Annotated in this window: 384 protein-coding genes, 1 tRNA gene and 5 pseudogenes (1 of these 390 only partly in view); 240 read left to right on the top strand and 150 right to left on the bottom strand. The window is 64.2% G+C overall.

Annotated elements, in window-relative coordinates:
* The first annotated feature begins 601 nt into the window (after positions 1 to 601).
* The 3 genes and pseudogenes from IVA75_RS34305 (at position 602) to IVA75_RS34295 (ending at position 2,038) form a co-directional block, all read left to right on the top strand.
* Positions 602 to 1,065 (top strand): annotated as a pseudogene (locus tag IVA75_RS34305) (YbgC/FadM family acyl-CoA thioesterase).
* Entirely contained in the window at positions 1,062 to 1,493 is a 432-nt protein-coding gene (locus IVA75_RS34300; RefSeq protein WP_247288290.1) for a YbgC/FadM family acyl-CoA thioesterase, read from the top strand. Before IVA75_RS34305 ends, IVA75_RS34300 begins: the two are co-directional and overlap by 4 nt.
* Positions 1,494 to 1,570: 77 nt before the next feature.
* On the top strand, positions 1,571 to 2,038 hold the full coding sequence (locus IVA75_RS34295) for a nuclear transport factor 2 family protein (protein WP_247287521.1): 468 nt from the start codon (positions 1,571 to 1,573) through the stop codon (positions 2,036 to 2,038).
* A gap of 119 nt (positions 2,039 to 2,157) precedes the next feature.
* On the opposite strand, the gene IVA75_RS34290 is transcribed toward IVA75_RS34295, so the two are convergent.
* Both IVA75_RS34290 and IVA75_RS34285 read right to left on the bottom strand, forming a co-directional pair.
* Positions 2,158 to 2,877, bottom strand: coding sequence for a type 1 glutamine amidotransferase (locus IVA75_RS34290; protein ID WP_247287523.1), 720 nt, complete (start codon positions 2,875 to 2,877; stop codon positions 2,158 to 2,160).
* Between the two features lie 23 nt (positions 2,878 to 2,900).
* On the bottom strand, positions 2,901 to 3,827 hold the full coding sequence (locus tag IVA75_RS34285) for a LysR family transcriptional regulator (protein ID WP_027570286.1): 927 nt from the start codon (positions 3,825 to 3,827) through the stop codon (positions 2,901 to 2,903).
* 151 nt (positions 3,828 to 3,978) lie between these two features.
* Between IVA75_RS34285 and IVA75_RS34280 the strand changes: the two genes are divergently transcribed.
* The 9 genes from IVA75_RS34280 to IVA75_RS34240 are packed head-to-tail and all read left to right on the top strand — an operon-like array spanning position 3,979 to position 12,746.
* Positions 3,979 to 4,935, top strand: a complete 957-nt coding sequence (locus IVA75_RS34280; RefSeq protein WP_081747991.1) for an N-carbamoyl-D-amino-acid hydrolase — start codon at positions 3,979 to 3,981, stop codon at positions 4,933 to 4,935.
* A 35-nt stretch (positions 4,936 to 4,970) separates the two neighbouring features.
* Positions 4,971 to 5,795 carry an ABC transporter substrate-binding protein gene (locus tag IVA75_RS34275; RefSeq protein ID WP_247287524.1) on the top strand — a complete coding sequence of 275 codons (825 nt, stop codon included), beginning with the start codon at positions 4,971 to 4,973 and terminating at the stop codon, positions 5,793 to 5,795.
* Positions 5,792 to 6,649, top strand: coding sequence for an amino acid ABC transporter permease (locus IVA75_RS34270; protein WP_247287527.1), 858 nt, complete (start codon positions 5,792 to 5,794; stop codon positions 6,647 to 6,649). The genes IVA75_RS34275 and IVA75_RS34270 overlap by 4 nt, the downstream gene beginning before the upstream one ends.
* On the top strand, positions 6,646 to 7,410 hold the full coding sequence (locus IVA75_RS34265; RefSeq protein ID WP_247287529.1) for an amino acid ABC transporter ATP-binding protein: 765 nt from the start codon (positions 6,646 to 6,648) through the stop codon (positions 7,408 to 7,410). The genes IVA75_RS34270 and IVA75_RS34265 overlap by 4 nt, the downstream gene beginning before the upstream one ends.
* A gap of 14 nt (positions 7,411 to 7,424) precedes the next feature.
* On the top strand, positions 7,425 to 8,240 hold the full coding sequence (locus tag IVA75_RS34260; protein WP_247287530.1) for an ABC transporter substrate-binding protein: 816 nt from the start codon (positions 7,425 to 7,427) through the stop codon (positions 8,238 to 8,240).
* Positions 8,227 to 9,111 (top strand): polysaccharide deacetylase, encoded by an 885-nt coding sequence (locus IVA75_RS34255; protein ID WP_247287532.1) that lies wholly within the window; start codon positions 8,227 to 8,229, stop codon positions 9,109 to 9,111. Before IVA75_RS34260 ends, IVA75_RS34255 begins: the two co-directional genes overlap by 14 nt.
* A gap of 8 nt (positions 9,112 to 9,119) precedes the next feature.
* Positions 9,120 to 9,770, top strand: a complete 651-nt coding sequence (locus IVA75_RS34250) for an aspartate/glutamate racemase family protein (RefSeq protein ID WP_247287534.1) — start codon at positions 9,120 to 9,122, stop codon at positions 9,768 to 9,770.
* A gap of 22 nt (positions 9,771 to 9,792) precedes the next feature.
* Positions 9,793 to 11,376 carry an ABC transporter substrate-binding protein gene (locus IVA75_RS34245; protein WP_247287535.1) on the top strand — a complete coding sequence of 528 codons (1,584 nt, stop codon included), beginning with the start codon at positions 9,793 to 9,795 and terminating at the stop codon, positions 11,374 to 11,376.
* A complete protein-coding gene (locus tag IVA75_RS34240) occupies positions 11,373 to 12,746 on the top strand; it encodes an amidohydrolase family protein (RefSeq protein WP_247287536.1) in 1,374 nt (457 codons plus the stop codon). Before IVA75_RS34245 ends, IVA75_RS34240 begins: the two co-directional genes overlap by 4 nt.
* Here the strand turns inward: IVA75_RS34240 and IVA75_RS34235 are convergent.
* A complete protein-coding gene (locus IVA75_RS34235; protein WP_247287537.1) occupies positions 12,736 to 13,650 on the bottom strand; it encodes a LysR substrate-binding domain-containing protein in 915 nt (304 codons plus the stop codon). The two genes, IVA75_RS34240 and IVA75_RS34235, sit on opposite strands and share 11 nt — an antisense overlap.
* 267 nt (positions 13,651 to 13,917) lie before the next feature.
* Between IVA75_RS34235 and IVA75_RS34230 the strand changes: the two genes are divergently transcribed.
* From IVA75_RS34230 to IVA75_RS34185, 10 genes are all read left to right on the top strand, one after another.
* Positions 13,918 to 14,952 (top strand): ABC transporter substrate-binding protein, encoded by a 1,035-nt coding sequence (locus IVA75_RS34230; protein ID WP_247287538.1) that lies wholly within the window; start codon positions 13,918 to 13,920, stop codon positions 14,950 to 14,952.
* A gap of 23 nt (positions 14,953 to 14,975) precedes the next feature.
* On the top strand, positions 14,976 to 16,010 hold the full coding sequence (locus IVA75_RS34225) for an ABC transporter ATP-binding protein (protein WP_247287539.1): 1,035 nt from the start codon (positions 14,976 to 14,978) through the stop codon (positions 16,008 to 16,010).
* Positions 16,007 to 16,882, top strand: a complete 876-nt coding sequence (locus IVA75_RS34220; protein ID WP_247287540.1) for an ABC transporter permease — start codon at positions 16,007 to 16,009, stop codon at positions 16,880 to 16,882. The genes IVA75_RS34225 and IVA75_RS34220 overlap by 4 nt, the downstream gene beginning before the upstream one ends.
* On the top strand, positions 16,879 to 17,685 hold the full coding sequence (locus IVA75_RS34215) for an ABC transporter permease (protein WP_247287541.1): 807 nt from the start codon (positions 16,879 to 16,881) through the stop codon (positions 17,683 to 17,685). The genes IVA75_RS34220 and IVA75_RS34215 overlap by 4 nt, the downstream gene beginning before the upstream one ends.
* Before the next feature lie 8 nt (positions 17,686 to 17,693).
* On the top strand, positions 17,694 to 18,830 hold the full coding sequence (locus IVA75_RS34210; RefSeq protein ID WP_247287542.1) for an FAD-dependent oxidoreductase: 1,137 nt from the start codon (positions 17,694 to 17,696) through the stop codon (positions 18,828 to 18,830).
* Positions 18,831 to 18,849: 19 nt separating this feature from the next.
* Positions 18,850 to 19,146 carry a (2Fe-2S)-binding protein gene (locus IVA75_RS34205; protein ID WP_247287544.1) on the top strand — a complete coding sequence of 99 codons (297 nt, stop codon included), beginning with the start codon at positions 18,850 to 18,852 and terminating at the stop codon, positions 19,144 to 19,146.
* Positions 19,143 to 20,561 (top strand): NAD(P)/FAD-dependent oxidoreductase, encoded by a 1,419-nt coding sequence (locus IVA75_RS34200; RefSeq protein ID WP_247287546.1) that lies wholly within the window; start codon positions 19,143 to 19,145, stop codon positions 20,559 to 20,561. Before IVA75_RS34205 ends, IVA75_RS34200 begins: the two co-directional genes overlap by 4 nt.
* On the top strand, positions 20,558 to 21,679 hold the full coding sequence (locus tag IVA75_RS34195) for an FAD-dependent oxidoreductase (RefSeq protein ID WP_247287547.1): 1,122 nt from the start codon (positions 20,558 to 20,560) through the stop codon (positions 21,677 to 21,679). The genes IVA75_RS34200 and IVA75_RS34195 overlap by 4 nt, the downstream gene beginning before the upstream one ends.
* 14 nt (positions 21,680 to 21,693) lie before the next feature.
* On the top strand, positions 21,694 to 22,041 hold the full coding sequence (locus IVA75_RS34190; protein WP_247287549.1) for a RidA family protein: 348 nt from the start codon (positions 21,694 to 21,696) through the stop codon (positions 22,039 to 22,041).
* A gap of 172 nt (positions 22,042 to 22,213) precedes the next feature.
* Positions 22,214 to 23,797: an ABC-F family ATP-binding cassette domain-containing protein gene (locus IVA75_RS34185; protein WP_247287551.1), complete on the top strand. Its 1,584-nt coding sequence runs from the start codon at positions 22,214 to 22,216 to the stop codon at positions 23,795 to 23,797.
* Between the two features lie 177 nt (positions 23,798 to 23,974).
* Here IVA75_RS34185 and IVA75_RS34180 read toward each other — a convergent pair whose 3' ends face one another.
* Positions 23,975 to 25,309, bottom strand: a complete 1,335-nt coding sequence (locus IVA75_RS34180; protein ID WP_247287553.1) for a dicarboxylate/amino acid:cation symporter — start codon at positions 25,307 to 25,309, stop codon at positions 23,975 to 23,977.
* 126 nt (positions 25,310 to 25,435) lie between these two features.
* Here IVA75_RS34180 and IVA75_RS34175 point away from each other — a divergent pair, with 126 nt between their 5' ends.
* The 6 genes from IVA75_RS34175 (at position 25,436) to IVA75_RS34150 (ending at position 32,122) form a co-directional block, all read left to right on the top strand.
* Positions 25,436 to 26,755: a solute carrier family 23 protein gene (locus IVA75_RS34175; protein ID WP_247287556.1), complete on the top strand. Its 1,320-nt coding sequence runs from the start codon at positions 25,436 to 25,438 to the stop codon at positions 26,753 to 26,755.
* 73 nt (positions 26,756 to 26,828) lie between these two features.
* Positions 26,829 to 27,665, top strand: a complete 837-nt coding sequence (locus IVA75_RS34170) for an SDR family oxidoreductase (protein WP_247287557.1) — start codon at positions 26,829 to 26,831, stop codon at positions 27,663 to 27,665.
* 398 nt (positions 27,666 to 28,063) lie between these two features.
* Positions 28,064 to 29,440, top strand: a complete 1,377-nt coding sequence (locus tag IVA75_RS34165) for a hypothetical protein (RefSeq protein ID WP_247287559.1) — start codon at positions 28,064 to 28,066, stop codon at positions 29,438 to 29,440.
* 16 nt (positions 29,441 to 29,456) lie between these two features.
* Positions 29,457 to 30,080, top strand: a complete 624-nt coding sequence (locus IVA75_RS34160; RefSeq protein ID WP_247287561.1) for a hypothetical protein — start codon at positions 29,457 to 29,459, stop codon at positions 30,078 to 30,080.
* A 52-nt stretch (positions 30,081 to 30,132) separates the two neighbouring features.
* Positions 30,133 to 31,263, top strand: coding sequence for a LuxR family transcriptional regulator (locus IVA75_RS34155; protein WP_247287562.1), 1,131 nt, complete (start codon positions 30,133 to 30,135; stop codon positions 31,261 to 31,263).
* 37 nt (positions 31,264 to 31,300) lie between these two features.
* Positions 31,301 to 32,122 carry an NAD-dependent protein deacetylase gene (locus IVA75_RS34150; RefSeq protein WP_247287563.1) on the top strand — a complete coding sequence of 274 codons (822 nt, stop codon included), beginning with the start codon at positions 31,301 to 31,303 and terminating at the stop codon, positions 32,120 to 32,122.
* 51 nt (positions 32,123 to 32,173) lie between these two features.
* Here IVA75_RS34150 and IVA75_RS34145 read toward each other — a convergent pair whose 3' ends face one another.
* Positions 32,174 to 33,286: a hypothetical protein gene (locus tag IVA75_RS34145; protein WP_247287564.1), complete on the bottom strand. Its 1,113-nt coding sequence runs from the start codon at positions 33,284 to 33,286 to the stop codon at positions 32,174 to 32,176.
* Positions 33,287 to 33,541: 255 nt separating this feature from the next.
* Between IVA75_RS34145 and IVA75_RS34140 the strand changes: the two genes are divergently transcribed.
* From IVA75_RS34140 to IVA75_RS34105, 8 genes are all read left to right on the top strand, one after another.
* Entirely contained in the window at positions 33,542 to 35,626 is a 2,085-nt protein-coding gene (locus IVA75_RS34140; protein ID WP_247287565.1) for a hydantoinase/oxoprolinase family protein, read from the top strand.
* Positions 35,627 to 35,628: 2 nt separating this feature from the next.
* Positions 35,629 to 37,287: a hydantoinase B/oxoprolinase family protein gene (locus IVA75_RS34135; protein WP_247287566.1), complete on the top strand. Its 1,659-nt coding sequence runs from the start codon at positions 35,629 to 35,631 to the stop codon at positions 37,285 to 37,287.
* A 39-nt stretch (positions 37,288 to 37,326) separates the two neighbouring features.
* Complete coding sequence (locus IVA75_RS34130; protein ID WP_247287567.1) at positions 37,327 to 38,325, top strand: TRAP transporter substrate-binding protein; 999 nt, start codon at positions 37,327 to 37,329, stop codon at positions 38,323 to 38,325.
* A 9-nt stretch (positions 38,326 to 38,334) separates the two neighbouring features.
* On the top strand, positions 38,335 to 38,928 hold the full coding sequence (locus IVA75_RS34125) for a TRAP transporter small permease (RefSeq protein ID WP_247287568.1): 594 nt from the start codon (positions 38,335 to 38,337) through the stop codon (positions 38,926 to 38,928).
* 34 nt (positions 38,929 to 38,962) lie between these two features.
* Positions 38,963 to 40,267 carry a TRAP transporter large permease subunit gene (locus IVA75_RS34120; protein ID WP_247287569.1) on the top strand — a complete coding sequence of 435 codons (1,305 nt, stop codon included), beginning with the start codon at positions 38,963 to 38,965 and terminating at the stop codon, positions 40,265 to 40,267.
* Positions 40,268 to 40,621: 354 nt separating this feature from the next.
* The gene (locus IVA75_RS34115) at positions 40,622 to 42,340 is read left to right on the top strand and encodes a PQQ-binding-like beta-propeller repeat protein (RefSeq protein ID WP_027570317.1); all 1,719 of its coding nucleotides are present in this window, start codon (positions 40,622 to 40,624) and stop codon (positions 42,338 to 42,340) included.
* 132 nt (positions 42,341 to 42,472) lie between these two features.
* On the top strand, positions 42,473 to 42,823 hold the full coding sequence (locus IVA75_RS34110) for a cytochrome c (RefSeq protein WP_155810168.1): 351 nt from the start codon (positions 42,473 to 42,475) through the stop codon (positions 42,821 to 42,823).
* A 32-nt stretch (positions 42,824 to 42,855) separates the two neighbouring features.
* Positions 42,856 to 43,623 carry a transporter substrate-binding domain-containing protein gene (locus tag IVA75_RS34105; protein ID WP_247287570.1) on the top strand — a complete coding sequence of 256 codons (768 nt, stop codon included), beginning with the start codon at positions 42,856 to 42,858 and terminating at the stop codon, positions 43,621 to 43,623.
* 80 nt (positions 43,624 to 43,703) lie between these two features.
* On the opposite strand, the gene IVA75_RS34100 is transcribed toward IVA75_RS34105, so the two are convergent.
* On the bottom strand, positions 43,704 to 44,348 hold the full coding sequence (locus IVA75_RS34100; RefSeq protein ID WP_247287571.1) for a glutathione binding-like protein: 645 nt from the start codon (positions 44,346 to 44,348) through the stop codon (positions 43,704 to 43,706).
* Positions 44,349 to 44,463: 115 nt separating this feature from the next.
* Between IVA75_RS34100 and IVA75_RS34095 the strand changes: the two genes are divergently transcribed.
* A complete protein-coding gene (locus IVA75_RS34095; RefSeq protein WP_247287573.1) occupies positions 44,464 to 45,108 on the top strand; it encodes a TetR/AcrR family transcriptional regulator in 645 nt (214 codons plus the stop codon).
* 165 nt (positions 45,109 to 45,273) lie between these two features.
* On the opposite strand, the gene IVA75_RS34090 is transcribed toward IVA75_RS34095, so the two are convergent.
* The gene (locus tag IVA75_RS34090; protein WP_247287574.1) at positions 45,274 to 47,241 is read right to left on the bottom strand and encodes a methyl-accepting chemotaxis protein; all 1,968 of its coding nucleotides are present in this window, start codon (positions 47,239 to 47,241) and stop codon (positions 45,274 to 45,276) included.
* A 118-nt stretch (positions 47,242 to 47,359) separates the two neighbouring features.
* Entirely contained in the window at positions 47,360 to 48,325 is a 966-nt protein-coding gene (locus IVA75_RS34085; RefSeq protein ID WP_247288291.1) for a glyoxylate/hydroxypyruvate reductase A, read from the bottom strand.
* Positions 48,326 to 48,469: 144 nt separating this feature from the next.
* Between IVA75_RS34085 and IVA75_RS34080 the strand changes: the two genes are divergently transcribed.
* The 4 genes from IVA75_RS34080 (at position 48,470) to IVA75_RS34065 (ending at position 51,234) form a co-directional block, all read left to right on the top strand.
* On the top strand, positions 48,470 to 48,838 hold the full coding sequence (locus tag IVA75_RS34080; RefSeq protein ID WP_027570323.1) for a YciI family protein: 369 nt from the start codon (positions 48,470 to 48,472) through the stop codon (positions 48,836 to 48,838).
* Positions 48,835 to 50,151 carry an RNA polymerase sigma factor gene (locus tag IVA75_RS34075; RefSeq protein ID WP_027570324.1) on the top strand — a complete coding sequence of 439 codons (1,317 nt, stop codon included), beginning with the start codon at positions 48,835 to 48,837 and terminating at the stop codon, positions 50,149 to 50,151. Before IVA75_RS34080 ends, IVA75_RS34075 begins: the two co-directional genes overlap by 4 nt.
* Positions 50,152 to 50,245: 94 nt before the next feature.
* Entirely contained in the window at positions 50,246 to 50,782 is a 537-nt protein-coding gene (locus tag IVA75_RS34070; RefSeq protein ID WP_247287575.1) for an SRPBCC family protein, read from the top strand.
* Between the two features lie 38 nt (positions 50,783 to 50,820).
* A complete protein-coding gene (locus IVA75_RS34065; RefSeq protein ID WP_247287576.1) occupies positions 50,821 to 51,234 on the top strand; it encodes a VOC family protein in 414 nt (137 codons plus the stop codon).
* A gap of 108 nt (positions 51,235 to 51,342) precedes the next feature.
* Here IVA75_RS34065 and IVA75_RS34060 read toward each other — a convergent pair.
* The 4 genes and pseudogenes from IVA75_RS34060 to IVA75_RS34045 form a co-directional block, all read right to left on the bottom strand.
* Positions 51,343 to 51,696 (bottom strand): annotated as a pseudogene (locus tag IVA75_RS34060) (hypothetical protein).
* 434 nt (positions 51,697 to 52,130) lie between these two features.
* Entirely contained in the window at positions 52,131 to 52,568 is a 438-nt protein-coding gene (locus tag IVA75_RS34055; protein WP_027570328.1) for a hypothetical protein, read from the bottom strand.
* A gap of 82 nt (positions 52,569 to 52,650) precedes the next feature.
* Entirely contained in the window at positions 52,651 to 53,439 is a 789-nt protein-coding gene (locus tag IVA75_RS34050; RefSeq protein ID WP_247287577.1) for an SDR family oxidoreductase, read from the bottom strand.
* A 120-nt stretch (positions 53,440 to 53,559) separates the two neighbouring features.
* Positions 53,560 to 55,224, bottom strand: coding sequence for a PAS domain-containing methyl-accepting chemotaxis protein (locus IVA75_RS34045; protein ID WP_247287578.1), 1,665 nt, complete (start codon positions 55,222 to 55,224; stop codon positions 53,560 to 53,562).
* Positions 55,225 to 55,544: 320 nt separating this feature from the next.
* On the opposite strand from IVA75_RS34045, the gene IVA75_RS34040 reads away from it, so the two are divergent.
* From IVA75_RS34040 to IVA75_RS34020, 5 genes are all read left to right on the top strand, one after another.
* Positions 55,545 to 55,907: a nuclear transport factor 2 family protein gene (locus IVA75_RS34040; protein ID WP_247287579.1), complete on the top strand. Its 363-nt coding sequence runs from the start codon at positions 55,545 to 55,547 to the stop codon at positions 55,905 to 55,907.
* A gap of 159 nt (positions 55,908 to 56,066) precedes the next feature.
* Positions 56,067 to 56,471, top strand: coding sequence for a YciI family protein (locus IVA75_RS34035; RefSeq protein ID WP_027570332.1), 405 nt, complete (start codon positions 56,067 to 56,069; stop codon positions 56,469 to 56,471).
* A gap of 38 nt (positions 56,472 to 56,509) precedes the next feature.
* On the top strand, positions 56,510 to 56,872 hold the full coding sequence (locus IVA75_RS34030; protein WP_247287580.1) for a hypothetical protein: 363 nt from the start codon (positions 56,510 to 56,512) through the stop codon (positions 56,870 to 56,872).
* 96 nt (positions 56,873 to 56,968) lie between these two features.
* The gene (locus IVA75_RS34025; RefSeq protein ID WP_027570334.1) at positions 56,969 to 57,709 is read left to right on the top strand and encodes a TetR/AcrR family transcriptional regulator; all 741 of its coding nucleotides are present in this window, start codon (positions 56,969 to 56,971) and stop codon (positions 57,707 to 57,709) included.
* 120 nt (positions 57,710 to 57,829) lie between these two features.
* Positions 57,830 to 58,315, top strand: a complete 486-nt coding sequence (locus IVA75_RS34020) for a DUF2852 domain-containing protein (protein WP_027570335.1) — start codon at positions 57,830 to 57,832, stop codon at positions 58,313 to 58,315.
* Positions 58,316 to 58,519: 204 nt separating this feature from the next.
* Here the strand turns inward: IVA75_RS34020 and IVA75_RS34015 are convergent, their stop codons facing one another.
* Entirely contained in the window at positions 58,520 to 59,683 is a 1,164-nt protein-coding gene (locus IVA75_RS34015) for an acyl-CoA desaturase (RefSeq protein WP_247287581.1), read from the bottom strand.
* A 314-nt stretch (positions 59,684 to 59,997) separates the two neighbouring features.
* Between IVA75_RS34015 and IVA75_RS34010 the strand changes: the two genes are divergently transcribed.
* Positions 59,998 to 60,765 carry a serine acetyltransferase gene (locus tag IVA75_RS34010; RefSeq protein ID WP_247287582.1) on the top strand — a complete coding sequence of 256 codons (768 nt, stop codon included), beginning with the start codon at positions 59,998 to 60,000 and terminating at the stop codon, positions 60,763 to 60,765.
* 35 nt (positions 60,766 to 60,800) lie between these two features.
* Here the strand turns inward: IVA75_RS34010 and IVA75_RS34005 are convergent, their stop codons facing one another.
* Complete coding sequence (locus IVA75_RS34005) at positions 60,801 to 61,319, bottom strand: DUF2231 domain-containing protein (RefSeq protein WP_027570338.1); 519 nt, start codon at positions 61,317 to 61,319, stop codon at positions 60,801 to 60,803.
* Between the two features lie 543 nt (positions 61,320 to 61,862).
* Between IVA75_RS34005 and tolQ the strand changes: the two genes are divergently transcribed.
* The 10 genes from tolQ (at position 61,863) to ftsH (ending at position 74,247) form a co-directional block, all read left to right on the top strand.
* The gene (tolQ, locus tag IVA75_RS34000; RefSeq protein WP_007596319.1) at positions 61,863 to 62,579 is read left to right on the top strand and encodes a protein TolQ; all 717 of its coding nucleotides are present in this window, start codon (positions 61,863 to 61,865) and stop codon (positions 62,577 to 62,579) included.
* A 43-nt stretch (positions 62,580 to 62,622) separates the two neighbouring features.
* Complete coding sequence (gene tolR, locus IVA75_RS33995; protein ID WP_018453789.1) at positions 62,623 to 63,072, top strand: protein TolR; 450 nt, start codon at positions 62,623 to 62,625, stop codon at positions 63,070 to 63,072.
* A 3-nt stretch (positions 63,073 to 63,075) separates the two neighbouring features.
* Positions 63,076 to 64,035 carry a protein TolA gene (locus tag IVA75_RS33990; protein WP_247287583.1) on the top strand — a complete coding sequence of 320 codons (960 nt, stop codon included), beginning with the start codon at positions 63,076 to 63,078 and terminating at the stop codon, positions 64,033 to 64,035.
* Between the two features lie 23 nt (positions 64,036 to 64,058).
* On the top strand, positions 64,059 to 65,426 hold the full coding sequence (gene tolB / locus IVA75_RS33985) for a Tol-Pal system beta propeller repeat protein TolB (protein WP_247287585.1): 1,368 nt from the start codon (positions 64,059 to 64,061) through the stop codon (positions 65,424 to 65,426).
* Positions 65,427 to 65,669: 243 nt separating this feature from the next.
* Positions 65,670 to 68,000 carry an EAL domain-containing protein gene (locus IVA75_RS33980; RefSeq protein WP_247287586.1) on the top strand — a complete coding sequence of 777 codons (2,331 nt, stop codon included), beginning with the start codon at positions 65,670 to 65,672 and terminating at the stop codon, positions 67,998 to 68,000.
* Positions 68,001 to 68,161: 161 nt separating this feature from the next.
* Complete coding sequence (locus tag IVA75_RS33975) at positions 68,162 to 68,926, top strand: hypothetical protein (RefSeq protein ID WP_247287587.1); 765 nt, start codon at positions 68,162 to 68,164, stop codon at positions 68,924 to 68,926.
* A gap of 271 nt (positions 68,927 to 69,197) precedes the next feature.
* A complete protein-coding gene (gene pal, locus IVA75_RS33970; RefSeq protein WP_007596304.1) occupies positions 69,198 to 69,686 on the top strand; it encodes a peptidoglycan-associated lipoprotein Pal in 489 nt (162 codons plus the stop codon).
* Positions 69,687 to 69,873: 187 nt separating this feature from the next.
* Complete coding sequence (gene ybgF / locus IVA75_RS33965) at positions 69,874 to 70,929, top strand: tol-pal system protein YbgF (protein ID WP_247287588.1); 1,056 nt, start codon at positions 69,874 to 69,876, stop codon at positions 70,927 to 70,929.
* Between the two features lie 76 nt (positions 70,930 to 71,005).
* Entirely contained in the window at positions 71,006 to 72,058 is a 1,053-nt protein-coding gene (tilS, locus tag IVA75_RS33960) for a tRNA lysidine(34) synthetase TilS (protein WP_247287589.1), read from the top strand.
* Between the two features lie 266 nt (positions 72,059 to 72,324).
* On the top strand, positions 72,325 to 74,247 hold the full coding sequence (gene ftsH, locus IVA75_RS33955; RefSeq protein WP_007596301.1) for an ATP-dependent zinc metalloprotease FtsH: 1,923 nt from the start codon (positions 72,325 to 72,327) through the stop codon (positions 74,245 to 74,247).
* A 172-nt stretch (positions 74,248 to 74,419) separates the two neighbouring features.
* Here the strand turns inward: ftsH and IVA75_RS33950 are convergent, their stop codons facing one another.
* The gene (locus IVA75_RS33950) at positions 74,420 to 75,913 is read right to left on the bottom strand and encodes a hypothetical protein (protein WP_247287590.1); all 1,494 of its coding nucleotides are present in this window, start codon (positions 75,911 to 75,913) and stop codon (positions 74,420 to 74,422) included.
* Positions 75,914 to 76,210: 297 nt separating this feature from the next.
* Here IVA75_RS33950 and IVA75_RS33945 point away from each other — a divergent pair, with 297 nt between their 5' ends.
* Positions 76,211 to 76,375: a Flp family type IVb pilin gene (locus IVA75_RS33945; protein ID WP_027570346.1), complete on the top strand. Its 165-nt coding sequence runs from the start codon at positions 76,211 to 76,213 to the stop codon at positions 76,373 to 76,375.
* A gap of 173 nt (positions 76,376 to 76,548) precedes the next feature.
* On the opposite strand, the gene IVA75_RS33940 is transcribed toward IVA75_RS33945, so the two are convergent.
* Positions 76,549 to 78,039, bottom strand: coding sequence for a hypothetical protein (locus IVA75_RS33940; RefSeq protein WP_247287591.1), 1,491 nt, complete (start codon positions 78,037 to 78,039; stop codon positions 76,549 to 76,551).
* Between the two features lie 295 nt (positions 78,040 to 78,334).
* Here IVA75_RS33940 and IVA75_RS33935 point away from each other — a divergent pair, with 295 nt between their 5' ends.
* On the top strand, positions 78,335 to 79,015 hold the full coding sequence (locus IVA75_RS33935) for a TetR/AcrR family transcriptional regulator (protein WP_027520003.1): 681 nt from the start codon (positions 78,335 to 78,337) through the stop codon (positions 79,013 to 79,015).
* A 150-nt stretch (positions 79,016 to 79,165) separates the two neighbouring features.
* Here the strand turns inward: IVA75_RS33935 and pyk are convergent, their stop codons facing one another.
* Both pyk and IVA75_RS33925 read right to left on the bottom strand, forming a co-directional pair.
* A complete protein-coding gene (pyk, locus tag IVA75_RS33930; protein ID WP_027570348.1) occupies positions 79,166 to 80,602 on the bottom strand; it encodes a pyruvate kinase in 1,437 nt (478 codons plus the stop codon).
* Complete coding sequence (locus IVA75_RS33925; RefSeq protein WP_027570349.1) at positions 80,599 to 81,192, bottom strand: DUF1036 domain-containing protein; 594 nt, start codon at positions 81,190 to 81,192, stop codon at positions 80,599 to 80,601. Before IVA75_RS33925 ends, pyk begins: the two co-directional genes overlap by 4 nt.
* 178 nt (positions 81,193 to 81,370) lie before the next feature.
* Between IVA75_RS33925 and IVA75_RS33920 the strand changes: the two genes are divergently transcribed.
* The 3 genes from IVA75_RS33920 to IVA75_RS33910 all read left to right on the top strand — a co-directional run bounded on the left by IVA75_RS33920 (position 81,371) and on the right by IVA75_RS33910 (position 82,638).
* Positions 81,371 to 81,673, top strand: a complete 303-nt coding sequence (locus IVA75_RS33920; protein ID WP_007596287.1) for a DUF1244 domain-containing protein — start codon at positions 81,371 to 81,373, stop codon at positions 81,671 to 81,673.
* 209 nt (positions 81,674 to 81,882) lie between these two features.
* On the top strand, positions 81,883 to 82,155 hold the full coding sequence (locus tag IVA75_RS33915; protein WP_007596286.1) for a DUF2312 domain-containing protein: 273 nt from the start codon (positions 81,883 to 81,885) through the stop codon (positions 82,153 to 82,155).
* A 60-nt stretch (positions 82,156 to 82,215) separates the two neighbouring features.
* Positions 82,216 to 82,638 (top strand): DUF1801 domain-containing protein, encoded by a 423-nt coding sequence (locus IVA75_RS33910; protein WP_247287593.1) that lies wholly within the window; start codon positions 82,216 to 82,218, stop codon positions 82,636 to 82,638.
* A gap of 15 nt (positions 82,639 to 82,653) precedes the next feature.
* Here IVA75_RS33910 and IVA75_RS33905 read toward each other — a convergent pair whose 3' ends face one another.
* The 3 genes from IVA75_RS33905 to IVA75_RS33895 form a co-directional block, all read right to left on the bottom strand.
* Positions 82,654 to 84,276 (bottom strand): DUF882 domain-containing protein, encoded by a 1,623-nt coding sequence (locus IVA75_RS33905; protein WP_247287595.1) that lies wholly within the window; start codon positions 84,274 to 84,276, stop codon positions 82,654 to 82,656.
* A gap of 286 nt (positions 84,277 to 84,562) precedes the next feature.
* A complete protein-coding gene (locus tag IVA75_RS33900) occupies positions 84,563 to 86,722 on the bottom strand; it encodes a L,D-transpeptidase family protein (protein WP_247287596.1) in 2,160 nt (719 codons plus the stop codon).
* 347 nt (positions 86,723 to 87,069) lie between these two features.
* Complete coding sequence (locus IVA75_RS33895) at positions 87,070 to 88,563, bottom strand: sigma-54 dependent transcriptional regulator (RefSeq protein WP_247287597.1); 1,494 nt, start codon at positions 88,561 to 88,563, stop codon at positions 87,070 to 87,072.
* A 127-nt stretch (positions 88,564 to 88,690) separates the two neighbouring features.
* Between IVA75_RS33895 and IVA75_RS33890 the strand changes: the two genes are divergently transcribed.
* From IVA75_RS33890 to IVA75_RS33840, 11 genes and pseudogenes are all read left to right on the top strand, one after another.
* Positions 88,691 to 90,622 (top strand): M3 family oligoendopeptidase, encoded by a 1,932-nt coding sequence (locus IVA75_RS33890; protein WP_247287598.1) that lies wholly within the window; start codon positions 88,691 to 88,693, stop codon positions 90,620 to 90,622.
* Positions 90,623 to 90,865: 243 nt separating this feature from the next.
* Positions 90,866 to 93,826, top strand: coding sequence for a patatin-like phospholipase family protein (locus IVA75_RS33885; RefSeq protein ID WP_247287599.1), 2,961 nt, complete (start codon positions 90,866 to 90,868; stop codon positions 93,824 to 93,826).
* A gap of 142 nt (positions 93,827 to 93,968) precedes the next feature.
* Entirely contained in the window at positions 93,969 to 94,121 is a 153-nt protein-coding gene (locus IVA75_RS33880; RefSeq protein WP_007596280.1) for an aa3-type cytochrome c oxidase subunit IV, read from the top strand.
* A 137-nt stretch (positions 94,122 to 94,258) separates the two neighbouring features.
* A complete protein-coding gene (locus tag IVA75_RS33875) occupies positions 94,259 to 95,386 on the top strand; it encodes a Re/Si-specific NAD(P)(+) transhydrogenase subunit alpha (protein ID WP_247287600.1) in 1,128 nt (375 codons plus the stop codon).
* A gap of 11 nt (positions 95,387 to 95,397) precedes the next feature.
* Positions 95,398 to 95,715, top strand: a complete 318-nt coding sequence (locus IVA75_RS33870) for a proton-translocating transhydrogenase family protein (protein ID WP_007596278.1) — start codon at positions 95,398 to 95,400, stop codon at positions 95,713 to 95,715.
* A 42-nt stretch (positions 95,716 to 95,757) separates the two neighbouring features.
* Positions 95,758 to 97,155: an NAD(P)(+) transhydrogenase (Re/Si-specific) subunit beta gene (locus tag IVA75_RS33865; protein ID WP_247287601.1), complete on the top strand. Its 1,398-nt coding sequence runs from the start codon at positions 95,758 to 95,760 to the stop codon at positions 97,153 to 97,155.
* 171 nt (positions 97,156 to 97,326) lie between these two features.
* Positions 97,327 to 98,124: an alpha/beta hydrolase gene (locus IVA75_RS33860; RefSeq protein ID WP_247287602.1), complete on the top strand. Its 798-nt coding sequence runs from the start codon at positions 97,327 to 97,329 to the stop codon at positions 98,122 to 98,124.
* Positions 98,078 to 99,559, top strand: coding sequence for a sodium:proton antiporter (locus IVA75_RS33855; protein ID WP_027570359.1), 1,482 nt, complete (start codon positions 98,078 to 98,080; stop codon positions 99,557 to 99,559). The genes IVA75_RS33860 and IVA75_RS33855 overlap by 47 nt, the downstream gene beginning before the upstream one ends.
* Positions 99,560 to 99,670: 111 nt before the next feature.
* Positions 99,671 to 100,135: pseudogene (locus tag IVA75_RS33850) on the top strand (ionic transporter y4hA); the annotation flags it as partial.
* Positions 100,136 to 100,172: 37 nt separating this feature from the next.
* Complete coding sequence (locus tag IVA75_RS33845) at positions 100,173 to 100,457, top strand: cupin domain-containing protein (RefSeq protein WP_027570360.1); 285 nt, start codon at positions 100,173 to 100,175, stop codon at positions 100,455 to 100,457.
* 92 nt (positions 100,458 to 100,549) lie between these two features.
* Positions 100,550 to 101,536, top strand: a complete 987-nt coding sequence (locus tag IVA75_RS33840) for a hypothetical protein (RefSeq protein WP_247287603.1) — start codon at positions 100,550 to 100,552, stop codon at positions 101,534 to 101,536.
* Positions 101,537 to 101,563: 27 nt separating this feature from the next.
* On the opposite strand, the gene IVA75_RS33835 is transcribed toward IVA75_RS33840, so the two are convergent.
* Both IVA75_RS33835 and rpsU read right to left on the bottom strand, forming a co-directional pair.
* On the bottom strand, positions 101,564 to 102,214 hold the full coding sequence (locus IVA75_RS33835) for a tetratricopeptide repeat protein (RefSeq protein WP_247287605.1): 651 nt from the start codon (positions 102,212 to 102,214) through the stop codon (positions 101,564 to 101,566).
* A gap of 125 nt (positions 102,215 to 102,339) precedes the next feature.
* Positions 102,340 to 102,654, bottom strand: a complete 315-nt coding sequence (gene rpsU, locus IVA75_RS33830) for a 30S ribosomal protein S21 (RefSeq protein WP_007614218.1) — start codon at positions 102,652 to 102,654, stop codon at positions 102,340 to 102,342.
* A 260-nt stretch (positions 102,655 to 102,914) separates the two neighbouring features.
* On the opposite strand from rpsU, the gene aqpZ reads away from it, so the two are divergent.
* On the top strand, positions 102,915 to 103,637 hold the full coding sequence (gene aqpZ, locus IVA75_RS33825; RefSeq protein ID WP_027570363.1) for an aquaporin Z: 723 nt from the start codon (positions 102,915 to 102,917) through the stop codon (positions 103,635 to 103,637).
* Positions 103,638 to 103,673: 36 nt separating this feature from the next.
* Here aqpZ and IVA75_RS33820 read toward each other — a convergent pair whose 3' ends face one another.
* Positions 103,674 to 104,780, bottom strand: a complete 1,107-nt coding sequence (locus IVA75_RS33820; RefSeq protein WP_247287608.1) for a 5-(carboxyamino)imidazole ribonucleotide synthase — start codon at positions 104,778 to 104,780, stop codon at positions 103,674 to 103,676.
* Positions 104,777 to 105,265, bottom strand: a complete 489-nt coding sequence (purE, locus tag IVA75_RS33815) for a 5-(carboxyamino)imidazole ribonucleotide mutase (RefSeq protein ID WP_247287609.1) — start codon at positions 105,263 to 105,265, stop codon at positions 104,777 to 104,779. Before purE ends, IVA75_RS33820 begins: the two co-directional genes overlap by 4 nt.
* Positions 105,266 to 105,406: 141 nt before the next feature.
* Here purE and IVA75_RS33810 point away from each other — a divergent pair, with 141 nt between their 5' ends.
* Positions 105,407 to 106,159 (top strand): GGDEF domain-containing protein, encoded by a 753-nt coding sequence (locus IVA75_RS33810; RefSeq protein ID WP_247287610.1) that lies wholly within the window; start codon positions 105,407 to 105,409, stop codon positions 106,157 to 106,159.
* Between the two features lies 1 nt (position 106,160).
* On the opposite strand, the gene IVA75_RS33805 is transcribed toward IVA75_RS33810, so the two are convergent.
* The 3 genes from IVA75_RS33805 to IVA75_RS33795 form a co-directional block, all read right to left on the bottom strand.
* Positions 106,161 to 106,412, bottom strand: coding sequence for a hypothetical protein (locus tag IVA75_RS33805; RefSeq protein ID WP_247287611.1), 252 nt, complete (start codon positions 106,410 to 106,412; stop codon positions 106,161 to 106,163).
* Positions 106,413 to 106,434: 22 nt separating this feature from the next.
* Complete coding sequence (locus tag IVA75_RS33800) at positions 106,435 to 106,641, bottom strand: hypothetical protein (RefSeq protein WP_247287612.1); 207 nt, start codon at positions 106,639 to 106,641, stop codon at positions 106,435 to 106,437.
* 116 nt (positions 106,642 to 106,757) lie between these two features.
* Positions 106,758 to 106,964, bottom strand: coding sequence for a DUF465 domain-containing protein (locus IVA75_RS33795; RefSeq protein WP_027519980.1), 207 nt, complete (start codon positions 106,962 to 106,964; stop codon positions 106,758 to 106,760).
* Positions 106,965 to 107,291: 327 nt separating this feature from the next.
* On the opposite strand from IVA75_RS33795, the gene IVA75_RS33790 reads away from it, so the two are divergent.
* Positions 107,292 to 107,471: a DUF465 domain-containing protein gene (locus tag IVA75_RS33790; protein ID WP_007596254.1), complete on the top strand. Its 180-nt coding sequence runs from the start codon at positions 107,292 to 107,294 to the stop codon at positions 107,469 to 107,471.
* Positions 107,472 to 107,638: 167 nt separating this feature from the next.
* On the opposite strand, the gene IVA75_RS33785 is transcribed toward IVA75_RS33790, so the two are convergent.
* Entirely contained in the window at positions 107,639 to 108,742 is a 1,104-nt protein-coding gene (locus tag IVA75_RS33785) for an NAD(P)/FAD-dependent oxidoreductase (RefSeq protein WP_247287613.1), read from the bottom strand.
* 202 nt (positions 108,743 to 108,944) lie between these two features.
* Here IVA75_RS33785 and IVA75_RS33780 point away from each other — a divergent pair, with 202 nt between their 5' ends.
* The 6 genes from IVA75_RS33780 to IVA75_RS33755 all read left to right on the top strand — a co-directional run bounded on the left by IVA75_RS33780 (position 108,945) and on the right by IVA75_RS33755 (position 116,618).
* Positions 108,945 to 111,632, top strand: coding sequence for an EAL domain-containing protein (locus IVA75_RS33780; protein WP_247287614.1), 2,688 nt, complete (start codon positions 108,945 to 108,947; stop codon positions 111,630 to 111,632).
* A 39-nt stretch (positions 111,633 to 111,671) separates the two neighbouring features.
* A complete protein-coding gene (locus IVA75_RS33775; RefSeq protein ID WP_247287615.1) occupies positions 111,672 to 113,132 on the top strand; it encodes a glycerol-3-phosphate dehydrogenase in 1,461 nt (486 codons plus the stop codon).
* 75 nt (positions 113,133 to 113,207) lie between these two features.
* Positions 113,208 to 114,377, top strand: a complete 1,170-nt coding sequence (locus IVA75_RS33770; protein ID WP_247287617.1) for an ABC transporter ATP-binding protein — start codon at positions 113,208 to 113,210, stop codon at positions 114,375 to 114,377.
* Positions 114,374 to 115,288, top strand: a complete 915-nt coding sequence (locus IVA75_RS33765; protein ID WP_247287618.1) for an ABC transporter permease — start codon at positions 114,374 to 114,376, stop codon at positions 115,286 to 115,288. Before IVA75_RS33770 ends, IVA75_RS33765 begins: the two co-directional genes overlap by 4 nt.
* A gap of 4 nt (positions 115,289 to 115,292) precedes the next feature.
* Entirely contained in the window at positions 115,293 to 116,105 is an 813-nt protein-coding gene (locus IVA75_RS33760; protein ID WP_247287620.1) for an ABC transporter permease subunit, read from the top strand.
* A gap of 12 nt (positions 116,106 to 116,117) precedes the next feature.
* Positions 116,118 to 116,618, top strand: a complete 501-nt coding sequence (locus tag IVA75_RS33755) for a DUF6622 family protein (protein WP_247287622.1) — start codon at positions 116,118 to 116,120, stop codon at positions 116,616 to 116,618.
* On the opposite strand, the gene IVA75_RS33750 is transcribed toward IVA75_RS33755, so the two are convergent.
* The 4 genes from IVA75_RS33750 to IVA75_RS33735 form a co-directional block, all read right to left on the bottom strand.
* On the bottom strand, positions 116,615 to 117,466 hold the full coding sequence (locus tag IVA75_RS33750; RefSeq protein WP_027570375.1) for a carbohydrate ABC transporter permease: 852 nt from the start codon (positions 117,464 to 117,466) through the stop codon (positions 116,615 to 116,617). The two genes, IVA75_RS33755 and IVA75_RS33750, sit on opposite strands and share 4 nt — an antisense overlap.
* Positions 117,463 to 118,335 carry a sugar ABC transporter permease gene (locus tag IVA75_RS33745; protein ID WP_211394722.1) on the bottom strand — a complete coding sequence of 291 codons (873 nt, stop codon included), beginning with the start codon at positions 118,333 to 118,335 and terminating at the stop codon, positions 117,463 to 117,465. Before IVA75_RS33745 ends, IVA75_RS33750 begins: the two co-directional genes overlap by 4 nt.
* A 76-nt stretch (positions 118,336 to 118,411) precedes the next feature.
* Positions 118,412 to 119,797, bottom strand: coding sequence for an ABC transporter substrate-binding protein (locus IVA75_RS33740; protein WP_027570377.1), 1,386 nt, complete (start codon positions 119,795 to 119,797; stop codon positions 118,412 to 118,414).
* Between the two features lie 210 nt (positions 119,798 to 120,007).
* Positions 120,008 to 121,933: an AsmA family protein gene (locus IVA75_RS33735; RefSeq protein ID WP_247288292.1), complete on the bottom strand. Its 1,926-nt coding sequence runs from the start codon at positions 121,931 to 121,933 to the stop codon at positions 120,008 to 120,010.
* A 290-nt stretch (positions 121,934 to 122,223) separates the two neighbouring features.
* Between IVA75_RS33735 and IVA75_RS33730 the strand changes: the two genes are divergently transcribed.
* Genes IVA75_RS33730 through IVA75_RS33720 form a run of 3 tightly spaced genes read left to right on the top strand, consistent with a single transcriptional unit; the run spans position 122,224 to position 124,258 of the window.
* Positions 122,224 to 122,931 (top strand): CoA transferase subunit A, encoded by a 708-nt coding sequence (locus IVA75_RS33730; RefSeq protein WP_007596238.1) that lies wholly within the window; start codon positions 122,224 to 122,226, stop codon positions 122,929 to 122,931.
* Positions 122,932 to 122,949: 18 nt separating this feature from the next.
* Positions 122,950 to 123,600, top strand: coding sequence for a CoA transferase subunit B (locus tag IVA75_RS33725; RefSeq protein WP_027570379.1), 651 nt, complete (start codon positions 122,950 to 122,952; stop codon positions 123,598 to 123,600).
* Between the two features lie 22 nt (positions 123,601 to 123,622).
* Entirely contained in the window at positions 123,623 to 124,258 is a 636-nt protein-coding gene (locus IVA75_RS33720; RefSeq protein WP_247287624.1) for a GNAT family N-acetyltransferase, read from the top strand.
* Positions 124,259 to 124,301: 43 nt separating this feature from the next.
* Here the strand turns inward: IVA75_RS33720 and IVA75_RS33715 are convergent, their stop codons facing one another.
* The 3 genes from IVA75_RS33715 to IVA75_RS33705 form a co-directional block, all read right to left on the bottom strand.
* Positions 124,302 to 125,177, bottom strand: coding sequence for an SUMF1/EgtB/PvdO family nonheme iron enzyme (locus tag IVA75_RS33715; protein ID WP_247287626.1), 876 nt, complete (start codon positions 125,175 to 125,177; stop codon positions 124,302 to 124,304).
* A 50-nt stretch (positions 125,178 to 125,227) separates the two neighbouring features.
* Positions 125,228 to 126,325 (bottom strand): copper-containing nitrite reductase, encoded by a 1,098-nt coding sequence (gene nirK, locus IVA75_RS33710; protein ID WP_027570382.1) that lies wholly within the window; start codon positions 126,323 to 126,325, stop codon positions 125,228 to 125,230.
* A gap of 236 nt (positions 126,326 to 126,561) precedes the next feature.
* The gene (locus tag IVA75_RS33705; protein WP_027519965.1) at positions 126,562 to 126,768 is read right to left on the bottom strand and encodes a hypothetical protein; all 207 of its coding nucleotides are present in this window, start codon (positions 126,766 to 126,768) and stop codon (positions 126,562 to 126,564) included.
* 159 nt (positions 126,769 to 126,927) lie between these two features.
* On the opposite strand from IVA75_RS33705, the gene hemN reads away from it, so the two are divergent.
* Positions 126,928 to 128,280: an oxygen-independent coproporphyrinogen III oxidase gene (gene hemN, locus IVA75_RS33700; RefSeq protein WP_247287628.1), complete on the top strand. Its 1,353-nt coding sequence runs from the start codon at positions 126,928 to 126,930 to the stop codon at positions 128,278 to 128,280.
* Between the two features lie 101 nt (positions 128,281 to 128,381).
* The gene (locus IVA75_RS33695; RefSeq protein WP_007596228.1) at positions 128,382 to 128,579 is read left to right on the top strand and encodes a DUF1858 domain-containing protein; all 198 of its coding nucleotides are present in this window, start codon (positions 128,382 to 128,384) and stop codon (positions 128,577 to 128,579) included.
* Between the two features lie 87 nt (positions 128,580 to 128,666).
* Here IVA75_RS33695 and IVA75_RS33690 read toward each other — a convergent pair whose 3' ends face one another.
* On the bottom strand, positions 128,667 to 129,377 hold the full coding sequence (locus tag IVA75_RS33690; RefSeq protein WP_027570385.1) for a Crp/Fnr family transcriptional regulator: 711 nt from the start codon (positions 129,375 to 129,377) through the stop codon (positions 128,667 to 128,669).
* Positions 129,378 to 129,505: 128 nt separating this feature from the next.
* Between IVA75_RS33690 and IVA75_RS33685 the strand changes: the two genes are divergently transcribed.
* On the top strand, positions 129,506 to 130,717 hold the full coding sequence (locus tag IVA75_RS33685; RefSeq protein WP_247287629.1) for an NnrS family protein: 1,212 nt from the start codon (positions 129,506 to 129,508) through the stop codon (positions 130,715 to 130,717).
* 2 nt (positions 130,718 to 130,719) lie between these two features.
* On the opposite strand, the gene IVA75_RS33680 is transcribed toward IVA75_RS33685, so the two are convergent.
* Positions 130,720 to 131,748: an AraC family transcriptional regulator gene (locus IVA75_RS33680; RefSeq protein ID WP_247287631.1), complete on the bottom strand. Its 1,029-nt coding sequence runs from the start codon at positions 131,746 to 131,748 to the stop codon at positions 130,720 to 130,722.
* Between the two features lie 203 nt (positions 131,749 to 131,951).
* On the opposite strand from IVA75_RS33680, the gene IVA75_RS33675 reads away from it, so the two are divergent.
* Positions 131,952 to 132,572 carry a response regulator gene (locus tag IVA75_RS33675; protein ID WP_247287634.1) on the top strand — a complete coding sequence of 207 codons (621 nt, stop codon included), beginning with the start codon at positions 131,952 to 131,954 and terminating at the stop codon, positions 132,570 to 132,572.
* A gap of 168 nt (positions 132,573 to 132,740) precedes the next feature.
* A complete protein-coding gene (locus tag IVA75_RS33670) occupies positions 132,741 to 134,417 on the top strand; it encodes a mucoidy inhibitor MuiA family protein (RefSeq protein WP_247287636.1) in 1,677 nt (558 codons plus the stop codon).
* Between the two features lie 190 nt (positions 134,418 to 134,607).
* On the opposite strand, the gene IVA75_RS33665 is transcribed toward IVA75_RS33670, so the two are convergent.
* From IVA75_RS33665 to IVA75_RS33630, 8 genes are all read right to left on the bottom strand, one after another.
* Positions 134,608 to 135,963 carry an esterase-like activity of phytase family protein gene (locus IVA75_RS33665; protein ID WP_247287638.1) on the bottom strand — a complete coding sequence of 452 codons (1,356 nt, stop codon included), beginning with the start codon at positions 135,961 to 135,963 and terminating at the stop codon, positions 134,608 to 134,610.
* An 84-nt stretch (positions 135,964 to 136,047) separates the two neighbouring features.
* The gene (locus tag IVA75_RS33660; RefSeq protein WP_247287640.1) at positions 136,048 to 136,494 is read right to left on the bottom strand and encodes a DUF6130 family protein; all 447 of its coding nucleotides are present in this window, start codon (positions 136,492 to 136,494) and stop codon (positions 136,048 to 136,050) included.
* Between the two features lie 21 nt (positions 136,495 to 136,515).
* Positions 136,516 to 137,520 (bottom strand): alpha/beta hydrolase, encoded by a 1,005-nt coding sequence (locus tag IVA75_RS33655; protein ID WP_247287642.1) that lies wholly within the window; start codon positions 137,518 to 137,520, stop codon positions 136,516 to 136,518.
* Between the two features lie 49 nt (positions 137,521 to 137,569).
* Positions 137,570 to 138,538, bottom strand: coding sequence for an MBL fold metallo-hydrolase (locus tag IVA75_RS33650; RefSeq protein ID WP_247287645.1), 969 nt, complete (start codon positions 138,536 to 138,538; stop codon positions 137,570 to 137,572).
* A gap of 133 nt (positions 138,539 to 138,671) precedes the next feature.
* A complete protein-coding gene (locus IVA75_RS33645) occupies positions 138,672 to 139,568 on the bottom strand; it encodes a carbohydrate ABC transporter permease (protein WP_027519957.1) in 897 nt (298 codons plus the stop codon).
* Positions 139,561 to 140,517, bottom strand: coding sequence for a sugar ABC transporter permease (locus IVA75_RS33640; protein ID WP_027570394.1), 957 nt, complete (start codon positions 140,515 to 140,517; stop codon positions 139,561 to 139,563). The genes IVA75_RS33645 and IVA75_RS33640 overlap by 8 nt, the downstream gene beginning before the upstream one ends.
* A 136-nt stretch (positions 140,518 to 140,653) precedes the next feature.
* Positions 140,654 to 141,997, bottom strand: a complete 1,344-nt coding sequence (locus IVA75_RS33635; protein ID WP_247287647.1) for an extracellular solute-binding protein — start codon at positions 141,995 to 141,997, stop codon at positions 140,654 to 140,656.
* Between the two features lie 88 nt (positions 141,998 to 142,085).
* A complete protein-coding gene (locus IVA75_RS33630) occupies positions 142,086 to 143,129 on the bottom strand; it encodes a C-terminal binding protein (protein ID WP_247287649.1) in 1,044 nt (347 codons plus the stop codon).
* A gap of 252 nt (positions 143,130 to 143,381) precedes the next feature.
* Here IVA75_RS33630 and IVA75_RS33625 point away from each other — a divergent pair, with 252 nt between their 5' ends.
* Positions 143,382 to 145,067 carry a methyl-accepting chemotaxis protein gene (locus tag IVA75_RS33625; RefSeq protein WP_247287651.1) on the top strand — a complete coding sequence of 562 codons (1,686 nt, stop codon included), beginning with the start codon at positions 143,382 to 143,384 and terminating at the stop codon, positions 145,065 to 145,067.
* A 121-nt stretch (positions 145,068 to 145,188) separates the two neighbouring features.
* Here IVA75_RS33625 and IVA75_RS33620 read toward each other — a convergent pair whose 3' ends face one another.
* Together IVA75_RS33620 and IVA75_RS33615 are read right to left on the bottom strand one after the other, a co-directional pair.
* Positions 145,189 to 146,166 carry a tripartite tricarboxylate transporter substrate binding protein gene (locus IVA75_RS33620; RefSeq protein ID WP_247287653.1) on the bottom strand — a complete coding sequence of 326 codons (978 nt, stop codon included), beginning with the start codon at positions 146,164 to 146,166 and terminating at the stop codon, positions 145,189 to 145,191.
* A 97-nt stretch (positions 146,167 to 146,263) separates the two neighbouring features.
* Positions 146,264 to 147,199, bottom strand: a complete 936-nt coding sequence (locus tag IVA75_RS33615) for a DMT family transporter (RefSeq protein ID WP_247287654.1) — start codon at positions 147,197 to 147,199, stop codon at positions 146,264 to 146,266.
* Positions 147,200 to 147,292: 93 nt separating this feature from the next.
* Here IVA75_RS33615 and IVA75_RS33610 point away from each other — a divergent pair, with 93 nt between their 5' ends.
* Together IVA75_RS33610 and IVA75_RS33605 are read left to right on the top strand one after the other, a co-directional pair.
* Positions 147,293 to 147,694, top strand: a complete 402-nt coding sequence (locus IVA75_RS33610) for a DUF1330 domain-containing protein (protein ID WP_247287655.1) — start codon at positions 147,293 to 147,295, stop codon at positions 147,692 to 147,694.
* Between the two features lie 224 nt (positions 147,695 to 147,918).
* Complete coding sequence (locus IVA75_RS33605; RefSeq protein ID WP_247287656.1) at positions 147,919 to 151,110, top strand: adenylate/guanylate cyclase domain-containing protein; 3,192 nt, start codon at positions 147,919 to 147,921, stop codon at positions 151,108 to 151,110.
* Positions 151,111 to 151,113: 3 nt separating this feature from the next.
* Here the strand turns inward: IVA75_RS33605 and IVA75_RS33600 are convergent, their stop codons facing one another.
* Complete coding sequence (locus IVA75_RS33600) at positions 151,114 to 151,788, bottom strand: class I SAM-dependent methyltransferase (protein WP_247287657.1); 675 nt, start codon at positions 151,786 to 151,788, stop codon at positions 151,114 to 151,116.
* Positions 151,788 to 152,312, bottom strand: coding sequence for a hypothetical protein (locus IVA75_RS33595; RefSeq protein WP_247287658.1), 525 nt, complete (start codon positions 152,310 to 152,312; stop codon positions 151,788 to 151,790). The genes IVA75_RS33600 and IVA75_RS33595 overlap by 1 nt, the downstream gene beginning before the upstream one ends.
* A gap of 65 nt (positions 152,313 to 152,377) precedes the next feature.
* Between IVA75_RS33595 and IVA75_RS33590 the strand changes: the two genes are divergently transcribed.
* Positions 152,378 to 152,728, top strand: a complete 351-nt coding sequence (locus IVA75_RS33590) for a hypothetical protein (RefSeq protein WP_247287659.1) — start codon at positions 152,378 to 152,380, stop codon at positions 152,726 to 152,728.
* A 13-nt stretch (positions 152,729 to 152,741) separates the two neighbouring features.
* Here IVA75_RS33590 and IVA75_RS33585 read toward each other — a convergent pair whose 3' ends face one another.
* Positions 152,742 to 153,674, bottom strand: a complete 933-nt coding sequence (locus tag IVA75_RS33585) for a DMT family transporter (protein ID WP_247288293.1) — start codon at positions 153,672 to 153,674, stop codon at positions 152,742 to 152,744.
* Between the two features lie 365 nt (positions 153,675 to 154,039).
* On the opposite strand from IVA75_RS33585, the gene IVA75_RS33580 reads away from it, so the two are divergent.
* Together IVA75_RS33580 and IVA75_RS33575 are read left to right on the top strand one after the other, a co-directional pair.
* Entirely contained in the window at positions 154,040 to 155,332 is a 1,293-nt protein-coding gene (locus IVA75_RS33580) for an adenylosuccinate synthase (protein WP_247287660.1), read from the top strand.
* 37 nt (positions 155,333 to 155,369) lie between these two features.
* Positions 155,370 to 156,995: a hypothetical protein gene (locus IVA75_RS33575; protein ID WP_247287661.1), complete on the top strand. Its 1,626-nt coding sequence runs from the start codon at positions 155,370 to 155,372 to the stop codon at positions 156,993 to 156,995.
* A 160-nt stretch (positions 156,996 to 157,155) separates the two neighbouring features.
* On the opposite strand, the gene IVA75_RS33570 is transcribed toward IVA75_RS33575, so the two are convergent.
* The 3 genes from IVA75_RS33570 to IVA75_RS33560 form a co-directional block, all read right to left on the bottom strand.
* Positions 157,156 to 157,428: a hypothetical protein gene (locus tag IVA75_RS33570; RefSeq protein WP_027519942.1), complete on the bottom strand. Its 273-nt coding sequence runs from the start codon at positions 157,426 to 157,428 to the stop codon at positions 157,156 to 157,158.
* A 260-nt stretch (positions 157,429 to 157,688) separates the two neighbouring features.
* On the bottom strand, positions 157,689 to 157,916 hold the full coding sequence (locus tag IVA75_RS33565) for a hypothetical protein (protein ID WP_007614124.1): 228 nt from the start codon (positions 157,914 to 157,916) through the stop codon (positions 157,689 to 157,691).
* A gap of 37 nt (positions 157,917 to 157,953) precedes the next feature.
* Positions 157,954 to 158,199: a hypothetical protein gene (locus tag IVA75_RS33560; RefSeq protein ID WP_247287662.1), complete on the bottom strand. Its 246-nt coding sequence runs from the start codon at positions 158,197 to 158,199 to the stop codon at positions 157,954 to 157,956.
* Positions 158,200 to 158,342: 143 nt separating this feature from the next.
* Here IVA75_RS33560 and IVA75_RS33555 point away from each other — a divergent pair, with 143 nt between their 5' ends.
* Together IVA75_RS33555 and IVA75_RS33550 are read left to right on the top strand one after the other, a co-directional pair.
* Positions 158,343 to 158,768, top strand: a complete 426-nt coding sequence (locus IVA75_RS33555) for a DUF5413 family protein (RefSeq protein WP_247287664.1) — start codon at positions 158,343 to 158,345, stop codon at positions 158,766 to 158,768.
* A 61-nt stretch (positions 158,769 to 158,829) separates the two neighbouring features.
* Positions 158,830 to 159,387, top strand: coding sequence for a DUF4112 domain-containing protein (locus IVA75_RS33550; RefSeq protein WP_247287665.1), 558 nt, complete (start codon positions 158,830 to 158,832; stop codon positions 159,385 to 159,387).
* A 78-nt stretch (positions 159,388 to 159,465) separates the two neighbouring features.
* On the opposite strand, the gene IVA75_RS33545 is transcribed toward IVA75_RS33550, so the two are convergent.
* The 4 genes from IVA75_RS33545 to msrA all read right to left on the bottom strand — a co-directional run bounded on the left by IVA75_RS33545 (position 159,466) and on the right by msrA (position 161,411).
* On the bottom strand, positions 159,466 to 159,759 hold the full coding sequence (locus tag IVA75_RS33545; protein WP_007596188.1) for a hypothetical protein: 294 nt from the start codon (positions 159,757 to 159,759) through the stop codon (positions 159,466 to 159,468).
* Positions 159,760 to 159,970: 211 nt separating this feature from the next.
* Positions 159,971 to 160,135 (bottom strand): DUF3309 family protein, encoded by a 165-nt coding sequence (locus IVA75_RS33540; RefSeq protein ID WP_081747975.1) that lies wholly within the window; start codon positions 160,133 to 160,135, stop codon positions 159,971 to 159,973.
* 108 nt (positions 160,136 to 160,243) lie between these two features.
* Entirely contained in the window at positions 160,244 to 160,663 is a 420-nt protein-coding gene (gene msrB / locus IVA75_RS33535; protein ID WP_247287666.1) for a peptide-methionine (R)-S-oxide reductase MsrB, read from the bottom strand.
* A 43-nt stretch (positions 160,664 to 160,706) separates the two neighbouring features.
* Positions 160,707 to 161,411 carry a peptide-methionine (S)-S-oxide reductase MsrA gene (msrA, locus tag IVA75_RS33530; RefSeq protein ID WP_247287667.1) on the bottom strand — a complete coding sequence of 235 codons (705 nt, stop codon included), beginning with the start codon at positions 161,409 to 161,411 and terminating at the stop codon, positions 160,707 to 160,709.
* A 244-nt stretch (positions 161,412 to 161,655) separates the two neighbouring features.
* Here msrA and IVA75_RS33525 point away from each other — a divergent pair, with 244 nt between their 5' ends.
* Positions 161,656 to 163,353 (top strand): caspase family protein, encoded by a 1,698-nt coding sequence (locus IVA75_RS33525; RefSeq protein ID WP_247287668.1) that lies wholly within the window; start codon positions 161,656 to 161,658, stop codon positions 163,351 to 163,353.
* 183 nt (positions 163,354 to 163,536) lie between these two features.
* Here IVA75_RS33525 and IVA75_RS33520 read toward each other — a convergent pair whose 3' ends face one another.
* From IVA75_RS33520 to napE, 6 genes are all read right to left on the bottom strand, one after another.
* Positions 163,537 to 164,652, bottom strand: coding sequence for an ATP-dependent RecD-like DNA helicase (locus tag IVA75_RS33520; protein ID WP_007596183.1), 1,116 nt, complete (start codon positions 164,650 to 164,652; stop codon positions 163,537 to 163,539).
* 88 nt (positions 164,653 to 164,740) lie between these two features.
* Positions 164,741 to 165,394 carry a NapC/NirT family cytochrome c gene (locus IVA75_RS33515; RefSeq protein WP_027570412.1) on the bottom strand — a complete coding sequence of 218 codons (654 nt, stop codon included), beginning with the start codon at positions 165,392 to 165,394 and terminating at the stop codon, positions 164,741 to 164,743.
* Entirely contained in the window at positions 165,391 to 165,861 is a 471-nt protein-coding gene (locus IVA75_RS33510; protein WP_247287669.1) for a nitrate reductase cytochrome c-type subunit, read from the bottom strand. The genes IVA75_RS33515 and IVA75_RS33510 overlap by 4 nt, the downstream gene beginning before the upstream one ends.
* Positions 165,858 to 168,371, bottom strand: coding sequence for a nitrate reductase catalytic subunit NapA (napA, locus tag IVA75_RS33505; RefSeq protein WP_247287670.1), 2,514 nt, complete (start codon positions 168,369 to 168,371; stop codon positions 165,858 to 165,860). Before napA ends, IVA75_RS33510 begins: the two co-directional genes overlap by 4 nt.
* A gap of 16 nt (positions 168,372 to 168,387) precedes the next feature.
* Entirely contained in the window at positions 168,388 to 168,702 is a 315-nt protein-coding gene (locus IVA75_RS33500) for a chaperone NapD (RefSeq protein WP_247287671.1), read from the bottom strand.
* 27 nt (positions 168,703 to 168,729) lie between these two features.
* Positions 168,730 to 168,915: a periplasmic nitrate reductase, NapE protein gene (napE, locus tag IVA75_RS33495; protein ID WP_247287673.1), complete on the bottom strand. Its 186-nt coding sequence runs from the start codon at positions 168,913 to 168,915 to the stop codon at positions 168,730 to 168,732.
* Positions 168,916 to 169,119: 204 nt separating this feature from the next.
* Here napE and IVA75_RS33490 point away from each other — a divergent pair, with 204 nt between their 5' ends.
* From IVA75_RS33490 to IVA75_RS33480, 3 genes are all read left to right on the top strand, one after another.
* Entirely contained in the window at positions 169,120 to 170,247 is a 1,128-nt protein-coding gene (locus tag IVA75_RS33490) for a helix-turn-helix domain-containing protein (protein WP_247287675.1), read from the top strand.
* Positions 170,248 to 170,334: 87 nt separating this feature from the next.
* Entirely contained in the window at positions 170,335 to 171,573 is a 1,239-nt protein-coding gene (locus tag IVA75_RS33485) for an acyltransferase family protein (protein ID WP_247287676.1), read from the top strand.
* 90 nt (positions 171,574 to 171,663) lie between these two features.
* On the top strand, positions 171,664 to 172,869 hold the full coding sequence (locus tag IVA75_RS33480; protein WP_247287677.1) for an LLM class flavin-dependent oxidoreductase: 1,206 nt from the start codon (positions 171,664 to 171,666) through the stop codon (positions 172,867 to 172,869).
* A 164-nt stretch (positions 172,870 to 173,033) separates the two neighbouring features.
* Here IVA75_RS33480 and IVA75_RS33475 read toward each other — a convergent pair whose 3' ends face one another.
* The gene (locus tag IVA75_RS33475; protein WP_247287678.1) at positions 173,034 to 173,480 is read right to left on the bottom strand and encodes a hypothetical protein; all 447 of its coding nucleotides are present in this window, start codon (positions 173,478 to 173,480) and stop codon (positions 173,034 to 173,036) included.
* A 390-nt stretch (positions 173,481 to 173,870) separates the two neighbouring features.
* Between IVA75_RS33475 and IVA75_RS33470 the strand changes: the two genes are divergently transcribed.
* The 13 genes from IVA75_RS33470 (at position 173,871) to IVA75_RS33410 (ending at position 185,139) form a co-directional block, all read left to right on the top strand.
* A complete protein-coding gene (locus IVA75_RS33470; protein WP_247288294.1) occupies positions 173,871 to 175,094 on the top strand; it encodes a histidine kinase dimerization/phosphoacceptor domain -containing protein in 1,224 nt (407 codons plus the stop codon).
* Between the two features lie 44 nt (positions 175,095 to 175,138).
* Entirely contained in the window at positions 175,139 to 175,516 is a 378-nt protein-coding gene (locus IVA75_RS33465) for a response regulator (RefSeq protein ID WP_247287679.1), read from the top strand.
* 33 nt (positions 175,517 to 175,549) lie between these two features.
* Positions 175,550 to 176,281: a PRC-barrel domain-containing protein gene (locus tag IVA75_RS33460; protein ID WP_247287680.1), complete on the top strand. Its 732-nt coding sequence runs from the start codon at positions 175,550 to 175,552 to the stop codon at positions 176,279 to 176,281.
* 346 nt (positions 176,282 to 176,627) lie between these two features.
* On the top strand, positions 176,628 to 176,987 hold the full coding sequence (locus IVA75_RS33455) for a DUF2200 domain-containing protein (protein ID WP_027570422.1): 360 nt from the start codon (positions 176,628 to 176,630) through the stop codon (positions 176,985 to 176,987).
* 116 nt (positions 176,988 to 177,103) lie between these two features.
* Complete coding sequence (locus IVA75_RS33450) at positions 177,104 to 177,892, top strand: helix-turn-helix transcriptional regulator (protein ID WP_247287681.1); 789 nt, start codon at positions 177,104 to 177,106, stop codon at positions 177,890 to 177,892.
* 77 nt (positions 177,893 to 177,969) lie between these two features.
* Positions 177,970 to 179,136, top strand: coding sequence for a cytochrome P450 (locus IVA75_RS33445; protein ID WP_247287682.1), 1,167 nt, complete (start codon positions 177,970 to 177,972; stop codon positions 179,134 to 179,136).
* Between the two features lie 358 nt (positions 179,137 to 179,494).
* Positions 179,495 to 180,457 (top strand): sulfonate ABC transporter substrate-binding protein, encoded by a 963-nt coding sequence (locus IVA75_RS33440; RefSeq protein WP_247287683.1) that lies wholly within the window; start codon positions 179,495 to 179,497, stop codon positions 180,455 to 180,457.
* A 38-nt stretch (positions 180,458 to 180,495) separates the two neighbouring features.
* Entirely contained in the window at positions 180,496 to 181,449 is a 954-nt protein-coding gene (locus tag IVA75_RS33435; protein ID WP_247287685.1) for a sulfonate ABC transporter substrate-binding protein, read from the top strand.
* Positions 181,446 to 182,621 (top strand): FMNH2-dependent alkanesulfonate monooxygenase, encoded by a 1,176-nt coding sequence (gene ssuD / locus IVA75_RS33430; protein WP_027570427.1) that lies wholly within the window; start codon positions 181,446 to 181,448, stop codon positions 182,619 to 182,621. Before IVA75_RS33435 ends, ssuD begins: the two co-directional genes overlap by 4 nt.
* Positions 182,618 to 183,424, top strand: coding sequence for an aliphatic sulfonate ABC transporter permease SsuC (ssuC, locus tag IVA75_RS33425; RefSeq protein ID WP_247287687.1), 807 nt, complete (start codon positions 182,618 to 182,620; stop codon positions 183,422 to 183,424). Before ssuD ends, ssuC begins: the two co-directional genes overlap by 4 nt.
* Positions 183,425 to 183,444: 20 nt before the next feature.
* Positions 183,445 to 184,281: an ATP-binding cassette domain-containing protein gene (locus IVA75_RS33420; RefSeq protein ID WP_247287690.1), complete on the top strand. Its 837-nt coding sequence runs from the start codon at positions 183,445 to 183,447 to the stop codon at positions 184,279 to 184,281.
* Positions 184,282 to 184,312: 31 nt separating this feature from the next.
* Complete coding sequence (locus IVA75_RS33415) at positions 184,313 to 184,894, top strand: flavin reductase family protein (RefSeq protein ID WP_247287692.1); 582 nt, start codon at positions 184,313 to 184,315, stop codon at positions 184,892 to 184,894.
* 89 nt (positions 184,895 to 184,983) lie between these two features.
* Positions 184,984 to 185,139, top strand: coding sequence for a hypothetical protein (locus IVA75_RS33410; RefSeq protein ID WP_007596165.1), 156 nt, complete (start codon positions 184,984 to 184,986; stop codon positions 185,137 to 185,139).
* A gap of 30 nt (positions 185,140 to 185,169) precedes the next feature.
* On the opposite strand, the gene IVA75_RS33405 is transcribed toward IVA75_RS33410, so the two are convergent.
* The 9 genes from IVA75_RS33405 to IVA75_RS33365 form a co-directional block, all read right to left on the bottom strand.
* Positions 185,170 to 186,318 carry a M20 family metallopeptidase gene (locus IVA75_RS33405; protein WP_247287694.1) on the bottom strand — a complete coding sequence of 383 codons (1,149 nt, stop codon included), beginning with the start codon at positions 186,316 to 186,318 and terminating at the stop codon, positions 185,170 to 185,172.
* A gap of 328 nt (positions 186,319 to 186,646) precedes the next feature.
* Positions 186,647 to 188,032, bottom strand: coding sequence for a sigma-54 dependent transcriptional regulator (locus IVA75_RS33400; protein WP_027519914.1), 1,386 nt, complete (start codon positions 188,030 to 188,032; stop codon positions 186,647 to 186,649).
* 44 nt (positions 188,033 to 188,076) lie between these two features.
* Complete coding sequence (gene fliN / locus IVA75_RS33395) at positions 188,077 to 188,427, bottom strand: flagellar motor switch protein FliN (protein ID WP_007596160.1); 351 nt, start codon at positions 188,425 to 188,427, stop codon at positions 188,077 to 188,079.
* Between the two features lie 3 nt (positions 188,428 to 188,430).
* Positions 188,431 to 189,051 carry a FliH/SctL family protein gene (locus tag IVA75_RS33390; protein WP_007614077.1) on the bottom strand — a complete coding sequence of 207 codons (621 nt, stop codon included), beginning with the start codon at positions 189,049 to 189,051 and terminating at the stop codon, positions 188,431 to 188,433.
* Positions 189,051 to 190,142 carry a flagellar motor switch protein FliG gene (gene fliG, locus IVA75_RS33385; RefSeq protein ID WP_007614076.1) on the bottom strand — a complete coding sequence of 364 codons (1,092 nt, stop codon included), beginning with the start codon at positions 190,140 to 190,142 and terminating at the stop codon, positions 189,051 to 189,053. Before fliG ends, IVA75_RS33390 begins: the two co-directional genes overlap by 1 nt.
* A 17-nt stretch (positions 190,143 to 190,159) precedes the next feature.
* A complete protein-coding gene (gene fliF, locus IVA75_RS33380; protein ID WP_247287696.1) occupies positions 190,160 to 191,767 on the bottom strand; it encodes a flagellar basal-body MS-ring/collar protein FliF in 1,608 nt (535 codons plus the stop codon).
* Between the two features lie 192 nt (positions 191,768 to 191,959).
* Positions 191,960 to 192,235: a DUF1153 domain-containing protein gene (locus tag IVA75_RS33375; RefSeq protein WP_002714638.1), complete on the bottom strand. Its 276-nt coding sequence runs from the start codon at positions 192,233 to 192,235 to the stop codon at positions 191,960 to 191,962.
* A 373-nt stretch (positions 192,236 to 192,608) separates the two neighbouring features.
* Positions 192,609 to 193,316 carry a flagellar hook capping FlgD N-terminal domain-containing protein gene (locus IVA75_RS33370; protein ID WP_027570434.1) on the bottom strand — a complete coding sequence of 236 codons (708 nt, stop codon included), beginning with the start codon at positions 193,314 to 193,316 and terminating at the stop codon, positions 192,609 to 192,611.
* A gap of 13 nt (positions 193,317 to 193,329) precedes the next feature.
* The gene (locus IVA75_RS33365) at positions 193,330 to 195,090 is read right to left on the bottom strand and encodes a flagellar hook-length control protein FliK (protein ID WP_247287698.1); all 1,761 of its coding nucleotides are present in this window, start codon (positions 195,088 to 195,090) and stop codon (positions 193,330 to 193,332) included.
* 211 nt (positions 195,091 to 195,301) lie between these two features.
* On the opposite strand from IVA75_RS33365, the gene mnmA reads away from it, so the two are divergent.
* The 5 genes from mnmA (at position 195,302) to IVA75_RS33340 (ending at position 198,471) form a co-directional block, all read left to right on the top strand.
* The gene (mnmA, locus tag IVA75_RS33360; RefSeq protein WP_027570436.1) at positions 195,302 to 196,483 is read left to right on the top strand and encodes a tRNA 2-thiouridine(34) synthase MnmA; all 1,182 of its coding nucleotides are present in this window, start codon (positions 195,302 to 195,304) and stop codon (positions 196,481 to 196,483) included.
* A 21-nt stretch (positions 196,484 to 196,504) separates the two neighbouring features.
* Positions 196,505 to 197,143 (top strand): class I SAM-dependent methyltransferase, encoded by a 639-nt coding sequence (locus tag IVA75_RS33355; protein ID WP_247287700.1) that lies wholly within the window; start codon positions 196,505 to 196,507, stop codon positions 197,141 to 197,143.
* A 45-nt stretch (positions 197,144 to 197,188) separates the two neighbouring features.
* The gene (locus IVA75_RS33350) at positions 197,189 to 197,545 is read left to right on the top strand and encodes a hypothetical protein (RefSeq protein WP_027570437.1); all 357 of its coding nucleotides are present in this window, start codon (positions 197,189 to 197,191) and stop codon (positions 197,543 to 197,545) included.
* 326 nt (positions 197,546 to 197,871) lie between these two features.
* Positions 197,872 to 197,948, top strand: a tRNA-Met gene (locus IVA75_RS33345).
* Between the two features lie 253 nt (positions 197,949 to 198,201).
* Complete coding sequence (locus tag IVA75_RS33340; protein ID WP_018453910.1) at positions 198,202 to 198,471, top strand: hypothetical protein; 270 nt, start codon at positions 198,202 to 198,204, stop codon at positions 198,469 to 198,471.
* A gap of 102 nt (positions 198,472 to 198,573) precedes the next feature.
* Here the strand turns inward: IVA75_RS33340 and IVA75_RS33335 are convergent, their stop codons facing one another.
* Positions 198,574 to 199,302 carry a DUF72 domain-containing protein gene (locus IVA75_RS33335; protein ID WP_247287702.1) on the bottom strand — a complete coding sequence of 243 codons (729 nt, stop codon included), beginning with the start codon at positions 199,300 to 199,302 and terminating at the stop codon, positions 198,574 to 198,576.
* Between the two features lie 45 nt (positions 199,303 to 199,347).
* Entirely contained in the window at positions 199,348 to 200,277 is a 930-nt protein-coding gene (locus IVA75_RS33330; RefSeq protein WP_027570439.1) for a Ku protein, read from the bottom strand.
* A 1,072-nt stretch (positions 200,278 to 201,349) separates the two neighbouring features.
* Here IVA75_RS33330 and IVA75_RS33325 point away from each other — a divergent pair.
* Positions 201,350 to 202,068: pseudogene (locus IVA75_RS33325) on the top strand (SDR family NAD(P)-dependent oxidoreductase).
* A 45-nt stretch (positions 202,069 to 202,113) separates the two neighbouring features.
* On the opposite strand, the gene IVA75_RS33320 reads toward IVA75_RS33325, so the two are convergent.
* Together IVA75_RS33320 and IVA75_RS33315 are read right to left on the bottom strand one after the other, a co-directional pair.
* On the bottom strand, positions 202,114 to 203,013 hold the full coding sequence (locus IVA75_RS33320) for an SMP-30/gluconolactonase/LRE family protein (RefSeq protein WP_247287703.1): 900 nt from the start codon (positions 203,011 to 203,013) through the stop codon (positions 202,114 to 202,116).
* A gap of 33 nt (positions 203,014 to 203,046) precedes the next feature.
* Positions 203,047 to 203,706, bottom strand: a complete 660-nt coding sequence (locus IVA75_RS33315) for an FCD domain-containing protein (protein WP_247287705.1) — start codon at positions 203,704 to 203,706, stop codon at positions 203,047 to 203,049.
* Positions 203,707 to 203,935: 229 nt separating this feature from the next.
* Between IVA75_RS33315 and IVA75_RS33310 the strand changes: the two genes are divergently transcribed.
* The 7 genes from IVA75_RS33310 (at position 203,936) to IVA75_RS33280 (ending at position 209,123) form a co-directional block, all read left to right on the top strand.
* Complete coding sequence (locus tag IVA75_RS33310) at positions 203,936 to 204,952, top strand: TRAP transporter substrate-binding protein (RefSeq protein ID WP_027570442.1); 1,017 nt, start codon at positions 203,936 to 203,938, stop codon at positions 204,950 to 204,952.
* A gap of 75 nt (positions 204,953 to 205,027) precedes the next feature.
* Positions 205,028 to 205,537 (top strand): TRAP transporter small permease, encoded by a 510-nt coding sequence (locus IVA75_RS33305; RefSeq protein WP_247287706.1) that lies wholly within the window; start codon positions 205,028 to 205,030, stop codon positions 205,535 to 205,537.
* Between the two features lie 58 nt (positions 205,538 to 205,595).
* A complete protein-coding gene (locus IVA75_RS33300; RefSeq protein ID WP_027570444.1) occupies positions 205,596 to 206,876 on the top strand; it encodes a TRAP transporter large permease subunit in 1,281 nt (426 codons plus the stop codon).
* A 31-nt stretch (positions 206,877 to 206,907) separates the two neighbouring features.
* Positions 206,908 to 207,402 (top strand): type II 3-dehydroquinate dehydratase, encoded by a 495-nt coding sequence (locus IVA75_RS33295; protein ID WP_247287709.1) that lies wholly within the window; start codon positions 206,908 to 206,910, stop codon positions 207,400 to 207,402.
* A gap of 14 nt (positions 207,403 to 207,416) precedes the next feature.
* Complete coding sequence (locus tag IVA75_RS33290) at positions 207,417 to 208,073, top strand: hypothetical protein (protein ID WP_247287710.1); 657 nt, start codon at positions 207,417 to 207,419, stop codon at positions 208,071 to 208,073.
* Positions 208,074 to 208,408: 335 nt separating this feature from the next.
* Positions 208,409 to 208,750: a DUF2934 domain-containing protein gene (locus IVA75_RS33285; protein WP_247287711.1), complete on the top strand. Its 342-nt coding sequence runs from the start codon at positions 208,409 to 208,411 to the stop codon at positions 208,748 to 208,750.
* Positions 208,751 to 208,835: 85 nt separating this feature from the next.
* Positions 208,836 to 209,123 carry a DUF2934 domain-containing protein gene (locus IVA75_RS33280; protein ID WP_247287712.1) on the top strand — a complete coding sequence of 96 codons (288 nt, stop codon included), beginning with the start codon at positions 208,836 to 208,838 and terminating at the stop codon, positions 209,121 to 209,123.
* A 275-nt stretch (positions 209,124 to 209,398) separates the two neighbouring features.
* Here the strand turns inward: IVA75_RS33280 and IVA75_RS33275 are convergent, their stop codons facing one another.
* Positions 209,399 to 210,130: a DUF3750 domain-containing protein gene (locus IVA75_RS33275; RefSeq protein WP_247287713.1), complete on the bottom strand. Its 732-nt coding sequence runs from the start codon at positions 210,128 to 210,130 to the stop codon at positions 209,399 to 209,401.
* A 121-nt stretch (positions 210,131 to 210,251) separates the two neighbouring features.
* On the opposite strand from IVA75_RS33275, the gene IVA75_RS33270 reads away from it, so the two are divergent.
* On the top strand, positions 210,252 to 210,512 hold the full coding sequence (locus IVA75_RS33270; RefSeq protein ID WP_007595982.1) for a hypothetical protein: 261 nt from the start codon (positions 210,252 to 210,254) through the stop codon (positions 210,510 to 210,512).
* A 159-nt stretch (positions 210,513 to 210,671) separates the two neighbouring features.
* On the opposite strand, the gene IVA75_RS33265 is transcribed toward IVA75_RS33270, so the two are convergent.
* Positions 210,672 to 210,902, bottom strand: a complete 231-nt coding sequence (locus IVA75_RS33265) for a hypothetical protein (RefSeq protein WP_247287714.1) — start codon at positions 210,900 to 210,902, stop codon at positions 210,672 to 210,674.
* On the opposite strand from IVA75_RS33265, the gene IVA75_RS33260 reads away from it, so the two are divergent.
* Positions 210,901 to 214,017 carry a DEAD/DEAH box helicase gene (locus tag IVA75_RS33260; protein WP_247287715.1) on the top strand — a complete coding sequence of 1,039 codons (3,117 nt, stop codon included), beginning with the start codon at positions 210,901 to 210,903 and terminating at the stop codon, positions 214,015 to 214,017. The genes IVA75_RS33265 and IVA75_RS33260 overlap by 2 nt on opposite strands.
* 3 nt (positions 214,018 to 214,020) lie before the next feature.
* On the opposite strand, the gene IVA75_RS33255 is transcribed toward IVA75_RS33260, so the two are convergent.
* From IVA75_RS33255 to glgA, 5 genes are all read right to left on the bottom strand, one after another.
* A complete protein-coding gene (locus IVA75_RS33255; protein WP_027570451.1) occupies positions 214,021 to 215,292 on the bottom strand; it encodes a DUF892 family protein in 1,272 nt (423 codons plus the stop codon).
* Positions 215,293 to 215,438: 146 nt separating this feature from the next.
* Entirely contained in the window at positions 215,439 to 215,732 is a 294-nt protein-coding gene (locus tag IVA75_RS33250) for a hypothetical protein (RefSeq protein ID WP_247287716.1), read from the bottom strand.
* A gap of 104 nt (positions 215,733 to 215,836) precedes the next feature.
* Positions 215,837 to 218,074, bottom strand: a complete 2,238-nt coding sequence (glgX, locus tag IVA75_RS33245) for a glycogen debranching protein GlgX (RefSeq protein WP_247287717.1) — start codon at positions 218,072 to 218,074, stop codon at positions 215,837 to 215,839.
* Between the two features lie 41 nt (positions 218,075 to 218,115).
* The gene (locus IVA75_RS33240) at positions 218,116 to 218,373 is read right to left on the bottom strand and encodes a DUF3606 domain-containing protein (RefSeq protein WP_027570454.1); all 258 of its coding nucleotides are present in this window, start codon (positions 218,371 to 218,373) and stop codon (positions 218,116 to 218,118) included.
* Between the two features lie 74 nt (positions 218,374 to 218,447).
* Positions 218,448 to 219,857 carry a glycogen synthase GlgA gene (gene glgA, locus IVA75_RS33235; RefSeq protein WP_247287719.1) on the bottom strand — a complete coding sequence of 470 codons (1,410 nt, stop codon included), beginning with the start codon at positions 219,855 to 219,857 and terminating at the stop codon, positions 218,448 to 218,450.
* A 335-nt stretch (positions 219,858 to 220,192) separates the two neighbouring features.
* On the opposite strand from glgA, the gene treZ (IVA75_RS33230) reads away from it, so the two are divergent.
* Both treZ (IVA75_RS33230) and IVA75_RS33225 read left to right on the top strand, forming a co-directional pair.
* Positions 220,193 to 222,004 (top strand): malto-oligosyltrehalose trehalohydrolase, encoded by a 1,812-nt coding sequence (treZ, locus tag IVA75_RS33230; RefSeq protein WP_247287721.1) that lies wholly within the window; start codon positions 220,193 to 220,195, stop codon positions 222,002 to 222,004.
* A 63-nt stretch (positions 222,005 to 222,067) separates the two neighbouring features.
* Positions 222,068 to 222,925 carry an SDR family oxidoreductase gene (locus tag IVA75_RS33225; protein ID WP_247287724.1) on the top strand — a complete coding sequence of 286 codons (858 nt, stop codon included), beginning with the start codon at positions 222,068 to 222,070 and terminating at the stop codon, positions 222,923 to 222,925.
* A gap of 63 nt (positions 222,926 to 222,988) precedes the next feature.
* Here IVA75_RS33225 and IVA75_RS33220 read toward each other — a convergent pair whose 3' ends face one another.
* On the bottom strand, positions 222,989 to 223,504 hold the full coding sequence (locus tag IVA75_RS33220) for a ferritin-like domain-containing protein (protein WP_027519885.1): 516 nt from the start codon (positions 223,502 to 223,504) through the stop codon (positions 222,989 to 222,991).
* 86 nt (positions 223,505 to 223,590) lie between these two features.
* On the opposite strand from IVA75_RS33220, the gene IVA75_RS33215 reads away from it, so the two are divergent.
* Both IVA75_RS33215 and IVA75_RS33210 read left to right on the top strand, forming a co-directional pair.
* Positions 223,591 to 223,785 (top strand): hypothetical protein, encoded by a 195-nt coding sequence (locus IVA75_RS33215; protein ID WP_027519884.1) that lies wholly within the window; start codon positions 223,591 to 223,593, stop codon positions 223,783 to 223,785.
* Positions 223,786 to 223,907: 122 nt separating this feature from the next.
* Positions 223,908 to 224,090 carry a hypothetical protein gene (locus tag IVA75_RS33210; RefSeq protein ID WP_247287725.1) on the top strand — a complete coding sequence of 61 codons (183 nt, stop codon included), beginning with the start codon at positions 223,908 to 223,910 and terminating at the stop codon, positions 224,088 to 224,090.
* A gap of 33 nt (positions 224,091 to 224,123) precedes the next feature.
* On the opposite strand, the gene IVA75_RS33205 is transcribed toward IVA75_RS33210, so the two are convergent.
* Both IVA75_RS33205 and IVA75_RS33200 read right to left on the bottom strand, forming a co-directional pair.
* Positions 224,124 to 224,264, bottom strand: coding sequence for a hypothetical protein (locus tag IVA75_RS33205; protein WP_155810080.1), 141 nt, complete (start codon positions 224,262 to 224,264; stop codon positions 224,124 to 224,126).
* Between the two features lie 367 nt (positions 224,265 to 224,631).
* A complete protein-coding gene (locus tag IVA75_RS33200; protein ID WP_247287727.1) occupies positions 224,632 to 226,419 on the bottom strand; it encodes a peptide ABC transporter substrate-binding protein in 1,788 nt (595 codons plus the stop codon).
* A 392-nt stretch (positions 226,420 to 226,811) separates the two neighbouring features.
* On the opposite strand from IVA75_RS33200, the gene IVA75_RS33195 reads away from it, so the two are divergent.
* From IVA75_RS33195 to IVA75_RS33155, 9 genes are all read left to right on the top strand, one after another.
* The gene (locus IVA75_RS33195; protein WP_027570461.1) at positions 226,812 to 227,606 is read left to right on the top strand and encodes a MetQ/NlpA family ABC transporter substrate-binding protein; all 795 of its coding nucleotides are present in this window, start codon (positions 226,812 to 226,814) and stop codon (positions 227,604 to 227,606) included.
* Between the two features lie 136 nt (positions 227,607 to 227,742).
* Entirely contained in the window at positions 227,743 to 228,777 is a 1,035-nt protein-coding gene (locus IVA75_RS33190) for a putative FMN-dependent luciferase-like monooxygenase (protein ID WP_247287728.1), read from the top strand.
* A 47-nt stretch (positions 228,778 to 228,824) separates the two neighbouring features.
* A complete protein-coding gene (locus tag IVA75_RS33185; RefSeq protein ID WP_247287729.1) occupies positions 228,825 to 229,451 on the top strand; it encodes a CMD domain protein in 627 nt (208 codons plus the stop codon).
* A gap of 12 nt (positions 229,452 to 229,463) precedes the next feature.
* The gene (locus IVA75_RS33180; RefSeq protein ID WP_247287730.1) at positions 229,464 to 230,048 is read left to right on the top strand and encodes an alkylhydroperoxidase domain protein; all 585 of its coding nucleotides are present in this window, start codon (positions 229,464 to 229,466) and stop codon (positions 230,046 to 230,048) included.
* Positions 230,049 to 230,108: 60 nt separating this feature from the next.
* Positions 230,109 to 231,266 carry an ABC transporter substrate-binding protein gene (locus IVA75_RS33175; protein ID WP_027570465.1) on the top strand — a complete coding sequence of 386 codons (1,158 nt, stop codon included), beginning with the start codon at positions 230,109 to 230,111 and terminating at the stop codon, positions 231,264 to 231,266.
* A 13-nt stretch (positions 231,267 to 231,279) separates the two neighbouring features.
* On the top strand, positions 231,280 to 233,103 hold the full coding sequence (locus tag IVA75_RS33170; protein ID WP_247287731.1) for an ABC transporter permease: 1,824 nt from the start codon (positions 231,280 to 231,282) through the stop codon (positions 233,101 to 233,103).
* Positions 233,103 to 233,936 carry an ABC transporter ATP-binding protein gene (locus tag IVA75_RS33165; protein ID WP_247287732.1) on the top strand — a complete coding sequence of 278 codons (834 nt, stop codon included), beginning with the start codon at positions 233,103 to 233,105 and terminating at the stop codon, positions 233,934 to 233,936. The genes IVA75_RS33170 and IVA75_RS33165 overlap by 1 nt, the downstream gene beginning before the upstream one ends.
* Complete coding sequence (locus tag IVA75_RS33160; protein WP_247287733.1) at positions 233,933 to 234,673, top strand: ABC transporter ATP-binding protein; 741 nt, start codon at positions 233,933 to 233,935, stop codon at positions 234,671 to 234,673. The genes IVA75_RS33165 and IVA75_RS33160 overlap by 4 nt, the downstream gene beginning before the upstream one ends.
* A gap of 186 nt (positions 234,674 to 234,859) precedes the next feature.
* Positions 234,860 to 235,891 carry a HoxN/HupN/NixA family nickel/cobalt transporter gene (locus IVA75_RS33155; RefSeq protein ID WP_247288295.1) on the top strand — a complete coding sequence of 344 codons (1,032 nt, stop codon included), beginning with the start codon at positions 234,860 to 234,862 and terminating at the stop codon, positions 235,889 to 235,891.
* Between the two features lie 16 nt (positions 235,892 to 235,907).
* On the opposite strand, the gene IVA75_RS33150 is transcribed toward IVA75_RS33155, so the two are convergent.
* The 7 genes from IVA75_RS33150 to IVA75_RS33120 all read right to left on the bottom strand — a co-directional run bounded on the left by IVA75_RS33150 (position 235,908) and on the right by IVA75_RS33120 (position 245,039).
* Positions 235,908 to 237,419 carry an ATP-binding protein gene (locus IVA75_RS33150; RefSeq protein ID WP_247287734.1) on the bottom strand — a complete coding sequence of 504 codons (1,512 nt, stop codon included), beginning with the start codon at positions 237,417 to 237,419 and terminating at the stop codon, positions 235,908 to 235,910.
* Positions 237,420 to 237,521: 102 nt separating this feature from the next.
* On the bottom strand, positions 237,522 to 238,337 hold the full coding sequence (locus tag IVA75_RS33145) for a YkgJ family cysteine cluster protein (RefSeq protein ID WP_247287736.1): 816 nt from the start codon (positions 238,335 to 238,337) through the stop codon (positions 237,522 to 237,524).
* Between the two features lie 230 nt (positions 238,338 to 238,567).
* The gene (locus IVA75_RS33140; RefSeq protein ID WP_247287737.1) at positions 238,568 to 239,632 is read right to left on the bottom strand and encodes a 2-dehydropantoate 2-reductase; all 1,065 of its coding nucleotides are present in this window, start codon (positions 239,630 to 239,632) and stop codon (positions 238,568 to 238,570) included.
* A gap of 1,026 nt (positions 239,633 to 240,658) precedes the next feature.
* Positions 240,659 to 241,294: a MarR family transcriptional regulator gene (locus IVA75_RS33135; RefSeq protein WP_027570472.1), complete on the bottom strand. Its 636-nt coding sequence runs from the start codon at positions 241,292 to 241,294 to the stop codon at positions 240,659 to 240,661.
* Positions 241,295 to 242,156: 862 nt separating this feature from the next.
* A complete protein-coding gene (gene fliI, locus IVA75_RS33130; RefSeq protein ID WP_247287738.1) occupies positions 242,157 to 243,482 on the bottom strand; it encodes a flagellar protein export ATPase FliI in 1,326 nt (441 codons plus the stop codon).
* Positions 243,483 to 243,518: 36 nt separating this feature from the next.
* Complete coding sequence (gene flgF, locus IVA75_RS33125; RefSeq protein WP_247287739.1) at positions 243,519 to 244,247, bottom strand: flagellar basal-body rod protein FlgF; 729 nt, start codon at positions 244,245 to 244,247, stop codon at positions 243,519 to 243,521.
* A gap of 3 nt (positions 244,248 to 244,250) precedes the next feature.
* Positions 244,251 to 245,039, bottom strand: a complete 789-nt coding sequence (locus IVA75_RS33120) for a DUF1217 domain-containing protein (protein WP_247287740.1) — start codon at positions 245,037 to 245,039, stop codon at positions 244,251 to 244,253.
* Positions 245,040 to 245,181: 142 nt separating this feature from the next.
* Between IVA75_RS33120 and motA the strand changes: the two genes are divergently transcribed.
* From motA to IVA75_RS32935, 37 genes are all read left to right on the top strand, one after another.
* The gene (gene motA / locus IVA75_RS33115; RefSeq protein WP_007613972.1) at positions 245,182 to 246,081 is read left to right on the top strand and encodes a flagellar motor stator protein MotA; all 900 of its coding nucleotides are present in this window, start codon (positions 245,182 to 245,184) and stop codon (positions 246,079 to 246,081) included.
* A complete protein-coding gene (locus tag IVA75_RS33110; RefSeq protein WP_007613971.1) occupies positions 246,078 to 247,016 on the top strand; it encodes a FliM/FliN family flagellar motor switch protein in 939 nt (312 codons plus the stop codon). The genes motA and IVA75_RS33110 overlap by 4 nt, the downstream gene beginning before the upstream one ends.
* The gene (locus IVA75_RS33105) at positions 246,997 to 247,311 is read left to right on the top strand and encodes a hypothetical protein (protein WP_247287741.1); all 315 of its coding nucleotides are present in this window, start codon (positions 246,997 to 246,999) and stop codon (positions 247,309 to 247,311) included. The genes IVA75_RS33110 and IVA75_RS33105 overlap by 20 nt, the downstream gene beginning before the upstream one ends.
* Before the next feature lie 76 nt (positions 247,312 to 247,387).
* Entirely contained in the window at positions 247,388 to 247,765 is a 378-nt protein-coding gene (gene fliN / locus IVA75_RS33100; protein ID WP_247287742.1) for a flagellar motor switch protein FliN, read from the top strand.
* 2 nt (positions 247,766 to 247,767) lie between these two features.
* A complete protein-coding gene (locus IVA75_RS33095) occupies positions 247,768 to 248,808 on the top strand; it encodes a flagellar motor switch protein FliG (protein WP_027570476.1) in 1,041 nt (346 codons plus the stop codon).
* Positions 248,809 to 248,821: 13 nt separating this feature from the next.
* Complete coding sequence (flhB, locus tag IVA75_RS33090) at positions 248,822 to 249,907, top strand: flagellar biosynthesis protein FlhB (RefSeq protein ID WP_247287743.1); 1,086 nt, start codon at positions 248,822 to 248,824, stop codon at positions 249,905 to 249,907.
* Between the two features lie 85 nt (positions 249,908 to 249,992).
* The gene (flgB, locus tag IVA75_RS33085) at positions 249,993 to 250,373 is read left to right on the top strand and encodes a flagellar basal body rod protein FlgB (protein ID WP_027519862.1); all 381 of its coding nucleotides are present in this window, start codon (positions 249,993 to 249,995) and stop codon (positions 250,371 to 250,373) included.
* 11 nt (positions 250,374 to 250,384) lie between these two features.
* Positions 250,385 to 250,801, top strand: a complete 417-nt coding sequence (gene flgC / locus IVA75_RS33080; RefSeq protein ID WP_007595894.1) for a flagellar basal body rod protein FlgC — start codon at positions 250,385 to 250,387, stop codon at positions 250,799 to 250,801.
* A gap of 2 nt (positions 250,802 to 250,803) precedes the next feature.
* Positions 250,804 to 251,133: a flagellar hook-basal body complex protein FliE gene (locus IVA75_RS33075; RefSeq protein ID WP_027570478.1), complete on the top strand. Its 330-nt coding sequence runs from the start codon at positions 250,804 to 250,806 to the stop codon at positions 251,131 to 251,133.
* A 15-nt stretch (positions 251,134 to 251,148) separates the two neighbouring features.
* Positions 251,149 to 251,937: a flagellar basal-body rod protein FlgG gene (gene flgG, locus IVA75_RS33070; RefSeq protein ID WP_007595892.1), complete on the top strand. Its 789-nt coding sequence runs from the start codon at positions 251,149 to 251,151 to the stop codon at positions 251,935 to 251,937.
* Between the two features lie 13 nt (positions 251,938 to 251,950).
* Entirely contained in the window at positions 251,951 to 252,427 is a 477-nt protein-coding gene (gene flgA / locus IVA75_RS33065) for a flagellar basal body P-ring formation chaperone FlgA (protein WP_247359608.1), read from the top strand.
* Positions 252,424 to 253,554 carry a flagellar basal body P-ring protein FlgI gene (gene flgI / locus IVA75_RS33060; RefSeq protein WP_247287747.1) on the top strand — a complete coding sequence of 377 codons (1,131 nt, stop codon included), beginning with the start codon at positions 252,424 to 252,426 and terminating at the stop codon, positions 253,552 to 253,554. The genes flgA and flgI overlap by 4 nt, the downstream gene beginning before the upstream one ends.
* A gap of 64 nt (positions 253,555 to 253,618) precedes the next feature.
* Positions 253,619 to 254,377: a MotE family protein gene (locus IVA75_RS33055; RefSeq protein WP_247287749.1), complete on the top strand. Its 759-nt coding sequence runs from the start codon at positions 253,619 to 253,621 to the stop codon at positions 254,375 to 254,377.
* Positions 254,378 to 255,073: a flagellar basal body L-ring protein FlgH gene (flgH, locus tag IVA75_RS33050; RefSeq protein WP_018453966.1), complete on the top strand. Its 696-nt coding sequence runs from the start codon at positions 254,378 to 254,380 to the stop codon at positions 255,071 to 255,073.
* Positions 255,074 to 255,115: 42 nt separating this feature from the next.
* Positions 255,116 to 255,559, top strand: coding sequence for a flagellar basal body-associated FliL family protein (locus IVA75_RS33045; RefSeq protein WP_027570483.1), 444 nt, complete (start codon positions 255,116 to 255,118; stop codon positions 255,557 to 255,559).
* Complete coding sequence (fliP, locus tag IVA75_RS33040; protein ID WP_007595877.1) at positions 255,556 to 256,296, top strand: flagellar type III secretion system pore protein FliP; 741 nt, start codon at positions 255,556 to 255,558, stop codon at positions 256,294 to 256,296. The genes IVA75_RS33045 and fliP overlap by 4 nt, the downstream gene beginning before the upstream one ends.
* Positions 256,297 to 256,560: 264 nt before the next feature.
* Complete coding sequence (locus tag IVA75_RS33035) at positions 256,561 to 257,469, top strand: flagellin (protein ID WP_027570484.1); 909 nt, start codon at positions 256,561 to 256,563, stop codon at positions 257,467 to 257,469.
* A 268-nt stretch (positions 257,470 to 257,737) separates the two neighbouring features.
* Positions 257,738 to 258,649: a flagellin gene (locus IVA75_RS33030; RefSeq protein ID WP_027570485.1), complete on the top strand. Its 912-nt coding sequence runs from the start codon at positions 257,738 to 257,740 to the stop codon at positions 258,647 to 258,649.
* Positions 258,650 to 258,953: 304 nt separating this feature from the next.
* Positions 258,954 to 260,585 carry a flagellar basal-body MS-ring/collar protein FliF gene (gene fliF / locus IVA75_RS33025; RefSeq protein ID WP_247287751.1) on the top strand — a complete coding sequence of 544 codons (1,632 nt, stop codon included), beginning with the start codon at positions 258,954 to 258,956 and terminating at the stop codon, positions 260,583 to 260,585.
* Entirely contained in the window at positions 260,582 to 261,289 is a 708-nt protein-coding gene (locus IVA75_RS33020) for a hypothetical protein (protein ID WP_247287753.1), read from the top strand. The genes fliF (IVA75_RS33025) and IVA75_RS33020 overlap by 4 nt, the downstream gene beginning before the upstream one ends.
* Before the next feature lie 6 nt (positions 261,290 to 261,295).
* Positions 261,296 to 262,627 carry a MotB family protein gene (locus IVA75_RS33015; RefSeq protein ID WP_247287755.1) on the top strand — a complete coding sequence of 444 codons (1,332 nt, stop codon included), beginning with the start codon at positions 261,296 to 261,298 and terminating at the stop codon, positions 262,625 to 262,627.
* A complete protein-coding gene (locus IVA75_RS33010; RefSeq protein ID WP_247287757.1) occupies positions 262,624 to 263,826 on the top strand; it encodes a chemotaxis protein in 1,203 nt (400 codons plus the stop codon). The genes IVA75_RS33015 and IVA75_RS33010 overlap by 4 nt, the downstream gene beginning before the upstream one ends.
* The gene (locus IVA75_RS33005; protein ID WP_247287759.1) at positions 263,823 to 265,160 is read left to right on the top strand and encodes a flagellar hook-length control protein FliK; all 1,338 of its coding nucleotides are present in this window, start codon (positions 263,823 to 263,825) and stop codon (positions 265,158 to 265,160) included. Before IVA75_RS33010 ends, IVA75_RS33005 begins: the two co-directional genes overlap by 4 nt.
* The gene (locus IVA75_RS33000; RefSeq protein WP_247287760.1) at positions 265,111 to 265,692 is read left to right on the top strand and encodes a transglycosylase SLT domain-containing protein; all 582 of its coding nucleotides are present in this window, start codon (positions 265,111 to 265,113) and stop codon (positions 265,690 to 265,692) included. Before IVA75_RS33005 ends, IVA75_RS33000 begins: the two co-directional genes overlap by 50 nt.
* A 90-nt stretch (positions 265,693 to 265,782) precedes the next feature.
* Complete coding sequence (locus IVA75_RS32995; protein ID WP_027570491.1) at positions 265,783 to 267,015, top strand: flagellar hook protein FlgE; 1,233 nt, start codon at positions 265,783 to 265,785, stop codon at positions 267,013 to 267,015.
* A gap of 34 nt (positions 267,016 to 267,049) precedes the next feature.
* Positions 267,050 to 268,528 carry a flagellar hook-associated protein FlgK gene (gene flgK / locus IVA75_RS32990; RefSeq protein ID WP_247287761.1) on the top strand — a complete coding sequence of 493 codons (1,479 nt, stop codon included), beginning with the start codon at positions 267,050 to 267,052 and terminating at the stop codon, positions 268,526 to 268,528.
* Positions 268,529 to 268,531: 3 nt separating this feature from the next.
* Entirely contained in the window at positions 268,532 to 269,578 is a 1,047-nt protein-coding gene (locus IVA75_RS32985) for a flagellar hook-associated family protein (protein ID WP_247287762.1), read from the top strand.
* Between the two features lie 67 nt (positions 269,579 to 269,645).
* Positions 269,646 to 269,990: a flagellar biosynthesis regulator FlaF gene (gene flaF, locus IVA75_RS32980; RefSeq protein WP_027570494.1), complete on the top strand. Its 345-nt coding sequence runs from the start codon at positions 269,646 to 269,648 to the stop codon at positions 269,988 to 269,990.
* Positions 269,990 to 270,400, top strand: a complete 411-nt coding sequence (gene flbT, locus IVA75_RS32975) for a flagellar biosynthesis repressor FlbT (protein ID WP_027519845.1) — start codon at positions 269,990 to 269,992, stop codon at positions 270,398 to 270,400. Before flaF ends, flbT begins: the two co-directional genes overlap by 1 nt.
* Before the next feature lie 14 nt (positions 270,401 to 270,414).
* Complete coding sequence (gene flgD / locus IVA75_RS32970) at positions 270,415 to 270,831, top strand: flagellar hook assembly protein FlgD (RefSeq protein WP_247287763.1); 417 nt, start codon at positions 270,415 to 270,417, stop codon at positions 270,829 to 270,831.
* Positions 270,828 to 271,094, top strand: a complete 267-nt coding sequence (gene fliQ / locus IVA75_RS32965; protein WP_008130649.1) for a flagellar biosynthesis protein FliQ — start codon at positions 270,828 to 270,830, stop codon at positions 271,092 to 271,094. The genes flgD and fliQ overlap by 4 nt, the downstream gene beginning before the upstream one ends.
* Positions 271,095 to 271,187: 93 nt before the next feature.
* Positions 271,188 to 273,269, top strand: a complete 2,082-nt coding sequence (gene flhA / locus IVA75_RS32960) for a flagellar biosynthesis protein FlhA (protein ID WP_007613922.1) — start codon at positions 271,188 to 271,190, stop codon at positions 273,267 to 273,269.
* On the top strand, positions 273,266 to 274,018 hold the full coding sequence (fliR, locus tag IVA75_RS32955; RefSeq protein ID WP_247287764.1) for a flagellar biosynthesis protein FliR: 753 nt from the start codon (positions 273,266 to 273,268) through the stop codon (positions 274,016 to 274,018). The genes flhA and fliR overlap by 4 nt, the downstream gene beginning before the upstream one ends.
* Positions 274,019 to 274,024: 6 nt before the next feature.
* Positions 274,025 to 274,444 (top strand): hypothetical protein, encoded by a 420-nt coding sequence (locus tag IVA75_RS32950; RefSeq protein ID WP_247287765.1) that lies wholly within the window; start codon positions 274,025 to 274,027, stop codon positions 274,442 to 274,444.
* A complete protein-coding gene (locus IVA75_RS32945; protein ID WP_027570499.1) occupies positions 274,441 to 274,926 on the top strand; it encodes a rod-binding protein in 486 nt (161 codons plus the stop codon). The genes IVA75_RS32950 and IVA75_RS32945 overlap by 4 nt, the downstream gene beginning before the upstream one ends.
* Before the next feature lie 42 nt (positions 274,927 to 274,968).
* A complete protein-coding gene (locus IVA75_RS32940) occupies positions 274,969 to 275,481 on the top strand; it encodes a flagellar biosynthesis protein FlgN (RefSeq protein ID WP_247287767.1) in 513 nt (170 codons plus the stop codon).
* Positions 275,478 to 275,936, top strand: a complete 459-nt coding sequence (locus IVA75_RS32935) for a hypothetical protein (protein ID WP_018453988.1) — start codon at positions 275,478 to 275,480, stop codon at positions 275,934 to 275,936. The genes IVA75_RS32940 and IVA75_RS32935 overlap by 4 nt, the downstream gene beginning before the upstream one ends.
* Positions 275,937 to 276,107: 171 nt before the next feature.
* On the opposite strand, the gene IVA75_RS32930 is transcribed toward IVA75_RS32935, so the two are convergent.
* Positions 276,108 to 276,878: a response regulator transcription factor gene (locus IVA75_RS32930; protein WP_247287769.1), complete on the bottom strand. Its 771-nt coding sequence runs from the start codon at positions 276,876 to 276,878 to the stop codon at positions 276,108 to 276,110.
* Between the two features lie 819 nt (positions 276,879 to 277,697).
* On the opposite strand from IVA75_RS32930, the gene IVA75_RS32925 reads away from it, so the two are divergent.
* Positions 277,698 to 278,702 (top strand): hypothetical protein, encoded by a 1,005-nt coding sequence (locus IVA75_RS32925; protein ID WP_247287771.1) that lies wholly within the window; start codon positions 277,698 to 277,700, stop codon positions 278,700 to 278,702.
* A gap of 13 nt (positions 278,703 to 278,715) precedes the next feature.
* On the opposite strand, the gene IVA75_RS32920 is transcribed toward IVA75_RS32925, so the two are convergent.
* On the bottom strand, positions 278,716 to 279,294 hold the full coding sequence (locus tag IVA75_RS32920) for a MarR family transcriptional regulator (protein WP_027570502.1): 579 nt from the start codon (positions 279,292 to 279,294) through the stop codon (positions 278,716 to 278,718).
* Positions 279,295 to 279,719: 425 nt separating this feature from the next.
* Between IVA75_RS32920 and IVA75_RS32915 the strand changes: the two genes are divergently transcribed.
* Positions 279,720 to 281,009: an MFS transporter gene (locus IVA75_RS32915; RefSeq protein ID WP_247288296.1), complete on the top strand. Its 1,290-nt coding sequence runs from the start codon at positions 279,720 to 279,722 to the stop codon at positions 281,007 to 281,009.
* Positions 281,010 to 281,121: 112 nt separating this feature from the next.
* Positions 281,122 to 282,009 carry a dienelactone hydrolase family protein gene (locus IVA75_RS32910; RefSeq protein WP_247287772.1) on the top strand — a complete coding sequence of 296 codons (888 nt, stop codon included), beginning with the start codon at positions 281,122 to 281,124 and terminating at the stop codon, positions 282,007 to 282,009.
* A gap of 58 nt (positions 282,010 to 282,067) precedes the next feature.
* Here IVA75_RS32910 and IVA75_RS32905 read toward each other — a convergent pair whose 3' ends face one another.
* Both IVA75_RS32905 and IVA75_RS32900 read right to left on the bottom strand, forming a co-directional pair.
* A complete protein-coding gene (locus IVA75_RS32905; protein WP_247287775.1) occupies positions 282,068 to 283,333 on the bottom strand; it encodes a serine hydrolase domain-containing protein in 1,266 nt (421 codons plus the stop codon).
* Positions 283,334 to 283,453: 120 nt separating this feature from the next.
* Positions 283,454 to 284,305: an SDR family oxidoreductase gene (locus IVA75_RS32900; RefSeq protein WP_247287776.1), complete on the bottom strand. Its 852-nt coding sequence runs from the start codon at positions 284,303 to 284,305 to the stop codon at positions 283,454 to 283,456.
* Positions 284,306 to 284,450: 145 nt separating this feature from the next.
* Between IVA75_RS32900 and IVA75_RS32895 the strand changes: the two genes are divergently transcribed.
* Positions 284,451 to 285,176, top strand: coding sequence for an HAD family hydrolase (locus IVA75_RS32895; RefSeq protein ID WP_247287777.1), 726 nt, complete (start codon positions 284,451 to 284,453; stop codon positions 285,174 to 285,176).
* Positions 285,177 to 285,236: 60 nt separating this feature from the next.
* Here IVA75_RS32895 and IVA75_RS32890 read toward each other — a convergent pair whose 3' ends face one another.
* The gene (locus IVA75_RS32890; RefSeq protein WP_247287778.1) at positions 285,237 to 285,644 is read right to left on the bottom strand and encodes a nuclear transport factor 2 family protein; all 408 of its coding nucleotides are present in this window, start codon (positions 285,642 to 285,644) and stop codon (positions 285,237 to 285,239) included.
* A 100-nt stretch (positions 285,645 to 285,744) separates the two neighbouring features.
* Positions 285,745 to 287,229 (bottom strand): mannitol dehydrogenase family protein, encoded by a 1,485-nt coding sequence (locus IVA75_RS32885; protein ID WP_247287779.1) that lies wholly within the window; start codon positions 287,227 to 287,229, stop codon positions 285,745 to 285,747.
* A 145-nt stretch (positions 287,230 to 287,374) separates the two neighbouring features.
* On the opposite strand from IVA75_RS32885, the gene IVA75_RS32880 reads away from it, so the two are divergent.
* The 7 genes from IVA75_RS32880 to IVA75_RS32850 all read left to right on the top strand — a co-directional run bounded on the left by IVA75_RS32880 (position 287,375) and on the right by IVA75_RS32850 (position 294,800).
* A complete protein-coding gene (locus IVA75_RS32880; RefSeq protein ID WP_247287780.1) occupies positions 287,375 to 288,184 on the top strand; it encodes a FadR/GntR family transcriptional regulator in 810 nt (269 codons plus the stop codon).
* A 103-nt stretch (positions 288,185 to 288,287) separates the two neighbouring features.
* A complete protein-coding gene (locus IVA75_RS32875) occupies positions 288,288 to 289,247 on the top strand; it encodes a sialic acid TRAP transporter substrate-binding protein SiaP (protein WP_247288297.1) in 960 nt (319 codons plus the stop codon).
* A gap of 136 nt (positions 289,248 to 289,383) precedes the next feature.
* Positions 289,384 to 289,962, top strand: a complete 579-nt coding sequence (locus IVA75_RS32870; RefSeq protein WP_247287781.1) for a TRAP transporter small permease — start codon at positions 289,384 to 289,386, stop codon at positions 289,960 to 289,962.
* 4 nt (positions 289,963 to 289,966) lie between these two features.
* Positions 289,967 to 291,373: a TRAP transporter large permease gene (locus IVA75_RS32865; RefSeq protein WP_027570512.1), complete on the top strand. Its 1,407-nt coding sequence runs from the start codon at positions 289,967 to 289,969 to the stop codon at positions 291,371 to 291,373.
* Positions 291,370 to 292,419 carry an L-idonate 5-dehydrogenase gene (locus IVA75_RS32860; protein WP_247287782.1) on the top strand — a complete coding sequence of 350 codons (1,050 nt, stop codon included), beginning with the start codon at positions 291,370 to 291,372 and terminating at the stop codon, positions 292,417 to 292,419. The genes IVA75_RS32865 and IVA75_RS32860 overlap by 4 nt, the downstream gene beginning before the upstream one ends.
* A gap of 15 nt (positions 292,420 to 292,434) precedes the next feature.
* The gene (gene uxuA / locus IVA75_RS32855) at positions 292,435 to 293,625 is read left to right on the top strand and encodes a mannonate dehydratase (RefSeq protein ID WP_247287783.1); all 1,191 of its coding nucleotides are present in this window, start codon (positions 292,435 to 292,437) and stop codon (positions 293,623 to 293,625) included.
* Between the two features lie 263 nt (positions 293,626 to 293,888).
* Positions 293,889 to 294,800, top strand: a complete 912-nt coding sequence (locus tag IVA75_RS32850) for a lipase family protein (protein WP_247287785.1) — start codon at positions 293,889 to 293,891, stop codon at positions 294,798 to 294,800.
* A 57-nt stretch (positions 294,801 to 294,857) separates the two neighbouring features.
* Here IVA75_RS32850 and IVA75_RS32845 read toward each other — a convergent pair whose 3' ends face one another.
* Positions 294,858 to 295,796: a LysR family transcriptional regulator gene (locus IVA75_RS32845; RefSeq protein ID WP_027570516.1), complete on the bottom strand. Its 939-nt coding sequence runs from the start codon at positions 295,794 to 295,796 to the stop codon at positions 294,858 to 294,860.
* Between the two features lie 211 nt (positions 295,797 to 296,007).
* Here IVA75_RS32845 and IVA75_RS32840 point away from each other — a divergent pair, with 211 nt between their 5' ends.
* The 12 genes from IVA75_RS32840 (at position 296,008) to IVA75_RS32785 (ending at position 307,933) form a co-directional block, all read left to right on the top strand.
* A complete protein-coding gene (locus tag IVA75_RS32840) occupies positions 296,008 to 297,090 on the top strand; it encodes an ABC transporter ATP-binding protein (protein WP_247287787.1) in 1,083 nt (360 codons plus the stop codon).
* Positions 297,091 to 297,127: 37 nt separating this feature from the next.
* Complete coding sequence (locus IVA75_RS32835; protein ID WP_027570518.1) at positions 297,128 to 297,844, top strand: HAD family hydrolase; 717 nt, start codon at positions 297,128 to 297,130, stop codon at positions 297,842 to 297,844.
* Positions 297,845 to 297,859: 15 nt separating this feature from the next.
* On the top strand, positions 297,860 to 299,167 hold the full coding sequence (locus IVA75_RS32830; protein ID WP_247287789.1) for an FAD-binding oxidoreductase: 1,308 nt from the start codon (positions 297,860 to 297,862) through the stop codon (positions 299,165 to 299,167).
* A gap of 28 nt (positions 299,168 to 299,195) precedes the next feature.
* On the top strand, positions 299,196 to 300,254 hold the full coding sequence (locus IVA75_RS32825) for an ABC transporter substrate-binding protein (protein ID WP_247287791.1): 1,059 nt from the start codon (positions 299,196 to 299,198) through the stop codon (positions 300,252 to 300,254).
* A gap of 28 nt (positions 300,255 to 300,282) precedes the next feature.
* Positions 300,283 to 301,140: an ABC transporter permease gene (locus tag IVA75_RS32820; protein WP_247287793.1), complete on the top strand. Its 858-nt coding sequence runs from the start codon at positions 300,283 to 300,285 to the stop codon at positions 301,138 to 301,140.
* Entirely contained in the window at positions 301,137 to 301,922 is a 786-nt protein-coding gene (locus IVA75_RS32815) for an ABC transporter permease (protein ID WP_247287794.1), read from the top strand. Before IVA75_RS32820 ends, IVA75_RS32815 begins: the two co-directional genes overlap by 4 nt.
* A 198-nt stretch (positions 301,923 to 302,120) precedes the next feature.
* Positions 302,121 to 303,782 (top strand): thiamine pyrophosphate-binding protein, encoded by a 1,662-nt coding sequence (locus IVA75_RS32810; RefSeq protein ID WP_247287795.1) that lies wholly within the window; start codon positions 302,121 to 302,123, stop codon positions 303,780 to 303,782.
* A 3-nt stretch (positions 303,783 to 303,785) separates the two neighbouring features.
* Entirely contained in the window at positions 303,786 to 305,051 is a 1,266-nt protein-coding gene (locus IVA75_RS32805; RefSeq protein WP_027570524.1) for an FAD-binding oxidoreductase, read from the top strand.
* A 9-nt stretch (positions 305,052 to 305,060) separates the two neighbouring features.
* The gene (locus IVA75_RS32800; RefSeq protein ID WP_247287796.1) at positions 305,061 to 305,804 is read left to right on the top strand and encodes an aspartate/glutamate racemase family protein; all 744 of its coding nucleotides are present in this window, start codon (positions 305,061 to 305,063) and stop codon (positions 305,802 to 305,804) included.
* Positions 305,805 to 305,966: 162 nt separating this feature from the next.
* Positions 305,967 to 306,506 (top strand): thiamine pyrophosphate-binding protein, encoded by a 540-nt coding sequence (locus tag IVA75_RS32795; RefSeq protein WP_247287797.1) that lies wholly within the window; start codon positions 305,967 to 305,969, stop codon positions 306,504 to 306,506.
* Positions 306,506 to 307,096 carry a thiamine pyrophosphate-dependent enzyme gene (locus tag IVA75_RS32790; RefSeq protein WP_247287798.1) on the top strand — a complete coding sequence of 197 codons (591 nt, stop codon included), beginning with the start codon at positions 306,506 to 306,508 and terminating at the stop codon, positions 307,094 to 307,096. Before IVA75_RS32795 ends, IVA75_RS32790 begins: the two co-directional genes overlap by 1 nt.
* A 57-nt stretch (positions 307,097 to 307,153) precedes the next feature.
* Complete coding sequence (locus tag IVA75_RS32785) at positions 307,154 to 307,933, top strand: SDR family oxidoreductase (protein ID WP_247287799.1); 780 nt, start codon at positions 307,154 to 307,156, stop codon at positions 307,931 to 307,933.
* A 144-nt stretch (positions 307,934 to 308,077) separates the two neighbouring features.
* Here the strand turns inward: IVA75_RS32785 and IVA75_RS32780 are convergent, their stop codons facing one another.
* From IVA75_RS32780 to IVA75_RS32770, 3 genes are read right to left on the bottom strand one after another with little or no spacing between them, the layout of a single operon-like run.
* Positions 308,078 to 308,872 carry an IclR family transcriptional regulator gene (locus IVA75_RS32780; protein ID WP_247287800.1) on the bottom strand — a complete coding sequence of 265 codons (795 nt, stop codon included), beginning with the start codon at positions 308,870 to 308,872 and terminating at the stop codon, positions 308,078 to 308,080.
* 17 nt (positions 308,873 to 308,889) lie between these two features.
* Entirely contained in the window at positions 308,890 to 310,623 is a 1,734-nt protein-coding gene (locus IVA75_RS32775; RefSeq protein ID WP_247287802.1) for an FAD-dependent oxidoreductase, read from the bottom strand.
* A gap of 7 nt (positions 310,624 to 310,630) precedes the next feature.
* The gene (locus IVA75_RS32770; protein ID WP_247287804.1) at positions 310,631 to 311,845 is read right to left on the bottom strand and encodes an ABC transporter substrate-binding protein; all 1,215 of its coding nucleotides are present in this window, start codon (positions 311,843 to 311,845) and stop codon (positions 310,631 to 310,633) included.
* 368 nt (positions 311,846 to 312,213) lie between these two features.
* On the opposite strand from IVA75_RS32770, the pseudogene IVA75_RS32765 reads away from it, so the two are divergent.
* The 9 genes and pseudogenes from IVA75_RS32765 to IVA75_RS32725 all read left to right on the top strand — a co-directional run bounded on the left by IVA75_RS32765 (position 312,214) and on the right by IVA75_RS32725 (position 323,348).
* Positions 312,214 to 313,516, top strand: a pseudogene (locus IVA75_RS32765) (MFS transporter).
* Between the two features lie 264 nt (positions 313,517 to 313,780).
* On the top strand, positions 313,781 to 315,130 hold the full coding sequence (locus tag IVA75_RS32760) for an extracellular solute-binding protein (RefSeq protein ID WP_247287806.1): 1,350 nt from the start codon (positions 313,781 to 313,783) through the stop codon (positions 315,128 to 315,130).
* Positions 315,131 to 315,185: 55 nt separating this feature from the next.
* Positions 315,186 to 316,115 carry an ABC transporter permease gene (locus IVA75_RS32755; RefSeq protein WP_247287808.1) on the top strand — a complete coding sequence of 310 codons (930 nt, stop codon included), beginning with the start codon at positions 315,186 to 315,188 and terminating at the stop codon, positions 316,113 to 316,115.
* On the top strand, positions 316,112 to 317,017 hold the full coding sequence (locus tag IVA75_RS32750; protein ID WP_247287810.1) for an ABC transporter permease: 906 nt from the start codon (positions 316,112 to 316,114) through the stop codon (positions 317,015 to 317,017). The genes IVA75_RS32755 and IVA75_RS32750 overlap by 4 nt, the downstream gene beginning before the upstream one ends.
* Positions 317,018 to 317,025: 8 nt before the next feature.
* Positions 317,026 to 318,132, top strand: coding sequence for an ABC transporter ATP-binding protein (locus IVA75_RS32745; RefSeq protein WP_247287811.1), 1,107 nt, complete (start codon positions 317,026 to 317,028; stop codon positions 318,130 to 318,132).
* A 21-nt stretch (positions 318,133 to 318,153) separates the two neighbouring features.
* Positions 318,154 to 318,645 carry a (2Fe-2S)-binding protein gene (locus IVA75_RS32740; RefSeq protein ID WP_247287812.1) on the top strand — a complete coding sequence of 164 codons (492 nt, stop codon included), beginning with the start codon at positions 318,154 to 318,156 and terminating at the stop codon, positions 318,643 to 318,645.
* Between the two features lie 2 nt (positions 318,646 to 318,647).
* Positions 318,648 to 321,035: a xanthine dehydrogenase family protein molybdopterin-binding subunit gene (locus tag IVA75_RS32735; RefSeq protein ID WP_247287813.1), complete on the top strand. Its 2,388-nt coding sequence runs from the start codon at positions 318,648 to 318,650 to the stop codon at positions 321,033 to 321,035.
* An 11-nt stretch (positions 321,036 to 321,046) separates the two neighbouring features.
* The gene (locus tag IVA75_RS32730; RefSeq protein WP_247287814.1) at positions 321,047 to 321,844 is read left to right on the top strand and encodes a xanthine dehydrogenase family protein subunit M; all 798 of its coding nucleotides are present in this window, start codon (positions 321,047 to 321,049) and stop codon (positions 321,842 to 321,844) included.
* A gap of 16 nt (positions 321,845 to 321,860) precedes the next feature.
* The gene (locus IVA75_RS32725) at positions 321,861 to 323,348 is read left to right on the top strand and encodes an amidase family protein (protein WP_247287815.1); all 1,488 of its coding nucleotides are present in this window, start codon (positions 321,861 to 321,863) and stop codon (positions 323,346 to 323,348) included.
* Between the two features lie 3 nt (positions 323,349 to 323,351).
* Here the strand turns inward: IVA75_RS32725 and IVA75_RS32720 are convergent, their stop codons facing one another.
* Positions 323,352 to 324,251, bottom strand: a complete 900-nt coding sequence (locus IVA75_RS32720; RefSeq protein ID WP_027519799.1) for a LysR substrate-binding domain-containing protein — start codon at positions 324,249 to 324,251, stop codon at positions 323,352 to 323,354.
* 202 nt (positions 324,252 to 324,453) lie between these two features.
* Between IVA75_RS32720 and IVA75_RS32715 the strand changes: the two genes are divergently transcribed.
* A complete protein-coding gene (locus tag IVA75_RS32715) occupies positions 324,454 to 325,251 on the top strand; it encodes a fumarylacetoacetate hydrolase family protein (protein ID WP_247287816.1) in 798 nt (265 codons plus the stop codon).
* A gap of 189 nt (positions 325,252 to 325,440) precedes the next feature.
* On the opposite strand, the gene IVA75_RS32710 is transcribed toward IVA75_RS32715, so the two are convergent.
* Positions 325,441 to 326,292 (bottom strand): CoA ester lyase, encoded by an 852-nt coding sequence (locus tag IVA75_RS32710; protein ID WP_247287818.1) that lies wholly within the window; start codon positions 326,290 to 326,292, stop codon positions 325,441 to 325,443.
* A complete protein-coding gene (locus tag IVA75_RS32705; RefSeq protein WP_007595761.1) occupies positions 326,292 to 326,744 on the bottom strand; it encodes a MaoC family dehydratase in 453 nt (150 codons plus the stop codon). Before IVA75_RS32705 ends, IVA75_RS32710 begins: the two co-directional genes overlap by 1 nt.
* A 227-nt stretch (positions 326,745 to 326,971) precedes the next feature.
* Between IVA75_RS32705 and IVA75_RS32700 the strand changes: the two genes are divergently transcribed.
* Positions 326,972 to 328,138 carry an acyl-CoA dehydrogenase family protein gene (locus tag IVA75_RS32700; RefSeq protein WP_247287820.1) on the top strand — a complete coding sequence of 389 codons (1,167 nt, stop codon included), beginning with the start codon at positions 326,972 to 326,974 and terminating at the stop codon, positions 328,136 to 328,138.
* 55 nt (positions 328,139 to 328,193) lie between these two features.
* On the opposite strand, the gene IVA75_RS32695 is transcribed toward IVA75_RS32700, so the two are convergent.
* From IVA75_RS32695 to IVA75_RS32685, 3 genes are all read right to left on the bottom strand, one after another.
* Positions 328,194 to 329,780 carry an AMP-binding protein gene (locus tag IVA75_RS32695; RefSeq protein ID WP_247287822.1) on the bottom strand — a complete coding sequence of 529 codons (1,587 nt, stop codon included), beginning with the start codon at positions 329,778 to 329,780 and terminating at the stop codon, positions 328,194 to 328,196.
* Between the two features lie 33 nt (positions 329,781 to 329,813).
* The gene (upp, locus tag IVA75_RS32690) at positions 329,814 to 330,449 is read right to left on the bottom strand and encodes a uracil phosphoribosyltransferase (protein ID WP_085351919.1); all 636 of its coding nucleotides are present in this window, start codon (positions 330,447 to 330,449) and stop codon (positions 329,814 to 329,816) included.
* Positions 330,450 to 330,663: 214 nt separating this feature from the next.
* Positions 330,664 to 331,131: a hypothetical protein gene (locus IVA75_RS32685; RefSeq protein ID WP_247287824.1), complete on the bottom strand. Its 468-nt coding sequence runs from the start codon at positions 331,129 to 331,131 to the stop codon at positions 330,664 to 330,666.
* Between the two features lie 235 nt (positions 331,132 to 331,366).
* Between IVA75_RS32685 and IVA75_RS32680 the strand changes: the two genes are divergently transcribed.
* The 7 genes from IVA75_RS32680 to IVA75_RS32650 all read left to right on the top strand — a co-directional run bounded on the left by IVA75_RS32680 (position 331,367) and on the right by IVA75_RS32650 (position 339,788).
* A complete protein-coding gene (locus IVA75_RS32680; protein ID WP_247287825.1) occupies positions 331,367 to 331,612 on the top strand; it encodes a hypothetical protein in 246 nt (81 codons plus the stop codon).
* Between the two features lie 11 nt (positions 331,613 to 331,623).
* Entirely contained in the window at positions 331,624 to 331,713 is a 90-nt protein-coding gene (locus tag IVA75_RS32675; protein WP_007595755.1) for a K(+)-transporting ATPase subunit F, read from the top strand.
* Between the two features lie 31 nt (positions 331,714 to 331,744).
* Positions 331,745 to 333,448 (top strand): potassium-transporting ATPase subunit KdpA, encoded by a 1,704-nt coding sequence (gene kdpA, locus IVA75_RS32670; RefSeq protein WP_247287826.1) that lies wholly within the window; start codon positions 331,745 to 331,747, stop codon positions 333,446 to 333,448.
* A gap of 65 nt (positions 333,449 to 333,513) precedes the next feature.
* A complete protein-coding gene (kdpB, locus tag IVA75_RS32665) occupies positions 333,514 to 335,628 on the top strand; it encodes a potassium-transporting ATPase subunit KdpB (protein ID WP_247287827.1) in 2,115 nt (704 codons plus the stop codon).
* Positions 335,629 to 335,738: 110 nt separating this feature from the next.
* The gene (locus IVA75_RS32660) at positions 335,739 to 336,341 is read left to right on the top strand and encodes a K(+)-transporting ATPase subunit C (RefSeq protein ID WP_027570550.1); all 603 of its coding nucleotides are present in this window, start codon (positions 335,739 to 335,741) and stop codon (positions 336,339 to 336,341) included.
* Between the two features lie 37 nt (positions 336,342 to 336,378).
* The gene (locus tag IVA75_RS32655; RefSeq protein WP_247287828.1) at positions 336,379 to 339,102 is read left to right on the top strand and encodes a sensor histidine kinase KdpD; all 2,724 of its coding nucleotides are present in this window, start codon (positions 336,379 to 336,381) and stop codon (positions 339,100 to 339,102) included.
* Positions 339,099 to 339,788, top strand: coding sequence for a response regulator transcription factor (locus IVA75_RS32650; protein ID WP_247287829.1), 690 nt, complete (start codon positions 339,099 to 339,101; stop codon positions 339,786 to 339,788). The genes IVA75_RS32655 and IVA75_RS32650 overlap by 4 nt, the downstream gene beginning before the upstream one ends.
* Before the next feature lie 218 nt (positions 339,789 to 340,006).
* On the opposite strand, the gene IVA75_RS32645 is transcribed toward IVA75_RS32650, so the two are convergent.
* Complete coding sequence (locus tag IVA75_RS32645) at positions 340,007 to 340,891, bottom strand: Ku protein (protein ID WP_247287830.1); 885 nt, start codon at positions 340,889 to 340,891, stop codon at positions 340,007 to 340,009.
* A gap of 118 nt (positions 340,892 to 341,009) precedes the next feature.
* Here IVA75_RS32645 and ligD point away from each other — a divergent pair, with 118 nt between their 5' ends.
* Positions 341,010 to 343,700, top strand: coding sequence for a DNA ligase D (ligD, locus tag IVA75_RS32640; RefSeq protein WP_247287831.1), 2,691 nt, complete (start codon positions 341,010 to 341,012; stop codon positions 343,698 to 343,700).
* Between the two features lie 103 nt (positions 343,701 to 343,803).
* Here the strand turns inward: ligD and IVA75_RS32635 are convergent, their stop codons facing one another.
* Positions 343,804 to 343,968, bottom strand: coding sequence for a DUF3309 family protein (locus IVA75_RS32635; RefSeq protein WP_007595743.1), 165 nt, complete (start codon positions 343,966 to 343,968; stop codon positions 343,804 to 343,806).
* Positions 343,969 to 344,153: 185 nt separating this feature from the next.
* Between IVA75_RS32635 and IVA75_RS32630 the strand changes: the two genes are divergently transcribed.
* A complete protein-coding gene (locus tag IVA75_RS32630) occupies positions 344,154 to 344,471 on the top strand; it encodes a polyhydroxyalkanoic acid system family protein (RefSeq protein ID WP_027570555.1) in 318 nt (105 codons plus the stop codon).
* Here the strand turns inward: IVA75_RS32630 and treY are convergent.
* Genes treY through IVA75_RS32600 form a run of 6 tightly spaced genes read right to left on the bottom strand, consistent with a single transcriptional unit; the run spans position 344,468 to position 358,474 of the window.
* A complete protein-coding gene (treY, locus tag IVA75_RS32625; protein WP_247287832.1) occupies positions 344,468 to 347,260 on the bottom strand; it encodes a malto-oligosyltrehalose synthase in 2,793 nt (930 codons plus the stop codon). The genes IVA75_RS32630 and treY overlap by 4 nt on opposite strands.
* 1 nt (position 347,261) lies before the next feature.
* Entirely contained in the window at positions 347,262 to 349,013 is a 1,752-nt protein-coding gene (gene treZ / locus IVA75_RS32620; RefSeq protein ID WP_247287833.1) for a malto-oligosyltrehalose trehalohydrolase, read from the bottom strand.
* Positions 349,010 to 351,088, bottom strand: coding sequence for a glycogen debranching protein GlgX (glgX, locus tag IVA75_RS32615; protein WP_247287835.1), 2,079 nt, complete (start codon positions 351,086 to 351,088; stop codon positions 349,010 to 349,012). The genes treZ (IVA75_RS32620) and glgX (IVA75_RS32615) overlap by 4 nt, the downstream gene beginning before the upstream one ends.
* A gap of 3 nt (positions 351,089 to 351,091) precedes the next feature.
* On the bottom strand, positions 351,092 to 353,230 hold the full coding sequence (gene glgB / locus IVA75_RS32610; RefSeq protein WP_247287837.1) for a 1,4-alpha-glucan branching protein GlgB: 2,139 nt from the start codon (positions 353,228 to 353,230) through the stop codon (positions 351,092 to 351,094).
* Complete coding sequence (treS, locus tag IVA75_RS32605; protein ID WP_247287838.1) at positions 353,223 to 356,516, bottom strand: maltose alpha-D-glucosyltransferase; 3,294 nt, start codon at positions 356,514 to 356,516, stop codon at positions 353,223 to 353,225. Before treS ends, glgB begins: the two co-directional genes overlap by 8 nt.
* Positions 356,517 to 356,527: 11 nt before the next feature.
* Positions 356,528 to 358,474, bottom strand: coding sequence for a maltotransferase domain-containing protein (locus IVA75_RS32600; protein WP_247287839.1), 1,947 nt, complete (start codon positions 358,472 to 358,474; stop codon positions 356,528 to 356,530).
* A 204-nt stretch (positions 358,475 to 358,678) separates the two neighbouring features.
* On the opposite strand from IVA75_RS32600, the gene malQ reads away from it, so the two are divergent.
* Together malQ and IVA75_RS32590 are read left to right on the top strand one after the other, a co-directional pair.
* Positions 358,679 to 360,640 carry a 4-alpha-glucanotransferase gene (gene malQ / locus IVA75_RS32595; RefSeq protein ID WP_247287840.1) on the top strand — a complete coding sequence of 654 codons (1,962 nt, stop codon included), beginning with the start codon at positions 358,679 to 358,681 and terminating at the stop codon, positions 360,638 to 360,640.
* Positions 360,641 to 360,682: 42 nt separating this feature from the next.
* Positions 360,683 to 362,482, top strand: coding sequence for a glycoside hydrolase family 15 protein (locus IVA75_RS32590; RefSeq protein WP_247287841.1), 1,800 nt, complete (start codon positions 360,683 to 360,685; stop codon positions 362,480 to 362,482).
* 4 nt (positions 362,483 to 362,486) lie between these two features.
* Here IVA75_RS32590 and IVA75_RS32585 read toward each other — a convergent pair whose 3' ends face one another.
* The 6 genes from IVA75_RS32585 to IVA75_RS32560 are packed head-to-tail and all read right to left on the bottom strand — an operon-like array spanning position 362,487 to position 370,013.
* On the bottom strand, positions 362,487 to 363,299 hold the full coding sequence (locus tag IVA75_RS32585) for an HAD family hydrolase (RefSeq protein WP_247287842.1): 813 nt from the start codon (positions 363,297 to 363,299) through the stop codon (positions 362,487 to 362,489).
* A gap of 34 nt (positions 363,300 to 363,333) precedes the next feature.
* Positions 363,334 to 363,864 (bottom strand): gluconokinase, encoded by a 531-nt coding sequence (locus IVA75_RS32580; RefSeq protein ID WP_007595717.1) that lies wholly within the window; start codon positions 363,862 to 363,864, stop codon positions 363,334 to 363,336.
* Positions 363,851 to 364,600 carry a 6-phosphogluconolactonase gene (gene pgl, locus IVA75_RS32575; protein ID WP_247287843.1) on the bottom strand — a complete coding sequence of 250 codons (750 nt, stop codon included), beginning with the start codon at positions 364,598 to 364,600 and terminating at the stop codon, positions 363,851 to 363,853. The genes IVA75_RS32580 and pgl overlap by 14 nt, the downstream gene beginning before the upstream one ends.
* Positions 364,597 to 366,108, bottom strand: a complete 1,512-nt coding sequence (gene zwf, locus IVA75_RS32570) for a glucose-6-phosphate dehydrogenase (protein WP_247287844.1) — start codon at positions 366,106 to 366,108, stop codon at positions 364,597 to 364,599. Before zwf ends, pgl begins: the two co-directional genes overlap by 4 nt.
* A gap of 43 nt (positions 366,109 to 366,151) precedes the next feature.
* Positions 366,152 to 367,150, bottom strand: coding sequence for a phosphogluconate dehydrogenase (NAD(+)-dependent, decarboxylating) (gene gnd / locus IVA75_RS32565; RefSeq protein ID WP_247287846.1), 999 nt, complete (start codon positions 367,148 to 367,150; stop codon positions 366,152 to 366,154).
* 13 nt (positions 367,151 to 367,163) lie between these two features.
* On the bottom strand, positions 367,164 to 370,013 hold the full coding sequence (locus IVA75_RS32560) for a bifunctional transaldolase/phosoglucose isomerase (RefSeq protein ID WP_247287848.1): 2,850 nt from the start codon (positions 370,011 to 370,013) through the stop codon (positions 367,164 to 367,166).
* A gap of 305 nt (positions 370,014 to 370,318) precedes the next feature.
* On the opposite strand from IVA75_RS32560, the gene IVA75_RS32555 reads away from it, so the two are divergent.
* The 4 genes from IVA75_RS32555 (at position 370,319) to IVA75_RS32540 (ending at position 376,053) form a co-directional block, all read left to right on the top strand.
* Positions 370,319 to 370,981, top strand: a complete 663-nt coding sequence (locus IVA75_RS32555; protein ID WP_247287850.1) for a hypothetical protein — start codon at positions 370,319 to 370,321, stop codon at positions 370,979 to 370,981.
* A 299-nt stretch (positions 370,982 to 371,280) separates the two neighbouring features.
* The gene (locus IVA75_RS32550; protein ID WP_007595704.1) at positions 371,281 to 373,224 is read left to right on the top strand and encodes a PrkA family serine protein kinase; all 1,944 of its coding nucleotides are present in this window, start codon (positions 371,281 to 371,283) and stop codon (positions 373,222 to 373,224) included.
* Positions 373,225 to 373,243: 19 nt separating this feature from the next.
* The gene (locus IVA75_RS32545; RefSeq protein ID WP_027570570.1) at positions 373,244 to 374,521 is read left to right on the top strand and encodes a YeaH/YhbH family protein; all 1,278 of its coding nucleotides are present in this window, start codon (positions 373,244 to 373,246) and stop codon (positions 374,519 to 374,521) included.
* On the top strand, positions 374,518 to 376,053 hold the full coding sequence (locus IVA75_RS32540) for a SpoVR family protein (protein ID WP_247287852.1): 1,536 nt from the start codon (positions 374,518 to 374,520) through the stop codon (positions 376,051 to 376,053). The genes IVA75_RS32545 and IVA75_RS32540 overlap by 4 nt, the downstream gene beginning before the upstream one ends.
* 213 nt (positions 376,054 to 376,266) lie before the next feature.
* Here IVA75_RS32540 and IVA75_RS32535 read toward each other — a convergent pair whose 3' ends face one another.
* The 6 genes from IVA75_RS32535 to IVA75_RS32510 all read right to left on the bottom strand — a co-directional run bounded on the left by IVA75_RS32535 (position 376,267) and on the right by IVA75_RS32510 (position 379,040).
* Positions 376,267 to 376,710, bottom strand: coding sequence for a DUF1801 domain-containing protein (locus tag IVA75_RS32535; protein WP_247287855.1), 444 nt, complete (start codon positions 376,708 to 376,710; stop codon positions 376,267 to 376,269).
* A gap of 2 nt (positions 376,711 to 376,712) precedes the next feature.
* Positions 376,713 to 376,931 (bottom strand): hypothetical protein, encoded by a 219-nt coding sequence (locus IVA75_RS32530; RefSeq protein WP_027570573.1) that lies wholly within the window; start codon positions 376,929 to 376,931, stop codon positions 376,713 to 376,715.
* Between the two features lie 44 nt (positions 376,932 to 376,975).
* Complete coding sequence (locus IVA75_RS32525; RefSeq protein ID WP_247287856.1) at positions 376,976 to 377,407, bottom strand: SRPBCC domain-containing protein; 432 nt, start codon at positions 377,405 to 377,407, stop codon at positions 376,976 to 376,978.
* Entirely contained in the window at positions 377,404 to 377,730 is a 327-nt protein-coding gene (locus tag IVA75_RS32520; RefSeq protein ID WP_007595691.1) for a metalloregulator ArsR/SmtB family transcription factor, read from the bottom strand. The genes IVA75_RS32525 and IVA75_RS32520 overlap by 4 nt, the downstream gene beginning before the upstream one ends.
* A 214-nt stretch (positions 377,731 to 377,944) precedes the next feature.
* On the bottom strand, positions 377,945 to 378,388 hold the full coding sequence (locus IVA75_RS32515; RefSeq protein ID WP_247287857.1) for a DsrE family protein: 444 nt from the start codon (positions 378,386 to 378,388) through the stop codon (positions 377,945 to 377,947).
* Between the two features lie 31 nt (positions 378,389 to 378,419).
* Positions 378,420 to 379,040 carry a hypothetical protein gene (locus IVA75_RS32510; RefSeq protein WP_247287858.1) on the bottom strand — a complete coding sequence of 207 codons (621 nt, stop codon included), beginning with the start codon at positions 379,038 to 379,040 and terminating at the stop codon, positions 378,420 to 378,422.
* 300 nt (positions 379,041 to 379,340) lie between these two features.
* Between IVA75_RS32510 and IVA75_RS32505 the strand changes: the two genes are divergently transcribed.
* Positions 379,341 to 380,891, top strand: a complete 1,551-nt coding sequence (locus tag IVA75_RS32505) for an SUMF1/EgtB/PvdO family nonheme iron enzyme (protein WP_247287859.1) — start codon at positions 379,341 to 379,343, stop codon at positions 380,889 to 380,891.
* Positions 380,892 to 380,908: 17 nt separating this feature from the next.
* Positions 380,909 to 381,352, top strand: coding sequence for a DUF4399 domain-containing protein (locus tag IVA75_RS32500; RefSeq protein ID WP_247287860.1), 444 nt, complete (start codon positions 380,909 to 380,911; stop codon positions 381,350 to 381,352).
* A gap of 4 nt (positions 381,353 to 381,356) precedes the next feature.
* Here IVA75_RS32500 and IVA75_RS32495 read toward each other — a convergent pair whose 3' ends face one another.
* From IVA75_RS32495 to pqqA, 10 genes are all read right to left on the bottom strand, one after another.
* Positions 381,357 to 382,412, bottom strand: a complete 1,056-nt coding sequence (locus IVA75_RS32495) for a 2-oxoacid:ferredoxin oxidoreductase subunit beta (RefSeq protein ID WP_018454076.1) — start codon at positions 382,410 to 382,412, stop codon at positions 381,357 to 381,359.
* Positions 382,409 to 384,256, bottom strand: a complete 1,848-nt coding sequence (locus IVA75_RS32490) for a 2-oxoacid:acceptor oxidoreductase subunit alpha (protein WP_247287861.1) — start codon at positions 384,254 to 384,256, stop codon at positions 382,409 to 382,411. Before IVA75_RS32490 ends, IVA75_RS32495 begins: the two co-directional genes overlap by 4 nt.
* Complete coding sequence (locus tag IVA75_RS32485; RefSeq protein WP_247287862.1) at positions 384,226 to 386,025, bottom strand: FAD-dependent oxidoreductase; 1,800 nt, start codon at positions 386,023 to 386,025, stop codon at positions 384,226 to 384,228. The genes IVA75_RS32490 and IVA75_RS32485 overlap by 31 nt, the downstream gene beginning before the upstream one ends.
* A 234-nt stretch (positions 386,026 to 386,259) precedes the next feature.
* Positions 386,260 to 386,937: a DUF4286 family protein gene (locus IVA75_RS32480; protein ID WP_247287863.1), complete on the bottom strand. Its 678-nt coding sequence runs from the start codon at positions 386,935 to 386,937 to the stop codon at positions 386,260 to 386,262.
* Positions 386,938 to 386,952: 15 nt separating this feature from the next.
* Positions 386,953 to 387,939: a prolyl aminopeptidase gene (pip, locus tag IVA75_RS32475; protein ID WP_247287864.1), complete on the bottom strand. Its 987-nt coding sequence runs from the start codon at positions 387,937 to 387,939 to the stop codon at positions 386,953 to 386,955.
* Positions 387,929 to 389,128 (bottom strand): pyrroloquinoline quinone biosynthesis protein PqqE, encoded by a 1,200-nt coding sequence (pqqE, locus tag IVA75_RS32470; protein ID WP_247287865.1) that lies wholly within the window; start codon positions 389,126 to 389,128, stop codon positions 387,929 to 387,931. Before pqqE ends, pip begins: the two co-directional genes overlap by 11 nt.
* Positions 389,125 to 389,436 (bottom strand): pyrroloquinoline quinone biosynthesis peptide chaperone PqqD, encoded by a 312-nt coding sequence (pqqD, locus tag IVA75_RS32465; RefSeq protein WP_247287867.1) that lies wholly within the window; start codon positions 389,434 to 389,436, stop codon positions 389,125 to 389,127. Before pqqD ends, pqqE begins: the two co-directional genes overlap by 4 nt.
* A 6-nt stretch (positions 389,437 to 389,442) precedes the next feature.
* Positions 389,443 to 390,234 carry a pyrroloquinoline-quinone synthase PqqC gene (gene pqqC, locus IVA75_RS32460; protein WP_247287869.1) on the bottom strand — a complete coding sequence of 264 codons (792 nt, stop codon included), beginning with the start codon at positions 390,232 to 390,234 and terminating at the stop codon, positions 389,443 to 389,445.
* Positions 390,231 to 391,160: a pyrroloquinoline quinone biosynthesis protein PqqB gene (pqqB, locus tag IVA75_RS32455; protein WP_247287871.1), complete on the bottom strand. Its 930-nt coding sequence runs from the start codon at positions 391,158 to 391,160 to the stop codon at positions 390,231 to 390,233. The genes pqqC and pqqB overlap by 4 nt, the downstream gene beginning before the upstream one ends.
* 118 nt (positions 391,161 to 391,278) lie before the next feature.
* Complete coding sequence (gene pqqA, locus IVA75_RS32450) at positions 391,279 to 391,359, bottom strand: pyrroloquinoline quinone precursor peptide PqqA (RefSeq protein WP_007595659.1); 81 nt, start codon at positions 391,357 to 391,359, stop codon at positions 391,279 to 391,281.
* A gap of 249 nt (positions 391,360 to 391,608) precedes the next feature.
* On the opposite strand from pqqA, the gene IVA75_RS32445 reads away from it, so the two are divergent.
* The 6 genes from IVA75_RS32445 (at position 391,609) to IVA75_RS32420 (ending at position 396,026) form a co-directional block, all read left to right on the top strand.
* Entirely contained in the window at positions 391,609 to 391,866 is a 258-nt protein-coding gene (locus tag IVA75_RS32445) for a hypothetical protein (protein WP_007613759.1), read from the top strand.
* Positions 391,867 to 392,076: 210 nt separating this feature from the next.
* Positions 392,077 to 393,477 carry an amidase family protein gene (locus tag IVA75_RS32440; RefSeq protein ID WP_247287873.1) on the top strand — a complete coding sequence of 467 codons (1,401 nt, stop codon included), beginning with the start codon at positions 392,077 to 392,079 and terminating at the stop codon, positions 393,475 to 393,477.
* 2 nt (positions 393,478 to 393,479) lie between these two features.
* The gene (locus tag IVA75_RS32435) at positions 393,480 to 393,956 is read left to right on the top strand and encodes a glutathione peroxidase (RefSeq protein WP_027519751.1); all 477 of its coding nucleotides are present in this window, start codon (positions 393,480 to 393,482) and stop codon (positions 393,954 to 393,956) included.
* Complete coding sequence (locus tag IVA75_RS32430) at positions 393,953 to 394,210, top strand: DUF3297 family protein (RefSeq protein WP_007613756.1); 258 nt, start codon at positions 393,953 to 393,955, stop codon at positions 394,208 to 394,210. Before IVA75_RS32435 ends, IVA75_RS32430 begins: the two co-directional genes overlap by 4 nt.
* A 147-nt stretch (positions 394,211 to 394,357) precedes the next feature.
* Positions 394,358 to 395,527 carry a mandelate racemase/muconate lactonizing enzyme family protein gene (tarD, locus tag IVA75_RS32425; RefSeq protein WP_247287874.1) on the top strand — a complete coding sequence of 390 codons (1,170 nt, stop codon included), beginning with the start codon at positions 394,358 to 394,360 and terminating at the stop codon, positions 395,525 to 395,527.
* Positions 395,528 to 395,738: 211 nt separating this feature from the next.
* Positions 395,739 to 396,026, top strand: a complete 288-nt coding sequence (locus tag IVA75_RS32420) for a GIY-YIG nuclease family protein (protein ID WP_027519749.1) — start codon at positions 395,739 to 395,741, stop codon at positions 396,024 to 396,026.
* A gap of 383 nt (positions 396,027 to 396,409) precedes the next feature.
* Here the strand turns inward: IVA75_RS32420 and IVA75_RS32415 are convergent, their stop codons facing one another.
* Entirely contained in the window at positions 396,410 to 397,762 is a 1,353-nt protein-coding gene (locus tag IVA75_RS32415; RefSeq protein WP_027570588.1) for a malonyl-CoA decarboxylase, read from the bottom strand.
* A 180-nt stretch (positions 397,763 to 397,942) separates the two neighbouring features.
* On the bottom strand, positions 397,943 to 398,794 hold the full coding sequence (locus tag IVA75_RS32410; RefSeq protein WP_247287875.1) for a helix-turn-helix transcriptional regulator: 852 nt from the start codon (positions 398,792 to 398,794) through the stop codon (positions 397,943 to 397,945).
* A 59-nt stretch (positions 398,795 to 398,853) separates the two neighbouring features.
* Here IVA75_RS32410 and IVA75_RS32405 point away from each other — a divergent pair, with 59 nt between their 5' ends.
* Together IVA75_RS32405 and IVA75_RS32400 are read left to right on the top strand one after the other, a co-directional pair.
* Positions 398,854 to 400,026 carry an MFS transporter gene (locus IVA75_RS32405; protein ID WP_247287876.1) on the top strand — a complete coding sequence of 391 codons (1,173 nt, stop codon included), beginning with the start codon at positions 398,854 to 398,856 and terminating at the stop codon, positions 400,024 to 400,026.
* Positions 400,027 to 400,427: 401 nt separating this feature from the next.
* Positions 400,428 to 402,695, top strand: coding sequence for a cation:proton antiporter (locus tag IVA75_RS32400; RefSeq protein ID WP_247287877.1), 2,268 nt, complete (start codon positions 400,428 to 400,430; stop codon positions 402,693 to 402,695).
* Here IVA75_RS32400 and IVA75_RS32395 read toward each other — a convergent pair.
* Both IVA75_RS32395 and IVA75_RS32390 read right to left on the bottom strand, forming a co-directional pair.
* Entirely contained in the window at positions 402,692 to 405,850 is a 3,159-nt protein-coding gene (locus tag IVA75_RS32395) for a multidrug efflux RND transporter permease subunit (protein WP_247287878.1), read from the bottom strand. The genes IVA75_RS32400 and IVA75_RS32395 overlap by 4 nt on opposite strands.
* Positions 405,851 to 405,865: 15 nt before the next feature.
* On the bottom strand, positions 405,866 to 407,059 hold the full coding sequence (locus IVA75_RS32390; protein ID WP_247287879.1) for an efflux RND transporter periplasmic adaptor subunit: 1,194 nt from the start codon (positions 407,057 to 407,059) through the stop codon (positions 405,866 to 405,868).
* Between the two features lie 255 nt (positions 407,060 to 407,314).
* Between IVA75_RS32390 and IVA75_RS32385 the strand changes: the two genes are divergently transcribed.
* The gene (locus tag IVA75_RS32385) at positions 407,315 to 408,133 is read left to right on the top strand and encodes an ABC transporter substrate-binding protein (RefSeq protein ID WP_247287880.1); all 819 of its coding nucleotides are present in this window, start codon (positions 407,315 to 407,317) and stop codon (positions 408,131 to 408,133) included.
* Positions 408,134 to 408,169: 36 nt separating this feature from the next.
* On the opposite strand, the gene IVA75_RS32380 is transcribed toward IVA75_RS32385, so the two are convergent.
* From IVA75_RS32380 to IVA75_RS32360, 5 genes are all read right to left on the bottom strand, one after another.
* Entirely contained in the window at positions 408,170 to 409,345 is a 1,176-nt protein-coding gene (locus IVA75_RS32380) for a beta-propeller fold lactonase family protein (protein WP_247287882.1), read from the bottom strand.
* A gap of 153 nt (positions 409,346 to 409,498) precedes the next feature.
* Complete coding sequence (locus IVA75_RS32375) at positions 409,499 to 410,572, bottom strand: hypothetical protein (protein WP_247287883.1); 1,074 nt, start codon at positions 410,570 to 410,572, stop codon at positions 409,499 to 409,501.
* A gap of 41 nt (positions 410,573 to 410,613) precedes the next feature.
* A complete protein-coding gene (locus tag IVA75_RS32370) occupies positions 410,614 to 411,063 on the bottom strand; it encodes a cupin domain-containing protein (protein WP_027570597.1) in 450 nt (149 codons plus the stop codon).
* A 77-nt stretch (positions 411,064 to 411,140) separates the two neighbouring features.
* Positions 411,141 to 412,982, bottom strand: coding sequence for an ATP-binding protein (locus tag IVA75_RS32365; protein WP_247287885.1), 1,842 nt, complete (start codon positions 412,980 to 412,982; stop codon positions 411,141 to 411,143).
* A gap of 139 nt (positions 412,983 to 413,121) precedes the next feature.
* Positions 413,122 to 413,720, bottom strand: partial view of a cupin domain-containing protein gene (locus IVA75_RS32360; protein WP_027570599.1) — the 3' portion only. 34 nt of this gene lie beyond the right edge of the window; only the last 599 of its 633 coding nucleotides appear in the window; its start codon lies off the right edge, out of view — the gene reads right to left on this strand; the stop codon is at positions 413,122 to 413,124.

Genomic DNA, 413,720 nt, shown 5'->3' with positions numbered 1-413,720 from the left:
ATCACCGCGCCCCGGCGGCGTCAATCATCCCGACCGCGCTATCCAGAGCATTCCGCGCAAGTCAAGCCCGTGCACCGGTGATCCTATCGTGACGCTCACGTTGTTTCGCCCCTTGTGCCTTCAGTTGACCAGCGAGGCGAAGCATCAGATTCAAGCTTAGTTCGCGTCTAAGGAGATTAGCCGCTCGCGCACGGCTCGGCCGATGTCGCCGCAACCGCCGGAAATCACGGCGATGCGTCCTGAGAGACCGAGGCCGTTCATGCCGCAGCCTGGGAGCACATGCTCCCCAGGGGCTCACGCAAGTGCCTGTGAACCCGGTGGTGCGCGTGAAGGGCCGCTTCTCGCCATCTTCGCTACAAGGATGCGGAGTTGGTGCTTGAACGATAAGCCGACCCTCGAAGAACTGCTGGAACTGCTGGAACTCCTGGAAGTGCAGGAGTACTTACTTTGACCTGAGAGTCGAAGACTCGTCGAGAAGGATTCGCAGGGCGCTGAATTTTCAGATTGCAGGAGCTGAGCCCAAAAGCTTGGGCGATTGCTCAGAAAAGCGTCTCTGTGCAAGACGATTCGTTCTCGGAACAGCAATAAGATGAATCGTACTGTGACAGCTTCTCTTGACGGTGAAATTCGCGACGGCCGCCATCACATGCAGGTCCGCGTCTATTTCGCAGATACGGACGCCGGACAGATTGTTTATCACGCCAACTTTTGCGCTTCATCGAACGCGGCAGAACGAATTACTTGCGCTTGCTCGGAACCAATCAGCGAGAACTACTCAAAAAGCCCAGAACGACGCGCCTAGCTTTGCCTTCGTTGTCCGCTCAATGACAATCGATTTCCTAACCGGCGGCCTTGGACGACCGGCTTGACATCATCACAGTCCCCGCAGAGGTGAAAGGAGCGTCGGCTACCCTGCTGCAGGAATGCAGGCGCGGGGACGATCTTTTGGTCAAGGCCCGCGTGCGCGTGGCCTTTATTTCCGGTGGAAAAGCGCAACGTATCCCGAAGGCGCTGCGGTTCGCCATGGGAGGGGCGCCGAAAAATCTGCGCTCGTTTACGCTATAGCCCTCCAACGTCCCAATGAAATCAAGGCGCTGTGTTGCGATTTTGGCAAGCCAGAGTTTTCCGGCATCGTCTATCACGCCAACTATTTGCGCTTCATGGAGCGCGGACGGACCAATCATCTGCGGCTGATGGGCGCCGAGCAGCAGGCATTGTTCGAGCAGGCCGAGACGGAAGACGCAAGCTTCGCCTTCGTGGTGCGCTCGATGCATCTCGATTTCCTCAAGCCTGCCCGGATGGACGATGTGCTCGATGTCGTGACCTGGCCGGTCGCGGTGAAGGGCGCCTCCATCATGCTGGCGCAGGAGGTGCGCCGCGGCGAGGAGGTGTTGGTGAAGGCCGAGGTGCGCGTCGCCTTCATCAGCGGCGGCCGCGCCCAGCCGATCCCGAAATCGATCCGCGCCTTGATGAAGGCTGATCTGATTTCGTGATCGGGCGATAGCGGACGGCCTCTCGACTCCCCCGCGCGCGGCGATAGATTGCACTCCCGCCAACCGATGAGGCCCTCATGTCGCGCCCGCCGCTTCCGCCCTTCACCCGTGAGACCGCCGCGCAGAAGGCGCGTATGGCCGAGGATGCCTGGAATTCGCGCGACCCGGTGCGCGTCTCGCTCGCCTATACCGAGGACAGCCGCTGGCGCAATCGCTCCGAGGTTTTTCAGGGTCGCGAAGCCATCGTCGCGTTCCTCACCCGCAAATGGGAGAAGGAGCACGACTACCGCCTGATCAAGGACCTCTGGGCGTTCGACGATAACCGCATCGCCGTGCGCTTCCAGTACGAATGGCACGATGCGAGCGGCCAGTGGTACCGCTCCTACGGCAACGAGCAGTGGGAGTTCGACGAGCACGGCCTGATGCGGCGGCGCGAGGCTTCGATCAACGACGTGGTGATCGCGGATAAGGACCGGCGGTTTCACTGGCCGGCACCGGGGCCGAGGCCGGCGGATGTGGCGGGGCTGGGAACGGACCCTTTCTGAGCCGAGAAACAACTGTCACCCCTCATGGTGAGGAGCCGCGAGCGGCGTCTCGAACCATGCAGGCCCCGTTGCTGCAGCGGGGCCTATATCCTTCGAGACGCGCGCAAATGGCGCGCTCCTCAGGATGAGGGGATGGATTTGCGTGCCAGAAACCTCGTAATCGCGCCTCCGAGCTTGGCGTGATCCATCGGCTCCGCCAGCGACTCCCTCGCGGTGGTAACGACATCGTCCGGCGCCTTGCCGTCGCGCAGCTCACAGCACACTTGCGCAAACTCTACGTCGAACTCCGGATGCGGCTGCAGGGTGAGCGTCGCGCCGTTGGCGTAGAGCAGGCCGGCATGCGGGGTGAAGTCGGACGAGAGGATGGTCAGCGCATCGTTCGGCGGCTCGATCACCTGGTCCTGATGCGAGCAGGCGATGGCGACCGCTTCGCCGTCGACGACGCCGTTGTCCGGCAGCACCTGATAGACGTGCCGGCCGATGCCCCAGCCCTTCTCCGATTTGCGCACGGTGCCGCCGAGCGCCTGCGCGATCAACTGATGACCGAAGCAGATGCCGACCATCGGTGTCCTGCTGGCGTAGGCCGTGCGCACGAAATCTTCCAGTGGCGCGATCCAGTCGAGCCCGTCATAGACGCCGGCAGCCGCGCCGGTGATCAGCACCGCCTCCAAATTGCGCGGATCCGGAAGCGCATGGCCGTTCGGGATGCTGACGATCTCGACCGTGGCTGTCGGATCCTCGGCGCGGACCATGCGCTCGAACATGTCCGGGAATGAACCGTGGCGCTCGCGATATTTTTGTGGGACCTGCCCGGTCTCGATGATGGTGATGCGTGCCATGTGCCCTCCGGTAAAGGTCAAGCTCAGTCGCTTCCTGCCCCATGTTGCTGGTGTGGCGCTGTGGGCTCCAGCAGCGCACTCTCTTTCCGGACCTCGTTGAGAAACGCCTTGGCCAGGCGCGACAGCGGCTCTGCTTCCGACCATAGCATATAGGCCACCGCGTGCGTCGTCGGCGCGAACGGCCGCACGACGAGGCCGGTCCCGCCGTTCTGCCGCGGCGAGAAGGGATCGACAACCGCGGCGCCGACACCGGCGGCGGCGAGCACGCAGGCCGTGTTGCAGTAGCGCACCTCGACAGTCGGCCGGAACGGCGCGCCGGCACGGGCGAAACTGTCGCGCACGGCTTCACCGAGCCGCGTGCCGCGCTCGAGCCCGATGAAGGGCAGGCCGGACAAGTCGGCGGCCGAGATCACCGGCCGGTCGGCGAGCGGGTGCTGCGGCGGCAGCACGCACACCATCTCGCCGGTGTGCACCACCTCATGGGCGATGCCTGGATGATGTGTCAGCCCGAGCGCGAAGCCGAGCTCGGCGACGCGGTTGAGCACGCCTTCGATGATTCCCTCATAGCGCCGCACGTCGAAGAACACCCGTGTCTCCGGGCGACGGCGCAGGAAACCTGACAGCGCCGAGGGGATGATGCTGTAGGCGAGCGGCGGCGTCGCGACCAGCGCGAGATGCCCGGAGCGGTTCTCGCGCAGATCGCGCACGCGGCTCTCGAGCTTTGCGTGCAGCGCGAAGATCGCCTCGCTCTCCTTGTAGAGCGCCATCGCTTCCGTGGTCGGAAACAGCCGGTTGTTGACGCGTTCGAACAGCGCAAAACCTGCCTGCGCCTCCATCGTCTTCAGCGCGTTGCTGACGGCAGGCTGCGACAACGCCAGTTCGTCGGCGGCCGCAACCGTGGTGCGGTGGCGGATGACGGCGCGGAGAATCTCGAGCTGGCGCAGGTTCATATCACTGCCAATTATACTCTGGGCCAAAACATCATAGCAGAACGAATTGATTTTGCAGCCCCGCTTCCGCGTAATGGCAGCGGATTTGCACGTCGCATCAAAGGGTTCATTCGCCCATTGAGGCGCCACTGCGCACAGATTGGAGGCAATCTTGGTTCGTGTCCTTCGCGCCGCCGCCGCACAGATGGGGCCGACGCAAAAAGCCGATACGCGCGAGCACACGCTGTCGCGGATGCTTGCGCTGCTGGAGGAGGCGGCCGGCCGCGGCGCCAGCCTCGTGGTGTTTCCCGAGCTTGCCTTCACCACGTTCTTTCCGCGCTGGTTGCTCGAAGGCGAGGCGCTCGACCATTATTTCGAACGCGGCATGCCGAACCCGAACGTCGCCGCCTTGTTCGACCGTGCACGTGCGCTGCGCGTCGGCTTCTATGTCGGCTATGCCGAGCTGACGCCGGATGGACGCCGCTACAATTGCGCCGTCCTGGTCGATCGCGACGGCGAGCTGCTCGGCCGTTATCGCAAGGTGCACCTGCCGGGCTCGGTCGAGCCGCGACAAGGTGCGCGCTACCAGCAGCTCGAGAAACGCTATTTCGACTATGGCGATCTCGGCTTTCCGGCCTTCCGCGCCGGCTCGGCCTGGGCCCACGCCATCATGGGCATGATGATCTGCAACGATCGCCGCTGGCCGGAATCCTGGCGCGTGCTTGGCCTGCAGGGCGTCGAGCTCGTCTGCATCGGCTACAATTCGGCGGCCTATGATCCCAATGGCGGCAGCACGGAAGATGCCTCCTTGCGCACCTTCCACTCCACGCTGGTGACGCAGGCCAACGCCTACATGAACGCGACCTGGGCGATCTCGGTGGCGAAGGCGGGCGAGGAGGACGGCTCCGGGCTGATCGGCGGCTCCTGCATCGTCGATCCCAATGGCCGCATCGTCGCGCAGGCCGCAACGCTGACTGACGAGGTGATCGTCGCCGACATCGATCTCGACCTCTGCCGCCAGGGCAAGGACAAGATGTTCAACTTCGCCGCACACCGGCGGCCGGAGCAATACAGGGTGATCACCGAACGCGCCGGCGTCATCGAGCCCGCGGTTCTCGACGCAGACTGACAGGACGTTCCAACAACGTTGGCAAAGGAGCCGATATGACGCGCCTCTCGTATTTCCTCGGCATCGCAGCGCTGGCGGCCGCGACGTCCGCGCAGGCGACGGAGCTTCCGGCCGAGATCAAGCAAGCGGGCGCGTTGAAGCTCACGGTCAACTCCACTTACGCGCCGATGGAATACCGCGATCCCGCGACCAATGAGCTCGTCGGGCTCGACGTCGATCTGGCGAACGAGCTCGCCAAGCGGCTCGGCGTGAAGATCGTCTGGAGCGAGACGCCGTTCGCGGAATTGATCCCGTCGCTTCAGACCAAGCGCGCCGATTTCATCATCTCCGGCATCTCCGATCGCGCCTCGCGGCGCGAGACCGCGGATTTCGTCGATTATCTCGGGACCGGCCCACAGTTCTTCGTCATGGCGGAGAACGAAGCCAAGGCTGCGACCGATCTCTGTGGTAAGAAGGTTGGGACCACCCGCAGCACCAGCTTCCCGGTCGAGATCGAGAAGTGGAGCAAGCAGAATTGCGAGCCGGCCGGCAAGCCGGCGATCCAGTACGTGCCCGGCGAGAACTCGATCGACGTCCGCAACCAGCTCAAGCAGGGCCGCATCGACGCCGCCGTACAGGGCAGCGAGACGCTGCCTTATGCGCAGACGCAGGAACCCGGCAAATACCGCGTGATCGGCGAGCCCTTTGCCAAAGGATATCAGGGCATCATGTTCCGCAAGGACGATGCGGTGCTTCGCGAGGTGGTGACCGAGAAGCTCGCGGCGATGATCGCCGACGGTTCCTACAAGGCTGTCCTCGACAAATGGGGTCTCGGCGCCAATGCGGTCGTGCAGCCCATGCTGAACGCGGCGTCGCAATGAAGACGGCACCGGCACTCGCGGAGGGTTTTCCCGACCTGTCGGGGATGCGGATCGCGCGCGACCCGCACTGGTTTCGCTGGCTCAGCGCCGCGCTGATCGTTCTTGTACTTGCATTGATCGTGCGCGCGTTTGCGGCCGGCCAGATCGAATGGTCCTATGTCAGCCGCTTCCTTACGGCAAAGGTCATTCTCGAAGGCATCGTCAACACCATGGTGATGGCGGTGCTGGCGATGGCGCTCGGCATCTTCCTCGGCGTCGTCATCGCGATCATGCGGCTGTCGCCCAACCCGGTGCTGAAGACCGTTGCCGCCGGCTACACCTGGTTGTTCCGCGGCACGCCGCTGATCCTGCAACTGCTGCTGTGGTTCAATCTCGCGCTGGTGTTTCCGACCATCGGCATTCCCGGCCTGTGGAGCGCGCGCGCCGTCGACGCCATGACGCCGTTCCTCGCCGCGCTGCTCGGGCTCGGCATCAACCAGGGCGCCTATACGTCGGAAGTGATGCGCGCCGGCATGCTGTCGGTCGATATCGGGCAATATGAGGCCGCGCAGGCGATCGGCATGGGACGCTTGCGTGCGCTGCGCCGGATCGTGCTGCCGCAGGCGATGCGGGTGGTGATCCCGCCGCTTGGCAACGAGTTCATCGGCATGGTGAAGGCGACCTCGCTCGCCAGCGTCATCCAGTATCCGGAACTGCTGCACAACGCGGAAAACATCTACTACGCCAATTCGCGCGTGATCGAGCTCCTGATCGTCGCCGGGCTCTGGTACCTGCTCGTCGTCTCGGTGCTGACGCCGCTCCAGATGCTGCTCGAACGCCGTTTTGCGCGCGGCACATTGCGGCTCGCGCGATGACAAAACCCCTCGTCGCTATCCGCTCCGTCAGCAAGAGTTTTGGCGAGTTTCAGGCTCTCAAGAATGTCTCGCTCGACATCCGGCCCGGCGAGGTGATGTGTCTGATCGGTGCCTCCGGCTCGGGCAAGACGACGCTGCTCCGCTGCATCAACCAGCTCGCCGCGATCGACAGTGGCGGCATCTGGCTCGACGGCGAGCTCTTGGGCGTGCGCGAGCAGGGCGGACGGCTCCACCGGCTTAGCGAGCGCGAGATCGGGCGGCAGCGGCTGAAGACCGGCATGGTGTTCCAGCGCTTCAACTTGTTTCCGCACAAGACCGCGCTCGAAAACATCACCGAAGGTCCGCTCCAGGTTCAGGGTCGAAAATCCGACGAGGTGCGTGCGGAGGCGATCGAGCTGCTGCGGCGTGTCGGATTGTCGGCCAAAGCCGACTCGTATCCCGCCCAGCTCTCCGGCGGCCAGCAGCAGCGCGTCGCCATCGCCCGTGCGCTGGCGATGAAGCCGATGCTGATGCTGTTCGACGAGCCGACCAGCGCGCTCGATCCCGAGCTCGTCGGCGAAGTTCTAGCGGTCATGAAGGAGCTGGCGCGCAGCGGCATGACCATGATGGTGGTGACGCACGAGCTCGGCTTCGCGCGCGAGGTCGCCGACCGTGTCGTCTACATGGACCAGGGCGCGATCATCGAACAGGGGCGCGCATCCGATGTCTTGGGCGCGCCCCGCGAGGAGCGTACCAGGGCATTTTTGTCGGCAGTGATCTGAATGGGGGCGTATTGATGAAGAGAATTCTGGTTACGGCGGCACTCGTTGGCGCCATGAGCGCTCCGGTCATGGCGGTCGAGCTGCCGGCGGAGATCGCCAAGCGCGGCAGCATCAAGGTCGCACTGGTGCCGAACTATCCGCCGATGGAGTTCCGCGATCCCGCCACCAACGCGTTGTCCGGCTTCGACATCGATCTCGGCGAGGCCATCGGCCGCAAGCTCGGCGTCAAGATCGAATGGCAGGAGACCAGCTTTGCCGAGTTCATGCCGTCGATCTCGACCGGGCGGGTGGACGCCATCCTGTCCGGCTTCACCGACTATGCCAGCCGGCACGAAATCGCGTCCTTCGTCGATTATCTGCGCAGCGGCCCGCAGTTCTTCGTGCAGCAGTCGCGCAAGGCGGAGTTCAAGGACGCAGCCGCGCTCTGTGGCAAGAAGGTCGGCGCCAGCCGCCGCACCATGTTCCCGGCGCAGATCGCGGCTTGGAGCGAGAAGAATTGCGGCACCAATCCGATCCAGTTCGTCGGGACCGACGGCTCGGCCGATGCCCGCACCCAGCTCAGGCAGGGCCGCATCGATGCCGCCGCCCAGGGCAACGAGACGCTGCCCTACATCATGGACCTCGAGCCCGGCACCTACGCGACTGTGGGCGAGCCCATCGCGCAGCAATTCACCGGCATCGCTCTGCCGGTCAAGGAAAAGGCGCTGCAGCAAGCCATGCTGGAGGCAGTCGACGCGCTGATCGCGGACGGCACTTATCGTACGCTGCTTGCCAAGTGGAAACTGACCGACAACGCACTCGAAAAGGCGACCCTCAATGCTGGACAGTAAGGCACTCCAGAGCATCCCGCTCACCCCAGCCAACACCGCGGATCCTGCGCCGGAATACCCCTGGCCGAGGCCGTACAATTCGGCGATGTTCCTGTCGTTCGACGTGGACGCGGAGAGCGCCTGGACCAGCAAGGACGCGGTGCACGCGCAGCGGCTCATCACCATGAGCTATGGCGGCTATGAGGCGCGCGTCGGCACGCCAAAACTGCTGGAGCTGCTCGACCAGCTCGATCTCAAGGCGACCTTCTTCGTCACGGGATGGTCGGTCGACGCGCACCCTGCGATGGCCGAGTCCATTCTCAAGGCCGGTCACGAGATCGGCCACCACGGTTATCATCATCTCCTTCCCGATCCTGGCGATCCCTGGATGGAGGAGGAGCTGGAGCGCGGCTTCGAGGCACTCAAGCGCCGGCTTGGCGTCAGGCCGACCGGCTACCGCGCGCCTTACGGCGAGTTCACCGAGGAACTGCGGGTGGCGCTGGTGCGTCACGGCATCGTCTACACCTCCTCGTTTCGCGACGACGTGCGGCCCTATCGGCATCGTCTCGCAGACGGCAAGCCGGGCACGATCGAGCTGCCGGTGACCGCAAGCTATGACGACTGGATGCACGGCCTGTCGGCGCGCTTCAGTCCGCGCTCGATTTTCCCCAAGGAGCATGTGCTTTCGATCTGGAAGGACGAGCTCGACGAAACCAGAGACTGGGGCGCGATGGTGACGACCGTGCTGCATCCGCAATGCAGCGGCCGCCCGATGCGGCTGCGCCTGCTGCGTGAGTTCCTGACTTATGCAAAGTCGTGCCCGGACGTCTGGATCACGACCGGTGAGAAGATCGCGGCCAACTTCCTGCGCCACGAGGCCGGAAAAAGTTGAGCCACGCCATGACCCGCATCCTCGTCATCAATCCCAACTCCTCCGCATCGGTGACGGCCGCGATCGACGATGCCGTCGCGCCGCTGCGCATCGCCGGCGGCCCCGCAATCGAGGTCGTCGGCCTTGCCGAGGGGCCGTCGGGCATCAGCTCGCAACGCGACGCCGACAGCGTTGTGATGCCGCTGGTCAACCGTGTGTCGCGCGACGATGCGGATGCCTTCGTGCTCGCCTGCTTCAGTGATCCCGGCCTGCATGCGGTGCGCGAGGCGGCCGGCGGGCGCCCGGTGATGGGTATCGCCGAGTGCGGTATCTTTCGCGCACTGATGCTGGGCGAGCGCTTCGGAATCATCGCGCTGTCGCCCTCGAGCATTCGCCGCCAGCAGCGGATGGTGCGGCTGATGGGCGTCGACAGCCGCTATGCCGGAAGCTGGTCGGTCGGCGCAAGCGCGGCGGAGACGGCAGGCGCGGACATCCGGGGACGGTTGATCGAAGCTGGCCGCGCGCTGGTCTCGCAATGCCGTGCCGATGTCGTGGTGATGGGCTGCGCCGGCATGGCCTCGCATCGCGCGGCGATTGCGGATGCCATCGGTGTGCCCGTGGTCGAGCCGGCGCAGCAGGCGGTGGCCGCTGCGATCGGCGCGGTCTTGCTGAACACGTAAGATCCTTCAGGAGCCTCTTGCAATGCCCGTCTCCCGTCGTTCGCTCCTCAAGGCCGCAGCCGCTGTGCCGGCGCTGTCATTCCCGGGTATCGTCCGTGCCGAATCCCAGACCACGCTGCGCTTCATTCCCGTCATCGACCTCGCCTTCGTCGACCCCATCTATTCCACGGCGCAGGTGTCGCGAAACCATGGCTTCATGGTCTACGACACGCTCTATGGCATCAGCTCTTCGCTCCAGGTCTCGCCGCAGATGCTGTCGGGCCATGTCGTCTCCGGCGACGGGCTGCAATGGGACCTCAGCTTGCGCGATGGCCTGTTCTGGCACGACGGCGAGCGCGTGCTTGCCCGCGACTGCGTCGCGAGCATCCGCCGCTGGGCCGCGCGCGACGGCTTTGGCGGTGAGCTGATGGAGGCGACGGACGAACTGTGGGCCACCGACGACCGCACCATCCGCTTCCGTCTCAAGCGTCCGTTCCCGCTGCTGCCGCAAGCGCTCGGCAAGGCCGCGATCAACGCCTGCTTCATGATGCCGGAGCGGCTGGCGAGCCAGGACCCGTTCAAGCCGCTGACCGAAGTCATCGGCAGCGGGCCGTTCCGCTATCTCGCCGACGAGCGCGTGCAGGGCGCGCGCAACGCGTATGCCAGGTTCGAGCGCTATCAGCCGCGCAGCGAGGGCAAGCCGGATTGGACCGCGGGTCCGAAGATCGTGCATTACGATCGGGTGGTCTGGACCACCACGCCCGATGCCGGCACCGGCGTCGCCGCGCTGCAGACCGGCGAGCAGGACTGGCAGGAGACCACGCCGCACGACCTGCTGCCGATCATCAAGGCGGCCGGCGACATCGAGACGCGCATCCTCGATCCTCGCGGCTATGCCTGCATGCTGCGCCTCAATCATCTTCAGCCGCCGTTCGACAATCCTGCCGTTCGCCGCGCGCTCCTCGGGGCGATCGATCAATCCGCCTTCATGACCGCGGTCGCCGGGACCGATCCGAACTTCCAGGTCTCCCCCATCGGCTATTTCGCGCCGAATACCCCGATGGCCAGCGATGTCGGCCTCGATGTCTTCCGCGGCCCGCGTGACTACGCCAAGGTGAAGGCCGATCTCAAGGCCGCGGGGTATCATGGCGAGAAGATCGTGGTGCTCGTGCCCACCAACTCACTGGCCCAGAAGCCGCTCGGCGAGATCGCCGTCGATTCCTTGCGCAAGGCCGGCATGAACGTCGAATATGCCGGGCTCGATTTCGCCGTGGTGTTGCAGCGCCAGCTCAAGAAGGATCCGCTTCCGCAGGGCGGCTGGAGCGCGGCGGTCGGCAACTGGCAGGGCATCGATTGGCTCAATCCGGCGGGCAACACCAACATCCGTGGCGAGGGCAAGGTCGCCGGCTGGTATGCGAGCGAGAAGATGGGAGCCTTGCGCAGCCAGTGGCTCGCGGCCTCCGAGCTCGCGGAACAGCAGCGCATCTGCCGCGAGATCCAGGCGGTGGCGTTTCAGGAAATCCCCTATATTCCGATCGGCCTGTACAAGCAGCCGACCGCCTATCGCAAAGCTATCACCGGCATTCTCGACGGCACCGCCGTCTTCTGGAACGTACGCCCCGCATGAGCACATCAGCAATTTTCGGCAGCTATGTGCTGTCTCGCAAGGACGGCGCGCAGGACGTGTTGCGCGACCGCTGGGTCCTGATCGAAGGAAAGACGATCGCCGCGGTCACGCGCGACAAGCCGCACGCGGACGAGGTGCATGACCGCCCCGGCCGTTTCGTTCTGCCGGGCCTCCTCAACCTGCACAATCACTGCTTCTCGGAAGCGGTGGCGCGCAGCCACACCGAGGACGGCAATGGCCGCAAGAACAATCAGAGCATCGTCTACACGGTGCTCTTGCCTCTAACCAAGCGCGGTGCAGATATCTTGTCGGCGGTAGAGCGCATGGCGGTCGCGCGGCTCGGCATCCTCCAACTCCTGAAGGGCGGCGCCACCACGGTGATGGAGCCGTTCCGGAACTCGATCCCGGAGATGTTCGACGCCGCCGAGGAGATGGGCATCCGCTTCTACGGCGCGCCCTATCTGTTCTCGACGTCGGACGCCAAGGCCGGCCCCGACGGCGTGGTGCACTATTCCGGCGATGACGGCACAGCCGACATGGCGACCTGGGATGCACTCTACCAGCGCTGGAACAATCGCGGCGACGGTCGCATCGGCCTTGCGATGAGTCCGCATGCCACCGACACCTGCGGGCCAGATCTCTTGAAGGCCTGTGCCGCGCGGGCGCGCGAGCTTGGCGTGCCCATCACGACGCATATGGCGCAGAGCCGTGCCGAGGTCGAAACCATTGGTAAGCGCTATGGCGGCCGCACGCCGGCGCAATATCTCGACTGGCTCGGCCTGCTGGCGCCCGATCTGATGGCGGCGCACTGCATGTTCAGCACCGACGACGATCTCAAGCTGATGGCCGCGCGCGGCATGACGGTTCTCAATTGCCCGCGCGTATTCGCCCGCGCCGGCGTCACCGCCGCGTTCAGCCGGTTCGCGGAACACGGCGTTCGCACTGTGGTCGGTACCGACGGCTACAACATGGACCTGCTCGGCGAGCTCAATGCGGCGTCGCTGATCTCCAAGGTCACCTCGGCGCGGGCTGACGTCGCGAACGCGCCCGAGTTGATCGAGGCGAACACGGCAATCGCCGCCGATGTCATCAAGCGGCCCGATCTCGGCCGCATCGAGCCGGGCGCGACCGCCGACCTCACCATCGTCGATCTCACCCATCCGCATCTTCAGCCGCTGTTCGACCCGCGCCGCGCGCTGATCGCGCTCGCCAATCGCGCCAATATCGATCAGGTCATGGTCGACGGCCGCATGCTCATCGATGCCGGCCGCTATCTGGGCGCTGACGAGGCGGCGATCATAGCGGCGGGGACTGCTGCGATCGGCAAGATCTGGGACCTGCCGGAGGCGCAGGCCGCGTTCAACGGCTGAGGGCTGGCTCGTCGAATTTGGCGAGCGACTTGCGCATAGTCTCGACCAGATCCAGCGCCACCGGCGAGGGGCTGCGCTGCGCCGGAAACACGGCGGAGAATTCGAAGTCGATGCGCGGCAGGAAGCGGCGGACGACGACGCCGCGCGTGGAAAATTCCTGCGCGGTGAAGGGATCGCAGATCGCGACCCCGAGCCCCGACGACACCATGCCGCACATGATCTCCGAGAGCGTGGTCTCGACCCTGAGCACGCGGCGGACATCGTGGCGATGGAAGACCTGGTCGACGAGGTGGCGGCTCGACGAGCCCGCCGACAGCGAAATGAAAGTCTCGCCCTCGAAATCGCGGGGCTCCAGCACTTCCTTTTCCGCGAGGCGGTGACCGGTGGGCAGTACAGCCACACGCGCGGGCGCCGGCAGCTTCTGGCTCGGCAAGCCGGAATGCGCGATCGGCACCTCGGCAAAGCCGACGTCGCATTGGTTGTTCAGCACCCAATCGACCACGATCGGCGAGATCACGCCGAAGAAAGCGAGGTTGAGGTTGGGACGCTCCTTCAGGAAGTGCCCGGTGAGCCGCGGCAAATAGCCATTCGACAGTGCTGGAAGTGCCGCGATCCGCAGCGAGCCGGTGCGGCGGCCCCGGATTTCCTCGGCTGCCGCCGTGATCCGTTCAAGGCCGACGAAGGAGCGCTCGACTTCGGTGTAGAGCGCCATGGCCGCAGCGGTCGGCACGAGGCCGGTGCCGCGCCGTTCGAACAGCTCCATCTTCAGCAACGCCTGGAGGTCGCGCAGCAACCGGGAGACCGCCGGCTGCGTCACTTTCATCAGCGCCGCCGCCTCAGTCACGCTGCCGGTCAGCATCGTGGCCCGGAAGGCTTCCACCTGCCGCGAATTGATGCGCGCCATCCCGAATTCCATTCATAACATTTAGGCATGCAGAAGCTGCCATTATTCATTGGACGATGGAAGCCGGAGTTTGCGATCTTTTTCATCAGAGCTGGAGACGGCCCGCTTTTTCGGCAGATTGGAGGGGTTCGAACCTCCGGATCGCGCCAAACCAACCGCGAGGGGCCGGAGCCCTGTCGGGGAGGGATGCGCGGAAGGAAATGCGGAAGGTTCAGCCAACGAGACTCGTCGGCACGTCACCTCATCCCGGTATGGAGATCGGACCACATGAAGACTTTTCGCCTTCTGACAGCGGTCAGCATCGCGGCGCTCATTGCCGCCCCTTCGGTGGCCTCGGCCCAGCAGAAAACGCTCTATGTCGCCGGCTATGGCGGCTCGTTCGAGAAGACCATTCGTGACGAGGTGATCCCGGCCTTCGAGAAGCAGAACGGCGTCAAGGTCGAGTACGTCGCCGGCAACTCCACCGACACGCTGGCAAAGCTCCAGGCGCAGAAGGGCAATCAGCAGATTGACGTCGCCATCGTCGACGACGGCCCGATGTACCAGGCGATCCAGCTCGGCTTCTGCGGCAAGCTCGAGGGACTTCCGGCCGATCTCTACGACACCGCCCGCTTCAAGGACGATCGTGCGGTCGCCATCGGGATCGTCGCGACCGGCCTGATGTACAACACCAAGGTGTTTGCCGAAAAAGGCTGGGCGCCGCCGACATCGTGGAACGATCTCAAGGACACGAAATACGCCAAGCAGCTCGTGATCCCGCCGATCAACAACACCTATGGCCTCGAAGCGCTGGTGATGCTGTCGAAGATGAACGGTGGCGGCGAGTCCAATGTCGATTCCGGCTTCAAGATATTCAAGGAGCAGATCAATCCGAACGTGCTCGCCTATGAGCCGTCGCCGGGCAAGATGACCGAGCTGTTTCAGTCCGGCCAGGCTGTAATCGCGGTGTGGGGCACCGGCCGCGTGCAGAGCTTTGCCAATACCGGCTTCCCCGTCGACTTCGTCTACCCGAAGGAAGGCGCAGCGACGCTGCTGACCACCGCCTGTCCGATCACCAAGCCGAACGCCTCGCCGCTTGCGTCCAGCTTCGTCAAGATGCTGCTCGAACCCAAGATCCAGCTCGTGATGCTGAAGGATTACGGCTACGGCCCGGTGCTGAAATCGCTGGTCATCCCGCCCGAGCTCGGCAAGATGGCGCCGATCGGGGAGCGCGCGGCAAAGCTCTATAATCCGGACTGGACCGTCATCAACGAGAAGCGCGAGGAATGGACCAAGCGCTGGAATCGCGAGGTCGAGCGCTGATCGGTCATACCGGAGACAGTGCGATGGCCTATCTCGAGCTCGAAGGGGTCGCCAAGCAATTCGGCGCGCAGACTGTCGTCGACGACTTCAGTCTCGCGGTGGGGAAGGGGGAGTTTGTCTCCTTTCTCGGCCCCTCCGGCTGCGGCAAGACCACGACCCTGCAGATGATCGCGGGCTTCCTCGATCCCAGCCGCGGCGCGATCCGGCTGGAAGGCAAGGACCTGACCGCGATCCATCCGGCCAAACGCGGGCTTGGGATCGTGTTCCAGAGCTACGCGCTGTTTCCGCACATGACCGCGGCCGAGAATGTCGCGTTTGGCCTCGAGATGCGCAATGTGCCGCGCGGCGAACGGACCGAGCGCGTCCGCGCCGCGCTCGCGATGGTCGGGCTTGCCGGCTACGAGGATCGCCATCCGCGCCGCATGTCCGGCGGCCAGCAGCAGCGCGTGGCGCTGGCGCGCGCGCTGGTGATCAAGCCGAGCGTATTGCTGCTCGACGAGCCGCTATCCAATCTCGACGCCAAGCTGCGCGAGGAGATGCAGATCGAGCTGCGCCAGATCCAGCGCACCATCGGCACCACCACGATCCTCGTCACCCACGACCAGAACGAGGCGATGTCGCTGTCCGACCGCATCGTGGTGATGAGCCAGGGCCGGATCGAGCAGATCGGCACGCCGCAGGAGACCTATGAGAAGCCGGCCTCGGCCTTCGTCTCGCAGTTTTTGGGCAAGACCAACGACTTTGCCGCGACGATCGATCGGACCAGTGCGCCTGCGCGACTGATCGCCGGCTCGTGGAGCGCGCCTGCGCCTGCCGGGCGCAGCGGTCCCGTCACCGTCAGCATTCGCCCCGAGCGGATCGACTTTGGCGACGCAGGCCTCAGCGCAAAGATCGTCACGCGCATCTTCCAGGGCAATCACTGGCTGTTCCAGTGCGAGAGCGAATGCGGCCCGGCGACCGTGATCCGCCAGAATGACGGCCGATCGCAACCGGTCGAAGGCGAGGCAGTTCACCTCACCTGGCGGCCGGAGGACATGGGCGTGAGGGGCGTCGCATGAGCGCTTCCGCCGAGGAACGAAACGCACGCGCGCCGTGGGCGCTGACCGCGCCCGCTTTGATGCTGTTCGTCGGCGTGCTGCTGATTCCGCTCGCAATGACCGTGATGCTGTCGTTCCACGATTGGGGCCAGTACAAGGGCATCGAGCCGGTCTTCATCCTCAAGAACTGGCACGAGATCGTCACCGATCCCTATTACGCCGAGATGTTCGGGCGGACGTTTCGCATCGCGATCCTGACCACGCTGCTCACGGCCGTGCTCGGTGCGCCCGAAGCCTACATCCTCAACCGCATGGGCGGACGCTGGAAGAGCGTTTTCCTGCTGGTCATCCTGGGGCCGCTGTTGATTTCCGTGGTGGCGCGCACGCTCGGCTGGGCGCTGCTGTTCGGCGGCAATAACGGCCTCGTCAACAAGCTCTTGATGTCGGCCGGGTTGATCCGCGCGCCTATCCCCTTCATGTTCACCGAGACCGGAATGGTTATCGCGCTCGCGCATGTGATGATGCCATTCATGGTGCTGTCGGTGTGGGCGGCGCTGCAGCGGCTCGATCCGCAGATCGAGAATGCCGCGATGTCGCTCGGCGCCGGCCCTGTGACCATCATCCGCCGCATCATCATGCCGCAGATCATGCCGGGCGTGCTGTCAGGGGCGATCATCGTGTTCTCGCTCTCGGCCAGTGCGTTTGCGACGCCCGCGATCATCGGCGGCCGCCGGCTCAAGGTCGCGGCGACGCTCGCCTATGACGAATTCCTCAACACGCTGAACTGGCCGCTGGGTGCGGCGGTCGCCACGCTGCTGCTGGCCGCGCTGGTCTTGATCGTCGTCGGCAGCAACACACTGATCGAGCGCCGCTACGCGGAGGTGTTCCGATGAGCCGGAACGGGCCGCTCGCGCTGATCTTCCACACCATCTTCGTCATCGTCATGGTGGCGCCGATCCTCGTCGTCTGCCTCGTCGCGTTCACGCCTGAAGGCTTCTTGTCGCTGCCGACAAACGGTTTTTCGCTGCGCTGGTTCAGGGCGATCGCCAACTATCCCGAATTCGTCCATGCTTTCTGGGTCAGTCTTGGCCTTGGCGCACTGTCCTCCTTCGTGGCGCTGCTGTTCGCAGTGCCTGCGGCGCTCGCGATCGCGCGCTATCGGTTCCGCGGCCGAGACGCACTGGCGGCACTGTTCCTGTCGCCGCTCATGATCCCGCATGTCGTGCTCGGCATCGCATTCCTGCGCTTCTTCACCTCGGCTGGCCTCGGCGGCAGCTTTGCCGCGCTGATCATCGCGCATGTCATCATCGTGTTTCCGTTCGCGCTGCGGCTGACGTTGGCGGCGGCGACCGGCATGGACCTTTCGGTCGAGATGGCGGCGATCTCGCTCGGCGCCGACGGCTGGACGCTGTTCCGCCGCGTGACCTTGCCGCTGATCCTGCCCGGCGTCATCAGCGGCTGGGCGCTCGCCTTCATCCAGTCCTTCGACGATCTCACCATGACCGTCTTCCTCGCGGCACCCGGCACCGAAACACTGCCGGTGCGCATGTTTCTGTACATCCAGGACAACATCGATCCGCTGGTGACGTCGGTTTCGGCCTGCGTGATCGCGATCACCATGACCGCCCTCATTCTGCTCGACCGCTTCTACGGGCTCGACCGCGTGCTCGCCGGCAAGGGCGATACAGGGCGATAGGAGAATCCATGCGAACAGATTATGACGTCGCCGTCGTCGGCGGCGGATTGCTCGGCTCCGCCATCGCCTGGGGCCTCGGGAGGCTCGGCAGACGCGTCGCCGTGCTCGACGAAGGCGACATCACCAAGCGCGCCTCGCGTGCCAACTTTGCGCTGGTCTGGGTGCAGAGCAAGGGCCTCGGCATGCCGGCCTATACGGTGTGGACGGTGCAGGCGTCGCAGGCGTGGGGCCGGCTCGCATCCGAGTTGAAGCAGCAGACTGGCTTGGATGTCTCTCTTCAGCAGAATGGCGGCTTTCATCTCACGCTCGGCGAGGACGAATTCGGCCAGCGCACCGAGCTGGTCAAGCGCATGCACAACCAGACAGGCGCCGCCGACTACAAGATGGAGATGCTGCCGGCCTCCGAGGTCAAGAAGGTGCTGCCGCTGATCGGGCCTGAGGTATCGGGCGGCAGCTTCTGTCCACTCGACGGTCACGTCAATTCGCTGCGCACGTTTCGTGCGTTCCACACCGGCTTCAAGGCCTTCGGCATCGATTATCTTCCGGAGCGTCCGGTCTCGGCGATCAGCCAGAGCGGCGGTGAATTCCGCCTGACGACGCCGCAGGGCGAGCTCCGTGCCGCCAAGATCGTGCTCGCCGCCGGCAATGCCAACCAGACGCTGGCGCCGATGGTCGGTCTCTACGCCCCGATGGGCCCGACCCGTGGCCAGATCGTGGTGACCGAGCGCACCATGCCGTTCCTGCCGCATCCGCTGACCACGATCCGCCAGACCGACGAAGGCACGGTGATGATCGGTGACAGCAAGGAAGACGAGCTCGACGATCGTACGATGAAGCATTCGATCAGCGCCGTGATGACCGATCGCGCCCAGCGCATGTTTCCGCATCTCGCGCGGCTCAACGTGGTCAGGAGCTGGGCCGGCATCCGCGTCATGCCGCAGGACGGCTTTCCGATCTACGACCAGTCGGAGACGCATCCCGGCGCCTTCGTCGCCTGCTGCCATTCCGGCGTGACGCTCGCCTCCAACCACGCTTTCGAGATCGCGCGGATGGTCGAGCAGGGCGCGCTCGAGCCGGAGCTGGTCGGCGCGTTCTCGGCCAGCCGTTTTGGCGCCGCCGGTGCCGCGAACAACAGCGGCTACTAGGGATATTGAAGGAGCCAGGATGTTCAAACGATCCGAGCAGGACAAGCGGCCACCGGTGCAAATCTTCGTCGATGGCGTTGCCGTCGCCGCGCGGCAGGGCGACACCGTCTCTGCGGCGCTGCTGGCCTCGAGCTGCGATGCACGCCGTTCGACCGCGGTGAGCGGCGCGCTGCGTTTGCCCTATTGCATGATGGGCGTGTGCTTCGACTGCCTCGTCACCATCGACGGCGTCGGCAACCGACAGGGTTGCCTGGTGCCGGTCACCCAGGGCATGCAGATCGAGATTCAGAAGGGCAAGCGGGAGATCGGGAAATGAATGTGGCTCCCAAGCGCGAAGAATACGACGTCGTGGTGATAGGGGCCGGGCCTGCCGGCCTCGCCGCTGCTGCGACGTCCGCCGAAGCCGGCCTGTCGACGTTGCTGCTAGACGAGAATATCGGGCCCGGCGGCCAGGTGTTCCGCGCCATCGCCTCGACACCGGTGACCGAGCGCGATCAGCTCGGCGCTGACTATTGGGTGGGCGCCGATCTCGTGCGGGCGCTACGCGCAGGCAACGCCGAGGTCATCCACCGCGCCACCGTCTGGAGCCTCGACCGCAACCTCGACATCGCCGTCTCGGTCGGCGGCGCGTCCGCGTTCGTAAAGGCCAAGCGCGTGATCCTCGCGACTGGCGCATTGGAGCGGCCGTTCCCCATTCCCGGCTGGACGCTGCCGGGCGTGATGACCGCGGGCGCCGCGCAAACGATGTTGAAATCATCGGCCCTGGTGCCGGATGGCCGTACCGTGATTGCAGGGCAGGGGCCGCTGCTCTGGCTGCTCGCCGCGCAGATCTTGCGTCTCGGCGGTCGCATCGATCGCATTCTCGACACCACCGAGCGCGGAAACTATTTCGCCGCACTCCCCCACGCCTTCGCTTTCCTGACCTCGCCCTATTTCGCCAAGGGCCTGTCGATGATCGGTGAGGTGAAGGCGAAGGTGCAGGTCGTCTCACGCGTCAGCGAGCTTGCGGCCTCTGGTGACGGCCAGCTCGCGAACGTCAGCTATGTCGCCGGCGGCAAACGCGAGACCATTCCTGCGGATCTCTTGCTGCTGCACCAGGGCGTCGTGCCCAACGTCAATCTGGCGATGGCGGCCGGAATCGAGCATCGCTGGGATGATCTGCAATTGTGCTGGTCTCCGGTGCTCGATGCCGGCGGCAATTCGTCGGTCGCCGGTATTGCGATCGCCGGCGACGGCGCCGGCATTGGCGGGGCGAGCGCAGCCGTGGTGCGCGGCCGCATCGCGGCGCGCGCGGCAGTGGAGGCGTTGGCGCCTGCGGCTGCCACAAAACTTGCGCCGATGGCGAGCCTCCGCGCCGATCTCGCCAAGGCCGAACGTGGCCGCGTTTTTCTCGACACATTGTTCCGTCCGGCGCCGCAGTTTCGCATTCCAGCGGGCGACACCATCGCCTGTCGCTGCGAGGAGGTCACCGCAAAGGATATTCTCGATGCCGTCGCGATCGGCGCGACCGGGCCGAACCAGCTCAAGGCCTATCGCCGCACCGGCATGGGTCCGTGCCAGGGCCGGCTCTGTGGCCTCACCGTCACCGAGCTGATGGCGCAGGCGCGGGGCAAGAGCCCGCAGGAGATCGGCTATTACCGGCTGCGCGCGCCGGTCAAGCCGATCACGCTCGCCGAGCTTGCCGCGGTTCCGAAGAGCGAAGACGACATCAAGGCGGTGGTGCGCGGATGACGAAAAACGTGGATGCGATCGTCGTGGGCGGCGGCATCCACGGGTGCTCGACTGCGCTGCATCTGTGTCTCGCCGGCCTGAAACCGGTGCTGATCGAGAAGGACTATGCTGGCCGCCACGCCTCCGGCGTCAACGCCGGTGGCGTGCGCCAGCTGGCGCGGCACATCCCCGAAATCCCGCTTTCGATCCGCTCGATGGGAATCTGGGAGAAGATCACCGATCTCCTCGACGACGATTGCAGCTTTGAGAGCTATGGCCAGGTCCTCGTCGCCGAGAACGAGGAGGAACTCGCGGTCTGCCGTGCACGTGTGGCCGAGCTCAACGTGCTCGGCTTCACCCACGAGGAGCTGATCGATGCGGCCGAGTTGCGGCGCCTCGTACCCGCGGTCGCCGAGAGCTGTCCCGGCGGCGTGGTCTCGCGCCGCGACGGTGCGGCCAATCCTGCGCAGGCGACGACGGCGTTCCGGCGCAAGGCGGGGCAGCTCGGTGCGACCGTTCGCGAGGGCATTGCCGCCACGAACATCCGGCACACCGATGGTCTCTGGCATGTCGATGTCGGCGCCGAGAGCTTTGCCGCGCCGGTGCTCGTCAATGCCGCCGGCGCCTGGGCCGGGACCATTGCAGCCGCGCTCGGTGAGCCCGTTCCGGTCGAGACCGTGGCGCCGATGCTGATGATCACCTCGCGCGTGCCGCATTTCATCGATCCAGTCGTGATCCTGCGCGGCCGCAAGCTCTCCTTCAAGCAATTCAAGAACGGCACGGTGCTGATCGGCGGTGGCCATCTGGCAACGCCCTATCAGGATCGAAACGAGACGGTGCTGGACTGGAAGAGCCTCGCGACCAGCGCCCGCACCGTGTTCGAGCTGTTCCCGGTCATGCGCAGCGCGACGATCGTCCGCGCCTGGGCCGGCATCGAGGCCAAGACCAAGGACGATCTGCCCGTGTTTGGACCGAGCAGCCGGCACAAGGGCCTCTATCACCAGTTCGGTTTTTCGCTGCACGGTTTCCAGCTCGGCCCCGGCGCGGGCGCCGTCATGGCGGAGCTGATCGTCAACGGCGGCACCCAGACTCGCATCGGCGATCTCGGCATCGACCGTTTCCATCCTTCCACGCTCTAGCAAAAGAGGACATCATGAGCATTATCCGCAGCATCCGCACGCCCATCATGCACCGCGCCGTCGAAGCCAACGGCTTCGTCTTCATTGGCGGCACCATCGCCGACGACACCTCGGAGTCGATGGGCGAGCAGACCCGCAACATCCTCGGCAAGATCGCCGGCTATCTGAAGGAAGCGGGTACCGACAAGTCGCGCGTCGTGAGCACCTCGATCTTCGTCACGGACCTTTCCAAGAAGAAGGAGATGGACGCGGTCTGGACTGAGTTCTTCGGCGACAATCTGCCGACCCGCGCCACCGTCGGTGTCGCCGATCTCGGCGGCAGCGCGCTGATCGAGGTCGTGGTCACCGCGCTCAAGGGCTGATCGCGCAGGCCAGTGGGGCACGTCAACGCTCCGCGCGCCGCCCTCCCTGCGAGCCTCGCCTTGATCTCGCCCTTCGATGAGATTAGTTAGAGAGCTCCTCAAACAGGATATTCGAGAGCCATGGATTTTACCCCGACCGCAAAGCCGACCTGCCTTGCTCACGGGGAATTCCATGCCTGCTTCCATCATCCTGTCCAACCTGTCGCTGTCCACACCTGACGGCCGCTGTCTTTTCTCCAATATCGATCTGACGTTCCGAGCCGAGCGGACCGGCCTCGTCGGTCGCAACGGCGTCGGGAAGTCGACGCTGCTTGCGTCGATTTCGCGAGAGCACATTCCTCCGTCGGGGCGCGTTGCCATCAACGGAACAGTTGGTCTGCTACGCCAGAACATCCAGCCGCTTGCGGGCGCGAAGGTGATCGACCTGTTCGGTGCGCGAGCCGCGCTCGATCTTCTTCGCCGTGCCGAGCGCGGAGACGCCTCGGCCGAGGAGGTTTCCGAGGTCGATTGGACCCTCGAAACACGGCTTACGTCCGCCCTTGCGCGTGTCGGGTTCGACGTCGCTCCGGAGATCGAGCTCGACCGCCTGTCGGGCGGGCAGGTCACGCGGGTTCGTCTCGCCGCGCTGATCTTTGCGGAGCCGGACTTCCTGCTGCTCGACGAGCCCACCAACAATCTCGATCGGGAGGGACGCAAGGCGGTGATCGATTTCCTTGCCTCCTGGCGCGGTGGGGCGATTGTCGTCAGCCACGATCGGAGCCTGCTCGAAACCATGGATGCGATCGTCGAGCTGACGTCGCTCGGAGCCGCGCGATACGGCGGCAATTGGAGCAGTTATTGCGAGCAGAAAGCCCTTGCGCTTGCGGCTGTCAGGCACGACCTCGCGCATGCCCAGAGGCGCCTGTCCGAGATCGACGGCAGGGCTCAGGAGGCCGCGGAGAGGAAAGCGCGCAAGGACAGCGGGGGCAAGAAGAAGCGCGCCAAGGGCGACATACCGCGCATCCTGGCCGGCGCGCGCAAGGACCGTAGTGAAGACACCGGCGGCAAGAACGCGCAGATCGCCGAGCGGCGGCGCGCGGATGCGCTCGAGGCCGTCGATACGGCGCGCCGACGCATCGAGATTCTTCAGCCGCTGTCGGTGAAATTGCCCTCGACCCGGCTGCCGACGGGCAGGGAGGTGGTTTGGCTCGATCGCGTCAGCGCCGGCTATGGGCCGGATAGGGAAGTCTTGCGCGATCTATCGCTCGCGATCGTCGGTCCGGAGCGCGTGGCAATCGTCGGGCCCAACGGCTCAGGCAAGACGACGCTGCTGAAACTCGTCGCCGGCGAGTTGCATCAGCTCTCCGGCACCGTGCGGGTCAAGCCGGATCTTGCGCTGTTCGATCAGAAGGTCAGTCTGCTCGATCCCGCGATCTCCATCCTGGACAATTTTGGGCGCTTCCATCCGAAGGCGGGTGCAAATGAATGCCATGCCGCGCTGGCCCGGTTCATGTTTCGCGCCGATGCCGCCTTGCAGATCGTTGGACATTTGAGCGGCGGGCAGATGTTTCGCGCCGGCCTTGCCTGCGTGCTGGGCGGTGCGACGCCGCCGTCCCTGCTGATCCTCGACGAGCCGACCAATCATCTCGACATTGAATCCATCGAAGCCGTGGAAGCAGGTCTGAGGGCCTATGACGGCGCGCTGCTCGTCGTCAGTCATGACGAGGCGTTCTTGCAGGCGATCGGGATCACGCGCAGGGTCGAACTGGCCGGCTAAATCGGCTGCCCATCGTTGATTAACAAAAACCCGACGCCCTGCCCCCAGCGCGTCGGGTGGAAAAAGATGAGTATCAATCCGTGATCCCAACGCAGCAGTTGTGACTCGCGTTGCGCCAATTTACCACTCCGGGAAACTACCGCGTTGGAACCGGACGCCGCCAAACCTGCGTCCGGCCTAGGAGGCGGCGCTGCCGCCCGGTTCAAGCGCCTCACCCATCTCCAGCGGATGGGCCATGGCCTCGTGCAGCGCGTCGCGGTCGAGCTCGCCTTCGGAGATGCTGATGACGACGCAGGCGACGCCGTTACCGATCAGATTGGTCAGCGCGCGGCACTCGCTCATGAACTTGTCGATGCCGACCAGGATCGCGATCGACTGGATCGGGATGTCGGGCACGATCGAGAGCGTGGCCGCGAGCGTGATGAAGCCTGCCCCGGTCACGCCCGAGGCGCCCTTCGAGGTGATCATGGCGATGCCGAGAATGCCGAGCTCCTGCCAGATGGTCAGATGGGTATTGGTCGCCTGCGCCAGGAACAGCGTCGCCAGCGTCATGTAGATGTTGGTGCCGTCGAGGTTGAAGCTGTAACCGGTCGGAATCACGAGGCCGACCACCGAACGCGAGGCGCCGAGATGCTCCATCTTCTGGATCATCTGCGGCAGCACCGTTTCTGACGACGAGGTGCCGAGGACGATCAGGAGCTCATCCTTGATGTAGGCGATGAAGCGCAGGATAGAGAAGCCGGCGAGCCTTGCGATCGCCCCCAGCACGACCAGCACGAACAGCATGCTGGTGAGATAGAACGTGCCGATCAGGGCTGCGAGGTTGAGCAGCGAACCAAGGCCGTAGGCGCCGACGGTGAAGGCCATTGCGCCGAACGCGCCGATCGGGGCGACGCGCACGATGATGCGGATGATGCCGAAGAACATCTTTGCGGCCTTGTCGATCGCCTCGGCGATGGGCTCGCCGGCCTTGCCGAGAAAGGCGATGGCGAAGCCCGACAGGATCGAGATCAGCAGCACCTGCAACAGATCGCCACGTGCGATGGCGCCCAGATAGCTGTCGGGGATGATCGCCAGCAGATGGGCGACGATGCCTTCTTCCTTGGCCTTGGTGACGTAGGTCGCCACCGATTTCGGGTCGATCGTGGCGGGATCGATGTTGAAGCCGTGTCCGGGCTGGAGCACCTCGCCGACCAGAAGGCCGATCGCGAGCGCGACGGTCGAGACCGTCTCGAAATAGATCAGCGACTTCAGCCCGACCCGGCCAACGCGCCTGAGGTCGCCCATCGAGGAGATGCCGTGCACCACCGTGCAGAAGATCACCGGCGCGATCATCATCTTGATCAGCGCGATGAAACCGTCGCCGAGCGGCTTCAGGGCCTTGCCGAGATCGGGATAGAAATAGCCGATGAGCACCCCGAGCGCGATCGCGATCAGCACCTGGATGTAGAGGATCTTGTACCAGGGCTGGTGCCGGCGGTGGATGGCTGGCTGGATCGCAATCTGTGTCATAGAATAGGCCCCGGAACGTATTGATCTTGTTTGATTTGCATCATGTGATGGCCGCCGCAGAAGCGACAATCACATTTTTGTCTGTTCGCACGAAGATCGGTCGCTGCACCGCAACTGGGGGGGAACATGCCGATTGCAACGGGCTCCGAACAGCGAGCGCAAGGCTATTTTCCGCGTTGGACTCTGAAGTCCTCCGGCGTGATCATGCCCGAGCAGCGGCTGCCGCTTGGCCAGACCGTCGTCTCCGGTCTCCAGCATTGCGTCGCAATGTCGGGCTCGACGATCATCGCGCCGTTGCTAATGGGGTTCGATCCCAATGTTGCGGTGCTGTTTTCCGGCATCGGCACGCTGATCTTCTTTGTCATGGTCGCGGGACGCGTGCCGAGCTATCTCGGATCGAGCTTCGCGTTCATCGCGGTGGTCATCGCCGCCACCGGCTACGCCGGGCAAGGGCCGAACCCGAACCTGTCAGTTGCGCTTGGCGGCATCGTCGGGGCCGGCGTCCTCTACGGCGTGATCGCGCTGATCGTGATGTGGTCCGGGGTTGGCTGGGTCGAGAAGCTGTTGCCGCCGGCCGTCACCGGCGCTGTGGTCGCCGCGATCGGTCTCAACCTCGCGCCCGTGGCGGTCAAGGCCGTGAGCGCCAATGCGTTCGACACAGCAATCGGGCTTGCGACAGTTCTGATTGTTGGCGTGGTTGCCGTGGGCGCACCGGGCCTGTGGCGCCGCCTGCCGATCATCCTCGGCGCGATTGGCGGTTATCTCTTGTACCTGCTGTTCGCGAACGGCCTCGGCTTCGGCAAGCCGATTGACTTCACCCCGCTTGCGGCTGCGCCGTGGATCGGCCTGCCGAGTTTTACCACGCCGACCTTCCAGACCGATGCGATCGTCCTAATTGCGCCGGTTGCGATCATTCTCGTCGCCGAGAACCTCGGTCACATCAAGGCCGTCGGCGCCATGACGGGCCGGAGCCTCGATGACTATCTCGGCCGCGCCTTGCTCGCCGACAGCCTCGCGACCATCGTGGCGGCCTGCGGCGGCGGCACCGGCGTTACCACCTATGCCGAGAACATCGGCGTCATGGCCGCGACGAAGGTCTATTCGACCTTGCTGTTTGCCTTCGCGGCGGTGGTGTCGATCGTGCTCGGCTTCTCGCCGAAATTCGGCGCGCTGATCTTGTCGATCCCGGGTCCTGTCATCGGTGGGCTCTCGATCGTGCTGTTCGGATTGATCGCCGCGATGGCCGGCCGGATCTGGGTCGAGAACAAGGTCGACTTCTCAAGTCCGGCAAACCTGATCACCGTGGCGGTCGCGCTCACCGCAGGCGCCGGCGACCTCACGCTCAAATTCGGCGCCTTCACGATCGGCGGGATCGGCACCGCAACCTTTGGCGCCATCATCCTGTACCAGATCCTGATTTCGCCATTCGCGCGCCGCGTCGAATGAATCGCAGCGATGCGCTGAGGGATGGAACAAAAAGCCGGTTCCGTCGCTGATCAGAGCATCCCGGAGAGGACCCATGCCACAAACCGATCGCTCGACCTCGTTTCACTCGCGACTTGTCGGCCAGTACGCGCTGGTGACCGGCGCCTCCCAAGGCATCGGCCGCGCCGTCGCCATCCGGCTTGCCCAGGAAGGCGCGACCGTCGCCATCAACTATTTCGGTCACGCTGAAGGGGCTGAGGAGACACTCGCGCTCGTGCGGACGGCATCGGGTGATCGCGGCCACGGCAGGCTCGATCACATCATCGTCAAGGCCGATGTCGGCAATGAACAAGACGTCGCCGCGATGTTCGAGACGATTCTGGCGCGCTGGAAGCGCCTCGACTGCCTCGTCAACAATGCCGGCTTCCAGCGGGAATCGCCGAGCGAAGCGCTCGACATCGAGACCTACCGCCGCATCATCGACGTCAATCTCAACGGCGCCGTGTTCTGCGCCCAGAAGGCGCTCGCGCATTTCGTCGCGCGCGGCGCAGGCGGCAGCATCATCAACTGCTCGAGTGTGCACCAGATCATCCCAAAACCCGGCTATCTGGCTTATTCGATCAGCAAGGGCGGCATGGCCAATCTGACGCGCACGCTGGCACTGGAATTCGCCGGCCGTGGCATTCGCGTCAATGCGGTGGGTCCCGGCGCGATCGACACGCCGATCAACGCGGCCTGGACCGGCGATCCGGAAAAGCGGGGAGTGGTCACCAGCCACATTCCGCTGGGCCGTGTCGGCACACCGGAAGAGATCGCCGCCGTGTTCGCCTTCCTCGCGTCGGACGATGCCAGTTACATCACCGGGCAGACCGTCTATGCCTGCGGAGGCCTGACGCTGTTTCCTGAGTTTCGGGACAACTGGGCGAGCTAGCAAAGATCACGAGCGTCCTTGCAGTTCTCGCGGTCTGCCTGCGGCGCCGACGCTCATCGTCGAGACTTTTCGCGATGCAATCCAGCAACAGTCGGAAAAAAGCGGGCTGTCGGCGTCGCACGCGCGAGCGAACTCAACCGAACGGTTGATGTCCCGTCCGTGGCCCTGTCCCACAGTTGCGGCAGCTTGGATCAGTGGAGAGCGAGAAGATGCCGGTCAGTTGTCCGCAACCGGGAGCGACTGATCGGGGTAGCTTGCACCGCTCGTCGCCCCGCATTGACCGCAACGCTCCTCGCATGATCACGGCGTTGGTCAACCTGGCGGTTCTCACGGCTATGGCCTTGTTCCTCGGAATGTCTCCGGCCGCCGCCCAGTGCTATTCCAATGGAAGCTCTTTCGTGGGCACCTGCTCGGCCCAAGGGACTCCCGGCTCCAACGGGATCGCAGTCGGCGATAATACCCGAGCCGACCAGCTATCCACCGCCTTTGGCGACCACGCAATTGCGCTTAACGACAGTGCGACCGCGGTGGGCCATGACGCGGTGGCCAACGACTTCGGCGTGTCGATGGGCACAAATGCCGCGAAATCAACGGTTAACCAGGGCATCACCAGCATCGGTACCAACTCCAACAGCACGGCGGCCGGTGCCGGCAGGTGGAGTACGGCAATTGGCGCGGGTGGCGACGCCGGCAGCGCTCCCAGTTCGCTCGGAAACTACAGCGTCGCGATCGGGGGCGGCGACGGTATTCTCGGAACGGGCGCAACGTCGGGCGGATTTGGGTCGGTTGCGATCGGCCTCAGCAGTTCCTCAGGGGGCGCTTCATCCACAGCCATCGGGAACGCCGCGAACGCCAGCAACACCAACTCGACTGCGGTGGGCAGCGCGGTGACCGCAAGCGGCGGCAATTCCTTCGCGGCCGGCAACAACTCCCACGCCACCGGGACGAGCGCTGTCGCGATCGGCGACGGCGCAACCGCCGGCACGGGCGCAAATGCGATTGCCATCGGCACCGGTGCAGTTTCGACCGGATCGATTGCCGTCGGCGCTGATTCGGCGGCGGCGCTCGGCAACACCGCCGTTGGCGATGGGGCAAAGGCAAGTGCCGCCGCCGGCAGTTCCGCATTCGGCAACGGTGCTGTTGCGTCGGCATCCAATGCCACCGCAATCGGCGCTGGCAGCAACGCTACCGCTGCCGGCGCGGCGGCCTATGGACAGGGCAGCACTGCGTCTGCCGCGAGCGCAACGGCAATCGGTTCTGGCGCCACCGCGGGATTCTCGAACTCCACCGCCATCGGCTCCGGTGCGACAGCAACCGCTGCCAACCAGGTCGCGATCGGGACCGCCAGCAACACCTATCGCATGGCCGGCGTCGCCTCGGCGGCGAGCCTGGCGGCACAGAGTGGACCGGTGTCCTTCGTGACGACCGACGCGGCCGGCAATCTGGCAACGTCGAGCTTCAATCCGGCGAACATCGCCTCACTGCAGTCGCAGGTGACCTCCTTGCAGTCGCAAGTGATGGACAACCGGCTCGAAGCCCGCAGCGGGACCGCGGTCGCGCTCGCGGCCGGCTCGATGCCGGCGCTGCAACAGGGGCGCAAGTTCGCGCTCTCGGCCGGCTACGGCAATTTCGAGGGCGCCAACGCGTTTGCGGTCGGTGCAACGGCACTGCTCTATGACGGCAAGAGCTATGCTATTATCGCCAATGCCGGCGGCGGCATTGGACTCGAGCGCAGCGTTGCAGGTGGACGTGGTGCTGTCTCGATCCAGTGGTAGGAAGAACCCGTTCGTCATGACGCTGCGTTGGTTGAGCGCGGGCCTTGGTCTCCCGATTGCCGGTCTTTTGATCCTGGGGGCGGTGACGACCTCTGCGCAGCAGACGCCGCCGCAGCCCCACCAGACGCCTCCGTCGCAGCAGCAGGCGGCCAAACCCGCCAATATCGACCGCAACGGCGTGCTGATGCTGATCCGCTCGACGCTGCTTGCGCTCGACCATGCCAACAAGACCGGGAACTACACCGTGCTGCGCGATCTCGGTGCGCCCGGCTTCCAGATCAACACCGCCGCAAAGCTTGCGGAGATCTTCGCCAAGCAGCGCGGCGACAAGCTCGATCTCTCCGGCCTTGCCGTGATCGATCCGCAATTGTCGCTGCTGCCGCAGATCGAGCCGAACGGGCTCCTGCACATGGCAGGATTTTTTCCGTCGGTGCCATCCCAGGTGAATTTCGAACTGATGTTCGCGCCGGTCGAAGGACAATGGCGTGTGTTCGGCGTGTCATTGTCGGTGGGGCAGTCCGCACCGGTGGCGCCCGCCGCTCCTGAAGCTGGGCCTGGCAAGGCGGTCGTCTCACAGAAGCAATCCGCCCCGCCTAAGCCGGGCGCGCCTGCGAAACAGCCCCTGGTCCCGACTCAATGAGGGACGAGGTGCGGATGCCGAATCTGTTGTTCGACATGTCGGAGAGCCGGCCGTGATATCCGAAGCCGCTCTGCTTTCAGAGCTGATCGGCCTGATTTACGACGCCGCGCTCGATCCCGCCTTGTGGCCGCGCGCCCTCGAACAGGCCTGCCTGTTTGTCGGCGGTTCCTCCGGCGCCCTGTTCTGGCATGACGCGGCCACCGAACAAACCGCAGTGCTGCACCTCTTCAATGAGGAGCCGGACTACACAAAGCTCTATCTCGAGAAATATCTCGCCTTGAACCCATGCTTTCCAGCGGCCACTTTCTGCGAGGCTGGTCTCGTCTATGCATCAACCGACTTCGTCCCCTTCGAGGAGATGGTGGCGACGCGCTTCTACGAACAGTGGATGAAGCCGCAGGGCATGATCGATGCGCTCGGGTCGAATCTGGAGAAGGGCGCAACCTATTCATCGATCGTCAGTGTCCGGATGCATGAGAAAGACGGTCTCGCCGACGCTGACGCCCGCAGCCGGTTTGCGCTGATCGTGCCGCACTTCCAGCGCGCGGTCTCGATTGGCCGGCTGTTCGATCAGAACAGGGCGACACAGGCGGTGTTGACCCAGACGCTTGACAGCGTCACGGCCGCCGTCTTTCTGGTTGGTCCCAACGGACGTCTCGCCTTCACCAACGCGCCCGGACGCGCGATGCTGGACGAGGCTGCGCTGCTCACGGAAAGAAACGGAACGTTGTTCGCTGTTGCCCTCGACGCTCAGCGCGCGTTGCGCGAAGCGCTTGTCGCCGCGGAGAACGGCAACATGCCGACAGACAGCGGCGGCTCGATTCCGCTCGGGACCTCGCAAGGCCGCTGGTTTGCCAACGTGCTGCCGTTGACCTCGGGGGACCGGCGGCGTACCGGCGCGCTGTATTCCGCGGTTGCCGCGGTGTTCGTGCGCAAGGCCTCGCCGGCAAGCCCGCCGCCGCTGGAGGCGCTTGCAAAACTCTACAGGCTCACCGCAAGCGAGGTCCGCCTGATCGACGCCGTCATGAGGGTGAGCGGGATCAAGGCGCTGGCCGAGTTGCTCGGGCTGACGCAGGCGACCGTCAAGACACACCTCCACAACGTCTTCCGCAAGACCGGTACGGCGCGGCAGAGCGAGCTCGTGAAGCTGATTGCGGGATTCGACCGGTCCGAACAGCGGTGATCTGGCAAAACCCGCCTGCGCGGACTACATCTGCGTCATGGCAAATGATCCGCTGGCAAATCATCCGCTCCAGGATTTCGTCGGCCGGCACGAACGTCTGTTCTTGCTGACCGGTGCTGGCTGCAGCACCAATTCTGGCATTCCCGATTATCGCGACAGTCACGGCAACTGGAAGCGGACCCAGCCGGTGAACTTCCAGGCTTTCATGTCGGAAGAGCATACGCGTCGGCGCTATTGGGCGCGCAGCCTGATCGGCTGGCGGCGGTTCGGCCAGGCGAGGCCGAACGATGCGCATCACGCGCTCGCCCGGCTCGAGGCGAGCGGGCGTTGCGGAATGCTGCTGACCCAGAACGTCGACCGGCTGCATCAATCCGCCGGCCACCGCCAGGTGATCGACCTGCACGGCCGGCTCGATCTGGTCCGCTGCATGGGCTGCGGCCAGAAGACGCCGCGGAGCGAATTCCAGGAGACGCTCGGCCACGCCAATGCGGAATGGTTGACGCTCGATGCCGCCGATGCGCCCGACGGTGACGCCGACCTGGAGCATGCGGATTTTTCGTCGTTCAATGTGCCTGCCTGCGGGGCCTGCGGCGGCGTCCTCAAGCCCGATGTCGTGTTCTTCGGCGAGAACGTCCCGCGCGACGTGGTCGCTACCGCGCAGGATCATCTGGCGCAGGCCGACGCCATGCTCATCGTTGGCTCATCATTGATGGTCTATTCCGGCTTCCGCTTCGTGCAGGCTGCCGCGCACCGGCAAATCCCGATCGCTGCGGTCAATCTCGGACGCACCCGCGCCGATGATCTCCTCACGCTGAAGGTCGAGGAGCGCTGCGAAGCGGCGCTTGCATTCCTGCTCTGATCACACGCCAGGTCTCAAGCTGGAACGGCTTTGATGTCAGCTGAAATCTCGCTACTTGACGGCGTTCTCGGATTGCAGTGACGGATCCTTGCCTGCCGACGAGGAAAGGCCCTGTTCAAAAAGGATCGCTTCCCGCTCCCGGCGCTGTTGCAAGCCCGGGACATCAGGCCAGAGGTTCTTCATGGCCCGGATCTGGTCGGAAATTTTGTCGAACTGGCGCTTCTCGATCAGGTCCTTGATGGCACGCATTTCGGCGTAACGTGGTCCTTGAGCGTCAAAGGAGAGCCCTCGGTTGTACGCGATCGATAGAATCGCTCCGTAGGAATCGGGGGGCAGCTCGCGTGCATTCGGCAGGCGAGCGTCAACAGAAGCGGACCAGCGCTCGATTTGCTTGCCAAACACAGCCACCGCATCGTCCCAATTGATTGAGATGTCTTGCAAGCTGGTCGCGAGATCACGGCCAGCCGGCCCCTTGATCGACGCGGCTACGGTCAACCGATCGAGGTCTGACGCGGGAAGCAAGCGGCCCCAGTCCTGATTGAACTGATTTGGAGATACGGAGCCCAAGTCATAACCGATCCCGATGGTGACACCGTTGTTTCCGCCGACCCATTTCGGGTGCGTATAGGTTTTTTGGTAGTTCTCGCGGCTATTGACCTCAAAACTCGCTATCATTTCCAGCGCTCTCGGCGAAAGCCTCCGAGACAGCGAGTCTGGAACAGGGAAAGTTGCTCCGTTCGGCGCGGGGAGAACGGGAGCATCCGTTCTCGCAAGGATCTTTTCCACCAGAGCTTTGTCGGTAATGAGCCCGGTTTCGGCGAGGTATCGAATGTTCTTTCTGGATTGATCGACGTCGCCGACGCTGGCCATCTTCAGGATCAGTTCGCGCTCCTGTTTCTGGGTTTCCAGCTGTTTGTTGCTCTCGAATTTCCTGTTTTCCAGCTCCAGCGAATTGCGGGTCTGCAGGGTGGTCGCCACCACCGAACCGAATATCGTCAGAACGCCTGCCATCAACGTCGTCGTCAGCGGAGAAAACGCGCGGGCGAACCAGCCATTTTCGTGCAGTTTCTGTTCGAGCTCCAACCTCTTCAGCGGAAGCTCATCCTGCCATCGTTGCTGTTCGAAAAGGAATTTGCGCTCCTCGAGCGAAACGTCGTCCGGCATGCAAGTCACTCCTGGGAATGGCTGCCGCGCGAGAATAAGCACGGATACAATCTTCAGTAAAGAACGAGCGCGTCGATAGGAGCGCTGCGAAGCGGCGCTTGCATTCCTGCTCTGATCGCGCGGGCTGCGAACACGCCTTGCCTATTGCATGGGTGCCAAGCAGAATAGCTGGACGCAGCATGTTCCTGTCGCCCATGGCATGGAAATTGCTGCGCTTTTGTCCTCAGTCTTGACGATCAGCACGGAGAATTTGGAATGCTTGAGGGAGCCGAGGTGCGGCTTGCCGTTGATATCGGTGGCACGTTCACCGACATCGTGCTGGACGTGGGGCAGGATCGCAAGACGCGCAAATTGCTGACGACGCCGCAGCGGCCCGAACAGGCGGTGCTCGATGGCATGCGGCTCATTCTTGCTGATGCGCGTGCCCATATCAGCGACATCGACGTCTTCATTCACGGCACAACGCTCGCGACCAACGCCATCATCGAGCGTCGCGGCGCGAAGACGGCGCTGATCGCGACCGAGGGCTTTCGCGACGTGCTCGATATCGGCACCGAGAGCCGCTACGACCAGTATGACCTCTCCATCGACAAGCCGAAGCCGTTGGCGCCGCGGTCCCTGCGCTTCACGGTGCCGGAGCGTATCGACGCCCACGGTGCCGTCCGCCTCCCGCTGGACGAAGCGGCGGTGCGTGCGCTCGCGCCAAGATTGCGCGCGCTGAACGTCGAGAGCGTCGCGGTCGCCTTCCTACACTCCTACGCCAATCCCGAGCACGAGCGCCGCACGGCCGCGATCATCAGTGAGGAGATGCCCGGCATTTCCGTGACCGTATCGTCCGCGGTGTGCCCGGAGATCCGCGAATATGAGCGGACATCGACGGCGGTAGCCAACGCCTATGTGCAGCCGCTGATCGATGGTTATCTCGCCCGCATGTCCGACGCCTTGCAGGTCGAGCAGTACCGCGGCGCGATCTATCTCGTCACCTCCGGCGGCGGTGTCACCTCGATCGAGACGGCGCGGCGCTTTCCGGTGCGTCTCGTCGAATCCGGTCCTGCCGGCGGCGCCATTTTCGCGGCGCAGATCGCGGCGCGTCTCGGCGAAAGCAAGGTGCTGTCCTTCGACATGGGCGGCACCACGGCAAAGATCTGCCTGATCGAGAAATACCAGCCCGAGACCTCGCGCGTGTTCGAGGTCGATCGCGCTGCACGCTTCCTGAAAGGTTCAGGTCTGCCGGTGCGGATACCCGTGATCGAGATGGTCGAGATCGGCGCCGGCGGCGGCTCGATTGCCCATGTCGACGCGATGAAGCGCGTCACGGTCGGCCCCGAGAGTGCCTCCTCGGAGCCCGGGCCCGCCTGCTACGGCCGCGGCGGCCTGCGCCCGGCCGTGACGGATGCCGACGTTGCGCTCGGCATGATCGATCCCGACGATTTCGCGGGTGGAACGATCAAGCTCGACCCTGAACTCTCGAAGCAGGCGCTGCTGCGCGCCGTGGGCGAGCCGCTCGGCCTGTCGGCGGAAACCGCGGCCTATGCCGTGCACGAGGTCGTCTGCGAGAATATGGCGAGCGCGGCGCGCGTGCATGCGGTGGAGCGCGGTGAGATTGTCGGGCAGCACACGCTGATCGCCTTCGGCGGCGCGGCGCCACTGCATGCGGCGCGGGTCGCCGAGAAGATCGGTGTCTCCCGCGTGATCGTCCCTTCCAATGCCGGCGTGGGTTCGGCCGTGGGCTTCCTTGCGGCTCCGATCGCCTACGAGCTGGTGCGCAGCCGTCATGTGCGGCTCGACGATTTCGACACCGAGGGGGTCTCCGACCTGCTCCAGGAGATGGTGACCGAAGCGCGTGCGCTGGTCGAGTCGGGCGCGGCCGGTGCGCCAGTGCGCGAGCGCCTCGCCGCCTTCATGCGCTATGTCGGCCAGGGCCATGAGATCACGGTCGAGCTGCCGAACCGGCGGCTGACGACGGCCGATCTGGCCGGCCTGCGCCAGAAGTTCGAAGCGGATTATGCGGCGATGTTCGAGCGGTCCATCCCGGGTGCGGCGATCGAGGTGTTGAGCTGGTCCGTGCTCGCGACGACCGAGGCGCGCAATCCGGCCACGGTCGCGGCCGTTACGCGCAAGCCGGCCGGGAAGGCGAGCGGCAGCCGCAAGTTCTTCGACGGTCGTGCAGGGGAGGTGATCGAGATCCCGCTCTACCGCCGCGAGGACATGGCGCCGGGCGCGACGATTGCGGGTCCCGCGGTGATCGCCGAGGACGAGACCTCGACGTTCGTCTCCAACAGTTTTGATGCCCATATCGACGGTGCCGGCAGCATCGTCATGGAACGGAAGGCGGCCTGATCATGAGCAAGGCAAGCGGCGCGAGCCTGATCGACCTCCAGATCATGTGGCACCGGCTGATCGCCGTGGTCGAGGAGCAGGCGCAGGTGCTGCTCCGCACCGCCTTCAGCCCGATCGTGCGCGAATGCGGCGACCTCTCGGCCGGCGTGTTCGACCTCAAGGGACGGATGCTGGCGCAGGCGGTGACGGGCACCCCCGGCCACGTCAATTCGATGGCTGAATCGGTCAAGCACTTCATCGCCCACTTTCCGATCGAGACGATGAAGGAGGGCGACGCCTACATCACCAACGATCCCTGGATGGGCACCGGGCATCTCAACGATTTCGTCGTCACCACACCCTGCTTCAAGGACGGCAAGCCGGTCGCGCTGTTTTCCTGCACCAGCCATCTCATGGACATCGGCGGCATCGGCTTCGGGCCCGACGCCACCGACGTGTTCATGGAAGGGCTCTATATCCCCATGCTGAAGCTGATCGACCAGGGTGTCGTCAACGAGACGCTGATGGCGATGATCCGCACCAACACGCGGCTGCCGATCGACACCGAGGGCGACACCTACTCGCTCGCCGGCTGCAACGACGTCGGCTGCGAGCGCCTGGTCGAGATGATGACCGAGTTCGGCATCGACACGCTCGATGCGCTCGGCGACTACATTTGCGACCGCTCGCGCGAGGCCGTGCTGGCCGAGATCGCCAAGCTGCCGAAGGGCACCTGGCGCAACACCATGGTGGTCGACGGCTATGACGCGCCGGTCTCGCTCGAGGCTACGCTGACGATCTCGGACGAAGGCATCCACGTCGATTTCGACGGCACCTCGGCCGCGTCCCGATTCGGCATCAACGTGCCTCTGTCCTACACCATCGCCTACACGGTGTTCGGTCTCGGCTGCGTCGTCGCCTCGCAGATCCCGAACAATGCCGGCTCGCTCTCGCCGCTGACGGTGTCGGCTCCCCCGGGCGCGATCCTCAATGCGCCGAAGCCGGCGCCGGTCGCCTCGCGTCACATCATCGGCCAGATGCTGCCCGACGTCGTGTTCGGCTGCCTGCGCCAGATCATTCCCGAGCGCGTGCCCGCCGAAGGCACATCGTGCCTGTGGAATCTCAACGTGCGCGGACAGACCCGCTCGGGCGCCGGCGGCAATTACGGGTTCTCGATGGCGGTGACCTCCAATGGCGGCACCGGCGCGCGCTTCGCGAAGGACGGGCTGTCGGCGACCGCCTATCCCAGCGGCGTGCGCGGCACGCCGGTCGAAATCGCCGAGACGCAGACGCCGCTGATCTTCTGGCGCAAGGAATTGCGTCCGGATTCCGGCGGGGCAGGGCGCACCCGCGGTGGCCTCGGCCAGATCATCGAGGTCGGCAGCGGCGTCGATGCGCCGTTCGACATTCTGGCGGCGTTCGACCGCATCGATCATCCGCCACGCGGCCGCGATGGCGGCAAGAACGGCGAGGCCGGCTATGTCGGCCTGAAGTCCGGCAAGAAGCTGCGTGGAAAAGGCTTTCAGCAGGTGCCGCCAGACGACCGGCTGGTGGTGCTGACACCAGGCGGCGCCGGCATCGGCGATCCCCGGGAGCGCGCGCCGACAGCCGTCAAGGACGATATCGAAAGCGGCCTCGTGTCTGCCGACAACGCGGTTACAGTTTATGGGCATGCGCGATGACGTTTCAGGCGTTGTGCGCGTAGCAAACGGAGGGGCTCAATGATCACGCGACGGAATTTTACCGCGGGCGCAACGACGCTGCTCGCCGCCGGCCACATCTCGACCCGCGCGCGAGCTGCGACGGTGAGCTGGGACATGTCGACGGTATGGCCCGACGGCAATTTCCACACCCAGAACGCGTTTGCCTTCGCGGAAGAGGTGAAGAAGCAGAGCAGCGGCTCGGTCGCAATCACCGTGAAGGCCGGTGGACAGCTCGGCTTCAAGGGTCCCGAACATCTGCGCGCCGTGCGCGACGGCCTGGTGCCGCTCGCCGACGTCCTCAACATCCAGCAGGTCGGCGACGAGCCCTTCATGGGCGTCGAAAGCATTCCCTTTCTCTGCGGCTCAATGGACGAATTGAAGGTGCTGCACAAATATGTGCGGCCCGAATACGAGAAGGTCGCCGCGCGCAACAACCAGAAAATCCTCTACATCGTGCCCTGGCCGACGCAATATCTGCATCTCAAGGTCAAGGTCGCCGATGTCGACGGCTTGAAGAACATCAAGATCCGCGTGCCCGACAAGAACGCCGTCGACATGCTGGCCGTGGTCGGCATGGCGCCGGTGATGATTCCCTGGGGCGAGACCATCCCCGCGCTGGCCTCGGGCGCGGTCTCCGGCGTCTCCACCTCGGCGGTGTCGGGCGTCGACGGCAAGTTCTGGGAATTCCTGAAATACATCTACCCGACCAACCACGTCTGGTCGTCGCAGATGCTCACCGTCAATCTCGATTCCTGGAAGGCACTGAGCGCCGATCAGCAACAGCTTGTCGCCGGCATTGCCGCCAAGATGGAGCCGGGCTTCTGGGCGAATTCGCTCAAGGCGGACGTCGACAGCCTCAACCGGCTCAAGGAAGGCGGCATGGAGGTGGTGCCGGTCTCGGAGGCCATGATCACGGACATTCGCGCCAAGACCGCGCCGCAGCTCGACGCTTTCGTCAAGCGCGTACCGGCGGCCGACAAGCCGGTGCGGGCCTATCTCGCCGAAATGAAGCGCTGAGGACTTGCAGTGGCGGATGTTTTGCCTGCGTCGTCCCAAAGTCTCAACGCAGCGGCGCCGGCGCCGCTGCGCATCCTGCTCGACGGCATCGACCGTCTTGGCCGGCTGGACGGGTGGATTGGGGGCGGCTGCCTCTTGATGCTGACGCTGCTGATGCTGTGCGAGGTAGCAACGCGCTTCCTCTCGAACTTCCTGCCGTTCTTTCCGCCCACGATCTCGATCGCGTGGGAGTATTCCTCCTATCTGATGGCGGCGTCCTTCACCTTCGGCGCCGCCATGACCCTGCGCGTCGGCGGCCATATCCGTGTCGTGCTGCTGCTGAAGAACGTCCCCGCTCCGTTTCAGCGCGCGATCGAAATCCTGTCGGCCGCCGCGGGCTTCGCCTTCATGGCCTTCCTGACATCGTCGATGGCGAAGTTCGCCTTCGGCGCCTATGTGCGCGGCCAGGTTTCGACCTCGAGCGACACCCCGCTGTGGTTTCCGCAGGCCGTCGTCACCTTTGGCATGCTGCTGCTGACGCTCCAGTTCCTGGCGCGCGCGATCCAGGCCGTGCTCGGCCTGCCGCTGGAGGATCACCGCATGAAGGCCTCGCCCGTCGAATGATCGCCCACGCGCCAGCCAGCGGACACCGGATTCCATGACCATCGAAGTCGTTGCACTCTTTGCGATCCTGTTTGCGCTTCTGGCGTGCGGCGTCTGGATCGGCCTGACGCTTGCGCTCACTGCGACGCTGCTGCTGGCGATGTTCCGCTCGATCCCGCTCGACAAGCTTCTGCCGCAATACGCCTGGAACATCCTTACCACGCAGGAGCTGCTGGCGTTGCCGCTGTTCATCCTGATGGGCGAGCTGCTGTTTCGCACCCGTCTGTCGCGTTCGCTGTTCCAGGGGCTCGCGCCCTGGGCGGGGCTTCTGCCGGGTCGTCTTCTGCATGTGAACGTGATCGGCTGCACCATCTTCGCGGCGATCTCCGGCTCGTCGGCGGCGACGACGCAGGTGATCGGCCGTATGTCGCTCAATGAGTTGCTGCGCCGTGGCTATTCCCGCGACATCGCGATCGGCTCGCTCGCCGGCGCCGGCACGCTCGGCTTCTTGATCCCGCCGTCCAACATCATGATCATCTACGGCGTGCTCGGCGACGTCTCGATCCTGAAACTGTTCACCGCCGGCGTGCTGCCCGGACTGTTGCTGGCGGCCACCTTCATGGGGTGGGTGATGCTGCACACGTCCCTCAACCCCAGCATGGTGCCTGAGACGGAAGCCAAGCTCTCGCAGGTGCCATGGCGCGAACGTTTTGCGGCGCTGAGGGATCTCGCGCCTGCGCTGTTCCTGATCGCCTGCGTGCTCGGCTCGATGTATGGCGGGCTGGCGACGCCGTCGGAGGCCGCCGCGGTCGGCGTGCTCGGCGCGGCGCTGGTCGCCTGGGCGCAGGGCTCGATGTCGCAGCAGGTGATCCGCGACGTGCTGATCGGCTCGGTCGTGACCTGCTCGATGATTGCACTGATCGTGCTCGGCGCCTCGATCCTCGGCAACGCCGCGGCCTTCCTTGGCATCCCGCAGGCCGTCGCCGCCTTCGTGAAGGGCTTGGGGTTATCGCCCTTCATGCTGATCGTGGTGCTGATTATCTTCTATCTGATCCTCGGCTGTTTCCTCGACGGCTTCTCGATGATCGTGATGACGTTGCCGATCGTGCTGCCGATCGTGAAGGGCGCTGGCTTCGACGAGATCTGGTTCGGCATCTTCCTCGTGCTGGCGGTCGAGATGGCGCAGATCACCCCGCCGGTCGGCTTCAACCTGTTCGTCATCCAGGGCCTGACCGACGATGGCCTCGGCTACATCGCGCGCGTCACGATGCCGTACCTGCTCATCATGGTGGGCTTCGTGCTGTTGCTGACGCTCTGGCCCGGCATCGTCACGATCCTTCCGCGCGTGCTGTACGGGTAAATCCTTCCTCGGGCCTTGGCGCTATCGCCGCCCGCAGCAGTCTGAGACTGCGAGGCCAAACGAACCGGTCAGCGCAACTGACGTTTGTAATCCGCGCCGCGCGTCAAATTCGCGCCGTGCGCGTGTTCCATCTTTGCGCTCCTCGTCATCCGGCGTACGCTGCTGGAGCGAGGATAAGCGCAACTGCAACCAGTCCAGAGACGTAGCACCTTTTGGCGATGTCCGCCGAGAGAGATCGAGGGCCGTCGGCGGCTCGTATGCGATGGAGAAGGCCGACAGAGAGCGGACTGCAGCATCCCTCGCGGTGGCGTCTGTGAGACGCAAGTTAAACAGCCATAAAAGCGGGAGGAACGGATGAGGAAGCGTTGGTGTAAGTCTGGTCTACCTCTTATTGCCGGCGCGACGCTGATGGTGTCGTCGGCCTTGGCCCAGTCCGTGGATACTGCGCGGATCGAGAACGGCGGTCAGAACGATTGGCTGACCTATCACGGTTCATACAAATCCTATCACTACAGCCCGCTGGCGCAGATCAACGCAAACAACGTCGGTAATCTGAACGTTGCCTGGACCCATATTCCAGGACGCTCGACCCGCGGCCTGCAATCGATGCCCCTCGCGGCGGATGGCGTGCTCTATTACTCGGGTTCTTACAGCCGGGTTTTTGCGCTCAACGGCGCGACAGGCGAGGTGATCTGGTCTCATTTTCCGGAGCTGGACGAGGCACTGATCTCCCGTCAGACCCATTCCCCCTACAATCGCGGCGTAGCGCTCGGCGAGGGCAAGGTTTTCGTCGGCACCATGGATGGCAGGGTTCTTGGCCTGGATATGAAGTCGGGGAAGGTCCTCTGGGAAACCAGGTTGATCGACTCGCAGAAGCTCACGGTCGGTTTCACCGGTGCACCGCTTTACGCGAAGGGTACGGTGATCATCGGAGCGCAAGGCGGTGAATGGCCGGGCCGCGGCCCGATCTTCGGCCTGGATGCCACCACCGGGAAGAAGAAGTGGGAGTTCTTGACCGTCGCCGGCACCGACGAGGCCATGAAGACGTGGGGAAACGATTCCTGGCGCACCGGCGGGGGTGGCGGCTGGATGCCGGGCACTTACGACTCCGAGACCAACACAATCCTGTGGGGCACCGCAAACCCGGCGCCGCTCTACGATTGGTCGGGCGCCGATTACAAGACGCAAGGCGCGCGTCCCGGCGACAATCTCTACACGAGTTCGGTGATCGGTCTCGACGTCGATACCGGCAGGCTGAAATTCCATCATCAGGAATTGCCGCACGACGCCTGGGACTTCGACAGCGCGGTCGGCGAGTTTGTGATGCTCGAACGCGACGGTCAGAAGTTCGTGGTTCACCCGAACAAGGGCGGTTTCGTCTTCGTCTATGACCGCAATCTCGCCGTGAAGAACGTCTGGCGGCTCGTTGAGAACATCAATTTCGTCAAGGATATCGATCCCAAGACGGGTGCCTTGATCGGCCGTCGCGACTTCAGCGCCGGGAAGGTCACCGAACCGCCGCTGTGCCCCTTCATTGGCGGCGGCGTCAGCTGGAACGCCGGCTCCTACAACCCGAAGACCGGCCTGTACTACAAAATCGGCCAGGAATGGTGCATGACGCTCGACGTCCAGAAGACGACGCCGGTCACAGCGCCCCAGGTCCAGCTCAACATCGGCGCCGATTTCAAGATGGTACCTCCTCCGGGCGGAGAGATTTATGGACATCTCGACGCGCGCGACCCCATCACCGGCGCCAAGAAGTGGGAGGTTCGCTATCCCGAGCCGCCGCTCGGAAGCGTGCTGTCAACTGCGGGCAATCTCGTATTCGTGCCCGACTCCCGCGGCATCCTTCATGCCTACGATGCCGAAACCGGGGCTGAGCTGTGGAGTCACAACAACGGCACCGGCCACCAGGGCGGCATCGTCAGCTATTCCGTCAATGGCAAGCAATACATTGCCGTAGTCGCTGGCTTTGGCGGCATGCTGGCGGACGAATACGCGCCAAACTTCGGCGGCGCCTACAAGAGCATGCCGCGTGATGACGGGGCGCTTGTCGTCTTCAGCTTGAAATAGATCATCGCAGATTGCCGGGGAGCAGGCGCAAGCTTGCTTCCCGTGCATTGGAATTTCCCGGTGTGCTTCAGGACTCGTGCTTCAGGACTCGTGCTTCGAGACGTGGCGCTTCAGGATATGGAGCTGGATACCTTGAACTTGCATTTCAAGAAGATCACCGCGCTGCTATCGGCGGTGCTGGGCGCCTCGTCGCTGTATGCCGCACTGGTTCAGGCGCAGTCTGCCACTCCCGTACCCGACAACGGGACGCTCGACGTCGAGCAGTTATTCGCAGGGACTTGCGGCTTTTGTCACTCTGCTGGCGGTCGGGCCGCCGGCAAGGGACCGCAACTGATGAATTCGCCGCGCGACGACGACTATCTGCACAGCCGCATCAAGAACGGCAAGTCTGGTGCGATGCCGGCATTCGGCGGGGCCTTCACCGACGCGCAGATCGACCAGATCGTCAAATATATCCGCGCCCTGAAGCCGCGCGAGGGCTGAATGACCAGCCGATGTCGATACGAGAACGCGGAATGAAGGCAGTTCTCCCGCTTGTGGTCGGCGCCGCGATCGGATTGCTGAATCCTGCGCAGGGGCGGACCCTGGACGCGATCCGCGCGTCCGGTGTGCTCGGATTATGCGCCCATCCGAACTCGCTTCCGTTCGCAAGCAAGGCGGCCGATCCACCCGGCTTTCAGATCGAATTGGGCGAGGCGCTGGCACACGAGCTCGGCGTCTCGCTGCGTCTCGACTGGATCATCACCCAGTACCAGATGCGGGGCGCCGGATGCGACATCGTTCTGGACGTCATCGCCAACCGCGAAGCGCAGGGTGAAACCCGCTTGAGACTCTCAAAACCGTATTACCGCACGGGCGTCGCGCTCGCCGTCCCCTCATCCAGCGCGCTGGCCTCGTTCCAGAGCCTCAACGAGCATACCAAGGTCGGGGTGCAGGTCGGATCCGTCGCTGCCATGATCATCAGCCAACGGCACGTCCCGACGTCGACTTTCGGCTTCGAGAGCGACAGCCTCGATGCCTTGTCAAACCATGAGATCGATGCCGCGGCGGTCACCCCCACCGCGGCGAGTTATTTCAATCTGACGCATCCGGACAAGGCATTTCGCATCCTGGATCGCGACGAGTCCATAGCCGATCTCAACTGGAACGTCGCGGTCGGCATGGTCCGCCCGGATGATGCATTGCGCGACATCATCGATGGAGCGCTTGAACGGCTGCGAAGCGACGGCACGATCGATCGGATATACGGCCGCTACGGGGTCGTACTGCAGACGCCGAAATAGATTGTTCCGGACGCGGTCAGTCGCGCTTTTACCCGTCGTCCCGGCCGCATTGGCCGGAACGACGTCGTTTCGAATGTCGCTTACGCCGCGGCCTTCTTCCGCGCCTGCTCGGCCTTGTACAGCTCGAACTCTTCCGCGATCGCGCGTGCGACCGACGGCCGTTGACGCAGGCGTTCGTAATAGGCCTTCACGTTCGGCCATTTGGCGAGCTCGATCGGCGGCGTCGCCATGGTCCAGTTGATGACCGTGACGAGATAGGCGTCGGCGACGCTGAAATGGTCGAGCAGGAAGTCGCGCCCCTTCAGGTAATTGTCGAGATAGTCCAGCCGCGACAGGTTCTTCTCCAGTGCGTAGGCTTTCGTCTCCTGCGGCGCCTTGCGGTCGAGCACCGGGATGAACAGGCCCTTGTGCAGTTCGGTGCCGATGAAGCAGAGCCACTGATGCAGCCGCGTGCGATCGATGCCCGCTGCGGCGCCGAGGCCCGATTGCGGGAAGCGGTCGGCGATATATTGCAGGATCGCGGCGTTCTCGGTCAGCACCACGCCTTCATCGGTGCGCAGTGTCGGCACCAGGCCGATCGGATTCACGGTTCGAAAATCAGTGCCGTCGCTCAGCACTGTCTTGCTCGGCGGATCGACTTCGAGATAATTGGCTTCGGCGCCGGCTTCGTACAGCGCGACGCGGCTGGCCATCGAACAGGCGAGCGGCGAGAAATAAAGATCCATCTTGAGTCTCCTTGGGCAATTCCTCGATGTGACTTTGGAGTGTCGCTCAACCCGGCCAGATTGATTTTTGTACTGTCTTGCATATTATGGAGGCGGTCAAGGATTAAATTGCGAAATGGTACAAAAATCGAAGCCGCCAACTGCTGCCACGGAGCCCAAGCGCCGCGGCCGTCCGCGCGCCTATGAACCCGACGTCGCGCTGGGCAAGGCGCTCGACCTGTTCCGCACGCAGGGCTTCGCGGCGACCTCGCTCGACGATCTCAGCGAAGCCACCGGCATGAATCGCCCCAGCCTCTATGGCGCCTTCGGCGACAAGCGCGAGCTCTACATCAAGAGCTACCAGCGCTACCGCGAGGAAGCGCGCGCAGCGATGGTGGAGATCTTTCGCCAGGAGATGCCGGTGCGCCGGCGGCTGGAACGCATCTTCGCCTCCGCGCTGAACATCTATCTCTCCGGCGAGACCGGCCCGCGCGGCTGCTTCACCGTGGTCACAGCGGCCTCCGAAGCGGTCGGCGATCCCGACATCCGGGCCATGGTGCTCGATGGCCTCAACGAGCTCGACAAGGCATTTGCGAGTTGCTTCCGCCGCGCCAAGGAGAAAGGCGAGTTGCCCGACAGCGCCGATCCCGCTGTGCTGGCGCAGCTCGCATCCGCAACCGTGCACTCAATCGCCATCCGCTCCCGCGCGCGTGTGTCGCGGAAGGAGCTTGAGGCGATCGTGAAAGGGGCGATCGACGTGATGGTGGGAGGAAAGAGCTAGGCGGTGGCGTGGCGCGAGTATCTCCCAAACGCCGTTCTGGCGAAAGCCAGGACCCATAGCCACCGAATTTGGTTTGGCGAAGGTTCGGAGTTGCCGCCGTCGCGCCGCAGCTCCTCCCTGGGGTGGGTCCTGGCCTTCGCCAGGACGACACTGAGTTGTAGCCCGCTACGCCGCGCGAATATGCGCGAGGAAGCGATCCACCTCGTCGCGCAGCCGCTGCGATTGTTTCGACAGCTCGATCGCCGAGCCCAGGACTTCCTCGGCCGCTGTTCCCGTCGCGGCGATGCCGGCGGTGACGCCCGCGATGTTTTGCGAGACCTCGCCGGTGCGGGCGGCTGCCTGCTGGACGTTCTGCGCAATCTCCTGCGTCGCGGTGCCCTGCTGGCCGACGGCGGCGGCAATCGCGGCGGAGATCTCGTCGACCTCCTGGATCGTCGCGCAGATCGACTGGATGCCGTCCACTGCGCCGGTGGTCTCGCCCTGTACTGCCGTCACCTGCGCGCCGATCTCCTCGGTCGCCTTGGCGGTCTGGGTTGCCAGCGCCTTCACCTCGGAGGCGACCACCGCAAAGCCGCGGCCGGCTTCCCCCGCGCGGGCCGCCTCGATCGTCGCGTTGAGGGCCAGCAGATTGGTTTGCTCGGCAATGCCGCTGATGAAGGAGACGACGTCGCCGATTTTCTGCGCGGCGTCGGCCAGACTCTGCACGCGCGCATTCGACCGTCGCCCGTCGCTGGCAGCTTTGCCGACCACCGCCGTCGCGTGCGCAAGGCGCCGGCTGATCTCGGTCATCGACGACGATAACTCTTCCGCGGCCGCAGCAACCGTCTGCACATTCTCGGAGGCGAGCGCCGAGGCCGATGACACCGTGCCGGTCTGCTGCCGTGATCGCTCGACGATATCGGACATCGAGCGCGCCGTGTTCTCCATCTCGACCGCGGCCGAGGAGACCGTGGTGACGACATCGCGGATGCTGGCTTCGAAATTGTCGGCGAGCGCGGCGAAGGCGCGCCGTTTCTCCGCTTCGGATTGCGCCTTGGTGTCGGCCTGTTCGGCCTGGAGCCGGTTGAAGTTGAGGGCGTTGTCGCGGAACACTGCGACAGCCTTGACCATCGCGCCGACCTCGTCATTCGCCTTGCTGGCGGGGACGGTGACATCGAGGTGTCCGTCGGCCAGCTCGCGCATCACGCTCGTGATGGAGATGATCGGACGCGAGATGCTGCGGGCGATGAGATAGCCGACAATGGCGGCGAGCACGAGCCCGAGCGCGGCGATGCCGAATGCCAGCAGCCAGGCACGGTCGGCAGAGGCCACATAGTCGGCATTGTCCATCACCAGTTCGACCGCGCCGAGCGGCTTGCCGGAAAAATCCCTGATCGGCCCGAGCAGCGCGGCCACCGGCGTGGTGTCGAGCTTGGCCTGCCGTACCGTGAAGTCGCCGCCGGCGGCGCGGCCGTAATCGGCCGCATCGAAGAAGCTCTTGCCCTTCAGTGTGCCGCCGAACAGCTTGAAGCCGCCGCCGTCCGCGAGATGGAAGGCGATGTCGACATGGCGGTTGGTCTTGAAATCGTCGAGGAAGGACTGGCCGAAGGTCAGGCCAAACTCCACTGAGCCGAGATGCTTGCCGCCTTGCGCGATCGGCACCACGCCGCGGATGCCGAGCCCGGCCAGGCCGCCCTCGAGCCCGACCACGACCTTGTGCTCCTGGTTGGCGATGATCACGGTTTTGCGAAAGCCCGAGAGGTCGTCGCCAAATTTGGCAGGCTGGTGCACGCGCAAGAACGAGGTCGCGGGCGCCACGTGGAATTGGAACTGTTCGACGCCGTACTCCGATTTGGTCGCGGCAAACACCGGCCCGAACAGGCCGATTAAAGCGTTGCGATCCTGTTTGGCCATCGCGTCCTGCGTCGCGGGCATCGCGGCCACGACGGCGCTCATGGCGGCGGCACGCTGGGATTCCTCGGCAATTCGCGACTGGAGCGCGTCGTAATGACTGCGAAGCTCGCGCTGGTCGGCCCGGTCGATGATGCCGGAAATGATCCACATCGCCCCGAGCACGGCGAACAGGGCGGTCGCCGCCGCCGTCACCGCCAGCGCAACCGTGATCCGCATCCTGAGGCCGAGCGTGAAGCGCATGTCCGACTCGTTCGTTGAGCGTTGATTAACAACGCCTATCAACTTCTCGCTAAGAGAGGGTGAACGGGATACCGGCCGGCGATCAGTGATTTTACGGGCCCGGGTGGCACGTGAGGTCTCAGTACCCCCGCGTCCGGTCCACCACGTTCTCCAGCACACCACCCGCCTCGAACTGCGCGATTTGCTGGGCGACATAGGTCGAGATCGCATCGGCGTCGGTATCGGCGGCGTTGTGTGGCGTTAGCAACACCTTGGGATGGGTCCAGAACCGGCTATCCGCCGGCTGCGGTTCCTGCACGAAGACGTCGAGCGAGGCGGCGCCCAGCGTGCCGTCGTCGAGGCAAGAAAGGATGTCGGCTTCGTTCTGCAGGCCGCCGCGGCCGGCGTTGATCAGCACGGGCGCACCGAGTGGGCTTTTGCGGTTGAGCTTGGTGAAGACGTCGCGGTTGAGGATGCCGTGTGTATCGGGCGTCAGCGGCAACAGGCTGACGAGAATATCGGTCGTGCGCAGGAACGCGTCGATCTGCGCCGCGCCGTGGAAGCATTCGACACCCGCGATCGTGCGCGGGCTGCGGCTCCAGCCGGCGACGCGGAAACCAAGCCGCCGCAGCACATCGGCCGCGTCAGTGCCGAGCGTGCCCAGTCCCATGATACCGACCGTGACGGCGCTCGCCGGCCATTGATAGGTCGGCTCCCAGCGCTTTTCGCGCTGCGACTGGCGCAGATAAAGCTCCTGGCGATGGTGCATCAGCACGTGCTGCACGACGTATTCGGTCATGCGGCCGGTCAGATCGGGCACGGCGACACGCACCAGCGGCACGTTCGGAAGGCTCTTGTCCGCCATCAGCGCATCGACGCCGGCGCCCAGATTGAAGATCGCACGCAGATTGGGGAAAGAGCCGAGGTCGCCCGGCACCGGTTTCCACACCGCGGCATAGTGCACCTCGGCCGGATCGAGCCTGGGATCGGGCAGCAGCGCCACGCGGCGGCCGCCGCTGACCGCGTCGAACCGGGCCTTCCAGCGCTCCGGCAGCCAGTTCTGCTGCGTGCTGTTGATCAGGACGGCCAGTGTGCCAACGGTCATTCGAAGTGCCCCTTGAGGTTCCGCTTTTGAAGGCTCTCCTTGGCACGATCTGCCGGATTTTTCTTGCAATTTTTTTCCGCAGCCATGTCGGGGCAAGGCATACTGGATCGTCTTCAAAACAAGCGCTCAGAGAAGGTACTGCCCATGCTTTATGCGATCCTTTGCTATCACGACGAGGACTTCGTCGGCTCCTGGAGCAAGGACCAGGACGAGGCCGTGATGAAGAAGCTCGCCGTGGTGCAGGAAGGTCTCGCGAAGCAGGGCAGGCTCGGCCCCGTGGCGCGGCTGCTGCCGACCACTGCGGCAGCGACGCTGCGCAAGGAGGACCCGCCGCTGGTGCTCGACGGCCCCTATGCGGAGACCAAGGAGCAGTTGCTCGGCTTCTATATCGTTGATTGCAAGAACCTCGACGAGGCGCTCGACGTTGCGCGCGACCTCGGATCGGCCAATCCCGGCGGCGCCTATGAAGTGCGCCCGGTGGGCGTGTTCAGGCCCGGAGGGAATCTGACGTGAGCGAGGCCGATACCGCCTGGATCGAGACCGCGCTGACCTCGGCGCGCCCCCAGGCGGTCGGCGCGCTGCTGCGCTATTTCCGCGATCTCGACACCGCCGAGGAGGCCTTCCAGAACGCCTGCCTGCGCGCGCTGAAGACCTGGCCGCAGAACGGACCGCCGCGCGATCCCGCGGCCTGGCTGATCATGGTCGGTCGCAACGTTGCCATCGACGAGGTGCGCCGCACCCGCAAGCAGCAGCCGCTGCCCGAGGACGACCAGGCGATCTCCGATCTCGACGACGCCGAGGGCGCGCTTGCCGAGCGGCTCGACGGCTCGCACTACCGCGACGACATTTTGCGGCTGATGTTCATCTGCTGCCATCCAGGCCTGCCGGCGACGCAGCAGATCGCGCTGGCGCTCCGCATCGTCTGCGGCCTGACGGTGAAGCAGATCGCGCGCGCTTTCCTGGTGTCGGATGCTGCGATGGAGCAGCGCATCACGCGCGCCAAAGCCAAGGTCGCCGAGGCCGGGACACCGTTCGAAACGCCGGGCGCGGTCGAGCGCTCAGAGCGGCTCGCCGTTGTCGCGGCGATGATCTATTTGATCTTCAACGAGGGCTATTCGGCGAGCGGCGACACCGCCGCAATCAGAAAGCCGCTGTGCGAGGAAGCAATCCGGCTGGCGCGGCTGCTTTTGCGGCTGTTCCAGAGCGAGCCAGAGATCATGGGGCTCACGGCGCTCATCTTGTTGCAGCATGCGCGCAGTGCCTCGCGCTTTGCCGCGGATGGCTCGCTGATCCTGCTGGACGACCAGGATCGTTCGCTGTGGAACGGCACCATGATCGCGGAAGGTCTCGCGCTGATCGACAAGGCGATACGCCATCGCCGCAGCGGGCCCTACCAGATCCAGGCCGCGATCGCCGCGCTGCATGCCCGCGCGGCGACGCCCGAGGAGACCGACTGGGCGCAGATCGACCTGCTCTATGGTGCGCTGGAGGTGGTGCAGCCCTCGCCAGTGGTGACGCTCAACCGCGCGGTCGCGGTGTCCAAGGTGCGCGGACCGCAAGCCGCGCTCGACCTGATCGAGCCGCTGGCGCCAAAGCTTGCCAATTACTTCCATTTCTACGGCGTGCGCGGCGCTTTCCTGATGCAGCTCGGCCGCAACGACGAAGCCCGCGTCGCCTTCGACCGCGCCATCGCTCTCGCCAACACGTCCGCAGAAGCCGCTCACATCCGCATGCATCTCGATCGCCTGATCCGGGACAGCCAGCCCAAGGGCGCCCATGGCGGCGCCAGGCAAGACGCCAAGGTCAAAGACGCCAAGGTGAAGTAGGGAGCGCCTGCTTCGGGCGTTGCAAAATTTTCGCTTCGCCTTGTCGGACCCGGCCCTCTCCCTTCGTCCTAGGACCGTATCGAGGGAGCCATTCATGCTGAAAGCCGTTGCCATCATCGCCGTCGTGCTCGCTGTCGGAATCGTGGGCGTGCTCGGCTTCGCCCTGACGAAGCCCGACACATTCCGGGTCGAACGCAGCCTCGCCGTCAAAGCGCCGGCCAATGCGGTCTATCCCTTGGTCGCCGATTTCCATCGCTGGACGGCCTGGTCACCCTACGAGAACCGCGATCCCGCCATGAAGCGCAGCTTCGGCGGAACTACGGAAGGAAGGGGCGCGACCTATGCCTGGGACGGCAACAACAATGTGGGCGCCGGCCATATGGAGATCCTCGAGGCGAGTGCGCCGTCAAAACTCCGCATCAAGCTCGACTTCGAGCGGCCTTTCGAAGGCCACAACACCGCCGAGTTCACCTTTGTGCCGCAAGGCGATGCCACACTGGTCACGTGGGCGATGTCCGGTCCGGCCCCGTTCCTGTCCAAGGTCATGCAGGTGTTCATCAACATGGACAACATGATCGGCAAGGATTTCGAGGCGGGCTTGGCCAGCCTGAAGAAGCTCACCGAGAAGTAGCGCCGTCACCCCGAACGAAAGCAAAACGGAGAGAAACGATGCTCAATCCTTATCTATTCTATCAGGACACCTGCGAAGCGGCATTCAATTATTACGCCAAGGCGCTCGGCGGCAAGATCGACGCTATGATGCGTTCGTCGGACGCGCCGCCGGACATGGCGGCCGCGCCCGGCCGCGAGAAGACGATCATGCATGCGCGGATGTCGCTGCCCGACGGCAGCGTGCTGATGGCCTCCGACGCACCCAGCGAGCATTTTCACAAGCCGCAGGGCTTTTCGATCTCGCTCACGGTCGCGGACCCCGCGGAGGGCGAGCGCAAGTTCAACGCGCTCGCCGACGGCGGCAGCGTTACCATGCCCTTCAGCAAGACGTTCTGGGCCAAGGGTTTTGGCATGTGCGTTGACAAGTTCGGCATTCCCTGGATGGTGAACTGCCCGGCCGAGGGAATGTGACAGGCGCGATCGTTTGACGCGCCAAGCGGCGATCCCCTCTCCCCGACGATGCGGAGAGGGGGCGCGCATGAGACGTTGCGTCATGTGCCGATCGACCGCGTGCCGCTCTCAGCGGATCGATCCGGTCACGTCATTGCTCGGTGGTTGGGAGGTGGGAACGCAGCGCGGACAGATCACGAGCTTGGTCCCGAGCTGCCTGTCATTCTCCGCTTCGATTTCGTCATGGATTGCCCACCACGCAGCGGAGTACGGGTGCAAGGTGCCGAGGACTCTCTCCCGCTCCTGATTCGGATCACTCGCCGCAGGAGTTTGGGTCGCCGCACGACGCTTCATGACGGAGGGACGGTTCGGATCCTGACCGAGGCCGTCCTATGCGATCGGACGGCGTTCCTGCGCAGGCGCGACCACGCATCCCATGAGCGTTGCGCAAAAAGTGAGCAAGACAAAGCCGTGTCGCATCATGCCGGACACCTTGGGTGTTGTAGCGACGCGCCAAGTTCGCTTGCCGAAGCTTGCGTCGCACCGCTCAAATGGAACCTAAGGGAAACGCCTGGCCGACACGGCCGAATATGGATGTTGCTGTCGCATCACATTGCGAGAGCAGTGAGGCCGCTTCGTGAAATGATGCGGACCGCATCGCACAACAACTGGCGCAATATTAGGCTGTGAACTCCGGGACAGAATCGTTATTTATTTCGTCATAAAACTCTAAAAACTGGGGCGGGCGTACTTGGAAGGGGAGCGACCGATGGCGGCGGCGCTGCAGATCAACTTTGCACTTTGGGGTATGCTCATCTGCGCGAGCATGGAATTGACCGAGCTGATCCAGAGTTTCTATTAGACCTCAGGAAGCGTGTGACGGGCGGAATTGGCGGGCGCCTGCGTCCGCCTGATCATCACCGGCAGCGTGGATAGATCGCGGCGAGGTCGCGTCCCTTCAGCAGAAGCAACCGCGACGAGAGGCCGCCGCGGCGGCTGATCCAGTCGCGCACCGGGCCGGGATAGGCCGCAAGCACCGCATCGGATGCTTCCGGCTCGGCGTAGAAGCGTCCGCGCCGATCGACCGATCGCGCCGCATGGAAGCCGAGTACGGCACGCTTCGTCACACAAATCCGCTCGCCCGGCACGATGCTCAGCACCAGCGTGCAGGCGGACAGGCAGGGACCGTCGATCACCACGCGCTCGCCGCTCTCGCGCACCTTCTCGAACAAATCGAGGAACGGCCCGACCTGTCCACCGGGCGACTGGATGATGCGGATTTCGGCCGAGGCAGGTGTGGCGGCGAGCAGCGCGGATGCGAACATCATGGCCTTGAGGAAGGTGACGCGCCGCATGATGCCTCCGCGAATTCGAGTCCGTAGGATAGGCCAATGAGAAGAGCTGGGTGGCGCTTCGCTAGGCCAACCTACGCCGTGTCTATCCGTTCCGCCGTTCGCCGCGCAGCGTCGGCAGGCCGATGCCCGCCGCATCGAAGCCGCCATCGACGGCCAAAATTTGGCCGGTGATGTAGCTCGATCGTTCCGAGCACAGGAAGTAGATGGCTTCGGCGAGTTCCTCTTCCAGGCCGTAGCGGTTGAGCGGGATGGCGTCGTGATAGTCGGCGCGGATCTCCCTGGTGTGCACCTGCTTCGCCATCGCGGTGTCAACCGGTCCCGGCGCGACCGCGTTGACGCGGATGTTGAGGGACGCGAGCTCGACCGCGAGCTGCTTGGTAAGGTGCGCGAGGCCCGCCTTGCTGGTGCCGTAGGCCGAGCGCAGCGTCGAGGCGCGCACCGCCGAGATCGAGGTGATGTTGACGATGGCGCCGCCATTGCCGTCGCGCATCAGCGGCACCGCCGCCTTGGTGCAGAGGAACGGGCCGGTGAGGTTGACTTCGAGCACGCGCCGCCAATCAGTCTCCGACGTCTCCATCAGCGGCGCGAACACGGCAATGCCGGCATTGTTGACGAGCGCGTCGAGCCGGCCAAACCGCTGTTCGACCGTCGTCATCGCGGCGGCAACCGCGGCTGCGTCCGAGACGTCGCAGGTCAACGCCAGGGTGGCCTCGTCCCGGCCGATCTCGGCGACCGCGCGGCCGAGCAGCTCGCCCTCGATGTCGAGCAATGCCACCCGCCAGCCTTCGGTCAAAAACTTCTTCGCGGTCGCAAGCCCGATGCCGCGCGCGGCTCCGGTGACGAGGGCGATTTTCTGCGGGGAGGCGGTCATAGCTTATCCGTGGTTCGGGAATTGAGGCGGTCTCCCTACCACGAAAGCCACGAGCAGAGGCGACAAACTATCGCGCCTTTAGCTCTTCGAGGCTCTCCTTTTGCAGCCGCGCAAAGCGGCCTAAGCCAGCTCCGCCGTGGCGCGCTGCATGTTGGCCGACATGTCGGCCGTCACGATGCTCTGTTCCTCGACCGCGGCGGCGGTGGAGGCGATGAACTCGTTGACGCCGGCGATCGCGACCTTGATTGCGGTCAGCGAGCTTGCAACGTCGCCGGAGATGGTGTTCAGCGCGTCGATTTCGGACGTGATGGTGTCGGTCGCCTGCTTGGCCTGGTTGGCGAGGCTCTTCACCTCGGAGGCGACCACCGCGAAGCCGCGGCCGGCTTCGCCCGCGCGCGCCGATTCGATCGTGGCGTTGAGCGCGAGCAGGTTGATCTGGCCGGTGATGCCCGAGATCATCTCGACGATGCCGCTCATCGCCTGCGCCGCCGCGTTCAACCGCTGCGCCTGGCCGTCGGCGGCCTCGACGCGGGTGGTCGCGACCTTCGAATTCTCGCGCGACTTCGCCATGGTGGCGGAGATCTCGCGGATCGATGCACTCATCTGTTCGCTACCGGCCGCGACCGCCTCGATCAGACCGCGCGCGTTGTCGGCTTTCTTGCGGCCGATCGCCTGCGCGGTGATGTCGGTGGCATATTTCACCACCTTGTAGGGCTTGCCGTTGAGGTCGAGGATCGGATTGTAGGACGCCTGGATCCAGATTTCGCGGCCGCCCTTGGCGATCCGCTTGTATTCGGCGGCCTGGTATTCACCGCGGTTGAGCGTCTCCCAGAACTGGCGGTAGGCAGCCGTATTCTTCTCGTTCGGCTCGACGAACATGGAGTGGTGCTGTCCCTTGATCTCCGCCAACGAATACCCCATCGCCTTCAAGAAGTTCTCGTTGGCGGTGCGGATGGTGCCGTCCATGTTGAACTCGATCACCGCCTGCGATTTCTGGATGGCGGCGAGCTGTCCGTCATTGTCGGCAGCCTTCATCTTCTGCGCGGTGACGTCGGTCGCGAATTTCACCACCTTGAACGGCCTGCCCATCTCGTCGAGGATCGGGTTGTAGGTTGCGAGAATCCAGATTTCGCGTCCGCCCTTGCCGATCCGCTTGTATTCGGCGGCTTCGAACTGGCCGCGGTTCAGCCGCGCCCAGAAGTCCGCATAGGCCGAGCTCGCGCGATCCTCCGGCGTCACGAACATGCTGTGGTGCTTGCCCTGGATCTCGTCGAGCGAGTAGCCCACCGCGCCGAGGAAATTCTCGTTGGCGGTGACGATGGTGCCGTCCATGTTGAATTCGATCACAGCTTGGGCACGGCCGATCGCGGCGATCTTGCCCGCGTCCTCCATGGTCCTCATCTTGTAAGCCGTGATGTCGGTTGCGAACTTGATGAAGCTCACCACCTTGCCGTTCTCGTCGCGCAGCGGCGCGTACGACGCATGGACCCAGACTTCCTTGCCGTTCTTGCCGAAGCGCCTGTATTGCGTGGTCTGGAACTCGCCGCGGTTCAGGCTGGCCCAGAAGTCGCGATAACGGGCGCTTTCGCGTTCAGTCGCGCTGACGAAGATGCTGTGATGCTTGCCCTTGATCTCCGAGAGCGTATAGCCGCTCATCTTGAGGAGATTTTCGTTGGCATCGAGAATGGTGCCGTCGAGGCCGAATTCGATCACGGCCTGGGACCGGTCGAGCGCCTCGACCTCCGCGACCGCGTGCCTGACTTTCTTGCTTTGGAAATTGAACACGTAAGCTCCGCCTAATCCTGAGGGGCGAATCAGCCGGATCGTCATACCGTTTCGCTCAAGCTAAAAAGTTGCATGGGCTTCTTTAGCAACTGTAAACTCCTGCACGAGGCGGCGCCCGTTCTGTCTTTCGCACGCCTCGGCCATGTTGCTCAGGTTGCAAGTATTCTCGACTCATATGCACGGCGGAGTTCATAGAACGCGCCGTATTTGTACGGGCCACCACCGCGTGCATTATTTTTCGCGTGGTTGCCGCCGGACGTGATGTCGGCGCGGGTGCGCCTCAATCGTCTTCAAGACGATGCTGATCACGGAACCGTTCGATGACCGACGCCGAGCACCTGATTCGAGACCTCTTCGCCGTCTATCTCGGCAACGACCGGCAACGGGTCGCCGACGCGTTCGCCGACGATTTCCGCTTCACCAGCCCGTTCGACGACGACCTCGACAAAGCCACCTATTTCGAGCGTTGCTGGAGGGACACCGGCTGGATTGCGCGGCACGACATCGAGCGGATTTTCATCCAAGGCGACGAGGCCTTCGTCACCTATCTCTGCCTGGCGACAGATGGCAGGAGCTTTCGCAACACCGAGTTCTTCACCTTCGCCGGCGGCAAGGTCCGCCGCATCGAGGTCTATTTCGGCGCTGCCCGGCAGGACGGGCGTTTCCTGCCGCAGGCGCGCTAGCGCCAGCCAATAACCTCCAGAATAATTTTCGTCACCTGTCGGTTTCGTCAAGGTTCCTTCGTCTTGGAGGTGGTGGCGGGCGGCCCGGGCTGTCGCTCCCGTCCATCCGGAGTGGCGCCGCCGCGCAACCCGAACGACAAAAGCACGCAAGGAATGCTCATGCGATTCATGATGCTGATGATCCCGCTCGGCTACGAGACCGCGGCGCCCGACGTTCAACTCGATCCCGAGCGGGTCGCTGCGATGATGCGCTACAACGAGGCACTGAAGGACGCCGGTGTGCTGATCACGCTCGACGGCCTGCACCCGCCCTCGATGGGCGCGCGCGTCTCGTTTGCGGCCGGCAAGCCCATCGTGACCGATGGTCCGTTCGCCGAGGCCAAGGAGGTCCTGGGCGGCTACTGGATGATCGAGGTTGCCTCGCGTGCCGAGGCGATCGCCTGGGCCAAGCGCTGTCCGGCCGCACCGAACGAAATCATCGAGATCCGTCAGGTGCAGGAGATGAGCGACTTTCCGCCTGACGTGCAGGAGGCCGCCGCCGGTTTCGGCGACCTCAAGAAATAGCCGCAGCTTCGGCTATCCATCACCAAGGGAGAGAACCAATGAGCACCGACACCTATCTCGCCGTTTTCCTCGGCAGCAAGACCAGCTCCAAATGGGCCGCATGGGATGCGATGCCCGAGGCCGAGCGCAAGGCGAAGGAGCAGGAGGGCATGGCGGCCTGGAAGGGCTGGGTCGAAAAGCACCAGGGCGCGATCGAGGTCATGGGCGGCCCGCTCGGCAAGACCAAGAAGGTCGACGGCAAGGGCCTCGCCGACATCGCCAACGAGATGGGCGCCTTCACCGTCGTGCGCGCGGCGTCCCATGAAGTCGCGGCGAAGATGTTCGAGAACCACCCGCACTTCACGATCTTCCCCGGCGAACGCGTCGAGATCATGCCGGTGCTGCCGATCCCCGGCGGCTAGGGCTTCGGCCCGCGGCGTCGGACCGGGAAGAATACGGTCGATCAACCCCGTCGCCGCTAGTGACCTTCCTGCCCAGCTCATGTAAAGGTCGTTCACATGAGCTGGCGCAAGGAGACGCGCCGCGCCGAGCGCGGCTATCACCACGGCAATCTGAAGGAAGCCCTGTTGCAGGCCGCCCTCGGGCTGATCGCCGAGAAGGGCGCGGCCGGCTTCACCTTTGCCGATGCCGCGCGCATGGCTGGCGTCAGTGCCGCGGCACCGTACCGGCATTTTCGCGACCGTGAAGAACTGCTGTCCTCGATCGCGCAGCGCGGCTTCGAGCAGTTCGAAGCGCGCTTGACCGCGGCTTGGGACGACGGACGGCCCGACACCGTCACGGCTTTCGAGCGAGTCGGCAGGGCCTATCTCGCCTTCGCGCGCGAGGAGCCCGCGTTCTACAATGCGATGTTCGAATCGGGCGTGCCGGTGGATTCCAATCCAGCGCTCCAGGCCGCCAGCGAGCGTGCTTTCAACATCATTCGTGCCGCGGCGGAGCGGCTTGCCGCGCTGGCACCGCCGGGCACCCCGCGGCCGCCGGCGATGATGATGGCGCTGCACATCTGGTCGATGGCGCATGGCGTGGCCTCGCTGTTCTCCCGCGGCGATGCTGCGCGTCGAAAGCTGCCCATGTCCCCGGACGAGCTGCTCGAAGCCGAGGTGCTGATCTATCTGCGCGGTCTCGGCTTCCCGACCGATCGCCGTCCCCCGGCGAAAAGCGCCGAGCCGCCGCCGGTACCACCGGAGGCATCCTCCGGTTCGGGCGTGCCGCCCGGTGGTCCTTGGGGCAAGCCGAAATAAAGTTACCCAAATAATTCCCCCGCCCTGTCAGGCGGTCGGCTTGACAAAATCGCGGGATGATCTACGTATGTAAATGTTATTTACATTCACAACGGCGCTGATGCCGTCATGGAGAGGGAAATGGCCTACACCGCTGATGTCAATCGATGGCGCGGCCCTTCGGACCAACACTACGAGCGCCCCCACATGCTCAACACGCCCTGGCATCCCGGCTGGATCGCCGTGACCATCCTCGGTTTCATCATGTGGTGGCCGATCGGACTTGCCCTTCTCTTTTTCACACTCGGGAGCAGAAGAATGTCGTGCTGGAGCAACCAGGATCGCTGGCAGAACAAGATGGAGCGGATGCAGTACAAGATGGACCGTATGCGCGGCCGCATGGAGCGCCACGGTTTCGGCTTTGGCTTCGGCCCGCCCTCGAGCGGCAACCGCGCCTTTGACGAGTACCGCACCGAGACACTGCAGCGGCTCGAGGAGGAGCAGGTCGAGTTCAAGAACTTCCTCGACCGTCTGCGTCACGCCAAGGACAAGGAAGAGTTCGACCAGTTCATGGCGCAACACAAGACACGCCCGACCCCGCCGCCGACCGACCAGCAGCAAGGTTGATCTCAAGCTTGATCTCGGGACTGACGCCTCTCAAAGCCGTCAGGCGCATGCCCCCAAAGTCCTGATGACCTCGAGCCGCCCGCCTGCGCAACCCGCAGGCGGGCGGTTTCGTTTTGGGAATGCGCGTGAGGCTGCCGCGACCGTCCGGATTTGCCTTGGTTTGGAAAAGTCTTGGTCTGGAAAGTCTGGTCCGGAGAGACTTGATCAGCGCGCCGTGGCGAGCTGCGCGCGAACCGACTCCAGGAAATGTTCGTAGGCGTAGTCCACGATCTCGTTGAGTGATCGCGTTCGCGCGAACATCGCCTTGGCCTCGGCGAGAAACTCCTCGCGGGTCGGAATCTTCGGCAAATGCAGATGCGTCAGTGCATCGACGCCTTCGTGCGCGCGACCGAGGATGTCATGCAGCGTCGGCAGCTGCAGCTGGGCCAAATCGGCTCGACGGAGCGCCGACGAGATCGCATGCGCCAGTGTCTGCGCATCGAACCGTCCGGCAAGCTCACGGGCTGCCCGGTTGATGACGCGCGCGCCAAGCGGCTGCTCGTTGCGCAGCACCTGCTCGGGCGGCGACTTCATGTTCCAGACGATGCCGAACCAGGACAGCACCTTCAGGATGTAATAGGTGATGTCGATTTCCCACCAGCGAAAACCTTGCCGCACGCTGCTCTGGTAGGCGTGGTGATTGTTGTGCCAGCCCTCACCGAGGGTGAACAAGGCCAGCAGCCAATTGTTGCGGGAATCATCGCCGGTCACGTACCGCTTGCGTCCATGCACATGGGCGAGGGAGTTGATGCAGAAGGTCGCGTGATAGACCAGCACGGTGCTCCACAGGAAGCCGACGACGAGACCGGACCACCCGCCAACCAGGAAGCAGAGCGCAGCCAGCGTAACGGCCGGCAGCAGTTCCAGGCGATGCAGCCACATCAACTCCGGATAGGCAGCGAAATCGCCGACCTTCACGAGATCGGTGCCATCGTGCTCCCGGTAAAAAATCCAGCCGAGATGGCTATAGAGGAAGCCTCGATGACGCGGTGAATGCACGTCGTCTTCGGTATCGGAATGCAGATGATGATGTCGATGCTTGGCCGCCCACCACAAAACGCTTTTCTGCGCGGTGCTCTGCGCAAGCCAGGCCAGGATGAACTGAAAGACCCGGCCGGTCGCAAAAGCCCGATGGGAGAAATAGCGGTGGTAGCCCGCTCCAATTGCAAACATGCGGACGACATACAGCGAGGCGCAGATCGCGATGGCCTGCCAGGTCACGCCGGTCCAGATGGCTGCAACGCAGCCGAGATGCACCAGCAGGAACGGCAGTGCGGAGGGATACATGATGTCGTCGTGTTGGTCGTCGGCGGAGGCATTGGGCGACATGGATTGGCGTGACCTTGGATGATGGAGATCCGGAGTCGCTTCGGCAGCACTGAGGGCCGCTGTGTACGACAAACCCGGGGGTGGCGGACCGCTGCGGGGCTTCGAACGAGATACTTTGCCTGAACAACCCGGGCCAGCGCGGCAGTACGATCCTGAGACCATAGCTTCGGCCGGGAACTCGACTTCCTCCATATATATGATCCCGGCCGCCTGGCATGCAAGCTCGTAGCCTCACGGGGAGCGTGGCGCGCGCGCTGCCGACGCTCTATATCTGACGGTGAAAAGGAAGCGTCAAAACATCGCAGGCGGCAACGATGATGGAAGCTGCGATCACGCCGAGCGAGGCCCTCTGGCAGAACATCCGAGACGAGGCGCAGCGCGCAGCGGCAGCCGACCCCATATTCGGCCGGACTCTTGGCGGCCTCATCTTCGCCCATGACGATTTTACCGGCGCATTGTCCGACCTGATCGGACGGCGGCTTGGCGACAGCGCGGCCGAACGCGCGCGCTTCACGACATTTTCCCGCGACGCCTTCAATGGCCAGCCGAATCTGATCGAGGCCGCCGGACGCGACTTGCAGGCCATCGTGCTCCGCGATCCCGCCATCACCGGACTGTTGGCGCCGCTGCTGCATTTCAAGGGCTACGTCGCCTTACAGGCCTGGCGCGTCTCGAACTGGCTCTGGCATCACGACCAGCGCGACGCGGCGCTGCTGTTTCAGAACGAGGCGTCGAACGTCCTGCAGGTCAGCATTCATCCGGCGGCGAGCTTGGGATCGTCGGTGTATCTCGACCACGCCACCGGCATCGTGATCGGTGCCGATGTGGCGATCGGCGACGAGGCCACCATCCTTCAGAACGTCAGCATCGGTCGCGGCACGGAACTGCCGGCGCGCTCGCCTCGCATTGGTCGCGGCGTGTTCATCGGCTCCGGCGCGGCGATTCTCGGCAACGTCAGCATCGGCGATTTTGCAAAGATCGGCGCCGACACCGTCGTGACGAGCGACGTGCCCCGGGGTTGCACCGCAGTAGGCAATCCGGCGCGGCTGACGAATTGCCCCGAACCGGCCTCGACGGCCTGACTCGCCCTCAAGTCATCAGGCGACGTGCTCCTCGTTCAGGCGGCGCGGCGGTGGCGCTCGCCGCCATGATGCGGCGTGACCGGCTCCGAACTGGTCTGGCCCGGTGCGTCCAGCACCGCGACATGATGCCGGTAGACCATTTCCCAGCCCTTCCATCCCGTGAACAGGAGGATGCCGACCACGATCAGCGAGAGCGCCACGCCCCACGGCTTGACCGCAGCCTCCGCGCCTTGCGCGTAGCGGAGGTAGAAATTGATCAGGGCCAGCACGACCGCCGCCAGATTGCCGACCATGTGATACCAGGCATCGTTGAGGCTGCGGATACGGGCGTCGCTGAAGAAGTCGGTGAAGCCGGCCACGGCGGCAACGAGCGCCATGACGATGCCGGCGCCGATCAGCCAGATGGCGGCTCTGGCCCAGAAGCCGTCGCCGGTTCCGATGAAGGCGAGATCGGCGATGGGCGCGCCGACCAGGAAGGCGACGGGGAACGGGATGATCATGGGGTGGAGCGGATGATCGCCGATGGCGGCGGTCGATTTGGGGTTGATGCTCATGGCAAAACCTCGCGAGGAGTGATTTTCTGGACAATTTTTCGGGTGAGGGCTGGTTCCTCCGCCGGATATTGGGCTCCGCTCCTGATGCGCACAGGGAAGCGGAACGCTGGTGTTCCGGGCGCCAGCGCAACGTCCCGTCGAGGACGTGACGCAGAGCCGAGGCCCTGCGCAGGCGTTGCGGCGCGTGGGGGAACGCGGACCCGCGCGCCGCGCCTCCCATCCCCCTGCGGGACCTCGCTTTCCCGCAGCCAAATTCGCCTGCGGTAACTCAGCATTAACCATCGCCGGGCTCTGGTAATTGCGGACAATCGCGCCCAGAGCCCGAAGTCTGAGCCTTGGGGTCGGGCCCATAGTTTTGACATCTTGGCAGGGAATGCAGGCGGCTGGCTTTGGACGAGCCCTGCACCCCAGAAAGACAAGGCTTTGAGCGGGCTTGCCGGCCGCGCCGGTTCTAGCGCGGCTATTGGGGAACCGGCGGCCATTTGCTGGCCGGGACATTAGGTCGGGACATCAGGTAACGATCGCCTTGAGAGGATACTGCTTATGAATCCGGCCGACGTGGCTCAGTCAGCCCTTCCGGTTGCCGCTTCCGCGGACGTGTCGCTGATCGCGCTGTTCTGGCAGGCTCACTGGATCGTGAAAGCCGTGATGCTGGGGCTTCTCGCCTGCTCGGTCTGGGTCTGGGCGATCGCCATCGACAAGATCTTCCTGTTTGCCCGCACCCGCCGCTCGATGGACCGTTTCGAGCAAGCTTTCTGGTCCGGCGAGTCGATCGAAGACCTCTATCGCACGCTCTCGGCCAAGCCGACGCATTCCATGGCGGCCTGCTTCGTCGCGGCGATGCGCGAGTGGAAGCGTTCGTTCGAGAGCCAGGCCCGCTCGGTCGCAGGCCTTCAGATGCGCATCGACAAGGTCATGAATGTGTCGATCGCCCGCGAGGTCGAGCGGCTGGAACGCCGGCTGCTGGTGCTCGCCACCGTCGGCTCCGCAGGCCCGTTCGTCGGCCTGTTCGGCACCGTCTGGGGCATCATGTCGAGCTTCCAGTCGATCGCGGCGTCTAAAAATACCTCTCTGGCGGTGGTGGCCCCCGGCATCGCCGAGGCGCTGTTTGCGACCGCCGTCGGCCTTATCGCCGCCATTCCTGCCACTATTTTCTACAATAAGTTCACCTCCGAGGTGAACCGGCAGGCCCAGCGGCTCGAAGGCTTTGCCGATGAATTTTCAGCCATCCTGTCGCGCCAGATCGACGAGCGGGGCTGACGGACGGCATGTATAGTGTGAAGGGCAATTTGGGCACCAGACCATGGGCATGAACGTTGCGAGTTCGTCCGGAGGCGGTGGACGCCGTGGCCGGCGCAAGCCGGTCGTGGCCGAAATCAATGTCACGCCGATGGTGGACGTGATGCTGGTGCTGCTCATCATCTTCATGGTGTCGGCGCCGATGCTGACGGTCGGCGTGCCGCTCGACCTGCCGCAGACCCAGGCCAAGAGCCTCGAAAACAACGACCAGAAGCCGATCCAGATGTCGGTCGACATCAAGGGCAAGGTGTTCATCAACGACGCCGAGATCGCGATCAACGAACTGATCCCGAAGCTGAAGGCGATCACGGACGCGCGCGGCGGGCTCGAGGAACGGATCTATCTGCGTGCCGACAAGAAGGCGGATTACGGGACGGTGGCCAAGGTGATGGGCCAGTTGTCCGGCGCAGGCTTCAAGAAGCTGGCGCTCGTCACGGAAGCGGATCAGGGGTAGACCGTGAAGGTGAAGGTCGACAAGACACTCGTTGCGTCGATTGCCCTCCACGTCCTCGTGCTGGGATGGGGGCTCGTCACCTTTAGCAGCAGGGCTTTCGTTCCGGCCGAAGAGTCGCTGCCGATCGACATCATCTCCACCGACCAGCTCGCGCAGATGATGTCGGGGCAGAAGACCGGCGACAAGAAAGAACCGAAGCCGAAGGTCGAGAAGATTGCGGAAGCCAAGCCCGAGGAAGACGCCGTCGGCAAGGTCACCGAGAAGAAAGAGCTGATCAAGACCAACTCGACGCCCGAACCGCCGCCAAAACCCGTCGAAAAGCCGGTCGAGAAAAAGCCCGAGCCGCCCAAGCCCGTCGCCGAGGCGAAGCCGAAGGAAGAGCCGAAGCCACAGGAAAAGAAGCCTGATCCGGCCAAGGAAGATCCGATCGCCGAACTGCAGAAAAAGCTGGACACCAAGAAGCCGCCGCCCAAGCCGCCCGAGCAAAAGGTCGCGGCGGTGCAGCCGCCGCAGCAGCCGAAGCCCAAGGAGCGCAGCTTCGATCCCGCGCAGATCCAGCGTGATCTCGACAAGCGCGCCGCGACCCGGCACGAACTCGCCGGCTCGACACTGAATGCGTCGGCCTCGCTGGGATCGACGAGCGGAACGGCCGCCAACAACATTGCGACCTGGCGGGGGGCGTTCCAGGGGGCGGTGAAGCGCTGCTTCACGCCGACCTATAACGGGCAGGATGCAGATCAATACGAAGCCGACATCGACATCCCCATGAAGATCGACGGATCGCTCGCGTCCGAGCCGATCGTCGTCGCGGTGAGGGGGCCGTCGCGGTCGATCGCACAGGCGGTGGCGGAGAGTGCCAGACGCGCCATCGTGCAGTGTCAGGTCTATTCGTTCATGCCGAAGCAGCAATACGAGAGCTGGAAGCTCATTCCGATGACTTTCGGCCTGAAAGACATGTTGTGACATCCGAACAAAAGAATTTTGCGATGAATGACGTTCGATCGTTGAACCGCCGCCGCTTCATGACCCTGACCGGATCGACGCTCGCGATGCTGGGAGGCGGGCAGGCCTTCGCCCAGCAGCCGCAGCAGGGACGCCTTCGCATCGATCCCACCGAGTTTCGGCCGATCCCGATTGCGATCACCAATTTCGTGCCGGGTTCGCCCGCCGACGGCGACGTCGGCAACGGCGTCACCCAGGTCATCACCAACAATCTGAAGCGCTCGGGCCTGTTCGCGCCGGTCGACCAGGCCGCCTTCATCGAGCGCATCAGCAACATCGACGTCGCGCCGCAATTCGAGAACTGGAAAACCCTAAACGCGCAGGCCCTCGTCACCGGCCGCATGACGCGGCAGCCGGACGGACGCCTCAAGGCCGAATTCCGCTTGTGGGACGTGGTCACCGGCCAGCAGCTCGCCGGCCAGCAATATTTCACCTCGCCGGAATATTGGCGCCGCATCGCCCACATCATCTCCGACCAGATCTATGAGAAGCTGACCGGCGAGAAGGGCTATTTCGACAGCCGCGTGGTGTTCGTCGACGAGACCGGGCCGAAGGAGCGCCGCGTCAAGCGCCTCGCGATGATGGATCAGGACGGCGCCAATGTGCGCTATCTGACCCGCGGCTCCGACCTCGTGCTGACCCCGCGCTTCTCGCCGAACTCGCAAGAGATCACCTACATGGAGTTCGGCCAGGGCGATCCGAAGGTCTACCTGTTCAACATCGAGACCGGCCAGCGCGAGATCGTCGGCAACTTCCCGGGCATGACCTTTGCGCCGAGGTTCTCGCCGGACGGCCAGCGCGTCATTATGAGCCTGCAGCAGGGCGGCAATTCCAACCTGTTCGTGATGGATCTGCGCTCGCGCTCGACCACGCGCCTCACCGACACGCCTGCGATCGACACCTCACCTTCCTACTCTCCGGACGGCACCCGCATCTGCTTCGAGTCCGATCGCGGCGGCAGATCGCAGATCTATGTCATGGCCGCGGGCGGCGGAGCGGCGCAGCGCATCTCCTTCTCCAAGGACGACAACAACGCCACCTATTCGACGCCGGTGTGGTCGCCGCGCGGCGATTACATCGCCTTCACCAGGCAAGGCGGCGGGCAGTTCTCGATCGGCGTGATGAAGCCGGACGGCTCCGGCGAACGGCTTCTCACCTCCGGCTACCACAACGAAGGTCCGACCTTCTCGCCGAACGGCCGCGTGCTGATGTTCTTCCGCGATCCTGGCGGCAGCGGCGGGCCGTCGCTGTTCTCCGTCGACATCTCGGGACGCAACGAGCTGAAGGTGCCGACGCCGGGCTTCGCTTCCGACCCGGCATGGTCGCCGCTATTGTCCTCGACATCGGGCTAGCCGCCCGTCCTCGGTGCGCGATGATTTGACCGCGCGCCTTTTCCGAAAACTTTGCCAGATGTTTCCCCGCGATAATTGTTCTTTAAGGTTGCACTCGGCAAACTTTTCCCATCGGTTTGTTTCTATTGATGTATTTCGACTATTGGTCACTCAAAACAACTCGACTTTAACGATGTTCCCTCAGAAAGACTTCATACCGGATCGGTAAAACTGCGCTCCAGACAGGACGCGCGTAAACACCAGATGCAGTTTGCAAGTCAGAGCGGAGAGCCGGAACAGCGGCCGCCGAAAACTTCGGCGGCGCAAATCGATTCGCTGTTCGAAGCGCCTGGCCCGTTGCTGGCCGGACTCATTTTCGTGTCGATTGGTGCGGCCCTGACCGCGCTGAGGACGGGCGAGCCGCTGATCTGGGCGTGCGTCGCACTTCTGATCCTGGCCGGGGCCGCGCGGGCGATCGACCTGCGGCTCTATCAGGCACGTCAGGCGGTCATGACCGTCGAGGCGGCCGCACGCTGGCAGAAGCGCTATCAGATCGGGGCAAAGATCCAGGCGGCTGCGATCGGCATCTGGTGCGCCACCGCCCTGTTGGCCACGGACGACGCCGTGGCTCACATGATAGCCTTGTCGGTCACCACCGGAATCGCGGCGGGCGGCGCGGGCAGGGCATATGGCCGGCCTGCGATCTTCCACCTCCAGGCCGTGCTGATTTTCGGCCCGGCCGTGCTTGCCTTGGCGCTGCGTGGAACGCCCTACTACATCGCGATGGCGCTGGTCAGCGGCGCGTTCCTGATGGCGATCATGCAGCTTTCGGTGAATCTGCACCGAATCTTCATGGGAGCGGTCGTGGCACGGGAACGTGAAGCCGCGCTCGCCGGCCAGTTCGATACGGCTCTGAACAACATGCCGCACGGCCTGTGCATGTTCCGCGTCGACGGACAGCTGGCGGTCATGAACCACCGCTTCGGCGCAATGATGAACCTGCCGGAAGGTCTGGCGCAGCGCGGCATCAACGCGCGTGACATCGTCGCGGCGTGCGTCAGCGCCGGATCCATCTCGGCTGGGAGCGGCGAGCGGATCGTCGCGGACATCGAGAGTTCGCAAGCCAAGGAGATCATCACCGCCGATCCCGACACGCAGCGAAACCGGTCGTTGTCCTGGACCGTCCAGCCAATGGCTGACGGCGGCGCAGTGGTGCTGCTCGAGGACATTACCGACCGTCGCAGTGCCGAGGCCAAGATTACGCATCTGGCGCGCTACGACGACCTCACCGCGCTCCCCAACCGCGTTCATTTCCGCGATGAGATCGAAAGGCTGCTGGCGATCTCGCACGACGCCGAGCGCCTGTCCGCGCTGCTGTTCGTCGATCTCGACCAGTTCAAGCAGGTCAACGATACGCTCGGCCATCCCTGCGGCGACCAGCTGCTGTGCGCGGTCGCCAACCGTCTGCGCGAGATGCTGCGCCCGGAGGATTTCGTCGCCCGCTTCGGCGGTGACGAATTCGTCGTGTTCCAGGAGAACATCTCCTCGCCCGAGGACGCCGCCGCGCTGGCGCGCCGGATCGTCGAACGGCTGAGCGAGCGCTACCGCATCGACAATCATCTGGTCGAGATCGGGGCCAGCGTCGGCATCGCGTTGACCTCTCCGGAGGGCGTCAGCGCGGACACGCTGCTCAAGAACGCCGACATGGCGCTGTACCGGGCCAAGGCCGACGGCCGCGGCACCTTCTGCTTCTTCCGCGACGAGATGGCGGCGACCGTGGAGGCGCGCCGCATCCTCGAGCTCGATCTGCGCAAGGCGCTCGCGAACGAGGAATTCGAGCTGTTCTACCAGCCGCTGGTGAATTTGAAGTCCGGCAAGATCACGACGTGCGAGGCGCTGCTGCGCTGGAATCATCCGGTGCGCGGCACGGTCTCGCCGGTGGACATCATCCCGGTCGCCGAGGACATGGGGCTGATCGTCGATCTCGGCCGCTGGATCCTGCGCCGCGCCTGCATGGAATGCATGAAATGGCCGGAGGGCGTCAACGTCGCCGTCAACTTCTCGCCGCAGCAATTCCACCAGCGCGACGTCTTGAGCGAAATCCGCTACGCACTCGAGGTTTCGGGGCTCCCGGCGCATAGGCTGGAGATCGAGATCACCGAATCCTCGCTGTTGCGCAACACCCAGCTCACGCACGACATCCTGTCGCAATTGCATGCGATCGGCGTGCGCATTTCGCTGGATGATTTCGGCACCGGCTATTCGAGCCTCAGCTACCTGCACAATTTCCCGATGCAGAAGGTGAAGATCGACCGCTCCTTCCTCGAAGGCATCGACGCCGACCGGCCGCTGACGCTGCTGCGCGGCGTGGCGCGGCTGTCGGCCGATCTCGGCATGGCCGTCGTGGTCGAGGGCATCGAGACCAATGATCAGCTCGAGCTGATCAGCGCCGACGGCACCGTAACCGAAGGGCAGGGCTATCTGTTCAGCCGGCCGGTGCCGGCAGTCCGGATTCGCCAATTGCTCAATGCCTCGCATGGCCGTCGCGGGGCTGAGGACCAGATCGTCATGGTGTCCTCGCGATCGATCGCCTGATCTTTCTCTGCCTCACTCCTCAACGTATTTAGCTCTCGTTCGTCCGTGTTTTTGCGGGCTGCAAAGGTTAACCCTAACGTTTCTAAGCCTTTGCAATTCCGTTAATGAACCATTAATCTCCCCACACTCGCAGAAGTTGCTTTGGAGTGTAGGGGTACTGGATGACGTCTGGAGCTGAACCGCAAACGGTGCTCCTTCCGCGGGGAGCCGCTCTGTTTGACCGCATCGATTACCGCCTGATCGAAACTCCTGAGGACCGAGACAACCTCTATCTGATGCGGTACCGGGCCTATCTGCACGCCGGACTGATCGAGCCGTCGGAGTCGCGGCGCGTGACTGATCGCTTCGACGATGCGCCCAACACCTGGAATTTCGGGGTCTATGTCGATGGAGAGCTCTGCAGCTCCGTTCGCATTCACGTCCTGACGTCTGACTGGCGAATGTCCTACACGACCGAAGTGTTTGGCGACGTCTTGCATCCCCGCCTCGACCGCGGCGAAGTTCTCATCGATCCATGCCGGTTTGTTGCCGATCCCGAAAAGCACCAGCGTTTTCCGGAGCTGCCCTATCTGACGGTGCGGCTGGCTTTTGTGGCTTGCGATCATTTCAACGCCGACACCGGGCTGGCCATGATCCGGACCGATCATCAGGCGTTTTATCGTCGCGTCTTCCTGCACGAGACCATTTCGCCGGAGCCCCGCGGGTTTCCGGGCTGGCCCACCAAGAAGGCCGTGCTGATGGCGTCCGATTTCCGGAACCTGCGGGAAAAGGTTCTGACGCGCTTTCCGATCATGCGCTCCAGCGCTTTTGAGCGGCGCATGTTGTTTCAACGCAGCAGCCCGCGCCAGGCGGCCCCGCGGCCGGTGTCGCTGGCCACCCAGCGGAGCCCGGACGTAGCCGCCTCGGCAACGGGTTCTGCCCGCTAGGTCCCAGGATCTGGCCCAAGGATCTGGCCCCAGCGTCTCCACGCGCCGAGCCTAAAATTCCAGCAAGGGCCGCGGTTTTTGCCGGTCGGCGCGGCTTGCCTTCACCATCGCGCCACATTTACAACCCATTAACCATGACGGTTGCTTTTCGCTGGTTGGGGGCATTTGACCGGCTGTGGCAAGGTTCCATCAAGGTTGACGGAACGTTCGCTTAACCAACCCCCTGTAGACCGGACAGCAGTGGACGAAACGTGAGCGTGGAGGCTCCGGAATGAAACATCCTATGCGCATCCTCCAGGGATTGAAGCTGGCCGCGGTGCTTGCCGTCGCGTTGTCGATGGGTGCCTGCGCCAACAAGAATGCTGCCACGGATGCGATGGCCAACGCGGCGACGCCGGGCAGTCAGCAAGACTTCGTCGTCAATGTCGGCGACCGCGTGTTCTTCGAAAGCGACCAGACCGATCTGACCCCGCAGGCGATCGTGACCCTGGAGAAGCAGGCGCAGTGGCTCCAAAGCTATCCGCGCTACAGCTTCACCGTCGAAGGTCATGCCGACGAACGCGGCACCCGCGAATACAACATCGCGCTCGGCGCCCGCCGCGCCCAGTCGGTGCGTTCGTTCCTCGCCTCGCGCGGCATCGATCCGAACCGCATGCGCACGATCTCGTACGGCAAGGAGCGGCCGGTCGCCGTTTGCAACGACATCTCCTGCTGGTCGCAGAACCGCCGCGCCGTCACCGTGCTGAACGCGAGCTCCTGACCATTGGTCAGGCGCCGTTCATCTTCAGAAACCGATTATGCCGGCGCCCTCTCGGGCGCCGGTTTCGTTTCAGCGATCTGTGACGGAAACCCCTTTGTTTCAGTCACAGTTTTGGCGTACTCCGCTTCAATGTGTGGCGCGTCGAATGTTCGGTCGCAGGCCATTTCGCTTTCGTCGTCAGGGCAAGATGTCATCCAGATTTAAGGTCTTCACCGGCACCGTGGCGATCGCCACGCTGCTCTCTTTGTGCTCGCCCGCCCTCGCACAGTCGGACGATGCAGATCCCGAGATGCGGATCGAGCGGCTGGAGAACCAGTTGCGCCAGCTCACCGGCCAGAACGAAGAGCTGCAATATCGAAACCGCCAGCTCGAAGAGCGGCTGCGAGCGCTCGAGGGCGGCGCGCAAGGCGCGCCCGGTCAGACGCCGGTCCAGCCCAATGTCGCGGCCATGCCGCCCGCGCAAGCCGCGCCGGCCTATCGCCAGCAGCCGCCACACCAGCAAGCGGCCCAGCCGAATTACGAGCAGCCGCAGATCGCCTCTCCGGCGCCGATCGTTCAGGAGCAGCCTGCGCCCGGCGCCCCGGGCACGCGCCGCCGCGGCGATGCCTTCGACCCGAACCAGAGCCCGAATGCGCCGGGTGCGCCGCGCGCGCTCGGCGGCGGGCAGCAACCGATGCCTGCAGGTGCCCCGAGCGGCGCGCCCGGCGGCCGTGGCGCCGGCGAACCGCTTGATCTCGCCAACAACGGGACCCGCTATCCGCAGGCGACCGCACCCCAGGCTGCGCAGCCCGGCTATCCGCCGGCTCCATCCGGCTCTCCCGCGCCGGGCGGCACGGGCCTTGCGACCCTGCCGCCCTCGGCAACGCCGCGCGACGAATTCGACCTCGGCATCGGCTACATGCAGCGCAAGGACTATGCGCTGGCCGAGCAGACCATGAAGAACTTCTCGCAGAAATATCCGAGCGACCCGCTGCTCGGCGACGCGCAATACTGGCTCGGCGAGAGCTATTTCCAGCGCCAGCAATATCGCGACTCCGCGGAAGCCTTCCTCGCCGTCACCACCAAATACGACAAATCCGCCAAGGCACCGGATGCCCTGCTGCGGCTCGGCCAGTCGCTGGCGGCGCTGAAGGAAAAGGAGGCCGCGTGCGCCGCCTTCGGCGAAGTCGGCCGCAAATATCCGCGCGCTTCCGCCGGCGTCAAAGCCGCGGTCGACCGCGAGCAGAAGCGCGTGAAGTGCTGACGCGCGGCGATTGATCCTGACAAGACGGATGGCGCTGCGCTAAACATTCGGTCCATCCGCGGACGATTGCAGCGTCATGTCAGAGGACAATTCCCCGATCTCGGCGCGTGAGGCCAGGCGCCTCTTCGCAGGCCTGAAAGGCGCGCACGGACTGCTGCTCGCGGTCTCCGGCGGGCCCGACTCGGTCGCGCTGATGTGGCTTGCGGCGCGCTGGCACCGCAGCCTCGCGCGCGGCCCGCGTCTCACCGTCGTCACCATCGACCACGGCTTGCGGCCGGAGGCGGCGCGCGAGGCGCGCGAGGTCAAGCGTCTGGCGACCGGGCTTGGCTTGCCGCACCGGACCCTGCGCTGGCGCGGCGCCAAGCCGAAAACGGGACTGCCGGCCGCCGCGCGCGAAGCCCGCTACCACCTGCTCGTGCAGGCCGCACGCAAGGCTGGTGCGAGCCACGTGCTGACCGCCCACACCCGCGACGACCAGGCCGAGACCGTGTTGATGCGTCTTGTCCGCGGCAGCGGATTGGCCGGGCTGTCGGCGATGGCCCGTCTCACCGAGCGCGACGGCGTCGTTCTTGCGCGTCCACTGCTCGATGTTCCGAAGTCGCAGCTGATCGCGACCTTGAAGCGGGCGAAGATCGGCTTTGCCGACGATCCCACCAACCACGACGCTGTCTTTACCCGGCCGCGGCTGCGTGCGCTGCTGCCGCAGCTCGCGGCGGAGGGTGGTGATGCCCGCAGCCTGGCCCGGCTCGCGGCAAGGCTGGCGCGCGCCAATGTGGCCGTCGAGGTGCTGACCAATGGAGCCGAGCGCTTCCTCCGTTTGCGTGATCGCGGCGATGCGCCGCAGGCCGGCGTTCGAAGCTTCGAGGCCCCCGTGTTTGCCGCCCTGCCGGAGGAGGTCCGGCTGCGGATACTGCTGCGGGCCATCAACGCGTTCGGGCATGAGGGACCGGCGGAACTCGGCAAGGTCGAATCCCTTCTGGCCGTGCTCGATCAGGCCATTGCCGCAAGTCCCCGCGGACCCAAAAATGGCCGGCCGGCCCTGAAGCAGACGCTTGCGGGAGCCTTGATTAGCCTTGTCGGGGGACGTATCCGCATCGGGCCGGCGCCGGCCCGGCGCAAGGGTGGATAGGGGCGGATCATCGCACCGGCCGTTTCGAGACCGCGCCGTGAGGACACCTTAACCAGGCAGGAAAAAGCGGGATCTGGGTGCCATTATTTCAGCGGGAATCGGACTAAGATGGGCTAAATAGTCCCATCTCGTTCCCTTGGCAGCGACCGGAGCGACACCTAGATTGTATCCGTCTAACCGAGAGGATTCCTTGGGGATTTCCTCGCGCTGCCCAAATAACTGCCCAAGGCTCAGGCCGCGATCCGCGCGACCACGAAGGAAGATCGATGAACGCCAATCTGCGCAATTTCGCCCTCTGGGTCATCATTGTCCTGCTGCTGTTGGCGTTGTTCACGCTCTTCCAGAATCCGGGTCAGCGCGCCTCCTCGCAGGACATCGCCTTCTCCCAGCTCCTGAGCGAGGTTGACCGCGGCAATGTGCGCGACGTCGTGATCCAGGGGCCGGACATCCACGGCACCTTCACCAACGGCTCGAGCTTCCAGACCTATGCGCCGAGCGATCCGACGCTCGTGAAGCGCCTCTATGACAGCAAGGTGCAGATCACCGCGAAGCCGCCCGGCGACAACGTGCCGTGGTTCGTCTCGCTGCTGGTCTCCTGGCTGCCCTTCATTGCGCTGATCGGCGTGTGGATCTTCCTGTCGCGGCAGATGCAGGGCGGCGCCGGCAAGGCGATGGGTTTCGGCAAGTCGCGCGCAAAAATGCTGACTGAAGCGCATGGCCGCGTTACCTTCGAGGACGTCGCGGGCGTCGACGAGGCCAAGCAGGACCTGCAGGAGATCGTCGAATTCCTGCGCGACCCCGGCAAATTCCAGCGCCTCGGTGGCCGCATTCCGCGCGGCGTGCTTCTGGTCGGCCCTCCCGGCACCGGCAAGACCCTGATCGCGCGTGCGGTCGCGGGCGAAGCCAACGTGCCGTTCTTCACCATTTCGGGTTCTGACTTCGTCGAGATGTTCGTCGGCGTCGGCGCCAGCCGCGTCCGCGACATGTTCGAGCAGGCCAAGAAGAACGCGCCCTGCATCATCTTCATCGACGAAATCGACGCCGTCGGTCGGCACCGTGGCGCTGGCCTCGGCGGCGGCAATGACGAGCGCGAGCAGACGCTGAACCAGTTGCTGGTCGAGATGGACGGCTTCGAGGCCAATGAGGGCGTGATCCTGATCGCCGCGACCAACCGTCCCGACGTGCTCGATCCCGCGCTGCTGCGTCCCGGCCGCTTCGACCGTCAGGTCGTGGTGCCGAACCCTGACGTCGTCGGCCGCGAGCAGATCCTCAAGGTCCACGTCCGCAAGGTGCCGCTGGCGCCGGACATCAACCTCAAGACCATCGCGCGCGGCACCCCGGGCTTCTCCGGCGCCGACCTGATGAACCTCGTCAACGAAGCCGCGCTCACCGCCGCCCGTCGCAACAAGCGGATGGTGACCCAGGCCGAGTTCGAGGAAGCCAAGGACAAGGTGATGATGGGCGCCGAGCGCAAGTCGCTCGTCATGACCGAGGAAGAGAAGCTGCTGACGGCCTATCACGAGGGCGGCCACGCCATCGTCGGCCTCAATGTCGTCGCGACCGACCCGATCCACAAGGCGACCATCATTCCGCGCGGTCGTGCGCTGGGCATGGTCATGCAGCTGCCCGAGCGTGACAAGCTGTCGATGTCGCTGGAGCAGATGACCTCGCGCCTTGCCATCATGATGGGTGGCCGCGTCGCCGAAGAGCTGATCTTCGGCCGCGAGAAGGTGACTTCGGGTGCGTCGTCCGACATCGAGCAGGCGACGCGTCTGGCACGCATGATGGTGACGCGCTGGGGCCTGTCCGAGGCGCTCGGCACGGTGTCCTATGGCGAGAACCAGGACGAGGTTTTCCTGGGCATGTCGGTGTCGCGCACCCAGAACGCATCGGAAGCGACGGTTCAGAAGATCGACACCGAGATCCGGCGTTTCGTCGAAGAAGGCTACAACGAAGCGACGCGTATTCTCACCGAGAAGCGCGCCGATCTCGAAGCTCTCGCCAAGGGCCTGCTCGAGTTCGAGACGCTCTCCGGCGACGAGATCATCGACCTGCTCAAGGGCAAGAAGCCGAACCGCGAGTCCGTGCTCGAGCCGACCACGCCGCGCGCCTCGGCGGTGCCTCCGGCCGGCAAGTCGCGCCCGCGGCCCGATCCGGATCCCGGCCTGGAGCCGCAGCCGCAGGCGTAATCGCGAACGGCAGATCGAATTGAAAAACGCGGCGGAAACGCCGCGTTTTTTGTTGGGTGGTGGTGCGTCGGCGAACGACTCGTCGTTGCGAGGATATCTTGCGACGAAGCTTCGCTACGCTCGCAGTGACGACGTTGACGCAGGGCAGGGTTGCCTCGCAATCACCTAGGCGCTAGGGCTTCGCGTTCGTCGCCGACCCACCTACCGTGTTGTCCCGCACGTGGATCACTGCGATGTCGTCCGTATAGATCCGCTTCCAGCCCTTCAGCATGTCCAGGATCTGCGGCCCGGGCGCGTCGGCGGCCAATAGCGTTGCGTCGATCTTGTGCTCGTCGAGCAGCCGCGGAAGCAGCTCGGGCTTCTTGCCCTCGGTCGCCTTGAAGAAGTCCATGACGAACCTCTCACCGTAGAGCTCGGCCCGGCCGTCGACGTAAACAGGGATGTCGCGCGAGATCAGATAGCCGCCGAACTGATAGGCATTGAAGACGCGCTGGACCTTGCGTTGTTCGAGCAAGTCGACTGCCGCGACCGGCGTCTGCGTCATGGTGAAGCTGAAGCTGTGGTGGCCCATGTAGAGCGAGGTCGAGGCCCAACCCGCGGCGACGATCATGAGTGCGCCAAGCGCGGTGACATAGCGGGCCGGCCAGCGGTCGGCACCGGGTGCGTCCGGCTGCGGGCGCGAGGCCAGCTGGCCGAGCGGCTTCGCCAGCACCAGCGGCACCAGGAACGCGAACGCCTCGATGCTCCTGACGTGGGTCAGCGCGCTCCAGGTCAGGAACAGGATCAGGAAGATCCTGGGCGCAGAGAGCACGAGGCCGCGATAATAGCCGAACGCGATCAGGCCGAGCAGGGCGCCTTCGAACGAGGAGAAGGTGGCAAAATTCGCCGGCATCCATTCGAAGATCAGCGAGAGCAACTCGCCCAGGCTCAAGATGTTGGTGGCGCCCAGCAGCGTTCCCCAGCCGTACGGCGTACAGCAGCTCGCGACCAGTGCACCGATGCCGAACAGCACCCAGCGCAGGAATAGCTGAAGCCGCCGCCCCTTCTCGGCGTGCTCGACGGCCTCGAGCGCGATCGGACCGATCAGCGCCAGACCGAGCACGAAGCCGCCATGCAAGTTCGCCCACAGCGCCATCAGCGGCAGCCAGTACCAGGACGGCCCGCTCCTGCGGTCGGCGGTCGCCATCAATAGACCGACCCATGCCACCATGACAGGCAGCGCCAGGACGTGCGGACGCGCCAGGACGTGATGCAGCGACAGCAGCAGGGCCAGCATCGCAAGCAGCACTGCGCGCGGTGCCTCGATCTGCACGTCGAGCAGATAGACGAAGATCGCGGCCGTGAGCGCGACTCCCATCGCGGTGAGGATGACGGGACCTGCCCAGCCCAATTGCGCATAGGAGAGAGCGAACAGCACCTGCGACAGCCACGACGTTGAAATCCACGGGGCGCCCGTCCGCGTGAAGGAATAGATGTCCGTGTACGGCATAGCGCCGTGATCGATGATCCATTGTCCGATCTTGATCTGCCAAAACGAGTCGGAGTCCTGAAGCAGCGTATCGCCGACATACATGAAGAAGAGATAGGCGCCCGCACCGACGCACAGCGGCACCAGGGCTCGCGCACGACCCTGCACCGTGATGCTGTTGGCAAAGGAAAGGGACATGCCGCGTCGTCGTCCTGTTGTTTTGTCGGGGTGCCGAGCGATCGACATTGGACCACGGCGGTCATAATTCCGGGTAAACCGGTGATACCGGGCCGGCTTGATGTCTCGACAATTTAACGGATCGTTTTAGATTTCGGTTTACCATCGCCGAATACACGCAAACCGCTCTGTATTTCCGCAGTCGAATTAACTGCGGCGCAATTCTTTGCCACTACGTTCGCATCCATGGTCGAGCGGCGCTGGGAAGCCAAAAAGACCAGATCAGTTGTAGCCTCGTGTACTCATTTGGAGCTCTTTATGAAGAACCTCGTTGCGAATTTCGCGAAAGATGAATCCGGCGCCACCGCCATTGAATACGGTCTGATCGCCGCCGGCATCGCGCTGGCGATCATCACTGTCGTCAATAACCTGGGCACCACGTTGAACGCCAAGTTCACCTCGATCTCGTCCAGCCTCAAGTAAGACTGAACGGACCAAGAGTAGAAAGAGCCTTGTCCCGGACAAGGCTCTTTCCTTTTGTGCCAAGCCTTTCGTGCCAAGCCTTTCGTGCCAAGGCTTGTTCTAGCGAAGTCTTTTCTTCGCCGAAATCGTTACGTCCAAGCGAGTCCGCGACGGTTAAACGCCTGATCCGCGGCTCACGGTGCTGAGGGTAGCTTCGCCGATGCGTCATCGCGGACGTGGATGACGGCAAGGTCATCCGAGTAGAGCCGCTTCCAGCCCGGCACGTGGTCCATGATCCTTGCGGCGGGAGTCGATCCGTTCAGCAGTGTGGCGTCTATCTGGTAGGTATCGAGCAAACGCAGCAGAGTCTCAGCGTTCTTGCCTTCGATGGCGTCGAAATAGTCGAGCACGAACTGCTCTCCATACAGCTCGGCGCGGCCATCGATGAAGGTCTTGAGGTTGCGGAAGATCAGATAGCTCCCGATCGGCGCGGTGCTGAAGATGCGCTGCGCGTGCCGCTGCTCGAGCAGGTCGACTGCGGCCCGAGGGGTCGGATTGCGGATAAAGGCATACCGCGTCGGCGTGGCATAGGACCGCGTGATACTCCAGCTGGTCGCAACGATGACGAGCGCGGCGATTGCGGTCACTGCAAAGGAGGTCCGTGCTTCAGCCCGTGCGAGCGCGACCGCTCTGGCCGCGCCCAATTGTTCGGCCAACGGTTTCGCCAGCACGAGCGGTGTCAACAATGCAAAGACTTCGATGTTTCTGACGTGGTTGAGTGCCGCCCAGACCAGGCCGAGCAGCAGAAGAATGCGGGTCCACGGCAGCACCAATCCCTTGTAGTAGCCGAGGGCGATCAATCCGAGCAGGCTGGCACCGAACAAGTCGAACGAGCTGAAATCGGCGGGCATCCACTCCGAGATCTGCGAGAGCACCTTGCCGAGGCTGAGGATTTTCGCCGATGCGAGCGGCGTATTCCAGCCATAGGGCGTGCAGCAGCTTGCGGCAAGCGCAGCAAGCCCGAACAAGGCCCAGCGCGACGCCAGTGCAAAGCGGTCCTTGCGATCGGTGGACGCGATCGCATCGAGGCCGATGGGCCCAATCAGCGCCAGCCCCATGACGAAGCCGCCGTGAAGATTGGCCCATAGCGCCATCAAGGGAAGCAATAGCCACGACGGCGCGGTGCGCCGATCGGCGGCCGCCAGCAGCCCGCCGACAAAGGCCAGCATGACAGGGAGTGCCAGCATGTGCGGACGGGCGAGAAAGTGGCCCATCGACATGAAGAGGAGCGGGGTGACGAGCAGAAAGGCGCGCGCAGGCTCCAGATAGGGCTCAAGCAGGTAGACGAAAATCGCTGCGGTCGCTCCGATCGCGAGCGACGTCAGGATAACTGCCCCCGACCAGTTCGACGGCTCGTAAGCCAGCGCGAACAGGACTTGCGATAGCCAGGAGCTCGAGATCCAGGGCTCGCCGGCTCGCGTGAAGGAATAGATGTCGGTATAGGGCAGGGCGCGGTGTTCGAGAATCCACTGCCCGATCTTGATCTGCCACAGCGTATCGGTATCGCGCAGCATGATGTCGCCGATGCCCAGGAAAAACAGGTAGACGCCGGCGGCAATGCAGAACGGCAGAAGCCAGCGCGCAACACCGCGGACGGGCACGCTGCTTGTCATGGAAATCGACATCGGACTCTCGGAGCTGAAACGACAGCACGCAGCAGCGCGCAAGCATCGGCAAGCTGAGCATGATCGCTTTTAAGTTGAGGTAAACCGGATCGTCATACCGCGGCCGCGCCGAGCAAGAATGCGTTTACCTGCTCTTGTCGCGCCGAAGTTTGCGCCGCGCGCATATGCTGATTTGTGTCTTGTCATCTGCCCTGAATAGTTGTTCAGTTCTTGAGGGCGATTTGGGCGAAGATTAGCGACTAAGCATGCGGTCGGGCTTTGCGCCGGACCGGATGCTGGGGACAGGAAGCGCGCCATGGTTTATCGGCGGACGCATCAAGTGGTGAAGCGCCTTGCGGCCCGGCGCAGTGCGATACTGGCGGCGGCGCGGGAGGCGGCGGCGGAAGGCGGGATGGCGGCGGTGCAGATTGCGCCGGTCGCGCTTCGCGCCAGCGTCGCTGCGGGTACGGTCTACCGCTACTTCCCATCCAAGGCCGATTTGATCTCGGAATTGATCGCCGAAGTCTCCCGCGACGAGCTCACGGCGATCCGGCGAGCAGCCGATGCCGCGCCGGGGCCGTCTTCGGCGCTGGCGGCGGCGGTGACCACCGTGGCGGTGCATACCCTGTCACAGCGCAGGCTCGCCTGGGGCATCCTCGCCGAGCCGGTCGATGTCGATGTCAGCGCTTCACGCCTCGCCAGCCGGCGCGAGATCGCGGGCGAAATGGCCTCGCGGATCGACGCCGCCGTGCGCGCCGGCCACCTGCCGGCGCAGGACACCGCACTCGCCGCCACCGCGCTGCTCGGCGCCCTGCACGAGGCCCTGGTCGGACCGCTCGCGCCGGACAATCTCGACGATCCCGCCAGGATGCGCGATGCCGTGCAGACCGTGACTCTGCTGGCGCTCCGCGCGGTCGGCGTCATGGACGCCCGCGCCAGGGGTCTGGTCGTGCAGCAGACGCTGCTGCCGGCGGCGAAAGCGCTGGTTGGGGCCTAAAACGTCAGCCTGATCGACCGGCGGACCTGATCGCGCCCAGGCCATTGCCAGAGCTCGCCTTTTCGAAAAACCTCAGCACATGCGCCGGACCCGCCGGCTACTGTGCATGGGGTTGTTTTCGACATTTTTGTTTGCCGCGTGCCTGCGGACCTAAATATTCGCTTCGCCCTCGGGGCCGACCGAGGCGATGCGCACCATGTTGGTGGTGCCGGGGATGCCGAGCGGCACGCCGGCGACGATGATCACGCGCTGGCCGGCCCGGACGAAGCCGTCGCGGAACGCGATCTGGCCGGCGCGGCTCACCATGTCGTCCTGGTCGCGCGCATCTTCCGCCACCACGCAATGTATGCCCCAGACGACCGACAGCCGGCGTCCCGCCGCGACGTTTGGCGTGATCGCCACGATCGGCGGCTTCGGCCGCTCGCGCGCCACGCGCACGGCGGTCGATCCCGAGCTGGTCCAGCAGATCAGGGCCGGCAGGTCGAGCGTCTCGGCGATCTGCCGCGCGGCGTCAGCGATGGCATCGCCGGCGGTGGCTTCCGGGGCGGGGCGCTGTGCGGTGATGACGGAGCGATAGATCGGGTCGCGCTCCACCTCCTCGCCGATGCGATTCATGGTCGAGACAGCCTCGACCGGGAATTTGCCGGCCGCCGATTCCGCCGACAGCATGATGGCGTCGGCACCTTCATAGACGGCTGTGGCGACGTCGGAGACTTCGGCGCGGGTCGGCACCGGCGACTGGATCATCGATTCCAGCATCTGCGTCGCGATCACCACCGGCTTGCCGGCGCGCCGCGCCATGCGTGTCATCTGCTTCTGCAGGCTCGGCACGCGTTCCAGCGGCAGCTCGACGCCGAGGTCGCCGCGCGCCACCATCAGGGCGTCGGAGGCGTCGATGATGTCGGCGAGGCGATCGATCGCCTGCGGCTTCTCGATCTTGGCCATCACCGCCGCACGGCCGCGGATCATCTTCTTGGCCTCGAGCACGTCGTCGGCGCGCTGCACGAAGGACAGCGCGATCCAGTCGACGCCGGTGACCAGCGCCGCCTCGAGGTCGGCGCGGTCCTTCGGCGTCATCGCCGAGACCGGCAAGTCGGTGTCGGGCAGGCTGACACCCTTGCGATCGGACATCCGGCCGCCGACCACGACGCGCGTCACCGCGTGCTCCTTCGAGGTCTCCTCGGCGATCAGCCTCACCTTGCCGTCGTCGAGCAGCAGCGAATGGCCCGGCCGCAGCGCCGCCAGGATCTCCGGATGCGGAAGCTGGACGCGAGTGGTGTCGCCCGGCGCCTTGTCGGAATCCAGCGTGAAGGTCTGGCCATTCTGGAGCTGGACCGCGCCTTCGGCGAAGGCACCGAGCCGGAGCTTTGGGCCCTGGAGGTCGACCAGAATGCCGATCGGCCTGCCATAGCTGCTCTCGACGTTGCGGATCGTCGCCACCAGCTCGCGCATCTTGTCATGCGGGGTGTGGCTCATGTTGATGCGGAACAGGTCGGCGCCGGCCTCGAACAGGCGGCGGATCATCGCGAGGTCCGAAGAGGCGGGTCCCAGGGTCGCGAGAATCTTGATACGGCGAAGACGCCTCATGGCTTATTTCCAGACGGGGGCGAGGGAGCTGGCGGGAGGCCAGGCGCGGCGGGGGGCGTACCACCGGGCGGGCCATTGGGCAAACCCGGAACCCCCGGACCAACCGGGCCGGGGAGACCAGGCACGCGCTGCTGTTTTGACGGCTGCTCGTTGGCATCGGTGAGCTGCACGGTCCAGGCCCGCTGCTCGCCGGTATCGACCTCGAAATAGCCGGTCCGGTCATAGCCACGTGCGAGGCAATCCTCGGTGCCGCGGATGGTAAACTCCTTGTCGCGCGAGCACATGAAGGCCTGGCCCGACCATTCGCCGCCGCGGTCATAGTCGATGGCGTAGATGTAATAGAAGCGGGCCACCAACGTTCCGCGCAGCAGGGTCTCGCAGGAGCGGGACGAGATGTTCCACCAGCCCTCGGTGGTCCAGCCCTCGGCATCCTTGTAGCCGAGCGCGATGCCGACCCGGCTCGATGTATTGTTGCAGAGCCGGAAATCGGCGGAGGCCGGGCTGGCCCAAAAGCATAGCAAGCCAACCACCAGCACCGGGACCAACCGGGCGAGCAGGCGAAGGGGGGAGCGGGGAGATTCGGCGATCATTGTCGCGGAAGCTATATCAGATCATTGACGATTTGGCGTAGGGCCCGGGAACTGCCCGAAGCCGGCTTTGCGCCCGTTTGCGCCGCGATATGGCAAAATCTGTGACAGGCCCCACCTGATCTCGTAAGGGTGCCCCATCCAGGTCACTGCCAATTTCGCAAAGCCGAGGGATCCAGCCATGGCAATCGACGACAAAACCAGAACGGAACTCGAGGCTGCCGCTTTCCGGCGCCTGGTCGATCATTTGAAGACGCGGACAGACGTCCAGAACATCGACCTGATGAATCTCGCAGGCTTCTGCCGCAACTGCCTGTCCAACTGGCTCAAGGACGCCGCCGACGCCCAAGGCGTCGCCTTAAGCAAGGACGAGAGCCGGGAAGCCGTCTATGGCATGCCTTACGAGGCCTGGAAATCGAAATACCAGGGCGCGGCCACGCCTGAGCAGCTCGACGCCATGAAGAAGGTTCATCCCGGGCACTGAACGGCCGCGCCGGCAGCCTGATGTGCGGTGCCCTTGAGTCGCATCACACAACAGCTTTCTTCGACGCGCCGCAGGAAGGTGTGGGCGCGCTGTGGACGAGCGCGATGCCGCCTTGAACGCGAGAGGTCCGAACCCTAAGGGTCTAACCAGCACGCGCGGTGATGATGCCGGCGTCACCTCGTTTTGCCAGTTCCATTGGGAGTACCAAGATGGCCACCTCCGCCGCCGTCCGCGACGACGAGCCCGCGACGAAATTTGCCAAGGACCAGCTCAAGTCCATCATCGAGCGCATCGAGCGGCTGGAGGAAGAGAAGAAGGCGATCTCCGACGACATCCGCGACGTCTTCGCCGAGGCCAAGGGCAACGGCTACGACGTCAAGGCGCTGCGCACCATCGTGCGCATGCGCAAGCAGGACCCGAACGAGCGCGCCGAGGCCGAGACGATCCTCGAGACCTACATGCAGGCACTGGGGATGATCTGAGGTATCGGTGTCGTCCCGGCTTTGGCCTGGGCGACACCATGTCGATCGAAGGAGACCGCGGTGACTGCGCCGCCGCTGCCGCGCGAGGTAAGCCGTGCCTACGACGCTTTTCCGGCGTCGATCGGCAAGCGGCTGCTTTGGGTACGCGAGCTGATCTTCGCGACCGCCGCGGCGCATGAAGGCATCGGCCGTCTCACCGAAACGTTGAAATGGGGCGAGCCTGCTTATCTGACCGAAGAGACCGGCAGTGGCAGCACGATCCGGCTCGGCCGCCTGAAGGACTCCGCGCACGCCGCGATTCTGTTCAACTGCAAGACGACGCTGGTCGATACCTTTCGCGAACGCTTTCCCGATCGGTTCGAATATCGGCAGACCAGGGCGTTGCTGTTGCCGGTGTCGGGCAAGCCGCCTAAGCGGGAGCTATCGGTCTGCCTGTCGCTGGCGTTGACGTATCATCTGGATCGACGAAGGAAGAAGCGTTAGCGGCGCGCGAAGACCTCAGCGCAACGCGGCGGTCCGCATGACGAACGACGTCGTCTCGAGCTTGGCGGTGGCGGTGCCCGAGAAGCTGTCGCACGACAAGCCCTGCATCGGATCGTCGGCAAAACCCATGGCGATCACGGACTGCGGCTTGACGAAGTAGGCGCGCATCGCGGCCGTGTCGAGCTCGCCCATCAGCGTGACCGACATCGCGCGGCTGGCGCTCGGCGACAGCATCACGATCTTGAGCCAGATGCTTTCGCCCTTGGCTGCGGAGAGCCGGGTCGCGGTTGCGACCATGCCGTCGACGCGCTTGCCGACCACCGTGTTGATCTCGGTCGCGGGTGCAAGGTTACGCGACGCGGAGGCGGGACGGGCGGAGCGCGGGATAGGCGCGGAGGCGGCGACGACATTGGCGCGGTCGACCGGGGAGGCGGACGCCGGCGCGTAGGCCAGCGCCTGATAGGCGGCGCTGGACACGCTCGCGGTCGGCTGCGGATCGGTGGCGGCGGCAAGCGCCTGGCGGGCCTTCAGCGCAGCCACTTGGGCCGGCGTCGCCTGCTGCGGCGTAGCCGGGGCATCCCAGAAGCCACGGGCATTGATGATGTCGGCGGGCGTCTCGGGCTTGGCGTCAGCAGATTTGCCGGCGGCCGGCTTGTCAGCCACGGGCGCCGGCTTCGACTTGGGCAGCGCGACGAGCTGCGCATCGGCCGAGGCGAGCTGAATCGTCGCCGCGATTGACGGCTTGGCGCGCGGCGTCGGCACCGGATCGGCCGGCTTAGTCGCGGCGGCGACCACGGTCGGCGCGACAGGCTTCGCAGCCGGAGCGGGCGCGCCCTCGTCATCCTCGTCGTTGCTCGTGGCGGCCGGAGCCGGCTTGCCCTTGAACAGGGCGGCAAAGAAATTCGACTTGCTGCCGGAATCCTCGCCGCTGCCGCGCCGCTCGATCTCGGCCTTGGCGAGTTCATAGCCCTTCAGCGGCGTGCCGTCGGTCGGGACATGGACGGTGCGTCCGTCCGGGAAGACCCGGGCGAGCTGGTCATGCGTCATGCGCGGCCAATGCCGGATGCTGCCGGTGTCCAGATGTACGAACGGCGAGCCTGAGGTCGGATAGAAGCCGACGCCGCCGCGCTGGAGGCGCAGGCCGGCGAAGCGGATCTGCTCCAGCGGCACGTTCGGGATGTAGAAGTCCATCGCATGCCCCAGCATGTGCTGGCTGAAGCGCGCCACGCCGGAGGAGCGGCGGCGGAGCATGGAGTTGGTGGCGGGCGAGCGGTAGGCGGAGATGATCTGGATCGGCTGCTTGCCGTCGACGTCGCGGTAGACTTCCCAGAGGATGTCAAAGAGGTGACGGTCCATGACCGTCTCGTCCTGGCTGCGCCAGTCGCGCAGGAAGTGGTTGAGCTGTTTCAGCGCCGCTTCGTCGTAGCGCCCGTCGCGCTTGAAGGTGACGGTAAGGTCTTCGCCGGAATGGGTGTGGTGGAAGGAGAGCGTCTTGGTCTCGTTGAGCGCGGCGGCGTTATGAACTGAACCCGCGGCAGCAAGCAGCAATACGGCAGCGAGGCCGATCCGTGATCCGGCCTTCACTCCCGCATGGGACAACGACAGCACAGCAAATTGGCGTGCGATACCAGTCAACACGTTAGAGCCCACCCAGTCGACGAGCGTTCAAAATGGACTCTCCCGCTAACCCCGTAGCGCACGAAAGAGGATGAACGCTTTGTTAAAGCGAGAAGGTTAACTCGAGGTTGACCTTCCCGCCCCCAAACCAAGTCAGATCGCGAACCTAACCGGGTGAGTGTGGCGAAAAAAGGCCCGCTGCCCGAGGTCAGGTGGAGAATGGTTAACGTTAAGCGACCCCATCCAGAGGATGAGGTCGCTTATTTTATTGCTGAATTTCAGGAAATCAGACCCGGGCGGGCCTGGCTCAGCGGGTGAACACCCGCTGCTGCTGCGGACGGCGGCCGACCGGAGCCGGCGGCGGGGTCGGCGCTCCGAACAGGCGCTCGAAGAAATTCGGGCCGGACGAGCCGCCATTGGCCGCCAGGACGCCGTTCGGCAGCGTCGTTGCCGGGCGTGAATAGCTCGGCTGGGAGTGCGCGACCACGTTCTCGAGATCCTTGCCGCGACCGTTCTTCAGGATGTTGATCATGGTCGCGTCGCGGCCATAGACGTCCTTGCGGAATTGCAGCTTGCCGCCATCGTCCACGAATGCGGTCTGATAGGTGATGTTGACCGGGATCGGGGTCGGGAATTTCAAGTCGATCTCGCTCTTGCCGTACATGCTGCGGATGCGTTCCGGCGTGTACTTCTCGTTCGGCATCGCGATGTTGAGCAGGACCGACGCGTACTGATCCGGGTTCTGCACGCGCATGCAGCCGTGGCTGAAGGCGCGTTCGTCCCGGGCGAACAGGTTCTTGTCCGGCGTGTCGTGCTGATAGACCAGGAACTTGTTGGGGAAATTGAAGCGGATGCGGCCGAGCGCGTTGGCTTCACCGGGCGGCTGCGAGATGTGCACTGAACCGTCGCGGTTCTGCTCGAGCTTGAGGCCCATGCGCTGGAGTACGGTCGGGTCCTGCTGAAGTGCCGGCAGATATTCGTTGTAGACGATCGACGGCGGCACGTTCCAGGTGGGATTGACCGTGATGTACTTCATCGTCTCGGTGAGCAGCGGGGTCGCATGCGTGCCGGGCTTGCCGGTGACGACGCGGGTGGTCCAGACCTGCTGGCCGCGCTGCATCACCTTCAGCGTGTAGTCGGGAATGTTGAGGATGACGTAGGCATCGCCGAGCGAGGGCACGCCCAGGTCGCGCGGCAGCCAGCGCCAGCGCTCCATGTTCACCAGCACCACGTCGATCTGCTTGTCGCGCTTCGGGGTGTTGATCGCCTTGACCGTCTTGTCGTCGAGGACGCCGGTCGCCTTGAGCTCGGCGCCGTTCTGGAATTTGCGCACGGCTTCTGCGACCGCCGCGTCATAGCGGCTGTCGTTGGCGTTCTCGGTGATGCCGAGCTTGGCGCGCAGCTGCGGCACGCGCGGATCTTCAACGACGATTTCAGCCTGCTTCTTGCCGGCCGGGGTGTATTTCAGCGTCGGACCATCGGCGATCTCGATCACCGGGCCGTTGCCCTGGCCGCGGAGCTCTGCGAGCTTCGCCTTCAGCTCCTTATAGAGCTTCTGCGGCGGATTGTAGCTGTCGAGCGCCGCGGAGGCGTCCGCCGCCGTCGTGACCTTGGCGAGCACCTCGTTCGGATCGATCGGATGCTCGGGATAGAGGATGTCGCCGCTGACCTGTGACCAGTGCATGCGGCCGCTCTGAGCCTGGCGCGCATAGTCGAACATGCTGGCGGTGAGCTTGAGCTCGGCATCGGCGAGCGTATCGGGTGTCGTGGCGGCTGCGAAGTCCGGCAGCGGGTAATCGGCGGGATTGAGACCGTCGGACGCCGCGTCCTTCAGCCGTGCGATCACGCCCTTGGCCGCAGCGGTCAGGCTGCCGGCCTGGGTCCAGACCGGCGCGAAGTCGCGTGCACCGTAAAACTTCTCGATCGTCGCGCGCTCGTTCTTGCGGTCGAAATAGCGTGAAGCCTTGGCGCCGATGGCGTCCTTGAGCTTGTCGGCGACCGGCTGGTCGGCGGCGGGAACGTTGCTCGCGGCCTTCACCGGCTCCGAGGCCGGAGCCGCAGCGGTGGCGGGCGCGGCCGGCGTTGTCGCCGTGTCGGCCTTGGCAGGTTCCGTCTTCGCCGTCTCGCTCTTCGGCGCCTCGGTCGCCGGCGTGGTGGCGACGTCGGAAGGCTTGGTCTCGACCTTGTCCGGCGCGGGAGCGGCTTCGGCCTTCACGGGTTCCTTGACCGGCTCCTTTGCCGAGTCCTGAACCGTGCCGGTGGTGTCGAGCTTGATGTCGGATGCGGTCGGGGGCGGGACGTTTGCGGGTTCGGGGCGCGGGATCGCGGCTTCGATCGCGAGCTCGGCAGCGCTGCTGCGCGCCTGATCCTGCGCCAGGGCCGAGCTGGCCGATACCGTGAGGAAGGTCGCCGCGACCGTCATCAAGACACGGTCAAAGCCTGCACGGTGGTTCAAACAGTCACGCATTGTGTCGCACCCCTCGGGTGAACTGTCCCCCGTGGAACAGCTTCGTTATCGCCTATTGAGCTTCGGCTAAACCGCGCCGGCCTCTCGAAAGTTGCACGCCTGCACGCAACGAATCCTACGCAGACGATATACAGACCCCGATTTCGCAGCCAGCGCTACCCGGGACAACTCACGACAAACTGACTTCAAGCAAGCCTCTTGGCAACGGATTGTGCGCTTCTGCCACGCGCTTTTCCCTGTATCTGTCACTTCCAAGTCACGGTTCAAATCGCAGTCGAATTCCGTCGTCGTACGAACGGCTTACAGTCGTATCGCTCCGCCCGGACGAACCTCCGTTCGCGTCAGGCTCAGTGCGTCTCCTCACCGCTTTTGCCGCCATGGCCGGGAACCCCGGCCTCATCGAGTTTGCGGTAGAGGGTGGACCGGCCGATTTTGAGGCGGCGGGCGACCTCGGACATCTGCCCGCGGTAATGCGAGATCGCGAAACGGATGATCTCGTTCTCGATATCCTCCAGCGGCCGGACGTCGCCGGTCGCGGTCAGCATGGAGAGAGCACCCGCTTGCGGCAGCGGTGCGATCGGTATGTCATTACCCGACACGACGGAGGGGGTCGCGATCGGCTCAAGCATCAGCGGCGCGGTCGGAATGTCTGTTCCCGGATGTGGCTGCGAGGCGATCAGGGGGAAGTCGTCAAGGCCAAGCTGGTCGCCGTCGCTCATCACCACGGCGCGGTAGACCGCGTTTTCGAGCTGGCGGATGTTGCCGGGCCAATCGAGCTGGGCAAGGTGAGCAACGGCCTCGCCGCTGATGCCGGTGATGGGGCGGTTCTCCTCGGCGGCAAAACGCGCCAGGAAATGCCTGAGCAGATGCGGAATGTCCTCGCGCCGGGCGCGCAGCGATGGGATCGTGAGCGGCAGCACATGCAGGCGATAGAACAAGTCTTCCCGGAAGTGGGCCTGCTTGACCCGCTCCAGCAGCCTGCGATTGGTCGCCGAGATGATGCGGACGTCGACCTTCACGGGTCTGCGGCCGCCGACCGCCTCGACCGCGCCTTCCTGGAGCGCGCGAAGCAGCTTGACCTGCGCGCTCAGCGGCAGCTCGCTGACCTCGTCCAGGAATAGCGTGCCGCCATGGGCTTCGACGAACTTGCCGGTGTGGCGTTCGGTGGCGCCGGTGAAGGCGCCCTTCTCGTGACCGAACAGGATGGACTCGACGAGGTTATCGGGGATCGCGCCGCAATTGACCGCGACGAACGGCTTTGCCTTGCGCTCGCCGCTGCCATGGATGGCACGCGCGAACATCTCCTTGCCGACGCCGGACTCGCCCTCGATCAGCACGGGGATCGAGGAGTTTGTTGCTTTCTGCGCCGCGCGCATCACGCTCGCCATCGCCTCGGCGCGGGTGATGATGTCGGAGAAGGTCAGCCGGCCCTCGCGGCTGTGACGGATGCGCTGCAATTCGCCCTTGAGCGCCGAGGAGTTGAGCGCGTTGCGAAGAGAGACCTGGAGCCGCTCCAGGCCGACCGGCTTGACCACGAAATCGGCCGCGCCCGCGCGCATCGCCGAGATTACATTGTCGATGCCGCCATGGGCCGTCTGCACGATGACGGGGATGCTGAGACCCGCTTCGCGGATTTTCGCCAGCACGCCCATGCCGTCGAGGCCGGGCATCACGAGATCGAGGATGACGCCGTCGATGGCCGCGTCAGGGGCGGTGAGGGCGGCAATCGCCGCGTCGCCGGAGTCCACCACGATCGTCTCATAGCCGCATTTCTGCACCATGTTTTCGACCAGCCGGCGGGCTACAGCGTCGTCGTCGGCGATCAAAATACTGGCAGCCATGGTGTTCCCCGCACGCTACTACTATCTGTCTCGAATCGGGGCACTCTGGCCGAAGCCGATTAACGCACTGTTAAATCCTGATGCCCCCGCCCGCCGTCGCGATTGTTGAACACAGGTTTCCCACACAATGAATTCGCGCTCCAAGCCTGCAGTTAAGAAGTCCGCCATCAGCAAGCCCGCTCTTCGCAAGCCGAACACCAAGACAGCCAAGGCAAAACCCTCCAAGCGTTCACCCGCCAAGTCTTCGCTTGCCAAGCCTTCACCCGCAAAGCCTGCGAGCAAGACCGGCAAGCTTCCGGAGTGGAACCTCGCCGACCTCTATTCCGGGATCGATGCACCGGAAGTGGCGCGCGATCTCGCAAAGATGGATGCCGATTGCGTCGCGTTCGAGACGGACTACAAGGGCAAGCTCGCAACAGGAACAGCAAAGGAAGATGGCGGAAAATGGCTCGCTGAAGCCGTGCGACGCTATGAGGCGATCGACGACCTCGCCGGCCGGCTCGGCTCGTACGCTGGCCTCGTTCATGCCGGCGACAGCGTGGACCCCAAGATTTCAAAATTTTACGGCGACGTTTCCGAGCGCCTGACGGCGGCATCGACACATCTGCTGTTCTTCGCGCTCGAGCTCAATCGCATCGATGACGATATTTTGAACCGCGCGATGCAGGCCACCGAGCTCGCGCACTACCGTCCCTGGATCGAGGATCTGCGCAAGGAGAAGCCGTACCAGCTCGACGACAAGCTCGAGCAGCTCTTCCTGGAGAAGGCGCAGACCGGCTATTCCGCCTTCAACCGGCTGTTCGACCAGACCATCTCGGGCTTGCGCTTCAAGGTCGGGCCCAAGGATCTCGCGATCGAGCCAACGCTCAATCTGTTGCAGGACCGCGACGGCGCCAAGCGCAAGGCCGCGGCAGAGGCGCTCGCAAAGACTTTCAAGGCCAATGAGCGCACCTTTGCGCTGATCACGAACACCCTGGCCAAGGACAAGGACATCTCCGACAGCTGGCGCGGCTTCAAGGACGTCGCGGATTCCCGGCATCTGAATAACCGCGTCGAGCGCGAGGTGGTGGATGCGTTGGTCGCCTCAGTCCGCGCGGCCTATCCAAAATTGTCGCATCGCTACTACGCGCTGAAGGCACGCTGGTTCGGCAGGAAGCGCCTGGCCTATTGGGACCGCAACGCGCCGCTGCCCTTTGCTGCGACCGACGTGATCGGCTGGGGCGACGCGCGAAACATGGTGCTCACCGCCTATCGCGGCTTCTCGCCAAAGATGGCTGACATCGCCGAGCGCTTCTTCACCGACCGCTGGATCGACGCGCCGGTGCGCCCGGGCAAGGCGCCGGGGGCCTTCTCGCATCCGACCACGCCGTCCGCGCACCCCTACGTGCTGATGAACTACCAGGGCAAGCCGCGCGACGTGATGACGCTCGCCCATGAGCTCGGCCACGGCGTGCACCAGGTGCTGGCGGCCAGGAACGGCGCATTGATGGCGCCGACGCCGCTGACGCTGGCGGAGACCGCGAGCGTGTTCGGCGAGATGCTGACCTTCCGGCGGCTGCTGGCGCAGACCAGGAGCGCAAAGCAGCGCCAGGCGCTGCTCGCCGGCAAGGTCGAGGACATGATCAACACCGTGGTGCGGCAGATCGCGTTCTATTCCTTCGAGCGCGCGGTCCACACCGAGCGCAAGAACGGCGAGCTCACCGCGACGCGGCTCGGCGAGATCTGGCTCTCTGTGCAGGGCGAGAGCCTGGGGCCGGCAATCGAAATCAAAGCGGGCTACGAGAACTACTGGATGTACATCCCGCACTTCATCCATTCTCCGTTCTACGTCTACGCCTATGCGTTCGGCGATTGTCTCGTGAACTCGCTCTACGCCGTCTACGAGAATGCGGCCGAGGGATTCGCTGAACGGTATCTCGACATGCTCGCCGCCGGCGGCACCAAGCATTATTCCGAACTGCTGCGGCCGTTCGGGCTCGATGCCAAGGATCCAAAGTTCTGGGACGGCGGCCTGAGCGTCATCGCCGGCATGATCGACGAGCTGGAAGCGATGGGCTGAGGCAGGCGCGAGTTGCCTGAAGCGCGGCTCGAGACCTTCCGCAGGATGCAGCGCCGGCGCGTTCCAGCCGGCGCCGCGCAGCCTTTGGCGACGCAGCGTTTGGCCACATAGCCTTCGCAACCGCGCGCCGGCGATGTGGCATTGAACGTTTGCATCCCCGGCGAGACTAAAATTTCATAAGGCTATTTTCATTCGCTTTACAACCATTGATTGCCGGTGCTCCGCCGCCCAGGGGAGGCACGCATGCTCGATCATGTCCAGCCGACGCAGCCCGTTGAAGCCCGGGCGCCGCGGTCTACTGAGGAAATGCCGTGGTGCGAAAAGCACCATCAGATCGTTCGCGACGAGATCGAAGCCATCAACACCCGCCGCGAGGCGACGCGCCAGATCGGCACGGATGGTCTGCAATCCTGCCAGATGCTCGACGTCACCGGGCTCGCATTGTCCGGCGGCGGCATTCGGTCCTCGGCGCTCTGCCTCGGCGTCCTCCAGGCGTTGAACCACCACAATCTGTTCCGGCGGATCGACTACCTCTCGACTGTCTCGGGCGGCGGCTACATCGGCGCCTCGCTCAGCGCGACCATGACGGTCACGCGGCGTTTCGTGTTCGGGGAGAGGCCTTCGGGCGGCACCGCGACCGCGAGCGAGATCAGCGATACCGCCTCCGTCGGGCACATCCGGAATTACTCCAACTATCTGATCCCCGCCGGCGTGCGCGATCTCCTCACCGGCTTTGCCATCGTGGTGCGCGGATTGATCGCCAATATCGGGATCATCCTTCCGATCATCCTGATGCTGGCGGCGGTCACCATCTGGTCGACGCCGACCCGGACGTGCCTGACGGTCGCCAATCTGTTCGGCGTCAGCTTTGTCGATTCCAAGAGATGCGAGCTATACGATTTCGGCTTCGTGAATCAGCACGGCTTCACCAAGGTCGGTGCCATCGCCTGTGTGATCCTGCTCGCCTGCGCAGTGCTGGCATATATCTGCTCGCGATCCGAACGGGGGAGCGGTCCGGCGATCGTATGGGTCTATGCCGCGGCCATCGTCCTTGTCGTCGGCGGCGCCTGCGATTTCGCGCGCGTGCTCAAGGTGACCAACTTCGCGCTCACCCTGGCAACTGCGATCATCGTGGTCGGACTCTTTTTCCTGTGGGCGATCGTGCGGTCCTTTGCCCGCCCGAGCCATCGCCAGGAATTTCGTTCGCATTTGCCGACCGTGGGGGCGACCTTCCTGGTCCTGCTGTCGGCCATCGCCTTCTTCGAGTTTCAGCCGTTCATGCTGCGGCAGATGTTCGATGTTGCCGACAGCAGCGTGATCGGCGGGCCGGTCGGCGGCGTCGCGGTGACCTGGATACAGTCGCTTGCCGCCGTCGCGGCGCCGATCGCGGCGCTCGTCGCCGCGTTCCGGCAGCAATTTCTCGAGCTGCTGAAGGGCAACAGCGCTTCCTCGCAGCGAGGATCGATGGTTCTTGCAGTCGTTGCCAAGGCCGCGCTCTGGTTCGCCGGCCTCGCCTTGCCGCTGATCATCTGGGTCGCTTATCTCAATTTGTCTTATTGGGGGATCTCCAACGACATCTTCAGGGATTGCTCGGCCCAGACCGAGCAGAGGGACTGCATCGCCAAGGCAAAATTGTCCGCGACCCTCCCGGCGGCGCTCGCAGGCAAGGTGCAGCTGGACCGAAACGCCGCCATCGAATTCACTGAGCCAAAGGCTGCGCCGTCCCCCGAGCCGCGCGTCGAGACGGACTCGGATCGGTTGGCGACTTGGCACGCGCCGGCGTGGCTTCAGCCTGCGGCACAATGGGTCAAGCTCAGGGTTCAGCCGTACTTTCCCCAACTGTTCCAGGGATCGGGATCCGACGCGGCCTACGGCTACACCCTGCCGGTGATCGTCCTGTATGCGCTGACGGGTCTGTTGTTGTTCCTGGTCTCCTGGCTTCTGACCCCGAATGCGAACTCGCTGCACCGGCTTTACCGCGACAGGCTGAGCAAGGCCTTCCTGTTCAACCCGATCCGGCCGGTCGAGCACGATCTTGCGCGTGCCGAGGCCAGTCTAGACCAGGGGCGCGACTTCAAGTCGCTCGATCGCATGAAGCTGAGCGACCTTTATGGCGTCGCAGACGCTCAGGAGGACCGCCAACAGGGCGGGCCCAAATTGCTGGCGCCTTATCACCTTATCAACACGGCGCTGAACATCCAGGGATCGGACTTCGCCAACCGGCGCGGCCGCAACGCCGACTTCTTCGTATTCTCACCGCGCAATGTCGGGAGCGAGGCCACCGGCTACGCGGCGACCCTGGCTGTCGAGAAGGCCGAGCAAAGTCTCGACCTCGCCACGGCCATGGCGATCTCCGGGGCGGCTGCGTCGTCGAACATGGGATCGAACTCGATCCGATCGCTGACGCCGACGCTTGCGCTTCTCAACGTGCGGCTCGGCTTTTGGCTGCGAAATCCGCGCTACGTGAATGCGCGCTGGTTCCGCCGCTTCTCGCCGCTCTTTTTCTGGTCGGAGATTTCCGGCCGTCTCTACGAGAACAGCGACGGTGTCTATCTCACCGACGGCGGCCATATCGAGAATCTCGGCATCTACGAGCTGCTGCGCCGGCGTTGCCGGGTCATCATCGCCGTGGATGCGGAAGCGGACACGCCGATGAACTTCGCGTCGCTGATGACGTTGCAGCGTTATGCCCGCATCGATCTCGGTGTCCGGATCGATCTGCCCTGGATACCGATCCGCGAGCGCACGCGGGCCGTCATGGCGTGCAATGCGGACCCCTCGACGTCCTCAGGCCGGCGCCACGACGAGCCGATCGATCACGTCCACGTCGCCGTCGGCACCATCGACTACGGCGCCGGCGACATTGGCTATCTCGTCTACCTTAAATCGTCCCTGACCGGAGACGAGAACGACTACATCCGCGACTATGCGCGGCGGCACGCCACGTTCCCGCACGAGACCACGGGCGACCAGTTCTTCTCGGAGGAGCAGTTCGAGGTCTACCGCGCGCTGGGCTTCCACATGGCCCACGGTTTCCTGTCCGGCGACAACCCGGTGGCGGTCGGGTGCGGCGTCAATCCGCATACGGCCCGATTCACCGAAGCGGGCGAGCCGGCGATCGACGCGGTCCGCGAGGCGCTCGGCCTTCCAGTATCCCAGCGCCCCGCCGCAAGCGTCACCGCCACGATGATCGATCAGGGCTGAGCGGCGCTCGCGCCGAGCTTTCCCGCCAATCGGAATTCCAAATGACCTGATTTGCCGGGAAACCGCGCCTGCCTGCCGTTGCCCTGCCCGAAAGTTTGCGGTATCCCAGCCATGAAATTCGACTTTCGACTGGGGACAATTCATGGCCGACCATAGCGAAGTGGCGTACAGCACCGCCGACGGCAACGACTACGTTGCCCACGAGCAGACCTACGAGGGCTTCATCAAGCTGGTGAAGTACGGCACGGTCTCGGTCGCGCTCATCGTGATCCTGATGGCGATCTTCCTGACCTGATCCACTGCCTGCAGCACCGCCAGCGTCGTCGGTGCCCATAAAATTTGCAATCAAGCCGGATTGAAAACCGGTATCCAACGTTGCGGGAGTAACGCTAAGTTCGCGTGCGCGCTCTTTCCCGCGTCGCCGGAGGGCCTATGAAGATCGCCGTTGCCAAGGAAATCGATCCGTCGGAGCCGCGGGTCGCCGCTTCGCCGGATACGGTGAAGAAGTTCAAGGCGTTAGGCGCCGAGATCGCCATCGAGCCGGGCGCCGGCCTCAAGTCGGGTCTGCCGGATTCCGAATTCACCGCCGTGGGCGCCACCGTCAGCGCCGACGCGCTGAAGGACGCCGATATCATCATCAAGGTGAAGCGCCCCGAAGCCTCCGAGTTGGCCCAGTACAAGCGCGGCGCGCTCGTCATCGCCATCATGGACCCCTATGGCAACGAGGCCGCGCTGAAGACGATCGCCGATGCCGGCGTCTCCGCCTTCGCGATGGAATTGATGCCGCGCATCACGCGCGCGCAGGTGATGGACGTGCTGTCCTCGCAGGCCAACCTCGCCGGCTACCGCGCCGTGATCGAGGGCGCCGAGGCCTTCGGACGCGCCTTCCCGATGATGATGACCGCGGCCGGCACGGTGCCCGCCGCCAAAGTGTTCGTGATGGGCGTCGGCGTCGCCGGCCTCCAGGCGATCGCGACCGCGCGCCGTCTCGGCGCCGTCGTCACCGCGACCGACGTCCGGCCCGCCACCAAGGAGCAGGTCGAATCGCTCGGTGCAAAATTCCTCGCCGTCGAGGATGAGGAATTCAAGAACGCGCAGACCGCCGGCGGCTACGCCAAGGAAATGTCCAAGGAGTACCAGGCCAAGCAGGCCGCGCTCACCGCCGAGCACATCAAGAAGCAGGACATCGTGATCACCACTGCGCTGATTCCGGGCCGGCCTGCGCCGAGGCTCGTCACGGCCGACATGGTCAAGTCGATGAAGCCGGGATCGGTGCTGGTCGATCTCGCTGTCGAGCGCGGCGGCAATGTCGAAGGCGTCAAGGCGGGCGAGGTCGCCGATGTCGGTGGCATCAAGATCGTCGGCTATACCAACGTCGCCGGCCGCGTCGCGGCGTCGGCCTCCAGCCTCTACGCGCGCAATTTGTTCAACTTCATCGAGACGATGGTCGACAAGACCAGCAAGGCGCTGGCCGTGAACTGGGACGACGAACTCGTCAAGGCGACCGCGCTGACCAGGGATGGCGCCGTCATCCACCCGAACTTCCAGCCGAAAGCGTAAGGAGAGCCGTCGTGGAGCATATTGCACAGGTCGTCGATCCCTTCGTCTTCCGACTGTCGATCTTCGTTCTCGCCGTCTTCGTCGGGTATTTCGTGGTGTGGTCGGTGACCCCGGCGCTGCATACGCCGCTGATGAGCGTGACCAATGCGATCTCCTCGGTGATCGTGGTCGGAGCGCTGCTCGCTGTCGGCGTCGGCATGATCTCGAGCGGCTCAGGCTGGGCGCGCGGCTTCGGCTTCATCGCGCTCATTTTCGCCTGCGTGAATATCTTCGGCGGCTTCCTTGTCACCCAGCGCATGCTGGCGATGTACAAGAAGAAAGTGAAGTGAGCGGCGTGCACCTCGGGGTGACAAAGGCAAAGGGGACCTGAGATGAACGCCAATCTGGCTGCAGTTCTGTATCTCGTGGCGGGTGTGCTGTTCATCCTGTCACTGCGCGGGCTGTCCAGCCCCGCCTCATCGCGGCAGGGCAATTTCTTCGGCATGATCGGCATGGCGATCGCGGTCGCCACCACGCTGGCCAGCCATCCGCCGGCGGACGGCCTCGCCTGGATCCTCGTGATCCTTGGCATCGCGATCGGCGGCAGCGTCGGCGCGGTGATCGCGCGCCGCGTGCCGATGACCTCGATGCCGGAATTGGTCGCCGCGTTCCATTCGCTGGTCGGCATGGCCGCGGTGCTGGTCGCCGCCGGTGCGTTCTACGCGCCAGAGGCCTTCGACATCGGCAGCCCCGGCAACATTCATCCGCAGAGCCTGGTTGAAATGTCGCTCGGCGTCGCCATCGGCGCGTTGACGTTCACCGGCTCGGTGATCGCGTTCCTGAAGCTGTCCGCGCGGATGAGCGGTGCGCCGATCATCCTGCCGTTCCGCCACTTCATCAATATCGCACTCGCGATCGCCCTCGTCGTCTTCATCGTCGGACTGGTGATGTCGGGCAGCGCGCTCGACTTCTGGCTGATCGTCATCATCGCGCTGGCCCTCGGCGTGCTCATGATCATCCCGATCGGCGGCGCCGACATGCCGGTCGTCATTTCGATGCTGAACTCGTACTCGGGCTGGGCCGCGGCCGGCATCGGCTTCACGCTCGGCAACTCCGCGCTGATCATCACCGGCGCGCTGGTGGGATCGAGCGGCGCGATCCTGTCCTACATCATGTGCCACGCGATGAACCGCTCCTTCATCTCGGTCATCCTCGGCGGCTTCGGCGGCGAGACCGCGGCGGCGGGCGGTGGCGGCGGCGAGCAGAAGCCGGCCAAGCTCGGCTCGGCCGACGACGCCGCCTTCATCATGAAGAACGCGCAGAAGGTCATCATCGTGCCCGGCTACGGCATGGCGGTGGCGCAGGCCCAGCATGCGCTACGCGAAATGGGCGACATCCTGAAGAAGGAAGGCGTCGAGGTGAAATACGCCATTCACCCGGTCGCCGGCCGCATGCCCGGCCACATGAACGTGCTGCTGGCCGAAGCCAATGTGCCCTATGACGAGGTGTTCGAGCTCGAGGACATCAACTCCGAATTCGCGCAGGCCGACATTGCTTTCGTGATCGGCGCCAACGACGTCACCAATCCGGCGGCCGAAGAGGACAAGACCTCGCCGATCTACGGCATGCCCGTGCTCCAGGTCTGGAAGGCCGGAACCGTGATGTTCATCAAGCGCTCGCTCGCCTCGGGCTATGCCGGCATCGACAATCCGCTGTTCTATCGCGACAACACCATGATGCTGCTCGGCGACGCCAAGAAGGTCACCGAGAACATCGTCAAGGCGATGTAACGCGGAGACAAACCGACCATTGCGAATGCGACGCGCGAGCAGCGCGTCGCATGGTACGCCGCTCAGCAGGTGGCGTGCGGGCGCCTCAACGTTCCGGGGCGCCTCGGGCGGTGTCATGAAATTGCTGCGGAGCTGCTGCAAAGCCCTGAACGGGGGCCGGGCCGCGTCATCATGACCATCGTCAAGTGGATCGCCATCCTGCTCGTGACCGTCTATTTCGCCGGTCTCCTCGTGCTGTATGTCAGGCAGCGCGAGATGCTGTTTCCGATCCCGCCCGTCGGCCGCACCGCGCCGGACGCCGCAGGCCTCCCTGAGGCCGAAGAGCACGTCCTGACCACCACCGACGGCGAGAAGGTCATCGTCTGGCACGTGCCGGCGAAGCAAGGCCGTCCCGTGATCCTGTATTTTCCGGGCAATGGCGATTATCTCGCCGGTCGCGTCAGCCGCCTCAAGGCCATGACGGCGGACGGCACCGGCCTCGTCGCGCTGTCCTATCGCGGCTATGCCGGCTCGAGCGGGGCGCCGAGTGAGGCCGGCCTGCTGCGCGATGCCGCGGCCGCCTACGCCTTCACCACTGCGCGCTACGCGGCGGAGCGAATCGTCGCCTGGGGCTTTTCACTCGGGACCGGCGTGGCGGTCGCGGTCGCCTCGGAGCATCGTGTTGGAAAACTCATCCTGGAAGCGCCCTATACATCGACGGCCGATATTGCAGCTTCATCGTTCTGGTACGTTCCGGTGCGTCTGCTGATGCGCGATCCATTTCATTCCGACGAGCGCATCCCGCGCGTCACTGTGCCGCTATTGGTGATGCATGGCACCGATGACCTTGCCATTTCCATCGTGTTCGGAGAGCGTCTGTTCGTGCTCGCGCATGAACCGAAACAGTTCGTTCGCTTTGCGGGCGGCGGACACGATAATCTCGATGCGTTCGGTGCGATTGAAACGGCGAGGCGCTTCATTGCTTTCTAGACGACTTTTCGTTCGGCGCGGGAGCGGGTTCATCGCCGCGATCCTCGTCGTGTTGTTGCCACAGCACGCATGGGCGGCGACCGGGCTCGACGGCGCGGTGATGGGCTGGCCCTATGCGCTGCCCTTTGCCGGCCTGCTGCTGTCGATCGCGCTCGGGCCGCTGCTGTTTGCAAAAGTCTGGCACCACCATTACGGCAAGATCGCCGCGGCCTGGTCGCTGCTGGCACTCGCCTCGCTCGTCATCCTTGCCGGGAGCATGGCGACGTTGGCCGCGCTCGTTCACGCCATGCTCGCCGAATATCTCGGCTTCATCGTGCTGCTGTTCTCGCTCTATGTCGTGGCTGGCGGCATTCTCGTGACGGGCGACATCAAGGCGACGCCGGCATCAAATGCCGGCATCCTCGCGCTCGGTACGGTGATGGCGAGCGTCGTCGGCACCACGGGGGCGGCCATGATCCTGATCCGCCCTCTGATCCGCGCCAACCGGCCGCGGCGCTACAACGCCCATGTCGTCATCTTCTTCATCATCCTGGTCGCCAATGTCGGCGGCGCGCTGAGCCCGCTCGGCGATCCCCCGCTGTTCGTCGGCTTCCTGCACGGCGTCGACTTCTTCTGGACCACGCGGACCATCTGGCTGCAGACGGCGATCGTTGCCGGACTGCTGCTCGCGATCTTCGTCGTCATCGACGTCTGGCGCTTCCGCAGCGAACCCTTGCCCGGCGCTGTCGGCGCCGCGAAGCCGGTCCGCATCCGCGGCCTCGTCAACCTGGTGCTGATCGCGGCCGTCGTCGCGAGCCTGCTGGCCTCGGCGATGTGGAAGCCCGGCATCGCCTTCGACGTTCTCGGAACCAGGCTGGAGCTGGAAGACATCGTCCGCAACGCGGCGCTGCTGGCCATAGCGGCCCTGTCGGTGTGGTTGACGCCGGACGAGCACAGGCAGGCCAACGGCTTCACCTGGGAGCCGATCCGCGAAGTCGCGAAGCTGTTCGCCGGCATTTTTATCGCGATCATCCCGGTCATTGCCATGCTGGATGCCGGCCATCACGGCGCGTTCGCCTGGCTGTTGTCGGCCGTGACAGGGCCGGACGGCACGCCGCGCGAGGTTGCCTATTTCTGGTTCACCGGTCTGATGTCGGCGTTTCTCGACAATGCGCCGACCTATCTGTTGTTCTTCGAGCTCGCCGGCGGCGACCCGCAGGTGCTGATGCATGAGCTCTCGGGCACGCTCGCTTCCATCTCCATGGGCGCAGTCTACATGGGCGCGCTCACCTATATCGGCAATGCGCCGAATTTCATGGTGAGCAGCATCGCAAGCGAGAACGGCATCGAGATGCCGAGCTTCTTCGGTTATTTCGTGCGGGCCAGCGCGGTGCTGATCCCGCTGTTCGTGCTGCTGACGCTGCTGCCGTTCGCTCCGATCCTGCGCTGGCATTGAATCTGCCGCCCGATTTGCTACTGCTCGACTGAGACAATTGGAGCCGATGGATAAGCGCTCACAATCCGATGCCTCGGTCGGCCTGGATCTTTCCGGCGCTGGCCGTGCGAGGCGCATCTGTCGGGCCGGACCTTGGTGCTCAGCGTCGTGCTGCTGCTGATTGCGCTGCTGGCGGTCGTGCTGCTGGCCAAAAAATTCTCGCTGGTGGTCGATGCCGTCGCGGCCAGGATCGGCGCGCCGCCTGCCTTTGCCGGACTTCTGGTCGCGCTCCTGATCCTGCTGCCGGAAGGGGTCGCGGCCGTCTCGGCGGCTCGCAAAAACGACCTCCAGAAGAGTATCAACCTCGCGCTCGGCTCGTCGCTGGCCACCATCGGGCTGACTATCCCGGCGGTCGGTGTCGCCACCTATGCGCTCGACAAGGAAGTCACGCGCGGCCTCAGCGGCCAGGGCAGCGTGCTTTTGCTCCTGACCTTCTTCCTGAGCATGCTGACCTTCGGTACGAGCAGGACCAATGTCCTGTTCGGGCTGGTCCATATGGTGGTATTTGCCGTCTATGTGTTCATGGTTTTCGTGCCTGAACCGGTTTTCCGGATGATGCCCCAGGAGAGTTCCGATGATTGCCGCCGAGTCCGAGGTTCAGATCGACAATGACCAGGTGCGGGTGACCGAGTGGCGGCTCGCGCCAAACAGCGCCACCGGCCATCACACCCACGGCATGGACTACGTCATTGTTCCCGTGGTCGCAGGGGAAATGACCATCGTGGCACCCAATGGCGAGCGGTCCAAAGCACAGCTTGCGGCCGGGAAATCCTATTTTCGCAAGGCCGGCGTCCAGCACGACGTGCTTAACGAAACCGCAACCGAGATCGTGTTCCTTGAGGTCGAGCTGAAGCCGTAATTCCGGCGTACCCCTTTGCCATTGATCTGTCGCAGTTGATCCCTCACTATGCCTCAAAGTTCCCGCATCAGATCGCGCGGGGAGTGGCCGGAATGCTGAAATACATTGCTAAAATCTCGATGGACATCTTCCCCTCGGTGCTCGCAACGATCATCGGGGCGTACATCGTTAATCATTACATCAACGCCAAGCCGGCGGCGGATGCACCCGCGGCCGTGACGACGCCCGCCGAGGCTGGCAAGAACGGCAAGCCCGCCGATGTGGCCAACCTCCCCGCGCCCGGCGTCAAGGCCAAGGGCATTTCCGAGAAGAAGGTGACGGACAAGCCGGCGGCCGAGAAGACTGCCGATCAGCCGGGTGCTGAGCCCAAGACCACTGAGAAGTCGACGGCGGACGTGGCACCGCCCGAGGCCGCGGCGCGCGGCAAGCCGTCCGCGCGCGAGAAGGCGGTTGCCAAGTCCACCCCGGCCGTCAGTGCACCCGCTCCCGCCACCCCGGTGGTGGAGGCCAATTCGGCGCCGGCTGCTGCCGCGCCGGCCGCAACCCCCGACGCCAACGATCTCGTGCGCGCCGCGATCGAGCGCCTGCGCAAGTCGCCTGAGAGCAAAGCGGCTGAGGCCAAAGCTTCCGACAACAAGTCTTCCGAGACCAAGTCTTCCGAGACCAAGTCTTCCGAGACCAAGTCTTCCGAGACCAAGTCGCCCGAGAAGACTCAGGAACCTGCGGTGCGTGAAGCCGCCCGCACCTCGGAGGCCCCGCGTGTCATTCCCGTGGATACGTCATCGGTGCGTCCGTTGCCGCCGCCGATCACGGTCTCGACACCCGCAGCCGAGGCCTATGGCAATGGCGGCTCGTCGCAGGCGGGCCCGCCCTATACGGCCTCGGTCGGCAACGAGAACCCGAATCGGCTGACGCCCCCGGCTGATATTCCGGTCCCGATGATCGCGCCCCCGCTCGATCTGCGCGCCGATGCCGGAGCGTCCATGCCGCGGCCGAAGACCAATGTCGCCGACGACATGCTGTCGGGCGTCAAGTCCATGTTCCATTCCGTTCTGCCGAAGAGCGTCACCCCGGATTAAGACGGCGCCTGCGCTGCGCCAGAATCGTCAACCGCCGACGCGGGCGAGGCCGCTGCGGGCGACGTCGTCGCGTGGACGAAGCGAGACTGCCTTGGTGTAGGACGCCGCCGCCTTGGTCCTGTCGCCCAGCCGTTCATAGGCTTGCCCGCGTATGGTCCAGACCTGGGCATTGTGGGGATCGGCCTCGGAAGCCTCATCCAGGTCGGCCGCGGCTTCCTTGACCTTGCCGAGGGAGAGATAGCTGATGGCGCGGCCGAGCAGCGGCTCGACCTTCTGCGGGTTTAGGCCGCTCGCGGCGCTGAAATCGGCGATCGCGAAATCGTGCTGGTTCTTGCCCTGGTAGATCAGGGCGCGGCCATAGAGCGCCTGCGCATTGTAGGGATCGAGTCCGACCGCGTGATTGAACTCATCGAGCGCGGCCGCCGTCTCGCCGGACTTTGCCAGGGCCTGGGCCTTTGCCGTATGGGCCTGGGCCTCACTGACATTGCCGGCGCTGACCACGTTTTCGGCGGTCGCAGCTGCCCTGGGTGCCTCCTGCGGCTTCTCCTTCTCCGGCGTCAGCGATCCCAGGTCGAAGGAGCAGCCGCACAGCGAAATCCCCATCAAGGCCAGCGCAAACGGCTGCAGCAAGATCTGGCGTAACCGCGCCAAGCCGGGCTTGGGGAAAGGGGAGGCCATCTACGGTTCGCTCGCGCTGGTGCCGCATCGGTAGTGCCCCATCCCAGGAAGGCACCGTTCACAAAACAATAACGCGGGCCAGGGGCCCGCGTTATCGAAAACTGAAGTCTCTCAAGTTTGGTAAATCAGCGCGGTCCGCGCGGACCAGCACTTGCACCTGCACCAGCACCGGGGCCACCGCGACCGCCACGATCACCGCCGGGGCCGGCGCCGAACACCGGCTTCGGCTTCATCGGCAGCAGGCCTTCGCGCTGCAGCTTCTTGCGGGCCAGCTTGCGTGCGCGACGCACGGCTTCGGCCTTTTCGCGGGCCTTCTTCTCGGAGGGCTTTTCGTAGTGACCGCGGAGCTTCATCTCGCGGAAAATACCCTCGCGCTGCATCTTCTTCTTGAGCGCCTTGAGGGCTTGATCGACATTGTTATCGCGAACGAGAACCTGCACGCGGCATCCTCTTCAGTGGATCGGATTTGAATTCTGGTAAGTCAAAGGGGATGGCGAAACGCACACGCCCTTAACCTTGAGGGCGCGGATGTATCAGACAAAACTTGGGATGTCCACCGGCCAAGCGGGTTTTCGGGCCAAGTTCAGCCATTAAATGAGGCAAAATGCCTCTTCGCGGCCCTGATTTGGGAGATTTGACGCCAAGGGTGGGGCCGTTTCCGGAGCTTTGTTCCGGTATCTTTGAAAGCAGGGGACGACACATGGATATGAAGAAATACGCGGCCGAGGCTATCGGCACCTTTTGGCTCACATTCGCAGGTTGCGGAAGTGCTGTGATCGCAGCCGGCTTTCCGCAGGTCGGTATCGGCCTGGTCGGTGTCTCCCTCGCATTCGGGCTGAGCGTGGTCACCATGGCCTACGCGATCGGCCACATCTCAGGCTGCCATCTCAATCCGGCCGTCACCGTCGGTCTTGCCGCCGGCGGACGTTTTCCGGCCGGACAGATCCTGCCTTATGTGATCGCGCAGGTCGCCGGCGCGATCGTGGCCGCGTGGCTTCTCTACGTCATTGCAAGCGGAGCTCCCGGCTTCGACGTCAGCAAAGGATTCGCGTCCAACGGCTACGACGCCCATTCTCCCGGCCAGTACAGCATGATCGTGTGCTTCCTCACCGAGGTGGTGATGACCATGATGTTCCTGTTCATCATCATGGGCGCCACCCACGGCCGCGCGCCCGCGGGCTTTGCGCCGCTGGCGATCGGGCTCGCGCTGGTGATGATCCATCTCGTCAGCATCCCCGTCACCAACACCTCGGTGAACCCGGCGCGCAGCACGGGACCGGCGCTGTTCGTCGGCGGCTGGGCGACAGCACAGCTCTGGTTGTTCTGGGTTGCGCCACTGATTGGGGGCGCGCTGGGCGGGGTGATCTATCGCTGGCTCAGCGACGAACCCACCGGCGTCGTCGCTGGCGCAAAGACGGCGTAATCGCAAAGCGGGATCGCGGCATGCGCCGCGGTCCCGTCAATCGCCAGTCGTGGGTCGCACTTCGGTGACATGCCCCATCTTGCGGCCGGGGCGCGGCGCGCCCTTGCCGTAGATGTGCACGGTCGCGCCTGGCACGCTCAGCCACTCGCCATATTCGTTGATCTCGTCGCCGATCAGATTGGTCATGGTGACGACCTCGCCGTGGCGCACGGGCTTGCCGAGGGGCCAGCCGGCAATGGCGCGGATGTGCTGCTCGAACTGCGAGACGGATGCGCCGTCGAGCGTCCAGTGTCCGGAATTGTGCACGCGCGGAGCGATCTCGTTGACCAGCACCTTGGGTCCGGTGCCGTTGGCGAGCACGAACATCTCGACGGCAAGCACGCCGACATAATCGAGCGCGCCCGCGATCTTGCCGGCAATGCTGCGCGCTTCCTCGGCGAGCACGTCCGGGATCCGGGCGGGCGCTCGGGAGATCTTCAGGATGTGGTCGCGGTGCTCGTTTTCGGTGACGTCGAAACACTCGACCTGGCCTGTCGCGGAGCGGGCGGCGATCACGGAAATCTCACGTTCGTACGGCACGAAGGCTTCCAGGATGGCCGATTTGGTGGCGAGACTGGTCCACACTTTCGCGACGTCGTCGCCCTCGCGGATGATGGCCTGGCCCTTGCCGTCATAACCGAAGCGGCGGGTCTTCAGCACCGCCGGAAGGCCGATTCTGGCGATAGCCTCGCGCAACGACGGGACCGAGGTGACGTCGGCATAGGCTGCGGTGCCGATGCCCAGCCGCGTCACGAAATCCTTCTCGGCGAGCCGGTCCTGGGTGGTCTCAAGGATATTGCGGTTGGGCAGCACGGGACGGCGCGCATCCAGCACCATCGCGGCCGCGGACGGCACGTTCTCGAATTCGTAGGTGATGACATCGACGTCGTTGGCGAACAGCTCGAGTGCTTCGACATCGGCATATTCAGCGCAGGTCGCATTCAGGACGACGTCGAAGGCCGGTGAATCCGGATCGGGCGAGAACACCTGGCAGCGCAGGCCGAGCCGTGCCGCCGCCATAGCCAGCATCCGCCCTAATTGTCCGCCGCCGAGGATGCCAATGGTGTCGCCGGGCTTCAGCTTCACCTGCTTTGCGTCAGTCACGCCTTGTCCTCCGGGCGTTCGGCCACGGCCTCGGTCTGCGCCTTGCGCCAGGCGGTGAGGCGATCAGACAAGGCCGGGTCGGATAAGGCCAGCACGGCGGCCGCCAACAGCGCCGCATTGACGGCGCCGGCCTTGCCGATGGCGAGGGTGCCGACCGGGATGCCCGCGGGCATCTGGACGATCGAATAGAGCGAATCGATACCCTTGAGCGTCCTGGATTCGATGGGAACGCCGAACACGGGCAGTTCCGTCAGCGCTGCCGCCATGCCGGGCAGGTGCGCAGCGCCGCCCGCGCCGGCGATGATGACCTTGTAACCGGCCCCCTTGGCGCCCTTGGCGAACGCAAACAGCCGGTCGGGGGTGCGGTGTGCCGAAACGATGCGAGTGTCGGCGACAACGCCGAGCGCTGCAAGCGTGTCGGCGGTATGCCGCATCGTGTCCCAGTCCGACTGGCTTCCCATGATGATGGCGATTGGCGCGGTCATGACGTCAATTGTGCTCGAAAAACAGGAAGATAGGCCAGATTAGCGGTTCCGGCCGGTTGCTCGCAAGGCGGTGGCAAGGAGAAGGGAATGCACTATCCTGTCTTGGTGAATCCCCGCAAGCCTTCATTGAGCAGGATGCCCATGAAGAAACCAAAAAGGGCGAGCGCTGCGAAGGCCAAAAAGGGCCCGAAAACTAGCGCCGGTCGCTCCAAAGTTGCTCCCAAGCGTCTGGCCAAGAGTCGGGCCAAGGGCCCGGCCAAGGGCCCGGCGCGGCATCGAGCGTCGGCCGCTGGGGGCGCCAAAGGGGCTATGAAGCCGGCCGTCAACGCGACCATCCGCGACCTCCGGAGCAAGCTCAAGGGGGCGCTGCGGCGGGTCGCGGAACTCGAGGCAGCCGCCGACACCGACTTCCTGCTGGAAATTCCGAACCGGCGCGGCTTCGAACGCGAGCTCGCTCGCGCCGTCGCCTACATGAAGCGCTACCGCGCCAGCGGCGCGCTGATCGTCCTCGACGTCGATCGGCTGAAGCCGATCAACGATTCCTTCGGCCATGCGGCCGGCGACGAGGTGCTGAAGGCGATTGCCGCCACGCTGACGCGGCAGATCCGCGCCTCGGACTTGGTGGGCCGCCTCGGCGGCGACGAGTTCGCGCTGCTGCTCTGGAATCTCAGCGAGACCGACGCCAAGGCGAAGGCCGCGGCTTTCGAGCAGGCCGTCGACGAATTGTCCTTTGTCTTTCGCGGCCAGCACGTGAGCGCGGGCGCTTCCGCCGGCGTCGCCCTGCTTGGAGTGCAGTCCGACTCCACGCGGGCCCTGGAGGAGGCCGATGCCGCCATGTATGTGCGCAAGGCGCACCGGCGGCACGAGCCGCGCATCAGGCTCGTCAGCAGCTAGTTTAAAGTGTGCCGAGGTCTTTCGGTACGTTGCCGAAGCTGCGGAGCAGTTTGGCGTCGCCGAATTCGCCGGTCATGGGATCGCCGCTGCGGCTGAACGCGACGGCGCCGGTGTGGCCGGCGCCGTGCGACATGATCTCGGCGCGCCGTAACGCGGCCACCGCGCTCTGGCATTCCTCGGCCGCACCTGCGACCGGCGAGCCGTCCTCGTCGGTCAGGAAAGGTAATGCAACGTAATAGGTGACATCGGACATGGTCGGCTCCGATAGCTGACAGTCAGGCGGCGCTGCTCTTCCTGCGCGTGATCTCCGGAATGCAGCCTGCGGAAATCGCCGCCTGCAATTCCTCCAGCTCGGTCTCCAGATATTCATTGGCCATGATCAGCGCCTTGATGGTGCTGCGCAGATTGCCGTCGCACATCGCGATCGCCTGATCACAGGCTTGTTCATAATGGCTGTTGTCGAGAAGGGCGGCTGCCGACATCTGCGTTTTCCTTGGACGGTTTTCCCGGGGGCGTTGGTGTCCAAATGTTCTTATTTTGTTCCTTTTGAGTCAAGCGGATTCACATGCGGCGGGTCGCCGAGCTGTCCTCCTGTGGATCAGGCGATGATATCGGGCGTGATCTGGTCTTCGATGAACGCGATACGGTCACGCAACAACAGCTTGCGTTTCTTCAACCGCTGTAACCGCAACAGGTCGGGGGCGGGCGATTGATGCAGTGCATCGATCGCCGCATCAAGATCTCGGTGTTCCTGGTGCAACCGGGCGAGCTCGGATTCGAGTTCGCGCGCATCTTCATTGGTCATGTCTGCGGTGGCCGAAAAACCGATAGGCGTGAGATTAAGGCTGTGGATGCCCTGTGGAAACTATCGTCCTTGCGCGCCGTGATCGCAAGCGATCTCGGGCTGTCCCGCGTCGATCTCCCGCGAGATATTTCTGCGGTCGCTCCGACGTTGCGCAAGCGCATTGATATCACGGATTTTTCCCGCGTGGTTCCCTTACTCACGCTTCGTTACATATGAATTTTCAAAAATGACAGTGCGACGACGGATACCCATCGACAGAACGAATCGGTGATGTACACTTCGTCGTCCGGTCGAATCCAAGGTTCACCCCTACCGAGGAGGTTTCGAATGACAATTCAGGCACATCTGGTTGAATTGGAACGGAAGCACAAAACTCTCGAAAACGAATTGCACGAAGCTCTCGTGCACCTTTCAACAGACGACCTGCAAATTGTTGAGTTGAAGCGCCGGAAGTTGATGGTCAAGGACCAGATCGAGCGTCTCAGGCACGGCGACACGCTCCACTAGTAACCCCGTAACAGCGTAGAGTTGATCGCACCCCTTCAGGCAGGGATGGGAGCCTTTGCGCTCATCCCTGCTGCAAGGCGCGCAGCGTGCAAGGATTTGCGCGGCTCTAGCTTCTTGTCTGGACGCGCTTCTTTACGCGCAACCGGAATCCCCTTCGCTTTAAACCACTAGATGTTTGCGAGTTCGGCGGCGTGATCCGCGATCGCGAGCGATGACGTCAGTCCGGGCGACTCGATGCCGAACAGGTTGATCAGGCCTTCGACGCCGTGATCGCGCGGGCCCTGCATCAAGAAATCCTGCGTGGCCACCGCCGGCGGCACGATCTTCGGGCGGATGCCCGAATAGCTCGGCATGAGCGCACCGTCAGGCAGCGTCGGCCAGTATTTGCGAATGGCCGGGTAGAAGCGCTCGGCGCGTGACGGGTCGACCTCATAGTCGATCGTCTCGATCCACTCGACGTCGGGGCCGAAACGCGCCTGCCCTGCCATGTCCAGCGTCAGATGCACCCCTAGCCCACCGGGCTCGGGCACCGGATAGATCAGGCGCGAGAACGGTGCCCTGGCATTGCAGCTGAAGTAGTTTCCCTTGGCGAGGTAGGCCGTCGGGATCCGTTCCAGCGGCATGCCCTCGATGTTGCGCGCCACGGTGGTCGCCGAGAGCCCGGCGGCGTTGACGAGGAGGCTGCATTGCAGCGTCATCGGCGCTTCGCCGCCCGCCTCGATCTCGATCACGCCGGCGGTCGCCTTGGCACGGATCAGCGGGGTGTGGAACGCGAAGGCCGCGCCCGCGTCCTCGGCTTCGCCGCGCAGCGAGAGCATGTAGGCGTGGCTGTCGATGATGCCGGTCGACGGCGACAGCAGCGCGGCGTCGCAGGCGAGCGCCGGCTCCAGCGCACGTGCCGCATCGCCCGTGAGCAACTGCATGTCGAGCACGCCGTTGGCCTCGGCATGCGCCTTGATCGATTGCAGCTTCTCGGTCTCTTTCGGATTGGTCGCGACGATCAGCTTGCCGCAATTCCTGTGCGGGATGCCGCGCTCGGAACAGTAACGATAGAGCGCGTGCTTGCCGTCGACGCACATGCGCGCCATCCAGCTTCCGGCGCGGTAGTAGATGCCGGCATGGATCACCTCGCTGTTGCGCGAGGAGGTGATGGTGCCGATGGCCTCGGCTTGCTCGAGCACGATCACCTCGCGCCCGGCTTGCGCCAGCTTTCGAGCCACCGCGAGCCCGATCACGCCGGCTCCGATGACGACGCAGTCCACCCTATCCATGGTTGTGCAGGACGTCCGCTCGAAGCGACGAAGGCCTCACGCCTGGGAACGGCGGCGCGGGGGCGTTTTCCGTTAAGGAAGCATTTATCATGTCAGGGCAATTGCCGTATTTGATGCCACATTTTTCCGTTGCTCGTACAGGCGTTTACCCGATCCAAACCCGCCAGGCCAGACAATCCGACGTTGAAATCGCGGGTGGCTGATGGCTGAGAAGAACTGGCACGCGGGCAGCGCGCTTCCGATTGCGATGCAGGCCGTCGTGTGCCTGGCCGCAGCGGTCGCGCCTGCGCGCGCCTTTGCCCTCTCCGACAGCTTCAGCCCTCCGAGCTACCTCGGCCACCTCGATCCCAACGTGATCTGGGAAGCCCTGATCGCGGGAATTGTGATCTGTTCGTTCTTCGCCGCGATCGCGCTATGGATCCATTCCTCACTGCGCCGGACTAGGCGTTTGCAGCTGCGGCGCAATGCCTTTGTCTCCTCCGCCATGAACAACCTCAACCAGGGCGTGGTGATGACGGATGCGCAGCGGCGCATCATCTTCTGCAACGACCGCTATCTCGATATCTACGGCTTGATGCGGTCGGACATCTGGGCCGGAATGACCGGCCACGACATCCTTGAGCTGCGGCGCCGGCGTGGCGTGCTCGGCGGCGCTTCCGACGACGAGTTCTATGAGAAGGCGGCAAGCCCGAACGGCCTGATAACCGAACTGCCGGACGGGCGGGCCATCCTGGTGAAGTATTTCGTGCTGCCCAACGGCGGCTCGGTGGCGACCCATCTGGACGTCAGCGAGCAGCGCAGGCTGTCCCGGCAGCTCGCCTCCACCAAGCAGTTCCTGGAAACATTGCTGGACCACGTACCGGCCTGCGTGGCGGCGAAGAACATCGAGGATGGTCGCTACATTTTCGCCAATAGCGCCTATGAGCGCTTCTGGGGTTTCTCACGCGATCATGCCGTCGGCAAGAACGCCCGCGAGCTGTTTGCGCCCATCTCGGCGGACAGCATCGAGGCGACCGACCGGGCGGCACTCGATTCGCCGGACGGCCAGTTTCGCAACGAATTCGAGGTCGACCGCGCCGGTGAGCGGCGCATGGTTGCCTCGATCCGGATCGTGGTCCGCAACGAGAGCAACAAGCCCGAATTCCTGATGCTCGTGTTCGAGGACATCACCGATCGCCGCTCGCTGTCGAAGGAGCTGGAGAGCACGAAGAAGTTCCTGGAGCTCGTGGTCGACAACATCCCGGTGGCCCTGATCGTCGAGCAGGTCAAGGACGGCCGCTATCTGCTCGCCAACCGCAGCGCGGAGACGATCCTCAACCGCAGGCGCGAGGAAGCCACGGGCCTGACCGCGTCCGACATCTTCAATCCCAAGGAAGCCAAGCTGATCATCGCGCGCGACGAAGCCGCGATCAAGAAGCGTGGGATGATCACCGAAGAGCACCCGATCTCCACCAAGGACGGGCTGCGGCTGTTCCTCACCCGCCGCGCCACCGTGCTGGGCGACACCGGCGAGCCGCAATATCTGATCAAGACCCACGAGGACGTCACCGATCGCCGGCAGACCGAGTCGCGCATGGCGCACATGGCCTACCACGACGGCCTCACCGATTTGCCGAACCGTGCCGCTTTCCTGCAGGCGTTGACCCAGATGATCGAGGCCTGCGAGGGCACCGGCGAGGAGTTCGCGGTTCTGTGCGTCGATCTCGACGGCCTCAAGGAGGTCAATGACGTCTTCGGCCATGCGCACGGCGACAAGCTCCTGGTCGAGGTGGCCCAGCGGCTCCAGGATTCCGCGCGCGGCGGCGTGGTGGCGCGCCTGTCCGGCGACGAGTTCGGCCTGATCATCGACGGCAAGCAGCCGGAGGCAGGCCTCGCGCTGGCGCAGCAGATCGGTGATGCCGTCGCCAAGGAATTCCAGATCGACGGCCGCCCGGTCCGCGCCGGCGTCACCACCGGCATGTCGATCTTCCCGCACAACGGCGCCGACGCCGCCTCGCTGCTCGCCAATGCCGGCGCGGCCCTGTTCCGCGCCAAGCAGAAATCGCGCGGCACGATCAGCCTGTTCCAGCCGGAGATGGACCAGCAGATCCGCGATCGCCGCGTCCTACACCAGGACCTCTCGATGGCGATCAAGAATGGCGAGCTCTCGCTCGCCTTCCAGCCGCAGGGGACTGCTGGCCACAGCGTCGCCGAGAGCGAGATCATCGGCTTCGAGGCGCTGGCGCGCTGGCAGCACCCGGTGCGCGGCCAGGTCTCCCCGGCCGAATTCATCCCGATCGCGGAGGAAAGCGGCCTGATCGTCGAGATGGGCGAGTGGATCCTGCGCGAGGCCTGCCGCGAGGCCGCCTCCTGGCCGACGCCGCTTCAGGTCGCGGTCAACCTGTCGCCGGCGCAGTTCATGCACGGCGACGTGGTCGGGCTCGTCCATTCCATTCTGATCGAGACGGGTCTCGCACCCGGCCGGTTAGAGCTTGAGATCACCGAGGGCGTGCTGATCGAGGACTTCGATCGCGGTCTTGCGCTGCTGCGCCGGCTCAAGGCGCTCGGCGTGCGCATCTCCATGGACGATTTCGGCAGCGGTTATTCCTCGCTGAGCTATCTCCAGGCGTTCCCGTTCGACAAGATCAAGATCGACCGCGCCTTCATCATCAATCTCGGCCGCAACCCGCAATCGGCGGCGATCGTGCGCGCGGTGATCGATCTCGGCCATGGCCTGGAAATGTCGATCGTCGCCGAGGGCGTCGAGACGCTGGAACAACTCGTCTTCCTCGCCGAAGAAGGCTGCGACGGCGTGCAGGGCTATCTGCTCGGCAAGCCCCTGCCGATCGAGAAATATGCCGGCCTCGTCGGTCGCGCCGAAGTCATGGAGCTTGCGCTCAAGACCGGCTAGTGATGGTGGGCGCTTCGCTCGCTTCCATTCGACGGCTTCATGGCGGATTACGACCTTGCGATCATCGGGGGCGGCCTGAACGGTGTCAGCCTCGCGCGCGATGCCGCCGGCCGCGGCCTGCGGGTCATCCTGTTGGAGCAGGGCGATCTGGGCGGCGCGGCGTCCTCGGCAACACCGCGGCTGATCCACGGCGATCTCTCGGTCCTGGAACGGCGCGGCTTCCGACGGGTGCGCCGGGCGCTCGCCGAGCGCCGGACCTGGCTCCGGATCGCGCCGCATCTGGTTCGGCCGATGCGCTTCGTGATCCCGGCGCATTCCGACGAGCGCCCGCCATGGCTGCTGCGCCTCGGCCTGCTCCTCTACGACAGCCTCACCAGCCGGAGCGGCCTGCCTGCAACGGCGACCCTCGACATCACGCATCATCCGGTCGGCAACGCGCTAAAACGACCATTCGGCACGGCCTTCGAATATTCGGATTGCGTCGTCGACGATTCCCGACTGGTGGTGCTCACGGCACTGGATGCGGCCGAGCGCGGCGCCGTGATTCGGACTGGAGCGCGCTGTGTGCGTGCCGATCGAACCGACACATGGCGGCTCGCGGTGGTCGACCGCGGCCATCGCCACGCGATCACGGCCCGGGCACTGGCCAACGCCACCGGCGGATGGACGTCGATGGTCGCCGAGACCGTGCTGCGGCAGCCGCAACCCGCCATGGCGGCGATGCAGATGAGCCAGATCATCGTCCCGCGGCTGTTCGATTCCGATAACGTCTACGTCTTCCAGAACAGCGATGGCCGGCTGATCTTCGCGAGTCCCCTCGATCGCGACTTTACGCTGATCGGCACAATCACGCACGATTTCACCGGCGATCCCGCGATCGTCGCGATGCGGGGGGCCGACGTCGGCTATCTCTGTGAGGCGGCCAGTCGCTATTTCCGCGAGCGCGTCGCCCCGACCGACGTGGTGCGGGCGGTCTCCGGCGTCAACCTGACGCTTGCGTCCGCGCGCCGGCGTGACGGCACCACGCTGTTCCACGCGCGGCGGCGCAAGGCGCCGCTGATCACGATGTTCGGCGGCGACGTCACCACCTCGCGCCTCCGCGCGGAGCGCGCGGTGACGAAGTTGACGCCGTTCTATCCGATGTCGCCGCCCTGGACCGCAGGCGCGGCGCTGCCGGGCGGGGATTTCGCCTGGGATCGTTTCGATACCGAGGTCGATCTTGCGCGTGACCGTTGGCGCTTTCTGTCCGAGCCGCAAGCCGAGCGCCTCGTCAGGTCCTATGGCTCGCGGCTGCCGGCTGTGCTCGGTGAGGCGAAGACCCGCGACGATCTCGGCCCCGCCTTCGGTCCCGAGTTGACGGGCGCCGAGGTGCGCTATCTCATGACACACGAATGGGCGCGTTTTCCCGAGGACATCCTGTGGCGCCGCTCCAAGCTTGGCCTGACGATGTCGGCGGAGGAATGCGATGCGCTGGCTGCGTTCATGGCGAATCCGACGTGAACGAGCCGCCTCTAACCGGTTGAGTGAGGGACGATCGGCCGCTAGCGTGCGGCGGGATTGAGGTTGGCAGGGACCATGACTGACGAGTTGCCCAGAACAGACGCAGCTGCGGATCCGGTTGGAGAGACGCAGTTCGCGGCCAGCGAGCCGCTGCTGCGCATCGAGGGCGTCGCCAAGACCTTCGGGACGTTCCGGGCCGTCGACGGCGTGTCGCTCGACATCAAGACCGGCGAGTTCTTTGCGCTGCTCGGCCCCAGCGGCTGCGGCAAGACCACACTTCTGCGCATGCTCGCCGGTTTCGAAGCGCCGGATGAAGGGCGCATCCTGCTCGGCGGCAAGGACATCGCGCAGGCGCTGCCGCATGAGCGGCCGATCAACATGATGTTCCAGAACTATGCGCTGTTTCCGCATCTGTCGGTGCGCGACAACATCGCCTTCGGCCTGAAGCGCGCCGGCATGGCGCGCGCCGACATTGCCACGCGTGTGGCGGAGATGGTCGCGCTGGTGAAGCTCGACGGGCTCGAGAAGCGCAAGCCCGACCAGCTCTCCGGGGGGCAGCGCCAACGTGTGGCGTTGGCGCGTGCGCTGGCGCGGCGGCCGCAATTGCTGTTGCTCGACGAGCCGCTCGCGGCTCTCGACAAGAAGCTGCGCGAAAGCACCCAGGGCGAGCTGATGGAGCTTCAGCGTCGGCTCGGCATGACCTTCATCATTGTCACCCACGATCAGGAAGAGGCGATGACAATGGCGAGCCGGATCGGCGTGATGAGAGACGGCAAGCTCGCGCAGGTCGCGAGTCCCCGCGAGCTCTACGAGGCGCCACGCTCGCGCTGGATCGCGGAGTTTGTCGGCGACGTCAACCTGTTCGACGCCGAGTCCAAATTGCGCGACGGTCATCGCCTGGTGATAGGCACGCGCGATGCGGGACCGCTGGTGGTGGCGGAGCCGCGCGAGCCGTTCGGCGAGGTCAGATTATCGGTTGCGATCCGCCCCGAAAAGGTCAAGCTCTCGCGCCGTGGTCCGGTGAGGGAAGCCGGTCATGAAACGGCGATCAACCAGCTCGACGGCGTGATTGCCGACATCTGCTATCTCGGCGGCACCACCACCTATAAGGTGAAGCTCGACGCCGGCGGGATGGTGCAGGCTTCGGTCGCCAACAGCGCGCGCCTCGACGTCGACGCCTACAGCCTGAACCAGCCTGTCGTCGCCTGGTTCACGCCCGACGACTGCGTGGTGCTGCCGTCGTGAGCGCGCGCCGCATCTTCGCGCGACCGGCTCGCCTTGCCGCGATCGCGCCCTATGTCTGGATGGTGCTGTTCTTCCTGGTGCCGTTCGGCTTCGTGCTGAAGATCAGCCTGTCGCAGACGGCGATCGCGCAGCCGCCTTACGAGCCGGTGTTCGACCTGATGGCGGGATGGGGAGCGCTAAAGGCCGCCTTTGCCGCGCTGTCAATCGACAATTTCAGGCTGCTCGTCTCCGACGACATCTACGTGTTTGCCTATGTGCGTAGCCTCACCGTCGCCGTCACCGCGACCGCGCTGTTGCTCCTGATCGGCTATCCCATCGCCTACGCCATGGCGCGGCTGCCGGCGCGCTGGCAGGCCGTGGCGATGGTGCTGGTGATCGTGCCATTCTGGACCTCGTTCCTGATCCGCATCTATGCCTGGATCAACATCCTCCAGCACGACGGCCTGCTCAACCAGATCCTGCTCGCGCTGCATCTGGTCAGCCAGCCGGTGGTGTGGCTCTCCACCGACAGCGCGATGTATATCGGCATCGTCTATTCCTACCTGCCGTTCATGATCCTGCCGCTCTACGCCACGCTGGCCAAAATGGAGCCCGCGCTGGAGGAGGCCGCCTCCGATCTCGGCGCGCCGCGCTGGCAGGTGTTCTGGCTGGTCACCTTCCCGCTGTCGCTGCCCGGCGTCGGCGCCGGCGTGCTGCTGTGCTTCATCCCCATCGTCGGCGAGTTCGTCATTCCGGATCTCCTGGCCGGCTCCAATGCGCTGATGATCGGCCAGACGCTGTGGCTCGAATTCTTCACCAACAAGGATTGGCCGGTCGCCTCCGCCGCGGCCATCGTGCTGCTGCTGGTGCTGCTGGTGCCGCTGCTGCTATATGAACGGCTGCAGAAGCGGCAGCTGGAACAGGGGCGGTGAGGCGATGCGCAAGGTCTCCCGCCTGTCACGCTTCAACGTCGCCTCGCTCGCGCTGGGTCTGGCCTTCCTCTACCTGCCGATCCTGATCCTCGTCATCTATTCCTTCAACGCCTCGCGGCTGGTGACGGTGTGGGGCGGCTGGTCGCTGCGCTGGTATCACGAGTTCTTCAATGACCGTGCTATGATCGAGGCGGCCTGGATGAGCCTGCGCGTCGCGGTCTCGTCGGCGACCATTGCGACCCTGATCGGCACGCTTGCCGCCGTGGCGCTGTCGCGCGGCGAGCGGTTCCGCGGCCGTACCCTGTTCTCCGGCATGCTCTATGCGCCGCTGGTGATGCCGGAGGTGATCACCGGATTGTCGCTGCTGCTGCTGTTCGTGGCGCTGAACGCCGAGCGCGGCTTCTGGACGGTGACGATCGCCCATACCACGCTGACGATGTGCTTCGTCGCCGTCGTCGTGCAGTCCCGCCTCGGCTCGCTCGACCGCTCCTTGGAAGAGGCCGCGATGGACCTCGGCTGCGATCCGGTGCGCGCGTTCGTGGCCGTGACGCTGCCGCTGATCGCGCCCGCGATCGTCGCGGGCTGGATGCTCGCCTTCACGCTGTCGCTGGACGATCTCGTGATCGCGAGCTTCACCACCGGCCCGGGCTCGGCGACGCTGCCGATCCGGATCTATTCGGAGGTGCGGCTGGGCGTGAAGCCCGAGATCAACGCGATCTGCACGCTGGTAATCGCCTTGATCGCGGCCGTCATCGTGATCGCCTCGCTCGCCTCGAAACTGTCGAGCTCGCAGGGCGAGAGCGCGGCGGCGCTTTAGACGGGAGGCATCGTGACATTCACCTACCAGGTGCTCGTCCACACGCCGCTCTGGGTCTTCGCGTTGTTCGCCTATCTGGTCTGGCAGGGCATCAAGGCGATGCAGCCGCGCAGGACGCCGATCTGGCGTGCGCTGATCGTGCCGGTCGTGTTCATCGTCTGGGGCGTCTCACGGATCGGCTCTGGACATCAGGACGGCACGTGGCCACTGGTCGCCTGGATCGCGGCGGCACTGGTGCTGCTGCCGCTCAGCGTGCTGACGCCGCGTCCGTTCGATGTCGATCACACGACCGGGGAGATCATTCGTCCCGGCAGCGCGTTTGCGCTGGTCCGCAATCTCGTCGTGTTCTCTCTGCAGTACACAGTTGGCGTGATCACGGCGATCAATGCCGGCGATCGCGCGCTGGCCTTCATCGCCGGCCGCGCGATTTCGGGCGCGACCGCGGGCTATTTCATCGGCTCGACGATCGCGCTTCTGATCGCGTATCGCCGCAAGAGCGCGGCCGATGTTTAGGACTTCACCGCACCTGCCGTGAGCCCGCCCACCATGTAGCGCTTGAAGGCGTAATAGACCGCGGCCGGCGGCAGCGCGTAGATGAAGCCGGTGGTCATCAACAGCTCCCACGGCGAGTCGTCGGCGGCGAGGAAGTTGCCGAGCGCGACCGGCAGTGTGATGTCGGTGTCCTTGGACAAGAGCAGGAACGCGTAGAGATATTCGTTCCAGGCCAGCAGCACGGCATAGGTGCCGATCGCGACCAGCGAGGGCATCATCAGCGGCACATAGACCAAGCGGAACAGCTGCAGCGTGGTCGCGCCGTCCATCACGGCGGCCTCGTCGAGCTCGACCGGCAGCTTGTCGGACGCCTGCTTCAGCACCCAGATCGCATAAGGCGAGGCGATCGTCACCATGGCCAGGATCAGCGACCAGTGATTGTTGAGCAGGCCGTAAGTGCCCATGGTGCGGTACATCGGCACGGCGAGGAACGCCGCCGGGATGAAGTAGGTGAACAGCGCGAGATTCATCACCCAGCGGCCGCCCGGCACCTTAAGCCGCGAGATCGAGAATGCGGCGGCGGTCGCGATGAACAAGGTCAGCGCGCCGGCGGCCAGTGCGATCACAGTCGAGTTCCAGAACTGGATCCAGAAGTCGCGCAGGAAATAGTGCTCCTGGTAGAACACGATGTGGAAGTTGTGCAGCGTCGGATGATCCGGCCACAGCTTGCCCGAGAACGCGTCCTCCTTCGGCGAGATCGCGAAGAGGAACATGTGGTAGATCGGAATCATGGTCCAGATGAAGACCGGGATGCCGATCAGCAGGAGCTTGGCTTCGGTACCAACTTCGCGGAGGGTGGGAAGCTTCATCGCGACAACCGTTTCATCATGAAGTACATCAGCGGCAGCACGAACGGTATCGCGCAGACGATGGAGGCCATCGCAAGCGAGAGCTGGTCGAGCCGGAGATAGCGGATGCCGAGCGTCGACAGCACATGCGTGAGGTCGGCCGGCCCGCCGCCGGTGAGCAGATAGACGCTGTTGAAGTCGCCGAGCGTCCAGATCATCGAGAGCAGCGTGCAGGTGACGTAGAGCATCTGCATCGACGGCCAGGTGATGAAGCGGAATTTCTGCCACGGACTGGCGCCGTCGACTTCGGACGCCTCGTACAGATCCTGCGGGATCGCGAGCCGCCCGGTCAGCAGGATCAGCGTCCAAAACGGCAGCGACTTCCAGATATGCACGGCGATCGCCATGGTCAGCGCGACCGTCGGGTCGTTCAGCCAGTTCGGGCCGTCATCGCCGGTGAGGGAGAAGATGAAATGGTTGACCATGCCCCATTCCGGATTGAGCATGAAGCGGACCGACAGGATGGTCGGGATCGACGGCACCGCCCAAGGCAGGATGAAGATCACCGACAGCCATTTGATCCAGGGGCGCTGCTGCGCGAAGAAGCCGGACAGGAACAGCGCGATCAGCATCTTCACGTTGATGCCGATGACCAGGAAGATCAGCGTGTTGACCGCGGCGCGCGCGAAGATCGGGTCGTTGTACAGAGCGACATAGTTCGCCGGATTGCGCGCCAGCCACAGGCCGTAGCCGACGGGATAGACGACGAAGGCCAGGAAGACGAGTAGATAGGGCACAAGCAGCAAGATGCCCCAGACCTGCTGCGTGGTCAGGCGCGCCGACAGGGGAGGGGCCGGAATTGTGTCTGAGCCGGAAAGTGTGATCGCCATATCGCATACCCACCGAAAGCAACCGGTCGCGGAGAGCCGCGACCGGTATTAGCATATACCTTATTGCAGTCCGGGATCAGCCCGCGACCGCCTTGATGCGAGCGATCAGCTCGTCGACCGCCTTGTCCACCGGCACCTTCTCGCTGACGACGCGGTTCATCGCCTTGGCCCAGACGTTCTCGTTGTTCAGGATGGTGAACTTCCAGTTCTTGGTGAAGTCGAACGGGGCGGTGCCGCCCTTGAACTGCGCGTAGACCGCCTTGCGATGCCGGTCGGCCTGCCAGAACGGGCTCTCCTGGCTTTCCTTCGTCACCGGGAACCAGCGGCCGAGCGCACCCTCGATATAGGGCCGGACGTTCTCTTCCTGGAGCAGGAAGGCGATGAACTGCTTGGCCTCGGCCTTGTTCTTGGCCACGGAGAAGACCAGTCCGGTCTTGACGTCCGAGCGGTAGCGGATCGTCGAACCGTCCGGAGCCTTCGGGAAGGACGCGGTGATAATGTCCTCGCCATAGGCCTTCTTGCCGGCTTCGCGCTGCTCGGGCGTGAGCGCCTGGTTCTGGGAGTCCTCGAACCACTTCGCCGCGATCGAGATCGTGAAGTTGTGGGTCATCACGATGGTCTTGTTGTGGAACGCGACGTTGTTGTCGGGATCCTTCCAGGTCGTCGAGGACGGCGGGGTGCAGCCCTTGATGTAGGTGTCGGTGTAGTCCTTCATCGCCTTGATCAGGTTCTCGCGGACCTTGGGATCGTCGACCGTGAGCTTGCCGTCGTCGTCGACCAGCTTGACGTGATAGGCATCCATGAAGGTGTAGAACGACTGGAAGGCGTCGGTGGATTCCACGCCCATCGGCTGGCCGACGCCGTAGACGCGCTGGCCCGTCGCCTTGCGGATCCCCGGTTGCACCTTGTCGCACCAGAACGTCCAGTAGCCTTCCCAGTCGGTCGGGATGTCGGCGAGCTTGAAGCCGGCCTTCTCCAGCATGTCGTTCCAGATCTCGACATGCATGCTCTGCTGCTTCAGCGGGAAGCCGTAATAGGCCTTCTTCTTGGTGACGTCGTTATAGAGGATCGACGCATCCAGCGTGTTCTGCACGAACCGATCCTTGATCGGCTCCATGATGTCGGAGAGGTCCTCGAGCCTGCCTTCGTAGGCCCACTTGCCCTGCACCTGCACGTCGTAGGTGTCGGAATAGGCAACATCGGGCACGGTGCCTGAATCGAGTGCGGCGACCGTCTTCGGAATCATGTCCTGGATCGCGTACTGCGACAATTCGACCTTGATGCCGGTCTTGGCTTCGAACTTCTTGATCGTATCGAGCAGCGCGTCGTCTTCGGAGCGGTAGAAGCCCTTGCCCCACCAGACCGTAATCGTCTTCTGCTGCGCAAATGCGGGTGCAGCGGCTGCAAACAGCCCGGCCGCAGCGACCGCCAGTGATACTGCGCCAATAACCTTGGATTTCACGTTTTTCTCCCTCAAACGGCCGGTGTTTTTAACCGGTCGTATAAAACACTAGCGCATGGCCGTGATACGATCTAGCGGCTTGTTGTCAGACATAGGTCGTGGGGGTGTCGGGCGAGAGGAGATGCTTAATGTGCGCATCGATCCAATCGCTGCATCAATTCGCCCTGATCAATTCTGCGTCGATCGGCTGGTGCCGCTTGATCGCCGTCCTCAGTTGGACTTCGCGCCCTTGGCGTTCTCCGCTGTCGGCGCTTCGGCCGGTGCGGGACGTTTTCCGGTCCCGGTGATACGCTCGATCGCGGAGCGCACCGCGTCGCCCGGCTTGCGGTCTTTCAGCATGTCGAGCAGGGGCGCTGAGGCCGGCGAGCGGCGGATCAGGCTTTCCGGGTCGGGGAACACCAGGGGATCGTCCCAGGGGCCCTGCACGACGAAGGGCAATTCGAACCCCGACGCGCTGTTGAGGCTGGCCACGCCCTTCATGTCGTATTCGCGCGTCGGCACCGATGCGGTGCCGGTCATCGTGATCTTCGCCGCCGGTCCCTCGACGCGGATGTCCTCGGCGGTGGCCACGCCATCGGAGAACTTCACCGCGATAGTGAGATTGTCGTAAGGGGTGGAGCCGTTGCGGAAATTGCCGCCGCCGGACAGCGGCCGCCGCTCGAGCCGCTTCAGGAGCTGCTCGGCATTGAAGCCGGAGATCGCGCCGTCATGCCCGGTCACGGTGGCGCTGCCGTCGAGCGACTGCACGAGGCCGAACGGGCTCGAGCCGGACGCGAGGAGCGAGACGTTGATGTTGCCGCGCCCGGACAGCTTGTTGATACCGAACAGCTCGGAGGCGCAGGCCTGAAGGTCGACGTCGGTGAACTGGAATTGCGCCTTGATGTCGGCGACGGTGTCGGAGCGCGCGATGCCGAACGAGCCCTTGGCGATGCCGCCATAGACCTGGGCCTCGCCGACCGAGAGCGCCAGCGTGCCGTTGCGCAGATTCGCGCCGATCGCGGTGCGGCCGAGTTTCGACGCCCCGACTGTCAGCTTGGCTGCCGACAGGCGCATGTCGAGGTCGGTGGTCGACAAGGCGTTGAGGTCGAACAGCTGCCTGTTCCAGTCGCGCGCGCCGCTCGCGAGCAGGCGGAAGGTCGAGATGTAGGGTGTGAAGTCGAGCGCGTCGGCTGCGAGCGTCGCCTGCAGCGTCTGCCGGCCGTTATTGGCGTAGGTCATCACGCCCTCGGCGGTGTTGCCGTCGAGCTCGACATTGACGTTGGTGAGCGCGATCGAGGCGCCGACGACATTGGCCCGCGCCTTCAGCGCGAAGCGGCCGAAGCCGCCGCTGGCGGGCTGCGGCTGGCCGGTCCAGCGCAGCGCGTTGCGCAAGGACGGGCTGTCGATGGTGAGCGTGCCCTCCATCATCGGGCTGGTGCGGTTGGCGACGCTGCCGTCGAAGGCGAGCTTGAGCGGTGCGCTCGCGATCCGCGCCTTCAAGCCCGAGCGCTCGCCGGAGAGCGCGGCGACGAAATCGGAAAAGCTGATCGAGCCGTCGACCCGTTCGCCGCGCCAGTCGAACTGTCCGGTCGCGGCGAAGGAGCGCGAGATCGAGGGCCAGGCCAGCGACAGGTCGATGTCCTCGAATTTCTCGGTGCCATGCGTGGCAGCGTCCTCGTAATCGAGCACGCCGTCCTGGATCCGGATCTCGGAGAACGACACCTGATTCTCGGCGCCGGGCTTCATGGTGCGCGCGATGGTCTGGATGAACGGGGTCCAGTTGCTTTCGCCGTCCGGCTTCAGGCTGACATGGATGCGCGGCCGCAGCAGCGTCAGGTCGGCGATCTCGAACCGTTGCAGCAGCAGCGGCAGCAGCCGCAGGTTCGCGGTGAGCACGTCGACATGGAGCGCGGGATCGCTGGTGCCGCCGCCCTTCAGGCCGACGTCATGGAAGGAGATGTAGCTTGCCGGCAGCACCGAAATGTCGATCGCGCCTGCGACATTGACCTCGAGTCCGGTGACGTCGCGGATCTGCGTTTCCACCGCCTTGCGCAGGGCGTCGCGATTGATGAGCCATGAGGTCGCGATCAGGGCGATCAGCGCCACGCCGAGCAGCGCCGCGATCGGCGTCCCGAGGCGCTTCATTCCTTGGGCCATGGTCAATGGCATGTCCTGATCGGGTTGGTCGCTGGAGCCAGAAGGCGGGCCGGGAAACCTGCGCGCCCCCACGCCCAAGACCTATTGTGTTAAGTGCCGCAACTTGATGGGTTTTCTTGTCGCTTTCAAGGCCACGGGAACGGTTGCGCCCACGGCTTGGGCAGCTTCTATCACCCAGCGGCGGAGCGGAGAACCCCGTATCATTGACGGCTTCGGACGATTTCGCCTAATAATCGCCGCCAATAAGGCGCGACGCCTGCAAGCCGAAGGTTCACTCGAAGGTTATTTGCATGAACAAGGTCTATCCCGACGCCAAGTCGGCTCTCGAGGGCGTTCTGAAAGACGGCATGATGATCATGTCGGGCGGCTTCGGCCTCTGCGGCATCGCCGAGACGCTGTCGGACGCGATCCGCGACTCCGGCGTCAAGGACCTGACGGTGGTTTCGAACAATGCCGGCGTCGACGGCATTGGCCTCAGCCGCCTGCTCGAAACCCGCCAGATCAAGAAGATGATCTCGTCCTATGTCGGCGAGAACAAGCTGTTTGCCCAGCAATTCCTCGCCGGCGAGCTGGAACTCGAATTCAATCCGCAGGGCACGCTGGCCGAGCGCATTCGCGCGGGCGGCGCCGGCATTCCGGCCTTCTACACCAAGACCGGCGTCGGCACGCTGATCGCCGAAGGCAAGGAAGTGAAGGAATTCGACGGGCAGAAATACCTGATGGAGCGCGGCCTGTTCGCCGACCTCGCCATCGTGCACGCCTGGAAGGGCGACACCGCAGGTAACCTCATCTACCGCAAGACCGCGCGCAACTTTAACCCAATGATGGCGACCGCCGCTAAAGTCACTGTGGCCGAGGTCGAGCATTTGGTTCCGGCCGGCGAACTCGATCCCGACCACATCCACACGCCCGGTCTTTTCGTCAAGCGCATCGTCGAGGTTGGAACGGCCAAGAAGCGCATCGAATTCCGCAACACCCGCCCGCGCACCGCCGCTTAAGCGTATCAGGAGAACCACATGGCCTGGACCCGTGAACAGATGGCTGCGCGCGCCGCGAAGGAATTGCGTGACGGCTACTACGTCAACCTCGGCATCGGCATCCCGACGCTGGTCTCGAACTACATCCCGGACGGCATGGACGTCAGCCTCCAGAGCGAGAACGGCATGCTCGGCATGGGCCCGTTCCCCTATGAGGGTGAAGAGGACGCCGATCTCATCAACGCCGGCAAGCAGACCGTGAGCGAGCTGCCGTCGACCTCGTATTTCTCGAGCGCGGATTCCTTCGGTATGATCCGTGGCGGCCACATGGATCTGTCGATCCTCGGTGCGATGCAGGTGGCCCAGAACGGCGATCTCGCAAACTGGATGATCCCCGGCAAGATGGTCAAGGGCATGGGCGGCGCGATGGATCTCGTCGCCGGCGTCAAGCGCGTGGTCGTTGTGATGGAGCATTCGGCGAAGGACGGTCCAAAGCTCCTGAAGCAGTGCAATTTGCCGCTGACCGGCGAGCGCGTGGTCGACATGGTCGTGACCGATCTGGCCGTCTTCACCATCGACAAGCACGGCAACGGCGGTATGGCGCTGATCGAGCTCGCCGACGGCGTCTCGCTCGACGAGGTCAAGGCCAAGACCGAAGCCGAATTCCGCGTCGCACTGAAGAACACGTAAGGTTTTCGCGAAGGGGGCGCGCATGACGATACGGTCTGCGCGTCCCGAAGACGCCGATTTCATCGCGCAAACCATCCTGTCATCGCAACGCGGCTACCGGCCGCGCGGCTGGTTCGACGTTGCGCTCGGTTTGCCGGAGGCGCAGTGCCGCGAGTTCGTCGCGCGCATCGTGGTCGCGCGCGCGGTGTCGATGTGGCACGTCTCGGAATTTCTGGTCGCCGAGATCGATGACAAGCCTGCGGCTGCCTTGTGTGCGCTACCGGCGGACGGCACGGGACCAGCAGCTTGGCGTGCCATCGAAGAGATCGCTGCCGCGACCGGGCTCGCCCCGCCTGAGCTTGCCGCCATCCGCCAACGTGGCGGCTACACGCGCGCCTGCTGGGTTCAGGGCGGTGAGGGCGATTGGATGATCGAGTATGTCGCGACTGATCCCGCCTATCGTGGTCGCGGTCTCGTGCAGTCGCTGATCGCGCATGCGCTGGAGAAGGGGCGGGCGGCTGGATTTGCCCGGGCGACAATATCGTTCCTGATCGGCAACGAGCCCGCCGAGCGCGCTTATGCCAAGGCCGGCTTTGTCCTTGCCGAGGAGAAGCGCGATCCTGCCTTCGAGGCGATCATCGGTGCGCCGGGCTTTCGCATGTTCGCGCGGGCGATGTGAATTCCCGGCGTCGTGCTGGCGAAGGCCATGACGCTACGATCACTCACGACCTCGCCGCCCACGTCTTGCTCCACCGCGCCGATACGCTGACCCAGGACGTTTCCTCTCGCACCAGGCGGAAGCCGAGATTGGCAGGCGGTACGCCTTGCGCGCAGCCGCCGGCGCGGGCGTCGCGGATGAAATCCGTGACATAGGCGCGGTGGGCACCTTCGGCGACGCGCACGCCGCAGTTCACGGTCGGTTTGCCGGTATTGCCGGCCGCGTCGGTGCGCGAGCGCACGAAGCAGGTCGAGGTCCACTCCCAGACATTGCCGGCGAGATCTTCGATGCCGTGCTCGTTCGAACCGAACTTGCCGAACGGATAGGCGGTCGTGTCGAAGAGGTCGCGCTCGGATTCACGCTCGTAGCGACCGATCCAGCGCTTCGATGGATCTGCTGCGTCCACCGGAAGGCCGTCATCTCTGAATCTGGAGCCGGCCGCAAAAGCCCATTCCGCGTCGCTCGGCAGGCGGTAGCTGTGACCGGTCTTGCGCGAGAGCCAACCCGCATACGCCTCGGCATCGTGCCAGCTCACCTGCACCGCGGGTCGATCGGAGGCGATGGCCACGCCGCGATCAAGCGCGCGGCAAGCTCCCTCCCGCACGCAAATCTGATAGTCGGATGACGAGACCTGATGCCGCATGATGTGCAGCGGCCTCTCGAAGCGCATCGCGCGCAGCGGCGCTTCCGCTTGCTGTCCGGCGCGCGTGAAATCGCCGGCCTCGCGATAGGACAGGCTGCCTGGCGCGACCCTGACGATGGCGGGCTCCGTCGCGGTGCCGTGCGTCCCGATGTCCGATACCAGCGGCGCCACCGCGATCGGCCCCGCGAGCCCGGCGGCGCAGGCGAGTAGCAGCTTCAGCTTGAATGCGATCAGCATGGTCGTTCCCCAAGAAAAAGGGGCCGGTCATCACCGGCCCCTCGTCGCGTCTAGTTGGTGTTGGGGGGCGGGATATCGGCAGGAGCCTTCACCTGCGTCATCAGATCGTCGTTCCATTTGCCTTCGACCTTGAAGTGCGCGGTGGCGCCGAGGTCGGCGGCCTCGATCAGATTGTGCGTGACATAGGCGTAGATGCCGGGCTGCATGAACTTGTACAGCGCAGCGCCCGCCGAGCCGCCGCGGATGAACCAGGTCTCGAGCCCCGTCTCCGGCGCGTTGGAGAACTTGCCGGTCTCCCAGACATAATCGCCATGGCCGCCGATCAGATGCGGACGGCTGTCGCGGTTGGCCTGCGAATGCACGATCAGCACGTTCTCGCCGACATTGGCGGTCAGCGCATTCTTGCCGGTGAGCGCGCCGACCTTGCCGTTGAACACCACATGGGAGGGGATCAGCTTCTTCATCACCTCTTCGGTGTCGGTGAAGGCTTCGCCCGGCGATTCATAGGATTTGAAATTGCCCTTGTCGTCGCGTGGCACGTACATGTCCTGCTCGCCGACATAATAGACCTTGTCGTATTTCAGTGCGTGGCCCTTTCCGTCGTTGAGGCCGTCGCGCGGCAGCACCATCACGGCGCCGTTCATGCCGGAGACGACGTGCCAGGGGATCATCGGGCCGCCCGGTGCGCAATGGTAGACGAACACGCCGGTCTTGGTCGCCTTCCAGCGCAAGACGACCTGCTCGCCGGGATTGACCAGCGTGAGCGCACCGCCGCCGAGCGCACCGGTCGCGGAATGGAAGTCGATGTTGTGCGGCATGGAGTTGGATGCGGGATTGACCAGCGTCGTTTCGACGTAGTCGCCCTCGTGCACGACCATCATCGGACCCGGCATCGAGCCGTTGAAGGTCATCGCCTGGAAGGTGGTTCCCTTCTCGTCGATGACGACTTTCTTCTCCTCGATCGTGAGCGTGAATTCCACGATCTTGGGGCCCTGCTTGGTCGCTTGCTCATGCGCGTGCACGAACGGCGGAGCGACCAGCTCGACCTTCTGGCGCGGCAGTTTGAGATCGTCGGCAGCCAAGGCGGGTGTCGCCAGCATCAAGGCGGTGGCGGCGGCGCTGATCAATGCGGCTCGGCGGGTGAACATCGGAAGCATCCTTCATCTGAAATGGTCTTGATGACGGAATGCAGTGTGCGCCGATCGCGGCAACCGTGTTTGTGCTGCAACAAGCTTTTGCCGTATTCGCCTCCGGTAAAATCCTTAGGAGTTTGTCGAAGATCGCATCGGCGATACCAAAGACGCGATGGCGCCCGACGTCAGTCGCCTCGGCCGCAAATCGTTCGCATGTTCAGCTGCGTTTGTTGCGAATGGATTGTTGTCGGCTAGAGCAACTGGATCGCAATCCAGACCGTGCCCCAGACCGCGAGCGACAGCGCGGCGAGAACGGCGGCCGTGATGACCATTACGCGTACCAGGTGGCTGGCGCCAACGGTGGGCGTCGTGGGAACGGGACGAAAATCGTCGAAGCGCGGGATATGGCCGCGAACGCCGGTGAGCCACAGAACGAGATCGAGCGCGAACGACGCCATAACCTATCTCCAGAGGGCAATAATCAAATGTCACCATGGCGCCGATCCCGTGCTCGGACTTTGAGCGAGCGCAAGGTAGCGCACCGGAAAATGGGTAATTTCGTGCCATCCGGGATGCGCCGCCCCGCTGCGCAGCATTGATTGACGAATGGGTAAGATATGAGGGCCGATCTTGCGGCGAGCTACGGCGAAGAACGACTGCCGCGCTACACGAGCTACCCGACCGCGCCGCATTTCTCGCCGGCGATCGGCGAGGGCGCCTACGCCCGGTGGCTGGCGGAGCTCCCGGCGGCGGCCAGCGCGTCGCTTTATCTGCACGTGCCGTTCTGCCGCGAGATGTGCTGGTATTGCGGCTGCCATACCCAGATCGTTCGTCGAGACGGTCTCATCGCGGCCTATCTGCGTACGCTGCGCAGCGAGATCGCGCAGGTGTCCGAGACGATCGGCCGGCGCATCAAGGTCGAGCACATCCATTTCGGTGGCGGCACCCCGACGATCATGGCGCCGGAGGCTTTTGCCGAGTTGATGGCGGCGATGCGCCAAGCCTTCTTCGTGCTGCCGTCGGCCGAGATTGCGGTTGAGATCGATCCCCGCACGCTGACGGCCGCCATGGTCGAGGCCATGCGGCTCTCCGGGGTCAATCGCGCGAGCCTGGGCGTGCAGAGCTTCGACCCTGTCGTGCAGCGCGCGATCAACCGTGTGCAGAGTTTTGAACAGACGGCTTCCGTCGTCGACATGCTCCAGCGCGCCGGCATCAACGGGATCAACTTCGATTTGATCTACGGACTGCCGCACCAGAACGTTGCCTCGTGCCTGGATACGGTGCGACGTTCGCTCGAGCTTGGGCCCGACCGCTTCTCGGTGTTCGGCTACGCGCATGTGCCTGCTTTCAAGAAGCACCAGCGCATGATCAACGAGGCCGTGCTGCCCGACGGCCTTGCGCGCCACGACCAGGCCTGCGCGATCGCCAATGCGTTGAAGGAGGCCGGTTATGTGCAGATCGGGCTCGATCATTTCGCGCGGCCGGACGATTCCATGGCTGTGGCCTTCGAGCAACGCACGCTGCGGCGCAATTTTCAGGGCTACACCACCGACAAGGGCGAAGTCCTGCTCGGCTTCGGCGCGAGCGCGATCGGACATTTGCCGCAGGGCTATGTCCAGAACGAGGTCCAGATCGGCGCATATGCGCAGAGCATCGCCGCGGGTCATTTGGCCACCGCTAAAGGCTATGGGCTCACCGAAGACGACCGGCTGCGCGCCGACATCATCGAACGCATCATGTGCGAGTTCAGCGCCGATCTCGGCGATATCTGCGCGCGTCATGGCGCAGAGGCCGGGGCAATGCTGAAATCGGCATCGCGTCTGAAGCCGCTGATCTCCGACGGCGTCGTGAGACTGGACGGCGACCGCATCGCAGTCGCAAAGGACTCGCGCTTTCTCGTGCGCAGCGTCGCAGCCGCGTTCGACGCGCATCTGGATCCCGCGAAGCAGTTGCACAGCCGGGCGGTGTGAGATCACCTTACCGTCATGCCGGAATGACGGGCCAGCTTGCGCTTCGACAAAGAGACTCGCGCCCGCTCCGCTATCGTGGTTTCGGAACGGAGTTGTTGTCCATGCCTTTTGGATCCGACGATCTGGTCGATGACATCATGCGCACGGCGCCGCACACGATCCGCGTGTTTCTCGCCTTCAGGATGGCTTGCGTTGGCTGTCCGATCGCAACCTTCCACACGGTCGATGACGCCTGCCGCGAGCATGGCATCGATCGCGACAAATTCCTCGCCGCGCTGTGCGACCGCGTGCCGGCGTGAACCGGTCTGGAATTCGCGCGGGCCGCGTGCGGATTCCCGGGTGAGGGGCGCTTTCGCCGTAAGCGGAAGCACCCTTCACCCCTGGCTTCACGCCGCGCCGCTGTCGGGGCTCCGCTCCGCGAGCACGACGATCCCATGCGGATCGCGTAGGATGATGCGCTGACGGCCGCTCTCGACCAGTCCCTGCTGTTCCCAGCCGCTCAGGATGCGGCTCACGGTGTGCAGCGTGGTGCCGGTCATCTGCGCGATGTCCTGGCGGCTGATCGGGAAATCGATCTCGATGCCGTGGTCGAGCTTCTTGCCGGATTGTTTGGCGAGGCGCAGCAGCGCATGAGCGACACGCTGCTCGACCTGCTGGGTCGACATTTCCAGGATCCGGGTGTGGCTCTCCTGGAGCCGCGTGCCGACGGTCTGGAGCGTGTTGGCGGCAAGCGAGGGAAATCGCTCGACCAGTCGTGGCCATGCCGAGGTCGGCCAGATCAGGGCGACGCTGTCGTCGACCGCGATCGCCGTGGCCGGATAGCGCGCGGCGCCGATCGCCATCGCGAGACCGAACGTTTCGCCCGGCGCGACATAGCGCACCACGATCTGCTCGCCGGTCGGTGTGGTCTTGGCCGCACGAACATGGCCGTGCAGCAGCAGAAAGAAGGATTGCGCGTCCGCGCCCTGCTCAAAAATGGCGCTGTTCTTGGGATAGCGCACTGAGCGGGCCTCGCGCAGGATCTCCTCGAGGTCCTCCGGTTTGACACCCCCAAACAGCGGCAAATGCGCAACCAGCGATGTGTCGACCTTGGCCATTCTGCCTCCTTGGCGCTGGAAGTGTGATGACACCTGCAATCGTCAGGGTGTTTGCGATAGCTCAAAAACGACCCGGCCGGACGGCAGTATTTTTCCAAGCGACGATTTGAATCGACTGGAGTTGACCCATGGCTGGCGTCCGATCCCGCAACTTTGAGGGCTGGCCGCTGTTTGCGAACAGCTTTCGGCCCTTTTTCCTGCTTGCCGCCATCCAGGCAGGGCTTTCGATCCTGGCATGGCTGCCGATGTTCTATGGCGAATTGTCGGTGAGCTCCGCTTTCGCGCCGCGCGACTGGCACGTCCATGAGATGCTCTACGGCTTCCTGCCGGCGGTGATCACGGGATTCCTGTTCACGGCGATCCCGAACTGGACCGGGCGGCTGCCGATCCAGGGGACGTCCTTGGCCGCGCTGGTGGCGGTCTGGCTCGCCGGTCGGGTCGCGGTGACGCTGTCTGCCGATATCGGCTGGGCGTTTGCGCTTGCCGTCGATGCCGCCTTCCTGACGCTGGTCGTCGCTGCTGCAACGCGCGAGATCATCGCCGGCGGCAACTGGCGCAACCTTCCTGTGGTGGTGCTGGTGCTCGTGTTGCTCGCAGGCAATGTCGCCTTCCATCTCGAAGCGCATTACGCGGGTGCGGCCGATGTCGGCATCCGCGTCGGCATCGGCGTGGTCGTTGTGATGATCTCGCTGATCGGCGGCCGCATCATCCCGAGTTTCACCCGAAACTGGCTAGTTAAGTTCAACCCCGGCCGCCTGCCGGTGCCGTTCGGGCGTTTTGACAGTGTGGTGATCGGGTGCAGCGCAATTGCGATCATCGCGTGGATCGTCGCGCCCTTGAGTACGGTTACCGGGGCGGTGATGGCGCTGGTGGGTGTGCTGCACCTGGTGCGGCTTGCGCGCTGGGCCGGTGATCGCACCTTCCGCGAGCGGTTGCTCCTGATTCTCCATGTCGGCTATGTCTTCGTGCCGCTTGGCTTCCTCCTGCATGCTTTTGCCGTCTTCGGCGCGGTGCCGCCGAGCGCGGGTATCCACGCCTGGATGGCGGGAGCGGCCGGAACCATGACGCTCGCGGTGATGACCCGTGCGAGTCTCGGCCATACCGGACAGGCGCTGACGGCGTCGCCGGCGACACAAGCCATCTATGCCGCGATCATCGTCGCGGCGCTGGCGCGGGTCGCGGCGGTGGTTTGGCCGGCGCACAGCGATGCGTTGCTGCACCTTGCCGCGTGCGGCTGGATCGTTGCGTTCCTCGGCTTTGCCATCGCGTTCGGTCCGCTGCTCGCCGGCAGCCGTCGCCGCGCTCTCGCCATCATGGGCGTGCCCGTCGCGGCACGCTGAATTCAAGCCGCGGTCGCCGCGGTCCGTGATTCCAATGGCCGGACGCCTTTGCGCCATGCGGTGATGGTGCAGCCGAAATGGCCGCGGAACCAGCGGGCCATGGCGCTCTGTGCGGAGAAGCCGAGCTGCACGGCGATGTCGGCCAGCGGTCGGCCGGGGTCCTCGATCAGCTGGACCGCGAGATCGGCGCGCTGCGCGTCGAGGATGGCCGAGAAGCTGGTGCCGGCTTCGGCGAGATGGCGGTGGATGGTGCGGCGGGTGCAGGCGAGGTGCTCGGCGACGCGCTCAACCGTGCAGTCGCCGCCGGCGAGCAGGAGACGGACGACCTCGTCGACCTTCTCCTCCCAGCTTGCCGGCCGCGTCTCGATCGCCTCGATCCGCTTGCGCAGATAGCTCGCGATCAGCGGATGCGCGCTCGGGATCCGGCGCTCCATGTCGTGTGCCGACAACAGGATCGAATCGTCCTCCGCATTGAAGGTCACACGGCAGCCGTAGAACTCGCGGTAGCGCTTGCGGTCGAGCGGCGGTGGGTAGTGCAGGTGAACTTCCTGCGGCCGCCAATCGCTGCCGAACAGCGACTGGATGATGCGGTGGACGCTGCCGAGCGCCATGTCGATCGACTGGCGCGGCGCGGTCGGCTGTCGGCCGCGCAGGTGCAGCGTGACGGTGACGGTCTGCTTGTCGCGGGTGACATCCAGCTTCATGCCGTCGTGATGGATCGGGATGAAGCGCGAGAAGGCTTCGATGGCTTCACCAACGGTCGCCTGTTCGCGCACGATCAGGCCGACTGCGCCGAAATTGGTCAGCCCGCCGCGCTCGGCAAGCCGCAAGCCGAAATCTTCGGCTCCGGACGCCTCTGCCGACAATTCGAGCAGGCGGCGCAGGCCGGTGACGGCAATGGGCGTATCGGGCTTGTCGAGGCAGGCCAGCGGCAGCCTGACCTTGCGCATCATTTGTTTGGGGTCGAGCCCGACCGACCGGGCGACCTCCGGGTAATAGCTCAAGCCTGCGCTACGAATGAGGTCGGTCATGCGACCCGTTCCTGTCAGCCATCCCCGCAGATGTCCCGAAATGTAAAGTTTACGTCCCGATCCGTCAAATCCGGGAACCGGGTGGAACATACATAAGTGAAACCGAAGCACGGGCGTGAATGCCGTGCATATGACGGCGCGGCGCGACGAGGCCCCGCTGCTGTCTCGGACCATTTGACCAAAGACATTGCTGGATCGGAATTATGCCGGGGAACATGCTTTCCAAGGGTGAGGTATTCGTCATCGACACCGATGCCGCCTCCCGCGAACAATTGTCCACCGCTCTCCAACAGAGCGCATACAACGTGATCTGCTTCGCCGACGGCGCGTCTCTGCTCTCGGAGGCCAAGGCGCGGATGCCGGCCTGCGTGCTGCTGGAGATGCCGCCCGATCGCTCCGGTCTCGACGTGCTCAAGCGCCTGCGCGAGGAAAACTGCATGGCGCCGGTGTTGGTGACCGCGACAAACGGCAGCATCGCCATGGCGGTTCATGCCATCAGGAGCGGCGCGGCCGACTTCATCGAGAAGCCGTTCCGCACCCGCGACATCGTCGACCGGATCGATGCCGCCATCGACGAGTTCGCGCAGCCCGGCTCCAGCCGGCAGCGCTGGCTGCCCGGCTGCGAACCCCTGATCGCGCGAGAGGGCGACGTGCTCGAGCATCTCGCCGCCGGCCTGACCAACAAGGAGATCGCTCGGCGCATGCATCTGAGCGCACGCACGGTCGAAGGCTATCGCGCCGGCATTCTGAGGAAGGCGGGCGCCAAGAACGTCACCGATCTGCTCCGCCGCATCTTCGGGCAGGGTTCGTCCGTTCAGGATTAAGGGCTCCGTCGCGGGCTGACGACACGTTCCGGGCCTTGCTGCCGCCGCGGCGGCGCCCCACGGAAACCCTAATCGAACCAGTTCCTTCCCTGCCGCGTCCAACCATGTTGGCGAGGCATTGGATCGCGCGTCCGGCTGGCGGCGGCGATGACTTGGAGGAGGGATTTGATGCGCATCACCGCAAGATGTTTGGCGACGACGAGCCTGGTTCTGGTGACCACGGCATTCGCGTCGTCGTCATGGGCCGCCGAATTGGGCGCCACGTCGGCCATCGATACCGTCACCGTTTACCCCGATGGCGCGACCGTAACCCGCGTCATCGCGGTGGACCTGCCGTCTGGCGATTCGACGCTCGTTGCCAAGGACTTCCCGCTTGGTCTCGACACCTCCTCGATCCGGGTGGAGGGTGAGGGGGGAGCGAAGCTCACCATCGGCACGATCGATGCGCGAACGCCGCGTGCGGCGCCGGTCAATTTGCCGGAGCTGGACAAGCGCATCGAGGCACTGAACGACCAGCGCGCCGACCTGCAAGGCGCGATCGACTCGGCCAATGCGCGGCGCAAATTCGCGGAGCATTTTGCGGAAGCCTCTCCTGCCGGCATCGGCGACAAGGGCGAGGCGCGGCCGATTGCCGAATGGCGCACGGCCTTTGCCACCGTCGGCGAGGAAATTGCCAGCGCCGATACCGCCGTTCGCGACGCCACGCGCAAGATGCGCGAGATCGATCGGCAGATCGCCCAGCTCGAAGTCGAGCGCAAGGCCAAGCCGCCGAACAAGCTCGAAGTCCGCATGGATATCGCCGCGCCGGCAGCAACCAAGGCGACGTTGAGGGTCACCTACAATGTGCGCAATGCGCGCTGGCTGCCGCTCTACGACGCCCGGCTCGACACCGGCGCGAAGGATCGCAAACCGCAGCTCGAGCTTGTCCGCCGCGCCGAGGTCACGCAATCCACCGGCGAGGACTGGTCGAACGTCGCGCTCGGCGTCTCCACGGTCCGCATCGGCCGCGGCGGCAGCGCGCCGGAGCTGAATTCGCTGGTCGCGCAATATCCGCAGGTGCCGAGGCCGCGGGCGCTGGGCTCAGTTTCGGATTCGGCAATGCCTGCAGCGGCGCCAATGCCGCAGCGAAAGATGGAAATATCGGCGGCCAAGGCGGCCGACGATATCCGCGAGCGCGCCGAAGAACAGCAGGCGGTCGCCGAAATCGGCGACTTCCAGGCCACCTACAAAATTCCCGGCCGCGTCAGCCTCGGCGCCGCCGAGGGCGCCAAGAGCCTGCGCATCGCCTCGATGACCGTGGCCGCCGATCTCATGGTGCGCGCGGCACCGGTGATGGACCCCACCGCCTTCCTCGAAGCCAGCTTCAAGCAGACCGACGACACGAGCCTGTTGCCGGGCAAGGTCGCAATCTATCGCGACGGGACTTTCGTCGGCCGCGGCAAGCTCTCGGCTTCGGCCAAGGACGATATCGTGCGGCTCGGCTTCGGCGCCGACGACAAGGTCAGGATCGAGCGCGCGGTGCTCAAGCGCAACGAAGGGTCGGCAGGCCTCCTGGTCACGACGTCGAAAACCGACGAGCGATCGTTCAAGACGACGATCCGCAACGGCCACGACTTCCCGATCAAAGTCGCGATCGAGGATCAGTTGCCGGTCAGCGAGAACGAGGACATCCTCGTCGAGATGTTGCCTGCGACCACGCCGCCGACCGCAAGCAACATTCGCGACCGGCGCGGTGTGCTGGAGTGGTCGTTCGACGCCAAGCCCGGCGAGGTCAAGGACATCAATTTCGCCTGGCGCATTCGCTGGCCGAAGGACCAGAGCATGGTGATCGTGCCGGCGGGCTGATGGGCGGCGCCGAAGTGCGATGCTGTCTTAGCTCGCGCTCGCTCACTCCCTGTCATGCCCCGCCTAGTGCGCAGTTGCGCACGGGGGCGGGGCATCCGGTACGCCGCGGCGTCACGATCTAATCGCTGGCGCCGCGGATTACTGGATCGCCCGGTCGAGCCGGGCGATGACCGTGTTGAAAGAGCATAGCTCACTTCGCCTTCAGGAAGTCCGCGACGTCGAGCAGCATGAACTCGTCGTCGTCGGCCTTGTTGGGATCGCGGCTGGACGAGAACGGCAGATTGTTGTCGTTGCCGACGATGATGTGGGTTTCGTCGACACGATCGACGTTCTCGATGGTGAAGAACGGGAAGGTGTAGACGCCGTCATTGAGCGGCTTCTTCGCCTTCTTGTCGGGATCCCTGATCTTCAGGAGGTCGATGTAGCCGATCTTGCGCACGGGCTTGCCGACATTGGCCTCGGTGAGCTCGATCTTGTAGACGCGCTTGAACTTCGCCACGTCTGGGAAGCAGTTCTCGCCGCGGCTGCCTTGCGGGCAGGCCTTGTCGGGCGTGCCTTCGCCGTTGTCGCGCTCGATGATCAGGCCGCTCGTCGGGTCGATCATGTTGAAGTCGCCGATGGCGTTGCCGTTCTGCTCGAACACATATTGCCAGTAGCGGCCGGTGAACTTTTCCGCGGCGACGTCGAATTCGAGGATGCGCGAGGCTTCCTTGCCGTCGACCTTCTCCCAGTCCTTCTTCTCGGCATCCCAGAGCGGCCCCTCGAGCAGGCCGTAGAGAAACTTGCCGTCTTTCGAGGAAGCGAAGCCCTCATAACCCTTGGAGCGTCGGAGGTTGACGTTGCTGTAGGTCGCACCCGGCGCGCCCGGGGTCGCCACCGCCCAATGATCCGGCGAGCGCACCGGCTTGCCGTCGGCGACCGTCTCGAACAGCCCGAGAATCTTGCCGGTCTTGTCGGCCTTCAGGATGTAGGGGCCGAACTCGTCGCCGATCCAGAAGGTGTCGCCGATGATCTGAAAACCTTCGGTGTCGAAGTCGGAGCCGGTGAGGTAACGCTTCTCGGTGTCTTCATGCACGATGCGGAACGGCACGCGTCTGTCGGGATCGTGCAGGAACACGGTCTCCAGCCGCTCGATCTTGCCGCCGGCCCAATCCATCCTGTAGCGGTTGAGGTACAGCATCGAATCCGGCGAATTGGCGCGCGCGCCCATGCCGTTGTCGGTGATGACCCAGAAAGTGCCGTCCCCGATCGACTTGATACCGGAATGGCCCTGCAGCGGCTGGCCCTGGAACGGCAGCGACACGCCGGTCGCCCGCTCATAGGACTTGCCCATCACCGTGCCGAGCGCGTCGACCCGCTTCCCGGTGGTGTATTTGCCGGATGTCTTGAGATCGGCCGGGGCATCAGCCGGCGCATCGATGAACGTGGCGGCTGGCATTACCACGTGGCCGGCGAGCTTGGCAGGGAATTCGCCTTCGCTCTGCGCGAGCGCGGAGCTCGCGGTAAGAATGATCGTTGCGACGGTGCCAAGAAAAGTCGCGCGCATGAGCGTCTCCTGTTAACGGAGGACGTCTTATGCGGGCCGCGCATTGCAGTTTTGTGAAACCGGGCCGACGGCTGCGGCCGACGGTTATTTTTTTAGGGGTGTTGGAATCTCGAAACTGACGGTCTTGCTGTCGATCACGTGATGCGTGGGATCGGCCAGCTCCAGCAGGACCTTGTGGGAGCCGGGCTTCAGTCCGACCACGATCACGGTCTCGCCGCTGGCATCGACAAAATGCCACGGCGCATCGTCGACCGTGATATGGACGTGGCCGATGCGCGGCGATACGTCGAGCGCGCCTTTGCCAAACACCGGCACGACGCGGAGATTCTCCGTGGTGTACTGGATGAAGACGAGACCCTGCGCCAACTGTTCGGCGAGCGGCGGATCGACAATCAGCCGCGCAGGCACCTCGTTTTCGATCGCGACCAGCGGCGATGGGCCGCGCACGTCTCTGGCGGTTTGGGCGGCGACGGCTGCTGCGAACAAGGTGGAGGCTGCCAGAACGGCCACGCAGTCGAGAGCGGCATACATGTCCGTTTCCTTCCGGGATGATCAGGCGATCTTGCGGGAGAGGAAGTTGCGAATTAACGGGACCATTTCGTCGAACTTGTCCTCGAGCGCGAAATGGCCGGTGTTGATGAGGTGAAATTCTACCTGGGGCAGGTCGCGTTTGTAGGGATGGGCGCCATCGGCCGGGAAGATGAAATCGTTCTTGCCCCAGACGATCAGGGTCGGCGGCTTGTGCTTGCGGAAGTAGGCCTGCACCGCGGGATACAGCGGCAAATTGGTCCGATAGTCGTAGAACAGGTCCATCTGGATTTCGCTGTTGCCAGGACGGTCGAGCAGCGCCTGATCCTGCACCCAGTTGTCGGGTGAAATCCGGCTGACGTCGGACATGCCGTCGGTGTACTGGAATTTCGTCGTTTCCAGCGTTACCAGCTTCATCAATGCCTGCCGACTGGCATCGGATCCGTCGGCCCAGTATTGCTTGATCGGATTCCAGAACTCCTTCAGCCCTTCGTCATAGGCGTTGCCGTTCTGCACGATCAGGCCGCTGATGCGCTCTGGATTTTTGAGCGCCAGGCGCCAGCCGACGGGAGCGCCGTAGTCCATGACGTACATCGCGTAGCGGGTGACGCCGAGCTGGTCGAGCAGGCCGCCGACAAGCTCGCCGAAACGGTCGAACGTGTACTTGAATGTCGCGCGCGGTGGCATCTCGCTCTGGCCATATCCGGGATAGTCGGGAGCGATCACGTGGTACTTGTCGGCCAGTGCCGGGATCAGGTTGCGGAACATGTGCGAGGAGGTCGGGAAGCCGTGCAGCAACAGCACAACCGGCGCGTCCTTCGGACCCGCCTCGCGATAGAAGATCTTGATCCCGTCGACGGTCTTGGTTCGATGATAGGTGACCGGATAGGCACCGGCGGTGTGTTCGTCGCGCTCCGGCTTCGCGGACGCTGCCGTCGAAGCAACTGCGACAGCCGCTCCGGACAACCCAAGAACGAGACGCCGACGATCGAGGAGCGATGGCTTGCGTGTGGTCTCTGCGGTTTTCATATTAATTTCCTTTCAAAACGATGAGTTCGCCGACGGCCGCGAGGGTTTTTCAAACGCCCTGGTAGACCAGTCTGGTGAAGAAGCCGGGATCGATCACGAATTGCCCCCATATCGCGTCGAACGCCGCTGTCGGCTTCGCCGCAACGGTTTCATCGCGCGTTCGTCCCTGCTTCTTGAGGCGGGCGACGTTGTCGCGGATCCCGACGAGCATGTCGCGAAAGGCCTGGAATTCGACTTTGTTTCCGACCGGCTTGCCATGCCCGGCGATGACGATCGTGTCCTTGTCCATCGCCGCGAGATTGGCGTCGCATGCAGCGATCATCCCGTCGATGCTGCCCCCGGTCGAATAGTCGATGAACGGATAGATGCCGTTCCAGAACATGTCGGCGACGTGAACGATGTTGGCTTCTGCGAAAGTGACGGAGATGTCGCTGTCGGTGTGCGCGGGCCCGTAATACTTCAGGCCGATCGAGGTTCCGTTGAGCTTAAGCTCGCGGCTGTCGGCAAAGACTTCACTGGGGATACCGCCCGCGCCGAGCGGAAGGAAATTGTAGTCCCAGTCCTCGACCCGCTGCACTTCGGCAAGGTGTTTGCGGGTGTTTTCCTGCGCAATGATCTTCGCGCCGGCTGCATGCAGCCATTCGTTGCCATCGGCATGATCGAAATGCCAGTGGGTGTTGACGAGATGGGTGACGGGATCGGCGCCGAGATCAGCCAGCGCTTTGGTGAGTTGCGGACGTGAGACGCGGATCCCCGCATCGATCAGCACTTTGCCGTCGGGCCCGGTCAGCACGGCAATGTTGCCGCCGGAGCCTTCCAGCACGGTGATGTTGTTTCGGAGCTTGTGCGTGACAATCGGCGATACTGCAGCGCTGTCCTTGATCAGGCTGACGATGCCTCGCGCCTCTGCGTAGGCTTCCCTAGGGCTAAGCCATCCCGAAGCGGCGGCGGTCGCGGCGCCGACGCAACACAGGCAGAAACCGCGTCGAGATAATGATGGGAGCTTTGGCGAACGCATGCAATTTTCGCTTTCTCGAGCGACAATCGACGGCGCCAATGATCGACCCCGCTGTCAGGATGGAGCGTGGGACCAAGGCAGCATGCGGTCTATCACGATAGCACGATCGGCTGCGCTTGCGCGCAGCCACGAATTACTCCTTTACCGCGCCCGTCAGCGACGACACGTAGTAATCCACGAACAGCGAGTAGAAGATCGCAACCGGCAGCGAGCCGAGCAGAGATCCCGCCATCAGCGCCCCCCATTGGTAGACGTCGCCGGTGACGAGCTCGGTCAGGATCGCGACCGGCACCGTCTTGTTGGCGCCGCTCTGGATGAAGGCGAGCGCGTAGATGAACTCGTTCCAGGACAGCGTGAAGGAGAAGATGCCGGCCGAGATCAGGCCGGGCACCGCCAGTGGCAGCGTGATCCGGCGTAGGATCTGGAGCCTAGTGGCGCCGTCCACCAGCGCGCATTCCTCTAGCTCGTAGGGGATCGACTTGAAATAGCCGATCAGGAGCCAGGTGCAGAACGGCACCAGGAAGGTCGGGTAGACCAGGATCAGTGCCAGCGGTGAATCGAACAAGCCGAACTGGACGACCACGGTTGCGAGCGGAATGAACAGGATCGACGGCGGCACGAGATAGGCAAGATAGATGCCGAGGCCGACATAGGGACTGCCGCGGAAGCGCAGGCGCTCGATCGCGTAGGCGGCCAGCGTGCTCGCGATCAGCGACAGCGTGGTCGCGCCGACCGCAACCAGCATCGTCGTCCATAGCCAGCGCGGATAGGCGGTATTGAACAAGAGGTGCTTGATGTGCGCCAACGTCGGCGAGGAGATCCAGAACGGGTTGTGCTCCTTGTAGTTCATCAGCTCTGCGTTCGGCTTGAACGACGTGATCGCCATCCAGTAGAACGGAAACAGGAGGATCAGCACGAAGCACCCGAGCGGCAGGTAGATCATCATCAGCCGCCGCAGCCCGGAATCCCAGGCCATGGTGTCCGGCGGTGTGGTGGCGACGGCGGCCGGCTGGGCGGTGGTATCAGTCATTGCTCTCTCCCTGCTGCCATTTGCGGCGCGCCAGGCCGAAATAAGAGAACAGCGTTGCGAACACGAGGAACGGGATCATCGACACCGCGATCGCCGCGCCCTCGCCGAGCTCGCCACCGGCAATGCCGCGCTGGAAGGCCAGCGTTGCCAGCAAATGGGTCGAGTTGCCGGGGCCGCCACGGGTGATGGCGTAGACCAGCTGGAAGTCGGTGAAAGTGAAGATGATCGAGAAGGTCATGACGATGGCGAGGATCGGCATCATCATCGGGAAGGTGATGTAGCGGAAGCGCTGCCAGGCGCTGGCGCCATCCAGCATCGCCGCCTCGTAGAGCGAGGGAGAGATGGTCTGCAGGCCCGCCAGCAGCGAGATCGCGACGAAGGGAATGCCGCGCCAGATGTTGGCGGCGATCAGCGAGAAGCGCGCCGGCCAGGGCGAGCCGAGGAAGTCGATATTGGTGGTGCGCCAGTGCAGCACGTCGACCAGAAGGTAGGAGATGATCGAGAATTGCGGATCGTAGATCCACCAGAACGCCAGTGCCGAGAGCACCGTCGGCACGATCCATGGCATCAGGATGATCGCACGCAACAGGCTCTTGAACGGAAAATGGTTGTTGAGCAGCAGTGCCAGCCAGAAGCCGAGCGCGAACTTTCCGAAGGTCGCGATCCCCGTGTAGACCACGCTGTAGAACACCGCGTTCCACCACAGGGAATCGGTGAGCAGATACTGGAAATTCTCGAAACCGACGAAGACGCCTTTTCTGCCGATCGTCGTATCGGTGAAGGCGAGCCAGATGCCAAGACCCAGCGGATAGGTCAGGAACACCGTAAGCAGCCCGATCGCGGGTGCGAGGCACATCACGATCAGGAACGGCTTGTAGTCGAACAGGCGCACCAGCCAGGAGGGCTGCCGTCTTGCGAGGGCGAGAGTGGGAAGTGTGGTCACGGACATCGGGTCGTTGTCCTGTCTGTGAAAGTCTCCATGCCCGTCATTGCGAGGAGCGAAGCGACGAAGCAATCCAGGCCGTAACGGCGGAGACAGGCTGGATTGCTTCGCTTCGCTCGCAATGACGCGCTTCTGTCCAGCGTTACTTCTGCCGCCGGAAGTACCGCTTGCAGCGCTGCTCGGCTTCTGCGGCCGCGGCTTCTGGTGTGGCAGCGCCGGTCGCGACGGATGCGAACATCTGGATCAGCACGTAGTCGGCGCTGACGGCACCGGTCGCGGTCGAGATCGGACCCGCATAGCCGTCGTAATAGGTGCTGTTCATCGTGTCCTTGAACAGCTTCACCTTGGGGTCCTGCGACCACACGGCGGCCTCGGCATAGGCGGCCAGCGGCTGGGACCAGTAGCCGGAATTGGCGTTGAGCCAAGGCTCGTATTGGTCCTTTTCCAGCATGTATTGCAGGAAGGCCTTTGCGGCGTTGGGGTACTGGCTGTGCTTGAACACCATGGCGTTCAGCGTCAGGCCCGCCATCGGCGAGACCTTGGCCAAGCCCTTCGGCAGCAACTGATGCTCGCTGTCGTCGGCGATCGCCTTGGTCGCCGGATCGTTCTTCAGCGAGAAATACAGCGAGACGCCGTTCGCGGTCAGCGCGATCTCCTGCGCCGCGTAGGCGCGGTTGTTGCTGACGTCATTCCAGGACGTCGTGCCGGCGATGAAGGTCGGGTAGAGCTGCTTGACCCAGTTCAGCGCGGCGATGGTCTCTTTGCTGTTGATGATGACGTTGCCCTCTTCGTCGAGCAGGGCTGCGTTGTGCGACCATAGCGCCCAGCTTGCGAACCCGTTGCCGTCCCCCTTGGCATTGCCGAGGGCGAAGCCCGCCGGCTTGCCGGCCTTCTGGAGCTTCTGGCACAGGTCGAGGATTCCGGCATGGTCTTCCGGCACCTTGTCGAAGCCGACCGATTTCAGGATCGACTTGCGGTAGATCAGGGGACCCGCAGTGGCTCCGAACGGCAGCCCGATCCAAATGGGGCTCTTGTTCTTCTTGCCGTAGCGCTGCGCCAGCGGCAGCCAGCCGCCGTACCGTTTGCCGAGATAATCGGCGACGTCGGTCAGCTCGACCAGCTTGTCGACATAGATGTGCGGCGCATCGGAGAAGCCGATGATGATGTCGGGACCGGCGCCGGAATTCGAGGTCACCGCGGTCTGCTGGTTGATGTCCTCCCAGCCGACGAAATCGACCTTGACCTCGACGCCCGTTTCCTTGGTGAATTTTGCCGCATTGGCGCGGAACACATCCTCGTCGGCCTGGACGAAGCGGACCGGTCGCAGCATGCGCAGGGATGCGCCTTTCTCGATCGGCAGTTTCGGTGTGGGGACGTCCGCGGCCTTGATCGCGGATTGGGCATTCGCCGGAGCACCGGTTGCCGCGATTGCCGCAGCGGACAGGCCCAGCGCCAAGGCATCACGACGTGTGATGTCGTTCCTCATCGGTTCCTCCGTATGTGTTTCCCTTCCCGGCGTTGATCGCCGGTGAAGGGTCTTTCCGGTTGCCGGCGCGCCTTCGCGGCCGTCCCGCCTAGCTGTTCGGGCCGCGGTCCATGCTGACAGGCTGCCAGCGGCGGAGCGCGGTGTCTTGCAGCACCGACGGATTGACGCAGCTTACCGGCCACATGCCCTGAAGCACCAGTGACAATTCGTAGCCCACCCGGCGCTTGCGCGCCTCGTCAAACCGTGCCGAGGCGGAGGCGACATGGGCGGTCAGGGTCACATTCTCCATGCTGAGGATGGGGTTGTTGTGCGAGGGCGGCTCCTTCTCCAGCACATCGAGGGCGGCATGGGCGATCCAGCCCTCCTGAAGCGCCTTGATCAGGCTTTCCTCGTCCACGGTGGCGCCGCGGCCTGTGTTGATGAAGACCGAGCCCTTCTTCATCTGCCGGAAGTGCTTCTCGGTGAGCATGTGATGCACCTCGGGCCGGGCGGGGGCGTGCATCGAGAGGAAGTCGGATTGCGACAACACCTCGTTCAGCGTCGCCGGAATCACGCCGTGGTCGGACATCAGCGTTTCCTGGATGAAGGGATCGTAGGCCATCATCCGCAGGCCGAACGGAGCTGCGCGTTTCGCAACTGCACGCGCGACGCGGCCGAACGAGATGAAGCCGAGCGTCTGGCCCATCAGCCGCGGAATCTTCGACAACGCCGGCCGGCCCTCGGCCCAGCGGCCGCTGCGCACCATCCGGTCCTGCTCGACCAGCCGGCGGAAGCCCGAGAGCAGCAGCATCATAGCGTGGTCGGCGACCTCCTCGATGAAGGTGTCGGGGATGTTGGTGACGGGAATGCCGCGCGCGGTTGCGGCCTTGATGTCGACGCTGTCGACGCCGACCGAGCCGAGCGTAATGACCTTGCAGCTCTCCAGCGCATCGATGATGGTCTTGGTGATCGGAATGCCCTTGGCGTAGATGGCGTCCGCTGTCTTCGCGACGGCGATGAACCCGGCCTCGTCGGCCGGCGCCTCGACGATCTCGGCGTCGATCGGATCGAGCGCCTCACGCTCGTAGGAATAATCGCTGCTCGCGACCGTGAAGCTCGCGCCCTTCGGCGTCACGATCCTGTATTTCGGCATGTCCTGCTCCCGATTTGGTTTCTTGTTGTGACCCGGCCTTCGCGCGGGCCTTTGCGTCTTTTACGCGAAATCTGGGACGTCGCGTACAATTCCAGGTTGTCGTTGAGGCGATTTATACGACTGCTTCGACGTCTTCTCCGGGCTTTTACGGGGCGCCCCGTAACAGCTTGCTAAGGGGTCACCCCCTAAAAGTTAATTTGATTTCGATCGATTCACTCGCGCGTCCTTATCCCTTCGTTGCCGGAGCATCCCGTGAAATTGAGCAATATGAAGATCGCCCCCAAGCTCGGCATCCTTGTCGGCGTCACCTTGTTCGGCTTGTGCATTTCCGGGGTCCTCTCCGGGTACCTGATGAAGCAGGAAATGGTGAACGCGCGCATCGAGCAGGCCAAGGCCATCGTCGACATGGGCCGCAACTATGCGGTGGCGCTGAAGAAGCGGGTGGATGCGGGCGAGATGACGAAGGACGCCGCGATGGCTGATCTTCGTCGCTACGGCAACGCGATGACCTATGACAAAGGCGCTGGTTATCTCTTCGGAACGTCCTATGACGGTATCACGCAGCTGGCGCCAGATCCGAAGCAGATCGGCAGCAACCGCATGGAAGTTCTGACCAATGGCCGCAAACTGTCTTGGGAGCTGATGAACGGCGCGAAGGCCAACGGTTCGATCCTTTTGACCTATGAATACGCGAAACCGGGCCAGGAAGGCTTGATCCGGAAGATGGGCTACGCGGTGGCGGTCCCCGAACTCGAGATGTATCTCGGCACCGGCGCCTATCTCGACGACATCGACGCAAAGATGGGCCCGGTCTACTGGCTGCTCGGTCTCGCCATGTTCGGCATCGTCATCGTCGCCGGAAGCGTCGCCTGGCTGCTCGGCCGCAGCATCAGCGGTCCGCTGGTTCTGCTCGGCGCCCGCATGAAGGATCTCGCCGAGGGCAAGCTCGAGGGTGACATTCCCGGCGTCGGCCGTGGCGACGAGGTCGGCGCGATGGCGTCGACCGTCCAGATATTCAAGGACAACGCACTGCGCATCCGCGACCTCGAGAAGACCGAAGCCGACGCGAAGGATCGTGTCGCGGCGGAACGTCGCAGCGCGATGGAGGGCATCGCCAGCGACTTCGAACGCAGCGTCAACGGCATCGTCCGCTCGGTCTCCTCGGCCGCGACGGGCATGCAAGCCACGGCGCAATCGATGACCGCGACCGCCAGCGACGCCTCTTCGCGTGCGGCGACCGTCGGCGCGGCCTCGCAGAGAGCGTCTGGCAATGTCGGCACGGTTGCCGCCGCTGCCGAAGAGCTGTCGAGCTCGGTTGCGGAAATCTCCCGCCAGGTCACCCGCTCGACCGAAGTGGCGAGCCGCGCCGTCAACGACGCCGAGCGCACCAATGCCACGGTGCAGGAGCTCTCCACCGGCGCCGAGAAGATCGGCGAGGTGGTCAAGTTGATCCACTCGATCGCGGCACAGACCAATCTGCTGGCGCTGAACGCCACCATCGAGGCGGCGCGTGCCGGTGAGTCCGGCCGCGGCTTCGCGGTTGTCGCTTCCGAGGTCAAAGCGCTCGCCAACCAGACCGCCAAGGCGACCGAGGAAATCTCCGCCCAGGTCGCGGCGATGCAGACCTCGACCAGCGATGCGGTCGCCGCGATCGGCGGCATCACCCAGACCATCGCCGAGATGAGCGAGATCACCGCGGGCATTTCCGCGTCGATCGAGCAGCAGGGCGAGGCGACCCGCGAGATCGCGCGCAACATTCAGTCGGTCGCGGCCGGATCGAACGAGATCAACGCCAATATCGGCAGCGTCACCTCGGCCGCGGAAGCCACCGGCACGGCGGCAAGCGACGTGCTCAACAACGCCCGCGAGCTCGACAGCCAGTCCGGCGCGCTGCGCAGCGCAGTCGACGGCTTCCTCGCCAAGATGCGCGCGGCGTAAGTTCTTGCACTGAATGCGTAGGGTGGGCAAAGACGCGAAGCGTCGTGCCCACCTTTTCTTTTTGAGTTCGCGGTAACTTCTCGGTGGGCACGCTTCGCTTTGCCCACCCTACGAGACCGCACTACTGCTTCTCGATTCCCGCCTCGCGGATCAGCTTCTCCCACAACACCAGCTGTTCGTTCACGAACGTGCCGAGCTGCTCCGGCGTGCCCGAAAACGCGTCCATGCCGAGGGTGGCGAGCTGGGCCTTGATCTCCGGCTTCTCGACGATCTTCCGGATCTCGGCGTTGAGCCGCGTCACGATCTCCTTGGGCATGCCGGCGGGGCCGAAATAGCCCTGCCACGACGAGATGTCGAAGTCCGGCACGCCGGCCTCCTGCATCGAGGGCAGGTTCGGCACCAGCGACGAGCGGTCCTTTGTCGTGACGGCGAGCGCGCGTAGCGCATTGCCCTGGACATGCGGCAGGCCGGTCAGGATGTCCACGAACATCATCGAGACGCGGCCGCCCATGACGTCGTTGAGCGCGGGCGGCGAGCTCTTGTAGGGCACGTGCAGGAGGTCGAGCCCGGCATTGTGCGCGAACGTCGCGCCAGAGACGATCGCCGAGGACGAGCCCGAGGCATAGCTCAGCTTGCCCGGATTGGCCTTGCCGTAGGCGATGAGCTCGCCGACGGTCTTGGCCGGCACCTCCGGGTGGATCACCAGCATGAAGGGCAGGTCGCCGGTGCGCGCGATCGGGGTGAAGTCCTTGACCGGATCATAGGTCAGGCTTTTGAGCAGATAGGGATTGGCCGAATGCGTTGTGTTGGTGGTCACCAGCAGCGTGTAGCCGTCGGGCGCGGCGCGCGCGACATAGGTCGCGGCGATCATGCCGTTGGCGCCCGCCTTGTTCTCGATGACGATGCCGACGCCGAGTGCCTGCGACAAATGCTGCGAGATCAGCCGCGTCGTGGTGTCGGTGCCGCTGCCGGCCGCGAACGGCAGCACCAGCGTGATGTTGCGGCTCGGATAATTGTCGGCCTGCGCAGCGGATGCGGCGGCGAGACAAAGGGAGGCCGTGCCGATGGCACGCAGGTTTCGGATCAACGCTGAAAGCATGTCGGTTCGTTCCCTCTTTTTTCGTTGGCGGGGAACCTAGCGTCTCCTCGTCGAAATCGGAAGGCGCGAGTTTGTCGCCTCGTCTCGCGGTGCGGAATTACTTCACCGCAGAGCCCTGGCGCGAGGCGATCACGACACCGGCGAGCACCAGCAGGTAGCCGATCAGGTGGAATGGCTGGATCTTTTCGCCGAGCAGCAGGATCGCCATCGCCGAGCCGAACACCGGCACCAGATGGAAGAACGGCGCGGCGCGGTTCGGGCCGATCAGCGCCACACCCCGGTTGAAGAACAGATAGGCCAACGTCGAGGGAAAGATCAGGATGTAGCCCAGCGTCGCCAGCGTCACCCCGTCGAGTTGCAGGACGCGGCCGCTCCAGGCCTCCCAGATCGCGGTCGGCAGCAGCATCGTCGCGCCGCAGCAGGTGGTGAAGGAGAGAAAGGAGAGCTGGTGGATCTTCGGTCGCCGCGGGATGAAGGCAGAGTAGATCCCGAACGCCACCAGCGATGAGGCGAACATGATGTCGCCCCTGTTGAAGCTGATGCTCGCGAGCGCGGCGAGATCGCCGCGCAGGATGATGATCAGCACGCCGAGAAGCGAGATCCCGATGCCGGCGAGCTGCGCACCGGTCAGCCGCACGCTGAACAGCACCAGCGACCACAGCGCCACGAACAGCGGTCCGGCCGACTGGATCAGCAGCGCGTTCAGCGCTTCCGTGTACTGCATCGCCCAGTACGAGATCGCGTTGTTGAAGGCAAAGCCCACCAGCGACAGGAACAGCATCAGCGGCAGGCTCTTGCGCAGATTCGGCCAGTCGCGCTTCAGGTGCGGCCAGGCGAACGGCAGCAGGATCAGGAACACGCCGAACCAGCGGATCGTGGTCACCGTCAGCGGCGGCACATGCGCGCCGACGTGGCGCGCGAGCACGATGTTGCCGGCCCAGAACAGCGAGCTCAGGCTGAGCAGCAGATAAGGCTGGTTGTTGAGCCAACTGGCCGGATTGGAGGCCGGTGGCGCGGGCGAAGCGATCGTCATTGGCGTTGGATGCGAGCTTGCGCCGGATTTACGTCGTGACACAAGTCACGCCGCTGCAATGCTACAATGCAGGCGTGACCAGAGGAGGCGGCATTGGCGGTTAATATGTTGAACATCGACGGCCTGGAGCGGCTCGATCGGCATGCAGCGGTGGTGATGCTGAACCTGATGCGCTTCCACGCGCGCTCCGGCGACGGCGACGGTTCCGGCTGGGACGCCTATTTGCGCTACAGCGCCGTCACGGTGCCGATGATCAAGGCGCGCGGCGGCACGCTGCTCTGGACCAGCGACGCCAAGGCGGTCGCGCTCGGCCCGCACGATGGCAACGACTGGGACTTCGTGGCGCTGGTCTACTATCCGAGCATCGCGGCCTTCCTCGACATGATGAAGTCGGAGGCCTACGAGCGTGACGCCGATCCGCACCGGCGCAACGCCTGCGCCGAGCATGTGATCGTTGCGACGGAGCAAGCCTACAGTAAATTCAGCGCCGGCTGATCCTGCCGGACTCACGGACTAAGTGTGCGTGTTTCGATGTTTTTTTGCAACCTTTGGGCGCGACTTCGACGCAGTTGCGCGCCAAATGTGAACTATTCGGTTGCCTGAGGGTGCCAAAGATGGTGCCTTTGGCCGGTGAACGCGGATGACCGGCATTGCAGGCTAGGCATAACGCGTTGCGGTGCTGCTTCCTCCTGGTCGACTATTGCTTCGTTGGGGATCAGATGCTCTGTGAGAGTTGTGGCGGTGACAATCCGGCGACCAATCGCTTCTGTCACGGCTGCGGTTCGGCTCTGCCGATGGCCTGCTCCGCCTGCAATCATCTCAGCCCGCCCGGCTCGGGTTTTTGTGGGGCCTGCGGCGCGGCCCTGAATGCCGCGAGCCGACCAATCCCGGCAGCGGCGGCGCATTCGACGAGGCCGCTTCGGGGCGAGCTGAAGCAGGTGACGGTGCTGTTTGCCGATCTCGTTAGCTCGACCGAGATCGTTGCCGACCTAACCGCCGAAGATGCCATGCAGCGTCTCAAGCCCGCGCTCGATTCCATGTGCGACGGCGTGGAGCGGTTCGAGGGCACGGTGGTCCGAACTCTCGGCGACGGCATCCTCGCCTTCTTCGGCGCACCGCGCGCGCAGGAGGGCCACGCGCTGCTAGCTTGCGAGGCGGCGCTGGCGATCCGCGACACGTTTCGTGCGCGAGACGATGCCATGTCGGTACGCATCGGCCTGCATTCCGGCGAGATCGTCGCGGATGCTCCGCTCGTCGACACGGTCACCGAGCACGGCGCTTACGGGCTCACCATCCATCTGGCGAGCCGGCTGCCGACCAAGGCGGAACCGGGTGAGATTTGCCTGACCGACGAGACCTACCGTCTGGTGCGTTCGTTCTGCGACGTCGGCCCGCTCGGCCGTCACCGCCTGCGCGGCGTGCCGGAGCCGATCGAGCTGTATCTTCTCAAGAACCTCAAGCCGGCGGTCGCTAGCCAGCAATTCCGCGGTGTCGCCTTGGCGACGTTCCGCGGGCGCGAGCGGGAGATGGCTCTGCTGCAGCGGACGTTGGCGGCGGTGGAGATCGGCAGCTCGCGCGTCACCGGCATCGTCGGCCCGCCGGGGACCGGCAAGAGCCGGCTGTGCTACGAGTTCGCTGAATATTGCCGCGCGCGCCACATCCCGGTGTTCGAGGCCCGCGCGCAGCCCTATGGCACGGCAACGCCGCTGCAGCCGGTGCTGGAGTTCTTGCGTTCGACCTATTTCAACGTTTCACCGGACGACGAGCCTGATCTGGCGGTGAAGCAGATCGCCACGCGCCTCGCCGAGCTCGGCTCTACATTCGAGGCGGACCTCTGGCTGGTCTGCGATTTCCTCGGCATCAGGCACGTCCAGGGCCCACCCTCCTGGCTTGGTCCGCGCGCACGCAACGTTCGTCTGCTGGACATCGTCCGGCACATGATTCGCCAGCGCGGCGCGTCGGCGTCGGTGATCATCATCGAGGACCTGCATTGGCTCGATCAGGCGAGCGAGGAATTCGTCGCAACGCTCGTTGACGCGGTGATCTCCACCAAGACGGTCCTGATCGTGAATTTCCGGCCGGCCTATTTCGCGCCTTGGATGCGCGAGCCGCTGTACCAGCAGATCGAGCTCGCCGAGCTCTCGCCGACGGATACCGACGATCTCGTCAACGAGCTGCTCGGGCCGGGGGACGAGCTGTCCGAGGTACGGCGGCGCGTCGCCGAGCGCAGCGGCGGCAACCCGTTCTTCGCTGAGGAGCTGATCCGTTCCCTGGTCGAGCATCTGGCCATCGTTGGCGAGCAGGGCGGTTATCGGCGCGGCATTTCCGGTGTCTCCGACGTGCTGCCGCCGACCGTGCAGGCCGTGATCGGAGCGCGGATTGATCGGCTGGCGCCCGGCGATCGCGACCTCCTGCACACGGCCGCGATCATCGGCAAGGAGTTTCAGCTCGCGGTGCTGCAGAGCGTCGCCAGCGTGTCCGCTGCCGAGCTCGAGGCGACGCTGGCCCGGCTCTGTTCCGGCGAGATGCTCCAGGCGCGCAGCGGCGAGGACGGCCAAGGCTATAGCTTTCGCCATCCCCTGATTCAGGAGATCGCCTACTCCACCCAGCTCCGCGCGCGGCGCAGCCTTCTGCACGCGCGGGTGGCGCGCGCGATCGAGCAATTTTATCCGGAGCGGCTCGAGGAGTTTTCAGCGCTCCTGTCGCACCATTTCGAGCAGGCCGGCGAGATCGACGCCGCCGCCGAATACGCCGCGCGCGCCGCGCGCTGGATCGGCTCGACCAGTCCGGCAGAAGCGATTCGGCATTGGCACAAGGTGCGCGCGCTGAAGGGGGGACAGAAGCGTAGTCTGGCGGGCGATGTGCTCAGGATCGCGGCCAGCAGCCAGATCGCTTGGCTAGGCTGGCGCGAGGGCATGACGTCGGAGGACGCAAAACCCTTCATTCAGGAAGCGTTGGAATGGGCGCAGGAGATCGACGATTCCATGATCCCGCTCCTGCTGTTCGTCGAAGGACGGATCGCGGGTGCGAGCGGCGGGCAAGCCGATGCTTACGTCAACACCGTCAGGGAAGCCTTGGCGCTGACGGAATCGCGACAGCTTACCAGCCGCGCCGCGACGCTCAATGCCTCGCTCAGTCAAGCCTACGGCTGGGCCGGCCTTTTGCGCGAAGCCCTGGCGGCGAGTGATGCGGCGCTCGCCGGCGTTCCTGGCATCACCGACTTCGAGCACCAGTTCCTTGGCTACAATGTCGAGCACTGGATCTTCGGCCTCCGCGGCCGAATCCTCGTTCGTCTCGCCCGTTTCGACGAGGCGCAGCGGTGCTTCGATCGAATTCTCGCCATCGATCCTACGCTGATCGATCCGACGGTGCAGTTCATCGCCCATCTTGGGTATGTCGATCTGGCCTGGTGCCTTGAGGATTCCGCGATGGCCTCCACCCATGCCTGGCGCGTGATCGAACTGGCGACGCGCCAAGCCAGTCCCTATTTGCGCGCCTATTCGCTCGCCTGCATCGGCACGGCGCAGGGCATCGCGCAGAACTATCACGCCGCAATCCTGTCGTTGACGGAGGGCGTCGAGTTCGTGCGCGCGGCGCGCGTGGCCATGGAAATCGAACCAGAGATGCTTGCGAGCATCGCCGACTATCAGCTTCGTTCCGGCGCCCACGCCGCGGCCGTCGACAAGGCGCGGGAAGCGATCGCGGTGGCGCAGGAACGGCACGCCCGGCTGCCGGAATGCCGCGCCACCATCGCGCTCGCCGCCGCGCTGGCGGCGAGCAACAACCCGGATCACCTCGGCGAGGTGGCCCTCCTCGTCGATCGGGCCGAGGCCCTGATCGAGCTGACGGGGGCGGGCATTTACCGGCGGCTGCTGGAGGAGACTCGACGACGGCTGTCGGTCGGCGCGTGAAGGCTAGAGTTTCCGCACGATGAGCGTGAACTCCATCAATCCATAGCCGTCGTGCACCTCTGCAATGGCATTGAACCGGCTAGCACAGTAGCGAGCCCAGGATGCGGTGTCGGTGGTGTAGAGGCCTCGGCGGGCAGGCGCGCTTTCTGGCCGCTTCATGAAGTTGACTGCGAAGCCGCGCCTGGTGGTGCGATGAAGATCATCGAGGCTCGCCGCGATGAACTGCTCCCAGTCGTGCTGCGTCTGATCCTGCGCAACGTTGAAGATGCCGCTGGCGACCGCGTAGTCGGCCGTCCGGGGGCTGCTATGGCCGATGGCGAACGAGGTGTCGCCGCGGTTCCGCCAAAGCCGCCGCGCCCGCCGAACCATCGGCTCCGAGACGTCGATACCGAGATAGTCCACCGCGCAGCCGCCATGCCGGCGGCCGAGATAGGCGATCAGCGCGCCATAGCCGCAACCGAGATCGTTCAGCGAGAAGGGCGATGCGAAGTCGCACAATTTCAGGAGCTGGACGAAGCGCATCTCCTGCGTGGCCTGGCACGTCCAGTCGACGCCGTTCGGCGTCGCGCCGAAGCGTGCGACCTTCGCCGAATAATAGGCGGCGATGCCGCTGTAAATCTGGCTCAGGTCTCCGGCGCGGGGAGAGGCAAGCTCGCTCGCGACAACGGCGGCGCGCATCAGCCCGCCTTTTTCTTCGACTTCTTCTTGCCCTTGCCTCCAGGCGGGACCTTGGGCGCCATCGGCACCGAGATCGTGAGGTACGTTCGCTCGATGTAGAAGACCGGCTTGTCCTCGCGAACCACGACCCGCAGGCCGTAGCCGCCGGTATCGCGGGAATCATGGGCCTTCATGAAGCAAGGCAGCGGCGACTTGCGCGCAAAGTTCTTGATCAATGCGTTCACGATGCGCTGGTCGCCCATTTCGCCGTCCTGGTCAGAGGGGACCTTGGCCAGCCAGGCCAGCACACTGTACCATCGGTTCTTTGCACGGTTGTTGTTGAGGCCGCCCAATCCGAGGAGCTTTGCGCTCTCGAGGAACGGCCGTCCTTCCTGGAAGATTTCGAATTCGTCCTGCAGGGCCTTGATTTCGGACACGCCCCCGGCAGTCAGTTCGATATCTTTCTGCTCGGGACCAAATCTCAAATTGAATAGATCGAACAGCGGGCCGATATAGATATCGTCCTCGGCCATCAATGCGCCCATATCACTCTCCCTGCAATTACAGTTGGGTTATTGGATCGGGAAGCCAGCAATCGGGACATTGAACCTTGGTCCCGGACAAATTGCAAGGAAAGCGGGACGCTCGTGAGCCCACTTCTTCCGCTCAGTGCGCTTTCTGCCTCTCCAGTATCAACCCATCAACAGCGGCGCGCCACGCGGTCTGCATCAAGCGGCAGACCTCCTCGGGCGACCGCGGCGGGCGCAGGCCGCAAACGTCTTGGGGTGGCGACGATCGCAGTCGTGACCGGAGCCATCTCGGCCATCTCGCCCACGCCGGCAGCTTCGGCAAGACCGAGCAGGTCCTCGCGGTCGGCGCGATCTGCGCGTTGATCGCGGTCGGCGTTCAGGCCGCAATTGGCCCCGGCACGACGACGCTCTGCATGGGTGCGGCGCGATAAACTTGAAGACGAGCTACGCCGCCTGCTTCCGTGACGCCACGAACACGCCGGCCAGCACCAGCGCGAAGCCGATGAAGTGGAACGCCTGGGGGTGCTCGCCCAGAAACGCCATCGCCATGATCGAGCCGAACACCGGCACGACATGGAAGAACGGCGCGGCGCGGTTGGCGCCGATCAGCCGGACACCGCGATTGAAGCAGAGATAGGCGAGCGTCGAGGGGAACACCGCGACATAGAACAGGGTCAGGAGGTTCGGCCCGTCGAGCTTCATCACGGGACGCGCGGACAACTCCCAGATCTCCAGCGGAATGAGACAGGCAGCACCGCAGCCGAACGTGAAGGCGAGGAACGACAGGCCGTGCATCGGCGGCCGCTTCAAGGTCAGCACCGAATAGAGCGCGAAGATGATCAGCGCGACGACGAAGATGAGGTCGCCCTTGTTGAAATCGATGTTCGACAGCGTGGTGAAATCGCCATGCAGCAGGATGATCAGCACGCCGCACATCGACAGCAGCACGCCGAAGGCCTGCGCTGCGGTGAGGCGCACGCCGAGGATGGCGAGCGACCACAGCGCCACGACGAGCGGCGCGGCGGATTGCAACAGGAGAGTGTTGAGCGCCTGCGTATGCTCGAGCGCCCAATATTGCAGCGTGTTGAAGGCGCCGATGCCGGTGATCGAGAGCGTGACCATCAGGCCGAGCTTGCTGCGGATCGCGGGCCAGTCCTGCGCAAGGTGTTTCCAGGCGAACGGCAGCACCAGCAGGAAGGCGAAGAACCAGCGCAGGAACGACAGCGTCACCGGCGGGATGTGACCGGCGGCGAGCCGTCCGACGATGGCATTGCCGGCCCAGCACATCGCGGTGATGCTGAGCAGCAGATAAGGCTGGTTGGCGATCCAGTTGTGGCCGGACGTGGCGGCGCCGGTGGTCTCGTCGGTGGCGGACATTGGATTGTTGTGGCCCCGCGTCATGCGCCAAGCCTCCAGCCCGGCGGCACCCGGGCCGGTTCGGACCCGGCCCGTTCAAAGACACGGAAATCGAGGTTGCATCAACGGGGGCCGGATGCATCGCGACCATGCAGCGGCGGAAGCAGCCTCTCACGCTTTGGCCGAAGCATTGCACCGGTCGCGAAGGTTTCTGGATTTTCAGGGGATATCAAAGGCTTGGAGTACGCTCGCGGCCTCGAAAAAGTCCCGTTCTTGCTTGCCTAGAGGGGCTGCATCCTTTATCCGGTTGGCTGCCTCGCGTTCGAGCGGCCCCGGCCGTGAATGGGCTGGGCGCATCTAACAGATTGCATAGGGATTACCCGCGAATGGCCAATGTTGTCGTCGTCGGCGCCCAGTGGGGCGACGAAGGAAAGGGCAAGATCGTCGACTGGTTGTCGGAGCAGGCGGACATCGTCGTCCGTTTCCAGGGCGGCCATAACGCCGGCCACACGCTGGTGATCAACGGCAAGACCTACAAGCTGGCGCTGCTGCCCTCGGGCGTGCTGCGCGAGCAGAAGCTGTCGGTGATCGGCAACGGCGTGGTGTTCGATCCCGCCGCCTTCCTCGACGAGGTCACCAAGCTGCGGTCGCAGGGCGTCGCGGTCAGCCCGGACAATCTGCGGGTTGCCGAGAATGTCACGCTCATCCTGCCGCTGCACCGCGAGCTCGACGCGCATCGCGAATCCGCCAATGCGGCGACCGCGATCGGCACCACGCGCCGCGGCATCGGCCCGGCCTACGAGGACAAGGTCGGCCGCCGCGCCATCCGCCTGATGGACCTCGCCGATCTCGACACGCTGCCGCACAAGATCGACCGGCTGCTGGCGCATCACAATGCATTGCGCCGCGGACTGGGCCTGCCGGAGTTCGACGGCAAGGAGATCCTGAAGGAATTGACCGCGCTGGCGCCGCAGCTCCTGCCCTATGCCGAGACGGTGTGGCGGCTGCTCGACATCAAGCGGCGCGAGGGCAAGCGCATGCTGTTCGAGGGCGCGCAAGGCGCGCTGCTCGACGTCGATCACGGCACGTACCCTTACGTCACCTCGTCCAACACGGTGGCGGCGCAGGCCGCGACCGGTTCGGGCCTCGGCCCCGCCGCGGTCGGCTATGTGCTCGGCCTCTGCAAAGCCTATACGACCCGCGTCGGCCAGGGCCCGTTCCCGACCGAGCAGGACAACGAGACCGGCCGCAAGATCGGCGAGCGCGGCCGCGAGTTTGGCACCAATACCGGACGGCCCCGCCGCTGCGGCTGGTTCGATGCGGTTCTGGTTCGCCAGGCGGTCCGGACCTGCGGCATCAACGGTCTGGCGCTGACCAAGCTCGACATTCTCGACGGCTTCGACACGATCGAGGTCTGCACCGGCTACAAGCTCGACGGCAAGGAGATCGATCATTTCCCGGCGGGCGAGGGCGCCCAGGCCCGGGTCGAGCCGATCTACGAGACCATCGAAGGCTGGAAGGAGCCGACCGCCAATGCGCGGTCCTGGGCCCAGCTGCCGGCCCAGGCGATCAAATATGTCCGCCGGATCGAGGAATTGGTGGGGTGCCCGGTCGCACTGCTTTCCACCAGCCCCGAACGCGAGGATACTATCCTGGTACAAAATCCGTTTGAGGCTTAACGATCTCTTACCGGGACGCGCGTATAATTGAGTAGAAATGGCTGATTACTATCCGCTGATCGCCCGCGCTATTGCCGCCCTGGACCCCAACGCTCCCGGCGAGAGCCGTCGCGCGCTTTACGAGCGGGCGCGCACGGCGCTGATCGCGCAGCTCCGCAGCGTGCAGCCTCCGCTCTCCGAATCCGAGATCACCCGCGAGCGGCTCTCGCTGGAAGAGGCCGTCCGCAAGGTCGAATCAGAGGCTGCCCAGCGTGCCCGCGAGGCCTCGCGCCCCGGTGGCGGCGCGCGCAGCAGCGGCAGCGGCGATGCCTTCCGCCGCGCCAGCACCCGCGCCACCGAGGGCAACGCGCCCGCGCCCCAAAGCGCTGCCCCGCCGCGCGCCCGTCCGGCTCCGCCGCCGCCGCGCGCCGACCGGCCCTCCTTCAACGTCGATGACCAAGGCGAGGCCCCACGTGCGCCGCGGGCTCCGCGTTTCGACGCGCCGCGGCCGCAGGGTCCGTCGGCACCGCCGTCGATGCCGGAGCCGCCGCCGGCCGGACGTGATCGCGGCGGTGGGCGCCGCCCGCCGGACATGGGACCCCCGCCGCCGCTGACGCCGGCACCGGGCGTGCGCGGCTTCCGCGACATCACGGCCGACGCCAACGATCTCGGCGGCGCCGCCGCGCAGGCCAACCGCGCCGCGCGCCGCACCTACGCCAACGTACCTTCGCCCTCGCCGGAATTCGACCGGCTCGAGCCGAGCCTGGAAAATCGCGCCGCCGGGACGGACGCACCCTACTCCTACGACGAATCGATCGAAGAGGCCGAGCGCTACGCGCCGCAGTCGCAGCCGCCGTCGCAACGTCCGCACATCCCCGTTCTCGACCGCGACACGAAGAAGAAGCGCGCCCGCACCGGCTCCGTGTTTCCGTTCAAGAGCGCGATCGCCGTCGGCATCGTGCTGATCCTGGTCGGTGCCGGCATCCTCTGGGGCAAGCAGCTGGTTCAGACCGCGACCAACCTGTTGAAGTCTTCGCCGACGCAGGTGGTGGAGGCGCCCAGGGATTCGTCGCAGCCGCAGAGCAGGCCCAAGATTCCGGATCGCGTCGGCCAGCCCTCGGCCAGCGACCAGCCGGTCGCGCCGGTGGCGCAGAAGGTCGTGCTCTATGACGAGGATCCATCCGATCCGAAGGGCAAGCAATATGTCGGCTCGGTGGTGTGGCGGCTCGAGCCGATCAAGGCGTCGGGCAACCAGAAGGCCGACGTCGCCGTGCGCGCCGACATCGAGATCCCCGACCGCAAGTTCAAGATGACGATGTCGTTCCGCCGCAACACCGACTCCTCGCTGCCGGCGAGCCACACCGCGGAGCTGACCTTCGTCCTGCCGGCGGACTTTTCGGGCGGCGGCGTCGCCAACGTGCCGGGCATCCTGATGAAGTCGAACGAGCAGGCACGCGGCACGCCGCTCGCAGGGCTCGCGGTCAAGGTCACCGACGGCTTCTTCCTGGTCGGCCTCTCCAACGTCGACGCCGACCGCAGCCGCAACGTCCAGCTGCTGAAGGAGCGCTCCTGGTTCGACGTGCCGCTGGTCTACGCCAACCAGCGCCGCGCCATCATCGCCATCGAGAAGGGCGCTCCCGGCGAGCGCGCCTTCAACGACGCCTTCGCGCAGTGGGGCGACTAGATCTCTGCTCCGTGAGACCTCGGCCCGCATGGTTCGAGACGCCCGCCTTGGCGGGCTCCTCACCATGAAGGTTTGATATCTCGCCGCGAAACGAGACCTCATCCTGAGGGCCCGCCCCTTGGGCGGGCGTCTCGAAGGATGGCCGCAGCTACGCTCTCTTCTACTGCGCCGTCGCTTCCCGCTTGCGCGATGTCGCGGCGGCGTGCTCGCGGTCCATCACGGCGCGACAGCCCGGGCTGACCTGAGCTTTCTTCTGCACCATGCAGGCCCTGATCCTGGGGATGTCCGGGATCTCACTGGAGCACAGCCGCATGGCATCGCCGGAGCACATCTGCTGCGCTTCGGACGAGAAGGAAAGGCCGGGCGATGTCTGGAATGCGATGGCTGCGGTTGTGACGGCGAAGAGAGTTGCGATGGTCTGGTAGCGTGTCATGCGGAATGCGTCCCCGAGTTCCGTGGGTTGAGCCACTTGGTTTTGGGGCGCCGCACGCGGCTTGACCTGCCGCATGTCACAGCCTTCACGCCGGGACCTCAATCCCGCATGTGGTCGCTCGATCTCTCGTGATGTTCGAATCGAAAAGTGCTGCGCCGCCCGAATCAAGTATGCGCCATTGTCACGCGGCCGCAAATGGCAGGCGAAAAGGAATTCGCAATTGTTGCGCGCACGTCACGCACAATGCGACTCGCGTGCGATCAGATCAACCGATCGGAGGATACGCTCGCTTGTTCCGCATCGCTTGCGCCAAGCGCCGCGTGCTCCTCGACCGCCGTAACGCCCTTTGCCGTGAGCTCGAACAGATCGCCGTCCTTCATCACGTAACCGTCGGCGATCAGCTCGCCTATCTTGCCGTGCCGGTCGTCGGCAAAGGCGATGGATTGGCTGATGTCCCTCAGGATCGAGAGCTGTTCGTCGCGCAACATGGCTTCACTCTCCGTTCGCCGGGGATGGTTCCGGTCCTCACATGCCGTGGCTCTGAAACACCTTGCTGCAAGACCGCGACAGCTTGGCCCTGTTGGCTTGCAAGCAGCCTTGCACCGCCATGTCGTTGCCGAGGTCCTTGCGGCAGAAGCGCGAGGCGTCCCGCGAACAGGCCTGCTGCTCCTGCGGCGAACCCATATGGCCTTGTGCGAGAGCGGGCGCGTTCAATAGGCCGCTCACGGCCGTCAGTGCGATCGTCGCCAGGAAGAACAGTTTGCGGGACATCGGCGGCTCCAAATCTGACAGGTGAGTTTCAAGTCCTGTCTGAACTCGTCGCTATGCCGCTTGTTCCCAGCGCAGAGCCCGCACCCCCGCTATTCAAGGTTCCCGCGGCGCTGCTATAACGGGGCGAAGGATGAGGGTGCCTGATGAAACGCTATCTCGTGTTTGCGCTGGTTGGCCCGTTCGTGGGCGGGTTCCTGCTGCTGCTGACGACGACCTATCAGTCCGGCTATTGGACCCAGACCAGTCTCGCTGAAGTCGGCAAGCTGTTCGCAGTGTTCTTCAAATCCCTGCAATACAGCTATCTGTTCGGCTTCCTGCCCTCGCTGATGATCGGTGCAGTCGACGATATCCTGGTCCACGTCCGCCGGATCGGCCCGGTGCTGCGGATGCTGCTGGTCGGCGTGTTCGCCTTCATCCTGGCCTCGCTGACCTACAGCTCGCGCGGTCCGGACTCGGGCGCAGTGCAGTTCATCCTGTACGGCCTCGTCGGGTTCGTGCCGGCGGTGATTTCATCCTGGCTCGTGCATAGATATGTCGCGGAGCCGCAGCCGGCGGCAGCACAGACTTGAGGGCGCGACCTTCGATCACGCCGCAGCAACCTCCGCCGCGCTGGCGCGTTCCCTACAGGCCATGACCATGTCCGATGACGATATTCTTGCTCCGCGTCGCTCCCGTTCGGGAAGCCGCCCGGGTCCGGCCTCTTCGGGCACCGAGGGGCGTGGGCCGATCATCGATCAGGATGGTCACGAGATCCGGCCCGAAACGCTCGAGCAGGGCTTTCGCGAGTTTCGCTTCGAGTTCGGGAAGGACAGTCCCTTCGCCGGCAACCCGTTCGGCAATCTGACGCGCGAGCAGCGGATCGCGCGGATCGAGGCGATCGCAAAGCTGCTCGACGTCGCCTTCGTGCTGCCCGGAACCAATATCCGCTATGGCATCGACGGCTTGATCGGACTGATCCCCGTTGTCGGCGACATCATCACCACCGCGATCTCGCTCTGGCTGGTGCGAGAGGCGAGGGCGCTCGGGGCGCCCTGGTACATCACCGCGCGCATGCTCGGCAATGTCGCCCTCGACGGCGTCGTCGGCATCGTGCCGTTCGCGGGCGACGCCTTTGACGTCATGTTCCGTGCCAACATGCGCAACGTGCGCCTGCTCCGCCGCTGGCTCGACAAGCAGCCGCGCATCTGACACGCCCCAAAACGCAAAAAGCGCGACAGCCTTTCGGCCGTCGCGCTTTCAGCGCACATCGGAGCGCGTTACGAAAACTTACGCCGCGTCGGCAGCGTCGGTGCTGGCTTCCACCGGCTTGCGGTGACGGGGCAGCGGGAAGGCTTCGCTCTCATAAAGCGAGCGGATACCGTTCTGATCGAAGCGCGCTTCCTCGACCTGGAGATAGGCGCCGTTCAGCGAATCCGTCGGCAACTGCTCCATCGCGAACTGCACGGCTTCGGCCGCGGTGCCGAACCGGCGATAGGTGAAGCCTGCACGCTTCTTCTTGCGGATCGCAGCGGGGAAGAGTTCGGCGGAAGTGTTGAAGTTGAACGGACGCAGTGGACGCATGGTCAAAGACCTCGTGATCTCTCTGGGGCTTTAAGCGCGTGGGGTTGGGACGGGCAGAGGCCACGATTGAGTGGGCGCCGCACATGTCATTTTCGTCCTCTAATATAGCCCGTTTTGACAAAATTGCGACCCCCGCGATGCGAGATGATGAATCCGCGCATGGCAGCTCCGCAGGGCCGAAAATCACAACAATATCAGTGGCTTGAATGGTTTACAGCTTGCCAAGGAGCAGCAGCACGAGCAGCACCACCAGGACAAGGCCGCCGATCCCCATGCCGGAATGACCCATTCCGTAGCCGTAGCCACCAACGCGGCCCGACAGGCCGCCGACGAGATAAATGATCACCAGGATGATCAGGATGGTCCCAAGCGTCATGGCATCCTCCCTGGCGGCCGCGGCAACGCCATGGCCGGCCGCACCACGAGGTAAGAAAAGCACATCGCGCCGCCGGGTTCCATGACGGAACCCGGCGGCGCGCAAGGTTTATTTGGGTTCGAGCTTCAGCGCCGCGGAATTGATGCAGTAACGCAAGCCCGTCGGCCCCGGGCCGTCGGGGAAGACATGGCCGAGATGGCCGCTGCACTTGGCGCACAGCACCTCGGTACGGACCATGCCGTGGCTGACGTCCCGCTCCTCGTCGATATGGCCCTCGACGGCGGGCTGGGTGAAGCTGGGCCAGCCGCAGCCGGAATCGAACTTCGCGTCGGACTCGAACAGCACATTGCCGCAGCCGGCGCAGGTATAGGTGCCGGCGCGGTGGTCCTGCTCATATTCGCCGGAGAAGGGACGCTCGGTCGCCTTCTCGCGCAGCACTGCGTATTGCATCGGCGACAACTCGCTGCGCCATTGCTGTTCGCTCTTGATGACCTTGTCGTCCGTGGTTTTCGTCTTGGTGTCGGGCATGGGTCTCCCGTTTTTTCGATGATCTTGTTCAGTGATCTTGCGATCAGTTGGTTGCCTTGCTGGCGCTCACCAGCGTCGGCTTCTCGATATAGTTATCCGCGAACAGCTTTTTCAGGTTCTCGACCTTCGGAAGGTCGTTGTAGGCGATGTAGGGCTGGTTCGGGTGCAGCGTCAGATAATCCTGGTGATAGGCCTCCGCCGGATAGAACGCCTCCAGCGCGCCGACCTTGGTCGCGATCGGCTTATTGAAGACCTTGGCGCCGTTGAGCTGGGTGATATAGGCCTCGGCCACCTTCTTCTGCTCGTCGGAGGTGGTGAAGATCGCCGAGCGATATTGCGTGCCGGAGTCGGGGCCCTGCCGGTTGAGCTGGGTCGGGTCGTGCGCCACCGAGAAGTAGATCTGCAGGATCTTGCCGTAGGAGATCTTCTTCGGGTCGTATTTGATCTCGACCGATTCCGCATGGCCGGTCCGGCCGCTCGAGACGGTCTGGTAGTCGGCCGTCGCCTTGGTGCCGCCGGCGTAGCCGGAGACCGCGTTGACGACGCCTGCGGTGTGCTGGAACACGCCCTGCACGCCCCAGAAGCAGCCGCCGGCGATCACGGCGGTCTGGATCCCGCTTGCGGGCGCCGCGTCAACGGCGGGAGCGGGGATCACGACCGCATCCTCTGCGGCCCGGGTCGGCGCGGCAAAGGCCAGCGTCAGGGCGGTGGTTGCGGCGAGCAGGGACAGGATGGCAGGTCGGCGCATGGCGATCCTCTTTCGGAAGGTCTGACAGTCTAGGGCGGTTGGCGCCGGGCGAACAGCCTGCCCGGCATTTTCGGACATTCGAGGTACGGGCCGGCCGGGCAATTGTTACGCCCGGACGGACACGAGTCTGTGAAACGCGCCGCCTGGAGCGGCCCGGCTTGGCGAGGACAGGAACTCCGCGCTAGATGAACCGGCGCGATCGGTGATCGACCTAAAGAATGATGGCTGGAGCTGACCTGACAACATGCTGCGCGTCGTATCCCTGACCCTCGTCGCCGTGCTCGCCATCCTGGCCGGCTGGAGCTCGATCGCGGCGGCCGAACCAAAACCCGGCGACGACCTCGCCATTTGCCGCGACCGCCAGGCGGATGCGCAGGCGAGGGCGCAAGCCTGCGACAATTTGCTCAACGCCGACCGGCTCAGCGGCAAGGACAAGGCCATCGCGCTCTCGGTGCGCGGCAATACGCTGATCAACAAGCGCGACTACGTCCACGCCATCGAGACCTTGTCCATGGCCGTCGACCTCGATCCCGACAACGTCGTCACGCTCAATTTGCGCGGCCTCGCCTATGAGCGGACGGGCCAGGACGACCATGCGATGACGGACTACAACCTCGCGCTCCAGAAGCGCCCGACCTACGGTGTTCCCTACAACAACCGCGGCATCATCCAGTTGCGCCGGGGGGCGCTGCAAAGCGCGCTCGACGATTTCAACCTGTCGATCAAATACGCGCCAAAATTCCTGCTCGGCTACACCAACCGCGCCCGCGTGCGCACGCTGATGCAGGATTTCGACGGCGCGATCGCCGATTTCGCGGAGGCCGAGAAGATCGAACCGGGCGCGCAGCAGATCACCGCCAACCGCTGCATCACCTACGGCATGATGGGCAAGTACGACCAGGCCTTCGCCGACTGCAACGGCCTGATCGAGAAGCAGCCGAAGAACGTGTACGCGATCAACAATCGCGCCGACGTCAACATGCTGAAGGGCGATCTCGACGCCGCGTTGAAGGACTACAACATTGCGATCCAGATCAACCCGAACAATGTCCGGGCACATTCGGGTCGCGGCCAGATCTACGAGCGCAAGAAGGACCTTGCCCAGGCCCGTGCCGACTATCGTGCGGCGGCTTATTCGCTGACGAAGTTCGACGAGCTCGACGTCGCGCGTGCCCGCGCGATCGCGCAGGAGCGATTGGCCGCGCTGACCCCGCAGACGCCGGCCGGATCAACGGGGCGCCGTGTGGCGCTGGTGATCGGGAACGGCGCCTACAAGAACGTCCACGCCTTGCCCAATCCGCCACGCGACTCGAAAATGATCGCAGCCGCGCTGCGCGATGTCGGCTTCCAGACCGTGATATCCGTCAGCGACCTCACCCGCGACAAGTTCTTCGAAGCGTTGCAGACGTTTGCGGCCGAGGCAGAGAAGGCCGATTGGGCGGTGGTCTATTACGCCGGCCACGGTTTCGAGATCGGCGGCGTCAATTATCTCGTTCCCGTCGATGCCAAGCTCGCCGCCGACAGGGACGCCGAGACCCAGGCGGTTGCGCTGGAGCAGGTGATCGCGGCGGTGGGCGCTGCGCGAAAAGTGCGTCTGGTCATGCTGGACGCCTGCCGCGACAATCCGTTCGCGCCGACCATGCAGCGCACGCTGTCGCTCAAGCTGGTGGACAAGGGCTTTTCCAACATCGAGCCCGGCGCCGGCTTCATGGTGGTCTACGCCGCCAAGCACGGCGAGACCGCGATGGACGGCGACGGCGGCGCCGACAGTCCGTTCGCCACCGCGCTCGCTCGCGAAATCAAGATGCCGCGCGTCGAGATCCGAAAACTGTTCGACATCGTCCGCGACGACGTCTGGCTTGTGACCAAGCACGTGCAGCAGCCGTTTTCCTACGGCTCGCCGCCGGGCCGCGAGGATTTTTATTTCGTCGCGGGGAAGTGAAGGCTGCTTATGGGGCGCACCTTCGTCCCCTCACATTAGGTGTCGTCCCGGCAGAGGCCGGGACCCATAGCCACAGGGCGTGGTTTGGCGAAGACTGACAGTGATCGAACCTTCCTCGGTACCAAGACCGCCGAATACGGATAGATGACGCGGTATGGGTCCCGGCCTTCGCCGGGACGACGGCTAAACCACAATGCTCAGCCGCTTCGCCGCCCGCGTAATGCCCGTGTACAGCCACCGCGCGCGGCTCTCCTGAAACGCAAAGCTCTCGTCGAACAGCACGACGTCGTCCCATTGCGAGCCCTGCGACTTGTGCACGGTCAGCACGTAGCCGTAGTCGAACTCGTCATAGGGCTTGCGCTGCTCCCAGGCGATCGCCTCGACGCCGCCCTCGAAGCAATCGGCACGCACCGAGACCTTCGTCACCTTGTGGCCGAGATCCTCGTCCGGCGACAGCCTCATGCTGAGAATGCGGGATTTCGAGCGCGAGGTGTTGCGCGACTTCACGCGCCACAGCCCGCCGTTGAACAGGCCCTTCTTGCGATTGTTGCGCAGGCAGACCAGCTTGTCGCCGGCGACGGGGAAGACATCCTCGATGTTCTGGCGCTGACGCACCCGCATATTGTACGCGCGCCGCGTGTTGTTGCGTCCGACCAGGACCTGGTCGGCGGCCATGACGCGATCAGGATCGAGCTCCTTGCGCGACACCACCTCGCTCTCGCCGTAGCGGCCTATGTCGAGCTCGCGTCCCTCGCGGACGTCCATCGACATCCGCACGATCGGATCGTCCTGGGCCTGGCGGTGCACCTCGGTCAGCATCGCGTCCGGCTCGGTATTGGTGAAGAAGCCGCCGCCCTGGATCGGCGGCAACTGCGCGGGATCGCCCAGCACCAGCAGCGGGCAGTCGAACGACATCAGGTCGCGGCCCAATTCGGCATCGACCATCGAGCATTCGTCGATCACGATCAGCTTGGCTTTGGACGCCGGGGCGTCGTCCCACAGCTCGAAGCTGGGTTGTTCCTCGCCGGATTCGCGGGTGCGGTAGATCAGCGAATGGATGGTGGAGGCTTCGTCGCAGCCCTTGTTGCGCATGACCAGCGCCGCCTTGCCGGTGAAGGCGGCGAACTTCACCTCGCCGTCGACGCCGTCGGCGATGTGCCGCGCCAGCGTGGTCTTGCCGGTGCCGGCATAGCCGAACAGGCGGAACACCGGAGGCGTGCCGTTGCGGCCGGGCTTGGCCTTGAGCCAGTCGCCAACGGCCTTGAGCGCGGCATCCTGATGCGGGGTGAATGTGGCCATGTCTGTCTTGAGGAGGGGGCGAAACGGAGCGATTCGCCAGCCCCAAAACTAACCATTCGCACCGCCGGTTCAAGCCGGGCGGGGCGCCCTATTGCCAGCCGGGAACGCCGCGCATGTCGGGCAGATGGTGGGCGATGCCCTTGTGGCAGTCGATGCAGGTCTTTTCCTTGGTGAACAGGAAGCGCTGGTGCGCGACCGAGGCCCGCGGCGACTGCTTGGTGATGTCCATGGAATCGGCGCTGTGGCAGTTGCGGCATTCCAGCGAATCGTTGGACTTGAAGCGCGCCCATTCATGCGCCGCCAGCTCGAGCCGGTGATCTTGGAATTTCTCGCGGGTATCGATCGTACCGAAGATCTTGCCCCAGACCTCCTTGGAGGCCTGCATCTTGCGGGCGATCTTGTCGGTCCAGTTGTGCGGCACGTGGCAGTCCGGACAGGTCGCGCGCACGCCGGAGCGATTGGCGAAGTGGATGGTCGACTTCAGCTCGGCATAGACGTTGTCCTTCATCTCGTGACAGCCGGTGCAAAATTTTTCGGTGTTGGTCAATTCCAGCGCGGTGTTGAAGCCGCCCCAGAAGATCACGCCGGCCATGAAGCCCGCCAGCACCAGCACGCCGAGCCCGAACACCGAGCTCGGACGGATCAGCACCTGCCAGAGCTCGCGCGCAAAGTCCAAGCTTCGCGCGACGAAGCCGCGTTTGGCCTTCATTCCCTCGTCGGGCTCATCAGCGGTCGTCGTCATCGGCGGCCACCGGGGCTTGCGCGCGACAGCAGCGTGTCGATGTCGGTGAAGTCGTTACTGACCGGCGGATTGGCGGTGTTCTGCGGCACGTGGCATTCCGTGCAGAAGAAGCGGCGCGGCGAGATCGAAGCCAGGAACTGGCCGTCGCGATCCATGAAGTGGGTGATCGAGACCATCGGCGCCTGCGATTCCGCGATGCGCGCCCGCGCATGGCAGGACAGGCACTTGTTGCCGTTGAGATCGACCTGATAGCCGTCGATCGCATGCGGGATCACCGGCGGCTGCTCCGGATAGTTGCGCACTTCCCTTTCGGAGGTGTTGCGGTTCGGCAGCATCGGCGGCGCCGGACCTTCGTCGTTGAGCGGCGTCGGGCCGCGCAGGCCCGACGTCACCGTCTGCGCGGTCAGCGAGCTCGCGCCAGCCGCGATCGCGACCGCGAGCAGCGCTACTCCAAATCGTTTCATCATGACACGTTCACCCGCTCGATGCGCACGGCGCACTTCTTGTAATCGGTTTGCAGCGAGATCGGATCGGTGGCGTCCAGCGTCACCTTGTTGATCAGCTTGGATTCGTCGAACCACGGCACGAATACGAGGCCACGCGGCGGCCGATCGCGGCCGCGAGTCTCGACGCGGACACGGATGAAGCCGCGGCGGGAGACCACCTTCACCTCGTCGCCGCGGCGGATCTTCGCCTCCTGCGCGTCGTCGGGATGCATGAAGCACACGGCCTCGGGGAAGGCCTTGTAGAGCTCGGGCACCCGGCGCGTCATGGTGCCGGAATGCCAGTGCTCCAGCACGCGGCCGGTGGAGAGCCAGTAGGGATATTCGTTGTCGGGCGATTCCGCCGGCGGCTCGTAAGGCAGGGCGAAGATGCGCGCCTTGCCGTCGGGATAGCCGTAGAACTGCACGTCGGTGCCCTGCTTGACGTAGGGGTCGCTGCCTTCGCGGAAACGCCATTTCGTTTCCTGGCCGTTGACGACGGGCCAGCGCAGGCCGCGCTCGCGGTGATAGGCGTCGAACGGCGCGAGGTCGTGGCCGTGGCCGCGGCCGAACGCGGCGTATTCCTCGAACAGGCCCTTCTGCACGTAGAAGCCGAACGCCTTGGACTCCTCGTTGGCGTAGCCTTCCTCGATCTCCGACGTCGCGAATTTATCGACCTGGCCATTCTTGTAGAGCACGTCGAACAGCGTCTTGCCGCGCACGTCCGGCTTCTTGGCGATCAGCTCCTCCGGCCACACTTCCTCGATCTTGAAGCGCTTGGAGAACTCCATGAGCTGCCAGAGGTCGGACTTGGACTCGCCGGGTGCAGGGACGAGCTGGTGCCAGAACTGCGTGCGCCGCTCGGCGTTGCCATAGGCGCCTTCCTTCTCCACCCACATCGCGGTCGGCAGGATCAAATCGGCGGCGAGTGCGGTGACCGAGGGATAGGCGTCCGAGACCACGATGAAATTGTCGGGGTTGCGGAAGCCCGGATAGGTCTCCTCGTTGGCGTTGGGACCAGCCTGGAGGTTGTTGTTGACCTGCACCCAATAGGCGTTGATCAGGCCGTCCTTCAGCATCCGGCTTTGCAGCACGGCGTGCGCGCCGGGCTTGTCGGGAATGGTGCCCTCGGGCAGCAGCCAGATGTGCTCGGCCTTGGTGCGGTGCTCCTTGTTGGTGACGACCATGTCGGCCGGCAGGCGGTGCGAGAAGGTGCCGACCTCGCGCGCGGTGCCGCAGGCCGAGGGCTGGCCGGTCAGCGAGAACGGGCTGTTGCCGGGCGAGGAGATCTTCCCGGTTAGAAGATGGATGTTGTAGACGAGGTTGTTGCACCAGACGCCGCGGGTGTGCTGGTTGAAGCCCATGGTCCAGAACGAGACCACCTTGGTTTTGGGGTCGGCATAGAGCTCGGCCAGCGCCTCCAGCCGGTTAAGCGGCACGCCCGACATCTCGGCCGCCTTCTCCAGCGTGTACTCCGAGACGAACTTGACGTACTCGTCATAGCTCATCTCGGTGGAATCATTGGCCTTCGCCGCGCCCGTCGCCTTTTTCTGCAGCGGATGCTCGGGCCGCAAGCCATAACCAATGTCGGTCTGGCCGCGCCTGAAGATGGTATGCGCGGCAACGAAGTCCTTGTTGACCCGGCCCGTCTTGATGATGTGGTTGGCGATGGCGTTGAGGATGTAGAGGTCGGTCTGCGGCTTGAACACCATGCCGATGTCGGCGAGGTCGAACGAGCGGTGCTCGAAGGTCGAGAGCACGGCGACGCGCACATGCGGCGCGGAGAGCCGGCGGTCGGCAAGGCGCGTCCACAGGATCGGATGCATCTCCGCCATGTTGGAGCCCCACAGCACGAAAGCATCGGTGGCCTCGATGTCGTCATAGCAGCCGGCCGGCTCGTCGATGCCGAAGGTGCGCATCATGCCGGCCACGGCGGAGGCCATGCAGTGGCGCGCATTGGGATCGATGTTGTTGGTGCGGAAGCCGGCCTTGAACAGCTTCACGGCCGCATAGCCCTCCCAGACCGTCCACTGGCCGGAGCCGAACATGGCGACGCCGTTGGGCCCGCGCTTCTTGATCGCCTCCTTCCACTTCACCTCCATGATGTCGAAGGCTTCGGTCCAGGAGATGGGCGTGAATTCGCCGTTCTTGTCGTATTTGCCGGCCGTCTTGCGCAGCATCGGCTGGGTCAGGCGGTCGTGGCCGTACATGATCTTGGAGAGGAAGTAGCCCTTGACGCAGTTGAGGCCGCGGTTGACCTCGGCCTTGATGTCGCCGTGGGTGGCGACGACGCGATTGTTCTTGGTCGCAACCATCACGGAGCAGCCGGTACCGCAGAAGCGGCAGGCGGCCTTGTCCCATTTCAGTTCGGCGACGTCGCGCTCGGCGACGAGATTCGCGGCGAGCGCCGGTGCCGGCATGCCCGCAGCGGCGGCCGCGATGGCGGCGGCCTCGAGCTTCAGCATCTGGCGGCGGTCGAGCTTTGGCGATGTCATGACGACTCTCCCGGCCTTAAGCCGTTTCGATGGCGTGAAAGACCAGCGCCGCGGAATAGACGTCGGGCAGCGACTGGATGGTGTTGAGCAGGGTGCCGAGGCTGCCGGAATCAGGCGCCTCGGTCACGACGATGAGCTTGCCGCGCGGGTCGCGGCCGTGAATCTCGCAGCCGGCAAGGGCAGTGATCGCGGCCTCAAGTGCGGCGAGTCGCTCGGGGCGCGCCTGCACGATGATGCTGGCGATTTCGCAACCGGGCGGCGAGATGACGCGCTCGGCGCTGAGCACCCCGCCGGTGATCAGTGCGCGGCGGTTGAGTTTGGATTCGGCCATGATGCCTGTCTTTCGCTTTTCGGGGGATCAATGCGGGGAGGGCGGCGGGCCGGGAGGGCCGGCGAACATCTGGTAGATCCAGACGCCGAGCCCGTAGGAGCCGACCGTTCCGACCGCGAGGACGGGCATCACGATCGCGGTCAGGAACAGGAAAGCGAAAATCTCCATGCGCTTACGGCGCACGCGCCCGGTCGTGTCGTCACGCGCCGACATGCTCGTCTCTCTGAATTGTGGGGGTTGGGACGGCATCCGGGCCGTTGCCTTGCTGCATTTTAGATGCATCAGGGCCGCTGACGCCTTGATCTGGATCAATCCGTCCAGTCGCGATGCTGGCTGCCGCCAGACCACAAGCACAAGTTTGGGTTGTACCCGTGCGAAGGCGATGCGACAATTTGGCATCGAACGGGGATACGAGCTGTGACCGCGACGGGGCTGTCGGCGATCGATCTAGGACTTCGCGGCGCGGCGAGCGGCGTGTTCCTGTTGATCGTTCTCGTGGCCTTGCTGCGTCGTGCGATCGGCCAACAGGCTTTGCTGGGCATCGCGATGTGCGCAGGAGGCATGTTCTATGCGATCGCGACGGCGCCCAACCTCCCCAAAACGGCTTGGTGGTGGGTGTTGCCGATCTTGTCCGCGCAGCCTGCGGTCTTCTGGCTGTGGGCGCGCGCGGCGTTCGACGACGATTTCGTGCTGAGGCGTTGGCACGGCGCCCTGTGGCTGAGCATCGTGGCTTTCGGGTTTGCGATCACGCTGGGCTGGGCGAACTGGCCCGCTCTGGCCGGCGCAGGCGGGCGAGTCCTGGCTTTGGCCACCCTGGTGCTGGCCCTCGCCGCCGCGATTCAGACGGTCAAGACCTGGCGAGCCGATCTGGTCGCGCGGCGACGCCGACTGCGGCTGGCGATGCTTGCGATCAATGTCGTGCTCATCGCGACCGTCGGCGTCGCCGGCTTCGCCGCAATTCCCGTCGCGGTTCCCGGTGCGCCCGGCAGTCTCCCGACCGCGCTCGGGCTGTTCGTGGTGGCCATGCTTGCCGGCCTCGGCCTGTTCAGCGCGCCGGCGATGGCCGTCGATGACGCCACGGCCGCGATCGCATCCGGCGAGGCAGGGAGGCAAGCCCCGGCCGCCGACCGCGCCGCCGCGGGGCGGGTCGTCGTCGACCCGATCCTGCTGCGGCGCCTCGACCATCTCATGACGGTGGAGCGAAGCTACCGCCAGGAAGGTCTTGCGATCGGAGCGCTTGCGGCGCGGCTCGATGTTCCCGAGCATCGGCTGCGCCAGGCGATCAACGAAGGGCTGGGCCATCGCAACTTCAATGCTTTCCTGAACCGCTACCGGATCGAGGACGCCAGGCTGGCGCTGTCCGACGTGACGCAACGGGAGGTTCCGGTGCTGACCATCGCCATGGATGCGGGCTTCCAGTCGATCGGACCTTTCAATCGCGCGTTCAAGGCCGAAACCGGCATGACCCCGACCGAATTCCGGCGCGAGGCGCTGAGCCGGCCCGAGAGCGCTGAACTCAGCCAACCGCGCCGCGAAATCGGCTAGCCGATTTTTGGATCAGGCGAGAACACCCTGCGCCGATTGGTTAGACGGTCCAAGCATAAACTCCCATCCAGCGGAATGAGCCTGTCCATGTCCCACTCGACCGCCGCCGCCCCTGTGTCGGAGAGGCTCCATGCTCTCGACGCAGTCAGGGGTGGCGCGCTGCTGCTCGGCATCGTCCTGCACGCGACATTGTCGTTTGTGCCGGCCTCGCCCCGGTTCTGGATCATTCAGGATACCCATCCAAGCGTTACTCTGGGTCTGCTGTCCTTTACCATCCACGTCTTCCGGATGACGACCTTCTTCCTGATGGCCGGCTTCTTTGCCCGCATGAGCTTTCACCGCCGGGGGAGCTGGGACTTCGTCAGGGACAGGCTGCAGCGGATCGGCCTGCCGTTGGTGATCGGCTGGCCGCTCGTGTTCATGCCGATAGCTCTGATCGTGATCTGGGCATCTCACTTTCCAAATGGCGGTCCGATCCACCCCACGTCCGGCTGGCTGCCGGCATTGCCTAAGTTCCCCCTGACCCACCTCTGGTTTCCGTATGTGCTGCTGGAGCTTTATGTCGCGACGCTGCTGCTGCGCGGTGCAATGGTCTGGCTTGATGTATCAGGGACGCTGCGCATGGTGTTTGACCGTGTCTTCGCGCGGATCATGCGAAATCCGCTGGCTCCCCTGGTTCTGGCAATACCGATCGGCATCGCCTTCTGCCTCGACCCGCGATGGATCAACGTGATGGGCGTGAGGACGCCGGATCAATCGCTCGTCACCAATGCGCAGGCCTGGATCGGCTTCGGCACCGCATTCGGCATCGGCTGGCTCCTGCATCGGCAGGTCGATCTGCTGCGGCTCATCGAGCGACGCTGGCTGACACATGTCCTGCTCGCGCTCTTCCTGATCCTGGTCAGCTTCGCGGTGTCAGGCGTGATGCTGTCGTTGCCTGTCGCGCCGAAACTGCCGGTCAGCTTCGCCACGCTCAGGCTGATCTCCGCCATCCTCTATGCACCGGCGATTTGGGTTTCCACATTCGCGGTCCTCGGCCTCGCCCTCCGCTTCATGTCAGGCTTCAGTCGGACGTGGCGCTACCTCGCCGATGCATCCTACTGGCTCTATCTGATCCACCTGCCGATCGTGATGGCGCTGCAGGTCGCGCTGTCGCAGCTCGACTGGCCCGGGCTGACCAAGTTCGCGATCATTCTCCTTGTCGCGCTTCCTCCGATGCTTGCGAGCTATCATCTGCTGGTGCGCTTCACCTTTATCGGTGTGGTCCTGAATGGCCGCCGCGCCGAAAAGCGCCTTCTCCCGCAAGGCGGAATTGCGACTGCGTAGACAGCGCCGCCCCACCCATTAAGATGCCCGCAACAAAATATGAGCGGCAAGAAAACTCAAGAATACTCAAGAAAACTTGGGAGAGGCGTCATGAAGTTCGGCATCTTCTATGAGCTGCAACTGCCACGTCCGTGGGTCGCCGGCGACGAGCTCAGCCTCTACCAGAACGCGCTCTCGCAGATGGAACTGGCCGACCAGCTCGGCTACGACCACGCCTGGGTCGTCGAGCATCACTTCCTCGAAGAATACTCGCACTCACCCTCGCCGGAATCGTTTCTCGCAGCCGCAAGCCAGCGCACCAGGAACATCCGGCTCGGCCACGGCATACTCCAGCTCACCACCAACCATCCTGCACGTGTCGCCGAGCGCGTCGCGGTGCTCGACCTGCTCTCGAACGGCCGCTGCGAATTCGGCATGGGCGAGAGCGCATCCATCACCGAGCTCACACCGTTCGGCCGCGACATGGAGACCAAGAAAGAGGTGTTCGAGGAAGCCGTCGCCGCGATCTTCCCGATGTTCAAGGACGCGGGCAGCGAGCATCACGGCAAATATTTCGACATCCCCTTGCGCAACGTCGTGCCGAAACCGGTGCAGAAGCCGCATCCGCCGTTGTGGATGGCCTGCTCGCAATTACAGACCATCGAGCGCGCCGGCCGCCATGGGTTTGGCGCGCTCGGCTTCCAGTTCGTCAGCGCGGATGCCGCGCATGCCTGGGTGCACGCCTATTACAACGCCATGACCAAGCGTCTCGCCAAGCTCGCCGACTACGAGATCAACCCGAACATGGCGCTGGTGTCGTTCTTCATGTGCGCGAGGACGGACGAGGAGGCCCGCGCCCGCGCCGACGGCGCCACCTTCTTCCAGTTCGCGTTGCGCTTCTACGGCGCCTCGCAGAACCGCCAGCGTCCGGCGCCCTACACCGTCAACATGTGGGACGAGTACAACAAGTGGAAACGCGACAACCCGGAGGCGCAGGAGGCGGCGCTGCGCGGCGGCCTGATCGGCTCGCCCGAGACCATCCGCAAGAAGCTGAAGCGTTTCCAGGGCTCGCATATCGACCAGGTCATCCTGCTGAACCAGGCGGGCAAGAACAGCCACGAGCACATCTGCGAATCGCTGGAGCTGTTCGGCCGCGAGGTGATGCCGGAATTCCAGAATGATCCGGCGCAGGCGGCCTGGAAGCAGGGCGTCATGAGCGGCGAGATCAAGCTCGAGGAAATCGACACCGAGGCCTTCACCGACCGCTACGGCAAGCTCGCGGTCAGCGTGGGGCCGGCGAAGGCGGCGGCGGGGTAGGGCAGCGTGTTGCGGCACCCCGGTAGGGACGACCACGAAGTCGAGTGCGCCTCCGCACCGTCAACCTGCCGGCGCACGAGTTTTCGGCGGCGATTTTCTCAAGACGCTGTCCGCATCCTTCTACAGCCATGGTGTCTTAAACATAAAGCCGTGTTGGTGTTCGCCTAGTCGTCGATCACCATCTCAACCAGCTTCGCTATTTTGTCCCGCGTCAGATCACCCGAGTTTGAAATGTAGGGCTCGACATCCGGGGCATAGACAAAAGGAGCGCCCTTCCTGGTTCCGCTGCCGACGATGCGGGTCACAACGATGTTGCCAAGTGCAGTTGAGATGCTCGTCGCAGCACCGTTGCCCACGGTAAAAGTAACCCCGACGGGACGGTGATCATTCCGCTCGATCTGCGGAGAAAAGGAGAACAGGTCTTCGCCGAGATGATGCTTCAGCTCTTCCAGAAAAGGAATGACCTCGCGCTCCATCGCCCGCTTGCAGTGCTCGATGTCGGCGGTTCGCTTGTCCTTGTTTTCCTCAGCGATAGTCGTCTGCCTCTCCTTTTCGACAACCGCTGCGGATAATTTCTGTCGGAACTTCTCGGCGAGCTGCTCGGCGTCCATTTTCGTTCCAATCAAACCTGGCCCCAATGATGTTGGAGCTCATAAGACATTGTTAAGGCTTATCGGCAGCCTTTTGTTTCAATGGATTCATCAGAGCGAATGGCGATGCTTCTTTCGCTGCGGGTTGGCAACGTGTGCCACCAGACACTCCCGCGTATTCTGTGAGCGGAAAGCGAAGCTTTGAGACGGCTTGCGTGGTGGCGGTTGACACGGCCGCTGGGGGGCTCCTTCCAAAGCCTCGAAACCGCCATCGAGTCATTTCGAGCTCGATTGATTGCTCCGGGGGAACAAAGAACCGCTTGCGGCGTTGTAGAAATTGGTCGGCGCTTCTTCAAGCCACCGCGTATCGCCGCGCTTCTGCGAAAGACGCAATCCAGAATTGGCGATTTAATGCCCTCCGAACCGAGGCTGGTTTCAGGAATGGCCTCCGATGCCTCCCTCGATCGCCAGGATGAGCTTCCATACCGTCGCCGCCAACAGGCTCTCCTCAGGGAGTTCGGTACGGCTGCACTGCAAACCCGTGACTTCAGGCAGATTCTTCAGCATGCGGCAGAACTCAGTGCTCGCGGTCTGGGATGCTCATACGCCAAGGTTCTGGAATATCTTCCCGACGAGAAGCGTTTGATCGTGCGTGCCGGGATCGGCTGGCCGGCGGGGACAGTAGATCACGTAACGCTCGGTGCTGATATCGAATCGCCCGCGGGCTTTGCCTACCAGACCGGCCAATCGGTCATCTCCAATCACTTGCAGGAAGAGACACGTTTCCGGACGCCGGCGCTTCTGGCCAAGCATGGCATCAAACGTGCGATCAACGTGCTTATCAGGCGAGGTGGCGAGGGCGACGTGCCGTTCGGTGTTCTCGAGGCCGATAGTCACGATCCCGGACAATTCGACGACGCTGATGCGGATTTCCTGGCTGGTTTCGCAGGCCTGCTCGGCATCGCGATTGAGCGCCAACACGCCGACGCCAAGCTTCAGGAAGCTCTTGAGCACGAAGCATTGCTCACGCGTGAGATGAGTCATCGCGTCAAGAACAGCCTCACCTCAGTCGTTGGCCTGCTACGTGTGCAAGCACGTGGGTCGGATTCCGTCGATGTGAAGCACGCATTGGAAAACGCCGCCATGCGCGTCGCTTCGATCGCGGAAGTGCATGATCATCTCTGGCGCGGCAGCAAGGTCGGATTCGTCGATCTTGCCGATTTCGTCGAGCATCTTTGCAGAAATCTTCAGAGTTCGGCGCCGGAACACAGGCTTCAATATCGTTCGGATCCCATCGTCATATCCGCGGACAAGGCCATTCCTCTGGGCTTGCTGGTGAACGAGCTCGTCACAAACGCGATTAAATATGCCTATGTCGATGGGCCGGGTGTCATCGCTGTAGACGCCCGCGAGATCGACGGACATCTGCTGGTCGAAATCTCCGATCAGGGCGCAGGGCTACCCGACGGGTTTGACATCAACCAGCCGCGGAAGAGTCTCGGATTCCGGGTCGTCAGCGGCCTGGTCAGGCAGTTGATGGGCGAGCTTACGATCTCAACAAATATACCGAGGGGAGCGCTATTCACAATCCGGCTTCCTCTTGATCACCCTCAACAATCGCTCGATGCGAACTGAAGGCTATTCCGGGTTCTGCATTGAAGTCTTGAGGGTTCTCTTACATGGCCTTGGCCACTCCACCCATCCGAGTCCTTGTTGTCGAAGACGAAGCGTTCATTCGCATGGACGTAGTTGACGTGCTCCGCGCGGCCGGATTCGAAGTGCTAGAGGCAACCAACGCCGAGGAGGCCATTCAGATGCTCGAATGCAACTCTGATGTCCGCCTTGTATTCACCGACATCGATATGCCCGGTTCAATGAACGGTTTGAAATTGGCGGCGGCTGTCAGGAACCGCTGGCCGCCAGTTAGAATCATTGCAACCTCAGGTCATGTCAAAATACGAGCCGGTGATCTTCCGGCGGGCGCCCTGTTTTTCCCCAAGCCCTACCAGCCGCTGCAAATCATCGACGCGATCCGTGAGCTGACCAGCGTGGTGTGATGAATTACCCCAGTCCCAGAAAGGTGAGTTGCAATGAAGACCATACGGACCTTGTTGATGGCTGCGCTGATCGTTTCCGGCGGCGTCACCCAGGCGTTGGCTGAGTGCCAAATTGCCGACGCAGGGCTGGAGGAGGCCATTCAGCAAAATCCCCGGTTTCGAGGACCAGCTAACAGTCAGGCCGTACGCGACCTTCGGAGTCTAAGAGATGCCGCTTTCACGCTTCGATCTTATGGACGGCATGACGACTGTGAGCGTCTCCTCGCCAACATTCGCGAACTCATCGCGGGGCCGCCGATGGGGTCGTTGGGAGACAATGATGAGGAAGAGGCCGATAAGCAAATTGCTGCTCGTGAACCGAAAATCAGACGCGGAGCGACTTTAGGCAGCCGTGACAAGAAAGACGCCAAGCCGTTAATAAAGATCGACCAACTTACGCCCGGTTTGAGGACTGACGAGATGATTGGGGCGGAGGTCCGCAGTTCCGATGACAAGATCGTCGGCGAGGTGCGTAACATCGTCTTTGGCACAAAAGATGGAAGGGACTACGCGATCGTCGCCTCGGGCGGATTTTTCACCACTGGAAAGGACAGCATCGTGGTGCCGATCCGATCGCTGAAGGTTACGCAGGATCGATCAAGTTTCTTTCTTCCCATTGGGAAGGAAGTCATGAAAACGGTGCCTGTCATGCCTGACCAGGAATATAAGTGGCTCTCCGACCCGGCTTGGCGCGCCAATAACGATGCCTTGTTTGAAAAGCCGTAGCCGACCGGCGGCGCGTTTTTACGCAACGGCGCATCACTAGCTAGCCCAGAGCTTCGTTCACTTCCACATGCAGAGCGTTGCGTCGGTGAGGGCGAAAGCGGACAGGTTGAGACCACTGCCCGTCCCGTAGAGAACCATGTGACCTGAACTGGCGGCGTCGACAGCGATCGTGGCACGGGGAAGTTTTGCAGCATTTTCCTTCCACGGACTTTCCAGTCAGAGCTTCTGCAGGCAAACTCCACAGAAGGCAGGTCTCTGTCGGCCACCGTCGGCGGATGTGGTGGCGAAGGATTACGGTATAGTCTCAAGCCTCTACGTTCCTGACGAGTGATCCCCTGGAGTGGTCATGGCAAAACACCGCGTCTACACCACCAGCTTCGCAAGCGTTTACCCGCTTTACGTTGCGAAGGCGGAAAAGAAAGGACGCACGAAGGCAGAGGTCGATCAGGTCATCTCCTGGTTGACAGGCTATGGTCAGAAGGAGCTGGAAGCTCAACTGGAACAGCGGACGGACTTCGAAACCTTCTTTGCGAAAGCCCCCAAGATCAATCCTTCGCGAGCCCTGATCAAGGGCGTGGTTTGCGGCGTCCGGGTCGAGGATGTCAAAGAGCCGACGATGCGAGAGATCCGCTACCTGGACAAGCTGATCGATGAGCTGGCCAAGGGAAAAGCGATGGACAAGATTTTGCGCAAAAGTGCCGACTGAGGGGGCATCCTTCGTCCGCCTGGCTTGCGGCGTTACGGCAGATATCCGGCGACACCCGCCTTCCGCTGCGCGGCCATTGCTGATAAATTTCGTCAAAAGGCGATGGGGAGAAAACGATGCGCCCTCGCGGGACGCCCGCAAATCCGGCAGTTGGGGATGTCACGCCCGCGGTGCTTGCCATCGGTCGTCCGGATTTCCCTGATATCCTGATCGATACACTGCGCCGGCAGGCCGGGGTCGGGCATTGCATGGTGTTCGCGCTGAGCCGCGCGGGCGCCGCACACTGCCTGCTCGATGCCGGCAACATCCCGATCGGCGGCGATCTCGGCGCCGCCTATGCCGGGCAGTTCCACCAATCCGATCCCAACCGCGATGCGTTGTTCGAAGGCGAGGCCCGCGCGACGCTCGTGCTGCCCGCCTTCGCGCCGCGCATGTACGGCGCCCGCTACCGCAAAATGTTCTTTGTGGATTCCGGCATCGTCGACAAATGCGCGACCGCGATCTGGGTCGACGATACCTGTTTCTACGTCAATTTCTATCGCATCGCTGTCCAGGGCCGCTTCAGCGACGCCCAGCGTGCGCGGCTTGAGGCCATCGCGCCAGCCATCAGTGCGAGCGTGGCACGCCATTTCCAGCACGGCTCGGCGGCGACGACCGAGCAGTCTCTCGCCGCGCTCTTCGCGACGCGCGCGCCGCTCGCCAGCCTCACCCCGCGCGAGCAGGACGTTTGCCGGCGCATCCTCTCGGGCTTCAGCTCCGAGGCGATCTCGCAGGCGCTCGGCATCAGCCTGCATTCGACCCTGACCTATCGCAAACGGGCCTATGAGCGGCTCGGCATCTCGTCACAGAGCGAGCTGTTTGCGATCGTGCTGCGCCTGCTCGCCGGCCCGCGCGGCCTGAACTGAAGCTGTCCCAATCGCTGGGGACAGACGGCGCCTCCTGAAGCCGCTAACGTTGGCGGTGATCAGCAATGGAGCGAAGCTTGAGCACCGCGCCGCGCATCGACATCGACCCTGTCGCGTTCTGGGCCGACCCGTACCCGATGCTCGCGACAATGCGCAAGGAGGCGCCAATCGCCTTAGTGCCGCAGCTCGGCTCGACGCTGCTGACGAGCCGCGACGATATCTCGATCTCCGAGAAGCAGATCGACGTGTTCTCCTCGCACCAGCCCGCGGGCCTGATGAACCGGCTGATGGGCCACAACATGATGCGCAAGGACGGCGAGGCGCATCAGGTCGAGCGCCGCGCGATGTTTCCGACGGTGTCGCCGAAGACGGTAAAGGCGCACTGGGCCGCGCTGTTCCAGGCCCATGCCGATCGCATCATCGACGCGATCGAGCCCGGGCGGATCGATTTCATGCGCGACTTCGCGTTGCCGTTCTCCGGCGAATGCCTGAAGTCGATTACCGGCCTCACCAACATCGGCTTTGCGGATATGGATGCCTGGTCACAGGGCATGATCGAGGGCATCGCCAATTACAGCGGCGACGCAGCCGTCGAGGCGCGTTGCCATGCGGCGACGTCGGGCATCGATGCCGCCATCGACGACATCCTGCCTGTGATGCGCAAGCATCCCGACCAGAGCATCCTCGGCGTGCTGCTCGCGTCGGGCATGGCGATGGAGAGCGTGCGCGCCAACGTCAAACTCGCGATCTCAGGCGGCCAGAACGAGCCGCGCAAGGCGATCGCCGGCACGGTATGGGCGCTGCTGAGCCATCCAGACCAGCTCGATCTCGTGCGCAAGGGCGAGGTGACGTGGCTCCAGGCCTTCGAGGAATATGCCCGCTGGATCTCGCCGATCGGCATGTCGCCGCGGCGCATCGCAAAGCCGTGGACGATCCGCGACGTCGCGTTCGAAACCGATGAACGCGTATTCCTCATGTTCGGCTCCGCCAACCGCGACGAGAAGCATTTTGAGCGCGCCGACCAGTTCGACGTGCGGCGTGATACGGCCAAGAGCGTCGCGTTCGGCGCCGGTCCGCATTTCTGCGCCGGTGCCTGGGCCTCGCGCGCCATGATTGCCGACGTCGCACTGCCGACCTTGTTCGCACGTGCCGGCCGGCTCGAGATCGCCGTCGACGAACCGGTGCGGATCGGCGGCTGGGCCTTTCGCGGGCTGCAAAATCTGCCCGTGAGATGGCTGCATTAGTCCGGCAGGGACCGGTCCATCCGCAACGCCGCCATGATGCCATCCTGCTCCTGTTTGCCCGACGAGTCAAAGAAATTTCGGATAAGGCGTAAGTCATTGTTTTCGCACGTCCCGGCTACTGTGCATGGGGTTGTTTTCGCGGTTTCTTGAATCTTGGCCGGGCGCGTGCGTTTTTCACATTTGCGTGCGGAAAGATATCCCCTGCATTCGCTCCGCCGATTGAAAGATTAATCATGCGCTCCGCCATGCGCGCAGTGCTTGCATCGCTTTTTTTCCGCGCGTCTCGACACCTCCGATCAGCCGCACCATCATTCCCGAGCACGAATGAAGGACGGCCGCACGCGGCCGGGAGTGTCGGATGCAACGTCGGGACTTTCTCAAACTATCCGTTGGAACTGCGGCAGTCGCCGCATTCGCTTCGAGTGCCAAAGCACAAAAAACGTCACAAGGCGCGGTAAAGGAAATTCGTGTCGGCTACCAGAAGACCGGCGTGCTGGTTATCACGCGCCAGCAGGCCGCCCTGGAAAAACATTTCGCGCCCTTGGGCATCGACGTGAAATGGGTCGAGTTCTCGTCGGGGCCTCCGATGATGGAGGCGATGAATGTCGGCAGCGTCGATTTCGGCGCGGTCGGCGATTCCCCGCCGGTGTTCGCCCAGGCGGCGGGCGCCGCGATCGTCTATGCCGCCGGCCAGCCCATCACCAACGGGCAGGGCATCCTGGTGCCGAAGGACTCGCCGATCCGCGGCATCGCCGACCTGAAGGGCAAGCGCGTCGGCTTCACCAAGGGCTCCAGCGCCCACAACATCGTGGTGCAGACGCTGGAGAAAGCCGGCCTCACTTATGCCGACATCACGCCGGTCTATCTGACGCCGCCGGATGCCGGGCCCGCCTTTGCCAATGGCAGCATCGAAGCCTGGGCGATCTGGGATCCGTATTTCGCGATCGGCGAGACCAAACAGGGCGGCCGCATCCTGATCAATGCGCGCGACGTCACCAAGACAAATTCCTTCTTCATCGCCAATCGCGATTTCGCCAGGAATCACGGCGCCGTCCTGCAACAGATCATCGATGTGACGACCGCGGCCGGTCAATGGGCCGAGCAGCACCGCGACGAGGTCGCCAAATCGCTCGCCGCGATCACCGGCGTCCCGCTGGACATCCAGACCCTCGCCGCCAATCGCGCGAATTTCGTGGTCGGCCCGGTCACCGACGACGTCGTCACGACCCAGCAGGGTGTCGCCGACCGGTTCCACAAGCTCGGCCTGATCCCGAAGCCGATCGTGATCCGCGATATCGTCTGGCGCAACCCGGCAGCCTGATCGTGCCAACCAGGCTTCCCATTCAAAAGGGTTTGAACATGAGGCGTATCATCCAGCGTCTGATCGCGGCCATCGTGCTGTCGATCGGCATCGTCGCCGCCGCGGTCGGCACCTCCTACGGACAGGACAAGGTGGTCCGCATCGGCTACCAGAAATACGGCAAGCTGGTGCTGCTCAAGAGCAAGGGCACGCTGGAGCCGAAGCTAGCGGCCGACGGCTACAAGGTGGTGTGGACCGAATTCCCCTCCGGCCCGCCGCTGCTGGAGGCGCTCAATGTCGGCGCGATCGATTTCGGCAACACCGGCGAAGCCCCGCCGATCTTCGCGCAAGCCGCCGGCGCGCCGATCCAGTATGTCGCCTACGAGCCGCCGGCGCCGAAGGGCGAGGCGATCCTGGTGCCGAAAGACAGCCCGCTGAAATCGGTCGCCGACCTCAAGGGCAAGAAGGTCGCGCTCAACAAGGGCTCCAATGTCCATTACCTCCTGGTCAAGGCGCTAGAGAAAGTCGGCGTCAAATATTCCGAGATCGAGCCTGTGTTTCTCGCGCCAGCCGATGCGCGCGCCGCCTTCGAGCGCGGCGCGGTCGATGCCTGGGTGATCTGGGATCCGTTCCAGGCCGCCGCGGAAGCGGCGACCGGCGCCCGCACGCTCGCTGACGGCACGAACATTGTCGCGAACTACCAGTTCTATTTCTCCTCGAAGAAATTCCTCGAAGCCCATCCTGAGATCGTCGACGCCGTGCTGGCCGAGCTGGGCGCGGTCGACGATTGGGCCAAGGGTGATATCCACGCGGTTGCCGAGCAGCTGGCGCCCTCGATCGGCCTGTCAGTCCCGGTGGTCGAGGTCGCGCTGAAGCGGCAATCCTACGGCATCAAGCCGCTGACCGATGCCGTCATCGCCGATCAGCAGCAGGTTGCGGACGCGTTCTTCGCGCTCAACCTGATCCCCAAATCCATCAAGATTTCCGACGTGGCGCGGAGGCCAGGATCATGAGCACGCACAGCAAGCAAGCGAACGCCAACATCCTCTGGTTCCTGCCGACCCACGGCGACGGCCGCTATCTCGGCACCGGCATCGGCGGCCGCGAGGTCAATTTCAACTATCTGCGCCAGATCGCGCAGGCTGCCGACCAGCTCGGCTATTTCGGCGTGCTGCTGCCGACCGGGCGGTCTTGCGAAGATTCATGGATCGTCGCCTCCTCGGTCGCGCCGTTCACCGAGCGGCTGCGCTATCTCGTGGCGGTCAGGCCCGGCCTGCAATCGCCGAGCGTGGCCGCGCGCATGACCGCGACGCTCGACCGCATCACCAACGGCCGGCTCCTGGTCAACGTCGTCACCGGCGGCGATCCCGTCGAGAACAAGGGCGACGGCATCTTCCTCGCCCATGACGAGCGTTACGAGGTCACCCGCGAGTTCCTCAGCGTCTATAGCGAGCTGCTCGCTGGCAAGACCGTCAATGTCGAGGGCAAGCACATCCACGTCGAAGGCGGCAAGCTGCTGTTTCCTCCGGTGCAGTCGCCGCGTCCGCCGCTCTATTTCGGCGGCTCGTCGGATGCCGGCATCGACGTCGCCGTCGATACCGTCGACAAATATCTGACCTGGGGCGAGCCGCCGGCCTTGGTCGCGGAGAAGATCGCGAAGGTGAGGGAGGTCGCAGCGGCTCGCGGTCGAAAACTATCCTTCGGCATCCGGCTCCACGTGATTGTCCGCGAGACCAGCGACGCGGCTTGGCGTGCGGCGAATGAGCTGATCAAGCATGTCAGCGATGAGACCATCGCGACCGCGCAGAAGAACTTTGAGCGGATGGATTCGGTCGGCCAGCAGCGCATGGCGCAGCTCCATGGCGGCAAGCGCGACAAGCTCGAGATCGCCCCGAACCTGTGGGCCGGCGTCGGTCTCGTGCGTGGCGGAGCCGGCACGGCGCTGGTCGGCGACGCCCAGACGGTCGCGGCCCGCATCAAGGAGTATCAGGACATCGGCATCGATACCTTCATCATGTCGGGCTACCCGCATCTGGAGGAAGCCTATCGTTTCGCCGAGCTGGTGTTTCCGCTGCTCTCGCTGGAGCAGCCCAGCAACGTGACCAAGCTGCACTTCAACGGTGGCCCTTTTGGTGAAACGGTCGGCAGCGATTATCGTCCGCAGCAGCAGGTGTCGCAATCATGAGCCTGATCGACAGCGTTTCGCTTCCCCGCGGCTTGCGCCTGCCGCGCGCGGACGGCCTGATCCAGTGGATCGTGCCGCTCGCCATCATCGCGATCTGGCAGGTCGCCAGCGTCACCGGCTTCGTGCCGACGCGGGTGCTGCCGGCGCCGAGCGACGTGTTGCTTGCGGGCTGGAAGCTGCTGCTCTCCGGCGAGCTCGTTCGCAACATCTGGGTCTCGTTCTGGCGCGCCTCGATCGGCTTCCTGATCGGCGGCAGCATCGGCTTTGCCTTCGGCCTCGCCAACGGCCTGTCGCAACTGTCGTCAAAGCTCACCGATACCACGCTGCAGATGGTGCGCAACGTGCCGCATCTGGCGCTGATCCCGCTTGTCATTTTGTGGTTCGGCATCGACGAGAGCGCGAAGCTGTTTTTGGTCGCGCTCGGCGTGTTCTTCCCGATCTACCTCAACACGCTGCACGGCATCCGCACCGTCGACCCGCAGCTGATCGAGATGGGCCGCATCTACGGCATGACCGACGGCGAGCTGTTCCGCCGGGTGATCTTCCCGGGCGCGCTGCCCTCGATCTTCGTCGGTATCCGTTTTGCGCTCGGCATCATGTGGCTGACCTTGATCGTCGCCGAGACCATCGCGGCGTCCTCGGGCCTCGGTTACATGGCGATGCAGGCGCGCGAGTTCATGCTGATCGACGTCGTGGTGCTCTCGATCCTGATCTACGCGCTGCTCGGCAAGCTCGCCGACAGCGCCTCCCGCGTGCTGGAGCGCCTGACGCTCTCCTGGCACCCCGCTTATTGGAAACGCTGAGCAGACATACTGGGAATCACATGCAGACAGCCCTTCGTACCTCCCTTCCGGACACCGAACTCGCCAGCCGCGCCCATTTCGCGCCTCACGCCCGCGTCGTGCGCGAGGAGCGCCCGGTGCAGACATCTGGCCTGCCGCTCAGCATCCGCGGCTTGCGCAAATCCTACGGCGACAACGAGGTGCTGCGCGGCATCGACCTGCACATCCCCGCCGGCCAGTTCGTCGCGATTGTGGGCAAGAGCGGCTGCGGCAAGAGCACGCTGCTGCGCCTCATCGCGGGCCTGGAGAAGTTCGACGCCGGTAGCATCTCGCTCGGCGACGCCGTGAAGCCCGAGGATATCCGCGTGATGTTCCAGGAGCCGCGGCTGTTGCCTTGGGCCCGCGTTCTCTCCAATGTCGAGGTCGGCCTCGGTCGCGATCGTTCATCCAGTGATGCGCATACACGCGCCGATAAGGCGTTGACCGAAGTCGGACTGACCGACAAGCGCGACCAGTGGCCCTCGGTACTGTCGGGCGGCCAGAAGCAGCGCGTAGCTCTTGCCCGCGCGCTGGTCTCGCGTCCCCGTGTGCTCGCCTTCGACGAGCCGCTTGGCGCGCTGGACGCGTTGACCCGCATCTCGATGCAGCGGTTGCTGGAGCGCGTCTGGCGCGATCAGGGCTTTACCGCGATCCTGGTGACCCACGATGTCGCCGAGGCGGTCGCGCTGGCCGACCGGGTGCTGGTGATCGAGGAAGGGCGGATCGCCCATGACGTCGTGGTTAACACGGCCCGGCCCCGCCAACGCGGCTCGGCCGAGCTCGCGGGTCTCGAAGGCTCGATCCTGAGCCACCTTTTGTCGGCGGACGATCGTACCTAAATAGAGGGAACCCCACTTCGGGGAGTATGCCATGAATGTAGTGCCCCGCGATCTCATGACTGAAATCCCCGTCTCCTCCGCCGATTTCCGCGGCGCCATGCGCCATCTCACCGGCGGCGTCAGCGTCATCACCGCCGGACGGGGCAAGGACATCACGGGCATGACCGTCACCTCGGTCAGCTCGTTCTCGGTCGATCCGCCGACGCTGATCGTCAGCATCAACCGCGACGCCTCCTCCTTCCCGCTGATCCGTCGCCACGGCGCTTTCGGCGTGAACATCCTCGCGGCCGATCAGCTCGACATCGCCGAGCGCTTTGCCGGCAAGGGCGGGATCAAGGGTGCCGATCGTTTCGCGGGCGCCAGATGGGTGACGGCGGTCTCGGGTGTTCCGCTGCTGGTCGGCGCATTGTCCGCCGTCGATTGCGAAGTCGAGGAGATATTCGAGCGCCATTCGCACGGCATCGTCATCGGGCGGGTGCGAGACGTCAGGAATTCGACCCGCAATGCTGCGCTGGCCTATTGGCACGGCCAGTACGTGGCGGTGGATCAGGACGAAGACGCACTCCGGCTTGCGGACGTCAGCGTTCCCACCCAGGTCCGGCGCGGCGTTTGATCGCCGCGGCCACGGGCCGTGCAGGCTGGCCTTTTCCCCGTCATCGCTCTAGCCTGAGCCTCCCGCCGGGACAGCAATGGAGCGCAATGATGAAACGCGTCGCGACCTGGGCTTTCTATGCGGTCGGCGCGCTCGCGATCGCCTATCTCGCGCTCTATGCCTATGCGATGTTCAGCGGCCATCCGATCGTGCCGGGCGACCCCATCCAGATATTCCGCAGGCCGGATGCGCCGAGCTATTCGTGAGGTTTTCGCGGGCGGGCGCGGCACCTGTTTTCACCCCCGCAAGATCGCCAGCGCCAGCGCCTGCGCGCGCGGCACGATGCTGTCGAGCTCGAGATATTCCTCCGGCGTGTGCGCGAGCCCGCCGACCGGGCCTAGTCCGCAGATGGTCGGCGTTCCGACCGCGGCGGTGAAGCCGGAATCGGCGCAGCCGCCGGAGAACTCGCCTTCGAGCGTGGTGAGGCCGGCCTGCTTTGCGGCGGCCTGATAGTTCTCGAACAACGCCTTTGAATCGGCGCTCTGCACCACCGGCACGAACTCGCCCTTGACCGTCAGCGTCGCGCTGGTGCCGGGCACGTAAGGTGTCGCGATGATGGTCTCGATCGCGGCCATCACCCTCGCGCGGTCGGCGGGATCGACATAGCGCAGGTCGATCTGCCCTTCAGCGTAAGGCGCGGTCGTGTTGACGGATTGCCCGCCCGAGACGAGGCCGACATTGAGCGTGATGCCCTTGTCGAGATCAGTCAGCGCGTGGATATGCACGATCTTGTGCGCGAGCTCGCCGATTGCGCTGACGCCGGCGGCGAAATTGGCGCCGGAATGCGCGGCTTTGCCGATGATGGCGAAATGCATGAAGATGCCGCCCTTGCGGCCGGTGACGATATTGCCGGTCGGGCGGCCTGGCTCGGAATTGATCACGGCGCGCGCGGCGCGTCCTTCGCGCTCGATCACCGGCCGTGAGGAGGGCGAGCCGATCTCCTCGTCCGAGGTGATCAGCAGCTTGATCGGGTGCGGATTGCCGCCGAATTTGTGGAAGGCGGTTGCCACGAATATGTTCATGACGACGCCGGACTTCATGTCCGCAACACCAGGACCATAGGCGCGCTTGTCTTGAATCGTGAACGGACGCCGCGCGGCCTCGCCTTTGCCGAACACGGTGTCGCGATGTCCCATCAACAGCACCGGCTTCTCGTTGCTGCCGGGTTTTGCTACCTCGGCGTGGATCGCATCGCCGAAAGTACCGTGGCTTTCGCGCCGGAACGGAATGCCGTGCTCGGCGAAATGCTGCTCAAACCGCGCCCCGACCGCATCGACGCCTTCCTTGTCATAGGACCCGGAATCGATGTTCACGACATCGCGCAGCAGGTCGATCATCGCCTGCCGCTGCGTCGCCAGCCAGTCCGTGATTTGAGCTTGAGACATGTTGACCCTCGCGTGGTTCTCACGCGGGGTTATAGGGCCTTGTGGGGGCTTGACCTAGTCGCCGGATGCGGTGCGGCCATGCCGCGGTTCAAGGCGGGATATCTCTTCACCGTCGTCCCGGCGAAGGCCGGGACCGATACCGCGGAATCTATCGGCGAAGGGCGGTAAGAGTACCGAACGACGAATCTTCGCCAAACTACTCCCTGTGGTTATGGGTCCCGGCCTTCGCCGGGACGACACTGGGGCGTGGCGTGCGGTGACGTTCTATCTCAAACAAAAATGCCCGGGCTGGGCCCGGGCATTCGCATTCTCTCAATCGGCGTGGATCTTACGCCCCCACCATTGGCATCCTCGGATATTCACCCGGCGTGCCGGCTGGCGTGATCGGAATGCCGCCGTCGGAATATTCGTTGAGCTTGTTGCGCAGCGTCCGGATCGAGATGCCCAGGATATTGGCGGCATGGGTCCGGTTGCCGAGGCAGTGCTTCAGCGTCTCCAGGATCAGGTCGCGCTCCACATCGGCGACGGTGCGGCCGACCAGGGCCCGCGTCACCTGCTCGGCGGCCATGGTGGCATGCGCCACGGCCGGCACGGTTTTGGCGAGGTCGAGGCGGTCGCCGTCGGGCGTGAGGATCGCATCGGCGCCGATCTCGTCGCCCTGCGCCATCAGCACCGAACGGTGCATGGTGTTTTCGAGTTCGCGGACGTTGCCCTGCCAGCGGTTGGTGGACAGCACCCGGCGCGCTTCCGCCGAGATCGGGCGCATCGGCACGCCATTGGCTTCGGCGTATTTCTTCACGAAGTGCTGGGCGAGTTCGAGAATGTCGGCGGGACGGTCGCGCAGGGGCGGAATCTTCAGGTTCACGACGTTGAGCCGGAACAAGAGGTCCTCGCGGAACGTGCCCTCGCGCACCGCGTCCACCAGGTTGCGGTTCGAGGTCGCGATGATGCGGATGTCCACCGGGACGGGCTTGGTGCCGCCGACACGGTCGATCACGCGCTCCTGGATGGCGCGGAGCAGTTTCGATTGCAGGCGGACGTCCATCTCCGAGATTTCGTCGAGCAGCAGCGTGCCGCCGGTTGCCTCCTCGAACTTGCCGATGCGGCGGGCGATCGCGCCGGTGAAGGCACCCTTCTCGTGGCCGAACAGCTCGGACTCCAGCAGATGCTCGGGGATCGCGGCGCAGTTGATCGAGATGAACGGGCGCTTGGCCCGTGCCGAGCGGGTGTGGACGTAGCGGGCCAGCACTTCCTTGCCTGTCCCGGACTCGCCGGTGATCATCACCGAGGCGTCCGAGCCCGCGATCTGCTGCGCGAGCTTGATCACCTTGGCCATTGCCTCGTCGCGATAGACCAGCTCGCGGGAATCGTTGGCGACGGCAGCCAGCACCGCTGCGATTAGTTCCGGGTCCGGCGGCAGCGGGATGTATTCCTTGGCGCCGGCATGGATCGCGGCAACCGCGGCGCGGGCGTCGTTGGTGATGCCGCAGGCGACGATCGGGGCGTGGATGTGCTCGGCCTCCAGACGCATCACGAGGTCGCGGATGTCGAGGGCGACGTCCACCAGCAGCAGGTCGGCGCCCTTGCCGCCGCGCAGCACGCGCATCGCCTGTTCGTTATCCTCGGCGTGGGTCACGGTGGCGCCGTTCGCCATCGCGATCTTGGTGGCGGTGGTGAGCTGGCCCTTCAATGTGCCAACGATGAGAAGCCGCATGTCAGTCTCCTGTCCGTCTGGTCGCGCTGCCGCGCGTCGTCGCTTTAGGCGCGTTCAGTCTTGATGATTTCAGTCATGGTCACGCCGAGCTTGTCCTCCACCAGGACGACTTCGCCGCGGGCGACCAGCTTGTTGTTGACGTAGATGTCGATGGCCTCGCCGACGCGCCGGTCGAGCTCGAGCACGGTCCCCGGTCCGAGCTTCAACAGCTCGCTGACGTCCATCTTGGAGCGGCCGAGCACGGCCGAGACCTGCACCGGCACGTCGAATACGGCCTCGAGGTCGGCGGCGGCGCGCGTCGCGTATTCGTCTTCGTTGTAGCCGACGTCGGTGCCGGTAGGCGGCATCGGGCCGTTGAGATCGGGCAGCGGGACCTGTCCGTCAGTGTCGCTCATGATTTAACTCCCCCTGCGGGACGCAACGTAGCGCCCCACCATTTCGTCGATCTTGGCCGCGATGGCGGCGCGCTCCAGCACGACGCCGCCATCGGCCCATTCGATCCGGCAGTCGCCGGTGGCAATCTCGGGCTCGGCCAGAATCACCAGCCGGCCTTCAAAGCCGTTCTGCCTGGCCAGCCGCTCGATGTTCTCGCGCGCGGCATCGTAGAGCGCGTCGTTGATGCGGACGACGAGATGCGGCGTCGCGACCAGATGCGAGAAGCAGTCCTTGACCAGCGCGACGATCTCGCCGAGCGGCTCGGCGGCGACCAGATCGGCGCACAGCTTGCGCGCCACCGCGACCGCGACGTCGACCGCCTCGGTCTCCATCTTGGATTCGATGTTGCCGATGCCCGAAGCGATGCCTCGGATGGCGATGTTGATCTCTTCCATGGCGAGCGCGACACGGCGGTCGCTCTCGGCTTTGGCCTCGCGCTGGCCGGCGGCGAAGCCGTCCTGATAGGCGCGCGCCTCGGCTTCTGCGACCTTCTGGGCGATCTCGGCCGCGGTTGCGGCCTTCTCGCGCGTCCGGTCGGGCGCGGCGAAGTCGTTGTCGAACAGGAATTTTGCCGGAGCGGCCATCAATACACCAGCTCGTCGTCGGCGCGGTTCTTGGTCAGCATGATCTCGCCCTTGGCGGCGAGGTCCTTGGCGAGATTGACCAGCAGCGCCTGGGCCTCGTCGACGTCGCGCAGGCGGACCGGACCCATCGCCGCCATGTCGTCCTGGAGCATTTTGGCCGCACGAGAAGACATGTTGCCGAAGAAGAAGTTGCGGACGTCCTCGTTGGCGCTCTTGAGCGCGACGCCGAGCTTGTCCTTGTCGACGTTGCGCATCAGGGTCTGGGCGGAGCCGGAATCCAGCTTCACGAGGTCGTCGAAGGTGAACATCAGCGCCTTGATGCGCTCGGCCGATTCGCGGTTGTCCTCTTCCAGCGAGGTGATGAAGCGGGTTTCGGTCTGGCGGTCGAAATTGTTGAAGATTTCCGCCATCACCTCGTGGGCGTCGCGTCGGCGGGTCTGGGACAAATTGGACATGAATTCGGTCCGCAGCGTCTTCTCCACGCTCTCGATCACCTCCTTCTGCACCGCCTCCATCTTCAGCATCCGATTGACGACGTCGAGCGCCAGATCCTCGGGGAAGATGCCGAGCACGCGGGCGGCGTGTTCCGGCTTCAGCTTCGACAGCACGACCGCGATGGTCTGCGGATATTCGTTCTTGAGGTAGTTGGCGAGCACCTCTTCCTGCACGTTGGAGAGCTTCTCCCACATGTTACGGCCGGCGGGGCCGCGGATTTCGTCCATGATGCCGTTGACGCGCTCGGGGGCCAGGTATTGCTGGAGCAGCCGCTCGGTGGCGTCGAAATTGCCCATCAGCGCGCCGGAGGCCGACATCCGCGAGACGAACTCAAGCAGCATGTCCTCCACCGTGTCGACCTCGACGGTGCCGAGCGTCGACATCTCCAGGGAGAGCTGGCGCACCTCGTCGTCGTCAAGCAAGCCCCAGATCTTGCCGCCATATTGCTCGCCGAGCGCCAGCATCAGGATCGCGGCGCGCTTCGGCCCCGGTACTGCTTCGGTCTTGGCACCCGCGCGGCCGACGGCACGCTGACCGAGCGTGGAGATCACGCTGGTGATGTCGTTGGAATTGGCGTTTTGCAGGGCAGCGGCCATGTCAGATCACTTCTCGATTATTTCGCGGGTTCGGTCAGCCATTGGCGGATGATGGCGACCGTCTCGTTGGGATTGCGCTCGGCGAGTTCGCCGACGCGATGGACGGATTGGGCATGGACCTGGCCCTGGACGGTGGCGACGTCGATCGCGCTCGCAGCGCCGCTCGGCAGGAGCGGCTGGCTGGCGGGGGCGGCCTCGTCGCTCGCCGGACCGGTGAGGACGCCGGAGATGGCGGCTGCGACTTCGTCCGATGCCAGGATGCGCCTGACCAGCGGCCGGATGACCAGGAACAGCACGACCAGGCCGAGCAGCATCATCACTCCAAGCTCGACGAAGTACATGACGTCGTCCTTGGTGAACTGGAGCATGCCGAGCAAGCCGCTCGGCTCCGCGATCGGGGTGGTGGAGGGGGCGTCGGCAAAGCGCAGATTGACGACCTCGACCTGGTCGCCGCGCTTCTGGTCGAAGCCGATCGCCGAGCGTACCAGCGTGGCGATCCGATCGAGCTGCTCCTTGGTGCGGTCCTGGTAGGCCAGATCGCCCTTCTCGTTCTTGGAGTAGATGCCGTCGACCAGCACCGCGACCGAGATGCGGTTGACCCGGCCGGCCTCGGTCACCTCGGTCTTGGTGGTGCGGGAGATCTCGTAGTTGTTGGTCTCTTCGCTCTTCTTGCTCTGGTCCTTGGCCGCGACGCCGCCGTTCTGCTGATTGCCGGGCAACTCGTTGTTGACGGTGACCTGGCCATTGTTGTCGGCGGTCATGCTCTGCTCTTCGCGGGTTTGGCTCGAGCGCAGCACGCGGCCTTCGGGATCGTACTTGTCCGAGGTCTGGGTGATCTTGTTGAAGTCGAAATCGGCGGAGAGCTGGACCCGGGCGCGTCCCGTGCCCACCACGGAGGAGACGATGTCCTCGACCTGCTTGCGCATCCGCTTCTCGAAGGCGGTGCGGCGCTCGTCGCCGATCTGCTGGTCCGGATCGGTCTGGGCGCCGTCGGCGAGCAGCTGTCCGGTCTCGTCGACGATCGAGACCCGCTGCGGCTTCAGCCCGTTCACGGCCGAGGCGACGAGGTGGCGGATGGCGCGGATCTGCTGGGCTTCCAGCGCGCCGCGGACCCGAACCACGATCGAGGCCGACGGCTCCGGCGCCTCGCGCGAGAACAGCGGGCGCTCGGGCAGCACCAAATGGACGCGGGCGGCCTGGATGCGGTCGATGGCGCGGATGGTGCGGGCGAGCTCGCCTTCCAGCGCGCGGAGATGGTTGATGTTCTGGACGAAAGAGGTGGTGCCGAGCGCATCCGACTTGTCGAACACCTCGTAGCCGACGCCGCCGCCCTTGGGCAGGCCGCCCTCGGCGAGCTTCATCCGCAGGCGGGTGACCTTGTCCTTGGGCACCATGATGATGGTGCCCTCGTTGCGCAGCTCGAACTGGATACCCTGGCGCTCCAGGTCCTTGATGATGCCCGAGGAGTCCTCGACGCTGAGGTCGGTGAACAGCGTCGTCATCTGCGGCGTGGTGACGCGCATGATGACGAACGCAAAGAAGCCGACGAGCGCGGCGGTGACCGCGATCATCGCCCCGAACCGGGCGGCTCCAATACCCTTCAGAAAGTCCGCAAGACCTTGCAAGCAACCGCCCCGACAGATTCGGCTGCTTTCACAGGAAAGGCCGACTGGGCAATTATTGCCTAGGTGATGGTTTCGATATGGTTAACGAAGGTTAAGAGCTGCGACAAAAGTCGCGCCAAAACGAAACATGAAAAAAATCGGCCTCGCAAGGCGAGGCCGATTTTCGTCAAAAGCCGCAGATTTCCGGATTGCCTACTGGCGATATTGTTGGATACGGGTGGTGCGAAGTCCCGCCAGACCATGCTGGTCGATCGAAAACTGCCAGGAGAGGAATTCGTCAACCGTCAGGGTATAACGGCTGCAGGCCTCCTCGAGGGAGAGAAGACCGCCACGGACTGCGGCGACGACCTCGGCCTTGCGGCGGATGACCCAGCGTTTGGTGCCGGGTGCAGGCAGATCCGCAATCGTCAACGGACTACCGTCCGGCCCGATGACGTATTTTACCCTCGGGCGATGGGGTTCTGTCATGGCGTACTCACAAACTCTCAACCACTGAACTCACTCAGGAACCCTACGCGCGCCGGCTTAAAAATCCGCTAAGCCTAAGGCTTCAATACAATTCTCGTTGAAAATGGCTGGAACGCAGCCGTCTCGACCGGCGGGACGGTGCGTCCAGGCGGGCCGAGGGGGGTGTTCGTAAATACTTTACTAACGAACCAGGCCTGCGCGCGACGCTGCAAGGCCCCAATTGTCGTCCTGGCGAACGCCAGGACCCATTACCCCAGGGAGGAGTTGCTACGACGACCCGGGGTCAGGTCCTCGCGCCAAAACGACTTGCGGTGGTTATGCGTCCTGGCTTTCGCCAGGACGACACCGAATATTCAGTCGCGACATTCCGCCTTTAATTGCTGGCCGTCGCGATGATGCTCTTGACCTGGCTCAGGGTGTAGCTGGAGCCGTCGATGGTCAGCAGCGGCGGCGACTGGGTCAGGTCGACGGATGACACCGTGCCCTGCACCTGCGCGGCGATGCCGACATTGTTGTTGGCGACATCCTTGCCCGTGGCCGAGATCGTGTACTTGCCGTCGGGCCATTGCGTGCCGTCATTGCCCATTCCGTTCCAGGTGAACGGGACGTCGGTGCCCGCGCCGGCGGTGTATTTGCCTGTGAACACGGTCTGGCCGCTGGCATTGGCGATGGTGATGTCGACGGTGGCGTCGCTCGGCACGTTGAGATGCCAGGTCGCCGACGAATTCGTCATGGTCCCGGTGGTGCCGTCGACCAGGGCGGTCTTGCCGACGAAGCCAAGCGCCTGGGTCGCCTGCGTGGTCTGTTGCAGGGTGACGAGCTGGGACAGCGAGTCGTTGGTCTTGAGCTGCTGCTCGACGCCGGCGAACTGCACCAGCTGCTGCGTGAACTGGTTGGTATCGAGCGGATCGAGCGGGTTCTGGTTCTGCAGCTGCGTCGTCAGCAGCGTCAGGAAGGTCTGGAAGTTGCCGGCGAGCGTCGCGCCGGTGGTCGAGCCCAGGCCGGGGTTCGACGAGGATTTCGGCAGGTCCGTTGTGCCGGAGACGACGGATGGGGCAGTGGCGGCATTCGTGGTGGTCATGATCGAATACTCCTCACACTCTGATGTCGACGCCGCTGCTCGATCCGAGCATGCGGCCGTAGCTGCGCCCGACCGGGGCCGCGGGAACTGCGTCCTCGTCGCTGACGATCAGCCGGCGGGCGTTGCCGCCATTGTCGTGGTTCTGGCCGGAGTTCTGGCCCGATGAATTCTGATCGCGCAGGCTGAAGGACAGCCCGTTGCTGCCGGTCTTGAGGCCGGCATCGTCGAGCGCGCGCTGCAATTGCGGCGCGTCCTGCCGCAGCATCTGCAGCGTCTCCGGCTTCTCGACGGTGAGATGCGAGGTGACCTGGCCGTTGCGGTCGACATTGATGCGGACGTCGATGCGGCCGAGGTCGAGCGGATCGAGGCTGATGTCGAACCGGGTCTTGCCCGCGCGCGCGGCGGCGACAATTTCGATCGGCACGCCGCTGATCGGTATGGCATTGGCATTCGCCGCGGTCGCCGTGAGCGTCGCGGTCGAAGCGGTCGCGGCCGAAGTGGTATTGGTCAGCGGCGCTTGGATGGCGGAGGCCGCCTGCGCGCTGGCGTCGGTGGTGGGGATAGCGGCCTGCATGCCCGCGTGGGCATGCGGTGTTGCCGCCGCCGGTGCGGCATCGGCGGTGCGGTCGGAAGTCCCTGCCTTGGTGTCGGCCGCGTTCGCGTCGATCGGCGGCTTGTCGGCTTGCGGATGCGCTGTGGTGGCGGAGGCTGCCGTCGCCGAGGTCTGCGCGGCGTTCGCCTTGCTGGTGTCCTGACCGATATTGGAGACGTCGCTCGCGCCTTGCGCAGTGGCTGCGGCCTTGAACGAGGTTTTTGGCGTGCCCTGGTCGACGGCGGCGATCAGGGCGCCATTGGTCTTGGCATCGGTCGCGGTCGAATCGGTCGTGCCGGTCGCGGCATCGGCCAGCGTCACCGAGGTGTCGGCATCGACCTTGGCGCTCGCGGTCTTGGCGCTCTTGTCGCCCGGCGTCGCGGTATCGGTCTTGGTGCCGGCGATCTGCGCCGTGATGGATGCGCTGGCGGCGATGCCGGCGGCGGCAATCGTCAGCGGCGAGGAGGCGGGGCCGGCGGCCTGGTTCGCGGTCGCGTTGGGATCGACCGGCACGGCCACCACGAGTGCATTCGGATCGGGCACGGCGGCCTGCGTCGCGTCAATCTGCGCGGCGGCCGCGGTATCGACGGCGGCGGCGAGGCCATCGGTGCCGTCGGCCTTGTCCGCTTTGGTCTCGTCGGACTTGTCCGCAGACTTGTCGGCCGATTTGGCGTCGGACGCCTTCGGCTTGTCCTTGGTCTTGCTATCAGCCTTGGCCGCATCGGCGGTCGAGTCGTTCTTGGCGTCGCTCTTGGCGGACGCGGAATTGTCGGCGTCGTCGCTGGCCTTGCTCTGCGAGAACTGGTCGCTCGCCGCGCGATCGCGCGGGCTCTTGTCCGAGGCGGAGGACGATGAATCCGGCCGCCGCGGGGTGTCCTGTGCGGAGGACGCCGGGCTGTCGTTGATCGCCTGGGTGTTGCTGTCCACCAGCGAGCCGAAGGAATCGTTTGCGGAGCTGTCTTTCGGGGCTTGCGACCGGGCAGGCTTTTGCTGCGCACTCTGCACTTGCACGCTTGCCGCTACATCCGACGTACGACCGACCACAGGCAACCCCTTGGAAACATCTTCGCCATGAAAGGTAGCAAGGAGCGGGCCATCTTTGCGCGATGAAGTTTTATCGAGACAAATCAATACCTTGGCGAATTTGCGCCTCCGCCGCGAGGCCTCTCGAAGCCCCACCATTTCTGCCTCCCCGGCAAGAATTGCCGTAAACCATGCGGGGTCCGTGATTGCTTCACCGGAAGGCCGCCTATATTAAAGAGACAGCTCTCAGCCGCTTTCGACCGGGCAGGCCGCGCCATTCGGGAACTCTCAGTTCCCGCGGGTCGCCGTTGTCCCGCCGGAAGCACCCAGCGGATCGCCCAACGCCGCCGTCCACAACGCTTTAAGGCCCATGCTCAACAGTCTGGATCTCGAAGGCCGTCCTGAGGATACCAGGGTCGTCGTTGCCATGTCGGGCGGCGTCGATTCCTCGACGACGGCTGCGCTTTTGAAGGCGGAAGGCTACGACGTCGTCGGCATCACGCTGCAGCTCTATGACCACGGCGCGGCCACCCATCGCAAGGGCGCCTGCTGCGCCGGCCAGGACATCCACGACGCCCGCGACGTCGCGGCCAAGCTCGGCATTCCCCATTACGTGCTCGACTACGAGGACCGCTTTCGCGAGTCCGTCATCGACAATTTCGCCGACAGCTACGCGCTCGGCGAGACGCCGGTGCCGTGCATCGAGTGCAACCGCTCGGTCAAGTTTCGCGACCTCTTGAAGACCGCGCGCGAACTCGGCGCCACCGCGCTCGCCACCGGCCATTACGTCGCCTCGCGCCGCCGCGCCGACGGCTCGCGCGCGCTGGTGTGTGCCGCCGACGCCGATCGCGACCAGAGCTACTTCCTGTTCGCGACCACGCAGGAGCAGCTCGATTATCTGCGCTTTCCGCTCGGCGACATGACCAAGCCCGAGACGCGCGAGCTGGCGCGGCGCTTCGGTCTCGCGGTTGCCGACAAGCACGACAGCCAGGACATCTGCTTCGTGCCCACCGGCCGCTACACCGACATCATCACCCGCCTGCGGCCGAACGCGATGGACCCCGGCGACATCGTCGATCTCGACGGCCGCGTGCTCGGCCGGCACAACGGCATCGCCAATTTCACCATCGGCCAGCGCCGCGGCCTCGGCATCGCAGCCGCCGCACCGCTGTTCGTGGTGCGGCTGGAGGCCGCCAACCGCCGCGTCGTCGTCGGCCCGCGTGAGGCGCTGAAGATGCACCGCATCGTGTTGCGCGACGTTAACTGGATCGGCGATGGCGACATCGACCGCGCCATCGGCAATGGGCTCGAAATGTTCGTGCGCGTGCGCTCGACCCGCGCGCCGCAGCCGGCGTGGCTGCGCGGCGCGAACGGCCATTACGAGGTCGAGCTCGTCGCCGGCGAAGAGGGCGTTTCGCCGGGACAGGCCTGCGTGTTTTACGACGCACCTGGCGGTCAGGCCCGCGTGCTCGGCGGCGGCTTCATTCAAAGCGCCGCCGCGAAGGCCGCAAGCAGCACGACGAGGCCGCTCGCAGAAGCGGTCCGCGGCTAAAAAAATATATAGGGCAGGGGCATGGCAGCAGACATCTCGCGGGCCGGGGTCGAGAAGGCCTATGGCCGCTGGGCGCCGGTCTATGATCTCGTGTTCGGCAAGGTGTTCGACGCCGGAAGGCAGTCGACCATCGCCGAGGCCGACCGCATCGGCGGCCGCATCCTCGACGTCGGCGTCGGCACCGGCCTCTCGCTGTCGGATTACGCGCGCACCACAAAAATCTGCGGCGTCGACATCTCCGAGCCGATGCTGCGCAAGGCGCAATCGCGCGTGCGGAGCTTGCGGCTGTCCAATGTCGAGGTGCTCTCGGTGATGGACGCGAAGAACCTCGCCTTCCCCGAAAACTTCTTCGACGCGGTGGTCGCGCAATACGTCATCACCGCGGTGCCCGATCCCGAAGGCACGCTCGACGAGTTCGTGCGCGTCTTGAAGCCCGGCGGCGAGCTGATCCTGGTCAACCACATCGGCGCGGAAAAGGGTTTTCGCAAACTCTCCGAGCTCGCGTTTGCGCCCCTGGCTCGCCGTCTCGGCTGGCGCCCGGAGTTTCCGTGGGCCCGCCTGGTCGACTGGGCCGCAAAACACGGCGGCGTCACGCTGGCCGAGCGCCGCCCGATGCCGCCGATGGGGCATTTTTCGCTGATCCGCTACCTCAAATCGTAATGTTCGGGGGTGGGAACAGGGCGTACGCCCCGGCGTTTCCCTCCCATGCGCACCACATCAAACATCATTCTGGCCAGCCTCCTGATCGCCGCCTCCGGCAGCGCGATCGCGCAGGCCCCGCCCGCCCCGGCGACGCCGCCGCAACAAACCGCGCCGCCATCCCCGCAGCACGCCACCGGTTGTACGCCGCAGGACCGGCCGAACCGCTCAACCGACGGCACCACCACCGGCCAGTCCCGGGAACCGCTCGGCGACAAATTGGCAAAATCGGACGGCGTGCTCTGCCCGCCCTCAGGCGTCGACCCCGAGATGCACGCCCCGGCGCCCAGCACGAACGGCGCCATGCCGGTCATCCCGCCGCCCGGCAGCCCCGGCGGCGACCCGACGGTACGGCCGAAATAGCTGTCGCGCCGAAGCCTTGGCGTAGGCGGAGCCTGTTCCGCATCCCAATCTCGCCGTCATGCCCGGGCTCGTCCCGGGCATCCACGTTCTTGTGGCCGCGCGACGGCCGTGGATGGCCGGGACAAGCCCGGCCATGACGGATTCAGCGCCAAAAGGCCCAAATCCCCGCCGACATGTCCCGCCGAAGCTTTAGCGAAGGCGGAAGCCTTGGCGAAGGCGGAAGCTTTAGCCAAAGCGGAAGCAAACTCGGATTGACAGCCCGCCGCCCCCTTCCTTATATGCCGCGCGTTCGCGAGATCGGCCTGTTTCGGCCCTCGCGACCCTGTGGCGGGGTAGCTCAGCTGGTTAGAGCACGGGAATCATAATCCTGGGGTCGGGGGTTCGAGTCCCTCTCCCGCTACCAAAAAAATCAACGCGATATCCAAGGCTCGGGAGCCGTCGTGTCCGGCCTGCCACCTTGAGAGAGCTCTAGGCTCCATTCGCGACCCTGCAGAAGCACTGGGCGCGCCTCATGCCGGCGCCGGCAGTCGGCTTGTGCACAGAGCCGCGGAACAAGGGGACAAAACCTCAGCTCTGCCGAGTACGAATCCCTGCTGCGTGCTAACCGCCGGAACGATAAGACGGGCCGAGGATTCGTTCCGGCAGGAGCAAGCTCGATGCTGATGACGAAGGAAAGACGACCGGCGATCCGAACGCTGCGCGGATGGGCGCTCAGCGTGCTGCAGGAAGCGGGCGCCATCCACGAATGCGAGGAGCACGGCTGGGCGAAGGACCGGGCCGACCCGCATGCGCGCGAGCATGCATTGGATATAGCCAGGCAGGAGCCACCCGAGGGCTTGTCTCCGGATCAGGCCGTCGGGCAAGTGCGCGAGGTTTTGCATTCGATCGGCGATACGTGCCCGGAGTGCCCGCCACGTCCCGATTAGGTCCCCTGCGCTGTCGCGCCGCTCGGATCGCGTGCGAGCCTCAAAGGCCTTCGACAAGGGTGGAGGACGTGAGGGATATGAGCGGACTTGCTAAAAGGCCCTTCAAGCGAGCAAGTCTAGTGCGTTCTCGATCGCTGCCCCGGCGGCGGTGTTGTCGAAGATGCACCAGGTCTCACTAGATGACGACGCAGCACCGAGCCGCACCTTCAGCGATCGCAGGAACGCCCCGTCGTAAGCGGAGTAGTAAATGCGCGGCGCTCCATGCAGTCGAAAATAGCGCAAGCCCGGCCACCCGCCCGGCAGGTCGGCATCGGGCACCCGCGCCGGATCCGCGGCGACGCGGGCAATCCGACGTTCCCTGAGCCAGGCGCCGACCTCGGACGTAAACCAGCTGACGTGACGCGGCTCGCAAGCGAGAGCGGCTGAGGTCCTTTCCTGCAGTGCGCGGAACAGGAACTCCGCATCGGACTCAACGAACATTTTACGAGGCGCAAACTGAACGAGCAAAACCCCGAGCTTCGCACCAAGTCCGGCGCTCTCTTCGACGAACCGATCGAGTTCACCCTGCGCAAGCTGCGACGAGTGAGTAACAGACTTCGGGACCTTTACCGAAAAGCGGAAATCATCTGGCGTCGCGTTCGCCCACTTCTCATAGGTCGAACGCCGGTGCGGCTTGTGAAATGATGAGTTGATCTCGGTGGCGTTCAATACCCGCGCGTAGCGTTCAAGCTGGCTACCTACCCCGCCAACTCTTTCCTTCCAGACTCGCGGAACATTCCATCCCGCTGTGCCGAGCCGCAGCTCAGCCTTGACATGCGCGGCCTCTTCCATGTCAGTCCGTAACTGGCATCGGACATCACCGGATGTTTCACAATCTCACGCCGACTTCCGCCGCGTCCCTGCTGTCGGCTTCTTCGCCGTCGCTTCCTTAGCCAGCTTCTTACCGGCGATCGGCATCAGCATCTCCTTCTGAGCCGCGGCAGCCTTCTTCGTCTTCTTGGCAGGCTTTTTTGGAGCCTCGGTCTTTGCTGCTGCCCCGCCGACGCTCTTGCGTAGCGCGTCCATCAGATCGACGACGTTCTCGCCTTTCGGCCGATCCTTCGGCACGATCGGCTTGCCGGCGCGCTTCTGGTTGATGAGCTCGATCAGCGCGCTTTCATAATGGTCCTCGAACTTCTCCGGCTCGAATGATCCAGCCTTCTGGTTCACGATGTGCCTGGCCAGATCGAGCATGTCCTTCGTCACTTTGACGTCCTGGATCTCGTCGAAGTATTCCTGCTCGCTACGAACCTCGTAGGGATACCGCAGCAAGGTGCCGACCAGACCCTTGTCCATCGGCTCGAGCGCAATGATGTGCTCTCGGTTGGTGAGCACCACGCGCCCGATCGCAACCTTGTTCATCTCGCGGATGGTCTCGCGGATGACCGCGAAGGCGTCGTGGCCGACTTTTCCGTCCGGACGGATGTAGTAGGGGCGAATTAGGTAGCGCGGATCGATGTCGGCCTTGTCTACGAACTCGTCGATCTCGATGGTCCGCGTGGATTCCAGCGCGATCTCCTCAAGCTCCTCCTTGGTCACCTCGATGAACTGGTCCTTCTCGAGCTGGTAGCCCTTGACAATGTCCTCGTTGGGCACCTCGTCGCCGGTCTCGGCGTCGACTTTCAGGTACTTGATCCGATGACCGGTCTGACGGTTGAGCTGGTTGAAGGAGATCTTCTCGCTCTCCGACGTAGCTGGGTAGAGCGCCACGGGACAGGTGACCAACGAGAGACGCAAAAAGCCTTTCCAGTTCGCGCGGGGGGCCATGGTACGCAACACTCCATTGCGGGGACTTGGACTCAAGACGAACGGCGGGCCGCAGTTCCGACATCACCCGCAGGTGTCCACCGCAAATTGATGCCACGTCCCGGCCAAGCGGCCTGAATATATGGCGGGCGGTCATGACTCATACGGACAAAATAAGAACATACGCCGGTGACCCAACCCATGGCAGATCCTCGGTCATTAGACCTTTGTGGATCAGCCAATCCGTTGCTCTAAGGGGAGCGGCAACCCAGCCCGTCGGGCAAAACACCCGCCATCCCCCGTCAACCCCTCCCCGCAAAATATTCCACTTTGCCGAAATTCGGAAATAGCGTATGTGTCGGCCATCCCGGCTCATCCTTAGAGGGGCGATCTCGTTGTCGTCTTGATTGCGAGTCGGCTTGCGATGGACGTGGCAGCGTCGGCACGAGATGGTGCGGGCAGGGCGGGTAGTCCCTGTGAGCCCGCAACCGCGTGCGGACGAGCGGCGCTGCTAGGCTTAGTCTCGTCTGTAAGTTTCCGGCTCCGTCGACTGGGCCGGGAAAACTGCGGTGAAATGGCGGGCCGTGCGTACGGCAAAACCGTGTGGTCCTGGCCGTCGTTGCTACGGTCAAGCTGTCGCGGAGGTGTGTGCGAGCCCAACCGGGCGGACAGCATCATCCAAATTCGCGAGGCGAGGGAGGCCAAAAGGAAAGTTCGGCTCCCGGGAGAGCACGGCATAAGCCGTCCAACCATCGCGCAGGGAAGGCCGAGTGATTGGCTACACCTGTATGCTGCTGTGCGGTTCTTTTGCGCTACATCTTCGCGCAGCGGACCGCGGGTGCCAGCCGGCACCCGGCCTTCCCTGCGCCCTCTTGGACAAAAGGGTGGAATGACCAGGCAAAGCTCGGGCGAAACGCGCTGCGAGAACGAGAACTCATGTCCGCTGTTGAAAGATCAGTCGCATCATTTCCCGGGATACGTCGAACGGCGCTCGCGCTACGCGGCCATCTCAGGCGGCCCTGCGGCGGCCCTGCGGCGGGCCTTCGCCTTCGTCTTTGCCTCTGTTTTGCCGTCGGCTTCTCCGGCGCCGCCGATGGCGAATTGCGTCGAGCTCCGGGGCCGGGGTGGGTATGAACCTGAGATTGAAAAGAAGTTCGCCTCCGAGGGCTTTACGGTGTTTGCGGGACGCCGCGACGGCGCCAAGCTCGAACCGCTCGTCAAGGAGATCGAGCAGGCCGGCGGCGAAATTCACGCGCGCGCCCTCGATGCGCGCAAGGAAGACCAGATCATCTCGTTTCTCGGCGACGCCGACAAGCACGCGCCGCTCTGGTTTGCATCTTCAACGTCGGCGCCAACGTCAACTTTCCCCTTCTCGACACGACCGAACGGGTGTTCCGCAAGGTCTGGGAAATGGCTTGCTATTCCGGCTTCCTCGCCGGCCGCGAGGCCGCGCGCCTGATGCTGCCCCGTGGCCAGGGCAACTTCACCGGTGCGACGGCGAGCTTGCGCGGCGGAAGCGGCTATGCGGCCTTCGCCAGCGCCAAGTTCGGTCTGCGGGCGGTCGCGCAAGCCGCGGCGCGCGAATTGGGCCCGAAGCGCATTCACGTGGCGCATCTGATCATCGATTCCGGCGTCGACACGGAATGGGTCCGGCAGCGGCGGATCGAGGCGCTCGGTCCGAACGCGCTGGATAATCCCGACCTCCTAATGCCGCCATCGTCGGTCGCCGGATCCTACTGGATGCTCTATCAGCAACCCAAGAGCGCCTGGACCTTCGAGCTGGAGATTCGTCCCTTCGGCGAGAAATTGTAGCGGAGCCGGTTCACGATGGCCCGTGCACGGGTTCAGAATGAAGGTTCAGGATGAATTGCCGAAGCGGTGTTCTGGAAGTCCCTGTGCGATGCCATCAATGGCCAGAACATGACCTGCCTGGGGTTCGCGGCTCAGTTGCTCGCGATCCAGAAACTTTCTGGCCGTCGTCACGAACAAGGTCTTCAGATCGGTTCCGCCGAAGCACACGCAGGTCGGATTGATCGCCGGCACCGGAATGACGGTGTCGATCCGGCCGTCCGGCCGATAGCGTATCACCCGACCGCCGGAGAAGAATGCGGTCCACAGTCCGCCCGCGACGTCGATACACGCGCCGTCGGGCCTCTCCCCGGAGGTGCTGTAATCCGCGAACAGCCGTCTGTTGCCAATCACGCCGTCATCGAGATCGAAGTCGAACTGCCAGGTTCGGTATCGCCTCGTATCGGTGAAATAGAGCGTGCGATTGTCGGGTGAGAACGCGATGCCGTTCGTCACGATGACATCGCCGAACATGCGCGCCGTCCGGCCGTCCGCGTCCACGCGATACAGCGCCCCGTTCGGTCGATGCAGCTGGTTGTCCATGGTGCCGATCCATAGCCGGCCCCGCGCATCGACGCGCCCGTCGTTCAGGCGGTTGTCGGGGCCGCTTTCGACCTCGCAGAGCTGAGCTGGAGGACCGTCATTGGACGCGCGGCGATAAAGTCCCAGATCCTGCGCGAGCAGGTGGGAGCCATCCGCCGTCAGAGCCTGACTGCCGAGGAAGTTGCATGCGTACGGAACAACCTGATGAGCGCCTGTCGCCGGATCGAACGATTGATGCAGCCGCCGGTCGATGTCGACCCACCACAGCTTGCGGGATCGGTCGCACCACAACGGCGTCTCGCCGAGGACATCGTCGGCGGCGACCGCGGTCTCGACCCGATGTGCGGGGATCATGTCGGTGGCCATCCCGATATCCGATTCCAGCCGCGAGCCGGGCGATCAGTCCTCGTTCCAGGAGGCGAGGGCGTGCGCGACGCAACCGTTGATGTGCTCGGTGAGGACGGCTTTGGCGCTCTTGATGTCGCGCTTGAGCGCACATTCCAGCAGCGCCTTGTGCTGGTTGATCGTCTCCGCACCACGGTAGCGCAGCGCATAGCGGAAATATTTGTCGAACACGACCGCGTGGGTCTGCATCAGCTCGCGCGAACCGCAGCTCGAGATCAGCGCCTGGTGGAATTCGCCGTCGTAGCGTTTGCGCAGCTCGGGATCGTCGCCCTCCTTGAGGACGGTCCGTTCGGTCGCCGCCAGCTTGTGATGCGCCGACACCACGCGGCCTTCCCACTCCACGTCGCCGGCGCGGAACGACTCGGCCATCGCATGATGCTCCAGCAGGATGCGCAGACCGGCGAGCTCACGCAGGTTCTGGATGGAGATCGGCGCCACCTCGAAGCCGCGCTGGCCCTCGGCGACCACAAAACCCTCGGAGGTCAGACGATTGAGGATCTCGCGCAGTGTGCTGACGCTGAGGCCGTAATCTTCCTTCATGGCATCGAGCTTGAGGCGTCCGGATGGCGTGAGCACTCCGAAAATGATGTCGGCCCGGATGCGCTGATAGCCACTGTCGCCCGCGGACAGGGGCCGTTCCTCGAGTGACGTCATGCCTTCTGATCCCACCTGTCGCGATCGGTCAGCCACTTCGGAGGCGGCCGAACCATCAGTGTTGCCAGCAATATAGCAGATTTCAAATGTCGGACGTACAGTAAATCATCATATGAAATAGATATCATCATTTGACATAGAAATGTATGTGTGATGTCTAAATGGACTGAGGTGCGAAAAATGATGGCTTAAGCCGCCGTTCGCGCCCGTTCGAACAGGGAGGAAAACGATGAGCTTGCTGGTACGGGCGCTGTCTGCGACGGCGATCTGCGTGGCGCTGACGGTCGGCGCATCCGCTCAGGACGTTCAGGAGCGCACGATCAGGTGGGGACACCTGAACAACACCGATCACCCCGTCAGCTTTGGCGTGCAGAAATTCGCCGAGATCCTGCTGGCGAAGAGCGGGGGCAAGATGAAGGTCCGCGAGTTCGCGGCCTCACAGCTCGGCAACGAGTTGCAGCAGCAATCCGCGCTGCGCGGCGGCACCCAGGAGATGCTCTCGGCCTCGACGACATCACTTGCCACCGTCGTTCCGGAATTCGGTCTGATCGATTTCCCGTTCCTGTTCAACACGACCGAGCAGGCCGATGCTCTCGCGACCGGAAAATTCGGCAAGGCGATGATGGATACGCTGCCGTCGAAGGGGCTTATTGGCCTCGGATATTGGGGCCTGGGCTTCCGCAACGTCACGAACAGCACCCGTCCGATCACCAAGCTCGAGGACTTCAGCGGCCTCAAGCTTCGTGTGATTCCGAATCCGGTCTATCTCGAAAGCTTCAGTGCCTTTAAGGCAAATCCGGTCCCGATGGCTTTCGGTGAGCTGTATTCGGCGCTCGAGACCCGCACCGTCGACGGCCAGGAGAATCCCTACACGGTCATTCTCTCGAACAAGTTCTATGAAGTGCAGAAGTACGTTTCCGCCACGAATCACACTTTCACCCTGAACATCATCCTGGTGAGTAAGATCTTCTGGGACAAGCTGTCGCCAACCGAGCAGGGCCTGATGCGCGAAGCCTATGAAGAAAGCCGCGGCTATCAGAAGGAGCAGACCCGCCTTCAGACCGACAAGGCTCTGGCGGAGCTGCAGGCCAAGGGCATGCAGTACAACGCGATCGCTCCTGAAGAAACGGAGCGCATGCGGAAGGCAGCGCAGCCGGTTGCGGACAAGACGTCGGCCAGCCTTCGTCCCGAGACGGTGAAGCTCTTCAACGAAGAGGTCGAGCGCATCCGCAAGGACGTGAAGTAGTCGACTTCTGCTGTCACGCAGGCGTCGGAGTCGGCCAGTGGCCGGCTCCGCCCCTCATTTGTCCGGACGTCACGCATGGCGCGAGCTCTCGACCTCTATTGCACGTTCCTGAAGGCCGTCATTGCCGCGTGCCTCGCGGTGATGGTGGTCCTGGTCTTCGGCAATGTCGTCCTGCGCTACGGCTTCAACTCCGGAATCACGATTTCCGAAGAGTTGTCGCGCTGGCTGCTGGTCTGGTTGACCTTCCTGGGCGCAATCGTCGCGCTTCGCGAGCACGCCCATCTCGGCGTCGACAGCCTCGTCCGGATGCTGCCGGCCTCTGGCAAGCGCATATGCTTCGTTATCAACTATTGCCTGATGCTGTTTGCCGACTGGCTGCTGCTGTCGGGAAGCTGGCGCCAGACCATCATCAACATTGACGATCGCGCGCCGGCGACCGGTCTCTCGATGGCCATCTTTTACGCGGTCGGCGTGATTTTCGGCGCGTCGGCCGCAGTCATCCTTCTCTACGACCTCGTCCGCGTGCTCACTGGACAGGCGAGCGAATCCGACATGGTGGCCGTCAAGGAATCGGAAGAGCACTGATGTCTCATCGAACCGTGCCAGGCGGCGTCCACATCCAGCAGTCCACCGGGATCGCGTCATGACGATCGCCGTCTTCACCTTCTCGCTGCTGGGCGCCATGGCGCTGGGCATGCCGATCGCCTTTGCGTTGATCGTCTGCGGCGTGGCCCTGATGAGCACGATCGACATGTTCGACGCCCAGATCGTGGCGCAGAATGTCATCAACGGCGCCGACAGCTTTCCGCTGATGGCGATTCCCTTCTTCATGCTCGCGGGCGAGATCATGAACAAGGGAGGGCTGGCCAAGCGTATCGTGAATGTCGCGCTGGTCGCGGTCGGGCATTTCCGTGGCGGGCTCGGCTATGTCACGATCCTTGCCTCCTGCATCCTCGCGTCGCTGTCCGGCTCGGCGGCTGCAGACGCAGCGGCGCTCGCGTCCCTTCTGGTGCCCATGATGGTGGCGGCGGGGCACAAGAAGTCCTATGCAGCGGGCCTCGTGGCGGCGGGCGGCATCATTGCTCCCGTCATCCCGCCCAGCATAGGCTTCGTCATCTTCGGCGTCGCCGCGGGCGTCTCGATCTCGAAACTGTTTTTGGCTGGCATCGTGCCCGGACTGCTGCTCGGCGCAGGGCTCTGTCTGGCCTGGGCGTGGGTGGTGCGGAAAGAGAACCTGACGCCGCCGCCACGGGCCTCGTGGTCCGAGATCGTCAAAGCCGTCGTCGACGGCTTCTGGGCGTTGATGCTGCCGGTCATCATCGTCGTCGGCCTGCGCTTCGGCATCTTCACGCCGACGGAAGCCGCAGTGGTCGTCGCCGTCTATTCGCTGTTCGTCGCGACCTGCGTCTACCGCGAGCTGAAACTGTCGCAGCTCTACGCGATCTTCGTCTCCTCTGCCGTGACGACGAGCATCGTCATGTTCCTGGTCGCTGCGGCGCTGGTATCGTCCTGGCTCATCACCGTGTCCGAGATATCCGCGCAGGTCGTAACCCTGCTGAAGCCCTTCATGGGCAACAACACGCTGCTGATGCTCGCGATCATGGTTGTGGTTGTCATTGTGGGGACGGCGCTCGACATGACACCGACGATCCTCATTCTCACGCCGATCCTGATGCCGATCGTCAAGGCGGCGGGCATCGACCCCGTCTATTTCGGCGTGCTCTTCATCATCAACAATGCGATCGGCCTGATCACGCCACCGGTGGGCATCGTGCTCAATGTCGTCTGCGGCGTCTCCAGGATCAGCATGGAGGATATCATCAAGGGCGTCTGGCCCTTCATGATCGCGCAACTGATCGTCCTGTTCGCGATGGTGCTATTCCCGGGACTGGTGACGATCCCGGCCAAATGGTTTGCCGGCTAGACGCGTCGGCACAAAAGAAGGACAAACGAAAATGGCCGCAAGGATCATGATCCTCAACGGACCCAATCTCAATTTCCTCGGCATCCGCGAGCCCCACATCTACGGTTCGACGACGCTTGAGCAGATCGAGGCGAGCTGCAAGGCGCTGGCCGATCAGCTCGGAGTTTCGACGTCGTTCCATCAAACGAACATGGAGGGCGAGCTCGTCAGCCTGATCCAGTCCGCCCATGGCAACGCGGATGCCATCATCATGAATCCCGCAGCCTATTCGTTCACCTCGATCGCGCTGATCGATGCGCTGAAGATTTTCGAGGGCGTGAAGATCGAGGTGCATATCTCGAACATCCACGCGCGCGACGAGCTGCACCGCCATTCGATCACGTCGAGTGCCTGCACGGCGGTCATTTGCGGTCTCGGTCCATATGGCTATCTCGCCGCGATGCTCGCGGTCGTCCAACGGTTGGGGCAATTGCCTGCGACCATCGCACCGGCTCTGCACGGGCTTGCGGCCGGCGGCAAGGCGTAAGCATGGAGGGCGCAATGCGCGGCACGGGATTTCTTGCCATCTGGAGCGACGTCGAGGCTCACGACCTGACCGACTACCGGCACTGGCTGACGCGTGAGCACACGACCGAGCGCGTGACCACGAAGGGCTTCCTGGCATCGCGTGTCTTCCGCGCGGCAAGGCACGACATCGACCGCTTCTTCATTCTGTATGAGCTGGAGACGCCGGAGGTCCTCGACGGCGAGGCCTATCTGGCGCGCCTCAACGCACCGACGCCGTGGTCCCAGCGCATCATGCCGAAGCTCGGCAATTTCATGCGGGGCGGCGGTGTCATGAGCGCGCGGAAAGGGCGGGGCGAAGGCGCATCAATCGTGGCGCTTCGGATCGACACGTTGCCGAAAGATCCCCAAGGTCTGGCTCAGGCGCTCGTTGCATGCGACGGGGTTGCCGCCGTACAGATCGGCGCGACTGACGAGGCGCGGACGTCGGTGCCGACGACCGAGAAGGGCATGCGGAAGAACGAGGGCTTCTTCGCGGGGCTTTTGCTGATCGAGGCGCTCGACTTCGCCTCGTTGCAGGCTGCCTTGCAGCGGGCGAGCGAGCTTGCGCCCGACGTCATGGCCGGGGCGAGCGAGCCGGAAGTTTATCAAAGCATGTTTGCGCTCGACGCCCGCATCGCGGATTTCGGTTGACGACAACGTTCTCGCTGGCCGCGCTGACCTGCTCGAGCTCGCGCTGCCTGCTGCTCGACGCCAGATTGGTTTGAATTGCTGGCTGACGTGGCATCCCGATACCCGCGGAACGCGCCGCGTCGGGAGTGCACCGCTTCATCGCGGGGTCCGCAAAAGGCGGCGACGGCGGCTTCGTTCGAGCTCGCGTGATCGCCGCTCCGAACTAGGAACTCTTGCGCACCATCGAGGCTTGACTCAGCGGGCCAGCGTCGCCGCCGATTTGCTGGCCTGCACGGCCCCGCCTCCAAGCCCCCATACCCCCCAGGGTGGGGCCGTGTCTCTTCGCAGGAGATGCAATGCCTGAGCCGACCGATCACGACATCAGAGAACGCGCGCACCGCTTGTGGGAGCAGGCGGGCAAGCCGGAAGGCCGCGAGGAAGAGTTCTGGCACGCGGCCGAGCAGGAGTTGCAACGAGGACAAGTCGAACCCAATGCGAACGCCGGATACGCTGTGACCAACAAGAGATGCCCATTCTGCTATGGTCTGGGATGGGTCTGCGAAAACCATCCGCTCCGCGCCTGGAGCGAGGAATTGGGCGGCTGCCGCTGCGGCGAGGGCATGCCCTGCACTTGCAACACGACGGAAGATCCTGAAACAAGGGTGGTGATCGTCGAAGCGGACACGATCTGGCATTGAGGGGAACGGAGTCTTCGAGAAGGAATTGAGATTCCGGGCAGCACGGGCTGCACGCAGGCCGCCCGTGGCTACGGCGGGGTTTGCGGTGGACGAGCGGCAAAAGATAGAGCACCAGATCGAACTCGCAACGCGAGCGGCTGCGCTCGTCAAAGACGAAACCACCGTCCAGCGATTCAAGAACTTCGCCGAGGAGCTTAAGCAAAAGCTGCTTCGCATGATGCGGCGCGGCAAGGTACGAGCGCGCGCGTACGAACTCTGGGAGCAGGCCGGTCGCCCGGTCGATCGGGACGTGGAGTTTTGGCTCGAGGCCGAACGGCAGATCGAAGAAGAGCGCGATCAGCGGAGGCTCTCGGATCCCTCAGACAAACGATAGAAGTTCCGGTAGCCACATCGGCAGCACACAAGCTTCGGCCGCGTTCCGCGGACAGAGAAAAAGCCGCCGAGTTCTTCACCCTGGCGGCCTCAAAAGTTCGTAGCTGTTGGTCGCCTCTCCAGCCTGGTGCGTACCGCCGTTACCTTGTTTGCGGCCATGCAAGATCATTCTAGGCCGAGGCGCTCGATTCTGCTGTGACCTGAAGCACACATTGAAAGGGTGATATCGGGAAGCTTGCGAGGGCACCGACTTTGATGGGACTGCTCCGTCATGCTTTACGCGCCGGCCGCGACACCCAGGCGGCCGATGCCTGGAAGCTTCAGCGCGGGGCGGCGGATGTCGAGGCCGAGCACCGCGCCGAGGAAATTGATCTCGACCCCTTCGACCCAGCCGATGGTCATGCCGAGATAGCCCGACAGCGAGGCGTAGAGCCCGGTGCCGGACGCCGTGATGCCGGCCCAGCGTCCGCTGTAGGGAAAGTCCTTGCCGATGGCGGTCGGCGGCAGCACCGCGCGCAGCTCGGGAACGGCGTCCAGCGCGGCCTGCACGAATGTGTTGGAATTCGGTCCCGGCCAGGCACTGTAGTCGCCATAGGCGCGGAACTTGTAATTCTCGATGACGGAACGGATCTTGGGAATTAGCGCTTCGGCCCGCGCGCCGTCGACGGCGACGACGGTTTCCGGGAGGGCGCCGAACCAGCGGCCGTCGGGGGCAAAGCCGTTGCTGCGAATCGGGTCGCCCCAGGCCGTGTAGTCGTATCGGCTGTAAGTGGCGGCGCCCTTCTCCTTGACGACGATCCAGGTGTGGACGGCAAAAATACTGCGCCAGCGCACCGTGCGCGCGGCGAACACGCGGATCAGCGCGTCGGGATTGGCGGATGCGGGCGGCAGCAGGCCGGCGCTGGAGCGATCCGCCGTCTGCCAATTGCCGCGGCCGTCGCCGCGCAAATAATAGCGGCCGGCCGACACGCCGATCGGCAGGAAGATCAGCAGCAGGAACAGAATCAAGGATTTCCTCAAAGGCCAACGGCGGTCAGGCGGGACGATGTCACCAATATAGTTCGCAAGGCACGCGGCGCCAGCGCTCTCCTGCTCTTGCATTCGGGTGGTGCGGCCATATGTTGCGTCCATGAGGAAGTTGTCGCTCGTCGAGGACCAGGCCATCCAGGCGCGAATCGCGTACATCGCGGGCGCCGAGATTTTCGATCGCCTCTTCGCCGGCATCCGGTTCGACGAAATCGACGGCAATCTGCTGTTTGCCATTGCCAGCGACGAAGACTGCGCAGCCGAGATCGAGGACGAGTTCTCGCACCAGCTCGCTGTGGTCGCAACGCATATCCTCGCGCAGAGCGTGGACGTGGTCGTGGTGCTGCCGAAGGTCCTGCAATAGCTGCCTGCCGGTTAGCCTTATGCCCGTTCAGGCCGCTTGCCTTTACCCCCTGTCTCTGCTTTTCAACGCAATTGCAAAATTGTAATGACGTCATTGGGCGCTCAGGCCCGAGGCGCGTTATCGACGGAGCTCGACGGGAGGGCTCGTCCTCGCTCGCCTCTATTTGCGAAACAAAGTTGGATACACATTGGCGCCCACCAGGAAAGCCCGGGCCACGACCGGCGCGATAAAGACAAAAAGCAAGAGCTCGAAAAGCAAAGGCTCGACAAGCAAGAGCGCGAAAAGCAAGAGTTCGAAGAGCACGAGTTCGAAAAGCACGAGCTCGACAAGCAAGCGCCCGGACAAGAGCGCCTCGCGTTCCGCGGTCGCCTCCTCATCGCCGCTCGGCATGCTGGCGCTGCATCTGCTCGATCACTGGGAGAAGTCCGGCCGCGACGGCCTCGTCTTCCTCTGCGATGACGAGAGCAGGGCAGAGCGGCTGGGCGGCGTAATCCACGCCCTCGATCCCTGGGTCGACGTGCTGGTGTTTCCGCGCCTGAACACGCTGCCCTTCGACGGCCTCGAGCCCTCCCGCGAGATCGCGGGCCGGCGCAGCTCGGTGCTGCGGCGTCTTGCCAAGGCAAAGAAACCCGTCTTCCTGGTGTCGACCGCAGAAGCGATCATGGAACGGCTGCCGCTGCCGGCGAGCTGGTCGCGGTCGAGCCTCACGCTGAAGGTGGGCGCACCCTATTCCGGGCCCGAGCTGGAGACGCGGCTGGAAGCTCTTGGCTACGATCTCGACGAAGAGGCGGAGTATCCGGGCGGCGTCCTGTTCCATGGCAAGACGTTCGAAGTGTTTCCCGCCGGCGCGCTCGCTCCCTTCCGGATCGAGCATTCCGGAGACACGATCCGCAAGATCGTCGCGGTCGATCCGATCGAGCACGAGGTCGTCTACGAGACCGCTGAATTGATCATCGATCCCATGTCCGAACGGATCGCGCTGGGAGCTACGCGCGGACAACGGGCGACGCTACCTGATTATTGCAGCCGCGCGCGATGGATCGCGGATGCCGGGGTATCGACTCACGCCGAGAGCTGGCTGGGCACGATCGAGGACGCCGCCGGCCGCAGGGACGCGGAGCGCGAGTATCTGGGGCAGGCGGACTGGAAGCAGCTGAAGAAGCGCATCAGCGTGCTGCCGCGCAAGGCCGCCTTCATCTCGACGCCGGAGTTCTCGAAGCTGGCTTCGCCGCGCAAGGCGCTTCGCGCCTTTGTCGCCGATATGCAGCGCGGCGGATCGCGGCTGCTGTTCGTCGCCGCCGTCGAGGATGACCTTCGCGCGATGGAGCGCATGAGCGGCATCAAAGCGGAGCGCCTGGCCGATTGGAGCGAGGTGACGAAGGCACGGAGCCGCGAAAGCGCGCTGCTGGCCGATTTCGACGCGGGGTTCATTGGCGCCGGCCGCAAGCCGCTTGTCGTCGTGACCGCGTCCGACGTGCTCGGCAGCAGGGCCCATCATCCCCAGCCGATGGCGCGCGCCTGGAACCCGGCGTTCGATCATCCCGACGTGCCCGAAAAGGGCGCCGCCATTGTCCATCTGCAACGCGGGCTCGCCGTGCTCGACGGCTTGCAGACCCTGGACATGGGCAAGGGATCGCGACGCGAGATGATCAGGCTCAAATTCGCGGGCGACAATGCCGTGCTCGTACCGCCGTCCGATCTCGCGGTGATCTGGCCTTATGCCGGCGAGCCTGGCAAGCTGACGCTGGACAAGGCGGACGGCAGCAGCTGGTGGGCGCGGCGCACCGAGGCGGAAGCGGAAATCCAGGCCGCCGCCAAGGCGCTCGCCAAACACATCAGCCAGCGCCTCCGCCGTCGCGCACCCAAACTGGTGCCGCCGGGGCCGGCTTACGAAAAATTCGTCGCACGGTTCCCCTATTTCACAACAGTGGACCAGGGCCAAGCGATTCAAGACGTCCTCGACGATCTTGCGGCGGGCCATCCCATGGACAGGGTGATCTGCGGTGACGTCGGCTTCGGCAAGACCGAGGTCGCGCTGCGGGCGGCGGCCGCCGTGGCGCTGTCGGGCAAGCAGGTGGCGATCGCGGCGCCGACCACAGTGCTGGCGCGGCAGCATGTCGAAACCTTCCGCAAACGGTTCGGCCCTCTCGGCATCGAGGTGGGAAGCCTCTCGCGGGCCAGTTCAGGCCCGGAGACGCGAGAGACCAAGGAGGGGCTGCGGCGCGGCACGTTGAAAGTCGTGGTCGGCACGCAGGCGCTTGCGGCAAAGGACGTGAAGTTCGCCGATCTTGGCCTCGTCATCATCGACGAAGAGCAGCATTTCGGGGCGGCGGAGAAGGCGAAGCTTTCAGGGCTCGCCAAGGGGGCTCATTCGCTGTGGATGAGCGCCACGCCGATTCCGCGCACGCTCGCGGCGGGACTTGCCGGCTTCAGGGATCTTAGCGTGATTGCCTCGCCGCCGGTTCATCGCCTTCCCATCGTGACCAGGATCGCGCCGCTGTCGGACGCTGCCATTGCCGCCGCGCTGCTCCGCGAGCGCAGGCGGCATGGTCAGAGCTTCCTGATCTGCCCGCGCATCCAGGATCTGGAGCCGATGCTGGCCCGTGTGCAATCGGTGGCGCCGGAGCTGCGCATCGTCTGTCTTCACGGCAGACTGCCCGTGGACGAGATCGACGACCGCATGATGAGTTTCGTCGATGGCGAGGCGGATGTGCTGCTGGCGACCAATATCGTGGAAAGCGGTCTCGATATTCCACGCGCGAACACCATCGTGGTGTGCTGGCCCGAAAAGTTCGGGCTTGCACAGCTGCATCAGCTCAGGGGACGGGTGGGACGCGGCGGCACGCGCGCGTTTGCTCATTTGCTGACGGAATCGACCTCGGAGCAGTCCGAGAAACGTCTGGCGGTGCTGGAGGAGTTCAGCAAGCCGGGTGCCGGCTTTGCGATCAGCGAGCGCGACCTCGACCTCAGGGGCGCCGGCGATCTGTTTTCGGAACAGCAGTCCGGCCACGTCCAGGTGTTCGGACCCGTGCTCTACAGTCATCTGCTGAAGCGGGCGTCCGAGCGAGGCAGCGATACCGGCGCCGATCTGTGGGTCCCCGATCTCAATATGCCGTTGGCCGACATGCTGCCTGAAGGCTACGTGCAATCGGAAGCGGTCCGGCTCGAGATCTATGGCCGCGCTGCCAGGTGCCGAAGCGACGACGATCTGGAAGACCTGGAGGAGGAGATCTCGCGTCGTTTCGGCAGGCTGCCGCCGGAGGCCCGCGACTTCTTCGCATCCGCCAGGCTCCGGATCGATTGCAAGCGGCGCGGCATCGTCAGGCTCGATGTCGGTCCCGAGGCCGTCGCGGCGACGTTCCTGCCGGGGCGGCTGCCGAAATCGAGGGCGAAGTCGGATGGCCGATTACTGCAGCGCGACGGCGACCGCGTCGTCTACGCCGGTCGCCGTGATCAGGACCCGTTCAGGCGCGTCGAGGAATTCCTCGAACTCCTCGACGCCTGAGGATTATTCCGTCTGCTCGACCGCCGCCGGCATCTTGGCCACCGACATCAGCGAGCGGGCCACCTGGTTGAGGAGCTGATCGGCGTTCTCCTCCTCCGCGAGCGATTTCGACAGCAGGGCGACGATCGCACTGTGGCGCAGCTGCTGGGCGAGGTTGCGCGCAGTAGTGTAGCCTGCGATCTCGTAATGCTCGACGCGTTGCGCTGCGCCGATCAGGGCGAGGTCGGCCGCCGCGTCCTCCTTGTCCTCGCCCTCGGCCATGACTTCCTGGCCCTCCTCGACCAAGCCCATCATGCCCTTGCAGGGCTTGGCGCGGGCGGATTTACCGAGCATTTCGAAGCATTCGTTGATGCGCTCGACCTGCGCTTCGGTCTCGGCGAGGTGCTGCTCGAACAGCTCGCGCAACTGGTCGAAGCGGGCGGCCTCCGCCATCTTGGGAAGCGCCTTGGTCAATTGCTTCTCGGCATGCAGGATATCGCGCAGCTCGTTGATGAGCAGATCGCCCAGACCGGCTTCGTCAGCGGGTGGCGAACTCTCGGTGACGATGGCCGAGGCCGGACCCGGTTCGCCCGCCTGAATCGCCGGCGACTCCGTGAAGACCCAGTCGCCGCCCTCGTTCCACGGTCCGCGCGTGTCGATCTCGCCATGATCACCGGCGCCGGTAGAATCGTTGAAGAACTGATCCACGAGGCCGGGCGTCGGGGCGATGCGGCCGATGCTGAACGCCGGCTTGCCCATGCTCTCGAGCGCGAGCGCGAACGCCTTCATGTGCGTGATCTCGCGGGTCATCAGGAACTGCAGCGCGTCCTTGCTGCCGGCGTCGTCGCAGAAATTGATCAGCCGCTCGTAGACGATCTTGGCCCGCGCCTCTGCGGCGATGTTGCTGCGCAGATCGACGTCGAGCTCGCCGGTGATCTTCAGGTAGTCGGCGGTCCAGGCATTGCCCTGGGAGTTGAAGAGATTGACCCCGCCGCCGCCGGCGATGGCGATGAGGGGATCGGCTTCGGCAGCCTGGCGGTCGAATTTCGACGGCTTGAGATGCATCCGCGCCAGCGTGCCGACCACTTCCAGATGGCTGAGCTCTTCGGTGCCGATGTCCATCAGCAGGTCCTTGCGATCGGGATCCTCGCAGTTCAATCCCTGGATAGAGTACTGCATCGCGGCAGCGAGCTCGCCATTGGCGCCGCCGAACTGCTCCAGCAGCATGTTGCCGAAGCGGGGATCCGGCTCGTCGACACGCACGGTGAACATCAGCTTCTTGACATGGTGATACATGGAAGGACTCTCGGATTGGAAGGACAGGAAAGAAGATGTCTTCCGAACGGGCGGCTTCAGCGTTCGTTCCTCGCGAAACGACCTGCGCCGATGATGTCAGGCGCAGGTCGTTCGAAGTCGATCGGCAGGATTTCGGGCGGGTTCGTTCAGCGTTGATCCGGACGCTTGGCAGGCGGCCCGCTCTTGTTGCCCGGTGCGCCCTGAATATGCGCCGGATCCTGCGATTGCACGGCGGTGTTGCCAGTGGAGCTCGTCGAGCTCGATCCGACGGTCTCACCAGGCTTGGCGGTCGGCCCGTTCTTGTTGCCGGGCTGTCCGGCAATGCCGGCTCCCGAATTCTGTGCGCTCGGCGCGGACGAAACGTCAGGCTTGCTGGCCTGCGCCCAGGCTGCTGCAGGCAGCGCGAAAGCGGCGAGGATAACGGCACCTGTGAACTTCATCTCGGTGTTCTCCGACTGATGCCCCATCTACTCGAACGCCGGTGACCTGCGGGCGTTCCCTGTCTCATCAAGTCGAAAACGTCTTCTCGCACTATCATGGCGAACTATCCCGGCAGCGGCGCCTCCACGACGTCCAGCAGCGCGCCGAGGCCTTGGCGCAGGCGCCGCGTGGCGATGCTCTCGGTCGCGAGGCCGAATACCACGAGGGATCGCCCGGTCACCGCATAAACATGCCCGAATTCGAATGCGGGCATCTGCCCCTCCGGTTGATTGGTGTCGATCAATCCGATCCAGCTGCGTCCCTCGGCGACCGCGGGCAAGGTGAAATTGACGACGTCGTGATGAGCATTGTAGATCAGCAGCATGGTTGCGTCCGAACCGCGGCGCTTGATCCCGGTCTCCTGGGCGCGGCCGTCGAGCAGCAAAGCGAAACATTTGGCGTTGCCGTCCTGCCACTGCTCCGTCGTCATTTCCTCGCCAGACGGCGCGAGCCACGTCACATCCTTGACGTCCAGCTCTTCGTTGTGTGAGCCGACCAGGAAGCGGCTGCGGTAGAGAATCGGAAATGCCTTGCGCGTCGCGATCAGCTTGCGGGTGAATTCGCGTAGGCTGCGGCCATTCGCGGTGATGCCCATCCAGTCGAGCCATGTGGTCTCGTTGTCCTGGGCGTACGCGTTGTTGTTGCCGTGCTGGGTGTGCCCGAATTCGTCGCCGGCAAGCAGCATGGGCGTGCCGTGGGACAACAGCATGGTTGCCAGCAGATTGCGCTTCTGGCGCTCGCGCAGCGCAATGATCTCCGGATCGTCCGTTGGTCCCTCGGCGCCGCAGTTCCAGGAGTGATTGTTGCTGTGGCCGTCGCGATTGTCCTCGCCATTGGCCTCGTTGTGCTTGTCGTTGTACGAAACGAGGTCGTTGAGATTGAAACCGTCATGGGCGGTGACGAAGTTGACACTGGCCCATGGCCGACGGCCGCGCTTGTTGAAGAGATCGCCGGATCCAGACACGCGCTTGGCGAAGTCCGCGATCGAACCCTCGTCGCCTTTCCAGAAAGCGCGCACGGTGTCTCTGAATTTGTCGTTCCACTCCGCCCATCCCGGCGGAAACTGACCGACCTGATAGCCGCCCGGACCGATGTCCCAGGGCTCGGCGATCAGCTTGACGCTGGAGAGCACGGGGTCCTGGCGGCACGCATCGAGAAAGCCGCCGCCTTCGTCGAACCCGTAGGGCTCCCGTGCCAGGATGGTGGCGAGGTCGAAACGGAAGCCGTCGACTCGCATCTCGGTCGCCCAGTAGCGTAGGGAATCCGCGACCAGTTGCAGCACGCGCGGGTGCGACAGGTTCACCGTATTCCCGGTACCGGTGTCGTTGATGTAATAGCGCCGCTGGTCCGGCAGCAGGCGGTAATAGCTGGCGTTGTCGATGCCCTTGAATGACAGCGTCGGACCGAGTTCGTTTCCTTCCGCGGTGTGATTGTAGACGACGTCGAGGATGACCTCGATGCCATGGGCGTGGAACTGGTTGACCATGGTCTTGAATTCGTTCGCGAACGGCGTCTTGAGGTAACGCGGCTCCGGCGCGAAGAAGGCAAGGGAGTTGTAGCCCCAGTAATTGCGCAGGCCTTTCTCGACCAGGTAGCTGTCGTCGACGAAGGCATGGATCGGCAACAATTCCGCACTGGTGATGCCAAGCGATCGCAGATAGGCCGGAACTTCCGAGTGCGCGAGACCGGAGAACGTGCCGCGGTCCGCGTCGGGCACCAGCGGATGCAGCTGGGTAAAACCCTTGACGTGCATCTCGTAGACGATCGTCCGCTCCCACGGCACTTCCGGCTTGCGCGCGGCGCCCCAGGTGAAGGCCGGGTCGATGACGCGGCATTTCTGCATCAAAGGGGCGCTGTCGCGTTCGTCATAGGAGAGATCCTTGTCGGCATGGTCGAGCTGGTAGCCGAACAGCTCCGGTCCCCAGCGCAACCGGCCGACCAGCTGCTTGGCGTAGGGATCGAGCACGAGCTTGTTGGGATTGAAGCGGTGTCCCGCGTCGGGTTCGTAGGGGCCGTGGACGCGGTAGCCATAGACGGTGCCGGGACGGGCCGAGGGCAGATAGCCGTGCCAGACTTCGTCGGTGTATTCTGGGAGTTCGATCCGCTCCAGTTCGGTCTCGCCGTCGTCGTCGAACAGGCAGAGCTCGACCTTGGTGGCATGGGCCGAAAACAGCGCGAAATTGACGCCGAGCCCGTCCCAGGTGGCGCCAAGCGGAAACGGCTTGCCCTCGCTGATGCGGGAGCGGCGCAGGCTCGAGGCCGCCCGCGTCAGGGCGTCGTCCGAATGTACTGTTTGATCCATCGTTCCCCGTACAGCCCTTCAACAATTTGGTGCACTTGCTCTCACTTGCGCGTCGCCCGTTCGCCGACCGTCGCAGAAGTAATCACGGCGACAGGAGGCACATCGTCTGGCTTGGGCAGCGTGGTTGCCCTTTGCAGCGCCGCCTCCTTGCTGATCGCCGCAATCGAGTTGCCGATCCGCTCCACGATGCTGGTCAGCTCCGCATCGGATAGCCCGAGACGCTTTCTGACGAGGCGCACCTGAGTAGGGTCGGCCAGGTCGAGCTTGTTGCGGATCGGCTGCGGCTTCGAGCGGCGCATGTCGAAAACTCCTGTGTAGAGTTGCAACCGCCCCTCAGGCGATTCCGTTCCCTGCTCGTCCTGCAGTTGCCCGTCTAGATCGAAGATTTGTAGATGGCTGCGTACGACTTGGCCGACTGTGTCCAGCTAAAGGCCTGTGCCATGGCCGCGCGGCGCATGTGATCGAGGCGGTCCTTCATGCCGAAGGTGGAAAAGGCCCGGCAAAGGCTTCCAAGGAAGCCGGGTGCCGACGCGCGGTCGAACAGGAAGCCCGTTTCGCCGTCCACGATCGTCTCGGCGAGCCCGCCGGTACGATGGCCGATTGGCAGCGAGCCGAAGCGCTGGGCGTACATCTGGCTCAGCCCGCAGGGTTCGAAGCGCGACGGCATCAGGGTAAAGTCGCTGCCGGCGAAGATCTTTCGTGCCTCGGCGTCGTCGAAGCCGATCTTCACGGCGATCGAGCGCGGCGCGCGCACCTGCGCCTGCAGCAGCGCCTCCTCGAACCGCGTTTCGCCCTTGCCTGTCACGACAATCTGGCCGCCCGCATCGACGATTGCTTGCGCACTCTCGATCACGAGGTCGACGCCCTTCTGGTGCACCAGGCGCGCCACGAGCGCGAACAGGGGACCTCTCGAGACCGCCAGCCCGAACTGTTCCCTGACATCGTCGGCGTTCAATGATCGTTCGGCCCAGTCACCGGCGCCGAACGGCTGGAACAGCGAGGAGCAGGTGCGCGGATCCCAGCTCTCGTCGATTCCGTTTAAAATGCCCGAAAGCTGGTTGCGATCGGCCCGTTGCCGCAACAGCCCTTCGAGACCGCAGCCGAACTCGGCGGTGGTGATCTCGCGGGCATAGGTCTGGCTCACCGTCGTCAGGTGGGAAGCGTAGACCAGGCCGGCCTTGATGAAGGACAGGCGATTGTAGAATTCCACGCCGTCGATGTTGAAGCTCGCTTCTGGGATGCCCAGCGGCGCGAGCGAGCTGCGGTCGAAGACGCCTTGATAGGCCAGATTGTGGATCGTGAACACAGTTGGAATGTGCGCGTAGTGCCATTCCAGATAGCCGGGGATCAGTGCACATTGCCAGTCATTGGCATGGACGAGATCGGCGGCCCAATCCTTGTCGACCAATCCTCTCGCGACCTGCGCTGCGGCATAAGAGAAGGTTGCGAACCGGACATTGTTGTCGCCCCAATCAGCTCCGCGGCCATCGGCATAGGGCGTGCCGTCTCGTTCGTACAACGCCGGGCACCGGACGACGTAATAGGTCATGCCGTCGGCGGTATGCCCGAGATCGATGGCAAAGGCCGGAAGGGCCGCGAAAGGTTGGCATCGTCCGACGGTCGTAAGGTCTTGTAATCCGCGCAGGACGGCCGGGTAGCCGGGGATGATGACGCGGACGTCGGCAAAGTCGCGCAAGGCGCGCGGGAGAGCCGCCGAGACGGCGGCAAGTCCACCCACTTGAATGAAGTCTGATACTTCGGGCGTCGCGAAAAGGATCCGCATGCGTCACGCCGCCCGGCCCGAGGGACACCACTGGCCTCTGCCAACCATCTCTAGAATTCCAATTGCGCTTCCCCAACGGAGCGCAATTCCTGAATTCCGCGCCGCAACAAACGTTCCTAACTTTCGCCACCGAACAGACGTTTTTCGTCCGCGGTTCAAAAGTGCACACAGAGCGTGTGCGCGGGGTGCGGCGCTCGCCTGAGGAACGAATGCCTGCATCTCGGCTTCTCACGTCCTGAGCATGCTTAAGCGATCGTAAAATCGAGCCTCGCGAAGCGTGTCGTAACTTCCAGCCATGCACGCAAAGGCGGCCAGTTTTGAGTCACAGATTGGGAATGGCAGGGCAAGCGCGACACCACGGTCCTCGATGCCTCGACCACGGGGTCTGCTTCAATCTCTGGGCGCCGACGGCGCAATCGGTCGAATTGCTCGAAGCCGGCCGGCCGGCACTTCGAACGACGCGCGACGAGGATGGCTGGTACCAATGGTTGAGCCCCACCGCGCGTGTCGGCACGCGCTATCAGTTCAGGATTAACGAAGATCTGGTCGTTCCCGACCCTGCCGCGTTCTTCCAGCCGGACGACGTCGGGGCGCCGAGCGAGGTGGTGGACACTGCGGCGTTCCGGGACTCGGTGCTCTATCCCGGCCGCCCCTGGGCGGAGGCCGTGGTCTACGAGTTGCATGTCGGCACCTTCAGCGAGGAAGGCACCTATGCCGGTATCGAGAAGAAGCTGCCCTATCTGCGCGATCTCGGCATCACCGCGATCGAGCTGATGCCGCTCAATGACGTCCCCGGCCGGCACAATTGGGGCTATGACGGCGTGCTGCTGAACGCGCCGAATGCACGCTACGGCAGGCCGGAAGACCTCAAGCGGCTGTTACGCGCGGCGCATGCCCTCGACATCATGGTCTATCTCGACGTCGTCTATAACCATTTCGGGCCGCAGCTGAACTATCTGCACCTCTATGCAGAAAGCTTCTTCACCCCGCGCCATAGCACCGGCTGGGGGCCTGCGGTCAACCTCGAGGGACACGACGGCGCGTTCGTGCGCGAGTTCCTGATCGAGAACGCGCTGATGTGGCTGCGCGACTACGGGTTCGACGGCTTGCGGCTCGACGCCGTTCACGCGCTGAAGGACGATTCCGACCGCCATTTCCTGATCGAGCTTGCCGAGACGGTTCGCAGTCAGCTGCCGGGCCGGCGCGTGCATCTGATGCTGGAGAACGAGGCCAATCAGGCCCGCCTGCTCGACCGCGCGCAAGGGCGAACCCGGCTCTATGACGCGCAATGGGGCGATGATTTTCACAACGCGCTCCACGTCCTGTTGAAGGGCGAGGACGAAGGCTATTATCGCGCCTTCGCAGACAGGCCGCTTGAACATCTCGCGCGAGCGCTCACCGAGGGCTTTGCCTACCAGGGCGAAGTCTTTCCGCTGCATGACGAACCGCGCGGCGAGCCGAGCGCGCATCTGCCGCCTGAGGCCACCATCTTCTTCGCCCAGAACCACGACCAGATCGGCAACCGCGCGCTCGGGGAGCGGCTTTCCGCGCTGGTCGGTCCGGAGAAGCTGGATCAGGCCATGGCACTGGTTCTCTTGAACCCGCATATTCCGATGTTGTTCATGGGTGAGGAAGCCGCGGCCGACACGCCATTCCTGTTCTTCGCGGACTGGTCCGGCGAAGCTGCCGAGCTGACGCGGGAAGGGCGGCGGAAGGAGTTCGCGCACTTCAAGGCATTCTCGACGCCCGACATGCGCGCCAGAATTCCGGATCCGTGCGATGAAAAAACCTTCACGGCATCGAAGCTCGACTGGATCGGCATCGACCGCTCTCCCGCCAGTGCCAGGTTTCGCGGTCTGACGACCCAATTGCTGACGATACGGCGCGAGAAGATCGTGCCGCTGATTAAACGGGGTTTCGTGTCGGCTCATTACAAGTTGCTGGGGGAGAACACTTGCACGGGTGGCCTGGATGCCCGTTGGCGGACCGAGAACGGAGATATTTTGCAGATTGTCGCCAATTTCGCCGACCGCGAACTGCCCATGCCGGCGCTGGTCGCGGGCGAGAGCCTGTGGCGATTGGGCGCGGCCGACGCGCCAGCCCTGTTGCCGAACGACATCATCGTGCGGCTTGGCCAGGAAGCGTGATGGAACGGCGAGGAACGCTTCCGAAAGCTTTCCGTTAGCGCAGCAAATCCCTGGAGCCGCTCCATGACCGAATATCCAAAACCGCCTTATCCTCCGCAACAGCAACCGATGCCCGGTTCGACCCGCGCGATGAATCCGCGACCGGATCACGGCGAGGAGACTTACAAGGGCGCCGGGCGCCTGGCCGGAAAGAAGGCAATCATCACCGGAGGCGACAGTGGCATCGGCCGCGCGGTCGCGATCGCCTATGCCAGGGAAGGCGCCGACATCGTCATCGCCTATTTGAACGAGGACGAAGATGCCGCCGAGGTGAAGGCGCTGGTGGAGCGCGAGGAACGCAAGGTCGTCCTGATCCCCGGCGACATCCGCAATCCCGATCATTGCCGCGCGATCATCGCCCGCACCGTCGAGGCGTTCGGCGCAATAGACATCCTCGTCAACAACGCGGCCCATCAGGACACGTTCAAGGAGATCGGTGATATCAGCGACGAGGAATGGCAGCAGACGTTCGAGACCAACATCCATGCCATGTTCTATCTCACCAAGGCTGCGGTGCCCCACATGCGCCCGGGAGCGGCGATCATCAACACCGCGTCGGTGAACTCCGACATGCCGAATCCGACCCTACTGGCCTATGCCACGACCAAGGGCGCCATTCAGAACTTTACCGGTGGGCTTGCCCAGATGCTGGCGGCGAAGGGCATTCGGGTCAATGCGGTCGCCCCGGGTCCGATCTGGACGCCGCTGATTCCATCGACGATGGCGGAGGACACCGTGAAGAATTTCGGCAAGCAGGTGCCGATGCAACGGGCCGGCCAGCCGGCCGAGCTCGCGACCGCCTATGTCATGCTCGCTGATCCGCTCTCGAGCTACACATCGGGAGCGACCCTTGCGGTCACCGGCGGCAAGCCGTTCATCTGACCGAACGTGCGACGAGAAAGTGGCAGCCCTGCGAGCAGGGCCGCCACGCCCAGTACGTCTCGATCAAGCGGCGCTGGACGCCTTGGCATTGACGCCCTTGCGAAGCGCCACCGTGTTCAGCTTGGTGTTGGCGGCCTTCTCTTCGTTCAGGTTCGTCGTGAGGAAGCGCACGATGTCGTCGTGGCCGAGTTCCTCTGCCCATGCGATCAGCGTGCCGTAGCGGCACATTTCATAATGCTCGACGGCCTGTGCGTTGGCCACGATCGCGGCGTCGAGCACGGCCTTGTCCTCGATCTCGCCCGCGGTCTCATCGGCCTCCTTGATGATGCCGTCGATGGCGGGGCAGTGTGTTCCGCTGGGCTCCTTGCCGAGCTTCGCGAACACCTTGCCGAGCCTGTCGACTTGCTTGTTGGTCTCTTCCAGATGAGCTTTCAGTCCGGTGACGAGGTCCCTGTTGGTCGCCTTGTCGATCATCTTCGGCAGCGACTTCAGGATCTGCTGTTCCGCGTAGTAGATGTCCTGCAGCCCGTGCAGCAACAGGTCTTCCATCGATTTGATGTCCTTAGTGAAGAATCCCATAAACGACGTCTCCTTTCACAATGATGGAACTGGAACGCCGCACAGCCGCAGCTGTTCCATTCCTGTGACCAGATCAGGAGAGCCGAATGAGCGATGGTGCGGATCATCTTGCGAGCCTGCTCGGACGGGCGGCGATGGACGTGTGGGGCGACATGCCGCGCGATATCCAGGAAGCGCTGTTCGAGACCGCCATGAAGGGCCGGCCTGCGGAGCGGGAAGAGCTCGCGCGGCTGCTGCACGAGCGGCATCCCCGTACGCTTCATCCGGCACGCCCGGGCTGAGCCGCGGCAGGAACGATCCGGCAAGGAGCCGATTTGTAAAATGGGCGAGGCGCGGTGAATGGGATTCGACGAAGCCCGTGAGCCGTGGCTCCGCCCAGAATCATATCGGTGAGTCGAGCGGCGTGACTGAAACCACTATCGGAAAATGGTACGATCCGATCTCCCAGAGATGGATTGTGCCGCGCGAAGCGCCCCCGGTGGCGGGCTACTCGCAGTTCAACCCGGAGAAGGGGTTAGAGACCCGCGCATCGGGCGAGGCGCAGCGGATCTGGGACCTGCTGGTGGATTGCTGCGCGCGCGGGTGATTTCCGAGCCGCACTATCATTGGCTTCGGCAATTCACAGAGTGATGACATAAACCGCGAAGGCAATGATGAGCGCCAGGCTCACGACGGCGGTGCTGATCAATATCTTGCCCATGGCGCGTCCGTGCTGTCTCGCAGCGTCAATGAAACAGCCGTCCTGTTCGTTCCGAACCATCAGCTGAAGGCAGCTCCGACTGTTCACATGTGAACAAAGGGCGTCGGCACCAAATGGCTTGAACTATATCATTTGATACAGACATGGCTGCGCCCGCTCTTATCATTGGCAATCCAGAAGGGCACCGCATGGTGCCATGACATGGAGACCCGATCGTGCTCAGGCGGCGTCGCGTTCAGCAAACCACCACTCTTCAAGAGCGGCTTGCGGAGTTCACCAGGACCATCCGCGAAAGGGCCGAGTCGTTGCCCGACGGTAAGGAGAGGGATGAGCTGATGAAACGGCTGAGAAGCGCCGACACGGCGTCAAACCTCGACCGTCAATTCGCCGGCAGGGATTGAGCTTACAAGGATTGAGCTGGAAGGCGTCAGCTGCGGTACCAGCTCGCCAGATTCCAAGTCGTGACGTCCCATCCCGACATGTCGACCATGAGGTTGTTGACCCCTGCGTTGACGATGTTGCGGGATAGAAGCGGCAGGAACACGTTGGCCTCGCAAAAAGTTTCGTCGACCTTGATCAGCAACGCGGCGCGCTTGACGGGATCGAGCTCGTTCTGTGCAGCCTTGTAGGCCTTGTCGGCCTCGGGATCGGACCAGCGCGAGACGTTGCGGCCGAGCCATTTGTTGTCCTTGTTGGAAATTTCCCAAGAGACGCACTGGTTCAGGAAGCGCTCCGGGTCGGGCTGCGGTTGCGTGGTGTTGTACATCTCCATGTCGGCATAGAACTTCGAGTAGGTGTCGGGATTGCCGACGTCGGATGAGAAGAACACCGATGCCGTGACCGCCTTGATCTCGATCTCGATGCCGGCCTTCTGGCAGGCCTGCTTGATGATGGCCTGCGTCTTCTGACGCGGCGCATTGGTCGAGGTCTGAAAAACGAATTTGAGCTTCTTGCCGTCCTTCTCACGGAGGCCGTCCGCGCCCTTGGCCCATCCCGCTTCATCGAGGATCTTGTTGGCCTTGTTGACGTCGAACTCGTATTTCAGCTTGGGCGACTTGAACTGTTTGGGTGCGTTGACGAAGCTCGCGGTGGCGATGCCGCCGCGCCCGTAAATGAACTTCTGGATCGAGTCGCGGTCGATCAGCAGGTTAATCGCGCGGCGAACGGCAGGATCGGACAGCGTCGGGTGCTTGGTCTTGGGGCTGGAGCGCTCGCCGTCCACCTCGGTCCACGGGTCCGTCGTGTTGAGGATGATGAACTCGACGTTGCCGGAGGGCGTGACGTCGAGCTTGCCCTTGCCGCTGGCCTCCATGCGCTTGAGGACCTCCTCCTCCACCTGCATGTTCCAGGCATAATCGTATTCGCCGGTCTGCAGCACGGCGCGCGCCGCGGACACCGCATCGCCGCCGCCCTTGATTTCGAGCGTATCGAAATGCGGCTGGTTCTTGACGTGATAGTCGGGATTGCGTTCTGCCCGGATCAGGTCACCGGGCTTGAACTCGACGAATTTGTACGGACCGGTGCCGACCGGCTTCAGATTACCGGGCGCTTCGCGCGACTTCGCGCCGACATAGTCGCCGAAATGATGTTTCGGCAGGATCGGACCGACCGAGCCGACGAAGGGATCGGCCCAGAACGGCGTCGGGGCCTTGAAGAGCACCTTGACGGTGTAGTCGTCGATCTTCTCGACCGTGATGTCCTTGTAAGAACCCGTGGTGTACGCCGCCGTGGCGAGATCCGAGGCGTATTGCCAGGTGAAAACGACGTCGTCGGCGGTGAAGGGCTTGCCGTCATGCCATCTCACGCCCTGCTTCAGTTTCCAGGTCACGCTCAGGCCGTCCGGCGAAAGGCCGCCGTTCTGCTTGGATGGGGCCTCGGCCGCGAGGCAGGGGACGAGGTTGCCCTCCTTGTCCCAGCCGGCGAGGGGCTCGAAGAAGACGCGCGAGGCGATCTGGTCCTTGGTGCCGAGCGCGAAATGCGGATTGAGCAGCGTCGGGGCCTGCCAGAGCAGGATCTTGAGCGGGCCGCCGCCGCCGGCCTTGGTCGGCTTGTAAGGCAGCGTGGCGTCCGCCATCGCCACGTCGTTCCAGACTAGGATCTGGCTGGCGACCGGCGCTGCGATCCCGATCGCAGCCATCGTCTGCATGAACGAGCGTCGCGACAGCTTGCCCTGCTTCACCTCAGCGATGGACTTGCGGATTTCGTTCTCGTTCATCGGATGATCCCCATTTCACGGACAAGTCGTCACCGGCCAAGGCCCATCATGTTTCATCAAGGGCGAGGCGGCAATGCCGACAGGGTGAGAAAACCATGCGGCGAAATGACGAACGTGCGGGGAGAGGTCTGAAGCCCGGATGGGGCCGAGCGCAAACCAGGATAAGTCCAGCCGCGGCAGGCGGCGCTCCGGATTGCGCTTCGCTCCAGCGGCCTGGGCCCAACGATCCGTGCCGTTTTGCCGTGATGCGCCTCATACTTGCGCAGGTGCATTCGTTCCCCCCATGCGGACGAACGGAGAAGCGTCGTCCGCTCCAGCAGGCCAATATGGATTTCAATTTCATTGATTTCGCGCTGCGGAGAAGCGAATACGGCTCCAATCATTGCCAAGCCATGGAGACCAAGATGTCGTTTCGCCTCCCCCTGATCCTTGCGACCGTGCTCGCCGCCTGGTCGGCCGCCGCTTCAGGCGAGACCATCAAGATCGGCGTGACGCCGGGGCCGCACGCCCAGATCTTCGAGGCCGTGAAGCCGATCGCCGCCAAGCAGGGTCTCGACATCCAGCTCATCGAATTCTCCGATTACGTCGTGCCGAACGCCGCGCTCGATGCCGGCGAGATCCAGGCCAATTCGTTCCAGAACCAGCCTTATCTGGACAACCAGAAGGCCGACCGTGGCTACAAGATCGAAGCCGCCGGCCTGACCGTGAATTTTCCGATCGGCGTCTATTCCAAGAAGCACAAGGCCTTCGCCGACATCCCCGAGGGCGGCAAGGTCTCGATCCCGAACGATCCGACCAATGGCGGCCGCGTGCTGCTGCTGCTGCGCGACAAGGGCGCGATCAAGCTGAAGGACGGCACGGGCTTCAAGCCGACGGTGCTTGATATCACCGAGAATCCCAAGAAGCTGAAGTTCATCGAAGTCGACGCAGCGCAGGCGCCGCGCGCGCTCGACGATGTCGACGCCGCGGCGATCAACACCAATTATGCAACCCAGGCGGGCCTCGATCCCGTCAAGGATCCGATCCTGCGCGAGGACCCGAAGGGTCCCTACGTCAATCTCATCGCCGTTCGCACCGTCGACAAGGACAAGCCCTGGGTCAAGATCCTGGTGGACAGCTACCACACCGCAGAGGTCAAGGAGTTCGTCCTGACCAAGTTCAAGGGCGCGGTACTGCCGAGCTGGTAGGCAGTCTGCCCAGCCAAAGTTCAGCTCAGGGCGATCCCGGCGGGCAGGCTTGCGTACGAGCCCTGCGCAATGCCCGCTTGTCTGGAGCTGCGGCAACCGACATCATCGGGGCCCATCCTCGTCCGACAGGGGGCGTATGAAACGCTTAGCAAACCTGAAACGCCTGGGGTTTTTCACGCGGCTTCTCGACGAGGCCCCGCCGGCCGACCGATATCGCTTCGCGGCCGAACAGATCGTGCGCGCCGAGAAGGCGGGCCTCGATTCCGCGTGGATCGCGCAGCACCATTTCAACGAGCGCGAGGGCGGTCTGCCGTCGCCCTTTACTTTCCTCGGTTACGTCGCTGCCCAAACCTCGCGCATCCGGCTCGGTACTGGCATCGTCACCTTGCCGCTGGAGAATGCGGTGAGGGTGGCGGAAGACGCCGCGGTGCTCGATCTGCTCTGCAACGGTCGCTTCGAGCTCGGTGTTGGCACCGGCGGCAATCCCTCGGCCTTTGCCGCGTTCGGCCTCGACAGCGCCCAGCGCAACGAGATCTTTGCGCGCAATCTCGAGGTCGTCCGCACCGCGCTGGTGGGCAAGCCGCTCGACGGTGGTGACACGCTCTATCCACAGCGGCCGCAACTGGACAACCGGTTCTGGCAGGCGACGTTCTCTGTGGCGGGCGGCGCGCGTGCCGGCAAGGCAGGCGATGGCCTGTTGCTGTCGCGTACCCAGCCCCGGACCAAGGAGGCGCCGAAGGCAACGCTGGCCGAGATTCAGAATCCGGTGATCGATGCCTATCTCGAAGCGCTACCGCCGGGACGCGAGCCCCGCATCATGGCTTCGCGCACCATCTTCGTCGCCGACGACCGGACCGAGGCGATGCGCCTTGCCGATATCGGCCTGCGGCGCGCTCTGCCGCAATTCCTCAAGGGCGGCCACGCCAAGCCGGGCGAGACGCTGGAGGAGATGATCGCGGCGTTCGACACTCATGTCGGCGCGGCCGACGACGTCATCGCCTCGCTGCGCGCCGACGCCACCCTGGAGCGGGTGACCGATCTCGTCTTCCAGGCACATTCGGTCGATGCCCCGCATCCCCACATCCTGCGCTCGATCGAGCTGGTCGCGGAGAAGGTCGCGCCAGCGCTGGGCTGGGCGCGGACGGCGCCCGACGTGGCGCTGGCGGGTTAGTCGGAATGAACGCAATCGCGTTGCACGAGGCTGCAAGAGGCTGAATGATGGCTACGAAAGATATCATCGACACGCTCGCCAGGATCGAACCGGGTTCGGCTCTGGACGGCATTCGCGCCAAGCGCGTGCAGGCGCGCGACAATGCGCAGAAGAGCTATCTCTCTCTGTTCGAGCCGCTCGACGCCGGCGATGTCTCGCTCGTCGAGCGTGCCGCAGTCGCGTTCTTCGTGATTGGCCTTCACCGCGAGCCGACTGTAGCTGCCTTCTATCGCGCGAAGTTAGCTGCGACCGCCGATGGCGCGCGCCTGGTCGAAGCGGTCGATGTCGAAATCGCGCGGGGCGAGACCTCGGGCCCCTACGGCGCCTTTCCGGCCGGACCGCTTTCGGTCGAGAACAAGGCCGGCCTGATCTACCGCGTCAGCGCGGAGCGCAAGCCCGATCTCGGGGACCGGCTCGCTGCGGCGTTCGAACATGCGCATCTGCTGGTGTTCCGCCCGCGCGATGCGGCCGCAGCCGACATGAAGGCCTTGCTCGCCGCCGGCTGGTCGAACACCGGCATCGTCACGTTCTCTCAGCTCGTTGCGTTCCTGTCGTTCCAGGTGCGCGTCGTCACCGGACTGCGCGTGCTCGGTGCCTCGCTCGGGCGCGCCGCGAACGCCGCGGCCGGCGCGTAAGGAGGCTGCATCATGAACGTTGCAAACGATGTCAATCCGCCCGTCGTCTTCACCCAGGATGAACTGGGCTGGGTGTCGTGGATCGATCCGCTGCCCGAGACTGAGCTGACCGAGCGGCATTTCGCCGGCCTCGTCGATCGCTCCCGTTCCAAGTCCGAGTATTTCCGCCTGCTGGTGCGCGATCCCGAGGTGCTGGAAGCCCGCACCAAGACCGACAAGGACATCTTCTACAACGTTGCCGACGGCCTGCCGCGCGCCGAGCGCGAGCTCGCGGCGGCTGCGACCTCGCGCTATAACGGCTGCATCTACTGCGCCTCCGTACATGCGCGTTTCGCCAGCACCTATTCCAAGCGCCGCGACGATGTGCAGCGGCTGCTCGACGAGGGCGTTGGCGCCGATCTCGGCGAGCGCTGGAATGCAGTCGTCAAGGCCTCGGTGGCGCTGGCCGCAACGCCGATCGCGTTCGGCCCCGACAATATTGATGAGCTGCGCCGCGCCGGTCTCGACGATGCGGAGATCGTCGACGTCATCAACGGCGCATCGTTCTTCAACTGGGCGAACCGGCTGATGCTGTCGCTCGGCGAGCCCTCGAAATAGCCAATCTCACCGGCATGGAAATTGCTGGTTGTTTCAACACCTGACAGGATGGAGCCGTCCATGAGCAACATCGATCGTCGTACCCTGGTCAAGGGCTCGCTTGCCGTCATGATGGCGGGAGCAGCCTTCTCGCGCGCCGCGCTTGCGCAATCGTCCGAGCCGATTTTGCTGGGCGTCAGCGGTCCGCTGACCGGGCCGAACGCGCAATATGGCACGCAGTGGAAGCAGGGCTTTGATCTCGCGCTCGACGAGATTCAGGCGGCGGGCGGCATCAACGGCCGCAAGCTCGCCTACAGCTTCGAGGACAGCCAGAGCGACCCGCGCCAGTCGGTGGCGATCGCCCAGAAGTTCGTCTCCGATCCCAGGATCGTCATGGAGCTCGGCGACTTCTCAAGTCCCGCCTCGATGGCGGCGTCGCCGATCTATCAGCGCGGCGGGCTGGTGCAGTTCGGCTTCACCAATTCGCATCCCGACTTCACCAAGGGCGGCGACTTCATGTGGAGCACCTCGGTCAGTCAGGCCGACGAGCAGCCGCTGCTGGCGGCCTATGCCGTCAAACGTCTCGGCCTGAAGAAGCTCGCCGTGCTGCACCTCAACACCGATTGGGGCCGTACCAGCCGCGACTATTTCGTCAAGGCCGCCAAAGAGCACGGCGCCGAAATCGCCGTCACCGAAGGTTACATCGCGGAGGAACGCGACTTCCGCTCCACGCTGGTGCGGGTCCGCGACGCCAATCCGGACGGGTTGATCCTGATCTCCTATTATTCCGACGGTGCGCTGATCGCGCGCCAGGCGCGCCAGGTCGGGCTGAAGCAGGTCATCTGCGCCGCTAGCTCGGTCTACTCACCGAAATTCCTGGAGCTCGGCGGCGATGCGGTCGAGGACGTCCATGTCGGAACGCGCTACTTCCCGGAAGACCCGCGCCCCGAGGTGCAGACGTTCATCGCGGGCTTCAAGAAGAAGTACAACGGGGTGGAGCCCGACGCGTTCAACGCCTACGCCTATGACGCGATGAACATGGCGGCCGCCGTCGTGAGGATCGGCGGCGCCGACCGGCGCGCGATCCGCGACGCCTTCACGAAAGTGAAGGACGTCTCGAGCGTGATCTTCGGCAAGGCGACGTTCGACGTCGAGAGCCGGCGCGTCAAGGGCGCCATGAACGCCGAGCTCGTCGTGCGCAAGGGCCAGTTCGCCCTCTGGGACGGCAAGCCGACCTGAGGGGATTTTCTGCGTGTCTTCCTGGCTCGACTACACGATCAACGGGCTGATCGTCGGTAACGTCTACGCCCTCGTTGCGGTCGGGCTGGCGCTGATCTTCGGCGTCAGCCGGCTGATCAACTTTGCGCAAGGCTCGATCTATCTCGTTGGCGCCTATATCGGCTGGGTCGCGGTGGTGCAGCTGCATACGCCGCTCCCGCTCACCATCATCGTGGTCGCGGTGGCGGCGGCGCTGGTGGGCTTGATCATCGAGCGGTTTGGGCTGCGTCCGCTGCAAAACTCGGTGCGCATCGCGCCGTTGCTGGCGACCATAGGCATCAGCTTCGTGCTCGATCAGCTCGTAATGCTGACCTTCTCGCCCAATCCGCGCGCGCTGCCGAGCCAGTTGCCGGATGTCCGTTTCCAGATCGGCGGCGGCACGATCGGACCGCTCGATCTCCTCATCGCCGGCGTCGGCCTCACCAGCGCGTTGCTGCTGTTCGTGTTCCTGCGCTACAGCAAGCTCGGATGGGCCGTGCGTGCCACCGCGCAGGACCGCGACGCCGCGATGCAAATGGGCGTCGACGTCAATCGCGTCAATCAGGCCGTGTTCGGCATTGCGGCTGCGCTCGGCGGCGTTTCCGGCCTGCTGGTCGGCATGTACTACAACCAGATCGACACCGCGATGAGCCTGCAGGCGACGCTCAAGGGCGTCGTCGCCGAAGTCGTCGGCGGTGCCGGCAATGTGCCGGGTGCGGTGATCGGAAGCCTGCTGCTCGGATTGGTCGAGAGCTACGGCGTCGCCGTGTTCGGCACCAGCTACCGCAATCTGTTCGCGTTCCTGCTGCTGGTCGTCGTGCTCGTGCTGCGGCCAAACGGCCTGTTCGCCAGCGCCCGGCAGGCGCCGCCCGAGCCGCTCACCGGCACCTTCATCGCGCCGAGCCGGCCGGTGCGCATTCCGCGCTGGGCTCTGCTGATCGCTGCCGCCGTCTTTGCGATCCTGCCGCTGTTGCCGGTGTCGTTCTATGTGCTCCAGACCCTGATCAACGCCTGGCTGCTCGGCATGCTCGCGCTGAGCCTCACCCTGGTTGCAGGCACGATCGGTCAGGTCTCGCTGGGACACGCCGCGCTGCTCGCGATCGGGGCCTACACCTCCGCGCTGCTGTCGCTCACGTTCGCCGTGCCGGTCGGCCTTGCCATCATCGGTGGCGGCCTGATGAGTGCTGCGCTCGGCACGGCGCTGATCTCGCCGTCGTTCCGGCTGCGCGGACATTATGTGTCGATCGCGACGCTCGCGATCGGCGAGATCGTCTCGCTGGTGATCCTGAACTGGGAGAGCGTCACGCGCGGGCCGATCGGCATCTCCGGCATCCCGCCGCTGTCGCCGTTTGGCTATGAGCTGGTCAGCCCGATTTCGATCTACTGGTTCAGCTTCATCGTGATGGTGGTGCTGGCGCTGCTGCAGGGACGCCTGCTCGGCTCCCATCTCGGCCGCAGCTTTCGCGCCATCCGCGACGACGACATCGCCTCGCGCGCCTATGGGCTCAGCCTGAATCGCTACAAATCGCTGGCCTTCATCTTCGGCGGCTTTGCCGCCGGAGTCAGTGGCGGCATCGCCGCGCATCTCTATTCCTACATCAACCACGAGACCTTCAACACGCAGCAATCCATCCTGGCGCTGACCGTGGTGATCCTCGGCGGCCTCGGCAATGTCGTCGGCGCCATCGTCGGAGCGGTCGCGCTGGTCGGCCTTCCGGAAGTGTTCCGCATCGCGGCGGAGTATCGCATCCTGATCTACGGCATCGTGCTGCTGCTGCTGGTGCGGTTCAGACCGCAAGGCTTGTTGGGGACGATGTGATGAGCACGACCATGCTGTCCCTGCGCGGGCTGACGCGGCGTTTCGGCGGCCTGACCGCCGTCGACGCCATCGATCTCGATCTCGCCAAAGGCGAGCTGATCAGCATCATCGGCCCGAACGGGGCCGGCAAAACGACGTTGTTCAATCTGGTGACCGGGCTTGACCTGCCGGACGCCGGGACGGTTAGCTTCGAAGATAAGGACATCACGGGTCTCTCGCCGGAGCGGCTCGCCGCCGCAGGCATCGCGCGCACGTTCCAGCTCGGCCGCGTCTTCGGCAATCTCAGCGTGATGGATAACGTGTTGATCGGTGCCCACACGCGGCTGCGTGCGGTCAAGCCGGCCGTGCCGGTGATCGGGCCATTGCTGGAATTAGGGTTGGCGTTGCTGCGCCCCGCCAGCGTCAAGGCCGAGGAGGAGCGCTTGCGCGAAGAGGTGAAGGTCATTCTCGCGCGCTTCGGCGAACGGCTGCTGCCGCGCATCGACCAGCCGGCCTACAGCCTCTCCTACGCCAATCGCCGCCGCGTCGAGATCGCGCGGGCGCTCGCGCTGAAGCCGCGTCTGCTGCTGCTGGACGAGCCGACCGCCGGCATGAACCCGACCGAGACCACGGAGATGCAGGGGCTCGTCGCCGAGCTGAAGGCCGAAGGCCTGACGATCTTGCTGATCGAGCACAAGCTCGAAATGGTGATGCGCCTCTCCGACCGCGTCATCGTCATGGACGAGGGCAAGAAAATCGCGGAAGGCCCGGGCGAAGCCGTGCGCGGCGATCCCAAGGTGATCGAGGCCTATCTCGGCCACGGCCTGACGACGAAGGAGGAGAGCGCGGCATGACGAACTCGCCTCCCGATGCGCTGCTCGCGCTCACCGACGTCAATACCTTCTACGGCCAGGCCCAGGTGCATTTTGACCTGTCGATATCAGTGCCGCGCGGCCACATCGTCTGCCTGCTCGGTGGCAACGCCAGCGGCAAATCGACGACGATGAAGATCATTTTAGGCCTGGTGAAGCCGCGTTCCGGTGACGTGACTTTCGACGGCGCCTCGCTGCTCGGACTGACCACGCCGCAGATCGTCCGCCGCGGCATCGCCTCGGTGCCGGAGGCACGGCGCCTGTTCGCGGACATGAGCGTGCGCGAGAACATCCTGATGGGCGCCTTCGTGCGCGACGACCGTGAGGCGATCGCGCAGGATCTCGACAAGATGCTCACGCTGTTCCCGAAGCTCGGCCAGCGGCTGTCGCAGCGCGCCGGCTCGCTCTCGGGCGGCGAGCAGCAGATGGTCGCGATGGTGCGCGCGCTGATGAGCCGTCCCAGGATGATCGTGATGGACGAGCCGACCATGGGCTTGTCGCCGCTTTACGTTGACCGCGTGCTGGAGCTGATCCGCACCATCAACCAGGAGGGCGTCTCGGTCTTCATGGTCGAGCAGAACGCCAGCCTCGCGCTCGAGATCGCGCACGAGGCCTACGTGCTCCAGACCGGCAAGATCGTTCTCTCCGGCTCCGCCCGCGCGCTGAAGGACGATCCGCGCATCCGCGACGCTTATCTCGGCGGCTCCGAGGCGGCGTAGCGCCATCATGGCCTGCATGGTTCGAGACGCCCGCAAGCACTGCTGCAGAACCGTGCCGCCCCCTCCGGGATTGCACTGGTCAGTATGACCATCTTATGAAAAGATCATACCGCCCGTGCGATGGGGCGTGCAGCAGACGGAATGATTGTCGTGACGAGATGGTCTTTGCGGGCGGTCGAGCCCGGGATGGTGCTGCTGTTCGGCGGGTTGATCGCGGCCAACATCGCGGCGTGGGCGTGGGCCTTCGCGGCGTTCGGTGACAAGCCGATGGTGATGGCGACCGCGCTGCTCGCCTGGGTGTTCGGCCTGCGCCACGCCGTCGATGCCGACCACATCGCCGCCATCGACAATGTCGTGCGCAAACAGATGCAGGCCGGCGGCGCGCCGCGCAGCGTCGGCCTCTATTTCGCGCTCGGCCATTCCACAATCGTCGTGGTCGCGACCATGCTGCTCGCGCTCGGCGTCGTGAGCCTCGGTGGCGACAGCCTGCTCAAGGAGATCGGCGGCTTCATCGGCACCTCGGTGTCGGCGCTGTTCCTGCTGGTGATCGCGGCCATCAATCTCGTCATCTTCGCCGGCCTGTGGCGGACGTTTCGCGCGGCACGGGAGCAGGGGATTCACGACGCCGAGGGCCTCGATGCCCTGCTTGCCAATCGCGGTCTTCTGGCGCGGCTGCTCGGCCCGATGTTCCGCCTGGTGACAAAACCCTGGCACATGTATCCGCTCGGCTTTTTGTTCGGGCTTGGCTTCGACACCGCGACCGAAATCGGCCTGCTCAGCATCTCCGCCGGCGAAGCCGCGCGCGGCGCTTCGTTTGCCGATGTCCTGGTCTTCCCCGCGCTGTTCGCGTCGGGCATGGCGCTGGTCGATACCGCCGACTCGGCACTGATGGTGAGCGCCTATCGCTGGGCCTTTGTCGATCCGCTGCGAAAGCTCTGGTACAACCTCACGATCACAGGGGCTTCCGTGGCAGTGGCGCTGTTGATCGGCGGCATCGAGGCGCTCGGGCTGATCGCGGACCGGCTCGGCCTGACCGGCGGCGTGTGGGCATTGGTTGACGCGCTCAACGACTCGCTCGCCAATGTCGGCTTCGCCGTGGTCGCGTTGTTCGTGATCGCCTGGCTCGTCTCGGTCGTGCTCTATCGGCGCATGTTTGCAGTTGAGCGGCGGCGCGCGGCGGATGCGCTTATCGGCGCCGAGGCCACCGAAGCGGCCTGATCGACAATCCGCTGGCTCAAGCCGACGCCGCGCTCGCGACCTGCTCCGCCGGCAGATCGTCGGCGTTGGGATCGCCCGGCGCGGTGGCCCAGGCCAGTTCCACCAGCGTCACGAACCTGCGGCCGGCGCCGTCGAGCTGGCAGACGATCAGGCCCTGCTCTTCCATGTAGCCGAGCAGGCGTTGCGCCCGGCGCAGCGAATGCGAGCCGTAGGCACGTGCGATGGCGGCGTCGCCGGGACACGGCCAGCCTTCTTTCGCCGCGCGCGCGATCATCATGAACACGCCCTGCATGTCGTCGGGCAGGATCGAAGCGCGAAGCGAAACGTCCTGCCAGGCATCGTCCTCGGCATGCTCGGCGCCGAGCCCGGCGCGTGCGCGTGTCAGCATGCGGCGGAATTCGGTGAGGTCGGGTACCGCCGAGCCGAGCCCCTCGATGCGGCAGCGGACCACGAACTCCTGGTAGAGCACGCCGACCGCGCGGAAGCCGGCATCGGGCGCGGCGAGCACGGCACGCAGGGTTCGATCGACGCGTTCGCGCCGCTCCGCGAGCTCCTCGGCACTGATCGGGACCTCGATCATTTCGGGGCCGATCTCCGGTGCCGCAGCCTTCGCGGCGCGGAGCTGTTCGAGCAGATCGGGCGCGGGCCGGCGCTGCGGCCGGCTGGCATCGGGCGGCGGCGCGGCGAGGATCACGGCGCGCATATTTTCGAGTGCCGCTTCAGGCATCGGCATCAGCCGCGGCGTGGAATTGCGCGGCTGGGTTTCGGTCGCGCCGATGTTCAAACGCAGCGGCCGGCGTGACAGCGCGGGGCCGAGCGCCATGAATTGTCCGCGTTCGAGATCGCGAAAGGATTCGGCCTGCCGCCGCTCCATGCCGAGCAGGTCGGCGGCGCGCGCCATGTCGATGTCGAGGAAGGTGCGGCCCATCAGGAAGTTCGACGCTTCGGCCGCGACGTTCTTGGCGAGCTTTGCCAGCCGCTGGGTCGCGATGATCCCGGCAAGCCCGCGCTTGCGGCCGCGGCACATCAGATTGGTCATCGCGCCGAGCGAAAGCTTTCGCGCTTCGTCAGAGACTTCGCCCGCGACCGCAGGCGCAAACAGCTGCGCCTCGTCGACCACCACCAGCATCGGGTACCAATGGTCGCGCCCGACGTCGAAGAGTCCGCCAAGGAAGGCCGCGGCACGGCGCATCTGGTTCTCGGCGTCGAGCCCTTCGAGATTGAGCACGGTGGAGACGCGATGCAGCCGCGCGCGCTCGCCGGCAACCTGAAGGCCGCGTTCGGTGTGATCCTCGGCCTCGATCACGAGATGGCCGAAATGTTCCGCCAGCGAGACGAAATCGCCTTCGGGATCGATGATGGCCTGCTGCACCCAAGGCGCGCTCTGCTCCAGCAACCGCCGCAGCAGATGTGATTTTCCGGAGCCCGAATTGCCCTGCACCAGGAGGCGGGTCGCCAGCAGTTCCTCGAGGTCCATGGCCGCCGCGGCGCCCGCCGTGGTCTGCCCCATCTCGATCGCAACCGTCATGCCCGACTCAAGTCCCATCATTCGCGGACAGGGGCTTATCAACCCGGCCGCGGCGCGTCGAGCGCCACGGCGCAAATCATGGTCCGTTGCCCACGGCGCAGTTTAGGCGTGACGCGACAAACGTAGAAGTGCGGGCCGATAGGGGGCTTGTGGATCGTCGTCCTCATTCGAGGGAATGGCGCAGGAGCCGAATTCCTGCCTGATCCGCTCGATTTCGGCGATGCGCTCGTGCAGCCGCTGCAAATGCTCCGGGGATTTCGCCCGCCAGAATCGGAAGGTGTCGGCGGTGAGCGGCAGGAACGCGGTGCCGAACAGCGTCGGCTCGGGAACGACGGTGCGCCCGAGCAGCAGGAACCGGTCGGCGCCGGAGACGACGAGCGTCGCGTAGCCGCGATTTCCGATTCGCTTGATGCCGTTCAGCGACCATTCGGCGAGCTTGCTGAAATAGGGCTCCTCGCGCCAGCGGTCGGGGCAATGGTCATCGACCGTCACGTTCACGGCGTCCTGGCTGAAATGCACGATGATGCCCGACTTCGCCGGAAACCAGTCCTCGTCGAGATGGCCTTGCAGCCAGGCGCAGACGAATGAACGGCACATCTGGGGACGGCGCTCGTAGATGGTGCACCCGGTGCCTGTCTGCCAATGCTTGCACAGCTGGTTTACCGGCTTGTCGACGCCGGCCACTTCGAGGATGTCGCAGCAGGCATTGCACGAGCCGCATTGCCGGGTGGGCGGCGGCGCAGTTCGACCGGCTGCCCTGAACCCCTGGCTATCGCGAACGAGCAGCCGCTGTTTCTCGAGTGCGTTCAATGCGCGCTCGATCTTGAGGCGGGACAAGCCGGTCGCGTCAATGACGCCCTTTATCGTCGTTGCGCCGGCTTCCACGGCGCGAACGACCTGCAACGTCGCCTGATCCATCTTCGACTACTTGTTCTTCTGCCTTCCATCTGACGATTGCGCGCCGGTCGGGAACCTGCGGAACCGCCTGCCGGCCCGTCGCGCGGCGGATAATTCGGCAACTCGCATGGCTAGAACTCGCATGGATGCGATGTTTGCGCAAATCGGTGGCGTCCCGGGGACGGTCCGAATTGCGCCTGATCGCGATCGATGTGCCAATTCCGGGCAGCAAGGCTGCCGCGCCGATGGTGTTACAGCGCGCCCGATCCGCCCTGCACGATCTTCTCGTTGAGCTTCAGGTCCACGGTCTCGACCGTGCGGTCGATCTCTGCATTGGGCGCGCCGAGCTGATGCGAGATCAGCTTGACCAGCAGATCGACGCGCTCGATGAAGGGCGCGCCGCCGGCCACCGCGCGTGCGGCCGATGACGGCTTCAGCAGGCTCTCGGCGGCCTTGGCGTATTTCGCGAACGGCACCTGATCCTGCGGATCGGCGCCCAGACGCCGGGCGATGGCGTCGACATGCTCGTAGATCGTCTGCGAGCGCGCGAGATCACCGTGCACGGCGTCGCGGATCGACTGCGGCTCGTGTGGCGTGATGCAGCGGTAGTTGCCGGTCAGCAGCATCGACCATTTCGCCAGCGGCACGAACAGAGAATCGAACACTTTCAGCTTCACCGGCACGTCGTGGCCGTCGAGGGTCACCGCATCGATGTCGGCTTCGAGCTCGCGCAGCACCTTGTTGTGCCTCTCGTCGGCGAACACGGATGCTTTGAAATTTGTGGGCAGACCGACGTGAAGCACGTTCGCAGCCTCTTCCGGCGGACGGAACGCCTGCGGGTCGGGCGAGCACAGGGTTACGAGCCCCGGCTCGAAGCGCTCCCACACCTGCGCGTTGGTGTAGGCCTCCTCGAGATCCATGTCTGCGAGCGAGGGAATCCGTTTCAGATAGGGCAGCGGCGGCATGTTCATGATCGACAGGCACGGCAGCTTCGCCGCGGCGATCCTGACCATGAGAACGCGCACCGTGTGGTTGGTGTATTGCGGCTCCTGCATCGCAAGGCCGACCATGTCGTAGCGCGACAACTCCACATTGGCGGGTGTCACGGCGTCGAGCTTGCCGGGCAGGTCGCGCGAGAAGATGGCGCGGTGAACCGCCTCGTCACGCAACTTGATGCGCACCTCGGTCCCCTCGCGGTTGATCAGCTCCGCGGTCTTGGCGCGGCAGACCAAGGTCACGTTGTGTCCCGCCATCAGCAGCTTCGTGCCCAGCAGGGAGCCGTAGGAAGCCCCGAGAATCAGGATGTTACGCGCCATGCCTCGTCCCTTTGCCAATTTGTGATTTTTGAGCCCCGGCCGTCATCCGCGGCCGAGTTTGGCGGGCATGTAAGGCAAAGTGCGTGAGGATGGCAACTGGGATAATGGATACAAGGGCCGGGCGAATATGACATGGCGGGATCGGGCGGAGTGCATCCGGGGCTGCTCGGCCCAGCGTTCGGTACCTTCCCGGATTACGCTTGCACTCCATCCGGGCTACGGGACCTCCTCTGTGTCGCCCTCTGTCAATCTATCTTCGCGAAAATATTCCACTTTACCGAAATTCGGAAATGGCGTATGTGTCGCGCATCCCGGCTTATCCTTGAGGGGCGATCTTGTGGTCGTCACGTTCGCGAGCCGGGCTTGCGGTGGACGCGGCAGCGTTCGGGTGCGAGAGGCTAAGGGCAGGGCGGATTGCTCTCCGTGAGCCCAAGGCTTCGTTCCGACGAGCGGCGCTGCTAGGCTTCGTCTCGTCTGTAAGTTTCCGGCTTTGCCGACAGGGCTGGGAAAACTGCGGCGAAATGGCGGGCCGTGCGTACGGCAAAACCGTGTGGTCCTGGCCGTCGTTGCTACGGTCAAGCTCTTGCGGATGCGGCATCTGCGTCAACCGGCGCGGTGTCGACGACTTCTGTGAGAGCGAGGGAGGCCAGCAGGAACTCGGCTCCCGGGAGAGCACGGCATAAGCCGTCCAACCATCGCGCAGGGAAGGCCGAGTGATTGGCTACACCTGTATGCTGCTGTGCGGTTTCCTTGCGCTACATCTTCGCGCAGCGGACCGCGGGTGCCAGCCGGCACCCGGCCTTCCCTGCGCCCTCTTGGACAAGAGGGTGGAGTGACGAAGCAAAACTCGGGCGAATCGCGCCGCGAGGATGCGAAGCTGTGTCTGCAATTCAAAATGCGAGCTGGAAGAGTGCGGCTACCGCCTCATACTCCGTCATTGCGAGCGCAGCGAAGCAATCCAGTCTGTCGCCGCATTACGCCATGTCGCCGCTGGGTCGCAGCTCTGCGCAGCAACGCTCGCGTGCCTCACCCCTGGTTCGCCATGCGCGCGCGGTCGAGATGCTCCTCGATCTTGGGGCGGTCGCGGGTGCGCTCGAAACTGGTGCAGAGCAGTTCGGTCTCCTCGAGCGAGACCGGGGCGCGATACAAACGGCACATGAATTCCGCCGTTGCGCGTCCCTTGCCGGTACCCGGCCCGCGTTCGGCAAGAAACATGCAGTCCCGGCAGACGCTGGCATCGAGCCGCTGATGTGCTGCGTCGAGGTGATTGAGGATGTCGCGCAGCGAATCGCGCAGCCTGACGCACTCGTCGGGTCCGAGCGCCGTGACCGCGTTCAGCACGTGATTGATCGGATCGTGCTGGCTCAGGCACTTCTCGCCCTGTGCGGTGACGTGCAGCACGACAGAACGCTTGTCTTCGTGCGACGGTTTTCGCACCAGGAAGCTCTTGCTCTCCAGCGTCTTCACGATCTGCGATGCAGTTGCCCTGGTTGCGCCGATGAAGCCGGCGAGCGCGGACGGCGTGCGCGAAAACCTGTTGGCGCGGCCGAGAAAGCGCAGCGCCATCCATTCCCGATCGCGCAACCCATGCTGATCGCCTTCGAAATACCAAGCCCTCGCTGCCTGAACCAGCAGCTCCACGGCTTCTCTTGCCAATGGCATGAATTCCTACCTTGCCCCGGGAGTCACGTTTGCGGCGCCCCCGAGCCGCCTTCCGCCGTCGCGAATGAGCCGTTTGCGAGAAGCCGTACTACCGGCAATGTTCGACACATGCACCGTGCTCTTCTCTCGCGTGAAAGCACGGACTGCCCGGCCCCCGACCTGGACCAATGGGCACTGCAAGCTATGGCACGGTAAGCGGTGTTGCTGATGGTATGCCATTCGCGGCGTTGTCGTACGGGAGCCCGAATAGCCGTCGCCAGCAGACGATGGATCGGAGTAGTTCAACCGAAGCCCCTAAGGTTCAAGTCACACGCAGACGTTTCTTATCTTCCGACGAAACGATGAATGACCTTCTCAACAAAATCAAGTAGAGACCATCTCGCAGACAGGATGTCGTCGCAGGCGAATGTAACGTTCAAGACAATCTCGCTCTTCGGGACACATGATGGTGAACGCAATACGCTGTCCCACGAGCAACATGCACGCAACTATGCGACGGTTTTATTGCACGGCACGTTGTTGGCTGTCGTTGATGCAAGTTGACCGAAGCTTGTGCATGACGACGATGTGCGTCGGCATGTCATCCACAACTTGTGCGTTCTGCCAAGAACCGTCCGAGGGAACTCACAGGAATTACACGCGGCGGTTGTCCGGGTCGGATCGAGAAGTCGCCGGTTCAGTCGCATTCGGCGCGGCTGCACGATTTCCCTCACCCGAACGGTGGAGGCGATCACGGCTGAAACCGGAGACGGGCGTGCATGTGCATGCGCTGGAAGCGTGGCGGCATGCGCAATCGCCTGTCGAAAACAACGAGCAAGGTGCGATCGCGGGCGCCTCGCGCCCCGACTCAAGCTGAGACTTGCTAGTCGCCCTTGAGCATGTCCCGCAGCTCGCGGAACGGATCGGCGCTTGGCGGAGCCGAAGCGTCCTGCCGCATCGCGCCATAGATTCTCGGGACCATGTCGACCGCCTGGTCGAGCCCCGAATCACGTCCCGCCTGGTATCCGCCCATCAGGCGAAGGTCGCGCGTGTCCTCGTATTTGGCGATCATGGCGCGCAGCTTGCTCACCAATTCGCGCTCTTCGGGGTCCCAGACGTTATGGGCGAGACGGGAGACCGAACCCAGAACGTCCACCGCCGGGTAACGTGCCTGGTCGGCGATGTGCCTGGAGAGCACGATGTGCCCATCAAGTGTGCTGCGGATGGTATCGGCGATCGGCTCGTTGTGATCGTCGCCGTCCACCAGCACGGAGAAAATCCCGGTGATCGTCCCGGACCCCTCGTCGCCGGGTCCGGCGCGCTCCAGAAGGCGCGGCAGATCGGTGAAGACGGTGGGTGCGTAGCCGCGCGCGACTGCGGGCTCACCTGCGGCGAGCGCGACTTCACGGGCGGCGTGGGCGAACCGGGTGATCGAATCGACCATGAGCAGGACCGATTCGCCCCGGTCTCGGAAATATTCGGCGACCGCCATGGCCGTCTTCGGCGCCAGTCGCCGCATCATCGGGCTCTCGTCGCCCGTCGACACGATCGTGACGGCGCGGTGACGGTCGGCGCCCAGCACGTCCTCGATGAACTCGCGCACCTCGCGGCCGCGCTCGCCCACCAGGGCCAGCACGACGGTGTCAAAACCCTGGCTGCGGGCGAGCATCGCAAGCAGCGTCGATTTACCGACACCGGAGCCGGCAAAGATGCCGACGCGCTGGCCGGCGCAGATCGGGGCGAACAAATCGATGACGCGTACGCCGGTGCGCAGCGGCTTGTGGACCCGCGCGCGCTTCATGGCCGAAGGCGCCTCCGCCTCGGCCGAGACCGGACGCGACCCGGGGGTGAGAGGGCCCTGTCCGTCCAGCGGCGCCCCGAGCGCGTTGATGACGCGGCCCTTCCAGCTCGGATCGGGTGCGAAGGACAAAGGAGGCATCCGGTAGGCGACCGAGCCGAGGCCGCCGGCGAACTGCCGGTCGAACGGCTTGGCGATGATGCCCTCGCTGTCGATCCGCACCACCTCGCCGATCTGGGGCTTGCCGCCGGAGTTGACGCCGATCAGTTCGCCGAGCCTGACGAAGCGCGACAGGCCGGAGACACGGAAATGCGTCGACGCGATCTCGGAGATCGCGCCGCTGACGCTTGCCAGGGGAGTGCTCTGCTGAAGCTCCAGCAGCGCCCACTCAAGTTGCCGAAGAGCGTTCAAGGAAACCGTCCAACCTCATTGCGCGCGGGGCGCAGTCTATTTGCCGGGTTCGCCCAGCGTCCGGATTGCGTTCTGGAGCGAGCTCTCAGTGCCCTCGATCATTGAATTGGTGCCGTCGAAGGCGCGCGAGGCCGCGATCAGCTTCGTCAATTCCATCATCGGATTGGCGCCCGAGCCCTCGACATAGCCCTGCTTGAAGCCGTCGCGGGAGAAGTCGGCGATGGCGGTCGCAGGCCGGTTGGGCGTGACGCCCGAATTGCCGTAGCGGTCGAGATTGGCGTCGGCGGGAATGTTGAACAGGCCGATGGTGCCGATCTCGTTGTTGTCCTGGGTGATCGCGCCGCTGCGCGCGATCGAGACCGGTCCGCCGTTCGGATCGAGGGTGATTTGCGCGCCACCGGAATCGATGACGGGGAAGCCGGAGACGGTCTGAAGGTCGCCGTTGGCGGCGATCTGGAGTCGACCGTCGCGCGTATAGACCGTGCCGTTCGGACCGGCGAAGGCGATCCAGCCCTGTCCGACCACGGCGACATCGAGCGGGTTGCCGCTCTCGGTGATGCTGCCCATCTCGCGCGAGATGATGTTGTCGCCGGGCGAGGAGAAGGCGACCGGGTTCACGCCCGCCTTGGACAACACCGTCTCGAACTTCACCACGTCGGTGCGGAACGCCGCCGTGTTGACGTTGGCGACGTTGTTGGCGATCGTCTGGAGGCGCTTTTCGAGGGCGACCTGCGCCGACAATCCTACATAGAGGGCCGATTGCATGACTTACCTGTTGAACTTGATGTTCTGAAGTGTCGTGAGCACGTTGGTATCCATGCCAATCGACGTCGTGGCGCCGCCGATCAGGACCAGCGCCGGGTTGGTCGAGGTCTCGCTCTGGGCCCGGGTCGCATCCCACATCGCCGCGAAGCGCTGCACGAATTTGGTGACCTTGGCCGGATCCTGGAAATCGGTGAGCTTGATCTTGCTCGTGATCATCTTGGCCTGGGCATCGATATCAGCCGAGCTGATCGTCGACGGCAGGCCGAGCGCCGTCTGGACCACTTGCGTCATCGCCTTGTCCGCGAGGATCTGGTAGGAATTGGTGATCGTGGAAGCCTTGCGCGTGAAATAGAGCGCCAGCCGCAGGCCCTCGTTCTGGTCGCCGGCCTTCTCCTCCATCGTCTGCGTGACGTATTGGGTCGCCGTGCCGGTCGTGGCCGCGGCGGTTTGGGTCGCCTTGTCGCCGAGGGCGGCGAAATTGAAGGCGGCGGCGAATTGCCGGTAGCGGATGTCGGTCAGCTTGTTGGCGAAGGTCTTGTTGTCGGCGATACCCTCGGTCAGCACCTTGCGCATAAACGCCTTGGCGTAGGTCATGTCGCTGAGGCCATATGCCTTCATCGCGTAGGAGTAGAGACGATAGTCCTTCAGGAAGTCGTCGATGGTCTTCACGTTGCCGATGTGGCTGAGGAAGTAATCGGTGTCGCGGCTGACGTCCGGCTGCGTCGCGACCTGTGTCAGCGACTTGCCCATGTCCTTGGTCAGTCTGGTGTAGTCCGCGATGGTGGATAGCATGACCCGCGCCCCTCTGGCCGCTTTCGCGACGTCGTCCCAAGCTGCCGTGAATCGCTTGCGCGAGGCTGGCGAGGGGGAAGCCAGCCTCGCGCAAGGCTCGCCGACTAGATATTCCCGATGGGATCGGTGATGGAGCGGCGCGTTGGGCAGTTTCGTGGGGATCGTCATCACGGTAGCGGCACTGCTGGGCGGATTTGCCGCCATGGGCGGGCATCTGGGCGTGCTGATGCAGCCTTGGGAGTTCGTGATCATCATGGGCACCGCGGCCGGCACCTTCATCATGGCCAATCCCTGGAAGACGGTCGCGGATACCGGGCTTGCCTGCGTGCAGGCAGTGACAGGGGCGGTGCCCGGTCAACGCTACTATCTCGATCTGCTCGGCGCGCTGCACGCGCTGATGCGGGAGCTGCGGGGCAAGGGCCGCAACGAGGTCGAGGCGCATATCGACGATCCCGCGTCCTCCGAGATCTTCAAGGCGTTCCCGAGCGTGCTCGGAGATCCGTCGCTGCTCCAGTTCATCTGCGACTACGTCCGTCTCATCATCATGGGTAACGCGCGAACGCATGAGATCGAAGCGCTGATGGACGAGGAGATACACACCATCGTGAAGAGCAAGCTGGCGCCCTACCATGCGCTGGTGGTGGTCTCGGAAGCGCTGCCCGCGCTCGGCATCGTCGCCGCGGTGCTCGGCGTCATCAAGGCCATGGGTGCGCTCGACCAGTCGCCGAAGCTGCTGGGCGGCTTCATCGGCGCCGCCCTCGTCGGCACCTTCGCCGGCATTTTCCTGTCCTACGGCATCATTTCGCCCTTCGCGATGAAGGTGAAGATGACGCGCGAAAAGCGTTGCCGGCCCTACATCATCGTCAAGCAGACGCTGCTGGCGTTCATGAACGGCGCCATGCCGCAGATCGCCGTCGAGCACGGCCGCAAGATGATCGCGAGCCCCGAGCGACCCTCGATCGACGTCGTCGAGAACGAGACGATCGCGGGACCCAAGGCGGTCGTGACCGAGGTTGAACCGAAGGCTGCGCGCGCATCATGATGGAAGCCCTCGACGTCGATCAGCGCAAGCCGCTGCCGAACTATCTGCTGGACGCCGCCGGCATCTCGATCGAGCGCATGCCGATGCTCAATGTGATCTTCGATCGCATGGCGGCGTCGTGCACGGACAGCCTGCAGCCGATGGCTGGAACGCCATGCTATTTCTCGGTCAACGGCATCACCAACGACCGTGTCGGCGACATCATCAAGGACTACGAGGCCAATGCGGTTGCGGCCGTGCTCTATGCCGAGCAGTGGGACTCCCGCATCATCATCATGCTCGACCGCGACTTCGTGTTCACGATGGTCGAGGCGATGTTCGGCTCCGACGGCGCCGAACCGCCGCTCGACGTCGAGCGCAGCTTCTCGAACATCGAGATCCGCCTGGTCCAGGCGCTGTTCGAGCGGTTCGCCAAGGCGCTGCAATCCGCTTTCGCCGGCACCTCCAATGTCACTTTCCGCGTCGAGCGGGTCGAGACCGCCATGGCATCGCTGGCGATCGGGCGGAGCGGCAACATGTCGATCTGCGCGAACATCATGCTGCAGGCGCTCTACCGCGGCGGTCAGATGTTCCTCATCATTCCGCACTCCGCGCTCAACCCGCTGAGGCAGAAGCTCGCGACCGTCGTCGTCAGCGACGGCCGCGCGGCCGATCCGCGCTGGCGCGAGCAGATGGAGACCGAAGTTCACCGCACCGAGGTGACGCTGAGCGCCGTGCTGGACGAAAAAATGATTTCGCTCGGCGACGTCGTGAAGTTCCAGGTCGGCCAGGTGCTCGAGCTCGAAGCCACGCCGCGCACGCTGGCTCGGCTCGAGAGCAACAACCAGGTGCTGTTCTGGTGTCAGATCGGTCAGCTTGATGGCTATTACGCCATGCAGGTGGCAGATCCTGTCGATCAGAAACGGGAGTTCGTCGATGATATCCTATCTCGTTGATGCCGTGCTGCTGATCGCGCTCGCCTTCACCAGCATGCGGGTGACCCGGATGCATCGCGAGCTGGCGCGGTTGCGCAGCTACCAGGGCGAGTTCTCGACCATCGTCCAGGAGACGGCGGGCGCCTTCGACACGGTCATCACCGCGGCGCATGATTCCACCGCAAATCTCGGACGGCTCGCCAACGTGCTGAGCACGAAGATCGATCAGGCCCACGAGGCGATCGCGGCGCTCGATGCGAGGAGCGGGCTCGCATCCGCAGCGAGCGCGGGCGGCGCCGACGTGAACAAGCATTGAAGCCGAAGCCGGCGCAATAAATACGATCGGAACGTCGCGGCGCTCCGGGAGCGGAAATACCAAGAGGCGATACCAGATGGCGCAATCCTTCGACTATGAGTCAGCATCGGCCGACGAGGGGCATACCGAAACATCTCCGCTGGAGCGGTTGGCGGAGATTGCCGCGCGCACCGCGGAGGAGACCGGCAAGTTCGCCAATGTCGATGCCATCCTGCGCATTCCCGTGACCATGCAGGTCGTGCTGGGATCGGCGACCATTCCGGTGGCAAATTTGATGAAGCTCGGCCGCGGCGCGGTGGTTCCGCTCGACCACAGGGTCGGCGAACCCGTCGACGTCGTCGTCAACGGCCGCGTCGTCGCCCGCGGCGAGGTGGTCGTGGTCGAAGAAGACAATTCCCGCTTCGGCGTCTCGCTCACCGAGATTGTCGGCCCGTTGGGGCAGGGTGATACCTGACCATGGCGGCACAGGTCGGCATGGCTCCCATCAAGCAGCGAGGCGTTGCCACGCTGGGCGGGACAGAGAAGGTCGCGGCACTCCTGCTCGCCATGGGCCGGCAGGCGGCCGCGAGCGTACTCGCGCAGTTCGAGCCGCAGGATATCCGCACCGTTACAAAGGCCGCGGCCGAGCTGCGGCCGATTACGGCGCAGGAACTCGAAGCGATCGTCGAGGAGTTCGCCCAGCAATTCTCGATGGGTGCCAACATTCTCGGCACCCTCGGTGGCCTGGAAGCCGTGCTCGGCGACGTGCTTCCGGCCGACCAGGTCTCGGCCATCATGTCGGACCTGCTGGGCAATTCGAGCCGGTCCGTGTGGGATCGCGTCTCGTCGGTGTCGGAGAACTCGCTGGCAAGCTACCTGTCCAAGGAGCATCCGCAGACCGCGGCGCTCATCCTGTCCAAGGTCAAGCCGTCCTGCGCCGCCAAGGTCATGAGCCAGCTGCCGTCGAGCCTGCGCAACGAGCTGATGCGGCGCGTGCTCAGCCTCAAGCCGATCGTCGACGACGCCATGAGGGTCCTCGAGAAGACGCTGCATGAGGATCTGACGCTGAACTTCGCCCGCAACCTCGGCGCGGACACCTATGCCCGCGTCGCCGACATCATCAACAAGATGGAGCGCGGACACATCGAGGACATGCTCAAGAGCCTGTCGGAGAAGCGGCCGAAGTCGGCCGAAGTGCTGAAGGAGCTGCTCTTCACCTTCGACGACGTCACCAACCTGACGCCGAAGGCGCGCACCATGATCTTCGACCAGGTGCCGACCGATCGCATCGTCATCGCGCTGAAGGGCACCGACAAGCACTTCCGCGAGATGATCCTGTCCTCGGTCGCCTCGCGCGTCCGCCGGGTCGTCGAGCACGAACTCGCCATCGGCGAGCCGTCGAACCAGCGCGACGTGCTGGAGGCGCGGCGCGTGATCACCGACCTCGCGCTTGACCTCGCGGAAAAGGGCGAAATCGAGCTCAACCCCGAGCAGGAGGATGAGCTGGTCTTCCGCTGACCGCTGAACGGGCATGGCAGAAACAACCGATCAGGAGAGCAAGACAGAAGAGCCGACCGAGAAAAAAGTCCGCGATGCGCTCGAACAGGGCAAAATCCCGGTCTCTCGGGAGGCTTCCATCTTCGCCTCGATGGCTGCGCTGATGGTGATCCAGGCGTTCCTGATCGGCCAGGGCGTTCAGCAATTGACGCCGATGCTGACGGGCTTTCTCGATGATCCCGACGGCTTCCCTCTCAGCACCGGGGCCGACGCCCAGAATCTGCTCATCGTGGTCGGGCTTCAGGCACTGCGCTTCCTGACGCCGCTGGTCGTCACTCTGGCAGCCTTCGGGCTGGCCGCCTCGCTGTTGCAAAATGCTCCCAGCCTGGTGCTCCAGCGCATCACGCCGGACCTGTCCCGAATCTCTCCGCTCAGCGGCTGGAGCCGGCTGTTTGGATCGCAGGGCCTCGTCGAGTTCGCCAAGTCGCTGTTCAAGCTCGCCGCGGTCACCGTCGTCGTCGCGTTCGTGCTGCGCTCGTCGGAAGCGAAGGCGTTCGAGGCGATGTACACCGACCCGGTCGCGCTGCCGGAGATGATTCTCAACATCGCCATGCGAATCGTCTCGGCGATCTGCATCGCGACCATCGTCCTGGTAGCGGTGGATCTCGCATGGGCGCGCTTCCACTGGCGGCGCGAGCTGCGCATGACGCGGCAGGAGATCAAGGACGAGCACAAGCAGGCCGAAGGCGATCCGCTGATCAAGGCGCGCCTGCGCTCGCTGGCGCGCGACCGCTCGCGCCAACGCATGATCGCCTCCGCATCGCGGGCGACGCTGGTGATCGCGAACCCCACGCACTTCGCGATCGCGCTGCGCTACAATCGCGAGGAAAATCCGGCGCCGATCGTCGTGGCGAAGGGCATGGACGTGATTGCGCTGAAGATCCGCGAAGTCGCCGAGCAGAACCGGATTCCGGTGATCGAGAACAAGGCGCTGGCGCGCGCGCTCTACGAGGCGGTTCAGGTCGACCAGGTGATTCCGGCGGAGTTCTTCCGGCCGGTTGCCGAGATCATCTACTTCCTGCAGTCCAAGCAGACGCCGCGGTCCGAGAAGGTCCAGTAGAATTCCGAGGACGGCGTCCCTTCCATCAGCCTGACGAAAGCTTGCGACCCTAAGGTTACACCGTCTGAACCAGAATGGTGCTGCCGTGGGACCGCTCTATCTCTTCGAACTCGCATCGTCGCAGGCGCGATACCTCGAGCTCCGCCAATCGACGATCGCCACCAACGTCGCCAACGCCAACACGCCGGGCTTCAAGGCGCGCGACGTCGAGCCCTTCAACAAGGTGCTCGACAGCACGCCAGTGAGACTGGCGACCACGTCGCCGTCGCACATGCAACTCTCCGCTGCCGAGAGCGACACGCGGGCAACCGCGAAAAAGGATAGCTGGGACGTGGTTCACTCCGGCAACTCCGTCAGTCTCGAGCAGGAAATGATCAAGGGCAGCGACGTCAGTCGCGACTACTCGATGAACTCGGCGGTCGTGCGGTCGTTTCACCGCATGCTGCTGTCGAGCGCGAAGACCTGAGGTGAACTGACATGCTGGACTCACTGCAATCCTCGTTGACGGTCGCGAGCTCCGGGCTCGAAGCGCAGTCGACGCGCATGCGCATCGTCTCGGAGAATCTCGCCAACGCGACGTCGACGGGGCGCGCCGCCGGCGCCGATCCCTATCAACGCAAGACGATCACCTTCGATGCCGCGATGGACCGCGCCTCGGGCGCTCAGCTGGCGAAGGTCAAGGAAATCGGCGTCGACACCACGCCGTACCGCGTGGAGTACGAGCCGGGGCATCCCGCCGCCGACAAGGCCGGCTACGTCAAGCTGCCGAACGTCAACATGATGATCGAGATGGCGGACATGCGGGAAGTCAACCGGTCCTATGAAGCCAATCTGCAGGTCGTGAAACAGGTGAGGTCGATGCTGGGCATGACCATCGACCTGCTGAGGAGCTGACAATGCTTGAAGCAATTTCATCCACAGCGATTTCGGCCGGGCAAGCGGCGAGCCGCGCGACCGAGGCGCAGGCCATCTCGTCGACGGCGACTCCCGCGATCCAGTCCGGCGCCGACGTCGGATTCGAATCTGTCATGAAGCAGGTGACGACGGACGCGATCGGGACGCTGAAGGCGGGCGAGGCGGCCTCGATCTCGGCGATGCAGGGCAAAGAATCGACGCGGCGCGTCGTGGAGGCGCTGATGTCGGCCGAGCAGGCCTTGCAGACGGCGGTCGCAGTTCGCGACAAGGTCGTGCAGGCCTACCAAGAAGTCGTCCGGATGTCGATCTGATCAAGGAGTGACGCTGTGAAATCGCTTGCCATCGCGGCCACGGGCATGAACGCCCAGCAGACCAACATCGAAGTCATCGCGAACAACATCGCCAACATCAACTCGACCTCGTACAAGCGGGCGCGTGCCGAGTTCACCGATCTGTTCTACCAGATGGACCGCATGCAGGGCGTTGCCAACACCAGCGGCTCGTCGCCGATCCCGGAAGGCGCCAATCTCGGCCTCGGCGTCAAGTCGGCGGCGATCCGCAAGCTGCACATCCAGGGCGCGCTCACGCAGACCGGCAATCCCTACGACATGGCGATCAACGGCCGCGGCTGGTTTCAGGTGCTCGGCCCGAATAACGAGGTGCAGTATACCCGCGCGGGCTCGTTCAACACCAACGCCAACAGCCAGCTCGTCACGACCGACGGCTATCTGCTGGATCCCGCAATCACGGTGCCGCAGGGAACGGTTCAGGTCACGGTCAACCAGACCGGACAGGTGTTTGCCAAGCTGGATACGGAAGTGAACCCGAGGCAAATCGGCCAGCTCAATCTCGCCAATTTCGCCAACGAGGCCGGCCTCGAACCGCTGGGCAGCAATCTCTACCGCGAGACCACGGCGTCCGGCACGCCGGTCGTCGGGTTGCCCGGCGATTCCGGCTACGGCAAGATCAACCAGCAATATCTCGAAGCCTCGAACGTCGACCCGGTCAAGGAAATCACCGAGTTGATCTCCGCCCAGCGCGCCTACGAAATGAATGCCAAGGTCATCCAGGCCTCGGATGAAATGGCCCAGACGGTCTCGAAGGGCATGCGCTAGTTCCGGTGTATCCATGTTGAACAGGATGGGCTCGATCATGCGTGGGTTGGCCGCCGTGCTGCTGGTTCTCGTCTTCGCGCGAGTCGCGGCGGCCGAGGAGAAGCGGCTTCCCGTGCCGGCCGTCTCGATCCGCGCCGGCGAGCTGATCCGGGACGACATGATCACCGAGCGCGCCTTTGCGCCGAACGTGCTCGGCGTCGCCGTTTTCATCGAAGGACGCCAGGTCCTGGTCGGCCGCATGGCGCGCCGCGCGCTGCTCCCCGGCCAGCCGATCCCGACCAACTCGGTGGAGGATCCCTGGACGGTCGCCCGCGGCGCGATGGTCAAGGTCGTGGTCGAGGACAGCGGCCTGTCGATCGTGACCTACGGCGCAGCGATGCAGTCGGGCGCGCCCGGCGCGCTCATCCCGATACGAAACACCGATACGGGCGTGATCATCAGGGGCGTCGTCCAGCCGGACGGCACCGTCAAGGTCGTGGACGGATCATGACTAAGGTCCTGCTTGCGCTCGTCCTGCTCGTTTCCGCCGCCAGCGCCCAGGCCGCCGTCCGCATCAAGGACATCGCGGACATCAAGGGATTGCGCGAAAACCAGATCGTCGGCTACGGCCTCGTCATCGGCCTGAACGGCACCGGCGACACGCTCCGCAATGCGCCGTTCACGGAGCAGTCCCTGCAATCGATGCTCGAGAACATGGGCATCAATGTCCGGAACGAGACCACCAGCACCAATAATCCGCCGCGTCCGACGACGCTGCGCACGCGCAATGTCGCGGCCGTGATGGTGACCGCGGACCTGCAGCCCTCGATCGGTGCGGGCGAGCGCATGGACGTGACCGTGTCGTCGCTCGGCGATGCGACCTCGCTGCTCGGCGGCACCCTGGTGATGACGTCGCTGCGCGCGGCGGACGGCGCCGTCTATGCGGTGGCGCAAGGCGCGGTCACGGTCGCCGGCTACAGCGTCGGAGGCCAGGCCCAGAACGTCAGCCTGGGCACGCCAACCGCGGGCCGCATCCCGAACGGCGCGCTGGTCGAGCGCGAGGTGCAGGGTAGTCTCCATGAAATGGAGTATCTTGTGCTGGAGCTCAAGAACCCTGACTTCGTCACCGCAACGCGAATCCTCGACGCCATCAATCGCTACGCGGGCGGACGTTACCGCGCGCAGATCGCCTTCGAGCGCGACTACCGCACCATCGTGCTGTCGAAGCCGCGCCACATCGGCCCGGTCCGCTTTCTCGCCGAAATCGGCGAGCTGACCGTCGAGCCGGACACGCCGGCGCGGGTGGTGATCAACGAGCGCACCGGCACGGTGGTGATCGGACGCGACGTACGGATATCGACCGTTGCCGTGACGCACGGCAATCTGACGGTCCGCGTCACCGAGCTTCCCGTGGTGTCGCAACCGGCGCCCTTCTCGAAAGGGCAGACGGTGGTCGTGCCCCAGACCGTGGTCGAGGCCAACGAGGCCGGATCGCAGGTGGCGATCCTGAGCGGCGTCGATCTCCAGCGTCTGGTGCGCGGGCTGAACCAGATCGGCCTGAAACCATCCGGCATCATCGCGATCCTCCAGGCGATCAAGACGGCCGGCGCCCTCCAGGCGGACGTCATCGTGCAATGACGCGCAAGCGCCGTGCAAGCTTGGTCGCTCAATGCTCTCTTGACTGAGAATCGCACGCGGACCGATGTTGAAGCTGGATCATAAAGCCAAACTCCTCCTCCTGGTCGCGGCCTCCGCGCTCGCGAGCGCTTCGCCCGTTCTGGCGCTGGATGAGGCCAAGCCGTCGAAGCCGCTCAACCTGCTGTCCTTCGCGCGCGCCCGCGCGCCTGGGCCGCAGAAGCCGATCTCATCGATCCCGAGCGACAATGCGTCGATGCGGGCGACGGCGTGGGCAGCCGAAGATTCGGGACCCGCGACCACGGGTGCCGTGCCGGCCTCCGAGAAGCCCGCGCCAGCACCCACAGCCGCGCCGCGACCCGCCAAGCCCGGTAGCGTGACGGCGCCGCCGAAGCCGGTGCCGCCCCAGGCCGCTGCAACCGCGGACAACGAAGTCGCTCTGTTCTGCAGCAATGTCGCCGACCCCGCGGTCGATGCAAGGCTGGCCTGGCAGCTCAAGGAGCTGGAGAAGGCCGAGAACCAGCTCCGTGAGCGGATCGCCGAGGTCGAGGCCAAACGCGCCGAATATGAGAAGTGGATGGCGTTGCGCGACGACTTCCTGAAGAAGGCCGAAGCGAGCGTCGTCGAGATTTACTCGCGTATGAAACCGGACGCCGCCGCAACCCAGATCGCCGGGATGGCGGACGAGACGGCTGCGGCCGTGCTCGCAAAGCTCAGCCCGAGGAGCTCGAGCGCAATCTTCAACGAGATGGAGACGGGGCGCGCGGCGCACCTCGCCGATCTGCTCGGCGGGATGCGTCGCGTGGATGACGGAAAGACCAAATAGATGAAGAATCTGATCCTCATCCTGTCGCTGTTGTCGCTTGCGGGATGCGTCACTGATCCGGCCGAGGTGCTGACTGGCCCGCGATTGTCGCCGGTCGGGAGCGGTCTGAGGACGCAGGCCGATCCGATTCCCGTGACGCCCCGCATGCACTCGCCCGTCAGCTATCGCTCGACCTGGGACGACGGCACCGACCTCTACCGCGATCCCCGCGCCCGGCGCGTCGGCGACGTCGTGACGGTGATCATCTCGATGCAGGACAAGGCCAAGCTCGACAACAAGACCGGCCGCTCGCGCGATTCGCAGATCAAGTTCGGGCTCGACTGGCTGATGGACGTCGCGGGATGGCAGGACAAGGGCTCGACGAGCGCCAACCTCAACACCAACACCCAGATCAAGGGCAACGGCCAGATCGACCGCACAGAGGATATCAAACTGTCGATCGCAGCCATCGTCACCGACGTGTTGCCGAACGGCAATATGATGATCAGCGGCTCACAGGAGTTCAAGGTCAACACGGAAATGCGTGTGCTCAACGTCGGCGGCATCGTGCGTCCACGCGATATCTCGCGAACCAACACGATCTCCTACGAGAAGATCGCCGAGGCGCGCGTGGCCTACGGCGGCCGGGGAAATCTCTCGGACGTGCAGCAGCCTGGATGGGGACATCGGATCTACGACGCCGTGGCACCGTTCTGAGATGCGCGACCGTCGGGCCGCGTCACGAGGGCAGGGGACGTCATGCGCCTGATTGCGGCCATCGTGGTGCTGACCCTGATCGCGATCGGCGCGGGCGGGCTTGCCGGCCTGCATCTGTTTGCGGCCGCCGAGCGCGTCGCCGATGCGAAGAAAACCGCCACGCCGCCGCCTCTTGCCTCGAGCTACGCCGGCAGCGCGCGGCTCAGGAAGCTGTCGCCGATCGTGACCAATCTCGGCGCGCCGGCCAACAACTGGGCCCGCATCGAAGCCTCCATGGTGACCGACAGCATGAGCGACGAGGATGCCGGTATCCTGGCGGCCCATATCAGCGAGGACATCGTCACCTATCTGCGGTCGGCGACGGTGGCGCAGTTCGAGGGATCGCGCGGGCTTCAGCACCTGCGCGACGACCTGACCGAACGCGCCAATATCCGCTCCTCGGGCAAGATCCGCGAATTGATCATTGAGACGTTGGTGATTCAGTGAAACTGAGAGTCCTGCTGCTTGCGTTGCTCCTGGTCGTGCTGCCCGAAGTGGCACTGGCCCAAATTCCGGACCTCAATTCGCTGCTGCCGCCGGGTAACGGCTCGACCAGCGGCCGGATCATCCAGTTGATGGCGGTGATCACGGTACTGTCCGTGGCGCCGGGACTGCTCATCATGGTAACGAGCTTCACGCGGTTTGCGGTGGCGCTGTCGTTCCTGCGCGCCGGTCTCGGACTTCAGACCACGCCCGCCAATCTGGTGCTGATCAGCCTCGCGCTGTTCATGACCTTCTACGTGATGGCGCCGACCTTCGACCGCGCCTGGGAAACCGGGATCCAGCCGCTGATGAAGAACGAGATCTCGGAGGAAGAGGCCTATCTGAAGATCACCGATCCGTTCCGCGAATTCATGCTGGCCCATGTTCGCGACAAGGATCTGCAGACCTTCGAATCGCTGGCCGCGGAGAGCTTCCGAAGGAAGTTCGACGACAAGCGCGTCGACATGCGCGTCATCATTCCGGCCTTCATGATTTCCGAGCTCAGGCGTTCGTTCGAGATCGGATTTCTCATCATCCTGCCGTTCCTCGTCATCGACATGATCGTGGCGACCCTGACCATGTCGATGGGCATGATGATGATGCCGCCGACAATCCTCGCACTGCCGTTCAAGATGCTGTTCTTCGTGCTGATCGACGGCTGGAATCTGCTTGCCTCCGGGCTGGTGCGCTCGTTCTCGTAACGGCAATGAGCGCCAGGCGGACGGTTATGGTTAGCGATAAGTACCGGACTATGGTTAGCAATAGGTACTGTTAACCAACTGATTTTACAGCGCAATTCAAGCCGATCTTAATCCGCGCGCAAGATTCGGCGTGCTAGCAATGCGTCACGGCGGGTTGGACCCCACCCACATCAGTCCAAAGGCATGATGCCGCCCCTCCGTACCGGTGAAAGCCCGGTATGTCCCCTCGTGAAAATGTAACGCGTACATAAAGGGACATTCGCAATGTCAAGCCTGCTTACGAACTCGACCGCCATGACCGCACTCCAGACCTTGCGGTCTGTGAGCTCGCAGCTCTCCACCACGCAAACCCGCATCTCCACCGGCCAGCGCGTCTCGACCGCTTCGGACAACGCTGCCTACTGGTCGATCGCGACCTCGATGCGCGCCGACAACGCCGCGCTCTCGGCGGTCTCCGACTCGCTCGGTCTGTCGGCTGCGACCGTCGACACCGAATATACCGCTCTGACCACGGTCATCGGCGACAAGGACTCCGGCCTGACCAAGCTCCAGTCCCTGCTGGTCGAAGCCAAGACCGCCGGTATCGACCGCAGCAAGATCCAGGCCGATGTCACCCAGATCCAGCAGCAGATGAAGGCGACAGCCAGTGCGGCGACCTTCAACGGCATCAACTGGCTGAGCACGTCCGCCACGACGCCGACGACCTTCAGCCTGGTGTCGTCGTACTCGCGTGTCGGCGGTACGCCCACCATCGGCTCCATCACGGTGACGACCGCCAACTACTCGCTCTACACCTCGACGCAGACCGGCATTCTCGACACGGCCGGTTCGACCGCTCCGTCGATCAACACGATGAGCATCTCCGCGTTGACCGACTCGGCAGCTGACCAGACCACGCTCGATGGCTACATCGCGCAGGTCACCGCTGGCATCAACTCGGTGGCCTCGGCCGCCGCCAATCTCGGTGCCGTCAAGAACCGGCTCTCGACCAACACGGACTTCGTGAAGTCGCTGATGGACTCCGTGGACCGCGGTATCGGCCAGCTCGTCGACGCCGACATGAACCAGGAGTCCACCCGCCTGTCGGCCCTCCAGGTCCAGCAGCAGCTCGGCGTGCAGGCGCTCTCGATCGCCAACAACAGCAGCCAGAGCATCCTGTCGCTGTTCCGCTAAGCCTCAAACGATTTTGGGGAGGGCCGCGCTTCTCACGAGGCGCGGCCCTTTCATTTGGCGTGACATCGCGCGCCGCAATTTCAGCCGCCTTGTTGCGGCAAAGACACAGAGCCACAAGCCCCGCACAAGCTTCGCGGGCTATCGTCGCCGTTACGACAGGTTGGGCCTTGACGCTTTTGCGCAGCCCAAAGGCATGACGCCGCCCTGCCGTACCGGTGTAAGTCCGGTATGTCCCCAAATTTAATTCAATCTCCAAAGGGACATCAAAATGGGTTCTAGCCTCCTCACCAACTCGTCTGCAATGACCGCGCTGCAGACCCTTCGCAACGTCAGCTCGCAGCTCGCGACCACGCAGAACCGGATCTCGACCGGTATGCGCGTCTCGACCGCCTCGGACAACGCTGCCTATTGGTCGATCGCGACGTCGATGCGCTCCGATAACGCCGCGCTTTCCGCGGTCTCCGACTCGCTCGGTCTGTCGGCCGCGACCGTCGACACCGAATATACCGCTCTGACCTCGGTTATCGGCGACAAGGACTCCGGCCTGACCAAGCTCCAGGCGCTGCTGGTCGAAGCCAAGACCGCTGGTATCGATCGCACCAAGATCCAAGCTGACATCACCCAGATCCAGCAGGATATGAAACTCAAGGCGAACTCGGCGACCTTCAACGGCATCAACTGGCTGAGCACGACCGCCACCACGCCGACGACCTTCAACCTGGTGTCGTCGTACTCGCGTGTCGGCGGTACGCCCACCATCGGCTCGATCACCGTGACGACCGCGAACTACTCGCTCTACACCTCGACCCAGACCGGCATTCTGGACACGGCTGGTTCGACCTCTCCGTCGATCAACACGATGAGCATCTCCGTGCTGACCGACTCGGCGGCTGACCAGACCACGCTCGATGGCTACATCGCGCAGGTCACCGCCGGGATCAACTCGGTGGCGTCGGCCGCCGCCAATCTCGGTGCCGTCAAGAACCGACTCGCGACCAACACGGAATTCGTCAAGACCCTGATGGACTCCGTGGACCGCGGTATCGGCCAGCTCGTCGATGCCGACATGAATGCGGAATCGACCCGCCTTCAGGCGCTCCAGACCCAGCAGCAGCTCGGTGTTCAGGCGCTCTCGATCGCCAACCAGAACAGCCAGAGCATCCTGTCGCTGTTCCGCTAAGCCGCGGCTTCGAAAACGACCGTGCTCCTCAGGGAGCACGGTCTCCGCCGTGAGCGGCGGATCCGACGGCACACGACGTGCCCACATCGATTTCCTGACGCCACATTCCAGGGAACACGCCGTCGGCGATCGCACCGCGATGCGACCGGCCGTCCGCTTGTCGCCGACGCGCGCAATTGCGTCACTCAGTCTCTTGTAAAATTGCAACGCCTCGCCGGCGAACCGACACATTCGTGGTCTCGCGCAACCTTCAGACAAGGTTGGCAGCAGAGTGTCCTCTACGTTCGCATTGGTATGAGGTCACATGCTGTTCAGTCGTGCGCAGATACAGCAACTGCTCAATAATCTGCTGGAGCTTGGGCCGCGACGCCTGATGGCCTTGGGATTGATCGGTTTCGCCGTTCTCGTCACCGTCGTGGGCGGCGCCTATTATCTGAGCCGGCCTGAATTCGAAACGCTCTATACCGGCCTTTCCCGCGAAGACGTGACGCGCATGGGTGCCGCGCTGCGCGAGCAGAACATCACCTTCGACGTCAACACCGTCGGCGACGCGGTCTCGGTGCGTCCGAGCCAGACCATGCAGGCGCGGATGCTGCTCGCCGAGAAGGGGCTGCCGACCAGCGCCAATTCCGGCTACGAGCTGTTCGACAAGATCGGCTCGCTCGGTTTGACCTCGTTCATGCAGGAGGTCACCAAGCTCCGGGCACTCGAAGGCGAGATCGCGCGCACGGTGCAGTTGATGAAGGGCGTGAAGGCGGCGCGGGTGCATATCGTGATGCCGGTGCGGGGGTCGTTCCGCGCGACGCAGCAGCCACCTTCGGCATCGGTCGTGCTGCGCACCGACGGCGCGATCGAGGCGCGCACGGCGCAGTCGATCCGTCATCTCGTCGCGGCTGCCATTCCGGGCATGAGCCGCGACAAGGTCACGGTGCTGGACGCTGACGGTTCGATGCTGCTTGCCGAAGAGGATGAGGCGACTGCTGCTCCGACCAAGATGGCGAGTCTGCAGAAGACGGTCGGCGGGATGGTGCAGGAGAACATCCGCAAGGCGCTGACCCCGTATCTGGGGCTCGACAATTTCGAAGTGAGCGTTGCATCGCAGCTCTCCACCGACAAGCGGCAGACCAACGAGACCGTCTACGATCCCGAAAGCCGCGCCGAGCGCTCGGTCCGGAACGTCCGCGAGAACGAGAAGTCACAGAATGCGGACCGTTCGCAGCCGACCACGGTGCAGCAAAATCTCCCCGACCAGCAGGTGAACGCCGGCGGCACCAAGAATTCCAGCGAAGACAAGACCCGCCGCGAGGACGTCACCAATTTCGAGGTCTCGTCCAAGACCACGACGACGGTGAGCGACGGCTATTCGGTGAAGAAGCTGTTCATTGCCGTGCTGGTCAACCGCGGGCGGCTCATTGCCGACCTCGGCGACAAGAGCAATCAGGCCATCGTCGACAGCAAGCTCGCCGAGATCAGCCAACTCGCGGCCACGGCCGGCGGGCTGGACAAGGCGCGCGGCGACCAGATCCAGGTGACGGCCGTCGATTTCATCGAAGGCTCGCGCGAACTGGCGCCGGTGCCGCCGATCAGCTTCGTCGAGATGATCAACAAGCAGCTCGGCAGCGTCATCAACGCAGTCACGATCCTGGCCGTAGCTTCGATGCTGGTGTGGTTCGGACTTCGTCCTGCGGTCAATGGCATTCTGACCCACCGCGCGGCGCAGGAGCAGACCGAGGCGGCGGAAGCCGCCCAGCTCGAGTCGGCCGCGGGCGCCCTTGCATTGGCGGACAGCGAGGAGGCCGAGCTCAACCTGGTCGAAGACCTCGAAGGCAAAATGCAGCGAACGCCGCAGAAGCGGCTGGAGCAGATCGTTCGTCTCGATCAGATGCAGGCGGCAGCGATCCTTAAAGACTGGATGCGACGCGAGGAGGCGGCATGAACGCGGCAATCGGAAAGCTCCTGACGCAGTTCGACGTGAACGGGCGGGTCAAATCGCCTCCGCCTCCACCGCCGCCCAAAATCCAGGATGTGCTGACGAGGCCGAAGGAAGCCCGGCGCGAGCCTCAGCCGCAGCCTCAGACCCATTCGCAACCGCAATCGCAGCCGCAGCTTCAGTCGCCGCCTCCGGCGCCGAAGGCGGAAGCCCCGGCGGTCAATCTCCTGGACGATGCCTTTCGGCGCGGCCATGCGGCCGGCGTTGCGGAGGGCGAGTCTAGGATCGCCGAGGAACGCGTGCGGAGCGCGATCCGGCTCGGCGAAGAGCGGGCCAAGTGGTCCGACCAGCAGGCGGTGGCGGTCGTCAGCGGCTTCGACACGGCTTGCCGCGAAATCGAGACCAACATCGCGAGCTCCGTTGCGCGGATATTGCTGCCGTTCCTCGCCGATGCGGTCCGCGACAAGGCGATCGGATCGCTGGTCGAGCAGATTGCGGCGCTGACCGGCAATTCGCCGGTGCCGGTGTTCAAGGTCACCGGCCCGAGCGAACTGCTCGACCTGGTGAAGACGCAGCTCGGGACGGCGCGGCGAACCGGCATCGAGTATGAGGCCGCCGATACATTCGAGGTTCGCGTCGTGGCCGACCAGACCGTGATCGAGACCCAGATCACGGCCTGGAGCGAGCGCCTGAAAGAGGCGCGCCGGTAGTCCGTCATGAATGAGGTCAAGTCAGAACTCGTCATCATCCGCCGGCGGAGCGCCTTCGACGACGAGAAGCCGCACGGCGGCGTCTGGAAGATCGCCTATGCGGACTTCATGACCGCGATGATGGCGTTCTTCCTGGTGATGTGGCTGATCAATGCGCTCAACCAGGATCAGAAGCAGGTGGTCGCGAGCTATTTCAATCCGATCAAGCTCGCGGAGAACGCACCTGCCCCGAAGGGGCTCAAGGATCTCTCCAAGAAGGAGCCGTCGTCGTTCGACGGCCAGGACGGCAGGCGCCAGCCGGGAGGACCGAGCGAGGAACGTCGCGGTGACTCTCCGACGGCCGAGAAGCCGCCCTTCTACGAGGAGAAGGTCCTGTTCCGCGATCCCTATACGACACTCGCCGAGATCGCCAGCAGCGCGAACCAGGCCTCGGGCCAGCGGCGCGCCGGCGCTTTGACGTCCGCCGAAGAGGATGGCCTCAAGGGCGGCGACGCCTACCGCGATCCGTTCGATCCCGGCTATTGGAAGCTTGCGCCGCAGGCACCCAAGGATGCCGATCGCATCATCGAGCCCAAGCCCGAGCTGAAGCCGAATGCGTCCGCGCGCGACACTGCGTCCGGCACAGGCGAGGGCGAGCCACAGGCACGCCGAGCCAGGCAGGACGATGCCGGCGGAAGCGTGGCTCCGAACGCCAATGCGTCGTCCGCAAGCCTGTCGGCTCTGCTGCCGCCGGGGCCCGCGCCATCACAGGCCTCACGCGAAGGGAGCGCGCAGCCCGGCGCCCAGACTGGTAATCAAGCCAATGCCGCCGCTCAGCCGCGTCCCAACGACACGACGAAGGAATCCGAGCCGCGCGACGCGGCTCAGGCCCAGCAATTAGCGGTCAAGCAGCTTCAGTCGGCGATCGCGGACGCGCTGTCGGACGTCAAGGCTGGCGCCGGACCGGTGGCCGAGGTGCGTCAGGTCGAGGAAGGCCTGCTGATCAGCCTGACCGACGATGCCAACTTCGGCATGTTCGCGGTCGGCTCGGCTGAGCCGCGGCCCGAACTCATCCGGGTGATCGACAAGATCGGCCCGCTGCTGACGAAGCGTCCCGGCGTGATCATCGTCCGCGGCCACACCGACAATCGGCCGTACCGTTCGGAGGCCTATGACAACTGGCGGCTGTCGACGGCCCGTGCGCAGATGGCCTATTACATGCTGGTCCGCTCCGGTGTCGATGCGCAGCGCATCGAGCATGTCGAGGGTTATGCCGATCGGCGGCCGAAACTTCAAAACGATCCGGCGGCCGCGCAGAATCGCCGGATCGAGATCATGGTCCGGGAGAAGCGTCCTTGATCAGGCCTCTTCTCCGCGCCGCGCTGCTGATGCTGCTGCCGTTCACGGCGGCAGGCGCATTCGCCGAGCCGGCACCGATGCCGCCCCCGCTGGTATCGGCATCGGGCGAGCCATACGAGCTCGTTCGGGCGTTGCAGGCCGTGCAGGACGGCATCGCCAACGGCGATACCGCGGCGCACGGCAGCCACGGCGCATTGATCCGGCAGATCGGCGAAAAATTTCTCGCCGCCGATCCGGGCGTATGGAGTAATTCGCAGAACGGCCAAGCGGCCGTCATTTACCTACTTAGCGGCGGCGCGCCGCAAATCATTCGCAAGCTGCCGCGCGACAAGCTGAACGTCGATGGACGGCTGTTCGATGGCGCGCTTGCCTATGTCGAGGGTCGTCAGGACGAAGCGCGCGAACTGCTCAAGGACGTCAAGCCGCGGACGGTTCCGTCGGGCCTGGGCGGACAGCTCGCGCTGGTCCAGGGCGCGCTGTTCGCACGCGCTGAGGCATCGCTCGCAATCGAGCGTCTGGACGACGCGCGCTTGCTCTTGCCGGGCACATTGGTGGAGGAGGCCGCGCTGCGGCGCGAGATCCTGCTGGTCGGGCAAGCCGAGGATTTCGACAAGTTCGAGTTCCTGACGCTGGCCTATATCAGGCACTACCACAACTCGGTCTATGCCGGGGACTTCTGGCAGCGCTTTGCGACCGGCCTGACGCAGTCGAGCCTCGCGCTCGACGAGCGTCGGTTTGCGCGGATCACCACCCTGCTGGAACAGATCGACCGCGCGAGCCGCCTCAAGCTCTATCTCGTGATCGCGCGGACCGCGATGGTGCGCGGAGGGCTGGCCGTGACCCGGCTTGCCGGCGAGCGTGCCCTGACTCTCAGCGCCGATGCCTCGGTGGAGCGCGAGCGGGCGCATTTGTTCCGCGGCCTGTCGCGGACGCTCACCGACGAATATGACGGCGGTCTCGCCGAGTTGAAGGCGCTCGACCGGTCGAAGCTGCCAGAGCGCGACATTCCCTTTCTCAACGCAACGGTGCAGCTCGCCCTCGACGTTCGCAAGCCGTTCGTTGGCGGATCCCCCGCCGCAGCCGACAAGCCACCGGTCACACCGGCGCGCCTCGATCTCGCGTCGTCGACCGCAACGCTTGCGCGAGCGCAGAAGCAGCTCGGCGAGCTCGAACTCCTCACCAGGGATCGCCGTCCATGACGAAGCTCAGTGGAACCTCCGGACAGATCTTTTCGAGCCTCGCCGAAAGCCTCAACATGCGGGGCACATCGCGCTCCGGGAAGAGCGCCGGACCGAAGGCGCAGGCGGACTCCTCCTTCAACGATCTGCTGCACACCGTCTCGAATCTCGCGAAGCGGGCGCTCAACGACGAGGGCGGCGACACGGCGGTGAAAGCCGGCACGCTGCGGACGCGCCTGGCGCACCAGAGCGGGAAGGACGACGCCAACGACGAGACGGTGCACGACCGTGCCGCGGCGGCCGAAGAGCCCGGATCCAGGGAGAAACCCACCGAGAAATCGTCCGGGAAACATGGACTCCTCGATCCTGCCGAGCAGGCCGACGTCCAGAGCCGATCGAGCATCGCCGGGATCATGGGGCAGGAGATCGTCCCCGGGCCGCCGGTCGTGATGCCGCAGATGCAAGCACCGGCCGGCGACAAGAAGGATGCGTCCGGACGCGACGAGCGGTCTTCCACGACCAAGCGCGACGTTCAGGCCATGGGAACGGGGAAGGCGACGACCCCCGAGCCCGCGTCTCCCGCGGCTCCAACCACCGCGCACTCGCAGACCGCGGCGTCGCACGCGACGGCTACCGACCAGGCGACATCGCCGCAAGGCAGTGAGCCGTCGCAGAAGGCAACCGCACCCGGCTTCGAGGCCGTCGCGGCCAATGTCGAGCGTGCTGCCAGGGCTTCGGCGCGGGACGCATTGCCCGGGACGACCAAGGTCACCGTAGTCCAGCAAGAGACCCATCTGCCGCCGGCGCAGTTCAACGCTCCGCAGCAGGTTGCCAACGCCGTTATCGCCGAGCTGAAAGAAGCTCCGGCACCGGTCTCCGCAGCTGCAGATGTTGCCGCGTCCCAAGCCAATGCGCCGGATCAGCCGCTCAAGATCCTGACCATCAATCTCGAGCCGCCCGCGCTCGGCAATGTCACCGTGCGCCTTCGTCTGGTCGGCAACGAGGTGTCTGTCCACCTTGCCGCCGCGCGCAAGGACACGAGCCAGATGCTGGATCAGCAGCGCGATTCAATCCGCGACCTGATGCAATCGGCGGGCTACGTCGCCGACATAGCACCCGTCCAGCACGGCTCGCTGGATGGTTTCCAGAGCGGCTCCGACCAGTCGCAGCCGCAGCTTTCGGGCCAGCAACAGCCGTCGTCCCAGTCGCAAGGCACGTTCGACGGTACGAGTAATTCGTCGGGACAAGCGGACGGCGGCGCCAAGCAGGCCCGACAGGAGCGCCCGTCCAACCAGGAGACGCGTCATGAGCAGGACGTGGCGCCGCAGATTCGTCGCGGCCCTGTTTATCTGTAACGCCGGCGCCGCGACTGCTGCGACCGACAATTCGCGCCCGTGCGAGCGCGAGATGACGCGTGCGTCCCAGCAGCACGGAATTCCGCTCGGCATTCTCTACGCGGTCGGCCTGACCGAGACCGGCCGGCGCGGCGCGCTTCATCCTTACGCTCTCGGCGCCGATGGACAGACCGTATTCGCCAAAGACATGAACGACGCGATCGCCAACTTCGAAGCCATGCGAGCTAGGGGGATCAAGCTGATCGACCTCGGCTGCATGCAGATCAACCACTACTATCACGGCGACAAATTCGTCTCGGTCCGGGCGATGTTCGATCCCGCAGGGAATGTCGACTACGCCGCGCGCTTCCTGAAGGTGCTGAAGCAGCGCGAGGGCAGTTGGACCATGGCGGTCGCCCGCTACAATGCAGGCCCCAACAACCAGCCGGCGCAGAAGCGCTACGTCTGCCACATCGTCGCGCATCTCGTCTCGAGCGGCTTCGGCGCGTGGACCGACAAGGCGCGCTCGTTCTGTCAGCCCAAGACGAGCTGACGACATGAAGTTGTGCATGGTTCCTTACCATCAGCCCCGCGCAAGCAAAACCCATCATTGTAATTGCAACCTACTTAAGGAGCCCAATCCATGAGCCTCTATGGCATTATGCGTACCGGCGTTTCCGGGATGGCCGCGCAGTCCAACAAGCTGTCGACGGTTTCGGACAACATCGCGAACGTCAACACCACCGGCTACAAGCGGGCTTCGACCGAATTCTCCTCGCTGATCCTGAAGAGCGGCTCCGGCAATTACGATTCCGGCGCCGTCGAGACCACCGTCCGCTACGCCATCAGCGACGCCGGACATACGCAATTCACCACATCGAGCACGGATCTTGCCGTTCAAGGCAACGGCTTCTTCGTGGTGTCCGACGCCACCAACACGCAGCAGTTCCTGACGCGGGCCGGCTCGTTCGTCCCGGACAGCCAAGGCAATCTGGTCAATGCGGCCGGCTACTACCTCCTCGGCCAGCCGGGGAAGGTGACTAATTTCTCGCAGAACAGCCTGTCGGGAATGCAGATCGTGAACATCGCCCAGGTCTCGCAGGTGCCCGTGCCATCGACGGCGGGAACGCTCACCACCGGCAATCTGGATCCGACGGCAGCACTCATTGCCGGTCCGCCCGGTCCGGGCGCGTACTCGTCGAAAAGCTCGATCGTGGCCTACGACAATATCGGCCAGCCCGTTAAGGTCGATCTCTATATGTCCCATACCGCGACAGCGGCGGGCTTGGACACCTGGCAAATCCAAGCCTACAACTCGACGACGGGCGCCACGCTCGGCGCGACCGGAACTTATACCTTCGACACGACGACGGCCGGAAAGGGCGCGCTGGCCGCAGCGAGCGCCACGACGCTTGCATTTCCGGTCACCGGCGGCGCGACCGTGACCCTCGACTTGTCGAACATGACGCAGGTCGGCACCAACTTCAGCTTCAAGGCCACTGTCAACGGTAGCGTTCCGTCGGCCATCGATAAGGTCGACGTTGACCAGAACGGGTACGTGACCGCCGTGCTCAAGAACGGTCAGCAGCTGACGCTCTACACGCTCATGCTCGCCGACGTGGCGAGCCCCGATAATCTGACGCCCGAGCCGGGCAACGTCTATTCGACCAACCAGAATTCGGGCAACGCCCAGGCCGCGAATGCCGGCACCGGTGGGCTTGGCACGATCCAGTCTGAAGCGCTGGAAGACTCCAACGTCGATCTCGCGGACGAGCTCACCGGGATGATCGAGGCACAGCGTGGCTTCACCGCGAACTCGAAATCGTTCCAGACCGGCGCCGACCTGCTCGACGTCGTCGTCAACCTGAAGCGCTGAATCCCTCTGCACTCGTCCCGGCCAAGAGTAGACCATGTCCCTTACCGCTGCTCTCGACTCCGCTCGCGCATCGCTCATGGCGTCGGGCATCCAGTCGTCGACGATCTCGCGCAACATCGCCGGTGCCAGTGCCGCCGGCTATTCGCGCAAGATCGCCGTATTGGACAATCTCCCCGGGGCCGGCGTTTACGTGGCGGCAATCCAGCGCGCCGCCAGCTCGGGGCTCTACGACAATGTCTTGACCGCAACCTCGACGTCGGCCAAGCAGAGCGCGATCCTTGACGGTCTCCAGAAGATCGCATCTGCCACGGTTGACGATCCGGAACTCGACCAGTCGCCGACGGCGCAGCTCAACGCGCTGAAGAAGGCGCTCCAGCAATATGCCAACGCCCCGGACAACACCACGCTGGCGCAGGCAGCGGTGACGTCCGCCAAGGACATGGCGATCGCGCTCAACCAGGCGACCCAAACCGTGCAGACGGTCCGTGAGGGCGCGGATGCCGACATGCAAACGTCGGTTCAAAACATCAATCGGTTGCTCTCTCAGTTCCAGACCGTCAACACCGCGATCGTGAAGGGGACGATCTCCGGCGACGACATCACCGACTACCTCGACCAGCGCGACAGCATCGTCTCGCAGATGTCACAGGAGGTCGGAGTGTCGATGTCGCTCCGTCCTAACGGGGACGCGGCGCTCTATACCGACAGCGGCGTCGTGCTGTTCGACAAGATAGCGCGAACGGTGAGCTTTGCGCCGACGAACGCCTATACGGCCGGCACCACCGGCAATGCCGTCTATATCGACGGCGTTCCGGTAACCGGCGCCAATTCCGTGATGCCGCTCAAGTCCGGCAAGCTTGCTGGCCTCGCGCAGCTGCGCGACAATGATACCGTTACTTACCAGAGCCAGCTCGACGAAATCGCGCGCGGCCTGGTCGATGCCTTCAAGGAAAGTGACCAGTCGCCTGTTCCGACGCTGCCCAACGTCCCCGGTCTCTTCACCTATCCCGGCGCGCCGGCGATGCCGGCGAGCGCCACCGTCTTGGTGGGCCTCGCTGGTACGATTTCCGTTGCTGCATCGGTCGATCCGGCCCAGGGCGGCAATCCCAATCTGCTGCGCGACGGTGCGATCAGCGGCAACGTCGCATACCAATACAATACCGTCGGCAATGGCGGTTACTCGGCCCGGCTGCAGCAGCTCATTGGCGCCATGGATGCGTCGCAGCCGTTCGATGCAACCACGCAAGGCAAGCCGAACGGCAGCTTGATCGACTTCGCGTCGTCCTCGACGAGCTGGATCGAAAACCAGCGCAAGACCGCCGACTCTAACGTCACCTACCAGAAAACGTTGCTCGACCGCAGCACCGCGGCGCTGTCGAACGTCAGCGGCGTCAACATGGACGACGAGATGTCGTTGATGCTCCAGGTCGAACGCACCTATTCGGCCTCGTCGAAGATCATCTCGACCGTCGACGAAATGTTGCAGAGCCTGCTGGCTGCCGTGGGAAATTAAGTCATGATGAGCGCGAACTACATCTCGACCTTGATGCTGTCTTCGTCGTTGAGGTCCTCGATCACCAACAATCAGGCCGCGCTGGCCAAGGCCTCGAAGGAAGCCACCACCGGCCGCTTCGCCGATGTCGGCCTCGAGCTTGGCGCCACGACGGGAGGCGACGTCACCCTGCGGGCGGACCTAAGCTTTGCCGATCAGCTCGTCGATACCAACGGGCTGGTCTCGGGACGCCTGGACATCACGCAGAGCCGGATCACCCAGCTTGGTTCGACCGCAACGGATTTCCTCAAGGACTTGATCGCGGCTCGCAGTACCGACGGCGGCGGGCGGATCATCCTGCCGCCTGCGTCCTCCAACCTCCAGGATCTGATTGGCGCGCTGAACGTCTCCTATAACGGCTCGTCTCTCTTCGCGGGCATCAACACGCAGAACACGCCGATCACGGCCTACACCGCGGGCTCGGCCAGCAAGAACCAGGTCGATGCCGACTTCCTTGCGACCTTCGGCTTCTCGCAATCATCGCCCAGCGTGAACACCATCACCCCGGCCCAGATGCAGACCTTCCTCGACACCACCTTCGATGCGGAGTTCGCGAGCCCGGCCTGGAACACCAATTGGTCATCGGCGACCGACCAGGTGATGCAAAGCCGTATCTCCACGACGGAGATCGCAGATACCTCCGTCAGCGCCAATCAGACAGGTTTCCGCAAGCTCGCCGAGGCCTATACCATGATGGCGGATCTCGGGAACGCGAACCTGGACCAAGCGACGTTCCAAGTCGTCGTGGACAAGGCCATCGGCCTTGTCGGAAACGCCATCACTGACCTTGCGACCCTCGGCGGCGACATCGGCACGGTCCAGCAGCGGATCACCTCCGCAACCGACAAGCTGAGGACGCAGCAGGACATTCTGAACAATCAGATCGTCGGTATAGAGAAGGTGGACCCGACGGAAGCCTCCGTCAGGGTCAACACCTTGCAGACGCAGATCCAGACGGCACTTGCGCTCACCTCGCAACTCCAGAAGATCAGCCTCATCAACTATCTCTGAGTCCAGCTCCTTCGTAAGGCGCGTAACCCTTGTCTTGTTGTTCGGTCTCCTGCGCAGAGTTGTCCTGATGACGTTTGAAGCCTATGAATCGGTCGTCGACGAGAGCGGCTATGAGGCGCGGGGCCGCGAGCGGCAGGCGCTCAGCCTCGGCATCGACCGGCTCGAGCGGATCCAGGAGGACCGCTTCAGCCTCGAGGATCTGGTCGAGAGCCTGCTCTATGTGCGGCGGCTGTGGACGATCTTCATCGAGGATCTCGCGCATCCGGAAAACGGGCTTCCGGAAAAGCTGCGCGCGGACATCATCTCGATCGGGCTTTGGGTGGTCAAGGAAGCCGATCGCCTTCGCGAAGAAAAGTCGAACGACGTGATCCAGCTCATCGAAATCAACCGCCTGATCCGAGACGCACTTTGATGAAGATATCCTTGCGTGCGGGCGAACGGGTCTACATCAACGGCGCGGTGCTGCGCGTGGACCGCAAGGTCTCGGTCGAGCTCGTCAATGACGTGATGTTCCTGCTCGAAGGGCAGATCATGCAGGCCTCCGACGCCACAACGGCGCTGCGGCAGCTCTATTTCATCGTCCAGCTCATGCTGATGAATCCGACCGATGTTCGGGATGCCTCGGCTCTCTACGGGCAGCATCATGCCGCTCTGCTCGCCGTGTGCGAGAGCCAGGAGATGCTGGTCGGGCTTGGTGCGGTCGATGACCTGGTCGGGGCGAGCCGTTACTTCGAGGCGCTCAAGCGGATTCGAGCACTGTTTCCGGTGGAGCAGGCCATCCTGGCCGGCGCCAAGATCGATTCCCCATTCGAGGCTGCCTGACAGCGGAGAGCGACATGAACGTCACCAGCGCGACCGATAGCACCAGCAAGTCGTCCAGTTCGACCAGCTCGACGACGTCGAGCACCGGCGTCGACTACAACACGTTTCTTCAGCTCCTCGTCGCGGAGATGAAGAATCAGGATCCGACCAATCCGATGGACACCTCGCAATACATGAGCCAGTTTGCGCAGCTCTCGTCGGTCGAGCAGGCGATGCAGACCAATAACAAGCTCGACGCTCTGCTGTCTTCGCAGTCGCTGTCGCAGGCCAATGGACTGATCGGAAAGACCGTCAGCTTCACGGACTCGACCGGAGCAAGCTTCAGCGGCAAGGTCGCTTCGGTCTCCATCAACAGCGACGGCTCCATCGCGACACTCGAGAACGGTACGAAAGTCGCGATCGGCCCCGGTCTCACGATCAGCCAGTCATGAACGAACGGGATGCCCTCGACATCGTCCAGGCGGCGATCTGGACCATCATCGTCGCCTCCGGGCCTGCCGTCGGTGCCGCGATGCTGGTCGGCACCATCATCGCGCTGATCCAGGCGCTGACCCAGATCCAGGAGGTGACGCTGACCTTCGTTCCGAAGATCATCGTCATTCTCGTGGTCGTTGCCATCTCCGGCTCCTTCATCGGAGCCCATCTCTCCACCTTCACCGAGATGGTCTATTCGCACATCGAGCGCGGCTTCTGATCCGGGCGGTCCCGGCCGCCTCTGCCACCCTGCCACCACCCCCGCGTAAGCTTTGCACGGCAGATTACGGGCCGGATCCTCTGCCGGTGACCCATGACGGATACGTTAGCTGCTAGCCTGCCGACCCCGCGACGATTGGGCGCCGACGCCTTTTTCGCAGGCGGCATCGTGGCCATGCTCACGATCCTGTTTCTGCCCATACCGCCGATCCTGATCGATCTCGGCCTCGCATTCTCGATCGCGCTGTCGGCGCTGATCCTGATGGTCGCGCTGTGGATCCAGCGGCCGCTCGATTTCTCGGCCTTCCCGACCGTGCTCCTGATCGCGACGATCCTGCGGCTTGCGCTCAACGTCGCAACGACCCGTCTCATCCTGTCGCGCGGCGGGGAGGGGGAAAACGCCGCGGGCCATGTCGTTGCCGGTTTCTCGAAGTTCGTCATGGGTGGTGACTTCGTCATCGGCCTGATCATCTTCGCGATTCTGGTCACGGTGAACTTCGTCGTGATCACGAAGGGCGCAACGCGTATCGCCGAAGTCGGCGCCCGTTTCACTCTGGATGCCATCCCCGGCAAGCAGATGGCGATCGACGCGGATCTGTCCGCGGGCCTGATCGACGACAAGGAGGCCCAGCGCCGGCGCCGCGAGTTGGAAGAGGAGAGCGCGTTCTTCGGCGCCATGGACGGTGCCTCGAAATTCGTCCGCGGCGATGCCGTCGCCGGCCTGATCATCACCGCGATCAACATTTTCGGCGGTATCATCATCGGCGTGACGCATCACGGATTGACGCTGGCACGCGCCGCCGACGTCTACACCAAGCTCTCCGTGGGCGACGGTCTGGTAACGCAGATGCCCGCGCTGATCGTGTCGCTGTCGGCGGGCCTGCTCGTCTCGAAGGGCGGCACCAGAGGTTCGGCCGAGCAGGCGGTGTTGCGGCAGCTCGGGGGCTATCCGCGCGCGGTGTCGGCCGCCGCGCTGATGATGTTCGTGCTCGCCTTGATGCCGGGGCTGCCGACGGCGCCCTTCCTGCTGCTCGGCGGCGTCATGGCCTTCGTCGGATACTCGCTGCCGAGGCGGCAGGCAGCCCTGAAGCAGAAGGAAGATGCGCGCAAGGCCGACGAACGCGCCCAGGTCGATGCCAAGGAGTCCGTCAAGGAATCGCTCAAGACCGCGGAGATCGAGCTGGCGCTCGGGGGCCACCTCTCGGTCCATCTGCTGGGCTCGCGCAACGAGCTGGCGCACCGCGTGGCCAAGATACGCAAGAAGTTCGCCAAGCAGTACGGCTTCGTGGTTCCCGAGATCAAGCTCACCGACAATTTGTCGATCGATCCCAAGGGATACCAGATCCGGATCCACGACACCCGCGTCGCCCAGGGCGAACTCAGGCTCGGCGAAGTGCTGGTGCTCGTCGACAAGGATGGCAAGCCCGACGTTCCCGGCGAAGAGGTGATCGAGCCGGCCTTCGGCATGAAGGCGCTGTGGGTGACGGACGCGTTCACCGACGAGGTCAAGCGCCAGGGCTGCAAGCCGGTCGACAATCTCTCGGTGCTGCTCACGCATCTGAGCGAAGTGATCAGGGCCAACCTCGCCCAGCTCCTGTCCTACAAGGACATGCGCGGCCTGCTCGACCGGCTCGATCCCGAATACAAGCGCCTGGTCGAGGATCTCTGCCCGTCGCAGATATCGTATTCGGGGCTGCTGGCGATCCTGAAGATCCTGCTGGCCGAGCGCGTGTCGATCCGCAACCTTCATCTGATCCTCGAAGCCATCGCCGAGATCGCGCCCCATGTGCGGCGCTCCGAGCAGGTGGCAGAGCATGTGCGTACACGTCTTGCCCAGCAGATTTGCGGCGATCTCTCCGACAACGGCGTGCTCAACGTGGTCCGTCTCGGCAACCGTTGGGATCTCGCGTTCCACCAGAGCCTGAAGCGCGACGCCAAGGGCGACGTCGTCGAATTCGACGCCGATCCGCGCCTGATCGAGCAGTTTGCGACCGAAGCCAGCGCCGCGATCCGCAAGTTCACCGAGAACGGCACCAGCGTGGTGCTGGCGGTGACCCCGGAAGCGCGTCCCTATGTCCGGATGATCCTGGAGCGGGTCTTTCCGACCCTGCCGATCCTATCGCATGTCGAGGTCGCGCGCAGCACCGAGATCAGGGCCCTCGGAGCCATATCGTGATCAGCGGCCTCACCGATAGTGTGCTGGTGACGTTCATCGTGTTCTGCCGCATCGGTGCCTGCCTGATGCTGGTGCCCGGCTATTCCAGCGTCAACGTTCCGGCCCAGGTCCGCTTGTTCGTCGCGCTCGTCACGACGTTTGCGCTGACGCCGATCCTGATCGCCGTCCTGAAACCACTTACGGACAACGCGGCGCCGCTGACCCTCGTGCTTCTGATCTGTTCCGAGCTCGTGGTCGGCAGCGTCATCGGGCTCGGCGGTCGCGTGTTCTTTCTCGCACTCCAGACCATGGCCACCGTGATGGCCAGCGCAATCGGGCTGAGCAACATCCCGGGGACGCCGGTCGGCGACACCGATCCGGCGCCGGCCCTGGTGCCGCTGATCATGACGTCCGTCACCACGCTGTTCTTCATGACCGACCAGCACTGGCAGGTCCTGCGCGGCCTGATGAACTCCTACGACGTCTGGCATCCCGGCGACCGGTTCGGCGGCAGCATGCCGCTCGACCAGCTCGTCGGAAGGCTGTCGGAGGCATTCGTGCTGACGCTGCGGATCGCCAGCCCTTTCATCGTCTATTCGGTCGTCGTCAACCTGGCGGTCGGCCTGATCAACAAGCTGACGCCGGCGATTCCGGTCTATTTCATCTCGGTACCGTTCGTGCTGTTCGGTGGCTTCCTGCTGCTCTACCTCACCAGCGACGAGCTCTTGACGCAATTCATGCTTGGCGTCTCCTCGTGGCTGGCGGAGTGATCGGCCATGACGTCGCGCGCGGACAAGCTCGGCCGGATGGTCTCGCTCGTGAAGCTCCAGCTCCGGCTGTCAGAGTGGCAGCTCGCGCATCTGCGGCAGCAGGAGCGCAGCTTGCAGGATGAACAGGAATGGCTGGTCGGAACTCTCAACGAGGGCAAGCCGCCAGCGGGATCATCGAGCGAATCGGTCGCGCGGCGTCTGACCAGAACCAGCGTCGGCGCGCGCGCGGTTCAGGCGCAGGCCTCGCAGCAGCTCGACCAGGTTCGCGCGGAGAGCCGCCGTGTGAAGCAGTTCGAGCAGGTCGCGAAGGCGGCGCTCGCGGACAAGCTTCGCGACGCCGAGAAGCGATCGCTCGAGGAAATGACGGGAACAAGCCTCACCGCGCGCGAGTGGACGCCACGGCAAGCCAATCGGACCAAGACATGATCGTGACAGCGACACCCGACCTCGTTCTCGACGTCCTCGATGCTGCCGATCCCGTGACGCAGCGCGCGGCCACCGCGAAGCTCGACGCGTTGAAATCATCGGACGCGGATTTCGCCGCCACGATGGACGCGGAGGTCGGCAAGGCGAAGGCCAAGACGGCAGCTGCCGATCAATCCGCGACGAAGGTTTCGGAACCGCAGTCGGGCGCGGTGAACGGGGCGCCGGTGCAGGTGATCAAGGCGCCGGCATCCGGCGAGGTGTACCGCAAGTTCGAGGCCTTCATCCTCCAGACCTTCGTCGAGACGATGCTGCCGAAGGAGTCCGAGGAGGTCTTCGGGAAGGGCACGGCGGGCGGCGTCTGGAAGTCGATGCTGGCGGAGCAACTTGGTGCGCAGTTGGCAAAGGGCAAGGGCATTGGCATTGCCAAGCAGCTTGCTGCCGCGCATCCGGCGGGACCGGACGCTACGGGCAAGGCCGGATGATGATTCAGGAATGGGTGACAGAAGTTGAAGGGTGAATTTCCTATGCAGGCACAAGAAGGCGCGGCGGCCATGGTGATGGAGCAGCCGGCCGTGGACACCGAGGCGATGACGACGGCGGCCATGTCGGGGGATGCCCTGTTGCCCGTGCTGCTGCCTAATGTCGGTGGCGAGGTGGCGAACGACGGTGCGGAGGCGGCGAGATCGGACGAGGTGCGCGGCCTGTTGGCTGCGATCCGCCGGCTCGAAGGCATCGTCGAAGAGGAGACGGCTGCGCTCGCGACGGGCAAGAAGATCGACTTCGACGAGTTCAGCGCCCGGAAGAGCCGGAGCATGCTGGAATTCGTCCGCCTGATGCGGGCACGAATGCACCTCGGCGGCGAGGTCGAGATCACCGAGGAGGTCCAGCGGCTGCGCGAGAAGCTCGAGCGAAACCGTTCCATCCTCGAAATGCATTACGATGCGGTGCGCGAGGTTGCGACCATCATCGTCAAGGCCATCAAGGACGCCGAGTCGGACGGCACCTATACCGGTCGCGCAGCACAGGACGGAAAATGATCAGACTCGTGCTGGCCGGGCTCTGGGTATGCATCCTCACCGCGGGAACGAGCTATGCCGTGGCCTATTGGAAGGAAAATGGCAGCCTGCTGCCGGCAAAGGACGAATATCTTGACGGGCTGCAGTACCAGAAGACGCGGGCGCTGAGCGTGCCTATGGTCGAGAGTGGCAACGTGCAGGGCTACATCGTCGCGCGCTTCGTCTATACCGTAGAGGCGCGGACCATGCACCAGCTCAACGTTCCGCCCGAGCCGTTCGTCGTCGATGAAGCCTTCCGCAGGATCTATGCCGACGACCGCCTCGATTTCAGAAAACTCGCCCGTTACGACCTCTCCATCCTCACGACGGCCATCAAGCAGCGTGTCAACGAGCGAATGCAGGCCGAAGTCGTCCAGGACGTCCTTGTCGAGGACTTCAATTACGTGTCGAAGGAAGAATTCCAGCAGAAGCCCTAGGGCATTACCGGTTCTGATTGAATCAGAAGCGAGCCTCTAGAATATACTTACACGCGAGCCGCAGCGCCGGTACTGCCGCGCTCTATTCGCCGTTGACGTCAGAAACTACAACGGCCTCTGCGAAGGTGGTTCGCAGAGGCCGTTGTCGGTTTCGTGGCAGCGCCCTGCCGATCAGTTTCCGGCCGGATACGCCACTGGGGCGGTATGCGCCCTGTTCAGCAGAATGCCGACTTCGTCGAGCTCCTGCATCGGCACGTCGATGGTCTCGCCGGCCGGGATGTCGAGGCGGTATCCGACGTAACGCCGGGCCACGATCGCATCGAAGCCGAGGCGGTCGCGGAGCTTCTTGCGCAGTTTGCTGACGTGGCTCTCGATCACGCTCTCGTCGAATGTCGCTTCGAAGATGCCGTAGACCGCGTTGAAGATCTGCGTCTTGGTGACCCACTTGCCGTGGTTGCTGACCATATATTCGAGAATGCGCAGTTCGCGGCGGGGCAGGGTGAGGGCGTGGCCAGCGATCTCGGGGTCACGTCCGTTGAAGAAGACCTGGATCCTGGTCTCGCAGGGCCTCGGCAGTTCCCCGACCCGGCGGCGCGCAATCGCGGCCGTTCGGGCGAGGATCTCGCGGAGGTGAATCGGCACGTGGACGACGTCATCGACGCCCGATTCGAAGAGCTCCAGCGTGTTCTTGAGCATCTTCTGGCCGCTCATGGCGATGATAGGGGCCGAGGAGCGCTTGCGCATCGCCCGCGGCAGGCTTCCGCGGGTGCCGCAATCCCCGAGGAGGAAGGCGTCCACCGCGGCCAGATCCGATTCACTCGCAGATTGCAGCCAGTCCCAGAATTCTCCGGAGGAGAAGCCGATCGACGATACACCTTCGCGAACGAGCCCTCCGACATAGCTGTTCGTGACGCTCTCGCGATCATCAACGATAATATACATCAGTTTTTCGCCCCTGTTTCGCACTTGTTTCGGCCGGTTGTTTGTTGTGATGCCCGGCTCGGCAACTGTGCTGTTTGACGATATTCCATCCCGCGAACCGTTATTATGGTTTCGATATTCGCGGGCAGCCCTACGCATTCAGTGCCTGCGTCTCGCAGGCCTGCTACTTCGACTCGATACTGAACGCTTACTGCGTGAGGCTCGGCGGGTGTCTTGCGGATCACCTCGCGGAGCGGATTGAGAAAGCGACCTAGGACAGTTGCGCCAAGTTGCTCATTGCATCCGAACGCTACTGTACTGTGTCAATCCCCTCGCCAACTGGCGAGAATCACTTGAGTAGGACCGTAACAATTGCCGATTTCCGATCAAGCGTGCGCAACTAAGCGTTTGCTACACGTGCTTGATGCTGTTGGTTTGGTTCGAGTTGTTTCTTTGTATATTCAATCGCACCAGTTGATTTGGAATTCGAACTAGTTTTGCACCCTGGCGGTTCTAAAGTTCCGCATCCCCGTATGATTACAGACATTTTGGGTGGTGCTGCGCTTAACGCACATCGGTGGGTTTTCAACCCGGGATTGACTCTCGTCATCGTCTTTCCACATGCGACAATTCGACTCACGTATGGCGAGGCGACTCCAGCTTGGCGAAATCTTGGCGAGGGTGTGTCTTTCGAGTCGCACTCTCGCCACGTGCGTGACGCGTTTGACTCATGTGACGTCGCATCGCGCGTGATGAAAAGTTTTCGATGCGTACGTTTCAGGCAAGCTTCGGCGAATAATGTCACCGTTCGACAGATCGAACCGAACGGAGCATTCTCGCATGTTGTCCGATGGACAAGCTCGTCCCAACGCGACCGCCGATGTTTCCGCAGCGGCGAAACCGGCTGCGGAGACGCGCGATGCCAGAGACAATGCGGCGCCGACGGCCAAGCCTTTTGCAAATACCCAGTCTTTTTCAAATACCAAGCCCACTGCAAATACCAAGCCTGCCGCGAATACCAAGCCCGCTGCGAGCACCAAGCCTGCGTCGGCAGCAGCGAGCGATGAAACTCTGGCGAAAGAGGCGCTCGAGGGTCTGAAGCGTATTCGCGCCAAGGCGCGCCTCGACAAGATGGCAATCTCCAAGCCTACGCCCATCGTGATCAAGCCGGCCGTGATCGTGGCCAAACCGCCGCCGCCGCGCCCGACATGGGTCGTGCCGCTCGCGACATTGGCGGTCGCTGCGATCCTGGTCGTCTGTGCCTGCACCGGCGTAATCGCCTATCTCACCACGCAGCCCGCCCAGAGCAACGTCGCGGCCAATACTGAGATCAGGAACCTGCGCGAGACGGTGGCGCAACTGCGCAGGCAGGTGTCGGGCGTGTCCGACAATCTCGACGGCCTGCGCACCGCGGTCGATCAATCGAGCAAGGCGACCAATGACCGTTTTGGCCGGTTTGGCGAAAATCTGGATCGCATCGAACGGGTGAGCTCGTCCTCTACGGTGAAGCTCGACAAGCTTGCCCAGGTGCAGGCCCAGGCTCCGGCGCCCGTCGCCTCACAGCCAATGCCAATGATGGCCTCGGCCGCTGCGCCCGAGGTCACGGGATCGGTAGCACCGTCGGAGCGCATCTCGGCGCCGCGCAAGACGGTCAAGGGCTGGTCGGTCCGCCAGGCCTATGAGGGGATTGCGATCCTGCAAGGCCCGAACGGCGTCGTCGAGGCGGTGTTGGGACAGCAGGTGCCCGGCCTTGGCCGTATCGAGGAGATCAAAAACGAGAACGGACGTCTGGTGGTCGAGTCCAGCGGGGGCGTCATCTATTCGTCACGCAAGGCCACGCCCTGATCGAGGGCCACTTCTATTTGCGGTGATGCTCGAAGCTGGTGCATAGCAGATCGACCTCCGCCTCCGCGATCGGCGCCCGAAACAGGCGGCAGCTGAACTCGGCCGTCGTCCTGCTGTCCGTGGTGGTGCGATCTTCGCGGAGGAAGATGCATCGCTTGCAGACGTCGGTATGGTGCCGCTGTTCGGCTGCGTCCGACTGATCCAGCACGTGGCGGAGCGCGTCGCGGAAGCTGACCTTCGCCTCGCCCTCGAGCACGGCGATGGCCTCGACGAGGACGTTGACGGGGTCGCGCACCAGGAACTTCTTGCCCTGTTGTGTCACGCTCAGCATCACCGACCGCTTGTCCTGGGCCGAGCGCTTTCGCTCGAGATATCCGAGCCGCTCCAGCTCGCCGATGATGAACGAGGCGGTACCACGCGTGGTGCCGACGTAACTCGCGAGCGCCGACGGCGTCCTGGAAAACCGGTTGGCGCGGGAAAGGAAACGCAGCGCCATCCACTCGCGGTCACGCAAGCCGTGCTTGGTGCCTTCGAACCACAGGATCCGGGCGACCTGTTCCAGCAGTTCAATCGATTCGCGAGCCAAGTTCATTTCAATTCCAGGTCGGTAAAGCTTAATTCAATTGAGCTTTTGGTAGCGCAATCCGGGCGGCGGATAATGAGGATCCCCAAAGAGGTGGAACCTTCCGGTCGTGGAACTAGAGCGTCGCGAAGAAAGTTCGAGTAAATCGCCCGGCTCAACTCTTCTGAAAATTTCAGTCAAATGACCGCGGAGTACGCGCAAATTCCGATAGCGTGGGATGTGCGTGCAACATGATGTGTCGTTGCGACCACCGCAAAGCCCATTTGTTGCGTGATGCGCTTCGAATCGCGCGAGCAGGCGGATCGGCCGCAACTCGGGCCGGCGGAAAGGGGCGCGAGGGAACCACCGTTTGCGGTTAATGGATGTTGCGTTGCAATGCGGCCAGGCGGTTAAATCGAAATAGGATCGAGCCCGGGAATGCCAGAGTGTCGTCCGTGATCGAGCAAGTGAAGCCGTTCAGCGTCAAGCGCGCAGCATTGGCCGCCACCGTCGGCAACATGCTCGAATTCTACGACTTCATCACCTACAGCTTCTTCGCCATCCAGATCGGCCATACCTTCTTCCCGACGGGAAGCGAGTACGGCAGCCTGATGCTGTCGCTGGCGACTTTCGGCGCCGGCTTCGTGACGCGGCCGATCGGCGGAATCGTGCTTGGGATCTATTCCGACCGGATCGGCCGGCGGCCTGCCATGCTGCTAAGCTTTGCGCTCATGGGTCTATCGATCCTGACTATCGCGCTCACGCCGTCCTATCAAACGATCGGCCTTGCAGCGCCCGTCATCGTGATCGCGGCGCGTATGGCGCAAGGCTTTGCTCTGGGCGGGGAGGTTGGACCGACCACCGCCTATCTGATCGAGATCGCTCCGCCTGAGCATCGCGCGCTGGTGGTGGCCTGGCAGCCGGCCAGCCAGGAGATCGCCGCGACCGCGGGCGCGCTCGTCGGCGTCATCCTGAGCAGGACGATGGCGCCGGAGATGCTCGACGCCTATGGCTGGCGGGTGGCGTTTCTGATCGGGGCGGTGTGCCTGCCGTTCGGCTTCTGGATGCGCCGGACGCTGCCCGAGACGATCCCGCAGGCCGAAGCCGGTGCCGGCACCGTCGAGCACACCGGTCATCTTTCGCAGGCGAGACGGCACCTTGGCATCATCGGACTTGCGTTGATGATCCTGGCAAGCGGCACGATCTCGACCTACGTCACCCAATATATGACGACCTATGCGCAGAATACGCTGCATGTGTCGTCGACCCTGGCTTTCACCGTGTCGCTGGTCAGCAACGGCATCCAGTTTGTTGGCGCGCTGGTCGGGGGCTGGCTGGCGGATCGTCTCGGTCGCAAGCCGGTGATGATCTGGCCGCAGCTCGCAACGCTGCTGCTGACCTACCCGACCTTCCTGTGGATCGTCCATGCGCCCGGCGCGTTGTCGCTCCTGGTTGGTTTCGGTGTCCTGTCCGTCATCGGCTCGCTGCCGTTCACCGCGTTCTACGCGACCTTCACCGAGGCGTTGCCCCAGAACATCCGCGGCGGCGTGTTCGCGACCGTCTATGCGGTCGCGATCGCGAGCTTTGGCGGGACGGCGCAGCTCGTGGTCACCTGGCTCCTCCACGTCACCGGCAATCCGCTGGCGCCGGCCTGGTACCTGCTGCTTGCGGCGATCGTCGGACTTGGCGCAATGAGCCTCATGCCCGAGACTGCGCCGGTGAAACAGCGTCAGAATAAGATCTGAAAACAAGCCCCGAAAGTGGCGCGCTCGCAGGCTGGTGATTTGCGTTTCACCGGCAATTATTGGCGAATGCGCGCCTGAAGGATCAGGGCCGCGCATCAGGAAGGATTAACCGATGAGTATCGAAACCACCATGACATCCGACGTCGTCGGGCTGACCAAGGTCGCCCCGGTCTCCCGCCGCGGATTCATGAGCGCCACCGCAGCCGTCGCCGCCGGCTACACGCTTGCGGCCGGGCCCGTGCGCGCCGAGGCGATCACGACCGACACCAGCGGCCTCCGGACCGGCGACGCCAAGATCAAGGTCGGTTCCGAGGAGATGCCTGCGTATTTCGCCCGCCCCGCCGGCGACACCAAGGCGCCGGTGATCATCGTGGCGATGGAGATTTTCGGCCTGCACGAATACATCAAGGACGTGACGCGGCGCCTTGGCAAGCTCGGCGCGTTCGCGATCGCGCCCGACTACTATTTCCGTAAGGGCGTCGATTTGACCAAGGTAACCGAGATCAAGGACCTTCTGCCGATCGTCAATGCCAAGCCGGACGCTGAGCTGCTGTCCGATCTCGATGCGACGGTGGCGTGGGCGGGATCGCAAGGCGGCGACACCGGTAAGCTCGGCATCATCGGCTTCTGCCGCGGCGGGCGCACAGTCTGGGAATATGCCGCTCACAGCGGCAGCCTCAAGGCCGGCGTCGCCTTCTACGGTCCGCCGGTCGATCCAGCCAATCCGCTGTGGCCGAAAAGCCCGATGCAGCTCGCGCCCGAGATGAAGGCACCGGTGCTCGGCCTCTATGGTAGCGCCGATACCGGCATTCCCGTCGCCCAGGTCGAGCAGCTCAAGACAGCCTTGGAGCAGAACAAGAAGACGGCCGAATTCAAGATCTATCCGGAAGCGCCGCACGGCTTCCATGCCGACTACCGCGGCAGCTACCGCAAGGACGCCGCCGAAGATGCCTGGCAGCAAGCTCAGACCTGGTTCAAGAAGTATGGCGTCCTGAGCTGAGGTCGATTTTCAAAAGGGCGGCCCGAGCGGCCGCCCTTTTTATTCCAAGGCGTCGATCTCACTTCACCATCGCGCCATAGACGATGTCCTGAACCTGTTCGCGATAATATTTGCGCAGCTCGCCCGGCGCCGCCGTTCCCACCACGACCATGAGACGCTCCTTGGGGTCGCAGAAGAATTGCGTTCCGTACGCGCCATTCCAGGTGAACTCGCCGGGATTGCCGGGGACTGACGACAATCCCTCGCTGGTGCGGACCGCGACCGAGAGGCCGAAGCCGAACCCGGCGCGATGCGGCTCGATGTTCGCCACGTTGTTCTTGATCTCCGGGCCGAGATGATTGGTCGTCATGTGATGCACGGTCCTGGGACCGAGGACGCGCTGGCCGTCAAGGTCGCCGCCGTTGAGCAGCATCTGTCCGAAGCGGATGTAGTCGCCGACGGTCGCGAACGAGCAGGCGCCGCCACAGTCGAATTTTGTCGGCGTGTCCAAAAGCTTGATGGCTTGCGGCTTGCCGGTAAGCGGATCGTTGGCGAACGGGCGGGCGAGGCGAGGGCGCTGTGCGTCGGTCGGGTGGAAGGTCGCGTCCTTCATCTCGAGCGGCTGCCAGACATTGGCGGCGAGATAGTCGCCGAGCTTCTGCTCGCTGACCTTCTCGACGACGGCGCCGAGCACGTCGATCGAGAAACCGTATTCGAACTCGGTCGAGGGCTGATGCGCCAGCGGTAGCTTGGTGATGCGATCGATGAAGGCCTGGGTGTCACCTTCGATCGCTGGCGCGGTGCCTTCCGGATATTGCCGTGCCACCGGGCTCGCGCTGTCCGGGCGGCCGCCGTACATCAGGCCAGACGTGTGTCGGTACAGGTCATGAATGAAGATCGGTGATGCCTGCGGTTCGAGCTTCAATGAACCGTCGGCCTGCTGAACACCGACCTTCATGTCGGCAAAGCCGGGATAATAGTCGGACAGCTTGGCCTGGAGCGGCAGCTTGCCCTGCTCCATCAATGTCAGGCCCGCGACTGCGGCCATCGGCTTGGTCATCGAAGCCAGCGCGAAGATCGCGTCGATAGGCATCGGCGTGCCCTTGTCCGGATCCAGCATGCCGTAGGCCTTGTAGTGCACGAGCTTGCCGTCACGGGCGATCGCGACGACCGCGCCGGGGACGCGCTTGGCGGCGATCTCACGTGCGAAGAAATTGTCGAGCCGTGCAAGGCCTTGTTTCGAGAAGCCGGCGTCGTCTGGACTAGCTTCGGGCAGCGGTGCGGCGCGCGCTGCGCCGAACGTGATGGCGGCAGCGGCCGCGGCGATCATGGCGATGTTCTTCATGGAATCCTCCCAAGCTCGGGCTCGTTATGCATTGGCCCGCTCAGCGATTAGATCACGACCGCACCGGCGCGAAGTCAAGCGCGGGCAGGGCATGTCTAGGACGCCGGGAATGCCGGAGCCCTATCCTCCTTCCTCCGCTTGCCACAACGCCTCGAGGGCGTGGCGGTAGGTCGGATAAGCGAGCGTGACGCCGAGCTCGCGCTTCATTTTCGCGTTGGAGACGCGGGCGCTGCTCGCATAGAAGCTGCGGGCCATCGCCGACATCTCGGCGGTCTCGAACGGCTCTTCCGGCGGCGGTGCAACGTTCATCAGCTTCGCCGCGTAAGCGATCACGTCCTGCGGCGGCGCCGGCTCGTCGTCGCAGACGTTCCACGTGCCGCCGCTCGGGTGATGAATCGCGGCCATGATCGCGCTCGCGATGTCGTCGACGTGGATGCGGTTGAACACCTGTCCCGGCTTGATGATGCGCCGCGCCGTTCCAGCGCGCAGCGTCACCAGCGCGTTACGGCCGGGGCCATAGATACCCGCAAGCCGCAGGATCGCGGCGTCGCCACCGGTCGTGTCGGTCCACGCCTGTTCCGCTGCGACCCGCATGCGCGTGCGGTCGAGGTCCGCCTTCGGCGGCGTGCTCTCATCGACCCAGTCGCCGGCGTGACCACCATACACGCCGATCGTGGACAAATAGACGATTTTGCGCTCGCCGCCCGCCGCCAGCAGGCCGGAGAAGGCGGCGATTGCGGGATCGCCGGCGCTGTCGGGCGGGATCGAAACGAGAAGGACATCCGCGTCTCTCATGCGTTCGATCGTCTCGCGTGCCGGACTGCTGCCGGAGAAAGCATGCACCTCGACGCCGGCGAGAGCGCCCCGCTGCGCGGGATCGCGCACCGTGCCGGCAATATGCGAGAAGCGGCCACCGAACAGGCGGACGAAGTGCTGCGCACTGTAGCCGAGGCCAAGGATAAAGAGCCGCATACATCTTCCTTGCAGGTCGGAGTTCCCGTTCGCGCCGCAGCGCGCCTCCGCTCATAAGAGATTTTTGGGTCCGGCAAAAGATATTGCAATTTGTCTCGCCCGCCTGTGCAGCTGATGGTCGCTCGTCGGGAGGGACGTATAGATCATGCAGGCAGAAGCGCCCGCCATAAGGCCATGTGACGCCGCCGAGCTGATCCGCCGCGCCACCGCGCTGATCTTCGACGTCGACGGCACCTTGGCTGAGACCGAAGAGCTGCATCGGCAGGCCTTCAACCATGCCTTCGCCCGCCACGGTCTCGACTGGCAATGGGACCGGGGCGTCTACAAGGACCTGCTGCGGGTCACGGGCGGCAAGGAACGGATCCGCGCCCACCATGAAAGGCTGAGGATTGCCGCGCCATTGTCAGATGTGGACATCGCGGAACTCCACCGCATCAAGACCGCGCATTATGCCGAACTGGTCGAAACCGGCTGCTGCCCCTTACGGCCCGGGGTGACGGATCTCCTCGCTGCTGCCAAGGCGCGCGGCCAGCGGCTCGCGATCGCGACGACCACGTCGCACGGCAACATCGATGCGCTGCTGTCGCAGGCTTTGGGAAAGCGCTGGGCCGCGGATTTTGATGCGATCGTCGCCGGGGATGATGTGCCGCACAAAAAGCCTGCGCCGGATGTCTATGTCGAGACACTGGCGCGGCTGAAGCTCAACGCGTCCGACTGCGTCGCGATCGAGGATTCCACCAATGGCCTGATCGCAGCCGCGCGGGCGAACATTCCCGTGCTCATCACCAGAAGCATGTTCTTCCGGGACGACAATTTTAGCCAGGCGCGGGTCGTGCTGGATGACCTGTCTGGGCTCGGGGTGAGGCGCTAAAACAAAAAAACTGAAAAACAACCCCATGCACAGTAGAATGTGCCTGCGGGCCGAGTGCCCTCAATGGACGCGGTGGCTCGTTCTATCGTCCTCAGCTTGCTCGACAATTTGCGCGATCGGGCTGGACTGGTGGTGCACCAGGCGCCAGTCGTCGCCGACGCGCCGAAAATGGTTGGCCGCAGCCAATGCCGTGCCGTCGACGATCTCAATGCAGAGCACGCGCGCGCTGTCGCCATCGACTATGGCCTGCGGTTCCGCGCAGACGATCTGCGGCCGTTCCGGACTCTGCAGGATGTCGCGCCAGCTTCCGATCACCGTGGCCCGGCCGATGATGGCCGGCCAGCCGGGATGAATGCAGGAAATGGCGTCATCGTCCGCCCACATCCGCTCCATTTCGTCGAAATCGCCAGTCGAGAAGGCGGCGTAGAACGCTGCGTTCGCGGCGATCACCTTGGTGTCCTTTGCCATGCCTCTCGGGTGGGGCAATGACAGGCAAAAATCAAGCAAGACTTCCGTCGACTTTCCGCTCGCTCTGGACCGCAATGCAGCATTGCTGCCGGTTTTGTGGTCACACCGAGACCAGGGTCTCCACCGCACGCCGCGCGCCATCCTTGTAGAGTCGGCCGAGCGCCGCGGTCACGGCCTCGCGCAGGCGCGGCTCCGTGCCCAGCGGCCCGAACACTTTTGTGACGCCGAGCAGCGCGGGCGCCAATCGTTCGGCGATGGGACCTGCCTCGCGCGCCAAATCGGCGAACTCGGCGGCGAGCGGGTCGCGCACGTCGATGGTGCGGCCCTTCTCGTCGAGGCCGCTGACGTAGCGCATCCAGCCGGCCACCGCGAGCGCATGCGTTGCGATCGGCAGGTTCCTGGCGAGACGATCCTGGATCGCGCCGAGCAGCCGCTGCGGCAGCTTTTGCGAGCCGTCCATCGCGATCTGCCAAGTGCGGTGATGCAGTGCCGGATTGGCGAAGCGCTTGAGCAGCGAGGCGCGATAGGCGGCCAGGTCTGCGCCTGATGGCATCGTCAGCGTCACCGCGGCCTCTTCCATCACCTGCGCGGCGAGGCGCGCGAAATGCGGATCCTGCATGGTGTCGGCGATGGTCTCGTAGCCGGCGAGATAGCCGAGATAGGCCAGCGCCGAATGGCTGGCGTTGAGCAGCCGCAGCTTCATCAACTCGAACGGCTTGACGTCGTTCACCAGTTCGACGCCGGCGGCGGCAAGGTCGGGCCGGCCTGCCGTAAAGCGATCCTCGACCACCCATTGCGTGAACGGCTCGGTCATGACCGGCCATGCGTCGTGCAAACCGAGTGCTGATGAAACCGCATCGCGGTCACCATCCGTCGTCTCCGGCACGATGCGGTCGACCATGGTCGAGGGGAAGGCCGCGGTATCCGCGATCCACTTGCCGAGATCCTTCGAGCGTAGCGCGGCGAATTGCGTCACGATCCGCTGTACGGTGTGGCCGTTGGCGGCGAGGTTGTCGCAGCTCAGCACGGTGAAGGGCGGGGCGCCCAGGGCCCGCCGGCGCGCCAGCGCGGCCACGATGAAGCCGGGAGCCGAGCGCGGCGCGTCGAAATTGTTGAGGTCGTGCACGATATCAGGATGCCGCTCGTCGAGATCGCCGGTCTGCGGCGTGTGGCAGTAGCCCTTCTCGGTGACGGTGAGGGAGACGATGCGAATGGCGGGATCGGCCATTCGCTCGACCAGTCGTGCCGGGCTCTCGCGCGCGACCACGCTGTCGAGCAGCGCACCGATGATGCGGTGTTCGGTGCCTTCGGCTGCACGGACGGCGACCGTATAGAGATGATCCTGCGGGGCGAGGGCGTCGCGTGTGTCAGGGCTGCGCAGGCTGGCGCCGACGATGCCCCACGAGGTGGCGCCGGCCGCAAGGCAATCATCGATGACGACGGCCTGGTGGGCGCGATGAAACGCGCCAAGGCCGAGATGCACGATGCCGGAGGTGACGCGCGAACGGTCGTAGGCCGGGCGGCGGATACCTGGTGGCAGCCGATCGAGATTGGCGCGGCCAAGGCGTGTCGAACCAGGGCGCATGGTCGTCTCTCCCCTTGTTTGGCCGCTGCTTGACATGACGCCTGTCCTCGGTCAATGCTGCGGTCAATTGGTAAGACCAATTTTCCAAAATTGGCGGGCCGCGGGCAGCGATAGCTGCCGGCATGACCCTTTCGGGAGGACCAGCGTGCCGCTGGAAGCTGTGGAGGCGAGACGGCTTTATCGCCAGGTCGCCGATCAATTGCGAAGCCTGATCGACAGCGGCGAGTACGCGGTCGGCAGCCGCTTGCCGACCGAACGCGAACTCGCCGAGCAGCTCAGGATTTCCAGGCCGACGGTGCGCGAAGCCCTGATCGCGCTCGAAGTCGAGGGCCGCCTCCGCATCCGCGTCGGTTCCGGCATCTATGTGATCGAGCCCGCCGCGGTTGCGGCGACCGCGCCTGCTTCCGTCATCGAGGGCCCGTTCGAGCTGCTGCGCGCCCGCGAGTTCCTGGAAAGTGCCATCGCCGAAGAAGCCGCGCGCGTGGCGACGAAGGACGACGTTGCCCGCATCGATGCGTCCCTTGTCGCGATGGAGAACGTAGAACACCCCGGCGAAGCCTCGATGGTCCACGACCGCGCCTTCCACGTCGCGATCGCCGGAAGCCTCGGCAATGCCGTTCTGGTCCGTGTGGTCGGCGAGTTGTTCGACCAGCGCCTCAATCCCTATTTCGCGCAGCTTGCGCATTATTTCGAGAGCCCGGGCACGTGGCGCACTGCGCTCGACGAGCATCGCGCGGTGCGCGACGCCATCGCCGCACACGATCCTGAAGCGGCTCGCGACGCGATGCGTGATCACCTCGCGCGATCCCAAGAGCGCTTTGCGCAGAACTTCGGCGCCGAGAAAGCGGCAGGACCGTCTTCCGGGCGCACCGCGCGATCGACGTCAAAGCCGTCAAAACCGGAACGTGCGCCGAAGAAGAAGCGAGCTGCGAGCAGCAGCGCGCGACAGCGATGACATTGTGCGGCCCGCACCCGCCTTGGGGACGGGCTGACAAGAAGCAGATTTAAAAGAAGCAGACTTGAAAGACGGAGGAAAATCAGTGTTGAAAAAGATGACAATGGTGCTGGCGGTCTCGGCCGCGGCGATGATTGCTACGACTGGCGCCGGCACGGCACAGACCAAGCTCAAATGGGCCCATGTCTACGAGACCTCGGAGCCGTTCCACACCGCGTCGGTCTGGGCCGCACAGGAGATCGGGAAGCGCACCAACGGGCGCTATGCGATCGACGTCTATCCGGCCTCGCAGCTCGGCAAGGAGGCCGACATCAACCAGGGCCTTTCGCTTGGTTCGGTCGACATCATCATCTCCGGCTCGAGTTTTGCCGCGAAGAGCTTTCCGCCGATCGGCGTCACCTATTATCCCTACACCTTCCGCGATGCCGATCATCTGCTCGCCTACACCAAGAGCGACATCTTCAAGGAGCTCACCAAGGGTTATGAGGACAAGAGCGGCCACCACATCGTCGCGGTGACCTATTACGGGGTGCGCCAGACTTCGTCGAACAAGCCGATCAAGACCTGTGCCGACCTCAAGGGCCTGAAGATGCGCGTGCCCGACGTTCCCGCCTATCTGGCGATGCCGCGCGCCTGCGGCGCCAACACCGCGCCGATCGCGTTCGCCGAAGTCTATCTGGCGCTCCAGAACGGCACCGTCGAGGCGCAGGAGAACCCGCTGACCACGATCGAGGCCAAGAAGTTCTACGAGGTGCAGAAGCACATCGTGCTGACCGGCCACATCGTCGACCATCTCTACACGGTGGTGGCCGGCGCGCTCTGGAAGAAGCTCAGCGATGAGGACAAGAAGATTATCACCGACGTCGCGCAGGAGGCAGCCGCCAAGGCGACCGCGGAGATCAAGCAGAACGAGGCCAAGCTGGTCGCCTTCTTCAAGGAGAAGGGCCTGACCGTCACGGAGGTCGACAAGAACGAGTTCCGCGACACCGTGCTGAAGAACGTCGCGTTCGAGACGTTTGGCTATCGCAAGGCCGACTGGGAACGCATTCAGGCGGTGAAGTGACGACGTAGTCGTCATCCCGGAGCGGTCCGCAGGACCGAACCTCAGGTGCGCAATTGCGCACCTGGGAATCTCGAGGTTCCGGGTCTGGTGCTGACGCACCATCCCGGAACGACGTGATCAGTTTGAGGAGCAACCCATGTCCACCGCCGAAACGCACCGGCAGATCACCGCGGACGAGATCGCCCACACCTTCGAGGAAGAGGCGGCGCCGAAGGTCGATCTCGGCATCTACGCTTTTGAGGACTGGGTCGCGCTGGCGATTTTCTGGGTGATGGCGCTTGCCGTCTTCCTCCAGTTCTTTACCCGCTATGTGCTCAACGACAGCTACGCCTGGACCGAGGAGATCGCTACCTACTGCCTGATCGGCGTGGTCTTCATCGGCTCATCGATGTGCGTGCGGCTGTCGCGGCACATCCAGGTCGATCTGATCTATCGCTATCTGCCGCACCTCGTGGCCCGGGCGTTGTCGACGGTGATCGACCTGATCCGGATCGCCTTCTTCGGCTACGCAATCAAGCTGGTCTGGGTCTACATCCAGATCATCGGCGATGAATCCATGACCACGATCAATCTTCCCAAGGACTACGTCTACTATGCGGTGCTGCTCGGCTTCGTGCTGATGTTCGTGCGCTCCGTGCAGGTGGCAGTGCAACATTTGCGACAGGGCTATTCGATCCTCGAACGTCCCGGCGCCTACGACGGCTTTGAAGGGTAATTCCATGTTGCTGTTGCTTGGAGGCTTCCTCATCCTCATGCTGCTCGGCGTTCCCGTGGCCATCGCCATGGCGGCGTCGTCGCTGCTCTACATCCTGGTCAGCGGCGTGACTCCCGACGTCACGCTGGCACAGCGCATGATCGCCGGCGTCGAGAGCTTTCCGCTGCTCGCGGTGCCGTTCTTCATCCTGGCCGGCAATCTCATGAACATCGCGGGCGTCACCGGCCGCATCTACAAGTTCGCCGTCGCGCTGGTCGGCTGGATGCGCGGCGGCCTCGGCCACGTCAATATCATCGGCTCGGTGATCTTCTCCGGAATGTCCGGCACCGCAATCGCGGATGCCGCCGGTCTCGGCACCATCGAGATCAAGGCGATGAAGGACCACGGCTACTCCACGGAATTCTCCGTGGGCGTCACCGCGGCCTCCGCCACGCTCGGGCCCATCATTCCGCCCTCGTTGCCTTTCGTGATCTACGGCATGATGGCCAACGTCTCGATCGGCGCGCTGTTTCTGGGCGGCGTCATTCCAGGCGTTGTCCTGACGCTGCTCATGATGGCCACCGTCACCTACTTCGCGCACAAGAACAAATGGGGCAGCGATACGCCGTTCTCCTGGCCGCAATTGGGATCGGCGGGGCTCGAGATCGTCGTCGTATTGAGCTTCCCGATGGCCGTCTGGCTTCTGACGGTCGCCGGTCTCTCCACCAATTGGGCAGTTGGTCTCGGCCTGTTCGCGCTGCTCGCGATCGACTGGTACTTCGATTTCTCCGCGGTGATGGCGCTGATGGCGCCGGTGATCCTGATCGGCGGCATGACGCTCGGCTGGTTCACCCCGACGGAAGCCGCGGTCGCCGCCGTGATCTGGTCGCTGTTCCTCGGCCTCGTGCGCTACCGCACCATGACACTGAAGACGGTGGCGAAAGCGACCTTCGACACCATCGAGACCACGGCCTCGGTGCTGTTCATCGTCACGGCGGCCTCGATCTTCGCCTGGCTGCTGACGGTGTCGCAGGCGGCCCAGATGCTGTCGGACTGGATGCTCAGCATCACCCACAACAAATGGGTGTTCCTGGCGCTCGCCAACGTCCTGATCCTGTTTGTCGGTTGCTTCATCGACACCACGGCGGCGATCACCATTCTGGTGCCGATCCTGTTGCCGATCGTGCTCAAGCTCGGCATCGACCCGATCCATTTCGGTCTGATCATGACGCTGAACCTGATGATCGGCCTGCTGCATCCGCCGCTCGGCATGGTCTTGTTCGTTCTCGCGCGCGTCGCAAAACTCTCGGTCGAGCGCACGACGGTGGCGATCCTGCCCTGGCTGGTGCCGCTGATGCTCGCATTGATCGCGATCACCTACATTCCCGAACTGACCCTCTGGCTGCCGAAATACATGGGACTTTCCAAATGACATCCACAGCTCTCGCCGCAACCCTGTTTGGCCCCGAAGATCTGCGCATGGTCGAGCATCCGCTTGACAAGCTCGCTGAAGGCATGGTGCGCCTCCGTTTCGGCGCCGGCGGCATCTGCGGCTCGGACATGCATTATTTCCGTCATGCCCGGACCGGCGATTTCGTGGTGAAATCGCCGCTGGTGCTCGGCCACGAGATCTCCGGCGAGGTCGTGGAGATCGCGGGCTCCGCGGCGAACCTGAAGGTCGGCGACCGCGTTGCCGTCAACCCGTCGCGCTGGTGCGGCCATTGCGGCGCCTGCCGCCAAGGCCGGCAAAACCTCTGCGAAAATATCTACTTCATGGGCTCGGCCTCGAAGACTCCGCACATGCAGGGCGGCTTCGCCAATTATTTCGACGCGGTTCCGGCGCAGTGCGTGAAGATCCCCGATCATGTGTCCTATCAGGCTGCGGCGCTGGCCGAGCCGCTCGCGGTCTGCCTGCACGCCGTCGCGCGTGCCGGCAACATCGAAGGCAAGCGCGGCATCATCTTCGGTGCCGGTCCGATCGGGCTTCTGACCATGCTCGCCGCGCGCCGCGCCGGCATGACCGACATCACGGTGGCCGACATCGCGCCGGCGCCGCTGGCCTTTGCGACCCGGCTCGGCGCTTCTCACGTCGAGAATGTCTCGGCCGGCGAGGAAGGCCTGAAGGCGCAGGCCGCGTCGCGCCCCTACGATGTCGCTTTCGAAGTCTCGGGCACGGCTGCAGGCCTTGCCAGTGCGATCGGTATCGTCAGGCGCGGCGGTGTTGTCGTACAGATCGGCAATTTGCCGGGTGGCCAGATTCCGGTGCCCGCCAATGCGGTGATGGCCAAGGAGATCGATTTGCGCGGCTCGTTCCGGTTCGGGCTCGAGTTCATGACCGCGGTAGAACTGATCGCGGACGGCAGTGTCGACGTGCTGTCGCTGGTGACCGCCGAGCGGCCGCTGTCCACCGCGCCGGACGCGCTGCGGCTGGCGCTCGACCGCTCGCAGAGCGTCAAGGTCGTGCTGACCGCGAACTGATCGGAGAAAATGGGCATGATGCTAGAGGGATGGCGCTGGTACGGGCCGGATGATCCGGTCTCGCTCGACGATGTCAGGCAGGCCGGGGCGAGCGACATCGTCTCGGCGCTGCATCAGGTGCCGATCGGCGAACCCTGGACGCGCAAGGCGGTCGAGGAGCGCAAGAACTTCATCGAGCGTGGCCAGCCCGGCCGCTCACAGCTGACCTGGTCGGTGGTGGAATCGATTCCGATCCCCGACGACGTCAAGCGTCTTGGGGCCAAGGCGACGCGCTCGATCGAGACGTGGATCGCCAGCCTGGAGGCGGTTGCCGCCGCCGGCATCAAGATCATCTGCTACAACTTCATGCCTGTCGTGGATTGGTGCCGCACCGATCTGGAATGGGAGCTGCCGAACGGCGCCCGCGCCATGCGCTTCGACCAGGATCGCTTTGCTGCGTTCGAGCTGCACATCCTGAAGCGTCCCGCCGCTATCCAGGAATACTCATCCGAGCAGCAGGCCCGCGCGAAAAAGCTGTTCGACCAGATGAGCCAGGCCGATATCGACTATCTCGTCATGGTCATCGCCAGCGCGCTGCCGGGCTCGACCACCGAGCCGATGACCATTCCGCAATTCCGAGACCGGCTCGAAACATATCGCGACGTCACGCCAAAAATTCTGCGGCAGCATCTCGCCGAGTTTTTGGGCCGCGTCACGCCCGTCGCCGAGCAGCTCGGCGTTTCGCTGACGCTGCATCCGGACGACCCGCCGCGCCCGCTGTTCGGCCTGCCGCGCGTCGCGTCCAGCGCCGACGACTATCAGGCGTTGTTCGATGCCGTGCCGTCGAAGGCGAATGGTATCTGCCTGTGCACGGGGTCGCTCGGCGTGCGCGCCGAGAACAATCTTTCCGCGATGGCCGAACGCTTCGGTCCGCGCATCGCCTTTGCGCATCTGCGCGCGACCAAGCGCGAAGCGGATGGTTTGTCCTTCTACGAGTCCGATCATCTCGACGGTGACGTCGACATGGTCGCGGTGCTGAAGGCGCTGCTGAAGGAGAACGCGCGGCGTTCGCCCGACCGGCAAATCGTATTCCGGCCCGATCATGGCCATCGCATGCTCGACGATCTCGCGGCGACCAAGCGCACCAATCCGGGCTACACCGCGATCGGCCGCCTCCGCGGCCTCGCCGAGCTCCGCGGTGCGATCCGCGCGATCGAGCATCGATAGAGGCCAAAACTCTATCCACACCGTCATAGCGAGCGCGGCAACGCAATCCAGAATCCCTCCGCGGAGAGACTCTGGATTGCTTCGCTACGCTCGCAATGACGCGGAGGGAGAGGTGCCTCGTCTCAACCTTGTCCTCTTAAGCGGGAAGGCAGAATACGTCCCGGGCACGCGCACAGATTGTCAAAGTTCCAGCCATATGCGAAGGTAGCGCCATTCCGTTTTCGATCGACGGATTGCAGCAATAAGCCATTTAGGAGCTTGATGTGAGCATTCTGGTCGAACTCCCTCCCGATCAATATGACAGGCGGGCATTTGCAAAATTCAACGAGACATCAACCGGCTTTGATCTCGACATCGCTCGCGCGATGATGTGGATGTCGCAACTCGCCTACGAGACCCATGTGCCGGACACCATCAATAGGATCTCTCCGTTCTGGGATCTGTCCGGTGTCAAGCTGCTGAGCCAACCGGCGCATTCGACGCTGCCGCTGACCGACACGCGCGGGATCATCGCGAGCAAGAGCGACGCAACCATTGTCTCCTTCGCCGGCACCGACCCGCTTCATCTCCTGAACTGGGTCAGCGATTTCACGCTTGGCCGACCGAAGGCGCCCGTGCGCCAGGGGTTCGTCGATGCGGCGGCGGCCGTGTGGGACGGCGTGAAGAGCGCACTGGCGGCAGCGCTGGCGCGCAAATCACCGATCTTCATCACTGGGCACAGCCTCGGCGCCGCGATCGCGGTGGCAACGGCGGACTTCGCGCGGGAGCAGCTCCAGCTCGCGGATGCGCAGATCTATCTTTACGGTTGTCCGCGCGTGGGCCGCGACGATTTCGTCGCCCTCTACAACGGTACGTTCGGCAGGACGACCTATCGTCTCGTGCACGGCACCGACATCGTCCCGACCGTGCCTCCGCCTGGGCTTGGCTTTCATCACGTCGGCCGTTATCTCGCCTGTGCACGCGGCGCCAAATTCAGCGCTAGCCAGCTCACGACGAATGTTGGTTCGGATGAGCCAATGGCGAATGCTGGAATTGGTGAGCAGGTCCGCAATCTCCTCAGCGGCGTATCCGAGAACACGCGGTCGGATGTCGTCGGCAGGCTCACGGTGCTGCTGCCGGCGGGGATCGGCGATCACCTGCCCGATCGTTACTGTGCCGCGCTGACACCCGCCTAGACTTCGGTTTTGATGCGTTTTCTTCACGTGAACCGGTCCACTTCGCCCGAAAACGCGCTAGTAGCAAGCCGCCATCGCGCCGAGCTTCGGATAGAGCCGGTCGATCGCGGCGATCTCGCTTTTCATCTGCGCGGTGATCCAGTCGCGGATCTCGGCGGCGATGGGACGCATCGGCCGGTTGCGCGGCGGCAGGAATTCGCAGATGCGGCGTGTGGTGGTGAGCGTGTCGGAGGCCGGCACCAGCGCGCCGGTCAACAGCCAGTGCGAGGCGACCGTCAGCCAACCGAGCGCGATGCCCTGGCCGAGCAGGGCGGCCTGCATCACGACGGCATAGTCCGTGAAGCTCAGCGCCTTGGCCGCACCGCGGCGCCCCGTGAGAAGCGATGCGTAATCCGCGGCCCAGTCGCCCGGCGTCTCGGCGAGCCGAATGATGGTGTTGCCCTCGGCGGGATCGGTTTCGCCGAGATAGGCAGGACTGCACATCGGCAGCATGACCTCCTTCATCACCAGCGTGCCGCCGGATGACGGCTCCTCGCGATCGCGGAAGCGCATGCCAAGATCGACATTTTCCACCGGACCGCGGAGCGCGCCGGAGATCAGTTGAAAGCGCAAATCGACCTGAGGGAATTGCCGCTGCAGCTTGTCGATGCGCGGCATCAGCCAATGCGTGGTGAAGGCGGAGGAGACCGACAGCGTCACCGTCTCGGTGCCCTTGCGGCGCCGCTCGATCTCGACCAGCCCGCTCTCGATGCTGCGAAAGCCTTCGAGCACGCGGCGATACAAGAGTTCGCCTTCCTCGGTGAGTACGGCGCGTCCCGCCTTGCGGTCGAACAGGCGGACGCCGAGATGGTCCTCGAACTGACCCAGCATCCGGCTCACCGCAGGCTGGGTGACGTTCAATTCGGCGGCCGCAGCCGTGAAGCTGCCATTGCGCGCCGCTGCGTCGAAGACGAATAGGGCGTTACTTGAGGGCAGCATCCGGCGCAGCTCGGGCATAACACCATGTTATGAGCCGGGTGAGAATTTGGCAATTGCCGAGTTTTGCCAAGTCTGGTGTCATCGACATGACAGCCTAAAGACAGGGCTCGCGAGCGAAGAAGTTGGTGCGGTGCACGCTTCGACCGTAAGTGCTCAAATGTTCTGTCTATAAAGCAGGCTTATGGCGCGCAGTGAGGCACGCCATGTAGGGACATGGCGAGGTCGATCGTTGGACAAACGAGCGGAAAGCGTCGAGATCAGATCCGCGAGCAAGGCCTATGGCGCCGTTCGCGCCCTCGACGACGTGTCCCTCAATGTCGCGGCCGGCGAGTTCGTCTCGCTGCTCGGCCCCTCCGGTTCCGGCAAGACCACGTTGCTCGGCATCCTTGGCGGCTTCATCCTGCCATCGAGCGGAACGATCCTGTTCGGCGGCCGCGACGTCACCTGGATGCCGCCGCACAAGCGCGACATCGGCGTCGTGTTCCAGAACTACGCGCTGTTCCCGCATATGAGCGTCGGCGAGAATGTCGCCTTTCCCTTGCGCGCGCGACGGCTGCCGAAGGCGGCCTGGCCGGATAAGGTGCGCGCGGCGCTTTCGATGGTCGGCCTTGCCGGCTACGAAGAGCGCGGTATCGCGCAACTCTCCGGCGGCCAGCGCCAGCGCGTGGCGCTCGCACGCGCCATGATCTTCGAGCCGCGGCTGATCCTCATGGATGAACCGCTGTCCGCGCTCGACAAGCAGCTGCGCGAATCCATGCAGATCGAGCTGCGCTCGCTGCACAAGCGCATCGGCGCCACCATCATCTACGTCACCCACGATCAACGCGAAGCGCTGACCATGAGCGACCGCGTCGCCGTGATGAAGGACGGCCGGCTGATCCAGATCGACGCGCCAGAGCGCCTGCACGATCATCCCACGGATTCCTTCGTCGCCAGTTTCATTGGCGAGGCCACGATGCTTCCCGTGCGTCGCGTCGACGCCTCCAGCGTTGCGCTCGGCAATGTCCTTCTGCGCAGCGCCCGGGCCATTCCCGACGGGGACGCGCTGATGCTCGCCGTGCACAGCGAAAAGCTGCTGATCGACGACGGCGCGCCGGACAACGCCTGCAATCGGCTCACCGGCACGGTCACGGACATCGTCTATCAAGGCGAGAGCCTCCGCATCTTCCTGGCGCTTGCCGATGGCATCGGGCTCAGCCTGCGCCAGGCGAGCTATCACCAGGCCTACAGCCGCATCCCGCCGCTCGGCGGCAGTCTCACCGTGACCCTTCATCCCGAGGACACCATCGTCGTGCCCAGGGTGAGGGACTGAACCCAAGCCTTGTCCAACCGAGAGAAGAAGCCAAAAAATGTCGTCAACAGCCTCGTTCAGCAATTTCAAGGTTCTCACCTTCGACGTCGTCGGCACCTTGATCGACTTCGAGACCGGCGTGCTCTCCGCGGTGCGCCGGATCTCGGGCAAGTCGCCGGCCGAGCTCAGCGATGACAAGATCTTCGAATCCTACAAGCGCGGTCGCGACAAGCACCACGAGCGTTCGAGCGAGGTGATGTTTCATGTCTATCGCTATCTTGCCAAGGAGCTCGGGCTACAGGCCGATGACGCCTCCTGCGACGTCTTCCAACTCGCGGTGCTGCGCTGGGGACCGTTCCCGGACTCGGTCGAGGCACTCAAACGCCTGCGCACGAAATTCCGCCTGGTCGCGATGACCAATGCCGACCGGGTCGCGCTCTCCTGTTACGCGCATGCGCTCGGCAATCCCTTCGACGATACCGTGTGCGCCGACGAGACTGGCGTTGCGAAACCCGATCCGGAGTTTTTCGCGTACAACAAGGGGCGCCAGTCTGCTTTCGGTTACAAGCAGTCCGATATCCTTCACGTCGCGCAGAGCCAGTATCACGACATCGGGATCGCGCGGAAACTCGGCTACAAGGTGTGCTGGATCGAGCGTCGCCAGGGCATGGCCGGCTTCGGAGGCACACCGGCCGTGGAGACGCTGACCAAGCCGGACTTCCATTTTCCGACCTTGAAAGCGCTTGCCGATGCGGCCATCGGGCCGGCGGCGTAAGGCATGAGCGGTGGCATGACACGGGACCGGAACGCGCTGCCATCGGCCAACTCGCTGTGGGCCGCCACGGCCGAGCCCGCGCGCGAGTTTCCGGCTCTGTCAGGCGAGCACCAGGCGGATGTGGTGATCATCGGTGCGGGCTATACGGGCCTGTCCGCTGCGCACCACATCGCCAAGAGCGGCCTTTCGCCGATCGTGCTTGAGGCCAACCGCCCGGGCTGGGGCGCGAGTGGCCGCAATGGCGGCGTGATCACCGCAAAGTTCCGCCTCTCGTTCCGCGAGATCGACGCCGTGCACGGCCGCGCCATGGCGCAGCGCATGTACGGGATCGCGCATGAATCCACCGATATCGTCGAGGAGCTGGTCTCCGAATTTGGCATCACCAGTGCCGCGTTGACGCGCACCGGCCAGGTCAAGGCCGCCCACAACGAGACGACGCTGAAGGCCGCGATCGACGAAGCCAACTGGATGAAGCGCGAGATGGGCGATGCGGAGGTCCGCATCCTCGACAAGGGGAAAGTGCGCGACGAGACCGGCTCCGGCATCTTCGTCGGCGGCGTGCTCAATCCCGGCTCCGGCGGCATCCATCCGCTGAATTATCTGCGCGGCCTTGCCGATGGCGTGGCGCGCCGCGGCGTGAATATTTTCCAGGAATCGCCGGTCGTAAGGCTCCGGCGCGACAACGGCGGCATCGTCGCCGAAACGCCGCAGGGCGCGGTGCGGGCGAAACAAGCGATCATCGCCACCAACAGCTATTCCGACCTCACCGACGCGACCGCGAACATGCAGCGCACGCTGATCCCGTTCCGCAGCGCCATCATCGCAACCGACAAGCTGCCGCGCAACCTCGCGGGAAGCCTGATGCCGAGCGGGCGCACCTACACCGAGACCAAGCGCATGATGCGCTGGTTCCGCATGGTCGACAACCGCGTGATTTTTGGCGGCCGCGGCGCGTTCGGCAAGCAGGATTCGGAAACCGCCTTCGACGCGTTGCGCAAGGCGATGGTCGGAATCTTTCCCGATCTCGCCGACGTCCCGCTCGCCTACAAATGGTCGGGCCTGGTCGGGATGACGCTGGACTCGGTACCGCATATCGGCCGGCTCGACGACCGCACGCTGTTCTCGATGGGCTACAACGGCGCGGGCGTAGCGATGTCGAGCCTGATGGGCCGCTATCTCGCCGCCTTCGTGCGCGGCGAGACGCCAGAGGTCGGGCTGCTCGACGCGCGGCGATTGAAAGCCATCCCGTTCTATCCGTTGCGCGAGCCCGCCGTCCGCATGGTCGCCGGCTGGTACCAGTTTCTCGATGCGATCGGTCAATGACGTTTAATTGGTGACAGAGGAGGCGAGGATGACGACGAAACGAGATATTCGATTTGGCTACGCGCTATTGGGCGGATCGCTCGGATTGGTCGCAACAACCGGCATCGCCGCCGCTGCCGAACAGATCACCTTCGTCTCGCAGGGCGGCGCCTACCAGCAGGCGCAGACGGTGGCGATCCTTGATCCCTCCGCCAAGAAGCTCGGCATCACTATCAACCAGGACTCCATTCCCGATGCCTGGCCCGCGATCAAGACGCAAGTCGGCAGCGGCAAGCCGATCTGGGACGTCGTGGATACTCCAACCGGCTATTGCCTGCGCGGCGGCGAGCAGGGGCTGATCGAGAAACTCGATTTCTCGAAGATCCCTAACGCGGCGGCGATGCCGGAGGCTTATCGCAATCCCTATTCGGTGTCGTACGAGTTCTATTCGAGCGTGCTGGCCTTCAGTCAGAAAACGTTTCCGAAGGACGCGCCGAACAGCTGGGTGGATTTCTGGGACGTCAAGAAATTCCCCGGCCGCCGTGCGCTGCGCAACCATCCGATCGCCACGCTCGAGGCGGCGCTGATGGCCGACGGCGTCGCGCCCGACAAACTCTATCCGCTCGACGTCGACCGGGCCTTCAAGAAGCTCGAAGAGATCAAGCCGCACATCACGGTGTGGTGGACCTCCGGCGCACAGTCGGCGCAGCTTCTCAATGACGGCGAGGTCGATATGGAGATGGCCTGGAACGGCCGCGTCAGCGCAGTCGCGAAGGAAGGCGCCAAGGTCGCTTTCACCTACAACCAGGGTGTTTTGCAAAGCACCTCGCTCTGCATCCTCAAGGGCGCGCCGAATCTCGAGACGGCAGTCAAATTTCTCAACGAGGCCGTCGATCCCGTGCACCAGGCCAATCTGCCGCTCAATATCGATTACGGCCCGGGCAATCCCAAGGCGTTCGATACCGGCGTGATCAAGCCCGAGCGCGCCGCGCAATTGCCGAGCGAGCCCGCCAATGCGGCCAAGCAGGCGCTGATGTCCTACGCCTGGTGGTCCTCGCCGGCCGGCGAAGCCGCCGAGAAGCGTTGGGCGTCGTTCATGCAGAAGTAAGCCAAGCGAGACCGCATTGACGAGATCCATGCCAGATCCATCGCAAAAGCATCAGCGCCGCGAGCATGCGCTGATGCTGGCATTGGTATCGCCGGCGCTGCTGGTGATCTTGGCTCTGATCGTGCTGCCGGTCGGCTGGCTCGCTTGGCAGTCGATCTACCATGACGGCTTCACGCTGGAGAATTATCGCCGCGTCTTCACTGAAGACATCTACTGGCGCAGCTTTGCGCTGACCTTCGAGATCAGCCTCGCGGTCACGGGAATCGCGCTGCTGCTTGGCTATCCCGTGGCCTACCTCGCCAACTCGGTGCCGAAAGGATGGAGCATTCTCATCCTGTCGCTGGTCGTGCTGCCGTTCTGGACCAGTGTGCTGGTGCGCGCCTATGCCTGGCTGGCGCTGCTCCAGCGCACCGGTGTGATCAACCAGCTTTTGCGTTATCTCGATGTGACGAGCGAACCGCTCGCGCTGGTGCACAACACCTTCGGCACCGTGGTTGCGACGGTACACATCCTGTTGCCGTTCATGGTGCTGCCGCTCTATGCCACCATGCAGAAGATTCCGAGCGATCTCATGCAGGCCGGCGCCAGCCTGGGGGCGAGCCCGTCGCTCACCTTCGTCCGCGTCTTCCTGCCGCTGTCGCTACCGGGCGTGCTCGCAGGCTGCACCATGGTGTTCGTGCTCTGCCTCGGCTTCTACATCACGCCGGAACTGCTCGGCGGCGGCCGCACGGTGATGGTGTCGATGCTGGTGAGCCGCAATGTCGAGCTCTACAACCAGTTCGGCGCCGCGAGCGCGGTCGCCGTCGTGCTGCTCTTAAGCGTGCTCGCGATCTTCTTCGCCGTCAGCCGCTTCATCTCGCTCGATCGCATATTGGGGCAGAAATGACACGATTGTCGCCCGCCCGGATCGCCCTCTATGTGATCAGCGCGCTGGTGCTGGTCTACCTGATCCTGCCGGTGCTGATTATCGCGCCGATCTCCTTCTCCAGCGCGCGCTTCCTGACCTTCCCGCCGCCGTCGTTCTCGCTGCGCTGGTATCAGCAGTATTTCTCCAACGCCGCCTGGATGCAGGCGACGCGGGTGACGCTGACGGTCGCGCTCCTGACCGTGGTGATCGCGACGCCGCTCGGCGTTGCCGCCGCCTACGCCATCAGCCAGTCGAAGCTGCGCATCATGCGCGTCATCCACGTGGCGCTGCTGTTGCCGCTGGTGGTGCCGATCATCATCACTGCGGTGGGCATCTTCTTCCTCTATGCCAAAGTCGGCCTGGTCGCGACGCTGCCGGGCCTGGTGCTGGCGAACGTGATGCTGGGCCTGCCATACGTCATCATCTCGGTGCTGGCGGGTTTGCAGAGCTTCGACCCGGCGCAGGAGATGGTCGCACGCAGCCTCGGCATGAACCGCCTGCGCAGCTTCTTCGCGGTGACCCTGCCGCAGATCAAGTCCAGCGTGGTCGCAGGCGGCATCTTCGCCTTCATCTCGGCGATGGACGAGACCATCGTCGCGCTCTTCATCTCCGGCGGCCAGTATCAGCCCCTGACCAAGCGCATGTTCACCGCGCTCCGCGACGAGATCGACCCGACCATCGCCGCCATCTCGACGCTGATGACCGCGGCCTCGTTCATGCTGGTGCTGCTGGCAAGCGCGCGGCAGCGCAAAGGGGCATGACGGCAAGGGGGCCCGCTCCCAGGTCGACGTCCGAGAGAGGCATGGCTGCCGCCGCTATTTGCCGAAGAGGCATGACGAGGCCGTAATGCCGGGCAGCGGTTTCGGCCTTGCACCTTGTTTCCGGCTGTCCTACGCCAGCCCGGAACAAAATTTTCGCGAAGCTGCGAAACGCATTGCCAAAGCCTTGAGGGAGCCGTCATGACCATTCGCAACACCCGCACCGGGGGCCAGATCCTGATTGATCAGCTGGTCGCGCAAGGCGTCGAGCGCGTCACCTGCGTGCCGGGCGAGAGCTACCTTGCGGCGCTCGACGCGCTGCATGACAGCCCGATCGACGTCATGATCTGCCGCGCCGAGGGCGGTGCGGCGATGATGGCGGAGGCCTATGGCAAGCTCACCGGCCGCCCCGGAATCTGCTTCGTCACCCGCGGCCCCGGCGCCACCAATGCCAGCCACGGCGTCCACATCGCGATGCAGGATTCCACGCCGATGATCCTGTTCGTCGGTCAGGTCGACACCGGCATGCGCGAGCGCGAGGCGTTCCAGGAGCTCGACTACAAGGCGGTGTTCGGCACCATGGCGAAATGGGCGGTCGAGATCGATCGTCCCGACCGCATTCCGGAGCTGGTCGCGCGCGCCTTCCGCGTCGCCATGCAGGGCCGGCCCGGTCCCGTCGTGATCTCGCTGCCCGAAAATATGCTGACCGAGACTGCTGCCGTTGCGGACGCCATGCGGATCGAGCCGGCGGTGAGCTGGCCGGCGCCCGCCGATATCGAGCGCGTTGGCGCCATGCTTGCGAGCGCCAAGGCACCGCTCGTCATTCTCGGCGGCTCGCGCTGGACGGATGAGGCGACCAGGAGCATCGCGCGCTTTGCCGAGCGGTTCGACCTGCCGGTCGCGACCTCGTTCCGCCGCGCGTCGCTGATCGACGCCGATCACTCGCACTATGCCGGTGACCTCGGCATCGGGCCGAGCCCGGGCCTGAAGGCGCGGATCGACAACGCCGACGTCATTCTTCTCATCGGCGGCCGCATGTCGGAGATGCCGTCCTCATCCTACACGCTGCTCGACATTCCGACCCCGCGGCAGAAGTTGATCCACGTTCATCCCGGCTCCGAAGAGCTCGGCCGCATCTATCAGCCTGAGGTCGCGATCCAGGCCACGCCCGCCGCGTTTGCGGCCGCGGTCGGGACCCTGAAGCCGGCAGGCGCCGTTGCCTGGAAAGGCGAGGCCGCCAAGGCGCATGCCGACTATCTCGCCTGGACCGAGAAGGCGCGCGAGCTGCCGGGCACGTTCCAGTACGGACAAGTCATGACCTGGCTGCGCGATCGCCTGCCCAAGGACGCGATCGTCTGCAACGGCGCCGGTAATTATGCCGGCTGGATCCATCGCCATCACCGCTTCCACAGTTTTGCGGCGCAGCTCGCTCCGACGTCGGGCTCGATGGGCTATGGCGTGCCGGCCGCGGTGCTCGCGAAGCGGCAATATCCGGACCGCACCGTCATAGCTTTCGCCGGCGACGGCTGCTTCTTGATGAACGGGCAGGAATTCGCGACTGCCGTGCAGTACGACGCAGCCCTCGTCGTCATCGTCGTCGACAATGCGCAATACGGTACCATCCGCATGCACCAGGAGCGCGACTATCCCGGTCGCGTGGTCGGCACCCAGCTCAAGAACCCTGATTTCGCGATGTACGCAAAAGCGTTCGGCGGCCACGGCGAGCGCGTCGAGCGCACCGAAGAGTTCGCGCCGGCCTTCGAGCGTGCGCTCGCCTCGGGCAAGCCGTCGATCCTCCACTGCATCATCGATCCGCGGGCGATGTCGGTCGGCAAGGACTTTGCCCCTGCGGTGAAGGCTTAAGCGATGTCGGGGGGCCGCCACGTCGCCATCATCGGTGCCGGCGCGGTCGGCGTGATCAGTGCCATCGAGGCGCTGCGCGAGGGACATCGCGTCACATTGATCGATCCGGGCGAGCCCGGTGGCGAACAGGCGGCGAGTTACGGCAATGCCGGCTGGCTCTCCTCGCATTCGGTGATCCCGCCGGCTGAGCCCGGCGTCTGGAAGAAGGTGCCAGGTTATCTGATGGATCCGCTCGGACCGCTCGCGATCCGCTGGTCTTATCTGCCGAAGGCGCTGCCCTGGCTGATCAAATATCTGCTCTCGGGCTGGACCGAGGCGCGGGTCGAGAAGACGGCCTTTGCGCTGCGCGATCTCCTGAAGGACGCGCCGCTGCTGCACAGGAAGCTCGCGGAGGAGGCGGGCGTCCCTGAATTGATCGAGCGTAATGGCGTGATGCATGTCTTCCCGTCGCGCGGCAATTTCGACAACGATCTCGGCTGGCGCCTGCGCAAGCGCGTCGGTGTCGAATGGCTGGAGCTTTCGGCCGACGAGATGCGTCAGCGCGAGCCCGATTTGCATCCGCGCTACACTTTCGGCGTGGTGGTGGAGGAAGCCGGTCGCTGCCGCGACCCCGGAGCCTATGTCGCCTCGCTCGCGCAGCATGCGCTGGCAAGCGGCGCCAAGCTCGTGCGGGCCAAGGCAATCGGGCTGAAGCTATCTGACAACAAGCTCGTGGCTGTCCTGACCGAGACCGGCGAGATTGCGTGCGATGCCGCGGTGATTGCCGCCGGTGCGCATTCGAAGCGGCTCACCGCATCCGTCGGCGATCCGCTGCCGCTGGAGACCGAGCGCGGCTATCACGTCATGATCGAGAATCCGGAAACGGGCCCGCGCAGCTCGTTGATGGCCTCGGATGCGAAGATGGTGGTGAACTGGACCGACAAGGGTTTGCGCGCCGCCGGGACGGTCGAGATCGCAGGCCTCGAGGCCGAGCCCAACTGGAAGCGCGCCGAGATTTTGCGCAACAACCTCTTCAGCATGTTCCCGAAACTGCCGACGGATATTCCGGCTTCGCGTATCAAGACCTGGTTTGGCCATCGGCCCAGCATGCCGGACGGACGTCCCTGCATCGGCTACGCGCGGGCATCGCGCGACATCGTCTATGCCTTCGGCCACGGCCATATCGGCCTGGTCGGTTCGGCCCGCACCGGCCGTCTCGTCGCCCAGCTTCTGAGCGGCAAGCCGCCGGAAATTCCGCTCGCACCGTTTTCGCCCGATCGTTTTCTCTGAGATCGCATCATGACCGCTCCAGCCAACTCGTCCCCCCGAATCGCCCGCGGCGGCAAAGCCATTTATGGGGCGCCGCTCGGCATCCTGATGCTGGAGGCGCGCTTTCCCCGCATTCCCGGCGACATGGGCAACGGCGCCACCTGGCCTTTCCCCGTGCTCTATCGCGTGGTGAGCGGCGCCTCGCCGGAGAAGGTGGTGCTGAAGGGGGCGGCCGGTCTGCTGCCTGACTTCATCGATGCGGCAAAGGATCTAGTGCGGCTCGGGGCCGAAGCCATCACCACCAATTGCGGCTTCCTCTCTCTGTTCCAGAAGGAGATCGCAGCCGCGGTCGGCGTTCCCGTCGCGACCTCGTCACTGATGCAGGTGCCGTGGGTGCAGGCGACCTTGCCGCCGGGCAAGCGCGTCGGCCTCGTCACGGTGTCCGGTTCATCCTTGACGCCGGCCCATCTCGCAGGTGCCGGCGTGCCGCTCGATACGCCGCTGGTCGGCACCGAGCACGGCAAGGAATTCTTCCGCGTCCTGATCAAGGCCGAGAAGGACGACATGGATATCGCGCAGGCGGAACGTGACGTGGTCGAGGCCGGCAAGGAGCTGGTCGCCAGGAACCCGGATGTCGGCGCGATCGTGCTGGAATGCACCAACATGCCGCCTTATGCGGCAGCTTTGCAGGCCGAAGTTGGATTGCCCGTGTATGACATCTATTCCATGATCACCTGGTCGCATGCCGGACTGCGCCCGCGTCGGTTTGGCTAAAGGTCGAGAAGCTGCCATGGCGCAGCAATGCGCATCGTTCTCGCTGAACTCATGCGAACGGCAGCAGCTATACAATCCCTCGATACCTGATCGCGCCAGACGGTCAGAGCTTTGGCGCCTGAACATCGCTAGAGTGCTGCTCGAAATCCACGGAGACAAGCGGTGCACAGCCTTCAATCCAATCCCGACACGCGCGCAGACGCTTGGCCGTCCGAGCTCTACCGCATCCTGAAGGCCGCCGACGTGCGGCAGATGTCCTACGTCCCCGATGCCGGCCACAGCCAGCTCATCAGCCTGTTCTCGGCCGACCGCGACGTCACCACCAACGTGCTGACGACGGAAGAGGAGGGCGTCGCCATCGCCGCAGGCGCCTGGCTCGGCGGCCAACGTAGCGTGCTCTTGATGCAGTCGAGCGGGGTCGGCAATTGCATCAACATGCTGTCGCTGTCGGCGATCGGACGATTTCCACTGCTGATGCTGGTGACGATGCGCGGCGAATGGGCCGAGTTCAATCCCTGGCAGGTGCCGATGAGCCGAGCGACCCAGCCGTCGCTGGAAGCGATCGGCCTGAAGGTAATGCGCGCGGAGACGGCGGAAGATCTGGTCGAGACCGTGGAATCGGCCGCAGCGCTCGCCTACGATTCCGATCAGCAGATTGCGGTCCTGATCGGGCAGCGCCTGATCGGCAAGAAGAAGTGGTGATGCCAATGCAAGCCCAGCTCGACCGCCGCGCCGCCGTCGCCGCGCTCTTGAAAAATCGCAAGGACACGCTGGTCGTGTCCGGCCTCGGCTCGCCGACCTATGACCTTCATTCGGTCGGCGACCATGACGGCAATTTCTATCTCTGGGGCGCCATGGGCGGCGCCGCGCTGATCGGGCTTGGCCTCGCCCAAGCCCAGCCGGGAAAGCGCGTCCTCGCTTTGACCGGGGATGGCGAGCAGTTGATGGGCCTCGGCGGCATCGCCACCATCGGTGTCGCGCGCCCGCGCAATCTCGACATCGTCGTGATCGACAACCAGCATTTTGGCGAGACCGGAATGCAGGCCAGCCACACCGGGCGCGGCGTCGATCTGACCGTCATCGCCGCCGCCTGCGGCTTCGTTGCGACCGGGACCGTGCGGACGCTTGAGGAGGTGGAGCGCCTCACGCGGCAGATCGCTGAGCCGGCCGATGGCCCGCGGCTTTTTGTCATCAAGGTTCTGGCCGAAAATCCGCCGCGCTCGCTGCCCTCGCGCGATGCTGTCTTTATCAAAAACCGGTTCCGTGCTCATCTCGGCTTCGCGGCGGCCTGAGCCGGGTTTCTCACCCTGCAACAGTCTGCCCCGAAGCAGCTATCCTGGAGTGAGACCATGAAACTAACCGGCAAGGTCGCCGCCATCACCGGCGCGGCGCGCGGTATCGGCAAGGCTTGCGCGAAAAGATTCCTGGACGACGGCGTCAAGGTCGTCATCTCGGATGTCGATTCCGATGGCTTGGCCGCGACGGCTGCCGAACTCGCGCGACCGGATGCCTTGCGTACCGTCGTCGGCAACGTCGCCAAGCGTGCCGATGTCGACCAACTGGTCGCAACGGCCGTGAAGGAGTTCGGCCGGCTCGACATCATGGTCAACAACGCCGGCGTCGCTCGTAACCGGGACCTCCTGGAGATCTCCGAAGAGGAATTCGACGAGATCATTGGCATCAACCTGAAGGGCGCATTCTTCGGTGTGCAGGCGGCGGCCAAGCAGATGATTGCGCAAGGCGGCGGCGGGGTCATCATCAACATGTCCTCGGTCAATGCACTGCTGGCAATCCCGGCGCTTGCCACCTACGCCATGTCCAAGGGCGGCATGAAGCAGCTCACCTCGGTCGCAGCCGTCGCACTCGCTCCGCACAATATTCGCGTTGTCGCGGTCGGGCCGGGAACGATTCTGACCGACATGGTGGCATCGTCCATCTACACCTCGGAGGATGCCCGCAAGACCGTGATGTCACGCACGCCGGCCGGCCGCGGCGGCGAGCCGGGCGAGGTGGCCTCCGTCGTGGCGTTTCTTGCGAGCGACGATGCCTCCTACATCACTGGGCAGACCATCTACCCAGACGGCGGTCGGCTCATTCTGAATTACACGGTGCCGGTGAAGGAGAAGTAGGGCGGACCCATTCGTGTCATCGCCCGGCTTGACCGGGCGATCCAGTACTCCGAGACAGCAGTGATGGAGGCGATGGGCTGCGGCGTACTGGATGCCCCGCCTTCGCGGGGCATGACAGCCGTTGTGAGGCGAACAGTTTGCCCCTCACTCCGCTGCAGCCGTCATCCCGTGACCAAGCCGTTTCGAAATGCCGCCCGCGCAATCGCGCAAAGCATGGGCGATCAGGCTGTCCCACCGCGCGTCAAAAGTGCCTTCGGGCCCCATCGCGGTGATCACCAGCGCGACATGGCCGGAATGGTCGAACACCGGCGCAGAGAATGCGTTGACGCCGGGCAGGGGGTCGCCGAGCGCGCGGGCGAGGCCGTGCTTGCGGACCTCGGTGAGCATCTCGGCGAGCTTCGCGCCTTTCACGGCGCGCTTAGGATTGTAGCCGACGCCGTGACGATCGAGGCCGCTTTCGAGTGCGGCGTTGATCGTCTTCTCCGGCAGGAAGGCCGCAAAGGCCCGGCCGGTCGCCGTCTCCAGCAGCGCCATCACCGAGCCGGCGCGCATCACGATGTGAACGGGCTGGCCGGGTTCTTCGAGCTGCACCACGGTCGGGCCGTGCGTCCCCCAGACCGCGAGCGAGACCGCATGCCCGATCTGACTTGCGAGCGCCGCGATCTTCGGTCCTGCGATGCGTACGCCGGACAGGCGGCGCAGGCTGATCAGGCCGAGCTCCAGCGCCAGCGCGCCGATCTCGTAACGGCCGGTGGTCTCGTCCTGCTCGATCAGGCCGATACGGGAGAAGCTGGCGAGATAGGGATGCGCCTTGGCCGGCGTCATGCCGGCCTCGCGTGCGAGATCGCGCAGCATCATCGGCTCGCCGCTGCGGGCGAGGGCGCGGAGCAATTCGCCGCCGACCTCGATCGACTGGATGCCGCGGCTTTCTCTGTTCATGCGCCTCCTGGCGTGGCTTACGCCGCGTTGCGCTTGGCGGCGCTGTCGGCGAGATGACGGCCGGCAATGTAGCCGAAGGTGAGCGCCGGCCCAAGCGTGATGCCGGCGCCGGGATAATTGCCGCCCATGATGCTCGCCATGTCGTTGCCGGCGGCATAGAGCCCCGGAATGACCCGTCCTTCCGCATCGAGCGCCCGCCCGTTCTCGTCGGTGACGATGCCTGCATAGGTGCCGAGATCGCCGACCACCATCTTGATGGCGTAGAACGGCCCGTTCTCGATCGGCGCGACGCAGGGGTTCGGGCCGTGCAGCGCATCGCCCTGGTAGCGGTTATAGGCCTTCGAGCCCTTGCCGAAGGCGGCGTCGTGCCCCTGTGGTGCGGTCGCATTGAACTGCTTGACGGTCTCGACGAACGCCATGCTGTCGATGCCCGCCTTTGCCGCGAGCGACTCCAGCGTCTCGCCGCGCATGAGATAGCCGGTCTTGAGGTGATGACCCAGCGGCATCGGGAAGGGCGGCACGCAGCCGAGGCCGTATTTGCGCAGGGTCGGGTGATCGCACACCAGGTACGCCGCGATCTCCTCGCCCGGTTTCGCCGCCTTGACCATGGCCTGGACGAAGTCGTGATAGGAATTGCCCTCATTGGCAAAGCGCTTGCCGTCACGCATCACCGCGATCACGCCGGGTTTGGCGCGGTCGATGAAATGCGGCATCACACCGTTTGAGCCGTCCTTGCGCTTGGTGACCGAGACCGGGACCCAGGCTGCCGCGTTGGGGAGCCGGTCCTCGATATGGCCGCCGGCGCTTTCCGCAAGCCGCAGGCCGTCGCCGGTGTTGCCGGTTGGTCCCGGCGAAAAATGCTCTTTCCCAGTCGGCGCGTGTGGAAACATCTTCTTGCGCCGTTCGATATCATGCGGGAAACCGCCGCAGGCGAGCACGACGCCTTGTCTGGCACGAATGCGGACGTCGCGTCCCTCGCGGGCGACAATGGCGCCGGTGACAGTGCCGTTCTCGACCGTCAGCTCGTGCACCGGCGCGGACAGCCACATCGGAATCTTCAGATCCTGCGCGGATTTTGCCAGTCGCCCGGCGAGCGCATTGCCGTTGGTCAGCGTCATGCCACGGCCATAGCGCAGCACATCCATCAGATGCCGCGACAGGCGCTTTGCGACATAGACCGCCGAATTCAGCGACTTCGTCGCGCGCATGAAATGGACGATGTCCTTGCCGGATCCGAGCATCATCCCGAATACGGTCAGCTCGGGCAGGGGCGTGCCGAGGGTCTTGATCTGGTCGCCGAGCTCGCGGCCGTCGAACGGGCGCGCCACCATCGAACGGCCACCCTGGGTGCCGCCGGGCGCCTCGGCGTGGTAGTCTGGGAACACCAGCGGCATGTCGAAACGGAGTGCGGTCTTGCTGGTGAAAAAATCGACCGCCTCGGGCCCGGCGCTCAGGAATGCATCGACGCGCGCGGCGTCAAAGTTGTTGCCGGCTTCGTGCCGCAGGTAGGTCCGCGCCTCCTCGGGCGTCTCCGCGATGCCGTAAGCCTTGGCCAGCGAGGTGCCGGGAATCCACAACCAGCCGCCGGAGCGGGCGGTGGTGCCGCCGAAGCGTGGCTCCTTCTCGACGATCAGGACGTCGAGACCGCGATAGCCCGCGGTGATCGCGGCCGACATGCCGGAGCAGCCAGATCCGGCCACGAGCACATCGCACTCGTAAGTCTCAATTGCGTTGCGCTCGTTGCCGGTCATGCAGACCTCACTTCTTGAGCAGCGGACATTTGGATTCGGAGACCGGGCGGAAGGCGTCCTCGCCCTTCACCGTCTTGATGATCTCCAAATAATCCCAGGGTTCCTTGGACTGCTCGGGTGTTTTCACCTTGGCGAGATACATGTCGCGAATGACGCGGCCGTCCTCGCGCAAGCGTCCGCCATGAACGAATGTATCCTCGATTGGCAGCTCGCGCATCTTGGCCATCGCCTTGGCGGGATCGTCGGTGCCGGCGGCCTTGATGGCCTTGAGATAATGCAGCACCGAGCCGTAGACGCCGGTCTGGATCATGGTCGGCATCACCTTGGTGCGCTCGTAGAATTTCCGCGACCAGGCGCGGGTTGCCTCGTCCATGTTCCAATAGGACGCTGTGGTCATGTAGGTGCCCTGCGCTGATTTGAGCCCGATCGCGTGCACGTCGGTGTCGAACATCAGGAGGCCGACCAGCTTCTGCCCGCCCTGGACCAGGCCGAACTCGCCCGACTGCTTGATCGCATTGTCGGTGTCCTGGCCCGCATTGGCGAAGGCGACAACGTCCGATTTGGAGCTTTGCGCCTGGAGTGCAAAGGAGGAGAAATCGGCCGTGTTGGTCGGGTGCTTCACGCCACCCAAGACCTTGCCGCCCATCTCGTTGATGAAGCGCGTGGCGTCCTTCTCGAGCTGCTGGCCGAAGGCGTAATCGGCGGTGATGAAGTACCAGGACTTTCCGCCTTCCTTGATCACGGCGGAGGCCGTCACCTTCGACAGCGCGTAGGTATCGTAGGTGAAGTGCACGGTGTTCGGGCTGCAAAGCTCGTCGGTCAGCGAACTTGCGCCGGGGCCGGAGAGCAGCGCGATCTTGTTGCGCTCGCGCACCATGTTGTGGACGGCGATCGCGATGCCGGAGTTGGGGATGTCGACGACGGCATCGACCTTGCCGTTGTCGAACCAGCCGCGCACGATCTGCACGCCGACGTCGGTCTTCATCTGGTGGTCGGCGCTGATGATCTCGATCGGCTTGCCGAGCACGGTGGGCCCGAACTCCTCCACCGCCATCTTCGCGGCCTCCACGGAGCCCGGCCCGCTGTTGTCGCGGCCCCAGCTTGACAGATCCGTCAGCACGCCGATCCGCACGGCGTCGTCGGAGATTTGCGCGTTCGCAACGGTGGTCATGGCAGCCGAAGTCATGGCCGCGAGCATGGCGCAGGCCAAAAGCCCTCTCATCGTCGTTCCCTCTCGTTTATGGGCCGCTTGGCGCGGCTGGGTTATTGTGACAGCAAGTTAGATAATGGTGAATAAGTTTGTCAATGGCGAATAAAGGGGATGCAGGTTCGGTGAAGGCCGCGAAGCGGTTGCGGAGCGACGCACGCGACTGTTCAACAACGTCATTGGGAGCGAAGCGAAGCAATCCAGGTTCTTTCCGCTGCGGGATGCTGGATTGCTTCGTCGCAAGGGCTCCTCGCAATGACGGTGCTGAAGCAGTCGTGCGCAATTGTCACCCACTGTGATCCTCGTCGACGACTATGCCCGGACAAGTTGCAACCGCCATCGCGATTGGCCATGATGGCGCCCAGGAATCTTGGGGCATGGCGATGACGGCAGCATCGGGGGTCTCCAGTGCGGCGGAGAAATCGACGACGGCGCATGTGGTGTGGGCGAGCGCGCTCGGCACCGCGATCGAGTGGTATGACTTCCTGATCTACGGCACGGCGGCGGCGCTGGTGCTGAACAAGCTGTTCTTCCCAAGCTTCGATCCCTTCGTCGGCACGCTGGCGGCGTTCTCGACCTATGCGGTCGGCTTCGTCGCGCGGCCGATCGGCGGCGCGATCATCGGGCATTATGGCGACCGGCTCGGCCGCAAGAAGATGCTGGTCGCGACCATGATCGCGATGGGACTGGGCACGATCCTGATCGGTTGCCTGCCGACCTACAGTCAGATCGGAGTCTGGGCGCCGATCTTCCTCGTCATTTTTGCGCTTCGTCCAGGGCATTGGACTCGGTGGCGAGTGGAGCGGCGCCGTGGTCATGGTGGCCGAGCACGCCGGCAACCGCCGCGGCTTTTACGGCAGCCTGGTGCAGACCGGCTTCCCCGTCGGCGTCGCCGCGTCCACCGGCATTTTTGGTCTGATGACGCAGCTGCCCGAGGCGGACTTCCTGAGCTGGGGCTGGCGCGTGCCGTTTCTGATCAGCATCCTGCTCGTCGGCGTCGGCTTCATCGTGCGGCTGAAACTCGCGGAGACGCCGCACTTCAAGGAGGTGCTCGAGCGCAAGGAGGTTCTGGCGCAGCCGGCGCTGGAAGTCCTGCGCCGCGACTGGCGCAGCTTCCTGCTCGCGATCGGCATCACGGTGTCCGAAGTCGGGCTCGCTTATCTCCTCACGGTTTTCACCGTGGTCTATGCCACGACGCAGCTCGGCCTGCCGCGGCAGGTGATCCTCAACGCGGTGGTCTATGCCGCGCTCGTCGAGCTCGCGACGTTGCCCCTCGCCGGCTGGCTGTCCGACATCTTCGGTCGCAAAGCGCTGTATCTCGCCGGCGGCGTGTTCTCGGTGGCGCTGGCGTTTCCATTGTTCTGGTTCCTCGACACCAGGGACCCGGCGCTGATCACGCTCGCGCTTGTCGTCACGATGACACTGACGCATGCGTTGCTGTTCGGGCCGAAGGCGGCATTCATGCCGGAGCTGTTCCGCACCCAGGTGCGCTACAGCGGCGCATCGCTCGGAGCCAACGTTGCGGCGGCGCTGAGCGGCGGCTTCTCGCCGCTGATTGCGACGGCACTGCTGGCATGGGCCGGTTCTTATTGGGCCGTGTCGGTCTACATCATTGCACTGTCGATCGTCACCATCATCGCGACGCTGATGGCGCCGGAGACGGCGCGGGACCAGCTCAGGTCCTGAGGATCGCCTTCATCACGTCTGCCGCGCCAGCGGGCCCGCACGATCGAAGCTATCGTTTTTGTGTGCACGTCCTGACGTCTTCTTATGCGCGCTGCCAAAAGCCGATGCAGCGGGGCGAACCATTAGCCGCGTTTATGCGGCGAATTTTTACTTCCAATTTTACTTCACGACATCCCGCCCATAGCCTCCCTCGCAATTGATCACATCCGCAGCCGGTCAATGGCGACCGGTGCGCAGCGTTCATCGTAGCCAACGAGGGTTGCCATGCTTGACAGGGACAAGGGGACATCCACTGCCAATCCGGCGGGGACGAGCGACAAGCCTGCGAAAAAGCTGAGCCGGCGCACGCTGTTGAAGGGCGCTGCGGCGGTGGCCGGCGCGGCCGCAGGATCGGACGCGATCCGCGGATTCCCGACGATCTGGGCGCAGGAGATCAAGGACATCGAGCTGCGCCATGTCGGCGTGTCCTATTCGGTGGTGAAGGCGATCGGCGACCAGGCGGCCAAGGATCTCGGCTTCAAGGTGACGATGCAGAACCTCGACACCTCCGCCGCCATCAACCGCTTCATAAGCCAGCCTAATACGGTCGACATCGCCGATCTCGAGGGGTGGCAGGCCAAGCTCGCCGCCAAGCGCGGCGTGATCCAGGGCATCGAGGTCAAGAAGGTCAAGGAGTTCGACAACATCCTGCCCATCTTCACCAAGGGCGAGATCGACGGTCACAAGATCCCGCGCCAGGGCATCTCGCCCTACGAGGCCATGTATATCGCCAAGCCCGATTCGACCGATCTGAACGACGGCGTGACCGAATGGGCGACCTTCCTGCCGCAGGTCTACAATGCCGACTCCATCGGCTATCGCCCCGACCTCGTCGGCCATGAAGTTACGGAATGGAAGGATCTGATTGATCCCAAGTTCAAGGGCAAGGCCGCGATCCTCGACGTGCCCGCGATCGGCATCATGGACGCCGCGCTCTGCTTCGAAAGCGCCGGGCTGATCAAGTACGGCAACAAGGGCAACATGACGAAGGAGGAGATCGACTTTACCTGCAACAAGCTGATCGAGCTCAAGAAGCATGGCCAGTTCCGCGCGACCTGGACCACCTTCGACCAGTCAGTGCAGCTGATGGCGGCGGGCGAAGTGGTCATCCAGTCGATGTGGTCGCCGGCCGTTGCCGCGGTGCGCGTGAAGGAAATCCCGTGCGTCTACGCGCCGGTCAACATCAAGAACGGCAAGGAAGGCTATCGCGGCTGGTGCAACGGCATGGGCCTGATGAAGCATCTCTCCGGCAAGAAGCTGGACGCGGCCTACGAATATCTCAACTGGTATCTGTCGGGTTGGCAGGGCGGCTTCGTCGCGCGCTACGGCTATTACAGCCCGGTCCCCTCGACTGCGAAGAAATTCCTCACGCCGGCCGAATGGGCATTCTGGTACGAGGGCCAGCCCGCGCCCGAGGTGGTCAACGACCCCTATGGCGTGCCGATGGAGAAGAGCGGCACCAAGCGTGACGGCGGCTCGTTCCTCGACCGCGTCAAGAACATCTCCTGCTGGAACACGCTGATGGACGAAGCCGCCTACATGAACAAGCGCTGGAACGACTTCAAGGTGGCCTGAAACCTGCTTCACCTGACGTGAATGAAGCGCCGGCGCGGCAATGCGCCGGTGCCAAATGACCGAGTTCGAGGCGTTTGCCGACATGCAGCCAAGCCTTAGTCCCGCTCTTAGTTCAGCCCAAACTTCACCACGCGCAAATCTCGCTGGCTGGCTCTACGTGTCGCCGCTCGTGCTGGTGCTCGTGCCGTTCTTCGTGGCGCCGATCCTGGTCGTGCTGGCCGCGAGCTTTTTCGCCACCGACGGCTTCGGCGGGCTGACGCCGGGCTTCACGCTCGCAAGCTATGTCGAGGTGCTGCATTCGGCGCTGACGCTGAAGCTTTATCTGGCGACGATCAAGTTCACGGTGCTGACCTGGGTCTTCACGCTAATCATTGGCTTCTTCGTCGCATACTTCCTGGTCTTCCACGTCCGCAATCAGCTGCTGGCGATTGGCCTGTTCCTGCTCTGCACGGTGCCGTTCTGGACCTCGAACATCATCCGGATGATTTCCTGGATTCCGCTGCTCGGCAAGGAAGGCCTGATCAACCAGGCGCTGCTGGGGCTCGGCCTGATCCGCCAGCCGCTGGAAGTGCTGCTGTTCTCGGACCTCGCGGTTGTCATCGCCTATGTCCACCAGCTTACCATTTTCATGATTGTGCCGATCTTCAATTCCATGGCACGGATCGACAAGAAGCTGATCGAGGCCGCGATCGATGCAGGCGCCAGCCGTTTCGACATCATGCGCCTGATCGTGGTGCCGATGTCCAAGAGCGGCATCGCCCTCGGCACCATCTTCGTCGTCTCGATCGTGATGGGCGATTTCTTCGTGGTCAAGGTGATGTCCGGCGGCGGTTCGGCCTCGGTGGTCAGCGCGTTCTACGAGGACGTCGGCGTACTGCAATATCCGACCGCGGCGGCCAGCGCGGTGTTGCTGACGCTGGTGCTGGTCGCGATCGTCTCGCTGATCCTGCGTACCGTCGACATCAGGCAGGAGATCACGCGATGAGCGCGGTTCTCGCCGACATGCCCAAAACCGACATGTCAAAGACGGTCGCGCCTGCGACGACCAAGGCGATTGCCCCGAGCAAGGGCGGCCGGCCGTGGACGTTCTATGTTCTGGCGACACTGTTCGCGTTCTATGTGATCGCGCTGTACGGCCCGATGTTCTGTATCTACGTCCTGTCGTTCCAGGATATCCGTGGCGGCCTCGTGTTCCCGATGAAGGGCACTTCGCTGCACTGGTTCGTCGATCTCTTCACCCAGGTGCGAACCGGCGACGTCAAGGGCTCGTTCGATCGCTCGATCAAGCTCGCCGTCATTGTCACTGTCATCACGGTGGTGGTCTCGTTCCTCGCCGGGCTCGGCTTTCGCAAGCGCTTTCGCGGCGACACCGTCGTGTTCTACATGATGATCGGCAGCCTGGTCGCACCAGGTCTCGTGCTCGGCCTCGGCACCGGTCTGTTGTTCCAGGCGCTCGGGCTCAATGCGAGCTGGTACACCTCGGCGCTCGGCGCGCAACTGTCCTGGACGCTGCCGTTCGGCGTGCTCGTGATGTTCGCGGTGATGTCGCGCTTCAACCACGTCTGGGAGGAGGCGGCCTACGACCTCGGCGCTAGCCGCTGGCAGTCGATCCGGCTGGTGATGATCCCGGTGCTGGCGCCCGGCCTGGTCGCGGTCGCGCTGTTCGGCTTCACGCTCTCCTACGACGAGTTCGCGCGCAGCCTCCAGACCGCGGGCTCACTGAACACGCTGCCGCTGGAGATCTGGAGCATGACCTTGAACGTCACGTCGCCCTCGCTTTACGCGCTCGGCACGGTGACGACGATCGTGTCCTTCATCGTCATCGGCGCGAGCCTGGGCAGCATCGTGCTGATCCAGAAGAAACGCGGCAGCAGCACAAAGGGTTGAGCTGGGAAATGAAGAGCGATCGCGGCGATATCGAACTGGCGGGCGTCTGCAAGAGCTTTGACGGCGTCAGCAATGTGGTCGACGGCGTCAACCTCAAGATCGCCGATGGCGCCTATTGCTGCTTCATCGGTCCATCCGGCTGCGGAAAGACCACGATTCTGCGCATGATCGCCGGCCACGAGGACCCGACCGCCGGCGAGATCGTCATCGGCGGCCAGAACGTCGTCGGGCTCGCGCCGGTGCAGCGACGCACCGCGATGATGTTTCAGTCCTACGCGCTGTTCCCGCACCTGACCGTGCGCGACAATATCGCGTTCGCCTTGCGCGTACGTGGCATGTCGAAGGCCGATCGTCTGCGCGCTGCGGATGCCATGATCGAGAAAGTGCGGCTGACGCAGTTCGCCGATCGCCTGCCGGCGCAGCTCTCCGGCGGCCAGCAACAGCGTGTGGCGCTGGCGCGCGCCGCGATCACCGAGCCGAGGGTACTTTTGCTCGATGAACCGCTCTCCGCCCTCGACGAGCAGCTCCGCGTGCAGATGCGCCAGGAGCTCAGGCGAATGCAGCAGGAGCTCGGCATCACCTTCATCCACGTCACCCACACCCAGCTCGAGGCGATCGCGCTCGCCGATCTGGTGGTGGTGATGGAGCAGGGCAAGATCAAGCAGGCGGGCGCGGCCCGCGACGTCTATGCCCATCCGCACGATCGCTACGTCGCCGAGTTCATGGGCGGGCAGAACGTGCTGTCGGGGCGGGTCGAGAAGGTCAACGGTTCGACCTTTACGCTCGTGCAGGCCGCGCCTGATGGCATCGAGGTCCCACTTCAAGCGCGGTCTACGGTTAGCGTCGGTGACAAGATCGATATCGCCGTGCGCCGCGACGATGTCGCGCTGGTCCGGCCGGGCAGGGAGCTGCCGCCGGGCTGCTCTACGTCGCTGCCGAGTCGCGTGCTCGCGATCGAATACCAGGGCTATTTCGTCAAGGTCATGCTGGACACCGTGCCGGACGACGCGTTCGTCGCCTATGTGCCAGAAAAGACCTTCTTCGCGGATCCGTTCACCGTCGGCGACGTCGTGATGGCCACATGGGCCACCGGCAGCGCGCTTCCACTTTTCTAAAGACCCGTCGCGCACAGGAGTATGATCGTGCAGATATCCTTCACACTCAACGGACGGCCGACCACCATCGATGTTGAGCCGGCGACGCTGGTCGCCGAGCTGCTGCGCGAGCGGCTCAACCTCACCGGCACCCATATCGGCTGCGACACCAGCCAATGCGGCGCCTGTGTCGTGCACCTCGATGGTCTGCCGGTGAAGAGCTGCACGCTGCTGGCTGCTGCGCTCGACGGTACGACGCTGCTCACCATCGAGGGGCTTCACGGCGCCCCCGGTTCGAACCAGATGCATCCGATGCAGGAAGCGTTTCGTGAGCATCACGGTCTGCAATGCGGCTTTTGCACGCCCGGCATGCTGATGACGGCGGTGGCGCTCGCGACCGAGAAGCCGGACCTCACGGAAGCCGACGTCCGCCACGGCCTTGAAGGCAATATCTGCCGCTGCACCGGTTATCAGAACATCGTCGTCTCGGTCATGGCAGGCGCTGCCGCCATGAACGCCGCCAGGGGAGAGTAACCATGGGCAATGTGATCGGGATCGGCGCCTCACCTAAACGGAAAGAGGACCAGCGCTTCCTCACCGGCCGCGGCAATTACGTCTCCGACATCAAGCGTCCCGGCATGACGGCCGGTGTGTTCGTGCGCTCGCCGCATGGACACGCGATCCTGCGCAGCATCGACAAGAGTGCGGCCCTGGCATCGCCCGGCGTCATCGCGGTCCTGACCGGCGAGGATGCCGCCGCGGACAAGTTAGGCTCGCTGCCCTGCGGCTGGGGTATCACGGATGCCAAGGGCGTGCCGATGAAGGAGCCGCCGTTCCCGATGCTGGCGCAGGGCAAGGTGCGCTTCGTCGGCGACATGGTGGCCTTCGTCATCGCGGAGACGCAGGCGCAGGCTAGCGCTGCAGCCGAGTTGCTGACGGTCGATTACGAGGTGCTGCCCTCAGTGGTCGGCGTGCTCGAAGCCGTGCGACCCGGCGCGCCGCAACTGTTCGACGACGTGCCGAACAACATCTGTTGCGACTGGGAGCTCGGCGACAAGGCGGCGGTCGAGACCGCGTTCCGGAAAGCGGCGCACATCGCAAAGCTCAGCCTCGTCAACAACAGGCTGATCGGCAACCCGATGGAGCCGCGCGCGGCGATCGCCGAATATGAGCCCGGCACCGATCGCTTCACGCTGTGGACCACCAGCCAATTCCCGCATGTCGTGCGCTTCCTGATGGGCGCGCTGGTGCTGAACATTCCGCAGCACAAGCTGCGCGTGGTCGCGCCCGATGTCGGCGGCGGCTTTGGCGTCAAGCAGTTCCACTACGGCGAGGAGGCCGTGATCACCTGGGCCGCCAAGCGCGTGATGCGGCCGATCAAATGGGTCGCGAGCCGCTCCGAAGGCTACGTCTCCGATCGCCACGGCCGCGATCACGTCACCGAGGCCGAACTCGCACTGGACGAGACCGGAAAGTTTCTGGCCTTCCGCGTCAACACGCTCGCCAATATGGGCGGCTATCTCTCGACTTTCGGGCCGAACATCCCGACCAATCTCTACGGACCGCTGCTCGGCGGCGTCTACACCACGCCGGCAATCTACTGCAACGTGAAGGTAGTGTTCACCAACACGGTTCCGGTCGACGCCTATCGTGGCGCCGGCCGTCCCGAGGCGACCTTCGTGCTGGAGCGAATCGTCGACGTCGCAGCCAGCGAGATGGGGATCGACCGGGTCGAGATCCGCCGACGCAACATGATCCCGAAGGAGGCTTACCCGTATCAGACGCCGGTGCTGGTGCAATACGATTCCGGCGATCCGATGGGATGTCTCGACGGCGCCCTTGTCGCGGCCGACGTCAAGAACTTCGGTATCCGCAAGGCGGAGTCGGCGCGCAGGGGCAAATTCCGCGGGCTCGGCTACTCGACCTATGTCGAGGCCTGCGGCCTTGCGCCGTCGCGCTTCGCAGGACGGCTGGGCGCGCGCGGCGGGCTCTATGAGAGCGCTACGGTACGCGTGCATCCGACCGGCCAGGTCACGGTCATGATCGGCACGCACAATCACGGCCAGGGCCACGAGACGACGTTCGCGCAGATCGTCTCGGATAAGCTCGGCGTCGCGTTTGACAATGTCGACATCGTGTTCGGCGATACCGACCGCGTGCAGTTCGGCATGGGTACCTATGGCTCGCGTTCGCTGGTGGTCGGCGGCGCGGCGCTGTCGAAGGCGACGGACAAGGTGGTCGCGAAGGGCAAGAAGATTGCGGCGCATCTGCTTGAGGCGGCCGAAGTGGACATCCAGTTCGAGGCCGGAAAATTCTCAGTCGCAGGCACCGACCGCATGAAGACGTTCGAGGAGATCGCGGGCGCCGCCTACGTGCCGCACGACTATCCGCTCGAAGTGCTGGAGCCGGGACTGGAAGAGCAGGCTTATTATGATCCCGTCAACTTCACCTATCCCGGCGGCTGCCACATTGCCGAGGTCGAGATCGACCCGGAAACCGGCACGGTGACGCTGGTCAATTACACCGCGGTCGACGACGTCGGCACTGTTATCAACCCGATGATAGTCGAGGGCCAGTTGCATGGCGGCATCGTGCAGGGCGTCGGCCAGGCGCTGTACGAGAACGCGGTCTATGACGAGGGCTCGGGCCAGCTGCTGTCGGGCTCGCTGATGGATTACTGCATGCCGCGTGCCGACCACATGCCGATGATGAACATCGCGACCCATTCGACGCTGTGTACGCATACGCCGATGGGCGTGAAGGGCTGCGGCGAGGTCGGCACCATCGGTTCGCCGGCCGCGGTCATCAACGCGGTGGTCGATGCGCTGTCGCATCTCGGCGTCACCCATGTCGACATGCCGGCGACGCCGAACCGGATCTGGCGCCTGCTGCAAAATGCATCGCTGCCGGTCGCTGCGGAATAGGGAGGATGACAATGAAGCCGTTTGCCTATCACCAACCGGACCGGATTCCCGACGCTGCTAAACTGCTGACCTCGATCGAGGACAGCAAGCTCGTCGCCGGCGGCATGACGCTGATCCCGACGCTGAAGCAGCGGCTCGCCAGTCCGCCAGCCTTGATCGATCTGTCGAAGCTGGGACATCTGAAGGGCATCAGCGACGACGGCGCCACAATCACCATCGGTGCGATGACGCCACATGCGGTGGTGGCCGCCTCGAAGCTGGTGCAGGGAAAGATCCCCGGTCTCGCCGCGCTGGCCTCGATGATCGGCGATCCCGCCGTGCGCATCCGCGGCACCATCGGCGGCTCGGTCGCGAACAACGATCCGGCGGCCGATTATCCCGCTGGCGTGCTCGGTCTTGATGCGACCATCGTCACCAGCACACGGGAGATCGCGGCCGACGGGTTCTTCCGCGGCCTGTTCGAGACCGCGCTCGAACCTGGCGAGATCATCACGGCGATCCGCTTTCCGGTGCCGCTCAAGGCAGGCTACGTCAAGTTCAAGGCGCCGGCGTCGCGCTATGCGTTGGTCGGCGTGTTCGTGGCGAAATTCGCCGATGGCGTTCGCGTGGCCGTGACCGGAGCGGGCTCCGGCGTATTCCGCGTTCCTCCGATGGAAGAAGCGCTGTCTCGAAGTTTCGATCCGTCCGCGATCGCGGCGATCAAGATCGACACTGAGGGCCTCACTTCCGACATCCATGCCGAAGCCGACTACCGGGCGCACCTCGTCACGGTCATGGCCAAGCGCGCCGTCGACGCGGCGCTCAGCTAGCTCTTTAGGGTTGATGATGACTGATGGTTCCGGCCGAACGGCCTTCCCGCCGGCGCCGACTGGCCTTGGCTCGCTTTCCGCAACCGAGATCCTGGCCGGCTACCGGCGCAAGGCGTTCACTCCACGCGATGTCGTCGACGACACCATTGCCGCCCTGGAGGTGACCAATGAGGCATGCAATGCGGTGGTGACGCCGATGTACGAGCAGGCGAGGGCGGAGGCCGATCGTCTCACCAGGGAGATGCGCGCCGGCGAAGCCAAGGGGGCGCTCGCGGGCGTACCCGTGACGATCAAGGACCTGGTCTTTGTCGCGGGCGTGCCGGCCTATGGCGGCTCGCCGATGAACAAGGCATTCGTGCCCGATGTCGACGCGGCGGTTGTCTCGGCGCTGAAGGAGGCGGGTGCCATCGTCACCTGCAAGACCACGACCTGCGAGTCCGGTTACAAGTTGACGGCGGACAGCCCGGTCACCGGCACCACGCGCAATCCCTGGGACCCCGGTCGCACCAGTGGCGGATCGAGCGGCGGCGCGGCGGCGGGTGTTGCCGCCGGCTGCGGTCCGATCGCGATCGGAACCGATGGCGTCGGCTCGATCCGCGTGCCCTCGTCCTTCTGCGGGGTGTTCGGCCTGAAGCCGACGTTTGGGCTGGTGCCGCGTTCGCCCGGCTTCTCGCCGCCCTCCTGGGGGTCGCTCGCGCATACCGGGCCGATCACGCGCACGGTCGCGGATGCCGCGCTGACGCTGGAGATCATCGCCGGCTACGATCTGCGCGATCCCGCGAGCCTGCCGGTGGCGGCGCGGCGGTTCGACACGAACGCCGCGCCGTTGAACGGTATTCGTATCGGCGCCAGCGTCGATTTCGGCTACGCCGCCGTCAGTCCCGATGTGCGCGCGGCGTTCGGCAAGGCGCTGGCCATTCTCGATGCCTGCGGCGCGCAGGTCACCATGGATGGTCCCGGCCTCGATCCCGGCATCCTCGAACACACGCTGAAGCCGATCGCCTTCACCGAACAGGCGGCCGCGGTCGCGACCAGGACCACGGCCGATCTCGCCAGCTCCGAAGCAGATTATCTTGACGTCATCAGTGCAGGCCGACGCTACAGCGGCACGGACTATATCGAAGCGGGGTATCGCCGCGGCCAGGCTCGCAGCGGCTTCCTGAAGCTTTTCGAGCGCGTCGATGCGCTGGTGACGCCGACTGTCGCGGTGACCGCGTTCGAGGCCGGCCGCATCGGCGTCGACATGATCGACGGTGGCAAGGTCGATCCGCATCTCGGCTGGTCGCCCTTCACCTGGCCGGTCAACCTCGCCGGTCTTCCGGCGGCGACGCTGCCCTGCGGCTTCGATCGCGACGGAATGCCGATCGGCTTGCAGATCGTCGCTCCGTGGCTCGACGAGCCCACGATCTTCCGCATCGCCGCTGCGTTCGAGGCGGCGCAGCCCTGGGCAAACTTCTGGCCGTCACTGGCGCTCCGCGAAAGTCCCACGCGCGCGAAGGTATGAAGCTCAGGACAGCTCGATCGGGTCGCCGCGGCCGCTGAGCTCTTCGTCGAGGCGCAGATAGTGCGCGAGATAGTCGTGCAAGGCGGTCGCCGCCTTCGAGGTTGCGCCGCTCGACTTGTAGAGCAGCAGCTCGATCTTCGGCAGCGGCGGCAGGCCCTCGTTCGGGCCGATCTCGCGCATCGCCGGCACCAGGGCGCTGCGGCCGAGTACGGTCACGGCCATGCCGGCGAAGGCCGCCGCCTGAAGGCCGCCGACGCTTTCGCTGACGCAGGCGATGCGCCAGCGCAAATTCGCGCGTTCCAGCGTGTCGATCGCATAGTCGCGATAGATGTTGCCCGGCGGCAGCAATGCCAGCGGAATGGGCCGTTCCTGGTGCGCGGCAGACTGCTCACCGGTCATCCAGACCAGTTGCTCGCGCCGTACCACCTGGCCGCCCGTAAAATCATTCATGCGGGTGACAAGCGCGATGTCGACATCGCCACGCTTGACCAGGCCCACCAGCGGCGTCGAGAGCGCGCAATTGAGCTCGACCTGAACGCGGGGGAAGGATTTTCGGAACACGCTGAGGATCTGCGGCAGCATGAATGCGGCATAGAGGTCCGGCGTGCCGAGTACGACCTGACCCTCGATCTCCTGTGACGCCAATTGCGAAATCAATTCGTCATGCAACCGCAGGATGGATTTCGCGTAGGTGAGAACCGTGGTGCCGTCCTCGCTCAGCGTCAGCCGGCGCCCGGCATGCTCGAACAATTGTTTCCCGGTGAGCTCCTCCAGCCGCTGCAATTGCAGGGTGATCGCCGGCTGGGTGCGGCCCAGCCGCCGCGCGGTCTCGGTAATGCTGCCGGTCTCGACCACGGAGATCAGCGACCGGAGCATGCGGATATCGAGGCTGATGAGGTTCATGCGGCATCCATGTCGCCCAGAATTTATGCAAGTTCCATGCTAGGGCGAATGGGAGCCGGGGTGGGAAGGCCCGGTCGCAGACGGCCTGTTCTCATCAATTAAGCGACGTGTCGGTCCAGCATTGCTGGCATACTGAATATTGATTATCAGGCGGCTCGGCGCGCATGATGCGCCCAACGAACACAAAAAGGGAGCACAAAACATGAAAGAGAGATCAGCAACGCGACGAGAGCTGCTTGCAATTGCCGCGGCGGCAAGTGCTGCGTCAATCGCGGAAGTTGCGCCGGCGGCTGCGCAGGCCGGGCCGAAGCCGATCTTTCCGGTGCCGATGGTCACCATTCCGATCGTCGGCGAAACCCAGGTGTTCCAGGTCCGCCGCATCTACTGCATCGGGCGCAACTATGCGGCGCACGCGATCGAGCGCGGCTCGGACCCGAACCGCGAGCCGCCGTTCTTCTTCCAGAAGCCGACCGACGCAATCCAGAACGTCGCTGTGGGCGAGGTCGCCGACCATCCCTATCCGTCGCTGACCAAGAACTATCACCACGAAGTCGAGCTGGTCGCCGCGCTGAAGTCCGGCGGCTCCAACATTCCGGCCGAGAAGGCGCTCGACCATGTCTATGGCTACGCGCTCGGCCTCGACATGACCCGGCGCGATCTCCAGAACGGCATGGCCGCGGAAAAGAAGCCGTGGGAGATCGGCAAGAGCTTTGACCACGCCGCGGTGATCGGACCGATCCACCCGGCCAGCAAGACCGGCCATTTCGACAAGGGCGCCATTTCGCTGGCGATCAACGGGACGGTGAAGCAGAGCTCGGATCTCAGCAAGATGATCTGGAGCGTGGCCGAGCAGATCGCAAAACTGTCGGAAGCCTTCGAGCTGAAGGCCGGCGACATCATCTATTCCGGCACGCCGGAGAATGTCGGCCCGGTCGTGAAGGGCGACGTGCTGTTGTGCAAGCTCGACGGCTTGCCGGACATGTCGATCAAGATCGTCTAGCGCTCCCCTCTCCCCGCCTGCGGAAAGTGAGGGGCGGGACGTTTTCGCTTCGTCATGCCCGGGCTTGTCCCGGGCATCCACGTTTTTGGGTGCCGCTTGCGTGCAAGCCCGTGGATGGCCGGGACAAGCCCGGCCACGACGACGCTGAGAATGGCTTGTATCCCATCTGTCGCAGCGCGGCGTCCTGCTCTAGCTCCGGCCGAGGATCTTCTTCGCGGCGCGAAGATGCGGCCTGTCGATCATCTGGCCGTCGAGGCGCAGCGTGCCGGAGTTCGGATTGTTCGCGAACGCCGCGATCACCTTCTCCGCCCAATTACGCTCGGGCTCGGTCGGCTCGAACGCCGCGTTGACCACGTCGACGTGCTTGGGATGGATCAGCGCTTTCGCCGAAAAACCGTCACGCCGCGCCGCGCGCGTTTCCTGTTCGAGCCCCGCCAGATTGTCGATATCGGTATAGACGGTGTCGATCGGTGCGACCTCGGCCGCGGCCGCCGCCATCAGGCAGAGATCGCGCGCCAGCCGATAAGGGCTATGGAACACGCCGCCTGACGCCTTTTCAGTAGCGCCGAGCGAGGCCGAGAGATCTTCCGCGCCCCACATCAGGCCCGCGAGGCGAGGAGAGCAGCCCTTGTAGCTGCCGAGCCCGAAGATCGATCCTGCGGTTTCGGTTGCGACGCAGACGATGCGTGTTGAGCCGATGGCGATACCAGCCGCAGCTTCCAAAGCTTCGAGCCAGGTCGCGACCTGCCGCACGTCGTCGCCGCCCTGCGATTTCGGCAGCACGATGCCGTCGGGCTTGCCTGGAATCACCGCGGCAAGGTCAGCGAGCGTCATGCCGGTGTCGAGCGCGTTGACGCGGACATAGAGCTGATGGGGTTTGTTGCGGCCGTTGAGCATCGCCAACGTCAACCCGCGAGCCTCCGGCTTCTTGTCGGTGACGACGGAATCTTCGAGATCGATGATCAGCGCGTCGGCCTTGCCTTCGCTGGCCTTCTCGAATTTGCGCGGGGAGTCGCCCGGCACGAATAGCATCGAACGCATCAGACCGGCCTCTTGTGCATCATCGCCATGCGGCGGCATTTTCCGACGATCTCGTCGTTCTGGTTGAGAGCGTGGTGCTCGAACTCGACGATTCCCGCCTTGGGACGCGATTTGGACTCCCGCAATGAAAGCACCTTGGTCGTCGCCCGCAGTGTGTCGCCATGGAAGACCGGTTTCGGAAAGGTGACGTCGGTCATGCCGAGATTGGCAACGGTGGTGCCCATGGTCGTATCATAGACCGTCATGCCGATCATGATGCCGAGCGTGTAAAGGCTGTTGAAAATGCGCTGGCCGAACTCGGTCTGGGCCGAAAAATGCGCGTCGATGTGCAGCGGCTGCGGATTGAGCGTCAGCAGGCTGAACATGGTGTTGTCCATCTCCGTGACGGTCCGCGTCAGGGGATGCCTGAACTCCTGGCCCACGGAAAACTCCTCGAAATAAAGTCCGGCCATCGCGGTCTTCCTCCCTGCGAAATAACAGCGCGCTCACACCATCGCGCCGCATGATCCCATGCATGGTACACACAGTTGGCAGGCAAATTCACGTATCTGTACCCGGTTTTTCGAGCTAAAGAACGCAAGCGAGGGCACGTCCGGGCACAGCAATCGGCCGCGGCCTTCGCGTGGGAAACGCGAAGAGGGGAGATGGCGCGGGCGCGGCTCCCAACAAGGAGACCATCATGGATTTCGCGCTCACCGATCAGCAGGAGGCCATTCGCGACGCCATCGCGAAGATCTGCGAGGGCTTTCCTGACGCCTATTGGCTGAAGAAGGACCACGACGGCGGCTTCCCGCACGACTTCCACAAGGCGCTCGCCGACGCCGGCTGGCTCGGCATCTGCGTGCCGGAGGCCTACGGCGGTTCCGGGCTCGGCATCACCGAAGCCGCGATCATGATGCGCGCCATCGCGGAATCCGGCGCCGGCATGTCGGGCGCATCCGCGGTGCACATCAACGTGTTCGGTCTCAATCCCGTGGTCGTGTTCGGCACCGAGGAACAGCGCAAGCGCATGCTGCCGCCGATGGTCGAGGGCCGCGAAAAGGCGTGCTTTGCCGTGACCGAGCCCAACACCGGCCTCAACACCACCCAGCTCAAGACCCGAGCGGTGGCCAAGAACGACCGCTATATCGTCAACGGCCAGAAGGTGTGGATCTCCACCGCGCAGGTCGCGCACAAGATCCTGCTGCTGGCGCGCACCACGCCGCTGGAGGAGGTGCGCTCGCCGACGCATGGGCTGAGCCTGTTCTATACGGACTTCGATCGCAACAGGATCAAGGTCCACGAGATCGAGAAGATGGGCCGCAAGGTCGTCGATTCCAACGAGCTGTTCTTCGAGGACTTTGAAATCCCGATGGAGGATCGCATCGGCGAAGAGGGCAAAGGCTTCCAGTACATTCTCGAAGGCATGAACCCCGAGCGCATTCTCATCGCCGCGGAAGCCGTCGGCCTCGGCAAGCTCGCGTTGTCGCGCGCGACCGAATACGCCAAGACCCGCGTGGTGTTCAACCGGCCCATCGGCAAGAACCAGGGCATTCAGCATCCGCTGGCCGTCAACTGGGTCGAGCTCGAGGCGGCCTGGTTGATGGTGATGTCGGCGGCCTGGCAATACGACAAGGGCATGCCTTGTGGCGGCGCCGCCAATGCCGCGAAATACATTGCGGGTGAGGCCGGATATCATGCCTGCGAGCAGGCGGTGATGACCCATGGTGGCTTCGGTTACGCCAAGGAATTCCACGTCGAGCGTTACTTGCGCGAGGTGCTGATCCCGCGCATCGCGCCGGTCAGCCCGCAGCTTGCGCTCAGCTTCATTGCGGAAAAGGTGCTGGGACTGGCCAAGTCGTACTAGCTGATGCGCGACCTTTTAGCCGAGACGAATTCGCGTGCTATCCCAGTGGCCGTGCTTATTCCGCGGCGATCCGGTCCATCGCCATGGCACGAAGCCGGGCGCGCTGGATCTTGACGCCGTTGGCGCTGTCGGTGACGGGGAAGGCCTCCACGACATAGATCCGCGCCGGGACCTTGTAGCCGGCGAGCCGCTCGCGCAGGTGCGTGATCAACGCGTCCTGCCGCGGCGGCTCGTGGTGGGGGTCCTGGGTGGCAATCACGAAGGCAACGCAGCGTGCGTTTCCCTTCAGATCGACCGCGACGACCTGGGCGTCGGCCACGCCAGCGCACGATTTGAGCTCGTCCTCGATCTCGCCGGGGGCGACAAGAAACCCGCCGAGCCGCATGGCGTCGCCCGCGCGGGTTTCGTAGACGAAGGAGCCGTCGCCGCGCAGCCGGCCGATATCGCCGGTGCGGAAGAAGCCGTCCGCGATGATGGCGTCGCGCGTCGCGTCGGGATTGTTGTAGTAGCCGAGGAAGCGGGACGGCGCATGGATCTCGATCTCACCGGAGACGCCGCGAGCCGCGAGTTCGCCGGTCTCGGTGTCGCGCACACGGACCTTGGCCTCCGGGGACATTGGCCAGCCGCCGCCCTCGATGCGATCGGCGATGCCATCACTCGAGCGTGCGATCGAGAACAGCGCCTGCACCTCGCTCGAACCGTAGAGGCCGTGCAACGGCATGCCGCGCGCCTCGGCCTCCGCGGCAAGCTCGCGCCAGCCGGGCTGGAACGCGGCAAAGCCGCAGACTTCGAGATGCGGAAACGGATGCGGCGCGTCGGTGACGGCGAGGATGCGGCGGAACATCTCGTCCGAGCCAAAGGCATGCGTGATCCCGCACTCGCGGAGAATCTTCAGCGCCGGCGCGGCCTCGAAGGCGTCGAGCGCATGGACGGTCGCGCCCGCTGCGACGAAGCCGAGCAGGCTCGTCATGCCGAAGGTGCCACAGAACGGCAGCATGGCCAGCAGCACATGGCGCTGGGGCGAGAGTTTTAGCGCCTCGGCGACGGAGGCGGCGTGCGTGGCCAGCGTTCGCTGCGAATGCGCGACAAGCTTCGGTCCTTTGGTCGTGCCCGATGTCGTGTAGAGCAGAACCGGCAGATCGAAATCATCCTGAGCCGGCGGGGCCGGCGGATAGGGCTTGTCGAAGGCGTCGAAGCGCACGCATGGCCATTGGGCAGGAATCTCATCCGCGCCCACAACTGCAAGCTCTCGCAGCGCAGGCACCTCGTCCTTGGCGACGTCGGCGAGAATAGCGGCAAAGTCGATCGAGCGAAACGCGGCTTCGATCACCATCAGCCTGGCGCCGGACAGCTTCAGGAGATGCGCGACCTCCGCGCTGCGGTAGCGCGTATTGATGGCGGCAACGATTGCCCCGAGCCGGGCGGCGGCGAACAGCAGCGTGATCCATTCGATCCGGTTGACCAGCCAGACCGCGACGACGTCGCCCGCGCCGATACCGCGTGCGGCAAGCCAGGCGGCGGTCTGCTCGATCTTTTCCGAGAATTCCGCGCGCGAGACCGGCGTGCCGTCGAACACGAAGGCCGGATCGGCGGCGGCTTCGGTCCGGATCAGCGATTGCAGCGAAAACTCGTTGGCGCTCATGGCAACCGGACTAACCCGACCGCGCGAACCTGTCTACTTGGTGCCGAACATCCGGTCGCCGGCGTCACCCAGCCCCGGCACGATGTAGCCGTGGTCGTTGAGCCGCTCGTCGATCGCGGCGGTCCAAACCGGCACGTCCGGATGCTCGCTCTGGAACTGCGCGATCCCTTCAGGCGCGGCCAGAAGGCAGACGAAGCGGATGTCGCGGGCGCCGCGCGCCTTCAGCAGGGAAGCACCGGCGCAGGCCGAGTTGCCGGTCGCCAGCATCGGATCCATCAGGATCACGGTGCGGTCCGAGAGGTCCTGCGGCGCCTTGAAGTAATATTCCACGGCCTGCAATGTCTCAGGATCGCGGTAGAGCCCGATATGGGCGATGCGCGCCGACGGCATTAGCGCCAGCATGCCGTCGAGGAAGCCGACGCCGGCGCGCAGGATCGGCGCCAGCGTGAGCTTCTTGCCGGCGATCTTGGGCGCCCGCATCGGCGCAATCGGCGTCTCGATCTCGACCAGCTCCAGCGGCAGGTCGCGCGTCACCTCGTAGCCGAGCAGCATCCCGATCTCGTTCAGGATCTCGCGAAAGCTCTTGGTCGAGCGGTCCTTCTCCCGCATCAGGGAGAGCTTGTGCTGGACCAGGGGATGGGCGACGACGTTGACGTTGCTGATGCTCATGAAACCGATCTACACGGTTCCGTGAAACTGCGCCAGATCGGCCGAGTGTTTTTGGTGCGGGAGACGTGCCTTCAGCCGGGCGTCGCGACCGCGCTGCGGAGCAGGTTGCTCGCCCCAGAGGCAGCCATGGTCAATTCGCGGTCGATGGGCTTGAGGGCTTATGCTCCGAGCCCGCGCGCCACGAGTGTGATGGCGAGCGTCAGGACCGCGCCCACTAGCAGAAATTTCCGCAGCCGACCGGCTCGTAGAGCGGGTCAGGCGCGGGACGAATAGCGGGAACGCTCGGACGCGAAACTTCCAGGGCCAATGCCTCGACCTCTATGAAAGCCGACAGCAGCGCGAGCGCGAGATCGGCGTGGCGCGCCTCGACCGCGGCGTCGAGCCAATCCGGCAACTCGCGCTCGCGCGAGAGCGCACAGTGCCATTCGCCCTCGTCATAAGCGATGCGGCGGACCTGCCATAGCGGCAGCTCCAGCTCCATCAATGCCAGCGCGGCATCGGCCCAGGCTTCTGCTTCGATCAGGCGCGTGACGCGCGCAGTGCGCTCGATCTGTCCGAGCGAAGGGAAGTGCCGGCAGGCGTGATCGATGATCTTGAGCATCAGCGGTCGCGTCATCGTGTGCGCGTGGCGCAGGCGCTGACTGAGTGAGGGCGGATCGTAGTGCCGGAGAGCGGCGGTCATGTCAGGCCTCCTGGAATTGGCGTCGGTCAGTCGGCCGGCCTCTCCAAGATGGCCAAAACGGCATTTGAAAACGAGATGGGGGCGGGGCGGGAGATATAGGGATTTCATAAGTGCGGGATGGGGGCGGTGGCGCGCCATTCTCCGCCTTCGCAGGTACGACGATGTGAGTGCCTCGCGAGCGTTGTCCGACCACGCCGTCAGCCCCGGCCTTTTATGAGATTCCTATAACTTCGCCATGGCCCTCGTCTCGAAAACCTATGCCTGGGGTGGCACTTCAGCCCGGTCAAAAGGTGCCGGTGGGCGCCGTGGAAATGCACTGGCATTTCCTTTCACGCGCCGACCGGGTCTCCCGAGAAACGGTTGCACCGAAATCAAGGGCGCAACGAGGAGTATCTCCATGATGGACATTCTGATGCTGGCGCTGGGCTTCGCCTTTTTCGCCCTTGCGATTGGCTACACCTATGCCTGCGAACGGCTGTGAGGGAGCGGACCATGATCTTCGATTATTCGCTCGCCGGCGTCGTTTCGCTCGGCCTCCTGTTCTACCTCACTTACGCGCTGCTGCGGCCCGAGCGGTTCTGACCGTGCTCACGAAGCCTGAAGGGTTGATGTCATGACTGTAATCGGTTGGCTCCAGATCATTCTCTTTTGCGTCATTATCGTCGCGCTCACAAAACCGCTCGGCTGGTACATGACGCGCGTGTTCAACGGCGAGCGGACCTTCCTCTCGCCGGTGCTGCGTCCCATCGAGGCCGGCATCTACTGGTTCTCCGGCGTCGACGAGAAGCGCGAGCAGCATTGGCTGACCTACACGGTCGCCATGCTGCTGTTCCATGTCGGCGGCTTCCTCATCATCTACGGGGTGATGAGACTTCAGGCTGTACTGCCGTTCAATCCGGCAGGCCAAAGCGCGGTCGCCGCGGATCTCTCCTTCAACACGGCGATCTCCTTCATCACCAACACCAACTGGCAGAACTACGGCGGCGAGAGCACGATCTCCTATCTCGTGCAGATGCTCGGCTTGACGCACCAGAACTTCCTGTCGGCGGCGACCGGTATCGCACTCGCGGTCGCCCTGATCCGCGGCTTCTCGCGTGCGTCGGCACGCACCGTCGGAAATTTCTGGGTCGACGTCACCCGCTGCACGCTCTATGTGCTGTTGCCAATCTGTATCGTCTATACGCTGTTCCTGGTCTCGCAAGGCATACCGCAGACGCTCGGTGACTATGTCGAGGCCACCACGCTCGAGGGTGCCAAGCAAACCATTGCGGTCGGCCCGGTCGCCTCCCAGGTCGCGATCAAGATGCTCGGCACCAATGGCGGCGGCTTCTTCAACGCCAATGCGGCGCATCCGTTCGAAAATCCAACCGCGCTGTCCAACTTCATTCAGATGCTGTCGATCTTCGTGCTGGGTACGGCGCTGACCAACGTGTTCGGCCGCATGGTCGGCAGCCAGCGCCAGGGCTGGGCGATCCTGTCCGTGATGGGCGTGCTGTTCGTCGCCGGTGTCGCCATCACCTATTGGGCGGAGGCCAACGGTACTTCGACCCTGCACGCGCTCGGCCTGACCGGCGGCAACATGGAAGGCAAGGAGGTTCGCTTCGGCATCGTCGCGTCCTCCCTGTTCGCCGTGATCACGACGGCCGCCTCCTGCGGCGCGGTCAACGCCATGCATGACAGCTTCACGGCGCTCGGCGGCATGATTCCCCTGATCAATATGCAGCTCGGCGAAATCATCGTCGGCGGCGTCGGCGCCGGCCTCTATGGCATGCTGCTGTTCGTCGTGCTCGCGATCTTCGTGGCAGGCCTGATGGTCGGCCGCACGCCGGAGTATGTCGGCAAGAAGATCGAGGCGCGCGAAGTGAAGATGGCGATGCTCGCGATCCTGGTGCTGCCGCTGATGTATCTGGGATGGACCGCGGTCGGCGTGGTCTATCCGGCGGCGGTCGCCTCGATGGCGAATGCCGGGCCGCATGGCTTCACCGAGGTGCTCTATGCCTTCACCTCGGCGACCGGCAACAACGGCTCGGCCTTCGCGGGCCTCACCGGCAACACCTTCTTCTACAATCTCACGCTCGCAAGCGCGATGTTCGTCGGCCGCTTCTTCATGATCATCCCGGCGATGGCGATCGCGGGTTCGCTGGCCGCCAAGAAATCGATTCCGCCGTCCGCGGGCACCCTCCCGACCACGGGCGGGCTGTTCGTCGGCCTCGTCGTCGGCGTGATCCTGATCATCGGCGGCCTCACCTTCTTCCCGGCCCTCGCCCTCGGCCCCATCGTCGAGCATCTCGCGATGAACGCCGGCCAAGTGTTTTGAACAACAAGTGTTCTGAACAGCGAGTGTTCTGATCGACCGCCTTCTGATTGTTTGGAGTGACCTCCATGGATACCATGAAACTGCAAAAACGCGCGTCCGTCTCGGCGATGCTCGATCCCAAGATCGTCGTGCCTGCGATCCGCGCGTCCTTCACCAAGCTCGATCCACGCTTGATGATCAAGAATCCGGTGATGTTCGTGGTCGAGATCGTGGCTGCGCTCACCACGGTGATCTTCCTGCGCGACCTCGTCACGGGCGGTGGGAATCTCGGCTTTACGTTCCAGATCATCGTCTGGCTCTGGTTCACGGTGCTGTTTGCCAACTTCGCCGAAGCGGTGGCCGAAGGCCGCGGCAAGGCGCAGGCGGAATCGCTGCGCAAGACCCGCACCGAGAGCCAGGCAAAGCTGCTGACCGGCGCCGGCCTGGCCTTCAATCTCGTGCCGGGCACCAGCCTCAAGGTCGGCGACATCGTGCTGGTCGAGGCCGGCGATACCATTCCCTCCGATGGCGAGGTGATCGAGGGCGTTGCGTCCGTCAACGAGGCCGCCATCACCGGCGAGTCCGCACCCGTGATCCGCGAATCTGGCGGCGACCGTTCGGCAGTGACCGGCGGCACCCAGGTGCTGTCCGACTGGATTCGCGTGCGGATCACGGCAGCGCAGGGCTCGACCTTCATCGACCGCATGATCAAGCTGGTCGAGGGCGCGGAACGGGCGAAGACCCCGAACGAGATCGCGCTCGACATCCTGCTGGCCGGCCTCACCATCATCTTCGTGTTCGCCACCGTCACCATCCCGAGTTACGCGGCCTATGCCGGCGGCTCGATCTCGGTGGTTGTGCTGGTCGCGCTATTCGTGACGCTGATCCCGACCACGATTGGCGCACTGCTGTCGGCGATCGGCATCGCCGGCATGGACCGCCTGGTCCGCTTCAACGTGCTGGCGATGTCCGGCCGCGCCGTCGAGGCCGCCGGAGACGTCGACACGCTGCTGCTCGACAAGACCGGAACGATTACACTCGGCAACCGCCAGGCGACCTCCTTCCGCCCGGTGCGCGGCGTCACCGAGCAGGAGCTCGCGGACGCGGCCCAGCTCGCCTCGCTTGCCGACGAGACCCCGGAGGGCCGTTCGATCGTGGTGCTGGCCAAGGAGAAATACGGCATACGTGGCCGCGACATGGCCGAGTTGGGAGCCACCTTCATCCCCTTCACGGCGCAGACCCGCATGAGCGGTGTCGACGCCAGCGGCTCGTCGGTGCGCAAGGGCGCGGTCGATGCGATCCTCAATTATGTCGGTAGCGGTGCACCGCTGGTGGTCGCCTCCGGCAACACGGCTCGTTCCTTCCAGCCCGCCGGGCTCTCGGACATTGGCCGCGAGATCCAGACCATTGCCGACGAGATATCGAAGGCCGGCGGCACGCCGCTGGCGGTCGCCAGGGACGGTAGGCTGCTCGGCGTCATCCAGCTCAAGGACATCGTCAAGGGCGGCATCCGCGAGCGCTTTGCCGAGCTGCGGCGCATGGGCATCCGCACCGTCATGATTACCGGCGACAATCCCATGACGGCCGCCGCGATTGCAGCGGAAGCCGGCGTCGACGACTTCCTGGCGCAGGCAACTCCCGAGGACAAGCTCAAGCTGATCCGCGACGAGCAGGCCAAGGGTAAGCTGGTGGCGATGTGCGGCGACGGCACCAACGACGCGCCGGCGCTCGCACAGGCAGACGTCGGTGTCGCCATGAACACCGGCACGCAGGCGGCCCGCGAGGCCGGCAACATGGTCGATCTCGATTCCAACCCGACCAAGCTGATCGAGGTGGTCGAGATCGGCAAGCAGCTCTTGATGACGCGCGGCGCGCTGACCACGTTCTCGATCGCCAACGACGTCGCGAAGTATTTCGCGATCATCCCGGCGATGTTCCTGGCGTTCTACCCCCAGCTCAGCGTGCTCAACGTCATGAACCTGTCGAGCCCGCAGAGCGCCATCCTGTCGGCGATCATCTTCAACGCACTTGTTATCATCGCGCTCATCCCGCTGGCGCTGAAGGGCGTCGCCTATCGCGCGGTCGGGGCCGGCGCACTGCTCCGGCGCAACCTGCTGATCTACGGCCTCGGCGGAATCGTCATTCCCTTCATCGGCATCAAGGCGATCGACCTCGTCGTCGTTGCCTTGCACCTGGCTTAACCCCGTCATTGCGAGCGAAGCGAAGCAATCCAGAATTCTTGCCGCGGCTGAGAGACTGGATTGCTTCGTCGCTTCGCTCCTCGCCACGACGAAAGAAATAGGAGAAACGCATGCTCAGAGAAATCCGCCCCGCCATCGTCCTGCTGCTGGTGCTCACCGCCATCACCGGCCTGGCCTACCCGCTCGCGATGACCGCTATTGCCGGTGCGATCTTCCCCGCGCAGGCGCAGGGCAGCTTGATCGAGAAGGACGGCAAGGTGGTCGGCTCCGCCCTGATCGGGCAGGAGTTCAAGGACGACAAATATTTCCACGGCCGTCCCTCGGCGACGGTGGCGCCGGATCCGAACGATTCGACCAAGACGGTACCGGCGCCCTACAACGCCGCGAATTCGGGTGGCTCAAATCTCGGCCCGACCAGCAAGGCGCTGGCCGACCGGCTGAAGGAAGACGTGGACAAGCTCAGGGGCGAGAATCCGAATGCCGCCGTGCCGGTCGACCTCGTGACGACCTCAGCCAGTGGCCTCGATCCGGATATCTCGCCGGAAGCGGCGCAATTCCAGGTGCCGCGCGTCGCGAAGGCGCGAAACGTGCCGGAGGATCAGGTCAAGCAACTGGTGGCTTCCAACACCCAGGGCTGCCTGCTCGGCCTGATCGGCGAGCCCCGGATCAACGTGCTGACTCTGAATCTCGCGCTCGATCGTGCCACGAAGTAGTCTAGGCTAGGTCCGCGCGGATGATTATATTGATCTGATGGTCCGAGAGCGCCGCGATCCCGAACAACGTCCTTCGCCCGAGGCGCTGCTGGAGGCCGCGCGCCGGGAGGAGGGCGTGAGCGGCAAGCTGAAAATCTTCGTCGGCGCCGCTCCCGGCGTCGGCAAGACCTACGAGATGCTGCAAAGCGCCCACGCCAAGCGCAAGGCCGGCATCGACGTCGTGGTCGGCTTCGTCGAGACCCATGGCCGCGCCGAGACCGAGGCGCTGGTGCGCGGGCTGGAAGTGATCCCGCGCAAGAAGCTCGACTACCGCGGCCAGATTGTCGAGGAAATGGACCTCGACGCCGTGATCGCGCGCCGGCCGAAAATCGCGCTGGTCGACGAGCTCGCCCACACCAATGCTCCTCTTTGCCGTCATCCGAAACGCTATCTCGATGTCGAGGAGCTGCTGTCCCACGGCATCGACGTCTACACCGCCGTCAATATCCAGCACATCGAGAGCCTGAACGACGTTGTCGCGCAGATCACCCATGTGCGGGTGCGGGAGACCGTGCCGGATTCGGTGTTCGACCGCGCAGACGCCATCGAGCTGATCGACCTCACGCCCGACGACCTGATCCAGCGCCTGAAGGAAGGCAAGGTCTATGTCCCCAGGCAGGCCGAGCGGGCGCTGGAGCATTATTTCTCGCCGGGTAACCTGACTGCGTTGCGCGAACTCGCGCTGCGGCGCACGGCCGAACGGGTCGACGAGCAGCTGCTCACCCACATGCAGGCGAACGCGATCGCCGGTCCCTGGGCCGCAGGCGAGCGCATCCTCGTCTGCGTCAGCGAAGATCCGCGCGCGGCCAGCCTCGTGCGTTACACCAAGCGGCTGGCCGATCGGCTGCACGCGCCGTTTATCGCGGTGTCGATCGAGACGCGGCGGTCCCTGCAAATGTCCGATGAGGAGCGCGACCGGCTGGCCGATACGCTGCGGCTCGCGGAGTCGCTCGGCGGCGAGGCGCTGACGATCCCGGGCGTCGGCCGCCGCCTCGCCGACGACGTGGTCAACTTCGCGCAGGGCAACAACGTCACCCAGATCGTGATCGGAAAGTCGACGCGCTCGCTCTGGTTCGAGATGACGCGCGGCTCCGTCGTGCACGATCTGGTGCGCCGCGCCGGCAATATCAGCGTGCATGTCATCCCAGGCGACGAGCTCACGAGCGAGCCGGCGCCGAAGACGGCGGTGCTGACCGCAACGCGATCGGATCCGTTCGATGCGCGGCCCTATCTGAAGGCACTCGGGATCACCGCGCTTGGCCTCGCTGCCGCCGTGGCCATCAAGCCTTATTTCGGCATTGAGAACGTCGACCTGATGTTTCTGACCGCCGTGGTGACGGTTGCCGTGCGCTACGGATTATGGCCGTCGCTGCTTGCGAGCGTCGCGGCGTCGCTCGCCTACAATTTCTTCTTTCTGCCGCCGGTCTATACCTTCACCATCACCGATCCGACCAATGTCGCGGCGTTCTTTTTCTTCATGCTGATAGCGTTCGTGGTGTCGAACGTGGCGGGGCGGGTCCGCACCCAGGCTGATGCTGCGATCGGCCGCATCCGGACCACGGAGCAGCTCTATGCTTTCAGCCGCAAGCTCGCCGGCACCGGTACGCTCGACGACGTGCTGTGGGCGACCGCCTACCAGATCGCGCTGATGCTGAAAGTCCGCGTGGTGCTGCTATTGCCGGACGAAGGTCTGCTCACGGTGAAGTCGGGCTATCCCCCCGAGGACGATCTCGATCAGGCCGACCTTGCCGCCGCCAACTGGGCCAGGAGCAACGACCGCCCTGCAGGCCGCGGCTCGGACACGCTGCCCGGCGCAAAGCGGCTGTTCCTGCCGATGCGCACCGGGCGCGGCCCGATCGGCGTCATCGGCATCGACGACGACCGCACCGGTCCCTTGCTGACGCCGGACCAGCGCCGGCTGCTGGACGCGCTGGTCGACCAAGGCGCGCTGGCGATCGAGCGCGTGCTGCTGGTCGAGGACGTCGATCGCGTCAAGCGCTCCGTCGAATCCGAGCGGCTGCGTTCCGCATTGCTGACCTCGATTTCACACGACCTGAAGACGCCGCTCGCATCCGTGCTGGGTGCGGCCTCGACTATGCGCGATCTTGCCAGCGCGCTCTCCGACACCGAGAAGCGCGACCTGCTGGCGACGGTCATCGACGAATCCGAACGGCTCAACCGCTTCATTGCCAATCTGCTCGACATGACCAAGCTCGAATCCGGCGCCATCGTGCCCAACGCTGCGTTGCACGATCTCGGAGAGATCGTCGGCAGTGCGCTCCGGCGTGCAGCCAAGATCCTCACCGCCCACAAGGTGGAGCTGGAGTTGGCCGCAGATCTTCCCATGCTCCAGCTCGATGCGGTGCTGTTCGAGCAGGTGCTGTTCAACCTGCTCGACAACGCCGCCAAATATTCGCCGCCCCACGCCACGGTCTCGATCCGCAGCCGGCGCGACAGCGATCATGTGGTGCTCCAGATCGCCGACGAGGGTGACGGCATTCCGTCCGAGGAGCTCGAGAGCGTGTTCGACAAGTTTTATCGCGCGCAGAAGGGCGACCATGTCCGTCCCGGCACCGGGCTCGGGCTCGCCATCTCCCGCGGCTTCGTCGAGGCGATGCGTGGCACGATCTCGGCCGCGAATCGCGGCGACCGGAGCGGGGCGGTTCTGACGATTCGTCTGCCCATTCCAGCCCGGACCCACGCATTGGATACCGCCGCATGAGCGCAGCCCCGATCAAAGTTCTTGTCATCGACGACGAGCCGCCGATCCGCAAATTGCTGCGGATGGGGCTCTCGACGCAAGGCTATGAGATCCTGGAGGCGTCGAACGGCAAGACCGCGCTGGAGAAGCTCAGCGAGGATCCCGCGCTGATCATCCTCGATCTCGGCCTGCCCGATATCCAGGGCCATGAGCTGTTACGTACCATCCGCGCCCGCAATGAAGCTGTGCCGATCGTGGTGTTGTCGAGCCGTGGCGATGAGGCCGGCAAGGTGGAGGCGCTCGATCTCGGGGCCGACGATTACCTGACAAAGCCGTTCGGCATGGACGAGCTGCTGGCGCGCCTGCGCGCCGCGCTGCGGCACCAGCTTCAGATTCAGGGCGAACGGCCGGTGTTTCGTGCCGGCGATCTTTCGGTCGATCTGGTGCGCCGGATCGTCAGGGTCGGAGAGCGCGATGTCAAACTGTCGCCGAAGGAATATGACCTCCTGCGTGTGTTGGTGCAGCACGCCGGCAAGGTGCTCACTCACCGCTTCCTGCTGAGGGAGCTCTGGGACGAACTGACGGATGCCCAATATCTGCGCGTCTATGTCCGCCAGCTCCGGCAGAAGATCGAAGCCGATCCGGAGCGGCCGCAATATGTGCTGACGGAGACGGGGATCGGGTACCGGTTAAGGGCAGGGGATTAGGGCTGCCCACGTGCAACGATCCGTCATGACCGGGCTTGTCCCGGCCATCCACGTCTTGACCCAGGGGACCGAGAACGTGGATGCCCTGGACAAGCCCGGGCATGACGGTCGGCGCAAGCCTGCATCAGCATCGTCATTGCGAGCGCAGCGAAGCAATCCAGACTGCCCCCGCGGAAAGATGCTGGATTGCTTCGCTGCGCTCGCAATGACGGATTAAGTCAACCCGCCTTCCTCTGCCGCGCCGTCGACCGATGCGTCTTCTTCGCGGCCCGCGTTCGCCCCGATGCCCGGCGCGCATGGGACTTCGCCGCCGTCTTCTTCCCGCCGCGTCCCTTCAAGCTCTGCTTCAGCGCATCCATCAGGCTGACGACATTGCTCGGCCGCTCCTGGGGCTCCGGCAGCTCGATCTTTTTGCCGCTGGCCTTGCGCTTCACCAGCGCCTTCAGCGCGTTCTCGTAGTCGTCCTTGAACTTGCTGGGATCGAAATGGGAGGCCTTGGTCTGGAGGATATGGCCGGCGAGCTCAACCATGTCCTTGGTGATCTTCGGGCTCTTGATGTCGTCGAAGAACTGGTCCTCGTCGCGCAGTTCGTAAGGGAAGCGCAGCGTGGTGCCGAGCAGGCCCTTGCCGAGCGGCTCGATCGCGATGATGTGCTCGCGATTGGTGAGTACGATCTTGGCGAGCGCGACGCGATCCTGGTCCTTCATGGCGTCGCGGATCACGGCGAAAGCATCGACCGCGGCCTTGCCGTCGGGCGCGATATAGTAGGGATGGTTGAGATAGCGCTGGTCGATCTCGTCGCTCGGCACGAAACTCTCGATGTCGATGGTGTGGTTGCTCTCGATCTGGACGGCTTCGAGCTCCTCCGGCTCGATCTCGACATATTTGCCCTTACGCAGCTCGTAGCCGCGTCCCTTCTGGTCGCTCTCGACGACGTCGCCGGTCTCGGCGTCGATCATCTGCTGCTTCAACCGGTTGCCGGTCTCGCGGTTGATCATGTGAAACCGCGTCTTCTCGGCCGCGGTGGTCGCCGGATAAAGCACGACGGGGCAACTGACCAGCGAGAGCTTCAACGTTCCCTTCCAATAGGCGCGCGGTGCCATTCCGTTCTCCAGCGTCTGCGAGTCATTTTGGAACCCCAACCGTCCCGCGGGGTTTTGGTTCCGGGTGGGATGCGGGCCGTGATAGGCTTCCACGCCGAAAGAGAATCCGGGACCAGTCGTGCTGCAAAAGCTCTCCAAGTATCGACAGAAACGTGATTTCGAGAAGACGCCGGAGCCGTCGGGCAAAACCGCGGTGGCGCCATCGAAGCAGCGGCGCTTCGTGATCCAGAAGCACGACGCCACGCGGCTGCACTACGATCTGCGGCTTGAGTTCGACGGCGTCTTCAAGTCCTGGGCGGTGACGAAAGGGCCCTCGCTCGATCCGCACGACAAGCGGCTGGCCGTCGAGGTCGAAGACCATCCGCTCGACTATGGTGATTTCGAGGGCACGATTCCGGAGGGCCAGTACGGCGGCGGCACGGTCATGCTGTGGGACCGCGGCACTTGGGAATCCGAAGATCCCGAACGCGGTTTCAAGAAGGGCGATCTGAAGTTCACCCTGCATGGCGAGAAGCTACACGGCAGCTGGGTCTTGGTGCGCATGCGCAACGACCGTACCGGCGGCAAACGGACCAATTGGCTCCTGATCAAGCATCGCGACGAACATGTTCGCGAGGGCGCAGACAACGACATTCTCGAGGAGGACAAATCGGTCGCCTCCGGCCGTCCGATGGAGCAGATCGCCGGAGGCAAGGGGCGCGCGCCAAAACCGTTCATGCTGGCGAAGGGCACCAAGGCCAAGGCCGACGCGGTCTGGCAGTCCAACCGGGCGGACGAGGCGAAAGAGCGCACGGTCAAGCCGACGCCCCGCGCGGCGTTGAAAACCGGCAAAACGGCAAAGAAGAAAGCCACGACCGCCACGACCGCGAAGAAGGCGGCGGAGATGCCGGACTTCGTCGCGCCGCAGCTCTGCACCTCGGTCGAGCGCCCGCCGGGTGGCGACGGCTGGTGCCACGAGATCAAGTTCGACGGCTACCGCGTGCAGCTGCGGGTCGAGGGCGGCAAGGCGACGTTGAAGACGCGCAAAGGCCTCGACTGGACCGAAAAATTCGCAAGCATCGCGAAGGAGGCGGGCGCGTTGCCGGATATGATGATCGACGGCGAGATCGTCGCGCTCGATCACAACGGAGCACCCAATTTTTCGTCACTCCAGGCCGCGCTGTCGGACGGCAAGACCGACGAGCTCATCTTCTTCGCCTTCGACCTCCTGTTCGTCGAAGGCCTCGATTTGCGGCGGCTACCGCTCGGGGAGCGCAAGGACCGCCTTAAGGAGCTCCTGGAGGCACGTAAGAAGAAATCGAGCCAGATTCGCTATGTCGAGCATTTCGAAAGCGGCGGCGACGCCGTGCTGCAATCGGCCTGCAAGCTCGAGCTTGAGGGCGTGGTGTCGAAGAAGCTCGACGCGCCTTATCGTTCGGGGCGGACGGAAAGCTGGACCAAGGCCAAATGCCGCGCCGGCCATGAGGTCGTGATCGGCGGCTACAAGACCACCAACGGCAAATTCCGCTCGCTGATGGCGGGCGTGCACCGTGGCGATCATCTCGCCTTCGTCGGCATGGTCGGCACCGGCTTCGGCGCCGACAAGGTCAAGCGCATCATGCCGTCCCTCAAGGCCATGGAGGCGAAGCAAAGCCCGTTCGGCGGCAAGAACGCACCGAAGAAAGCGCGCGAGGTGCACTGGCTGAAGCCGGAGCTCGTGGCGGAGATCGAGTTCGCCGGCTTCACCGCCGACGGCAATATCCGCCAAGCCGCCTTCAAGGGGCTGCGGCAGGACAAACCGGCGGAGGAGGTCGAGGCGGAGACACCGGTGGATACGGAGCTTGCCGAGCCTTCGACGAAGCGGCGCGCCAAGCCGCGCGCGCAAGCGAAGACTGGCGCACGAACGGCCCAGGCTGGCGGCAGTGCCGAAGTGATGGGAGTCGTCATCTCCAAGCCGGACAAGCAGCTCTGGCCGGACGACGGCAATGGCGATCCGGTCACCAAGCTGGATCTCGCGCGCTATCTCGAAGCCGTCGGCGAATGGATGATCCTGCACCTGAAGGGCCGGCCGTGCTCGCTGATCCGCGCCCCGGACGGCATCAAGGGCGAATGCTTCTTCCAGCGCCACGCCATGCAGGGCACCTCGAACCTTCTTGAGCTCGCGCGGGTCTCCGGCGACCGCAAGCCTTACCTGCAGATCGATCGGGTCGAGGGGCTCGCGGCCGTAGCACAGATTGGTGGCGTCGAGCTGCATCCCTGGAACTGCGCGCCCTACGCCTACGATATCCCGGGCCGGCTGGTGTTCGATCTCGACCCGGCGCCCGACGTCGTCTTCGCCGAGGTCGTCGAGGCCGCCAAGGAGATGCGGCAGCGGCTGACCGACATCGGCATGGAAAGCTTCTGCAAGACCACCGGCGGCAAGGGCCTGCACGTCGTGGTACCGCTGCGTCATGGCGCGGGCGATCAGGTGAGCTGGAAGGAGGCCAAGGCCTTCGCACAAGGCGTCTGCCAGTGGATGGCGGACGACGCTCCCGAGCGCTACCTGCTCAACATGTCGAAGAAGTTGCGAGAGGGAAAGATCTTCCTGGACTATTTGCGCAACGACCGCATGTCGACGGCGGTGGCCCCTCTGTCGCCGCGTGCGCGCGCCGGCGCCACCGTGTCGATGCCGCTCACCTGGGCGCAGGTGAAGACCGATCTCGATCCGAAGCGCTACACGCTGCGCAGCGTGCCGGGGCTGCTGCCGCGGTCGAAGGCGTGGGATGGTTATGACGATGCCGCCGCGTCGATCAAGGCCGCGATCAAGAAGCTCGCCGGGAAAACGAAGTAGGGTGGGCAAAGCGAAGCGTGCCCACCATCCTCTCTCGGCCGAGCAAAAAGGTGGGCACGGCGCGTTGCGCCTTTGCCCACCCTACTAGATATTCGCTCGGTCGCTAGATCCGTCCCAGCAGTAACAGGATCAGCAAGATCACGATGACGAGCCCGAGGCCGCCGCCGCCGTAATAGCCGGTGCCGTAGAACGGGCCGCCGCCGATGCCGCTGAAGCCGCCGAGCAGCGCGATGACCAAAATGATCAGAATGATCGTACCGATAGACATGCGGAAATCTCCTCCAGCCCTTCGTTGAAGGGTCGTTTGCAACCTGTCCCGTGGTGCGAGGGCAACTTGCCGCAGGTTCTAAAGTTCCGCCAATGAAACACCGGGTGCACGCGCAACTTGCATGGAACCTTTGTGGTACCGGCGGGCATGACTATGTGAGGTTCAATCACTAACCGGGCAGAGCCATGTCAGCACCGCTTGTCGTCTCCATTCCCCACCGCCTCGGCCGCGAGGAGGCGGTGCGCCGGCTCAAGACTGGGCTTGGCCGTGCTGCGGCGAGCATTCCCGTGATGCAGGTCGAGGAGGAGCGCTGGAACGGCGACAGCATGAATTTTCGCATCCGCGCGCTCGGGCAGATCGCAACGGGGCAGGTCGACGTCGCCGACGATCATGTCAAGGTGCAGGTCGTGCTGCCCTGGCTATTGCAGCGCTTTGCTGAGATGGCGCAGGCCACGATCCGCAAGCGTGGCCAGCTGCTGTTGGGCAAAGACGCGAAAAGCTAGCGCTCAAGCGCGGCGCGCTGCCGCACCGGCTTCGCCGCACCCGCGGGCCGCGCCGGGATGACCGTAGCGGGAAAACCGCGAAGCGCCTGCGCCAGCGGCAGATCGTTGCCGGCCAAACCCGGCACGTTGTAGCCCGTGACGTCGATGGTGGCGTCGGCCCCATCGAGCGCCGGCCATTCGCGTCCTGCTTGCGTGAACGGTGCGAAGTGGCGCCCGACCGCGACGATTGCCGCGGCGCGGCCGTGGCGGCGGGCAAAGGCCACGACATGGTCGGCATGTGCGCCCCGCACCTGAAGCGGCTGGTAGTCACCTCGCGCGAAGACGTCGGGCAGCTCGTTGCGCAGCTTGAGCAGGTGCCGCGTCCAGGCCAGCTTGAGCTGGCCGTCCGGCCAGCTCTTGATCAGATGATTCCAATCCGGATTGTCCAGCGTGCCCAGCGACGCGTGTCGCGCGGAGAAATCCACCGGACGCCGGTTGTCGGGATCGACCAGCGACAGGTCCCAGAATTCGGTGCCTTGGTAGAAGTCGGGCACGCCCGGCAGAGTCGCCTTGAGCGTGAGCTGGCTCAGCGCATTCAGCGCGCCGAGCAGCGCGACGCGGCGTGCAAGGGTTTGCAGCGCCTCGAGGAATTCGCCTGACAACGCGGGATCGAGGATCTTCGCGATGAAGCTCTTGACGCCGTTCTCATAGGCCTCGTGCGGGTTGAGCCAGCTCGTCTCCTCCTTGCCCTCGCGCGCGGCCTTGAGCGCATAGGCCTGGATACGCGCGACGAAACCTGCATCGGCCGTCTCCACAAGCGGCCAGGCGCCGAGCAGGGTCTGGTAGAGCATGTATTCGAACGTGGCCGACGGAGCGCGCAGATTGCCGTCGAGCGCGAGGTGCGGTGCGTTCAGGACTTTCCAGCGCGCGACCGCGCTGGTCCATTCGCCGGGAATTTCACTTATGGCAGCGATCCGCGCCCGGGCGTCCTCGCCACGTTTGGTGTCGTGCGTGGCGGTCGCCGTCATCCCTTGCGGCCATTCTCTGGCGCGAGCCTGCATGGTGTCGTGGAAAGCGGAAATGGTGAGGCCCTTGCTCGCGGGATCGCCGCCGACTTCGTTCAGGGCGAGCAGCCGGTGGAATTGATAGAAGGCAGTGTCCTCCAGCGATTTCGCCATCATCGGCCCGGTGAATTGCTGCACCTTCAGCGCAAAGCGGCGCACCCGCGGCGCGCTGTGAGGGGGACGGCCAGGCTTGAGCAGGTCCATGGTGAGCGCGTCGCGCAGGAAGTCGAAAATGCCTTCGTCTGCGGCAAACCATTCCCGGCGCGCTTGCTCGATGGTGTCGTCGATCAGCTTGCGATCGTTCGCGGTTGGCGCGCCTGTCGTCAAATAGGTGCGATACACCGGGAAATGCAGCACGTAGAGCTCGAGCGCCTGCCGCAGGCTGTCGGCGGAAAAGTCGCGGGTCGAGTAGTGCCCGTTGGCGATGCGCGCAAGCAGGCGCGTCAGAACGGTGAATTCGCTGGTCAGCAGCGTCTCCAGCACGCGCCTTTTGGCGTCCTTGACGTAAGGCGCCAGCCGTGGCGGCCGGTTGCTGATCTGCCGCCAGGTCTCGTCGAGGGCTTGCAGCCCCTTGGCGTCGACCAGAACGTGGGTGATGGCATTCATCCACTCATAGCCGGTGGTGCCCTGGACGCCGGCGAAATGCGGCAGGCGCTCGTGCTCGCACAGGATCTTCTCGATCACCGTATAGAACGGTTTTGTAGTGCCCTGCGCGTCACGCACCAGCCGGCGCAGCCGCTGGCAATATTGCGCGGGATCGCGCAGCCCGTCGATATGATCAAGCCGGATGCCTTGCAGTTTGCCTTCGGCAATGAGTTGCTTCACCAGCCGGTGCGTGGCGGCGAACGTGCCGGGATCCTCGACGCGCATGCCGGCGAGCCCGTTGACGTCGAAGAAGCGGCGATAGTTGATGTCGCTGGAGGCAAGCCGCCAGTGCCCGAGCTTGTAGTGCTGGCGCTCCAGCAAATGATGCAGCGCCAGCGTCTGCGCGGGGCGGTCCTTGGCGGCGCGATACGCGCCGAGGCCGCGCGCGATGACGTCGGCGCTGCCTGCGATCTCCCTGAGCTCTGCCTTGAAGCCGGGCGCTTCCTTGCGGTTGGGACGGCGCAGTCCCGTGTAGCGCGCCGCGAGCGACAGCATGCGCTTGCCGGCCTCGGTCTCGGCGGCGTCGGCTTCCTTCACGATCATCCGCAGCATCTCGCCATAACGCTCCGGCGCGATCGGCAATCGATGCTCGAAATACCAGGCGGAGAAACTACCTTCATTGGGATCGTAGCGCAGCTCGATGTCGCCGCTCTCGAGCGCTTCGCCATAGGACGCTCCGAGGATCGGCAGCAGCACGCCGCCACGGGCGCGGAAAGCCAGTTGATCCCAATCGATATCGAAGGAGACGGCGTGCGGCGAGGCCTGGCCCCATTCCAGCACGTCCAGCCACCAGGGATTGTCGGCGAAGTGGACGCCGACATGGTTCGGTACGAAATCGATGATGAGGCCGAGGTCGTGTCGCGTCAGCGCTTCGCTCAGCCGGGCGAAGCCGGCCTCGCCGCCGAGCTCCGGATTGAACTGGCTGTGGTCGACGGTGTCATAGCCGTGCGTCGAGCCCTTGCGGGCCTTCATCACCGGCGAGGTGTAGAGATGCGTGATTCCCAGCGCCTTCAGATAGGGCACCACCGCGGCGGCCTTGTCGAAGTCGAAATCCGCGGTGAGCTGAAGCCGGTAGGTTGCGAGAGGAACGGCTGAAGGCATGTCAAGCTCCGAGGTGCCAGACCACCGACCAGGGCGCAAGCCGGTCGCCGGTCGCGCCGCCCCAGATCAGGGTGCCCACACCGCCGGAATATGCGGCGTCCTTGTCGGCGAGATTGGCTACGAGGCGCAACGTCGCGCCATCTCCCATGTGCCAATGTGCGGTGAGCAGGCCGCTATCGGCTACGGCGGCATCACCGAAGCGCGCACCTTTCAGTCGTGGCGCGATCTCTTTGTGACGGAGTGCGAGCAGCTCCCGCACCAGCGCGAGACGTGCATCCTGCTCCGGCGTGTGGCCGGTCCAGTCGAGCACGGCCGATTGCAGCGTTGCCGGATCGAGCGGGTCGGGCACCTCGTCGCCGTACGTCTCATAGGCCCAGGCATACTCCTGCTTGCGCCCCTTGCGGACGGCATCAGCCAGTCCGCCCTGGAAGTCACAGAAGAACGGGAAGGGCACGGTGGAGCCCCACTCCTCGCCCTGAAACAGCATCGGCACCATCGGCGCCAGCAGGGTCACCGCGAGTGCTGCTTCGATCTGCTTGGGCGATGCCAGGCTTTCGAGCCGGTCACCGAGCGGCCGGTTGCCGATCTGGTCGTGGTTTTGCAGGAAGTTGACGAAGGTTGCCGGCGGCAGCTCGTCGCTTTTCTCGCCGCGCGGCTGCTTGCCCCAGAATTCCGAGATCTCGCCCTGATAGACGAAGCCGGAGGCGAGCGCGCGTGCGAGATCGAGCCGCGGCGTTTGATAGTCCGCGTAATAGCCGGCGAGCTCTCCCGTCAGCATCACGTGCCAGACGTGGTGGTAGTCGTCGTTCCACTGGGCGCGATATTTGCCGTTCGGTGGCTCCTGCGCCGCGTCGAGCAGGCTCGCGCGGTTGTCGCCGTTCTCCAGCACGAGATGGATGTGCCGCCCCGTCGCCTTGGCAAGCTCGCCCGCGGCGACGCTGAGGTCCTGCAGCATCGATTGCTCGCCGGGGATCGCCATGATGTGGTTGGCGGCATCAAGCCTGAGGCCGTCGAAGCGATAGTCGCTGAGCCACGACAGCGCGTTCTCGACGGCAAAAGCGCGAACCTGCGGCACGCGATAATCGATCGCACTGCCCCACGGCGTATGCGCGTCGGTGAAGAAGGTCGGCGCGTAGCGGCCGAGGTAATTTCCCTCGGGCCCGAAATGATTATAGACGACGTCGAGGAACACCATCAGCCCGCGCAGATGGGCTTCGTCGATCAGCCTCTTCAAATCATCGGGATGACCATAGGCGCTGTCGGGCGCGTACCACAGCACGCCATCATAACCCCAGCCGCGGCGACCGGCGAAGTCGGCCAGCGGCATCAGCTCGACCGCGGTGATGCCGGTCGCGACGAGATGATCGAGCTTGTCGATCATGGCGGGATAGGTGCCTTCCGCGGTGAAGGTGCCGACATGCGTCTCGATCAGCACCGTCTCCTCCCAGGGACGGCCGCGCCAATCGGATGCGCGCCAGGCAAAGGCGTCGTGATCGATCACCTCGCTCGGGCCGAACACGTCGTCGGGCTGGAATGCAGACGCCGGATCGGGCACGTCGATCTCGTCGTCGATCCTGAATTTGTAGGTGCTGCCGACGGGCAGATTGGCAATCTCGGCGACATACCAGCCATCCTGCCGGCGCTGCATCGCGTGTCGTCTGTCGAGCAGCAGATCGACACGGCGCGCCGCAGGCGCCCACAGCCGGAACGACACGCCGTCCTTCGTCGGCCTCGCCCCGAAGGATGGCCTCATAGCGCCCCCGCGAAAGCGAGCACGGAGCGCGGGGGCGCCTTGCTGTCGCTTCCGGGCTGGAAGTCGACCGTGTTCAGCTTGGCGTCGGTCGTGTTCAGGATTTGCTGCCAACTCTTGTATTCGGTCATTTTTGGCAATTTGAATGCGATCTCTTCGGGGGCTGCGTTGAGTACGATAAAGATCGCGGCGCTGCCGGGTTCCATCGGCCCCATCACATAGGAGAGGAACCGCCCTTCCGGGAATTTCCAGTCGCTTTCCGTCATTTCGTCGCCCGCCGGCGTCAGCCACAGCGCGCCGTAGGAGATGCCGTCCTTGGGGCGACCGTCGAGCCAGCGATGGCTGCGAAGCTGCGAGAACCGGCGGCGGATATCGGCGAGTTCGGCGACGAAATCGACCATGTCGTCGCCGTCCTTACCGAGATTGTCCCAGCCGACCCAGCCAACCTCGTTGTCCTGGCAATAGGCGTTGTTGTTGCCTGATTGCGAATTCCCGACCTCGTCGCCTGCGAGGATCAGCGGAATGCCTTGCGCCAGCATGAGGCAGGCCAGCACGTTCTTGCGAAGCTGCCGGCGCAAGCTGACGATTTGGGGATCGTCGGTCGGGCCCTCGACACCGCAATTGTTGCTGTGGTTGTCGTTGGAGCCGTCGCGATTGTCCTCGCCATTGGCCCCGTTGTGCTTCTCGTTGTAGCTGAAGAGATCGGCGAGGGTGAAACCGTCATGCACGGTGATGTGGTTGACGCTGGCGCGCGGCCGCCGTCCGTCGTGGTTGAACAGGTCGGAGGACGCAGTCATGCGGCTGGAAATGTCGCCGATCAGGCTGCCTTCGCCGCTCCAGTAGCGGCGCATGGCGCTGCGGTAGCGGTCGTTCCACTCCGACCATTGCGAGGGAAATGCGCCGACCTGATAGCCGCCGAGGCCGAGGTCCCAGGGTTCGGCGACGAGCTTGACGCTCGCCAGCACCGGATCCTGCCGGATCGCGGTCAGGAACGAGCTGCCGCGATCATAGCCGTTCGGCCCGCGCGCCAGCGTGGTGGCGAGGTCGAAACGGAAACCGTCGACGTGGCAGACCTCGACCCAGTAGCGCAGGGAATCCATCACCATCTGCAGCACGCGCGGATGGGTGAGGTTCACCGACGAGCCGCAGCCGGTGAAGTCGTCGTAATAGCGCGGGTTCTCGCGGTTCAGCCAGTAATAAGACGCGTTGTCGATGCCGCGATAGCACAGCGTCGGGCCGAGGTGATTGCCCTCGGCTGTGTGGTTATAGACGACGTCGAGCATCACCTCGATGCCGGCATCGTGCAGGCGCGCGACCGTGGTGCGGAAGGAATCGAGGGCGTTGTCCTGGGCGTAGCGCTGCTCGGGCGCGAAGAAGGACAGGGTGTTATAGCCCCAGTAATTGACGAGCTTCTTCTCCACCAGGATGCGGTCATCGACGAAGCTGTGCACCGGCAGAAGCTCCACGGTGGTGACGCCGAGCTTCTTCAGGTGCTCGATCATGGCCGGCGAGGACAGGCCGCCATAGGTGCCGCGCAAATTCGGCGGCACGTCGTCGCGCTTCTGTGTCAGTCCCTTGACGTGGGCCTCGTAGATGATGGTGTCTTCCCAGGGAATGTTGGGCCGGATCTCGCGGCGGCCCCAGTTGAAGGTCTCGTCGACGACGACGGCCTTCGGCATGCCGCGCGCGTTGTCGCGCCGGTCGAACGACAGGTCCTCGCGCGGGCTTCCGGTGCGATAGGCGAAATGCGCGTCGCTCCAGACCAGCCGCCCGGAAAGCCGCTTGGCATAGGGGTCGAGCAGCAGCTTGTTGGCGTTGAAGCGGTGGCCGTGCTCGGGCTCGTAGGGGCCATGCACGCGATAGCCGTAGAGCTGGCCGGGCGATACGTCGTTGAGATAGCCGTGCCAGACGTCCTCGGTGCGCTCCGGCAGCTCGACGCGCTCGAGTTCGCGGCGGCCCTGCATGTCAAACAGGCACAGCTCGACCTTCTGCGCGTTGGCGGAGAACAGCGCAAAATTGGTGCCGCGTCCGTCCCAGCTTGCGCCGAGGCGTGCGGGCGATCCCGCAGTCAGGCGCATCGTTCAGCTTTCCGGAACGAGGAAGATCGCGGCGAGCGGCGGAATGGTGAGGCGGAGCTCGCCATTGACGGCGTGGACTTCGCCGATGTTGCCGACATTGCTGCCGCCGTAATGGGCGGAGTCCGAGTTGAACACTTCCTTCCACTTGCCGCCGAGCGGCGCGCGAACCCGGTAGTTGCGATAGACGTTGGGTGAGAAGTTGACGATCACCATGCACCGGGCATGCTCGTCAAACCCCTTGCGCAGCCAGGCGAACACGTTGCGGCTGGCATCGTCGGTGATCAGCCACTCGAAGCCGGCCTGCTCGCAGTCCATCTGGTGCAGCGCGGGCACCGCGCGATAGAGCCGGTTGAGATCGCGGATCAGCGCCTGGATGCCTGAATGAGGCTTGTACTCGAGCAAGTGCCAATCGAGCGACTGGTCGTGATTCCATTCGCGGCTTTGCGCGATCTCGGCGCCCATGAACAGCAGCTTCTTGCCAGGATGGCCGAACATGAAGCTGTAATAAGCGCGCAAATTCGCGAAGCGCTGCCATTCGTCGCCGGGCATGCGCCCCAGGATCGAGCGCTTGCCGTGCACGACCTCGTCATGCGACAGCGGCAGGACGAAGTTCTCCGAGAAGGCGTAGTGTAGGCCGAACAGGATGTCGCCGTGATGATGTTTGCGGTGGATCGGATCCTTGCTGATGTAGTTCAGCGTGTCGTGCATCCAGCCCATGTTCCACTTGTAGCCGAAGCCGAGCCCGCCGAACTCGACCGGACGCGAGACCTGCGGCCAGGCGGTGGACTCTTCGGCGGCCGTGGTCGCCTGCGGGAAGCGCGCGAACAGTTCGGTGTTGAAGCGACGCAGGAACGCGATCGCCTCGATGTTCTCCCGGCCGCCGTGCTGGTTCGGAATCCACGCGCCGGGCGGACGGCTGTAGTCGAGGTAGAGCATGGACGCGACCGCATCGACGCGCAGCCCGTCGATCGCGTAGCGCTCGAGCCAGAACAGCGCGTTCGACACCAGGAAGTTCGTCACTTCGGTGCGGCCGTAATTGTAGATCAGCGTGCCCCAATCGAGATGCCGGCCCTGGAGCGGGTTGGCGTGCTCGTACAGCGCTGTGCCGTCAAAGCTGCCGAGCCCGTGCGGATCGTCCGGGAAGTGGCCGGGCACCCAGTCGAGCAGCACGCCGACGCCCTCGCGGTGGCAGGCATCGACCAGCGCGGCAAAATCCTCCGGCGTGCCGAAGCGGCTGGTCGGCGCATACAGGCCAGTCGGCTGATAGCCCCATGAGCCGTCGAAAGGATGCTCGCTTACGGGGAGGAATTCGAGATGGGTGAAGCCCATGTCGCGGGCGTAGGCCGGCAGCTGCTCGGCCAGCTCGCGATAGGTCAGCCATTCATTGCCGTTCTTGCGCCGCCATGAGCCGAGATGGACCTCGTAGATCGACATCGGCGCGGACAATGCGTTGATGCCGTCGGGCGCCGGTCGCGGCCGGGGCAGATGCGCCTCGTCGAACACGATGGAGGCGGTCTTCGGCCGCACCTCGCTTGCAAAGGCCATCGGATCGGACTTCAGCGGGAGCAGATGGCCATGCGGTCCGATAATTTCGAACTTGTAGTGGTCGCCGGCCTTGGCGTGCGGGATGAACAATTCCCAATAGCCAGCGCCGCGCACCCGCATCGGATGGCGCCGCCCGTCCCAGAAGTTGAAGTCGCCGACCACGGAGACGCGCCGGGCGTTGGGCGCCAGCACCACGAAGCCGATGCCATCGATGCCTTCGAGCCGCATCGGATGCGCGCCGAGCTTGTCGTAAAGGCGCTGGTGGGTGCCTTCGCCGAGCAGATAGAGGTCGAAATCGGTCAGGATCGGTGGAAAGCGATAGGTGTCCTCGAATTCGATGACGTTGTCGCCGAACTTCGCGCGAAGCTGGTAGTGCTTCGCGCCGTTCGGCAGAGCCCCGATGAACAGGCCGGAATCATGAACGCGATCTAGCTTCGCCACCTCGCCGTGCTCGCCCACCACCTCGACGTTGGAGGCATCAGGAAGAAACGCGCGCACCACGCTCTTATCGCCCTCGGGATGCAGCCCGAGATAGTGGAACGGATCGGAGTGGCGACCCTCGATGATTGCATAGGCTTCGGCAGGGAGTTTAGGCATGGGCTTCGCTCTCGATACTGGACAGAATGCGAAGCAGTCCGGACAGCGGCGCATGGAGCCCCTCAGGCCGGTGGGACAGCTCGTACTCTACTTCCTCAAACGCTTGATCAAGCAGGAAAAACCTTAACAGGCCTGCCGCGGATTGCGGATCTTCCGGCCACAGCCGCCGATCGCTCATGGCTTCGCGGTAGGCGGTGAGGAACGTCGCGGTGGTGCGCTCGCGCCATTCGTCCAGCGCAGCCGTAAGCCGGCCCTGTTCGTCGGAAGCACCGGCGAGCGCGCGGTGGAGCGCCGCGTTAACCGAAAGATCAATTGAGCGGATCAGGCCGGCAACGTCGCGCGCCGCAGGCAGCTTGCGCCGCTTGTCGGCCAGCGGCAAACGCGGATCTCCATCGAAGTCGATGATGAAGATATCGTCCTTCACGATCAGAGTTTGCCCGAGGCGGAAGTCGCCATGATGACGGATGTTCAACCCGCCGATCTCGGAAGGTAAAAGCGCATCGAGCCGGCCGGATAGGGACGCGCGCTGCGCGGCGAGCTGATTGATCAGCGGCCGATCTGCCTCCCGCAGGCCGTCGCTGCTGGCGGCCAGCCGCTCGAAAACCCGCTCGGCCCGTGTCTTGAGCTCCGATGACCAGCGCTTGACGTGTGCGGAGCCAATCGCCTCCGGCGCGAGATCGCCTGGCTTTGCAGCGGCCAGAGCCACATGCAGCTCGGCGAGCCGTCGGCCGATCTGCGTAATGAAGTGCAGATAGGGCGCCTGCTCCTGGGTCTCGCGGGGCATCTCGCCCGGTGGCAGCACCCGCTGCTCGTCGATATAGCGGTCGAGATAACCCGCGGTGACGCCCCAGCCGTCGCCCTGGTTCTCGACATAGGCGTGCAGCACGCCGACTGCGCTGCGACGGTCGTCTTCAACCAGCTCGACGCTGCCGAGCAGTGCCGGCGTATTGGCAAAGCGGGCGATTTCGGTGAGGTAGGAGCCGATCTCGATCTCGGGATTGATGCCGGCTTCGAGCTGGCGATAGATCTTGGCGACATACTGGTTGTCGACCAGCGCGGTGCTGTTCGACTGCTCGATCGCGCGGATGCGTTCGGGCTCCTTGATGGTGTACTCGGCAAACCGGCTGGTCGCCTTGAACTCCAGCCGCAGATTGTTTTCTTCCACCACCAGGTTCTGCGACAGGTTGCGCAGGAACAGGCCGATGAAGATCTGCTCGGTTGCCACATCCAGCAGCGTCCCTTCGCGGGCGCCCTGACGCACGGCGGCGAGCGCTCTAGGATTGAAGCGTTCGCGGTCGAAGCGCACCCATTCGATCTGCATCGGCAGCACGTAGCGCGTGGTGACGTCGCCCTGCGCCACCTCGAAGAACGCGATCCAGGGCCTGTTGTCGCCGATGTCGCAGAACGGCACCGCCGAGGTCAGCGTCGGCTTGATCTGCTTGGGATTGTGCTCTGGATACCAGCGCGTGCGCGACAGGAATCCCGGCAGCACCTCGTGCTCGAACACGCCGCGCTCGCGCGCCAGCGACACCCAGGTCGAGTTCACCGGCACCACCAGCGTCTCGAATTCCGGAACTGCGCGCGGCGTCACCGGCTCGGACTTGTCGCGCTCGGTGAGCTGGAACCAGTAGAAGCCATAGGGCCCCAACGTGACCATGTAGGGCAGTTCGCCGATCGCCGGAAAACGCGTGCGGCCGAGCATCTCCTGCGGGATGCGGTCCTTCCAGGGCGACAGATCGAGCTCGGTCGCCTGGGCCGCGCGCGACAGATTGGCGACGCAGAGGATCACCTCGTCGCGGTACTGCCGTACATAGGCCAGCACGGCGCGGTTGGCCGGGCGGATAAAGGTCATGGTGCCGCGGCCGAAGGCGAGCGTCGATTTGCGCACCGAGATCAGGCGCTTGGTCGCGCTGAGCAGCGAGGACAGGCTGCGCGACTGTGCCTCCACGTTCACCGATTCGTAGCCGTAGACGGGATCCATGATCAGCGGTGCGTAGAGGCGCGCCGGGTCGCAGCGCGAGAAGCCGCCGTTGCGGTCCGGGCTCCACTGCATCGGCGTGCGCACGCCGTTGCGGTCGCCGAGATAGATGTTGTCGCCCATCCCGATCTCGTCGCCGTAATAGATGATCGGCGTGCCGGGGAAGGACAGCAGCAGCGAGTTCATCAGCTCGATCTTGCGCCGGTCATTGTCCATCAGCGGCGCGAGGCGGCGGCGGATGCCGACATTGATGCGGGCGCGCGGATCGTTGGCGTAGGTGGTCCATAGATAGTCGCGCTCGACGTCGGTCACCATCTCCAGCGTCAGCTCGTCATGGTTGCGCAGGAACAGCGCCCATTGGCAGCTCGCCGGAATGTCCGGCGTCTGGCGCAGGATGTCGGTGATCGGGAAACGGTCCTCCTGGGCGATCGCCATGTAGATGCGCGGCATCAGCGGGAAGTGATAGGCCATGTGGCACTCGTCGCCCCGGCCGAAATATTCCTGCACGTCCTCCGGCCATTGATTGGCTTCGGCCAGCAGCAGCTTGCCCTTGGAGTAGGAATCCAGCTCGTGGCGCAGCCGCTTGATGATGGCATGCGTCTCGGGGAGGTTCTCGTTCGAGGTACCTTCGCGCTCGCAGAGATAGGGAATGGCGTCAAGACGGAAGCCGTCGACGCCGGCATCGAGCCAGCGCTTCATCACCTGGATCAGGGCGCTGACGACGCGCGGATTGTCGAAATTGAGATCCGGCTGGTGCGAGAAGAAGCGGTGCCAATAGAACGCGCCGGCCTCGTGATCCCAGGTCCAGTTCGACTTCTCGGTGTCGGTGAAGATGATGCGGGTGCCCTGGTATTTCTGGTCGGTGTCGCTCCAGACATACCAGTTGCGGGCGCTCGAGCCCGGAGGGCTGCGGCGCGCGCGCTTGAACCAATTGTGCTGGTCCGAGGTGTGGTTGACGACGAGCTCGGTGATGACGCGCAGCCCGCGTTTCTGCGCTTCCTGGATGAAGCGCTTGAAATCCTTCATCGTCCCGAAATCGGGGTTGACCGCGCCGTAGTCGGCGATGTCGTAGCCGTCGTCACGGCCGGGCGAAGGATAGAACGGCAGCAGCCACAGCGCGGTGACGCCGAGCTCCTGGAGATAAGGCAGCTTCTCGGTCAGCCCTGCGAAATCGCCGATGCCGTCATGATTGCTGTCAGCAAACGCCTTGACGTGAAGCTGATAGATGATGGCGTCCTTGTACCAGAGTTCATCCACGATCTCGGCAGCCTCGGCTTTCTTGGTGTCGACGGAAGACAATACGTTCATGGCGTGCGCCCTTACGCCAGGCAGCGGAACAGCAGCGCCGGATCGCGCTCGGGATCGATACGCAATTTGATCCCGCCCCATTCGATGCGGGCCTGTTCGCCGGTGAGGAGGTTTTCGAGTGCCGACACGTGGTGTCGCTGCCCGCCGGCGTCAACCGTGATGTCGCCGAGCGGCAACCAGAATTCGCGTACGTGGCGCGAGAGCGCAACCACGGCCACGACGATGTTGGCCGGGTCGGTCGCTTCCTTGACGAAGGCGATCGTCTCGTCGTCTTCGATGCCGAGGAAGCGCAGGTTCGCCGCCTGCTGAAGCGCAGCATTCTCGTTGCGGATGCGATTGAGCTCCGTGATGTACGTCTTGATATTGCCGGGCTTGTCCCAGTCGCGCTGCTTGATCTGGTATTTCTCGGAGTCGAGATACTCCTCGCGGCCCGGGATCGCGTCGTGCTCTAGCAACTCGAACCCGCTGTAGACGCCGTAATTGCCGGACAACGTCGCGGCCAGCGCGACGCGCGATTTGAACGCCCAGGTCTCGCCGCCCTGCAGATGATAGGGCAGCAGGTCGGGCGTGCTCACGAACAGGTTCGGCCGATAGAAGTCACGTTCGGGATAGCGCGTCAGCTCGCCGAGATATTGCTCCAGCTCCCACTTCGCCGTTCGCCAGGGGAAATAGCTGAAGGATTGTGCAAAGCCGAGCTTGGCGAGGCCCTTCATCAGCTTCGGGCGGGCATACGTCTTGGAGAACAGGATTACCTCGGGATGCCGGCGGCGGATGTCACGGATGAGCCATTCCCAGAAGGCGAGCGGCGCGGTGTCGTGATTGTCGATGGCGAAGATGGTGACGCCGTGGTCGATCCAGAACAGCAAGGCGTCGCGAAACGCGGTCCATAGTCCAACCCGGTCGACGGACGTAAAATCGGGGATCACGATATCGGAATAGGGCCCGTCAGCCGTCCGCACCGAGCGATCCGGGCGCCATTTGAACCATTCCGGATGTTGCGTCAGCCACGGGTGGTCCGGCGAGCATTGCACGGCGAAGTCGAGCGCGAGCTCGAGCCCGTATTCCAGGCAGGTCGCGACCAGCGCGCGAAAATCCTCGATCGTGCCGAGTTCGGGATGCAGCGCGTCGTGCCCGCCTTCAATGGCGCCGATCGCATAAGGCGAGCCGGGATCGCCTTCAGTCGCCACCGGCGTGTTGTTGCGGCCCTTGCGCCGGGTGCGGCCAATGGGATGAATGGGCGTGAAGTAGAGCACGTCAAAGCCCATCGCGGCGATGTCGGGCACGCGCGCGATGCAGTCGCGGAGCGTGCCATGCTGTCCTGACACCACGCTCTGACTGCGCGGCATCATCTGATACCAGGCGCCGAAGCGCGCCTTGTCGCGGTCGACGACGAGCGGGAAGGGCGCCGAGCGCGTCAGGTCGAGCCGCGACTGGCTCTCGGCCATGGCTGCGCCGAGTTCGGTTGCCAGCAGCGGGGCAACGTCGCCGGTCTGAAGATAGTCCTCGCATTGCCTGACGATGACGGCGGCGGCGTCCTGCTGCGCGCCATGCGCCTTGGTCAGAAGGCCGGCGCCCTCGATCGCATCGAGGGTGACGTCGGCACCGGAGCGCTGCTTGCGCGTGATCGCGTGCGACCAGGTGGCGAACTCGTCGGTCCATGCCTCGATCGCATAGACATATTTGCCGGGCTCGACGGGTGTGAACGCGCCGGACCAGCGGTCATTGCCGTGAGGGATCATCGGCTCGCTCTGCCATTCGCGGTCCTGCTCTTGTCGCCAGATCAGCGCTGCGCCGATCACGGCGTCGCCGTCGCGGTAGATGTCGGCCCAGACCTCGACCGGTTCGCGCGCGATCCGCTTCACGGCGAAGCGCCCGCCGTCGATCAGGGGATAGACGTCTTCGATGAGGAAAGTGCTGCCGGCTGCGGCACTCTCGACAGTTTGAATTGTCTTGTTCACGGTGATGCCATTGACAAGAAAGCAGGAGCCCGTTTCCCTTGCCGGGAACCTACGCTTGATACCTATATAGAAAGCCGCTTGTGTGTCATTGGTTCCCTGGGGAACGGCAGGCGCGGTTTGCGAGTTAACCCAGACTAACCTCTTCCGTGACCTCGTTAAAATCAATTCCCCCGGCCAGAGAATGGCTTGCAAGCTGCGTGCCGAATGGATCTTTTAGCTCAAGCCCGGATCAAGGGCGTTCAATCCGAATTCGTCGATGCCCTCGGAAAGCTGCGGGTCACCGATCCCGTGGCCCTCAAATCCATCCTCGATGCCCTGCCTGAGAAGCGGGTTTACCGCTTCGTCAGCGGGCCCGTGGTGGTGCGCGCCTTGGGACAGCCGCGCACCGAATTGGTGACGATCGGTGCGCCGCCGCTCAAATGGAAGATGACCGGCAACGGCAGTTTGATCGCGCAAGGTGAGACGCGCGAGCCCGTGATTGCCTGGCCCGCCGGCCTGCCGCTCGGCTATCACCGCCTGACGCTGACCGATGCCGAAGGCGTGACCGAAGAGGTGCCGATGATCGTGGCGCCGGAGCGGGCCTTTGGCGGCGATTTCGACCGCGGCTGGCTGCTTGCCGTGCAGCTCTACAGCGTCCGCTCGGACCGCAATTGGGGCATCGGTGATTTCACCGACCTCGCCGGTCTCGTCCGGCTCGCCAAGCAGTTGGGAGCCGACGGCGTCGGGCTCAATCCCCTGCATGTGCTGTTCGACGACCATCCGGCCGATTGCAGCCCCTATTCGCCGAACAGCCGGCTGTTTCTCAATCCGCTCTATATCGACGTCGAGGCGATCCCGGAATTTTCGCCCGACCTCGTCCCCGACGCGGCCGCGACCGCCGCGCGGCTCCGTCACGGTGATCGTGTGCCCTATTCGGACATGGCGGCCTTGAAATGGCTGGCCTTGCGTGCCGCCTTCGACAGCTTCGTGAAAACCGCGAGCGGCGTCCGCCGCAACCAGTTCGACGCCTTCCGCGCGGCTCGCGCGCCGCTGTTGTCCCGTTTTGCCTGCTTTGAGGTGCTCCGTCATCGCTTCGCGGCGCCGTGGTGGGAATGGCCGATGGAATGGCAGCAGCCGGACGAGACAAAATGCGCCGAGCTGCGCAATGGCCCCGACAAGCACGAGGTCGAGTTCGTCGAATTCGTGCAATGGACCGCCGATAGCCAATTGCATGCCACCAAGGAGCTGGCCGGCCAGCTCGGCATGCGGGTCGGGCTCTATCTCGACGTTGCTGTCGGCGTGCAGTCGAACGGCTTCGATGCCTGGAATGAGCAGGGGGCGATTTCCCGTCATCTCGCGGTCGGCGCGCCGCCGGACGTGCTCAACACCATCGGCCAGGATTGGGGCCTTGCCGGGTTCAACGCCGGCGGCCTGGAGGCGCAGTCGTTCGTGCCGTTCGCCGATATGCTCGCGGCATCGATGCGCCATTCCGGTGCCATCCGTCTCGATCACGTGCTGGGCCTGAAGCGGCTGTATCTGGTGCCGCGCGGCTTCAAGCCCGACAATGGCGCCTATGTGCAGATGCCGTTCGAGGCGCTGCTGGCGACCGTGGCGCGCGAGAGCGCGGCCCATAAGTGCATCGTCATCGGCGAGGACCTCGGCACGGTGCCGGAAGGTTTTCGCGAGACCATGCAGGATTTCGGTATCTGGTCCTACCTCGTCATGATGTTCGAGCGCGACGATGCCGGTCACTTCCGGCCCGTCGATCACTACCGGCCCAACGCGCTGGTGACGCTGAACACCCATGATTTGTCGACCTATGCCGGCTGGCGCTCATTCAGCGATCTCAAGATGAAGCGCTCGCTCGGGCTCGATCCCGGCGAGAACGATCAGGCCCGCTGGGATGCGCTCGGCCTGCTCGACGAGATCCTGCGTGCCAACGGCATCCGTGCCAATGATGTCTATTCGGTGCTCGCCTTCCTGTCGCGCACGCCCTCGCGGCTGCTTGCGGTGTCGCTGGAGGATCTGCTCGGCGTGATCGACCAGCCCAACATTCCCGGCACGATCGACGAGCATCCGAACTGGCGCCAGCGCCTGCCCGTGACGCTCGACAAGATCGCCTCGAAAGTCGATCTCGCGGCTTTGAAGGCCGCGACACGGGAACGCTCGTTGCCCGGCGGGCGTTGATCGCCGGGGTCTCCGGACGTCGTTTTCGAGGCTCGCACGACATTGTCTCAGAAAATCGAGGACTATGCGCTGATCGGCGACTGCGAGACCGCGGCGCTGGTCGGCCGCAACGGCTCGATCGACTGGCTGTGCTGGCCGGCCTTCGATTCCGATGCCTGCTTCGCCGCGCTCCTCGGCACGCACAAGAACGGCCGCTGGCTGATCGCGCCGGGCGAGGACGTCACCGCGACGTCGCGCCGCTATCTCGGCGACACCCTCATCCTCGAAACGCGCTTCGAGACGAAGAGCGGCACCGTTGCGCTGATCGACTTCATGCCGCCGCGCGGCAAGGCCTCCGACATCGTGCGGCTGGTCCGCGGAGTCAGCGGCACGGTCAAGATGCGGATGGAGCTCGTCATCCGCTTCGGCTTCGGAGTCGACATCCCGTGGGTGCGGCGGATCGACCATTCCCTGCTGGCGGTCGCCGGGCAGGACATGACCGTGCTGCGGACGCCGGCGCAGACCCGCGGCGAGGATCTGACCACGGTTTCCGATTTCGAAGTGAAGGCCGGCGAGACCGTGCCGTTCGTGCTGACCTACGGCCCCTCGCATCTCGAGCCACCCCCGCCGATCGACCCGGAGCTCGCGCTTCAGGAGACGGAAAAATTCTGGCAGGACTGGTGCAGCCACTGCAATCGCGATGGCGACTATCGCGACCTGATCGTGCGCTCGCTGATCACACTCAAGGCGCTGACCTTCGGTCCGACCGGCGGCATCGTCGCGGCGCCGACCACCTCGTTGCCGGAGAAGCTTGGCGGCGCCAGGAATTGGGACTACCGCTTCTGCTGGCTGCGCGATGCCACCTTCACGCTGCTGGCGCTGATGAACTCGGGTTACACCGAGGAAGCCTCGGCCTGGCACAATTGGCTGTTGCGTGCGGCGGCAGGCTCACCGTCGAACATGCAGATCATGTACGGCATCTGGGGCCAGCGGCGGCTGCTGGAATGGGAGGCGACCTGGCTCGACGGCTACGAGGGCGCGCAGCCGGTGCGCGTCGGCAATGCCGCGCATGCGCAGCTCCAGCTCGACGTCTACGGCGAACTGATCGACGCCTTCCACCAATCGCGGATGGCCAAGCTCAAGCTCGATGACGAGAGCTGGGCGCTGGAATGCGCCGTGCTCAAGCACCTCGCCGAAGTCTGGGACCAGCCCGATCATGGCATCTGGGAGCGGCGCGGAGAGCCGAAGCACTACGTCTTCTCCAAGGTGATGACCTGGGTCGCCTTCGACCGCGGCATCAAGAGCGCCGAGACCTTCGGCTTCAAGGCGCCCCTGCTGCACTGGCGCACCTTGCGCGACGCCATTCATCGCGACGTCTGCAACAGGGGCTTCGACGTGGAGGAGAATGCCTTCGTGGAGTCCTACGGCTCGAAGCTGCTCGATGCCAGCGTGCTGCTGCTGCCGGCCGTCGGCTTCCTGGAAGCGTCGGATCCGCGCATTCGCGGCACCATCGCGGCGGTCGAAAACCACATGCTGCGCGACGGCTTCGTGCTGCGGCACGATCCCCGCGAGGTGCCTGCGGGGCAACCGCCGCTCGAAGGCGCCTTCCTTGCCTGCAGCCTGTGGCTGGCCGATGCCCATGTGCTGTCGGGCGATCTCGACAAGGCGCAGATATTGTTCGACCGCGTGGTCGGTATCGCCAATGACGTCGGGCTGCTGGCCGAGGAATATGATTCAGGCGCCAAGCGTCAGACCGGCAATTTCCCGCAGGCGCTGACTCACATCGCGCTGGTCAACACCGCGCATAATCTGTCGGCGGCAAGGCAGGGCAGCCAGAAGCCCGCGATGCAGCGGTCGAAGTAGTGACCTAGGCGACCCCGTTCCGCTTCAAGATCATCTCCATCGCCTCCGCAAAACCGTCCTGCTCGTTGGTCGCGGTGACGTGGGTCGCCTGCTCCTTGACGTTGTCGGCCGCATTGCCCATCGCGATCGAGGTGCCGCTGACGCGGAACATCGCGAGGTCGTTCTGCATGTCGCCGATGGTGGCGACCGCGTCGGTTGAAATGCCGAGGCGCTTGGCCATGGCTTGCACGAATGTGCCCTTGTCGAAGCCGGGCGGGGTGATGTCGAGGTAGTAGGTTTGCGAACGCACTGCCATCGCCTCGCTGCCGAGCGCCTTCTGCATCGCCTTCTCGCAACGCTCGAGGCCCGCCGCATCGGCGCTGGCGCCGACGATCTTGCAGGCGCTGGCGAGATACGGCGAGAAATCCGTGACGATGGTCGGATCGGAGCGGATCGTATGCTGCTCGTGAGCGACGTATTGGCCATCAAGCCTGTCGATCAGCCATTTGTCGGTGGTGAACAGCCAGATGTCGGCGCCGAAGTCCCGGAGAATTTGCAAGCTTCGCTCGGCCGCGCCGGCGGGGATGAGATGCTGCTCGACCGGATTCATCTCGGGGTCGACGATCGAGGAGCCGTTGAACGGGCCGACCGGCAGCCAGAGCGCCAGCGGCTCGATCAGGAAGCGCATGCCGATCGCGGGGCGGCTCGACGTAATCGTGAAACCGATGCCGGCCTGGTGCAGACGCTGCACCGCTGACCTCGCGCGGTTGGTCAGCGTCTTGTCCTTGGTCAGCAGCGTACCGTCGACGTCGGAGACGACGAGCGAGATTTTTGTCATGACGGTCCCTTGGGTGTTTCTTGGGTGTTTGGCCTCAGCGTTTCGCGCCGCCCAGTTTCAACTGCCGCACCGCGCCGTCCACGATCGCTTCCACGGATTCGTCGATCGAGACGGTGATCACGTGCTCGCCAGCCTCCGGCGGCTCTAGCGTGTTGAATTGGCTCGTCAGCAGGCCGGGCGGCATGAAGTGCCCCTTGCGTTGCGCGAGGCGGGCGGCGATCAGCTCCTTCGTGCCCCTTAGGAAGACGAAGCGGACGTCGTCGCGTCCGCGCAGCAGCACATCCCGATAAGTATGCTTTAGCGCCGAGCAGGCGATGATCACGTGCTCGCCCTTGTCACAGACCCGCGCGATCTCGTCGGCGATGGCGTTGAGCCAGGGCCAGCGATCCTCGTCGGTGAGGGGATGGCCGGCCCGCATCTTCTCGACATTGCTGGCGGGATGAAAGCTGTCTCCGTCCTCGAATCGCCAGCCGAGGCGCTCGCCCAACGCTTTTGCAACCGTGCTCTTGCCCGAGCCCGACACGCCCATCACGATCAATGCACAAGGTGCTTCAACGCCCGTCACGAATTCCCCCCGGAAGCGCGGCCTGGTCGACCAGCCAGACGGTCTCGCCATTCGAGCGCGCGCGTACGGCCGGCAGAGTCTCGCCATTGAGCAGGCGCGTCAAGATCGGCTGCTTGTCGTGCCCCGCTATCTCGAACAGCATTTCGCGGCAGGACGCCAGCGCAGGCAGGGTGAGCGAGACCCGCGGCACGAAGGGGGCAACATTGGCTTTGGGGACGCCGACCACCCAGCGCTCGGTCTCCTCGATCGCAGGATAGCCCGGGAACAGCGAAGCGGTGTGGCCGTCGGGACCTGCGCCCATCAAGACCATGTCGAACAGCGGCCGCGCCGGATCCAGGCTTTCCGCGCCGTAGAAAGCCTGCAGCTCGCGCGCATAGGGCTCGGCGCTCTGATCGGGGGTGTCAGCCGTCGTCGGGATCGGGTGAACATGGCCGGAGGGCGCGTTGCGATCGAGAAAGGTCGCGCGCGCGACCGCCATGTTGTTGAGGGGATCGCTTTCGGGCACGAAGCGCTCGTCACCGATGAACCAGTGCACGCGCTCCCACGGGATTTTTTCGCGCCAGACCTCGCTGCCCAAAAGCTGGTAGAGCTTCTTCGGGCTGGAGCCGCCGGTCAGGCATATCGCGATGCGCCCGGGATTGGCCGCGATTCGCGCCATCACCCGCTCGGCCGCGGCCCGCGCGAGAGCCTCGGCGTCGGCCTCGACGATCAGCTTCGGCTGTCCCGCAGCCGTCACGAAAACTTCCGCCAGCTTCGGCCGTCGCGGCGGAGCAATTCATCGGCGCAGGCGGGGCCGTCGCTGCCGGCTTGATAGGTCTCGATGCCGTTGCTGCCCGCGTTCTTCCAGGCGTCCAGGAACGGCTGCACCGCCTGCCATCCGGCCTCGATGCCGTCGGCGCGCTGGAACAGGATGTTGTCGCCGATCATGCAGTCGTAGATCAGCGTCTCGTAGCCGGTCGAGGGATCGGCCCGGAAATAGTCGCCATAGCGGAACTTCATCTCGACGCCGTCGATGGTGACGCTCGGCCCCGGGATCTTGGCGTTGAACTGGAGCTCGATGGTCTCGGTCGGCGCGATGCCGATCGTGAGGAAGTTCTGGGAGAGGCGATCGACAGCGGTGCCTGAGAACATCGACAACGGTGCCTGCTTGAACTTGATCGCGACCTCGGTGCGCTTGTGGCCGAGCGCCTTGCCGGTGCGCAAATAGAACGGCACGCCGGCCCAGCGCCAATTGTCGATCATCAGCTTCAGCGCGACATAGGTCTCGGTGGTGCTGCCGGGCTTGACGTCCTCGGTCTTGCGATAGTCCGGGATCTCATCGTCGCCGATGCGCCCCGAGAGATATTGGGCGCGCACCGAGCTCTTCAGCGCTTCATCTTCGCTCGGGCGCTGAATCGAGGTCAGAATCTCGGCCTTCTCGGAGCGCACGGAATGGGCGTCGAAACGCGCCGGCGGCTCCATCGCGACCAGCGACATCAACTGAAACAGATGGTTCGGCACCATGTCGCGCAGCGCGCCGGTGGCGTCGTAAAAGCCGCCGCGATGGCCGACGCCGAGCTTTTCCTCCACCGTGATCTGGATGTGGTCGATATGGTTGCGATTCCAGATCGGCTCGAACATGCCGTTGGCAAAGCGCAGCACCAGGATGTTCTGCACCGTCTCCTTGCCGAGATAGTGATCGATCCGGTAAATCTGGTGCTCGTCCATGATCTTCAGGAGTTCGGTGTTCAGCGCGCGCGCCGACGCAAGATCGGTGCCGAACGGCTTTTCGATCACCAGCCGCCGCCACGCGCCGTTCTCCTTCATCATGCCGGTGCGGCCGAGCTCGCGCGCGGTCGGCGCGAATGCGGCCGGCGGGGTCGCAAGGTAGAACAGCCGGTTGCCACCGGTACCTTCCGAGCATTCCAGCTGATCGAGATGCGCGCGCAGGCGATCGAATGACGGCGGGTCCTTTGCGTCGGCCTCCACGAAGGTGACGCATTGCAGGAGCTGCCGGGCGACGACGTCGTCCACGGGGCGCGTCGCGAACTCGCGCAGGCCTTTCATCAGGCTCACGCGCAATTCGTCGTCCGACTGGCCCTTGCGGGCCACGCCGACGACGCAGAATTTCTCCGGCAGCATTTTCTCGGCCGCCAGATTGTACAGCGAGGGCATCACCAGTCGATGGGTGAGGTCTCCGGTCACGCCAAAGATGACGAAGGCGCAATTTTCCGGCTTGCGCTTTGGCTGCGGGTCTTTTGTCACGAACTATTGGCCTTCGCTTGTTACGTTTTACTTCCGCTTCGAGCTATTTGGGCTTCGAAGCAGCCGACTGCTTCGGCTCCTTGTGGCCGCCGAAGCCGGCTCGCATCGCTGAGAGTATTTTCTCGGCGAAGGTGTGTTCCTTGCGGGAACGGAAACGTGCGAACAGCGCCGCGGTCAGGACTTCGGCCGGCACGGCCTCGTCGATGGCGGCATTCACGGTCCAGCGTCCTTCGCCGGAATCCTCGACGAAACCGGAATACTCCGCCAGCGCAGGGCTATCCGCGAGCGCGGTCGAGGTAAGGTCGAGCAGCCAGGACGGGATCACGCTGCCGCGCCGCCACACTTCGGCGATGTCGGCGAGATCGAAATCGTAACGATGATCCGCCGGCAAGGCCTCGATGTTGGCGTTCTTGAGGATATCAAAACCTTCGGCATAGGCCTGCATCAAGCCGTATTCGATGCCGTTGTGGATCATCTTGACGAAATGTCCGGCGCCAACCGGACCGGCATGGATGTAGCCCTGCTCGATGCGGGGATCGCGCCCCTCACGTCCCTCCGTGCGTGGAATGTCGCCGGTGCCGGGCGCGAGCGCGGCGAAGATCGGATCGAGCCGATCGACCACCTGTTTCTCGCCGCCGATCATCATGCAATAGCCGCGGTCGAGGCCCCAGACGCCGCCGGAGGTGCCGACGTCGACATAGTGGATGCCGCGCTCCTTCAGCGCCTTGCCGCGGCGGACGTCGTCCTGCCAGAACGTGTTACCGCCGTCGATGATCACGTCGCCTTCCTGCATCACGCCCGCGATGGTATCGATCGTGGTCTCGGTGATGTGGCCGGCCGGCAGCATCACCCAGGCCGTGCGCGGCCGCTCCAGTTTCGCAATGAACTCCTCGAGCGTCGCCGAGCCTGTCGCGCCGTCTGCGACAAGGCCCGCGACGGCCTTGGCGTCCTTGTCGTAGACCACGGTCGAATGTCCCTGGCGCATCAGGCGGCGAACGATGTTGCCGCCCATCCGGCCGAGGCCGATCATGCCGAGTTGCATTTGAGAAATTCCCTTAGTTCAGTGCGTCATTGAGCGCCGCATTGAGCGCCGCGAGACCCTTCTTGAGCCCACCCTTCAGGTGGACCCGCAGCGCGCGCCGGCCGCGCTCGGTAAGCACGTCGAAGTCGCCGCGCGCCTGCGCGGCCTTGATGACGCCGAAGCTGGCCTTCTGGCCCGGCACCGGCAAGTCCCTGGCATCGTCGGCGGTGATCTGGAGGAACACGCCGCTGTCGGGCCCGCCCTTGTAGGCCTGCCCGGTGGAGTGCAGGAAACGCGGGCCGAACTCGGCGCAGGTTGCGACATTTCGCTTCTCGCGCACTTCGAGCCGCATGGTCTGGAGTGCGTCGATCGTCGCCTTGTCGCGGGCGATGTAGCCGAGCAGGGCGACATAGTCGCCATGTTTGGAGCGCGACAGATGCGCCTTCAGCCACGAGGTGAGGTCGCCGTTGGCGCCGGCGGCCCGCAGGGCCGCGGCATTGGTCTCGTCGGTGTAGAGATCGGCCTCATTGGTGCTGACAACCGGCCGTTCGGCCGGCAGCGTGCCGGTCTTTTCGAACGAGGCGGTGAGCTCTCGGGTCTTGATCTTGGCCGCTTCCACGTCCGGCTGGTCGAACGGGTTGATGCCAAGGATGCTGCCCGCGACCGCCGTTGCCATCTCGAAGCGGAAGAACTCCTGGCCGAGATGGTCGATCGACTTCATCACGATACGCACGACGGGATGGCCGGCCGCTTCGATCGCAGCAAGCTGCGAGTCATGGGCGGGGTCCGCCTCACCCTCGATACGGATGTCGATGAAGAGCCGGTCATTGCCATAGACCGCGGGCTCGCCCAGCGGCTCGCCGTCGATCGGGATCAGGCCCTTGCCGTCCTTGCCGGTCGATTCCGCGATGAGCTGCTCGGCCCAGGCGCCGAAATCGGCGATCTTCTTCGACGACAGGATCGTCACCTTGTCGCGACCTTCCAGCGCTGCATGGCCCATGGCAAGACCGAGCTGCACGCCGGGGTTTTCACTTGGCGGCACGTCCGGTCCGCAGGAGCGGGCCATCGCAAGCGCGTGCTTGACGAAGGTCTTGATATCGATGCCCGCGGTTGCCGCCGGCACCAGCCCGAACGGCGAGAGCACCGAGTAGCGTCCTCCGATGGAGGGCTCGCCGTGGAAGATGCGCGCGTAGTTCAGCGTCTTCGCCGCCTTCTCCAGCGACGACCCGGGATCGGTGACCGCAATAAAGCGATGGCCGGTCTTGACCTTCGGCCCGACCGCCTGCGCGACGCGCTCGTGGAAATAATCCTTCATCGCATTCGGTTCGGTGGTGCCGCCGGATTTGCTGGAGACGATGAACACAGTGTTGGCGATGTCGATCCTGGCTTCCATCGCCCGCACCTGCGCCGGATCGGTGGAATCCAGCACGTGCAGCTTCGGGAACCCGGGCTTCTTGCCGAAGGTCTCGGCCAGCACCTCCGGCCCGAGGCTTGATCCGCCCATGCCGAGCACGACGGCGTCGGAGAATTTCTGGCCTTTCACACGGCTGGCATAATCCTCATAGTCGGCCACGTCGGCCTTGGCGGCGCTGTCGAGCCAGCCGAGCCATTTATCCTCGTCGGTGCCGGTCCAGACCGACTTGTCGCGCTGCCAAAGCCGGCGGATCTTGGCGGATGCGCGCCATTCCTCGGTGCTCTTGGCCACGGCCTTGCCGAGACCGTCGCCGAGCGAGAGAAGCTGGCGGTCGATCGCGGGCCCGAGCACGGTGGCGCGCTTGTGGGCGACCGCGCCATAGAGCTTGTCGGCGGCGTCGGCAAACTGCTTGACGCCGTCCTTGACGAGCTCCTCGGTGATGGCGTCGAGCGAGACGCCGGAGCGCTCCAGTTCGTCCAGCACGCGCCTGGCGTCGTCGACATTCTCTTCCAGGCTGTCGCGCGGCGTGCCGTGGTCGCGGAACGCATCCAGCGTCGCTGGCGGCACGGTGTTGATGGTGTCGGGACCGATCAATTCCTCGACATAGAGGACGTCGCTGTAATCCTTGTTCTTGGTGCCGGTCGAGGCCCACAGCATGCGCTGCGGTTTGGCGCCCTTGGCCGCGAGCTTCTCCCAGCGCGGCCCCGAGAACAGGCGCTTGTAATCCTGGTAGGCGACCTTCGCATTGGCGATCGCGACCTTGCCCTTCAGCGCGGCGAGCCGTTCCTTCTCGCTCGGATCGTTGGCGCGGGCGATCTTCTCGTCGAGCTGCTTGTCGACCACCGAGTCGATGCGACTGACGAAGAAGCTCGCGACGCTCGCCACGTGGGAGGGGTCGCCGCCACCTGCGACGTATTGCTCCAGACCGGCGAGATAGGCCTCGGCGACTTGCAGATAGACGTCCCTGGAGAACAGCAGCGTGATGTTGATGCTGATTCCGTCGCCGATGAGCTGTTCGATCGCCGGCAGGCCGTCCGGCGTCGCCGGCACCTTCACCATCAGGTTCTTGCGGTTGACGTCCTTCCAGAGCCGCCGTGCCTCGGTGACCGTTTCACCGGTGTCCATCGCCAGATAGGGCGAGACTTCCAGGCTGACATAGCCGTCGCCGCCCTTGAGGCGGTCGTAGACTGGGCGCAGCACGTCGGCGGCGTTCTGGATGTCCTCGACCGCGACGGCCTCGAACAGGTCGGCGACCGACCGATCGCCGCGCTTCAATGCCTTGCCGATCGGCGCGTCGTATTCGTCCGAGCTGCCGATCGCCTTCTCGAAGATCGAGGGGTTGGAGGTGACGCCCTTGACGCCGTCGGTGTCGATCAGCCGCTTCAGGTCGCCTTTGGCGATGAAGCCGCGGGCCAGGAAGTCCAGCCAGACGGCTTGTCCGTGCTTTTCCAGTTCTTTGACGGGATTCATGATGCTAATTTATCTCCAAGCCTGCGGGCGAGGGGTTTCCGCGCCGGTCCTGACGCGCTATCCTCTAGCTTACATGCATCCTTGAGGGAACCAATCAAGGGTATGGGCGTCATATCCTCCGGTGTAACTCCGTCGCGATCATGGCGATCCGCGTAGGGGGCCGAGTTGCGTAAAAGGTCGTTGGCCGTGAGAAATCGGCCTGGCCTCGTTGCGTAACGTCAGCTGCCTCGGCTCGTCGCTAGTGGCTGCGCGGAGTACTCATCAGCGGATTCCGGTCCGCCTGATGCGTCGTGGCTCGGTCGCGAATGGCCATGCTGGGGGAAAGCATGCAAGCACATCATGACCGTCTGGCGCTCGCCGTCACAGACAGTCCCAAATCGGTCACGTCGACCGGAAGCGTCGATGCGTCCCACGATCTCGAAATCGGTCCATGTACGACCCAAACGCGGCTGCTGGTCGTAGCAGGCTTCGCCATGACGCTGCTCAGCGCGACACTCGCGTTGGGCTGGTGGGATGCTTTTGGCGATTACGACACGACGGTCGGCTCTGCTGGCGTGGTGGTGTTCGCCCTGATTACCGGTCGGCTGATCTGGATGCTCCCCGCCGAACGGGGATCGGTGGTGATCGTCACCCCCTATGGCATCCGCGATCTCCGCATCGGCAATGAATTTTTGCTGTGGGACTCGATTGCGGAGATTTCGGCTGAAGAACGCCGCGGGCGCAAGGTGATCGTGCTGACGCCGACGCCGGCCTTGCAGCGGCAGCTCTGCACCATCCGCGGCTTGGCCCGTTGTGCGCAGGACGATCGGCAGAACGACCGCATCGTCATCCAGTCGGAGGGCCTGGCGACCGATTTTGATACACTGCTGCGCGCTTGCCGCGACTGTCACGCCGCCGGCGGTCCACGCACCGCATTGCAGCAGGAAGATGAACGCGGCACCCAAGGCTTCGCCGTACAAGCGTCATAAGATCGCCGTTCCCAGATCGCTATGATGGGGCGCCGGATGAACGCATCCCCGGTAACGCCCGGATGTTGCGAGCGAGTGACATTTTCTGGAAATGAGCCAATATAGACAAAGATTCGCTCAAATATCAGGCAGGTGCCTGTTCGTAACTCACCCTGTGCCTACGTTGTGCGTTGCGCCGAGAAGGCGCCCGGGTGTCGAATGATCGTCATGTGCTCACGCTGATTCGAGAGTGGCGCTAAGGAACGGTCCGGTCGCTGCTTTCGTTCAATTGTGTAGCGGAACTCACGCGGAGAGGGATCATGTACAACGATTCTCTATTCAACGCTTTCGCTAAGTCGTTCGAGGCGAGAAGCCAACACGACATGTCGATGGCGGAATATCTGGAATCGTGTCGAAGCGATCCCATGAAATACGCGAACGCGGCCGAACGACTGCTAGCAGCGATCGGTGAGCCCCAGACGATTGACACGGCCAAGGACCCACGCCTTGGCCGTATTTTTTTGAACCGCACGATCCGCACCTATCCGGCATTCGCCGGCTTCTACGGCATGGAAGAAACCATCGAGCGCATCGTCGGTTTCTTCCGTCACGCGGCGCAGGGCCTCGAAGAGCGCAAGCAGATCCTGTATCTGCTCGGTCCGGTCGGCGGCGGCAAGTCCTCGCTCGCCGAGCGGCTCAAGTCGCTGATGGAAGTGCACCCGATCTACGTGCTCAAGGCCGGCGACGAGCTCTCGCCCGTGTTCGAAAGCCCGCTCAGCCTGTTCGATCCGGATCAGCTCGGCCCGATGCTGGAAGAGAAATACGGCATTCCGCGCCGCCGTCTCACCGGCCTGATGAGCCCGTGGTGCTACAAGCGGCTGGAAGCCTTTGGCGGCGACATTTCCCAGTTTCGGGTCGCAAAGATCCAGCCGTCGCGGCTGCGCCAGATCGGCATCGCCAAGACCGAGCCGGGTGACGAGAACAACCAGGACATCTCCTCGCTGGTCGGCAAGGTCGACATCCGCAAGCTCGAAACCTACGCGCAGAACGATCCCGACGCCTACAGCTATTCCGGCGGCCTCAACCGCGCCAACCAGGGCGTGCTCGAGTTCGTCGAGATGTTCAAGGCGCCGATCAAGATGCTGCACCCGCTGCTCACCGCGACGCAGGAAGGCAACTACATCGGCACCGAGAACATCGGCGCTATTCCGTTCACCGGCGTCATCCTCGCGCACTCCAATGAAGCCGAGTGGTCGAGCTTCAAGGCCAACAAGAACAACGAGGCCTTCATCGACCGCATCTGCGTGATCAAGGTGCCTTATTGCCTGCGGATCACGGAAGAGCAGAAGATCTACGAGAAGCTGATCCAGGGCTCCGAGCTCGCGGCCGCGCCTTGCGCGCCCGCGACGCTGGAGACGCTGGCGCGGTTCTCGGTGATGTCTCGGCTGCGGAAGCACGAAAATTCCACGACCTACGCCAAGATGAGGGTTTACGACGGCGAGAGCCTGAAGGAGACCGATCCGAAGGCGCGCAGCGTCCAGGAATATCGCGATGCCGCCGGCGTCGACGAGGGCATGGACGGTGTCTCCACCCGCTTTGCCTTCAAGATCCTGGCTGCGACCTTCAACCACGATCCGCAGGAAGTCGCCGCCGACGCCGTGCATCTGATGTACGCGCTGGAGCAATCGATCAAGCGCGAGCAGCTGCCCGAGGAAGTCGAGAAGCGCTACCTCGAATTCATCAAGGCGGACCTTGCACCGCGTTATGCCGAGTTCATCGGAAACGAGATCCAGAAGGCTTATCTCGAATCCTACTCGGATTACGGCCAGAACCTGTTCGACCGCTATGTCGATTACGCCGATGCCTGGATCGAGGACCAAGATTTCAAGGACGCCGACACCGGCCAGCTGCTTGATCGCGAACTCTTGAACCAGGAGCTGACCAAGATCGAGAAGCCGGCGGGCATCGCCAACCCGAAGGATTTCCGCAACGAGGTGGTCAAATTCTCGTTACGGTCGCGCGCCCAGAACGGTGGCAAGAATCCGACCTGGATCTCCTACGAGAAGATTCGCGATGTGATCGAAAAGCGGATATTCTCCCAGGTCGAGGACCTGCTTCCGGTCATCTCCTTCGGGTCGAAGAAGGACGGCGAGACGGAGAAGAAGCACGGCGAGTTCGTCGCACGCATGGTGGAGCGCGGCTACACCGAGCGTCAGGTTCGCCGGCTCGTCGAATGGTACATGCGCGTGAAGCAGGCCGGTTGAGGCGGATGGTAAAGTGCCGATTCACATTATTGACAGGCGCCTGAATCCAGGCGGCAAGAGTCTCGAGAACCGGCAGCGGTTCTTGCGTCGGGCCAAATCCCTGGTGCAGGGCGCCGTCAAGAAGACCTCGCAGGAACGCGACATCAAGGACGTCCTGGAGGGTGGCGAGGTCACGATTCCGCTCGACGGCATGCACGAGCCGCGTTTCCGCCGCGACGGCGGAACGCGCGACATGGTGTTGCCGGGCAACAAGAAGTTCATCGAGGGCGACTATCTCCAGCGCTCCGGCCAGGGCAGCGCCAAGGATTCCGGTCCGGGCGAAGGCGACAGCGAGGACGCCTTCCGCTTCGTGCTCAGCCGCGACGAATTCGTCGATCTCTTCCTCGATGATCTCGAACTTCCCGATCTGGCCAAGCGCAAGATCGCGCAGACCGAGAGCGAGGGCATCCAGCGCGCCGGCTACACCACGTCGGGCTCGCCATCCAACATCTCGGTGAGCCGGACGGTTCGGCGCGCAATGGCGCGCCGTATCGCGCTCAAGCGTCCCAGCAAGGAGGAGATCGAAGAGCTGGAAGCCGCCATCGCCGCATGCGCGGATGAGGACGAGCGTCTGGTGCTGATGGCCCAGCTCGAAAAACTGAAGGCGAAGTCCAAGCGCATTCCCTTCATCGATCCGCTCGACATCCGCTATCGCCGCTTCGAGACGGTGCCCAAGCCCGTTGCCCAGGCCGTGATGTTCTGCCTGATGGACGTGTCGGGCTCGATGTCCGAGCACATGAAGGATCTCGCCAAGCGCTTCTACATGCTGCTCTACGTCTTCCTGAAGCGTCGCTACAAGCATGTCGACATCGTCTTCATCCGCCACACCGATCGTGCCGAGGAGGTGGACGAGCAGACCTTCTTCTACGGCCCGGCTTCCGGCGGCACGCTGGTCTCCAGCGCGCTGCAGGCGATGCACGAGATCGTGCGCGAACGCTTCAGCCCGTCGGACTGGAATATCTACGCCGCGCAAGCCTCCGACGGCGACAATTCCTATTCCGACGGCGAGCTCGCGGGCATGCTGCTGACCGACAAGATCCTGCCGGTCTGCCAGTTCTTCGCCTATCTCGAGGTCGGCGAGTCCGGCGGCAGCGCCTTCGATCTGTCCGACTCCTCGCTCTGGACCCTCTACGAGCGCCTGCGCAACAGCGGCGCGCCGCTCTCGATGCGCAAGGTCAGCGAGCGCAGCGAGATTTTTCCGGTGTTCCACGATCTGTTCCAGCGCCGCGACACTGCCCAGGAGAAAGCCGCTCCATGACGGAACGCTTGTTCGAAGGCGCCGATTGGGATTTTCACACCTTGCAGCGCATCACGGATGCCTGCGAGGAGGTGGCGACGAAAGATCTCGGGCTCGACGTCTATCCGAACCAGATCGAGGTCATCACCGCCGAACAGATGCTGGATGCCTATTCGTCGGTCGGCATGCCGCTGTTCTACAAGCATTGGTCATTCGGAAAGCAGTTCGCCTATCACGAGGCCTCATACCGCAAGGGCCTGATGGGGCTCGCTTATGAGATCGTGATCAACTCCTCGCCCTGCATCTCCTATCTGATGGAGGAGAACACGGCGACGATGCAGACGCTGGTCATTGCGCACGCCGCTTTTGGCCACAACCACTTCTTCAAGAACAATTACCTGTTCAAGCAGTGGACCGACGCCGACGGCATTCTGGACTATCTCGACTTCGCCAAGAAGTATGTGATGAGCTGCGAGGATCGCTACGGCCGCACCGAAGTCGAGCGCACGCTGGACGCCGCACATGCGCTGATGTCGCATGGGATCGACCGCTATCCCGGCAAGAAGAAGCTCGATCTCCGCGCCGAAGAGAAGCGGGCAGGGCGCCGCCGCCAGCACGAGGAGGAGGTCTTCAACGACCTCTGGCGCACCGTGCCGGCGGGAAAGAGCAAGACCCGGTCCGCGCTCAGCATCGAACGGCGCCGCAAGCTGCTCGGCCTGCCGCAGGAGAACCTGCTGTATTTCCTCGAGAAGAGCGCGCCGCGGCTGGCGCCCTGGCAGCGCGAGCTGTTGCGCATCGTCCGCCACATCGCGCAATATTTCTATCCGCAGAGCCAGACCAAGGTGATGAACGAGGGGACGGCGACCTACGTCCACTATCGCATCATGACCAAGCTGCATCAGCAGGGCCGCATCAGCGACGGCAATTTCCTCGAATTCCTGCAGTCGCACACCAACGTCGTGTTCCAGCCCGAATTCGACGACCAGCGCTTTTCCGGCTTCAACCCCTATGCGCTCGGCTTCGCCATGATGCAGGACATCGAGCGCATCGTCACCCGGCCGGAAGACGAGGACCGCGAGTGGTTCCCGGACATCGCCGGAAAGAACGACGTGATGGGCGTGCTGCGCGACGTCTGGGCCAACTACCGCGACGAGAGTTTTATCGCCCAGTTCCTGAGCCCGAAGCTGATGCGCCACCTTCGCATATTCCACCTGCATGACGATCCCGAGGAACGCGCCGGCATCCGGGTCGACGCCATTCACGACGAGCGCGGCTTCCGCCGCGTTCGCCGCGAGCTGGCACGGCAGCACGATGTCGGCTACATCGACGCGAATATCGAGGTGGTCGACGTCGATCTCTCCGGCGACCGGCGGCTGATCCTGCATCACCATGTCATCAAGGGCGCGCAGCTCAACGAGACCGACGCCAAGCGCGTGCTCCAGCATCTGGCCGATCTCTGGACCTACGACGTCGCGCTGATCGAGGTCGACGCCAACGACAAGGTGCTGCGCGAATATGTCGTGAGCCCGCGCCCGATCTCGGCGGTGGCCTGACGCTGCTGACTATGCGGAGCAATACGGCGAGATGCGCGTTGATGTACCCTCGCCCCTTGTGGGAGAGGGCGGCGACGCCGGGAGACACAAGCTCACTGGGGTGAGGGGTATCTCTCACACTTCCCGTGTCGATAGAGACCCCTCATCCGGCGCTTCGCGCCACCTTCTCCCACAAGGGGAGAGGAAAGCGTTCGTGGCTCCACAACAACTGTTCTATGCGGAACGTTTCGCCGGCTTCTTCTTGGCTTTCGACGCATTCAGCTCCACCGCCGCGCGGATCAGCGCCTTCAACGCCTTCTCGTTGATCTTTTCGCCTTCGCGAATATCGATCGCGCGGCGCACGTTGCCGTCGAGGCTCGAGTTGAACAGGCCCGCGGGATCCTCCAGCGCCGCGCCCTTGGCAAACGTCATCTTCACCACGGCCTTGTAGGTCTCGCCGGTGCAGATGATGCCGTCGTGCTCCCACACGGGAACGCCGCGCCATTTCCATTCCTCGACGACATCAGGGTCGGCGTCCTTGATCAGGCCGCGGATTCGCCCGAGCATCTCGCCGCGCCAGTCGCCGAGCTCCTTGATCCTGCCGTCGATCATCCTGGATGGCGAGGCGCCATCCGTCTTCGTCGTGCTGCTGTTTTTCGCGGTCACGGCCTTCTTCATGTTCACGCCTCTTGTCGGGCGCCGCGGCGGCGGCCGAGATATGGCAGCGCGAACATATAGAGCCCGGTCGCAAGCAATGGGATCAATGGGACGAAGGCGAGCAAGCCGATCCACGTCGCCTGGACTTGCAGCGTCAGGGCGACGATGTTGGCGATGACGGCAAGCGTGAAAGCGATCGACAGCCAGCGATGGATCTGCCGAATCCACATATTTCCGGTCAATGAAACCTCCTCTTGAGATGATCGAATGAAGGCCGGCGGCCGAGCTAATCTGCCCACGCCAGCAGCTCGTCCAGCTTGGCGAAAAACTGCTTCCAGCCGGCGTGCGCGCCGCCGAAAGCTTGCTTCTGCGTTGGGCTGAAGCCCGCTTGCTCGACGCGCAGATGCGTGCCTGCGCCGGTCGGGGTCAGCGTGAAGGTCACGACGCTCTTGAGATCGAACGCCGCGTCGTCATGCGAGAAATTCCAGGTGTAGGCGAGCGTCTTCTGCGGCTCGATGGTGAGGACCTCGCAGTCCAACACGCCGCCCCACTCGCCGCGAAGGTTGAAGCGGTGGCCCACGTTCGGCTTGAAGTCGTTCTTCATCAGCCATTCCTCGATCAGATGTGGCTGCGTCAGCGCGCGCCAGATCCGCTCTGCCGGAAAGGCAAATTCGCGCTCGATGACGACAGATCGGGTTTCGGCCGCGGATTCGTTCATTGGTCCATCCTCTTCAGGAGATCGTCGAGCGCGTCGAGCCGGTTCTGCCAGAACCCGGCCATCTGGCTGGTCCAGTCGATCAGCGGATTGAGCGCGCCGGGCTGGGCGCTGTAATGGGTCTGCCGCCCTTGATGCCGGTCGCGCACGAGGCCGGCCTGCTTCAGCGCACCGAGATGTTTTGAGACCGCCGGCTGGGACACGCCCGACAGTGCCGTCAGGGCCCCGACCGTCTGTTCGCCCTCGCGGCACAGTCGCTCGAAGATCGCCCGACGGGTGGGGTCGGCGAGCGTTCTGAACAGAAGATCGTGGGCGGCGGCGGGCATGTAATCCATAACCTGTAAGTTATGGGTGTATTCATAACCGTGGAGTTATGGATAAGTCAAGAGCGTTGCGAGCGTGTGGTCCTCGCTCGCGCAACCCGCTCCGCCGTCATTGCTAGGAGCCCTTGCGACGAAGCAATCAGTCTGCCTCAGTGGAGGGACTGGATTGTTTCGCTGCGCTCGCAATGACGGACAATGTAGCGGCGCCTCCCGCGCCCTACGGCCGCAGATAAAGATAGCCCTGCGACTGGAACTCGGCCAAACGGACCACGCCGCCCTTCTCCGCGCTGACGAAGCCTGGCAAGAGATCCGTGAGCGTGACGTTCTGCGCCTTCATCGTGTTGCCGCAGGCGGCAAGCTCGACGCCATCCTTGGAGAAATCGCCGACGCGCTTGCTAATGTCAGGGTTGGCCTGCGCCCAGTGAAACGCCTTCAGCGCCGGCCCGTGAATCACCAGCGCGATCGTCACATGCTCGGGGCCGCCGACGCCGTCGATGTGGTTCTGGATGTTGCCGAGCACGAAATTGACCTTCTCGGCATCGCTCAAATGATAGACCACCTTGTTGCCCGTGCCGGCTTCGGTCGCGGCCTTCGCGCTGGAGGCGCCAAGCGCCGCGCCCAGGCCCGAGACGGCGCTCCACAACATGTTCCGGCGGTTCATGACGATCTCCCTCGATTCCGCCGGACACATATCATTTGTGGCGGAGCGCGGCGAGTTCCTTGCGGTCGGTCACGAGCGAGGCGCATTCCTTGTTGTCCGTTCGATCTAGGCGGAAAATCCCGTCATCGGCCCCGGCGACCAGCGATTGCTCGGCATCCTCATCCGGCTTGTTGTTCTGCCAGACCCTGACCCGCGCCAGCCGCACGATGGCCGATTTGTCGTCCTTCGAGAGCGCGACGCCGATGCCGCCGCCCTCGCAGTCGACGCCGCAACCGAGGCGGATCTCGGTGCCGTCCTTGGTAAACACGGCGTGATGACAGGAGCCGCTGGAGTCGAAATCGCCGGAGCGGTGACGATATCTGAATCCGAGGCGGAAGGAGTTGTGGAGCTGCTTGTCCTCCGTGTCCAATTCCGCCGAGATCAGCAGCTTCATCGAGGCGACCTTCTGCTTCGGATGGTGCGCCAGATGCTCGGCATCGTAGCGCCGCACGAAGCAGGCATAGGCCTTGTTGCCGGGTGCACCGACATACATGCGCGCGTTGAAGGTCTCGACTTCGGCCTTGCTGGCCTCACGGATATCGTCGGCCTCCTCGGCGTGGGCCGCGCCGGCAAACGCGGCGAGGAAGACGGCAGCAACGAGAAAAAACTTCATGATGGCCTCGCGTGCAGCAACTGAGCTGTACGCTGTAGACGCCGCCCAGGTACGACGCGTTCAACGTTCGCAATCTGACGTGATCTTCGCAGGAGGGAGCGAGGTGAAGTTCCACGCCGGGCATTAGTCTTCGGTGGGGTCACGAAGGTTCATTCGAGCTGACGCCTTCGCCTTTCGGAACTCGACGCCGACGATTGCTCCGACGTTGCCCGATTTCATCGATGTGATAGCCTTCACAGACGATCGCCTCTCGCAGTCGTAGGCTGGGGTCTGCCTTGTAGTTTGTGGAGTCCCCCCGCAATGGGCGAAATTCGCAACTTCAGATCCGGGAATGACGAGCCGCCCACACACGGCCCTATGCCTCGTCGTCTCGCGGCCATCATTGTCGGTGACATCGCTTCCTACAGCCGCCTGATGCAGGCCGACGAGGAGGGCACGCACGTCCGCGTCAAGCGGATCGAGCGGGATCTCATCCAGCCCAGCATCGTCGAGCACCACGGAAGTCTGGTGAAGACGACGGGCGATGGCTTCATCGCGATCTTCGACAGTCCGGTCGAGGCCGTGCGATGCAGCATCGTCATCCAGCAAAATCTCATCGGCCGCAACGCCTCGCTTCCGAAGGAGACCCGGATCGAGTACCGGATTGGCGTCAATCTCGGTGACGTCATCGTGGAGCCGGATGACGTCTACGGCGATGGCGTCAACATCGCGACGCGCATCGAGGGCATCGCAGAGCCAGGCCAGGTCTTTATCTCCGGCGCGATCTACGAGCAGATAAAGCACAAGGTCGTGTGCGGTTACGAGTCGCTCGGGGACCGCAAAGTCAAGAACATCACCGATCCCGTGCGCGTCTATAAAGTGCTGCCGGATGCAGACGCGGTCGGCAGGACGCGCGGGCGGCGCGAGAATGCTCTGATCTTTCTCCTGGGAATCACGCTGTCGGTGATGGCCGCCGGCGTGCTGTGGTATCTGCTGGCTCAGACGCCGGGCAGGGTGGGCGAGCAGGCCGCCGTGACCACCGTTTCTCCGGCCGCATCGCCGAGCCCGCAGCCTCCGCCGCGCGAAGCGGCGCCGCAGACGCCGCAGCCGTCTCCCTCCGCGGCTTCGTCATCTCCATCGCCCGCTCCGGCGCCAATTCAATCGACGAGTCAATCGGCAAGTCAATCGCCAATTCCCGTCCGCGAACCCGAGATGGTCGCCATTCGCGGCGGCAGCTTTGCGATGGGAAGCAATGACGACCCGACCGAGCGTCCTGTCCATCAGGTGACGGTCAAGCCGTTCTCGATCGGAAAATATCCGGTGACCGTGCAGGAATGGAACGAGTGCGCCGCTGCAAAGGCGTGCGGCTTCACGGCGATCGGCAAGGACGATGCGCCTGTCAGCAATGTGAGCTGGACCGACGCGCAGCAATATGCGGCCTATCTCGCTCAGGCGACGAAGAAGACTTATCGGCTTCCGAGCGAAGCCGAATGGGAATATGCCGCGCGGGGCGGAACGCAGACCAAATATTGGTGGGGCGACAAGCTGCAGCCGGGCATGGCCGGCTGCAAGGATTGCGGTGATCTCGCGGCCGAGCAGCCCGCGAAGGTCGGCAGCTTCAGGCCGAATCCGTTCGGGCTCCACGACATGGGCGGGGGCGTCGATCAGTGGGTCGAGGACTGCTGGCACAAGACCTATCAGGGCGCGCCCGGCGACGGCTCGGCATGGAGCAGCGGGGACTGCAGCGCTCATGTCCTGCGCTCGGGCTCCTGGAAGAACGATTCGAGATATGTGCGGCCGTCCAACCGCGACGGCTACGACACCAATGTTCGTTATCCCACGCACGGATTCCGCGTGGCGCTCAGCCCCTAAATGGTGGAGTTGGTTTGATGCAGATATTTCGTTGCGTCGCGCTGGCGGCGGCGCTCGCATTGCTCCCGGGGGCAGCCTTTTCACAAGGCAAGGCAGCGCCCAAGGACGCCAAGCTCTATTTCATCACCCCGCATGACGGGCAGAAGGTCCGCGGCGGATTCTGGGTCCGGTTCGGCTTGCGCAACATGGGAGTGACCCATGCCGGCGACGAGTATCAGAACGCCGGTCACCATCATCTGCTGATCGACGTCAACGACCCCATCGATCCCAAGGAGCCGATCCTGCAGGACAAGTCGCATCTGCATTTCGGGGCAGGGCAGACCGAAACGCTGCTCGAGCTTCCGCCCGGGACGCACACGCTTCAACTCGTGCTGGGCGACGCCCGGCACTATCCGTTCGAGCCGCCCATCGTGTCGGAGAAGATCACCATACGGGTCAGGCAGCCGGCCGCGGCGCGGTAGTCGGTCACCGCAGGCTGGCGTTGAACTTGTCCAGCGCCGCCGAGCCCGGGCAGAGCGTGTCCGCTTCCAGCGTGTTGAGCGGCGTCTCGACCGTGTTGAGATGCTCGTGCAAATCTTCCGCATCAGGGTCGACGTAGAGCAGGCCGGTGACGATCTGTCCCTTGGCGGCGTGCTTTTGCAGAAAGGTCTGGGCGCCGAGCCGGTCATGCGGATCGTAGTCGGCGTCGATCTTGCGCAGCGCGATCCTGCTGCCGTCATGCTGCTCGACCATCTGCACCGTGCCTGGTGCGTAATCCACCGCGATCGGATCGCGGCCAACCAGCACGTCGAGCCGGTTCACCGCGTCATTGTGCTCGCGGACATAGTCGAAGCTCTTGGTCGAGCCGGCGTGGTTGTTGAAGGCGATGCAGGGGCTGATGACGTCGATGAACGAAGCGCCCTTGTGGCGGATCGCGGCCGCGATCAGCGGCACGAGCTGGGTCTTGTCGCCGGAGAACGAGCGCGCGACGAAAGTCGCGCCCAACTGCAGCGCGATCGCGACGAGGTCGATGGCGTTGTCGGTGTTGGTGACGCCCTTCTTGCTCTTCGAGCCGCGGTCGGCGGTCGCCGAGAACTGGCCCTTGGTCAGGCCGTAGACGCCGTTGTTCTCGACGATATAGGTCATGTTGACGCCGCGCCGGATCGAATGCGCGAACTGGCCGAAGCCGATCGAGGCGGAATCGCCGTCGCCGGAGACGCCGAGATAGATCAAATCGCGATTGGCGAGGTTGGCGCCGGTCAGGACCGACGGCATGCGGCCGTGCACGGAGTTGAAGCCGTGCGAATTGCCGAGGAAATAGTCGGGCGTCTTGGACGAGCAGCCGATGCCCGAGATTTTTGCCACCCGGTGCGGCTCGATCGAGAGCTCATAGCAGGCCTCGATGATTGAGGCCGTGATCGAATCATGGCCGCAGCCGGCGCAGAGGGTCGAGATCTTGCCTTCGTAGTCGCGATGGGTGTAGCCGAGCTCGTTCTTCTTCAGCCCGGGATGGTGGAATTTCGGCTTTGCAATGTAGGTCATGACACGGCCTTGCGGAGCGGGGTCACCTTGAGGTGATCTTGGTGGTCGCCAATGGCTTTTGCGATGAAGCGGGCGGTGATCGGTGAGCCGTCGTAATGCACGATCGGCACCAGCCGCACCGGGTCGATGCCGTTCTCGTTGACGATCAACTGGCGCAGCTGGCTGTCGCGATTCTGCTCGACGACGTAGACGAAATCGTGCTCGGCGAGGAAGCTCGCCACGCTGGAGTGAAACGGGAAGGCTCGGATGCGCAGGCGGTCGAGCTGGTGCCCGCGCGTTTCCAGCAGGCCGATCGCCTCGTCCATCGCCGGCGAGGTCGAGCCGAAATAGATCACGCCGTATTTGGTCGGCCGTTCCGCATTGGCCTGGAGCGGCCGCGGCACCATGTCCTGCGCGGACTCGAACTTGCGCATGAGCCGCTGCATGTTGTCGGCGTAGACCGAGCCTTCCTCGGAGTAACGCGCATAGCGGTCACGCGACGTGCCGCGGGTGAAATAGGACCCCTTGGTCGGATGCGTGCCGGGATAGGTGCGGTAGGGGATGCCGTCGCCGTCGACGTCGAGATAGCGGCCGAAGTCGCGGCCTTCGTCCAGCATCTCCGCGGTCATCACCTTGCCGCGGTCGTATTGCTTGGAATCGTCCCACTTCAGCGGACGGCAGAGCCGGTGGTTCATGCCGATGTCGAGGTCCAGCATCAGGAAGATGGTGGTTTGGAGCCGCTCGGCGAGATCGAAGGCCGCGGCCGCGAACTCGAACGCCTCGGCGGGATCCTCCGGGAACAGCAGCACATGCTTGGTGTCGCCATGCGAAGCATAGGCGCAGGCGATGATGTCGCATTGCTGGGTGCGGGTCGGCATGCCGGTCGAAGGACCGGCGCGCTGGATGTTCATGATCACGGCCGGGATTTCGGCGAAATACGACAGGCCGATGAACTCGGTCATCAACGAGATGCCGGGGCCTGAGGTCGCGGTGAAGGCGCGGGCGCCGTTCCAGGAGGCGCCGATCACGATGCCGATCGAAGCCAGCTCGTCCTCGCCCTGCACGATCGCGTACTTCGCCTTGCCGGTCTCCGCATCGTGTCGGTACTTCTTGCAGTGGGCGGTGAAAGCCTCCGCTACCGACGAGGATGGCGTGATCGGATACCAGGCGCATACCGTGGCGCCGCCATAGACGGCGCCGAGCGCGGCCGCGCTGTTGCCCTCGATGAAGATGCGGTCGCCGACCTTGTCGGACTTCTTCACCCGCAGCCCGGTCGGGCATTTCAGGTTTTGCAGCGCCCAGTCGCGGCCGAGATGCAACGCGTGGACGTTGGAGGACAAGAGCTTCTCCTTGCCCTTGTACTGTTCGCCGATGAGCTGCTCGATCAGCTTCGGATCCATGTCGAGCAGCGCCGAGAGTGCCCCGAGATAGATGATGTTCTTGAACAGCTGGCGCTGGCGCGGATCGGTGTAGGTCGAGTTGGTGATCGCGGTCAGGGGGACGCCGATCACGGTGATGTCGTCGCGGAATTTCGTCGACGGCATCGGCTTGGTGGAATCGTAGAACAGATAGCCGCCGGGCTCGATGCCGGCGACGTCCTTGTCCCAGGTCTGCGGGTTCATTGCGACCATCATGTCGACGCCGCCGCGGGCGCCGAGATGGCCGTCTTCGGTCACCCGCACCTCGTACCAGGTCGGCAGGCCCTGGATGTTGGAGGGGAAGATGTTACGGGGGCTCACCGGAACGCCATGGCGCAGGATCGCGCGCGCAAACATCTCGTTGGCGCTGGCCGAGCCCGATCCGTTGACGTTGGCGAAGCGGACGACGAAGTCGTTTACGCTGCTGATCGGCTTTTTGTCGGACATGTCGAACCCGCTTGAGTCATTTCGATCAAATATTTCTGCATGTCCCAGGCGCCGGTGGGACAACGCTCGGCGCACAGCCCACAATGCAGGCAGACGTCCTCGTCCTTCACCATCACGCGCCCGGTCTTGAGATCAGAGGACACGTAGAGGTCCTGGTCGGGATGCAGTGACGGCGCCTTCAGGCGCTGGCGCAGATCGGTTTCCTCGCCATTCTCCGTGAAGGTGATGCAATCCATCGGACAGATGTCGACGCAGGCATCGCACTCGATGCAGAGCGATGTCGAGAACACGGTCTGGACGTCGCAGTTCAGGCAGCGATGGGCTTCGCCGAGCGCGAGCTTGACGTCGTAGCCGAGTTCGACCTCGGTGCGGATGTCCTTCAGCGCGATCACCTTGTCGCGATGCGGCACCTTGTAGCGCTTGTCGTTGGAGATGTCGTTATCATAGCTCCATTCGTGGATGCCCATCTTCTGCGAGGAGATGTGCACCTCCGGCAATGGCCGCTCGGTGACGTCCTCGCCCGAGAGCATTTTGTGGATCGACAGCGCGGCGTCATGGCCCTGCGCCACCGCCCAGATGATGTTCTTCGGCCCGAACGCGGCGTCGCCGCCGAAGAACACTTTTGGATTGGTGGATACGAACGTCTTCGGATCGACCTTGGGCATGTGCCATTTGTCGAACTCGATGCCGCAATCCTGCTCGATCCAAGGGAAAGCGTTCTCCTGGCCGACCGCGACCAGCACGTCGTCGCATTCGATGGTCTGGTCCGGCTCGCCCGAGGGCACGAGATTGCGGCGGCCCTTGGCGTCGTATTCGGCCTTCACCTTCTGGAAGGTGATACCGGTGAGCTTGCCGTTATCGTGGACGAAAGCCGTGGGCACGAGGAAGTTGAGGATCGGGATGTCTTCGTGGAGCGCGTCTTCCTTCTCCCAGGGCGAGGCCTTCATTTCCTCGAAGCCGGAGCGCACGACGACCTTCACCTCTTCGCCGCCGAGGCGGCGCGCGGTGCGGCAGCAATCCATCGCGGTGTTGCCGCCGCCGAGCACGATGACGCGCTTGCCGATCTTGTCGGTATGGCCGAACGAGACCGAGGACAGCCAATCGATACCGATATGGACGTTGGCGGCGGCTTCCTTGCGTCCGGGAATGTCGAGCTCGCGGCCGCGCGGTGCGCCGGAGCCGACGAAGATCGCGTCGTACTTCTCCGCGAGCAGCGCCTTCATGCTCTCGATGCGGTGGCCGCCCTTGAAGTCGACGCCGAGACCCAGGATGTAGCCGGTCTCCTCGTCGATGACCGAATCGGGCAGGCGAAATTTCGGGATCTGCGAGCGCATCATGCCGCCGGCTTGGGGATCGGCGTCGAACACGGTGCAATGATAGCCAAGCGGCGCGAGATCGCGCGCCACCGTCAGCGAAGCGGGACCGCCGCCGACGAAGGCAACGCGCTTGCCGTTCTTGGCCGCGGGCCGCGGCAGGCGTTGGGTGATGTCGTCCTTGAAGTCGGCGGCGACGCGCTTCAGGCGGCAGATCGCGACCGGCGTCTCCTCGACACGTCCGCGGCGGCACGCCGGCTCGCATGGGCGATCGCAGGTGCGTCCCAGAATTCCGGGAAACACGTTCGATTTCCAATTGATCATATAGGCGTCGCTGTAGCGGCCTTGGGCGATCAGTCGGATGTATTCGGGAACGGGAGTGTGCGCAGGACAGGCCCATTGGCAATCGACTACTTTGTGAAAGTAGTCGGGGGCCGCAATATCGGTCGGTTTCATTCCTACCCTGTCCGCGCAGGCTCAAAGACCCGGCGGCCTTTTCTTGAGCTTGGCGAACGCTAACGCGCGGCGATCTGGTTTCTGAATGACGTCATTGGGTTAGCTTATTAGAACCGTTCCGAAGTACAACGGCAAATTTCGTGCTTCCCCTCTTTCATGGGAGCTACGCGCACACAGCATTAACGGCCGCGCGCAGTATGTGGCGGTGCAGCATGTTGCGATGCGTTCGGTGACCTAGTTGTGCGCGATGTCGCTCTTGGCGAGGTCCCACATCAGGCTGTAGGTGCCGACCGACACAGGAAGCGGGAATGGCGAGGCGGCAGGGCCGGTGAAGCGCGCTGCGATCACGGCCGAGACCGCGCCGACATGCGTGCCGTCGATCAGCACGAACCAGTCGCGCGCGCCTTCATTGCGTACTGCCGGAACATCCGCCGTTGCGCCCGACAATTCCGGCTCGCTCTCGAGCAGATGCATCGAGATGATACCGTCGTGCTTGTCCGGCGCCAGCCGTTCTTGCAGTGCGCCACGCCACGCGGCTGCATTGTCCGGCGTCGGCCGCAGCCGCACGAGGCCGAGCGCCGCGCCGCGTCCGGTACCATTGCTGATCGTGATGCGGGCGACCACCCGCAGCATGTCCTTGAAATGCGCCATGCTCCGCCGCGACCATTCAGTCTGATTGGCGAGCCGCGCCCGGTAGGCGGGACTGTCGAGCACGTCGAGCGTCGCGGTCGAATACAGCGAGAGATATTTGAGATTGGCGGCGTGCGCGACATAGCGCCGCGCCTCCAGAAAACCCTCGATCGCAACGCGCTCTTCCAGATGCTCGCGATCGTACCAGCGATTGAAATCGGCTTCGGCAGCCGCATCGATGTTCATCGACGTCAGCAGCATGCCCTTCCCAGCGAGTGGCATTTTCTTGTTGTCCTGTTAGCGCGAGATCTTCGAGGCGATGTCCGCGATCGACTTCATGACCGCGTCCCGCACGCCGGTATCATAGAGCGAATGGCCGGCTTCTTCCACGACGCGAATCTCGGAACCCGGCCACGCTTTTGCGAGCGCCTGCGATGTCTCGGGAGGGCACAACAGATCGTAGCGGCCCTGGACGATGATGCCGGGGATGCCGTCGAGCTTGCCGGCGTTCCGCAACAACTGGTTCTCCGTCATGAAGCTGTCCTGGACGAAATAATGCGCCTCCATGAACGGCGTCGCCGGCAATGTGCGCCACACGTTCAGCGACGCCAGGTCCAGGCGAGTCTTTGCCGCCTTGTGCTCCGACAGGGCGCGCTCGGTGTCGTGCCAGGCGCGCGATGCGGGGCCATGCACGGCCGGATCGGGATCGAGGATGCGGCGATAATAGGCCTCCACCGGCCGCGCGCGTTCCTCGACCGGCAGCACGCTGAGGAAATCCTCGTAGAGGGCGGGGTAGAATTGCGACAGGCGCGAGGTGAAGGCGATCTCGACTTCAGCACGCGTGCCGAGAAACGTCGCGCGGAGCGCAATCCCGGAGACGCGCGTAGGATGGGCCTGCGCATAAGCCAGCGCCAGCGTCGCGCCCCAGGAGCCGCCGACCACCATCCAACGCGCGACGCCGAATTTCTCGCGGATCTTTTCCATGTCCGCGATCAGATGCTGTGTGGTGTTATGCTGGCGCGATCCCTTCGGCCGGCTGCGGCCGCAGCCGCGCTGGTCGAACAGCACGGCATGGAAACGGTCGGGATCAAAGAGGCGGCGATGGTCGGGCTGGCAACCGCTGCCGGGGCCGCCATGCAGATAGACCGCGGGGATGCCGTCGGCGCGGCCGACGCTCTCGACATAGAGCTCGTGGCCGTCGCCGACGTCGAGCATTTCGGAGGTCAGCGGCGCAAAGGGATCGGCGCGCTTGACTGAGCTGGCCGCGTCGGCGTCAGGCATCATTCCCGGATTCCAGAGTGCCGCCGGCGAAATTGCGATAGACGAAGCGGTTGGTTTCGCCCTCGGCCTCGCGCTCGGCCTGCTTGAAGATGGTCTCGTGCAGCGGCGACAGCGCACAGGCAGGATCGGTGTTGGCGGCGTCACCGGTCAGCGCAAAGGCCTGGCAGCGGCAGCCGCCGAAATCGACCTCGCGGAATTCGCAACTCTTGCACGGCTCCTTCATCCAGCCGGTGCCGCGATAGCGGTTGAAGGCCTCCGAGTTCTGCCAGATCCAGGCGATCGAATGGTTGGAGCGCACCGATTCGAAGTCGAGCCCGGTGATGCTCTCGGCGGCGTGGCAGGGCAGCACCTTGCCGGCCGGCGAGATGTTGAAGAATTGGCGGCCCCAGCCGCCCATGCACTTCTTCGGCCGCAGCGCGTAATAATCGGGCACGACATAGTCGATCGTCAGCCGGCCCTTCAGCCGCTCGCGCGCCTCCTCGACGATGCGGGTGCACTCGTCGAGCTGCATCACGGTCGGCATCAAGGCGGCGCGGTTCTTCAGCGCCCAGCCGTAATATTGGACGTTGGCGACCTCGAGCCGGTCGGCGTCGAGATCGACCGACATCTGGATGATATCAGGCAGCTGGTGCAGGTTCTGCCGGTGCATCACCGCATTCACGGTGAGCGGCAAATCGAGCTCGCGCGTCCATTTTGCGACTTCGAGCTTCTTGCGGTGTCCGTTTTTGTAACCGCCGACGCGATCGGCGAGGGCTTCTTCAACGCCCTGGAAGCTGATCTGGACATGGCAGAGCCCGGCATCGGCAAGCTCGCTCAGCCGCTCGCGCGTCAGCAGCACCGCCGAGGTGATGAGGTTGGTGTAGAGGCCGACATCGCTGGCGTGCTTGACCAGTTCCACGAGGTCTTTGCGCGCCGTCGGCTCGCCGCCGGAGAAATGCACCTGGAGCACGCCGATCTCGGCGAGCTCGCTCAATACCTTCTTCCATTCCTCGGTGGTCAGCTCCTTGCCCGAGCGGTCGAGCTCGACCGGGTTGGAGCAATAGGGACATTGCAGCGGGCAGCGATGGGTGATCTCGAGCAGCACGGCGAGCGGAATGCCGAACGTCTCTGCCGTCGAGCGGCTCTTCTCCAGCACCGCGAGGCTGTCGCTGGCGTCGGGCGGGATGGTGGGATTGCCGAGCACATCGCTCATGACGTCTTCTCCCGGGCCTCCGTGAGAAAGCCCTTGTCGGCGAGATCCTGCAGCATGACGATGACGTCGGCCAGGATCGCCTCGCGCGGCGCGGCGTATTTTGCCGCCAGCTGGTCGGACATTTCGCCGACATTGCGCTCGCCGTCGCAGAGCTGCAAGACCTCGACCGCGATCTCGTCCGGCGCCAGCACGCGTTCGGGCGCCAGGATCACCCAGACCTTTCGCGTCTCGTCATATTTCAGCTTGGCGTGCCGCGGCAGCACCGGCCGGCTGGTCTCGCTGACGCTGATGTTGCGCGGCCCGGCCATTGTTCCTCAACTCGCTTTTTGGTGTTCTTGGGGCACGAACGCGCCCGGCGGAATGTTGCCCTCGACATAGGCGTGTTGGAGTGCGTCGAGCTGCACCCAGAGCACGTTGGTCTTGAAGATCAGCGCGTTGCAGACCGACGCGCGTTGCTCCGGCGTAGTAGCATGCGCCTTGACATAGTCGAGCGCAAACCCGGCGTCGCGCGGCGCCTGCGCCAGCCGGCGCTTGAAGTAGCTCATGATGTCAGGATTGACGAAGTCATAGTGCTCCAGCATGCCGGCAATGCGCTCTTCGTGCAGGTTCGGCGCGAACAATTCGGTGAGCGAGGAGGCGATCGCTTCCAGCGGCGACTTCTCGCGGCAATAGTGCACATAGGCTTCCACCGCAAAGCGCGTCGCGGGCAGGATGCCTTCAGTCGATTCCACGTAAGCCGTGTCCAGCCCGAGGCCGTCGGTCAGCTTCAGCCAGCGCTCGATACCGCCTTCGGAGCCGATATCGCCGTCATGATCCTCGATGCGGTGGCGCCATTCCACGCGCGTGGCGCGGTCGCGGAAGCGCGAGATCACCACCGCGTCCTTGATCGGGATGGTGCTCTGGTAATAGTAGCGGTTCAGCGCCCAGGCCTGGACCTGGCCCTTGTTGAGCTTGCCGCCGTGCAGCATCTTATGGAACGGATGCAGGCTGTGATAGCGCGTCGCCCCGATATGGCGCAGCGCCGCCTCCAGCTCCTCGGCGCTCGTGAGCCTGATGTCCTTGCCGACCGAGAGCGCGGTCATTCCACTCAGTGACGCGGCATTCACAGCACGATCTCCGTTCCGTCAGCGGGTATCTGCCAGCCCGCCGCTTCAGCGGCCTTGCGCTCGGGGGAAGAGGGCAGCAGCGCCGGGTTCGAGTTATTGATATGCAGAAATATCTTCCTGTCGAGTGCGAGGTCGGCGAGCCGCGCGATGGCGCCGTGGTCGCCGGACATCGCGACATGGCCCATGCTCTTGCCGGTCTTGTGGCTAAGCCCGGCCTTGATCATCTCGTCGTCCTGCCACACCGTGCCGTCGAAGAACACCAGCGCGGCGCCGTCGATCTCGGCCTTGAGCGCGTCGGTGACCTCGGCGCAGGCGGCGATGAAGTAGAAGCATTTGCCGGTCGATTTATCGGTGATCTTCAGCCCCAGCGTATCGCCCTCGCCGGCGTCGCCGCCCGGATGCGCCTTGCCTTCCAGGTACCAGGCCGATTTGCCCGAGACCGCGAAGGGCAGCACCTCGATGCCTGAGCGCGCCCCGTCCGGCAGCCGCGGCTCGAACGGCTCGTTGATGTCGACTGGCTGGCGCGGCACGTTCTTCTCGTTCAGCACGTTGAAGATGCTGTTGGCCTTCAGGATCGCCAGCACCTTCTCATGCGCATAGACCGTGAAGGGCGAGCCCTCGCGCATCGACAGCAGGCCTGCCACCGCGTCCACTTCACTGTTGGTCAGGATCACGCCTGCGATCGGCGTATGGCGCAGCGCGCCTGCCTTCGGATGCAGCTGTGGCGTGGCATTCAGTTGCTGGCGGAGGTCGGGGGAGGCGTTGATCAAGAACCAATGCTCGCCGTCGCCACTGAAGGCGACCGAGGCTTGGGTCCGTTGCAGCTCTTGGCCGTTTTCACGGGCTGTCCGGCAGCCCTCGCAGCCGCAATTCCATTGCGGCACTCCGCCGCCGGCTGCGGCGCCCAGGACGACGACGCGAAGCATGATCCGTCTCCTGGAAGCAATGTCGCGAGGTGGACCTCACGCAAACACAAATCCTGTCTTCCGGACATGCATCGTGACCGAAAGATCCACCTGCGCAGAACGCGAATTCACCAACCGCTTACTTGCGGGTGGCGCTCACATACATGTTGATTTCCATGCCACAGGGCACTTCGACGATCTTGGGGGCTTTCCAGGCCATTTCGGCTCTCCATTTTCGAGATTTCGGACGTATCCGCCCGGGGCTAAGTTACTGCGAGCACAAAAGTTCGCCAGTGAAATTTTCCCGAACACGGGCATATTGCGCCGCGAGAAAAGCGCGGGGAACAGTACTTTCTGGTGATGCGGCCCTGCGCTTGGCGCATTCGGTCGCGAACCCTGTCCTGATAAAGCAGTTGTGAGTGCAGTGCAGCTTTCAATCCGGTACAGGCGACCCAACTGGAACTTCGTGATGCCCAGATATTTCTTCAACACCCGTATCGGCGACGAACTGATCGTGGATCCCGAGGGAGAGGATTTGCGCAATCCCGATCGTGCCTGGGAGGTCGCCCGCCAGATGATTCTGGAGGTGCTGAGATCGGAAGGCACCCAGCCGGCCCTGCTCGAGGCTGTCATCGAGGTCACCGACCGCGAAGGCGAGATCGTGCTCGAATTCCCCTTCACCGAGGCACTCCTGGACATCCCGGACCAGTCCGCGACGCGGCATTAGCCTCCGACGCTTTCTCCCCGTTATTGCGAGGAGCCCTTGCGACGAAGCAATCCAGACTGCTTCCGCGGAGGCAGTCTGGATTGCTTCGCTTCGCTTGCAATGACGGAGAATGAGGCGTCACCCGGCATCCCCCGCCCTTCGCCCCTGCGAAATCCGCATGGCTTTGCCGCGTTCCCGGGGCTAAAAGACGCCGGTTAAACGGAGCAAGCCATGCAAGATCTCTGGCGCCTGTCGGCGGCCGACCTCGCCAACCTCGTCAAAACCAAAAAGCTCTCCGCCAGGGAGGCCGCGCAGGCCGGCTTGGCCCGGCTCGACGCCGTCAATCCCAGCCTCAACGCCGTGATCGACCACCGCCCGGAGGACGTGCTCAAGCAGGCCGACGCCGTCGATGCCGCCATCGCCAGGGGTGAGGACCCCGGTGTGCTGGCCGGCGTGCCCGTCACCATCAAAGCCAATGTCGACCAGGCGGGCTTTGCCACCACCAACGGCCTGAAACTGCAGCGCGACCTGATCGCGCGCGAGGACAATCCGGTGGTCGCCAATTTCCGCAAAGCCGGCGCCGTTCTGCTTGGGCGCACCAATTGCCCGGCCTTCTCCTATCGCTGGTTCACCACCAATCTGGTCCACGGCGACACCAAGAACCCCCGCGATGCCTCGCTGACGCCGGGCGGCTCGTCCGGCGGCGCCGGCTCGGCGGTCGCGGCCGGCATCGGCCATATCGCCCACGGCACCGATATTGCCGGCTCGATCCGCTATCCCGCCTATGCCTGCGGCGTGCATGGTCTGCGCCCGACGCTCGGCCGCATCCCGGCCTTCAATCCGGCCCTGCCGGAGCGCCCGATCGGCCCGCAGATCATGGCGGTGTCGGGCCCACTGGCGCGCACCGTCAACGACATCAGGATTTCGCTCGCGGCGATGTCGGCCCGCGACATCCGCGATCCCTGGTTCGTGCCGGCACCGCTGGAAGGCCCGGCGCGGCCGAAGCGCGCCGCGCTGTGTCTTAATCCGGACGGCCTGGCCACCGCGCCCGAGGTGAAGGCTGCCGTCATCGACGCCGGCAAGCGGCTCGAGCGTGCCGGCTGGACCGTCGAGACAATCGAGAACACCCCGCCGATGCGCGAGGCCGTCGAGTGGCAGATCAAGCTCTGGCTGGGCGACGGCTACGAGGCGCAGTTGGAGATGGCCGAGCGTGAGGGCGATCCGGGCGCTCTGGCGTGCCTGCGCGGCAATCGCGCCAGGCTTACGCCGATGGACCAGGCAAATTACGCCAAGGCTTTGACCCGCCGCGCCACGCTGACCCGCGACTGGATGTTGTTCTTCGAGACCTATGCCGTGCTGCTGACGCCGGTCTCCGGCGAATTGCCGTTCCCCGATCATCTCGACCGCAAGGACGACGAGTCCTTCAAACGCGTCTGGGAAGCACAGCTGCCGCAGATCGCCATTCCCTTCATGGGCCTGCCGGGCCTCGTGGTCTCCACCGGCCTCGTCGGCAAGGCGCCCGTTGGCGTGCACATCGTGTCCGGCCGCTATCGCGAGGATCTCTGTCTCCTTGCCGGCGAAGCGATCGAGGCGGGCGGCGTGCCGCCGTCGCCGATCGATCCCGTGGGTTAGCGATGTCGGTGATCTACGACTTCAAGGCCAACTCGCTTCTCGGCGAAGAAGTGCCCATGCGCAGCTTCGAGGGGCAGGTGCTGCTGATCGTCAACACCGCGAGCAAATGCGGCTTCACGCCGCAATATCGCGGGCTGGAGGATCTGCATCGCGATCTCAATCCGCGCGGCTTCTCGGTGCTCGGCTTTCCCTGTAACCAGTTCGGTGCGCAGGAGCCTGGACCGGCGAGCGAGATCCAGGCGTTCTGCTCGACCAATTACGACGTCACCTTCCCCCTGTTCGAGAAGATCGACGTCAACGGCAGCAATGCGCATCCGTTGTATGAGTACCTGAAACGCCAGCAATCCGGCCTGCTGGGCGCCTCCATCAAATGGAATTTCACCAAATTCCTGGTGGATCGCGCCGGCAAGGTAGTTTCGCGCTATGCGCCGACCGCGCGGCCCGAAGGATTGCGGCAGCAAATCGAGACCCTGTTATGAGCGAGACAATCATGAGCGACGAATTTCCGGACCGCCTCTCGGTCGATCCGAACAGCCCCTTTTACAATGCGGACATCCTGGCGCGCGACGTCGGCATCCGCTTCAAGGGTGTCGAGAAGACCAATGTCGAAGAATATTGCATCAGCGAAGGCTGGGTTCGCGTCACCGCAGGCAACGCCAAGGACCGCCACGGCAACCCGCTGACCATCAAGGTGCACGGCCCGGTCGAGCCGTATTTCAGGGATAAGAAGTAGGAGCGCGCGCTCTCCACCCGTCATCGAGCGCGCTCTCTCCTTGTCATTGCGAGCGTAGCGAAGCAATCCAGGATCTTTTCGCGAAGGCAGTCTGGATTGCTTCGTCGCAAGAGCTCCTCGCAATGACGAAAGTGAAAGGCCAACCCCATGTCCGTCCGCATCGTCGACGTCCGCGAGATCACGAAACCGATCTCTTCGCCGATCCGCAACGCCTATATCGATTTCACCAAGATGACGACGAGCCTGGTTGCGGTCGTCACCGATGTCGTTCGCGATGGCAAGCGCGTCGTCGGCTACGGCTTCAACTCCAACGGCCGCTACGGGCAGGGCGGCCTGATCCGCGAGCGTTTTGCCGCGCGCATCCTGGAGGCCGACCCGAAATCGCTGCTGAACGCGGCCGGCGACAATCTCGATCCCGACAAGGTCTGGGGCGCGATGATGACCAACGAGAAGCCGGGCGGCCATGGCGAGCGCTCCGTCGCGGTCGGCACCATCGACATGGCGGTGTGGGATGCGGTGGCGAAGATCGCGGGCCAACCGCTGTTCCGCCTGCTCGCCGAGCGTCATGGCGTCAAAGCCAATCCACGCGTGTTCGTCTACGCCGCCGGCGGCTATTACTATCCGGGTAAGGACCTTTCAATGCTGCGCGGCGAGATGCGCGGCTATCTCGATCGCGGCTACAACGTCGTGAAGATGAAGATCGGCGGCGCCGATATCGAGGACGATCGCGCCCGCATCGAAGCGGTGCTGAAGGAGATCGGCAAGGACGCGCAACTCGCCGTGGACGCCAACGGCCGCTTCGATCTCGAGACCGGCATCGCCTATGCCAAGATGCTGCGGGACTATCCCTTGTTCTGGTACGAGGAGGTCGGCGACCCCCTCGACTACGCGCTGCAGGCAGCGCTCGCCGAATTCTATCCGGGACCGATGGCAACGGGCGAAAACCTGTTCAGCCACCAGGACGCCCGCAATCTGATCCGCTACGGCGGCATGCGCCCCGACCGCGACTGGCTGCAATTCGACTGCGCGTTGTCCTACGGCCTGTGCGAATACCAGCGCACGCTGGAGGTGCTGAAAACGTATGGTTGGTCGCCGAGCCGCTGCATCCCCCACGGCGGCCACCAGATGTCGCTCAACATCGCAGCCGGCCTTGGCCTCGGCGGCAACGAGAGCTACCCCGATCTGTTCCAGCCCTATGGCGGCTTCCCCGACGGCGTCCGGGTCGAGAACGGCCACATCACCATGCCCGACCTGCCGGGCATCGGCTTCGAGGGGAAATCGGATCTCTACAAGGAAATGAAGGCGCTGGCGGAGTAGCCCGACGCGAGGGGCCGCACACTCCGTCATTGCGAGCGCAGTGAAGCATTCCAGAGTCTTTCCGCGGGCGCAGTCTGGATTGCTTCGTCGCATCAGCGCAAAATTGCTTTGCAATTTTGTCACGAACTCCTCGCAATGACGATGTGGCGAAAGTCTCGCAATCATCTCTTGGTTGTAATATCATGAAAGCTCTCCTCAGCTGAGCGCGATCATGAAGCAGCCTTGCGTGTACATGTTCGCCAATCGTCGCAACGGGACGATCTATACAGGCGTCACGTCCAATCCACCGCGCCGCGCGTTCGAGCACCGCGAGGGCTTGGTGAAGGGGTTCTCGTCAAAGTATGGCTGCAAGCTTCTCGTCTGGTACGAGCTGCATGCGACGATGACCGACGCGATCACACGCGAGAAGCAGATCAAGGCCGGCAGCCGGGAAAAGAAGCTTGCGCTGATCGAGAGCGTCAATCCGGATTGGATGGATTTGTACGAGACGCTGATCTGATTGCACCAGGTGTCACCACACACTCCGTCGTTGCGAGCGTAGCGAAGCAATCTCAGGTGTCGCCACATACTCCGTCATTGCGAGCGTAGCGAAGCAATCCAGAGTGTCTCCAAGGAGGCAGTCTGGATTGGCTTCGTCGCGAGAGCTCCTCGCAACGACGGTGGCGAGGGTGATGTCTCTCCTGTCAGCGCCTAGACCGGGGACGGTGGTCTTGATGCCTCAGGTGTCACCACACACTCCGTCATTGCGAGCGCAGCGAAGCAATCCAGAATCTTTCCGCGGCGCGGTCTGGATTGCTTCGTCGCAAAAGCTCCTCGCAATGACCGCGAGAGTGCGTCGTCGGCTGCGTTCGCATTGACGATGTGGCGCGAGCCGGACGTCCCTTACGACAGCCGCATATCCAGCAGCCGTCGCCCTTCGCCCTTCAAGAGCTTCTTCACCGCGCTCGAGGCCACGACCTCGCCGTCATTGGCGTAGGCTTCGTGGTTCTTCTCGATGTCGTCGAGGCGGTAGAGGTAGTTGACCATCACGCCGGCGGACTCGCGCACGCCCTTGGGCGAGAGATCGCCTAACCAGTTGATGCGCTCGAGGCGGGCGCCGTTGCCGAGATGGAAGCGGGCGACGGAGTCGATCAGCTTGCCTTTCGGCGTGCGCGCCTTGAGGAAGTAGTGCGCCGCGAGCGGTTCGATCACGCCACGCAGCAGCGTGGTCGTCTCGGGGTTCTCGAACCATTTGGGATCGTCGAGGCGCTTCAGCACTTCGCGGTCCTCATCCGAAAGCGGCAAATCCTTGTCCTGCTTCACCCATGGCATGAAGCCCGGTACCGGCGACAGCGTCACGAAATTGTCGAGCTTGGGCAATTCGCGGCGCAGCTCCTCCACCACCTGCTTGATCAGGAAGCTGCCGAAGGAGATGCCGCCGAGACCGCGCTGGGTGTTGGAGATCGAGTAGAACACGGCGGTGCGGGCGCGCTCGATCGGGACGGAGGGGCGATCGACGGCGAGCAGCGGCGCGATCGCGCCGGGGATCGTCTCCGTCAGCGCGACCTCGACGAAGATCAGGGGCTCGTCCACCATTGCGGGATGGAAGAAGGCGTAGCAGCGGCGGTCGACCGGATCAATGCGGCGGCGCAGATCGTCCCAGTCGCTGATCTCGTGCACGGCCTCATAACGGATGATCTTTTCGAGGATGTTGGCCGGGGTCGACCAGTCGATCCTGCGCAGCACGAGAAACCCCCTGTTGAACCATGACGAGAGAAGATGCGAAACGTCGCGATCGAGTGCGGCGAGATCGGTGTGCCCGTTCCTCATGTCGAGCAGGTCGGCGCGCATCTTGACGAGATCCCCAGTGCCGCCAGGCGCGCGGTTGAGGCGGCGGATCAGCTCCTGCCGGCGCGGCTCGGAGGCGAAATGAAGCGCGCTGGCATCCTCGTCGGCCGGCTTGGCACGCCATGTCTCGATCGCCTTGGACAGGCGTTCCCGATCCGGGCCGAAATCGCGCACCAGGGCTTCGAAGAAAGCGCGACGTCCCGCCGCATCCAGCTCCTGGTAGATGTCGAGCACCTCACGCGCCATCGCCGTGCCCGACGCTTCGCCCCGGCCCGACAGCAGCGCGCCACAGAGCTCGATGAGCCCGTCGGCGTCTGGCTTGGTGTCGGCAGAATCCCCGCGGCGAAGCAGCGTGCGGCCGCGCTCGGAGATGGTGGTGAGCAAGTCGGAGAAGAAGGCGTTGGCCATCGGGGCTTTCGTGTCGGGTTTGTGCGGTGCGGGAATCTTACACGGGATTTGGGCGGAAGCCGATCACAATCAAGCGGGGGAATTTGGCAAGTTTAGCGGGGGCGTGCGTTTCGAAAACCCAAAGAAAGTTGTCATGCCCCGGCTTGACCCGGGCATCCAGTATGCCGCAGCTTTTCGGTTCTAGCCGCGCCGTCCCCGAGTACTGGATCGCCCGGTCAAGCCGGGCGATGACACCGAGTGTGTAGCAAACTCCGTCGGGGTCCGCCCCGTCACCTGACGGAACGCTGCGGAAAACGCCGGCACGCTGGCATAGCCGAGCTGGGTCGCGAGCTGCTTCACCGACACATTGGCATCGGTCGACAGCCGCTGGATCGCCGCCGCAATTCTTGCGCGCTGGCACCAGCTCTTGAAGCTCAGCTGCGTCTCTGTCGAAAACAGCCGCGACAGCGTGCGCGCGGAGGTTCCGACCTCGCGCGCCAGCGCGTCGATGTCGTGCAGGCCGGTGGGATCGTCGAGCACGATCATGGCCGCGCGCCGGCAGCGCGGCTCGTGTGGCAGCGGCACGAAGGTCGCGGAATCCTCGGCCTGGACCAGTTCCAGCATCACCAGCCGAACCAGCAGATCGGTCCGCTCCTCGGTATTTTGCGCCTCGAACAGCGCGAGGATCGCCTGGTTCAGCAGCGGCGACACCCGCACCACGAATTCCCTGGTCAGTCCCTCATGGCGCTGCTCGCGCTTCAGCCAGGCGAGGTCGAAATAGAGCGTGCGCATCTCGATATCGGCAAGCAAATCGATGGCGTGCTGGAGCCCGGCGGGGACCCAGACCGCGCGGTCCGGCGGCACCAGCCAGCGTCCCCCGGGAGTCGTCACCTGCATGGTGCCCCTGGCGGCATAGATCAGCTGCGCCTCGCGGTGCAAATGCGGATCGATCCGCATGCCCTTGGGGTAGTCGCGCGCGACCAGATGCACGCCCGCGGGCGAGCGATGGTTGCTCCGGACTGCCCGGAGGATTGGCGTCTCGACGACAGTCATTGGCAGCATCCCGTCATGCCCAAGACATATAACTCATTTCGGAGCAGGAGAGGATTCCCATGAACAGCCCCAGCCGGGTGATCAGTTTCGTCAACGCGGGCCATTTCATCGACCATTACGCGATGCTGATTTTCGCCGCCGCGGTGATCATCATGGGACCGGCGCTCGGCATGGCCTATTCGGAGCTCTTGCCTTATGCGACGCCGGGCTTCGTCGCCTTCGGCGCGGGCTCGCTGCTCACCGGCTGGCTCGGCGACCGCTGGAGCCGCCGCCACATGATGCTGATCTTCTTCGTCGGCATCGGCGCCTCCATGATCTCGGTCGGCTTCGTGCAGACCCCGGCACAGCTTGGCGCGGCGCTGTTCGCGATCGGCATTTTCGCCTCGATCTATCATCCCGTCGGCACCGCCATGATCGTCTCCTACGCTGACAGGCTCGGCCGCGAGATGGGCATGAACGGCGTCTGGGGCAATCTCGGCGTCGCATCGTCGGCGCTGGTCACCGGCGTGATCGGCCAATATCTCGGCTGGCGCTTCGCCTTCATCGTCCCGGGCATCGTCACCATCCTGATCGGCATCGCGTTTGCGATGATGGTCGTGCACGAGGACCGCAAGGGTTCGAAACAGGCGGCGGCGCAGGCGCGCGTCGCCAAGCAGGACATGTGGCGCGTGATCCTGTCGCTGCTGATCGTGGTGATCGCGATCTCGACGACCTTCAATGCCGTCACCGTCGCGCTGCCAAAGCTGTTCGCCGAGCGGCTCGCCGATCTCACCAAAAGCCCGGCGCTGCTTGGCGTCATCGCGGCCTGCGTCTATGTGTTCGGCGCGATGACGCAATACACGATCGGCCGGCTGCTCGATCGCTATTCGCTGAAGACGGTGGCGCTGCCGCTGTCCTTCATGCTGGCGCCGTTTTTGTATCTGGCCGCGAGCCTGTCCAATTTGCCGCTGATCCTGGTCTCGATCGGCATCGTCATGGGTGCGTTCGGGCAGGTCACGGTCAACGACGCCATGGTCGGCAAATACACCAGCGAGGAATGGCGCTCGCGCGCCTATGCCGTGCGCTATTTCATCGGCTTCACCGCCGCCGGCGCCTCCGTCGGCCTGGTCGCCTGGCTCTACGAGCAGGGCGGCTTCGTCACCATGCTGCACGCCTTCGCCGCCCTCTGCCTGCTCGCGATCGCAGCGGCGATCATTCTCCCGCGCGAGATCAGGACACCGCAGGCGGTGTGAGGGATCGGCGTGAGGCGCGCGGCTGCCTCCACGTCGTCATTGCGAGCGCAGCGAAGCAATCCAGAATCTTTCCGCGGCGGCAGTCTGGATTGCTTCGCTGCGCTCGCAATGACGGGGGATGAGGAGGCACCTTGCGCAGACCACTCATGATGCCATCATGCCAGTGTTTTGCCCGACGGAGCAATCAGTTTTCGGCAAAGACGAAATATGATTTCGGCGCACACAAAATTTTCTTCAGCCTTTTCAACCTCATCTCTACTGTGCATGGGGTTGTTTTAGCGTTTTTTTGTGTTGCCCCCTAACCCCCCCTGCAAGCGACAGGAACCCGCTGCGCCCACCGCGGGTTCTATCCCCGTCATCCCGGCACCTCGCCGGGGCAGATGAAGGGGGAAAATTCCTGCATGCAGTGGAGCCTGCTCCGACCGGTCGGCCTTGTCGCCGCGGCTCTCGTCCTCACCACCGTTGCGGCCAGTGCCGAGGGCGGCAAATCGGCCGGTCCGTCCGAATTCCTGCTGGTGGCGCAGATCGTGCTGTTGATCGCGGTCGGCCGCGGTCTCGGCGAGATCATGCAGCGCCTCGGCCAGCCCTCGGTGATCGGCGAATTGCTCGCCGGCATCCTGCTGGGGCCGTCGCTGTTCGGTTGGGTCTGGCCTGACGCACAGCACGCGATCTTCCCCAAAACGCCCGAGCAGAAAGCGATGATCGACGGCATCGCGCAGTTCGGCATCCTGCTTCTGCTGCTGCTGACCGGCATGGAGACCGACCTCAAGCTGGTCAGGAAGGTCGGCAAGGCCGCGATCGCGATCTCGATCGCCGGCATCCTCGTGCCCTTCGCCTGCGGCTTCGCGCTCGGTGAATTTCTGCCGGACGCGCTGTTGCCGAATCCGCAAGCCCGCCTGGTTGCGTCGCTGTTCATGGGCACGGCGCTGTCGATCTCCTCGGTGAAGATCGTCGCGGTGGTGGTACGCGAGATGAATTTCATGCGCCGCAATGTCGGCCAGATCATCGTCGCCACCGCCGTCATCGACGACACCATCGGCTGGATCATCATCGCCGTCATCTTCAGCCTGGCCTCGCACGGCACGCTGGATATCGCCTCGGTGGCGAAAGCCGTGCTGGGCACGCTGGCCTTCCTCGCCATCAGCTTCACCATCGGCCGCCGCCTCGTATTCCAGCTCATTCGATGGGCCAACGACAATCTCGTCAGCACCGCCCCGGTCATCACGGTGATCCTGCTGCTGATGTGCGCCATGGCGCTGATCACCCATCTGATCGGCGTCCACACCGTGCTCGGTGCCTTCGTCGCCGGCATTCTGGTCGGGGAGTCCCCGATCCTGACGCGGCAGATCGACGAGCGCCTGCGCGGGTTGATCTCGAGCTTCTTCATGCCGGTGTTCTTCGGTCTGGCCGGCTTGAGCGCCGACCTCACAGTGCTGCGCGATCCCGATCTGCTGATGCTCACCGGCCTGCTGGTCGTGATCGCCAGCGTCGGCAAGTTCGGCGGCGCCTTCGTCGGCGGAACCGTGGGCGGGTTGAACACACGGGAGTCGCTGGCGCTCGCAAGCGGGATGAACGCGCGCGGCTCGACCGAAGTGATCATCGCCACCATCGGTCTTTCGATCGGCGTGCTCAGCCAGAATCTTTTCACGATGATCGTCACCATGGCGATCGTGACCACGATGGCCATGCCGCCGATGCTGCGCGCGGCGCTAGCAAAGCTACCGATGAACAAGGAGGAGCAAGAGCGCCTGGAACGCGAAGAGTTCGAGAGGCGCGGCTTCGTCGCCAACCTCGAACGTCCGTTGCTCGCAGTGGACGAAAGCGTCAACGCCACCTTCGCCGCCCACATCGCCGGCCTGATCGCCGGCATGCGCGGCCTGCCGATCACCGTGCTGCACATCGGCAAGCGCGCCAAGGATCAGGAGAAGGGTCGCGACGAAGAGGAAAGCCCCGAAACCGTGGTGAAGAAAGCCGCTGAGGCGGTATCGGCCCATGGCGATGGCGACGCCGGCAGCGTCGACGTCGTCACTCGGGCAAGGCGTGCGGAGCTCGGCGAGTCCATTGCCGACGAAGCGCGCAAGGGCTTCGATCTCCTTGTCGTCGGCACCGACAAGGTCGCAGCCACCAAGGATCGATTCGACCGCAAGATCGAGGACATCGCAGCGAAGTTCGAAGGACCGCTCGCGATCGTGGCGGCCAAGGGCAAGCACCTGAAGCAGCCGACGCCCGAGGCGCTCAACATCCTCGTTCCGGTCTCCGGCAGCGGCGTCTCCAAGCGCGGCGCCGAGGTCGCGGTCGCGCTGGCGCAGGCGGGATCAGGCTCGCTCCGGGTGATCTATGTCGCGACGACGCGCGACAAGGGCGCGCAGCGCGGCGCCTCTCGTGGTCTGAGCCACGAGGCCGGCATCCTGAAGGACGCCAGCGATCTCGCCGCCCGCTACGACGTCGACATCACCACGACCTTGCGCGCGAACCGGGCGCCTGAAGCGGCGATCCTGCGCGAGATCGAGACCACCGATGTCGATCTCGTGGTGATGGGCGTCGATCGCATCCAGGCCGACCACCTCTCCTTCGGCGGCGTCGCCGACGCCGTCCTCAGGCAGGCGAAGGTCTCGGTGCTGCTGGTCTCGAGCGGTGAGGCGCGGCAGGTCCCTGCGGAGAAGGCCTAGGACTTCACCTCGGCCACCGCCACCGCCTTCGGGGTTTTCTTCGACGCACGCCAGTTCTCGAAGCGCTGCACCACCACGAAGAACGCCGGCACGAACAGCACCGCGAGGCAGGTCGAGGCCAGCATGCCCGAGAACACGGTGATGCCGATCGACTTCCGCGCGCTGGCGCCGGCGCCGGTCGCGATCACCAGCGGCACCACGCCGAGGATGAAGGCGAACGACGTCATCAGGATCGGGCGGAAGCGGGCGCGCGCGGCTTCAATCGCGGATTCCAGCACCGGCTTGCCGTCGCGGCCGTGCAGCTCGAGCCCGACCTCGACGATCAGGATGGCGTTCTTGGCCGACAGCGCGATCAAGAGGATCAGGCCGATCTGGCAATAGAGATTGTTGTCGATCTTCAGGGCATTGAGGATCAGCATCGGTCCGAGCAACGACAGCGGCACCGCCAGGATCACCGAGATCGGTGCGTACCAGCTCTCGTACTGGCCGGCGAGCACGAGATAGACCAGCAGCATGGCGAGCCCGAACACCCAGTAGATCTGGTTGGAGACGGCCTTCTCCTGATAGGACATCGCGGTCCATTCGAAGCCGGTGCCCGGCGGCAGCGTCTTGTCCGCGATTTCCTCCATCAGCTTCAGCGACTGGCCCGAGGAGTAGCCCTGCGCGGGCAGGCCGATCACGGTCGACGACGGATAGAGATTGTAAAGGCTGATCAGCGAGGGGCCGGTGGCCGGCGTGATCGTGGCGACGGTGCCGATCGGGATCATGTCGCCGTTCGAGTTGCGCACCATCATGTTGGCGATGTCGCGCTCGGTGACGCGGAAGGCGGGATCGGCTTGGGTGTAGACCTGGAACACGCGGCCGAATTTGTTGAACTGGTTGACATAGGACGAGCCGAGGTAGGTCGACAGCGCGGCGAACACCTGGTCGGTCGTGACGTGCAGGGTCTGGGTCTTGATGCGGTCGATCTCGACGTTGAACTGCGGCACCGACGAGCGGAACGAGGATTGCACGCGCTGGAGCGCGCTCTGGCTCTGGCCATTGCTGACCATCGCGCCCGTGATGGCCTGGAGCTTGGCGAAATCGCTGTTGCCGTCGCGCAGTTCGACCTGCATCGAGAAACCGGCGGCGTTGCCGATGCCCTGGATCGGCGGTGGCGGCAGCACCAGCGTGCGCGCCTCCATGATGACCCCGAGCTTGTCGTTCAGCCCGTAGACCAGCGAGCGCAGATCCTCGCCCGGTCCTTTGCGCGCGTCCCAGTCCTTCAGGATGATGTAGGCGACGCCGGCATTGGCAAGGCTGGCGCTGTTGTCGAGCGCGGAGATGCCGGCGATGGTGATGACCTGCTGGACTCCAGGCGTGTCCTTGATCAGCTCGCTCGCTCTGTCGAGCACCTTCTGAGTCCGCTCCAGCGCGGCACCGTCGGGCAGTTGCACGGCGGCGATCAGGTAGCCCTGGTCCTCGATCGGCAGGAATCCGGTCGGCACCCGGGACAGGCCATAGCCGCCGATCCCGATCAGCACCAGCGCGAATGCGACCGAGATCGTGCTGTTCCTGCACAGCACGCCGATCAGCCGGATGTAGCCGCGCTCGACGCGGTTGTAGACCGCGTTGAAGCCGCGATAGAAGAAGTTGCGCTGCTCCGGCGGCACCGTCGGCCGCAGCCACAGTGCGCATTGCGTCGGCTTCAGCGTCGCCGCGTTGATGGCGGACAGAAGCGCGGTCGCGGCGATCACCAGTGCGAATTGCGAATAGATGCGGCCGGTGAGCCCGGCGAGGAACGAGGCCGGCAGGAACACCGAGATCAGCACGAGCGTGATGCCGACGATCGGCGCGAACAGCTGGTCCATCGCCTTGATCGCGGCGTCGTGGCCGTTCATGCCCTGCTCGATGTTGTGAGTCGCGCCTTCGACCACGACGATGGCGTCGTCGACGACGATGCCGATCGCCAGCACGATCGCGAACAAAGTCGACATGTTGATGGTGAAGCCGAGCGCCGCCATGGCGGCGAAGGCGCCGATGATGGTCACCGGCACCGTGGTCGCCGGCACCAGCATCGCGCGCCAGTCCTGCAGGAAAACCAGGATGACGACCAGCACCAGCAGGCCGGCCTCGATCAGCGTCATGTAGACCTCGTGCACCGAGGCCTGCACGAATTTGGTGGTGTCGAACGGCGTGTCGTATTTCATCCCTTGCGGGAAGGCCTTTGCAAGCTCCGCCATCTTCTTCTCGACGGCCTGCTCGACCTGGAGTGCATTGGCGCCTGGCGACTGGAACACGCCGATGCCGGTGGCCGGCTGCTTGTTCAGGGAGAAGATCTGGCTGTAGGTCTGCGCGCCCAATTCGACCCAGCCGACGTCGCGCACCCGCGTGACGTCGCCGCTGGTGCCTGATTTGACGATGATGTTCTCGAACTCGGTGGTGTCGTCGAGCCTGCCGTTGACGTTGAGTGTATACTGGAACGCCTGTCCCGGCGGCGTCGGCGGCGCGCCGACCTGGCCGGCGGAGACCTGCTGGCTCTGCTGCTGGATCGCCTGGATGACGTCCTGCGGGACCAGACCACGGACCTGCAGCTTGTTCGGATCGAGCCACACCCGCATCGAATACTGACCGGCACCGAACACGGTGACGTTGCCCACGCCGGGCAGGCGCGAGAGTTCGTCGCGGAGGTTGATGGTGGCGTAGTTGCTCAAATAAAGGCTGTCGAACGTCTTGTCGGGCGAGGTCAGCGTCACGAACAGCAGGATGGACGTCGACCGCTTCTGCACGGTGACGCCCTGGTTCTGCACCGACTGGGGCAGTTGCGACAGCGCGCTGGAAACGCGGTTCTGCACCAGCACCTGCGCGAAGTTGAGGTCGGTGCCGATCTTGAAGGTCACGGTCAGCGTATAGGTGCCGTCGGAGCCGCTGTAGGACTGCATGTAGAGCATGTCCTCGACGCCGTTGACCTGTTGTTCGATCGGCAAGGCAACCGTGTCGATCACAGTCTTGGCGCTCGCGCCGGGATAGCGGGTCGTGACCTGCACCGTCGGCGGCACCACGTCGGGATATTGCGCGATCGCGAGGTTGAACAGCGCGACGCCGCCGATCAGGATCATCAGCAGCGCGATGACGTTCGAGAGGACCGGCCGCTCGATGAAGAACTTTGAGATCATGGCAGGCGCTCCTACTTACTTGGCAGACGCCTGCGGCTGCTCGATCTTCGTCACCTGCGGGTCGATCTTCTGGCCCGGAATCACCCGCAGCAGCCCTGCGATCACCACGCGATCATCCGGCTTCAAGCCGCTTTCGATCACGCGCAGGCCGTTGTCCACGGGACCGATCTGCACCTTGCGCTGCTCGACAACGTTGTCGCCGTTGACGACGAGGAGATAGCGGCCGCCCTGGTCGCTGCCGAGCGCGGTGTCGGGCACGAGCAGGGCGTCCTTCTCTTGGGTGAAGGGCACGCGAACGCGGACGAAATAGCCGGGCAGCAGCACTCGCTTGTCGTTGGGCACGAGACCGCGCACCGCGAGCGTGCCCGTCGACTGGGTGAGGGTCGGGGCGACATAGTCGAGCTTGCCCTCATGCGGATAGCCGGCCTCGGTCTGCAGGCCGACTTGAATCGGAAATTGCTTCATGTCGGCGGCGGTGAGCCCGCGGCGAGCGGCCTCGGCACGGATGCGCAGCACGTCCTGCTCGTTGACTGTGAAGTTCACATAGATCGGATCCATCGCGACGATGGAGGCGAGTTGAGTCGGGGAGGAGACCCCGACGAGTTCGCCGATCGAGACCATATGCGCGCTGACGACGCCGTCGAATGGTGCGCTCACCTTGGTGTAGCCGTAGTTGACCTCGGCGAGGCGGGTGTTGGCCTTGGCCTGCTGGAGGGTGGCCTGTGCGTTGTCGCGGTTCGAGGTCGAAGTGTCCAGGGTCGCCTGCGAGACCGCCTGGCGCTGCACCAGTTCGGCCTGCCGCTTGAAGTCGGCTTCCGCCTGCCGGAGCGAGGCCTGCGCGCCGGCCTCGGCCGCCTGCGCCTGATCGAGCTTGAGCTTGTAGGTCTCAGGCTCGATCGTGAACAGCTGGGTGCCTTGCTTGACGAACGCGCCGTCCTGGTAATCGATCGATTGAAGGAATCCTTGCACGCGCGCGACGAGATCGACATTCTTGACCGGCGCGGTGTTGCCGGTGGCCTCGACATACCGCGTCACCGGGCGCTGCACCGGCGCGGCGACGTCCACCTTGGGCGGCGGCGGGGCGACGAACGTATTCTTGTCCTCACAGCCGGCGAGGATGGCAACGGCCGCGACGGCGGCCACAGTCGGCCCGACATGCCTCCAGGCCCCAATGCGCTGTGCTGGTGATGCGAGATTCGCGCGCGTCATTCGGTGGCCCCGGTTGCTATCTGTCGGTGCGGCAGGCTACCAACAAACACCCAGCCATGGAACACCATAGCCATGGCAGTCAGCGGCCTTGAACTGCAAGCGGCGGTGTGGCCTTTGACGGGGTTTGTCATGACAAATCGCTTTTCATCGCGCGCACGATCGACCACAATTATCTCAAAGGCCGAGCGACGACGCGCGAAGCGTTCGGGACGAACAAGAGAAGAATAAAGGAAGAAAAGGTCGGGAGATCATGACATGCCCACGTCTCTCCAGTCGGTCCTTAAGTCGGTCCTTGCCGGCCTCGTTCTCGCCGCGGCCGTCATCATGCCCGCGCTAGCAGATGGTCTGAAGGACGAGATCGCGCCGACCGGCAAGCTGCGGGTCGCGATCGCAATCAGCCCGGCGGGCGGTGCATTCTGGTCTACCAAGACCGAAGCCGGTTATGCCGGCGTGCCCGTCGATCTCGGCAGTGAGATGGCCGCCCAGCTCGGCGTGCCCGTCGAATATGTCGTGCACCAGAATTCCGGCCAGATCACCGATGCGGCGTCGAAAGGCACTCTCGAAAAAGGTGCTTGGGACGTCACCTGGCTCCCCAAGGATCCCGAGCGCGAGACCAGGATGATGTTCGGCCCGATCTACGAGGTCGCGGACGCCACCTATATCGTCAAGGCCGGTTCGAACGTGACCAATTTCGCCACGCTCGACCAGCCCGGCATCAAGGTCGCGGCCGTCAACGCCACGACCACGATGCGCGGCGCGGTCGCGCATCTGAAGAACGCGAAGGTCACGGGCTATCAGACCTACGACGAGATCTTCGGCCTCCTGAAGAACGGCGAGATCGATGCCTTCGCGCTGTCGCGCGATCAGCTCAACAAGATGGCGCAGAAGATTCCGGGCACGCGCGTGCTCGACGAGACCTTCAAGAAGACTGTCACCGCGGTCGCTGTGCCGCTCGGCCGTCCCCAAGCGCTGACCTTCGTCGCCAAGTTCATGAACGAGGCGGTGACGAACGGCACCTTGCGCAAGGCCTATGACAACAACGGCCTGAAGGACACGCCGATCCGCACCGAATAAGACGGCGGCGCAGGATGGCTGCGCCGCGCTCCGGCCCTACGGCTCCGCGGTGCGGATGCCCGCGGGGCTCACTTGCATCTTGAGCGTGGATGTCTTGTTCAGCGCCTTGCCGTCGAACGAGAAGGCGATCAGCTCGTTTTCGACCATGCACTGGGCCACGACATATTTGGAGTCCTTGGACCACACCATGCCCTGGCACCAATGGCCGATCTTGGCTTCCGTCACCGGCGTAAGGTCAGTGCCCGAAATCTTGTAGACCTTGAGCAGGCCGAAATCGTTGAAGAACGGCGAGGCCGGCGGCTTGTTCGAGCCGTTCATGACGGTCACGGCCACATGGCTGCCGTCCGGGGACATCTTCACGGCTTCCGGCGTCTGGCCGATGCTCACCGTCGTGACGACGCGGACCGGTTTCGCCGTCATGTCGATCAGGCTGATCGTGTCGTTGTCGCCGCTGCTGGCGCCGACATTGCCGACGATGGCGGCGGCGCTGCCGGTGAGGTCGATGTCGTAGGGGCGGATGCCCGCGGAGAGATCGCGCTTGGCGTACTCGACCTTGCTCCCGTCCACAGTCAGAAGCGAGATCTTGCTGTCTCCGTCGCGCGTGACCAGCGCGGTCGCGCCGTCATGGGAAAAGACGGCGTGGCTGGGTCCTGATTTGGCGTCGCCGAGCTGGATCTTGCCTGCCGCCGCAAGCGTGCTCCCGCTGATCGTGAAGACCGAGACCGTGCCTTCGCTGCGGTTCGCAACCAGTGCCAGCGTGCCCGCACGGTTGATCGAAACGCCGGCAGCGCCGGCGCCTGCTTGCAAGGTCGCCAGCACTTTGGGGGGTACGGATTTCAGGTCGATGACCGAGAGCTTGTCGTCGGGCACCGTCTTGGCCGGATCCGCAGGATCGAGCTTCATCGCGCCGGTGACGAGGGCGAACGCGCCATCCGGCGCAATGGCCACGCTCGGAGGCGGGCCGACGACGCTGGCCGGGGCGGGCACTTCGCCGAGAAGTTTCAAGGCACCCTCGGTGAAGTCGATGACGCTCACCGTGTCCGGCAGCGGCTGCTTGCGCACCACGGCGCTGCCGTTCTCGAGCACCATCTTGCCGTCATTGGCCGTGACGACGATCTCGGCATGCGCGGCGAAATTGGCCAGGCCGGCCAGCGATGTTGAGATCAAGGCCCATGCGGCACGGTGCGTGCGCTTGCGAAGAGCGGCTGTCATGTGTCCCCCCGAGATTTGTTCTTGTCCGGAGAAGCTAAATGCACCGGGCGCAGGACGCAATGACCAGGCGGCGACCGTTTGCCTTTGAAGACGCCGACGGACGGCTACAAGGCGGGAGCTAGCTCTCACCCGCGTGCCACGCGGCGACGCCCCTCAACGCGGCTTGATCTCCGCATATTTCGCCATCGCCTTCTCGAACTTTCGCTTGAACAGCCACATCGCGCCAAGGATTTCCCGGAAGCTTGCCGAGGTGCGCGCCCGGTCGGCCTGTCCGAATGCGAAGATGCTGTTGTTGCGCAGGTGCTTCATGATCGTCGGACTGGACACCCTGTAGTTCAGGAGATCGCCGGACTTGAGCGCCGACCGCGTCGGCGTAGGAACGATCTGGATCAGCTCGAACAGCTTCATCTGGTCGATCGGGTCGGGCAGCGTCTTCACGATTCCCGGGATCTCCCGGAAAACATCCGCATGCGCGTTCATCAGGCCGTCGCGCACGTTGGTCCAGTGATTGAAGCGATGATCGGTGCCGCGGGCGCGCGCCTCCTCCTTGTCGTCGCGCGCGCTCAACCCGGGATCGGCGGCCGCGATCTCGGCCTTGATGGTCTCCCATTTCCTGCGGCCGTTGCGGTCCTCGGATGGGCCGGTCTGGAAGCTGCCCATATAGGTGTTCGAGCGCCCGTTGCGGACGTTCTGCTTGCCATTGGTCTCAGCGAAGAACAGCCCGAGGCTGATCCGGCCCGCGGCTTCGGCGTGGTCAGGCGCCAGCCCCTTGGCGCGCGCGATCGCGACCGCGAGATCGACCACGTCCTTGAACGGCGTCGCCGAGTTCTGCGCCCCGGCCGGCGGCGCCTCCATGATCTCGAACAGCTTTGAGTATTCGTCGACCAGCGGCTCGATGTCGGCATCGAAATAGGCCGGAGGTATCTCGAACTTGTTGGGCCTGCCGATCCGCGACGGCATGGCGTCGGTGAGATCCTTGTAAGCACTGATCACGGCGACGCGTGCCAGATACAGCGCCTGGCCCGGCAGATTCGGCAGCGGCTGCTTGGCGTCGATCTGGCGGCGCCGCTCGGCCAGAATCGCCTTGAAGTCGCCGAGCGCACGCTCGTAGTTCGCAACCGCCTCCGATTGCCTGGCAGTGAGCGTTTGCGCCCGGCACGGGACCAGCGTCGTAAGGAGCAGCCCAAGCGCCGCGATGATTGCGAGGAGTTGACGTCGTGCAGGCATGGCCGGTTCCCCCAACGATTCGTCGGTCGGGGGATCGTAGCCTAGTCGTTGGCTTCGGGCGGCAGGAAGTCGACCTCGTGCAGCGCCGAGATGCGCACGACCTCGGCCGGGTCGGTCAGGTCATGGAGCTGATTGAACAGCGCCTCCAGTTTCTGCATCGGCGAGACCCAGAACAACGCACGGGCCGGTTTGTCGGATTTGTTGAAATAGCCGTGCGGGATGCCGCGCGGCAGGCGCACGAGGTCGCCGGCGTGGGCCTTGACCCATTTGCCGTCGAGCTTGAGGTCGAGCGTGCCTTCCTGCACCAGGATGAATTCGTCCTGGGTCGGATGGATGTGCACCGGCACGAACTGGCCGGGATCGCTGTTGGTCTCGAACGCGAAAGTGGACTCGGTGACGGCCTTGGGGAAGTAGACCTGGCCGAGGATGTTCCAGGTCTTGCCGCCATAGCCCGTACCGTTCGCGGTGATGCCTTTTTCGAGTGACGTCATGGGTCGCCTCCAATGGGATTGTAACTGACACGGAGTGTTGCGCAGCAGCCATGCGCTGTCCATGCGCAAGACGCGCCCTAACGCCTGTCGCGTTCAGCGGCCTGCCTGCGCAGAAAGCCTTCGAGATCGGCCTGCACCGAATAGGGCGTCGGGATCGGATCGCCAACCGCGTCGACGGCGGTGTCGAGAGAGCGGCGCAGCATGCGCGCGAGTTCGGCCTTCCGATAGGGCTTTGTCAGAAGCGGCGCGCCCTTGGTGGCGCGTCCCTGCGCATGCGGAGCGTCGTAGGCATAGCCCGACGTGAACAGCACCCGCAGCGAGGGGCGCGCTGCCACCATCTCGTCGGCGAGCTCTCGTCCATTCAAGCTGCCGGCCATCACGATGTCGGTGAAGAGCAGGTCGAAGGGCGTGCCCTCGGCCGCGATGGCGAGTGCCTCGGCCGCATTGGCGGCCGGGATGACCTTGTAGCCGAGGCTTTCGAGCTGGACTGTAACGTACTGGCGGACGTCGCGGTCGTCCTCGACACAAAGGATGGTTTCCGTCCCGCCCACGACCTTGCGCTCGTCATAGCCGGTCGGGCGAAGCGTGCTCGCCTCCGCCTTCGGCAGGTAGATCGTGAAAATCGTGCCGCGTCCTTCTTCGGAAGCGACCTTGATGCCGCCGCCGGACTGCTTGATGAATCCGAACACCATGCTGAGCCCAAGCCCCGTGCCCTTGCCGACGTCCTTGGTCGAGAAGAAGGGATCGAAGATCCGCTCGAGAATGGCCGGCGGAATGCCGGTGCCGGTGTCGGCTATCTCGATCTCGACATAGTCGCCGGCATAGCCGGCCCCGACCGCCATGGCCTCGCGGACGCCGAACACGACGTTGCGCGTCGTCAACGTCAGTCTGCCGCTGTCCAGCATCGCGTCGCGGGCGTTGATCGCGAGGTTGAGAAGTGCCGAGCTCAATTGGCCGCGATCGACGAGGGCGAGCCAGATGTTGCCGTCGTGCCGGGTCACGATCTCGATCTTCTTGTCGAAGGTTGCCCGAAGCAGCTTTGCGAGCTCTTCGAGCAGTTCGTTGACATCGCTCTCGGCCGGCTTGAGCGCCTGCTTGCGGGCAAAGGACAACAGGCTCGACGTCAGCGCGGCGCCGCGGTCGGCGGCGTCGCTGATCAGCTTGGTGATGGTCGCAAGCGGCGGATTGTCCTTCACGGCGTCGGCGAGGATCTCGATCGTGCCCGTGATCACGGTGAGCATGTTGTTGAATTCGTGCGCGATGCCGCCGGTGAGCTGGCCGATCGCCTCCATCTTCTGGGCCTGGATCAGCTGCTCCGCGGCGGCGCGCTTCTGGGTGACGTCCTTGACGAAATTGTTGATGAGGGTGCGCCCCCCGATGCGGAGCGCCGTGCTGGAGGCCTCGATCAGGATCTCGTCGCCGTCCCGGTGCAGCAGGGTCGCTTCGAACCGGATGCCGATCGGCGTATCCGACAATTCCGGCAGCAGCCGCATCATGCGTTGCCTGAAGCCGTCGCGCAGCGGCTCGGCGATGAGGAGGTTGACGACGTCGGTGCCGAGCGCCTCCTTGCGCGTCCATCCAGTCAGGGCCTCGGCCTGAAGACTCCATTCCAGCACGGTGCCGCTCTGGTCGGTCTGAATGAAGGCGTCGAGCGCGGTCTTGATGACGGCTTGCGTCATCTGCGCGCTGGCCTGCGCCTGCTCGGCCAGTAGCGCGGCGGCGCGTTTTTCCTGCGCGGTTTCGATCGCGCGCGTGCACAGACGAGCGAGCAGGACCGCAATGGCGCCGCTTGCGAGCAGGGCGACGATCTGGGCAATGCCGAACCCGGTTCCGGTCGCGGCATAGGAGACGAGGAGAGCCGCCGCGGTCACGATGACCTGCGCGGCCATCGCGAGTGTCAGAAGCCCCCTGAGTTTCATGGTCTCACACCAACGCGTCAGTCGCGGCCCCGTGGCCGCCCTGTCAATGTCCGGCTCCACGTCAGCTACAGATGTGAGCTACAGATTCCGCGCGGCGGCGTCGAGGGGCAATTTGCGGTGGTGCCGGGTTGGCGGCGCTTCAACCTGCCGGCGAATCGGTCTGGCGCAGCGTGGTCACCCAGATCACGCGGGCCGTCTGCTGGGTCGGGTTGTCGAACATGTGCGGCACGATGCTCGGAAAGCGAAAGCTGTCGCCGGCCTCGAGCAGATGGGCCTGGTTGTCGAGCCACAGCCGCAGGCTTCCCGAGAGGATATAGCCCGCCTTCTCGCCGGTGTGCTGCAGGAAGTCGGTGCCGGACGAGGCGCCGGGATTGAGCGTGAGCTCGTAGAGTTCGAGCTGGCCTTTGTCTGCCGGCGTCAAGGCCTCCTTGACGACACCGCTGGCGGTGAGCCGCAGCAGACGCCGGCTGTTCTTGCGCACGATGTAGCGCTGCACATCGGCGGGATCGGTGGTCTCGAAGAAATAGGAGATAGGAACGTCGAGCGCGATGCTGAGCAGGCGCAACGTCCGTATCGACGGCATGGCACGCGCGCGTTCGAGCTGGCTGATCATGCCGTTGGAGAGGCCGGTCTTGTTAGCAACGTCCTGGATCGAAAGGCCCGCACGCTGCCGCAGCAGCCGCACGGTCTCGCCCAGGCGCTGGTCGACGGCATCGTCGGCCTCGGTCGCCGGGGCAT

This window comes from Bradyrhizobium sp. 134 (assembly GCF_023074155.1).
Lineage (GTDB): Bacteria > Pseudomonadota > Alphaproteobacteria > Rhizobiales > Xanthobacteraceae > Bradyrhizobium.
This window is presented reverse-complemented; position numbering and strand designations above follow the sequence as displayed.

Excerpts from the sequence above, each read along its gene's own strand:
- IVA75_RS34295 (WP_247287521.1), top strand. The coding sequence starts at position 1,571 with ATGTCGCGCCCGCCGCTTCCGCCCTTCACCCGTGAGACCGCCGCGCAG.
- IVA75_RS34290 (WP_247287523.1), bottom strand. The coding sequence starts at position 2,877 with ATGGCACGCATCACCATCATCGAGACCGGGCAGGTCCCACAAAAATAT.
- IVA75_RS34285 (WP_027570286.1), bottom strand. The coding sequence starts at position 3,827 with ATGAACCTGCGCCAGCTCGAGATTCTCCGCGCCGTCATCCGCCACCGC.
- IVA75_RS34275 (WP_247287524.1), top strand. The coding sequence starts at position 4,971 with ATGACGCGCCTCTCGTATTTCCTCGGCATCGCAGCGCTGGCGGCCGCG.
- IVA75_RS34270 (WP_247287527.1), top strand. The coding sequence starts at position 5,792 with ATGAAGACGGCACCGGCACTCGCGGAGGGTTTTCCCGACCTGTCGGGG.
- IVA75_RS34265 (WP_247287529.1), top strand. The coding sequence starts at position 6,646 with ATGACAAAACCCCTCGTCGCTATCCGCTCCGTCAGCAAGAGTTTTGGC.
- IVA75_RS34260 (WP_247287530.1), top strand. The coding sequence starts at position 7,425 with ATGAAGAGAATTCTGGTTACGGCGGCACTCGTTGGCGCCATGAGCGCT.
- IVA75_RS34255 (WP_247287532.1), top strand. The coding sequence starts at position 8,227 with ATGCTGGACAGTAAGGCACTCCAGAGCATCCCGCTCACCCCAGCCAAC.
- IVA75_RS34250 (WP_247287534.1), top strand. The coding sequence starts at position 9,120 with ATGACCCGCATCCTCGTCATCAATCCCAACTCCTCCGCATCGGTGACG.
- IVA75_RS34245 (WP_247287535.1), top strand. The coding sequence starts at position 9,793 with ATGCCCGTCTCCCGTCGTTCGCTCCTCAAGGCCGCAGCCGCTGTGCCG.
- IVA75_RS34240 (WP_247287536.1), top strand. The coding sequence starts at position 11,373 with ATGAGCACATCAGCAATTTTCGGCAGCTATGTGCTGTCTCGCAAGGAC.
- IVA75_RS34235 (WP_247287537.1), bottom strand. The coding sequence starts at position 13,650 with ATGGCGCGCATCAATTCGCGGCAGGTGGAAGCCTTCCGGGCCACGATG.
- IVA75_RS34230 (WP_247287538.1), top strand. The coding sequence starts at position 13,918 with ATGAAGACTTTTCGCCTTCTGACAGCGGTCAGCATCGCGGCGCTCATT.
- IVA75_RS34225 (WP_247287539.1), top strand. The coding sequence starts at position 14,976 with ATGGCCTATCTCGAGCTCGAAGGGGTCGCCAAGCAATTCGGCGCGCAG.
- IVA75_RS34220 (WP_247287540.1), top strand. The coding sequence starts at position 16,007 with ATGAGCGCTTCCGCCGAGGAACGAAACGCACGCGCGCCGTGGGCGCTG.
- IVA75_RS34215 (WP_247287541.1), top strand. The coding sequence starts at position 16,879 with ATGAGCCGGAACGGGCCGCTCGCGCTGATCTTCCACACCATCTTCGTC.
- IVA75_RS34210 (WP_247287542.1), top strand. The coding sequence starts at position 17,694 with ATGCGAACAGATTATGACGTCGCCGTCGTCGGCGGCGGATTGCTCGGC.
- IVA75_RS34205 (WP_247287544.1), top strand. The coding sequence starts at position 18,850 with ATGTTCAAACGATCCGAGCAGGACAAGCGGCCACCGGTGCAAATCTTC.
- IVA75_RS34200 (WP_247287546.1), top strand. The coding sequence starts at position 19,143 with ATGAATGTGGCTCCCAAGCGCGAAGAATACGACGTCGTGGTGATAGGG.
- IVA75_RS34195 (WP_247287547.1), top strand. The coding sequence starts at position 20,558 with ATGACGAAAAACGTGGATGCGATCGTCGTGGGCGGCGGCATCCACGGG.
- IVA75_RS34190 (WP_247287549.1), top strand. The coding sequence starts at position 21,694 with ATGAGCATTATCCGCAGCATCCGCACGCCCATCATGCACCGCGCCGTC.
- IVA75_RS34185 (WP_247287551.1), top strand. The coding sequence starts at position 22,214 with ATGCCTGCTTCCATCATCCTGTCCAACCTGTCGCTGTCCACACCTGAC.
- IVA75_RS34180 (WP_247287553.1), bottom strand. The coding sequence starts at position 25,309 with ATGACACAGATTGCGATCCAGCCAGCCATCCACCGCCGGCACCAGCCC.
- IVA75_RS34175 (WP_247287556.1), top strand. The coding sequence starts at position 25,436 with ATGCCGATTGCAACGGGCTCCGAACAGCGAGCGCAAGGCTATTTTCCG.
- IVA75_RS34170 (WP_247287557.1), top strand. The coding sequence starts at position 26,829 with ATGCCACAAACCGATCGCTCGACCTCGTTTCACTCGCGACTTGTCGGC.
- IVA75_RS34160 (WP_247287561.1), top strand. The coding sequence starts at position 29,457 with ATGACGCTGCGTTGGTTGAGCGCGGGCCTTGGTCTCCCGATTGCCGGT.
- IVA75_RS34150 (WP_247287563.1), top strand. The coding sequence starts at position 31,301 with ATGGCAAATGATCCGCTGGCAAATCATCCGCTCCAGGATTTCGTCGGC.
- IVA75_RS34145 (WP_247287564.1), bottom strand. The coding sequence starts at position 33,286 with ATGCCGGACGACGTTTCGCTCGAGGAGCGCAAATTCCTTTTCGAACAG.
- IVA75_RS34140 (WP_247287565.1), top strand. The coding sequence starts at position 33,542 with ATGCTTGAGGGAGCCGAGGTGCGGCTTGCCGTTGATATCGGTGGCACG.
- IVA75_RS34135 (WP_247287566.1), top strand. The coding sequence starts at position 35,629 with ATGAGCAAGGCAAGCGGCGCGAGCCTGATCGACCTCCAGATCATGTGG.
- IVA75_RS34130 (WP_247287567.1), top strand. The coding sequence starts at position 37,327 with ATGATCACGCGACGGAATTTTACCGCGGGCGCAACGACGCTGCTCGCC.
- IVA75_RS34120 (WP_247287569.1), top strand. The coding sequence starts at position 38,963 with ATGACCATCGAAGTCGTTGCACTCTTTGCGATCCTGTTTGCGCTTCTG.
- IVA75_RS34115 (WP_027570317.1), top strand. The coding sequence starts at position 40,622 with ATGAGGAAGCGTTGGTGTAAGTCTGGTCTACCTCTTATTGCCGGCGCG.
- IVA75_RS34105 (WP_247287570.1), top strand. The coding sequence starts at position 42,856 with ATGAAGGCAGTTCTCCCGCTTGTGGTCGGCGCCGCGATCGGATTGCTG.
- IVA75_RS34100 (WP_247287571.1), bottom strand. The coding sequence starts at position 44,348 with ATGGATCTTTATTTCTCGCCGCTCGCCTGTTCGATGGCCAGCCGCGTC.
- IVA75_RS34095 (WP_247287573.1), top strand. The coding sequence starts at position 44,464 with ATGGTACAAAAATCGAAGCCGCCAACTGCTGCCACGGAGCCCAAGCGC.
- IVA75_RS34090 (WP_247287574.1), bottom strand. The coding sequence starts at position 47,241 with ATGCGCTTCACGCTCGGCCTCAGGATGCGGATCACGGTTGCGCTGGCG.
- IVA75_RS34085 (WP_247288291.1), bottom strand. The coding sequence starts at position 48,325 with ATGACCGTTGGCACACTGGCCGTCCTGATCAACAGCACGCAGCAGAAC.
- IVA75_RS34080 (WP_027570323.1), top strand. The coding sequence starts at position 48,470 with ATGCTTTATGCGATCCTTTGCTATCACGACGAGGACTTCGTCGGCTCC.
- IVA75_RS34070 (WP_247287575.1), top strand. The coding sequence starts at position 50,246 with ATGCTGAAAGCCGTTGCCATCATCGCCGTCGTGCTCGCTGTCGGAATC.
- IVA75_RS34065 (WP_247287576.1), top strand. The coding sequence starts at position 50,821 with ATGCTCAATCCTTATCTATTCTATCAGGACACCTGCGAAGCGGCATTC.
- IVA75_RS34055 (WP_027570328.1), bottom strand. The coding sequence starts at position 52,568 with ATGCGGCGCGTCACCTTCCTCAAGGCCATGATGTTCGCATCCGCGCTG.
- IVA75_RS34050 (WP_247287577.1), bottom strand. The coding sequence starts at position 53,439 with ATGACCGCCTCCCCGCAGAAAATCGCCCTCGTCACCGGAGCCGCGCGC.
- IVA75_RS34040 (WP_247287579.1), top strand. The coding sequence starts at position 55,545 with ATGACCGACGCCGAGCACCTGATTCGAGACCTCTTCGCCGTCTATCTC.
- IVA75_RS34035 (WP_027570332.1), top strand. The coding sequence starts at position 56,067 with ATGCGATTCATGATGCTGATGATCCCGCTCGGCTACGAGACCGCGGCG.
- IVA75_RS34030 (WP_247287580.1), top strand. The coding sequence starts at position 56,510 with ATGAGCACCGACACCTATCTCGCCGTTTTCCTCGGCAGCAAGACCAGC.
- IVA75_RS34025 (WP_027570334.1), top strand. The coding sequence starts at position 56,969 with ATGAGCTGGCGCAAGGAGACGCGCCGCGCCGAGCGCGGCTATCACCAC.
- IVA75_RS34020 (WP_027570335.1), top strand. The coding sequence starts at position 57,830 with ATGGCCTACACCGCTGATGTCAATCGATGGCGCGGCCCTTCGGACCAA.
- IVA75_RS34015 (WP_247287581.1), bottom strand. The coding sequence starts at position 59,683 with ATGTCGCCCAATGCCTCCGCCGACGACCAACACGACGACATCATGTAT.
- IVA75_RS34010 (WP_247287582.1), top strand. The coding sequence starts at position 59,998 with ATGATGGAAGCTGCGATCACGCCGAGCGAGGCCCTCTGGCAGAACATC.
- IVA75_RS34005 (WP_027570338.1), bottom strand. The coding sequence starts at position 61,319 with ATGAGCATCAACCCCAAATCGACCGCCGCCATCGGCGATCATCCGCTC.
- tolQ (WP_007596319.1), top strand. The coding sequence starts at position 61,863 with ATGAATCCGGCCGACGTGGCTCAGTCAGCCCTTCCGGTTGCCGCTTCC.
- tolR (WP_018453789.1), top strand. The coding sequence starts at position 62,623 with ATGGGCATGAACGTTGCGAGTTCGTCCGGAGGCGGTGGACGCCGTGGC.
- tolB (WP_247287585.1), top strand. The coding sequence starts at position 64,059 with ATGAATGACGTTCGATCGTTGAACCGCCGCCGCTTCATGACCCTGACC.
- IVA75_RS33980 (WP_247287586.1), top strand. The coding sequence starts at position 65,670 with ATGCAGTTTGCAAGTCAGAGCGGAGAGCCGGAACAGCGGCCGCCGAAA.
- IVA75_RS33975 (WP_247287587.1), top strand. The coding sequence starts at position 68,162 with ATGACGTCTGGAGCTGAACCGCAAACGGTGCTCCTTCCGCGGGGAGCC.
- pal (WP_007596304.1), top strand. The coding sequence starts at position 69,198 with ATGAAACATCCTATGCGCATCCTCCAGGGATTGAAGCTGGCCGCGGTG.
- ybgF (WP_247287588.1), top strand. The coding sequence starts at position 69,874 with ATGTCATCCAGATTTAAGGTCTTCACCGGCACCGTGGCGATCGCCACG.
- tilS (WP_247287589.1), top strand. The coding sequence starts at position 71,006 with ATGTCAGAGGACAATTCCCCGATCTCGGCGCGTGAGGCCAGGCGCCTC.
- ftsH (WP_007596301.1), top strand. The coding sequence starts at position 72,325 with ATGAACGCCAATCTGCGCAATTTCGCCCTCTGGGTCATCATTGTCCTG.
- IVA75_RS33950 (WP_247287590.1), bottom strand. The coding sequence starts at position 75,913 with ATGTCCCTTTCCTTTGCCAACAGCATCACGGTGCAGGGTCGTGCGCGA.
- IVA75_RS33945 (WP_027570346.1), top strand. The coding sequence starts at position 76,211 with ATGAAGAACCTCGTTGCGAATTTCGCGAAAGATGAATCCGGCGCCACC.
- IVA75_RS33940 (WP_247287591.1), bottom strand. The coding sequence starts at position 78,039 with ATGTCGATTTCCATGACAAGCAGCGTGCCCGTCCGCGGTGTTGCGCGC.
- IVA75_RS33935 (WP_027520003.1), top strand. The coding sequence starts at position 78,335 with ATGGTTTATCGGCGGACGCATCAAGTGGTGAAGCGCCTTGCGGCCCGG.
- pyk (WP_027570348.1), bottom strand. The coding sequence starts at position 80,602 with ATGAGGCGTCTTCGCCGTATCAAGATTCTCGCGACCCTGGGACCCGCC.
- IVA75_RS33925 (WP_027570349.1), bottom strand. The coding sequence starts at position 81,192 with ATGATCGCCGAATCTCCCCGCTCCCCCCTTCGCCTGCTCGCCCGGTTG.
- IVA75_RS33920 (WP_007596287.1), top strand. The coding sequence starts at position 81,371 with ATGGCAATCGACGACAAAACCAGAACGGAACTCGAGGCTGCCGCTTTC.
- IVA75_RS33915 (WP_007596286.1), top strand. The coding sequence starts at position 81,883 with ATGGCCACCTCCGCCGCCGTCCGCGACGACGAGCCCGCGACGAAATTT.
- IVA75_RS33900 (WP_247287596.1), bottom strand. The coding sequence starts at position 86,722 with ATGCGTGACTGTTTGAACCACCGTGCAGGCTTTGACCGTGTCTTGATG.
- IVA75_RS33895 (WP_247287597.1), bottom strand. The coding sequence starts at position 88,563 with ATGGCTGCCAGTATTTTGATCGCCGACGACGACGCTGTAGCCCGCCGG.
- IVA75_RS33890 (WP_247287598.1), top strand. The coding sequence starts at position 88,691 with ATGAATTCGCGCTCCAAGCCTGCAGTTAAGAAGTCCGCCATCAGCAAG.
- IVA75_RS33885 (WP_247287599.1), top strand. The coding sequence starts at position 90,866 with ATGCTCGATCATGTCCAGCCGACGCAGCCCGTTGAAGCCCGGGCGCCG.
- IVA75_RS33880 (WP_007596280.1), top strand. The coding sequence starts at position 93,969 with ATGGCCGACCATAGCGAAGTGGCGTACAGCACCGCCGACGGCAACGAC.
- IVA75_RS33875 (WP_247287600.1), top strand. The coding sequence starts at position 94,259 with ATGAAGATCGCCGTTGCCAAGGAAATCGATCCGTCGGAGCCGCGGGTC.
- IVA75_RS33865 (WP_247287601.1), top strand. The coding sequence starts at position 95,758 with ATGAACGCCAATCTGGCTGCAGTTCTGTATCTCGTGGCGGGTGTGCTG.
- IVA75_RS33860 (WP_247287602.1), top strand. The coding sequence starts at position 97,327 with ATGACCATCGTCAAGTGGATCGCCATCCTGCTCGTGACCGTCTATTTC.
- IVA75_RS33855 (WP_027570359.1), top strand. The coding sequence starts at position 98,078 with ATGCGTTCGGTGCGATTGAAACGGCGAGGCGCTTCATTGCTTTCTAGA.
- IVA75_RS33845 (WP_027570360.1), top strand. The coding sequence starts at position 100,173 with ATGATTGCCGCCGAGTCCGAGGTTCAGATCGACAATGACCAGGTGCGG.
- IVA75_RS33840 (WP_247287603.1), top strand. The coding sequence starts at position 100,550 with ATGCTGAAATACATTGCTAAAATCTCGATGGACATCTTCCCCTCGGTG.
- IVA75_RS33835 (WP_247287605.1), bottom strand. The coding sequence starts at position 102,214 with ATGGCCTCCCCTTTCCCCAAGCCCGGCTTGGCGCGGTTACGCCAGATC.
- aqpZ (WP_027570363.1), top strand. The coding sequence starts at position 102,915 with ATGGATATGAAGAAATACGCGGCCGAGGCTATCGGCACCTTTTGGCTC.
- purE (WP_247287609.1), bottom strand. The coding sequence starts at position 105,265 with ATGACCGCGCCAATCGCCATCATCATGGGAAGCCAGTCGGACTGGGAC.
- IVA75_RS33810 (WP_247287610.1), top strand. The coding sequence starts at position 105,407 with ATGAAGAAACCAAAAAGGGCGAGCGCTGCGAAGGCCAAAAAGGGCCCG.
- IVA75_RS33805 (WP_247287611.1), bottom strand. The coding sequence starts at position 106,412 with ATGTCCGATGTCACCTATTACGTTGCATTACCTTTCCTGACCGACGAG.
- IVA75_RS33800 (WP_247287612.1), bottom strand. The coding sequence starts at position 106,641 with ATGTCGGCAGCCGCCCTTCTCGACAACAGCCATTATGAACAAGCCTGT.
- IVA75_RS33795 (WP_027519980.1), bottom strand. The coding sequence starts at position 106,964 with ATGACCAATGAAGATGCGCGCGAACTCGAATCCGAGCTCGCCCGGTTG.
- IVA75_RS33790 (WP_007596254.1), top strand. The coding sequence starts at position 107,292 with ATGACAATTCAGGCACATCTGGTTGAATTGGAACGGAAGCACAAAACT.
- IVA75_RS33785 (WP_247287613.1), bottom strand. The coding sequence starts at position 108,742 with ATGGATAGGGTGGACTGCGTCGTCATCGGAGCCGGCGTGATCGGGCTC.
- IVA75_RS33780 (WP_247287614.1), top strand. The coding sequence starts at position 108,945 with ATGGCTGAGAAGAACTGGCACGCGGGCAGCGCGCTTCCGATTGCGATG.
- IVA75_RS33775 (WP_247287615.1), top strand. The coding sequence starts at position 111,672 with ATGGCGGATTACGACCTTGCGATCATCGGGGGCGGCCTGAACGGTGTC.
- IVA75_RS33770 (WP_247287617.1), top strand. The coding sequence starts at position 113,208 with ATGACTGACGAGTTGCCCAGAACAGACGCAGCTGCGGATCCGGTTGGA.
- IVA75_RS33760 (WP_247287620.1), top strand. The coding sequence starts at position 115,293 with ATGCGCAAGGTCTCCCGCCTGTCACGCTTCAACGTCGCCTCGCTCGCG.
- IVA75_RS33750 (WP_027570375.1), bottom strand. The coding sequence starts at position 117,466 with ATGAAGCTTCCCACCCTCCGCGAAGTTGGTACCGAAGCCAAGCTCCTG.
- IVA75_RS33745 (WP_211394722.1), bottom strand. The coding sequence starts at position 118,335 with ATGGCGATCACACTTTCCGGCTCAGACACAATTCCGGCCCCTCCCCTG.
- IVA75_RS33735 (WP_247288292.1), bottom strand. The coding sequence starts at position 121,933 with ATGGCCCAAGGAATGAAGCGCCTCGGGACGCCGATCGCGGCGCTGCTC.
- IVA75_RS33730 (WP_007596238.1), top strand. The coding sequence starts at position 122,224 with ATGAACAAGGTCTATCCCGACGCCAAGTCGGCTCTCGAGGGCGTTCTG.
- IVA75_RS33725 (WP_027570379.1), top strand. The coding sequence starts at position 122,950 with ATGGCCTGGACCCGTGAACAGATGGCTGCGCGCGCCGCGAAGGAATTG.
- IVA75_RS33720 (WP_247287624.1), top strand. The coding sequence starts at position 123,623 with ATGACGATACGGTCTGCGCGTCCCGAAGACGCCGATTTCATCGCGCAA.
- IVA75_RS33715 (WP_247287626.1), bottom strand. The coding sequence starts at position 125,177 with ATGCTGATCGCATTCAAGCTGAAGCTGCTACTCGCCTGCGCCGCCGGG.
- nirK (WP_027570382.1), bottom strand. The coding sequence starts at position 126,325 with ATGTTCACCCGCCGAGCCGCATTGATCAGCGCCGCCGCCACCGCCTTG.
- IVA75_RS33705 (WP_027519965.1), bottom strand. The coding sequence starts at position 126,768 with ATGGCGTCGTTCGCGCTCGATCTCGTTCTGTGGCTCACCGGCGTTCGC.
- hemN (WP_247287628.1), top strand. The coding sequence starts at position 126,928 with ATGAGGGCCGATCTTGCGGCGAGCTACGGCGAAGAACGACTGCCGCGC.
- IVA75_RS33695 (WP_007596228.1), top strand. The coding sequence starts at position 128,382 with ATGCCTTTTGGATCCGACGATCTGGTCGATGACATCATGCGCACGGCG.
- IVA75_RS33690 (WP_027570385.1), bottom strand. The coding sequence starts at position 129,377 with ATGGCCAAGGTCGACACATCGCTGGTTGCGCATTTGCCGCTGTTTGGG.
- IVA75_RS33685 (WP_247287629.1), top strand. The coding sequence starts at position 129,506 with ATGGCTGGCGTCCGATCCCGCAACTTTGAGGGCTGGCCGCTGTTTGCG.
- IVA75_RS33680 (WP_247287631.1), bottom strand. The coding sequence starts at position 131,748 with ATGACCGACCTCATTCGTAGCGCAGGCTTGAGCTATTACCCGGAGGTC.
- IVA75_RS33675 (WP_247287634.1), top strand. The coding sequence starts at position 131,952 with ATGCCGGGGAACATGCTTTCCAAGGGTGAGGTATTCGTCATCGACACC.
- IVA75_RS33670 (WP_247287636.1), top strand. The coding sequence starts at position 132,741 with ATGCGCATCACCGCAAGATGTTTGGCGACGACGAGCCTGGTTCTGGTG.
- IVA75_RS33665 (WP_247287638.1), bottom strand. The coding sequence starts at position 135,963 with ATGCGCGCGACTTTTCTTGGCACCGTCGCAACGATCATTCTTACCGCG.
- IVA75_RS33660 (WP_247287640.1), bottom strand. The coding sequence starts at position 136,494 with ATGTATGCCGCTCTCGACTGCGTGGCCGTTCTGGCAGCCTCCACCTTG.
- IVA75_RS33655 (WP_247287642.1), bottom strand. The coding sequence starts at position 137,520 with ATGAAAACCGCAGAGACCACACGCAAGCCATCGCTCCTCGATCGTCGG.
- IVA75_RS33650 (WP_247287645.1), bottom strand. The coding sequence starts at position 138,538 with ATGCGTTCGCCAAAGCTCCCATCATTATCTCGACGCGGTTTCTGCCTG.
- IVA75_RS33645 (WP_027519957.1), bottom strand. The coding sequence starts at position 139,568 with ATGACTGATACCACCGCCCAGCCGGCCGCCGTCGCCACCACACCGCCG.
- IVA75_RS33640 (WP_027570394.1), bottom strand. The coding sequence starts at position 140,517 with ATGTCCGTGACCACACTTCCCACTCTCGCCCTCGCAAGACGGCAGCCC.
- IVA75_RS33635 (WP_247287647.1), bottom strand. The coding sequence starts at position 141,997 with ATGAGGAACGACATCACACGTCGTGATGCCTTGGCGCTGGGCCTGTCC.
- IVA75_RS33630 (WP_247287649.1), bottom strand. The coding sequence starts at position 143,129 with ATGCCGAAATACAGGATCGTGACGCCGAAGGGCGCGAGCTTCACGGTC.
- IVA75_RS33620 (WP_247287653.1), bottom strand. The coding sequence starts at position 146,166 with ATGCTTTCAGCGTTGATCCGAAACCTGCGTGCCATCGGCACGGCCTCC.
- IVA75_RS33615 (WP_247287654.1), bottom strand. The coding sequence starts at position 147,199 with ATGACGATCGCTTCGCCCGCGCCACCGGCCTCCAATCCGGCCAGTTGG.
- IVA75_RS33605 (WP_247287656.1), top strand. The coding sequence starts at position 147,919 with ATGCTCTGTGAGAGTTGTGGCGGTGACAATCCGGCGACCAATCGCTTC.
- IVA75_RS33600 (WP_247287657.1), bottom strand. The coding sequence starts at position 151,788 with ATGCGCGCCGCCGTTGTCGCGAGCGAGCTTGCCTCTCCCCGCGCCGGA.
- IVA75_RS33595 (WP_247287658.1), bottom strand. The coding sequence starts at position 152,312 with ATGGGCGCATTGATGGCCGAGGACGATATCTATATCGGCCCGCTGTTC.
- IVA75_RS33585 (WP_247288293.1), bottom strand. The coding sequence starts at position 153,674 with ATGTCCGCCACCGACGAGACCACCGGCGCCGCCACGTCCGGCCACAAC.
- IVA75_RS33580 (WP_247287660.1), top strand. The coding sequence starts at position 154,040 with ATGGCCAATGTTGTCGTCGTCGGCGCCCAGTGGGGCGACGAAGGAAAG.
- IVA75_RS33575 (WP_247287661.1), top strand. The coding sequence starts at position 155,370 with ATGGCTGATTACTATCCGCTGATCGCCCGCGCTATTGCCGCCCTGGAC.
- IVA75_RS33570 (WP_027519942.1), bottom strand. The coding sequence starts at position 157,428 with ATGACACGCTACCAGACCATCGCAACTCTCTTCGCCGTCACAACCGCA.
- IVA75_RS33565 (WP_007614124.1), bottom strand. The coding sequence starts at position 157,916 with ATGTTGCGCGACGAACAGCTCTCGATCCTGAGGGACATCAGCCAATCC.
- IVA75_RS33560 (WP_247287662.1), bottom strand. The coding sequence starts at position 158,199 with ATGTCCCGCAAACTGTTCTTCCTGGCGACGATCGCACTGACGGCCGTG.
- IVA75_RS33555 (WP_247287664.1), top strand. The coding sequence starts at position 158,343 with ATGAAACGCTATCTCGTGTTTGCGCTGGTTGGCCCGTTCGTGGGCGGG.
- IVA75_RS33550 (WP_247287665.1), top strand. The coding sequence starts at position 158,830 with ATGACCATGTCCGATGACGATATTCTTGCTCCGCGTCGCTCCCGTTCG.
- IVA75_RS33545 (WP_007596188.1), bottom strand. The coding sequence starts at position 159,759 with ATGCGTCCACTGCGTCCGTTCAACTTCAACACTTCCGCCGAACTCTTC.
- IVA75_RS33540 (WP_081747975.1), bottom strand. The coding sequence starts at position 160,135 with ATGACGCTTGGGACCATCCTGATCATCCTGGTGATCATTTATCTCGTC.
- msrB (WP_247287666.1), bottom strand. The coding sequence starts at position 160,663 with ATGCCCGACACCAAGACGAAAACCACGGACGACAAGGTCATCAAGAGC.
- msrA (WP_247287667.1), bottom strand. The coding sequence starts at position 161,411 with ATGCGCCGACCTGCCATCCTGTCCCTGCTCGCCGCAACCACCGCCCTG.
- IVA75_RS33525 (WP_247287668.1), top strand. The coding sequence starts at position 161,656 with ATGCTGCGCGTCGTATCCCTGACCCTCGTCGCCGTGCTCGCCATCCTG.
- IVA75_RS33520 (WP_007596183.1), bottom strand. The coding sequence starts at position 164,652 with ATGGCCACATTCACCCCGCATCAGGATGCCGCGCTCAAGGCCGTTGGC.
- IVA75_RS33515 (WP_027570412.1), bottom strand. The coding sequence starts at position 165,394 with ATGACGACGACCGCTGATGAGCCCGACGAGGGAATGAAGGCCAAACGC.
- IVA75_RS33510 (WP_247287669.1), bottom strand. The coding sequence starts at position 165,861 with ATGATGAAACGATTTGGAGTAGCGCTGCTCGCGGTCGCGATCGCGGCT.
- napA (WP_247287670.1), bottom strand. The coding sequence starts at position 168,371 with ATGACATCGCCAAAGCTCGACCGCCGCCAGATGCTGAAGCTCGAGGCC.
- IVA75_RS33500 (WP_247287671.1), bottom strand. The coding sequence starts at position 168,702 with ATGGCCGAATCCAAACTCAACCGCCGCGCACTGATCACCGGCGGGGTG.
- napE (WP_247287673.1), bottom strand. The coding sequence starts at position 168,915 with ATGTCGGCGCGTGACGACACGACCGGGCGCGTGCGCCGTAAGCGCATG.
- IVA75_RS33485 (WP_247287676.1), top strand. The coding sequence starts at position 170,335 with ATGTCCCACTCGACCGCCGCCGCCCCTGTGTCGGAGAGGCTCCATGCT.
- IVA75_RS33480 (WP_247287677.1), top strand. The coding sequence starts at position 171,664 with ATGAAGTTCGGCATCTTCTATGAGCTGCAACTGCCACGTCCGTGGGTC.
- IVA75_RS33475 (WP_247287678.1), bottom strand. The coding sequence starts at position 173,480 with ATGGACGCCGAGCAGCTCGCCGAGAAGTTCCGACAGAAATTATCCGCA.
- IVA75_RS33470 (WP_247288294.1), top strand. The coding sequence starts at position 173,871 with ATGCCCTCCGAACCGAGGCTGGTTTCAGGAATGGCCTCCGATGCCTCC.
- IVA75_RS33465 (WP_247287679.1), top strand. The coding sequence starts at position 175,139 with ATGGCCTTGGCCACTCCACCCATCCGAGTCCTTGTTGTCGAAGACGAA.
- IVA75_RS33460 (WP_247287680.1), top strand. The coding sequence starts at position 175,550 with ATGAAGACCATACGGACCTTGTTGATGGCTGCGCTGATCGTTTCCGGC.
- IVA75_RS33455 (WP_027570422.1), top strand. The coding sequence starts at position 176,628 with ATGGCAAAACACCGCGTCTACACCACCAGCTTCGCAAGCGTTTACCCG.
- IVA75_RS33450 (WP_247287681.1), top strand. The coding sequence starts at position 177,104 with ATGCGCCCTCGCGGGACGCCCGCAAATCCGGCAGTTGGGGATGTCACG.
- IVA75_RS33440 (WP_247287683.1), top strand. The coding sequence starts at position 179,495 with ATGCAACGTCGGGACTTTCTCAAACTATCCGTTGGAACTGCGGCAGTC.
- IVA75_RS33435 (WP_247287685.1), top strand. The coding sequence starts at position 180,496 with ATGAGGCGTATCATCCAGCGTCTGATCGCGGCCATCGTGCTGTCGATC.
- ssuD (WP_027570427.1), top strand. The coding sequence starts at position 181,446 with ATGAGCACGCACAGCAAGCAAGCGAACGCCAACATCCTCTGGTTCCTG.
- ssuC (WP_247287687.1), top strand. The coding sequence starts at position 182,618 with ATGAGCCTGATCGACAGCGTTTCGCTTCCCCGCGGCTTGCGCCTGCCG.
- IVA75_RS33420 (WP_247287690.1), top strand. The coding sequence starts at position 183,445 with ATGCAGACAGCCCTTCGTACCTCCCTTCCGGACACCGAACTCGCCAGC.
- IVA75_RS33415 (WP_247287692.1), top strand. The coding sequence starts at position 184,313 with ATGAATGTAGTGCCCCGCGATCTCATGACTGAAATCCCCGTCTCCTCC.
- IVA75_RS33410 (WP_007596165.1), top strand. The coding sequence starts at position 184,984 with ATGAAACGCGTCGCGACCTGGGCTTTCTATGCGGTCGGCGCGCTCGCG.
- IVA75_RS33405 (WP_247287694.1), bottom strand. The coding sequence starts at position 186,318 with ATGTCTCAAGCTCAAATCACGGACTGGCTGGCGACGCAGCGGCAGGCG.
- IVA75_RS33400 (WP_027519914.1), bottom strand. The coding sequence starts at position 188,032 with ATGCGGCTTCTCATCGTTGGCACATTGAAGGGCCAGCTCACCACCGCC.
- fliN (WP_007596160.1), bottom strand. The coding sequence starts at position 188,427 with ATGAGCGACACTGACGGACAGGTCCCGCTGCCCGATCTCAACGGCCCG.
- IVA75_RS33390 (WP_007614077.1), bottom strand. The coding sequence starts at position 189,051 with ATGGCCGCTCCGGCAAAATTCCTGTTCGACAACGACTTCGCCGCGCCC.
- fliG (WP_007614076.1), bottom strand. The coding sequence starts at position 190,142 with ATGGCCGCTGCCCTGCAAAACGCCAATTCCAACGACATCACCAGCGTG.
- IVA75_RS33375 (WP_002714638.1), bottom strand. The coding sequence starts at position 192,235 with ATGACAGAACCCCATCGCCCGAGGGTAAAATACGTCATCGGGCCGGAC.
- IVA75_RS33370 (WP_027570434.1), bottom strand. The coding sequence starts at position 193,316 with ATGACCACCACGAATGCCGCCACTGCCCCATCCGTCGTCTCCGGCACA.
- IVA75_RS33365 (WP_247287698.1), bottom strand. The coding sequence starts at position 195,090 with ATGGTGGGGCTTCGAGAGGCCTCGCGGCGGAGGCGCAAATTCGCCAAG.
- mnmA (WP_027570436.1), top strand. The coding sequence starts at position 195,302 with ATGCTCAACAGTCTGGATCTCGAAGGCCGTCCTGAGGATACCAGGGTC.
- IVA75_RS33355 (WP_247287700.1), top strand. The coding sequence starts at position 196,505 with ATGGCAGCAGACATCTCGCGGGCCGGGGTCGAGAAGGCCTATGGCCGC.
- IVA75_RS33350 (WP_027570437.1), top strand. The coding sequence starts at position 197,189 with ATGCGCACCACATCAAACATCATTCTGGCCAGCCTCCTGATCGCCGCC.
- IVA75_RS33340 (WP_018453910.1), top strand. The coding sequence starts at position 198,202 with ATGCTGATGACGAAGGAAAGACGACCGGCGATCCGAACGCTGCGCGGA.
- IVA75_RS33335 (WP_247287702.1), bottom strand. The coding sequence starts at position 199,302 with ATGGAAGAGGCCGCGCATGTCAAGGCTGAGCTGCGGCTCGGCACAGCG.
- IVA75_RS33330 (WP_027570439.1), bottom strand. The coding sequence starts at position 200,277 with ATGGCCCCCCGCGCGAACTGGAAAGGCTTTTTGCGTCTCTCGTTGGTC.
- IVA75_RS33320 (WP_247287703.1), bottom strand. The coding sequence starts at position 203,013 with ATGGCCACCGACATGATCCCCGCACATCGGGTCGAGACCGCGGTCGCC.
- IVA75_RS33315 (WP_247287705.1), bottom strand. The coding sequence starts at position 203,706 with ATGACGTCACTCGAGGAACGGCCCCTGTCCGCGGGCGACAGTGGCTAT.
- IVA75_RS33310 (WP_027570442.1), top strand. The coding sequence starts at position 203,936 with ATGAGCTTGCTGGTACGGGCGCTGTCTGCGACGGCGATCTGCGTGGCG.
- IVA75_RS33305 (WP_247287706.1), top strand. The coding sequence starts at position 205,028 with ATGGCGCGAGCTCTCGACCTCTATTGCACGTTCCTGAAGGCCGTCATT.
- IVA75_RS33300 (WP_027570444.1), top strand. The coding sequence starts at position 205,596 with ATGACGATCGCCGTCTTCACCTTCTCGCTGCTGGGCGCCATGGCGCTG.
- IVA75_RS33295 (WP_247287709.1), top strand. The coding sequence starts at position 206,908 with ATGGCCGCAAGGATCATGATCCTCAACGGACCCAATCTCAATTTCCTC.
- IVA75_RS33290 (WP_247287710.1), top strand. The coding sequence starts at position 207,417 with ATGCGCGGCACGGGATTTCTTGCCATCTGGAGCGACGTCGAGGCTCAC.
- IVA75_RS33285 (WP_247287711.1), top strand. The coding sequence starts at position 208,409 with ATGCCTGAGCCGACCGATCACGACATCAGAGAACGCGCGCACCGCTTG.
- IVA75_RS33270 (WP_007595982.1), top strand. The coding sequence starts at position 210,252 with ATGAGGAAGTTGTCGCTCGTCGAGGACCAGGCCATCCAGGCGCGAATC.
- IVA75_RS33260 (WP_247287715.1), top strand. The coding sequence starts at position 210,901 with ATGCTGGCGCTGCATCTGCTCGATCACTGGGAGAAGTCCGGCCGCGAC.
- IVA75_RS33265 (WP_247287714.1), bottom strand. The coding sequence starts at position 210,902 with ATGCCGAGCGGCGATGAGGAGGCGACCGCGGAACGCGAGGCGCTCTTG.
- IVA75_RS33255 (WP_027570451.1), bottom strand. The coding sequence starts at position 215,292 with ATGTATCACCATGTCAAGAAGCTGATGTTCACCGTGCGTGTCGACGAG.
- IVA75_RS33250 (WP_247287716.1), bottom strand. The coding sequence starts at position 215,732 with ATGAAGTTCACAGGTGCCGTTATCCTCGCCGCTTTCGCGCTGCCTGCA.
- glgX (WP_247287717.1), bottom strand. The coding sequence starts at position 218,074 with ATGGATCAAACAGTACATTCGGACGACGCCCTGACGCGGGCGGCCTCG.
- IVA75_RS33240 (WP_027570454.1), bottom strand. The coding sequence starts at position 218,373 with ATGCGCCGCTCGAAGCCGCAGCCGATCCGCAACAAGCTCGACCTGGCC.
- glgA (WP_247287719.1), bottom strand. The coding sequence starts at position 219,857 with ATGCGGATCCTTTTCGCGACGCCCGAAGTATCAGACTTCATTCAAGTG.
- treZ (WP_247287721.1), top strand. The coding sequence starts at position 220,193 with ATGGCAGGGCAAGCGCGACACCACGGTCCTCGATGCCTCGACCACGGG.
- IVA75_RS33225 (WP_247287724.1), top strand. The coding sequence starts at position 222,068 with ATGACCGAATATCCAAAACCGCCTTATCCTCCGCAACAGCAACCGATG.
- IVA75_RS33220 (WP_027519885.1), bottom strand. The coding sequence starts at position 223,504 with ATGGGATTCTTCACTAAGGACATCAAATCGATGGAAGACCTGTTGCTG.
- IVA75_RS33215 (WP_027519884.1), top strand. The coding sequence starts at position 223,591 with ATGAGCGATGGTGCGGATCATCTTGCGAGCCTGCTCGGACGGGCGGCG.
- IVA75_RS33205 (WP_155810080.1), bottom strand. The coding sequence starts at position 224,264 with ATGGTTCGGAACGAACAGGACGGCTGTTTCATTGACGCTGCGAGACAG.
- IVA75_RS33200 (WP_247287727.1), bottom strand. The coding sequence starts at position 226,419 with ATGAACGAGAACGAAATCCGCAAGTCCATCGCTGAGGTGAAGCAGGGC.
- IVA75_RS33195 (WP_027570461.1), top strand. The coding sequence starts at position 226,812 with ATGGAGACCAAGATGTCGTTTCGCCTCCCCCTGATCCTTGCGACCGTG.
- IVA75_RS33190 (WP_247287728.1), top strand. The coding sequence starts at position 227,743 with ATGAAACGCTTAGCAAACCTGAAACGCCTGGGGTTTTTCACGCGGCTT.
- IVA75_RS33185 (WP_247287729.1), top strand. The coding sequence starts at position 228,825 with ATGGCTACGAAAGATATCATCGACACGCTCGCCAGGATCGAACCGGGT.
- IVA75_RS33180 (WP_247287730.1), top strand. The coding sequence starts at position 229,464 with ATGAACGTTGCAAACGATGTCAATCCGCCCGTCGTCTTCACCCAGGAT.
- IVA75_RS33175 (WP_027570465.1), top strand. The coding sequence starts at position 230,109 with ATGAGCAACATCGATCGTCGTACCCTGGTCAAGGGCTCGCTTGCCGTC.
- IVA75_RS33165 (WP_247287732.1), top strand. The coding sequence starts at position 233,103 with ATGAGCACGACCATGCTGTCCCTGCGCGGGCTGACGCGGCGTTTCGGC.
- IVA75_RS33160 (WP_247287733.1), top strand. The coding sequence starts at position 233,933 with ATGACGAACTCGCCTCCCGATGCGCTGCTCGCGCTCACCGACGTCAAT.
- IVA75_RS33155 (WP_247288295.1), top strand. The coding sequence starts at position 234,860 with ATGGTGCTGCTGTTCGGCGGGTTGATCGCGGCCAACATCGCGGCGTGG.
- IVA75_RS33150 (WP_247287734.1), bottom strand. The coding sequence starts at position 237,419 with ATGACGGTTGCGATCGAGATGGGGCAGACCACGGCGGGCGCCGCGGCG.
- IVA75_RS33145 (WP_247287736.1), bottom strand. The coding sequence starts at position 238,337 with ATGGATCAGGCGACGTTGCAGGTCGTTCGCGCCGTGGAAGCCGGCGCA.
- IVA75_RS33140 (WP_247287737.1), bottom strand. The coding sequence starts at position 239,632 with ATGGCGCGTAACATCCTGATTCTCGGGGCTTCCTACGGCTCCCTGCTG.
- IVA75_RS33135 (WP_027570472.1), bottom strand. The coding sequence starts at position 241,294 with ATGCCATTGGCAAGAGAAGCCGTGGAGCTGCTGGTTCAGGCAGCGAGG.
- flgF (WP_247287739.1), bottom strand. The coding sequence starts at position 244,247 with ATGCAATCGGCCCTCTATGTAGGATTGTCGGCGCAGGTCGCCCTCGAA.
- IVA75_RS33120 (WP_247287740.1), bottom strand. The coding sequence starts at position 245,039 with ATGCTATCCACCATCGCGGACTACACCAGACTGACCAAGGACATGGGC.
- IVA75_RS33110 (WP_007613971.1), top strand. The coding sequence starts at position 246,078 with ATGATGGAAGCCCTCGACGTCGATCAGCGCAAGCCGCTGCCGAACTAT.
- IVA75_RS33105 (WP_247287741.1), top strand. The coding sequence starts at position 246,997 with ATGATATCCTATCTCGTTGATGCCGTGCTGCTGATCGCGCTCGCCTTC.
- fliN (WP_247287742.1), top strand. The coding sequence starts at position 247,388 with ATGGCGCAATCCTTCGACTATGAGTCAGCATCGGCCGACGAGGGGCAT.
- IVA75_RS33095 (WP_027570476.1), top strand. The coding sequence starts at position 247,768 with ATGGCGGCACAGGTCGGCATGGCTCCCATCAAGCAGCGAGGCGTTGCC.
- flhB (WP_247287743.1), top strand. The coding sequence starts at position 248,822 with ATGGCAGAAACAACCGATCAGGAGAGCAAGACAGAAGAGCCGACCGAG.
- flgC (WP_007595894.1), top strand. The coding sequence starts at position 250,385 with ATGCTGGACTCACTGCAATCCTCGTTGACGGTCGCGAGCTCCGGGCTC.
- IVA75_RS33075 (WP_027570478.1), top strand. The coding sequence starts at position 250,804 with ATGCTTGAAGCAATTTCATCCACAGCGATTTCGGCCGGGCAAGCGGCG.
- flgA (WP_247359608.1), top strand. The coding sequence starts at position 251,951 with ATGTTGAACAGGATGGGCTCGATCATGCGTGGGTTGGCCGCCGTGCTG.
- flgI (WP_247287747.1), top strand. The coding sequence starts at position 252,424 with ATGACTAAGGTCCTGCTTGCGCTCGTCCTGCTCGTTTCCGCCGCCAGC.
- IVA75_RS33055 (WP_247287749.1), top strand. The coding sequence starts at position 253,619 with ATGTTGAAGCTGGATCATAAAGCCAAACTCCTCCTCCTGGTCGCGGCC.
- flgH (WP_018453966.1), top strand. The coding sequence starts at position 254,378 with ATGAAGAATCTGATCCTCATCCTGTCGCTGTTGTCGCTTGCGGGATGC.
- IVA75_RS33045 (WP_027570483.1), top strand. The coding sequence starts at position 255,116 with ATGCGCCTGATTGCGGCCATCGTGGTGCTGACCCTGATCGCGATCGGC.
- IVA75_RS33035 (WP_027570484.1), top strand. The coding sequence starts at position 256,561 with ATGTCAAGCCTGCTTACGAACTCGACCGCCATGACCGCACTCCAGACC.
- IVA75_RS33030 (WP_027570485.1), top strand. The coding sequence starts at position 257,738 with ATGGGTTCTAGCCTCCTCACCAACTCGTCTGCAATGACCGCGCTGCAG.
- fliF (WP_247287751.1), top strand. The coding sequence starts at position 258,954 with ATGCTGTTCAGTCGTGCGCAGATACAGCAACTGCTCAATAATCTGCTG.
- IVA75_RS33020 (WP_247287753.1), top strand. The coding sequence starts at position 260,582 with ATGAACGCGGCAATCGGAAAGCTCCTGACGCAGTTCGACGTGAACGGG.
- IVA75_RS33015 (WP_247287755.1), top strand. The coding sequence starts at position 261,296 with ATGAATGAGGTCAAGTCAGAACTCGTCATCATCCGCCGGCGGAGCGCC.
- IVA75_RS33005 (WP_247287759.1), top strand. The coding sequence starts at position 263,823 with ATGACGAAGCTCAGTGGAACCTCCGGACAGATCTTTTCGAGCCTCGCC.
- IVA75_RS33000 (WP_247287760.1), top strand. The coding sequence starts at position 265,111 with ATGAGCAGGACGTGGCGCCGCAGATTCGTCGCGGCCCTGTTTATCTGT.
- IVA75_RS32995 (WP_027570491.1), top strand. The coding sequence starts at position 265,783 with ATGAGCCTCTATGGCATTATGCGTACCGGCGTTTCCGGGATGGCCGCG.
- flgK (WP_247287761.1), top strand. The coding sequence starts at position 267,050 with ATGTCCCTTACCGCTGCTCTCGACTCCGCTCGCGCATCGCTCATGGCG.
- IVA75_RS32985 (WP_247287762.1), top strand. The coding sequence starts at position 268,532 with ATGATGAGCGCGAACTACATCTCGACCTTGATGCTGTCTTCGTCGTTG.
- flaF (WP_027570494.1), top strand. The coding sequence starts at position 269,646 with ATGACGTTTGAAGCCTATGAATCGGTCGTCGACGAGAGCGGCTATGAG.
- flbT (WP_027519845.1), top strand. The coding sequence starts at position 269,990 with ATGAAGATATCCTTGCGTGCGGGCGAACGGGTCTACATCAACGGCGCG.
- flgD (WP_247287763.1), top strand. The coding sequence starts at position 270,415 with ATGAACGTCACCAGCGCGACCGATAGCACCAGCAAGTCGTCCAGTTCG.
- fliQ (WP_008130649.1), top strand. The coding sequence starts at position 270,828 with ATGAACGAACGGGATGCCCTCGACATCGTCCAGGCGGCGATCTGGACC.
- flhA (WP_007613922.1), top strand. The coding sequence starts at position 271,188 with ATGACGGATACGTTAGCTGCTAGCCTGCCGACCCCGCGACGATTGGGC.
- IVA75_RS32950 (WP_247287765.1), top strand. The coding sequence starts at position 274,025 with ATGACGTCGCGCGCGGACAAGCTCGGCCGGATGGTCTCGCTCGTGAAG.
- IVA75_RS32945 (WP_027570499.1), top strand. The coding sequence starts at position 274,441 with ATGATCGTGACAGCGACACCCGACCTCGTTCTCGACGTCCTCGATGCT.
- IVA75_RS32940 (WP_247287767.1), top strand. The coding sequence starts at position 274,969 with ATGCAGGCACAAGAAGGCGCGGCGGCCATGGTGATGGAGCAGCCGGCC.
- IVA75_RS32935 (WP_018453988.1), top strand. The coding sequence starts at position 275,478 with ATGATCAGACTCGTGCTGGCCGGGCTCTGGGTATGCATCCTCACCGCG.
- IVA75_RS32930 (WP_247287769.1), bottom strand. The coding sequence starts at position 276,878 with ATGTATATTATCGTTGATGATCGCGAGAGCGTCACGAACAGCTATGTC.
- IVA75_RS32925 (WP_247287771.1), top strand. The coding sequence starts at position 277,698 with ATGTTGTCCGATGGACAAGCTCGTCCCAACGCGACCGCCGATGTTTCC.
- IVA75_RS32920 (WP_027570502.1), bottom strand. The coding sequence starts at position 279,294 with ATGAACTTGGCTCGCGAATCGATTGAACTGCTGGAACAGGTCGCCCGG.
- IVA75_RS32910 (WP_247287772.1), top strand. The coding sequence starts at position 281,122 with ATGAGTATCGAAACCACCATGACATCCGACGTCGTCGGGCTGACCAAG.
- IVA75_RS32905 (WP_247287775.1), bottom strand. The coding sequence starts at position 283,333 with ATGAAGAACATCGCCATGATCGCCGCGGCCGCTGCCGCCATCACGTTC.
- IVA75_RS32900 (WP_247287776.1), bottom strand. The coding sequence starts at position 284,305 with ATGCGGCTCTTTATCCTTGGCCTCGGCTACAGTGCGCAGCACTTCGTC.
- IVA75_RS32895 (WP_247287777.1), top strand. The coding sequence starts at position 284,451 with ATGCAGGCAGAAGCGCCCGCCATAAGGCCATGTGACGCCGCCGAGCTG.
- IVA75_RS32890 (WP_247287778.1), bottom strand. The coding sequence starts at position 285,644 with ATGGCAAAGGACACCAAGGTGATCGCCGCGAACGCAGCGTTCTACGCC.
- IVA75_RS32885 (WP_247287779.1), bottom strand. The coding sequence starts at position 287,229 with ATGCGCCCTGGTTCGACACGCCTTGGCCGCGCCAATCTCGATCGGCTG.
- IVA75_RS32875 (WP_247288297.1), top strand. The coding sequence starts at position 288,288 with ATGGTGCTGGCGGTCTCGGCCGCGGCGATGATTGCTACGACTGGCGCC.
- IVA75_RS32870 (WP_247287781.1), top strand. The coding sequence starts at position 289,384 with ATGTCCACCGCCGAAACGCACCGGCAGATCACCGCGGACGAGATCGCC.
- IVA75_RS32865 (WP_027570512.1), top strand. The coding sequence starts at position 289,967 with ATGTTGCTGTTGCTTGGAGGCTTCCTCATCCTCATGCTGCTCGGCGTT.
- IVA75_RS32860 (WP_247287782.1), top strand. The coding sequence starts at position 291,370 with ATGACATCCACAGCTCTCGCCGCAACCCTGTTTGGCCCCGAAGATCTG.
- uxuA (WP_247287783.1), top strand. The coding sequence starts at position 292,435 with ATGATGCTAGAGGGATGGCGCTGGTACGGGCCGGATGATCCGGTCTCG.
- IVA75_RS32845 (WP_027570516.1), bottom strand. The coding sequence starts at position 295,796 with ATGCCCGAGCTGCGCCGGATGCTGCCCTCAAGTAACGCCCTATTCGTC.
- IVA75_RS32835 (WP_027570518.1), top strand. The coding sequence starts at position 297,128 with ATGTCGTCAACAGCCTCGTTCAGCAATTTCAAGGTTCTCACCTTCGAC.
- IVA75_RS32830 (WP_247287789.1), top strand. The coding sequence starts at position 297,860 with ATGACACGGGACCGGAACGCGCTGCCATCGGCCAACTCGCTGTGGGCC.
- IVA75_RS32825 (WP_247287791.1), top strand. The coding sequence starts at position 299,196 with ATGACGACGAAACGAGATATTCGATTTGGCTACGCGCTATTGGGCGGA.
- IVA75_RS32820 (WP_247287793.1), top strand. The coding sequence starts at position 300,283 with ATGCCAGATCCATCGCAAAAGCATCAGCGCCGCGAGCATGCGCTGATG.
- IVA75_RS32815 (WP_247287794.1), top strand. The coding sequence starts at position 301,137 with ATGACACGATTGTCGCCCGCCCGGATCGCCCTCTATGTGATCAGCGCG.
- IVA75_RS32810 (WP_247287795.1), top strand. The coding sequence starts at position 302,121 with ATGACCATTCGCAACACCCGCACCGGGGGCCAGATCCTGATTGATCAG.
- IVA75_RS32805 (WP_027570524.1), top strand. The coding sequence starts at position 303,786 with ATGTCGGGGGGCCGCCACGTCGCCATCATCGGTGCCGGCGCGGTCGGC.
- IVA75_RS32800 (WP_247287796.1), top strand. The coding sequence starts at position 305,061 with ATGACCGCTCCAGCCAACTCGTCCCCCCGAATCGCCCGCGGCGGCAAA.
- IVA75_RS32790 (WP_247287798.1), top strand. The coding sequence starts at position 306,506 with ATGCCAATGCAAGCCCAGCTCGACCGCCGCGCCGCCGTCGCCGCGCTC.
- IVA75_RS32785 (WP_247287799.1), top strand. The coding sequence starts at position 307,154 with ATGAAACTAACCGGCAAGGTCGCCGCCATCACCGGCGCGGCGCGCGGT.
- IVA75_RS32780 (WP_247287800.1), bottom strand. The coding sequence starts at position 308,872 with ATGAACAGAGAAAGCCGCGGCATCCAGTCGATCGAGGTCGGCGGCGAA.
- IVA75_RS32775 (WP_247287802.1), bottom strand. The coding sequence starts at position 310,623 with ATGACCGGCAACGAGCGCAACGCAATTGAGACTTACGAGTGCGATGTG.
- IVA75_RS32770 (WP_247287804.1), bottom strand. The coding sequence starts at position 311,845 with ATGAGAGGGCTTTTGGCCTGCGCCATGCTCGCGGCCATGACTTCGGCT.
- IVA75_RS32760 (WP_247287806.1), top strand. The coding sequence starts at position 313,781 with ATGCTTGACAGGGACAAGGGGACATCCACTGCCAATCCGGCGGGGACG.
- IVA75_RS32755 (WP_247287808.1), top strand. The coding sequence starts at position 315,186 with ATGACCGAGTTCGAGGCGTTTGCCGACATGCAGCCAAGCCTTAGTCCC.
- IVA75_RS32750 (WP_247287810.1), top strand. The coding sequence starts at position 316,112 with ATGAGCGCGGTTCTCGCCGACATGCCCAAAACCGACATGTCAAAGACG.
- IVA75_RS32745 (WP_247287811.1), top strand. The coding sequence starts at position 317,026 with ATGAAGAGCGATCGCGGCGATATCGAACTGGCGGGCGTCTGCAAGAGC.
- IVA75_RS32740 (WP_247287812.1), top strand. The coding sequence starts at position 318,154 with ATGATCGTGCAGATATCCTTCACACTCAACGGACGGCCGACCACCATC.
- IVA75_RS32735 (WP_247287813.1), top strand. The coding sequence starts at position 318,648 with ATGGGCAATGTGATCGGGATCGGCGCCTCACCTAAACGGAAAGAGGAC.
- IVA75_RS32730 (WP_247287814.1), top strand. The coding sequence starts at position 321,047 with ATGAAGCCGTTTGCCTATCACCAACCGGACCGGATTCCCGACGCTGCT.
- IVA75_RS32725 (WP_247287815.1), top strand. The coding sequence starts at position 321,861 with ATGACTGATGGTTCCGGCCGAACGGCCTTCCCGCCGGCGCCGACTGGC.
- IVA75_RS32720 (WP_027519799.1), bottom strand. The coding sequence starts at position 324,251 with ATGAACCTCATCAGCCTCGATATCCGCATGCTCCGGTCGCTGATCTCC.
- IVA75_RS32715 (WP_247287816.1), top strand. The coding sequence starts at position 324,454 with ATGAAAGAGAGATCAGCAACGCGACGAGAGCTGCTTGCAATTGCCGCG.
- IVA75_RS32710 (WP_247287818.1), bottom strand. The coding sequence starts at position 326,292 with ATGCGTTCGATGCTATTCGTGCCGGGCGACTCCCCGCGCAAATTCGAG.
- IVA75_RS32705 (WP_007595761.1), bottom strand. The coding sequence starts at position 326,744 with ATGGCCGGACTTTATTTCGAGGAGTTTTCCGTGGGCCAGGAGTTCAGG.
- IVA75_RS32700 (WP_247287820.1), top strand. The coding sequence starts at position 326,972 with ATGGATTTCGCGCTCACCGATCAGCAGGAGGCCATTCGCGACGCCATC.
- IVA75_RS32695 (WP_247287822.1), bottom strand. The coding sequence starts at position 329,780 with ATGAGCGCCAACGAGTTTTCGCTGCAATCGCTGATCCGGACCGAAGCC.
- upp (WP_085351919.1), bottom strand. The coding sequence starts at position 330,449 with ATGAGCATCAGCAACGTCAACGTCGTCGCCCATCCCCTGGTCCAGCAC.
- IVA75_RS32685 (WP_247287824.1), bottom strand. The coding sequence starts at position 331,131 with ATGACCGCCGCTCTCCGGCACTACGATCCGCCCTCACTCAGTCAGCGC.
- IVA75_RS32680 (WP_247287825.1), top strand. The coding sequence starts at position 331,367 with ATGGCCCTCGTCTCGAAAACCTATGCCTGGGGTGGCACTTCAGCCCGG.
- IVA75_RS32675 (WP_007595755.1), top strand. The coding sequence starts at position 331,624 with ATGATCTTCGATTATTCGCTCGCCGGCGTCGTTTCGCTCGGCCTCCTG.
- kdpA (WP_247287826.1), top strand. The coding sequence starts at position 331,745 with ATGACTGTAATCGGTTGGCTCCAGATCATTCTCTTTTGCGTCATTATC.
- kdpB (WP_247287827.1), top strand. The coding sequence starts at position 333,514 with ATGGATACCATGAAACTGCAAAAACGCGCGTCCGTCTCGGCGATGCTC.
- IVA75_RS32660 (WP_027570550.1), top strand. The coding sequence starts at position 335,739 with ATGCTCAGAGAAATCCGCCCCGCCATCGTCCTGCTGCTGGTGCTCACC.
- IVA75_RS32655 (WP_247287828.1), top strand. The coding sequence starts at position 336,379 with ATGGTCCGAGAGCGCCGCGATCCCGAACAACGTCCTTCGCCCGAGGCG.
- IVA75_RS32650 (WP_247287829.1), top strand. The coding sequence starts at position 339,099 with ATGAGCGCAGCCCCGATCAAAGTTCTTGTCATCGACGACGAGCCGCCG.
- IVA75_RS32645 (WP_247287830.1), bottom strand. The coding sequence starts at position 340,891 with ATGGCACCGCGCGCCTATTGGAAGGGAACGTTGAAGCTCTCGCTGGTC.
- IVA75_RS32635 (WP_007595743.1), bottom strand. The coding sequence starts at position 343,968 with ATGTCTATCGGTACGATCATTCTGATCATTTTGGTCATCGCGCTGCTC.
- IVA75_RS32630 (WP_027570555.1), top strand. The coding sequence starts at position 344,154 with ATGTCAGCACCGCTTGTCGTCTCCATTCCCCACCGCCTCGGCCGCGAG.
- treY (WP_247287832.1), bottom strand. The coding sequence starts at position 347,260 with ATGCCTTCAGCCGTTCCTCTCGCAACCTACCGGCTTCAGCTCACCGCG.
- treZ (WP_247287833.1), bottom strand. The coding sequence starts at position 349,013 with ATGAGGCCATCCTTCGGGGCGAGGCCGACGAAGGACGGCGTGTCGTTC.
- glgX (WP_247287835.1), bottom strand. The coding sequence starts at position 351,088 with ATGCGCCTGACTGCGGGATCGCCCGCACGCCTCGGCGCAAGCTGGGAC.
- glgB (WP_247287837.1), bottom strand. The coding sequence starts at position 353,230 with ATGCCTAAACTCCCTGCCGAAGCCTATGCAATCATCGAGGGTCGCCAC.
- treS (WP_247287838.1), bottom strand. The coding sequence starts at position 356,516 with ATGAACGTATTGTCTTCCGTCGACACCAAGAAAGCCGAGGCTGCCGAG.
- malQ (WP_247287840.1), top strand. The coding sequence starts at position 358,679 with ATGGATCTTTTAGCTCAAGCCCGGATCAAGGGCGTTCAATCCGAATTC.
- IVA75_RS32585 (WP_247287842.1), bottom strand. The coding sequence starts at position 363,299 with ATGACAAAAATCTCGCTCGTCGTCTCCGACGTCGACGGTACGCTGCTG.
- gnd (WP_247287846.1), bottom strand. The coding sequence starts at position 367,150 with ATGCAACTCGGCATGATCGGCCTCGGCCGGATGGGCGGCAACATCGTT.
- IVA75_RS32560 (WP_247287848.1), bottom strand. The coding sequence starts at position 370,013 with ATGAATCCCGTCAAAGAACTGGAAAAGCACGGACAAGCCGTCTGGCTG.
- IVA75_RS32555 (WP_247287850.1), top strand. The coding sequence starts at position 370,319 with ATGGCCATGCTGGGGGAAAGCATGCAAGCACATCATGACCGTCTGGCG.
- IVA75_RS32550 (WP_007595704.1), top strand. The coding sequence starts at position 371,281 with ATGTACAACGATTCTCTATTCAACGCTTTCGCTAAGTCGTTCGAGGCG.
- IVA75_RS32540 (WP_247287852.1), top strand. The coding sequence starts at position 374,518 with ATGACGGAACGCTTGTTCGAAGGCGCCGATTGGGATTTTCACACCTTG.
- IVA75_RS32535 (WP_247287855.1), bottom strand. The coding sequence starts at position 376,710 with ATGAAGAAGGCCGTGACCGCGAAAAACAGCAGCACGACGAAGACGGAT.
- IVA75_RS32525 (WP_247287856.1), bottom strand. The coding sequence starts at position 377,407 with ATGAACGAATCCGCGGCCGAAACCCGATCTGTCGTCATCGAGCGCGAA.
- IVA75_RS32520 (WP_007595691.1), bottom strand. The coding sequence starts at position 377,730 with ATGCCCGCCGCCGCCCACGATCTTCTGTTCAGAACGCTCGCCGACCCC.
- IVA75_RS32515 (WP_247287857.1), bottom strand. The coding sequence starts at position 378,388 with ATGAACCGCCGGAACATGTTGTGGAGCGCCGTCTCGGGCCTGGGCGCG.
- IVA75_RS32510 (WP_247287858.1), bottom strand. The coding sequence starts at position 379,040 with ATGAAGTTTTTTCTCGTTGCTGCCGTCTTCCTCGCCGCGTTTGCCGGC.
- IVA75_RS32505 (WP_247287859.1), top strand. The coding sequence starts at position 379,341 with ATGGGCGAAATTCGCAACTTCAGATCCGGGAATGACGAGCCGCCCACA.
- IVA75_RS32500 (WP_247287860.1), top strand. The coding sequence starts at position 380,909 with ATGCAGATATTTCGTTGCGTCGCGCTGGCGGCGGCGCTCGCATTGCTC.
- IVA75_RS32495 (WP_018454076.1), bottom strand. The coding sequence starts at position 382,412 with ATGACCTACATTGCAAAGCCGAAATTCCACCATCCCGGGCTGAAGAAG.
- IVA75_RS32490 (WP_247287861.1), bottom strand. The coding sequence starts at position 384,256 with ATGTCCGACAAAAAGCCGATCAGCAGCGTAAACGACTTCGTCGTCCGC.
- IVA75_RS32485 (WP_247287862.1), bottom strand. The coding sequence starts at position 386,025 with ATGAAACCGACCGATATTGCGGCCCCCGACTACTTTCACAAAGTAGTC.
- IVA75_RS32480 (WP_247287863.1), bottom strand. The coding sequence starts at position 386,937 with ATGCCACTCGCTGGGAAGGGCATGCTGCTGACGTCGATGAACATCGAT.
- pip (WP_247287864.1), bottom strand. The coding sequence starts at position 387,939 with ATGATGCCTGACGCCGACGCGGCCAGCTCAGTCAAGCGCGCCGATCCC.
- pqqE (WP_247287865.1), bottom strand. The coding sequence starts at position 389,128 with ATGAGCGATGTGCTCGGCAATCCCACCATCCCGCCCGACGCCAGCGAC.
- pqqD (WP_247287867.1), bottom strand. The coding sequence starts at position 389,436 with ATGGCCGGGCCGCGCAACATCAGCGTCAGCGAGACCAGCCGGCCGGTG.
- pqqB (WP_247287871.1), bottom strand. The coding sequence starts at position 391,160 with ATGCTTCGCGTCGTCGTCCTGGGCGCCGCAGCCGGCGGCGGAGTGCCG.
- pqqA (WP_007595659.1), bottom strand. The coding sequence starts at position 391,359 with ATGGCCTGGAAAGCCCCCAAGATCGTCGAAGTGCCCTGTGGCATGGAA.
- IVA75_RS32445 (WP_007613759.1), top strand. The coding sequence starts at position 391,609 with ATGCCCAGATATTTCTTCAACACCCGTATCGGCGACGAACTGATCGTG.
- IVA75_RS32440 (WP_247287873.1), top strand. The coding sequence starts at position 392,077 with ATGCAAGATCTCTGGCGCCTGTCGGCGGCCGACCTCGCCAACCTCGTC.
- IVA75_RS32435 (WP_027519751.1), top strand. The coding sequence starts at position 393,480 with ATGTCGGTGATCTACGACTTCAAGGCCAACTCGCTTCTCGGCGAAGAA.
- IVA75_RS32430 (WP_007613756.1), top strand. The coding sequence starts at position 393,953 with ATGAGCGAGACAATCATGAGCGACGAATTTCCGGACCGCCTCTCGGTC.
- tarD (WP_247287874.1), top strand. The coding sequence starts at position 394,358 with ATGTCCGTCCGCATCGTCGACGTCCGCGAGATCACGAAACCGATCTCT.
- IVA75_RS32420 (WP_027519749.1), top strand. The coding sequence starts at position 395,739 with ATGAAGCAGCCTTGCGTGTACATGTTCGCCAATCGTCGCAACGGGACG.
- IVA75_RS32415 (WP_027570588.1), bottom strand. The coding sequence starts at position 397,762 with ATGGCCAACGCCTTCTTCTCCGACTTGCTCACCACCATCTCCGAGCGC.
- IVA75_RS32410 (WP_247287875.1), bottom strand. The coding sequence starts at position 398,794 with ATGACTGTCGTCGAGACGCCAATCCTCCGGGCAGTCCGGAGCAACCAT.
- IVA75_RS32405 (WP_247287876.1), top strand. The coding sequence starts at position 398,854 with ATGAACAGCCCCAGCCGGGTGATCAGTTTCGTCAACGCGGGCCATTTC.
- IVA75_RS32400 (WP_247287877.1), top strand. The coding sequence starts at position 400,428 with ATGCAGTGGAGCCTGCTCCGACCGGTCGGCCTTGTCGCCGCGGCTCTC.
- IVA75_RS32395 (WP_247287878.1), bottom strand. The coding sequence starts at position 405,850 with ATGATCTCAAAGTTCTTCATCGAGCGGCCGGTCCTCTCGAACGTCATC.
- IVA75_RS32390 (WP_247287879.1), bottom strand. The coding sequence starts at position 407,059 with ATGACGCGCGCGAATCTCGCATCACCAGCACAGCGCATTGGGGCCTGG.
- IVA75_RS32385 (WP_247287880.1), top strand. The coding sequence starts at position 407,315 with ATGCCCACGTCTCTCCAGTCGGTCCTTAAGTCGGTCCTTGCCGGCCTC.
- IVA75_RS32380 (WP_247287882.1), bottom strand. The coding sequence starts at position 409,345 with ATGACAGCCGCTCTTCGCAAGCGCACGCACCGTGCCGCATGGGCCTTG.
- IVA75_RS32375 (WP_247287883.1), bottom strand. The coding sequence starts at position 410,572 with ATGCCTGCACGACGTCAACTCCTCGCAATCATCGCGGCGCTTGGGCTG.
- IVA75_RS32370 (WP_027570597.1), bottom strand. The coding sequence starts at position 411,063 with ATGACGTCACTCGAAAAAGGCATCACCGCGAACGGTACGGGCTATGGC.
- IVA75_RS32365 (WP_247287885.1), bottom strand. The coding sequence starts at position 412,982 with ATGAAACTCAGGGGGCTTCTGACACTCGCGATGGCCGCGCAGGTCATC.